We start from the raw sequence: 461,373 nt of genomic DNA, 5'->3' as shown, positions 1-461,373 counted from the left end.
TTCGAGATCCGATGTAAGTTTGTTCATATTTCCGATATGCATATTCTCTTCGTATTCATATTTGACACCGAGCCTGTCGGCTGTATCGAACAATTCCTGCGTATTTCCATAGCGCTGGATTCCGACGACGAAATAGCTGCTCATGTTATCATGCTCCAGGATTTGTTTGAACATCGTCCCGGAAGAAGGTTGTTCGTCGTATGAGCGTAAGTCGAAATGGGCATCTATATTAATAACTCCAAGAGAAGCTTCTTCACCAATCCATTTACGAACACCGAGATAATGGCCGTAAGCGGTTTCATGGCCGCCACCAAGAATAATCGGTGTCATTTTTTTCTCTAATACGTTTGCAATAGTATCTCCTAGTTGCTGTTGGGCTGTTTCTAGCCCTGTACCTACGCATTGTATATTTCCGACATCGACAAGTCGCTCATTTACCGAAAACTTCCACGGCAGTTTGGCAAGTTCACTGCGTAAGGCGTTTGGAGCTTTGGCTGCACCAAGTTGTCCTTTGTTGCGACGAACACCTTCCTCGCTTTCAAAACCAATGATTGCACATGTGCGAGATGATGGAGATAAATCTTCCATCGCGATAACTTCAACTACTTGGTGATATCGGAAACTTGTTCTATTTTCAAGATGATCCGTACGCCCTGACCATATATGATTATCTACTTTGTTAAGCAATTGCTCCACCCTTTCTGAACTTTCAGATACACGTTACTCATCAATTATAAAGTACCGGATTTATAATTTCTAATATATAATTACTATATATTTATAGCTCTAGACTATAAGTGTGGAAGCGAGGGGTAGTATGGAATTAAAACAATTAAATTACTTTGTTTCTGTCGTCAATCATATGAGTTTTTCAAAAGCGGCTGAGAAGTTACATATTTCTCAACCATCATTAAGTAAAGCCATCAAAAATTTGGAACGTGATCTAGGATTTCAAATTATTGAACGTAATACAAGGAATATTAGATTGACAGAAGCGGGAGAGGTTTTATACAGCAGGGCAATTCATTTATTATCAGAAATGACAATCGTGAAGAAGGAAATGGAAGAAGTGAAGCTTGTCGGTAAAGGAGAACTCCAAATTGGCATGATTGAATCGGTAAAGTATTGGTTACCTAAAGTAATCTCCCGATATAATGAAAAGTTCTCTGATATGCACATTCGGTTAACTGAAGTGTTAGGCGGTGACAATGTGAAGACCTCGTTAAGGAAATACGAAACGCATGCCATCATTACGAATCAGCAAATCAAAGAAGTGGATATAGAAACGGTTCCGTTATACAAGGAAAAACTTGTGCTAGTCCTCCATGAAAGCCACTTAATGGCGAAGAAAGAATCAATTACGCTGAAAGAATTAGAGTCGGAGCCGTTCATTATTAGTACTAAAGGGTTCCAGACAAGGGAAGATATATTGCATGCATTCGAATTGGAAGACACTATTCCGACAGTCAAGTATGAAATTGAACGTTTTGAAACGGCTTTAAGTTTAGTCAGCGAAAATTTAGGTATCGCACTTATTCCAGAAAACTATTTGCAAGGACGCCATGATTTTTCAATCGTAAGTAAAACAATCGAGTCACCGGCACTGGAGAGAACTGTGTATTTGGCTTATATGAAAAACAGATATGTGTCTCCTTCAATAGAGGCATTCATTAAGGAAGTGAAGCTGTTTTTCGAATATATTGCCTCAAGGTGATTCGAGGTATTAGGGTCTGTCTGTTAATATAGAGTAAAGAGTTAGGTGTTTTTTCTTAAAAAGGGGTGTGCGAAATGATTGGACGAAACGATCCGTGTTCTTGTGGAAGTGGTAAGAAATATAAGAAGTGCTGTGGATCGGAAGGGACGAACCTCGTTGACATGATTGTCAATGAAGAGCTGGACCGTATTCTCGGTACTTATTTTAATGACTATCCGAAAAACGCCGATCGCCAGGAAATGATGCAAATGATGCGGGAATGGGTAAACCGCCTCACGGGCAGCTGGGAGAAAGAACATATTGAAGAGGCGGCAAGTGAGTTTTATTTATTCATCCATAATAAAAAGATGTGGCATACATACTTAGCAGCACAACTTGAACAAGTGAAGCGTGATTCTGTCGTTTCTATATTGGAAAAGTGGAGCGAGCCGTTCATATTGCTTGCGCAAATTACAGAAGTTGAGCGGGGTAAACTGAAAGCGCGGGAGCTGTTTAGCGGTAAAGAGTACTATGTGACGCGCAACGAAGGAATGCCGGCAGATGTGGGTACATTGTTGTTCGGTGTTGTCCTTCGTGATTCTAGAAAAGGGGACTATACAGTCGCCCCTGTTTCGTCGATGATGTTCCTTGCGAAGTGGAGTAAGCAGACGAAGAAATCACTTGTAGAATTGAGAGAAGAGGTATCCGATAAGTCGACTGAGCAATTTTTGAGTGACCACGCGCTCGACATTTACGAGTTGTTCATCAAACGAAGCATGGCTTCTATGAATGACCTTGTCAAAGAGGTGCTGGCACCGACGCAATTGAGCGCGCTGACAGCCCTTGACGCCGTACTTCGGGAACTAAGTCAACGTGCAGACGGACGTGAAATTATGCACAAACTAGCAGTCGCTTATTTCCTCAACGACAATCAGGATGTGCCGGTGGAAGAGGACTTCCTTGCAGCTGCAGTAAAAACGGGTATTCAGCTTGGAGTGGTACAAGACACAGGACTTACAAATGAGGAAGTGCAACAGAAATTTGGTGCTGCCAATGAAGGCATGCTCGTGTATGAGGCAGAACTTGCAGCTCTTTATGCAGATATGATGGATAACGGTGATGAACCGATGGCGGCACGGGTTTACGATATTGGAACAGATCCCCGACCGACAGAAAAAGCGTTGTGGGAAACATCGATGACAATGGGTGGTGTTGTCCAGCCAGAACGGAAACAGGGCGTTGCGGAAGGACGTGCGCAGCTTCTTGCGTATGAGGCTTATCGGGCAGAAACAGAAGAAGAGCGCCGAAAACTGGCGGAGAGTGCAAAGGAAATTGGACCGGATAATCCGGATGTTCTCATGTTGCAGGCGGAAGTTGAACAGGACTATAAGAAAGCATCCGAGTTGTATGAGAAAGCAATCCAGTATGCGAGCCGAACGTTCGAGCCGGGAGAGAATCCTTGGCAGAATATCCCGAACCGACCCTTCATGCGTGCAGCATTTGCGTATGGTATTCATTTTTTCAGTAACGGAAAATATACTGAGGCGGCGGAAATGTTTACGGATTTGTTGAGAATGAATCGCACGGACAACCAAGGAGCAAGATATGAAGCGGTGGCATCACTCATTCACGCTGAACGGTTCACGGAAGCGGCAGAAATCATGGTGCGCTATGAAAAAGGTTCGGACCATGACGCAGCTTATCACTATCTTGACTGGAAGCTTGAAGACATTGCATCTGAAGGTAAATCACTGGATGTGGAAGAGATGTTAAATGAAGCCTCGAAATTGAATGGCCATGTCAGGCATTTGATGACGTTCAAAGCAAAAACGAGTCCTTATCCGAGACATCAAGCGATTGAGCCGGGAAGCAGTGACGAAGCCAGATATATTTGGTTGTTGTTAAATGGAGTCACATCAGTTTGATGGAGTGAAGCGATTTGGCAGACCTGAAAAGTAGGAGGGATGCAGGCAGTTAAGCCTCTCTTTGCTATAGGTTGAAAAACGTATCCTTTAAAAAAGGGTTGAATCATCAGTCGGAAAACCGACTTTTGAGACAACCCTTTTACTGTACGATGAATTCACCTTAGGCGGTGGAAATCCATAACTGTTATCGCTAACTTTATTTCCCGCCAAGCATATTAAACAAGCCACCTGCAATGCTGCCTTCGTCACGTGATCCGCCGCCAGGTGTTTGTGGTGCAGCTGCAAAGACGCGGCTTGCAAGTCTTGAAAACGGCAGAGATTGAACCCAAACTGTTCCCGGACCACGCAGTGTTGCAAAGAATAATCCTTCACCACCGAATAATGCAGTTTTGACGCCTTTAACCATTTCAATGTTATAACCGACGTCATGTGTCATCGCTACGAGACATCCCGTGTCGACACGCAATACTTCACCAGGTTGGAGCTTTTTCTCGATAATTGTTCCTCCGGCGTGGATGAATGTCATGCCGTCACCTTCGAGCTTTTGCATAATGAACCCTTCACCACCGAAAAAGCCGGTACCGAGTTTTCGCTGGAATTCAATCCCGACAGATACACCTTTTGCGGCGGCCAGAAACGCATCTTTTTGACAGATGATTTTGCCGTTATGTTCACTTAAATCCATCGGAATGATTTTCCCGGGGTAAGGAGAAGCGAAAGAGACGTGCTTTTTGCCTGATCCATTATTCGTGAACGTTGTCATGAAGAGACTCTCTCCAGTCAACATACGTTTACCTGCCCCCATCAGTTTACCCATGATTCCCCCGCTTGAAGAGCCGGATCCATCACCAAAAATCGTTTCCATATCGATTTCATCTTCCATCATCATCAGAGCGCCCGCTTCAGCTACAACCGTTTCTCGCGGATCGAGCTCCACTTCTACAAACTGCATATCATCGCCATGTATTTTGTAATCAATCTCGTGGTTATTCATCTTATCTTGTTCCTCCCTCGGAATAAGTTTACTTCTACTCAATCATACGAAATAGAAAGAAAATAGTTTCAGAAACTAAGGAAGTAGAGTCTGATTATTTTAGTGAATCCGTATAGCTCCAAAATTTGTAAGCGAGCTCATGAGCTTCTGGTTCGTGGGAAAAACCTACGAAAGATTCCCGGAACGAACGGGTGACGGATTCCAGCACGAATACCCGTGGACATTCGGAGCGAAGTTCATCCACTAAAAATTGAACATATTGTTTACCGGCAGGCGGTGCATCATCTCCGAGTAACTCCAGAAAACCAGTAAGCCGTTCAAGTAATTGTTCCTTTGTTTCTATTTGATTTTCTGCAAGACTGTTCAATTTGAGAAATATATCCTCCTTGAAAAACGTATCATTTGTGCTGATCATGCCCAGAATGATGGAATCGATTCTTCGCATTAAGAAATTCACAAGTTTTGACGTATCAATCTCCTCTGTTGAAACGGCTGACCATACATGTAGCATTTGTTGCATCATCCCAAACAGCATAACTGAGCAGTCGGGTGCGTAAGGCGCCGCTTCCTCGCCGTATACATCCACCATTCTTTCAGTTAACCAAGAGAATTCTTTTAAAATTGTAGTCTTGATAAAAGATCTCAGATCACTATCTCCTGAATGGAAGACCGCCTCAAAAATCGGCAGCAAATTCTGTTCGCGATTCACGTGCATGCGAATTAAAATCTGTTCAACCAAAACGCTTTTATCCGATAGGTCCTTACCGATAAGCAGTTCACGCCTTCTTACGGCCGCCTCGTCATGCGCGTGTTCTAGTATCGCCATGAGGCATTCATTCTTCGATGAAAAATAATTGTAGAATGTTCCTTTTGAAATACAGGACTCTTCCAAAATGTCTTGGACAGACGTAGTCGAAAATCCTTTATCTATAAAAAGCCGCTGTGCTGTCAATAAAACCTGACGTTTACGCTCATTCATTTAATCACCTTAATCCTATAGTTGTATTATAGAATCCATCCAATTTGGCTGATGGAAGGAATAATTCATGTCCATCTATCAAGACTTTCATGAAGGGAGTAATCACTTTGTACTGTTGGTACATTTATATATTAGCTTCAAAAGCTTATTATATCAATGAAATAAAGTTTTTTTAAATGAAAGCGTTTTCGAAGGTTGCATGTTTTGGACTATCGGTATAATATGTTTAACAGGATGTACTTAGGGTACAAATTCTATACGTTAAGTATTTAATAGGGGGAAGGAATATGGATATTAAAGAAATGCATCAAAAACCGCCTTATGGCATGATAGCGATTTTGTTTATAGGCGCTTTTGTCGCTCTATTAAATAATACATTGTTGAACGTTGCATTGCCGACAATTATGATCGAATTTGATGTAAAACCGTCTGTGGTCCAATGGCTGACGACGGGATATATGCTTATCAACGGTATCTTAATACCGGCAAGTGCGTTCTTCATTCAGAAATTTACAAATAGAAAGTTATTCCTAACAGCTATGGTGCTGTTCACGCTAGGGACGCTTCTAGCAATGCTTGCACCATCATTTGGCGTACTTGTTGCTGCTCGGATGATTCAAGCATGTGGATCTGCCATGATGATGCCGCTCCTTATGAACGTTATGCTGACAGCATTTCCGATTGAGCGCCGGGGAACGGCGATGGGGATTTTCGGTCTCGTAATGATTACAGCACCAGCGATTGGTCCAACTTTATCTGGTTGGGTAATTGAACATTACACTTGGCGTACACTTTTCGGCATCGTATTGCCGTTCTCAATTCTGACACTTGTTTATGCGTTCTTTAAATTGCGTAACATTACACCGAACCGTGACATGAAATTAGATGTGTTTTCACTTATTTTATCGAGTATCGGTTTTGGTGGGCTTCTTTACGGCTTTAGTTCAGCAGGTGATAAAGGATGGGATTCACCGCTTGTTTATGGAACAATCATTATTGGTGCAATCGCACTTATCGCGTTCATCGTGCGTCAACTGCGTATGGATGACCCGATGTTGGATTTCAAGATCTACAAACATCCGATGTTCGCTTTATCGTCGGCGATCTCGATTGTCCTATCGGTTGCGATGTTCTCCGGTATGATTCTTACACCGCTATATGTCCAGACTATACGGGGCATTTCACCGTTCCACTCAGGATTGCTGATGCTTCCGGGTGCGATTGTAATGGGGCTTATGTCGCCAGTAACTGGACGGTTATTCGATAAGTATGGTCCAAAGGTTTTGGCGATACTGGGTCTCACCATTACAGTTGTTTCAACATACTATTTGAGTAGACTTGGTATGGAATCTGGTTATTATTACATCATGATGATTTATACGATTCGCATGTTAGGGATTTCAATGGTAATGATGCCGGTAATGACGAACGGATTGAATCAATTACCGATGATTTCTAATCCGCACGGAACGGCCATGAATAACACGTTGCAGCAGGTATCCGGCGCAATTGGCTCCGCTATTTTGTTAACAATTATGACGAAGCGGATGGAATCAGCGGGTGCTAAGCTATTTGCAGAAGCCCAAGCTTCCGGTAATGCTCCGACGACTGCCGAGGGACTGGCGAAATTGCAAGAGCAACTTGGAGCGCAAGCGATGCTGGATGGCATCAGCTTTTCGTTTTTCATATCGACAATCGTTGCGATTATTGCTTTGATTTTGGCGCTCTTCATGAAACGTGTAGCACTACCAACTAACGAAAAGTCATTTACTAAGCCTGAGAAAGTTGAACAATAACTAATTGAATAAAATGAGCTCCGCATGGATATATATATACCCACTGCGGAGATTTTTTGTTTCTGTTATTATTAAGTGTAACGTAAATTTAGATAATGTATAATTGTAAGGACGTGGAAAAATGGTTGGACGAAATGACCCGTGCCCATGTGGAAGCGGAAAAAAACATAAAAAGTGTTGTGAAGGGAAAAATGAATTATCCCTTGAGACGCTTATTGATGAGGAACTTGAACGTATTGTCCTTGGTGCTTACGAGCAAAAGACAAGCCCGACAGATATGTCTGAATTTGAAAACTACAGAAGGCATTGGAAAAGTAAACTGGGTAAACTGATGAGCCCTACTGATATCGAAGAAGCTGTTAGTGAGTATTTCTTATTCATCGCCCGGCGTGACTTATGGAAGCGTCATCTCCTCAGAATGATGAACGGCTCGCTGAGAGGTACAGTTCGATCCGTTTTAGAGATATGGAAAGATCCTATTGTCTTGTTCGGCAAGGTGAAAGAGGAGCATGAAGAATATGTTGTTGTCCAAGAAATTCTTGGCGATGGTGCATACAAGTTAGAAAAGAAACAGGAGATGCTTTTAGAAGAGAATTCTTTCATATTCGGTGTCGTTTTACCTGACAATCGATCTCAGGAAAATGATATCTATGTTATTTCGTCATTGATGTTCATTAATGATTGGAATGGTTCTTTCGAAAAGCAGATAGTTGAACTCGCGGAGTCGAGTGGTTTTGCTAAAAGCCTGGACTTTTATAAAGAGCATATGGCGGATATATACGAAATTTTGCTTGCGAGAGATGCCCGCACAGTGGAGGAACTCATAGAGCATGACTTTACACCGGTTCAGCAAGAAGTAATCGCAATTCTTGATAATGTGCTCGAACTTAGAAATACTGTGCAGGAAGCGCATGAACTATTGAGAAATATTGTAGTAACCTATTTTTTGAAAGAGCGTCCTAATTTCCGTAAACCTGGTGTTATTGCTGCCGCAGTATTTTTCGTCGCAGTCGATTTGGGCATTATGGAAGACGAAGAGTTAACGAATGCTGAAATCGCGAAGCTATTCGATGTCTCTTCTAGTTCAATGATGAAACACGCAGATAATATACGTGAATTCGTAATTGAAATGTATGAACAAAGTCGTAAACAAGTAGAGAAATAATCGAACGAAGAGCATTTGTAGTGATTGAAATGAATAAGATAGATAAGGATCAGCCCCAGACGGGTATCTAATCGTCTGGGTTTTTCCTTTTTTAGGAGAATAGATAGAAGTTTTAACGTAAAGGGTTCGCATCTAAGAATGACGGGCGCTTTGCACATCAGTTTTTGAAAAAATTAAAGGGATATGATGGTAAACGTCGAATTAAATAAGGATGTAAGCGTTTTCAAAATAGGTTAGCTGGGAAAGGGGAATGTTGTAATGCAACTGAACAATTATATTGGAGGTTCGTGGCAGGAAGCTGGAGGGGCAGATTACACAGCAGTCTTGAATCCGGCAAATGGCACGGAGCTGGCGCAAGTAAGATTATCGACCAAGGAAGATGTGGGTCTTGCAGTGAAGTCGGCGAAAGGGGCTCAGAAAGAATGGGCACTCGTCCCCGCACCGAAACGTGCAGACTATTTATATGAAATCGGACGGCTCATGAAAGAAAAGAAAGAGCATCTGTCACAAGTGTTAACGAAGGAAATGGGTAAGGTAATCGAAGAGGCACGCGGTGAAGTGCAAGAAGGAATTGATATGGCGTTCTACATGGCTGGAGAGGGACGTCGTATGGTTGGGGAAACGGTGCCTTCAGAGCTTCAAGACAAGTTTGCAATGAGTGTCCGTGCACCCATTGGTGTTGTCGGACTTATCACACCTTGGAATTTCCCGGTGGCGATTGCAACATGGAAATCGTTTCCTGCCATCGTCGCAGGCAATACATTCATTTGGAAACCGGCGACGGAAACACCTATGATGGCGTATGAAATGGGGCAAATATTTGAAGAGGCAGGCCTTCCTGCCGGCGTCGCAAATATCGTTTTCGGGACCGGATCAGAAGTCGGGACAGCAATGATTGAACATCCGGATGTCCGTGTCATTTCATTCACGGGGTCGACGGAAACAGGTCGTCACGTGGCGGAGACGGGCGGACGTCATTTGAAGAAAGTATCGCTTGAAATGGGCGGGAAAAATGCGGTCATCGTTATGGATGATGCGGATATCGAACTGGCAGTGGAAGGGATTCTTTGGAGTGCTTTCGGGACAGCAGGCCAGCGGTGTACGGCATGCAGTCGCGTCATTGTGCATACAGATGTAAAAGAAGAACTTGAGCAAAAACTCGTAGAGGCCATGAAAGTGTTAACGATTGGTGATGGACTGGATGAATCAGTGAAAGTCGGACCGGTCATCAATAAAAAAGCACTTGATAAAATTCATAGTTATGTCGGAATCGGCAAGGATGAAGGGGCGAAACTCCTTACGGGCGGAAATGTATTGTTAGACGGAAAACTTGCAGATGGCCATTATTACGAACCGACCTTATTCACGGATGTGAAATGGGACAGTCGACTTGCGCAAGAAGAAATTTTCGGTCCTGTCGTTTCGCTCATTGAAGTATCGAGTCTAGATGAAGCCATTGAGGTAAATAACAGTGTGGAATTCGGGCTATCAAGCTCAATCTTCTCACGCGATGTCAATAAAGTGTTCCGTGCACAACGTGATCTTGATACAGGTATCGTCTATGTTAATGCAGGGACAACTGGGGCGGAAATCCATCTGCCGTTCGGCGGAACAAAAGGGACGGGCAACGGCCATCGTGATTCTGGCGTTGCGGCACTAGACGTTTTCACCGAATGGAAAAGTATTTATGTGGACTTCAGCGGAAAATTACAACGGGCGCAGATAGACACGGAATAATACTACACGTTAGGGGATGGGGAACATGAAGGTTGTCATACTTGGGGCAGGTTTAATGGGGAAAGAGGCGGCACGTGATCTTGTGAAATGCGATGACGTGGAAAAAGTATATTTGGCAGACTTGAATGTCAGACAGGCTGAAGACTTTGCAGAAGAACTGATGTCTGACAAACTAGATATCCTGTTGCTGGATGCAAAAAATGAGGAACAATTAAGCGATGTGATGGCACTTGGGGATGTTGTTATCAATGCATTGTTCTACACGTTCAATGAAAAAGTAGCACGGATTGCAGTAGATATTGGTGTTCATTCCATCGATCTTGGAGGGCATATTGGCGGGGCAACGGATGCAGTGCTCGGTCTCGCAGACAAAGCGATGGCAAAAGGGGTGACAATTATTCCAGATCTAGGGGTAGCACCTGGAATGATTAATATCCTTACGGGTTACGGGGCGGGCAAACTCGACAAAGTAGCATCAATCAAGTTATTTGTTGGAGGAATCCCGATTAAGCCGGAGCCACCGCTTAATTATAATGTCGTTTTCTCTTTGGAAGGTGTATTTGATCATTACACAGATCCTTCCCATGTCATTCGGAATGGAGAATTGTTGGAAATCCCTTCATTGTCTGAAATCGAAACCATCCATTTTGACAACTACGGTGAGCTTGAAGCCTTCCATACATCAGGCGGTACGTCGACATTGACGAAATCATTCCCGAACGTGGAAACACTTGAATACAAGACAATTCGTTACAAAGGGCATGCGGAGAAGTTCCAGCTGCTTGTAGATCTGGGATTGCTGTCGCGAGACAATGAAGTGACTGTCGAGGGGCATAAAGTGAAAGTCCGCGATGTTATGAGAGAACACTTATCGCCGCAACTTCGACTTGATAAAAAATCGGATGCGGTATTACTCCGCGTTATCGTAAGTGGTGTAAAAAGTGGCATGCCGTTAACATACGAATACGATCTGATTACGGAAAAAGATACGGCAGTGAACGAGACGGCAATGGCACGAGCGACAGCGAATACGATTTCCATCGTTGCACAAATGATCGGCAACGGTACCATAACAAAGCGCGGTGTTCATCCGCCAGAAAATATAGTGCCCGGTGAGTTATATATAGAAGAAATGAAAAAACGCGGTGTCATTATCGAAGAAAGTATCGAGTCAAACGAAGCACATGTCTAACTAGAAAAGCGGAAGGCGCCGCTTAGACGCGATAGGCATAAGACGGACCAACGGCGCGGAGAACTTCCGCATAGTTGGGCTGACTTATGACCCGAGCGACTGGTGCCTAGAGCTAGACACTAAGAAAAGCGGCTGGCGCCGCTTAGACGCGATAGGCATAAGACGGACCAACGGCGCGGAGAACTTCCGTATAGTTGGGCTGACTTATGACCCGAGCGGCTGGCGCTTGGAGCTAGACACTAAGAAAAGCGGAAGGCGCCGCTTAGACGTGACAGGCATAAGACGGACCAACGGCGCGGAGAACTTCCGCATAGTTGGGCTGACTTATGACCCGAGCGACTGGCGCCTAGAGCTAGACACTAAGAAAAGCGGAAGGCGCCGTTAAGACGCGACAGGCATAAGACGGACCAACGGCGCGGAGAACTTCCGCATAGTTGGGCTGACTTATGACCCGAGCGGCTGGCGCCTGGAGCTAGACACTGTTCCGTGTTGAAAACGTATAGTTTCAAATCTGAATAACGAAAGAATAGTCGTAGAAGGGGATGGGGAAGTGGATTTCGGGTTTACGGAAGAACAGAAAATGTTGCGAAAAACTGCTCGGCAATTCGTCGATGCAGAGATCATGCCACATATTCAGAAATGGGATACACAAGGCGGATTTGATCAATCAATTTGGAAGAAGCTTGCGGATATGGGCTTCATGGGCGTTTGCATACCGGAACAATATGGCGGCAGCGGAATGGATTACAATTCGCTTGCGATATTGTGCGAAGAATTGGAGCGCGGAGATACGGCGTTTCGGACGGCAGTATCGGTTCACATTGGTCTGAATTCAATGAGTCTTCTGCAGTGGGGCAATGAAGAACAGAAAAAGAAATACCTTGTTCCCCAAGCGCTAGGTCAGAAAATTGGTGCATTCGGGTTGACAGAGCCGGGTGCAGGATCTGACGTTGCAGCAATGGCGACGACTGCTGTACGCGACGGGGATGACTATATATTGAACGGTCAAAAAACATGGATATCCCTTTGTGATACCGCCGACAATTTCCTAGTATTCGCTTATACGGATAAAACGAAGAAGCATCACGGCATTAGTGCATTCATCGTTGAACGGGCGACACCGGGGTTTTCATCGAAAGCAATCAAAGGGAAATACGGAATTCGGGCAGGTAATACAGGCGAACTGTTTTTCGAAGATATGCGCATCCCTGCTGCGAACTTATTGGGGGAAGAAGGCGATGGATTCAAAATTGCCATGGCATCGCTTGATAATGGCCGATTCACTGTAGCTGCGGGAGCGGTTGGTTTAATTATGGGCTGTCTCGAAGAAAGTGTGAAGTATTGCCATGAACGGGAAACATTCGGCAAGGAAATTGGCAGACACCAACTCGTTCAGCAGATGATAGCTAATATGGAAGCGGGCTATCAGATGAGCCGTCTACTTGTCTACCGTGCCGGTGAAATGAAAAATAAAGGCTGGCGCAATACGCGTGAGACGTCGCTAGCGAAATGGCAGGCGTGTGATTTTGCCAATAAAGCAGCGGATGACGCATTCCAGATTCACGGTGCCTACGGTTATTCGGATGAATACCCCGTCGCCAGATTCCTGCGAAATTCCAAAGCGCCCGTCATCTACGAGGGCACACGCGAGATCCATACGATTATGCAGGCAGAATATGTGCTTGGATATCGGGAAGATAAGAAGTTGAGTAATACGCTGCCGGAATGGCCGTTTGAATGAATATAAAAATCCTGATGAAATCATTCCATCAGGATTTTTTCTTGGTGAAATGAGTATGAAAGTGTTCTAGCCCAAAAGGGAATTTCAGTTAAGGGGACTTCAGAAGACAGCTTATGAATAAAAAATGGACTGAGTTTGCTCGGTCGTGTCTGTTGGATTAGTTGAAACTTCGGCGTCAAGTGATACCCCTACCATCATGAGCATTGTCTCCGATCCGAAATAAGAAAAATAACTTTTAATTGAATCTGTTTATATAGTTGAACGTATATATAGGAGGGCAGATTCCTGAAGGAGGAGATATGAATGGTCAAATATACGATTAGCGAATTCGTAAATCAGACAAAGCAAGCTGAGCAGGAAAGCGAATACTTTGAATTAGAAACGCCTCGGATTCTGGAAGTGAATTTAACAGATCTTGTTTGGGCGAAAATGGGCTCAATGATTTCGTATACGGGTCAGATTAAATTCGAGCGAGAAAAAATACTTGAGCATGGCATGGGCATGATGTTTAAAAAAGCACTCACGGGTGAAGGCACTTCATTAATGAAAGCAACAGGAAATGGGCGGCTTTACTTAGCCGATCAAGGGAAAAAGATCACTATTTTCGACTTGAATGATGAAACGATTACGGTGAATGGCAATGACCTTCTTGCATTTGAACCAAGTATTGAATGGGATATTAAGCTCATGAAAAAAGTGGCTGGCATGATGTCCGGTGGATTGTTCAACGTCACGTTAAAGGGTAAAGGAAAGGTTGCAATTACTACCCATTTTGAGCCGCTAACGTTACTCGTCCGTCCTGGAGAATCCGTCATTACAGATCCAAATGCAACAGTCGCTTGGTCGGGTCATTTAACTCCAGAGTTCCGAACAGACATTAGCATTAGAACTTTTTTTGGTCGCGGGAGTGGAGAGTCTATTCAAATGGAATTCACCGGTAAAGGTTTTGTAATCATACAACCGTTTGAAGAGGTTTATATGACCGGGAATGGTTCTTCATAAATGACGATTTTTAGAATGTTGAACTTTTAAAAAGGTGTATGTCTAATGAAGCAAGGGTTCCCGAGCGGCGTAAAATGCTAGGGAACTTTTTTCAAATGCTAAGAAAGTATAAGTTTTTCAACTAGCAGCAGTTTCTAGACTCCAATGCTTTTCCATCTAGCATACCGTTCGTCAAGGGAGCTCTTCTTAACAGAAGTGTTTTTTAGTATATATGTTGAATTTAAGAATCCTATTGAATCTGCTGTGGCGCTTAATAATGAGAGTTTTAATTCGGGGTGTGGATTATAGAACGCTTGGTGATTTTGGGATGCCTTTGCCGCACCTGCGCTAGGGGTGTTCATTATCGAGAGAAATGTTATTTTGAGATGTATATGGCGAGATTATAATGTGATTACTATTCGATACTATATATTGAAATAAAAAAATCCATTGAAACGCTACGGCTACCCCTGTTAAGACGCCTTCGCTCATTTTATACACCGGATTCAATAATTCAACATATATAATTATAATCGTGAAAGACGCACGCCAGGTTGCAGATCTTATCACAGATAATGAAATACTCTTTCTCAAATAGACCATCCAGCGCAGACGCGACTTCGTGGTAGCCGGAGCGATAAGACTGAAAGTGTTCTCCTTTCGGGCTTATCGCGGGAGGTATCCACAAAGCGTCGAAGCGTAATTAGTAGAAATTCTGATTCATTCCTCATGTCTTGGAACATTCGTTGATCAAGTTCGCTCGATTTATGGCACTCCAAGTTGTAGGTCTCATCCCCGGTAACGAAATGCGCTTTCTCACATAGAAGCCATCTATCATCGAAGTGGTATTAGCGGGAATTAAAATTAACTCCAGGTATTAGTGCTTTTTCAGCGACCTCCCAAAAGCCCTTTTAAAGCGCATATCCCGTAGTCATTTGTGCAAAATATATAGGTACATTTAATTCGGAAAGAATATGAAGCATTATTTATGAAATACTCCACATAGGTATTGCTATAATTTCTTCAGCGCTTGTCAATCGACTTATAAACAAATTGGCAAAGGTATCCATGAAGGAAAAGAACAGTCATTTACGATGCCGCCATTAAAAAAATAAGAACTCAAAAAGATTGTGAGTGAAATGAGAAAAATAAAGGGCTTAGCTTAGTTAATGTTAAGTAAAAGATGGTTCGGAAGTAATTATCAAGTTATAAGTTGCTTTATGAGCACAAATTAATCAAGGAATCTATATACCTTTGTGACCACTGTTCAATGCCTGAAGTTCTTTTTTTTTGAGAACTTGAAAGGCCTTCTCAGAGGTCTTTTTGTCGTGGTAGAAGGAGGAATGGGTCTCATTCACAATCCAAAGTGCTTCATCAATTTCCTTTACCCGGAAGCATTCAATATAAGCCGTTAGATTTAAATACTTCGAGTGACAATACGAAGTTCGTTGATATTGAGTTTACATATGTCTACTAGAATGGATTTAGTGAACAAGGTTAGAGGTTGTTAGGCAAGGAAAGAAGGAGTTTAAACATGGCGAAGGATTGGTTTCATTTCAAAGGATTTTTCGGATATGAAGGAGCCGGAAAAGTTTAAATGTACATGAAAGGTTATAATAATAACATGCAGTAGCGGATGAGAAGTAGCTAAACTTATTGTTTGCGTCAATGATGCAAAATAGATTCAATGGATTGGAGTTACAAATTATGAAAAAGAAAAAAGTCGGCTTAAAGCCGTTTATAGCCCTTATACTATCTACCAAAATACCGAAGCTCGCTCTGATTTTTGGTTTAACGGCAAGCGTTCTTACAACGCTCGCTGGTTTGGTTGTCCCTTTGCTTACGAAAAATCTAGTAGATGGTTTTTCGGTTGCCTCGTTAAGCGTTCCGATAATGATCGCTATCGGAGTAGCATTTATTGTCCAAGCAGTGATTGATGGGGTATCCATTTATTTACTAAGTTATGTTGGACAAAAAGTAGTTGCCAGGTTGCGGGAACAAATGTGGACAAAGCTGATTCGTTTGCCCGTCAGTCATTTTGACAAAGAATCCAGTGGTGAAACGGTGAGCCGGGTCGTGAATGATACGGGAATCGTAAAAGAATTGATTACGCAACATTTCCCACAATTCATAACAGGCATCATTTCGATTATTGGTGCAGTGACGATTCTACTCATTATGGATTGGAAGATGACGCTTATTATGTTAATTTCAGTTCCGATTACCGTGGGGATCATGATTCCACTAGGCACGAAAATGGCTAAAATTTCTCGTGGTTTACAAGATGAAACTGCTGTGTTTACTGGTCATATTCAGCAGACGCTTGGTGAAATCCGCTTGATGAAAGCTTCCAATGCCGAAATGAATGAAGAGGCAAAAGGGAAAGCTGGAATCGGAAAATTACTAGGGTTTGGACTGAAAGAAGCCCGTATTACCGCATTGATTGCTCCTTTTATGTATTTAGTTGTTATGGTCGTCATCGTTATGATTATCGGATATGGCGGTATGCGTGTTGCGAATGGCACAATGTCGACAGGTGCACTCGTTGCATTCCTGCTGTATTTGTTTCAAATTATTTTTCCAATTACGTCATTTGCGATGTTCTTCACGCAATTACAGAAAGCAAAAGGTGCAACAGAGCGTATTATCGACATTTTAGAATTGCCATTGGAAGAAGGGCAGGACGGTTTGGAGATAGATATTGCGAACAAACCGATCCGAGTTGTAGATGTATCATTTGCTTATGAGGAAGGTGAGCCTGTGATTGGGAATGTATCCTTCGAAGCTCAGCCTGGTGAAATGATTGCTTTTGCTGGACCGAGCGGCGGAGGGAAAACGACGATGTTCGGGTTGCTTGAACGTTATTATGAACCTACGGCAGGGGAAATACGAATTGGCGGTACGCCTATAAAAGAGTTGTCGATGGCGTCGTGGCGCAGTCAAATTGGTTATGTATCACAGGAGAGCGCGATGATGGCTGGGACGATTCGTGAAAACCTATGCTATGGCTTGGAGAATAGCGAAAGCATTCCGGATAAACGACTTTGGGAAGTCACTGAAATGGCGTATGCCGATGAGTTTATTAAAAACTTTCCGAAAGGATTGGATACCGAAGTTGGCGAGCGCGGTGTGAAACTTTCGGGAGGGCAAAGACAGCGTATTGCTATCGAACGTGCTTTTTTACGGGATCCCAAAATATTGATGATGGACGAAGCAACAGCAAGCTTAGACAGTCAATCGGAAGGAGTCGTTCAAGATGCGCTTACACGATTAATGGAAGGGCGCACAACATTTGTCATCGCCCACAGATTATCAACTATTGTCGACGCGGATAAAATCATTTTCATTGAAAATGGGCAAGTAACTGGCAGTGGAACTCATAAAGAATTGACGCAATCACACGCGTTGTATCGTGAATTTGCCGAACAGCAACTGACGTAGGGAAGTATCGGTCGGTACGTTAAAAAAGTAATAAACCTTAATAAGAGGCTATTCCATCAAGTCAATTATTCACTGACTTACTGGAGTAGCCTCTTTTTAAAAAGGACAGTTTGATTAACCCTCAAAAAAATGTTAGTTCTATATAGAAATCATTAAAAGACATGCACAGCCCCTACATAGTATATCTTTAATTTCGTTCGTATTAGTTTATATTGTGGTGACATATCATGTAGATTTCTTGTCCTCTTCTCCTTTTCCAACGATACCATAGAAGAAAAGCTTCGTAAGATCTTCAGTCAATGGCAGTATCGTTGGAGCAATGTCTTTTTTCTGCAAGAAATCTTTAAACATCTGCAAATAGAGTAGCATTGCTTCATTGGACATAGTTGGATCAATAAAACCTTGCTCTTTTCCTTCATTAAACAAATGTATAAAGCGTGGGAGTGCTTCATTTGTATACACTTCTTCAACATAGCTTTTCCCGTTTGAATAATCGTTCATAAAGTATTCGAAAAAGTGTTCATTAATTTCAAGTGCATATTCGCTTTTACTAAAAATAACCTGTTTTATTTTATCCTCAAAAGGAAGGTGACTATCTAAAAGTTTTTTTTGTTCATCCCATACTTGGTCTACATAGAACTTAAGCACAAGCTGGCTTAGGTTTTCTTTACTTTCAAAGTAATTATAAATCGTAACTTGAGATACACTTGCTTTTTCTGCGATTTCAGTGATAGATACTTTTTGCACACCGGACTCCATAAATAAAGCCAATGCCGCTGTTAGAATCGCATTTTTCTTTTGTTCTCTCCGTCGTTGAAATCCATCCATATCTTTCACCTCGCCATAAGTTTACTGAAAGATATGTAGTAAAACAATTAAATAAGTTCATGAATTATTGCTTACTGGTCTATTTTCATTTATTATGAACTATAATGAAAGAAATAGTTCATAACTTTTACGTGAATAGTTTTTTAAGAATGGGGGATTCAAAATGAACGTATTAAGGACAACGAACTTAACGAAAGAGTTTGGTGCTTTCACTGCATTGGATGGTGTTAACATTGAATTGAAAAAAGGAGAAATCTTTGGTTTCATTGGTCCAAATGGTGCTGGAAAGTCAACCACTATCCGGGTGTTGCTGGGTATTTTAAAGGCAAGTGGAGGAGAAGTGGAAATTTTCGGTAAGGATGCATGGACAGATGCTGTTGAAATTCATAAGCGCATTGCTTATGTACCGGGAGATGTGAATCTATGGCCCAACTTGACTGGCGGTGAAGTTATAGATTTATTTGTAAAACTTCGTGGTACGAATAATAAAAGCAGACGTGAAGAGCTCATTAAGAAATTTGATCTTGATCCAACTAAAAAATGCCGAACGTATTCAAAAGGAAACAGGCAAAAGGTTGCGTTGATTGCCGCTTTTGCGTCAGATGCAGATCTTTATATATTGGATGAACCAACGTCAGGTCTGGATCCGTTAATGGAACACGTTTTCCAAGAATGTGTGCTGGATGTCAAAAGAGCAGGGAAAACTGTCCTGCTTTCTAGTCATATTTTATCTGAAGTAGAAAAGTTATGTGATAGGGTCGGTATTATTAGGCAAGGGAAGATTATTGAGACGGGTTCTTTACGTGAGTTACGCCATTTAACACGCACAAATCTCCTTGTCGAGACAAAACAACCGATTACGTCCTTGGCGACTATAAAAGGTGTTTATGATTGTAAGGAGCAAAACCAAGCGCTGTCATTACAAGTAGAAACCGAAGCGATGGATGCTGTGATGAAACATATTAGTCAATTTGGAATCGTGAAATTGGAAAGTACACAACCGACATTGGAGGATTTATTCATGCGTCACTACGAGGGGGCCCCGGCAGAAACTGAAGTAGGGGGTGTCTCGTAATGGCGAGGCATTTGTACAAAAATACAGGGCTGTTAGCACGTTTACTTGTAAGAAGGGATCGTATTCGAATACCAGTTTGGTTACTATCGTTAGCCATTCTGACGTTTGCTGTTGCTATATCATTTAAGGGTCTATATGCTACGCAGCAAGACAGGCAGGCAATTGCTGAGACGATGAAGAATCCTGCGATGACTGCGATGGTCGGTAAAGGATATGGCTTGGAAAATTATACGACAGGGGCTATGATGGCTCACCAAATGCTACTTTTCACTGCTGTGGCTTTTGCAATTATGAGTATTTTACTTATTACGCGCCATACAAGAGCAGATGAAGAAGACGGCCGGATCGAAATGATTCGCTCGCTGCCAACTGGACGCTTATCTACTTTACATGCGGCCATTGTCGTTGTATGTGGAATAAATGTGTTACTAGCACTCGTTATCGGTTTAGGACTATCCGTTCTGAATATAGCGGGTATGGATATGGAAGGTTCGCTTTTATATGGAGCTGCTTTAGGAGCGACAGGTATTTTTTTCGTTGCACTTACCGCCGTATTTGCACAGCTGTCAGAAAGTTCCCGGGGCACAATTGGCTTATCTTTTGCAGCGTTGGGTTTGGCTTATCTTATACGTGCAATTGGGGATGTGGGCAATGAAACACTTTCCTGGTTTTCTCCACTTGGCTGGGTATTGAACGCGCAAGTATATGTAAATAATTACTGGTGGCCAATTATACTAACAGTTGGCTCAGCCTTTATCCTAGTTATTCTGGCACTCTACCTGAATGCCATTCGTGATTTAGAATCGGGGTTTTTACCATCCAAGCCAGGGAAACAACATGCATCAGTCTTTTTACAAAGTCCGCTTGGGTTGACGTTGAGACTTCAGCGTACAGCATTAATTGCTTGGGCAATTGGAGTGTACGTGCTAGGTGCCTCTTATGGTTCAGTTTTAGGGGATTTGGAATCCTTTTTTGAAGATATTGACGTGATGGAGGACCTTTTAGCACCCGTTGAAGGATTTTCATTAACAGAACAATCCATCCCCATGCTTATGTCAATTATGGCGATGATCAGCACAATTCCAGTCATGATGGCAATGCTGAGGCTTGTGGGGGAAGAGAGGAACAATCGGACGGAGCATTTACTGAGTCGGGCGGTATCTCGTTCGCGGCTAATGGGTAGCTCATTTATTGTGTCCATTGTTGTCAGTTTTGTGATGCTGTCACTTACCGCAATCGGTCTTTGGTCAGCTGGCATAGTCGTTATCGAAGGAGGGATTTCTTTTGGAATGCTTTACGGGGCAGCAATGGTTTATCTGCCCGCGATGTGGATCATGGTGGGAGTTGCAGTGCTGCTCATCGGGATTGCGCCGAAAGCGACGAGCCTGATTTGGGTATACTTGCTTTATTCATTTGTCGTCGTTTATTTAGGTGGTTTGCTTAGATTCCCGGAATGGATGGGTAATCTATCGCCATATGGTTACGTTCCTCAACTCCCTGTTGAGGATATGGATTTTATGCCGCTCACCATACTGGCAGTCATTGCGGTTGTGTTAGTGGTTGCCGGTTTTATCGGGTATTTAAAACGGGATACCTCTACTTAATGGGATTGGCGCAAGTGCTCAAGTTCTAATAAAACCTTCTCACGCATGCATATTTTACACTTACTAGGTCTGTCATATACTTTAGGTTTTAACTGTAAGGAGAATTGTGTGGGAATTGTATAGGTGACTGTCACCCGATTTTGTGTTAAACTATTCTTACTATTAGTGAACGGAGGTGAGGAATGATGTTAGACACTGTGTATGCACGTGAAAGTCTATTGGAATATTTAGCCACTTCATGTGCGATTACTCATGAAATTACAGTCAACGGGATAAGTCTGTCCTATTTTAGACAATTTCAGTAATCACACAGCTGTTTGGCATGCATTCCTTACGATATTTTTTCATGAGGGAAGGCCGCTTACACGCGGTCTTTTTTTGATACCTAGATTCCAGGCGCCCTGCGCTTTTCGTAAGATGCTTCCAGTTGTGAAAACAGAACGGAAGGAAGCGGAAAATAATGATATGTACAATTCAACAAATAAGCAAAATGCTTGGCGGGAATATGATTTTTGAAAATCTTTCTTTAGACATTAAAACGGGTGATAAATTAGGTGTTGTAGGACGGAATGGCAGCGGGAAAACTACGTTATTTAAGTTGATTTCAGGAGCAGAACAACCGGATAGCGGGGGACTTCATTTTAAAAAAGGAACGACGATCGGTTATTTAGCACAAATCCCTTTATTCGATAAAGAAACGACGGGCTATGATGTGCTCAACAGTGCATTTAAGGAACTAAAGGAAATGCAAGCGAAAATGTCGGAGTTAGAGTCGGAGTTGGCCAATGCCGGAAACGGGGACATGGATAAATTGCTTCGCGTATATGGAGATTTGCAAGAAGAATTCGCACGCCGTGATGGCTACGCCATTGATTCGGAAATCGAGAAGGTTATCAATGGACTGCAATTGAAACCATTCGTTGGACGGTCTTTCGGTCAATTGAGTGGTGGCGAACAGACGAAGATCATGCTTGGGAAGCTATTATTGACGAAACCTGATTTGCTGTTATTGGATGAACCGACGAACCACTTGGACTTATTTGCAGTTGAGTGGTTGGAAGCGTACTTAACAGATTACACGGGAACAGTTGTCATCATTTCGCATGACCGTTATTTTTTGGATTGTGTCGTGACGAAGATTGCAGATCTTGAAGAAGGGGAGCTCCATCTTTATTATGGAAATTATTCCGCCTTTATTCTAGAAAAAGAAGAGCGTCTAATGAGGGAATTCCAGAATTATGAAGAGCAGCAAAAGAAGATTAAAAAAATGAAAGAGGCCATTAAACGGCTTCACCAGTGGGCAAACGAGGCTAATCCTCCGAATGCGGGATTGCACAGGCAAGCACGCAATATGGAACGGGCGCTAGAACGGATGGGAAAAGTAAGAAAACCGCTTATCGATCCGAAGAAAATGACTTTATCATTTGAAGCCGCGGCACGGAGCGGCAAGGAAGTTGTTGTAATGGAAGGTATCATGAAATCATTTGGTCAACAGGAGCTGTTGAAGGGCGCTGACTTCCATATCTATTGGAAGGATCGAACAGCGATTGTCGGCCGTAATGGATGCGGAAAATCAACTGTACTAAAAATTATTTTAGGCGAGCTTACGATTGACGCCGGTTTGAGTAAAGTAGGAAGTAACGTGAAAATTGGGTTCCTATCACAACATTTTGAAATCACGGATCCCAAGGCGCGTCTCATTGATGTCTTTCGGAGCGAAGTACAAATTGCTGAAGGGGAAGCTCGGCATATATTGGCGAAATTCATGTTTTATGGTCCAGATGTATTTATGCGTGTTGGAGATCTAAGCGGTGGAGAACGGATGCGGCTCCGTTTGGCACAACTCATGTACCAGGACGTTAACTTCCTTGTGCTAGACGAGCCGACAAATCATTTGGATATTGAGTCTCGCGTTGTGCTTGAAGAAGCACTTGAAGATTTCACGGGTACAATCGTTGCCGTTTCGCATGACCGTTATTTCTTGAATAAATTATTTCACCGTACGGCATGGTTGGAAGATGGTCTCATTACGACTTTTGAAGGGCCATATAATTGGGCACGAGAGAAGTGGCAGGGACTTCAAAGTCGCGTGGTAGTCGAGACGTCTGAATCTGATATAGGTGAAAAACCAAAGATAGAGAAAGTGAAAGAAGAAGTGACCGTTCACGTGGAAGAGGAAATTGCGAGACTTGAACAAATAATTGATGCCCTGGAAAAGAAAGCGGAAGATGAAAAAGAGTGGATGAAATATGAATCGTTGATGGCGGAAGTTGCTGTGTTGAAATTAGAACTAGAGACTTATTATGAAATGTGGATGAATGAAGTAGAATAAGGATTTGAATATATAGTCTGGGGAGGGAGTAGTCCTTTCCAGACTTTTTAAAAAGATAATGGAAGTATAAGTTTTTCAACCTGGAGCAGTGTCTAGCTACAGGCGCCAGCCGCTCGGGTCATAAGCAATCCAGCTATGTGGCAAAGATCGCCACGTCGCTGGATCGACTTATGCCTGTCGTGTCTAGCGGGCGCCTTCCGCTTTTCTTATCCGAAATAAAACCCTTGCATAATTCTATCAGCCAGAGTAATATAATGACTAGGTGACCGAAATGGTTTTATGGTCAATAATATAATCCATTCAAAGTGAGGTGGAGAAATGGACCGCAGGCAGGAAATTTTGGAGGCAGCTGCAAAGTCATTTTCGCTTTTCGGCTACAAAGCAACGACGATGGACCAGGTTGCAAAAATAGCGAATGTCGGCAAAGGAACAATCTATACGTTTTTCGCCAATAAAGAAGAATTGTTCAATGCCATTGTGGTGAAAATGATTAATGAAATGCGTGCAGAAGCGGACAGCGTAGCTGTTGAAGGTGCGCCTTTTGAACAAAATGCACATGCACGACTGATGCGCATGCTCAAGTTTCGTGAGACACATCTATTATACGCGAAACTGATTGACGAAGAAAAAGAACTTCGGACGCCAGCTGTAAGTGAAGTGTTGCAGTCGATTGAAAAAGAAATCGTTTCATATGTAAAAGAGAAGATAGAAAAAGCGATTGCCAAAGGTGAACTAAAGCAGTGCGATACAGAACTTGTAGCATATTTATTATTTAAAGCGTATCTTGCACTCGTTGCAGACTGGGGAAAAACCCATGCTCATGAAATCACGGAAGAGCGCATTGTAGCATTACTTAGCGGGACCATTTTTAAAAGTCTCTTGTTATGAGACTCCTTTTTTTATTCGAAAGTGACCATTTGAGGAAAGTGGTCAACTAGTACAGGAGGAAGTAGATTTATGAAAAAATCAATGACAGGAGCAGAATGGAAACTGCTCTTACGTTCAAAAAAACTAATCGTTCCCATGATTGCTATTTTGTTCATTCCAGTTCTTTATGCAGGTATGTTTTTATGGGCGTTTTGGGATCCGTATGCCAATATGAACGATTTGCCGGTTGCAATCGTCGATCTTGATAATGGGGCTGAAATGGATGGGGAACAACTGGCACTCGGGAAGGAACTGTCCAATAAATTAATTGACAGTAAGCAGTTTGACTTTATGAAAGTATCGAAAGAAGATGCAGAAAAAGGGCTCGAAAATGAAGACTATTACGTTGTAATTGAAATACCGGAAAATTTCTCGGAACATGCAACTACGCTGTTGGATGCAGAACCGGAGAAATTGACAATTGTCTACAAGCCGAATGAAGGCTTCAACTTCCTTTCCGCTCAAATTGGAGAGACGGCGATGGACCGGATCCGTGCGGAAGTGAATGAACAAGTTGCTTCAACGTATGCGGAAAAGCTATTTGATTCCATTACTGAAATGGGTGATGGGTTCGGTGAAGCAGCTGACGGTGCCGGTGAATTACATGACGGTGCTGCAAAACTATCATCGGGCGCAGATGAATTGAAAGGGTATCTTGAAACGTTGGCAAGTAGCACGGTTACACTTGCAGACGGTTCACAGAAACTAGTGCAAGGAGCAAACGACGCGGCTAAAGGTGCCAATGAATTGAACAAAGGGCTAGGTACTTTATCGCAAGGGTCAAAAGATCTTCTTACAGGAGCACAAAAAGCATCAACAGGCGCTAACGGGCTGAAGGATGCGATTGCTCAATATACGGAAGGGGTCGGCCAACTGGCGGTTAGTTACGGTCAGATTGCTCAAAAAGAAAAAGAATTTGGCGGAGCAGTAAGTTCGTTAAGCGAAAAATCAGGTGAATTAAATACAGCTGCTAGCCAGCTTGTAAAAGGTTCCACAAATTTAGGGGCAGGAATTGATCAACTTTCAGAAAGTCTTGCCCCGGTGCTTGCATCACTTCCGGAAGAGCAACAGGAAGGGTTAAATGCGGCACTAAACCAAGTGAAACAAGGAAGTGCTGAACTATCAGGTGGAATACAACAACTTTCTGAAGGTACAGGTGCATTGTCAGCGGGTTCTGGTGAGCTGAATGGGGCTGCAGGTCAACTTGCGGGCGCGCATAGTCAGGCCTTGGCTGGACTACAGAAGTTGGAAGGCTCGTCCCCGGCTCTTCGTGAAGGAGCGGGTGCTATAGCGTCTGGAACTGGAGAACTTTCATCCGGGATTGCACAGCTTTCTGAAGGCGTAACATCAGCACAGAAAGGATCATCTGATCTGGCAACAGGTCTTAATTCTTTAACAGAAGGAACAGGCACCCTGAAAACAGGAACAGATACACTCGCATCGAAATCACAGGAACTTGCTGAAGGATCAGCGACATTAGCTGACGGTGTTGTAGAACTTGATGAAGGAACATTGACATTGAAAGAAAAACTTGCCGAAGCCAATGAAACCGCAAGTGAAGTGAATCCGACAGACAAAACGTACGGTATGGTCGGAGCACCTGTCGATGTTGAGAAGGAAGGTATTAACCATGTGCCGAACTATGGTACCGGTTTTGCACCATACTTCTTATCACTCGGACTATTTGTCGGTGCACTTCTTCTTTCCATTGTCTTCCCGTTAGTCGAACCGGCTATTAAGCCGACAGGGGCATTCAAATGGTTTGCGAGTAAAGTTTCCGTGCTTGCAATCGTCGGTCTATTGCAGGCGCTTATTGCAGCAGGCATAGTCAAGTTTGCACTTGGAATGGAAACGATTAATACTCCAATGTTCCTTTTGACAGCAATCATCACAAGCTACACATTCATTGCACTTGTACAGATGTGCGTATCCATTCTTTCGGATGCAGGACGTTTTGTAGCAATTCTTGTCCTGATTTTGCAATTGACGACAAGTGCAGGGACGTTCCCGCTTGAATTGATACCGGCACCATTGCAAATCTTCAACACATTATTGCCGATGACGTATTCCGTCCAGGCATTCAAAGGGGCCATCTCAACTGGCAATATGTCATTCCTTTGGACGAACAATGGTATCCTGCTCGGCTTTATGGTTGCATTCCTTGCCATTACATTCGGATACTTTGCACTTCTTTACAAAAAGAAATTCTCGAAAGAAACAGTGGAAGCATAATTAAGAAAAGCCCCGTTACGCGGAAGAAATTCCGTGTAACGGGGCTTTTTACTGTTTTCTTTGAACTAAACAATGCCCCTTCAGAAAAAATTCTCTAAGGGGTATTATCATTAAGATCCGACAAAACCTCCGCCATCAACATGGATGGTCTGGCCAGTCATATAACTGGAGTCACTAGAAGCAAGGAATACATAAGCTGGTGCGTTTTCGGCAGGCTGTCCGCGGCGTTTAACAGGCGTATCTGCTCCGTGCTGCGCAACTTTTTTCGCGTCAAACGTGGCTGGGATAAGCGGTGTCCAAATTGGACCTGGGGCAACAGCGTTGACGCGTATCCCTTTCTCAGCTAAGTTAAGTGCAAGCGAACGTGTAAACGAAGTGATTGCACCTTTCGTCGCGGAGTAATCCAGTAAACCAGGCGAACCATTATAAGCCGTAACAGAGGACGTATTGACGATGGCGTCACCATCCGTCATATGATTCAATGCCGCCTTCGTCATATAGAACAGACCGAAGAAATTCGTGTCGAATGTCTCACGAAGCTGATCGGCTGTAATAGCGGAGATATCATCTTGAGGAAACTGCTTTCCTGCATTATTGACGAGAATATTTAAACCGCCAAACTTATCAACAACTTCATCAATCAATTGCTCGCAATGTTCTTCTTCACTGATGTCGGTTCGAATTTTCAAGGCTTTCCCGCCATAGCCTTCAATGAGTTTTACGGTTTTATCCGCATCTATATCCTCCTGTTCGCCCAAATACGCGATAGCCACGTTCGCGCCTTCCTTTGCAAAAGCGACCGCTACTGCCCGTCCAATACCACTATCGCCGCCAGTGATCAAAGCAGTTTTCCCATTTAATTTACCAGAGCCTTTATAATTCTCATCGTCATAAATCGGTGCCGGACTCATTTCCGCTTCCACACCAGGTTGCTGATCCTGTGTCTGTCCTGGAACGTTTTCATCAACTTTTTCATACTTATCTTTTGTCAAATTAATTCCTCCTATGCTGATAGCCGTATAGAGGGATTATTCCCTGAATCGATTTCTATAAACCCATGGATATCTTATGAAAGAAGTGATATGCTGTTTTTTTGTTCCGGAAAGAGGGAATAGAAGACTTAAGAAAGAAGGTGATTTCAATGGGGAAACGAACAGTTTGGGATAGAACAAAATTGCCGATTGCCTCAATCAGTTGGCTCCTATCAATGCTTGTCATCTTGGTCATTACATATAAAATCGTACCACTCTATACCTACTTAGTATTTGGTTTCCTGGCATTATTGTTTTTTAGTGTGTCCGATAGAGTTGCATTTTTCTTTTATAATACATTAATGCTTGTGACTGTATTCTATTTTCTCTTCTTGGCATTTAAAGAAAGTTGGCAACCGGGCGAACAAGCAATGGCAATCGGACTGCATTTCGTTTTCTTAATTCATCTATTTTCGCTATATAGCTTATCCAAATATGTCTATCAGATTGGTGCGGAGAATCGGTTATTAAAAAGCCGTGTCGCTCAATTGGAGGAATACGTTTTGGAGGAGGGTGTTTTGACAAAGCGTGAATTTGAGAAACAAGCAACACTTATCTTATCCAATATGAGTCGTCGTAAAGAAACAGGCTTCTATCTGAAAGCAGATTTAATTGAGATTAATCGGACGGTCAGAAAAAAACTCATGCTTGCTTTGGCAAGTATGATGTATGTTACATTTCGTAAAAATTATGATATTATCGGTCAATTTGATAACTCAACACTCATAGTACTGGTTCAGAATACTGAAGAAAATGGTCTTAATATCGTAAGAGGTCGACTAGAAAAACTGCTGGCCGAACGTCTGGAAGAAGACGCCATCAAAAAAATTAGATGGACCGTAATGAAAATTGATGGACAAAGGTCCTTGTACGAAGCGGCGGTGGTTGAATGAAAGGTCGTATGGGTGTTCTAATTATAAGTTTCGCTCTATTTCTAGTCCTGCTTGTTCTGGCGGCGATATTCAATGTTAGGTTGTTACTGTTTTTTACGACCGCTTTATTTCTAGTATTGCTTCTTTACTATTCTGTTTTAACAATTGCTGGATTGTACAGCCGGCAGACAAACAAAAAGATTCCGGTATTGGACGATTATCCAAGTGTGGATATCTTAATCCCGGCGCATAATGAAGGGGTTGTTATTAAGGATACAATTGAGGCGATGGTATCTATCGATTATCCCGGTAATCTGCAGATTTATATTTTAAATGACAACTCTTCCGACGATACAGGGGAGATTACGGATGCGTTTGCCAATGCGTATAAAAACGTCCACCATATCAATGTTCCTCCAGGGGAACCGCGCGGGAAATCGAGGGTACTGAATTATGGTCTCAGTATTTCGGATAGTAAATATTATTGTGTGTACGATGCGGACAATCAACCAGAACGACAAGCACTTGTAAAACTTGTTGCCATTGCAGAAACGCAAGAAAAAGCCGCTGGAGCTGTCGGGTACGTGCGGACGATGAACGAATCAGCATCTTGGCTCACAAGAATGATTTCGATTGAGTTTCAAGTATTCCAATTGCTAATGCAATCGGGAAGATGGCAACTGTTCAAAACGGGTTCACTCACCGGCACAAATATGCTTGTGAAACGAGCGGTCATAGAAGAACTTGGCGGATACGACCGATATGCTATTGCGGAAGATGCAGAATTGACATTGAGGATTACACAAAAAGGGTATTATTTGCCGATTGTTCCCCAGTCAATCACTTGGGAACAAGAGCCTGAAACGCTTGGTACCTATTTGAAACAACGGACAAGATGGTTGCAAGGGAACCTATACATTGTAGAAAAAACACTGACAGAACCAGGTTATTTCAAAGGCAAGCTGCTCGTCCATTCCATTCACCAGTTGCTTGTTTACGTTGTTTTCTGGTTCTTCCTTGTATTTTCTTACGTATGGTTTGTGCTTGGAATCCTCGATGTCTTTTTTATCGAGTATACCTATCCGCTCTTGTTCATCTGGTATCTAGCCTATATTGTGTATACAGCACAGTTATTCGCGGCTCAGGCAAGTCAAAGAACCTTTTCGCTGGTTAATGTTTTTGTCAGTGTCATTATGTATTTTACATACGCGCAACTGTTTTCTTATTTGTTCGTACGCAGTCTAATATTTTATATAAAAGCGAAGAAAAATCGCCAAATAATTGGCTGGGACAAGACTGAGCGATTTAAATCGAAATAAAACGAGTTACTTGGACAGTCAATGTCCGAGTAACTCGTTTTTTATTATAGAAGTCCAATCCATTTCCAATACGTGGCACTAAACAGCAATATTAGTAAATAACCGATAACTGTGAGCGCTATACCTGATTTCAGGAAATCCTTTACCGAAAATGCGCCGGTGCCGTAAGCAAGCATGTTTTGTGGTGCACTTACGGGAAGAAGGAATCCGAAACTGATAACGAATTGTTGAATCAAGACAAATCCGACACTGTTCGCATCCAAGGAAATCGTCGTTGTAAGTGCGATGAAAATCGGGATAAGTGCCGATGACAAGCTCGTCGCACTGGCGAAACCTAGGTGAATGAGAATGTTGAATAGTGACAGTAATGCAATCGTTGCAAGAAGTGGCATATTTTCGAGCCCCATTGCACCGAAGACCCTATTGGACAGCCATTGAGCGCCGCCTGTATCTAAGAGAACGGTACCGAGTGCAATCCCTACTGCAAAGACGATAATTGTTCCCCAAGGAATAAGTTTTTCAACTGTTTTCCAATCGAATACGCCAATCTTCGGAGAAAGAAGGATGGCAATGGCGACAAGTGTAACGGTCGTCGTATCAAATGGGTGAAGTACCTGTTCTGTTGACCAGAAGAACAGTAGCGCGAGGGCAACAACAACCAAACGTTTCTCGGAAGATTTCATCGGACCAAGTTCTTTCAGCTGGCCCTGGATCAATTCTTTTCCGCCTTCGACAACTTGCGTTTCTGGCTTAATCAGTTTAATCATGATGAAATAAAGTGCGATTGACATGATGATGGACCATGGCGCTGCATACAGGAACCATGCGCCCCAAGAGATAGATACACCCATTTCTTTTTCAATGAAACCGAGTGCAACCATATTTTGTGCGGCACCAGTCTTAATCCCGATATTCCAGATTGAGACTGACTGGACGGCAGTGATGACGAGAAGTGCGCCGAGACGGCTATTATGGGGCAACCCGAATGCGGCGACCATTCCAAGAAGAATAGGAACGACTGCTCCCGCCCGTGCAGTTGCACTTGGCACAAAGAACGCAAGCACAATCGATACGATAATCGCACCGAACACGATAGCACCCGTTTTAACTCCAACCTTTGACAGGATATAGAGCGCCAGCCGTTTGTGAAGATTTGTCGCCTGCATTGCAGCAGCTAAAAATAAAGCCGCGGCAACAAGAGCAACTGCCGAATTGGAGAATCCGCCAAGGGCCATTTGAAGAGCAGATTTTGTACCTAGCATGACATCGGGATTCGCCATATCCGGCGCAAGACCGAGCGTAACAGCAAGTAGGCCGATGATCATCGCGGAGCTTACCGGATAGGCAACAGCTTCCGTCATCCAAAGGATAACCGCAAACGCTAAAATAGCAAGTGCACGCTGCCCCATTACAGGCAAATCACCTGAATTTGGAAGAAACATGATAATGATCATGACAATGAACGCAAGCGCGATCCAATAGGGTTTTAAATTTCGTTTTGACTTTTTGATTGTTTCAGTAGTTTCCAATGGCTATCCAACCTTTCGATTAAATGAGGATATACTTCAAGGATACCCAACAAGCTTAGGTGGTGAAACGTAAGCTACGTGAATAAGGTGGACCTCGACACGGAAATCATTCTGCCGGAATTAAGCGTGTGTTGGATATGATCGGTTGGCGGGGGTTTATGGTCGGTCAGGGGTTGGTTATGATCGGTTGGCGGAGTTATATGATTGGTCAGGCATTGGATATGATCGGTTGGCGAAGTTTTATGATCGGTCAGGCATTGGATATGATCGGTTGGCGAAGTATTATGATTGGTCAGGCATTGGATATGATCGGTTTGCATAGTTTTATGATCGCTCCGCAAACAACTTTCCCATCCGAATTAAAAAAGGGCTGTTCTATATGTCGATAAAATACCGACGTACGGAACAGCCTTGGTAAGTTCATTTAAAAGAAAAGTAGCTTGTCATTAATAATAGAGTCGCCCATTATAAGAACGAATAACCAATTCAATCGATATGTTCTTAGCGTAATAAACAAGTAATAAAAATTTTCCAATTAGTGAAACCAAATTGCTCTATCACAGTCTAATGGTGTACTAAACGAAAAGGAAAGGGTTGGTCAAATTGAGAAAAAAGGTTAGTTGGCTTTTTATCACGGCGTTTATTACAGTATTCACAATTTCTTTGGTGTTTTTTAATAATAAAGTGTTTGTGACGGCATCTGATAGTGCACTTTCCAATCAAGGATGGCAAGCAAGTTTCTCTGCACCTTTGAAAGAGAGTGCATTGGGATCGGATGATTTATATGTAACCGATCAAAATGGCAAGCGAGTAACCGCAGATGTAACACTTAAAGATAAAGGAGAGACATTACATGTCAATGGGCTTGCACCGGGTTCATATACACTTCATGTCAAAAAAAACGCAATTAATGATAAAGCCTTAAAAAGGCTTCCAAATGATGAAATCAAATTCACTATCCATGAAACAATCGAATCTGTCGCATCGGCAAAAGAGTTGAAAGCCTATTTCGAACGGGTAAGGGCCATGCAACCAAAAAATCGCAGTGAAGCAATAGAACTTGAAAGTGCAGAGGTGTCTAAGGCTGATACTTCTGAATCTGCAAAATCTGACGGTGGAAATCATTCGACAACAAACAATCAAGTCGAAGGCGTAGATGAAGCGGATAGTGTTAAGACAGACGGTAATTATATTTATACTGTGATGGGCAATAACAAAGTCACCATTACCGATATTCGAAATCCAAAGAAAATCCAAAAAGCTTCGGAAATTAAAATGGAAGAAGAATTTTACCCCTCTCAGTTGTTTCTGCATGGCAACACGTTAATCGTGCTCGGTGAGCGATTTGAACCGTATCGCAATGAAAGAAATACCAAAGATAGAATCGGGGTTCCGATGAATGGAATGACGATGATGCGTATGTATAATGTTGCAAATCCGAAAAAACCATCGCTTATCCGAGAAATCGGTGCGGAAGGTTATGTGAATGGTGCACGGAAAACAGGAGATATGTTGTATGTTGTAACGAATGTTCAACCAAATTTCTGGATTATGAATGAAATTGATGGAGAAGTGCTTCGTCCCCGCGTATACGACTCTATAGAAGGAACAGACTCCGAACCGATTGACTATAAAGATATTGCAATTTTGCCGGGTGCTATGGAACCGACGTACTCTGTTATTACAGCTATCGATCTTTCATCACCGACAAAAAGTAAAGTCGTAACAAAAGGATATCTCGGCGGCAGTGAGCAGCTTTACATGACAGAAAATAATTTATATCTCACTGCGACAATCTACGAAACAAAAGCATCTACCGCCAATAAGATGATTTGGAATCCGGGCATTGCAAACAGTGAATTATTCAAGTTCACATTGAACGAGACAAATGTTGCCTTTCATAGTTCTGCTACCCTGAAAGGGCATTTGCTCAACCAGTTTTCAATGGATGAACACGATAACTATTTCCGTGTCGTCACAACAGAAGGGGATATGTGGAATGATAAAGAACCATCTAAAAACCATCTCTTTATTTTGGATGAAAACCTGAATGTCACCGGTTCCGTTGAAGGCCTTGCAAAAGGGGAACGTATTTATTCAGCACGTTTCATGGGAGATAAAGCGTATATGGTAACGTTCCGAGAAACGGATCCGTTATTCGTCATAGACGTGGCCAATCCGGCTGCTCCAAAGGTGCTTGGTGAACTGAAAATACCTGGTTTTAGCAACTACTTACATCCGCTTGATGACAACCATCTCATCGGTTTTGGTTATGAAACAGTTGCTGAAAAAAATCCGCAAGGCGGAGAGCCGCTCATCTTGACAAAGGGTATGAAGGTTTCCTTGTTTGATGTCACTGATTTCAATAACCCGAAAGAGATGGATACCGAAATCATTGGCGGACGGGGAACGTATTCGCAGCTTCAATATGATCACAAGGCATTGTTCCAGCATAAAGAACGAAATTTATATGGTTTTCCAGTAACGATTTACAATGAAAGCGGAAAAGACCGGAACATCGATTTTCAAAGTTCAGGAGCCCTCGTTTACGAAATTACACCGGAACGCGGTATCGTCCTGAAAGGAGATTTACAGAAAGTAAAAAGCAGCGGAGAGCAATACGGGGAGTGGGAGCGCGAAATTCAGCGTATGCTTTATAGCAAAGACGTTTTATATACTGTTTCAATGAAGGAAATCAATAATTACTCGCTTGAAACATTCGTGCCCATCGGCGGTGTGACAATCGATTGAATGTGAAAGGGTTCGGCCAAGTGCCGGACCTTTTCCTGTTCGTAAAGAAGTTATGAACGTGTGGATAACGATTTTAAAGGAATTGTTTTGTGAATGAGTCAAGTTCATAATAGAACAATAAGCCTTAAAAATTGAACGAGGTTGATTTCCTCTTCAGTCGGACGCTTTCCGCGGGCTTGGCTTCAGCCTCCTCGTCGCTACGCTTCTGCGGGGTCTTCAGCTCAAACTATTCCCGCTGGAGTCGCCGCCTTTCGCTACAATCAACGAGATTAGAAATTTATATTTACAAAAAATGGAGCAAATAATCATATAAGATTTTGCATTTTTAATTGGAAAAGGTATTTAAGAAATTGACCTGGATAAATGAAAGCATAAGTTTTAGGTGGTTTTGCTATTGATCTTATCCACATATGTACGCAGTCTTTCTTGTGTATGTGGATGATAACTTGCTGTCTCCGACTTTGTTCATTGTTTTTTGGTCCATCCTCCGATAAGATGATTGAAAAGAGCTTTCCTGGGAGGCGTATGATGTCAGTAGTAGAGAAGGAAATGGCAATCGATTGCTGTTTGCTCGCGGGGCGTCTCATGATGGAGGCTGGAGCAGAGACATACAGGGTAGAAGATACAATGGCGCGAATGGCCGAAACTCAGCAACTCTCAGCTACACATAGTTTCGTCACGCCGACAGGGATTATCTTTTCACCAGGCAGTCCGCATCACACGAAACTGATACGGATAAAAAATCGGACGACAGACCTTGAAAAAGTAGCGCTTGTTAATGACGTTTCACGTAAGCTATCCACAAATGCGTACACACTTGAAGAAGCATACAATAAGCTCCAAGAAATTGAAAAAGCGAATGTCATGTTCCCGCTTTGGCTGCAAATTATTGCAGCAGCTGTGGCTAGTGGCTGCTTTCTGATTTTATATAATGGTCTTTGGATGGATGTTCCTGCTGCAATCTGTGCAGGAGGGGTCGGCTACGTAATTGTGACTAAGATTCATGAGCTGACAAGGGTGAAATTTTTTGCGGAATTCGTTGGATCATTGTTTATAGGGCTTATTGGATATGCCGCAATACAGACGGGCTTAGGTCTTGAGCTCGATAAAATAATTATCGGATCGGTCATGCCGCTTGTTCCAGGTCTTCTCATTACGAATGCTGTGCGCGATTTGATGGCGGGGCATTTCATGTCTGGTTTGTCAAAAGGCGCAGAGGCATTTCTGACTGCATTTGCAATAGGGGCGGGGGTTGCACTCGTATTATCTTTTTGAATGGAAAAGAGGTGGCGTATTGACGTGGATTATACAGGCGGTACTCAGTTTCCTTGCTGCAACAGGATTTGGGATCATTTTTAATGCCCCCCGTAAAATGTTATTCTATTGCGGATTCGTAGGGATGACTGGTTGGCTTATTTATAGCGTGTTTAATGGAATATCGGGTGATCCGGTTCAAGCTTCTTTTCTGGGGGCTTTCATGGTAGCTCTCGTTGCGCATATTTTTGCCAAGCGTTTCCGTACACCGATGATCATATTCAGTGTTGCCGGAATCATACCGCTCGTGCCGGGCGGGATGGCGTATAATGCGATGCGGCATATTGTTGAAAAAGAATATTTACTAGCCATCTCATTTGCATCGGGAGCTTTCATGGTGTCCGGGGCGATTGCTATGGGACTTGTCTTCGCAGAAGTCATCATTCAGCTCATCTTTCGGTCAGGCATTGGGAGGAAACGAGGGAAAATAGCATAAGAAAAGCGGAGTGCTCTGTTGATTAGAGCCACTCCGTTTTTTATTTTATAACTTCAAATTTGATGTCATCCGAAGTAACTGGCATGCCGATATAATAGCCTTGGATAGCATCTACGCCCATCTTTTCAAGAAGATTATACTGCTCTTTCGTTTCAACACCTTCTGCAATTACATATAATCCCATTGATTTGCTGAAGCGTATCATGCCTTCGACAAGTTGCTGCGTCTTTGGCTGTGTCGTTAAAGAGTTGACAAATAGCTTATCGATTTTCACTTTTGTAATCGGTAGATGTTGCATATACCGGAATGACGCATAACCGGTCCCGAAATCATCTAGTGCGAACTGGATTCCGGCGTCTTGAAGTTCTTTCATCTGAAGGATAATTGAACTTTCCTCTTCGGCTTGAAAAGCGAACTTCTCGGTTATTTCCAGTTGTATGCAACTTGCGGGACATTTTGTCTCATTAAGAATGTCTATAACTTTGTCTTTCATCTGTGTATTACTGAATTCGCGAACAGAAGTGTTTACTGAAATGGATGCATGCCGATCTTTTCGATTCCAATGGGCAGCAAGTGTGGCGGCTTCTTCAAGTACAAAGGCTCCAATGTCATGGATTAGACCGTTCTCTTCTGCAATTGGGATAAGCTCATCAGGCATAATCATACCGAGATCATTATCTTCCCAGCGAACGAGCGCCTCGTAAAGCGTTACTTTACCGGATGCAAGATCAAATTGTGGTTGGTAGACGACTTGTAAATTGTTATGATCTAGAGCAGTGAACATTTTTTGGTCAATGATTGCACGCCTGTTTAGCACTTTATGTGATTCGGGTGTGAGTGAAGAAATCTTACCGCCGCCATGTTCGATAACATCTTTTGTAGCGATCAATGCAGCCTTCATTAAATGATTGTATGTTTTCTGGTCTTCAGGATAGCGGACCACGCCTCCGCTGACAGATATGGGAATAGCGATATTATCGATGTAGATTGGTTGCTGCTCCAAGAATAGAAGGAAGCCTTGCACATACCATTCGCCGAATGCGGTTAGAACGATAAATTCATTGACACCAATTCGGGCGATTAGGTTGTCCTGGAAATAACGCTTAAGCCTATTCGAAAATGATTTGATAAGCTCTATCTTCGATTCGGACGATTGAAGATCTTTCAATGTATAATAGTGATCGATGGTTATAAAAACGAATGAGAAATGTTTTCCCTCTTCAATGAAATCATTGACAGTCTTTTCAAGTTTGTAACGGCTCATCAGTCCGGTCTCGTAGTCGATGAATGCAATCTGTTGGAGTTGGTCCCGTAATTGTATGTCTTCGGTAATGTTCAATTCGAGAAAGGTGGCAGAAAACGGTTCTTCTTCGGTCGGCATGATTGGAATAGCAATCATATTTACAAAGTATGGTTCTCCGTCGCGTGTTATTTTTTCAACTGTACCGGACCATGTAGTTCCGGCAATCACGCAGTCCCAAATAACATGAGCCTGCTTTTGGCTGGCGTCCGTTTCAGGAAACATTTGCCAAAGTGTCCTTCCAATCACTCGTTTTGGTGTCCATTTACTTATTTCCAAGAAGTTCTTATTTGTATAAGTGATAGAACCTTCACCATCGGTTCGGGTCACCATATAAAATTGTTCAAGACTTTTCATAATGTCCGGCAGTTCCGGCACGAATTGTCCATAGTCGGGCTTCATAATAAATGCCTCCTTTTGGATGATAGATACTTCTAGTATAGAGAAGTTCTGTTGCCTGTACATCATGAAAGTGACAAATCAATAACAATTATGCGTATTTAAAGATAAATAGTTAGATTAGGGGAGAGATAGATGGAGAGATTGAAAGGAATTGTTCTGATTATCTCGGGCGCCATGCTTTGGGGTGCTACAGGTCCTATGATGGAATGGATTTTGTTGAACAGTGAGATGACGGTTTCCTTCATGCTTACAGTTCGCCTCCTATTGGCGGGTACCTTCCTGCTTATTATGCTGAAGATACAAGGAAAACGCATCATGCTTCCATGGCGGCAAAAAGTGTGGGCCCGCCAACTTCTGCTTTTTGGGATATTCGGTATGCTTGGAGTCCAATACACATTTGCTGCGTCCATCAATACAAGTAATGCCGTCATTGCGACATTGTTCCAGTTCCTGGCGCCCATTTTCATTATCGTATTTGTAACAGCATCGCAAAAAACTTGGCCGCCAGTTGCACAGGTACTCGGAATGATAGTGACACTGGCAGGATTACTTCTTTTGTTGACAAACGGGTCATTCTCCGGCTTTGCGCTTAGTAAAATTGCGGTATTATGGGGAATTGCACTTGGTTTTGCATTCTCCTTTTACACGTTATACCCTGTCCGGCTTATGCAAGAATGGGGGGTTCTGCTAGCGATTGGCTGGGGAATGATTATCGGAGGAGGAACGCTTTTCGTTACAAATCCACTGACAGTCGTTACCCACATGAACTATTTAGCAGATTGGACGATAGCAGGCATGCTCCTATTCGTCACTATTGTTGGAACCGTTGCATTCATTTTGTTCATGAGCAGCATGAAATACATATCCCCGGTGGAAACAAGTATATTATCGAGCTTCGAACCGCTGACAGCGATGGTCATTTCCGTCATCTGGTTTGGTCAAGTGCTTGGCATGTGGCAATTTGCGGGAGCGATAATCATGCTTATCGGAGTAACCTGGCTATCGATTGCGGGTAGCAAAGCGAAGGCGTAGAAAAGCGGAAGGACCGGTTCCCATTGGGTGCCGGTCCTTTTGTTAAAAGAAAGTATAAGTTTTTTGACTTGGAACAGTGTCTAGCTCCAGGCGCCAGCCGCTCGGGTCATAAGCAATCCAGCTATGTGGCAAAGAACGCCACGTCGCTGGATTGACTTATGCCCGTCGCGTCTAGCGGGCGCCTTGCGCTTTTCTTATTCAGTTATATAGTTGATGTGCAGCTGGTCGTCCGCGGCGATGATTAAATCTTTCGGGACGAGTAAATGGATAGTAATTTGACGGTCTAACTTACTATAAGAAAGATTTCTTTGCTCGGATGCATGTGTAAACTGACTCAATAGATAGGCTTCACGATAAAAAGAATATGTTATTTCTGTGAGGGGAGGTTGTAGGAACGTTACCGAATCAGCTGTCCATTCAGGTATTTTGTAGTTAAGTTGATCTGAGAAATCGACACCACCTATTACAAGAAGGGGTTTGATAATTGTTTCATCAATTACTCCATCATTCTCATTTTTTCGTTCTACAATTATTGTTGAATTGATATCGTTGCCTTGTGCAGTCATTCGAAGTGTATCTCTTACCGGATGTGTTCGTTTATCGAGAATTTCGGCGGCGTCGATTGAATCAAGGTCTTCTTTTTGTAAAGGAGCATCGAGAACATAGCTGACCTCATTTGATTCCACTTTCGGATGATCGTTTAAAGCATCAGTATCAATCAGTTCTAAGGAAATTGTTGCAATGATTAAAATGGCTGCATACGTTGCGAGAAATACATATGTCCATTTTTTATTCATCCGACGCGCAGACTTTTTTGCTGAATGCCAGAAGTATCGAATTATTAAACCTATAGAAATGAAAAGTAAGAGACCAAGCATTATTTTCTCACCTCCATTTTATTCGTGACCGTGATGGAAACTGCGAAGAATATGCAGATTGACACAACTACTTTTGCGAGGAAAACCAGTAATGACGTTTCAGTGCCAAAGAAAGCGATAATCCTTGCAATTAGGTCAACGCCGCCGATATTTAAGCCAAGCTGAGGCAAAACGAAGAGTGCGGCAATTAAAAGTGGAATGATAAGCTTGCTGCGTTGGATGAATGAACCCGCCATATAACCTAGAGCCGCAAAAAGGATTGTGTAAAGAACCGACGTTAGGATTCTTACGAAGAAATCAGCTGGAGAGCTGAATAGTCCTGACGATTCAAGAAACAAAGCATTATTTTGAAGTAAAGAGGTAAATTTAATAATGGATCCTGCAAGGGCTGCTAGAACCCCGCCAATAGCAGACGCGAACAGCAAAAAAAGAAAGCTGGATATATTATGGCTGATCCGATTTGACACGAGTGAAAATGCATCATTCCGGTAGGCCGCAGTTGTGATTAGGGCTCCCGTAGACAATGCCCAAAGGAATGTGAAAATAAGGGACGTATCTCCGGTTGAATAACTATAGTCTATAGTCAATGTACCTCCGTTACTGGAGCCACCTCCGCCGGTTGAGAAGCCAAGAAGGATAGCAATTAGTTGCATAACGAGAAGTGAGTTAAAGGCGCCCGAATAGGCACTTAATTTATGGGAAAGTTGCTTTTTAACGACATCAGTCAGCCGGGGTTCCGTTAAATACATGATCGATTCCTCCTTTTTTGCCGATTGTCAGTGCAACATAAGCATCGTTTGCAGAGACAGGGGTTATTTTGATGCCCTCTCCGTTTAGACGTTTTATTTCATCGGGAGTGAAGGTATTTTTAACAAGTATCTCTCTGAAAGAACCATTCATTTGGCTGCCGAAAGTCTCTCTTTCCGCAACCTGAACAAGCATTTTATCGTTTTTACCAATTAAACTGACAAACATTTCCTGTAACTCTGTGATGGAGCCGTGAAAAAGTACATTTTTGTTATGAATTAAAAGAATATCTTCAAGCAAGTCTTCAATTTCCTCAAGATGGTGGCTAGATACTAAAATTGTCCGTGGATGAGCGATGTAATCTTTCAGTAACGCACGATAAAAGTCTTTGCGCACAACGGTATCCATCCCGGTTGTCGGTTCGTCAAAAATCGTTAACGGACAATGAGAAGCAAGACCGATAATGGCATTGAACGTGCTTTTTTTACCTTTAGAAAGGTCGTTATGCCGGGCGTTAGAGTGGAAGCTGAAATAATCGAACAGCCGCTGTGCGAGTGGCGCATCCCAATTCGGATAAAAACGATCCGCTTCTTTTAGAGTATCCTTCAGTGTCAGTTTGTCAGAAAAACTCATTGTATCGTCAACAAGAATAGAATTTGCAGATACTTTTAAACTGTTGAAGGGGTTGTCTGAAAAGACATGGACATCACCGGATGAGGATTGGATATGTCCTGCAACGATTTTCATCAGTGTAGATTTGCCGACACCGTTTCGCCCGATGATTCCCGTAAGAACACCTTGACGGATACTGAAATTCATTTTGTCTAACACCGTACGTTTGCCATATGTCTTCGTCACATCGTTAAATTCAATTACCGTCATGTTTATTCCCCCTTTTTTCGCTTACGCTCCGCTTCTATCATCGATAGCAGATGTGTATCATCGACACCAAGAAGCGTAGCCTCATTGAGCAGTTCTTCAATTAGTCGCCGCAGTGTTTCTTCTTTTCGTTTGGCGAGCAGTTTACTGCGGGCATCAGGAATGACAAACATCCCCAGACCGCGCCGCTTGTAGACAACTTCCGCTTCGAGCAATAACGTAAGCCCTTTGCCGGCTGTGGCGGGATTTATATTGAAGAGTTCTGCAAGTTGGTATTGGGAATAGACTTTTTCATCGGGCGAAAGAGTACCATCGATTATTTCCGTTTCAATCCATTCCGCAATTTGGACGTAAATTGGTTTCGAACCGTCCATGTTAAGCACTCACGTCACCTCCCACTATATAGTACATTACTGTTGTAATGTACTATACGTGAATGGAAAATGAAATACAACTGTTAAAAAGGTTTTTGGTACTTTTTGTGAGCGTATCCCGAAGTAGGACTTCAGGCATCATCAAACGATTTTAAGATATCCTACAATTCAGTCGAATTGGCTATACACAGCTCTACAGCTATGGCATAATAAGTTCTATCGAGAAGTAATTCGTAAAACGAAAGAGTTTTTGGGGGTCAAAAAGATGAAGACAGTTTTTTCTTATGCATTGCCATACAAGTGGCCAATCGTAATCGCTTTGTTTCTTATGTTATTGGAATTATCAGTAGAGCTGATTCAGCCTATGCTCATCGCAAAAATTATCGATGATGGCATTATGGCGGGCAATGAGACAGTAATTTGGACATGGGGAAGCGTCATGATGGCATTGGCGTTTGTTGCTTTCTTTTCGGGGGCCATCAATTCTTTCTTTGCTGCACATGCCGCACAAAGTTTTGGATTTGATTTGCGACAGGCACTTTTTCGCCAAGTACAGGCTTTTTCCATGGCGACGTTCCTTAGGTTCCCAACTGCGGGCCTCATTACACGCTTGACAAGTGATGTCACAATGGCTCAAAACGTCCTGTTTATGGGGCTGCGAATTATGATGCGTGCGCCATTGCTCGTGATCGGAAGTTTAATTATGGCCTTTTTCGTCAATGTAAAACTAGCATTATTCCTCGTAGTAGGAGCACCATTTCTGCTGATTTTCCTCTATTTCATGGCAAAAAAAGGGGTCAATTATTTTTCCGGAGTCCAGAGAAGGCTTGACCGTGTAAACCGGGTCATTCAGGAAAATTTACAGGCTGTACGACTTATAAAAGCATTTTTACGCGGTGCGTATGAAGCCAGTCGCTTTTCAAAAGTATCCGACCTGTTAAGAAAAGATACTGTCAAAGCAATGCGGACGATGGAGCTCATTTTACCAATCCTTCTATTTGTCATGAATGCCAGTCTAATGGCGGTGTTATGGTTCGGAGCGATTGAAGTACGCGATGGAGGCGCACAAGTGGGGGAACTAGTTGCAATCGTCAATTACGCAATGCGCATGACGGGGGCATTCTCTATGTTCTCATTTATCATTGTGGCATTTTCACGTGCAAAAGCATCTTCTGAACGGATGGAAGAAGTGTTACTTGCGAATGAAGACTTGGAAATTCATAGTTCAGAAAGCACAGGACTATTGCACAATGAAGGTGATTTGCGCTTCGAGAACGTATCGTTCATGTATCCGGGTAAGCAAGAACCGATCTTGGATAACGTGTCATTCCATGTTTCACCGGGGGAAAAGCTCGCCATTATGGGGGCAACGGGATCCGGAAAATCTACATTGCTTAATTTAATTCCACGTATCTTTGAAAAAACACAAGGGGGAATCTATGTCAGCGGAACAGAAGTGGAAGATTGGCCGCTGAAAGATTTGAGAGATACAATCGGATTCGTTCCACAGCAATCGATTTTATTCACAGGGTCGATTTTGGACAACTTATCATGGGGTGATACGGAGGCGCATGTCGACGAACTGGAGGAGGCGGCTAAAAAAGCGCAAATCCACGAATCCATTGACTTGTTCCCGCTGAAATATGGTACCCGGGTCGGGCAAAAAGGTGTGAACTTATCTGGCGGACAGAAACAGCGTCTATCCATCGCAAGGGCGCTCGTCCGGAAACCGTCCATTCTTATTCTTGACGACAGTACTAGTGCGTTGGACGTGAAAACAGAAACGGCATTATGGGATGCGCTTGAAGGAGAAGTAGCGACAATGCTTGTTGTCACGCAGAAGATCCGGACCGCACAAGGAGCTGACAAGATCCTTCTTTTGGATGAAGGGCAAGTTGTAGGCTACGGAACGCATGAGGACTTGATGGAGCAGTCCGCATTGTACCGGAAAATCGCGGAATCTCAATCCGATGAGGAGGTGGCAGCCGATGTTACGCGCAATTCGTAAACCGTTCGGCTACGAGCCGATTCTATCCAAAGAGGATATTCAAGGCAAAGGAAAAAAGAAAAAAGAACGCGCGAGTAACTGGAAATCGGTTCTCTTTCGCATCTGGAAACTTGTCGATGAACAACGGGGTCTGCTCATTGCTGTCCTTGCGCTTGTTTTCGTCAGTTCAGTCTTAGCGCTGCTAGGACCGTTGATGATTGGTAAAATTATTGACCATTATATTATTCCAATGGAGTTCGCGGGGGTAGGTGGCAATATCGGGTTACTGATCGCGATTTACATCGGCTTATCACTTGCGATGTATTTCCAGAACTATTGGATGGTCGGCATTGCCCAGCAAACTGTCTTCCGATTACGGACGAGCCTGTTTGCGCATCTTCAAAAGTTACCGGTCACATTTTTCGATAAACGGCAGCACGGAGAACTGATGAGCCGCATCACAAATGATATAGAAAACGTCAGCCAAACACTGAATTCATCTTTCATTCAAGTGTTTTCAAGCATTTTGACGCTGACAGGAACATTTGCGGTCATGCTTTACTTAAGCCCGCTGCTGACATTGCTGACGATGATTATTGTGCCAGTGATGTTCGTCGCGATTCGGTGGATTACACGTCGTACAGGCCTGTTGTTTAAAGAACAACAGCAGGCGGTAGGTGAATTGAACGGAATGATCGAAGAGACGATTTCCGGTCAGCGTATTGTCAAAGCATTTTCTCAGGAAGAACGTGTAATGGAAGAGTTTGCAGAGAAAAGTGGCCGCCTTCGCCGCACCGGTTTCTGGGCATTGACTTATTCAGGTTTTATACCAAAAGTGATGAATATGTTGAACAACGCGAGTTTTGCGGTCGTTGCAGGCGTGGGGGGATTGCTAGCACTAAAAGGAGACGGAATTGTAACGGTCGGAACAATCGTTATTTTTTCGGAGTTCGCACGCCAGTTTACACGTCCGCTTAATGATCTCGCGAACCAATTCAACACGGTCCTATCGGCAATCGCGGGAGCGGAGCGGGTCTTCAAAATCATGGATGAACCGGTTGAGAAGGATGAAGCGACAGAATATGCGGATATGGCCCTACAAGGGGACGTAGAATTCCGCAACGTTTCCTTTGGCTATGCAGTCGAAACAGACGGCTATACCATTAATGATTTATCATTCCATGTAAAGGCAGGGGAAACGGCTGCATTTGTCGGGGCAACAGGCGCAGGGAAAACAACCATTATGCAGTTGCTTGCCAGGTTCTATGAAGTCGATAAAGGAGAAATCTACATCGATGGCATTCCGATTAGCAAATTGCCGCGAAAAACGCTTCGCAGTCAGACTGCATTCGTCTTGCAAGACCCATTTCTTTTTGAAGCGACAGTACTTGAAAATATCCGTTATGGAAAACTTGATGCAACAGATGAAGAGGTCATCAAAGCGGCAAAACAGGCCAATGCGCACAGTTTCATTAGTCGGTTGGAAAATGGCTATGACACTGTATTGACAGCGGATGGCGGTGAGATTTCTCAAGGTCAGAAGCAGTTGTTGTCAATCGCGAGAGCACTCGTTGCAGACCCGGTCCTTTTATTACTCGATGAAGCAACAAGCAGCATTGACACTGTGACAGAACTGGAAATCCAAGAAGCCCTTGATCGCCTTATGGAGGGCAGAACCAGTTTCGTCATTGCACATAGATTGAACACAGTACGGAAAGCAAATACTGTCTATGTCATGGAACAAGGGAAACTGATTGAATCCGGAAACCAAGAAGAATTGATTGAACAGCAAGGCGTATTTTATAACATGCTACTAGAATCGAAAGTATAGAAAAGCGGAAGCGGCCTGCACAGACGCGACAGGCATAAGACGTACCGGCGAAGTGGCGTACTTTGCCCGGGAAGGATGCATTTCAATCCTTCCTAGCCGGAACGACTTATGACCCAAGCGTTTGGCCGCTGTAGCTAGACATAAAGAAAAGTGGAAGGCGCCGTTTAGCCCCCACAGCAAAATGACTTGCGACCCCGAGGGGCTGGCGCCTGTAGCTAGACATAAAGAAAAGCAGAAGCGGTTTGTCTAAACAGAAAGAGGCTACAAGGATACTTGTCCTTGTAGCCTCTTTCTATAGAATAATAAGTTTTTTAAAACTCGATTTTTGTCCTGTTAGCAACATCGAACACTTTTCACTTTCAAGTTTAGAGTTATCCTATTTTATTTTACATTTTCAATATCAAGTGTTGTTCCATCGTCAAATTCGACTTCAAGATCGAATTTTGAGTATGAATCTAAGCCATACCACTGGAGGATTTTATCAATCACTTCTTTTTCAGGCGTGTCTTTCGTAATACGAATGTCTAAAAAGAGCAAATTAAGCTCATCCATCGCTTCATTATCTTTCACTTTTATATTCATTAATTTATTTTCATACTCCGCTTCCGCTTTTTTCTCGACATTATAATCAACGTCAATTGCATCTTTTCCGTCGACGTCGATTTCAAGATCGAATGTATTAAAGCCGAATCCATCACCCGTTTCGATGGAACCGCCTTCCTTCTCACGTTCAAGAGTAACATCTGCCTCTTCTCGATTCGGCTTATCCGCATTTTTCCCGAGGTTTCCACACGCACCTAACAGCAATGCACCCGAAATTAAGGCCACACCTAAAACATTTAAGCTTTTCATAAAAATCACTGCCTTTCCTATTTGTACTCATACTTATTAATTTGCCTAAAAACAAACTTTCTAAACAAAAGTCTCAATTCAATTTAAAAAAACCGGCATTTTAGCCGGTCAGTAAGAAGGAAATATAAAGTGCAAAGGATACTATCGGATTTTACCATTTGGCAATGTGTTCTTCGGAGCACCCGAGCATGTTACGGATTTGTAGCATGGAACCGTCCTGTAAGCGTACGGTCCCCTCAAAATAGCCAACCACTTGATGGACTTCAGTGCGTACGAGCCGGACATTGGTCAAAGAAACTCGTTCAAAAAATGGTGTAAAGGTCATGTCGACGGTATCAGTAAACTTTGTACGGATTTTCCAGGGCGTCATAAAGTTCATTTTGTCATAGGTGAATAGGACATCTTCGTGAACTTTGGTCATTGCTCCATCAACAAACACTGCGTTTTCAGTCATGCCCGTCCCGTCCGTCCATTTACCGCCGAAGTTAAGCCCAATACGGCGACCGCCGAGACGTTGTGAGGCCATTGCCCAGTTCCATTCTGCTTTGCGAGGCCAGACGCCTCTGCCGTAATCGAGAACAGCAAAACTGTATTCTGGGTTAAAATCGTAGCGTTTGTCACCGATTTTAACAAATCCTGATGTCGGCAATGAATGATGCTTTGCGGTGAATTGAAAAATATCCCGACTTTTAGGTATAACGACATTCAACGATTCATCGTCGATAGGATGAGCAATATTGAAATCTGCATGAAGAACTTCATTATCAAAGTCTTGAATTGTTACGGACAGATGTGTTTCACCTTGGATATGTATGATTTGAACGGTCAGATTATCATTCACGAACTTGACGCTATCCAGTACATTCTCAGGCATCTTCACATTTCGTCCGATTGGAATTGTTATTTGTTTTTCATAAAAACGTTGCGTTTCGTAATCCAGAATATAGACAAAGCAGACAGCTGCATAATCGAGATGGCTAATCGTCGCGGAAAACAGTAAATCTTCCCCGTACACACACCAATAATTCCACTTCTTCTTACGCATGAAATGGTTCTTCAAATTACTCTGGATGAAAGGCTGACGTGCGAAACCGATTGCTTCCGGATTTAATAACCCTTTGTCGTTACATAACGCAACGGGTCCGGTAATTTCTCTCTCTGCATGCTGCATATAGACGTTCCTCCTGCCTATTGTCTTTTTCGAAGCTTATTGCTATAATCCTTATTGTACCAAAGATTCGGGGCATTAGCTCAGCTGGGAGAGTGTCACGCTGGCAGTGTGAAGGTCAGGGGTTCGAGCCCCCTATGCTCCATAGTACAAATTCATTGAGTGTCAAACAACGTCAAAACCCTTGTATATCAAGGGTTTTTTCTTTTTACTTAGTTCATCAGACTTCATTGAACCGTATTCAACCGTATTCAAACCCGTAGTCATTTATCTACATTTTAATGTAGTTGGTAAACTTAAGTATTGCTTCTTCTTTCGCTTCCTTCGTAACGTGTGTGTAGATGTTCATTGTCGTTTGTATGTCCGTGTGGCCTAAACGGTCCTGTACTTCTTTAATGCTTGCGCCAGCTTCAAATAACAATGAACAATGCGTGTGACGTAAACCATGAGTTGTGATTGTGCCTAGCTCATATTTATCCTGTACATGTACAATCCACTTGCGTGTCTTTGTAGGCTGCATGTATTCGTTGCGCTCATTACTAAAAATAAGTTGCTTCGGCTGCAACGTATTAAAGCCCGGTATTAAATAATCTTGCTTCTGCTTTTTCTTCCACACCTTCAAGATGGCCACTGTGTTATCATCCATTTTGATTGTACGGGCAACGCCTGTCTTTGTGGATTTCACATAAAGCTTGTTATCCTTACCTCGTGAAAGTGCTTTATTAATGCGTAGATCGTTTGTTGTTAAGTTCAGGTCATTCCACGTAAGGGCCAACGCTTCACCTTTACGCATGCCACTGAACGCTAGTAATCGGAAGAGAGCATACGCTTTGTAGTTACTTTCTTGTTCTAAGCAAGATAGGAACTTGATAAGTTGCTCCCGAGTATAAAAATTCTCTGCTTCATCTTCATTGGTTACAACAACCTTCTTAGAAGCAGCGGCAGGCATATCTACATAGGTAAACGGATTTGTTTCTATATAGCCGCGTTTAATCGCAAAGTCTAGGACCCTCGATGCATACGCTTTTATCGCGCGAAACTTCTTCAACTTCACAGCCCATTCATCCACATGTTTCTGACACACATCTACGTTGATTTTATCTATCTTATATTTGCCCATCACTGGTAAGATGTGATTATCGAAAAGCTCATTTGTTTTAACAAATGTGCTTTGCTCAACAGTCTTTTCATATTGTACAATCCACAAATTATACAAATCTTGATAAGTTTCAACCGATACTTTTCTGAAAGTCCCGTTGTCTATCTCCAGTCGTAAGCGAGATAGAGCCAACTGGGCTTCTTTTTGTGTTTTAAAGCCTCGTCTAGTTGTTCTTTGTTCTTTTCCTGTTAGCGGATTGACACCGATGTATAACTGAAACATGTAACGTTTCTCACCGTTTTTCAGTTCGTAACTTTCAATTATTGATTTCTTTTTCTTAGCCATATGAATTCTCTCCTAGACGCTTGCGGGGGCAAGGTGAGCAGTACATTGAGAGCGGTGTTTGTGGGAGCGTACAGCAAGGTTGTGGAACGCCTTGTAAATAAGAAGGTAAATACTTTGCAGGTGGAGGACAAGGCTTCAAATGTACGTCCTGTGCCTTTCTACAATTGGCTCAATGACCGTGATGATGAGCGTCCGTAATCTATAAGTAGTAAACCGGCTATTGATAATTGGTTATTGTGGTAATTGAGGTATAATGAACTAAAGAGTAATTGACGCTATTCAAGAGCACAAAAGTGAGGAATGATAAATATGAACAACGAACGAAGTGTTGAATATAGCCAAAAAATCGTTATTTTCTTCGATATTCTCGGTTTTAAAGATTTGATTGATAACAATACTCCTGGACTGATAGATGATATTTTAAGAACAGTATACTTATCTTCCGAACAGCCATTTGAGAACTGTTACAGTATTAATTTTTCGGATTCTATTATTCAAATATTCGAGCCCCATCGAGATATGGGGGGGGATGAAAAATCAGACTTCACTGATTATGTTAATAATTTGCTGGATGCTGTTCAACGTGCGCAAAATACCCTTTTACTGAACTATAAAGTTGTAATACGTGGAGCAATGGTTTTGGGAGATATTTATTATAATAAAGAAACTAATACTATTTTTGGCCCAGCACTAAATCTAGCTGCGACTTTAGAAGAAAGAGAAGCTGTCTATCCTCGTGTCATATTAGACGAGTCAATTGTTGAGAAATTGGATGTCAAAGACAATGAGCAATTGGTGTTTTATAACTATGCTATAGATGACGATGGAAGGTACTATGCTGACCTATTTCAATATATAGTTAAAACGAAATATGAGAAAAGCGCAAAACTGCCTGTATTAAAAACAAAAGTTGAAGAAATTATTAATGAGATAAAAGCTCGAGAGATGAATGTGGAAAAAAAAGAGAGAATTATGGATAAATATAATTGGCTAATCAAAAAAATAGAGATAAGAGAAAATGAAGATTTCGATGCCGCTAGAGAACGTTTAAGCAAAAAATAATTTTTCTACTATCAAATTTATGATGGAGGGATGTAGGATGAGTATATTCAAATTAGTGAATTCAGAAGGTCAGTTGAAAAAATATCAAAGCTTTAAGATAAAGCCTCAGGTGAATGATTTAATTAGGATTTTGTACATTCCTACAGATATTAAAACGCTAAGGCCGAATAGAGCAAACACATTCAATAATGTATCGTTGGAAAAGGCCTATACAGTGTACAGAGTAGCGAATGTTAATCAGGTGCTTATTAAAGACGATCAAGGCGAAATAGCTCATCTTACGCAAAGTCAATACCAAGTTGTTGAAGAAATATCGGATAAAGAGATTGAACTTCTTAAGCAAAATAATGATATGTTAGTAGCGATTAACAAAATGATTAAAAGTAAATGATAAGAAAAATTTGTTGCAAAATTCAATATTTTATCGCTCATTAGGTCTCTTTTTTATTTAACAGGGAAATTATGGTTGTGGAAAAGAGGGGGTGACGAGTCCCGTGGTACGTCGAATTTTATTTTTAAAATTCACTTCGGAAATTGTATGAGCTACTTGAACCGATACAAGCGCGTAGATGACAGGGCTTTCCTGTGTAACTACATGATACATGGCGCTTTCCATGTGGCATAGTCCCAGGATGCCGAAACGCTGACAATGTGCCTATTATTGAACTGTACTAAAACATTGGATTGTGACGCGTCAGGGCAAGATTAAGCGAATGCGAAGGGAAGAGGTGGAAAGTTTTGAGTGAATGGTTAGAAGTAATGCAAAAACCTGATGTAATGATACCAGCAATAATATCAGGAGTTTTTACTTTAATAGGAGCATTCCTAGGGGTGTTTCTGAGTAGCAAATCGGCATATAAATTAGCGAAGTATAGTAGACAAGATAGTACCCGAAGAGAGTTACATGACTTTAAAGTATGTGTAGAGAATTTAGAACTTAATTTACAAATTATTCATTCTCCAGAAAAAATTGATACACTTACTAAAGCATCATTAATAACTATGATTGATAAAGTTAGAAATGAAAGGTACATTGAGAAATTAGAAAGTATCAAAAAACCTACAACTATCGGTGCTATAGATATAAATAATTTAAAAAGTTCATTAAATTTTCTGGAGTATTGTCTAATTGAAAAGGAAGACACTGAGCTTACTTTTACTGCCTACCAAAGATACGTAAGTGGGATTAGAGGACTAAAAATTTCTTTAGATGTAGCCTACCTATATTAAGTTTTACCAGCCAACCAGAGGACGTCGATTGATTACAACGTTGCGCTGTATCATTTGTTATCCTTTTCTTATCGATGACTACATAAAAAAACACCTCTATATTAGAGATGTTGAACCTCTCTATTTAATTGACCTTGCCCTATTTTGAGTACAATCATTGAAGCGTATTTATGTCTAATTTTTTGATGAACCGTAGTCAAACCCGTATTCAGCCGATTATAAAAATGCTTGTAAACCCATGAAAAGCCTGCTGTTACTGTACTTTTTGAAATTGATGGTTCGAACCCCCAATGTTCCATATAGTAATAAAATGCTTTGAACCCTTGACGTGTAAGGGTTCTTTTTGTTTTAGCATATAAACATTTGTCCCATAGGAATATTTCTTTTTACTCAACTAAAGTGGAGTTTCTACTATAAGAAGAGGCGCATTTTTACTGACGCCGTTTAGTTGAATAAAGGTATAAAAAGAATGCCGTAGTTTTCATCTTACTTAAAAATTGTAAGCATTAAAAACTAATCATTCCTATTTCTTTAATAATGACATCGATGTAGGCTTTTTTTCATAATATATTTTGGGGTGAAAAAATGCCAAGAGTAAAATACCGAAGTTCAGACGTTGACTTAATGGCAAGGATGATGAGAGCGGAAGCCGAAGGTGAAGGTCAACAAGGAATGTTATATGTTGGAAATGTAATTGTAAATCGTCTTGTGGCGGATTGTCCGGACTTCAGAGATTTAAGGTCTATTGAAGATGTCATTTTTCAAGTACAAGGAGGAAATTATTCTTTTGAAGCTGTTCAGAAAGGTAATTTATTTTATGAAAGAGCGAGACCTGTTGAAAAAAGATTAGCAAAACAGACTTTGGATTACTGGAGAGACCACCCAGGGAAATATGCTCTTTGGTATTTTAATCCGTATGCTCCATGCCCTCCAACATGGTATGGTCAGCCTTTTACTGGTCAGTTTAAAGATCATTGTTTTTATGAACCAGCAGCTGGAACATGTGAAAGTGTTTATATCGGTTAGGTTGTCTAGGAGCTACTATTAATACTAGATTTTTATCGCAATTTTGCCTTATTACTACAAAAGTACAACATTTTTAGTCGAAGGTACTGGTAGCCAACCAGCCATGGTAAATGAAATGTATTTAGAAATGGATTTGTTCTCGTTATAGTTTTCAACTCCCTTAAACGCATTCCGCCAGCTCTGTTTTCATACGATAGCATAGGGAGGCGATTGACAATGTATAACAGGGCAGCGGCTGTCCAGTACGCGGATATGTGGTGGAATAGCCGTAATCCGGCATTTCCATCGTTCGATGTGGATTGTACGAATTATATTTCACAATGTTTGCTGGCTGGCGGGGCTCCGATGCACGGCTATCCAAATCGCGAAGGCGGGTGGTGGATTCGAGGTGGAAACTGGAGCTTCAGTTGGTCGACAGCGCATTCACTTCGTTGGTATTTAGCAGGTTCAAAAAAAGGGTTGACGGCAACGCAAGTTTCTTCAGCTGAGGAACTAGGATTAGGGGATGTTATAGCCTATGACTTCGAAGGCGATGGGAAATTTAATCATACAACAATAGTTACCGCAAAAGACGGCACAGTTCCACTTGTTAATGCCCATACGTTTGACGCGAGACATCGCGATTGGGCATACAAAGACTCGTATATGTTTTCACCAAATGCAAAATATATCTTTTTCAAAATCAACGACCATTTCTCATAAGAAAAGCGTAAGGCGCCGCTCAGTCTCGGCATATTGTGCCTTTAATTTCATTAGTACTAGTCATTACTATGCCGAAATATCTTATTTTCTTATCGATAAAAGCAGTCCGTCAACTTGAGACGGACTGCTTTTCTAAATTCAGTCAAACCATAAAATAGCGAGCGTCCCTTCGCCTGCGTGAACCGCGAGCACGGAACTAATATCCCCGATTTCCACTTCAAGATCAGGTACCTGTTGCTGCAGCAAGTTTTTCAAATGCACCGCTTGCTCCATAACGTTGCCCTGCATCAGATAGACTTTTTTTCTGCCTGTATGGTGACCGGCGGCTACTTTATCGACCAAGTATTGCATTGCTTTTTTCTCGGATCGCACTTTTTCGATGGCTTCTAATTCGCCATCTTTCGAAATGTGGACAACGGGCTTCACTTTCAATAAGCTGCCAAGGAAAAATTGTGCACCGCTCATTCGCCCGCCTTTGTATAATTGCTCAAGTTGTCCTATTAAGATGTAGTTATGCACCGACCCGGCCATCTTATTCAGCGTAGTTTCAATTTCAGAAACAGTGGAACCACCGTCATACATGTCCATGCCCCGTTTAATTAATCCAGTAATTCCATAGGATAAGGACAGTGAATCGATAAACGTAACGGGGAATCCAGCGATTTCAGCACCTGCTGTAGAAGAAGCAAACGTTCCGCTCATTTTACTAGATACATGAATCGCGATAGCTTGTTCATACTGTTCTGCAATGACCTTGAACCGTTCGGCAAATTCACCCGCTGAAGGTTGTGATGTTTTTGGGAATTCGTCAGCACTTTTTATTTTCTCGTAAAGTTGCTGTGGGTTTAAATCGACACCATCGACAAATTGTTTTTCACCGAAATGTATATTTAAAGGTACGGAAAAGAAGTCTGGGTGTTGTCGGAGTTCATCTGGAATATACGCAGTACTATCCACAATCCACGCCAAGGGCTTTTTATTCATGAATAAAATCATCCTTTTTTATAATAGTTTGCATTGTTATTACTATACCATGAAAAGTAATAATCTTGTATTCTGAAAACGTTGAATACATTCAACTTCAAACGGTTTCGCTAATAATGAACAATTAAGGTATAATGGTCGAAGTATGTGTAAAGGGGAAATGAGTAATGAATGAGCAAGCTTTGTCTGTCAGAGACGCGATTATTTCACGTCGTTCAATAAAGAACTTTAACGGCCAGCCGGTTGATCCGGAAAATATTGCCGAAATGCTTGAAGACGCAGCATGGGCACCAAATCATGGCAATCGAAATCCGTGGCGCTTTGTTGTAGCTGCTGATAAGGGATATGTGAAATTCCTCGATATTTTGCGTGAATATGGCGTTCCGAAATGGAAAGAACTCTCGGAAGAAGACCTTGAGAAACAAATGAAGAAATTTACAGGACCCGGTGCAGTTGCATTCGTTATTGTTCCTGAAGACGCACGGCAGAAAGAACGCCTTGAAGATTATGCAGCGGCTAGCATGTTCATTATGAACACGCAACTTCTGGCTTGGGATAAAGGAATCGGCACATGCTGGAAAACACCTGGCTTCCTCGATAATCCGAAATTTAGGGAAGAACTTGGCGTCAAGCAGGGCGAGCGAATTATCAGCATGCTCCAATTCGGTTATTTTGATGAAATACCAAAGGCACGCCCCCGAAAATCACTTGACGAATTCGTCACGTATTACGGACAGGAAAACGAAGAGGAAGCAGAAACAGAAGCCTAAAATAGGAGCGATTTTAGCCCGGTTTGCATTTGTTAATGCGGACTGGGTATTTTTTATGAAGTAATCAAAGTGTTGTTTGGTGTTAATGAAAGGTTGCAAAGTTCCAATGAAACATTGTTTACTTCATCAGCAACATTGTTTATTTCGTTGAAGATCGTGTAAAGCTTTGGAAAAAGCGTTATAAAAGTGAATTAAATCACGAAAAAACTGAATCCTCACAAGGAGGATTCAGTTTACTTATCACTTTTGCAATTCATCTTTCTCGAAACCGGCAATTTCGTAATAATAATCGCCGATGACACGCAATCCTTGATCGAAGTTCTCCAGGTGGAAATGTTCGTTCGGCGCATGGAAGTTTTCCGACGCCAGGCCGAAGCCCATCAAGACGACCGGCAATTCTAAGATTTCATCGAATGCTGCAACGATTGGAATCGATCCGCCGCCGCGAGTATAGGCAGTCGGCACCTTATATACTTTTTCATACGAACGACCTGCTGCCTGGATTGCAGGGTGATCGAATGGCGTGATAAACGGTTTTCCTTTGTCAAATTCGGTTACAGTCACGGTTACGCCTGCTGGTTTATGTTTTTCGATATGGGCTGTTAGCTTAGCAATGATTTCATCCGGGTCTTGGTCAGGAACGAGGCGGCATGTGATTTTAGCGCCTGCTTCTGCCGGCAATACGGTTTTGATGCCTTCGCCTGAAAATCCGCCGAAGACGCCGTTAACTTCAAGTGTCGGACGGGTCCATGTGCGCTCAAGATGTGAATATCCTTTTTCTCCGAAAAGTTCCGTCACGCCGATTTCTTCTTTCAATTCCTCTTCATCGAAGCCGAGTGCTTGGTAAGCTGCACGCTCTTCGTCTAACAGTGGACGGACGTTATCATAAAATCCTTCAATTGCAATAGTCCCTTCCTGGTCACGGAACGATGCCAGTACTTCAGCAAGCGCATGGATCGGGTTTTGGACACCGCCACCGTACAAACCGGAGTGAAGGTCGCTTTTCGCGCCTTGGACGTCAATTTGCACACCGCATAGTCCTCGCAGACCATAACATACTGCAGGTTGACCCGGTCCTTGCATACCAGTATCGGAAATAACGATGACATCAGCCGCAAGTTTGTCCTTGTTGGCCTCAATGTATTTCTCAAGGTTCGGGCTGCCGATTTCTTCTTCACCTTCAATGATGAACTTCACGTTTACTGGCAAACTGCCCGTCAGTTGAATAAGTGCTTCAACCGCCTTGATGTGCATGAATACTTGTCCTTTATCATCACTGGCACCGCGCGCATATAATTTATTATTGCGTATTTCAGGTTCGAATGGGCCTGTTTCCCATAAATTCAATGGATCGACTGGTTGGACATCATAATGCCCGTACATAAGAATTGTCGGTTTACCTTCCGCATGGAGCCAATCTGCGTATACAACCGGATGTCCATCTGTTTCATCGATTGAAAGGTTTTCAAGCCCAGCTGTTTTGAATGAAGCGAGAAGCCACTCGGCCGCTTTTTGCATATCATTTTTATGTTCCGATAACGAGCTGATACTAGGAATACGAAGGAACTCATTTAATTGTTCGAGATGCTCGTCCCGTTTTTCTTTAAAATAACCGTCAAGCGTTTCTAAATGATTCAACACAATCCCTCATTTCATATTATTTCGTGAATAGAAATAGTATATCAGATGGAAAGGATATTGAGGTAGAAAGACAAACGTAAATAAGAATAATATGGTATGCTGTTTGAAAGTTATTAATTGGACGAATATATAAATATGATCTCATTTCCGGGAGGAATCGCTTTTGTTTATCGCACTTGGATTATTTTTATTCCTGTCTTTTTACCTGTCAGGGAGTGAAACGGCACTTACAGCAGTAAACAGGAGAAGGGTCCAGTTTCGGGCAAATCAGGGAGACAAGCAAGCTATTAAGCTGCAGAAACTGATTTCGAAACCGGACCGAATGATTACAGCAATTTTGATCGGAAATAATATCGCGAATATTATGATGCCGACTATCGTTACAATGATTGCAATCGACAAGGGGCTTAACGTCGGTATATGGACAGGGGTCTTGACCGTTATTATCATCGTTTTCGGGGAAGTATTACCGAAAACGATTGCCGCGACATTTGCCGATCGGGTCGCTTATATGGTTGCGCCGTCGATTACACTGCTCGTGAAATTATTAACACCGTTAACGGCGTTACTAGGAACGTTCACAAATGTTTTCATCCGCATCATTTCAAAAGGAGCGGTGACAAAGGCGACGCTCACTAAAGATGATCTGCGATCGATGGTTGACATCGCTTCTATAGAAGGAACATTTCAGCAGGAAGAATCGAATCGATTGAAGGAAGTACTCGATTTTGCCGAAAAAGATGTGTCTGATGTTCTTGAAACACACCGGATGGATATCGTTGGTTTACCGATTGAAGCGACATATGAAGAAGTCCGGGATACGATATTGGAACATTCCTATACCCGTTATCCGGTTTATGAAGAAAGTATGGATACGATTTCGGGTGTATTCTATTCTAAAATGTTCATCGAATGGTCGATGAACCCCGAACAGAAACTAAGTGAGTTAATAGACCGCGATACGTTTTACGTTGTACAGTCGGCAAGTGTTGAAAAAGTGTTTAAGATGATGCTAGCGAAAAAGAAGCATTTGGCAATCGTACTGGATGAGTACGGTGGAACACTTGGCATTGTAACTCACGAAGATATTATCGAAGAAATGATTGGCCAGGACATTGAGGATGAGACAGATGAAGATGAAGAAGTACTTGTCTATGAGAAGACGGATTCTGCTTTAGTCTGTCATGGTAGGCTTGAAATCGTGGATGCGATGGATCTCCTTGGTATAGCATTGCCAATGGACCATGAAACACTCGGTGGTTTTGTTCTGCAAGAGCTCGGTCACGTTCCTGAAGAAGGTGAACGTTTCACATACAACCAGTTGCATTTTGAAATTGAAGAAATGGAACGAAACCGGATTATCCGTATGACGATTACAATTCGTGAAGACTAAAACTAAATAAACATGCATGTCCCTATAACCGGTTATAACGGTTATGGGGACATTTTTATTTGTTGTCGGAGTTTAACGGCGCCTTCCGCTTTTCTATATGTCCAGCTTCAGGCGCCAACTCCTCGGGTCATAAGCCGTTTCGCTACGGAGGCTGAGGTACGCCTCCTAGCAAACCGTCTTATGCCTGTCAGAGTTTAACGGCACCTTCCGCTTTTCTTCCTTACACGTTTGTAAGTGAACTGAAAGCGAATACGATGGTTTGAAAGGTCGTAATTGCCGATAATAAGAACAACAGGAAGAAGACGGAGGCGTTATCTTATGAACATAAATTTAAATGGGCTGCACGACGAATACGGCCGTTACATATATCATCTATGTCTTAAATTGACACGAAATAAAGAAGAAGCAGAAGATCTTATGCAGGACGTTTGGGTGAAAGTTGTCCGTTATAGTAATCGGATGGATAGCGTTGAACATATGAAAGCATGGCTTACAACTATCTGTATGAACACATTTCGCGATCGGTACCGCAAAGATGTCAGGAGAAGTAAACACGTTATGAATCAGCCTGATACATTAGACGTTCCTATTCTTGATTTGGTTCCAAGTGATAGTTTAACGCCAGCGGAATTGCTGGAACAAAACGATATTCAATCAATTGTCCAACAGAAAATCAGCGAACTGGATGTCATTTACAGAAAAACAATTGAGTATTTTTATGTCCATCAGTATTCGTTGATTGAAATTGCAGAAGTGATGAAGGTATCAATTGGTACGGTGAAATCTAGACTATTCAGAGCGAAGAAGTATTTGAAAGAACTGATGATTGCCGATACTGCAGTGCACGAATACGTTACCGCCTAAGAGCGCAGCCGCAGAAGGCTGTGCTTTTTGTTTGCAGGAAAGTGAAAGAGGGAATTTAGTCAAATAGATATATATGTTTGAATGGGGATGGTTGTATGATGAAAAAGAATAAAAAGTTAGGCTGGAGCAAGCGAAAGCGAATTATTGTAATGGTGCTGTCAGTGTATGCTCTTTTTTATATAGGTGTAATTTTATTGAATACATATAAAAAACTCCCCGAAGGCGTTTCATACGAAGGTGATTTGCACTGGACGGACGAAGTTGAGATGTTTACAGACTTGACTTATGCAAAAAATAAAGAAGGGGACAGTACGGTGCATGAGTTGGCAATTTTCGATGAAGTTTACGCAATGATCGACCGTGCTGAACAATTTATCGTCCTTGATTATTTCCTGTTCGATCATTATTATGATGAAGACATTGAGTTTCCTAAAATTGTGCAGACGATGACTAAGAAACTAGTAGAGAAAAAACAGAACCATCCCGATATGCCGATTATTTTTATAACCGATCCGCTAAATACAGGATATGGTTCTTATGAAACAGAATGGTTCACAAAGATGGAAGATGCGGGAATTGAAGTCATCTATACGGACTTGGAACCGCTCCGTGATTCAATCCCGATTTATTCTGGATTATACAGGTCTATTTTCCACTGGATGGATTTTGAGAAGACAGGCTGGATTGCAAACGCAATGTCAAGCAAGGCTCCCAAGATGACGCTGGCTTCTTATATTACGTTACTAAATGTCAAAGCGAACCATCGCAAGACCGTCGTAACGGATAAAGAAGCTCTGGTATCTTCAGGGAATCCGCATAATGCAAGCGGTTTTCACGGCAATGTGGCATTGAAGGTGAAAGGCGATGTGCTGAACGATATATTAGAAGCGGAAGAAGCAGTCGTCAATTTTACAAATGGCGGCACATTGCCTCGTGTTGAAGTGGAGGAACAGGACGGAGGGAACTATGCCGTCCAATATTTAACGGAGAAGAAAATCTTGGATGGACTTCTTGGCGATATCGCGAAAGCGCAAGAAGGGGATACCATTCGAGTTGGGATGTTCTTCATTGCAAAACGTGATCTTGTTAATGCACTTATCGATGCGGCAAACCGAGGCGTCGATGTGAAAATGATTTTGGATCCGAATGAAAACTCTTTCGGCAATGAAAAGTCGGGATTGCCGAACAGACCGGTTGTACAAGAGATGCTGGAAGAAACGGATGGGAAAATTGGTGTCCGCTGGTACAATACGGTTATTGGTCAATACCATACAAAACTCGTGGTTGTTCAGACAGCTGAGGAAACATACATTGCGAACGGCTCTGCCAATTTGACTGAACGCACGCTTGATAATTATAATCTGGAAGCAAATCTGCGGGTCATTGCTCCGAATGACAGTGAGTTAACTCAAGAGATAGAGACTTACTTTAATAGACTATGGAACAATGAAGATGCGCTGTACACACTTGACGTAGAAGAATTTCAAGATGGTTTCACTTTCTTTCAACGAGGTATTTATGGTTTGCAGAAACTACTGAAATTGACGACTTATTGATATGGAGAATATTTTTAGGGGCGGTTTGTGTTGGCGTATGATCGGTTGTGGAATGTTTGTGATCGGTCGGCGCGGTATAATGATCGGTTGCTGAACGTATATGAGCGGTACCGGAGCATATATGGTCGAATGAAAAATGCATATAAAAAAAGGCTATCCTTTGTCCGGGATAGCCTTTTTGCTCAAAGATAAGAATGTATAAGTTTTTCAACTTGGAGCAGTGTCTAGCTCCAGCGCGTTTCTTTATTCAAATTCAGCAAGTTGCCTGTTCAGTTCCGCCAAATTTGCTTCCATTGTTGCAAGGCGCAGTTCAGCTTTCTTGACATAACTATTATTGCCTGTCGATTCGAGTTTCTCTATATCACCTTGCAGATTGATATAATCCATTTTGAGTTCAGCAATTGCTGTTTCCACTTGACGTTTGTTCATATGAATAGCACCTCAGCTTTTTCTTCAGTGTAGCATATCGGAGGTTTCTTTTCCTGCTCCGCCGCTAGTATTGCGCTTCGGATACTCAAGATAATAGCGTATCGCTTCACAGACGGCATCTTTTCCATCACCGAGCCCTAGTGCGGTTTGTCGGGCAATTGCCTTTTTACGTAAAGATTCGTGGAGAAGCGGTTCCATGATTGCGTTGAGCAAGCTCGACTGCTTCACTTTTCGACCAAGTCCGAGATGAATAAAGCCATGCTGTTCTTTTGGAAAGGCCAGTCCCAGCTCAAAATCGTTCTGTGCGAGTACGACACAAGGGATACCCATTACAGCGACTTCGTAAGGCATATAGCCGGATGCACATAGAACGATATCTGCTGACGCATAGATTTCGGCGAAGTTGTACGGCGGCACCAATACGGTTGTGTTTCGTCTTTCGAGTGCCATCATGCGAATTGTGCTCGTATCATGGGCATACTGTTCACCGACGAGAACAGTCACTTTGAGTGGAATCTGGAGTTGCATGATATGCCGTAACGCCCGATACGTCAAGTTACCTTCATCTTCTTCGCCGAAAGTAATTACTAAGTGGGGAAGTGGACCTACTTGAGCTTTGCGAAGTCCGATATGTTTCACTGGTGCCATCTTTTCGTCCGCAATGAAACTCTCTCGTCCAAGTACATAATGGTCCGGAGCACTATCACTTGATTCGACATACAATGTCTGAAACACGAGATCAGCACATTTACCGCCGTCCCCGAAATCATCGAAATGGATGATGGAGGGAACGAGTTCGGTTATCTTCTCAATCTCCTCTTGAATAGTAGAGCCGCTATCGCGGAGAAGAAGATCGGGTTTGAGTGTCGTAAGCGCCTGTAAAAATAGCGCATTGGTTGGAGTAGGCATTGTTTTAAATCCCTCAGGCGCTGGAGGAGAATCCGCTCCGCACAAGTATACGATATCGATTTCGTCAGCCAAGGCATTTGCAATCATGGCTGCTCTGCGTGCGGGGTATGTCCCTTTTCCGTCCGACCTGGAAATATGGATAGCGACTTTTTTCTTTTGTTGTCCGTCTATTGGAATCACCCTTTCAAACTAGATTGAATAATCCATCCCTATCACCTTATGTAAAGAACTATTAAGATATGTCTATTTTTAGTGGACTGTAACTGGCGTTATGGTAAACTAGCATTATTTCTAATTGGAAACGGAGTGATTCCATTGTTTGATTCATTATTATTCGATTTGATGCTCGTCGTCTTAATCGGGATTTTATCGCAATGGGCGGCCTGGAAATTCCGGATGCCGGCGATTGTCGTCATGTCCGTTGCTGGGCTCCTGGTAGGTCCAATTTTTGGTTTCATTAACCCGAAAGAGAGTATGGGAGAACTCTTCAGTCCAATTATTACGTTTGCCGTAGCAATTATTTTGTTTGAGGGCAGTTTGAATCTTGATTTTAAAGAAATTAAAGGCTTTAGTAAGCCAATAGCTCGGATTGTGACCATAGGTGCATTCATTGCATGGATTGCCGGAGCACTTGCCGCACACTATTTAGCGGGACTTTCCTGGGCAGTTGCCTTTGTAATCGGAGGTTTGTTCATTGTTACAGGGCCCACTGTGATCTTGCCGTTATTGAGGCAGGCGAAACTGAAACCGCGTCCTGCAGCAATTTTGAAATGGGAATCGATTGTAGTGGATCCATTTGGTGCGTTGCTTGCAGTGTTCGCTTTTGAGTTCATCAAATTTTTGAATAGCCAAGTGACATTGAGTGCGTTGCTTTTGTTCTTTGCGGCATCTATCTTTGCCGTACTTCTTGGATGGGGTGCTGCCCGGGCGATTGGAAGTGCGTTTGAGCGCGGCAGTATTCCGGAATTTCTAAAAGCACCGGTACTTTTTGCAGTCGTCCTTTTCACATTCGTTTTTGCGGATGAAATCATGCATGAAACCGGACTGCTTGCGGTAACGGCAATGGGGATGACAATGGCAAATATGCGCTTGACATCAATGCATGACATTCGCCAATTCAAGGAGAATATTTCTGTACTGCTTATTTCGGGCATATTCGTCATGTTGACGGCATCACTTAATCCGCGCATCCTCATTGAAATTTTTAATCCGAATATCATCATTTATGTATTGGCAATGCTGTTTATCGTCAGGCCGCTATCGATTTGGCTTTCGACAATCAATACGGAGTTAAATATCCGTGAAAAAATTCTTATCGGATGGATTGCACCAAGGGGGATTGTGGCTCTTACTGTATCAGGTTATTTTGCAACAATTTTACTCGACAATGGCTACAAAGATGCAGAACTATTGACTGCGCTGACGTTCGCACTTGTCTTCTCCACAGTGGTCCTGCACGGATTTTCAATCAGCTTCATAGCTAAGAAATTAAATCTCACTACAACTGACGAATCAGGAGTGCTGCTTGTGGGAAGCTCAAGATTTGCCGCAGTGCTTGCCCAATCAGTAAAAGAAACCGGGAACGACGTACTGCTTATCGATCAGTCATGGGCAGGACTCTCACATGCTCGAAAGCTCGGGCTTAACAATTATGTTGGGGATATTCTTTCGGAGCAGATCGACTATCATCTTGACTTGACGCCATACCGGTATATTCTTGCAATGACGAAGACCGATACGTACAATGCGCATATTTGTTCAGACTTCGCACCGGATCTAGGAAGCGATAATTTGTATCAGACGGTATTCCATGTCGGTAAAGAAGTAGATGGGTTTACGTTAACAGGCGGCCAGTCTCTGTTCTCACCCGCAATTTCAATCTATGACTTGGAAGAGCGGATGAACGCGGGGCACGTTATCCGTAAGACATTAATTACAAAACAATATAGCTATACACAGTATTTACGTGAGCGGGATGACAAATCAATCCTGCTTTACATTCTACGAACGGACGGTAAGATAGAGTTCTTTACGCCGGAAATTGAACCACAGGCTTCTGCAGGCGATGCAATTATTGCGCTCGCATCCCCTGTGAAAACAATCGAACGGGTCAAAGAGCGTCTAAATGGAGAGAACGGTCAAACGACTATTCCTTATGAACAAGTGGAAGATTTATTCATAAGGGATGAAAAAACAGAGAAGCCGATCATCCCAGGGGATGCGCCGCTTTCCGCGAAATGAATGTAGCATGAAGTGGCTGGCCGAGCCCGGTAACGGGTAGGCCGTCACTTTTTTTGGTACGATGAATTATGATTATAAGTTGTTAGGAGGATTTCATTGAAAGTTTTGTTTGTGGACGGGACCATTATCGGCAGCAAAACAGGCGCTGTTCTTGAAACCGTAAAGGATTATATAGAAGAAACCGGTTGTGGATATGAGCTGGAAATGTTGAGCTTGGCGGATTATACCCATCAATTTGTTGATGGACGGCCGCTGGGTGAATACAACGACGACATGCAAAAACTCGTGGCGAAATTTAAGGAAGCGGACGGCTATATAGTGGCAACCCCTATCTTCCAAGGATCCATTCCGGGCGTGCTGAAAAACGCATTTGACATGCTCCATCCGCACACGATGCGCTACAAACCGGTGTCAATCGTCGCAAACGGCGGTACATACCAGCATCATCTTGTCATCGAGAACCAGCTGAAACCAATCTTGGACTACTTCCGTTGCCTCGTGACACCGAATTATGTCTATACACATATGAGCCATTTTGACCAAGACAACACCATCACTGACGATGATGTACACAATCGATTGCGTGAGCTTGCAAGGGTTTTCGTGAAGTATGCGGAAATGAGTAAGGATCTATCAAAGAAAGCATTGGACGAGGAATAAAAGCTGCGGATAAAAATCGCCTTTACACCAATTTTAAATAGGTGTAAAGGCGATTTTACGATTCTACATGGTTTGAATTCGAAGAAGGGCAATCAGTTTCTCCGCTTTATTGAGGAAAGTTTTCCAATCATTACTGATTGTCATTTCCATACCGAAACCAAGGTTTTGCAGTTTCACTTGTAAATCCTCGAAACTTTCTTTATCCGCCTGCGTCAATTCGCTGAACGTGTAGATTTCATCATGGGGATAGCGATTTAAAGCAGCGTATAGACTTTCCATCGTCATTCTCTCATTGGACGATATCCAACCCGAATATTCACCACTGCTTTTTGCAACAAAAATACCATTTAAAATAGCACTCATTTGAGTAGTAACCAAATTGGGTTCAGACCAATTAGTTTCTTTTTGATGTTCAATTAACCCATCAAGCTCAACAAGTTTCCATTGCACTTCCGAATAAAATAGTTGCTCGTGTACTAGATTCATCTTCAGGTATCCAACAATCACTATAATAATTAGAATTAAGTTCACTAGAATGGAACCACCAAATAGCATTTTTTGCTTTTTACTCAATCTTATCACCCGCTCTCTCACTTGTTTTCCATTGTTTTATAAGTTGTAGTATTGAAAATTGTATATAAACCAAGCGAAGGCGCCTTAAGAGGGGCAGCCGGAGCCATAAGACTGATAGCGAAGCGGATTAGAAGGAAATACATATCATTTTTCAAAGTGTTCTAACGTCGTATATGTATACATTATATAACAAATTTTTACCAATAACAGCCGTCTCATAGAATGTTAAGACAGTACGGGCTTAATATGATATATCTCCGTTCATTCGCCCGACATGCATCCAATCGGGTTCTCCCGTATAATCGAAACATGAAGAAAGGGGATTTACTTATGTCCAAATCACTTGTATTAGCTGAAAAACCATCCGTAGCACGCGATATTGCGCGGGTGCTCGGCTGTAATAAAAAAGGGAACGGATTCCTTGAAGGAACAAATTATATCGTCACATGGGCGCTTGGCCATCTCGTGACACATGCGGATCCAGAAGGCTATGGTTCGGAATTCAAGGAGTGGAAGCTCGAGCCTCTGCCAATCATTCCGGCACCTTTCAAACTGGTACCCATCCGCCAGACGATGAAACAATTCAATGCCGTTAAAGCGCAACTTCTACGCAATGATGTGAAAGACGTCATTATCGCGACAGATGCGGGGCGTGAAGGGGAACTTGTGGCCCGCTGGATTTTGGAAAAGGCGAAAGTTCGTAAACCTGTTAAACGGCTGTGGATTTCATCGGTCACCGACAAAGCGATTAAAGACGGTTTCAATAATTTGAAAGACGGCCGTGCATATGAAAACTTATACCAAGCGGCAGTAGCCCGGGCGGAAGCGGACTGGGTTGTCGGTATTAATGCGACGCGTGCACTGACGGTAAAGTATAACGCCCAACTTTCAACGGGTCGTGTTCAAACACCGACACTTGCAATGATTGCAGAGCGTGAGAATCAGATCCGTAATTTTAAGCCAAAATCATTCTACGGTATGCAAGCGTTGACGGAAACTGCGAAGTTCACTTGGCATGATAAAGCCGGGCAAACACAGTCATTCGATAAAGAAACAATCGAGAAGTTGATTGGGAAAATTGACGGGGTTCATGCCGGAAAAGTGACTGACGTGAAAACGACGCCAAAGTCACAGCCGGCACCGCATTTATTCGATTTGACGGAGCTCCAAAAAGAAGCGCACCGCCGCTGGTCTTGGTCAGCGAAGGAGACGCTGTCGACGCTGCAAAATTTATATGAGCGCCATAAAGCAGTGACGTATCCGCGTACCGATTCAAAGCATTTAACATCGGATATGGAAAGTACGCTGAAAGAGCGCATTAAAGCCGTGGATATCGGTCCATACCGCAAGGCAACAAGTACACTTCTGCGTGCTGGAACCATAAAGCCGCAAAAAGGTGTCGTTGACGATAAGCGTGTATCAGATCACCATGCCATTATCCCTACTGAAGAAACACCGATTCTTCAAAACTTATCTGATAAAGAGCAGCGTCTATATGATTTAATCGTCAAGCGTTTTCTGGCTGTCTTCTTCGGCCCGTTTCGTTATGACCAAGTGACTGCCGAGCTCGCTGTTGGCGGGGAAACATTCAAAGCAAAAGGCCGTACTGTTACGGATGAAGGCTGGAAGAAAGTTTATTCAACCGAGGAAGAAGAGACAGATACGGATACTCTGCCTTCATTTTCTAAGGGAGAAGAAGTGAAAATCCAGGCAATCGTCATGACGAATGGTCAAACGAAACCGCCTGCCCGTTTCAATGAAGGGACATTGCTCGCTGCGATGGAAAATCCTTCACAGTTCATGCAAGGGGAATCCAAAGATCTTATCAAAACAATTGGTGAAACCGGAGGACTTGGAACAGTTGCAACACGTGCCGATGTCATCGAGCGGCTCTTCAACTCATTTGTTATGGAGAAAAAAGGAAATGATATTTATACGACGTCTAAAGGGCGCCAACTACTTGAACTCGTGCCGGAAGACTTGAAGTCACCCGCACTGACCGCAGAATGGGAACAAGGGCTGACAAAAATTGCGAATGGACAGATGAAAAAAGAGCAATTCATGAAAGAGATGATTGGCTTTTCCAAGCAGACCGTTACTGAAATTAAAACAGATGATAAAAAATATAAACATGATAATGTCACAGGAAAAGCATGTCCAGACTGCGGTAAGCTTTTATTGGAAGTCAATGGTAAGCGCGGCAAGATGCTTGTCTGTCAGGACCGAGAGTGCGGCCACCGAAAAAATGTCTCGATGCTAACAAATGCAAGATGTCCAGTTTGTAAAAAGAAATTGGAGATGCGTGGAGAAGGCGACGGACGGATTTTCGTTTGTAAATGCGGCCACCGTGAGAAGTTATCGGCATTTGAGAAACGCAGAGAGAACTCGGGCGGAAAAAAAGCAGACAAACGCGATGTTCAAAAATACATGAAAAAACAGGGTAAACCGGAAGAGCTGGAGAATACGGCGATGGCAGATGCGCTAAAGAAACTATTCGATAAGTAATTAGATTTTAGCGCTTTAGTAGGGTTTATTCTTCAAAATGGAATGGGTATACTGGAATTACTAGATTTATGCAAATACTATTGTGGGGAGGTGAAGTCCTATGAATGCCGTTATGACTCAAGTTGCAGCTAGTGATCATATCCAGCGCTATGATGCAATTCGGCGCCGGAATGCTGAAAGTGCCTACAATCGCAATGTGCAATACAATGGACAGAACCAGAAAACGGTTGAAGATCTGGAGTCTCTCTTAAGAGGGAAGAAAGAGCCTGAAAACGTGCAACCAGAGAGACAGGAATTCCAACAGCTTGGCGCCGGACAAGTGAAACAGATTGCTTTGCCGGTCGGTAAGACGCTTGAAGAGACCATTGACCTTTGGAGAGACGTCCGGACTGAAGCGGTTTCAGAACAGCAACCGACGACTGCAGATTATCAGCTTGCCGCTACAGCATCAGCAAAAATTAGACAAACTGAAACACAAATTGCGTTAGAAAAACTGGCGCAGTCGAATATTGAGATGGCATCTGTACAAGAACAGGTCAATACCGCAAAAGCGAAAGCGGTATCCATGGAACTTCCCTCAGGCCCTGAACGTGAATTACTCATCCTTCAAAAACGGTACGAACAGGCGATTTCATCTTACTCATTCCAAGTCCACATGAAACAAAAAGGGTTTGAAATCGATCGGCCGAGCTTTTATAAAATAGCATGAGTAGAACGAAAAGGCCGCCTGCTAAATGGTGGTCTTTTCGTTTTAAGAGATAAAAAAGTATAGATTTCAACCATGAATATTGCCTAGACTCCGGGCGCTACCCTCTCAAGTCATAAGCCTTTTGGCTGTGGTGGCTGAAGTACGCCTCCTCGCAAATTATCTTTTGCATGGCGGGGTTGGACGGGGCCTTATGCTTTTCTTAGAAGGGAGAAAATACTTAAATGAAAAAGCAAGGTAAGCAGATAAAAACGAATGCAGTGCGGATTTTAGATGGGGAAAATATAGCTTATGATCTGATGGAATATGATGTAAACGACGGAATGGTGGACGGCATTTCCGTCGCAGAAAAAACGGGGCAGGCAGTGGAGACGGTTTATAAGACCCTCGCGACGATTGCCGGTCCGCGAGAAATTATTGTGTTTTTAGTGCCGGTGGCTGGAGAACTTGACTTGAAAAAGGCGGCAAAAGTTGCCGAGGTGAAAAAGCTTGAAATGCTTCCATTAAAGGATTTGACGAAGGAGACAGGCTATGTCCGCGGAGGCTGTTCAGCTGTCGGGATGAAGAAGAAATACCCGACATTCATTGACAAGTCAGCAGAAAGTCTAGACAAAATGATCGTCAGCGCAGGGAAGCCTGGCTTGCAGATGAGACTTGTACCAAGCGAACTAGCGAAAGTGACAGACGCATCTTTTTATGACATTGTGAAAAGTTGGTAGTCTTTATCAAGGACCGAAAACATGCTACAATGAATAGATTGCAAGTAAGACATTCATGCGTGCTGCGTGAGTGTCTTTTATTATTGTTCGCATCTAAGAGTAACTTATATTTTCACTAGGAAGAAGGACTTATATGAGAAAGATATTAGTATGGAGATGGGCATTTTTTTTGATAGGAATGATGATCCTCTCCCTTGGCATTTCAATGACGATTAAAGGTCAGAAGCTTGGCATCGGCCCGTGGGATGTACTACATGTCGGGTTATACAAAAACTTCGGCTTGACGATTGGCACATGGGGAATTATTACGGGATTCATTATTATCATTTCAACTGCCGCTGTCTTGAAAGAATGGCCGCAGATTGGAACGTGGCTAAATATGATTTTGATTGGACTTTTTATCGATTTGTTCAATTGGTTGCTTCCGGATATCACGTCTATGGGTGCTCAATTACTTATTTTTTCAGCGGGTGTAATTGTGATGGGATACGGTGTCGGGATTTATATTTCGCCGAATATCGGTGCAGGTCCGCGGGATAGTCTTATGCTTGTCCTTGTTAAAAAAACGGGAGCGAGCGTGAAAAAAATTCGGACGACTCTTGAAGTCGTTGTTGCAATTGTAGGGTGGATTTTCGGCGGACCGATTGGGATTGGGACAGTCCTAATCGCATTATTTTTAGGACAGATCGTCCATTATACATTGCCGCAATGCCAGAAGTTTTTGTTGAAATTGATTGGCGCGGAGAATGAATCGACATTATATTAATATGAATTTAGTTATTTATTCAAAGCATGTGCCTTAAAGCCGTGCTTTTTTTTGTTGTCCGGGCATACGTTAATCGTATGTACAGAAAGGATGATCGGAATGTATGGAACGATAACCCAATATATGGGGACAGCCTATACAGGTGCTGGAATCTCCCATAAATACGACAAACTAATTGCATCGGCTTCTCAAACGCTTTTTCTGAAATGCCCTCCGACAAATGCTATCTCAAATGTCTTGAGTGAAACTGCCTCGCACTATCTGAAACGAGGATATGACGTTGATCGGTTCATGGATCCCGTACAGTCCGACAAAACGGACGCAATCTTCGTTAAAGGCCCAAATCTGCTCATACTTCAAGCTTCTCATCCGGTTGCCTTAGAACCAGCGGATATAGGCGGAAAACATAAGGTCATCAGTTTTTACGATGTCTATGATGAAGCGAAATTGCGCGAACAGAATGGGATAATTGTAGAAAAGTTAGAGGAATCACGTGTAGCACTTGGGAAAGCATTGAAATCGCTTGCGGAAGCAAAGAATATTCATGATGATTGGGAAAAAGTGAATATCAAGCGGATGGTTTGGGAGCTCCATGAAAACAAAATAGCATCATTGAAAGAGGAATTGTTTGGAACAATCAAGCTGAATAAGGACGCAGCTGTTTCGCACAGACTCATTGGTTCATTAACATCTGGAGGGGCGCATGATTTCATCCCTTCCATTACTAAGCATTTAGACCGTCGAATCCTTATTAAAGGTCTTCCCGGGACGGGTAAATCGACGCTCATGAAAGCGCTCGGAGCCGAAGCTGAACAGCGCGGATTTGACGTTCTGTACGGCTGGTGCGGTCTGGATCCTGCGGGAGTCGATCTTGTACTCTTTCCTGAGCTGTCGGTATGCGTTCTTGACTCGACAAACCCGCATGCCTACGATGTGGAACACCCGGGAGATGAATTGCTCGACCTTGTGCATATGTGTGAGGAAGACGCAGGGGCAGAAGCGGAAATCGGTCCAATCCGGGAAGCCTATGCGGAAAAAATGCTCGACGCGACAGGTTATATGCAGGCCTATGCACAGGCCGAAAACAGCATGAAAATCACGATGGATTCCGCCATTATTCACCCTGTTTTTGATAGTAAATCGAAAGTGCTTTTTGAACTCATTTAACAGTAGTCTTCCACTCCTAAAAATACCTATATTGATCAAGGATGCGCTTCATTCTGCGGCAGGGCCGGTCGTGTGGTAAAATGGGGGTATCATTTGTTTGAAAGGAAGATTATTTTGTCAAAAGTACTTAATGCATTTTTGCAGGAAAACTTAAATGAACTTCGCGATCAAGGACTTTACAACGAAATTGACCCTATTGAAGGTCCAAACGGCCCGATCATTAAAATTAAAGGCAAAGACCTTATCAACTTGTCTTCAAATAACTATCTGGGCCTTGCGACAGATGAAGATTTGAAAAAGCTGGCAATTGCCGCAACTGAAAAATATGGCGTCGGAGCAGGCGCAGTTCGTACGATTAACGGAACGCTAGATATCCACGTTAAGTTAGAAAAAAAACTTGCCGAATTCAAAGGAACAGAAGCGGCGATTTCTTACCAATCGGGCTTCAACTGTAATATGGCAGCAATATCTGCAGTCATGACTAAAAAAGATGCAATTCTATCAGATGAATTAAATCATGCTTCTATCATCGACGGCTGCCGCCTTTCGGGTGCGAAAGTTATTCGTGTCAAACACCAAGACATGGATGACCTTCGTGCAAAAGCGAAAGAAGCGACGGAATCCGGCCTTTACGAAAAAGTGATGTATATTACGGACGGCGTCTTCTCGATGGACGGCAATATCGCCAACCTCCCCGGAGCCGTGAAAATCGCGAAGGAATTCGATTTGATCACGTATGTTGATGATGCGCACGGTTCAGGTGTCACCGGCAAAGGTAAAGGGACCGTCAAGCATTTCGGTCTTGAAAAAGAAATCGACCTTCAAATGGGGACACTGTCGAAAGCAATCGGCGTCGTCGGCGGCTACGTTGCAGGCACACAGGAATTAATCGACTGGCTAAAAGTCCGTTCACGTCCATTCCTATTCTCCACAGCTCTTCCTGCAGGAGACGTCGCCGCAATTATGGGTGCACTGGACAAGATATCCGAATCCACAGAACTGCACGATCAACTCTGGGAAAACGGCAATTACTTGAAGGCCGGACTTAAGGAATTAGGCTTCAATATCGGCGCTTCTGAAACGCCAATCACGCCTTGCATCATCGGCGAAGAGAAGTTGACACAGCAATTTTCTAAACGTCTTGCGGAAGAAGGCGTCTACGCCAAGTCAATCGTCTTCCCGACAGTCGCCAAAGGAAAAGGTCGTGTCCGCAACATGCCAACCGCAGCCCATACAAAAGAAATGCTCGACGAAGCCCTGAAAATCTACGAAAAAGTCGGCAAAGAACTAAATGTAATTTCATAATAAATTGGGAACTCCCGGACAGCTAATATGCTGTCCGGGATTTTTGTGTTGGAATGGATGATTGGTGGCGAGTTAGTGGGGGATGGCTTTGAATTCATGGGTCCAGCGGGCGAATTCATGTCAATCGTCGAGATAGTCATGGCTCGGCCGTGAGTTAATGGGTCTGGTGGGCGAATTCATGTCAATCGTCGATATAGTCATGGCTCGGCCGTGAGTTAATGGGTCTAGCGGGTGAATTCATGTCAATCGCCGAGATAGTCATGGCTCGGCCGTGAGTTAATGGGTCCGGCGGGCGAATTCATGTCAATCGCCGAGATAGTCATGGCTTGGTCGTGAGTTAATGGGTCCGGCGGTTGAATTCATGTCAATCGTCGAGATAGTCATGGCTCGGCCGTGAGTTAATGGGTCCGGCGGCTGAATTCATGGCAATCGCCAAGATAGTCATGGCTCGTTCGTGAATTCATGGCACTTGCCGAGATATTCATGGCAACAATTCGTTATATTCATTAATATCAATCTACCCGAACATCGTGGTGAAGCGGAGAAAAAGCTCTGCTCTTAATGAAAATGGAGTAACATCAACGAACAAAGCACATACTTATAAAAAGGAAAAAGCCCTAAACTAAAGGCTTTTTTATACACTAAATATTAAAGTCTCCATTTTCAAAACGATTCATCGTGTGATGCATAACAAATCGTTGCATGCCGATTGCGCTTTTAATGGATTGATCTGCTTCTTGGCGAAACGTTACCGGATTCCCGCGTTTATGGGCAGCGTAGGCTTTTAATGAATGAATCATCCAAGGCGTGTGCAACTTAGCTAAATGCTCGTGGGCTCTTTCAAAATTACCATTCATCACATAAGTATGACCTAGATAATAATCTTTATATTCCTGACCGTTGATTTTTTCCGCATGCTCTAAAAGGTGCTTTGGATTGTTTTGGAATAAGGCGAGATTTGCACCATAGATATCAGCCATATCTTGTTGTTGATAGGTATTCATAATCCGTTTCAATGCATTTTCTACATCCCGCTTGTCCCCATGTGCCAAAGCATATGAATAACCAAAAATCGGTTTTTTATAATTACTGGCAATGTAGCGGTCGATTGCACGGAGCGATGTAGACTTGTAAATGATATACATCGGCCAAAGAATCGACACTGAAAAATACAGGGCAAGGACAATAAGGAATACAATCCACTTTGGCACCCCATTTGAAATGAGTACAAATGTAAGAAGAATTCCTACCGCAATCAGCAGGACAAATTTAAAGACTTTTGAAAAGATAGAAGGCTTATTTTTCAGCATCATACACCTCAAGTTTTTCTTTAATTATACCAGAAAAGTCTGACGGGTATTCATCGAGATGTGAAATGACGTTGTCTTTTCTAGGAGAACGTTTTATAATGAATTAAAGCAATGGAATCAATGAAATGATAAAACTCTAATAGGTGTGTACTCTCCATAAATACAAATGTTTGAAAGCGGGGAATTTTTAATAATGAAGAAAATCATGGTAACTGGAGCTTTAGGTCAAATCGGTTCAGAATTAATTACAAAGCTTCGCTCAGAATATGGTACGGAAAATGTATTGGCAACGGATATACGGCGCATGGATTCAGCAACAGAAGGGCCATTTGAGGTCCTTGATGTGACGAATGCAACTGACATGCATACGCTTGCGAAGGATTTTGGTGCGGATACAATGATGCACATGGCGGCATTGTTATCTGCAAAGGCAGAAGATGAACCGCTGTTTGCGTGGAATCTTAATATGGGCGGGCTTATGAACGCACTTGAGGTGTCGCGTGAACTGGATATGCAGTTTTTCACGCCGAGTTCAATCGGGGCATTTGGACCGTCAACACCGAAAAAAGATACACCGCAAGATACTTTGCAACGACCGACAACCATGTATGGCGTCAATAAAGTCGCGGGTGAATTACTCTGCGATTACTATTTTCACAAATTTGGACTCGATACACGTGGTGTCCGGTTCCCAGGACTGATTTCATATGTGGCACAACCGGGCGGCGGAACGACAGACTATGCGGTCGACATTTATTACAAAGCGCTTGAAGAAGGCAAGTACACTTCCTATATTGCAGAAGGAACACGCATGGATATGATGTATATGCCCGATGCGTTACAAGCGATTGTTGATTTAATGGAAGCAGATTCTACAAAACTGATTCACCGTAATGCATTTAATGTAACAGCGATGAGTTTTGAACCGTCTCAAATTGCAGCATCCATTAAAAAACAGATCCCTACATTTGAGATTGCTTATGACGTAGATCCAGTACGCCAAGCGATTGCCGATAGCTGGCCAGATTCCATAGATCCGACAGCCGCTATAAACGAATGGGGATTCAAAGCGAACTACGATTTGGATAAAATGACAGTGGACATGCTGTCAAAACTGAAAATAAAATTGAATGCCTAATTAGAAAGCCGCAGTTTTTAACCTGCGGCTTTTATCTTGTAATGAAATAAGGAATTTATTATTGCGGTAACCATATCCCGGGCGAGACCGCTCATATCTCCCCAAGACCGATCGTATCCCGCGGAAGACCGCTCATATCTCCCCCAAGACCGATCGTATCCCACACGAGACCGTTCATATCTCTCCCAAGACCGATCGTATCCCACACGAGACCGCTCATATTTCCCGCAAGACCGATCGTATCCCACACGAGACCGCTCATATCTCCCCAAGACCGATCGTATCCCGCGGAAGACCACTCATATCCCCCCCAAGACCGATCGTATCCCACACGAGACCGCTCATATCTCTCCCAAGACCGATCGTATCCCAAGCAAGACCGCTCATATCCCCCGCAAAACCCGACCATAACCCCATTTATCTCCACAAAAAAGACCCCGCAACAATCTGCAGGGCCTCGCCATACTTCATTAAAATAACAAATGTGCTACCCCCGCGATAATCGGCAATGAAATCACCGTACGCAAGAGGAAAATAACAACAAGTTCAAAAAAGTTTACCGGAATCTTTGAGCCTAGCAGAAGTCCCCCAACTTCTGCCATGAAAATGAGTTGTGTTACTGAAACAGTGGCAACAACGAACAAGGTCAACTCAGATGTAATTAGACCATTTGCAAGGATTACTGGAAGGAACATGTCCGTGAATCCAACAACCATAAGTTGTGCTGCCTCTGCCGCCTCAGGTATACCGAGGATAGACAGAATCGGTACAAACGGTTTCCCTAAAATCGTGAAGACACTTGTATACTCTGCCAGAATCAGTGCAATCGTCCCGAAGGCCATAACAACCGGGATAACACCAACCCACATATCAAGGACATTTTTCAGACCTTCTGAAAATGTTTTAACCATTGAACGGTTTTTATTTGCAGTTATTAATGCATTTTCAAGACCGTGTGTGAAGGAGTTGTATCCTTCTGGTAATTTCTCCTCATCACCTGTAAATGGCCTGCCATCTATGTATTCTTCCTTCTTTTTTGAAAGAGGATAAATCCGCGGCATAATGAATGCAAGGACAAGTCCCGTTAAAACGACTGTGCCGTAAAATGGCAGGAAATAAGAGCCGAGTCCCACTTCTTCAATAATGATAATCGAAAAGGTGATCGACACAACAGAGAAAGTTGTCCCGATAATCGCTGCTTCTTTTTTCGTATAAAAACCCTCTTCATACTGTTTACTTGTCAGCAAGACACCAATTGTTCCATCTCCAATCCAGGATGTCAGTGCATCGATTGAAGAACGGCCTGGTATTTTGAATACGGGGCGCATGATCTTCACCATCATCGTCCCGAAAAATTCGAGTAATCCGAAATTCAGAAGAAGCGGCAAAAGGATTCCTGCGAATAAAAAGATTGTAAACAGGAATGTAACAAGTCCGGTTTCACTTAATAGAAGTCCACCTGTATTTTCACTCCAAACTGCTTTCGGACCCACTTGAAGAACCGTAAGTAAAGCTAAAATAGCTCCGATAATCCGAACGATTGTCCAGAAGAGTGACACTTTAAATAAGTTTGTTATAAAAGACGGTTTTACCCGGTCCTTTGAAATGCCCAGAAATACAATCGAACCGAGTGCCGCGATAATTAGCGTAACCGTAGCAACCCAAGGCATGACCGGAGCAATAGAAGTTGATAGTAAATCTGCAAATATGGCAATTGGTATTTTCCAGTCTCCGGCATACTTCATCGGCACCATGAACAACAGAATACCGAGAATCGACGGAACTAAAAAATAGAACCATGTGGATAACGCGAACTTTTTCATTTTATCTTCCCCTTTTTATAACAGTATAACATGTATACAGTGAATAATTATACATATTATATTGTTTTATCCCTTTATAAATAAAGTATATACTATTATAAATTTTCAGTCCATTGTTTTTTGAATACCTTATAGCTATCAGTGCTAACGGATTTAAATCAGGGGAAGTTATAATTAGTTCAGTAAATAAACGCTCTAAAAAGGGACTAAAATCAATACGATTTGTAGTCCCTTTTTATAAATGATTTATTGAGTTGTGCCATTTAGACAGCAAATTTATAATGCAGTCTTTTTACTCAAAATCCCGATCCCACTTATACGTATAAAAACGCTCGTAATTTAGCCATTTAAGCGCTTCAGGATCTTTCGCTGCCCACTTTACTTCCATCTCTTTCATCATCCAAACGGTCTGAGACGCGTGAGCATTCAGCGTTGCGATTTTTTTATCGGCGTTAGCTGTAACATCGTGAATGACATCGGGCTCACCCAGGACTTCAGCTGTATTATTCGCGAAGGCGAGTGTGTAAAGCGCCGGGCGTTCTGTTTCCGGCATTCTTCGGATTGCACGCACAACTGCGCGTGCAGTTGCATCGTGGTCAGGGTGGACAGCAAGACCTGGATAGAATGAGATGACAAGTGAAGGATTCGTTTCTTCGATTAAATCTGAAACGAGTTTCACCATTTTTTCATCATCTTCGAATTCGACTGTTTTATCCCTGAATCCCATCATGCGCAGATCATCGATCCCCATTGCAGCACATGCTTTTTGAAGTTCTTCTTTTCGTATTTGAGGCAATGTCTCGCGGTTCGCGAAAGGCGGATTGCCTAAGTTTCGTCCCATTTCACCCAATGTTAAACAGGCGTATGTGACCGGTACGCCCATATCCCGGTAAGAAGAAATAGTGCCCGAGACGCCGAATGCTTCATCATCAGGGTGGGGGAATATGACAAGTACGTGACGTTCTTTCTTAATCATAAAAAAATAGCCTCCTTAATTAATATGTGAACGGTGTCTCGCTGATTTCAAGTGCGACTGCAAGTTTACCTTCCGCATCGAGTCCTGCCATAAGCAGACGCCCGTGTTCATCGAGTTTATAATGTGTGATACCCTGCGCGTAAATCCAACCGGATGGAAGTTTCAGACCGATACGGTGAGGCGAGTCGCCGGCTACTTTTCCAAGTTCGAATTTGATGACGATATTGCGGATGAATGCACCCGCGTTAAATACATTTTCATTGAAATGAGCGGCATAGGAACCGTTCGTCGTTTCGAGATGGATGTACACGTCTTTGTTCGCGAAAGAAGTTATGAGTTCTTGTAAATGATCTGGTTTTACTAATTCCATGAATAGCCCTCCTTAAAACTGTAACAATGCTTCTCTTCAGTATATAGAAAAGGACTGTTGAATGCGATTTGTCTGTTTCAATAAGAAATGCGCAAGCGCCTTGGTAGACCCGAGGGGCTAGGCGCTGGAGCTAGACACTAAGAAATGCGCAAGCGCCTTGGTAGAGGCGACAGGCATATGGCAGACCGGCGAAGCGGCGTCCTTTGCCGAGTAGCTGGGCTGACTTATGACCCGAGCCTCTAGGCGCCGGAGCTAGACAATAAGAAAAGCGCAAGCGCCTTGGTAGAGGCGACAGGCATATGGCAGACCGGCGAAGCGGCGTCCTTTGCCGAGTAGCTGGGCTGACTTATGACCCGAGCCTCTAGGCGCCGGAGCTAGACAGTAGGAAATACGCAGGCGCCTGAAGTCTGTGCAATGTAAAAACGGCCTGGAAATGATCTTCCGGCCGTTGCATGTATTGATTAAATTTCAGTTGTTGTAATTTCAGGTGCACCGAAACGACTTTTAGCTCCATGCATAACAGGTCCAACATATTCGTTCAGTTTCCAGCCGTTTGCAATTGCAGCTGAAACGAACTTTTTAGCTTCCAAAACGGATTCTTTCACGTCTAGGCCATTTGCGAGGTTCGCTGTAATTGCTGCAGCAAACGTACAGCCTGCACCGTGATTGTAAGTTGTATCTGTTTTCTCCGTTTTAAGAAGGGTGAACGTAGTACCATCATAGAACAAATCCACTGCTTTATCGTGTTCAAGCTGTTTGCCGCCTTTGATGACAACATTGCGAGCGCCAAGAGAATGGATTTTTTCTGCGGCCGCTTTCATATCATCAATGGTTTTCGGTGTTTTCATACCGGCAAGCTGCCCGGCTTCAAACAAGTTCGGTGTGACGATTTCCGCTTTTGGAAGAAGAAATTCAATCATGGCGTCGACTGTGCCGGGGTTCAACACTTCATCTTCACCTTTACAAACCATAACAGGGTCAATGACTACGTGACTTAGCCCTGATTCTGAAATCGCGTTGCCAGCGATTTTGATAATTTCTTCTGTGCTGAGCATGCCCGTCTTAATCGCATCGATTCCTGTTGAAAGTGCAGTTTTGATTTGTGCTTTTAAGACATCGACCGGCAAGGAGTAAACGCCGTGTGACCAATTATTATCCGGATCCATCGTCACGATGACTGTAATTGCCGTCATGCCGTATGTGCCGTGCTCTTGGAATGTTTTTAAGTCCGCCGCAATACCAGCGCCGCCTGATGTATCGGATCCTGCGATAGTTAAAGTCTTTTTAAGCGTCATAATGGGTAGCTCTCCTTTTTTTGAATAAATTCTAACCTAATCTTATCAAAAAAATCGGAAATTACAATTGTCCGATGTTATCGGCTTTCATTATTTTATAAATGGAGTATATGAGTAGGGCCACAATACCAAAAATCACAGTAGCACCTATAAAATACTTATTTAGGATAAGTCCTATGGCAAGTGCGAACATGATGATAATTCCGCACCCGCTGAGGATTAGGAAAACGATGAGTCCTGCATTTTTAGAGCGTTCTGGCATAAGGTTACCATGTTTTGCGGCTTCAGAAACTTTTTTCATCTTCTCCCGTAATTGCATATCAGCCATGTCGCATTCCCCCTCAGACAATCCTACCATGTCTTTCTAGTTGTTTGAACCGCCAATTTCCTATAATGTAAACGTATAAGAGTATGTCGGATAAAGAGGAAAAGAGGGATGAAATGGCGGAGGAAAAGAAAATAGATGAAATCGAACGGTTGCTGAAAGAATTGAAAGCTTCTGAAGAGGAAACTGCGGTGACTATGGAAGAAGTAGAAGACCGTCCATCCGGATTTTGGCGTGTCGGGAAAGCCTTTTTTTCAGTCTGGAAAAAGCCTTTCATTGCAATTGCACTTCTTATCTTGCTGCTGATAGTTGCCTTGCCTTTTTTGACGTTCTTCATATTGAAACAAGGGAGCACGTTTACAGAACAGAAAGGCGCATTCCTTGAACAAATTCAAGATTTGAACGAACTTGCAACAGCCGAAGCATATACGAAAGTTATTATTGAACGACAAGATAATACATTGTTTGGACAAAGCATAGGACTCAATTTGCCGGGAACGAAACGACAGTTATTAGTCGTCATTCCTGGATCAGTGAAAGCAGGCGTCGACATGTCAGGCCTGACAGAAAGTGATGTTTCCGTCGATGAAGTGAAGAAAACGGCAAAACTTACCTTGCCGCCAGCTACTTTTTTAGGTGGAGCAGAAATCTTTTTCGATAAAGTGGAAGTGTATTCGTACGAAGGTGTATTCCGAGAAAAGGCGAATATAGAAGAGGCCTATGAACTTGCTGCAGAAGCAAAAGAGCTTATATTGGAAGAAACTGCTGGACAAGGTGTCTTGAAAATGGCGCAACAAAATGCAGAGAAGACGCTGCGTGAAATGTTTTCATTCGCGGGCTATGATGTGACAATTGAATTCAAGGAGTGAGGAATTGTGCATAACAAGCTTTTTAAAAATGATTGGGATGACGTCCTGAATGATGAATTTGAGAAACCCTATTATAGTAAGCTACGTGAATTCCTGAAAATAGAATATGCAGAGGAAACGATTTATCCGCAGATGGAAGATTTATGGACTGCGTTCAAATTGACACCTTTCAATGATGTGAAGGTCGTCATTTTAGGACAGGACCCTTATCACGGACCGGGACAGGCACATGGATTAAGTTTTTCAGTGAAGCCCGGTGTCAAGATACCGCCGAGTCTGCGCAACATGTTTAAGGAGCTTTCTTCTGATGTCGGCTGTCCACTTCCTGAAAACGGAACACTGACGGGATGGGCAGAGCAGGGTGTCCTGATGCTGAATACGGTGCTTACCGTAAGGCAAGGGCGGGCTCATTCACACCGCAAGCAAGGTTGGGAGACATTCACGGACGAAGTGATCCGGCAATTGTCGGATAGAGAGAAACCGATTGTCTTCGTCTTATGGGGACGTCCGGCTCAGGAAAAAAAGAAACTGATCAATACATCACTTCATGCAATTATCGAATCGGTTCATCCAAGCCCGCTGAGTGCAAGTCGCGGTTTTATCGGCAGCCGTCCGTATACGAAGACGAATCAGCTACTCAAGTCGTGGGATGAACCACCGATTGACTGGTGTCGAACAGGCGGGGTACTTTAACTAGCGCGGCCGCCGTGCTAAAGTTGGATGAAAAGAGGTTGATCGCAAGTGGCAGTAAATTGTTTTCAATGCCAATATTTCTTCATAACGTGGGAGCAGCGGAATCCGCGTGGATGTAAAGCATATGGATTTAAGACGCGGGAGATGCCTTCGGTCGTTGTCAAAAGATCGTCCGGCATGGACTGTTTGCAATTTGAACAGAAGAAAGGGGATACTAAACAGTGATTCCATACGACCGGCTTATCTCAGAAATGGAGCGGCAATTGAGTGTTGCAAGACGCACGAATGACGAGTATGCAATGCGTGAAGCGTTATCCGCTGTCAGATCGCTTTGTGAAGTAGCACTTGGCGGTGAGGGTAAGCGTGAAGAGAAGCTTGTTCCTAAAATGCTTTCAACCCCAAGCGCTGTTCAATCAATTACCTCGTTAGAAGGCAAACCGCTTGTAGAAGAGGATGCAAACGGCGGCTCTATATTTGACTTTTGAAATAAGGGTGCCAAGTATTCACGCAATTTATCTACCTCTAATTTCGTGAATGTGTTGGCATCCGTAAAGGAAGCAGGAAACAATATGCCATTTTTCATTATCGCAGGGGCTGTCAACGCTGCAATCGCTGTTGCGTTCGGTGCTTTTGGAGCACACGCCTTAAAAGAGAAATTGTCCGAACACTATTTAGCAATCTGGGAAACTGCTGTACAGTATCAAATGTTCCACGCACTTGCATTGATTGTAGTCGGCATTCTGATGAGTCCATCACTCTTCGGATCGGTCACACAGTTGAGCTGGGCGGGGTACTTGATTCTAGTCGGTATTATTTTCTTCTCGGGTAGCTTATATGTACTGAGCTTGTCGGGAATCGGTATACTTGGCGCTATTACGCCAATCGGCGGTGTTGCATTCATCGCAGGGTGGATCATGCTTATTGTCGCGGCAGTTAAATTTTCAAACTGAAACAGGAGTCCGTTCTCCTGTTTTTTTGTTGTAAAAAATGTCGGAAAATTGTCAATCGAATCAGATAATTGAGCGAGATTGCAATGCTATAATGAAAAGAAAAAGAGGTGCTTTTATGATTTTTACTAAGCAGAATTCAAAATCACCATTACTGATGATGGTCCTCGTACTTGTTTTTACGTCAAATCTTGCTCTCTATCGTTTGCCGATCCCGATTTTGCCGGCACCTGCAGATGCGACGTGGGTTATTGTTGGGTCACTTATAGACTTTTCGATAGTCGCTCCATTTCTCATTCTTGCAATGACGCGCAAAAAAGGATTCACCGTGAAAAGGTTTGTAACATTCATGATGCTCGGCATAATTGTAGCAAGAATTATTATTCCAACAGCTTACTTTGAACCATTCAAATTCATCCCTTACATCGCAATCGCAATTGAAGGTATTATACTTCTCGCGGAAATAAGCCTCCTCTTTATTCTTTTAAAACATACCCCCCGAATCATTCGGGATATAAAAGTCAGTGGAGAAGGTCCATTATTCACATTTACAACGTTAGTTGAGAAGCAAATTGGTAAGCATCCACTCATCAAAATAATTAGCGCTGAAACACTTATGTTTTATTACGCATTCGGTACATGGAAGAAACGTCCGATTACGGCGGAGAACCATTTTTCGATTCATAAGAAAACAAGTTTTATTGCCTTCTATGTCATGATGATTCATGCGATTGTCATTGAAACTATAGGTATCCACTGGTGGCTCCACGACAAGTCGATGATACTTTCAATCGTTCTTCTCATTTTGAATATCTATTCAGTCGTTTTCTTTATTGGGGATATTCAAGCAGTTCGACTCAATTCACTTGTTGTCGATGAAAAACAAATCCGTGTCGCCCTCGGATTAGGAAAACGGATGGTCATTCCATTTGCTGAAATTGAGCATGTGGCATGGGGAAATGACGCCGCCAATGAAAATCTGAAGGCAAAAGATACAATTGATTTTATAGCACGGGATTTTGAAGAAGTGCTGCCGCAATGTGTCATTACATTTAAGCGGCCACTAAGCGCCACACTCTTTTTGGGATTCGAAAAAGAATTTTCGAAAGCAGCGATACGGGTGGATGATCCAATTCAGTTCCGGAGTTATATTGATGCCCGTTTAAATTAATTTAACAAAAAATCTTCCGCAAAGCCCCGAATAAGGCAGACGGAAGATTTTTTTTGGCTTAGAAAATGATGAAATCCCATACTGTGAATCAGTTAGGACAGATAGATTTCATGTCTAACCTCTAATGACCTTGTTCATTTCAAGGTTGCTGCGGGAAATACTTCACTTCATTATCAAATTCGGCATAATCGAAATAAATCATCGGGAATAGAAAACGATGTCCTGTAGACGAATCGCTTAAAATGACATGGTCACGGCCGGCAGCCTCTACAGTACCACGCACGCTTTTCGTATTTTTTCCGTTATCCAGTGCATGCTCGAATGAAAAATGGAAGGTTCCGGGTTCACCTCTGTTCAATCGTAAAATGTTTTCGATGTATGACTCCTCGCGACGAGGCGGTCCGGGTTGCCTTCCTCCAGCTGGAAGCGTTACTTGCGGCGGTGTGACATGCTGATTTTGATAGGGCTGATTCCAATAGTATTGGACCATTTCTTCATCCTTTCTTCTTTTGAGTTACACGTTCGGGCAGTCTTGAACCGTTGGGGAATAGAAACAGTGTGACTTGAATCTGCCGGTGTTCCATTGGTTATACCACTGGGCTGGGCAATCCCCGGCCGGCATGAAAAACCATAAGGAGCGTTCACCCGGAGTGAAACGTTCGCCATTTACAACACGCCTCGCCAATTTACGGTCCAGCTCTCGGGCACGTTGATAAAAATAACCTTTTGTTGTCGCTTCGAAGCCTCCCGGGCTCTGGAAAACCATATCCTGCAAAGTTCGTATATCATTAAAATCCAGACAACCCGAACGTACGCGGTTCACTCCGACATTGCCGACGAGAAGCATACCTAACTCGCCATCACCTTCCGCTTCGGCACGCATCAACCGTGCGAGCAGATCAAGTTCTGCATCAGTGTATTTTATCACCGCCACGGCACAACCCCCTTGGGGAATCATATGAATTGACTGTAGTAAACATGACTGGAAAAGAAAAGTCGTTTAGGTAAACTAAGAAAAAGGGAGGGACTCACTTGCGTATTAAAACGATCATTCCAGACTTTTTGGCGTTGTATGACTCAAAGACGAAATTTGAGTTACACGATTTAGAAACATATATCAATAGGCATCCAGAGGTGTTTGACCAGTACTTTCCGAACCACTGTCCGAAAACGGAAGAACGACTTCAGACAGCGACTGATACATACCCTGGGAAACTCAACGACATACGTACCATGTCAGAGAAGTTGCCGAGGATTATTGAGGAAATTGACGGAGTTTATACGGAAGTATTCAATAATGATCTTGCTATTAATTATACAATCCTCGTTGGCACATTTGGTTCGAATGCATTTGTCACACGGGAAATTAAGGGGGATATTTACTTTGCGACAGAGAAATTATCTCCTGTAACGGAACATTTAAAAGTGATTGTTGCACATGAAATTGGTCATGTCACTCATTTTTCATTGGCCGATAGGCAGGGGATGGACTGGAAGACAGTCGATTGGATACACGGACTGACAACACTTTATACGGAGGGCGTTGCCACGTATTTATCGAGAAAAATTGTCCCTGTGCTAAATCAGTCGGTGTATTTCACGTATGATGATGACGGGGATTCATGGGTAAACTGTTTTGAGGGGAATAAACGCGAAGTAAAGCAACGTTTTCTGCAAGATGTGTTATCTGGATGGGACACGGTGAAAGAAAAGGAATGGTTCCGCTTATCCGGCGGCAGCTACTTCGGTTATAACCGGTTAGGCTATTTACTGGGGACAAAGTATGTTGAGCATCTTGTTGAAAGAGTAGGAGAGGAAGAAGCGTTTACGTTCTGGAATGGCAATGATATGAAGGCGGATATCGTGGCATGGTTAAAAAAATAAAAAATGCCTTCCTCCTGTTCGGGAATATATATGTAAAATAATGAAACAATGGAGTGCAACACACGTATCATTAATAGACACTCAATATTTCTGGGACAGCTACTTTCATAGAGGGGGCATGCGATTGGTTTATCAGGCAAAAACAAAACGGATAGGATTAGTTTTTTTACTGGTAATACCAGTGGTAACGAGTAGATATGAATTTTTAAATCATTCAAATGGCTGGTTTTTTTATATTTTAATTTTAATTGGCGTATGCTTGATTTTAGCAATTTTCATAACGTATCAATTTACAATTAAAGATGGGCATTTGATATACGAAGTTTTTCTCTTGACTGTACCGATTTATAGAAAAAAGATTCAGGCTGGACAAATAAAGGTCATAAAATTCAAACGGATTGGTTGGCGTGAAAAGGGAGCGATTATAAAGGCAGACAAGGGAGTCAATATACGTATTGTTTCTTTCTCTCCCGATAAAGTCATTGAAGATCTTATTCACTTTGCGCATGAAAATGACATAGCAATCGCTGAAACGAAAAGGTTTCAGGCGTTGAAGTAAATTGAATTCATCTATATAAAAGGGACTAAAACCGCTATGGTTATAGTCCCTTCTCTGTGGTGTCAATTCAATTATACATTGAAAAATGCAGCTTTTTTGTCGCCTTCTAAAATCGTACCCACAAAGAATGAGCCGAACTCAGCGTAGCGTGCGCTTACTTCGTCAAAACGCATTTCGTAAATCAGTTTTTTGAATTGGAGAACGTCGTCTGCGAACAATGTAACGCCCCATTCGTAATCGTCAAAACCGACGGAGCCTGAAATGATTTGTTTCACTTTTCCAGCGTAGCTGCGGCCGATCAAACCGTGCGCACGCATCAATTCTTTTCGTTTGTCCATATCGAGCATGTACCAGTTCACATCGCCGTCGCGCTTCTTGTCCATCGGATAGAAGCAGATATATTGGCTGCGTTGCAGTTCAGGGTACAGACGTCCGCGTACATATGGGTTCTGGTAAGGATCATCAGTGGACTCGCCTGCAAGGTAGTTCGAGAGTTCAACGACTGACAGGTACGAATACGCTGGAATCGTGAAATCTGCAATTGCGAGCTTATTGAATTCCGTTTCCAAGTCTTGCAGTTCGTCCATCGTCGGACGTAAAGTCATGAGCATGAAATCGGCTTTTTGGCCAATTACTGTATAGAAAGCGTGTGCGCCCGTTTTAGCATCGTCCGCTTTTTGGAGTTTTTCAAGGTAGACAAGAAATTCATCTACTGCTGCTTGACGTTCTTCTTTTGAAACTAATTTCCATGATGCCCAGTCCATCGAGCGTAAATCGTGTAAAACATACCAGCCATCGAGTGTTTGTGCTGCTTCGATCATATGAAATCAGACTCCTTCATTATGAATTAACTTCTTAGATTAGTGTAGCATAGAAGGTCATTAGACGTCCTTTGCGAGCGCTGTTGTCACGAATTTGACATGAAGTGAATCGCTTTTACAGCCTGACTTGTTGGTGTATGCTTAGTGTATAAGAACGTGCGAAAGGTGATAAATACTGATGGATTTATTTGCTGAAATTAAAAAAAGTCTAAGCGGCAGACGCAAGACAATCATTCTTCCGGAAGGAACGGACAAACGCGTATTGGAAGCAGCGTCACGGCTACAAGAAGAAGGGCTTGTAAAGCCAGTCCTTCTTGGCGATGAAACCGAGGTATCAGAGGCAGCAACTGAAGCGGGAATTGCTATTTCGGAAATCGAAGTCATCAACCCTGCGAGCGCTCTTTATTTTGAGGAACTTGCTGAAAAATTCGTCGAGCGCCGCAACGGCAAAGCATCTTTGGAACAAGCGCATGAGCAGTTAAAAGACGTCAATTATTTTGGAACGATGCTCGTCTATACTGGGCGGGCTGACGGATTAGTAAGTGGGGCTGCGCATTCGACGGCAGATACAGTACGACCGGCACTCCAAATCATTAAGACAAAACCTGGTATTTCAAGGACAAGCGGCGCATTCATCATGATGAAAGGCAAAGAACGGCTCGTCTTCGCCGATTGTGCCATTACCGTAGCACCGACAGCACAGGAACTGGCGGAGATTGCGGTCGAAAGTGCAAAAACAGCGAGAGCATTCGGCGTAGATCCGCATGTTGCAATGTTGAGCTTTTCCACAAAAGGGTCGGCTGTAACGGAAGAAACGGAAAAAATTGCGGAAGCGGTGAGAATTGCTCAATTGCTCGCACCTAATCTACCGCTTGACGGTGAATTCCAGTTCGATGCAGCCTATGTGCCGGAAATTGCTGCGAAAAAAGCACCCGGCTCTGTCATTCAAGGCAATGCGAATATCTACGTATTTCCGTCGCTTGAAGCAGGCAATATCGGGTATAAAATAGCGGAGCGTCTAGGCGGCTACGAGGCAATTGGTCCGATCCTCCAAGGATTGAACGCACCCGTGAATGATTTATCACGCGGCTGTTCCGCTGACGATGTCTACAAGCTTGCTCTGTTAACAGCGGCGCAAAGTCTATGAGCAGGAGATATTGAAATGACATATGAATCTTTTTTATATATTCCCGAATGGCGTTTCGTAGATGAATCCATGACGACCCGCAATCGTTCCGCGCTAGAATCGTTTGCAGCAGATGATACACTTTGTCATCTTGTCGGCCAGCAGATGAGCGCCCCGACCGTCCGAACATGGGTGCATGACAAAACAGTCGTGCTCGGCATCCAAGATCACCGGCTGCCGTATGTGGCAGAAGGTATTTCAATGCTTGAAACTGCCGGATACAATGCAATCGTCCGCAATTCGGGCGGTCTGGCTGTCGTGCTCGACGAGGGTGTATTAAATATATCGATAGTGCTGTCGGAACGCGATTCGGCAATCGATATTCCGGCGGGTTACGAAGTAATGCTCGCATTTGTCCGTATGCTTTTCCCGGAAGCGGGCAAACGCATTGAAGCCTATGAAATTGTTGGATCATACTGTCCAGGTTCGTATGATCTAAGTATCGACGGTCGCAAATTCGCGGGTATTTCACAGCGCAGGCTGAGGCAAGGCATTGCGGTTCAAGTCTATTTATGTGTCGAGGGAAGCGGATCGGATCGTGCAGAACTGATCCGCAACTTTTACGAGACTGGCTTGCGTGGAGAAGAAATGAAGTTTACCTATCCAACCATTCAACCAGAAGTGATGGCATCCCTGTCAGAATTGATGGAACTGCCGCTAACCGTAAGCGATGTCGTCATCCGTACACAGCTGTTGTTGCGCGAACTAGCAGACAACGTTGATATGGGCGGCTTGAAACCCGATGAAATGGACTTATATACATTTTATTTAAACCGTGTTTTCGAACGGAATCAAAAAATGCTAGCACGTGGATGAAAAACGCTAAACAGGTGTCCTACAAAAAGGGGGGACACCTGTTTTGTTATGTAGTAGACAACGTTTTCGCTGAACTAAACATCCACTTCAAATAAAGCAACACTCTACCAAACAATCTCGCACCAAGGTAAAACCGCCAATCAATGATTGATTGGCGGTTCTTTTGAAACTAGGTTTCCGTTTTGTTCCATTTGAAAGACGGGTGCAGTACGATCCGCGTCATCATCTAGCGTAACAAGACGGCGTGCGCGGTTCATGATTTGAACGAATTGCTCATAATCGGCGCGCAGTGTTTTATTCTCCTGCTGAAGTTTTTCAACTTCTCTTTGAAGTTTCTCTGACTTTTCATTCGCAATTTTAGCGGTTTGTCTCCAGCGAAGAGACTCGTTATCTCCCGCACCTGTGTGATGCATACGTACAAGATAAGCGATTACCGTATCGAGAGAGAGTGCAGATAACGGAACAGAAACCTTTTGTTCTTCCTCTTGTCCTTGCGAAGGCGTGTACAATTGTTGGCCACGTCGTTTAAAGTCTTTTCCGAGAACACGTATTGCTTGCTTGCGTTCTTTCTTTGCGTCTGCAAGCTCTTTTTCATAGTCCCGTCTTACAACTGCGTTCCATCTGAACCCGCAAGCCGCTGCGGTCCTGTTCAGCGCGTCCCCAACTTCTTCGAAAGCGCTAAGTTGTGTACTACCTTCGCGGACATGTCGTAGTACTGTGTCGGCTAATAAAGTATCGTTTTCTTCAATCCAAGCATCCTGTCTAACTTTCACCATTTCCGTGCCTCCAGTCATATGTTCATAGTCTCTTTCTACGGTCAGTGTGGACAGGATTTCGTTACTTTATTCATAATGAAAAAAGCATTCTATCTTTTTTTCACTCAAATGAACCTTTTTCCATCTTCCTGCGAGACGATTTTAAGATTATACTAAAGGGAATGAGTTGACGGAGGTGCACGATGGAATACAAAGATGAAAAACTGGTTGAAGAAAAAGTTTTCAAAGATCCTGTGCATCGCTATATTCACGTGCGTGACAGAGTAATCTGGGATGTAATTGGCACAAGCGAATTTCAGCGCCTTCGCCGGATCAAGCAACTAGGCACGACATACCTCGTATTTCACGGGGCAGAGCATAGCCGGTTCCACCATTCGCTGGGTGTCTATGAAATTGTCAGGCGCATCATTGACGACGGTTTCAGCGGCAGGCCTGAATGGGATAACGAGGAACGCCTTGTGACGATGTGTGCGGCATTGCTGCATGACCTCGGGCACGGTCCCTTTTCGCATGCATTTGAAAAAGTGTTCGATCTCGATCATGAACAATTCACACAGTCAATTTTGCTGGGGGACACAGAAGTGAATGCGGTCCTTCGCCGCGTGGCACCCGATTTCCCGCAAAAAGTTGCTGATGTAATTGGGAAAACATATCCCGATAAGCTTGTTGTCAGTTTGATTTCAAGCCAAATCGACGCAGACCGCATGGATTACTTACAGCGTGATGCCTACTTCACGGGGGTCTCGTACGGTCATTTCGATATGGAACGGATTTTGCGTGTCATGCGGCCAACGGAAGAGCAAGCCGTCATCAAGTATAGCGGCATGCATGCGGTGGAAGATTATATAATGAGCCGTTACCAGATGTACTGGCAAGTCTATTTCCACCCGGTATCTCGCAGTGCTGAAGTCATATTGACGAAAATATTGCATCGCGCGAAACATTTGCATGAAAGTGGGTATATCTTTAAACAAGAGCCTGTCCATTTCCATTCGTTTTTTGACAAGACGATTGTGCTTGAGGATTATATTGCCCTCGATGAAAATATATTAATGACTTATTTCCAGGTTTGGATGAAGGAAGACGATGCAATCTTGTCTGACCTTTGCTATCGTTTTATCAACCGCAGATTATTTCAGTATGCCGAATTTGATCCGGCCACGGAATATCGGAAAATTGGTGAACTCGAACAATTATTCAAGGAAGCAGGAATCGACCCTGCCTATTACCTTGTTACGGATTCGTCGTCGGACTTACCCTATGACTTTTATGGCCCGGGTGAAGAAAACGAGCGCTTGCCAATTTATTTACAAATGCAAAATGGCGACCTGAGTGAGTTGTCACGTTCATCAGATGTGGTGGACGCAATCTCAGGAAAAAGACGGACGGATCATAAAATTTATTTCCCGGAAGACGTTTTAGAAGCAGAAAAAGATACGAATCCGCTATACGAACGGATATTACACATGCTGAAAGGTTAGGAGTGGGTAAGTTGTTGCAAGAACATGCTAAAATTGTGCAATTCATTTCAATTGCGAATGAAGTAACCGGCAGAAAAAAGTTGCAGAAAATGATTTATATCGCAAAAAAAATGAATTTCTCTTTTGCCGAAAAATATGAGCTACATATGTACGGCCCCTATTCTGAGGAATTGACGCTACGCGTTGAAGAATTATGTGAAATGGGATTTCTGGCAGAACAATGTACGGACAAAGGATCCTATGTCCAATATAGCTACCAAGTGACAGGCGAAGGCACGGGCTTTCTAGAAATGGCAGAGGAAGCCCCCGAAATGCTGGGTACTTGCATCGATAGCATGAACGTGAAGAGTTCCCGTTTCTTGGAGCTCGTTTCGACATTGCTATACTTCGATCATCTCGAAAAGGACGAGCAAATTGCCAAAGTCCATATTGTGAAAAATAAATTAAACTTCTCCGAAGAAGAGATGACGGCTGCGTTTGATTTCATCAGCGAGATGCAAACGTACGCAATTCAATAAAGAAGAGCGGAAAGCGTTGTTAAGCTCCGAAAAGCGCTGGAAGGCCTAATGATAAAGACGCTTTTTTGTCTTTATCATTAGGACAGAAGCGACTCGAGGGGCTGACGCTTGAAGTCTGGACAATAAAGAAGAGCGGAAAGCGTTGTTAAGCTCCGAAAAGCGCTGGAAGGCCTAATGATAAAGACGCTTTTTTGTCTTTATCATTAGGACAGAAGCGACTCGAGGGGCTGACGCTTGAAGTCTGGACAATAAAGAAGAGCGGAAAGCGTCGCCAATAATAAAAGGCTGTCCCATTTGAGCGGAAAGATTCCGTTAGGGGACAGCCTTTTGAGTGTGTTGAAGATCATTGATCGCTTAGACGTTTTCCAGCGACAGCATAATGATTCTTTGGCATTTCTTCAATGAAGACGACAACATTACCAGCAGGAGCACCTGTTGTTTCTGCGACTGCTTCTGTCACTTTTTCACAAAGTGCCCGTTTCTGTTCTTCTGTCCGGCCTTCAAGCATTTTTACAGTTACGTATGGCATTTCATTTCCCCCTTCCCGTAATTATTGGGTATAGTGTATATAGTATCAGATTTGGAGGGGACGAAGAAATGCCAAATGAAAATAAACCGAAGCAGAAATTGGGTTTCACAATTATAAAGGATGATCCGACTGACGGCCACAAAGGGTTCGGGATTGGATCATTGTCACTTGAAAACGTGTCTCCTGTTATTATCGACGTTAACGAAGGGGTTGCACGCATTGAAATCGGCGCGATGCATGCCAGAAGTGACACGGAGCGCGGGGTCAAATTTACGCTGAATCGTGAAGATTCGGAAGGCGGAAAACCATACTGGCTTGTCTGGGTAACAATTGATTTCCGCGAAGAAGGACCTTATTATGCAGGTGTCACGGCGTGTGAAATGGTCGTCAATCGTGAAAAACGCCGAGGATATAAAGTGCTGGCAGATCATGTAAACCGGATGGATAAATCGATGAAACGAAATATTATCGTGGATCATATGGATGATAAATCAAAGCATATCCTAGCTGATTTCCTTATGACTCATAATAAGGAAATGTGGGATAGAAGCGAACCGAAATTGCATATTGATTTGAGCGTCGATTCTCCGGAGTTGTGAACAAAAAGTGACAAATTCCGCATACTTCTTCATCCGAGGTTGAATGTCGGCTTGAAAGGAAGTACACTGAAATTACAGCTTGCAATTGTAAGCTAGGACAACCGGAATCGTGCATTCCTTACTGAATAGTCTATCAAACAAACCCAAGCGCGATACACCATTCGACAGGACGCCTTGAACGGTAAAAAAGCTTTCCAACCCAGAAGTAATTCGGGGGAGGAAAGCTTTTTTGAATTTAATGAATGAGGGGCAGCCGATCATATCAGGCTGTAGACCGCTCGTATCCTCCCGTCGAGCGCTCATAACAGGTTGAAGACCGCACATATCCACCCGCCGAGCGCTCATAACAGTTGAAGACCGCTCATATCCACCTGCCGAGCGCTCATAACAGGTTGAAGACCGCACATATCTTCCCGTCGAGCGCTCATAACAGTTGAAGACCGCTCGTATCTTCCTGCCGAGCGCTCATAAGTGGTTGAAGACCGCTCGTATCCTCCCGTCGAGCGCTCATAAGTGGTTGAAGACCGCTCGTATCCACCCGCCGAGCGCTCATAACAGGCAGAGACCGCTCATATCCTCCCGTCGAGCGCTCATAAGTGGTTGAAGACCGCTCGTATCTTCCCGCCGAGCGCTCATAAAAGGCAGAAGACCGCCCGTATCCACCTGCCGAGCGCTCATAACAGGTTGAAGACCGCACATATCTTCCTGCCGAGCGCTCATAACAGGTTGAAGACCGCTCATATCCACCCGCCAAGCGCTCATATCAGGCTGAAGACCGCTCGTATCCACCCGCCGAGCGCTCATAACAGGCCGAAGACCGCTCGTATCCACCCGCCAAGCGCTCAAAAGTGATTGAAGACCGCTCGTATCTTCCTGCCGAGCGCTCAAAAGTGATTGAAGACCGCTCGTATCTTCCTGCCGAGCGCTCATAACAGTTGAAGACCGCTCATATCCTCCCGTCGAGCGCTCATAAGTGGTTGAAGACCGCTCGTATCCACCTGTCCAGCGCTCATAACTGGCCGTCCACCGCACATATCCACCCGTCAACCAAAATCCAACTCACTCAAAAAACGAAAATGGAAACAGCTCGAACTTCTTCCCATCGCCTTCACCAGAAGAGCGTTGTTCACGCAGCGTTTTATCCGTACATAATTTTTGAGGCATATCCTTCTCTTTTACATAAACGAGCCGCTGTTTGTCGCATCCATTCACAGCGATGCCACCAGTGTCGACGTCAATGATAACCCCGTTAACTCCGGTTGGTGGGATGAATGGTTCGGCTGGTTTGCCGCGATGGACCGTCTCCATGAAGTCGATCCATATTTTTTTCGATGCCGCTTTATCTGTCGTTTCAGTCAGTTGCTCTCCGACATCAAATCCAGTCCAGATGCCGGCAGTCAACGATGGAGTGTAACCAATTAAGTATTGATCTGAAATGGTTGTACCTGACTTGGCGGCATACGGTCGTGTCTGTTTTTGCCTCATCGAAAGCCCTGTGGCAGAAGAATAATCATTGAACACGGGATCGAACATGCCTGTCATCAGGTGGGTTAGAACAAATGCGTCTTGTTCACTCATTACACGTTTTTTACTCATTTTCGGATGTTCGTAGATTGTTTTCCCTTCCGCATCTGTTATGGATAGAATTGTCGTTGGAACTGTTTCGATTCCGCCTGAAGCAATCCGATTATAGGCATTCGTCATATCGGACAGCGTAACAAGCGAAGTACCAAGTGCGGTTGCAGGTGATTCCGGGAACTTACCATCGACTCCAAGACGTTCAGCCATTTTACTGAATTTTTTATAGCCGATATCTTCAAGTGTTTTCACTGCATAGATATTGTCAGAAATAGCAAGTGCTTGTGCGAGAGAAATAGGGTGTCCGGCAAATTTACCGTTCACGTTGTTCGGTTCATACGTCGAGCGCCCATCATCATATGTGAAAATGGTCTTTTCAGTCGATAAAAATGTAAGCGGGCTAAATCCATCTTCCAAAGCAGCGGCGTATAAGATAGGTTTCATGGCGGAGCCGGGTTGTCGTTTTGCTTGTGTCGCCCGGTTGAATGGGCTGTCGGTATAATTCACCCCGCCTACGAGCGATGTGATTGCACCTGTGCCAGCCTCAATTGACATGAATCCAACTTGCAATCCACTATCTGGCATCCATTTGTCAATCATTTCTTCCGCAGTTTGCTGATGGAGTGGGTCGAGCGTTGTTCGGATTGTCCAACCGCCTTCTGCAGGATATCGTCCTTTTGCTGTGAGCACTTTTTCCGCTTCGCGCCATACTTCATCAAGGAAATAAGGAGCTACGCGCTTTGTATCAGCCCATTCACGGTTTTTAAGCGTGATCTGCTCGTTTGTCGCCCGTTCTTCTTGCCGCGCAGTAATGTATCCTTGAGCCTCCATAAGCGAAAGTACTAACAATGACCGTTCGCGTGATTTCTCAGGATTTTCAATAGGCGAATAAATCGAAGGGCCTTTCGCGATGGCAGTAATAACGGCGGATTCTTCCAAGGTTAAATCTTTTGCCGACTTACCGAAATAAAACTTGCTTGCCGCCTCGACACCATACATGCCATGACCGAAGTAAACCGTGTTCATATAGCCTTCTAAAATGACATCTTTCTCATAAAACACTTCCATTCGATAGGCGTAAAGTGCTTCATTAATTTTCCGCGTCCACGTTTTTTCGAACGTCAAATACAAGTTTTTCGCATATTGCTGGGTGATTGTGCTGGCACCTTCCACTTTACGTCCAGATTTCACGTCCTTTAATAGAGCGCCAGCAATCCGTCTATAGTCAAAGCCGTTATGATTATAAAAATTCTTGTCTTCCGTCGCAACGACCGCGTCGATTAGAAACGGGGACATTTCATCAAGGCTGACCCAGTACCGCCTTTCCACAGAAAAACGGTCGCCAATTTGCTTGCCGTTTTTATCGAGAAAGACGGAAGCTTTGGGCACACTTAAAGAAGGTGCACCTGTAATTTGTGCATAGAGCCTAAGTGATAGGAAGACGGTCAGCGCCGCCATCATCATGGTGACTATTAATAGCAGCAAACGCCGTAACGTCGTGCGTCTTTTTTTCTTTTTCACATACACTGTCCGTCGCATACGATCCCGTCCCGTCCGTGTCATTGCATCTAGTATGCGACGCTTGGAATCAGATTAAACGGAACCGACGTAAAAACATGCATTGCTCGGATAGATTGAAATGTATACCGTAAAAAGGATATAATAAGAAGATGTTTTCATGAAAAGGACAGTGAGTGTATGGAATCGCGGGAAAAAGAGCGATATGTAAAGATTAAGCTTCATTCGTCAATCCGTCATCCCGGTCTAGACGAGGAGAAGCATGAAGTGAATGCAAAAGGTTTGCTGATTGAAAAAGCCGGCAAATCTTATTTGAAATATGAAGAACAACAAAGTGGGAATTCAGTCCAAACAATCGTGAAATTGGATTCTGCAAATGCACTGATTATGCGCCGTGGTGCTGTTACGATGCGGTTGCCGTTTGTTAAAGCCGGTGAAAGACCAGGAACATATGGCAGTGGACCAGCGACGTTTGACTTAGTTGTCAAAACGGAAAAACTCGATTTTACAGAGAATGAGGATCGTTCAGGCGGCCGATTCAATGTGATTTATGATTTGCATACAGAAGAATCACTTCTAGGAACATACAACCTGACTATTACATACACGGAGGGAACGATATGAACGCGGTAGAACAAATTCAACATGAAGTGAAATTAGCACTCCGTCAAGCGGTACTTGATGCGGGGTTGGCAGATGAGACGGTTATCCCGGACATTATGCTTGAAACGCCTAATAACAAAGACAATGGCGATTATGCAACGAATATCGCTATGCAATTAACAAAGGCAGCGAAAAAGCCGCCACGCGCAATTGCGGAAGCGATTCTTGAAAAGTTAAATACGGATGGCACTTCGATTGACTCAATTGAGATCGCAGGCCCTGGTTTTATCAATATCAAATTAAAAACCGATTATTTAGGTGACATCGTCAAGACAGTACTTGAGCAAGGTGAGAACTACGGCCGTTCAAATTCCGGCAATAACCAAAAAATCCAAGTTGAATTCGTTTCTGCCAATCCGACAGGCGATCTTCATCTTGGACATGCACGCGGGGCTTCCCTAGGCGACTCTTTAAGCAACGTCCTCGATTTTGCAGGCTATGACGTCGCGCGTGAATATTATATTAACGATGCGGGCAACCAGGTGCATAACCTTGCACAATCCGTTGAAGCACGCTATTTCCAGGCACTTGGTTTGGATAAAGAAATGCCTGAAGACGGTTACCAAGGGCAGGATATCATTACGCTAGGGAAGATACTTGCGGATGAATTCGGCGATAAATACGTCAATGTGCCCGATGAAGAGCGTTATACGTTCTTCCGTCAATACGGACTTGATTATGAATTAGAGAAGTTGAAGACTGACCTCGCCAATTTCCGAGTGTCGTTTGACGTCTGGTTCTCGGAAACCTCATTATATAAAAACGGTAAGATCGATGTCGCTCTTGATAAATTACGTGCGAACGGCCATGTATTTGAAGAAGACGGCGCTACATGGTTCCGTTCAACAACATTCGGCGATGACAAAGATCGTGTGCTCATTAAAAATGACGGTACCTACACTTATTTGACACCGGATATCGCATACCATGAAGACAAATTGTTCCGTGGGTTCGATAAACTTATTAACATCTGGGGTGCGGATCACCACGGTTATATTCCGCGGATGAAAGCGGCAATTGAAGCACTTGGCTACGGCAACGACACACTCGAAGTCAGCGTCGCACAAATGGTTCAGTTGTATAAAGATGGAGAAAAATTCAAGATGAGTAAGCGTACAGGGAAAGCTGTAACTTTGCGCGAACTCGTTGAAGAAGTCGGTTTGGATGCAGTTCGCTACTTCTTCGCAATGCGTTCAGGCGATTCACAAATGGACTTCGACCTAGACCTGGCGATTTCACAGTCGAATGAAAACCCTGTGTACTACGCGCAATATGCGCATGCACGGATTTCATCGATCTTGCGCCAAGCTAAAGAGAACGGAATGTCAGCATCTGTGGACAATGTTTCTTTATTACAAGCTGAAAAAGAATTGGAATTAATGAAGAAAATCGGGGACTTCCCACAAATAATCAGTGACGCAGCGAGACTCCGTTCTCCACACCGCGTTGCAACCTATATCCAAGAACTTGCTGCAACCTTCCACAGCTTCTATAACGCAGAAAAAGTATTGGATCCAGAGAACCGCGAATTGTCCGAAGCACGTCTAGCATTAATTACAATCACACGCACAACAATCGCAAATGCGCTGAAACTTATTGGTGTTTCTGCACCAGAAAAGATGTAATAAAATTGAACGCCCTACTTGAGAGATTGTTATCTCGCAAGTAGGGCGTTTTTCACATGCAGATATTCACTCTATATATGTTGAACAAATGAATACGACGTATGCTCTTTACAAGGGCTTTTGGAAGGCCGCTGAATAAGTCCAAATACCTGGAGTGAATTAGAAATCCTGCTAATACCGCTTCGACGCTTTGTGGATGCCTCCCGCGATAAGCCAGAAAGAAGACCACTTTCAGTCTTATCGCTCCGGCTACCACGAAGGCGCGCCTGCGCTGGATGGTCCATGTGAGAAAGAGCATTTCGTTAGCTGCGATGAAATCTGCAATCGGGAGTGCGTCTTTCTTTAATATAATTAGTATCAACTAGTAATCACCTTATAGTCTTGGCATATACAACTCAAAATCACTTTTCTCCTGATAATCAACGCCCTAGCGCAGGCGCGGCAAAGGGGTCGCCGAAGCCGTAAGACTGGATGCGAAGCGCTAATCCAGGCTTATGGCGGGAGGCATCCCCAAAGCGCCAAGCGATCTACAATCCACATCCCCTAATTACAACTCTTTCATTATTAAGCACCACAACAGATTCAACGGGATTCTTTAATTCAACATATCTAAATCTACAAATCTCCCTCGCTATCGACACATTGAAAATTTATAGTATACTGAATGTTGGACGAAAATACATACCAAACATAAAGGTGCCTCGTATTAAAGACGGGGTTAAAAGGGAAGCCGATTCAATGTCGGCGCGGTCCCGCCACTGTAAGTGTGAGCTAGTCGCAATTTGTCACTGGAAAAGTTCCGGGAAGACGCGATCAGCAATGAACACAAGCCAGGAGACCTGCCTTTATGGATCACACGTACCCTACGAGGATAGGATTGGTGAAAATCGGCGTCATTATACGTCTAGATTTTTACTCAGCTTATTCCTCCGTAGCAATTACGGGGGATTTTTATTTGGATTAAACAGGAGGAAAACAACATGAAGAAAATCTGGCAATTAGGGTTGACGGCTATCCTAGCAGTATTCCTACTCGCAGCATGTGGAACTGCAACACAAGACAAGCCGAAAGTGGAAGGAACACCGAAAAGTGAAGTGGTCACAGCCGAGTTCCCGTTGACACTCACGGACGCAGTCGGCAAAGAAATCACATTAGAAACGGCACCGGCAACAATCGTTTCGATGATACCGAGTAACACGGAAATTTTATTTGAACTAGGTCTTGCTGATGAAGTTGTCGGCGTAAACGATTATGATGATTATCCCGCGGAAGTAGCGGAAAAAGAGAAAATCGGCGGCCAGGAATTTAACGTCGAAAAAATCGTATCGATGAATCCTGAAATCGTTTTTGCGCATGAATCGGGACTTGGAAAGGGTGAAGCGGGACTGCAACAAATCCGTGACGCAGGAATTCCTGTCTTTGTTGTAAAAAATGCAGCAAACTTCGAAGAGACGTATACAACGATTGAAACAATCGGTCAAGCGACTGGCAAAACAGTAGAGGCAGAGAAAATCATTACGGACATGAAAGCAAAAGTAGAAGAAGTATTGGCGAAAACAGCAACAGTCGAAAACAAAAAGACAGTTTTTGTTGAAACATCACCAGCACCAGATATTTACACACCAGGTAAAAATACATTCATGGATCAGATGCTTGAAATGATTGGTGCTGAAAATATTGCTGCTGATAAGGAAAACTGGTTTATGATAGCTCCGGAAGAAATCGTTAACCGTAATCCCGATGTAATTATCGTGTTGTATGACTATATCGAAACGGCAGTTGCAGACGTTTATGCACGCCCAGGTTTCGATACGATTACGGCGATCAAAGAAAAAGCAGTTGTTCAAGTTCAAGAAAATATCACAAGTCGTACAGGTCCACGCCTAGCTGAAGGGCTTGAAGAAATAGCGAAAGCCATTTATCCTGAGGCTTTCGGTGAGTAAATCTAGCGTTGCCTACATCGTTTCCGCCGCTGCACTGATTGTGGCGGTATGGCTCGGTGTGTCGATTGGTTCTGTGAAAATACCGATCAGTACGTTATGGAATGCGGGAGCAGATGCAACAGCAACCAACATATTGTGGAAGATTCGTATGCCGCGTGTTGTGCTGGCCGGCCTAGTCGGTGCATCGCTCGCAATTTCCGGTGCGGCTTTTCAAGGGTTATTGAAAAATCCGCTTGCTGATCCCTACACCCTCGGAGTGTCATCCGGCGCCTCGGTCGGTGCTGTTATGACGCTCTTTTTTGGTATTTCCATTCCATTTCTAGGCACTTATACGCTTCCTATATTCAGCATGGTCGGCGCCGCATTAACAATGTTCTTGGTTCTTGGATTCGCACGCCTCGTTGACCGCGCGATGAGAATGGAAACAATTATTTTGACTGGAATCATTTTCGGTTCATTCCTCGGCTCTGTCTTGTCACTTATGATAGCGCTCACAGGGGAAGAGTTGCGCCAAATTATTGGTTGGCTACTCGGCAGCGTATCGATGCGGGGGTGGAATTATATTACGATGATTTTGCCATTCGTTATCGTAGGTTCATTCATGCTATGGCTAAATCGCCGTGAATTAAATGCGATGCTGTTTGGAGAAGAACGGGCACATCATCTAGGTGTCAATGTGAAGCGTCGTAAATTCAGCATCTTGATTGGCGGATCCATCCTTACAGGTTCTGCCGTCGCAGTATCCGGTACGATCGGTTTTGTCGGTCTAGTCGTTCCGCATATGACGCGGCTCCTATGGGGATCAGATCATCGTCATCTCCTTACACTATCGTTTATGAACGGTGCGACATTGCTCATCATTTGTGACTTGATTGCACGGACAATCATATCGCCAACTGAACTCCCAGTAGGCGTCATCACGGCATTTATCGGTGCGCCGGTCTTCGCTTTCATCTTCTACAAACAACGAAGGAAAGGGGGAATGTGATATGTTACAAGTCGAAAATATTTCTGGCGGTTATGGAAAAGAACCCATCGTGAAGGCAGTGACATTCAATGTCAATAAAGGCGAAGTGCTCGGCATACTTGGTCCAAATGGCAGTGGTAAATCCACGCTATTGAAAATTATTTCAGGCATCCTCCCGAAGGATACAGGCACAGTTACAATTGATGGGCAAGACGCGTCCAGCTATTCACAAAAAGAATTCGCTAAAAAGGTAGCCGTCTTGCCGCAACTCCATGCACATGCATTTTCCCACTCTGTTCGTGAAACGGTAGAACTCGGGCGATATCCGCACCAATCAGGACTATTTTCATCTTGGTCAGCTGAAGACGAGCGTGCCGTCACTGATGCGATAAACAGTATGTCAATCACGCGCTATGCTGAAAACCAGATAGAACTACTATCAGGTGGCGAACAGCAGCGCGTATTCGTTGCACAGGCCCTTGCTCAGGAAGCTCCGATTTTATTGCTCGATGAACCGACAAATCACTTGGATATCGCTCACCAGCAACAATTGCTCGATACGATTCGTCAACAGGCAATTGACAAAGGACTCACAGTTATTTCGGTGTTTCACGATATCAATTTGGCTTCTTTATACTGCGACCGACTTCTCTTGATGGATAAAGGGCGAATTGCGAAAATAGGTGTACCGCAAGATGTTGTGAGGGAAGAGGCAATCCAATCTGTTTACGGTGCGTGTGTCAAATCACAGTCGCATCCTGAATTGCCAAAGCCTCAGATTACGCTACTGCCGGACACGAAAGAGGAAAAGAAGGCGTTCACAGTTAAAAAAGAGGATTTTTCCGTGTCATCAGACTATGTTGCACTGACAACACACTATCCACTGAAAACGTTATCTTCTGCAGTTCATAACGCAGGAACTGGTTGGTATCGGTCGTTTGTCAATCGGCATGTTGATGCTGATTACAATTGCGACGATGTTAAAGCAGAAATGGCTTCCTATCTAGAGCAACAAGGATTTCATTTGACAGACACGGTCGGTATGATGACCGCCGTCACAACAGAACACGCGGAAGTTGAAGAATATACAGGCGACTTCGGGACCGTATTGATTGCGGTAACGGCGGGGGTCGGCAATGCAGTCGATGTGTCGCAAGTACTCACGCGTGACCAAAAACCTCGTGTCGGTACGATCAATACATGGGTTATCGTCAACGGTCAATTGCCTGATGAAGCATTTATTCAAGCAATGATAACGGCAACAGAAGCGAAAACGAAAGCGCTGCAAACGGAATCAATACTAGATCCACTAACCGGTACCATTGCGACGGGCACGTCGACGGACAGCCTGCTTGTCGCGGCGACACAGCAGGGGGAAATACTTCCTTATGCTGGACCTATTACTCCGCTCGGCAAATTGATTGGCCACGGGGTTTATGACTGTACGGTGCGGGCAATCCGTGTATACAAGAAAGCGAAGGGGTGGACAACTTGATTCCTGCACATTTTATCGCCATCGCATTTGGTTTTCTGATTGATAGGATTATTGGCGATCCACCGAACTGGCCTCATCCAGTCCGCTGGATCGGAACGTTCATCTCAAAATTGACCGCGGTTTTGAATAAAGGAAGGTTCCGAACGTTGAAAGGGGCGTTTATCCTCTTCACCACAGTCGGAATTGTGTTGATCATTGTATTTTCTTTAGTCGGTCTGGCTTATCAATACAGTATCTATGCTGGGATTCTTGTGGAAGGAATTCTCATCGCCATCGGGCTTGCCCAAAAAAGTTTACGCGATGCCGCGCTTGACGTCTATCGACCGCTCGCTGCAAAAGATTTACCTGCTGCGCGAACGAAACTGTCATGGATTGTTGGCCGTGATACCGAAAAATTGAAAGAAAGCGGCATTGTACGCGGGACAGTTGAAACAGTGTCGGAAAATATTTCAGATGGCATCACATCGCCACTATTTTGGGCTTTTCTGCTAGGAGCGCCCGGTCTTTGGATGTACAAAGCAGTGAATACACTTGATTCGATGGTTGGTTACAAAGACGAACGTTACGACAAGTTCGGTAAGTTTTCTGCACGTGCGGATGATATCCTGAATTTCATACCAGCACGCATAACAGGTTTTCTTATTATTTTATATGCGCCAAATAAAGGCGGAATTTCCTTATGGAAACGGTTCACTGGTTGGAGCAAAGACGCAAGAAATCATCCAAGTCCGAACAGTGGCTTTTTGGAAGCAGCGACGGCTTGGCAACTTGGCGTTACGCTGGGCGGAACAAGTACATACCGTGGAATCGTATCGAAACGTCCTGAGCTTGGTCCAGGTAACACCCCGCTAACCGCCATACATATTAAACAAACCATTACACAGATGCATAGCATCGCGTTTATTTTCTGGCTTGTACTAACAGTGATTGGAGTGGCTTTTTATGAAGTTGCCTGAACATGGCGCAAACCCAAACGATGTTTATTCCAAACTGGGGATAGCACAGCCAACACAATTGCTGGATTTTAGTGAAAATGTTAATCCAGCAGGACCTCCTGATGCGATTACTCAGATGTGGCCAAGTTTGCTGTCAAAGCTCAGAACTTATCCAAATCCGGAAGGGGAGCCGTTTTTGTCCGCGGTGGCCGATTACCATAGTATTTCACCAGCTAGTTTATTCGCGGGGAACGGGGCGGCAGAACTGCTGGCACTTTTGGCAGAGCGCTACCGCGGAAAGTGTGCGATTGTCGTGCACCCAACGTTTTCAGAATACGAAGCGACGCTCTTGGCGAAGGATGTGGAAATTGTTCGCGTTTTTGCGTCGGAAAAAGATGGTTTTAAATTGCCGCTGGAAGAGTTGCTCGATGCAATGAACTCGGCAGCAGTCCTTTATCTTTGTACACCAAATAACCCGACTGGAATAATGCCTGCACGAGCGGACTTGAATGTTATTATCCAACACGGTGCTGAAGTCGGTTGCGAGATTGTTTTAGATGAGGCCTTTATCGATTTTGTTGATGAATCACTGTCCTTCATTGCAGATATAACGAATAATCCGCACGTCATCATCATTCGTTCCATGACAAAAATGTACGCCATTCCGGGAATACGCCTCGGGTATATCGCAGCACATCCATCGATCATTGAGGGGATAAAAGCACTCGCACCGCATTGGAACGTTAACGGTTTAGCGGCACACATTGGCGTAGCGTGCTTACAGGAAGAGCGATATCGAGAACAGGCAATTCAGCACAGTAACGGTGAACGCAAAAAGATGACACGGTTCTTAACGGACCATGGCTGCATTGTTACGGATTCTGTTACGAATTTCATCTCATTCACACTGGGCGCCGGCCGTGACGCCAACAAACTGTACAGTGATATGCTCGCGCGTGGCATCGTCCTCCGCCATTCACAAAACTTCCGAGGCATGGATGGCAGATGGCTCCGGATTGGCATGAAAAACACTGCAGACATGGCAGTGCTTCGAAACGAACTGGAAAAGTGGTTCGGGCAGTACTCGGGTCAGCGGTTGGGTTGGTTGGGTGACAGTCACCAAGTCAAATTAGACACTATTCAGACAACTCCATCGGAGAAATTGACGTTCATCAGTGGTGGGGTTCGGAGTGGAAAAAGTTCGTATGCGGAGAAACTGCTTGTTGATGAAGTGCGTGAAAATGGAGGGCGGCTTGTTTACATTGCCTCCGGCGTCGCGACGGATTCTGAAATGCAGGTACGTATTGAACGTCACAAATCTGATCGTTCCACCGATAGTTGGACGACCCTTGAACAACCCGTCAAGTTAGAAGAGGCATTGTCCTTCATTCAACAAGGGGACTATATCTTGTGGGATTGCCTAACGACATGGCTGGCAAATGAGTTATACATGGGTTGGGAGTCAGGAAAACCCTGTATCGAACAACCGGGGTGTATGGAACTGAAAGAAACACAGTTGTACACAACGATTGACGCGCTAGTATCGTTAGCTGCCCATCTTGTTATTGTTTCGAATGAAGTCCTTGACGAACTGCCATCTGAATATGCTGAAACGGAAATCTACAGTAAATGGATTGGCCGTATTCACCAAGTACTTGTCAAAAAAGCTAGCACAGCAATTGAAATGGATTACGGAATCCCAATCGTATGGAAAAATGAACGGCAGGAGGTAACGCAATGAATGGACTGATTGTGTTAGGAACGGCATCGGATTCTGGGAAAACACTGATTTGTACAGCGTTGTGCCGTATTTTATCCGACGAAGGCGTACGCGTAACCCCCTTCAAATCGCAAAACATGTCTGGTTTTTCAGCGACAACGGAAAATGGTGAAGAAATGAGTCGAGCGCAATTCATTCAAGCACAGGCCGCTAGAACGAAACCATCGATTTATATGAATCCTATTTTGCTGAAACCAGTTGCAAACATGAAATCGGAAGTGCTTTTTTTCGGTGAGAGGTTTGGTCCAATAGCAGGAATGGCGTACCGTGAACAGTTTTTCACGCGCGGAATTGAGGCGATTAAAACATCTCTTGTCAAACTGGCAGAAACGTACGAAACGGTTATTATCGAAGGTGCAGGAAGTCCAGCGGAAGTGAATCTTAACGACAGAGAAATTGTTAATATGCGAGTGGCAGAAATCGCGGATGTGTCAGCAGTTTTAGTAGCGGATATTGATCGCGGCGGCGCTATTGCTTCGATTGTTGGCACGTTGCAACTTTTACCACCCGAGCATCGAAAACGTGTCAAAGCCATTATTATCAATAAATTCCATGGTGACGTTTCTTTATTTCAAGAAGGTATTGAATTTATCGAATCGTACACTGGCATTCCAGTTGCAGGCGTTATCCCTTATAAAGTTGATCACGGCATTGAAGAGGAAGATATGGACCGACCGGTTACGGAAGCGCCAGCAGGAGTTGACGTCTACGATGTGTGGGCAAAACATGTCAAAGCGAATCTCAACTGGCTGCTTATAAAAGAAATTTTGGCGTCTCCCGGAGAGATGAAATGAATGGATTGTTGCTGGCTATGCAATTTTTCACCGCAATTCCTATTCGAAAGGAATTGCCTCTTGGCCGAAGAGAAGTGACGGCAATGTATGTGGCGCTTCCTTTCGTTGGAGCGGCGATAGGGCTTGCGATGTACGGTGTGTCTGAACTCTTGTTGAACGTGGTGAACTTCGGAACGCTTCTCACCGCAGTGTTCATTGTTTTGACTGGTATCTTTCTGACTGGTGGTTTGCACCTGGATGGCTGGGCAGATACGGGCGATGCGTTCTTTTCATACAAAGACCGCAAAAGGCGACTCGAAATTCTAGAGGATCCACGGCTTGGTGCATTCGGAACGATGGCGCTTGTTCTACTCATCATCGTAAAAATTGCTTTGTTCAATGAAATTCTGATGCGCGGTACTGGAAATAGTGCGTTATACATCGCAATCCCTTTCCTGGCAAGAGCTACTATGAACCTGTATTTCTCAAAGGTACGTCTTGCAAAGGACAAAGGAATCGCCCACTTTTTCAAAGAAAAAATTTCAGCAAATGTAGTCGTGGGTTGGACATTAATTAGCAGTGCGGCGATTTTATTTGCGATAGGATTTTTATTGAAAAGTGTACTCATTCCTGTGGTGCTAACGGTTCTGCTCGCAGTTGCACTAGTGACGTTCCGTAACTGGACGTTGAAACATTTCGGAGGTGTCACAGGTGATTTATGCGGTGCATTCATTGAAGGCTTGGAGGCGTTGTTATGGCTAACAGTTTTGTGCTTTATCTAATCCGACATCTTCCCACCGCGGGGAATAAAGAACGGAAATACATTGGTTGGACGGATGAACCAATTTTGGAACCAGTAGAAGTGTTGGAATTGTTCGAGTGCCTGTCACCCATACAATTCGTTTACGGAAGCGATCTACTCCGTTCAAGACAAAGTGCTGCACGCTATTTTCCACACGCTACATTTCAAGCAGATGCCAGTTGGCGTGAATGTAATTTTGGCGATTTTGAAGGGAAAACATATGCGGAGCTTGAACAGAATAAAGACTATAGAAAATGGCTTGATAATCCATATATATTTGCACCAACTGGTGGTGAAAACTTGAAAGACTTGGAAGCGCGCGTACTAACCGCGCTCAACCAACTTCCAAACAAGGCGGTTGTCGTGACACATGGAGGACCCATCCGCGTAGTCCTGACAAAGTTTTCACCAGTAGAAAAGGATTTCTGGTCCTGGGTTACACCCCACGGAAGTGGCTACAGGCTTGAATGGGAAAGTGATCTAGCATTCAAGGAGGGAAAAGTGTGCACATCTATATCGGCGGTGCCCATAACGGCAAACGAGAATTCGTAAAAAAACAGCTGACGAAACAAGGAAAACACAACGTACAATGGATAGAAGGAAATTTATTGTTGAATTGTAAGGGTGACAGTCACCCATACAATTCCGGAACTATTCAGACAATTGTGGTTGCTGGGATTGAAGAGTGGCTTAGTGAGACAAATTTGCCGGAGGAAGCGGCGATTGCTTATGTGATGGAGGGAATTGCTGGTCGAAATGTCATTTTTATTTTGACGGATATCGGACGTGGGATTGTTCCGGTAGATGCGGAACAACGAAAGTTGCGCGATACTTGCGGGCGGCTCTATCAGTGTCTGATGGCGGAAGCGGATGAAGTGACCAGGATTTGGTATGGCCTTGCAAAAACAGTGAAGAAAAGGGGAGAACAATAATGAAAATTTACACACGTACAGGGGATAAAGGGAAAACAAGTTTAATAGGAGGGCGTGTCGACAAAGACAGCCTTCGTGTTGAAGCATATGGAACGATGGATGAATTGAATTCATTCGTCGGTAAAGCAATGACAGAACTGGATCCTGCAATTTTTGCAGATATACTGGCAGATTTGGAAGCCATTCAAAACGAATTGTTCGATGGCGGTGGCGACCTTGCAAACGTTATGAAAGAACGTCATTATAAATTGTCTGAAGAACCGGTTGAAGTGCTTGAACAACGAATTGATGTGCTAATGGAAGAAGCACCGCCATTAGAGAAATTCATCTTACCAGGTGGATCACCTGCTGCCGCAACACTTCACATTGCACGGACTGTCGCTAGACGCGCGGAACGCCAGACGGTAACGCTTTTAAAAGCGGAAGAAGATGTGCCGTCAGTAGTTCAACGTTATTTGAACCGGCTTTCCGATTATCTTTTTGTTGCAGCACGTATTGCGAATTCTCGGGTTAACGTACCGGATAACGAATACGTAAGAAGTGCGAAAGTGTTCAAAACGGATAAGAAAAAGGAGGACTAATCGATGCAATTGAAACGGCTCACATTGACGGCTTTTTTTGCAGCCCTCTGTGTTATCGGCGGATTAATAAAAATCCCGTCCAACATCGGTTCCTTGGCACTTGATACGGTACCGGCACTTATTTCAGCGGCCTTTCTTCCGCCCGTATTTTCAGGAATTGCCGCGATGCTCGGACACACCGCCTCTGCAATGTATGCTGGATTTCCTTTTGGTCCATTACATGTGCTCATTGCACTTGAAATGTTCGTAATCGTTATCATCTTTGCACGTCTGCACAAAGCGGGACGCAATCTAACGAAGTGGGCTTTTTTCATAGTGGCAAACGGTTTAATAGCACCGTTACCATTTTACTTCCTGATTTCACCAGCGTTTTTCCTGTCGGCAATTCCATTCCTTTTACTCGCAACAATTGTTAACGCAGTTGTTGCGGCAGTTGTCATGCCAGCACTTCAGCATGTCGTTGCCGGGCGTATGGGAGAACTTCGATGAGGAATGCCATTGATATCGGCAACGGTTTTATCGTAACTACGGATAATTCAGGCGGCATCGGCGAAAAAACGCAGGATATTGTTAATGTGCCAGACCGAGTCACTGCCCATTTTGCCGCACGCGTCACCCTGTTTGAGCAATGGGCATCTCATGCGGCACCTGTTTCAATCCTCATCCACAATTTTAGTGGCAGCGAGAGTTGGGGAAATTACGTGGCAGGGGTGACGGATTTATTCCACGAGGCGGGGCTTGAAGTTCCGCCTATTAGCGGCAGTTCAGAAACGAATATGGAACTTGTCCAGTCGGCAATGGCAGTCACGATGATCGGCAAAAAAAAGAAAGTGCCTACTTCGGAAAATAATGAATGGTTTACTTACGGCTCACCGCTCGTTGGAGATGAAGTACGAAATCGTGTGAATGAAATTGCATCCGTTGCGCTAATTCACAAAGCGATGAAAGATGGAATCGTCCATCAGATCTGGCCAGTTGGCTCAAGCGGAATTTTACAAGAGGTCCGTTTGTTGACTGGAAGTAAAGAAGTACGGATCGAAACCATTCTGGATCCAATGAAATCAGCGGGGCCGTCCACAGTTGTTCTCCTAGCCATTCCGGAGACAAAAATTAAAAAAGCTGAAGCACTTTTCGGCGTTCATTTGAATAAACTAACGATTAGTACTTGAAACCTGCATTGTTCTTGCAGGTTTTTTCTATATCTAAAGTGTGATTCCGACCATAACTACCGCAGAACCGATCATATAACCAATGCAACCGATCATAACCGCCGCAGAACCAATCATATAACCACTACAACCACTCGTATCCACCGCTCGACCAATCATATAATCACCAAACCGCCCGTATCCAGCGCAGAACCGATCATATCCACAACCCAACCGATCATCCCCCCCACCACCCTCTAAATTTCACCGATATCTCAAAACTATCAAAACTTTTAGTTGACTGAACGCTCATTCATAATTAAACTAGAAAATAGACATCGACACGATACCTATTTTCGACTACACTATCTGTACTATTCAAACAATAGGGGAAGGGGAGAGAATAAATGCATCCATTGCTCATTGCCAACTGGATTCTGTTTCTCGCAGTTGTGGCCTACGCGCTTGCGCTGTTCACATATCTAATCAAAACACGGATTCAATTTATCAAACTGGGGAGAAAAGAAGAGTTTGATAACAATGTTTCAGAACGTCTCCGCAAAATATGGGTATACGTTTTTGGACAAAAGAAATTATTGAAAGATAAAAAGAGTGGAGCAATCCACGTTATGTTTTTCTACGGGTTTTTACTCGTACAATTTGGAGCTATCGATCTTGTCTGGAAAGGATTAAAACCAGGCTCACACTTACCATTCGGTTCAGTGTATCCTGCCTTTACGTTCTTCCAAGAAATCGTTGCAGTTACAATTCTCGTCGCGGTCGTGTGGGCATTCCACCGCCGGTATGTTGAGAAACTAGTCCGTTTGAAACGCGGATGGAAATCCGGGCTTGTCCTTATTTTCATCGGTGGACTTATGCTTTCAACACTACTTGCGAACGGTATGAACATGATTTGGCAAGGACATGAAACGTCATGGACGGAACCAATCGCATCGACGATTGCTACAGTTTTCAGTTTCATGCCAGAAACGGGAGCAGCGGTTATTTTCTTCGTTGCTTGGTGGATCCATCTGCTAATCTTACTGACATTCCTTGTCTATGTGCCGCAATCTAAACATGCGCATTTGATTGCAGGACCTGCTAACGTTTATTTCCACCGTCTGGATCATGCGGGCCGCTTAAAACCAATCGACTTCGAAGCGTTGGAAGATGTGGAAGAAGGAGAAGAAATGCCGCCGCTTGGGGTTGGTAAAATTACTGACTTCACGGAGATGCAAATGATCGACTTTTACGCATGTGTCGAATGTGGACGCTGTACGAATATGTGTCCAGCAACAGGCACTGGTAAAATGCTGTCTCCGATGGACTTGATTACTAAACTGCGTGATAACCTGACAAATACAGGTGCACTGATGACGAAGCAGAAACCGTGGGTACCAACGCTCGCGTTCAATAAAACAAAAGGCAATCAGATTGCATTTGCAGCTGGACTTGAAGGCGCTACAATGGACGACATTTACAACCCGTCCCTCATCGGCGACATCATCACGGAAGAGGAAATCTGGGCTTGTACAACATGCCGTAATTGTGAAGATCAATGTCCGGTTATGAACGAACACGTTGACAAAATCATTGACCTTCGTCGTTACCTTGTGATGACAGAAGGGAAAATGGATCCTGATGCACAGCGCGCGATGACAAACATCGAACGTCAAGGGAATCCATGGGGTCTTAACCGCAAAGAAAAAGAAAACTGGAGAGATGCACGTCCAGATCTTCATATTCCAACGGTCAAAGAATTGAAAAAAGCTGGCGAAGAATTTGACTACCTATTCTGGGTCGGTTCAATGGGATCATTCGATAACCGTTCCCAAAAAATCGCTTTATCATTTGTCCACCTTATGAATGAAGCGGGCATCAAGTTCGCCATTCTTGGCAATAAAGAGAAGAACTCCGGAGATACGCCGCGTCGCCTAGGGAATGAGTTTTTATTCCAAGAGCTGGCTACGGCCAATATCGACGAATTTGAAAAAGCGGGTGTCACAAAACTTGTTACGATTGACCCGCATGCATACAATATTTTCAAAAATGAATACCCTGATTTCGGATTTAAAGCAGAAGTAGTTCATCATACGGAAATGCTTTACGAACTCGTTATGCAAGGGAAATTAAAACCCGAGCATGCTATCAATGAAACAATTACGTTCCATGATTCCTGTTACCTTGGCCGTTACAACGACGTCTATGATCCACCGCGTGAAATCCTTAAAGCAATTCCGGGTGTAAATCTCGTTGAAATGAAACGTAACCGCGAAGACGGCATGTGCTGTGGAGCGGGCGGAGGACTTATGTGGATGGAAGAAGATACAGGCCAACGCATCAACGTCGCGCGCACAGAACAGGCGCTTGAAGTAAGCCCGGGAATCATTTCGTCCGGATGTCCATACTGCTTGACGATGCTATCAGATGGTACGAAAGCAAAAGAAGTGGAAGAGTCTGTAGGCACATATGACATTGCCGAATTACTGGAACGTTCGATTTTCGGTGAAGGCTGGCATCCTGCGGAGACAGAGGAAGTAGAATCGATTGTGCAATAAACCATTGCGGAACAATCAGTATTGTCGTATAATTACTAGAATTAGCACTACGGGTTAACAAGCTTAAAAAGGAGTGGAAACACTCCTTTTTTCTTGACTGTTAACCGAGCGAGCGTTCAGTCAACGATATCCGTTACAACCATAATTCAGGACAGTCAAATTGTGATCGCAGCGGGCACTATATATCTAAAAATGAAAGCGTTATCAATAGTTAACAAAGGGGCGATGGAAATGGGAAGAACGGTCATAGTAAATGGGGCACGCACACCTTTCGCAAAATTAGGTGGCGCGTTAAAAACACTGACAGCAAGCGATCTTGGCGGAATTGTCATCAATGATGCATTAAATCGTGCAGGCGTGAAAGCAGACGAAGTCGATGAAGTCATCATCGGAACAGTATTACAGGCGGGCCAAGGACAAATACCTTCCAGACAAGCAGCGATAAAAGGGGGACTTCCGTGGTCCGTGAAAACCGAAACTGTCAACAAAGTATGTGCATCGGGAATGCGCAGCGTCACACTTGGCGATCAGTTAATCCGTCTTGGAGATGAAGAAGTCATCGTTGCGGGCGGTATGGAATCCATGTCCAATGCGCCTTACTATTTACCAAAAGGCAGATTCGGATTAAAAATGGGCGACACAGAACTAGTAGACGGGATGATTTACGATGGACTGTCCTGTTCATTCTCACCCGACCGCGTTCATATGGGGACATATGGAAATTCGACGGCAGAAGAATTTTCACTGACGCGCGCTGCGCAGGACGAATGGTCGCTTCGTAGCCACGAACGTGCGCTCAAAGCAATTGACTCGGGATTGTTCGCAGATGAAATCGTCCCGGTCGAAATTCCGCAGCGTAAAGGGGATCCAGTATTAGTCGATACGGATGAAGCACCGCGCCGCGACACATCGCTCGAATCACTGGCGAAATTGCGACCGGCATTCGGCAAAGACGGCACAATAACGGCAGGAAACGCACCAGGCGTAAATGACGGAGCATGTGCACTTGTGTTGATGAATGAAGAGCGTGCGCTAAAAGAAGGAAAAACACCATTAGCAGTCATTATTGGTCACGCAGAAGTGGCTATTGAACCTGAAAATTTCCCGCAAACACCTGGGCTTGTCATTAACGCGCTGCTTAAAAAGACTGGTAGAAATCTAGAAGATATAAAACTGTTTGAAATTAATGAAGCATTTGCAGCAGTCGCTCTCGCTAGTTCACAAATTGCGGGATTGGATTCTGAAAAAGTGAATGTCAATGGCGGTGCAGTAGCACTTGGTCACCCGATCGGTGCCAGCGGAGCACGGATTATCCTAACATTGGCGCATGAACTGAAACGCCAAGGCGGTGGTATTGGCATCGCAGCAATCTGTTCGGGTGGAGGCCAAGGCGACGCAATTATGATAGAAGTAGCAAAATCGGAATGATCTGGAGGCGTTAAACAATGGAAATTAGAAAAATAATGGTCATCGGGGCGGGACAGATGGGCGGAGGCATTGCTCAAGTCTGTGCACAAGCCGGTTTTGACGTGAAACTGAATGATATAAAAGAAGAATCATATACTAGAGGGCTTGCGGTTATCACGAAGAACCTGTCCCGTAATGTCGAAAAAGGGCGCATGACGGAAGAGGAAAAATCCGCCACTCTCGGCCGCATAACGAAGTCACTCGATCTGCAAGATGCATCGGACGCTGATATTGTCATCGAAGCAGCTGTCGAAAATATGGACGTCAAAAAATCCATTTTTGCGAAGCTAGATGAAATTGCACCACAGCACGCAATTCTTGCATCCAATACATCTTCACTTCCTATTACGGAAATCGCAGCAGCGACAAAACGTCCTGAAAAAGTGATTGGCATGCACTTCATGAACCCGGTTCCGGTTATGAAACTTGTTGAAATCATTCGAGGACTTGCAACGGCTGACGAAGTATACAAAGCAGTCGAAGAGATGACGGTGAAGTTGTCTAAAACACCTGTTGAAGTGAATGACTTTCCAGGCTTTGTCGCAAACCGTATCCTGATGCCGATGATTAACGAAGCGATCTACACGCTTTATGAAGGTGTCGCAACAGAACATGCGATTGACGAAGTCATGAAACTCGGCATGAATCACCCAATGGGGCCGCTTCAACTCGCAGATTTCATTGGACTCGATACATGTCTATATATTATGGAAACGCTACACGAAGGATTTGGCGATTCGAAATACCGTCCATGTCCACTGCTTAGGAAATATGTAAAAGCAGGCTGGTTAGGGAAGAAGTCAGGCCGAGGATTCTACGTTTACGAATAACTAACGCTTACATTTAAAGGGGAAATCATAATGGATTTAACATTCACCGAAGAACAGCAGATGATGCGCGACATGGTACAGAATTTTGCGAAGACTGAAATCGAACCGTTCATTCCACGTATGGAAGCTGGGGAATTCCCACGTGAAATTTTAAAGAAAATGGGCGGGCTCGGTTTGATGGGCATTACTGTCCCAGAAGAATATGGTGGGGCGGGCATGGATTTCATCTCATATATTAGCGCCATCCATGAGCTGTCGAAAGTAAGCGCCGTTGTTGGTGTCATTCTTTCCGTTCATACATCAGTCGGTACAAACCCAATTATGTATTTCGGTAACGAGAGCCAAAAAAATCGTTACCTCCCGAAATTGGCAAGCGGCGAATACCTCGGTGCTTTCTGCCTGACAGAAGCATCATCTGGTTCTGACGCAGGCTCACTTAAAACACGTGCAGTCAAAAAAGATGATCATTATGTGCTTAACGGCTCTAAAATGTTTATTACCAACGGTGGCGAAGCGGATGTCTACATTGTATTCGCATCCACAGAACCCTCTAAAGGGACATACGGAATTTCGGCGTTCATCGTTGATAAAGACACACCTGGACTTGTAATCGGGAAAGATGAACGGAAAATGGGACTTCACGGCTCAAGAACAGTAGAGCTGTCGTTCGATCAAATGAAAGTACCGGCAGAAAATTTACTCGGTGAAGAAAACGGTGGATTCAAAATCGCAATGGCGAACCTTGACGTCGGTCGCATAGGCATCGCTGCTCAAGCACTCGGTATTGCAGAAGCTTCACTTGAAGCAGCAACAGGTTATGCAAAAGACCGTGTCCAGTTCGGCAAACCAATTGCTGCTCAGCAAGGCGTAGGATTTAAACTTGCGGATATGGCAACCGCGGTCGAAGGAGCAAAACTGCTCGTCTACCGCGCTGCACAACTCCGCGCAGAAGGTCTTCCTTGTGGAAAAGAAGCATCGATGGCCAAGCTGTTTGCTTCCAAAGCGGCAGTCGATGGGTCGATTGAAGCAGTCCAAGTATTCGGCGGCTACGGCTACACAGAAGATTACCCGGTCGAACGTTATTTCCGTGACGCAAAAGTAACGGAAATTTACGAAGGAACAAGCGAAATTCAGCGCATTGTGATTAGCAAACACCTCATGAAGTGATGTACATATTTCGCTAGAAGATGGTAGGGTGCCCGTCGAAGTTGTAGGGGTGACAGTCACCCCTACAACTTCGACACAAACACGAAAGTTCAAACAAACATGTTTGTTTGAATAAACACGAAAGTACGGGTGACTGTCACCCAAACAATATACGTAAGGTGGGAAACCAAATGAACTTTAAACTATCCGAAGAACACGAAATGATCCGTAAAATGGTACGCGACTTTGCAGAAAATGAAGTCGCACCAACAGCAGCGGAACGCGATGAAGAAGAACGCTTCGACATGGAAATCTTCAAGAAAATGGCGGAACTTGGCCTGACGGGTATTCCTTGGCCGGAAGAGTACGGCGGCATCGGCAGTGACTTCCTCGCTTACTGTATCGCTGTAGAAGAACTGTCACGCGTCTGCGCGTCGACAGGTGTCACGCTTTCTGCGCACACCTCTTTAGCGGGCTGGCCGGTATTCAACTATGGAACGGAAGAGCAGAAACAGCAATACCTTCGTCCAATGGCGGAGGGAACGAAAATGGGTGCGTATGGTCTAACGGAGCCAAGTTCTGGCTCTGATGCAGGCGGCATGCGCACAACAGCAAAACTGGACGGGGACGACTACGTCTTGAACGGTTCCAAGATTTTCATTACAAACGGCGGCATTGCTGATATTTACATCGTCTTCGCGGTCACTGATCCAGAGTCAAAACATAAAGGAACAAGTGCATTCATCGTAGAAAAAGACTTCCTAGGTTTCTCAGTCGGGAAAAAAGAGCGCAAACTAGGCATTCGTTCGTCGCCTACAACTGAAATCATGTTCGACAACTGCCGTGTACCAAAAGAAAATCTACTTGGCGAAGAAGGGCAAGGATTCATCATCGCAATGAAAACACTCGATGGAGGCCGTAATGGAATTGCTGCACAAGCGGTCGGGATTGCGCAAGGAGCACTTGACGCATCCGTCGACTATGCGAAAGAGCGCGTTCAGTTCGGTAAACCGATCGCTGCAAATCAAGGAATCGGCTTCAAACTGGCAGATATGGCGACAGCTACAGAGGCTTCAAGATTGTTGACGTATCAGGCGGCTTGGCTTGAGTCGAACAACTTGCCGTATGGTAAAGCGTCTGCAATGGCTAAGTTAATGGCTGGAGATACAGCAATGAGAGTAACGACAGATGCAGTCCAAGTATTCGGCGGCTACGGATATACAAAAGACTATCCGGTTGAGCGCTTTATGCGTGATGCAAAAATTACGCAGATATACGAAGGGACACAAGAAATTCAACGTCTCGTCATCTCCCGAATGCTGACGAAATAAGCGGGGGTGGATGATAGTGACGAAACGAGAAGTGAAATCGTCTGTCAAAGATGAAAACCTGATTGAAAAACGGCGTGAACAGATGATCCGGGGCGCGGTGAACCTTTTTAAAGAGAAAGGGTTCCACCGGGCAACCACCCGTGAAATTGCGAAAGCAGCGGGCTTCAGCATCGGAACGCTTTATGAATATATTCGTACAAAGGAAGATGTGCTTTATCTCGTCTGTGACAGTATTTATAACGAAGTGCATGACCGTCTTTCCGCCCTGCCTATCCAAGAAGGGACAGTGGATGGACTGCGAGTGGCCATTAATCAGTATTATCATTTGATTGACGATATGTCGGACGAATTTCTGGTCATGTACCAAGAATCAAAATCGCTACCAAAAGATGCATTGCAATACGTGTTGAAAAAAGAAATGGAAATGGTCGCTTTGTTTGAAAATCTTTTAGAAATGTGTGCAAAGTCGGGGGAACTGCGCATTTCAGAAGATGAAGTCGGCATCGCAGCACATCATATCGTCGTTCAAGGGCAGATGTGGGCATTTCGCAGATGGGCATTGCATAGAAGTTATACGATAGAAACCTATATACGTGTTCAAACAGACCAACTTTTTAAAGGGGTAATTGGGTAAAACGTTCATTAATGCAAAAAGGGGTGTTCCACATATGGCAACAGTTGAGATTTATAAACCGAAACACCATATTCGGTTCGTTACAGCGTCGAGTCTTTTTGATGGTCATGACGCTTCCATCAATATTATGCGCCGTATTATGCAAGCGAGCGGCGCAGAAGTAATTCACTTGGGGCATAACCGTTCTGTCGAAGAAGTCGTCAACGCGGCAATTCAGGAGGACGTCCAAGCAATTGCCATGTCTTCCTACCAAGGCGGGCATGTTGAGTACTTTAAATATATGTATGACCTTCTTCAGGAAAAAGGGGCACCGCATATCCGCATATACGCAGGCGGCGGCGGAGTCATCATCCCGAAAGAAATAAAAGAGTTGCATGACTACGGAATTACATGGATTTTCTCACCGGAGGATGGGCGTAAAATGGGCCTTCAAGGGATGATTAACCGGATGATGGAACAATGCGATTACCTCACAGCAACTGACAATGAAATGGAAACACTTGAAAAAGTGACGGCTGATCAGCCGGAAGTACTTGCGAATGTCATTACGTACGTGGAAGAAATGTATGGTAAGGACGATGCGCAAGCAACTGCAGTCGTTGAAAAAGCACGTACACTTTCTAAAAACACACCCGTTCTCGGAATTACAGGAACAGGCGGAGCGGGGAAAAGTTCGCTTACTGACGAATTAATTCGCAGATTCCTTCATGAGCTCCCTGAAAAAAGAGTGGCAATCCTATCAATTGACCCAACGAAACAAAAAACGGGCGGGGCATTACTGGGCGACCGTATCCGTATGAATGCCATCTTCAACAAACGTGTATTCATGCGAAGTCTGGCAACGCGGGGTTCTCGATCAGAACTTTCCGGAGCCATTAGAGACGTGATTGATATCGTGAAAACAGCCGGTTTCGACCTCATCGTTGTTGAAACAAGTGGAATTGGGCAAGGGGATGCAGAAATTACGGAAGTATCTGATGCTTCAATGTATGTCATGACAAGCGAATTCGGAGCGCCGACCCAACTTGAGAAGATTGACATGATTGATTTCGCAGACCTGATTGTTATCAATAAATTCGAACGTAAAGGTTCCGAAGATGCATTGCGCCAAGTGCAAAAACAGTATCAGCGCAGCCATCTCCTATGGGATAAAGAACTTGGTGAGATGCCGGTATATGGAACAATCGCAAGCCAGTTCAACGACAAAGGAACGAATTCGCTCTTTGCAGCACTCGTTTCCGTATTGAACGAGAAATGCGGCCTCGACTGGGAAACGTCTTACGGACAGTTCGTCAAAACACAAAAACAAAACGTCATCATCCCGAACGACCGTCAGCAATACTTGCGTGAAATCTCAGACACGGTCCGTGGCTACCATAAAAAATCCATTGTCCAGGAAGCCCTTGCGCGCAAATTATTCCAGCTTGAAGGGGCCATTCAGACGGTCAACGAACAAGCACCGGACGATGCACTTATCACTTCACTGCAATCTCTTGCGGATGGCATTAAAGAAGAATTGACACCAGAATCAAAACGTATTCTTGCAAACTGGGAGAAGTTGAAAGAAGCTTATGCGGGTGATGAATTCATCACAAAAGTTCGCGATAAAGAACTGCGCACCGCTTTGACCACTACTAGTCTTTCAGGATTGAAAATCCCGAAAGTCGCGTTGCCGAAATTCAAAGATTACGGAGAAATTCTTCGCTGGGTTTATAAAGAAAACGTCCCGGGATCCTATCCATATACAGCTGGCGTATTCCCATTCAAACGCGAAGGCGAAGATCCAAAACGACAATTTGCCGGAGAAGGAACGCCGGAACGAACAAATCGCCGATTCCATTATCTATCGAAAGATGACGATGCGAAACGCCTATCAACAGCATTTGACTCAGTAACATTATATGGAGAAGATCCAGATGAACGCCCAGATATTTACGGAAAAGTCGGGGAATCCGGCGTCAGCATCTGTACACTGGAAGACATGAAAAAGCTTTATGAAGGTTTCGACCTGTGTGCACCGGCAACGTCTGTTTCCATGACGATTAACGGTCCGGCTCCGATTATACTTGCGATGTTCATGAATACCGCGATCGATCAGCAAGTACGCATCAATGAGGAAAAACTTGGTCGCGCTTTGACGGTTGAAGAATTCATCGAAGTTAAAGAAGGAACGCTTCAATCAGTCCGCGGCACAGTGCAAGCAGATATCCTTAAAGAAGACCAAGGACAGAATACATGCATCTTCTCGACGGAATTCGCACTGCGTATGATGGGGGATATCCAGCAATACTTCATCGACCAAAAAGTACGTAATTATTACTCTGTGTCGATTTCGGGTTATCATATCGCGGAAGCAGGCGCAAACCCGATTTCACAACTGGCATTCACTCTGTCAAACGGTTTCACATATGTAGAATATTACTTGAGCCGTGGGATGAATATCGATGATTTCGCTCCGAACTTATCATTCTTCTTCTCGAACGGGCTTGATCCGGAATATACGGTTATCGGCCGGGTGGCGCGCCGCATTTGGGCAGTCACAATGCGTGAGAAATACGGCGCCAACGATCGTAGCCAAAAGCTGAAGTACCATGTCCAAACATCAGGACGCAGCTTGCACGCACAAGAAATTGATTTCAACGATATCCGCACAACGTTGCAGGCGCTTATGGCATTGCAAGATAACTGTAACTCGCTTCATACGAATGCCTACGACGAAGCAATTACAACACCGACGGAAGAATCAGTCCGCCGCGCGATGGCCATCCAAATGATTATTACGAAAGAACATGGCTTGTCAAAAAATGAAAATCCACTTCAAGGAGCATTCATTGTCGACGAATTAACGGACCTCGTCGAAGAAATGGTCTTGCGAGAGTTCGAAAGCCTAAACGACCGCGGCGGCGTACTCGGCTCAATGGAAACACAGTACCAACGCGGTAAAATCCAAGAAGAATCGATGCACTATGAAATGAAAAAACATTCAGGCGAGTTGCCGATCATTGGCGTGAACACGTACCTGAATCCAAATCCGCCATCTTCAGAAGACGTCGATAACATGGAAATCGCGCGTGCAACAAAAGAAGAGAAAGAAACACAAATTCTCAACCTGCGTGCATTCAAAAGTCAACATGCCAATCAAACCGAAGAAGCTCTAAAGAAACTAAAAGAAACAGCAGTATCAGGCGGCAACATTTTCGCTGAACTAATGGAAACTGTAAGAGTAGCAAGCCTCGGACAAATCACCAACGCCTTGTATGAAGTAGGCGGACAATACCGCAGGAATATGTAATAAGAAATGCGGAAGCGGCCGTTAAGATGCGACAAGCATAAGACGGACAGGCGAAGCGGCGCCCTTTGCCCGGGAAGGATGCAGCTCATTTCTTCTTAGGTGGGCTGGCTTATGACCTGAGCATCTGGCCTCATGCGACAATAAGTTGGGATGCAGTTCATTCCAACCCTGCTGCATGAACTACCTACCATAGACTTAAAATCCGTGCGAACTTCGGTTTAGCACGGATTTTCATGTCTTTTACGTATAAAAACATGTAAGTAGTAACAAAACTTTTCTTTTTAATGGATATTGGTTGTTATAACCACGTATAATAATTATAGAAGGAATGACTGGGATGAGGTGTCGGTGTGAAATTGTATCTGCATATTTTGATCCTTGCCATCCTTGCCACACTTACTTTTCTACTATATGATAAAGGTTTAGGTGCAATCCCTTTTTTACTTACTGGAGCTTATTTGATTTTTATTTGTGTGAAAGAACTTCGGCATTTCAAAAAGAGTAAAAGATTGTAGCATATTCCCGACTGCATTGTTTATAATGATAAGTATGCTTGTTTTTATAGAAAGGACGTGCGTTTATTGAATATCCGTGAAATGACAAAAGAGCAACTGATAGAAGAATCAATGATCGACATCGCTTATGCGGTTTTAGCTGAAAGAAAAGAGCCGTTAACATTGCTCCAGCTGATGGATGCAATCCGTAAACTGAATGGTATGACTGAACGAGTTATGAGAGCCAAACTGCAACAGTTCTACACGGACATGAACATCGATGGAAGATTCCTTGCCATCAATGACAACCGCTGGGGACTTCGCGAATGGTATCCGGTCGATCAAATCGAAGTGGAAACAGCTCCTGTCGTAAAAGTACGCAAGAAAAAGAAAAAGAAAAAAGTGGTACTTGATGATGAAGATATCATTGAAGACGATGAGGACGACGAGGATGAGTTGTTCGACGAAGAATTCGATGAATTAATCGATGAAGACGACGACGATGATGACGAGGACGACGACGATGAGGATGAAGAAGAGGAAGTTGTTGAGATTGAAGTAGATCTTCTTGAACCTGACGATGACCTTGAAATCATTCCGGATGATGCGGATCTTGAACTTGATGACGAAGAGGACGAAGAAGATGAGTTAGAAGAGGACGAAATCGAGGAATAATTACTTGACTTCACGCGTCCGGCACTATAAGATTTTACTGGGCTCCTTAAAAGGACAAGAACCAGTGTATATGCGCTCCTCCTGTAGAAAAACACTACAGACGGGGCGCTTTTTTCGTTGTTTATTAGAATAAAAAAGATGAATGGAGGAGTTTAACATGACAAAATATATTTTTGTAACCGGTGGTGTTGTCTCATCACTTGGTAAAGGAATCAACGCGGCATCACTTGGAAGACTTTTGAAAAGCCGGGGACTTCAAGTGACAAACCAAAAGTTCGATCCATACATTAACGTTGACCCACGAATGATGAGCCCTCTGCAGCATGGTGAAGTATTCGTTACAGAAGATGGAGCAGAAACGGATCTAGACCTCGGTCATTATGAACGCTTTATCGATATTAAATTGAACAAGTTTTCGAACGTTACGATGGGTAAAGTGTATTCATCTGTACTGAAAAAAGAACGTCGCGGTGAATATAATGGGGCGACTGTCCAAGTCATTCCCCACATTACAAATGAAATCAAAAACCTTATCAAACGCGCTGGAAAAGAAACGAACGCGGACGTAGTTATTACAGAAATTGGTGGCAGTGTCGGCGACATCGAATCCCTACCATACCTAGAAGCACTTCGTCAGATGAAAACAGATCTTGGCAAAAATGATGTCATGTACATCCATAACACACTAATTCCCTACCTTTCAGCGGCCGGTGAACTAAAAACGAAACCAACACAGCATAGCGTCAAAGAATTACGGGGTCTTGGAATCCAGCCGAATTTAATCGTTGTCCGTAGTGAACATCCAGTTCCACAGGATATGAAGGATAAAATAGCATTATTTAGTAGCATCAAACCTGAAGAGGTGATTGAGGCGCTTGATGCTGAATCGCTTTATGAAGTTCCACTAAGATTACATGAACAGAATATGGATAAAATCGTCGTTGATTTCCTAGGTCTTGAAACGATTGAACCTGATATGACGGAAATAGAAGCACTTGTAAATAAAGTGAAAAACCTTTCGAAAACAGTTCGTATTGGACTTGTCGGGAAGTATGTTGAGATGCAAGATGCTTACATTTCCGCAGTGGAAGCACTCCGTCACGCAGGTTACAGCTTCGATACAGACATCGAAATGAAGTGGATTAATTCAGAAGAAGTGACCGCACAAAATGCAGCTGAGTTTTTATCGGATGTCGACGGAATCCTCGTTCCTGCTGGGTTTGGAGAACGCGGTATTGATGGTAAAATTGAAGCGATCACATATGCACGTACAAGCGGCGTTCCATTTTTCGGAATCAGCCTAGGCATGCAATTGGCAGCAGTGGAATACGCACGCAATGTTATGGGGATTAAAAACGCCCATTCAGTTGAATTCGATAAAGACACGGAAAATCAAATCATCGAGAGTCCGCCTGAAAGCAATGGCAACCCTGAAGACTATTTCCGACTTGGCGCCTATCCATGTAAATTAAAAGAAGGAACAAAAGCGCGCGAATCTTATGGCGAAGAACTAATTTACGAACGTCACCGTAACCGCTATGAATTTAACAATGAATACCGCGAGCAATTCGAGGCGGCAGGCATGACTCTTTCAGGCATAAGCCCGAATGATCAGCTTGTTGAAATCATCGAGTTGGAAGATCACCCATTTTTCATCGGTGTTTCATTCCATCCGGAATTCGCATCACGCCCAACTCGCCCGCAACCGCTATTCCGTGAGTTCATCAAAGCGGTAATTGCAGGAAAAGAATAAAATACCCTAGCTGTAAACAGTTGGACCGATCGTACCTGCGGCTAAACCGATCATATCAAGCAGCAAACCGATCAATACAGCTGCCAGACCGATCATATCCAACTAATAAAAGCTGCAGATGCATGGGAAATCCCGCTCATCTGCAGCTTTTTTCAATCCTCTTCCGAGATCATTTCATCATAAGCGAGCTTTACAGCTTCATAAACAAACAACGCGGCAAGCGCGTGCGGTTGAACAATTCGTTCGCCATCGTCGCCAGGCAACAAACCGCGTGTAAGACCAGTTGATATATACGTATAAGCTAAATCTGCGAGTTCATTATCAACAACGGGCTTTTCAGCAGCAAGTGCAGCAAATGGGATAAAGCGTCCAGCGAGCTGCCGTGCAAGTTCGAGCGCGGGCTCATCCGCCGCAGACCTCGTTAACAGCCAAATTCGGTCGGCTGTTGTAAACTCCATATCAAACTCATAACGAACAGCGCCGCTAAGCAACTCGGCACCGTGTAATGCGGTAAAAGTAACCGCCTCCATTTCGCCGAAGCCAGCAATAATGACACGCCCTTCACCGATTACCGCTTGGGCGAGAAGCCGGGCTGTCTCTTCAATCGACTCTTCACCGTTTCCTGAGATGCGCTGAAGAAGTCCGCCGATTTGCGTTGTTAACATTTTCACAATTACCACCTCCACCTCATTATAAGAAGAGGGAGCATGGAAAGCAAAAGACAAAATCTTATTAAAAAAGAAGGGTATCCATGTTATTTGTCTAATAAGTAGTTATACAACATGGGTTTTGCGGGAAGAGGGATGGGGATTGAAAAGTCTTTTAATCGTAGATGACCAAAAAGGAATTCGGCTATTGCTGGATGAAGTGTTTCGCCGGGAAGGATTCAAAATAACCCTCGCGGCAAATGGAATGGAAGCACTTAAGGCAGTAGAGCAGGAAACTCCTGGCTGCGTCTTGCTCGATATGAAAATGCCGGGCATCGATGGTCTGGAAGTTCTAAAAAGATTAAAAATCGGTTGGCCAGAAGTCCCGGTCATCATGATGACAGCGTATGGAGAAATCGAATTGACCGAAGATGCGCTGAAAACCGGAGCCGTAAAATACTTCACGAAGCCATTCGATATTTATGAGGTCCGTGATGCAGTGATTGCGATGTTTGAAAATTGACAAAGCAGGCAGTGGTAAACACTGTCTGTTTTTGTTATGATAATAGAGGTATATAAGAGGTATTAACATTCATACTATTGATTTCAATATCCTGAGGAGGAATTCGCATGACGCTCGTTTCCATGAAAGAAATGATGATTAAAGGGAAAAAAGAAGGGTACGCAATCGGTCAGTTCAACTTGAACAACCTTGAATACACGCAGGCAATTTTGCAGGCTGCACAGGAAGAACAATCACCTGTCATTCTTGGTGTGTCTGAAGGCGCAGCACGTTATATGGGTGGTTTCACGACAGTTGTCAACATCGTGAAAGGTCTTTTACATGACTATCAGATCACCGTTCCTGTCGCAATTCATTTGGATCATGGTTCAAGCTTCGAAAAATGCAAAGAAGCGATTGACGCAGGTTTCACTTCCGTCATGATTGATGCTTCATCGAAACCGCTTGCGGAAAATATTGAAATTACGAAAAGTGTTGTTGATTACGCGCATGAACGCGGCGTTTCAGTAGAAGCGGAGTTGGGTGTCGTCGGCGGCCAGGAAGACGATATCATTGCTGACGGGGTTATCTATGCAGACCCGGCAGAATGTAAAGAACTTGTTGATAAATCAGGAATTGACTGCCTTGCACCTGCACTTGGATCGGTCCACGGCCCGTATAAAGGGGAACCGAACCTAGGATTCAAGGAGATGGAAGAAATTTCAAGCCAATCCGACTTGCCACTCGTTTTGCACGGCGGAACAGGCATCCCGACAAAAGACATTCAACGAGCTATTTCACTTGGAACTTCGAAAATTAACGTCAATACAGAAAACCAAATTCAAGGAACCAAAGCTGTCCGCGATACACTTGCGGCAGACTCTGAAGTTTACGATCCCCGTAAATTCTTGACGCCAATGCGCGATGCCATCAAAAAAACGGTTATCGGCAAAATGCGTGAATTCGGCAGTTCACAAAAAGCTTAATTATAAGACATTAAAAAAGAGGAGAAGCATCAGCACTGATGTATTCTCCTTCTTTTGAAGCTTTCGTATATGCACATTTGCTTTGCGAGCATGCAGCGATATGAATCGAGCTTTCCATATAACTATTCACAAAGCGTCCATTTACCTAAGGAGGAATTCATTCATGAAATTTTTTATCGATACAGCGAATTTTGAAGAAATCAAAGAAGCGCATAGTTGGGGCATACTATCAGGAGTAACAACAAATCCATCACTTGTTGCAAAAGAAGATGTTCCGTTCCATGATAGATTGAGAGAAATTGCAGCGCTTGTCCCTGGTTCTGTCAGTGCTGAAGTCATCGCACTTGATGCAGAAGGCATGATTGCAGAAGGACGCGAACTGGCAAAAATCGCACCAAATATTACAGTGAAATTGCCAATGACACCTGAAGGATTAAAAGCTTGTTCGGTCTTCTCACAAGAGGGCATTAAAACAAACATTACACTTATCTTCAGCGCAAATCAGGCCCTTCTTGCAGCGCGTGCAGGAGCAACATATGTTTCTCCATTCCTCGGAAGACTCGATGACATTGGACAAGATGGCATGGCTTTGGTCTCTACGATTGCTGACATCTTCTCAATCCACAATATCAAAACAGAAATCATTGTTGCATCCATTCGCAGCCCGCAACATATCACAGACGCTGCACTTAGCGGAGCGGATATTGCAACGACACCTTTCAATGTGTTGACACAACTATTCAAGCATCCACTTACAGATAAAGGAATCGAAGCGTTTCTTGCAGACTGGGAAACAAGAAAGAACAAGTAAGGCATCGAAGGAGAGTAATATGGACGTTTATAAAATAACAGGCGGCAAACCATTACAAGGGTCAATTAAGGTAAGTGGTGCTAAAAACAGTGCAGTTGCACTTATTCCTGCTTCTATTCTGGCTGATTCTCCCGTCACGATCGAAGGACTTCCGGAAATTTCTGATGTATCTACCCTTCAGGCACTGCTTGAAGATATAGGTGGGAAAGTTGAGTTTAATAAAGGAACGATGACGATTGATCCAACAGAAATGATTTCGATGCCGCTTCCAAACGGCAATGTAAAAAAACTTCGTGCATCTTATTATATGATGGGCGCAATGCTGGGCAGATTTAAAAATGCGGTTATCGGTCTGCCAGGCGGTTGTCATCTAGGGCCGAGGCCGATTGATCAGCATATTAAAGGTTTCGAAGCGCTTGGTGCAAAAGTGACCAACGAACATGGCGCCATCTATTTGCGTGCCGATGAATTACGCGGCGCAAAAATTTATTTGGACGTTATTAGTGTTGGCGCGACTATTAATATTATGCTTGCTGCAGTTCTCGCAACAGGTCGTACGACAATCGAGAATGCGGCAAAAGAACCTGAAATCATTGACGTCGCTACACTGCTGTCCAATATGGGTGCGAAAATTAAGGGCGCAGGAACGAATGTCATTCGAATAGATGGCGTGGAAAAACTCCACGGTACAAAACATACGATTATTCCCGATCGAATTGAAGCTGGCACTTTCATGATTATGGCTGCAGCAGCGGGCGATGGCATTACAATCGACAATGTCATCCCGTTCCATGTTGAGGCACTTACAGCAAAACTTCGTGAAATGGGCGTTGATATTGTTGAAGGTGAAGAACAAATTTTCATTCCGAAATCGAGAAATCTGCAGGCTGTCGATGTAAAAACGCTTGTTTATCCAGGTTTTCCGACGGATCTTCAACAACCATTTTCCGTATTGCTGACACAAGCAGCTGGACCTTCCGTCATTACGGATACGGTTTATTCGGCCAGATTTAAACAAATCGATGAACTTACAAGAATGAATGCCGATGCGCGTGTCGAAGGACGGTCAGCGATTTTGGCTGGGCCAACGCCGCTTCAAGCAGCAACGGTACGAGCATCCGACCTTCGCGCCGGGGCAGCGCTTGTTCTAGCGGGACTCATTGCAGACGGAGTGACGGAAGTACAAGAAATTCAACATATCGAGCGCGGATATGGTTCCCTCATCGAAAAACTTCAAGGAATTGGGGCGGATATCCGGAAAGTGTCGGTTTCGAAAGAAGCAATCGTGGGCGAATGAACAGCAAAGCGCAAGAAATGATTATGTTATAATTAATCAGAGTGGCAAAACTTATGGGGTTACCCATACATCAGGAGGAACACAAATGGAACGCAGTTTATCGATGGAATTAGTTCGTGTCACAGAAGCGGCGGCAGTATCAGCTTCACGCTGGATGGGTCGCGGTTTGAAAAATGAGGCGGATGACGCCGCAACAACAGCAATGCGTACGGTATTTGACACAATCCCGATGCAAGGGGTTGTTGTAATAGGTGAAGGGGAAATGGATGAAGCACCAATGCTTTATATTGGTGAAGAGCTAGGAACCGGATCAGGTCCTGAAGTGGATGTCGCTGTTGACCCGCTTGAAGGAACAAATATTGTTGCAGCAGGTGGCTGGAACGCACTCGCAGTCATTGCGATTGCGGATAAAGGGAATTTGCTACATGCACCGGATATGTATATGAACAAAATCGCTGTCGGTCCTGAAGCGGTTGGTAAAGTCGATATCGATGCATCCGTGACGGAAAACCTAATGGCTGTTGCCAAGGCTAAAAACAAAGATATCGGAGACATAGTTGCAACTGTCCTTAACAGGGAGCGTCACACAGCTATTATCGAAGAAATCCGGGCTGCAGGCGCACGTATCAAGCTTATCAATGACGGAGACGTTGCGGCAGCAATTAATACTGCCTTCGATGAAACCGGAGTGGACATTCTATTCGGACTCGGCGGAGCACCAGAAGGCGTTATCGCTGCAGTTGGACTGAAATGCCTTGGCGGTGAAATTCAAGGTCGTCTCGTACCTTCGAATGATGCAGAACGTGAGCGTTGCATCAAAATGGGCATCGATGTCGATAAAGTGCTTTACATGGACGACCTCGTTAAAGGCGACGACGCGATATTCGCTGCAACTGGTGTAACAGACGGAGAACTTCTTCGCGGCGTCCAGTTTAAAGGCGGTTATAGCGAAACACACTCATTAGTCATGCGTTCAAAGTCAGGCACAATTCGTTTTGTTGAAGGCCGACACAGCATGGAGAAAAAACCTCTGCTCGTCATGCAAGACTGATAGAGCTCATCGCCCGGTGCAAATCGGGCATCTTCGCTCGTACAGGAAGACCTATATGTATCCGGAAGCCTGCGCAAAGTGGGCTTCCGGATACATCATTATGAACTACCTTCCTAGATTAACCTCAAAAATTTAACCCATTAAACCTAAAGAGTGGTGCGAAAGATGACAGTGCTAACAATATCGGCGTTGGAGAATATGATCTTAAAAGAGTTATATGCCCTTGCCAAAGAATACAAAATTGCCTATTACAGCAAACTTACAAAAAAGGAACTCATTTTTTCCATATTGAAATCAAGGGCTGAACAGGAAGGCTACTTTTTCATGGAAGGTGTCCTTGAAATTATCCAATCTGAGGGTTATGGCTTCCTTCGTCCAATCAACTATTCACCGAGTTCGGAAGATATCTATATATCCGCTTCACAAATCCGCCGATTCGATTTGCGGAATGGTGATAAAGTGAGTGGAAAAGTCCGTCCTCCAAAGGAATCTGAACGTTATTACGGTCTATTGCAAGTTGAAGCAGTAAATGGCGAAGATCCCGAAGTAGCCCGTGAACGCGTGCATTTCCCGGCGCTTACACCGCTCTATCCAGACCGCCATATCAAACTGGAAGTGGATCCGTTTAAATTGTCGACACGTATTATGGACCTGATTTCGCCGGTCGGATTCGGTCAGCGTGGGCTCATTGCTGCTCCGCCAAAAGCGGGGAAAACATTGTTGTTGAAGGAAATCGCAAATTCCATTACACGGAACCATCCTGAAGCGGAACTAATCGTTCTGCTGATCGATGAAAGACCAGAAGAAGTGACTGACATCGAAAGGTCTGTCAAGGCCGACGTCGTCAGTTCAACATTCGATGAACTGCCGGAAAACCATGTAAAAGTGGCGGAACTCGTCTTGGAACGGGCGATGCGACTGGTAGAACATAAACGCGATGTTATCATTCTTATGGATTCCATCACGCGACTTGCGCGTGCTTATAACCTTGTCATTCCATCAAGCGGACGCACGCTGTCCGGTGGTATCGACCCGGCTGCATTCCACCGTCCGAAACGATTCTTCGGAGCAGCACGTAATCTTGAAGAAGGCGGAAGCTTGACCATTCTTGCGACGGCTTTGATCGACACAGGCTCACGCATGGATGAGGTCATCTACGAAGAATTCAAAGGAACGGGCAATATGGAATTGCATCTTGACCGCAACCTTGCAGAACGACGGATCTTCCCGGCGCTCGACATACGCCGCTCAGGTACACGGAAAGAAGAGTTACTCATTCCCGCTGACCAGCTTGAAAAGTTATGGGCCATCCGCAAAACATTTTCCGACTCGCATGACTTTGCAGAACGCTTCCTGAAAAAGTTGCGTCTGACAAAAACAAACGAAGAGTTCTTCGACAAACTAAATGAAGAGATGAAAGCCCATCGTAACGGTAAAGGGCTTCTGTAAGAGAGTCTAGCTTATAGAAAAAGCCACTGAAAAATTTCTTTTTTATAGTAAGAACTAGTTAATTGTAGTGGAGAGCGGCGACTCCAGCGGGAACAGCACGAGCTGAAGACCCCACAGGAACGCGTCCGCTCGGAACGGAAATCAACGGGATTGAAGGAAATCGTACTTTTTCAGTACCCTCGCTTAGGGGGGGAGGCATCCCCAAGCGCCGTAGCGAATTCAATGTGATTTAATAACTCACTGTATACAGTATCTAATTAAAATAGTTGCATATGACACTAAAACTTGATATAATATTTGAAGTAACTTGAGTACTATCTGCGTGCATATGCGGTTGACGAACACGGACCGTGTAAGGCATCAGTCTTATAATATAACTCTGTACCAGATGGTTCAGGGCGAAGGGAGAGAGATTGATGAAAGCAGCAATTCATCCAGCTTATAAAGTAGCAACTGTTACTTGTTCATGTGGTAACACATTTGAAACAGGTTCTGTAAGAGAAGACATCCGAATTGAAGTTTGTTCGGAATGCCACCCATTCTACACTGGACGCCAGAAATTTGCTCAAGCGGACGGACGTGTCGACCGCTTCAACAAAAAATATGGTCTCAAAGAAGAAGGCCGCGAAGAAGAAGGCCAAGAGTAAGGTCTTCAGGATACCCGTCAGGTGCACATGCGCCGGGCGGGTATTTCTTTTTGAACAGGAAATTATAAAATTCTTGCCCTGTGGATAACGTGCGGATGTTAAAATCTCATGTCCAGACTCCGAGCCTCAGAACAGGCACTTATACTTTCATTCTTGTGGGAAACTCTACATAACATATTCAGGCCCGAAATAAAAGACGTTAAATTCGTCATCTTTTCGGGTATGATAGATAGTCCACTGACAATAAAGAAATTACTCTATATATGCAATTGGAAGGAGATACAACATGTACGCAGCTATGCAAGGCGGTTGGATAGAAGTCATTTGCGGCAGTATGTTTTCGGGGAAGTCTGAGGAATTAATCAGGCGGATTAGACGATCGCAGTTTGCCAAACAGAAAATCGTGGTATTTAAACCGGAAATCGATGATCGTTTCAGCGAAGAAGCCGTCGTCAGCCATAATGGGACAACTGTTATCGCAAATCCTATCGCCAACTCAAATCATATTGAGCAGTTTGTTACCGATGATTATGACGTCATCGCTATCGACGAAGCTCAATTTTTTGACGAAGGTATCGTCGACGTGGTGATGGAATTGGCAAATCGCGGATTCCGTGTTATCGTCGCAGGACTTGATCAGGATTTCCGCGGCGAACCATTCGGACCGATGCCTCGTCTTATGGCAGTTGCCGAACACGTAACGAAACTGCAAGCTGTCTGCACGGTATGCGGCTCGCCTTCGAGCAGAACACAACGGCTCATTAACGGCATACCTGCCGGCTATGATGATCCTATCATCCTGGTAGGTGCCTCAGAAGCCTACGAACCACGATGCCGCAAGCATCATGAAGTGCCAAAAGGTGTAACGGCGGCTGCAGCAATTGCAAAAGGATAATCACAATTATGGCCCGTCCGGCAGAGAACCGGGCGGGCTTTTTAGTTGACTAGCGGGTGGTGATAGGTTTCTTGGAGGCGCTGTCTACTTTTACTGAAACGTTGTCACCTTCTGCAAAGACGTTGACAAGTTAATCACATTTCCACTGAACTTCATCCAACTGCCCAAGAACGTCAGCAGCAGTGAAATAACTGTATTTACCAAGCAAATTCACGTACAATAAACGTACAAAACAGTCCTGAAAATGAGGTGTCCACAATGTTTGAAAGGTTACAAGCAGTAGAAGACCGATATGATCATCTGAATGAAATGCTCAGTGATCCAGCGGTAGTAAGTGATATGACAAAGCTTCGCGAGTATTCAATAGAACAATCCGGTTTGCAGGAAAAAGTCGAAACGTATCGTGGCTATAAAAGTGCAAAAACGGAACTTAAAAACGCTAAAGAAATGCTGAACGAACATCTTGACGATGACATGAAAGAACTCGTCAAAATGGAAGTATCCGAGCTTGAAGATAGTATTGAGTCATTTGAGGAAAAACTGAAAATATTGCTTGTGCCGAAAGATCCGAACGATAATAAAAACGTCATCATGGAAATTCGGGGGGCAGCAGGCGGTGATGAGGCGGCGCTATTCGCCGGTAGCTTATTCCGCATGTACAGCCGCTATGCGGAAATGAATCATTGGAAAGTTGAAGTGTTGGATTCATCCCCGACAGAACTCGGCGGCTTTAAAGAAATTATTTTCCTGATAAATGGAACAGGCGCCTACTCGAAATTGAAATATGAAAACGGGGCACACCGCGTGCAACGGGTACCGGAAACTGAATCCGGCGGGCGTACGCATACGTCGACAGCGACCGTCGCATGCCTTCCTGAAGCGGAAGAAGTTGAAATTGTCATCCATGAAAAAGATATACGAACAGATACCTATGCATCATCAGGTCCTGGAGGCCAATCGGTCAACACAACGATGTCCGCTGTCCGATTGACACATCTTCCAACTGGTATCACCGTCTCGATTCAAGATGAAAAATCGCAAATCAAAAATAAAGAAAAAGCAATGAAAGTATTACGGGCGCGTGTTTCCGATAAATTCACACGTGAAATACAAGACGAGTACGATGAAAAAAGAAAATCAGCAGTCGGTACAGGTGACCGTTCAGAGCGGATACGCACATACAACTTCCCACAAAACAGGGTGACCGATCACCGTATAGGCTTGACCATTCAGAAACTCGATCAAATTATCGAAGGAAAACTCGATGATGTCATCGATGCACTTATTCTAGAAGAACAGGCATATCGCCTGGAAAGCTTGGATCGCAATGACTGAAAAAATTTATGAAGCTCTCCAGCGGGCTTCTTCTTTATTAGAAAAAAAAGGGCATGAACCGAATGCGGCGCAACTTCTCATGGAATTCATCACAAACAAGTCCAGGGCTTCTTTACTTGCTGATTTGCGCGAACCGCTTACGGCTGCCCAGCACAAAAGCTTTTGGGATAAAACCACTGAACTGCTCGAAGGGAAACCTGTTCAATATGTCATCGGTGAAGAAAGTTTTTACGGCTACATCTTCAAAGTTGATGAAAATGTTCTTATTCCGCGCCCAGAAACGGAAGAACTCGTTTACGGTGCACTTGAACGAAGTGAAAAACTCTTCGCCACTAAAAAGATTAGCATCGCCGATATCGGAACGGGTAGCGGCGCAATCGCGATTTCAATCAAAAAAGAATGGCCCGAAGCTAGCGTTACTGCAACGGATATCAGTGAAGGGGCGCTTGCAATCGCGAAGGGCAATGCAAAAGCGAACGGCGCGAATGTCAATTTTCTTCAAGGTGACCTCACTGCACCCATTGCACAGGAAAAATGGGACGTTGTGTTATCAAATCCGCCCTATATCGCGCATGAAGAAGCGACTCTGATGTCAGGCATCGTTCTCGATCACGAACCGCACAACGCTCTATTCGCGGATGAAGACGGACTATACTTTTATCGGAAACTTGCCGAAAACTTGCCGCCTCTTATGAACAAGCCTTCCCTCATCGCAGTTGAAATCGGCTATATGCAAGGACCGGCTGTGCATAAGTTGTTCAAAGACTCATTCCCGGAAGCTATAGTTGAAACGGTAAAAGATATTAATGGAAAAGATCGAATGATATTTTGCGAGACTCGTGAATAAATCCCTCCTACTCTGGCAACAATGCAGAGTAGGAGGGGATAGACATGTTACAAGACTATGAGATTAATAGAACGAAAACTATAATTCAAAAATTGGTGCCTTATATTGAATTCATCATCATACTTATCATGATTCAGGCTCTTGTCTCGCTATTTACAACGGCGGCAGAGGAAGATGATACGATTCGTTTCAGGCTGCTTGCTCATTCCGATACGCCTGCTGATCAAAGGGTGAAAATAGCTATTCAACATGAAATCCAACCGCTCATCGAAAATGCGGTCAATAGTTCAAAGACGAAAAAGGAACTTGGGGATAACTTGGCAGCGCTCGAAAGTACAATCATCGAAATAGCCAAGTCGAAGTCAAACGGAACCGCCATATCGCTTGAGCGGAAGGCGGCATTGTTTCCGCCCAAGCGTTCGGGACTCTTCGTTCACCCGCAAGCAACATATGACGCCTACATTTTGACAATTGGCAGCGGACGCGGAGATAACTGGTGGTGTGCACTATTCCCGAAAATCTGTTTTCCGGATGAGAAAGAAGAAGAAGAGGAAAAAGTCACTTTTTTCGTCTGGGAGTGGATAAAAGGGCTATTTGCATAAAGTTATCAACTACATCTGTGGATAAATAATAGAAAATGTGTATAAGTGGGGGATTAACTCATGGAAACAAAATTGGTTTCAGTGGATAACTTTCTGGATAACGAAAAAAAATATAAACAGGCTGTGGATATATTGAAAAACGGCGGCGTCGTCGCTTTTCCTACGGAGACGGTGTACGGTTTGGGTGCTCTTGCAACTGACCAGCACGCCGTACAGCAAATCTTCGAAGCGAAAGGGAGACCTTCCGACAATCCACTTATCGTACATATTGGCAATAAAGAAGAAGTGTATAACTATGTAACAGGTGTTAACGCAGACGCGGAAAAACTGATGGATACGTTTTGGCCTGGCCCGCTTACGTTAGTTTTCCACAAATTACCTGGTATCATTGCACAAAATGTAACACCTGGCGTTGAAACAGTCGGTGTCCGAATGCCCGATCACCCGGTTGCATTAGGGCTTCTGCGGGCACTTGGCAAACCACTTGCTGCACCCAGCGCCAATCGGAGCGGGAAACCGAGTCCGACAGAAGCAGCTCACGTTTTTAAAGATCTTGAAGGACTTATTCCACTCATTCTGGACGGTGGACAGACTGGTGTTGGTGTTGAATCGACCGTTCTGGATATGACTTCAGTCCCACCGACTATTTTGCGTCCGGGCGGTACGACGCAAGAAATGATTGAAAGCGTCATTGGCAACGTCATAGCAGACAGCAAATCACCTGGTGAACAAGCGCCTCGTTCTCCGGGCATGAAGTATTTGCATTATGCACCCGAAGCTCCTGTTTACATCATTGATGACGACGCACAAAAAATTCGCAGTGCGATTGATGCGCTTCATGCGGAAGGAAAGAAAGTGGCTCTTATCGGTCCGGATGAACTGGACGTTCCAGCAGTGGATTGGTATTTTGCAATAGGCCCGGCTGGCAACAGTGAAGCAATGGCAACAAATTTATACGGTGCGCTTCGAGAATGTGATTTGACGGTTGCAGACATCATTCTCGCCGTCAAAACGAACTTAGCTGGAGTAGGTGCCGCCGTCATGAACAGATTAATGAAAGCTGCCGAAGGAAAACACTATAAAGACTGATCCTAATACGAATGACCTCCCTAAATACCGCATAGGATGGACTGATACGGTATTGGGGAGGTTTTATTTTGGCAGAATTGTTCGCAGCTGGTGTTACAACTTTAGATGTTTTAGTCATCTATTCTTTTCTGCAAGTTAAAAAAGGGAAGTTTATATTGGCACTTTGGACGTCTTTTCTTAATATGGCATTCCCGTTTCTTGGCTTTATAACAGGAGAGTTGTCTGCGCATATATTCACAGTCTGGAGCAGTATATTATCAGGCGTAATGCTTAGTTTAATCGGTATACATATGCTGTTACAAGATAATACATCGGGCTCTCCGTCAAGACTGGCCTCTCCTTTTATCATTGCATTCGCTGTAAGTGTCGACGCCTTTTCGGTGAGTGTTTCATTTGGTATGCTTCAGATGGATAAAATGCTGTTCATCGCAGCATCGGGATTATTTACCTTCATCTTTTCTTACGCAGCGCTTCGGATAAAAGGGCATTTTGGTCTTAAAAATGGAAGAGTACTGAGGACAATTGCAGGTTTGGCTTTATTAACATTAGGAATATTGTCATGTTTTAGTTGAAATTGACTGTTCCTTTACTCACAAAAATCAGTTATCCTTAAAGGAGCAGATGATTGTAATGAATATTTATTTAATTTGCACAGGAAACACATGTAGAAGCCCGATGGCGGAGGCAATTCTCCGTTCAAAAGGGATTGCGAATGTGGCAGTTCGTTCGGCGGGAATTCACGCACAGAACGGCTGGCCGATTTCTTCGAATGCAAAAATGCTGATAGAAGAATTGGACATGCCTTACACCGCTGTTTCAAGAGCTGTTTCGAGTGAAGATTTGAAGTGGGCAGATATCGTATTGACAATGACTGAAGGCCATAAAGCCGCACTCATACATGCCCACCCAGAAGCGGATTATAAGACATTCACATTAAAAGGATTTGTGACGCCGGAAATTGCTGGTGATGTGCACGACCCGTACGGCGGCGATATCGAAACCTACCGGCAGTCATTCGATGAGTTGTCGGAGATCATTGATGTGCTTGAACAGAAACTGATGGAGGAATAATGATGAGAGAAAAAAGGGGAAAAAAGTTTGGCTTAAAGAGAAAGCTAATTCTATTTATAACGATACTTGCGATTGTCACCTACACAACAAGTGCCTTATTCATTAACATCGTACAACCACAATTTTTCCCGAATTTCGAACCGTTCTGGTTTGCAGTGATGACGTATGCAATGGGGATATTCTGGTCGGGCGTGTTAGCGGCACTCTTCAGTACCGTTTTGACTAAACCATTGCAAAACTTGGAAGAAGCAGCGAACAAAGTCGCAGATGGGGAAATAGGTATGGATATCGAGCTGCCGAACTCGTCTGATGAAATTCGCTCAGTCGCAGAAGCATTTCAGCATATGGTCATTAATTTACGTACAATAGTTGGGCAAATTGAAACGAATTATGACAAAACAGCCAGTACAGTAGATAATTTATCTGCTGAAACCGGAGCAGCTGCGAGACAAGCGGATGCAGTAGCATCTACGATCAAGGAAATTGCCTCCGGCGCAGAGGAATCGGCAATCGCCATCCAAGAAACAGCAGAAGCCATTGAAGATGTCCGGCTGTTAGCTGTTGAAGTGAGCAACAGAGCGGAAGATTCCTCTGAACGTTCAACAGAGATGCTTGAGGAACTGGGACGGACGACAGAAGTATTCCGGATACTTGTCGACGGTATCCGAAATATGTCTTCGCAAAGTGAGTTATCACTTGGCACAATTAGGCAGTTGGATCACAATGCACAGAAAATCGGAGAAATTGTCCAGCTTGTTGGCAACATTGCTGCACAGACAAATTTACTGGCATTGAATGCGTCAATCGAGGCTGCACGTGCTGGCGAACATGGTAAAGGCTTTGCAGTAGTTGCAGAAGAAGTACGCGTGCTGGCTGATGAAAGTGCCAAAGCCGTAAATGGCATCTCAGATCTTGTGGCGACAATCCAGACAGATGTCACGAAAGTCGTCAAGGAAATGGAACAGCAAGTGAAGACGGCCGCAACTGAAGCAGACCGTGCAAATGAAACAAGCGAAAATGTCGAAGCGATGGCGTCTAAAGTGAATGGCATGGCCGATTCTGTCGTTGAAATCACAAAATTTGTCGAACTGCAGTTAACCAATATCGAAACAACCGCGCGTCAATCGCAAGAAGTCGCAGCAATCGCCGAAGAAACTTCAGCTGGAGCACTCGAAGTCGGAGCTGCCACAGAAGAACAAGTGCACTCAATCGAGCAGGCAGACGCAATGGCAAGCGAACTAAAGACCCAATCCGAAGAACTTTATAACGTCATTAGCCAATTTGACAGGACTACAAGAAAAGCGTAGGCGGCCCGTTTAGACGCGACCGGCATAAGGCGGGCCTGCGAAGCGACATACTTTGTCGCACAGCTGGACTGCCTTATGACCCGAGCGTCTGGGCTGCTGAAGCTGGCCACAAGAAAAGCGTAAGCGCCTGTTTAGCTCTGACAAGCGCTGGAAGGCTTGAAGATAAAGGCGTTTTTGGCCTTTATCAGCAAGACTGAAGCGACTCGAGGAGCTAGGCGCTGAAGCTGGCCACAAGAAAAGCGTAAGCGCCTGTTTAGCTCTGACAAGCGCTGGAAGGCTTGAAGATAAAGGCGTTTTTGGCCTTTATCAGCAAGACTGAAGCGACTCGAGGAGCTAGGCGCTGAAGCTAGCCACTAAGAAAAGCGTAAGCGCCTGTTTAGCTTTGAGAAGCGCGTTGGACTGATGCGTAGCATTCCTCGATTTAAAAGGCTTTCCTATCAACATTTAATTGTTGGTTTTAACTTACAAAGTTTTCAAGTTTTACAACGCGAATGAGGGTCTAAAGGTAAAAATACAAAACACAACTCTAATTTCACTTGAGTTGTGTTTTTTTTGTTGAAAAATGATAGAATAAGTTGTGAGTATATTATGAAAAGAGGCTTGTCATGAAAATCGCGATTTCTTCAGATCACGGCGGAAACAATCTTCGTCATGAAATTATCAAATTATTGGCAGAACTAGGATTGGAATTCGTGGACTTTGGTCCAGATTCAAATGAGTCCGTTGACTATCCGGACTTTGCGGCACCTGTCGCCAATGGAATAGCATCAGGAGAATTTGATCGGGGCATTCTTATTTGTGGAACAGGGATTGGCATGTCTATTGCGGCGAATAAAGTAAAAGGCATCCGTTGTGCCCTTGTTCATGACGTCTTTAGTGCGAAAGCAACAAGACAGCATAACGATTCAAACGTTCTGGCGATGGGCGAACGCGTCATCGGGCCTGGCCATGCAAGAGAAGTCGCAACGGCTTGGCTGAAAACAGAATTCGAAGGCGGACGCCACGAGCGCCGCATAGGCAAACTAATGGAACTAGAGGACTAAAGAAAAGCGGAGGCGCCTGTTCAGCCCCGACAAGCGCTGGAAGGCTTGAAGATAAAGGCGTTTTTACCTTTATCAGCAAGACTGAAGCGACTCGAGGGGCTAGGCGCCAGAGCTAGACACTAAAGAAAAGCGAAGGCGGCCCGTTTAGATGCGACAGGCATAAGACGGATCGACGAAGCGGCGTCCTTTGCCGCACAGTCGGGCTGGCTTATGACCCGAGCATCTGGGTTGCCGTAGCTAGACACTAAAGAAAAGCGAAGGCGGCCCGTTTAGATGCGACAGGCATAAGACAAACAGACGAAGCGGCGTCCTTTGCCGCACAGTCGGGCTGACTTATGACCCGAGCATCTGGGTTGCTGTAGCTAGACACTAAAGAAAAGCGGAGGCGCCAGAGCTAGACACTAAAGAAAAGCGGAGGCGGCCCGTTTAGATGCGACAGGCATAAGACGGATCGACGAAGCGGCGCCCTTTGCCGCACAGTCGGGCTGACTTATGACCCGAGCATCTGGGTTGCCGTAGCTAGACACTAAAGAAAAGCGGAGGCGGCCCGTCAAAAAGGAATGCAGCTACATGACCTACATCCTGTAGGCCTCCGCAAGAAAGCAGGTGTGAATAAAGTGGATGCTTTGAATTTATGGAAGCTTCAACTCGAACAGCTGTTAACAGAAATGGCTGAACAGACAGACCTTATTCCAGGAACGCTATTCGTCGTTGGCTGTTCGACTTCTGAAATTGCCGGCAAACGAATCGGAACGGGAGGGGCGCTTGAAATTGGAGAAGCGTTATATGAACCTCTAAAAGATTTTTCCGAAAAACATAATTTATTTCTTGCATTTCAAGGATGCGAACATATTAATAGAGCGTTAACAATTGAACGGCATGCAGCCGAAAAATACATGCTTGAGCCAGTGTCAATCATACCAGTGACACATGCAGGCGGTTCAATGTCCGCCTATGCCTACCAGCATATGAACGATCCTGTAGTTGTAGAGGAGATTCGCGCAAGCGCCGGCATTGATATTGGACAGACCTTAATCGGTATGCATTTAAAGCGGGTTGCTGTCCCTCTGCGCACCTCAATTGGAAAAATCGGCAACGCGGTTGTCACGGTTGCAACAACAAGACCGAAGTTAATTGGTGGAGAACGTGCAAAATATAAAATAGATAATGATAGCGAAGGGGAATGAGAAAATGGAATTGAACAATGTGAAACGTGAAGATGAAGCTGTATATGAAGCAATTATGGCGGAGAAAAAGCGTCAACAGTCAAATATTGAATTGATTGCTTCTGAAAACTTCGTAACAGAAGCGGTTATGGAAGCACAAGGTTCTTATTTAACGAACAAATATGCAGAAGGCTATCCAGGCAAACGTTATTACGGTGGCTGTGAGCATGTCGACGTTGTTGAAAACATCGCACGTGACCGAGTTAAGGAAATTTTCGGTGCTGAATATGCAAACGTTCAACCGCACTCTGGTGCACAAGCGAACATGGCTGTTTACTTTGCAGTACTTGAGCCCGGAGATACGGTTCTTGGTATGAATCTATCGCACGGCGGTCACTTGACGCATGGTAGTCCAGTTAACTTCTCTGGCGAGTTGTACAACTTTGTAGATTATGGAGTAAGCAAGGAAGATGAGCGGATTGACTACGAGGATGTTCGTCAAAAAGCACTTGAGCATAAACCGAAAATGATCGTAGCAGGGGCAAGCGCATATCCGCGTGAAATTGATTTTGCGAAATTCCGTGAAATCGCGGATGAAGTGGGCGCATATCTATTTGTAGACATGGCGCATATTGCGGGGCTTGTAGCAGTAGGTGAGCATCAGAACCCAGTACCTCACGCACACTTCGTCACATCGACAACACATAAAACATTACGCGGACCGCGTGGCGGACTTATCCTTTCTACACAGGAATTCGAACGTAAGCTGAATAAATCAATCTTCCCGGGTGTCCAAGGCGGACCATTGATGCACGTCATTGCCGCAAAAGCGGTTGCATTCGGCGAAGCACAGAAACCGGAGTTCAAAACATATATTCAACAAGTGAAGAGCAATGCTAAAGTATTGGCTGAAGCGCTAATTGCGGAAGGTGTAGACGTCGTATCCGGCGGAACAGACAACCATCTGGTTTTATTAAACTTGCGATCACTTGAAATCACTGGGAAAATTGCAGAGCATGTATTGGATGAAGTCGGCATCACTGTGAATAAAAATACGATTCCATTTGACACGGAAAGCCCATTTGTTACATCGGGAGTCCGAATCGGAACGCCAGCAGTTACAACACGCGGCTTTAAAGAAGAAGAAATGAAAGAAATTGCATCGATCATGGCGAAACTTCTGAAAAACCATGAAGACGAAGCGGTGAAAAAAGAAGCGCAACAACGTGTTACTGCATTAACGGACAAATATCCGTTATATGCATAATAGCTAAAGAAATAAGCCGCTATCAAAATGGATGGCGGCTTGTTTTTTCTTTCACTTGAAGGAGGGATTGAATGATGGATAATCCTAGAAAAACGCAGACCGACAAAGCTGAAAAAGCAATATTATTTAATTGGCTTCAACGTTTTGGAAGCCGTTTTCGGACAGGTTTCATTTTGACGGATCCATCTGTTTCAGACGATCCAGTTGTTTTTATCAATGAAGCATTTACTGACATTACGGGTTACCCATCCGAAGAAGTGATTGGGCAAAACTTGCGATTCATGCAAGGCGAAGAAACCGATATGGAGCTTATTGAGGAAATCAATAAGAAACTTCGCAAGGGAATGCCTGCGAATGCCGAAATCCTTCATTATAAAAAAGACGGTACTCCGTTTTGGAATGAGCTCGTTATCCAGCCGCTCGTCGACGAAAGAGGGAAAGTTTTATTTACCGCATCTTTCATTTTGGATGTGACCGAACGGAAAAAGGACGAATCCTTGCTAAGGTTGCAAGAGGCTATTTTTTCAGGCATAAATGCGGGGGAAGAGCTCACTGATTTATTGCAAAAGATAGGGAATGTCGTTGAGTCTTTCTTTCCGGAAGGTTCTGTATGCTCGATTCTTTTCAAAGAGCAGGATGACGGTTGGTACATTGGAGCTGCAGACTCCGTACCTGACCAATTGATTGGAGAAATGTTGAACAACAAGGCGCTGGGGAACAAATATGTACCAGAAGATGTAATTGTCATGGAAAGTAGTGAACTGACTGTCCGACAGGTAGAGAAATCGGCATCAGATTTTTATTCGAATTGGTCGGTCCCTACAGTTGACGACGAAGGTGAAATGAATGGGCTACTAACGGTATTCATGAAGAAAAATGGAAATCCGACGGAAATGCAAATTCAGTTCCTCAAAAAGATGGTTCCTATTGTACAAATGACGAGAAAGCATTATACACAGCAAACAGAGTATCGCAGGCTTGCTTTCACTGATCCGCAAACGGGGCTTCCGAACCGACATGCGTTTTTGAATAAACTTAAACAAAACATCTTAGACGGACAAGAACATTTTGTTGCAATTATAGAACCAGGTGAATATGCAAAAATTGTAGACCTGTATGGAAGAGATGCAGCTGATGAATTGTTCGTTCAGCTTGGCAAACGAATTGAAAAAGTAGGTGAAACAAAACCAAACTTTATCGGTCGTTTTTCAAGTGCATCGCTTGTCATGACGAGTGAAAGCGAAGAAGGCAGTGGGGAACACTATCTTCTTGAATTGGGCGCGATTGTTGGGGAGCCATTCATTGTTGCTGGCCAAGAAATGTTCATCACGCTGAAAATTGGGATTTCATTTACTGAAGGCGACAAAAAAAGTGAAGAGGAACTTTTACGCAGAGCGGATATAGCGATGTCGGATGCGAAAAAGAAGCCTGGCAATGCGATGTCATTTTACAGGAATCTGCAAAACGAAGAAATGATAAGAGAAATGAAGATATTTAATGAATTGTCTAAGGCTCTGATTGCACAGGAAATCGATGTCTATCTTCAACCGAAAGTCGATTTAAAAGATGGTGAAATCATAGGCTTCGAAGCGCTTGCCCGCTGGTTCTCGCCGGTCCTCGGTCCAGTGCCGCCCAACCTATTCATCCCGGCTGCAGAAAATATGGGTAAGATCATTGATCTGGAAATCGTTATTTTATCGAAAGTGATGGAATGGCAGCAGAAACGCGAGCAATCAGGCAAAAAAATGTATCAGGTGGCCGTCAATATTTCTGTCCATCATTTCTTTGACCACGCTTTCGTCGATGAACTAAAAAAACTCGCAAATAACTATGACCTTTCGCCACGGCATATTATGCTGGAAATGACGGAAAGTATCGGACTCGTTGATTTGCAAAAGGCGAAATTAATTTTTAAAGAACTAAATAAGGCAGGGTTCGAAATATCAGTAGACGATTTTGGTGTCGGATTTTCATCGCTCAGCTATTTGCCGCAATTGCCTCTTTGCGAGTTGAAGATTGATCGCAGTTTCATCAGCGCGCTTGATGAACCGGATACACTTGCTGTCGTCAGAACAATCATCCAACTTGCTGAGAATCTCAATTTAACAACAGTTGCGGAGGGAATTGAAGAAGAACGGCACATTGAAGTTCTGCGCAGTCTAGGCTGCAAAGTGGGGCAAGGGTTCTACTATTATAAGCCGATGCCTTTAGAAGAAATCGATCAATTACTTGCCGAATAGTAAGACATTAAAGAGTAGGAAGTCTAGTGTGCCCGAATTGGAATATATCTGTTATAATGAACAGGACATTCTGAAAAGGGGCGAAAAAACAATGCCGAAAATACACGTTTTTGATCATCCGCTTATCCAACATAAACTGACGTACATACGTGACATCAACACAGGAACGAAAGAATTCCGTGAACTTGTCGATGAAGTAGCGACACTGATGGCTTACGAAATAACACGCGAACTTCCGCTTCACGAAGTGGAAATCCAAACGCCTGTCTGTAAAGCCAATTCAAACGTACTTGCGGGCAAAAAACTTGGCATTGTACCGATCCTGCGTGCAGGTATCGGAATGGTTGATGGTATTTTGAAACTTATTCCAGCAGCAAAAGTGGGACATGTTGGACTTTACCGTGATCCAGAAACGCTTCAGCCAATCGAGTATTATGTGAAACTTCCTTCCGACGTATCGGTACGCGACTTCATTCTTGTCGATCCAATGCTGGCGACGGGCGGATCTGCAATTGCGGCAGTCGAATCATTGAAGAGCCGCGGTGCGACAAGCATTAAGTTCATGTGTCTAATTGCTGCTCCAGAAGGTGTGAAAGCATTGACAGAAGCACATCCCGACGTTGATATTTATATCGCTGCAATGGATGAAAAACTTGATGAAAAAGGCTACATCATACCAGGACTTGGTGATGCAGGCGACCGTCTATTCGGAACAAAATGATTTGGAAGGCGTGAAGATTTTGACAAAGAAATGGAAAGTGATGACGATTTTCGGCACGAGGCCGGAAGCTATTAAAATGGCTCCGCTCGTATTGGAACTGCAAAAGCATTCGGACGACATTGAATCGATTGTGACGGTTACAGCGCAACATCGCGAAATGCTGGACCAAGTGCTTCACACATTCGGTATCACACCAGATTTTGATCTTAATATCATGAAAAACCGGCAAACACTCGTTGACGTTGCGACACGCGGACTAGAGGGGCTTGATCGGATCATGAAAGAAGCACAGCCTGATATCGTACTTGTGCATGGAGATACATCGACGACTTTTGTCGGCAGCCTGGCAGCTTTCTATAACCGAATTTCGGTCGGACATGTTGAAGCGGGACTGCGCACGTGGGATAAATATTCGCCCTACCCAGAAGAAATGAATCGGCAGCTGACAGGTGTCATTGCTGATCTTCATTTTTCACCGACAGAACAATCGGCCCGCAATCTAATTGCTGAAGGGAAGTCGGAAGAACGTATTTATATAACAGGTAATACTGCAATTGATGCGCTTCAAACGACAGTGCGCGAAGAATATGCTCATCCGGTTCTCGATAAAATCGGGACGGACAGACTAGTATTGCTAACCGCCCATCGCCGTGAAAACTTGGGTGAACCAATGCGCAACATGTTCCGTGCCATTAACCGGCTACTTGCAAAACATGACGATATCCAAGTCGTCTATCCTGTCCATATGAACCCGGCAGTCCGTGAAATAGCAGACGAACTTCTCGGCGGAAACGACCGTATTCATTTGATCGAACCGCTTGAAGTTATCGATTTCCATAACTTTGCCGCACGTTCACATATCATCTTAACCGATTCAGGCGGTGTTCAAGAAGAAGCGCCGTCACTGGGTAAACCGGTAATTGTATTGCGTGACACGACTGAACGTCCTGAAGGTATCGAAGCCGGCACATTAAAATTGGCTGGTACGGATGAAGAAACAATCTTCACGTTGACAGATACACTTTTGACAGATGAAATGGAATACAACAAGATGGCAAAAGCGTCCAATCCATATGGTGACGGCCACGCTTCTGAACGGATTGTTGAAGCGTTAAAAAAATACTTATCTTCTATTGAATAACAACCAGCACGACGACCGGATCTAACCGGTCGTATTTTTTTGGCGTTGGAAGTCATGGCGAAACGAGAGTTAGTCATGGCACTTCTCCAATTAGTCATGGCTCTCGCGTGAATTCATGGCAAACCGCGAGTTATTCATGGCAAACCGCGAGTTATTCATGGCGTTTCGTCGGTTAGTCATGGCTCGCACGTGAATTCATGGCAAAACGAGAGTTATTCATGGTATTTTGTCGGTTAGTCATGGCTCGCACGTGAATTCATGGCAAACCGCGAGTTATTCATGGCGTTTCGTCGGTTAGTCATGGCTCGCACGTGAATTCATGGCAAAACGAGAGTTATTCATGGCATTTTGTCGGTTAGTCATGGCTCGCACGTGAATTCATGGCAAACCGCGAGTTATTCATGGCGTTTCGTCGGTTAGTCATGGCTCTCACATGAATTCATGACAAAGCGAGAGTTAATCATGACATTTCTCCGGTTAGTCATGGCTCCCGTGTGAAGTCATGGTAAAACGAGAGTTATTCATGGCATTTCGTCGGTTATTCATGGCTCTCACGTGAATTCATGGCAATCCACCAGTTATTCATGGCACTACTCCAGTTAGTCATGTCAAAGCACTAACCTAACTGTCATGAAAATTCGTCAAACTGTCACAACATCATTACCTTGAAAACTAAGGGGAATCCCTAATAGAACTTTAACGTATCTAACCATCTGGTGTTTAAACACCCAAATTTGTCGAATATTTGACAAAGTGAAGACTTTGTGAAGAATTTCACGGGAATCAATTGACATCAAAATATGCCTATTGTATGCTTACAAAGGGTAAGAATGATAGGGTTTTCATAATGAAACGGCAACATAATGTGAATGTTAAGGCTGTGTTGATGTCCTATCGCTTTTCGACGGATGTGCAAAGCTTAAATGGCATCTTGCATTTGAGTAAACGTTCCATCTGCCGAAACGCCTTCCATTCGACAATACTCGCACAACTTACAGGTTCCATCCTTTTCAGAGTCTTGCCAAGAATAGTGTAAGCGGCCTGCTTAGACTGGACAAATAACTGGCTGGACGGCGAAATGGAACCACCCGTTTTTCCTTGTGATCTGCTTGCTTCTAAGCCTAATCTCAGATGAAGTTGCAAGGCTTCTACAATCTAGAAATACGAATCAGGAGAATAATCTACCATGGAGACTTTGCAGGGAATATATAAAAGGCAAAAGAGAGTTCTCTTTTTTTTGCTCGCATTGTTTGTCCTCGGTTGGGCATTAACTGATTTTAAACCTGTTTTTGCAGGTTTAATTGTCGGATCTCTGTTTGGATTGTATAATTTCTGGATTCTTGTCCGTAGAATGGAAAGATTTGATAAGATTTTTACGGAAGGAAAGAAAAAAGCTTCACTTGGAACGATGATGCGCTTTGCATCCGGTGTGGCTGCGGCAGCAGTCGCCATTTCGCTGCCGGAACATTTTAACCTGGTTAGTTCGGTTATCGGGCTTATGATTCCTTACATCCTATTAGTGGCTGGTGGAATTATATTCCGTACAAAAAACCATTAAAGCTTTTTCGAAGAAAAGAGCTGACGACGCACTTAGCTTTTTCGCAGGAAATGCTTAATTCGATTTTGAAAGGGAGGTGAACGAAACGTGAACCATGAAAATCCGACGGTAGTATGGCTCGGATTGACATTTAACTTGTCAAACGTCCTTATGCTTTTCATTACGTGCCTGATTGTATTCCTTATCGCATTCATTTCAACGCGAAGAATGCAACTGAAACCTACGGGTATGCAGAACTTTATGGAATGGATCATGGATTTCGTAAAAGGTATTATCAAGAACAACATGGACTGGAAAACAGGCGGGCGCTTTCATGTACTTGGAATAACGCTATTAATGTTTGTTTTCGTAGCCAACGTGCTCGGACTTCCATTCTCAATTACTTGGGATCATGAGCTTTGGTGGAAATCACCAACAGCAGATCCGACAGTTACATTGACTCTTGCTGCAATGGTCGTTGTTTTAACGCATTACTACGGTATTAAATTACTCGGTCTCAAAGAATACGGAAATGGTTATCTAAAACCGATGCCGTTTTTATTCCCCTTGAAGATCATTGAGGAATTTGCAAACACGCTGACACTCGGTCTGCGTCTTTACGGAAACATCTATGCTGGTGAGGTCTTAATCGGTCTTATCGCCACGCTCGGAGCAGGAAGCGTATACGGCTTTGTCGGCGCTCTAGTTCCAGCACTCGCTTGGCAAGGGTTCTCGCTCTTTATCGGAGCAATCCAAGCATTCATCTTTGTTATGTTATCGATGGTCTATATGGCGCACAAAGTCAACACAGACCATTAAACATATACTGCCCGTTTAACGGGTGAACAAACAAAAAAACTCGAAAATCTTAGGAGGAAATTATACTATGGGTCTATTAGCAGCGGCAATCGCAATCGGTCTTGGTGCACTTGGTGCAGGTATCGGTAACGGTTTAATCGTATCTAAAACAGTTGAAGGGATCGCTCGTCAACCAGAATCACGCGGCGTTCTTCAAACAACAATGTTCATCGGGGTTGCACTAGTTGAGGCGGTTCCTATCATTGCGGTAGTAGTTGCATTCATCGTAATGAACAAATAAGTAGTACAAACATCTACAAAATGGCGAAGTGCGCACTTTAACGTCCTTCGCCATTCCTTTATGGATAAAAACGCTAGAAGTGATTTAAACTATATAAAGAACGATTTTCATATTTGATGAATTATAAGCTCTTGAAGGGAGTGAAACAATCGTGTTTTTGGATACCTTCGTCCTATTGGCAGCAGATGCAGCCGATCCAGGATTTTTAGAAAAATTGAACAACAGACTTAACCTAGGCGATATTATCGTCACACTTTCATTTTTCACGATTCTTATGCTTCTTCTGAAGAAATTTGCTTGGGGCCCGCTTATGGGAATCATGGATCAACGTGCTGAGTTGATCGCAAATGAAATCGAAGCAGCTGAAAAAAGCCGTACGGAATCACAACAAATTCTTGAAGAACAGCGTAACCTGTTGAATGAAGCGCGCAACAACGCGCAGGCGATTGTTGAAAATGCCCGTAAGCAAGGCGAAACACAGCGTGCCGAAATTCTTACAGCAGCTCGTTCAGAAGTGGGTCGTATGAAAGAAGAAGCGACTCTTGAAATTGCATCAGAAAAAGACAAAGCCGTCGCGGCAGTTCGCGGAGAATTCGTATCTCTTTCTATCCTTGCAGCATCTAAAGTACTCGGTAAAGAAATTTCCGAGGAAGATAATCGCGCATTGATTGAAGAGACGATTGAGAAGGCAGGCGAAGGCCGATGAGCCAATCGGTTGCAGCAAAGCGCTATGCACAGGCATTGTTTGAACTAGCACAAAAAAACGGACAAACTGGCCCGATTCAAGAAGATCTAATTGAATTGAAAAAAGTTTTCCAAACAAACAAAGAGCTCGGTCAATTACTTGATTCACCGAGATTGAAAACAGCTAAAAAGAAAGAACTTCTTGCAGATTTATTCAAAGGCGCGAATCAGCTCATTTTGAATACACTGTTCGTAATGATCGACAAGAAACGCATAGACGAGGTTGTAAACCTAGTTGACGAATTTACCGCATTTTCGAATGATGCGGCAGGCATCGCTGAAGCAAAAGTGTATTCTACACGTTTGCTGACGGCTGATGAAAGCCAAGCCATCTCTACTGCGTTCGCGCAAAAAATCGGTAAACAAGCATTGCGTATTGAAAATATCATTGATCCAAGCCTAATCGGAGGTATTCGTCTCCAAATTGGTAACAATATCTACGACAGCAGCGTGAGCGCGAAGCTCGAGCGACTGAAACGGGATCTCATTGGGTCATAAATCTGAAACTTGAGGGGTGACATGCATGAGCATCAAAGCTGAGGAAATCAGTGTTCTCATAAAACAGCAGATTGAAAATTATCAATCTGAGATGAAAGTGAGCGAAGTCGGTACAGTTATCACAATTGGTGATGGTATCGCACGTGCTCATGGCCTCGACAACGTCATGGCCGGAGAACTTTTAGAGTTCTCAACTGGCGTCATGGGTCTGGCTCAAAACTTGGAAGCGAACAACGTTGGTATCGTTATCCTAGGGCCTTACACAGACATCAAAGAAGGCGATGAAGTACGTCGAACAGGCCGTATTATGGAAGTTCCTGTCGGAGAAGAATTAATCGGACGTGTAGTGAATCCACTTGGGCAACCAGTTGATGGATTAGGTCCGATTGCAACGACAAAAACTCGTCCAATTGAAAGCCCGGCACAAGGGGTTATGGCGCGTAAATCCGTTCATGAACCACTACAAACCGGCATTAAAGCGATTGACGCACTTGTACCAATCGGTCGCGGACAGCGTGAATTGATCATCGGTGACCGTCAAACAGGTAAAACGACAGTTGCAATTGATACAATTCTGAACCAAGCTGACCAAGATATGATTTGTATTTATGTAGCAATCGGACAAAAAGAATCAACAGTTCGTGGTGTTGTTGAAACACTCCGTAAAAACGGCGCACTTGATTACACAATCGTTGTTACGGCTTCTGCTTCACAACCATCTCCACTACTATACCTTGCACCATACACAGGAATAACAATGGCTGAAGAATTCATGTTCCAAGGTAAGCACGTTCTAATTGTTTATGATGACCTATCTAAACAAGCGGCGGCATACCGTGAACTTTCTTTGCTACTTCGTCGTCCTCCGGGCCGTGAAGCTTATCCTGGTGACGTTTTCTATCTTCACTCCCGTTTACTTGAACGTGCAGCGAAGTTGAATGACACGCTTGGTGCTGGTTCTATCACGGCATTACCATTTGTTGAAACACAAGCTGGAGATATCTCTGCTTATATTCCAACGAACGTAATCTCCATCACAGATGGACAAATTTTCCTTCAATCTGACCTATTCTTCTCGGGTGTACGTCCAGCGATCAACGCCGGTCTTTCCGTTTCCCGTGTTGGTGGATCAGCGCAAATTAAAGCAATGAAAAAAGTTGCGGGTACACTACGTCTAGATCTTGCGGCATACCGTGAGCTTGAAGCGTTCTCACAATTCGGATCAAACCTTGACTCTGCAACTCAAGCGAAACTGGACCGCGGAGCGCGTACAGTTGAAATCTTGAAGCAGGACTTGAATAAACCGTTTAAAGTTGAACAGCAAGTAATGGTTCTTTACGCATTGACGCGTGGATTCCTTGACGATATTGCAGTCAAAGATATTCTTCGTTTTGAAAGCGAACTTTTAAGCTGGCTCGAATCTAACCACACTGACGTTTTAGACCATATTCGCACGACGAAAGACCTTCCGGCTGATGATTTGATGGCAGAAGCACTCAACGCATTCAAGAAGATTTTCGCACGTTCTGAATAATTCTAGTTGGAATCAAATTTGACGTTCACCGTTAAATTGACCAAAAAAACAATAAGGTGGTGAGAATTGCCAATGGCATCTTTACGCGACATAGAAAACCGTATTAAATCGACGAAAAAGACAAGTCAGATTACGAAAGCCATGCAAATGGTCTCTGCTTCTAAATTGAGCCGTGCCGAGCTGAATGCGAAAGCGTTCATCCCGTACATGGAGAAAATTCAAGAAGTTGTAGGTTCAATCGCTGCTGGAACAAGTGACTTAAGTCATCCGATGATGATAAGTAGGCCCGTCAAAAAGACAGGTTATATCGTTATTACATCAGACCGTGGACTTGTAGGTGGTTACAACGCTAACATCCTGCGTATCGCAAAACGTGCGATTGAAACGCGCCACTCTTCTAAAGAAGAAGTGAGCATCATTTCAATCGGACAAAAAGGACACGACTTTTTCGAACGACTTGGTTTCAATATTGTTGAAAGTAAGATTGGTCTAACCGATCATCCTTCTTTCGATGAAGTAAAAGATATCGCGAAGCGTGCTGTTGGCATGTTCACAGAAGGCGAGTATGATGAAGTGTACTTGTATTACAACCACTTCGTCTCCGCCATCGCAAGTGAAGTGACGGAAAAGAAATTGCTTCCGCTCACTGACATCACATCGACTTCCGCTACAACTTCTTATGAGTTTGAGCCTTCAGGCGAAGCAATACTTGAAGTGCTTCTTCCGCAATACGCGGAAAGTCTTATTTACGGAGCTGTAATCGACGGAAAAGCGAGTGAACATGCTTCCAGTATGACAGCGATGAAAACTGCTACTGATAATGCAGCTGATTTAATAGATTCTTTAACACTTTCATTCAACCGTGCACGACAAGCTGCGATTACTCAAGAAATTACAGAGATCGTCGGCGGCGTCGCAGCTCTTGAATAAGATTAACTTGATTCAAGTTAAGCCTCCGGCGGATGTCAGGGATTTTGAAAGGAGTTAAGAGGAAGGCAGTCTAAGTTCGCGACGTCCTGTCGCAACGACTGCATGACCTACATCCTGTAGGCCTCAAGCACAATTCAAAATCCCGACGCAATTACGCCGAGGCGTAATTGATTATTACTGTACGGCAAAGAGTAAGACAGGAGGGAAAAAGTATGAATAAAGGACATGTTCTTCAGGTTATGGGCCCGGTTGTTGACGTTAAGTTTGCAGAAGGTCAGCTTCCAGCAATCTATAACGCATTGAAGGTTCAGATTGAACGTCCAAACGCTGAGCCTGAAACGTTGACACTTGAAGTCGCGCTTCACCTCGGGGATGATTCTGTACGTACAATCGCAATGTCATCAACAGATGGTCTGCAACGCGGAGCTATAGTTGACGATATGGGTTCTGCGATTACTGTCCCAGTTGGTGACATTACACTAGGACGCGTATTTAACGTACTTGGAGAAATAATCGACCTTGGTGAGGAAGTTCCTTCAACAGAACGTCGCGACCCAATTCACCGTTTAGCTCCAGTATTTGAAAACCTTTCAACTGAAGTTGAAATTCTTGAAACAGGTATTAAAGTCGTTGACTTACTTGCACCTTACATTAAAGGTGGTAAAATCGGCCTCTTCGGTGGTGCGGGTGTAGGGAAAACAGTTCTTATTCAAGAATTGATCAATAACATCGCTCAAGAACACGGTGGTATTTCCGTATTCGCAGGCGTTGGAGAACGTACACGTGAAGGTAATGACTTGTTCTACGAAATGACAGATTCCGGCGTTATCACGAAAACGGCAATGGTCTTCGGTCAAATGAACGAGCCACCTGGTGCGCGTATGCGTGTTGCACTAACTGGTCTTACAATGGCAGAATACTTCCGTGACGAACAAGGCGCGGACGTTCTTCTATTCATCGATAATATCTTCCGCTTTACACAAGCGGGTTCTGAAGTATCAGCACTACTTGGCCGTATGCCATCAGCAGTTGGTTACCAACCGACACTGGCAACGGAAATGGGTATGCTTCAGGAACGTATCACATCTACAAACCTTGGTTCAGTTACGTCTATCCAAGCAATCTATGTACCAGCGGATGACTACACTGACCCGGCTCCAGCAACGACGTTTGCTCACCTTGACGCAACGACGAACCTTGAGCGTAAACTTTCTGAAATGGGTATCTACCCAGCTGTGGATCCACTTGCATCGACTTCCCGCGCACTAAGCCCGGAAATCGTTGGTGAAGAGCATTACGCAGTTGCACGTCAAGTGCAGCAGACACTTCAGCGTTACCGTGAGCTCCAAGATATCATCGCTATCCTAGGTATGGATGAGCTTGGCGAAGAAGATAAGCAGTTGGTTGGACGCGCACGTCGTATCCAGAACTTCCTATCACAAAACTTCCACGTTGCTGAACAGTTTACAGGACAAAAAGGATCTTACGTACAAGTGGCTGAAACAATTAAGGGCTTCAGCGACATCCTTAAAGGTACGTACGACCATCTTCCAGAGGATGCATTCCGACTTGTCGGTCGCATCGAGGAAGTTATTGCAAAAGCGAAAAGTATGGGTGTAGAAGTTTAATTTAATTCAGCAGGATTCAAACCCCTTCTGAAATGAAATAAGGCCTCGGGTGGGTGTCACAGATTTTTAGAGGGATTTAAATAACAAGACCGATGAAAATTTGTACGCAATGTTCTACACGTCGAGGCGTATTTAATTAGAGGGGACCAGGAGGGAAAAAAATGAAGACAATTAAAGTCAATATCGTCACTCCCGACGGCCCTGTTGTTGAAACTGAAGCGAACATGATCATCGCAGTTACTGAAACAGGTGAAATTGGGATCCTTCCCGGCCATATCGCGATGGTTGCTCCGCTTAAAATCGGTGGGCTTCGCCTGCAGAAGGATGATTCGACTGAACATATTGCCGTTCATGGCGGTTTTATCGAAGTCCGTCCGGATGTTGTCACGGTTTTAGCACAAAGTGCAGAACTTGCTTCTTCTATCGATATCGCTCGTGCAAAAAAAGCGGCGGAACGCGCAGAAGAGACACTACGGGCAAAACAAGAAGGCCTAGATTACGAATTGGCGGACCTGGATTTAAAACGTGCCATCAACCGTATCGACGTCTACGAAACAAGATCAAAATGAGTTGTTGATCATGGCGGACAGGGGAAAAATTCTTCTGTCCGCCTTTTCAATACAGCCAAGATAGCTCTGTTTTACGATATTATTGAACAAAGGAGGTCTTCGTGTGGGTGACATAATCGCATTTCAACCACTGCTGGCCATCGTTTCACATACTGTTTTCATCGCTGTTTCATTTTTTGCGCTGCAGGTAATCATGCCGGAAAAAATTATTAAAAAAAACCGTGTCTTCCAAGCACAGTTATTGTTCATTTTACTCAGCATTGCAATCGGTTCGTCCGTATCAAATTTCTTTTTAGAGTTATCCTATTGGTCAGGAAAGCTCCCATTCATGTTCGGCTAACTACTTTTGATTAAACATACGTATAGTTTGTACTATGTTTTGGTGAGACGCATGTGGTCGCCGCGCATACGAAAAAAACTCAGCAGTTATCCAAAAGGGAAACCGCTGAAGCATGAAAAAACATCGTATTCGGGGCGATGACATGAAATTCATCATTTTGTGTTAATGTAAGGTTTGCTGTGACTAAATAAGGGGAACTTAAGTGACAGGTGGAAAGACTTTTTGACACAAAACGCCATAAGTGCACATATTATAAACTACGTGGCACTTAGTCAGAAAAATAGCCCGGACGCTACTTGTTTAATAAGCAGGGGCATTGTAGAATAGTATATGTTTTGAAGATGAATGTAAGGCGAAAAATATTATATATAACCATATTATGTTTGGCTACAACTTAGGAGTCGGAGGGACTTATTTTGGATAAAATTATTATCAACGGTGGACGTATGCTTAAAGGGAACGTCCGGGTAGAAGGCGCTAAAAATGCAGTTTTGCCAATACTTGCAGCTGCACTGCTCGCGTCAGACGGGATAAACGTAATCCGTGATGTACCAAATCTTTCGGACGTTGGAACAATAAACGAAGTGCTAAAAAGTTTGAATGCAAAAGTGGACTACATCCCTAAATTGGATGAAGTCATCATCGATTCTTCGGATACACTGTCAAGTGAAGCTCAGTTTGAATATGTACGGAAAATGCGTGCCTCAATTCTTGTTATGGGACCGCTTCTTGCACGTAATGGATTTGCACGTGTCGCTCTTCCGGGTGGCTGTGCAATCGGATCACGTCCAATTGACCAACATTTAAAAGGTTTTGAAGCAATGGGAGCAGAAATCACATTTGGCCACGGTCACGTTGAAGCGAAAGCGGAAAACGGTTTGAAAGGTGCCAAGATTTACCTTGACTTCCCAAGTGTCGGTGCAACTGAAAATATCATGACTGCAGCCGCATTAGCTACCGGAACAACAATTATAGAGAACTCGGCAAAGGAACCTGAAATTGTGGACCTTGCCAACTTTATCAATGAAATGGGCGGTAAAGTTGTTGGAGCCGGTACAGACACAATCCGAATTGAAGGTGTCAATAAACTATATGGTACGATACATCATATTATACCGGATCGTATCGAAACAGGTACTTTCATGGTAGCAGCTGCAATTACAGGCGGCGATGTTATCATTGAAAACGCTGTACCTGAACATAATGCTGCACTTATTTCGAAATTGGGTGAAATGGGCGTCGTCATTACGGAATTAGATGAAGGAGTCCGTGTCACTGCAAATCATCCGTTAAAATCAGTGGACTTGAAAACAATGCCGCATCCAGGTTTCCCGACAGATATGCAATCCCAAATGATGGCGCTTATGCTGACATCGACAGGTACTGGCATTCTGACTGAAACTGTGTTTGAAAATCGTTTCATGCACGTTGAAGAATTCCGCCGGATGAATGCTTCCGTCAAAATTGAAGGCAGATCAGTTATTATTACTGGACCGTCTGAACTTCAAGGCGCTGAAGTGGCAGCAACGGATCTTCGTGCAGCTGCAGCCCTCATTCTTGCAGGACTTGTAGCCGAAGGCGTGACTCGTGTTACCGAATTGTCGCATCTTGACCGCGGATATGTGAATTTCCATGGAAAACTTGCAGCACTTGGAGCGGATATCGTCCGCGTTTCACCGGAAACACAAACTGAAAAAACAACACAACTCGTTTAACCAAACTCCATAAATACTTGAAAAGGGCTGTAGGACTCATACTACGGCCTTTTTGGTGTTTAATTTTCCGCATCCAAAATACTGACAGTACTTGCTTTTGCTAGTGTACCCAAAAAAGCAGGAATAAAACCAAATTAGGTTCATATAATTAATCATGGACAAACTACTAACAGCATTATTCATCATACTCTTGTTTTTCATCCCTTTATTACTGAAGCAAACGCCGGAAGAAGTCAAGGAGGCCGAAGTGAAGGAAGTGGAGCTTTGCCCCGTAAACATCAGTGTTGCCGGTATGGACAAGCCAATTTCGCTTGAAGAGTATGTAGTAGGTGTCGTCGCGGCTGAAATGCCTGCTACGTTCCAAGAAGAGGCCTTGAAGGCACAAGCGATCGCAGCTCGTACATACGCGCTTCAGACAACGGCTAACGGCACAAAAACCATTGCAGCTGATGTTTCCGCACAAGTCTATTCAGCTGAAGCGAAACGAAAAGAAAGATGGGGGAAAGAATTCAAACGCAACGAAAGGAAAGTACGTGACGCAGTAAAAGCGACTGCGGGAGATATAATTGTTTATAATGATGAAATGATATCGGCCATGTTTTTTTCCACATCTAATGGTAAAACTGAAACAGCCCAAAATTTTAGCGGCAATGACATACCCTATTTACAAAGCGTGGAAAGTCCCGGGGAGGGGGACGTTGCGGCGGAAGTAAAACGAACAGCAAAACTGACGCTTACCGAATGGAATAAAGTGATGGGCGGTAAATGGGATGCTGACCGCTTCAGATCCCTTCAACTCATTCGGAATCCAACGGGACGTGTGCAGAAAGCAGTAACTTCAGGATTCGAGGCGACTGGCAGAGAAATGCGAGATTTGCTGGGACTAGCTTCAACGGATTTTGATATTGCATTTGACATGAACAATAAAATTGTCCATGTAACAACAACCGGATATGGCCATGGCGTTGGCATGAGCCAATATGGAGCGGAAGCATATGCGCAGAAAGGATGGACAGCTGAAAGTATTCTTTTACACTATTACACAGGCACTCAAATAAAAAAGTTCACATTACTTGATTCCAAATGTTTAAAAACTCCTTCACTTGCAAACAATAGCGAGTGAGGTGATGACAATGCGAGAAGAAAAACCGAAAGCCCCTTCTCAGAAGAACACAAGTGCAAAGACAAAAAGCTGGTTTTGGCCTGTAGTCTATTCGGGTATCGCAATCGTCTTCGTCGGCATGATCTGGGGTTATAATGCATTCATGAAAGATGATGCTCCAGGCATGGCAGACGTTGCGGGGAAGGACCCGAAAGACGGACTAGTAGTTGAAACCAACGCATCAAAGGAGCTGCTCAAATATCCATTTACTGAAGCACTTCTGGATGACGTAGCCATTCTGCAAGATTATTACGACGTAGATGCAGATGAAGCTATGCGTGAAAGCGCTATGCTCGTATTCGATCAGACATACGTGATGAATACAGGTGTAACGATTTCTGTACAAGGCAAGGAGTTCGAAGTTGTAGCTGCATTGAGCGGAAAGGTAGAAGATGTCGTGCTAGACCCATTTAAAGGTGATGAAATCATACTCTCTCATGCAGATGGGTTAAAAACAGTCTATCGATCTGTCTCAGGAATTCTCGTTAAAAAAGGTGATGAGGTAGAACAGGGTCAAGTGCTCGGTGCCGCAACAGAAAATGAATGGAACCATACAGCTGGTATCCACCTTCATTTCGAAGTACAACAGGACGGTGTAGCTGTCAACCCGCGCTCATATCTTGCATTTTAAAACAGCACCTTCCCAGCCATTTCCGAATCAATCCGGAGTGGCTTTTTCTTTTGATAAAAACAGATGTACCGTGTGCGAATTGATACTATCTCGAGTAGACTGACCGTAACTCCGCGTCAAGCGCTCGTATCACCATGCCACCGCTCGTATTCGTGAGCCAACCGCTCATAACACCACATGCCACCGCTCGTATTCGTGAGCCAACCGCTCATATCACCATGCCACCGCTCGTATCCATGAGTCAACCGCTCATATCACCATGCCACCGCTCGTATCCGCGAGCCAACCGCTCATATCACCATGCCATCGCTCGTATCCGCGAGCGAACCGCTCATAACTCCAGGCAATCGCTCATATCCTCACGCCACCGCTCGTATCTGCAAGCCAACTGCTGCATATCCCCGCGCCACCGCTCGTATCCGTGAGCCAACCGCTCATATCCGCAAGCCAACCGCTCATAACACCCCGCTACCGCCCATATCCGCGAGCGAACCGCTCATAACACCCCGCCACCGCCCGTATCCGCAAGCGAACCGCTCATAATTCCCCGCCAACGCTCATACCCTCAAATCAACCACCCATATCCAATCAATTCACCCTCTCAACCATTGCCCGCATATCGCGCCCATTAATCGCATAAGATAAAGGAAGATTCGGACCTGACACGAAAGGAAGAGGGCGTGCACGAGCAAATACGGAGGCGATGCGTGCGCCTCGGAAAAATGTTGCTGGAAACTGGACTTACAGTACGGGCGTTAGCAAAAGCGACAGGCTACTCAAAAAGCACAGTCCACAAAGACTTGACGGAACGCTTGCCCAACGTCGATGTGGCACTATCTGAAGAAGTCGCAAAAATACTTGCCTATCATAAGTCTGTCAGACATTTACGGGGCGGCGAGGCGACCAGAATTAAATGGATGAATGAGACGAAAAAAGTTGGAACCAGTTAGAAATAAAGGGCGGTTCGCAGACTCATTGCGATCCGTCTTTTATTGTTGACTAGACTCTTGAATACATAAGCAACTAGTAATATTCATGCATTGCGTCTAACTCAACATTGCTGTCGATTCATGTTAGAATATAAAGAGTTCTTTCAAAAAATGGTTCTAAAGTATATTCATTGGCGGCAAACTATGGTAAAATGGTTTGTTAGAAGCGTATACATACACGGGAATATCCGATGATGCAGGTGGAAGGGGAAACAGAAACAATGTTTGCAAAAGATATTGGGATTGACCTCGGTACGGCCAACGTCTTAATACACGTTAAAGGTAAAGGGATTGTTCTAAACGAGCCCTCAGTTGTAGCCATTGATAAACATACGAATAAAGTGCTTGCAGTCGGAGAAGAAGCAAGACAAATGGTTGGCAGGACGCCCGCTAATATCATTGCGATCAGACCTATGAAAGACGGGGTTATCGCTGACTTTGATGTAACGGAAGCGATGCTGACCCACTTCATCAATAAATTGGACGTTAAAGGTTTTTTATCAAAACCGAGAATTCTCATCTGCTGCCCGACAAATATAACGAGTGTAGAACAAAAAGCCATTCGACAAGCTGCTGAAAAATCAGGCGGCAAAAAAATCTATCTTGAAGAGGAACCGAAAGTTGCAGCAATCGGAGCTGGAATGGATATTTTCCAACCGAGCGGCAACATGGTTATCGATATCGGCGGAGGCACGACAGACGTCGCTGTCCTATCAATGGGAGATATCGTCACATCGCGCTCTATCACTGTAGCCGGGGATACTTTTGACAATGACATCACACAATATATTAAACATCATTATAAATTACTTATCGGAGAACGGACTGCGGAAAATATTAAATTCAATGTTGGTACGGTCTTCCCAGGCAGTCGTAAAGAACAAATAGATATAAGAGGTCGTGACATGGTTTCAGGACTTCCTCGTACAGTCACAATCCATTCGGATGAAATCGCTGTAGCACTGAAAGAATCAATCTATATGATTGTTCATGCAGCGAAAAATGTCTTGGAAAAAACGCCGCCTGAATTGTCGGCTGACATTATAGATCGCGGCGTATTTCTTACTGGCGGCGGTGCATTATTGCACGGCATCGACCAATTACTCGCCGATGAGTTGAAAGTTCCAGTGTTCATTTCAGATAATCCACTTGACTGCGTTGCAATCGGGACAGGCATCTTAATGGAAAATATCGACAAAATATCTAATCGCTAATAATCGCGACCAATATAATTTTTTAAGTAGCAGAAGGAGGCAGGCACATGTTCCGTGGATTTTACACAGTCGGATCAGGGATGATCGCGCAGCAACGCAAAACGGAAATGCTGGCGAACAATATGGCGAATGCCAATACGCCGGGCTTTAAGGCAGAGCAATCGGTAATTCGGTCATTTCCCGAAATGTATATGTCGAGCATTAATACAGCAAAAATTCCAACAGAAAACGGTTTCCAGATGAAGGGATTATCCCCAGTCGGTTCAGTTTCGACGGGTGTCTACATGCAGGAGACATTACCGTTATTTTCGCAAGGACAATTGCTGGAAACCGAGCTGACGACCGACGTGGCGCTGATTGACGGGCGTTTGCCGATTGATGCAGAAACAGGTATACAGGGTGCTGTCTTCTTCAGACTTGAAAATGAAGGCGGACGCGAACAATATACTAAAAACGGTAACTTCACACTTGATCCCAACGGATTTTTGACAAGTGCGGGCGGTGCATATGTGCTTGATAGCAATGGCCAGCGGATTGCCCTGCAAAACGATGATTTCCATATAACAGATGGCGGCGTAATCATGGAAGGGAATACGGCTGTTGCAACACTCGGTATTTCATTCGCACAGCGCCCTGACATGCTCCTAAAACAAGAAGACGGCATGTTCGTGACAGAAGGCGGAGAAAATCTTGCCGCGGCAAACGGCATGGCAGGCGTCTCTTACTCGATGCAACAAGGTTACCTTGAAGGCTCGAACGTCGATGGCGCACGTACGATGACGGATATGCTAACGGCATACCGTGCATTCGAGGCCAATCAAAAAATTCTCCAAGCATATGACCGCAGCATGGAGAAAGCAGTCACGGAAGTCGGACGTGTCAACTGATGACACGCCATTCGGAAGGAGTCGGGATGCATCATGATACGCACAATGACGACAGCAACAAATACACTTAACCAATTACAAGGAAAACTTGATATAATCGGGAATAACCTTGCGAACACTTCAACTCATGGCTATAAAGCGAGCGACGCCAAATTCTCGGAAATGTTATTCCAACAATTCAATAATGACAAAGCAGACACTGCACCGCGCCAATCACCATTAGGCATCCGCTATGGATCAGGAGCTATGCTTGGTCAAGCACAGATGAACTGGAAAGCCGGTTCGTTGCAAACGACAGGTCGGGAACTTGATTTTGCATTGACGACACCAAAACAGTATTTCAACGTCCTTATGCCAGATGGAGGCGGAGAGCAAACGGTTTATACACGTCAGGGGAATTTCTACGTTTCCCCAGTTGCTAACGGACAAGTGATGTTGGTGAACGGTGAGGGCTACCCAGTCGCAAACAGTGCAGGATTGCCAATCACGTTTTCCGATAATATCACAAATTATACGGTTAAACCGGGCGGGAATCTGCAACTGACAAATGCGGATGGGACGACACAGACAATCGAACTTGCCGTGACAGTGATGGAACGGCCAAATCTAATGCAGCGTCTTTCTTCAACGAACTTTGCTCTGCCTGCCAATTTAGCGGATCTTGGCGTCACACAACAACAGGTCTTAACGGAACTGCAAGGTGCTGCGCGTAGCGAAATTGGCTTAGAGGGTCAGGCGCTTGAAGGATCTAACGTCAACTCACAGAAAGAAATGACGGATCTCATTAATGTTCAACGTAATTACCAATTCAATGCGCGGACAGTGACACTTGCGGATCAGATGCTAGGCCTGATCAACGGCATTCGATAAAATTTTAGTAGTAAAATGTTTGCGCAGGCGCCTGAAGACTGGACAATTAGGGAGTACTGAAAATGACAGATGAAAAACGAAACGGCTTGAAACAGGATGAGCCTAAGAAAAGGGATAGCGCACCGCCTTTAATTCGATCTACTCGAAAAGAACGCGGGCGGCAAAATGGACCGGTAGAGGAAACTCCACCAAAGAAGCAATTTTGGGTCCAAATTCGCCTCCTTCCAATTTGGCTTCGTGTGATACTTGTCCTCTTGATTCTAGCCGGTGCAGCTTACCTCGGAGCGGTGATAGGCTACAGCAATATCGGAGATGGAGAACCGGGCGAAGTCTTCAAAAAAGAGACTTGGACACATATTATGGATATTATTAATGGAAAAGAGTCATAAAAAGGCTCTTTTGTTTTGTAATTTTAAAAATACATATTAAAATGACAGGAGGATGGCTATGCTAACAGCAGTACAGATACAGGCAATTTTGCCACACCGTTACCCGTTTCTTATGGTAGACCGGATTCTTGAGGTCGAAGAGGGAAAACGGGCAGTTGGCATAAAAAACGTGACAATTAACGAAGATTTCTTTAATGGACATTTCCCGGGATATCCGGTTATGCCAGGTGTTCTTATTGTGGAAGCGCTCGCACAAGTCGGCGCTGTCGCTTTGTTGCAAAAAGAAGAAAATAAAGGGCGACTAGGTTTTTTTGCGGGTATTGATAATTGCCGCTTTAAGCGACAAGTGACACCGGGTGATACGTTACGCCTTGAAGTGGAAATTATAAGATCTCGAGGAACGATAGTGAAGGCAAAGGCAGTTGCAACAGTTGACGGGGAAATCGCTTGCGAAACGGAAATTACATTAGCTCTTGGGCCTATTGTTTCAGAAAATGGAAACTAAATTTGCGAATGCCCTGAAATTTGGTTACAATGGTCATTACGGGTGCCATCAAAACGCACTTCTAAAGTGGGAGGTTACAAATCAGTATGTTTAAAGATCTTTCTCCAAATTTAAAAAGTAGTATTACGAGGTCGATTACACAAACCTTCGAACAATACATGAGCGATATTGAGTGGTCGGGCGAAAAATTCAGTATCGATGATTATATCGCCACATGGCGTGAATATATTACAGTTAAAGCGCTCTGGTATTCGAAAATTCCGGAAGACATGAAAACAAATCCGGAATTCCATGAAGACCTTGCACAGCGTATCAATGAAATCATCGCCCGCATCCTTAGCGAGCCGCCATCTGAAGAACAGATAGTGGAAATCCAGAGCATGCAGGAAAAGCTTGATACTCATTATGAATATCACTGTAAAGCCGAAGCGGTTTACGTCGAGACATTGCTTAAAAAGTATTTTGAATCGTAAAAAGTAAAATGGATAGTTCCCTCATTTCTGGCAAAGCTACGTAGTATCATACAACTTTGTGTGATAGACGGCTTGTGGAGAGGAGGGAATCTTTTCATGTTCAAAAAAGCGATGCCACTTGTTCTTATGTCGGGACTTGTCCTTACAGCTTGTGCAAACAACGATGCAGTACCAAAGAACAACGAAACTCCAATGGAAAAAGTGGAGGACGGAGCAAGAGACATAACGCCTGATGTGAACAATGGGCAAACAGGACCGAATATGGATGGTCTTGAGAACGACCGGGATATGAATGGCACCGGTGTCGATAACGGAGTCATTAATAACAACAACGGAGTACAAAACGATGTCATCGAAGACGATAACAACGCAATTCCGAACGAAGGCGTTATTAATGATGGAGACACGAACACGAATACACCAACTGGTACAACAAGAGACGAAAATCTTGACCAGAACAAAAAGAATGGAAACAACCGCTAACCGCAAGCCGTGCGGGAACCGCCTCGTAGTATTTGAGGCGGTTTTTTTATGATAAGAAATCTATAAGCTTTTTCTACTGGAGTTGGTATCTAGCCGCTCGGGTCCTGTCGCAACAAGGAGCAACCAAACTACAACCCTTCTTTTTGCGACAGGACGACACGGTCTTAGACAATCGTCAGTTATCCTTACCTGTCGTGTCTAGCGGGCGCCTTGCACTTTTCTAATTAAAAAACTGCCCGAGCTACAGGCAGTATGACGTCATTCTTCTATTTTTTCCTGATCTTTCTTCAAACGCGGACGTGAACGCATATCAGATTCGAACCGTTGTAACAGTTCATCCCCTTCAAATCCTTCGCCAATCAATTCTTGGAGTAACTGTTCGGCATACTGCGCACGTGCCCGTTTCAGTCGACCTTTTAATAAAACAGAGACATTTTCGCCAATCAGCTTGACCCCTTTGACAGCAACACGGAAAGCAGCCGGTTCATTCTCGGGATATGAAATAACGGCTTTCACTTCAAGTAACTCCTCATCCGCCATCCACTTCTCAAAGATAGCTTGATTTTTCTTATCGATGAACATCTCCAATATCCACATTCGATGGCTGTTCTCTTGGTTGATAATAATCCCGTCGATAAGCGGGAAATCCTGCACACGATTTTCAATCAATATTCCGAGAGACAACATTTTGAATGTTTTCATTGTCGTCCACTCCAATCTTTTTCTTTTTAGTATAACATAAGCATAAATTTCTAAAAGTTAATTAAAACATAGCAAAAATGAATTGTCAGCAAATCAGATTAATTCAGCTACGCCTCGAGGTTGCAAGGTTTTGGAAGAATAAACCCAATTATTGATCGTTTATATAGAGAATTTATAGCGAAATAATGACTGAAAATTGGAATATTCGTTGTTGCACGAATTAAAGCGAACCAAGTATGATGAAATCAATAAATGGGAGAGGAGGAAATCGATTGAACCAAGTTGCACTTGTGGGTCGTATCACGAAAGATCCGATTCTCAGGAAAATATCAGAAGGAAGGGTACAGACAAGTTTTGTTCTCGCTGTAAACCGTAACTTCAAAAATCAGAAAGGAGAAATGGAGACAGACTTTGTACTTTGTACAATGTGGGGGAAAGTAGCGGAGAATACTGCGAAACATTGCGGTAAAGGATCCCTCATCGGCGTGGGCGGTCGAATACAGTCTAGATCTTATGAACGACATGATAAGAGCCGTGTCTACGTCACCGAAGTGATAGGCGAAGACGTTCGCTTCATATTGACGAAAAGGCGAGCTGATGACAACTTATACAGTGAGCATGTTGTGAGTACGACACCGCCGGCAGCTGGAAATAGTGATGAAGAGCATTTCAATTTGCCTAACCGTGAAACGGAAGGTTTGCCGATATTTTGACCAGGCGCTGTGATACATAGCAAGCTGGGAAATAATCGGAATAAGGAGGAGTTATGCCGGGCAACAAACCGGAGCCGCAATGACAACTGAAAATGGATAGGTGATAAACAGAGTGCCATTAGGCGAACGCTGCCTAAGAGCCCTGCATGAGGAAAAGAAATGTCCGAATATATCAACAGATGGGGTTCTGCCTATATTCGTAAGAGTGAGAAGAAAACGCCACAACTACATGCTCAGGGACAATTGTGCGATGTGGCACATAAGGGAATGTAACATCGATATCCGATGGGGGTCGGATATTATATGCCTAAAAGAAAAAACGTTAATGGGGATTCCGGTTGTGCAAATTTTTTTGCCTACGGAATCCGCATAAACGGAATCTGGATTGAAAGGAGCGTGGAAAATGACTGCACATGATAAGGATGTGAAACGAATGGAATTGCAGATTGGACAACTAATCAGTATTGTTGCTAATCAGAACAAGCGTCTTAATCGGATTGAAGATATAGAAAGGAAGAGAAACTTCGGGAATGTGCATATCCTCCCATTTGCTGAACGAGGTTGAAAGGATTTCGATGATGGTAAGTGAAAAGACCCCAGTGCCACTGGCGGCTCTGGGGTCTTCCTTACATAGCTATCTATACAGTTAGGTATCGAATGATAATAAATCGTCTAGTTCCGTATCGGACAAGTCGGACAGCCACTGACTTGATTGGATAAGGTCTGCGGACAATGCTGCTTTCTCAACAAGCATCTTATCAATTTTTTCTTCTATCGTTCCAATCGTCACGAATTTATGGACATGAACGAATTTTGTTTGGCCAATACGGTACGCGCGGTCGGTCGCCTGATTTTCAACAGCAGGATTCCACCATCTATCCGCATGTAATACATGATTTGCACCCGTCAAGTTCAACCCGGTTCCCCCAGCTTTCAACGATAAGATGAAAATCGGGAATTCGCCTTCTTGGAAAGCCTCGACAAGCCGGTCACGCTGTCCTTTCGGCATACTGCCAGTCAAGAATGGAACATCGATTCCATGCAGCTCTGACAAGCACTGGCGAATGAGTTGCCCCATGCCAATGTATTGCGTGAAGATCAGGCATTGTTCTTTGTTCGAAGCGATTTCAGCTGCCATTGAAACAATCAAGTCCAATTTATTGGACCTGGACATCATCTGTTCGGCAGGAGCATTCGGCTCCTTCAGGAATAAGGATGGATGGTTACAAAGCTGTTTCAATCGACTAAGCATTTTTAGAATAAGCCCTTTCTTTTCAAAACCGGTGAGTGTCTGCAACTTGAATTTCGTTTCTTCAAGGAAACTTTCATACAAGGCGGCCTGTTCTGTCGTCAAAGGACAATATTCATTTTGCTCAAGTTTTTTAGGCAGATTGAGCTGTAAATCAGGATCACTTTTTGTTCTGCGCAAAAGGAAAGGACGAATTTTTGCCCGCAGTTTCCGTTTATCCGCTTCAGAATCATCCCGCTCAATTGGAATGATGTAGTTATCAGTGAACTTACGGAAACTGCCGAAATAACCTTTATGGATAAAGTCGAAAATTGCCCACAGTTCTGATAAACGGTTTTCAATAGGTGTACCAGTCAATGCAATATGATGCTTACCGCGAAGTTTCCGAATAACGCGAGACTGCTTTGTTTGCATGTTTTTGATGTTTTGAGCTTCATCAAGTGTAATGCTGGCAAACTCTGTTTCTGCCAACATTTCGCCATCTTGTGAAGCCGTGCCGTAAGTTGTAAGAACGACATCTGGTTTCAATTGAGCAATAAGTGTCTTAAAGTTTTCGTCTTTAGCTCGCTGCGGCCCGTAATGAGTATGAACTGAAAGAGTCGGAGCAAACCGTTCGATTTCTTTTTGCCAGTTGCCGAGTACACTTGTTGGGCAGACGATAAGTGATGGGGAATCTGTATCATGTCTCGCATGGATATTCAGTAAATAAGTGATGAGCTGAATTGTTTTCCCGAGTCCCATGTCATCCGCCAGGCACGCGCCAAAACTGTTATCACGCATGAAGGTAAGCCAGTTATAGCCGTCTTCCTGATATGGCCGAAGTTCTGCAAGTAAATCTTTTGAGATTCCCGCTGGAGGAAGTCCTTTTTTATCGGATAGCATTTCCATATAACCGCGTAGTGACTGCTGCATGGTGAAAGCAAATAGTGGGTCATCATTATCTTCGTCTTCTTCAAGAGGGACAATCTCTTCCGGCACATCTTGGAAGAGCAAATCTTTAACAGTCCACTCTCCGGCATCGGCACGATCCATCAAATCACGGATTTTTCGAAGCCACAGAGGATCGATATGAAACCATTCATCGCCGGATCGGATGTATTCACGGTTTTCATCAACAAGTTTACGGAACGTGTCGCGGTCAATCTCATTACCGGCAAGTGAGAAATTCCAATCGAAGGACAGTACTTCGTCTAAACCGGTAGCCGATTTATAGGATTGTATGCCTGCGTTTGTTCGAATTCGCATTTTCGATTCCGTCACCGATTTCAGCCATGCAGGCAGGATGACTGGGTAACCAAATGATTGCAACAGTGGAAGATCATCTTTGATGAATGTCCGAACTTCAGAATCTGACATTGGCGTGGACAAAAAGCTTTCGCTTGAAGCTAAATCTACAGAGCCAAGGAATGAAGTCATTTCGGATTGCTTTTTCATAATGTCATCTGCATAAGGCTTCCATTTGGCAGGAAGAGCATCTGCGGCTGGAGCATTCACTTTCCGGGCAGCCGGCGTCCAGTGTGCACCTCGTTCACTAATAATAACTGTTTCGAGAAGCCATTCCGTATCGGTTTCGACTTCTGGTTCAGTCAGACGGAAAGCGACATTGATTGGTATGGTAGAAACGGATTCGCCCGGCCAGCCATATGTCCGTAAATGAGGCAACAGTGAAGGAAGCAACTCAGGGTTGATCGCAGACGCGGCAAGTTTACTGCTGACCGCTTGACTGATAACAGTTGCGGCACCTTCTGAAATGCCTGCTTTACCGTCGTCAAAACGGATAGTAGTACCGTCGACTTCTGCATAATTCCATAAATTTGGGTCGGTCCAAGCAATAGTTGCTTCACGGATAGAAGCAAGCTGAATAGCGTCTTCCTCGGTTAGCCCTTCGAATGTAACGTAGGGATGTAAAACAGAAAAAACTTGTAGCAACTGGTCAGCCTGTAAGTAAGCCATTTCCTCATCGGTAGTGGCAAGAAGCCCGTACAGTGCCCGCTCATTGTTGAAAAACAGGAAGGAGACAAGTTCATCCGGAGCAACTTGGAGGCCCGATCCGTCTACTGCAACTATTGAAAATAAGCCTTCCTCCGTTAGGCGGATGCTCATCCGAAATAGGCGGTTCAATGTAAATGTTCCCGTCATAAGTTCAAATTCCCTTTCTCCATTTCTTCCATCAATGCGCGTAGTCTGCGGTTTTTTTCACGCACTGTATCAATATACTGATTCCAAAAGTCGACTTTGCCACTTTTCTTCGAACCAGTTTTCATTTGTTTAAATAGTTTTACCGCACGGCGGTAGCTATGTCGGTTCTTTTCTTTAATGAAACCCATCGCGAATGTATGGAGGAGAGGCAAAACGGCTGATGGGTCGGAAGTTAGTGCCACTCTTAAACCGCCTGCTTCAGCACCATCATAAGAAACACCATATCGATGCATCAGAGCCGCCCATTCATGGAAACGTTCCCGCTCAACAAGAAAGTCAGCGTAAACATCAACACCCGGCTCACCATATTGTACAAACATACTCTCGCGCAATTCTTCCGAGAAATCGGCGGCTTCGAATAAACCATCGATATTCCGCACGAACGCTGGACGAGATGAAAGTGAAACAGATTCATTTACGTATTCGCCAATGAACGGCAGCAAGGCATGCATAATAATCGCCAGTGCATCCGTCTCTTCATTGCTTTCCGCAAGCTGAGCCAGCGGTAACCATGTAGCAACAGTATCAGCTGAAACATGTTTAACGAGCTCCGTCAATTCATCATGTTCACTTTGAATTAAGTGGAAAAATGCAATGAAAACCCGTGCTTCCTCCGTGTCCTCATTGGCAAGAATTAATAGTTCAGCACCCCTGGCAGTTTTCGATGGAAATAAATGCTGCCAAAAGAGTCGGTAGACATGAAATCTTTCTTGGAAAAGACCTGAATTACCAAGCGCGAACGTCCGAACGAGATCTTTCACTCGCTCATGGAAAGCATCTGCTTCAAACAATTTCGGTTTTGCTCCGATTGCAGTGACATTGTCATTCAGTTTTCCAAGCTGTTCCGTCAGCCAGTTTTGCACATACCATTTTCCATAGAAAAAAGAAGTTGGTTCGCCGCCAAGATGGCCTTTTACATATGCCCATCCAGCATCCAGTACGTGTAAACGATAATAAAGTTCAAAAAGGGGTTTCCATTCATATTCAAAAGGAATAAGCGGAGTTGCTTTTTGATCGATTATAGAAGATTCATGGATGAATACGCCAGGGTTTTCTGCCATTCCAATGGTGCGAAGGGGCTTAGTTAAACGCATCAGGACATCAATCCATGCATCTGGAGTACGTTCGGAAATGGACAGCGCCATCTGCTGCGATTCAGTTTTGCGCCATTCATGGAGCCACTCGGTCAGAGAATGGTGCTGTGAGTAAAGGTGAAAAACAACTGCAATCCGGTGCGAGCACCAGCCAGCGTACCCGCATGTGCAAGTGGTATCCATTTTATTGAATGAAAGGCGTACATTTTCAGACTCTACGCCAAGGAGATTCGCTATCACGGCACTTTCAGATGGGTCATACCTGTAGGAATTGGTTGCCCCATTTCTGACAAGAGCCACAGCGCGTCTAACCTCCAGCGCATTGGCCTCTATCTCCGGCCGGAGGGCATGTTTGATGCCATTCATAAATTCATCTATTTCAGTTTCGTGCAAGTAGGATACACGTTCGACAGTCATGTTCATCGGACCACTCCCTAAGAAAAGCATTCCTTCTATTATACCGCTTTTCTCCAGTGAGCGGAAATGAAGTTATTCCATATCGTATTCTTTTGTGTGTTTATGTATCAAAGTTAAGAGCATATTCGTTAAAAAGATAAAAAAGGAGTGATGAATTGGAGAAATTAGTTCTATTCATACCTGATTTGGAGTCTCAGTTTTATAAAAAGAAAGAATTTCTGGAAAGCATAACACCATCATTATGCACGATTTCGACCCCCGCTAGACATATTAACTACGAATCTGTAGAACGTAAATTATATCTACGTTCAGTTACACTTAAAATGATGGAATTCCAGCTTGTGCTGCTCGACTTTAAGCGAAGTAAAATTACTTTTATACGAAAGAAAGATTCTCCCGGAGACTTAAATCGTACTATATCTGACTGGTTATCTTCACTGCAATTCAATTTTGAACCGAAAAAAATGTGGTTTGTACTTGAAAGACCCGAAAACAAATACACCTAGTAGCAACATACATAGATGACTCGCATACTATAATAATAATTTGATAAGAATGTTCACAGAACAGCCATAGTTGTGATAAACTATAATTAATCGGAATATTCTATATAGGAGGGGAGAAAGATGCTATCAGTTCAACGGATGACACCATTTTTCACGACTCAAGAGGATTTTCAACTCCGTTTGGTGTTTGCTTATCAGTATTTCTCCATCATTAAAGGCGGGGATGTTTTTCAATTCATCCCATCAGAAGGAAAAGAAATTGTCATTAATACAAAGAGTTTACAAGTTGAAAATCTCGGAGAAGTATTTGTCTTCCAGCGGGGGAGCCGATTTATTCGATTACCACTATACCAATTGCTTCTAATCTCGGATCTCCACATCCATTTAACCACTATTCTCGAAGGAACAATGGGGCTGGAAACAAAAGTAGAGACTTCGGAAATTGTAACGCTGGAAGCGATTAGCATTATTGAACAACTGGAGGCCGAAAACAAATTACGCATGATTGATTATGCACTCGAGACAGATAACATACACATGTTCAACGAACTGACGGAAGGACTGCAGGAAAATTGAATAGAGAAACTTGAAAAACACCTGTCGTTAGCAGTTAACGGTAGGTGTATTTTTATTGCAGTTTTTTGCCCAGATCAGCCTGTGATAAAGTAGAGCGCCACAACAAAAAAAGTGGAACCTGTCAAACCAAATAGAAAGTCTTGCCACGTTAACACAGATTTTTCTTCTTTATTCATAGTAATCTGCCCCTTTGTCGATTTCCCGGGAAATAAGCGGGAATTTATTTCCCTTATGAATCGGTCATTTTTAATAAGGATGGACAATAAGACCGCTTTTTAAACCCGTATTATACGTTTCTATTGTTTCTTATTAGGAAATTCGGAAAATAGTTCGTTGCTTCCTGCCCCTCAAACATTGCAAATCTCTCAGTTTTTGCTAAAGTAATGATAGAGGTTAAGATGACTTTATCAAATTCAGCAATAGTTAGCAGAAAGGGATTACCGTTATGTTTTTTGACTTTAAATTTTGGCGCTTCTTGACGAATCCGCATCAGTTGGCGGACCAACTTGAAAATTCTTCGATGCGCGGCTTCAAAAAGCGTATCTTATTCGTATCTCTTTTAGGTGTTCTCCTATTCGCCATTCGCGATATATGGGGAATGAATACAGAGTCAATCACGGCCCTGCTTTCGACGATGACAACAACGGATTATACAATTGCCCGCTATGTATCATTGGTCAGTTCGCTCTTATGGTCACTTATTTATATGGCATTTCATTTCTTTGGTTTTGCATATATACTAAGCCTTTTGACAGCAATCCCTTTTAAAAAGTTGCTGCCATTGCAACTACTTGTGACAGGTATTCTATTGCTTGAAAAAACAGTTGTCCTTCTCGTCTTTATGATGAAAGGTGCAACAACAAGTGTGTCATTCCTATCATTTGGCCCGCTTGCAATGACATTTCTTGATTCCTGGTACATAATCTTGTTCCTCAATCAATTGACAGTGACAACTGTACTTATCATTGCACTTCAATCGCGGTTTATCAGAACATTTACTGGCAATACCGAACGAAAAGGACTTATCTGGATACTTATAGGAATCCACGTAGCAATGGCGCTCATTGTAGCCGCTGTCGGATTCATTCCACTGGAAAGCTTGTTCCATTCCTTTGTAGAAGGGGGTACCGGCAATGAATAAAGTGATGAACATTGCTGTCGCCATCGCAATCAGCACATTCCTTGCAGTAAATTTCTATCTGCTTTTCTCCGATAAAAGTGTCATTACAAAATCAGTATATGTTGAACGCTACGAGCGTATGACAAGCAGTGATCAACAGCAAGAACTTGCAAAAGAAGGTTTAATAGCACCAGAAGAAACCTATACCATTTATGTAGGAAATGACGATACGGTAGATTCATGGCTAGTTAAAGAAGGCGACCTTGTTACTGTCGGGGACGAAATCGCCATTTTACAAACGGAACGTGCAGATGGACAGCGCGCGGTATGGGAAGCTGAACTTGACGCACTTCACCAACAGACATCTGCCGTTCAAAGCATGATAGCAGGTCTCGAATCCGAACGCGAAAAAGCAAAGTCGGATAGTTCTTCAAATGTAAATCGTAAAGATGGAGTATCGAAAAATGAAGACTCAGATGTAGAAGTGGGGCTGAATGTCGATGTCCAGGTAGATGTGAAGCAGGATGGATCATTTGCCCAGGCCATCGCCGCAGCTGAACAGGATCTTGCAGAAGTCGAACGTCAACTAACAGTTGTGGAAGCACAATTGGCGCAAGACCCGGGAAGACCCGCCCTTGTCAGTCCGGTCGATGGTGTGGTTTCGAAAGTAACTCGGACCGGCTCACAATTGTCGGTAGATATTTTTAGTTCTCAGAAGGTAATTGTCACTTATGCGAAAAATGATGAATGGCAACAAATTGAAAGTGGCGATGTTGTCTTAATCCAAGGGGATGGCATTGAAAATGCAGTGGAAGGAACTGTCCTTTCAGTTTCCCAAGCACCTGCTTCAAATGGTAATAGTTGGCTGAATGCATATAAAGCACTCGACGACGATACCGTAAAGAATCCACTTTCCTATTATGAAGTCCGGATTTTGACAGATACAGCCGTACAATCGGTACCATACGGAACGAATGTCAATGCAGTCGTGATTGTCAATGAAGCACAGGATGCCATTTCAGTAAAAGAAAAGTGGCTCCATGATTTATACAAAGAAAATGCATATGTGTGGAAGATTGATGATACAGGACGTGCAACGAAAGTGGATGTCGCAACACCATTCACTTGGAAAAAACGGGCAGTCGTGACACAAGGTCTCCAGCTCGGTGATGTAGTTGTCTATGAACCTGCACTTCAGACATATGCATATGCCCCAAGAGTTTTAATGTCTATACCCACAGAATTTCCTTCAAAGGCACAATGGAGAGCCTTTGGCTGGAGAAATTACGTGAAATATATATTTATAAGGTAACGGAAGAACCCCGCATTTGCGGGGTTTTTGACGTTTTAGCAATCAATCATTACCAAACTGTAATAGAAAAAAAGCAATTGAAAGGTTTCAGGAAAAATAGAAAGGGTATTTTCTATACTAGCTAGCCAAACAGCTTATTGAAAAATACTAGGAGGCGATATGAAATGGTGACTAGACATGTAGTTGGCTATTATGATACCGAAACTGAAGCAATCGCGGCAATTGAAGATTTAAAAAGACAAGGATATGTGTCAGACGACATATCAGTCATGAGTAAACATACAGAAAATGTGGATGCTATCGCAGATGAAACTGGAACGCACGCAGCAGATGGTGCTGCAACCGGAGCAGCAACTGGCGGAATCCTCGGCGGACTCGGCGGCGTGCTCGCTGGAATCGGTGCACTCGCAATTCCAGGAATTGGACCTATCATCGCAGCCGGCCCAATCGTAGCAGGTATTACTGGCGCAGCAGCCGGAGCGGGAGTCGGCGGCCTTGCCGGAGCACTGATCGGCATGGGCATCCCCGAAGAAGAAGCGAATCGCTACAACGATTATTTCAACGAAGGAAAAATCCTTGTCCTCGTTGACGGCGACTATAAACGTCCCGCTGATCAATTTCCTCCAATCATCTAAAACTTTATAACAGTCAAAAGCCACCCGAATTCAATCGGGTGGCTTTTGTTTGTTGTTTGGAGGTTTATGAGAGTAGGAAGGGCGATTTTATGATCGGTCGCGCGGGGGATATGATCGGTTGTCCTGCGGATATGCTCGGTCGCGTGGAAGATAGGGGCGGTCTAGCAATGGATACGCTCGGTTAACCCAGTTATATAGTCGGTCAATCATGATATATGAGCGGTCCCCCGCTTGAAAGCACACCCGCATATCAACTCTACTCAATTGGCTTCAATCCGCTTTTGGCTGGCCAAAAGCTACCTTCTAATTAAATTTACGATCGGTCGCACGGGAGATATGATCGGTTGTCCCGCGGATATGGTCGGTCGCGTGGAAGATAGGAGCGGTCTAGCAATGGATACGCTCGGTTAATCCAGTTATATAGTCGGTCAATCAGGATATATGAGCGGTCCTCCGGTTAAAAGTGCATTTGCATATCAACTCTACTCAATTGGCTTCAATCCGCTTTTGGCTGGCCAAAAGCTACCTTCTAATTAATTTTATGATCGGTCGCGCGGGAGATATGATCGGTTGTCCCGCGGATATGGTCGGTTGCGTGGAAGATAGGAGCGGTCTAGCAATGGATATGCTCGGTTAACCCAGTTATATAGTCGATCAATCATGATATATGAGCGGTCCTCCGGTTAAAAGTGCATTTGCATATCAACTCTATTCAATTGGCTTCAATCCGCTTTTGGCTGGCCAAAAGCATCCTTCTAATTAAATTTATGATCGGTCGCGCGGGGGATATGATCGGTTGTCCCGCGGATATGGTCGGTCGCGTGGAAGATAGGGGCGGTCTAGCAATGGATACGCTCGGTTAATCCAGTTATATGGTCGGTCAATCATGATATATGAGCGGTCCCCCGCTTTAAAATACACCTACATATCAATCTGCTTTTGGCTGGCCAAAAGCATCCCTCCACCCTGGGACGAATTATGTCCCCTTCTAGGGAAAACATTCGAACCACGGAAAATTGTGCACTAGGGCCATTGAACCATTTCCATCATTATCCACAAACCATCTGGACTACTATTCTACAATTCTCGCGGAGTCCCTTAGAACGATTTTGTAAATATTGCAAGATTTATACTAAAATGCGCGTTTTGTATCATTTAAAGTCCATAATTCCTGTGGTAACTTGCTAGTATCGCACTATTTTAAAGAGTGTGAAAAAAGGGGTAAAGGGGAAATGGGATTTGAAGCGCAATAATTTCACTAAATTTTTTAGCGCATTTTTAGCTTTCGCGATGGTTCTCTCGCTGCTGGCGCCGTTCTCGGTATCTGCAAATACTGAAATGGCGAAACCGTTCAAGCCGAATAACCAAAACGAAAGTATCATGCAACAGAAAGCGGCTATCGCTGAACAATTAGACCTGTTAGAAGGAGGTCCTGAGTTACATCAAGATCTACAAGGGGCCGCTGGGAACGACCAAGTAGCCGTAATTGTTCATTTATCCGAAAAACCAGTTGCACTTGAACAGGGGATTAAAGAGCTAGCTGGGGGAACATTTACTGCGGCTGAAGCAACTGCTGTGAAAAAGAAAGTTAAAACACAGCAGACCGCTATGAAAAAAGAGATGCAAGTTAAAAATATTAAATTCAACGAGAAATTCGCATATGATACTGTACTGAATGGTTTTTCAGCGACTGTCAATGCTGAAGATCTTGAAGAATTACTCACTATTAAAGGGGTTACATTAATCGAACCGGACACTGAAGTGCATGCTTACGAAGCACCAGTTTCATCTGGAACGGTGGAAGCGGCTATGGACACAAGCATTTCATTCCTCGGAATCGAAAAGCTTTGGGCTGAAGGGATACAAGGACAAGGGATCAAAGTCGCTGTACTGGATACAGGTATCGACAAGGATCACCCTGATTTTGCCGGTATTTATAAAGGCGGGAAAAACTTCATTCCAAACTCTTCGACTTATACAAGAACCCGTGCAGACAATGATGCATCGGAAACGTCACCTGTGGAACGACCTGCGGGAACGCCTGAATTTAATGCAAATGGAAGCGCATTCTACACATCACATGGTACGCACGTAGCGGGTACAATTGCTGCAATCGGCGCAAATCCATACGGTGTTAAAGGGATTGCGCCAAAAGTAGATCTTTACGCTTACCGGGTGCTTGGCGCTTATGGAAGCGGATCTACGTCAGGTATCATTGCTGCAATTGAAGAATCTGTTAAACAAAAGATGGATGTCATCAACCTATCACTCGGTGGGGGAGCAAACTCTGAAACAGACGGAGGATCATTTGCTATTAATAATGCGATGATGGCCGGAACGATTTCGGTTATCGCGACAGGAAACTCTGGTCCGAATCGTGGAACGATGGGTACACCATCGACGGCTCGTCTTGGAATCGCAGTTGGGAACACAACGAATCCTGAATCACATTTTAGTAGCGATGTAAATGTAACAGTCGGAAACTACCAATTATCAAAAACGCTCAACTTGATGGGGACGACTTTTGGAACAGACTTAACGACGCAACTGTCAGGAGACTATCAAGTAGTGGCGGTACCTGGAATGGGTACAAAAACTGACTATGCAGGACTCGACGTGAAAGGGAAAGTAGCACTAGTTTCACGCGGAGACATTGCATTCGTCGACAAAATTGACTTCGCAAGGGAAGCAGGCGCAATTGCAATTCTTATCCACAACTTTGCAGGCGGCTCAAATGCACCAAATGCGTCAGGAACATTCCTTGGCGATGCATTTGAATTTATCCCGGCATACGATTTGTCACAAACGGACGGAGATGCAATGCGTGCAGCTCTTAAAGATGGACAAGGGACCGTAACATTCGGCAATTTCAATAAAACAACAACAATTGGAGACGATGTCAACGATTCAAGTTCTCGTGGACCGTCAACGCCAAACTTTGACATCAAACCGGACGTTAGTGCACCCGGAACAAATATCATGTCAACAATCCCGATGTACAAAGCAGATGTTCCAGATGCAAATTATGACCAAGCTTTCTCACGTAAAACAGGTACATCCATGGCAACACCGCATATTGCGGGGATTGCAGCACTAGTTAAACAAGCCAATCCAAGTTGGAATGCTTTTGACGTGAAAGTCGCACTTTCCAACAGTGCAAAAATTCTAGATACGACTAAATACGATGTCATGTCTCAAGGTGCTGGACGTGTGCAACCTTATGCAGCGGCACATCCGACAATCCTTGCATATGCAATGGACGAGGCAATACTGGATACAAGCGGTAAAGTGGTCGAAAACATTAAAGGAACCGTAACATTCGGTCCTCAATCAATCAAAGAAGGCAATATTTCCGTTACCAAAGACATCCTTGTAAAAGATATGAAAGGTAACGGCGGAAATTATAATGTAACAGTGGATGTTACAAAATCATTCGAAGATGCAAAAGTAACAGTCGACAAATCATCATTCACATTGAATGGCGAACAATTGCTGACAGTTACATTAACGGCTTCGAAAAAAGCGAATGCGGGACCAGGTTCTGAACTTCTAGGCTATATCCATATTAACGGCGAAGGCACTGAAGTTTCATTGCCATTTGCAGCGGATTTTGGCGGTGCACCGGCTACTGCTTTTGAAGATTTCGCAATCACTGAAACAGATCTTTCATTCAATAACGATGGGATAAAAGACTCGGCTGTTTTGTCATTTAAACTAACAGGCGACGTTACAACAAACTACATCGAACTATGGGATATCATGGATCCTGAAAACGGGGAGTATGGTGACGGCTATATCGGCTACTTACATGCAGGCACTTCTCTTGCGGCCGGTTCATACACACTCAACGTTACAGGGAATTACAAACCTTGGACTTCAGGTGCAGCACAAACAACAATTCCTGATGGACTTTACACAATTGACTTCACTGGACAAACAGTTTCAGGCGAACCGGCAATTCTCAGCGACTATGTTGGTCCAATCGTCGTGAAATCTAAAGCGGGGACAATCGAAGGGGAAATTCAAGGCACAACGGCAACAGGTAAAATCATCGACAAATATATTGACTACCAAGCGGAACTTGTAAACTATGATTTAGGATTCGACGTAAACACGAAACTCAAAGCAACTTACGAAGTAATGGAAAACGACACAGTGAAATCATCAGGCCCTATTAAACTAGAGCAAGACGGATCATTCACATTCGATGTCGGCACATTGACGAAAGAAAACAGCGTCAAAGTAAAATACGTCGACGCAGCTGGCAATGCAGCGGAACACGTATTATTCGGTGACGGCGCTGGTGAAACACCAATCGACGTAAAACCGCTAGATCCGGTTCCAAGTGAGCCAGTTGCAGCCAACCATCCGTATGTAAAAACATTTGGACTAGATAACGTAGCAATCTCATCGAAATCTAAAGCCAATTTCGCATACGAGTTCAAAGAAGCACCAAATTCATCCGTTTCCATCATCGTTCTTGATCCAGCGCATTTTACGGACGAGCCGAACGAATGGAATGAAATCGGAGATATTTTCTGGGATTCCAGTAAACCACAAGCGAAAACAGGCGTCTTCGACGGCACCTACACAAATAAGAAAACGAACAAAAAAGACAAGCTGAAAGATGGCGTCTACGGTATAGAACTGTTCTCCATGAACAATGCGTACAAAACAATGTCCGCAATCATCAAACCTGTCTTCGTCAAATCGACAGCACCAGAAATAACAATTACTGCTGAAGAAAACACGATTACAGGAACGATTCAGGATAAATTCATCGATTACAAATCAACAGTCAAACAACATTTCAACAAAGAATACGACATCAACACATATCTTGGGCTCACAGCAATCGTGGTCAATGAAGACGGCGAAAAAACGGAGAATAATATTAAACTGGAGCAAGACGGCACATTCTCGGCTACACTAAAAGGGCTTGCTGGAGAAAGTACTGTCACAATCGTTGCACAAGATATCGCACGAAATGTTGCACAGAAAACAGTTGAAATGACCGGCGAAGAAGCTGGTGTAGTCGAAATTTCTGTCGATAAAGAAAACCTGGCAATACAAACAGGCGATAAAGAAAACCTAACCGTAACTGAAACAACAACAAAAGCGGACGGTACAAAAGAAGACAAAGACGTAACAGCAGAAGCGACATTCACATCCGCGGATGAAAAAATTGCAACCGTCAAAAATGGCGAAGTAACAGCAGTCGCTGCAGGTAAAACAGAAATCACAGTAAGCTACAAAGAGTTCACGACAACAGTTGCTGTCGAAGTAGCGGCAACATCAGGTCAAGACCAAGTCACATATTCTGTAAGTAAAACAAATCTATCAATTGGTGTCGGTCAGCAAGAACAACTTTTCGTTACACAAAAAACAACAAAAGCGGATGGTTCAGTTGTTGAAAAAGACGTAACTGGAACAGCGGACTATGATGTTGTCAACAGCAATATTGCAACATTCCAAAAAGGCCTCATCACAGCACTTGCAACAGGCAAAACGCAAGCGCGCGTCATGATTCCAGGTCAAGAGGATATCTACATTTACCTTGAAGTGACAGCAGCACCGCAAGATCAGGTTACTTATTCAGTAAGCAAAAAGAACCTGACACTCGGCGTTGGCCAATCAGAACAGTTTTACGTCACGCAAACGACGACAAAACCGGATGGCACAGTCACTGAAAAAGACGTTACAGGAAATGGCAGCTACAATGCAGTCAACAACAAAGTTGCTACAGTTAAAAAAGGTCTCGTAACAGCACGCGCAGAAGGTCAAACACAAGTACGTGTCATGATTCCAAACGAGGAAACCATCTTCGTTTACATCGAAGTAGTCAAACTTCCACAGGATATCATTACGTACAAAGTGAATAAAACATCTATGAAAATGAATGTCGGTGACCAAGTACAGTTGAAAGTGACAGAAACAACGCTGACGCCACAAGGCAAATCCAGCAATAAAGACGTCACGGCAAAAACTTCATTCAAAGTTGTCGACAACAAAATTGCAAAAGTTCAAAAAGGTCTCGTCACAGCGATTGCAGGAGGTAAAACACAAGTACTTGTCTCGATCCCAGAGCAGGACCCAATCCTTGTCTACCTCAATGTAAAAGGTGACGTAATTACCTATTCAGCCGATAAAAACAGCGTCACACTCAAAAAAGGCGAAACTGAACAAGTAACGATTATAGAAAAAACAACAAAAGCAGACGGTACGGTTACAGAGAAAAACGTAACAGCTAACACTACTTTTAAATCCTCGAATCCTAAAGTCGTTACATTAAGCAAAGGATTAGTGACAGCAGTAAGTCCTGGTAAAGCAGACATCACAGTAACACACCCGAACTATACAACGACTGTCACAGCGATTGTTGTGGAAGACATCATCACCTATTCGGTCGATAAAAACAGCATCACACTTAAAGAAGGAACAGCCGAACAATTAACGGTAACTGAAACAACAACAACGGCAGATGGCACTGTTACAGAGAAAAACGTAACAGCAAACACTACTTTTAAATCATCGAACCCAAAAGTCGTTACCTTAAGTAAAGGATTAGTGACAGCGGTCAGCCCAGGAGAAGCAGTCATCACAGTAACGCATCCGAACTATACAACGACTGTCACAGCGATTGTCGAACCGGAGGCTGTCATTACAACAGAATTGATCGCAAACCCCGGAACACTTGAATTGACAGTAGGGGAAAATTCTCGCATTTCAGTTCAATCGATTGAAACAAAAAATGGTGAAGTGACACCTACAGACGTAACAGAAATCGCAACATATAGCGGTTTTGATCCAGCAGTCATCGATGTCCAACAAGGCCAAATCATTGCTGTCGGAGCTGGCGAAACAGCAATCACTGTTTCTCACGGCGTCAACACGGCAATAATAGTGGTTATGGTCGAAGTAGCGGTAACACCGGAAGTACCAGTGTCACCGGGAACAGCGAAGTATTTTGTTTCCGAATCTGAAATTGAAGCATATGCAAACGATAAGAAAGCAAAAGAAATCGTAATCGCAGTCCCTGCAAATGAAGAAGAAATCGCAATCGAATTCAATTCAACAAACCTCAATACAATGATTAAGTCTAAAAAAGATTTACTCATCAACAGAGGTGCAACATCATTCTTATTCTCGAAGAAGTCAGTGGAGAAATTGATGCAAGAAGCTGGCGGCAACGTTACAATTACATTAGGCAATGCAGACGCATCTTCAGTAGCCGATGCAGTATCAGAAAACTTCACATTAAAACTTGAAGGCGGGACAGATGATAATCGATTCGTGTTAAATCAGTTCAACGAAAAAATCGAAATCGTTCTTCCAATCGACGAGTCCAAAGTGATCAAGAATAACAAAGTAGCGGTACTTGATTTGAATTCAAATAGTGTGCTGAAAGCAAAATATAAAAATGGCACACTTGAATTCACAGCGCATGGCGAAGGTAGCTTTGTCGTTATCAATAATTCCACAGCGAATAATGCAAATGGCTTTGTCGCTGTAAGTAGTTAACTTAAAAAGGAGCTAACTGGTAAATTTATACCGGTAGCTCCTTTTTTTCTGTTAAAGGGAAGAGTATTCATTGAAAAAAAGGGTATTAAGTAGTATAAGTAGAAGAATACTCTTAGAAAAGGAATTACCTAAAAAAGGAAGTGCACCTATGACGAACTGGAATACAGAAGCGTTTGAATTGCTCGACAAGAAACCTAAGCAACAAAATTGGGGCGCAAGAAGAGCTTCAAAAGATAAAAAATATATCACCTCATCCGAATCTGTCGAAGATTATATTGTACTCGATTTCGAAACGACAGGTCTCCGTGCCGGCGCGGATAAAATCATTCAAATAGGCGCCATTAAATATGTAAATCATGAGGTGAAGGATATGTTTAATACCTTCATCAACCCATCCCGTCACATTCCTATAACTGTCACTAGCCTCACTGGCATCTCAAACGAAATGGTGGAGTGGGCGCCAAGTATAGAAGAAAAAATTGAAGAACTCCTGGGATTCATTGGAGATTTACCGATTATCGCTCATAATGCTTCGTTTGATATGGGCTTCTTGTATGCGCTCGATGCTATCGAAGGCGTTGAAATTCCCACATATACTGTCATTGATACAGTGAAACTTGCCCGAAAAAAAATCACACAAACACCGAACCACAAGCTGACGACATTAACCGATTTTTTGCAGCTTGAACACGATGCACACGATGCAATTGGCGACTGCCTTGCAACCGCAGCAATTTATCAATATTGTACCCAAATGCATGTTTAAATTTTGGCCGCATAATCTGCTAAGTCAGCTATGACCAGCTGCAGATTTTTGCTATTATTAAAAAAGGAGAAGATGAGTGAATGGAAATGGGGCGATCGGGATGAAAAAAAGTGTTTTGGCAATCTGTACGGCGTTGGTTATTAGTTTAGTTTTCAGCACAATGGCAATTGAAGCAAATGCAACAAAAGCAACAAAAGCAACAAAAGCAACAAAAGCAACCCATTATATAGGACTCCACGACCGGTTACTGGACTTTAAAGACGTCCGGGTAATAGACAACGACACGAAAGTTCCCCTAAGCGATATCGCAAAAGTACTTTACATCCCGGTTGAAAAAGAAAAAGGCGTCACATATATTCGGAAGCGTGGCATTGAAATCAGCTATGACGAATCTGCAAAACAAACTTCAAAAGACGGTGTGAAACTTGATTGGTCCCCAATCATCGATGTAAACGGCACGCTCTTTATCAGCGTCAAATACATCGCCCGGCAAATCGGATTCAAAATAGATTACATCCAAAAAATCCAAACCCTGCGCATTTACCGCGACGACTATGAACATATGAGCCGCGCAGATTTCGAAACACATGTGAAAAAATTACTGAATAAAAAGGAAACGATCAAGTCGCCAGTTAAACCGCCTGTAACAACCAGCGGAAAATCGAAAACAAACGTCTACTTGACCTTTGACGACGGGCCAAATAAATTCACAGCCATCAACAACGCAACCCTAAAAAAATACAACGTCCAAGGCTCATTTTTCTTCCTGGGTAAACATATGAAAGACAACGAGAAAATCGTCAAAACAGTTGCTGGCGACGGCCACTACATCGGCACGCACAGTATGACGCACGACAAAGACAAAGTATACAAATCCACAAAATCATTTATCGACGAGATGAACGAAGGAACCGAACTCATCACTAAAATGACCGGCAATGATGCTAAACTGCTCCGTGTCCCATACGGTAGCAAACCGCACGTCACACCGGCCATGCAAAAACAACTCAACAAAAACGACTACAAAATATGGGACTGGGATGTCGACTCAAACGACTGGAAATACACCGACAAAGAAACAGATAAAATCGTCAATAATGTGCGTACCGGCGTTGAAAAAGCCGACAAATCCGGCGACCGTGACATCATCATCCTACTCCACGACCGCAATCAAACAACAAAAGCACTCCCAGAAATCATAGAATGGCTACAAAAAGAAGGCTACACCATCAAAACATACGAACCCAAGCACCACATCATCCAAAATTTTCTCCACGACACAACATTATAACCCCAAAAACCGCCTTCCATAGGCGGTTTTTATGTGGAGAGAGTGGCTACTTCGGGCATACATTTCTACAAAGTAAGAGACCGATCATATCTCCCACCCAACCGCCCATATAACTCGTCGAACCGCTCATAACCCGTGCCCAACCGCCCATATAACTCGTCGAACCGCTCATAACCCGTGCCCAACCGCCCATATAACTTGTCGAACCGATCATATTCCGTGCCCAACCGATCATAACCGCCATCCAACCGCTCATATCCCGCGCTCAACCGATCATAAAACCAGCCACCAGTCCTCCACCAATAAAGCAAGAACCACCAACAAGTCAAAAACTCAAATTTAAAGCGGAAATACCCCTCAAATATCAAGTATGACTCCGTTTTACAAATGTACAATTCGGCTTTGCCACTAACCGTATGAATCTACTAAACCATCTGATATGCTTTCATAGAGGTGGTGTAAAATTGATATATAAGCAAAGATCAATACCCAAAAAACTAATTGGATTAAATGCACTAATTCCCCGATTGCATCCGTCACATACCGATATGTATCGAATCGAGGAAGATTTGCGTATTCGAAAAGCAGGATACGGTGGAGAGCAACATCTTGATAAACATATGCTAGAATTCAAACCCCCATATCCACACGCCATCCTGCACGATGTTTGTTTGAAACAGAACGGTGTTTATTTTCAAATGGATTCCATTCTTATCACGCCGGCGTTCCTCCTCATTATCGAAGTGAAAAACTTCGCCGGAAAAATTATTGTAAAATCAAACCCCACACAGTTCATCCAAGTATCCCCGACTGGTGAACGAAAAGTGTTGAAAAACCCCATTGCCGAACTCGATCGCAAACAAATCTTTCTTACTCAGTGGTTACTGCAAAGAAAAATAGAACTCCCAATCAGTGGAATCGTTGCATTCGCCTATACCAACGAATTAGTCTTCGAAAACGTTCCCGAAACCAAACTCACATTTACCAATGAACTCCCATCATACTTATATTCCTTGCCAATCCAGAAAGAGGTCATAAGCAAAGCTGCCATACGGAAACTTGCAACTGAAATAAGAAATAATCATCAAGAATACAATCCGTTCCCACTCACGAAACTTATGAATATCCCATCAACCGACATTTTACCAGGTGTCATCTGTCCCGCATGCAACGCAAGGGGAATGCAATGGAAACAGAGGAAATGGTCGTGCCAGAAGTGCAAACACACTGGATCTAATTACCACGTTACCGCACTTACAGATTGGATTTACCTGATTGACAATCGAATAACGAACAAAGAGTTTAGAAACTTCACGTTACTAAACGACCGTCACGTTACAAAAAGATTCCTAGCCGGCTCCGGATTAAAACATGTAGGGAAGGGCAAAGGAAGTTTCTACATCACGAATGAAAAGACAAATAAACACGACTCAGCGCTTCATGAACAATGAAGCGTTTTTTCAATGAATCATTCCACTCCATACCAATCATAACCCCATCAGAAGGAAGCTTTTGGCCGCAGCCAAAAGCTGATTCAAAAGAATCCACCCCGAGTGAGTTCGCCGAAAAAGCAGGGGACTGACCATATATCATATACAACCACTCATATATGCTCCTCGACCGATCATATCCTTAGCCCGACCGCTCCTATCTCCCAAATGACCGCCCGTATCCGCCACCCAACCGCTCATATCATAAACATAGTATCCTAAACTAGAGTACTCTAAGTACTTAAAGTTTAGGATTTTTTTAATTCAATACTTTAACTAATGAATAAATATAGGTATTATTTATAGGAGTTAAGGTATTTAAAGGTGGTGGAGAAATGAAAGTTCAAAAAGTAGTTGTTGAGGAAAAATCATATCCATTATACATACTATTAGACAAAAATTTTGAAGTGGTAGAACCGGTTAAGAGATATATAAAGTACTTGGATAATACGGGGAAAGCGCCAAATACGATTAAAACATATTGTTATCATCTCAAGCTGTTTTATGAATTTATGAGCCAAAGAGGAATTAGATTAGAAGATTTGAAATTCGAGGAAATGTCAAACTTTGTGGGATGGTTAAGAAATCCAACGGGGGAGGTAAAGGTAATAGATTTACAACCAAAGAAGGCTAAAAGAGAAGAAACATCTGTTAATGCCATACTTAATGCTGTAACTAGTTTCTTAGAGTATTTAAATCGTACAGGAGATTTTAAAGCTATAGATATGACTAAAGAAGCGAGGGGAAGAAATTTCAAGGGGTTTCTTCACCATATTTCTAAAGGTAAATCTTATCAAAAAAATATTTTAAAGCTTAGGGTCAAAAAGAAACTTGTACAAGTATTAGAACACGAACAAGTTAAAGCAATAATCGATGCGTGTCATACAAAAAGGGATAAGTTACTTATTATGCTTATGTATGAAGGAGGACTTCGGGTAGGAGAGGTATTATCCCTTCGTATCGAAGATATTTCTACTTGGGATAATCAGATTAATATCATGCCAAGAGATCACAACGAAAATGGGGCTTATATTAAGCTTAGAAAAGAACGAACAATCGATGTTAGCAAGGAATTAATGGCTTTATACACCGATTATTTAGTTCATGAATATGGGGAAGATTTGGAGCATGATTATATATTTATAAATCTCAAAGAATCTTATTTTGGGAAACCTCTAAAATATCAAAGTGTATTAGATCTTATAAGGCGATTGGTGAAACGGACAGGGATTACCTTCACTGCCCATATGTTGCGTCATACGCATGCCACAGAACTCATTAGAAGTGGATGGGATGCTGCTTACGTACAAAAAAGGTTAGGTCATGCACATGTACAAACAACACTTGATACATACGTTCATCTTTCTGATCAAGATATGAAAAATGAATATAAAGCGTATCTCCAAGGGAGAGAAACATAAAAAATGAAATTTCCAAGCGTTGCAACAAATCGAAAGCTCGTCACTAACACAGAGATTAATAAAAAAATAGCGGATATGACTAGTGTCTTACAAGGGTTTTGGGCAGCAGATAGATGGGATATAAGAATTTGCCCACATCCTAGTGCGATAGAGTTAAGTAAGAATCCTTCGTTAAGAAATCGTTGGGTAAATTTTGATAAAGTAGAAAACATCTGGTTAAAAACAGAATTAAAATACTTTTATTATGTTCTCTTAAATAATGGAACTTGGAGTGCAAAAACTGTTTGGATTAGAAAAGGAACAGTGATAAGTCGAATGTTGGGGTTTTTAAATTTAAAATATCCCGATATTACCTCTATAACTGAAGTACCTATAGTAAAAGCTTTGACGGAATACCGAACTTACTTAGTAGAACAAGGAATAAAATCTACGACTAAAAATTACAAGCTTGATATAAATCAAAATAAAATTTCTGTGCAAGCGAACTCCTACTACGTTACTAATTTAAAACAGTTTATGGAGTTCTATGAGGATTTCTATTTTGATGGTGAAGAATGGGATAAAGATGTTTGGGATCTAAGAAAACTTTCATTGCCGGAAGATAAGATAAATCCAACGTCCTACGAATATACAATCAATTTCAAGGGTTTTGAAAATGATTATTTTAAAGAAATCGTCAAGCGATATTGTAAGTTAATGTTAAATACACGTAGCTTTTCCCATGTAGTTGATATGGCGTCAAAATTAAGAGAGTTTTTTAATTTTATAAATACAAATTGTGAAGGCATACGAAGGATTCATCAATTAACTAGGAATGAAGTTGAGCAATATTTAAATGAAATTAATTTAAAAGGTTTAAAACCTAGTACTGCGACTGGACGAATATCTACTTTAGAAGTTTTTTTCTCTACACTTCAAAGGTTTGATTGGAAGGATTCGCCTTCCCAAATCCTTATCTTTCGAGAAGATTATCCTAAAGTGCCGAAGGCACAACCACGTTATATAGATGAACATGTCCTTGAACAATTAAATGTTAAATTGGATAAATTGGAACCTTATATGGCTGCAATGGTTATGGTACTTCAAGAATGCGGAATGCGTATCGGTGAACTTTGTACATTGAAAAAAGGGAGTGTCATAACAGATAAAGAAGGGGATTGCTTTTTAAAGTATTATCAGTGGAAAATGAAGAAAGAACATACCATTCCTATTTCTAAAGAAATTGCTGCATTGATATTGGTTCAAGAGCAAAGAGTGGCTTATGAACTTGACGATGGATGTGTATATGTATTTCCACGGAAAGATGGTTCTCCATTGAAGCAAGATACCTTTAGAGTTAAATTAAATAAATTAGCTTATGAAGAAAAGATAACGGATAATAAAGGAGAGATTTTCCGATTTCATGCTCATGCCTTTCGGCATACAGTTGGCACTAGAATGATAAACAACGGAGTGCCACAGCATATTGTTCAAAAATTCTTAGGGCATGAATCACCAGAAATGACTGCAAGATATGCCCATATTTTTGATGAAACTCTAAAGAAAGAGTTCATAAAGTTTAAGGAAACTTTGGTGACGAATAGCGGTAGCATTCTGGATTTAACCGAAGAAAATACTGAAGCTGACAATACAGATCTTCAATGGTTTAAAAAAAATATCAATGCACAAGCACTTCCTAATGGCTATTGTCGTTTACCAGTAATTGCGGGACCGTGTCCTCACGCAAATGCTTGTTTAGATTGTACGAACTTCTGTACAAGTAAACAATTTCTAAATGAACATGAAGAGCACTTAGACCGAACTAAAGAAATATTAAATAGGGCTAAACAGAACCAATGGCAGCGTCAGGTTGAAACTAACGAACGTGTTAAAAATAGATTAGAGCAAATTATTCATTCGTTAAAGGAGACGAATTAAGATGACTAGAAAGAGTAACACAACTGCCATAATTCAACTATCCAAAGAAAAGTCGGAGAAGACAAGAATTAGGGTTGAAAAGACAATTTCAGAGATGGCACTGAAAAAAGAGAAGATTAATTTTAATTCCGTTGCACAAAAAGCAAGTGTTTCAAAGTCATGGCTGTACAAACAAAAAGACATTAGAACTAGAATAGAGACATTAAGAGGGATGCAAATAAGTGAATTAGTTCCCCGTAAACAGAGTAAAAACCTTCGTTCAGAAGATAGTTTAATTAAGACATTAAAAATCCGAATAAAGGCACTAGAAGAAGAAAACAAACAATTAAGGGATCAAGTTCAAAAATTACATGGCAAGTTGTTTTAGAGGTCTTGTTGAATAAGATAAAATAGTACATTGCAAATTAAAACAAGAAAAGCACTCTGTTAAATATGGAGCAAGGCATTCCCGAAGATCTTCTATGGTTAGACTACAGCTAATGTTACTGGATAGATAACATTCCCTTGGGGAAAAATCAAAATATACAAAAGTAAGTGGAGAAAAACGACTCGTTTTTCTCCACTTACCCTTTATTTTATGATTTTTATAAAAACTTCTCGAAATTTTCCCGAAATAGATTTGTTAATTTTGTTGCTTGGATATCATAAGCCTCTTTATCTTTCCATGTATTGCGGGGGTTAAGAATTTCAGATGGTACATTAGGACAACTTTTAGGTATGTTAAGACCAAAACTCCGTTCCATTTCAAATTCTGTATGTGCTAATTGACCTTCAATAGCTGCTGTAACCATCGCTCGAGTATGGGAAAGGGAAATACGTTCGCCTATTCCATAAGGGCCTCCTGACCAACCTGTATTAATTAAATAAACATCCACGTCATGTTTCCGAATTTTCTCTCGAAGCATTTCAGCATAAACTCTAGGTGATAATGGCAAGAATGGTGCACCAAAACAGGTTGAAAATGTTGCTTCTGGTTCTGTTATGCCCCTTTCAGTTCCAGCTAATTTACTGGTATAACCTGAAAGAAAATAATACATGGCATGTTCTTTTGATAATTTAGAAATGGGTGGTAAAACACCGAACGCATCTGCTGTTAAAAAGAAAATAACATTTGGATGTCCTGCCGTACTCGGATTAAGAGCATGCGGAATGTTATGGATCGGATAAGCTGCTCGTGTGTTTTCTGTTAAACTACAATCATTATAATCTGCCAAATGTGTATGAGGATCGATTATGACATTTTCTAAAACAGATCCATAAGTAATCGCGCGAAATATTTCTGGTTCTTTTTCCTCTGATAAGTTGATGCATTTTGCGTAACAACCACCTTCAATATTAAATACACCTTTGTCTGACCAACCATGTTCATCATCACCAATTAACATACGATTAGCATCTGCTGAGAGAGTGGTCTTTCCCGTACCTGATAAACCAAAAAATAAAGCAACATCTTCATTTAATCCTTTATTTGCAGAACAATGCATAGAAAGAACATCATTAATTGGTAAAAGATAATTCATTATAGTAAAAATCGATTTTTTAATCTCTCCTGCGTACTGTGTTCCTCCAATCAATACGATTTTTTTATCGAAATTAATCACAATAAAAGTTTCGGAATTTGTTCCATGAATGGAAGGTGTAGCTTCAAAATTAGGAACGCAGATTACAGTGAAATCTTCTTTGTGTACAGCTAACTCTTCTTTTGTTGGACGAATAAATAATTGATGAGCAAATAAATTATGCCAAGCATACTCGTTAATGATTCGAATAGGTAGACGATATGCTTGATCGGCTCCAGCGAACCCATCAAATACAAATAGTTCTTTTTCTTCTAGATAATTAGAAACATCCTTTAAAAGAAGATCAAAATTTGCTGACGTCATTTGTTGATTTGTTTTCCAATCAATTGCAAGTTCAGAGGCAAGTTCTTTAACAATAAATTTATCTTTAGGTGAACGGCCTGTATATTTACCTGTTTTCGCTACTATCGCGCCACCAGAAGAAAGTTGAACCTCTTTACGCTTGATAGCGATTTTTATTAGTTGACTAGGTGTTATATTAAAATGTAATTTGAGTGCGTTGTTTAGTCCCATTTTATATCCATCCTTTTTAGTTATCTTTTATTTTTTATATTTCTAGTAATTTAGACTCCTTTTTATCGAGATTTCCTGTATGTGAAAGTTGATTGCATTCATGAAAAGCGAAATGCTTACATCCTAAACATTTATTATGGTTAATTTCTGAGATGGAATAGTCAATGGCTTCGCCTGTACGACTAAATATATACTTTTCACCAATTTCATCATAAAGACCAGACTTTTTCAATGACTTTTTCAAATCATCAACTATACCTGAAAGCACAAGAATTCCACCTTGTTTTTTATAATAATTGACAATATTCTTCAAATTCGCTTCACCTGTCGAATCGATGAACGGTACTTTCCCCATACGTAAAATCAAGACAGTAGGTTCATAATGAATTGTATCCATTATGCGTTGTTCAAACACTTGTGCAGCACCAAAAAAAAGTGGCCCTTCAATTGTATAAATGCTAATTTGTGGGCAGTTATGAGCTTCGTTAACTACATGGGATTGAACAATTTCATTCTTATGAGTGTGGTCTGGTAACACTTTGGAAACAACCAACATATTACTCATGCGTTTTGCGAATAAAACGACAGCTAAGATGAGACCAACCATAACTGCTATCGTAATACTGGTGAAGACAGTTAAAAGAAATGTAACCAATAAAATAAGAGAATCGCCACTTTTCATTTTCAACACATGAAGAAACTGTTTTCTTTCACTCATATTCCAAGCCACTATCATTAAAACAGGCGCCATACTAGCTAACGGAATAAGTGAAGCATAGGGTGCTAATATTAAGAGGGTTAATAAAACAAAAATCCCATGAATAATCCCTGACATAGGAGAAGTAGCACCAGATTTAATATTTGTCGCTGTTCGTGCAATTGCACCTGTAGCTGGAATTCCTCCAAATAAAGGAGTAATGATATTTGCAATTCCTTGGCCCATTAATTCACGATTACTATTGTGTTTACTATTCGTCATCCCATCTGCTACTACAGCGGATAAGAGAGATTCAATTCCTCCCAATATAGCAATTACAAATGCAGGTACTATTAAACGCTGTATTCTTTCCCATGTTATATCGGGAAAGCGAAAATGAGGGAGTTGGCTTGGAATTTCTCCAAAGGTGGAGCCTATAGTTGAAATATTGCCTGAAAAGAATACTGTTGCTATTATTGTTGTTACGATTAAACCAATTAGTGATCCAGGAACTTTCGGCAATAATTTCGGTGTGAGTAAAATGACGAAAAGACACAATATGGCAATTCCTATACTATAAAAATTCATTGTATCAATATGAAAGATAATTTCCTTCATGTTGTCAATGAACTTCTCATGTTTTTCAAGCCCTGTCAGTCCAAAGAAATTTTCAATTTGCCCTGTGAAAATAATAATGGCAATCCCTGAAGTAAAACCAATTGTGACAGGACGAGGGATGAATTTAATCAAAGAACCTATTTTAAAAATCGCCATTAAACACAAGATAATACCGGCTAAAAAACCAGCAAGTAATAAATCTGTATATCCATAAGCTATGACAATCCCAAAAAGAATAGGTACGAAAGCACCAGTAGGTCCTCCAATTTGATATTTCGATCCACCAAATAAAGAAATTAAGATACCAGCAATACATGCTGTGTAAATCCCGTATTCTGGTTTCACACCTGATGCAATAGCAAATGCCATAGCTAATGGTATAGCAATTACCCCTACAATAACGCCTGAAAGAAGATCTTTTTGGAAATGCCGTATTGAATAGTCATCAAATCTTCCTGTAAAAAAGCTTTTCATTATACCCCTTCTTTTTCTATGAATGATTAAAATAGTAAATTGATTGTATATTATTGATTGTTTAGGGAGTTATATCTATTTAAATTTCCATTGATTACTCCGATTCTATGATTTAGAAAGTGTATCTTCTTCATCTAATTCTTCTAACATAGAAAGGGTATCAATTAAATGATTATTGAAGATTTCTCGTGTAACTATTAAAAGTTTTATAATGGATGGGTCGCGAAGTGAATAAACAACTCGTTTACCATTTTTGATACCAACTACAATATTTTTAGAGCGTAATACACTTAGTTGTTGGGAAACTGCGGAACCTTCACTATTAAGAGTGCTTTGAATTTCTGTAACGCTCTTTTCTCCTTCTGACAGTAATTCAAGAATCCGTATTCTTAGTGGATGTGCCAAGGCTTTAAAAAAATCAGCTTTAAATTGTTGTATATCTGTCCACAATCAATTTTCCTCCTTTGACAAATTCGATTATACATATTCAAATGTTTGAATATGTATAATCGAATTATACCTCCAGTTCTTTTGATTTACAAATCATTTTAAGTTAAAAATACAGAAATGTAGTTTTCTATCGTTAATACCTAAATTAATTAGTTAATCAACAATTCCTAGTGCGAAGTATCTTTACAGCGAACGACCAGACTTCGTTTATCCATCCAGTTGGTACAAGTTCCTGTTCTAATAAAGGCAAAACGACATGATCCCCACCGAAAACTAAATTTACAGGGGTAAACGAAATAAAAAGGCGACCACTCATTTGAAGTGCCCCCATAAAGTTAAACAGTTTTTCTTATCTTTTTTGACTAATTCTTTCATAAAAAAGGTAATTTTATAATTTAGTTATGCTAACTCTGAAGACATGTAGTCAAAGCCAAGAGATTGCTTTCATAATATTTCTCCCACTTTACTATTGATATCAGCCCTCCCCAACAACCGCCCATATCCCACCCCATACCGCTCACAACCACTAGATTGAATTGTATAGGTGACTGTCACCCACCAAAAAAGTGTATACTTAAGCATTATCAAACCAAAACCGTATAACACCGTATGCCTATTCTCTGACATACGGTGTTTACTTAAAAAAATCCACCCAACCAAAGGAGGGGCCAATCCCATGTGGAAAATTTACGCACTACTCACCACCGCAATGCTCATTTGGGGATTTAACCTGCCACTCCTCAAATACCTGCTCACATACGTCGGACCAGTCACCATGACAACATTCCGGATTATGCTCGCAGGCGTGTCAGTATTCATTATCCTAGGCGCATTCAAAATGCTCCGCTTGCCGACAAAAAACGAATGGAAATACATAGTCGGAGGAGCAATGCTCAACGTCGTCCTCCATCATTACTTCCTAAACATGGGCCTTTTCCGCACCACCGGCACAAACGCCGGACTTATCCTCGGCTTAGGTCCCGTTCTAACAGCGATTTCTGTTTCACTAATCATGCGTATCTATCCATCAAAAGTGCAGTGGATTGGTTTCGTAGTCGGTTTGGGCGGCGTCAGCTCAGTCGTACTAGCAGGTGGGGGAATTGGTGGTCTCGCACTCGGCGACAGTTTCGTCTTCATCTCGATTGCTGCACAAGTACTCTCATTCCTAGTCATCTCAAAAGCGGCCAAAACACTGGACCCGCGTATCATGACCGCCTATATGATGGTCGTCGGCAGCGCTGTTTTATTCATCATCAGCCTGATTCAAGAACCTGGCGAAATCAAAGCATTCGCCACCGTACCACCCACATTCTGGCTCGGTTTCGCAGCAAGCGCCATTGTCGGTACTGCCGTCGGACACATGCTTTACAACTATGCAGTCGGAAAAGTAGGCCCGTCCAAAGCCGCCATCTTCATTAACTTCAACACCATGTTCTCCCTAATTGGCTCAGCCCTTTTCCTTGGAGAAATCATCACCGTCCGCCATCTCATCGGCCTCGCCCTAATCATCGCCGGTGTCATATTAGGATCCGGAGCCGCAGAGGACCTATGGAAAAAGCGGCAAGCTCGAAATAAAGAAGTCGTCTAGCTCATTAACTACATGGTAAACTCCCGCAAAAACTTTGCTTTCTATCCAATAAACAATCAATTTCCAATCCGCCATCCGAACCACCGGATGGCTTTCTTTTTGCCATTCAACTCCGCCAGCTGCGACTTAACCGAAAAGGCACCATCTATACTTGGGACTACAAACTACCATTGCATAAATAACAAAAGCAAAAGCCGTCCAACCCTCTGGACGGCTACCTTTATATACGAATAAAATCCCAAAATACACAACATTTCCAAAAAAGTAAACAACGTAACATAAAAACTAAGAAACATTCCTCAAGCATTGCAGCAAGAGTTCAAAAAAAAGAGAAAACAGAACATATGTGTGGTATAATAAGAAAACAATAGAATAGGTAACTCAAGGGCGGTCGGCTCACTCCCATTAGGAAAGGGGGTGGTGCCGGTGTCAGTATTCGAAGCATTGATGTTCGCAGTAACATTCACATCATTAATTGTGCTAATGCTAACATCTAACCATAAAAAATAACCCATCCTTGAGTTGAGGCTCAGATGGGTTACGACGTCAGATGGGCTGATCCCCTTGCAGGGAACCTAGCTATTGCAGACCGTTTTGACGCTCGACACGTCAAGCGGTCCTTTTTATAATTCACTATACCTACTCTCAATATACAGTATGCCACAGAAGACTTCAAGAACCAGACACAAGAAAAGACATGGTGGGAGAGAGGAAAAGGACTTTCAACAAGCCAAAATTTAGCAGAAAAGGACTTATCAAATCAAACCACAGAAAACACAACATATCCAAAAAAGTGAACATTGTTTAATCGCAACTAAGCGACGTATCAGGAAAACTAAACAACGTTAAAGAAAAACTAAGAAACTTCCGTCAACATAGAAACGGTGATTCGACAATAGTTAGATACTGCAATGATGCAAGAACATACGTATGGTGTAATAAGAGAACAATAGAATAGGTAACTCAAGGGTGGTCGGCTCACTCCCGTGCGAAAGGGGGTGGTGCCAGTGGCAGTATTCGAAGCATTGATGTTCGCAGTAACTTTTGCAACATTAATTGTGTTAATACTAACATTTAACCATAAAAAATAACCCATCCTTGAGTTAGGCCTCAGATGGGTTATCCCGTTTGTCCGCCGATCCCCTTGCAGGGAACCTAGCTATTGCAGACCGTTCGACGCATCACACGTCAAGCGGTCCTTTTTATAAATCACTATTTCCACTCTCAATATACAGTATGCCACAGAAGACTTCAATAACCAGAACCGGAAAATAACACGATCAGTAAGGAGGGAGGAATACTTCCGGGTCGCCAATAAATCATAAAAAGCGTTGTCGAATCAAACCTCAAAGTTCACAACGAAACAACGCCGACACCCACACCCAAAAATCTTTCCCCAACAACCCGCATATACTACTATCCACCAACCAAAAAAGTAAGTAAACTAAAACAAACAGGCGGCAACCAACACGACCATTCACCCCGTTCCGAGCCGCCACCAAAAAGGGGGAATCACAATGGCGCTTACCGTCAATCCGCGCGTCCAACAAATCGAACCATCCGGCATCCGCAAAATCTCAAATCAGCTTACAAACTACCCCGATGCCATCAACCTAACCATCGGGCAACCCGACTTCCCAACACCAGAACGCATCAAAGAGGCCGCCGTAAAAGCCATCAGCAACAACAAAACTGCCTACTCACACAACGCCGGCCTACTCGAACTCCGTCAAGCAGCATCCAATTTCTTTACCGATAAATACGGATTCACCTACAACCCACAATCTGAAATCATCATCACAACCGGCGCAAGCCAAGCAATGGACACCGTATTCCGCACGATTCTCGAACAAGGGAACGAAGTCATCGTTCCCGCACCCATCTACACCGGCTACGAACCGCTCATCACACTCGCCGGCGCCATACCCATCTATCTCGATACAACAAAAACGGGCTTCATTCCGGATCCAACTCAAATCGCCAAACTAATCACACCCAAAACAAAAGCAATCGTCTTCAATTATCCATCCAACCCAACCGGCGTCACCATCCCGCGCGCAACAATGGACGAACTCGCTGCAACACTCACCAAACACGACATCTTCATCATCTCAGACGAAATCTACAGCGAAAACATTTTCGAAGGGGAACACCGCTCATTCGCCCAGTACCCTGAACTTAAAGACAAACTATTCCTCATCCACGGCCTGTCCAAATCCCATTCCATGACCGGCTGGCGCATCGGCTTCCTGCTCGCAGCCGAAAAGTGGATGCAACAAGCCGTCAAAATACACGCCTACAACGCCATTTGCGCAAGCGTCCCGTCCCAACACGCCGCCATCTGCGCACTAACCGAATGCCAACACACGCCTGCGGCAATGAACCCTGACTATATCCTGCGCCGTGACTACATCTACACAAGGCTCACCAACATGGGACTCCCAACAGTCAAACCAAATGGCGCATTTTACATCTTTCCTTCTATTAAAGAGTTCAACCAAACAGCCGAACAATTCGCCCACACCCTGCTCGACGAAGCCCGAATCGCCGTCGTACCAGGCACCGCTTTCACAGCATATGGCGAAGGTCACGTCCGAATTTCCTACGCCTACGCATTCGACCAACTCGAAATCGCCATGAACCGTCTCGAAAACTGGATAACCAACTGGCGCAACAACGAGCGCCACATCGTCCCAGACCCACCATTATTGTAATCAAGAAATGAATAACAGCACAAAAATTAGACAGAAATAACCGTCGCACCTTATCAAGAGGGGGACGGTTATTTTTTTAGCGAAGTAAAAGCTATAGACTTCAGCAACAACAAGAACCCATAAACCGCCGATTGCCACAACACCAATTTCATCGAACTAAACAAACTATCCCGAAACCCTCCAACTAAATCCCCACATCCACCTACCCAACACACTCCCTATAACCTTCAACCCGCTAAAGTAGTATAATCATAGGAAAGGAGGAATCCCTACTATGAAAAAATGGGTCCCAACCGCAATTCTCTCAGCAACACTACTACTTACAGCAACCCCAGCCGCACAAGCCGCGTCCTTCACCGACGTCCCGCCCGCGCACTGGGCTAACAAAGCCATCGACAACATCTCAAAAAGAGGCCTGATCAATGGCTACCCGGACGGAACCTACCGCCTGAATGAACCGGTCACTCGCGCGCAAGCCGCAAAAGTCGTCGCGCTAGCCATCAACGCAAAACCAACCGCAACATTCAAACCAAGTTTCCAAGACGTCAGCCCGGCCCATGGCTCATACGATTATATCCGTGCCCTCACGGAACGCGGTATCTTCTCCGACGGGGACAAATTCCACCCGAATGAGTCGCTCACACGTGCGCAAATGGCCAAAATCCTAACACTTGGGTACAAAATTATCGTAGACGACAATGACCTTATAAAATTTCAAGACGTCATAAAGCTGAACCAGAACTACGGCTACATCACGACACTCGCCGAACTAGGCATTACAACAACAGAGCCAGGCGGCATGTACAAACCAAACGACAATGTATCCCGTGCACATATGGCAGCGTTCATCGATCGTACAACGACATTCGACCTTGAGCGCGAAAAAGGCGTCATCTACTATGACAAAGCCCGCCAAATGTATATGGACAAGAAAAAGCCTGATCCAATGCCGCCAGTTATTGACAGCCAAGACAACGCTCTTAAAACCATCGACTTGGTCAATAAACAGCGGAAACAGCTCGACGCAAAAGAACTTATTCATGACGCTGATCTCTCCGCAGTCGCCAAAGCAAAAGCCGAAGACATGGCAAAAAACAATTACTTTGACCACAAGTCACCAACTTATGGCACTGTCGATCAAATGCTAAACACATTCAAATACAAATGGACCGCCTTCGGAGAAAATATTGCTAGAGGCTATATCGCACCTGAATCCGTCGTCAAGGAGTGGATGATCACACCAACCCACCGTGCCAATATCGAAAACAAGAAATTCACACACACCGGCTCCGGTTACGCCACCGATGCAAAAGGATACACGTACTGGGTCAACCTGTTTGTGCAAAAATAAACAAGACAATGCTTCAGCAAAAGAAAGCAAATTTTAAGCGTGACTTCTCAACACTCAAGCATAACTAAACAACAACTCTATTAAACTAAACAACATCTCTACCAAACTAACCAACACCAGCAAAGAATCACCGTAACCTTTTTTTCTACAAAACGTCTTTACAACTATAAATCTGGGTATAGTTTAGAATACCAACAGATAGCTATACCCGCGAAAGGGGACGCACCTACATTGAAAAAACTACAAACAGCACTCATCGCCATCCTAACCCTGTTCTTATTCACACCACTCGCTCAGGCGGGGACCATCGACGACGTCAAATTCTTCGTCGATACCTACTACTACGGCGACATTCCAAAAAATCTTTATTCGATGAAAACCGTGGATGAAGTCGTCAGTTCGCTAGACGAGTACTCGCGTTTCATGTCCGCGGAAGAATACCGTACATACCTCGGAGCGGTAGCATATGATACGCAACAACCGACGCCCAACGTCGCAGCAACACGAACAAAAACAGCACCACTGCATCCAATCACCTCATCGATGCTATACGGCAATATCGGTTACATAAAAATCAACACCTTCTCCGCCGATTTAGGGAAACAAATTGAATCACACTGGCCGAAACTGAAAAAGGCGGGAGCAACCGGACTTATCGTCGACCTTCGCTATAACGGCGGCGGGTATGTCGATAGTGCCGAACAGCTCCTCGGTTTTTACGAGGGCGTGACAGACGCATACTATCTCAAAACCCGAGAAGGCAATAAAATGATTAAACCAATCCGGACAAAAACGAAATTCCCAAAACAATCATACGTACTCGTCAATCGTTACTCTGCGTCCGCATCTGAAATCGTCGCAGCATCCCTCATCGATCAGCAAGCCGCTTCAATAGTAGGCGAGACGACTAAAGGGAAGGGGAGCGTCCAGTCATTCTTCGAATTCGATGACGGCAGCGCACTCAAACTGACAATCGGGCAATTCACAGGCCCCAAAGGAACGCTTGTCCATAAAAAAGGCATCCAACCGGCTATCAAAACGGAACCGAACAAAGAACTGACCGATATCCATCAGAGAATCCTAAACGACGCATTCAGCAAGAAGAAATACAAAAGAGTAGAAGCACTACAAAACGTCCCCGTAAACAAAACATTTAACGTTCAATTTACACAACCAATGAACTTTAAAGAGGCACAGGCGTCCAATACAATAGAGCTCGTTAAAATCGGCGGCGTAGCCGTCCCGGTCACATACAAACAAAAGGGCAATAATACACTTGAAATCATCCCGAATAAAAACTTGCAGCCCGGCGGAACCTACGAACTTGTCATCCATCCAGGATTACAAAATACAAAAGGCCGCACAGTCAAACAAGGTTCCTATGTTCCAGTCACCGTTCAAGGCGCTAAATGAGACACTTTAACCCTTTAATCTGATGAAACTCTTCTATTAAATAGGACCACCTGATGACCTGAACAGACTCGCTTGCTTGGTAAGTGGAAGACACATGCTCAATTGTGCTATAATCAACGAATGTTTACACAGCACAAGCAACAGCCAGAGGAGAGGAAAGTAACGATGAGTAGAACTATAAATGAAAACATAAATAAAAACATATGCGTCGTCGGACTCGGTTACATCGGTCTGCCAACAGCAGTCATGTTCGCCAACAGTGGCGTCCGCGTACACGGCGTCGATGTAAATGAAAAAGCAGTTAACATGATAGCCAACAAACAACTTCACATAGAAGAGAACGGACTTCAAGAGCGTCTCGAACAAGCAATCGACCAAGAACTATTCACCGTCTCAACAAAGCCGGTTGAAGCGGACGTCTACATCGTTGCAGTTCCGTCACCAATTAACCCGGACAACACAGCAAACTTGGAATACATCCGAAAAGCGACTGCGTCAATTGTGCCTTACTTGAAAAAAGGTGCACTCGTCATTCTCGAATCGACAGTCCCACCGAAAACAGTAGAAAACGTTATGCTGCCGGAACTTCGTAAATCAAATCTGACACTGGGCGAAGACCTATTCGTCTCACACTCGCCTGAACGTGTCATTCCAGGCAAAATCTTTGAAGAACTCATTAACAACGATCGCATCGTAGGCGGTATCACACCCGAATCTGCTGAAATGACAAAAGAGCTATACCAAACATTCGTCCAAGGGGAAATCCACCTCACTGACGCAACAACAGCGGAACTCGTCAAAGTAATGGAGAACACCTACCGCGACGTTAACATCGCATTTGCGAATGAACTCGCAAAAATCGCCGAAACAATCGACGTCGATGTATGGGAAGCCATCCGCTTTGCCAACTTCCATCCGCGTGTTAACATCCATACGCCCGGACCTGGCGTTGGCGGACATTGTATCGCAGTCGATCCATGGTTCCTTGTTGAACTAAGCCCGGAAAACTCGGATATTATCAAGAAGTCGCGCCTGACGAACAACGGCATGCCGAAATTCACAGCGCAAAAAGCAAAAACACTGCTCGAAGAAAACGGCATCCAAAACGGCAATGTCGCGGTCCTAGGTCTGGCATTCAAAGCAGACGTCGACGATCTAAGGGAAAGCCCTTCGACGGAAGTTATTAAAGAACTGCAAAACTTAAATATTACGGTTACATCATTCGATCCACATATAAAAGAACTGCAACACGCAACACAAAAAGCATCACTCGGGGAAACCGTCCAAGACGCTGACCTAATCATCCTAACGACGGATCACACGGAGTTCAAAAACCTTAACCCGGAGACACTGAACACGGGCGACACAAAGCCGCTTGTCCTTGATACGAAAAATGCACTCAATCGTGACAAGTGGGAACAAGCCGGATTCCGTTTCTTCAAACTCGGTGACGGCAAGAACAAAGGACTTTCTTCTATATGAAGGAAGAGATCCTAGGCGTCCAAGTCAATACCGAAAACTATGACCAATTAATTCCAATTGTTTTCCGCAACATCGAAGACAAGAAAAAATCACTCGTCGTCGCCATCAACCCGGAAAAGCTCATGAAAGCGAAAGAGGACCCGGAACTCAAAGCGCTCCTTAATAGAGCGGAATTCCAAATCCCCGATGGCATCGGTGTCATCATCGCGTCCAAACTGATAAAAGGCAACATTACATCACGGGTTACAGGTGTCGACATGATGGATCGCGTCGTCAGGGAAGCGGCACGAACACAGAAGTCTATCTTTCTATATGGTGCGAAACCGGGAGTCGCCGATAAGGCGGCTCAACAACTGGTCGCAACATACCCGAATCTAATCGTAGCCGGCACACAAGATGGTTACGAACAAGACACAAGTAAAGTTCTCGATACGATTAATAAAGCGCAGCCCGAGATTCTATTCGTAGCAATGGGTTCACCAAAACAAGAACAATGGATTGAACAGCATCGGGACAACCTATACCCAACACTTTACCAAGGCGTCGGCGGTTCCTTTGATGTCTTAGCGGGTAATGTCAAACGTGCTCCAGCCGCATTTCAACGAATGGGTGCAGAGTGGCTATACCGTCTATTAAAAGAACCAAGCCGCCTAAAAAGACAAATGAATCTACCAAAATTTCTTTTTGAAGTATTTAAACAAAAGTAAGTTTTAGAGACTTGTATTCTAGTAAATAGGATGCTAGAATACATAAGTGTAAGGATAATTTCCTCTATAACATATATAACAAACGCCACGCAGATCAAAATCGGTTGGTTGACCACAAAAAAAGACTTAAACAGTTCCCATCTGTTCAAGTCTTTTTTTGTGCCCAGAAAAGCGAAGGGCGCCGTCTAGATGCGCCGGGCATAAGACGACTTGGCGAAGAGGCGCCCTTTGCCTCACAGCCAAGACGACTTACGACCCGAGCATCTGGCGCCTGTAGCTAGCCACCTCCAAAAGCGGAAGACCCCTAATCTACAACCTGAATTCCTCGAATAAATTGAAAACACATTCATCCGTCACACCCCTATACAACTGAAACCTTTTTGACACTTTAAACTAATATTAGTAAATTACTTGATATATATCAGATATGAGGTAGAATGATAGAAGTGGCTCAGGAGTCTAGTATCTTTAATATCAGGTTTTAGAATATTACTATTTTGTAATTGACATCCTTGTCGCAACTATCTATACTTTAGTGTGTAATGACTTCTACCTTTCATTTTGCCGTGGAAGTAGTTGACAAATTTATTTTCTATCTAAGAGGAGGAAATTATTCAATGGCTAACCAACCATCTAAGTACAGCAAGTTTCTAGTAGGAGCTGCATCAGCTGCTCTAGTAGCATCCGCAGTAGCACCAATCGCAAGCGCGGCAGATTTCAAAGACACGAAAGGTAACACGCACGAAGAGGCAATCAATGCTCTATCTGATGCAGGCGTTATCAAAGGATACTCAGACGGTACATTCCTACCGAACAAAACGTTGACTCGTTCTGACGTTGTTAAAATGATGGGTAAATGGCTTGTAACTGAAGGACATTCAATCCCTTCAGATGCACGAACTAACCCACGCTTCACTGACTTGACAACAAAGTCTAACGGAGAACTTCTTGACTATGCAGCAGTAGTTAAAGACGCAGAAGTATTTATCGGAAGTAACGGTAAACTACTAGCAGTTGACAACATCACTCGTGAAAACATGGCAATGGTCCTTGTTCGCGCATTCGACACTGTTGAAGATATCGACTTGGCTACATATGTAGCTGGACAAGACTTCAAACGTGATGTAAAAGATCTTACAGCTGCAAAATCTGAAGCACGCGCTGCAATCGACGTTCTTGATTTCTTCGATATCACGAACCCAGCAGTAGCGACTTTTAATCCAAAAGGTTCTACTACTCGCGGACATTTTGCTACATTCCTACACAAAACAATTAACGCAGACTTCTCTAAAGTAGCAGGCAATGCAGCAGAAGGCGTTGTATCAATTAAAGCTGTTAACGCTACTACTGTTGAAGTAGCATTTAAAGATGCTGTTTCTGACGTTAACGCTCTTAAATACACAATCGAAGGTCTAACAGTTTCTAACGCAGCTGTTAAACAAACAGACAACAAAACTGTTGTTCTTACAACTTCTGCTCAAGAAGGCGGAAAAGAGTACACAGTTAAAGCTGGCGAATCTACGCTAGGTAAATTCACTGGTCTTTCTGAAGTAATTCCAACTAAAATTACAACTGATACTACTTCACTTCAAGGTGTTGTTGGTAAAGAAGTAACATTGAAAGCTGACATCAACGTGAAACAAGCAGGCGTACCTGTAACTTTCAACGTTAAAGCTGACGATAAATTGAACAAAGACCAAGTAGTAGAAGCAGTTACTAACGCTGAAGGTATTGCTACTTACTCTTATACTCAATATGCTGCAGGTAACGACGATGTTGCTGTTTACCCAACAGGAGCACCATCTGTACGTAGCCTTGCAAAAGTATACTGGGGTGTTGACTCAATCCTAACAATCGTTGCTGACGATAAAAAAGGTGAAGAAATCAACAACGGAGAAAACAAAGTTTACAAAGTAACTTACAAAGATGCAAAAACTGGTAAAGCAGTTGCAAACCAAAAATTGCATGTAACATTCGCTGAAAACGTTGATACAACGATTGACAAAATTTCACATGCTACTGCTAATGGGAAAAACCCATATCAGTTGACAAATGGTAAAACAGAAGCTGTAACTGTAACAACAAACAGCAATGGTGAAGCTACTGTAACAGTTTCAGGATTGAATACAAAAGCAACTCCGATTGTATTCCTAGACGATTCAGTAAACAACAGAGTTTCTGGTAACGAACGTCTAGAAAACACTGAACTTCAAGCTAAAGCTGCACAATTGGTAATCGGTGCTGTTCAATCTTCATACGCAATCGAAGTAACTCGTGATGGCGGAGAAGAAGCGGCAACTGGTCTAGATAACGGCCGTAAGTACAAAGTTGTAGTTAAGACAAAAGACGGTAAAGTAGCAGCTAACGAAACTGTTAACGTATCGTTCAATGAAGTTCTTGATAGAAACATGAATACAAATACTTCTGCAGTCTTTACTAAAGATGATGTTCAACATAAAGATGCTACAAATAATGGACAACAGCTTTCTATTAAGCTAAATGCAAAAGGTGAAGGATCATTTACAATCGCTACAGGAAAAAATAACGTAAAAGAGTATGCTACTCCAGTTGTTTGGATTGACATCAATTCTAGCAATGCTAAAACGGGAACACTTGACGAAGGTGAACCTTCTAAAGTTGCAGACATCACATACTTTGCTGAAGCGAAGCTTACTGATGGTAACCTAAAAGCATATGACTCTGCTACTTCTAATGCTAACGAAATTGATGAAGAAGATAAATTTGAAGGTACTAAAACTGCATTCTTCAAATTTACTGCAGCTAACCAAAGTGGAAATGAAATGCCACTTCCAACTGGTTATGATCGCATTGAAGCATCATTCACAGTGTTCAACACAGGTAGCAACGATGTAACAGTATATAATTCAAAAGGACAAAAAGTTGATGTTGTTTCTCCGAACCGTAGCCTTACAGTTACAGTTAACGAAGAAAAAAATGTTGTTCCAATGATTAGCGTTGAATCTGCTAATAAAACGACTGATGTACGTGTAGAAGCAAGAGGAACAGCGATTCCTGAAAACTACCGTAACAACAACTGGAACAACAACAACAATAGACTACAAACAATTGATCTAAGAAGCCATACAGCTAAAGTTTCATTTGTATCTACTAAAGATGTAGGTTTGACTCACACAGGTCTAATAACAGATATCGACACTAAAGATAAAGAAATTCAGTTTGTTGGAAAAGAATACACAAGCTATAAAGGTGCTTCTTTCAAAAACCAACTTGGAAATTCTATTGACCAAGATACGTTTGAAAAACAAATTAATCGTGCATTGGATAATGGAGAAGTTTACGAAGCAACTCGCAGCAAAGATGGAGACAAAATTACTGTTTCAATCATTGGCGGGCCTTACACAGCACCAGTGAGCCTTCTAAATCAGCAAGCTGTAACTGCTGCAGCTAAAGAAATCACAGAAAAAGCTGAAGTAGTATTCCCTAAAACTGGTTTAGTTTCAGAAGCTTCGGTAACATTGCCAACATCTACTAAGGCTGATGTTGCATGGACTTCATCAAACAGTGATCTTCTCTCAATTACGGCTGGAGTTGCAAAAGTAGCTAAAGTTACAGAAGACAAAACGGTAACATTAACTGCTACTGTTACTAAAGGTGAAGCTAAAAAGACTGAAACCTTCACAGTGAAATTAACACCTGTTAAAGAAGTTCCAGTTACAAAAGGCGCTCTATTAGTTAAAGTAGAAGAAGCACAAAAAGAAGTAGCTAAGACTGATAAGTATACTGCTGAATCTATCGCTACTCTACAATCTGCTATCAATGAAGCGCGTGCTGTACTTGCAAGTTCTGCACCGTCACAAGCAGATCTTAACAGTACTGGAAAAGCATTGGACGTAGCTACTGCTGGTCTTGTATTAAAAGATGCTACTCCAACTGGAGAAATTGAAATTACTTCTGCAACAGCAGCAGGAACTACACTTTCTGGACTACTAGGTGACTACACTTACACAGTAGCAGGAACAGTAGCAGATGCAACTGTAACTGAAGTTACATTAACGTTCACAGGTGAAGATGCAGCTAAAACTAAAACAGTTCCTGTAATAGATAAAGCATTCACAACAACGATTTCTGGTGATGATATGTTTGGTGTATTCAGTAACGTAGAAGTTTCGTACGGTACGGTAAAAGCCAATAAAGAAATCACTAAAATCGTACGATAATTAAAAGACTCAATATAAACGACTATGAGTCTAATAGGAGACTATTAGACTCATAGTTCTACTTACAAATAATTATTTACGGAGGAATACAAACTTATGAAAAAGACATTCAAAGTGTCTGCAGCAACTGCATTAGCAATTACTGCACTCACACCTGTCGCAGCATTCGCCGCGCCAACAGATAATGCTGCACAAGGTTTTTATACAGCAGACAAGTACCTTACTGGTGTTGAGTTCAGAGCTCTTCCAGCTACTGAAAAAGCTGCCCTTTTAGTAAACCCTGAAACTGTAATGGTCATTGGTGGTAAAGTATACTTCTCTAAAGCTGCTATCGGTAAAACTCAGGTTCAAATAGATGCGTTGGCAATGACTGAAGCTGAATTTGAAGCTGCTAATGGTGAATTGACTTCGGGTGGATATGGTGATGTAGTAACTGGCGAACTTAAAGTTGAATCGGTAAGTGCGATTAACGCTTCTGAGTTACAAGTAAAATTTAACACTGCAGTTGATGCAAAAACTGCATTAGATGCTTCAAACTATGAAATTAAAATCAACAACGTATTAGGAACTATTGATACAAATGCTGGTAAACCAGCAATCACTTTATCTGCAGATGCAAAAACTGCAACTATTCGTTTAATTGCTGCAGATGCTTTCCAATCTGGTGATAAATATGTTGTCCAAACTAATGATGCAATTAAATCTGCTGATGGAAAAGAAGCAGCTAAATATGTTTCTGCAGAAAAGAACTTTACTGAATCAGCTGCACCAAAATTACTTTCTGTAACACCAAATGTTGCAGGTAACAAATTAACTTTGGAATTTGATCGTCCAGTAGTGGGTTCAACTCCACTTGTTAAAGTTGATGGTTATGATATTGACGGCACTTCAACATCTCCAACTCCATTAACTGCTACTTCAAATGCAGCTGGTAACTATAAATATACTGTTAGCGTAACAGATGCAGTTTCACAAAAAACTATTTTTGATAAAGGTATACATGAAGTAATCGTTTATGATGTAAAAGATACTGCTGATGCATATGAAGCAAACGCAAGTGTATTAAACGGTTCTTATACAATTACTGATGAAGTAACTGTACCAGTGGTAGAAGATATAATTGGAGTTAATGCTAATCGCTTCTTCTTACAAACAAACGTACCAGTAGATCTTACAACTGCGAAGTTAAAAGTAGAAAAAGGTAACCACGAATTTTTATTGAACGGTGGATCTTCAGCTGAATTCTTAACTGATGCAGTTTCTGGTACTGAAACAATTGCAGATGCATATGCAGGTACTTACAAAAATAAACCCGGTGTTTGGGTTGTTGTAACTGATGATGTAAATGCTGATGATGAGAACCCATTGTACAAAGGTACTGAAACTACAGCTTCATTAAAAGTAACTCTTGAAAACTTCAAAGATGCTGTTACTAATAGCTTAATTGGTGAAAAAGCGGTTAAAAACGTTACTTTAAACAAAAACAACTCTAAACCAGTAGTTGAATCAAGTAAAGTAAATGGTAATAATTTAGAAGTAGAATTTACAGGAGAATTAGTTGTTGCTAATGGCACATTTGATGAAACTGACGTAGTTGTACGTAATAAAGATGGCGTAATTATTTCTTCAGTTTCTTCAGCTAATATTATTGCTGATGGCGATGGACTAGACAAAATAGTTGAAATTCAATTAGGTACAGCATACAAACAAGCTGACGAGCCATATTCAGTTGAATTTAAAGCTGGCGAATTAAAATATAAAGAAAATAATTCGGCAATTTCAGGCTATCTAGTAAATACTGTTAAAAACGATAAAATCAATACAGTAGTAAAATCTACAAGCACTAACTTCTTATATACTGAGTTACCACTAACAGTAGCTACTATCCCAGTTTCACCAACTGCTGCGGATGCTGGTAAAGTTGAAGTGAAAACTGGTGTAAACGGTAAAGATACTATTGAAATTTACTATGGTCGTGAAATGTCTAATTCAGCACGTACACTTGCTAACTACACATTAGATGGTAAAGCATTACCAACTGGTGCGACAGTTGACTTTGTAGATGGTAAAGATAAAGTACGTATTGTACTTCCAGAAGGTTCTTTAAAATCTTCTACTTCTTATAAATTAGCAGTTTCTACAAATGTGAAAACTACTGAAAATTCTGCAATCGTAGGAAGCTTACAAACAAAAGCACAAACTGAAGTAGTTATCTCATTAGATGATAACATCGCTCCAGAGCTTAAATCTGCAACTTATTTACGTGCAGATGAAGAAGTTAAGACAACTACAAGTACAACTTATGTTGAATTAACATTCTCAGAAGTGGTAACAGCATCTAACGTTGCTAACGCATATGATGACTTAAAAGTTGTTGTAGCTGGTTCAACAATCGACGTTGTGGGAATCATTGAAAACAATGACGCTTCAGGGAACCCAGTAACAGATAACAAGTTAATTATTGAACTTGATACAGCAGTAAACGTAACTCAAGCATCTACAATCACTGTTGTAGATGAAGATTCTCAAAAAGGTGACAAGACTACTTACATCTTAGATGCCGCTTCAAACAAAGCTAAAGCGGGTTCAACTGCTACATCTTCTACATCAAAATATAGCACTCAATATGCTGGAGTATTAGCATTGGCTCAAGCATCAATTGATTTAGCAACTGCTCAAGGTTATGCTGACTTAGCAACTGCAACTTTATTAGGTTCAACAGTAACATTATCATCTGCTAACGGTGTTACTTGTACTAAAGGGGGAGTAACTATTGCTGGCGGAACTGATACAGTAGTTCGCCCTGGCTACGGTTCACCTGATACATCTGTTAATTATGTAGCTTCTGCAACGGTAAATGGTCAAACAGCAACAGATACAAAAAATGTAGCTGTTAATGCTTTATCTGTTTCTAGCATTGCATTAGCTAATACTATATCAACAGTGAGTGCAGCAGATAGTAAAACACTTACTGATATCGTATCTGAAATTGGTATAGTAACTGCTACATTTGATGATTTAACTACAGGTCCGGTTTCAATTACAGCTGCAGATTTAACTATCGTAAGTGGATCATTAACTATTGCTGGAACTCCAGTCGTTATTACTGTTACTAAAGATGGTAAAACTACTACACACACTGTAACTGTAACTGCTTAATAAAATTAAACGAAACGTTACTATATAAGCTAGTTTACTAGTGAAAGTAGTGGAAACTGACCTCATGGACTATACTTTAATTAGTAATGGTTCCATGGGGTCTTTTTCTAACTATCGTGCTGTATTCGTCAGGGAAGTTTTGACGCGTGTTGAACAGTTTCTTATTGCTCACGAGCCTAATCCTCCTGCATCCAGTGAGAGCCTATCTGCTCAAAGGGATGAAGTCAGGTGAAGTCGTACCCGGTGGTCCCGGGGCGGGGTTCTTTAAAAGATGACTATGGCTAGGACGACGAATCCATGTAGGCAGGGTGATGCGGTCAGGTGTGCGAAATTGCTAGGAGTTCATACCTGATTCTCTGTTTCGAAATAAACAGTTGATGATTCGACTAATTTGAACTGTTAAACGAATCATGCCCACTCCTGGATAGTGGAAGCCTACGGTCATCAAAACAAGGGAGCAGCACGATGGAACGTTTGAAATCTTACTAGAAGAGGTGAGTTAGCACCAGTGATGCTAGTAAGATGGCAGCGGGTTCATAGTAGTGTCGATCGCTAGCCGTTTGGACTTGTATGGTAACATACGAGAAGGATAAAACTAGCAGAAGCGAAGGAACCCAGTCTGTGGTAGTCTATAAACTTATTTCCCTAAAATAAGTGTAATAGTCATAGCCAGTCCAGATTATGTCTGTGACTGGCTTTTCTTATCGATTACTAACTTTCTACTCATACAATGTGTGATTTGCTAGGGAAATAAATAAACTACCGCTGATGGCACGCCGTATGCGATGAAAGTCGCCTGTACGGTGTAGGCCCGAAACGAAAGCCACTTCCGTGGTATAAGACGGGAATAGCATACAAAATATAGTATTCGCTGGTCCAGGAATGACTGTAAAAGCTGGAGCCTCTATTACTATCGTTTCCTCTGGTGATCCAACAAACAATGTTTGGATTGCACCAGCGGGTCAAATGACAGTACCGGCAGCTAATGGAACAACTATAACAACTGCAAATGGTACAGCAACGAGTATTACTACACCAAGCGTTAGTGGTACTTATCATGTTTATGTATCTGATGATGCAGGTAATATCTCTGCTGCTTCAACAGAATCAATTTCTGTTGATGATGCGGCTCCTACAGTAAACATAATAAGTGCATTGAGTGCAACAGGTGTCATTAGTGGTACATCTGATGACAATGTTGTAACAGTTAAAGTATTTACGGATTCAGCTCATATAGATGAAATACTAGGTTCAGGTTCAGTAGTTTCAAATGCATTGACTTGGACTGCAACCTCTAACGCATTGGATGCAGGAATTTATTATGTTGTAGTAACTGATGCAGTAGGAAATGAAAGTGAAATACAAATAATGGCTTCTTAATATCCGGTGCCAGTCACTCACACAACTCGGAAACTATTCCGATAATGATGATTGATACTAAAGAATATAGTCCTTTGATCCTTTATGGGTCAAAGGGGCTTTTCTTTTGCCTTCCATTCTCTACTTCTACTATTGCCTATTTAAAACCGACTAAACGGGAATCATGAAACTGTGAAGAATGTAATGGTGTTGCATTCTAATGATCTGATTCGTAATGAAATAGTTAATTTAGTGTCAAGGCTACTTCCATTCCGTTTCTACTTCACTTTCATTCATATATTATATTCCTGAATACAAAAAGAAATGCCTTACTTCCATCGGCTTTTTCTTTAGTTTTCCATTCTCTACTTCTACTATTGCCTATTTAAAACCGACTAAACGGAATTCATGAAACTGTGAAGAATGTAATGGTTTTGCATTCCAGGGATCGGATTCGTAATGAAATAGTTAATTTAGTGTCAAGGCTACTTCCATTCCGTTTCTACTTCACTTTCATTCATATATTATATTCTTGAATACAAATAGAAATGCCTTACTTCCATCAACGGAGGTAGGGCTTATTTTAATTTTAGGAGGAGATCATTATGATCATGTACAAATAACAAGCACAACAATTGGAACTACTTACGGTGAAGGAAGGTACTCGATAGGAAAGACCTGCGAAGCGTGCGAACATCGTGTCGTTGAAGATGGTGAAGGAGTCGAGTATTTTGTACAAGAATCGCCATGTCCGTTCCCCCGCAAGATTCCTACAACATCATTCGCACGTTCCTAGAAGACGCCGACAGAGAAGATGGTTGTGGTGATGGCGTTGGACGTGAAGAACCAACCCACGAACATCCAGATTGCATACATTGGCAGTTATGAGTAATGCTGCATCGATTTGTCTTGCACAACCATCCATCTGGGCATTGTCTAAACAAAGTTTTAGGTTCCTGCGCACAACCCTAGTCTGACGATTCAAGTTACTCAAGTTTGGTGCCAGCGTCATTAACACAACCTAGACACTATTCGAACAACAATCCACTAAGCCTAAATTCACTTTGTGGAAATGGGGCTTATTATAATTGAAGAAGGAAGATTATATGAGAAAAGTGGATTGAATATTGAACAGCCTAAAATTAGAAATCATCAATATACCAAAGTGTTATCAAACAAAAATAAAGAAAAGATGTTTTAAAGTGTGAAATATTGGTTAACAATAGTTTCAATATCTAGTTTTATAAAAACAGTAGTGGAGAGGAGGTTATGGGGTGAATTCATCTGAAAAGTATTGGATATGTAAAAATGAAAAGGTTCCAAAAAAATCTAGGGATATATTAAATGAATATCTCCTCAGCCTGAAAACAGAGAATAAAACAGAAGCAACAGTGGACAAATATCGGAGGGTATTAGAAAGTTTTTTACAAGTAATCACAATATCATTGAATGAACTAACTCCCGAAAGTGTTAGGACTTGGTTGGATGAATTTTCAATAGGGAAAAAACCAACAACAGTAGATCTAATACTTTCAGTTCTATCTTCTTTTTTTCAATTTTGTCTCGATGAAGAATATATAGAAATAGTAGTGATGAAAAAAAGATGGAGACCCAAAATACCAAAAGCGTTACCAAAGTTTCTAGATGCATTTGAATATGCCCGTGTGAAACAATTCACAGAACAATTACCAATTCGAGACCGTGCACTAATATTGCTTTTATTCTCAACAGGTTGCCGTGTGACAGAAGTATCAAATTTAAATATTGAGGATATTGACTTAACAAAACGTACAGCAAATGTATTAGGAAAAGGGAAAAAGTTTAGAAGTACATTCTTTTCGGAAGAATGTTCGCTTGCTTTAAGGGAACATTTAGAAACACGTTCATTGAATTCAACAGAACCATTGTTTGAAAATAAGTTTGGTAATCGACTTCAAGATGGCGGTATTCGAAAAGTATTGCAAAAAGTTGGATGGAAGTCTGGGTTAAAACAATCGTTTCATCCACATTGTTGTCGACATACCTTTGCGACTAATATGTTAGCTAGAGGTGCTGAACTTGAATTGATTGCTGATATACTTGGACACGTGAATCTAAATACAACTCGCATATATGCTCAAATTCCAACCGAAGATATGATGTTAAAATACCAAAATATAATGGGGTGAGAGACAGTGGTAGATCAAAATGCAATACAAAAATTCTTTAATGACAACTTTAATCAATTTAGTTCAGAAACGGTACGGGCTTATAATTTAGCACTCTCGCAATTTTTTTCGAACTGCCAGAAGAATATAGATGAAGTAAAAGCAAGAGATATCCGGATATGGATGGCAAGTATGACAGAAAGAGGTTTAAAAACTCGAAGTGTTCAACTTAAATTGGCTGCATTAAAATCTTTCTATAACTATTGTGTGGAAGAAAATATCATCAATCAAAACCCGACAATAAAAGTAAAATCACCACAAAAAGAAGATTCGCTTCCCTATTATTTAACCAAACGACAGTTGGCATTGCTGCAGGAATTTACGATAAATAATTTTAGGGAACGTGCAATCGTTGAAACATTATTTGCAACTGGTGTAAGAATTGAAGAACTTCTCAATATTCGTGTAGAAAATATTAAATGGGAAACGAAACAGATTTGGATTCGTAAAGCAAAAAACAACCAAGAACGTTTTGTACTATTTACGAATGACTGTGCAGAACGGTTAAAAACCCATTTGAAAACTCGAAAGGTTGATAGTGATTATTTGTTTTCGAATTCAAAAGGTCGACCACTCAGTCAGTGCTTAATCCAACAACGATTTCGGGAATATTCAGAAGCTCTTGGATTTAAAGTTACACCCCATACCTTACGACATACTTTCGCGACGAGATTATTGGAAAAAGGCTTAGAATATGAATATATCCAGGAATTGCTCGGCCATAGCAATATCAATAGCACAAGAATCTATACACGACTCATGACTTCGGATCGAAAAAAGCAGTATGATCAATACCAACAGTAGATGGGAGAAAGACGATGACAAGCTACTGGGAAGTTCAGTGTGAATTGGCGTACCCTGAAAATACGATTCTGGTGAATGCTTTTTTACTAAGTGAAAAAGCTACTCGAAGTAAACGAGTTCTCGCAAACACACGTAGTGTATTGCAGAGGTTTTTTTTAACCCAGACAAAACACTTCGCCGACATTACAGAAAAAGAAATTAGGCAATGGCTTAGGGAACAAGAAAAGACCCTAACAGAAAAAACAAGGGGTCAATACTTGAGTTATATACGACAGTTGTATAACTATGCAGTGCTTGAAAAACACATGGAAGAATCGCCACTGTATCCTAAAAAAAATGGTCTAAAAGCGTATTGGTTACTAGATATGGAATGGGTGGTTCCTGAAAATGCAGAAAGAGTTGCTGGGTTTTTACTGCATCAAAAGGGGAGAAATATTTGTAAATCAACGATTTTACGCCAGCGAAGTATCCTACAACGTTTTTTTGTCCATCAAACGAAAGACTTAATAGATATTATGAAAGAGGACATTGAACAGTGGATTACCGAACAAAAAATACACCATAACATAGTGGCTGTAGATTTTTTTAAGATTTTAAACATCTTTTTGAATTATGCGGTGTTGGAACAGTACATTGAGATATCCCCCCTGCACGCTAAAGATAAACCAGTGACAAGTCATGAAAGATATTATGAGTTAAAGTTATTGCTTCCCAATCCTGAAAATCAAAGTACTATCAATCAGTTTTTATACAGCTTAAAAGAGACAGAAAGAAAAAAAAGTACTATTGTCAGTATCCGAGTCTGTTTGCAACATTTTTTTAAGGACATTGAAAAACCTTTTCATTCAATTACTCTGGATGAAATTGAACAAAGGTTAAGGGAAAGCCCGGACAAGCAGAAGGAACAGAAACGAAGTGCATTACGGTCTTTTTATGAATATTGTATGGAGAAAGGCATAACGAATGATCCCCCCTTGAGACGTAAAGTGATCTATAACTATTCTTCAGAAAGATATTGGGAAGTTCTACTTCGATTACCGAATGAAGAGAATAAAGCAATAATCAATGATTTCTTATTAAATCTGCATCATAAAAAAAGAGGCAGGCGTACAATTACTGGCTACAAAGCCGTTTTGCAACTCTTTTTTTTCAAGACGGATGTTCATTTTTCTCAATTAACACCGGAAGATATTGAAAGTTGGTTCAACGAAACGCAGGGGAATGTGACAACGAAAACAATTCAAAATTACATGTGTGTGCTTCGATGTTTTTATAACTATTGCTACATAAAGGATTACATGAACGAACCATTACTAAAAACCAAATGGGAGATCGAGCGGGATAAAGAGAAGTATTGGGAAGCAAGGAAACCAATAAAGAGTCCAGAAAATCTAGAGATGATGAATGAATACCTATTAAACATGAAAATCGCAAACATGAGCCGTGGGACCATTATTCTACATAAGAATATCCTACGCATGTTTTTCAGGGATCGAGAGGAGACATTTTCACTCCTTGCCTCAGCGGACATCTTAGGATGGGTAGTTCATCTTCAGATGAAGTTAAAATCGACCACTGTTAAAAACTGCTTATCCACACTATCCTCTTTCTTTACATTTTGTGTAGAGGAAGGCTATTTGGAAAAGAGCCCGATCAAATCGCGATGGTTTCCAAGACTCCCTAAACCATTACCAAAGTATCTGGAAAAAGTCGAAGTGGCAAAAATTCGGCAAGTGAGTGAAAAGGAGAGTCTTAGAGACCGAGGGCTTGTCGAGTTTTTTCTCAGTTCAGGCTGTCGTATTGGTGAGATTCATCTGCTGGATAAAAGCGATATCGACCTGGAAAACAGATCGGCAATTGTGACTGGAAAAGGAAAGAAAATCCGTCGTATTCATTTCTCAGAAACATGTGCCATTTTAGTGGAACGCTATTTCGAAACCTGTCAGTATGAGGAACACCCCGCAGCCTTTCTGACAAAAGCGGGATCCCGACTTAGTAAGAGTCAAATATATGCCATTGTAAGACGGATGGGAGAGGAAGCAGGCATTGTTGGGACGCTTCATCCACATCGTTTCCGGCATACGTTTGCGACAGATTTAATAACGAAAGGAGCTAGTCTATCATTTATTGCCGATGAATTAGGGCATAGTAGTCTCGAAACGACACAACTTTATGCACGACTACCCAAATGGAAACTAATTAAATTATACAGGATGTATATGGGATAGGAGGAAGCAGAAACTGTGATGCACCATTATATTGAACAGTTCGGGAAGGATCACTGTTTGTGTTATAAAGCAGTCACCATCAGAGACTACCTACGAATCAATCGGCGGTTTAATCAGCATATCCAAAAACCGCTGGACAAGATTGATAGAAAGGATGTTCGAAGTTTTTTAATTATGTTGAGTGAAAGTGGACTAAAGCCAGGTACAGTAGCGACGAATCTGACGGCCATCTATGCCTTTTTTAACTATTGTCTCGAAGAAGGATGGATCACAAATAATCCAGTCGTTGGTATCCCATTCCCAAAAGTAGACGAGAAATTACCACGTTATTTAACGTATCCAGAACTTGCAAGTCTTAGAGCCTGTGTAGAGGGTAACTTATTTGAACAGGCAATGGTTGAAGTTTTCTATACCACTGGCGTACGAATTAGTGAGCTGGTTAGATTGAGGACAGAAGATCTAAATTGGTCGGAGCGAAGCATACTCATACAAGACGGAAAAGGAGGAGTCGATCGCATTGTCCTCTTCAGTGCGACCTGTGGACAGTATTTGGAAACCTATGTATCGAGTCGGGCGGATTCTTCACCACACGTGTTCATCAACCCAAACACGAAGAGGAGCTTTGGGATTTCCACGATAAACGCCAGATTTCAATCCTATTCGGATTCCATAGGGTTTCGGGTGACTCCTCATATGTTGCGATATACATTTGCAGCACACCTTGCTCAAAAAGAAATGTCCTTGGATCATATCCGACAACTCTTGGGGCATGTGAATCCTCGTACCACTCGACACTATGCAACCTTATATGACCACGCACAAAAAAAGATGTATGACAAATGGATGTAGCAATCCCTTAGATGGATGGCTGCATTCGTTTTTTTGTTTTTTTCAGAGGTCAGGCATCGTGAACGTTTGGGGTTTGGTGTGTAGAAAGGTATAGGACGGTTTGAATAGGGGGAGGAATAAAAGAACTAGCTCATTAGAAAACAGCAATTCGTGTCTGGACTGGCTTACTTCCGATCAAGGCACAGGCTGAGATTATACCCAATCCCGTTTCGTAAAAGGCACGTGTAGGACACTTTTCATTCGGACTAGGTCAGAAATACTCCCCTCTCTGCAACAACGTGTAGGGGGTCCCTAAGCACAAGCTTCCTAAAAATCATAAAAAGCAATAACCCCAGTGGATTGTTGCTTGTGCAATCATCCTTCTACCACCGTGCATTTTTCGTTCCTGTTTCACAGAGGGTATGGACGGAGTGCTTTCTTGACCTGCCTTGCAACCGCTTTCGCTAAACGAGCCGGTACACTGTTATCATTTTGTTCTTGCATCGAAGAAAGACTTCCTTTAAACACGACTGTATCAGGCAGTCCGAATAGCCTTGCATTAACCTGAATTTCACATATTCCTAAAAACGCCTAAACCCTTGGTACTAATGGTTTTAGGGGTTATTTGTGAAAGCTCGTTTGGATTGAAAAGTGCGATTAACAAAACAACTGTTGAAGTAACATTCAACAAAGCATTTGATCAAGCCTCTTCAAGTAACTTCACGATTGCTGGTGGAAAAGTAAACTCCGCTACTCTATCTGAAAATAAAAAATCTGTTACTTTAGATGTTTCAGGTTTAAATTATAATACTTCTTATAATCTAGTAACAGTAGACGTTGTTGCAGATGGTCAAACACTTCCATCCGTAACAACTGCGTTTAAGACACCAACAATTCAATCTTTATGGGATCTCCAAGTAGTTCCTGCTAAAGGTGGAATTGAAGCTGATGGTAAAGACAATACAACAGTTACATTCCAATTAGTAAACAAAGTAACTGGACAAGTTGACACGAAAGCAAATGATATCGTTCTTGACTTAAACACTACTTACGGTTCATTGGCTCAAAAGCGTGCGACTATCCAAAACGGTAAAGCGACAGTTGTTTTACGTTCTGAATTTAATGCAAAAGGTGTAACAGCGAAAGTTGACGCACAAATTATAGAAGCTTCTGGTGACTATGCAGACTTAATCGGTGAAATTGCTGGTTCAGCAAATGTTCAATTTTTACCATCTGGTTCTGAAAACGTAGATGCAACTTACTTGACTGCTGCTAATACAAACGAAGCAGATCGTGTAACATTGACATTTGATAAAAAAGTAACAGTAGCTGATTTTATTGAAACAAATGAAAATGGTCAATTGACTGGCGTATTGCGTGAAGACAATACAGTAGCAATTTCACAAAATGGTACGCCACGTGCAGTAAAAGGATTCGTATCAGGTCCTACTGAAAAGACGTTAATCGCTGTACTTGATTCACGTGATGATGCTAACGCTATTAAAACTGCTAACGTTCTTACAGACAACTCAGATGTAAATGTTGCGGTTACAATGGTTAACTCTTCTAACCAACCTACAGAATCAAATACAAGCTTCAAATTTACTGACGCTCGTGTACCACAAGTAACTTCAGTAAATGTAGAAGGAATGAATAAACTTATCGTTAAGTTCTCAGAGCCAATTGCGTCTGCTGATTTCTTGATTGATGGTACATTCAAATCTTCTGGTAATTACGAAGTAACTTATGGTTCGTTCAAATTCGATGAAATTAAGAAAGAATTTGTAGATAATCGTGATATCGTTACAATTGAACTAGATGATACATTTGAAGAAAATGAAGATGCTACACCTGGATTCTTTACAGCGGGTAAACATGCACTTCAGGTTTCTACAATCAAAGATTTCGCAGCTCTATCAGATAATAACAACATTGGTTCAACTCAAAATCTAGGCTTTACAGTAAATGAGAACAAAGATATTGCTCAAACAACTGTAAAAGTAGATTCTCCGAATCAATATCGTCTGACATTTGATAAAGATGCAACTATCGCTACTCCAGAATCAAATATTGAATTACAGGTATATGATACTGAAACAAAAGAATGGGTAAAAGCGGAAAATGGTAAAGCTGGCCTAATAGCTACCCCAGCATATACTGTAACAAAAATTCCTGGTGATGGAGCTGTTAGTCAGTATAGAGTTGATGTAACTTCTGTATGGACTACTGTATACAATACTGCTGCAACAAAAGATAACTACTATAATGATCAATTCCGTCTAGTAGTTAAAGAAGGTTCACTGAAAACTGCAGTTAACGGAAAAACTAACACTACTGCTATTTCATTAGACCTTAACTTCGCTGGATCGCCAATGAACTCAGCAGACGTTCAAAGCCCGGTTATCTCAAAAGTTGAAACAACGCTTACACCTGGCACATATAAAGTGACAATGAGCGAACCAGTAACAGCAGCTCTTGTTGAAGAAGTTGAATTCCTAGGTAAAGATAAAGATGGTAAAACTCGTACTTTCGCAGGTACTGAGGGAAGCTATACAGTTGATGGTATTCAAAAATCATTCACTGTTACAGCAACTGACTTTGAAGGAATGAAGGAAATTGTTCAAAAAGGCGGTAGCGAAAACTGGACATTAGTTCTTAAAGACGTAACTGATGACATTGGCAACAAAGCAGCTACGGTAACAAAAGACTTCCTCATCAAGAAAGATGAAGCTAATGTTACTCCTTTCCAAGTAGTTAAAAATGTAGATAACACATATAAAGTAACAGGAAATGCAAGCGATGCAGCTGATACGATTACAATCACATTTACTGATTCTGTTGCTTTAACAGGAACAGAAGCATCTATTGATACGGCTAACTTCACATTAAATGGTGATAAGCTTCCAGTTGGATCTAGTATTGCACTTGCTACTGATGATGATACAATTGAGAAAAATACAATTAAAATCTCAGTAAAACCTGGTACACTACTAAGTTCTAACGTCATCACACTAGGAAGAAATCTTCAATCAGCAGATGGTAAAATACTGACTGGTGAATACAGCTTCACTTTCAAGGCAGTTACGTTGACTGAGCAAGCAGCAGCAGACCAAGGAGCAGCAACTCCTGTAACTCAAGCAATCACAGCTCTTCCTGCAGCAGGAGACGTAACAGTGGATGATACTGATGCAATTGAAGCAGCTCGTATAGCATACGATGGATTGACACCTGCTCAGAAAGCATTAGTAACAAACGTTGGTACATTGACAGCGGCAGAAGAAGCACTTGAAGTAGCTCAACAATCAGCAACAGACCAAGGAGCAGCAACTCCTGTAACTCAAGCAATCACAGCTCTTCCTGCAGCAGGAGACGTAACAGTGGATGATACTGATGCAATTGAAGCAGCTCGTATAGCATACGATGGATTGACACCTGCTCAGAAAGCATTGGTAACAAACGTTGGTACATTGACAGCGGCAGAAGAAGCACTTGGAAATCTATAAATAAACCAAGTTAATTTCGGGTGCCAGGTTATAACGCAATTCAGACAATCTATTCCGTCAATGCGGAATAGATTGTTGAATGAGAATCAGTCTTTTGATCCCTTATGGATCAAGGGGCTTTTTCTTTTTCCTTCCATTCTATACTTCAACTATTGCCTATTGAAAGCCGACTAAACCGGAATCATTAAACTGTGAAGAATGTAATGGTTTTGCATTCAATTGAAATGCCTTACTTCCATCGCGGAGATAGGGCTTATTTTAATTTCAGAAGAAGATTTAGTATGATCATGTACAAACCACAAGTATAACACTTGGAATTGTTGATGGTGAAGGAAGAGGAGAAGTGAGTGCCAGCTGAACGGATGGACAAATTGTGGTGGCGAGCAATCGGAAAAAGAGCTTTTTGCACTCTATGTTTATCTGTTATTATTTAGTTTGTTATGTACAATTCCTCTTGCTATCTCTTGAATTTTATTATACAGGTTTATTTCAGCTTTGTAACTGGAAAAATATCGGGTTTGTGAGTATAAAATACCATAATTAAATCGTTTATAAACTATTATTCAATTATATTAATCATATAGACTTACTATGTTGAACTTTATAATATTTAATCGGGACTATTGTTAATAAGCTGTTCATTCAGTATGACTATTTGGATGGTGCTCAAGTACTTATTCTAGACATAACTTAGACACATTTAATATTTTATTTTAGTGATGTTGAATAAATCACTTTAAAAATGAAGTAATTTGTCGATATATGTTTCTAGATTTAACAATAAAAATTTCGCTTTATTTGTAATTATGGACAGGTGGATGTTAATTAACTCAACTATATAGTTTTTGGTACAGAATAATATAGATATACAATCAATTAAAGCCCGTTGATGCGGAAGATGTTGTTGATTAGTATCAGCCCTTTGATCCTTTATGGGTCAAGGGGCTTTTTCTTTTGCCTTTCATTATATTCTTCTACTATTGCCTGTTGAAAGCCGACTAAACTGGAATCGTGAAACTGTGAAGAATGTAATGGTTTTGCATTCAATTGAATAATTCGTAATGAAATAGTTGATTTAGTGTCAAGGTAACATCTATTCCGTATCTACTTTACTTTCATTCATATATTATATTCCTGAATACAAATAGAAATGCCTTACTTCCATCAACGGAGGTAGGGCTTATTTTAATTTCAGGAGGAGATTGGTATAAACATGTACAAACCACAAGCACAACAATTGGAATTGTTGATGGTGAAGGAAGAGGAGAAACGATTGCCTGCTAAACGGGTGGATATTGTGTCGTTGCGATTAGTGAAGGAAACGAGTCTGTTGTACAAGGATCGTGCCATTCGTAGCCCGGAAGATGGTTACAACCTGTTCAAGCAGTATCTCGGGGAGTTGGATCGGGAGTATCTTGTCGTGATGTGCTTGGACGTGAAGAATCAGCCGACAGCGATCAATGTTTGTCACATTGGTAGTTTGAATGCCAGCATAGTTTATGGGGCTCTGCCTCACTATCTTGTGTTTTTATTCAATTGTATGAATTGCATGTCTTTGTTTGATAAGCGGGTATCAAATTTGGAAGCAGGAATTTCTATTACAGGATAAACTAACCAAAACAGTTATTGATTAAATCCCGTATATAGTCTAATGTTAATGGTACAAAGTATCTATAACGGGAGGTAACAACAGATGAAAAGAATCATAGCATCAAGTTTTTTTGCCCCTCTCCTCGAAGTGACTGTTCACCCCATTGGTGCTTTGGATTTACAGGTGTAGATGCTTCAGAGAGAGTGAAGTCTGTAGGCGGCACAGGGGACATGACAAAATACGTAGGTGAAGTAATATAAGTTTTGGGTACCAGGTTCTAACACAATTCAGACAACTTATTCCCGTTATTGCGGGAATAAGTTGTCTGAATGGGAAGCAGTCCTTTAATCCTTAAATGGGTCAATAGGCTTTTTACTACTCCGTTATTTTACCAATGTTAATTTAATAATCTTCACTCGTGCAGGTACTACAATGTGTATAGCTGAAGAGGCACTGATTTTGAGCTGGCTATTGCAAAGTACATAGTATACTATGTACGCACGCTTTGTTACTGTTATACTATGGACTGCAAAATTATTACTCGTGGTATAGCTGTAGAAGTGTTGGTAGTTGGAAAATTCGAAATTGAAATGGCATATATCTAAAATCATAATTCGGAAGGATTTGGGTGACTAGATGTGTTAAATAAAGTCAGAGAAATTGAAGTACAGAAAAATAATATAGGATTACTGAAAATAAGTATGAATACAAAAGGTAATATTCAATTAGAGAATAGACCGAGTAAACGTAGCAGTGGTCTATATTGGCTCTATACATCCTACAGCATCGATGAACTTTGTAAGTCCATAAAATCAACGCAGGAAGGTGCAGTCAAAGTCGCTCAGCTTGCAAACAATAGAAAGTCTCTTCGCAATGTGATAAAAAAAGAATCCGGTGAAGAGTTTTGGGTAGTCTACAATGGAATTGGTGGGTGTAAGGAAACTAGCAAACACTCATATGATTTAGGAAGTAGAATTGTCCAGGAGTTTTCAAATCATAAAAAAACAGGCTCTCTAAAAGTAATGGGTACAAACCTAAATGATCTCACTAAGTGGAGATATTCATATGTAGAACTTGATGGGGACGATTATCAAATTAATAGTAAATCTTATGAAACATGCTGGAGATTAGAATTTGGTTGGCCAATTTTGTCCAATAAGTAATTTTTACTATAATGCTAAAGCAATTCAGACAATTGATTTCCAGTGATGCTGGATAGCTTGTTGGATAGGAATAAGTCCTTTGATTCTGTATGGGACCAGGGGCTTTTTCTTTTAACTTTCATGTTATTTACTCGCCTCATTACTCTGACCGAGTTCTTGTATACTATTGTCTAGCTTCAAAATTAATGCCTTTTTTCACGGGATGCCAGGTGCTGCCTCAATTTGAATTGTACAAATAGCGTCGGTACACTGGCACCCTAATTGTGAGCAGTGTCAATTCCTATACTCTAAACAATACTTCGCATATTCTGCTGCTGTCTTTTCTCTTCCCTCGGGCAGAAGTGAAGGAAGTAATGCTAATTGAAGGAATTTATAGGGGTTCTGTTTATGTTGGAAATAGTATGGATACGATGAATAAGGGTAGTGTTCCAACGCTGTTACCATTGGTTTCGTCGTTTCAATCGGGTTTCGATGAATGTAGGCACCCACGTTCAACAACCCCATTCTATCTGAGACTTCCTTTGAATAAAACCGATTTTGATAGATTTGACCGAAGTAATTATGTTTTTTTCGATAGTAATCGCTATAGCGTCTATTAAGTGGAGCCATGAGTTTTCCAAGTGGCACGATGCGCGAACGGATCAAAAAGTGGACGTGATTCGTCATAATACAATAAGCGTATATTTCAAATGGATATTTATCGTTAACGAAATTTAAAATCCTGAAATACTCATCGATGTCCTGTTGACTGTTGAAAATATTTTGCCTATTGTTTCCACGTATGATGACATGAAAATAGCCTTTAGGATGCCAGCCTCTATCTCTTCTACTCATCTATTGTCACCGCACTTTTCCTATCCTGGAAACTGGAAGCTAATTGTTTCCAATCGATTGCTTCCTGAATTGCACGTTTAGTAATCGTTATTTCTTCAGCAAGATCGGCAATCGTTCTAGCAACGCGAATTAACTTTGCCTGTGTACGGTTACTCCACTTCCTTTCAAAACAGATTACTTGAATTTCCTTCACTTGTTCTTCTGTTAAAAAAGAGTTCGTCATTAACATCGATATTGGCACATTACCATTCAATTTATTGGACATATAGCGTTCTTTCTGCATGGTTTTGGCCGCGGCTATACGTTTTCGAATTACGGCTGAAGTCTCAGAAACTTGGCTACCCATAATCCCGACACTCTTCAATGTAAGGATGAAGTCAAGTCGATCAAGTAGGGGACCAGAAGCTTTCAATTGATAGGATCTGACCTGAAGTGGTGTACAGGTGCAGTAACGTTCATTCGATCCAAAATAACCGCAAGGACAAGGATTTGTTGCCGCAATTAGGATAAACGATGATGGGTATGTTACAGACTGGCGCACACGATTGATTGTCACTTCTCCCATTTCCATCGGTTGTCGTAACATATCAAGCGATTTTCTGGAAAACTCACCGAGTTCATCTAGAAATAATACACCATTATGTGCCAGTGAAATTTCCCCGGGTCTAGGGTATGTTCCACCGCCAATTAACGACACAGCAGACGCAGAGTGATGCGGATGTCTGTACGGTGGTCTTGTTGAAAACCCTCGATTTTCCTTTGCAAGATGATAGATGCCGAATGTCTCGAGCATATCGTCATTTGATAAATCCGGTAGAATTGTATGAAAAGCATCGGCAAGCATTGTTTTTCCACAACCAGGCGGCCCGTTCAGCATAACGTGGTGTCCACCCGCTGCAGCGATTTCAAGGACACGCTTCGCTTCGTCATGTCCACGTACAGCCGAGAAATCGGGCACGGCCAATGAATTCTCCATGGAATCCAATTCATGCAGTGAAATCAAGCCTTCTTGCGGCAATTCAAGCGTTTGCTGCCCACGCAAGTAAGAAATTAGCATGCTAACTGAATGAATTGGCACAAACTCAACAGATTCAATTTTCCCAAGAAATCCAACATTGATAGGTGGAAGAATAATCTTTTTGAATCCCAGTAAAACTGCCTGCTGAATTGCAGGAATGAGCCCGTGAAATGGTGTTAGATTTCCCGTCAAGGACAATGCAGCAAGAAAACAAGTCTTCGAATTGACTGGAATTGGTTCTATCATGACTTTTTGCAAAACAGCAATAAGCATAGCACAATCATGCCCTGTACCTGTCTTTCGCTTGTCTGCTGGTGATAGATGGATTGTAACCTTTTTCATCGACATATCCAATTCAAGCGTGTGCAAACAGCTCAATATTCGTTCTTTCGATTCTTTCATTGGTGCATCCGGTAGCCCGATAATTATGCAAGACTCCTTCTCATCCCGCACATTTGCTTCCACGATCACTTTATGGCCTCGCATCCCTTCCAATCCAACACTCATCACTTGACCCATGATCCCACTCACTTCTTTCATTTTCACTAACCATATAATAAAAGGAGTGTTAAGTAAATTCACTCAAAAACCGAATAACGGCATTTTGAAAGACTAAAGTAGTTCAAAGGATTCAATAAAAACCACTAAAATTGAAATTCGACGCGAAATTGAATGCCAAAATAAAATTTCACTATTTCTATGCCTTAAAACGTGATGCTAGGTACTGCCGCAATTTGAGGTGCGCAAATAGCTTCGGTATTCTGGCGCCCGAAATTAAAGTAAGGCACTCAAACTTGAAAAGAAACACACCACAGAGATTTTTCTCCACAGTGCCTACCTTCAGATTTGGTACCATTACTTTTTAACCTTTTCACAGCTTAGCACTCAAAATTAATTCAGTGAAAAAATATACATATTTTGATTAGCCCCCAAAAAGGTCGAAACGTCATTTCTAATACCATTTACAGTAGGTCCCTATTAAAAACAGCCACTGTATATTTTGTTTTCGAGCCGTTTTTTTCAGCGAATTACCTTTTTGGGTTTTAATCATATTTTAATATAGGAATGAAATTGAATTAGAAACGGAATGGAAGGCAAAAGAAAAAGCCCCTGTACCCATTACTCGATCAAAGGACGATTTCCATTCAACAACCTATCTCGAATTAGCGAGAATTAGTTATCTGAATTGTGTTAAAACCTGGTACCCGAAACTAATTCCCGCATTAACGGGAATAAGTTGTCTGAATTGTGTTTGAACCTGGCACCCGAAATCAAATAGGTAAAGATAAAGAATTTACAATTTAAATGAAACCGTTTACCTTTCATTTCGTATAGTTATTAAACTATACCTACTTATTTGATACTTTATGTTGTATAAGTGGGTATAGACAATACTATAAAAGGGGGATTTTACCTGTGAAAAAACAAGCGTTACTAGCAGTAATGACTTCAGCGCTCCTCATGTCCTATCCATTAGGTGCTCAAGCTAATGATTCAGTCCGGACTATTGAGCGGGAAACTGTTCGTGTTGCCGAAAATGTAAAAGCGGAGGCACCCGTATCCGCAGATGATTTCATCCAATCTGCTTTGGATGTATTGACGTATCAACATGGATCGAAGGAAATGAGAGAGGAAATTGCCAAGCGTTGGACTGGAGATACTGAAGTAAGCTCTCAAAAGGAAATTACAAAAGGTGATATTTCCAAGTTATTAGTGCGGGCTCTTGGTATTGGGGAAAAGGAAAAGACGACTTCCGACTACTTGCAATCTGCAAAGATCCATGGACTTTTAAAAATCTATAGTCAAGCAGATGAAACCGTTACAGCAGAAGAGATGACGAGCATCCTTGAGAACGCTAAGCAATACATGTTAAAAGGGACCGATCGTAAAGGCGTAGATGAAATTTCAGTAGAAGATTTCATGAAAAACCCTGGGGATTTCGGTTTTGAGATGTCGCCTGATGGAGAGTATATTTCATACAGCTCCGAGTGGGAAAATCGGATGAATGTCTTTATCAAAAAGATGGATGGTGAGGAAGAGCCTGTTCGTGTGACAAGCTCGAAAGATCGGGATGTGGCAGCGTCGTTTTGGAAAGGCGATAACATTCTGTATGTAAAAGATAACGGCGGCGATGAAAATTACCATCTTTATTCGTCTAACTTCAACGGACAGGAAGAACGTGACTTAACGCCATATGACGGTGTTCGTGTACAATTGATCAGCAATTTGACGGGCGTCGAAGATGAAATTCTGATCGGGATGAATAAAGAAGATCCGACTGTTTTTGATGTGTATCGACTCAATATTAAAACCGGCGAACTGGATCATGTAGCGAAAAACCCAGGAAACATTGCCGGATGGCTTGCAGACCATGATGGCAAGATTCGAATCGCGATTGAATCGGATGGGGTTGATAGTACAATCCTCTATCGCGAAACGGAGGAGGATGAATTTAAACCATTTATCCAAACGGAAGCAGGAGATACAGTATCACCAATTGCTTTCTCGAAAGATAACCAATCCATTTATGCAGTGTCGAATAAAAATCGCGATAAAATTGAGTTAGTCGTATTCGACATGAAGGCGAATGAGAAAGTACTTTATTCCAACCCACAAGTCGATGTCATGGGCGGTTTATATGACTCCACAAAGGATGCCATTTTAGCCAGCGTGTATATGACAGATAAGCTTCACTATGTGTTCTTCGATGAAGCATTGGAAACCATCTTCAATGATTTGAAGGAAGAACTGAACGTAAGTGAAAGCGAATTGTCGATTAACGATTACAATAAGGATATGACTAAATTTATTGTATCCGTGTCGAGCGACAGGGAATATGGCACGTATTATTATTACAATGCGGAAACGGAAGAACTGACGAAATTGACAGAGTTGGCTTCATGGATCGATCGGGAAATGCTTGCGGATATGCATCCGATTTCATACACAAGCCGAGACGGACTCACGATTCATGGCTATTTAACATTGCCGAAGAATAAAAAACCTGAACAATTGCCGTTAATCGTCAACCCGCATGGCGGCCCTTGGGCACGTGATATGTGGGGGTATAATCCGGAAGTACAATTGCTTGCCAATCGTGGATATGCAGTTCTCCAAGTAAACTTCCGCTCCTCGACTGGATACGGAAAGGAATTTACGGATGCGGGCAATAAACAATGGGGATTGAAAATCCAAGATGACATTACAGATGGCGTCCAATGGGCGATTGATCAAGGCATTGCAGATCCAGACCGGATTGGTATCTACGGTGCTTCCTTTGGAGGCTATGCGACATTAGCGGGCATTACGTTCACCCCTGATTTATATGCAGCAGCTGTTGACTATGTTGGAGTTTCGAATATATTCACATTACTCGATACGATCCCGCCATATTGGGAAACGATGCGAAATGATCTATACAAACGAGTCGGCCACCCAGAAGAGGATAAGGAATTGTTAGAAGCAGTTTCTCCTGTCTTCCACGCCGACAAAATCAAAACGCCTCTATTTGTCGCACAAGGTGCAAACGACCCTCGTGTTAACAAGGCAGAATCCGATCAAATCGTAGAAGCCTTGCAGAAGAGAGGCATCGATGTCGAATACATGTTGAAAGAAAACGAAGGACATGGATTCCAGAATGAAGAAAATCGCATTGAATTTTATCATGCGATGATCGAGTTTTTTGATAAGCATTTGAAATAACAGAAGGTCCCCTCGTTTTGTATGTTAACGAGGGGACTTCTTTTTACTTACTTTGCATTTTCATCGGGCTGATGAATCCCGAAAATATTGCCTTCCGTGCACGATAATACCCTTGCCACGCCATACCAGAGGGAGCGCGTGTTTAGGCTTGGCTACTATTCCGCCATTTGCCAAAAGCTTCTCTTACGTTTATATCATAATTTTCTACATCCATTGTACAAGCAAAACCATTTAAAGTCTGGCATGCTTCTGGCAGTGCGCTTTGTCGCTGCATTAATAATAAAAGGCCTATAGATTTGTGCTAATCAGTCGATATATACAGTAGCACTAGCACAATATTAAATTATCATGAATCTTTTTACTCATTTTACCGTCTATAAATACTTTTTTAAGGAACAGGCAAAAGCGTAGGCGGGTAGTTGCATATGGTTTGTTTATTAATTACACAACATGTACACCTTGGGTAACAGATAATTTAAGAGATACTAGTGAAATTGGGAGGATTTAGGGAGGGTGTGCTATGAAAAAACGGTGGAATAGTATTTCTGTTAAAATGTTAGTTTTACTGACTGTTATTATTGTGTTTTCCGTTTCTGTTATTGGGGCAACTAGCTATTATGTAGCTAAAAATCAATTAATTAATGCTGGAAAACAAGAATTATATCATATCGTGAATAGCTCTTTTGCAACATTGGAAGCCGTCAATAAACAGGTCGAGGATGGTACGCTTAGTTTAGAGGAAGGTAAAGAAGAAGCGAGAATCCTATTGAGTGGACCGAAGCTTGAAAATGGAGAGCATGATTATAAAAAATCGCACTTTCTGTATAAAGGAGAAGGCTATGTCTTAGGGTATGATAGCAAGTTTTCTTCTCAAGTCCATCCAAGTAATCCCGTCGGAGATATTCCGGAAAATACATCGAACAGGGAAAGGATGGTAAAGGGTGCGCTTGCAAAGAATATAGAGGATCGTTATGTATATTTTGACGACTTTAATAATGGCAATGGAGAGACAAGAAGAAAAATTACATACATGGACCAATTCGAACCATGGGATTGGTACATAGGAATAACGGTATTTGAAGATGAGTTTTATGAGGGATTGGCAGTTGTTAAGACGATTATTTTAGTCGGTACACTTATTATTATTTTAATAAGCATTACAGTATTTTATTTGGCGATAAGAAAGAAAGTAATATTATTAAAACAAGTTACTGCATCATCCATACAGATCGCAAATGGGAACATTCAAGTGACTAATTTGCCTGAATCAGAGGATGAAATTGGCCAATTAGCAAAGGCATATAATATAATGTCGGCTAAATTACGCCAATTATTGCAGGATGTAGGGGAAAGGGCAGAATTATTGGCATCCTCTTCAGAGGAATTGAATGCAAGTTCAGAACAAAATAGTCAAGCAACAGAGCAAGTTGCAAATGCGATTCAAGAGGTTGCAATTGGCACTGAGCTGCAAACTGAAATGGTAAAACACTCAAATGAAGTTGTGAAAAAAATGTCTTTAGGCATTCATCAAATTGAAGTGAACTCCCAAAACGTTTCTCACACGTCCCATGAAGCATTAGACATTGTAAAAAGTGGTGAACAAGCCATTCAATTATCAATTGAACAAATGCGATATATTAATGAATCTGTTAGAGATTTAGGTGAGATTATTTATTCATTAGGAGAACGTTCGGAAGAAATTAATCAAATTGTGAATGTTATATCTGATATTGCGGACCAGACCAATCTCTTAGCATTGAATGCGGCCATTGAAGCGGCAAGAGCCGGGGAAAATGGGAAAGGATTTGCAGTTGTAGCGGATGAAGTAAGAAAGTTAGCGGAGCAGTCAGCGAAATCAACTGAGACAATCCGTCATCTCATTTCTTCCATTCAAGGCGATACAAAACTAGCAGTAGCATCCATGAACAAAGGAGCAGAAGAGGCTGAAAAGGGAATTAATGTTGTAAACAATGCAGGGGATTCCTTTAAACAAATACAGCAATTTGTCTATAACGTATCTCATCAAATACAAGAGGTATCTGAATCAATTGAGCAAATGACAAAAGGAACACAACAAGTAGTTGAAGCTGTTAGGGAAATTGATGAAATAGCTAACAAGACCACTCTTCAGAGCCAAGATGTCTCTGCAGCGACAGAGGAACAATTAGCGTCTATGGAAGAGATAGCATCTTCCGCATCTTCGTTATCATATATGGCAGAAGAATTACAAGAAGCGGTTAGAAAGTTCAAATTGTCATAACCCGGTGCCAGTCACTCACGCAATTCGGATACTCTTCTGGCAATTGAGTGCTAGACCAAAGAGAACAAGCCCTTCAATCGACTAAAGGATCAAAGGACTGTTTCCCATCCAACAACTTATTCCCGAATTAACGGGAATGAGTTGTCTGAGTTGTGTTTGAACCTGGCACCCGAAATCCCGCATCAAAGAAATGAATTGTTTGAATTGCGTTACGTTAATACCCGAAACTTTAGATTTGAATATCCAACAAAAAAGAATATCTCCTCAAGTCTCAAAGAACTCAAGAGGATTTTCTCCAATTTCATAAACTTACTTATGTACAGTCTTCACAAACCGAGTAGCAGTGAGTCTTCTGAATTGTATTAGAACCTGGTACCCGAAATCTATAGAAAAATCCCGCTCCAAACCATTGGTACCAAAGGGCTGCCCATCGTACCCGTTGTTTTTTGGGAGAGGGTGTCTAGCGGTGAGAAAGTCGTAAAGTACATCTGAATTGTGTTATAATTTAACTAACATAGATGAGGTGAGATCTCATGAGTGAACGAGCATTGAGAAGAATACCATTAGATAAGTATGTTGATTTGAAGGTGGATTATGCCTTCAAACAATTATTTGGCAGTGAGCAAAATAAAGGGATTACGGTCGTCTTTTTGAATGCTATTCTGAAACGTACAGGTCTTAACGCCATTAAAGAAATTGCATTTGTAAGCCAAGAAGTTGGTGGGGAATATCAAGAAGATAAGCAATCGCGATTAGATATTTTAGTCAAAACACAAGAAGATGAACTGATCAATGTGGAAATTCAATTGACCAATCAATATGATATGGTTAAACGAACATTGTTTTATTGGTCACGTATTTATAATTCGCAGTTACAAAAGGGCATGGGCTACAATAAGTTATTACCAACAATAACCATTAATATTTGTAGCTTTGATTTGTTTGATCAAACAGATGCTTTTCATAACATTTTCCATCTGTATGAAAAGGAAGAAAAGTTTAGAATGGATGATGTGCTTGAAATCCACTTCATTGAAATGAATAAGTTCATTAAACAGTGGCATGAAAAGACGTTAGATCCATGGAATAACATTCTTGCCAGATGGTTATTATTGCTGGGCATGGTTGATGCAAGAAAAAAGAAGATATACGCTGAAATCTATCAGGAATTGGAGGCGCTTGCGATGAGAGATGAACAGTTACAGGATGCATTCACAGTCTGGCAAGAACTAAGTCAATCCCCGGATGAATTTTTAGCCTATCAATCACGATTGAAGTATATCCTAGATGAAGAAGCAAAATTAGACGATGTGAAGCATATGGCTGAAAAAGAAGGTCTTGAAAAAGGTAAACTTTTAGAAAAAGAAGAAACTGTAAAGCGGCTATTCAAACTATCCTTGACAATGGATCAAATTGTAGAAGCTACATCTTTAGATCCAGTAGTAGTGGAACGTATCATCAGAGAATTGAGTAGCAACTAATCATTGAACGTGCACCTTTTAGCAATGGGAGGTGTACGTCTTTTTTTGTAATTACATCGATTTCGGGGCCTAGCATCTAATACTGTTCAGGAAATTCATTTCCGTTGTTGCGGAATGGGTTGTTTAATCGAAGACAGTCCTTTGCTTCAGAATCAAAGAACCGTCTCCGATTAAACAACCTGCTGTACCGTAATAACGGAAAGAATTGTCTATGTTGTGTTAGATCTTGGCACCCTAAACTAACCTTATCCATACCCGGGAATCAACGCCATTGTAAAAGTCATATGCATTGTGGGTGTTTTTAGATACGACAAAGTTCTTGGCTGCGGACATTGTCTGAATTGTATTAGAACCTGGCATCCAAAATTAGTTAGAGATGAGATAATTATGGAGGTATTTAATCTTGATTGATAGTTATATAATTGCATGATTTTTTGATTACTTTTTGTTGTAACGGAACGCATACAATTAAAGCGAATGGGGATTAGTGGAGGATTCGCTGTTGCCTGTAACCGCAGCCCAATTGATACTGACAACGAATCCCAAACTAACGTTAGGTATTAAATAATCCCCTGTATCCGTAAAACAATATGCGCAATAACGGCGGAACCTAAATAGGTACCGAGTAAAACGGCCATTCCCACGATAATGGTTTTCCAACCCAATTTAACAAAGTCGAACCAGGAGCGACCAATTGAAATGCCGGCATAGGCTAAGATGGGTGTTGCAATGGCTAGTAAATTTACTTCACTTGTCCAAGCTACGATTTTCTCCGCGCCTGGCATACCGGGGATAGTAATAATCAGTCCTATAATCCCGATGTAAGCAATACTAGGCAGTTTAAATGGCAAAAGTCGATGTATAATTAAACCCGCCAAGCTAATAAGAATTAAAGTAACTATACCTGGAAGGGCAGCCAGTGGCAAAACATCGTACCCAATCCAGTTCCCGATTAACATAACAAATCCGACTATCATAAAAACAATTACCCATTCTTTAATACTTTTCAACATGGATTTACGCTCCTTTCGCTCGTTCTCTTTTCTCTTTTCTTCTATTTATCACCTCATAAAGCTTGATAGTCAATGGTAAACCGATAAAAATACTCATGTATAAGCCTGTAACAGATGAGATGAGATTACTTACACCGGAAAAGGCGGTAAGCGTTTCACTCATTTCCGGGAATGTTGCAATAAGTGGTCCTAGTGATGCTGCTGCCATACTACCGCTTCCTACACCACTTGCCATTGCAAAAGCAATTGGATGAATTGGAGTTACGGTTGCTAGGAAACCAGAGATTAATCCGATAAAAACAGATCCAAAAACAGTACCAAATATATACATAGCCATAACTCCGCGGCCTTCAGGTGAAGACAAGCCATACTTATCGGTTATTAACGCCAAGTTTGCTTCGCGACCAATCGAGTGGGTCATACCGATACTTTCGCGCTTGATCCCCAAAAATATCGCTATAGGCAGAGCTAGAAATATTGTGCCTAGATTCCCAAATTCCTGGAGTAACAATGCTGGTCCGGCTTCAACGATTTGAGGCAAAGCAGGCCCAGCCTGCACACCGAACTTTGCAATCAGTAACGCTACTGATAAGAATACAAGCGGCTCAGCATTTATAGATTGCTTCTCCTTTACAAGGGGTGTGAAATATAACGCAAGTCCAATGATAACTGCGTAAAGCATTGGTAATAATAAAATTACACCGGGTCCTAGTGGAATCTTATAAGTCCCAATTGATTCAGTAACGATTACAATAGCAAACACAATTACATGCAAACGCCAATCTTTCCATAAGCTAAGAGCTTGCTGGGTCATTTTTTATCCACATCCCTTATTGGATTGATTAAAGCTGGAATCGATGATAAGGCTACCAGAATCTAAAAGGTCTAGATACTATTTACTCAACTTTATAGTTCAATGCAGCCGCACCGAGCACTTTAGCAGCAATTAGGAGTGCACGTTCATCGATATCAAATTTCGGATGATGGTGAGCATACGCTTGATCCCACTCTGGATTTTGGGCTCCTGTGAAGAAAAATGTTCCTTTAATATTTTGCAAGTAATAGGAAAAGTCTTCGCCACCCATAATTGGTTCTGTCTCTTTGACTGTCACGACTCCGGGTATGCTTGGGGCTAACGCCGCGATAAATTCTGTCTCTTCTTTGTGATTCACGGTTGTTGGGTATCCTCTTGTATAGGTGTATTCATAGCTTGCGTTGGAGACAAGACAGGTACCTTTAATAACCCGATCTATTTCTTTTTCTATGAAGTTACGAATATCTTCTTTAAAAGTGCGTACAGTTCCTGTTAATTCAGCTGTATCGGCAATTACATTGTAAGGATTTTTGGCTTCGAAGTTACAAACTGAAACAACAGCGGATTCAAGAGGATCTACCCGTCGGCTAACAATTTGTTGTAAGTTATTTATCAGCTGAGCGCCAATTACGATGCTGTCTTTTGTATCGTGAGGGCTCGCCGCATGGCCACCCTTTCCAAAAATCTTAATATCAAATCGGTCGGGAGCCGCTTGAAGTGGGCCTGTCCGGTATCCAATTTCACCAAGGGGTGTTTGGGCTTGCAAATGGGTGCCAAAAATAACGTCCACGCCTTCTAAACAACCGTTCCCAATCATTGCATTCGCTCCACCGGGAGGTAATTCTTCCGCATGTTGATGTAAAAATACAATTGTTCCTTCTATTTCGGATTTCATGCTATTCAATACTTTAGCAAGGCCTAATAAAGTTGCAGTATGACCGTCGTGGCCACAGGCATGCATAACGCCATCATTTAGCGATTTGAAAGGTACATCCGTTTGTTCCGTTATGGGAAGTGCATCAAAATCGGCACGTAAAGCGATGGTGGGACCAGGTTTGTCACCCTTTAAGTAGGCCAGAACACCATTCCCGCCTACATTTTTACGAATTTCATGGCCTAATTTTTCGTGATATTCAGCGATATACTTTGCGGTATTTTCTTCTTCAAAGGACAGCTCAGGATGCTGATGAAGATAACGCCGTATTTCCACGATTTCTTCATAAATATTATCTAATTCAGTAAATAATTGTTTCATAATTGAACACTCCTTTTTATTTGAATTGAATATATAAACATGATTTAGATACCTGGGAAAGACGAAGCTCTAGAGAGATAAGACTATCCTTCCTGTTGATATGAAAATAGTAGTTTATCCATGGAGGGAAGTGCTTAAAATATGTGTTACATCCAGCCAATGTTGAAAATTCCTATAGCTTGTCCGATAAGTTCACTCCACTTATTCATAGTTCTAAATTGTATTCTTAGTAATACTTACTTAGAACACTTTTGCCAGCCTGAATTTAATTCGGAGAATTTATTTCACCTGAAGGAATATCTAGCGAATAGCGGGAAATCAGGAACGGTAAAGTTGTTTGGCTATCCAAGTGCAGAAAAAGATAATGGTAAAACGTTGAGGGCAAGGGCTGGAGTTTTTGATGATCACGATGCTGCTTTTACATGACATCCGGTTCAAGGTAGTGCTGCAAGTGTTCATTAGTATATCCATGCACCAAAAGTAGAGGAAGTGTTGGATATTTTTAAGCGATTTCATTTCGAACCATGTGTTAGCTGGCGTGCTACACGATGCAATGATTGAATTCAGCCACCTGTATTTGATGAAAATGCTTTCAAATTAGCCCGTCAGTTTATTGAAAGTTTATCTTAGGGAGAACAAGAAGTTGTTGATAATAGTGTCAGGTGCCAGCGTCTAACACAACTCAGACAACTCATATCGGGTACTGGGTTCTTGCACTACTCAGGTTGGTACTAGAGAATAATGATTTATGAAGTTACAATCGTATTACTTGGATTAAATTGTAAGTTGGTATTTAAGGAGTGTGTTAGACGACCATTTTTGTAGATGTGATAGAATTAAGATATTAATAAATGTTTAGAAATAAGTAAGAACTGTTAATCTTGCTAAAATATGTTTTAGTACAGACTTCATTTGTGTTATAGCAATTCATAAGTATGGGAGGATATTAATTTGAGGGAACCAATTGCATTGGACAGTCTTTTTAAAGAAAAAGTATTTCGTATTCCTGATTATCAAAGAGGTTATGCGTGGGGAAAAGATCAGCTAAAAGATTTCTGGGAGGATCTGATTAATCTTTCAGATGATCGATCACACTACACGGGATTATTAACTATGCGGGAAATGAAAGTAAATGAAATTGCTGAGGAAGATAATGAGTATTGGCTGATAGAGGATCATTCTTATAAAATATATGAAGTTGTAGATGGACAGCAGAGATTAACAACAGTTGTCATTTTTTTGCAAGCATTTATCGACGTTGTTATGAAATTGAATCCTGAAAAAGACCCTAAAGACATCTACATAACGAGTAGCCTTAGTCTTGCAGCAATTATAAATCGCTACCTCTACAAGCTGAAGCCTACTCAAACGCAATACAGAACTTACAAGTTCGGGTATGCCAAGGATAACCCTAGCGATGAATTTATGCGTCATAGAATATTAAACGAACCCAACGGTGGAACAATAAAAGAAACATTTTACACGTTGAATTTAAAAAATTCAAAGAGTTATTTTATTCAGCAATTAGAAGAATTATATGAGGAAGAAAAAATGGAAGGTCTTAAGAAAATATATCGTAAATTAACCAAGAACTTTCTGTTCAATGAATTTATCATCAAAGATGAATTTGATGTCTTTGTCGCATTTGAAACAATGAATAACCGGGGTAAAAAACTCTCGGATCTGGAACTTCTCAAAAATCGTTTAATCTACCTTACAACATTATATGTAATTCAGGATCTCGACACAGCGGACCGAAATAATATTCGAAATGACATTAATGATGCATGGAAAGAGACCTACCATCAGTTAGGAAGAAATGATAAGCATCCTTTGAATGATGATGACTTTCTGAAAGCACATTGGATAATGTATTTTAAATATTCAAGAAAGCAAGGAAATGATTATATAAAGTATCTACTTGATGAGCAATTTTCACCGCAAAAAATTTATAAAAATATCGAAAAGGGAGTGAAATTAGAAGCTCCTGAAGAGCATAGAACTGATTTTGAAATCATTGAAAATGATGATGAAACTAGTGAGATACAACAAGAACCACTAATTGAACCAAGAGCCCAGCTTCAACCCTTAGAAATAAAAAATTATGTACATAGCTTGAAAGAGTCTGCTGTACATTGGTTCAATTCACACTATCCTGAACTTGCACCAGAACTTAGCATAGAAGAAAAGAACGCGCTTGATAGATTGAACCGAATTGGAATGGGGTATTTTAGACCGCTTATCATGGCAATCATGAAAAAAGAGCCAGATGTTGATGAACGAGTGAAAGTTTTCAATAGTATAGAGCGTTTTATCTTTCTAGTATTCCGATTAGGGCAAGCTCGTAGAAATTATAAAGACAGTGAGTTTTATAACGCTGCACGTGAGTTTGATAAAGGAGAAATAGACCTTAAAAGCATTGAAGATAAATTGGTTAACGCTTCTACTTATTTGTTTAATGAAAGTGGAAAATTCAATGAAAAAGTGTTTTTTGAGTTCATTGAAAAGAAATTTAATAAAACGGATGGACGTGGATATTACGGGTGGCATGGTCTTCGCTATTTTCTTTATGAATATGAGTTATCATTGCTAGCTGGGAGCCGTCAGCAAAAAGTTCAATGGGATGATTTATTGAAATCACCAAAAGATCGAATTTCAATTGAGCATATCTATCCACAGACCCCAAAACATGATGAATGGCTCGAAAATTTCAAAATGATTCCTAGTGGAGATCAGGTTTATTATCAAGGATCATTAGGAAATCTATTGTTGCTTTCAACATCAATTAATAGTTCGCTGCAAAACGACTGTTTTGAACAGAAAAAGATTCCGCAATTAAATATAAATGGAGAGAAAATTAGAAATGGATACTCAGATGGATCACATTCGGAAATAGAGGTATCTACTTATTTGGAATGGACACCAATAAGTATAAAAGAACGTGGAATGAAATTATTAACGTTCCTAGAAAAACGTTGGAATATTGAATTTGAGAACGATATATCAAAAGAAAAACTACTCTTTATCACATAATAACATTACCAGGAATTGCATCTTACTGCCACAATTATAAAACTAAGAAGCCCTGATTAAGATTAATCAGGGCTTTTTTTTTCAGGAGAATAATTCTGTTGGATATCCATACTTTCGCACAACTAAAACGAAATCCATATGTTCCTAATATATCTTTGACGCCATTTTAGGAATAGTACGGCCACTACTTATTAAACAGTAAGCCCGAACTATTATTTTATGGAAATCAATTCTGTTACAATTTTACCGTCTGGATCTACAGCTTTTATGACACCATAGCCAGGGGCGAAGTAATACTTACTACCACTTGGGTATTGGATAATTACGACGTTTTTAAACGTTCCAGCTTTTACAGTGACAGTGCTCGTTGTACTTTTGACATCTACATATTGAAATTTACTCTCCCAGTTTTCATCGAGGTAAAATGATTTCGTTTGTTTCCCTTCAATCATTGGGTATGCTAAATCAAATAACACCCAGTCTGTTTCATTGACCCCCATCATAATACCTTCGCTACGTTCTATATAGGCGTATCCTTGCGTGTTAGGATCTTTATGGTTTAAGAAAACAGAGTACTCACCTCCATAAGATTCTTTGGAAACGCTAAACTTTCTTTTTGCTTCGTCAATGAAATCCGGGTAATATGTAAGATTTAATCCAGCTTTCGGAGAAAGCCCACCTGATACTCTATTAATCGAAACAAGTTGATTTTTTGAAGGTGTTTCATACTTCACTTTAGAATTTTTATGTATAAAATTTCCTCCACCTATACCATATAACCCCCCATTCTGTTTTTTATATTGATACACTCTGTATCCTTCGCCTTTCTTCAAAGTTCGTACAGTAGTTAATTTACCGTTACTCCCAAACTTTACTAAAGGCGTATTAGCTAATATTGTAACTTTCCCTATTTGACCAGCTTTAAATTCAGTCTTACCCCACATAACTATTGTTTCTGCATTTGCCGTAGTAACGTTGTATGAACTGATTCCAAACAGCAAAACAACTAGTAAACTAACTTTAATAAGTTTAGTTAACATTCTCTATTCCTCCACCTTTCAATTTACTATAATACTACATTTTGGAAATAGAAAAGTCTATAGTCGTATTTAAGAAATCTTTACTACCTATCCCTATGCACGACCAATAATCATTACTACTTTATTTGCATCAAGTACATTATATGAACTTTTCAACCTTCCCATATACGTAATGCAGAATTGAACAAATTCATTTACCCATTCCTATAACTCTTGATTATCGAATTTATTGGCATTATGTTCTGAACGGTATAGCTTCGATGCTACACTCTCAAAAATATTAACGACAGTTCCAACTCCTTCAATTAATTGAATAGCATTAACATTGAATGATTTGGTAAATTGCGTCAGACAGCTAGACATGCCTCATACGTTACGTCATTGTACGGCAACGCATTTGACCAAACGTAATGTGGCTCAACATACTATCGCCAGCATATTAGGACATGCAGATCTCAGTTGAACGATGAGGTACCAGCATCTGTCCGTGGATCATTTCAGGAGTTCGCTGAATTTGCATTGAGGAGTGGGTGAGGGAGTAGTTCGTGAAATTATATAACAGAAGAAAGCCCTTGTAGAGAGTGGGCTTTCTTCTATTTTTTGAAAAAGGTAAATACCTTAAGAGAGATAGCGCTACCCGTTTAGTAACTTTATACAGAATCTCCACTGGTAGGTAAAAAGATTATTCCTTACAGGACGTTGGGTTTCTCGAAACACCGTATCCAATGCCATGCTTCTTTCCAAGGTGTTACTTTCAGTCATCGTGTAATCTGAAGAAACGCCATTGTACTATTTGTTTCGTTTCGAACTAAAATTGTCAGGCGGTATGTAATCATATGAATAAAACGTTAAAGAACCTTAGATTATATTTAATAGGATGTATCGAGTGGAATGGAAGGCAAGTCCTTTTATGATACAGAAGAACACCGTTATATGGTTCTGTCATTATTGAGTTTCAAAAATACGATTATAAGATTTTCTTTTATGAGGCAAAAATCTTCTTTCTTAGAGCTTGACTTATTTTATATAAAAAGCTATGCATGACAATAATCTGAAATTACATTATAGTTGAATTATAATAACAGAGTAATAAGAAAGATAACTGAATATCTTTTTTCTTGTTAAACTATCTAGGTGTGTAAATTGATTGTCTTTGTGTAACTCACAGGTAGGTGTAAGCTATTTCCTAAAGGAAGTGCATGGGAGTTATAAAACTAATGGAACTTTTTTATCGATCTTAGTTTTGTCTGATATCCCGCACAGGTTTTGTTTTGCTTTGAGAACCGATATTCAAATGCAAATGTTGGGTAGGAGTAAGCTATAATAATATTGTTATATACACTGCGTATTGAGAAAAAATGGAGGGTATTTATGAATGTAAATAACATGATAAATGATATGTTTCCTGACTTCTCCGTCATCGCAGGGAAGAGCGGCTTAAATCGACAAGTTAAAACAGTAAATGTTATAGATGCACCGGGTATTCAAGATTGGTTGACAGGCGGAGAATTTCTAATTACAACAGGTTATTTATTAAAAGAAGACCCTTATCAAATGAAAGATTTGATAGAGAAAATAAATAACAATGGAGCAGCTGCATTAGGGATAAAGCTAAAACGATTTATTGATAAACTTCCTGATGAAGTATTAGACATTGCAAATGAGTTGAACTTCCCTATTATTTCCATTCCGCATAAGTATTCTTTTTCAGATATTATTAATCCACTTTTATCGGAATTAGTTAATAAACAAACCAAAAGCCTTCTATACTCTCAAAATATACACAAATCATTTACGGAACTATCAATTAAAGGGGAAGGCATTGAGGAGATTATTAGTACTCTTGCGGAAATAATTAATACTGACATAATTTACTTTGACACTTATTTTGAAAAAGTTCATAAGAGCAAGAATTCAGATAGGCTTTATGAAAAAGTAATAAGAAGCGAACTTGATGAATTATTATACTATTTTGATCATTACCCTATTAAAATAGATTCAAAAGTTTATGGTTATGTTATTTTGAACTCTAAAAAAGACAATAAGGACTTAGATGAGTACGTCCAAATTGCTCTTGAACATTCAGGTACAGTACTAAAGTTAGATATTCAAAAGAGAATTTCAAATCAGCAAATCGAAAAACGGCACAGAGACGAATTTATACAGGATTTAATTTTAAATAATATTCATTCGGTTGATGAAATGAAAAATAGAGCAAAATTATATAAATGGAATATAGAAAAAGGGACTACGGTTATGGTCGTAGACATTGATAGTCATTTAGTAAAGTACAAACAATTAATCCATGGTAACAACCAAAAAAAAATAGAGGAAATAAAAAATAACGTTTTCTCAACATCGAAAATTTTGGTGAAACGGCATTTCAGAAATGTCTTTTATACGAATTTCAGTGACAGTATTATTTTTCTAGTTCAAGAAAGTTCAGAGGAGGGCAATGTAAAAGAGGAAATTATTAAGATAAGTAAAAAAAATAAGGGAACAAGTTGCTGCTGAAGTGAACTTTACTGTGATGATTGGAGTGGGCACATATCAAGAGGACCCACAGAAGATCCATATAAGTTTTGAAGAGGCAAAACGAGCTGTTCATTTAGGACGAACTATTTATAAAGAAGATGAAACTGTATTTTATGAACAACTCAGGATATTTAAACTCTTAGAAACGGTAAATAAAAATGAAGCAGAGTATTTTTTGGATATGTACTTAGGAAAAATAATGGAATATGACGACAGAAATAATTCTAATTTGTGGGGGTCGTTAGTTAGCATAGTGGAAAATGATTGGAACCTTAAATTAGCTTCCGCGCAACTGTATATTCACTATAATACAATGAAATATAGATTTCAAAAAATAAGCGAGGTGCTTCAGCTCGATTTTAAGAAGTCGGAAAACAAACTGAGTGTCATGATAGCCCTGCATATTCAAAAGTTATTAGAATAGAAAATCCAAAGCATTCTTACTAAGGATGTTTTTTTTGTTCCCGAAGTACAAGTAAATATCATTTTTTTGTTCCAAAGGTATAGAGACTAGTAATCTTTAATCCTATAACATAGAACTTGAAGTTATAATATTAAGAATATTAGAGGGGTGGTAAAGATTATGTATAAACCGATCCAGGAAGTTTTACCAGATGCTTTATCCACGGTCAAAGACAATAAGTTACAAGATCCGATCGGAGATTTAAACCTTACTGGACGAACTATATTAAAAGGAGGTACAGTAGTCGATCCGAAAAACAAAATGAATGAAATTAAAGATGTTTCTATTTTGAATGGACGTATTTTTGAAGTGGATGATGATATTATCCCTGAAACCGGTGACAAAGTAATCCAATGCGAAGGATTATTGGTTGTTCCTGGCTTAATCGATATGCACCTACATCTGGGAGATTTGTTTGATGTATCATCTGCGCCTATTTTTGAAGCTGTTCAAGATGGGGTAACAATGGGATTGTCACCAGGAGCGGGCAACTCATTTATGACTCCTGCATTGGTAGGCGCCGAAATGGATCGGGGACTCCCTTTAAATATCGGAGTATTTTTAGGCGCGCCGAATGTATTGGGAACCATGTTGAATTTAGAGGAATTGATCTTATTGTTTAAAGGTCAGTTAGACCGAGAAATTGCAGAGCGTAAAATGACAAGAAACTTATTAACGTATATGACTGCACCTTTAATTGTTGGTTTAAAAGATCATATGGGGCATTATCTGATGCCAGATGAAAATTTCGATAAAATTTTTGAAATCACCTCTAAAGCAAAATTGATTTTCATGACGCATACACAATGCCCGAGTCATGCTAATCGTGTTTTGGAATTATCGAAAGGAAGACCTATACATTTGGCACATGCCACTGCTGCAGGTTGTGGAAGCCATGCGGATCCGGTAGAGGGTATGTTAGAAATAATAGAATTGTGCAAAAGAGAAAATGTGTCTGCAGAATTCGTTACGACTATGTTGAGAGATGGTTTAGGTAATAGAGAAGGATTAATGATGACAAAAAAGTCCCAGCAAATTGCTTTTGATGCCTTAGCAGATGGAATAGTGGAAGTCCTTATTTCGGATGGGCAAAATGCTGCCACGATGAAAGGATTTGGAGATACACGCGATAATATTCCTGCCTTGATTGAGTTAGCGGAAAAAGGAGTATTATCACTTTCAGATTCCATTGCAACCATGACGAGTAATGTGGCCCGCCTGATTGCTGAAAAGACAGGGAATTCATGGTGGGTAAATGAAGTCGGCCATTTAGGTGTGGGAGCGTTAGCGAATGTAACAATAATCGACCAGCAAGACAAATTAGCAACTTATACCATTGTAAATGGTGAAATGGTGTCTTTTGAGAATAGAACTATAAGAAGAGGAAATGGTGCTGGTGGCTGGGTAAGCAAGTTTGGTATGGTTAAAAAAATGGGGGTCGGTGATTTAACTACTCATTCATATGCGAAAAACATGATTCTTTCGTAAAAGCACGACATGTTTTCTAACTATTATTTGAAGGAGTAAGAAATGACTATAAATATTAAACAAGTTGAGATGGAACAGCGTTGCGAAAAAATCCTATCAACATTAGTGAAGATTAATTCCACTCATCCGAAAGGAAATGAGATGGACATGATAAAAGCCATCTTGTCTTTTTTTGAAAATGATTCGATATTATACAAAGTCATTGATCATGGGGTTAATAGAGCTTCTTTAGTTATTACCATCCCCGGGGAAAATTCATCAACTTCCGTTGCATTTATCGGTCATGTTGATACAGTTCCTGTTGGCCATATAGATGAATGGACGCATCCACCCTTTGAAGCTTTTAGAAATGGAGACTTTATGTTTGGCAGAGGAACTGCAGATATGAAGGGTGGGATAACGGCGATGATATTAACGATTCTTTATCTGTTGGAACATGAAGTGACGCCGAGACAGGACTTACATTTCTGTTTTACTGCTGATGAAGAATCGGATGGAATGGGGATATTGAGCTTAAAAGAAGCTGGATATTTCACAAATACAAGAGAAATCATTATTCCCGAGCCTACTAATGAAAAAGTTGGCATAGCAGAAAAAGGGGCTCTCTGGTTAGAAGTTTCAGCAAAAGGAATACCAGCGCATGGCTCGAGACCAGAACTAGGAGTCAATGCAATTGAGAAATTAATGGAATTTATAAATCTTTTAAGAATCGAAATAGACACTGCATATGACCATCCTTTGTTAGGAAAAGCAACAATCTCTGTCAATGAATTTGAAGGTGGTGTTAAAACAAATATCATTCCGGCTCATGCTAAAATGTCTTTAGATATTCGGACTTTGCCGACAGAAAAAAATGAAGAGATTATTTCAAAGTCAAAAAAAATAGCGCAATACTTGATGACTGAGTATGAAAAACTGCATATTGATATTGAGATTAAAAATAATCGACCTGCTATTCAAACCGAACATACAAATGAATTTGTGATGAAAGTAAAACGTATATGTGATGAAGTGTCTGGAGAGTTAGACTTTAAAGGGCTGTACTTCTATACTGACGCGTCTCAAGTTGTACCTGATCTAAACGTTCCATTTGTCATTTTAGGGCCAGGGGACGATGAGATGGCTCATCAATTGAATGAAAAGATAGCGCTTTCATCAATAAGAAGAATTACGGAAATTTATATACGTTATATATTAGAAGTTGCTTAAAAAAGGAGGGGGTTATTATGGAGAAGTCTTCAACGATAGGGAAAGTTAGTCAATTAAAACCCGGTGTTTCTGTTAAATTGTCTGGTCCCTTTCTTGGATTTATCTACACCTTAATACTTGGATTTGGTTTGTATTATTTCCTTACGCAGTTCCAGATGGATAGTTCATGGCTACTTTATGAGCGGGTAGCAGAAGAGGCCGGAAGCAATTTCTTTTATAAATGCATTTGGTTGCTGATGAACTTTACCGATGCACAGTTTTACACCGGTGTCTTAGCATCCGTGTTTATGATTATCGGTGGATTTATTGCTTGGAGATTAGATGTTAAAAAGTCGCCTTTAGCAGGTATCCGTATTTGTTATGGAAGCAACCTGTGGCCATGGGTATTTGCTTCACAAGTGATATCTTTAGTGATTACTATCTTCGTCTTGAATTTTACAAATGAATTTAATTCTGGGAATTATACTTGGCTACCAACATTTATAACTGTAGTTGGTGTTCCGCCAGCTGTCATTCTTTTATATGGCCCTAGTTATAGAGCATTATTTACTGGTTCTATTTTGGGCGGGTTGTTGAGTTTTCCAATTGCTTTTTGGCTAATGAACACATTAACACCATTATTGGGGGTTCCCGGAGTAGTTAGTAATGTATTGACTATGGCTATTACTGGAATTGTTATTTACCATATATGCCATGTACTTCCTTGGATGAAAAAAGTTCCTGCAAAGATTATTGACGATAATCCCCCGTCTTTATCAAAAGAAGAACTGACGAAACAAATGTCTAGCCCATCCTGGTTTGTAAGAAGAGTGCTAGCGGATTTCACAGAGGCTCCTTTCTATGGAAATGAAGTGGCAAGTATTTTCTTATTATTAGGTGTAAGCATCGAAATGATATTCAATAGTGGATACACTTCGGCTACTATACCAGCAATCATATTGTCGCAATTTATAAGTGCAGCAGTGGGAGTTTTCGTTTTTCATAAAAAATACATTGAATTGGGTTGGTACGCTACTTATGTGCCAGTAGTGAGTGTAGGGCCGGCCTGTGTTTTAATGTTCGGAGCAAGTATGCCGGTTATCGTAATTGCAGGAGTGCTCGGAGGCATTTTGGGAGCTCCTGTTGCTGAATTCTTTTCGAAGAAGTTACCGGAGCATATTCATCCAACTGTAGCAAACGTAACTTCAATGGCTCTTTGTACAATTATTGTAGCTGTTGTCATCGAGTCGTTGCCGTGGTTTTAATTTTTATCAGGATAACTAACTAATAAAATGAGAAGGTTGTGAAGGAATTGTCAAGCCCAGTTAACGTTGCCGTCGTGCAAATGGATCCACAAGTTGGATTACAAAATAAAGAAAAAAATATAAACAAGACCCTTGAATTAATCGATCAAGCCTCAGGTGATGGAGCTAATTTAATTGTACTACCGGAATTATGCAATACGGGTTATAGCTTTGAGAATAGAGTTGATGCATTTGCTCATGCCGAGCTCGTGCCAAACGGCACGACGATGGATAAGTGGATAGCAAAGGCGCAAGAAAAAAATGTATATATTGTTGCGGGAATAACGGAAGTTGATGGAGAGCAATTATTTAACACTGCGGTATTAATTGGTCCCAAAGGCTTCGTTGGGAAATACCGTAAAACTCATTTATGGAATACTGAGAAGTTGTTTTTTTCTCCTGGCGATACTGGTTATCCTGTTTTTGAAACAGAAATCGGAAGAATTGGAATGTTAATTTGCTGGGATATTTGGTTCCCTGAAGTTGCAAGAATTCTCAGCATGCAAGGTGCAGATATTATTTGTTCATGCAATAACTGGGTTTTCACGCCGCCGCCACTTTTTGATGAAAGCGGAAAATGCATGGCTACTTATTTAACAATGGTAGCTGCCCACACTAATAATGTTTTCATAGCAGCAGCTGACCGCGTTGGTGTAGAAAAAGAAGCTAAATTCCTTGGATGTAGTTTAATCTCTGGAATAAATGGATGGCCAATTACGGGACCTGCAGCTCCAGAAGGCGAGGTCATTTTGCATGCTGAAATCGACTTGTCAGATGCTCGAAGTGCCCCAATTTGGAATGATTTGAATGACTTAGTGAGAGATAGAAGAACGGATCTTTATGATGAGATGCTAGGATACACACGTGGAAATAAATTTCCACGCTAAGATATTTCGTAGCTGAACTGAAATTGCTCGCATTAGCGATTGAGGTGTACTTAAATCCGTTATATTGCGGTTTTTAAGGCCACCTCTTCTTTTTCTCCCTTTAACTATTTAAGAGAAAAATGGAGACCACAGAATTAGAGGTGTAAAGATGATAGACAAATTAAAAGTTACATTAGTCCAATTTGAGCCTGTACCAAAAAATAATAAAAAAAAGAATTTAGAGTTTCATTTGAATAAAATCGATGAATTAGCATCTACAGGTATTCAACTTATCGTATTTCCTGAAATGAGTTTGACTGGTTTTTTTGTGCATCAACAAAATGAACGTAAACGGCATTGGGAGGAAGATGCGGAAACAATCAAGGGTGAAATGATCCAAGCCATTGTCAATAAATCAAAAATAAATAACTGTTATGTGGTTTGTGGAATGGCAGAACGGGATGAGAGAGAGTTTGATATTTATAATAGCACAATCTTAATTGGCCCAGAAGGAGTAATAGGAGTTACACGTAAACTTCATCTACCATCTGCTGAAAAACTTTATTACAAAAAAGGGGACGTTGGAGAAGTATATTCAACTCCAATCGGGAAAATCGGAATGTTGATTTGTTACGAAGCTTTTTTTCCTGAAGTGTCACGTATTTTAGCGAAACGAGGCGCGGAAATTCTCATAGCCCCGAGTTCAATTTGGAAGGGTGGACAGAGCGGGGGGATTGGAGCCGGGGAAAGTAAGCAAAGGCTATTTTCGAATACCCCATTAATAAGAGCGATTGAAAACCAAGCTCATTTTCTTATGTGCAATGCGGCAGGGGGGCAATTTTTGGGTGAAGCATTTGGACGTTGGGAAAGATTTGGAGAAAGCAAGATTGTTAATGCTCAAGGCGAAGTATTAGCAGAATCTTTATCCAATGATACAGAGGATATTACAGCGATATTAACGAAAACGTCTTTACTCAAAAGCAGAAGTGATTACATGTTCTTTAATGATAGAGAACCAATGAAATATGGGGATCTTGTTAAATAAATGGAACCTTTAGAAATTAATATAGAGTGAACTAAGTTTTTTGATTTTTACTTTTGCATCCTTTCAATAGATGAAAGCGTATGGCGGCTAGCCGCTTCGAACGGCTAAATTGGGGTACCAGGCTCTAACGCAACTCAGATAATTAATTTCCGTTAATGCGGGAAAGGTTGTTGAATGGAAGACAGTCCTTTGACCTATTAATGGGTCAAAGGGCTTTTTCTTTTGCCTATCTAACTGTAAAAAAAGCGACGCGAGTTTTCCATTTACTATAATTCATATCAAACAGACTTGTTTGTTTGGCAATAGACATAAGGCATTCTCCATTGGGTTTTGGTAGTTTAGTCGCTACCGTTACACGGAGTCTAGGGAGGTGCCTTTTTCTTTGTTTAAAGCCCTTGAACCTCCTGAACTCTGAATTAGGAAATCAACGGTTTCTGTTTTCATAGAAAACGTTGAAATGTAACAACTTAACCTATTATTACCAACGCGGATGTTGGTTAAAATAATTTATACGCTACGTCTATATGTTAAAATAATAAGTCCGCTAAATTCGATGCGGGGCTTGGAAATGCCACCCATGGAAAGTCGGCTAGAAAAAAGCAATCTGTCATATCGCAGCATTTACCGCCTTAAGTCAGGGTTTAGTTGGAGATAGTAGTGTCTACAGGAGGAACAAAAATTGTTAGGTAAAATAGATAGGATGATTGTATGACGGACTTAAGAAAGCCTGAGAAGAGGTATCGTCCGGAAATTGAAGGAATCAGAACGATCGCAACTTTACTCATCGCGGTCTATCATATTTGGTTGGGTAGAGTGTCTGGAGGCGTAGATGTATTTTTTATTCTTTCAGGATTTTTAATTACGACGTCTCTTCTATCCCGAATGGAGAGAATGGGCACGATTAAACTGGGAGAGCATTTTTTAGGATTATCTAAAAGATTATTTTCGCAAGCTTTGTTAGTTATTGTTGTAGTCGGAGGCTTTTCTTTATTGTTTTTACCTCAAATCCAGTGGGGCGAAATCATTCACCATATGACAGCGTCTATATTTTATTATGAAAACTGGCGCTTGGCGTTTGATGCGGTTGATTATTTAGCACAAGATAATTCTGCTAGTCCGTTTCAGCATTATTGGTCACTTGGCGTGCAAGGGCAGTTTTATATTATTTGGCCAATTTTAATCATAACGGTCTATTTTCTTGCACAAAAGGTTTTCAAAACGCCTGTGCGTAAAACATTTTTAGTCGCATTGCTCATTATTTGTACGAGTTCGTTAAGTTATTCGATTTACCAAACAAATCAAAATCAACCATGGGCCTATTTTGATACATTTGCACGGGTGTGGGAATTTGGTGTTGGTGGATTGTTAGCATTGCTGTTACCTTATTTAGTTTTGAATAAATGGGTAAATACGTTGCTTGGCTGGCTTGGTTTATCCATTGTTTGTTTAACGGGGGTTTTATTACCCGTGTCAACGGTATTCCCAGGCTATTTAGCGCTAGTTCCTATTAGTGGTGTCGTATTGCTAATCATCGCATCTGAAAATAGTACAAGGTTCGGGGTCGAACGTATTTTAAGTGTACAGCCACTGCTGTTTTTAGGTGGACTTACATACGGCATTTATTTATGGCATTGGCCGCTTTTACTATTTTATCAATCTTTTATGAACACGGAGACAGTTCCACTTATTGACGGTGTCTTGCTTTTAGTTGTGACAGTAGTGTTATCCTTTATTTCCACAAGATTAATTGAAGCACCCGTTTTGAAGATGGATAGTAGGAAAATGAAGGGAAAGGTTATTGCTTTATTGACGATGATGGTATGTATTGCAGGCAGCTCAATGATCCTGATTTCATCGTATATTGATGACGTGAAGGCAGAAATGCTTGTTACTGCTCACGATGAAAAGGATTATCCTGGTGCGAGGGCTATCTACGAAAAGACTGAGCCACCTAAAGGGCTTGAACCCATTCCATCTCTGTTAGATATTAAGCAAGATTTACCAGCATTTTATGGCCAAATGGAGTGCCTAGGGAAAGGTCAAATTAAAGTAAAGAAATGTTCTTTTAATGAATCGAACAATCCAGACTATACCATTGCATTAGTTGGTGGCTCGCATTCAGGGCATTGGTTTCCAGCACTGGAGATTTTGGCTGAGGAGATGAATTTTCAACTTGATTTGTACAATCATGATGGGTGCCGCTTCACAAATGAAGACCCGGAAAATCAATTAACCGAAACGTGTTTAGAGTGGAATGCGAACTTACTTAAACACTTACAAGATGATCCGCCTGACTTAGTATTTACGACTTCTACATTAAATAAGCACGATACAGTTCCAGTGGGATATATCGGTCAGTGGAAGCAACTTGAAGGCATCACGACGGTTTTCGCGGTGCGAGATAATCCACGGATGAAAAAGCATATTCCCACTTGTTTAGAACGTGCAGACAACCCATTAGATTGTGCAATTACACGAGATCAAGGGGTATCGAAAGTAGTGCCATGGGAAAATACAGAGGGGATTCCATCGAACGTCATTTTTGCAGATCTGACTGATTACTTCTGTGATGGTACAACTTGCCATCCTGTCATCGGGAATGTAATTGTTTATCGTGACAATAACCATCTTACTGCACAGTACGCAAAAACATTAGCACCAGCTTTGAAGAAGCCGTTACAGGAAGCTTTAGAAAGTTTGGATGAAGGGGACGAATTGTTGGATTAAGTACGTAATAGCACCATGAATGCTAATTTAATTTTAGTTACCTGGTGCATGAAACTACTTGTACAATACACTACAACTGCATAAAGTGAATGAGAAAGGCAACCGAAATGATATTCGGTTGCCTTTCTTTCGGGCCTTTACTTATAATGTTGAACTAACATAATTCAACCACACACAGGCACCATTCAAGTAAATAATAGAGTGGAAATCAATTCGCTCAATTGCTGTTTTCTGTTTATCCGCTGGCGAAAGCTGAATCGTAATTTTTTCATAGATACATCAATCTCAAGATTATGTTAAACAATTCAAATTTCAATTGGGTGAGGGTATTAATTAATTTATTTTTTGAGGTACTTGGTATTATTGAAAACAGAAAAATCCCTTTACGCTACGAAAGACATCAAAAAGTTTTGACTTATTTCACAAATGAGGATTCTCAAAGAGAGTCATCTGAATTGTGTTAGAACCTGGTACCCGAAACTTAAGCCTCCAACCAATCCATACCAAAACGCCAAAGAGAAATAATCTCCTTGGCGTTCCACCAAACTTAGTTATTCACTCCATGACTAATTAAATTAGTCAATATTCGATACCCTCCAGGGACCTGACTTTGCGTTTGGCGGTAAAAGACGAGGTTCGTGTACAGGTACGTACCTTTACCGTGTTTGGCCATCAGGATGCCACCTTCGAAAGGAGCTTCGTCGGGATCGGCCATGCTGACGAATGTTTCAAAATTGGACGCCCATTCCATTGGGTAATAGAGGCCTCGTTCTTGGACCCAGTTCGCCCAATCGGAATCGCCAATTTTGTTCGGGAAAGAAAAGAGTGTGGAGTCCGGTTGTGTGACGGTTACTTTTGCATTTTCGTCCGTTACGCGCCACTTAATGGATGGATTTCCGATGACCAGCTTGAATGGAGCGGATGAATCGGAATTCCATTTGTCATCTGGTTTGTGATATTGCATAACGATGTGTCCACCGTCTTCGACATATTTCAATAAGCGGTCATTATTTTTGAGGAGATCTTCTCGTGACAGATAAGCTCGAATGCCGACGACGATCGTATCGAATTGAGAGAGGTCTCCGCTTTCAACGTCTGCGGGGGATAGCTTTGTGATGTTCATTCCGGCGTTTTTCAGTTCATCTGCAACGGTATCAAAACCGCTTTCGATGTAGCCGACGTTAAGATTTTCTGGAATTTTTAATTCAAAAGCGACTGCATTGAGCTTGGCCGGAGATTCCAAATAGTACTTTCCGATATGGTCGTATTCGATTTCTTGGATGGCGGATGTGAATTTTTTGCGGTTCCACTCGGCTGAGATAGCGATTTCGAGCGAGCCTTCCTCAATGTTGGTGGCGGGAGTCAAGTTGAATACGACTTCCTGTGTTTCATATTTTTTTGTGAATGTAATTATTTTTTCATTAAATGGAGCTGACCATCCTTCTGGAACATCAATCTTAATTGTTGGTTCTGCAGCGCCGTTATGGTAGTTTTTCACTTGCACTTTTACGGGGATTTCTTGTTGGGGATGAAGTGTATTCACCACAACACTGGTCGGATCTGTTGTCACGCTGAATTCAGGCAGAACCGCAACGGTTCCTTCGAAGTTCTGAATATGACGAACTTCTTCGCCAAGCTCTTTAAATGTAAGCTCAGCTTCTAGGGCAGGTTTTTTGTACGCGTGGTAATAAGTTGCATCTTTCGGAACACTCACTTTGAAATCAATTGTTGCGGATTCGCCAGGTTTCAAAGTCGACACGTTAGACGTTTGGACAATCTCCCAGCCCTCAATGGATGTAATGGAAGGCGAAAGATTTTTTAAATTAGCTGTGCCATTGTTCGTAATCGTGACTGTTGCAGTCGTTTCTTCACCAGTCGTCAGAACGTTGTCGGGTAATGTTGCAACAATCTCTACACCAGAGGCGATATAGGATGTTTCTTGCAATTGCTCGTTTTTCGTTTTAAGTTTGCTGAGCAATTTGGTTTTTGTGGCTTTAGGAAGCTTGGATTTATTCAAATCAAGAATTAAATGGCGAACGTCTTTCAAGCTTTTTTGAGAAAGTTTAAGAACTGCTGAACGATCTGGGTAGGCAAGTTGCGTCTTTTCCAATTCGTTTTGCAGGGAAATGAATTTTTTTGCTAAGCTTTTATCCGTGTTTTCAATTTGCTTTGCCAAGTCCGAGAAGTCGTAAGGGACTCCGGCAAATAAAGAAGCGTCCTCTGTTTGATCAAAAGCAGTATCAACTAATTCCAAATTAACGGTCCGTGGCTCGACTTGAATCGTAGATCCCATACCTTGGCTCTTATGCATAAAGCGGGAAGCTTCGCCCAGTTGCGGATAGCTCATTGCGTAAATCTCATCATACATGCCGATTTCAATACCGAGAGTGGCAGTTTCCGCTGATGCAGCCGGCAAGTAAAGTTTCTCGATTTGCCACGGCGCTATGCCTGCCCTAAGATGTTCCGGGAAAATCGTTGGATCGGCAGCGTCATTAAATGCCTTTTCCGTCAAAATGGAAATCGTCCTGTGATGTCCGTGCTGGGAGTCGACATTTCTGAATGAAGGCATGACAATATCAGGCTGATAACTGCGAATAAAGCGGATCAACCTTTCATATGTGACCTCTTCACCCCATTTTTTCAGCGTTTCTTCAGGTGTCTTTTCAAACCCGAAATCATAGATGGAATCGGAAGTCGTTTCACTTAAATGATATGCTTTCACATTGGTGATTTTCGCAGCTTCTTTCATTTCCTGGGAGCGAATGATTCCCAATGCATTCCCGAGCTCAGTTCCAATTTCATTTTGCCCGCCTTCCCCGCGATTCGCGATTAAGCTGGACGTTTTCACGCCTAGCCCTCGGGACAGGTAGGCTAATAAATCGCTTCGTTCGTCGTCGGGATGCGCGCCGGTGTTAAGAAAAGAGATAGTCGTATCGAGAGGTTTCAGTACATTCCACAATTCCGTGTCATGCAGTTCTTCTGCCGACGTGGATCTCGGAAATCCACTGATGGTGGAAAGGGCCAAGAGTAAAGAAAAGAAAAGTATCGCGGTTTTCTTCATTGCAATTTCCCTCCTTATTTTTGGAGGTTATTTGCTGAACAAGGGAGGAGTATCTAAGGTGATTTGACAAATAACCTTGCATTTAATGCTATAGGTAACGTGCTTATAAGTAAAGTGAGTGTTTAGTTTACTTGCTGAAATGGTAGCATGTTCCCTTTAAAACGGATGAATCGGTGACTTTATACTTACTGGAATTTAGGCAATTAAATGGAGGTTCGTTTTTCATGAGTAAATTGTGTCAGAATTGACTGGGTGACAGGTACATTCTGAAGAACAACATACCGCGAAAAGTAAATAACGTTAATTGCCTGAATAGTGTCAGAGTTGACTTGGTGACTGTCACCCCGCGTTATTCTACGCCAACATCGTTCCTAACACACTTCTTTCAATCTGCTCCTGACACGCTATCCGTTACGCCTCCCCTTTGCTAAAGTCTAATTCAAGTGGCTTTGGCGGACTGCTTTCCGGCAAGTCACTGACCCTCGATTCTTCCAAATAGTTTTCAAAATTCGTCGCATTGAATAATGTGGAAGGACGTAAATACTTCTGCCAATGTGGATCATCCAGCCAGTTCTTCGCTTTCGTGTCAATGACCTTTTTGCAATCCGCCACTGTGTACCCTTCAGAGAAGCGTCCCTTCACCAATCGTGCTGTCGCCTCCGAGGATGCTTTGAATTGCTTGTTTGCTTTATCATTTAAGTACTCAATGACAGATACAACGTCGAGATCGTTCTCGACAAGGTTTTTTTTAATACTCTTAACCTCTTTGGTTATTGCTAGGGGCATTTTGCCCTCAGTAGAGGGGGCAATCTGCACTTCCTCTTGGGGTGATTCTGCCGTCATCGAAGGCGCAAGTTGCACCGACTGCCCTTGCAGCATTGTATAATTGATGCGGTACCATTTTGTCTTGTCCATTTTCATCCGATTATACTGAGAGGTTGAAATGATATAGCCGCTCTCTTCCAGTTTACGAATCGCTCTTTTAATCGTATCGACAGACCAAAATGGGAACTCTTCGTTTCTCCACTCTTCATATGTTCTGTAAACCCACTTATGCCCATCCCGCACATTCGGCGAGATGAGCGATCTAAAATGCAGTTGCTGAAGTAAAACAGCCGCGTTTAACCCTACTTGCATAGCAAGCGAGGGAAGCACTTGAAGCGGCGACTCTTTAATTAATAAAATCATCACGAAACCTCCTCTGGTCGAATGAAGTACATACACATTTCTGCCTACTACATATGTTGAAAGAATCCTCTCAACAACGCTCGGTGCTTGGGGATGCCTCCTGCAATAAGCCAGTGAGGCGCCTTCGCTGAAGATTATATAGAATCATTAGTTCAACATATATAGCGAGTGTTTTTGGACGATAGCACGACATCTTTTGCCTAGACGAAAGATGCTTTCACTCTCTATATAGACAATCCATTCGAAAGGGGATACAACTTGATGAAATTTATTTTTTCTTCATGATGGTAATGATTGCGTCCGTAAGAATTAATTTTAGATACAATACTATTGAATTATTCAGATATCATGGTACTATTTACATGTAGTGTGAATTCTATTTTTAGATGTATATAGTAAATACTGCAAATAAGAAAAGAGGCCATAATACTATGAAAGCTTATATCATTTTAGAAAACAACAAAGATACACAAGGGCTGATCAATCATCTTAGCGAGAAAGACAATGGGACGATTACCGTCGTTGACGAATGTCTTGAAAATGTGTTATCTAAAAGAGGTGAAGCAACCTATGTAAATGGGACTTATGTAGATAGCGTCAAGGACATGGATCTCCCATTTGTGTATTACCACTATATCGAACCAATTCATCGAAGGGACGCGCGGAAATGGAGACGGAGTTTAAGTAGTGAACGGTAAATCCGAGACATTTTAAATCGGGTTGTCCCATAAGTCGGGGGATTACCGACCTGTGGGACAACTCTTTTTATAAAATGGTAGGTACCTTTCACTTCATTTTTAAGGTAACTAAAACATCATGGATCGCGACGAGTTTTGTTTCGAGCCGGTGCAAAAGATAGAATGATACAAATATCGGAAATCCGAGTTCCTGTATAAGACTCATCCATTGTTCCATGCCCTTGCCTCCTCTCCCTATACACAAAAACCGGTCCCCAGTCCGAAAACTGGTGAACCGGTCATTGCATCCTGTTAGCCATTTACAAGTTCAGTTACATTTCGTTCTACAATTCGTGCTCCCGCTGCCGATGCGAGTGGAGCACCGTTCAATTCGAATACATCTGAAGCGATGATTTCCTGCATTGCCGCCTCTACGTTTTGCTCGGTCAAATCCGCACGGGGTTCATCCACCGTCATTGTTACCTTTTTACCGGATGCTGTGTTGAAGTTTAATTGTAATGTTTTGGCCATCTTTTATCCCTCCTTTTTTGTTGTCTAGCTTCAGCGCCTCTACCCAGGCGTTTCCGCATTTCCTAATTAGTCAATTACGCTTGATGTCTCGATGATTTCCGCTCCGATGAAAGGGAAATCCGATAGCTGGGCAAGTTGCTCCAGCGCTTTGTACAAGTTTTCGGCTTGTACATTTTCCTTGATATTGCGGTACGTTTTCGATTTACGGATGAGCTTGCCGTCCTCCGTCAAACCTCCGTCGAAGTAAACCTTGCCGGCCGCCTGTTGAAATTCGATTGTTGCTGCCATGTGATCACCTCCTCTCACCCTTTATATAGAGTAAAAGGGAGGGAAAGGAGACATGGATTGTAAAAATTATTATGATATTGGTTTAGAGCAATGGATTTCAGGTATCTATGTATCGAGATTCCAACGAAACTTTGGACGTGTCCAACAAACTATGAAATCTCTCCAACTAAATCTCCAGAGTGTCCAACGAAAAGTCGGAGATGTCCAACAAACCGGGGAGTGTCCAACAAACCCCCAGAAGTGCCCAACGAAAAGTCAGAGATGTCCAACAAACGAGGAAGTTTCCAACCAAATTCCTGAAGTGTCCAACCAACTAGGAAAACTGAATGTAGTATAGAAAGTGGACACAATCCAATGAGCGTGTTTGGATGGAGAGAACAAACTAACTGAATGGAGCGTGTCCATTATGAAGAAACGAATAGATAATCAGCTGAAAGAGCATTTGGTCAAGCTGGTGGTGGAAGACGGAAGAAAACAGATTGAAATTTCACGGGAGATGGATGTGCCTGTCAGTACCTTGCGAAAGTGGGTAAGTCACCATCGAAAAGAACTGGAAGGAAAACGTAATGGGGAAGAACTTGTAACCCCTACCGAGCGGATAAGGCAGCAACGAGCGCTTGAAAAAGAAATCCAGGAACTGAAGGAAGAGAATGAAATCTTAAAAAAAGCCATGCACATCTTTTCAAAAAACCCGCAGTGATCTATTCATTTATTGAAAAGCATCGGGAAGAATACCGCGTGAATAGGATGTGCGAAGTTCTAAAGGTTTCAAAGAGCGGCTACTATAAATGGCGTGAAAAAGTACAAAGTGCCTCGCAGAAGAAAAAAGAAGGGGCATTAAAGTTAATCAAACAAATTTTTCACGAGAATCGGGAGGTCTATGGAAGCCCCCGAATCCAACGGATTATGAAGAAACAAGGGGTACCACTTTCAGAGAAGACTGTCTCAAACTATATGAGAGAGCTGAGTTTATGCGCTACAGTGCCTTTTCACTATACGGTGACAACTCAATCTAATCATGAACATCCGATTTATCCTAATTTGTTAAAACGAAACTTCCATGCGGATCATCCCAATCAAGTGTGGGTCGTGGATATCACCTATATCTGGACAAGTCAGGGGTGGCTATATCTGGCTACGGTGATGGATTTATTCTCTCGTAAGATCATTGGTTTTAACTTAGCGAACACCCTATCCACGAAGCTGCCTCAACTGGCGCTGGAGCGTGCTTTTCATTTCCGTTCCCCAGAAGAAGGGTTGATTCACCATTCAGATCAGGGCTCCCAGTATGCGTCTGTTGCTTATACTGGACTGCTTAAAGAGAAGCAGTGCCAAATCAGCATGAGTCGTAGAGGTGACTGTTACGACAATGCGTGTATTGAATCCTTCCATGCGACAATCAAGAAGGAACTGATTTACCGAATGAAGTTCAAGACACGAAAGGAAGCAGAGACGGCAGTGTTGGATTACATCATCTCGTTTTATAACGAGAAACGCATCCATTCCACGTTAGACTATGTCTCCCCTAATTTTTTCGAGTCACAGTATCAAGAATTGAAAGAGAAAAATGCCCAGAAACCACTCACAACTTTCGTGGAAGAGCAGTTGGCTTTTTAACTGCTCTTCCATGAAAGTACAGCAAGCGCAGCGCGGTAGGCTTTTTAAAATAACCGCTCATTAATTCATGTCCACTTTCTTGACAGAATACCAAAACCTTCCAACGAAACCTCCAGAGTGTCCAACGAAAAGTCAGAGATGTCCAACAAACAGGAAAGTGTCCAACGAACCCCCGGAAGTGTCCAACAAACTATGAAATCCCTCCAACGAAACCTTCAGAGTTTCCAACGAAAAGTCGGAGATGTCCAACAAACGGGGGAGTCTCTAATGAAACCTCAGAAGTGTTCACCCCCCAGTTCACAAACCTAATAAGACTAGTTAGAGCTGTCGATCAGTCTGTTGGATATACTTCTTTTCGTCGATAGAAAAACTCCTCAACTGCTACGTCATAATCCATAAATGCCTCGTCGAATAACGCCTTGTAAATGAGTTCTCGCAAGACACCTGAATAATAGCCGGGAAGATTCTAGATCATTTTCAGTCTGGTTGCCTGTACAGAAATACGCAGTGCTTGGAGTGCTAGTACTTCAAAGAGCTCACCTTTATTTGCATGAATGCTGAATTTTAACGGGAGTAGAGCACGAAATTGTAGCTTCGAGTGCTAGGAATGAATCTACTCTTTCATATTAAAAAGCAAGCACTCTTCTTCTATGACCATCATAGGGAAGCGACGCACAAATATCGGTAAGACGATTACTAAGCGATGAGATAAGTGACTTTGTCACTTATCTCATCGCTTGATTTCTAGGTAATTATGTAGTGTTCACTACGCCCAAAGCGAACCAGTAATGGCCAGTAGCAGCAGGCAACTCTTTGTGTTTTTCCTGTGTTTTCATTCAAACTAACATTAATTAGTTAATAATCCTCCAGAAATTCTGGGTTTTGTCAGGTTTAGTTCAACTTCAGATAAAATTCTGTATTTTTTACAAAATTCACGAACCGACTTATTATCTATAATCGCTTCACGTGCTATTTTCAGCCAGATATACATGAGACAACCTTAGCCCAAAATCACTGTTTCACTAATGATAGTAAAACTTCATAATTCAGTCCGAATTTTACTTATACGTTTGGTATAACAATTTGAATGTGGAGATATTATTTAAGCGTATTTTTAAAAGAGTTGACAGATAATTATTATTGTCTTACAATAAGACATATAGAATAAATACAATTTTGAGGGGTGGAATTAACATGAGTACATTTAGTAGGAGAGCACCAAAAGGAATTTTAGGGTTCCCAGTTGCTCCAATGGATGCAGAAGGTAAATTGGATTTACATGCTTTAGGTGAAAACATTGAGTTTTTAATTGATAATGGGTTGAAATCAGTTTTTGTCGCGTGTGGTGCAGGGGAATTACATGCAATAAGCAATGAAGAATATAGAGCAATGGTTGAAGTTGCAGCAGAAAAGACTAAGGGGAAAGTACCACTTTATACGGGTGTTGGTGGGAACATTACTTATGCTCTTGAACAAGCTCAAATATCTAAAGAACTTGGGGCTGAAGGTTACCTGATCTTACCCCCATATTTGATAGATCCTTCTCAAGATGGAATCTATAATTATTTGAGCAAAATCATAGAAAGTACAAATTTGAATGCAATTGTTTATCAACGTGATAACTGTGTTTTAGAACCTAAAACCTTGCAAAAACTATGTGAAATACCACAGCTCGTAGGCTATAAAGATGGAGTAGGTGATATGGAGCTAAATGTTGAGCTCACTCATTTGATTGGTGACCGCCTGGAGTGGATCAATGGAATGCCGTTAGCAGAAGTGACGATGGCGTCGTATGTAAACCTTGGATTCACTTCTTATTCATCGGCTATTTCCAACTATATCCCTCACATTTCCGCGAAGTATTATGATGCACTACTAAAAGGAAATGACGAAGTAATTCATGAATTGTATGAAGAAGTAATCTTTCCAATTCATCGTATTCGGAAACAGAAAAAAGGGTATGCTGTTTCACTTATTAAAGCGGGGATGCAAATCGTAGGCCTTCCTGTCACTACAAATGTCCGAGCACCTATCGCCCCTGTAGAAGAGGGGCATTATGAGGAGTTAAAATCGATTATTAATAATGCATTGGCGAAATACCCTACTCATGCCAAGGCTATAAACTAGGAGGTAATTATGAATACAACAACTGAATCTAAAACAACGACAATCTTAAATTATATTAACGGCGAATGGGTAGCTTCCGATACAGGCCAGACGGAGGTCAGTAAAAATCCTGCGATAAAAGGTGAAGTGGTCGGTTCGTATCAATTATCCTCAAGCAATGATTTTAATAATGCGGCAACCTCTGCTCGAATAGCGCAAAAAGCTTGGCGTAAACTAGCAGGAAGTGTTCGCGGAGAATATCTATTAAAAGCTGCTTCGATATTAGAGGAGCGTATTGATGACATTGCGACTACAATGACCCGAGAAATGGGAAAGACATTTACTGAGGCGAAAGGAGAAACTGCACGTGGTGTAGCTATCTTACGTTATTATGCTGGCGAGGGGATGCGGTCGATTGGAGACGTAATCCCTTCAACAGATAGCGAAGCACTTTTGTTTACAACACGCGTTCCGGTCGGAGTTGTTGGAGTAATTACACCGTGGAATTTCCCGGTCGCGATACCACTCTGGAAAATGGCCCCAGCACTTATTTATGGCAATGCCGTTGTTGTTAAACCTGCAAGTGAAACGGCCATTACATGTGCTAAAGTGATTAACTGCCTGCACGATGCAGGTTTTCCAGCGGGTGTTATCAACATGGTGACAGGCTCGGGTTCTAAAATTGGTACAGAGATGGTAAATCATCGTGAAATCGATGCGATTACGTTTACTGGGTCGAACACAGTCGGTAAACAACTGGCTCATAGCGCTGTTACAAGGGGAATTAAATATCAACTTGAAATGGGTGGGAAAAACCCAGTTATCGTTGCAAATGATGCGGATCTGGATTTGGCAGTGGAGGCTACAATCAGTGGTGGATTAAAATCTACTGGCCAAAAATGTACAGCAACAAGCCGTGTAATCGTTCAAAAAGAGGTATACGATAGATTTAAAGAAAAGTTGCTTGAAAAAGTGGCGGAAATTACTGTCGGAGACGGTCTTGAATCAGGTACATGGATGGGACCTTGTGCCAGCGAAGGCCAGTTGAATACCGTTCTTTCCTATATTGAAAAAGGAAAAGAAGAAGGGGCAACATTGTTATTCGGTGGAAATCGAGTACTTGAAAACAAAGGATATTATGTGGAACCAACCGTTTTTGAAAGTACTTCGCCAGATTTGACGATTGTCAGAGAAGAAATTTTCGGTCCGGTCCTCGCACTCTTGAAAGTGGATACACTGGAGGAAGCACTGGAACTGGCAAATGACTCGGAATATGGACTAAGTGCCTCTATTTTTACAACAAACATTGGGAATATGCTGTCGTTCATTAACGAAATGGATGCTGGATTAATACGAATCAATGCAGAAAGTGCAGGAGTTGAATTACAAGCTCCGTTCGGTGGTATGAAGCAATCCAGTTCTCATTCCAGGGAACAAGGTAGAGCTGCAATTGAATTTTTCACTTCTATTAAAACTGTATTTATTAAATAAAATCTAAGCAGAGGAGTTATGCGATGAAAAGCTAACTCCTCATTTTTACATGCCTTTTTTTAGTCGTTTATATCTATGCTGAAGTAGATGTATGTTAGCGAGGAATGATGAGAAGGGGGATAATATGGATTACATTAATGATCAAGAAATTAGGAGACTCATTTCGATGAGCGACATTATTGAAACGGTCGAAGCATATTATTTACAGGACGGGGAGGACCGTTCATTGCTCCCAGAAAGATTATTTATCAATGACGGTGAAAATTCGGCTTTGTTAATGCCTTCATTTTATGAGAATTATTATGGGGCGAAACTAATAGGGATTGCCCCTGATAATGTTGTAATCGGGGAAGCTACACTACGGGGGATTTTTCTATTAAGTGACAGAGAAACGATGAAGCCACTTGTTCTTATGGATGCCAGAACGATTACGGCAATGCGAACCGGCGCTGTAAGTGGTTTAGGTATGAAATACTTGGCCTCCAATAAAACAGATACAATTGGCATCATTGGCACAGGAGATCAGGGGTTTAGCCATTTGCAGGCAGCATGTGTAGTTCGGCCGATACAGCGCGCTTTAGTGTATAATCGTAGTAAGGGAAGACTAGATTCTTTTTTAGAGAAAGCCAAGGGTGAATTCCCATCCATCCAGTTTGAAGTTGCTGAACCTGAAACGATTTTGAAAGAGGCTCAATTGATTATTACAACAACGACTTCCGTTGAGCCAGTAATCCCCTACAACGGACAGATTGATATAACTGGAAAGCATTTCGCGGCTTCAGGTTCCTTTAAGTCATTTATGCAGGAAATTCCTGATACAATTATTAATGATGCTGATTATTTATTTGTTGACTCGCATGCCGCATTTACTGAATGTGGTGAAATGATTCAAGCAAAAAAGTTTGGCTATAATGAGGACATGGTTCCCGAACTGAAAAGTCTAGTCCAATGTGGTGTTAATGAAAACGTGAAGGACAGGACAACCATTTTTAAATCGGTAGGAGTCTCCATTTTCGATATCCTTACAGCGAAACTTATTTATGAAAGATACGATAAGAAAAACAAGAAGAAAGAATTAGGATAGTTTTGGGAGGAGGGGTGGTATGCAGGAATATAAAATGGATACTATCCGTAGAAGTACATTGTCACAACAGGTGCTAGAACAAATTGTACACCTGTTGATGAGTGGACAATTGAAACCGGGGGATAAGTTGCCGGCAGAAATGTCATTAATGAAGCAGTTTGATGTAAGCCGACCTGTATTACGCGAAGCACTGAGTTCATTGGAGACATTGGAGATCATTACGAGGAGACCACGTGGAGGTACATTTATAAATAACAAGGTCGGCAGTAATCCATTCAATGTTATGCTTGCATTATCTATTAATAATGTACCTGCCATCATCGAAGCGCGCATGGCCTTGGAATTGGGTTTGGTCACGATTGCAGCTGAAAAAATAACGGATGACCAACTTGAAAGGTTAAGGGAGACCATTGATTCCATACAAGAGAATGCGGACGGTGATTATGGTCGTTTAGATAAAGAGTTCCACAGGATTATTGCACAAAGTGCAGATAATCCTGTGGTTGAGGGAATGATTGATTCCCTGCTTGTAACACATGAAAAAACGGATAGCTTAATTAGCTATCGGGAACCGGAAATTACAATTGAGCATCATATCGCAATCTATGAAGCATTAAAAAGAAGAGATCCTTTTGAATCCTTTACACAAATGTATAAGCATCTTAGCTATGTGAGAAGTAAAATTTTGAAGGATTACGAAAAGAAGTAATTATACTAATAGTAAACGTCAACTAATGCCTGCAAGTTTAGATGGGCATTAGTTGACGTTTATTTATGTTCATACCAAATTCAAATGAATGGGTTTACCGTTACCCATTAAATTTCCTTCAGAGTGAAAGATCTTCATGTTTTTCATTTAAGAAATTTGCGTACTGGAGAATGAAATTGAAAAAAACCTCTATGCATGGTAATGTGGGGTGAATTTTTGAAGTAGCGAGATAAATATTTCTAAATGCATTAGGGTGATCAATAGGAATCTTTTTAATGGAGAAACTATCAAGAACATCCAGATCGGGTACGATTGCAATACAATTATTATGATTAGTAGAAACTAATCCAGCCATAGTGATTTCTTCCGCCATAGTACAAAAATGATTAGGTTTTTTAGAACAACTGGAAAAAAGTCGATTGATGAAACTTTGAATTTCTCCCGCTGACTCAGTATAACTGATAATTGGGTAAGGCAATAATTCTTCCATAGATAATGAAGTTTGATTTGCCAATGGATGATTTAAAGATGTGATACAAACCAAATTTTGCTTGAGAACGGGTGTGAAATTTATATCGGGTTCATTAGGCATATAGGTGCAAAATCCAAGATCCACGGAACCGTCTTTTATCTTTTTTATACTGGTCGCGGTATCGCATTGGTGGAAATTTATTGTAATATTTTTATGATTTTTATCGGCAAGAAAGTTTTTAATTAGTATAGGTACAAAATGATATCCCAGTACAAATAAGAAACTAAAATCGATGATCCCAGAATCCTTTTTCTTAAATTGATGTAGCAAATCATAACCGAGTTCAATTTCATGAAATCCCTTTGAAACATAAGAGCTTAACAATCTACCATACTTTGTCAGACGAACATTGCGGCCCTCTTTTTCAAACAGCGCAACCCCTAAATCTTCTTCCAGTATTGACATGGCACGACTTAAACTAGGCTGCGTAATGCAAAGGAATTTGGCCGCTTGTGTATAATGCTGGAATTCTGCCATTATCTTAAAATAGTAAAGATTATTAAAGTTCATGTCTATCTGTCCTCCTTATGTTTTTAAGCCTAAAATGTTTTATTCCTCGCTAGGTAGCAATCAACTGTTTATTGTGGTTTTTCCGTCTTCTAAAATTGATGAAAAAATGAATTGTCATTTACGAAAGAAAAAGTCAGTTTTATTGTCTTTACTTTCGAATGATTTCTAAAACTATACCAACAACCATAGATAAAAGCTATGTATTCAGGTAGAAATAAGTATTGGTAGTTATGTGATAATTCGTAGTATTATAAATGAAGAAGGGAAGATACGATAATGTTGAAACCCGCGGATGAATTAATAAAAGAATATCTTAGTATAATACGAGGCTTACGATGCTGTACAGCGCTCGAAATAATGCAATATCACAGCAGAAAGCAGATTGGTTCAAAAGAAAATTACTCGGAGTATTCTTATTGTTATTGGGTGGAAGGGAGAAATAATTATGGGTTATGAAGAAAGATTAGAGAACGAAGGATATAAACTTCCTGAACAAGTCAAACAAAGTAAGCGATTATTTGAGGGCGGAGTTAGAACCGGTAATTTGATTTTTGTATCAGGAAATGCTGCGAAGGTGGATGGCATTTTGAAGTATCAAGGAATTGTTGGTGACACAATTGCTATTGAAGAGGCCCAAGACGCAGCTAAGATTGCCTTCGTAAACTGTTTAGCAACAGTAAGGAATATGATGGGAAGCCTTGATGGTATTAAGAAAATTGTCAATATAAAAGGTTATGTGGCAAGTACAGCAGATTTCATTGAGCAGCCGGAAGTTATGGATGCAGTGTCTGCTTTGGTGAATGAAGTATTTGGTGAAGCGGGGAAACACAGTAGGGTTTCTATGGGAACAGCTTCACTTCCAGGAGGAACACCTGTAGAAGTTGAAATTGTTGTTGAAGTAAAATGATGAAGTCGTAAATTAAAAATTGACACAAAAAGGAGAAAAGAGCTATGAAAGAAATGCTAAAAGAAGTGCCATTGGGTATCAGACAATTGTTTACTAGTATTACACATTTAAAAGAAGGAGAAAAGGTACTTGTCATCACTGATGATAATAAAAAAGAAATCGGTGAGTTCGTATATAAATATGCTAAAATGTTTTTTGAAACAACTATGATTGTAATGACTCCAAGGGAAGGGCACGGTGCTGAACCTACGGAAGCTGTCACAGCAGCATTAAATAATTGTGATGTTGCGTTTGGTGCAACCACGATGTCTCTATATCATTCAAAAGCCCGTTTAGATGCAAGTAAAAATGGACGATTACGCTGGATTGGACTTCAGGATTATGCCCTTCATATGTTTGAGTCAGGAGGATTAACGGCGGATTTTGACGAGGTTACAAGGGTAGTTAATCGTGTGGCTCCTTTTTATAAAGGGAAAACGTTTACACTTACTGCACCTGGTGGAACCAATATGGTTTGTAGTATAGAAGGACGTGAGCCTGTTTTGGATCATGGAACGGCAATTGTGCCTGGAGCCGCTTCATTTCCTCCGAATGCAGAAGTTGCGTTGGGACCGGTTGAAGGGACGGCTAATGGCGTATTAGTATTTGACGGAAGTATTCCACATCCTTTATTAAACTTAATTGATGAGCCGGTCAAATGTATAGTGAAGGACGGGTTTATTACAGAAATATTGGGTGGGCGTGAAGCAGATATATTACGTAAACTCTTAGCTGATTTCAATGATCCGACAGTTTATAATATTGCAGAACTAGGTCTTGGATTAAATAAAGAGAATTTCCTCTGTGGGCATATGGCGCCGGATGAAGGTTCTTTTGGAAATATCCATATTGGTATTGGAAAGAATTTGAACTTTGGTGGTCATGTAAACTCCCCATTGCATTTGGATTTGGTAATTAAGACCGTGACCTGCGAGATTGATGATCGCTTCATTATGAAAGATGGCGAATTGCTAGTATAACTAGGTAAATCATTCACAAAGAAATATTAATAAAAAACCTCTTGATACCATAAGTTGTGCCCGTTTGATGGCGAAAAGAACAACTCTATGTACCAAGAGGTTTCTATATGGTTTGTAACTTATAAAAGCACTTAAATTACAAAAATGTCTACGCAGCATAATAAATCTACATACAAAGTAAGCGCTTACAAGATGTAGGCAAGGTGAAACATTTAGCAACTACTTCTTATTTAATCTATTAAGCTCTCTTGTTGCAAAGGAAGAATAGTGAGAGGTAACGAAATATTGTAAGGGGGATGATTGTATGAAAATGATAAAAAAATTTATAGCTGTCGTTCTATGCTTGTTTTTGATGCTAGTAGTGGCTGGATGTTCTTCTTCGGTTAGTGGTGAAGAAATAGGCAGAAAACGAATTATCAGCATAGCTACAGTTCAGCCGGAAAACCATTCCATCGTTCTAGGTTTGAATGCATTTAAAGAGTATGTAGAGGAAAAACTGGGCGACAGAATTGAAATAAAAATCTTTACCAATGGTGTAATTGGTGGAAATTCAGAGGCGCTTGAATTACTACAGATGGGATCCTTGGACATGGTTGTTACAAGTGGAAGCAATTTAGAAGCATTTGCTGATGAATATAAGATTTTCAGTTTACCTTATTTATTTAAAGATGAAGCAAGTTTTCGCAAAGTTATGGACGAAGAAGAATTTATAGACAAGATTTACGAGTCTACAACTGATAAGGGAATTCAGGGAGTTACTTGGTTTGCTAATGGTGTTAATAATTTCTATTCATCGAAAAAAATTGAAACACCGAAAGACCTGAAAGGCTTGAAAGTTCGTGTGCAGTCAAGTGAGGCCAACGTAAAGATGGTACAAGGCTTTGATGCAGCGGCAGTTGTTTTGGCATACGGTGAAGTCTATACTGCATTACAAAATAAGGTGATTGATGCTGGAACCAATCCTGAGATGGCACTTGTTAATATGAAGCATGGAGAGGTCGCAAAATACTATTCTCGGACAGAACATCAGATTTTTACAGATATGTTTGTGGCAAGTACAATATTTATGGATTCATTGACGGATGAAGAAGAAGAAGTTTTTCAAAATGCTTTCAAATTGAGTACCGAGGTTGCAAATGGAGAATGGGACAATCTTATTTCAGAAGCGATCGAGGAGGCAACACAGATGGGAGTAGAGTTTATTACAGTGGATAAAGAACCATTTGAAGAACTACAAAAGCCGGTAAAAGAAGAATTATTGAATGGAAACTCGGAATTGCAAAACCTGTATGACATAGTCCAAAAAATCCAGAACTAAATGAAAGGAGTGGATGATAATGGAGAAAATAAGAAGTGTTATGGATAAAGTTCTAGCAGCGATATGTGCACTATTATTAGCTTTTATGACTGTACTTGCGACGTACCAGGTAATTACGCGATACGTCTTCAAAGCTCCGAGTACAATGTCAGAAGATATGCTGAGTTATTCATTTGTTTGGGTATCCTTGCTAGGCGCTGCACTCGTCTTTGGACAAAAAGATCATATGAGACTATCCCTACTTTCAGATAAGTTTAAAGGAGCAAGCGGGCTTGTCTTATCAATTTTTACTGAATTGCTGATTATAGCGATTGCAGTAATTGTCTTTTTAGTCGGAGGAAAAGATTTTGTCGGAGTAGGTTCACTACAGACTTCACCTACCTTAAATATTACTATGGACTTTGTTTATGCAATTCTTCCACTCAGTGGTATTTTGATTATAATCTACAATTTATTAAATATTATTCAAGCTATCCAGAAATTTAACGATAGTGAAAAGGAGGAATTACAATGAGTGTAGCGGTATCAGCAGCTTTATTGATCCTTGTGACGATTGTTGTTCTACTACTATTGGGTATTCCAATTGGTATTACATTGATTGTTGCATCAATATTAGCTATTACGCAATCGTTGGGTTTTTCGGCAGCGGTTCCCTCCTCTGCATTAAAAATGTTTCAGGGGATTAATATCTTTACACTATTAGCAATACCTTTCTTTATTCTGGCGGGAAATATAATGAATAAGGGAGGCATTGCCCTTCGTTTAATCAATCTAGCAACTGCAATGACAGGGAGAATTCCGGGCTCATTAGCTCATACCAATGTAGTAGCCAATATGCTATTTGGATCAGTATCTGGCTCGGGAACAGCGGCTGTATCTGCAATGGGAACAATTATGAGTCCCATTCAAAAAGAGAAGGGCTATGATGAGGACTTTACAGCGGCAATTAACATCGCAACCGCACCTACTGGACTGTTAATTCCACCCAGTACTGCTTTAATAACCTACGCGTTGGTGAGTGGTGGAACTTCAGTTGCAGCTCTTTTTCTTGGAGGCATACTTCCAGGTATATTATGGGGTTTAAGTTGTATGGTTGTGGCTTATTTTTATACAAAGAAGAAAGGATATATCGATACAAAACCAATATCATTTAAGGAATTTATTAGAGTTACACTAGATGCAATACCAAGCCTGTTTTTGATTATTATTGTTATTGGTGGGATTGTTGGTGGTATATTCACTGCTACAGAAAGTGCCGCATTCGCAGTTGTCTACACCTTGCTTTTATCCACTATTTTTTATAAAACGTTAAAAATTAAAGAATTATATACAATTCTAGTTGATAGCGCGAAGTTGTCAGCGATTATTATGTTCTTAATCGGCGCTTCTAATATTATGGGCTGGGTCATGTCATTTACTGGAATCCCTAACATGATGGCTGATGTCATATTAGGGATTTCTGATAATCCTATCATTATCTTGTTGGCCATAAATCTTTTATTACTATTTGTAGGTACATTTTTGGATCTTACGCCTGCGATTTTAATTTTCACACCTATTTTACTTCCTGTTTGTTTAGCATTAGGTATGACACCTTTACATTTTGGAATTATGCTTACGTTTAATCTATGTATTGGAACGATTACCCCACCAGTAGGGAATATTCTTTTTGCCGGTATTAAAGTGGCCGATAGGAAATTGGAAAAAGTTATGCCACATCTTTTAAAGTTTTATGGAGCTATTTTTGTTGTTCTTATGCTGGTAACCTATTTCCCATGGTTTTCATCATTCTTACCATCATTAGCTGGATATCGTTAATATAACATTTGAAATGATAAACAAGGGGCTGTGTGACAAACAGCTCCTTATTTGTATACCAAGTATTGGCGCATTCTAATGGGGGTTAATGTTATATCCTCAGATCAGGCGATTAGACATCATTAGAAAAATGGCGGAAACTAATTTCATGCACAGTCACCGGCGTTTGTTATTGAAAATCACTGCATCCTCAATGTAAGCAATACATAATAGACTGCGACGAGTGACGGTCCACAATATTCGGTCCGATATATAGGACACCCGATAGTCGGGCAAGTTGCTTCGATATGTCTTCAGTTAAATTGTAATGGACAAACCATAGAAAAAGGGGGGGCGCCCGAAATATTATCTTCGGGCGCTTTGAAAATGAATAGAGAAGAATCTATTCATTCATATTGAAAGCAAGAGCTCTTCTTCTATGTTCATTATAGGGGAGCGAAGGTAAACTAATGGTAACACGATTACCGAAAAGAGCGCTAAAATAAGTGACGAAGTCACTTATTTTAGCGCTTGATTTCTCAGTAATCGTGTAGCGGGCACTTTGTCCAAAGCGAACCAATAATGGCTTGTAGAAAAAGGCAACTCACTGTATTTGTCTTGTTTTTTTATTCAAAGTATCTTTATTTAATCACCAGTCCTCCAGAAATTCCAGGGTTGGTCATTTCATAAGGATCTAAAATGAGGTTTAGTTCGTCTTCAGATTAAACCTCGTATTGTTTACAAAGTTGAGAACCGACTTATTATCTATAATCGCTTCACGTATTATTTTTGTAGCCGTTTCATATCCCATATGTGGATTAATGGCTGTAATAACGCCCACACTTTTTTCATCATAGTCTTTCATTTGTGTTTCGTTTGCCTCGATTCCTGAAACACAATAATTGGTAAATACCTGAAATCCATTTTTTATGATGTTAATGGAATGCAGTAAGTTGAAAATGAGTACGGGTTCCATGACATTCAGTTCCAGTTGACCAGCTTAGGATGCAAGACATATGGTGTTATCATTTCCGATTGTCTGAAAGGCATTTTGGTTAATGACTTCAGCCATTAATGGGTTTACTTTCCCTGGCATCATTGAAGATCCGGGTTGTCGGGATGGTTTGAGGCTATTGAGTATGTGGTTAGCAAGATCCGTGAAAAGGGTGCAATTCCAGCAATCATGGGTGGAGATCACTCAATTTCAATTCCAATTGCAAGGGGATAAAAAAACGAAGGAAAAGTAACGGTCATCCAATGTCTGTTTCTATTCAGAAAGCAAACGGTAATTGTATCGGTATATGGAAAAGGATTAGACATGAAATTGAATGTCTAATCCTTTTTTGTATTTAATTGTTCGTCATTAACTGCACTTTTATTGAAAGTCATTTGTGTTTGTGAAGTGTGCGTATTCTGTTAGGTAAGTTTTCATTGGAAGTAACCCCTTTATTCTTTATATAGAAGAAAATTGGAGGTTAGGATACGTCGGCGCGAAAAAGTTTTTTGCGTGCGGTGTTATTTGGGCAACTGTAATTGCATTAAAAAGAAGGCAACTGGATTAAACAGTTGCCATCCTTTTTCTTACACGAATTCACGTCTCAACTTCGCCAGTATCCGCTGCCTCCTCTTCTTTATTCCCGCAACGGTAATGCCAATTCTTTCAGCACATTCGCTAAGCGTGAACCCTTCGATGAATAACCAGTGAATAAGTTCTCGCTCAGTCGGATGCAATATGTCCAGCGCTTCTGCGAGCCCATTCGTTGCTCCATAATGGACATCGAATTCGGTCTCGATTATATACACCAAGGCCTCGTCCTCGATTTGCATTACATACTCCTCAAATTTGTTTTCCTTTTTTATTTCATCTAACATGGCGCCCCGAATGCTTCGATAGGCAAACGGCGTGAAATTCCCTTTCGTTTCGTCAAAGCGGTTCCATGCATGCCATAAAGCGACCCTGGCTGCTTGCCTGAAACTGTCATGATCACGGTAAATATTCAGTTTGCGGAGAGATGCGGATATCATTGGTTCGTACTTATTCAAAACGTCTTCAAAGTTCAACATTTGAGCGGCCTTTCAGACCGTGCACGATGCTTTGTATTCCCGGGTGACTACATCGTAGTTCATTCGAAATAGGGAATCCAATGCGCATACGTGATGTTTGGCATGCCGTATGTGATGAACGAGAGAGTCGTAAATGACATATGAACTACTAAAATTGTATTATTCACCATTTTTAATTAATTTTGACTATGAATTGGTATAGGGAAATGGTAATGTATATATAACAGAGAAAAAGGGGGATTTTAACTTGCTAAACTGTGATTCTTATTTAATTGATGGACGAGTATTGGCGCTTAAATCAGTTTTCACTGGGGACTATCAATCCAAAATCATAACAACGCATGGCACATATTTTTCTAAATTGACACCAACAAAACTACTGGATCAGGCGTGCCTTCATAATTTATCAACGAGAGAGGGGCGTATAAACGCTGTATCGACTGTGATGAAATATTCTAAGAAAACGCCGTTTATTATAGCACCAAACGAAATCGGGGTTTTCCCGACGGAATCGCCAAAAAATCCGGATTGTGTCTGGATTTTTAATCATCGGCTCAACGTCGAGGAAGTTGCAAAGGGGAAATCAGTTGTAACGTTCATGGACGGGACATCTATTCAAGTAAAAGTCTCGAAAAACGTCATCTTAAAGCAAAAGCAACGCCTGCACACGCTGATGAGCATAAGTTACTTGATGCAACAGGAAAAGGAATTATATGGGGCGAAAGTGAAACGATTACAATAAGGGCGAGCAGATGGTAACTATTCTGAAAGTACCCTAAAATGTATGGAGAAATGTATGGTTTTACTCACATTTGTTGATTAGTTCACTATTCCCAATTAAAGTGGGGGAGTAAGGTAGTTTTCGTTGGATTCTGGATCAATTTCAGAGACGCTTTGCGCAACACGATTCTGAAAGTAAACTAAAACTACATAATAATAGAATGAAGACCAGACAAGCTGTTGGATGTCTGGTTTTTGTGTATGTATAAATTGCTTGTCTTTTTGTCAAGCGCAGCTGCCTTTCATTTAGTGTATCCACTTAAAGTTGTTGACTATATAGCTGACTTTTTGAATTTCATTTATTTAGAGTGAAGAGAAAGGAAAGGATACATGGATTGTAAAATTTATCATGAAGTCGTTTACAGAACTAAATTTAAGGTAACTATGCATGACAGTATTTAGAAAGCAAACCCCAATTGTATACTAATAGCATAACGGTCAGATATACAGGCGAATACCTGGTTTCTGTGTATATTTATTCGAATGTGTTGGTTGTCATTACGTTCACCGCAGGTAGCTTCCACCAATAAAATAAACGTTAAAGCATATGTATACCTGTCACCGTTTCCACTAAATCTTGCTGCAAGGCTAATAAGACTATTTAGAGCTGTTGCTTAGTATACTTAGCCAACTAGTTGAATTGCTTGCGCTTGCGCCTAACACGAATACAATGTGTCTTGTATTCCGATAAAAAAACGCCAGTGCAAGAGACATATTTCGTCCCGTGCATAGGCGTTGCGAATAACTATCCCTTATAAAATATACATACCAATCACACCGCATAGTATTCCTAGCAATACCACGGATCCTGCTACAAAAAACAAGACTCTTTTAGGGAAGGACTTTGCAACTAACAACAGGGATGGCAGACTGATAGAGGGTAATGTGATTAAGAGTGCTGCAGCCGGACCACCGCCGAGCCCAAAGGACATGAACGTTTGGATAATAGGAATTTCCGCAGCTGTCGGAATCACAAACAACATACCTGCAATTGCAAAAATGATAATTGTAAAAATGGTATTGGCAGAGGCTTCGCTCACATGCGGGAATAACCATACACGAACTGCCCCCATCAATAGAACGGATAGGATATAGGCCGGAAGAATATACAAAGTCATTTTTCCTAAGCTTTTCATCCATCTCGAAATGAAGGAGCCTGTCTCCTCTACATCCGCTTCTTTCATGATTTTATCGATATCCACCTGTTTTACAGCAGGCACAAAACGATTGGCCAGATAGCTGACACCAAAAGTCAAAATTACACCGAACACCAGGCGGAGTAAAGTGAATTTCCAAGATAAAACAAATGTCATGAAAATCAGCGTGGCGGGGTTCAAGGTCGGGTTGCCGAGCCAAAAAGCAAGGCTAGCCCCGACAGAGACATTTTTCTTGCGTAATCCAACAGCAACCGGTGCAGCACAACAGGTACACATCATGCCTGGAAGTGAAGAAAGGCCTCCAATTGCCGTGCTGCCAAATGAAGTTTTTCCAAGTACTCTGAGCAACCAGTTTGCCGGCAACAATACCTGCACCAAAGATCCCAATAGAATACCTAAAACAGCTGCTTTCCAAACGGAATTGAAATAGACCAAGGCATAAGACCAAGCGCCTTCCCAAGAGAAAGTTCCTGACGCAGACGGATCGCCCAAAATGGAATCCCCGATTGAATGAGAATTAATGGCCAAAATGCTTTTGCTATAATACGGAATCCATTTCAAATAGGCCAATCCCGCAATGGCAATCAACAAAAATATCAAAATGTAAACAATCGTCTTTTTGGAACGGGGCGATTGAGAAGGTAATGAATGATTCATCTGTACATCTCCCATGAAAATAAAATAACTTGCTAATTATAGCACTATATTAAACAAACGGGGGAGTCTCCAACGAAAAAATAGAGGTGTCCAACAAAACCGGGAAGCGTCCAACCAATCTCATTACAATAGAAAAACCAGAAAAATTGAAAAAAGTGTCTGGTTTTTTGTCTGTTTTTTTAGAATGTGTAAATTATTAATCTTTGTACCAAGCCCAGCTAGCCTTCTGACACCGACAAAATCTATTCATTCTTATCAAAAATCTCCCCAGCGATTCCCATTGCCTGGACGGCTTTTGGGAAGCCGACATAGCCGGCACAATGGATAATGACTTCGATAATTTCTTCTTTTGAGAGGCCGACGTTCAGGGCTGCCTGCAAGTGAACTTTAAGCTGATCAAAAGCGCCCTGTGTGATTAGTGTAGTGAGTGTTATGATTTCCCGTTGTGAGAGGGAAAGACTTTTTCTAGCGTACAGATCGCCAAAGCCGAAGGATACAATCATCTCCCAAAAGTCAGGTGAAATCTTTTTCATTCCTTCCATGCCCGTACGTACATCTTGGGAGAATAATTCCTCCATTGCCTTTAAACCGGACTCGTATCGTTTGTTATTTTCCATATTACTGCCTCCCCATAGTTGGTGGAATTTCATTTTCAAGAACTAATGCTTCAATTACGATCGGTTTGTTGGTTTCTTTGATCATATGTAACGCTTCTTTTATAGCATCAGTTAAATCATAAGGATTATGGCATGTAGTTGCTTGTAATCCCATTGATTCTGCAAATTTGGCTACGTCGAGTGGGGTTTCATAAACACCGCCGATGGACGAGCCAATCATTTTATGCATTCCTTTTTCCACCATGTCCAATCGTCCATTATTCAAAACGATGAACAGGACAGGGGAGCTATAATTGTATGCTGTCGAAAGTTCCGTACCGTGCATGAACATACATCCATCACCGACTAAGCAGACAATTGTTTTCTCGGGAGCTGCCAGTTTTGCTCCTATGGAATAGCCGATACCGTTGCCCATCGCACCGAATATATCATCAAAGAAGAAAGTCCCTGGTTTGTAAATATCAAAGTATTTGATGCCGTAGAAAGAGTGGCTTCCATCATCTCCAAAAATAATCGCGTCATCTGGGAGTGTGTTACGCATCGCCCGTAATACTTGTACTGCAGACATTCTCTCTCCTGGAGAATTAGCCTGAATTGGGATCAACTCGATTGGTGATAAAAAGGCTTCGCTGTTTGTATCCGGTATATCCTTTAAAATCGCTGTAAGATTAGATTTTATATCGCCAAGCACAGGAGTAGTTGGTACTGGGATTGATTTCCCGATAAAGGTTGGGTCGTAGTCGAAGTGAATGATATGCTCTGGATACATTGCTTCGGATAAGCCGGCGATCGACATGTCACTTAGTCTTGATCCGATGATAATGAGTAAGTCTACTCGCTCATTAAAGTATGCTGTTGCTTCCACGGTACCACCCAATCCGAATGCCCCTAAAGAGAGCTTATGATTGGATGGGAATGACCCTTTTCCACCTGGTGTGGTGATGACTGGGATGTTCCAATGCTCAGCAAGATGCTGCACTTCTTTGTAAGCCTTGCTGGAATGAACGCCTTTTCCCAGGAATAGAAGGGGGCGCTTGGCTGCATTCAGTTTTCCGATTACATCACTAGTTTTGGGTGAAATCATCTCATGTGAGACTGGAAAATCCAGTCGGAATGGTTCAATCTCTTCTAGTAAAATATCAAATGGGATGGACAGATGAACAGGTCCTTTCACACCCGATACCGCTTTTTCAAGGGCATGCTGTAGGAAGGGCTGTAGCATATCACCTCGTTCTATCCGTGCACTGAACTTGGTGACAGAATTGAACATACCCACAAGATCGGTACCGAAAAGGCTGGAGTCCTGTCCCATTGCTTTTCCAGTATCTTTCATCGAAGGGTGTCCTGTGATAATTAGCAAAGGGAGATTAGAGGCTTTCGCCTGACCGGCAGCTGTCAGCAGGTTGGTCCCACCAGGCCCAGACGTACCAACTGCAACCCCGATTTTCTGGTTCATTAAGGCGTAGCCAGAAGCTTCAAACCCTGCAGCTGCTTCGTGTTTACTTAATACAAATTCCAGGTCATGTGTTAATATCTCAAATAATATGGGGGATATTGCTTTTCCCGGAATGCCGAAAATATGATTAATACCCCAATGCTTAAAATTCGCTACTAATATGGATGCAATCGTTTTCATGTTGTATGTGCCCCCTATTATCCTTGTCGTCCTAAATAAATCATCTCGATTTCCTCAGCTGGAAGTGGCTTGCTGAAGAAATAGCCTTGTGTTATATCACACTGGTGATTTGTCAGGAAGTCGAGCTGTTCCTTTGTTTCAACTCCTTCTGCAATCACTTCCTTATGAAGGTTGTGGGCTAACATGATAATTGCGTTTACAATAATGGCATCATTCGAATCGTTCATTAATTCACTAATGAAGGATTTGTCAATCTTAATATAATCAATCGGGAAGTTTTTAAGATAATTCAGCGAGCTATAGCCAGTCCCAAAATCATCAATACTAATGCCGATGCCGAGAGATTTCAGCTTTTTTAGTACGAGAATAGAGTATTCATATTCCATCGCCATATATTCGGTGATCTCGACTACGAAATATTGCGGGTCGAGTGCTGTTCGTTCCAGAACCTCTTCCACGAATGTAATGAGATGTCTAGTAAGAAATTGCTGTGTGGAGAGATTAACAGAAACTTTTATCGGTACCATTCCGGCATCCTGCCATTTTTTGTTTTGGAAACATGCTTCATTGATGACCCATTCTCCAATTTGGGTGATCAATCCGTTTTCTTCAGCCAGTTTGATAAATTTCGCAGGAAAAAGCAGACCTAACCTAGGATGTTGCCAGCGGATTAACGCTTCAAATCCAACTAATTTACCGGTCTGGTTATGAATTTGCGGCTGATAATGAAGAACGAACTCATTATTTTCAAGTGCTCTCCTTAAATCGATTTCGAGACTGTATTCATCCATCATGTCTTCTAATAATTCGGAGGTATGAACGACATAGCGATTTTTACCTTGTAGTTTTGCTTGGTACATTGCATTATCTGCGTAAATCATGAGTTTCTCCATAGAAATGGGGTAGTCAGGATAAATCGCAACCCCGACGCTTGCTGTCGTATATAATTCTTTCTTGCCGACTTGAAAAGGGACGTGAAAGAGATTGAGTATCTCTTCGGCCTTTTTAGTGGCATAATCAGGGCTAATAAAATCTGTAAGCAGGAAAACAAACTCATCACCACCCATACGGGCAAGTGTATCCTTTTCCCCGAGGCAACTGCATAAACGCTTACTTACATGAATAAGGAGCTCATCCCCATATGAATGACCAAAGTTATCGTTAACGATTTTAAAACGATCCAAATCTACATATAAAAGAGCCATAGTTCGCTGCTGACCTGCATTTAGCTCGTCAATAATGGATCCTATCTCCCTGGTAATATATCGTCTGTTTGGCAGTTTTGTTAATTCGTCATGGTAGGCTAAGTAATTATATTTCTCCTGCAGTAAATAACGGTCTGAAATGTCCCTGAACTGACCGAAGGCGCCAATCATTTTATCTTCTTTATAAATTGGTTGGGCATCGAACAGGCAGACGACTAGGTTACCCGCGTCATCTTTAAATTTGATTTCTTCATTTTCGAATATTTTTCCCTGTTCTAGTACTTCTTTAAAATAGTCTCCCGTTAAATGTGATTCGCAAATGTTTCTTCCCACAACCGATTCTCTGCTGTTATTTGAGATTTTTTGGGCGAAATCATTAAACTCGGTAGTGATTCCGTTCTCATCTGTAATTACTATTCCATTTCTTGTTCTGCTTAACATAATCTGATTCATAATATTAAGCTTCTTATTTTGTTTCCTTAATAATAGTTCTCTTTCAATCGAATCAATCGCTTGGGTTAACATCGATAGAAAAAGTGGATTCTGAAACGGAATAGGCATCATGATGGATACACTACCAAGCAGGTTATCTTCATCTGTATAGTGAAATGCAGACCCGTAACACGCAATGTTATGAAGAAACGAATGGTAATGTTGTTCGCCAACTAAACTGATCGGGTGCTTTTGTTGCAATGAAAGACTAATGACATTCGTGCCTGTATCTTCCTGAGTGAACTGGCCACCTAGTCTGATCCCGAATTGTTCAATGATAGATTTTATGGTTTCATCTCCATCAATATCAAGAAGAAAACCGTTTGCATCCGAAACAACAACGAGTATCGGAGTGCCTTTTAAGGAGTTTAGCAGCTTATTTGAGAAAAAACGCACAACGGACAGAATTTCACTATATGATTTTCTTTTCACTTCAAACTCTGCTTCGTTTAAAAACTTCTTTGGTTTCGATACCTCTTCCGGATCCATCCCGGACTCTTGGCACATTCTTTTAGACGTTGTTATGTAGTATGGTTCTGTCATATTTATGTTCCCCTCCTAAAGCACTTGTCGTATTATATATACCCAAGCTTGAATTATTAACCCGGCCTTTAATGGAAAAAGTGAAAAAATTCGTTCCTGCCAATTTTATTTCAGTGCAAATCAAGCTTCTTTTTAATCGAAGTATTTGTGTATCGGTTCAATGTACGACACTAAACAGACAATCCGAATTGGCGGATGTCTGTTTTTCGATAGCATGAACTGCCCCGTAAAAGATAGATACCAACTAACGTTTACGGGGCGTTTTTATAACAAAATATATAGTAGCAATTAAATTACAAGCGGTGGAACGCTATTTAACTGGAAATGATAGCTATTAAACCATTGCAGAAAGCATTGGTGCAGCGTATGTCTCTGTAAGTAATTCCTTAATCCGGTTATGTTCCGATAGCGCTTTCTCTTAGGCTAATCCATCTTTGTTTATACTTTTGTTGATAGTGGCAGGGAATATATTTTAGCTAGTTGAATCAATTTCATAATTGCTTATTCGTTCATATGGATGAATTCCGTTGATTGTAACGGAAAGCGTTCGCCTGGAGTAGAAATCAGCCTTGTTCGGGTTTTAATTCAAAATCCCCTATTTTGAAATTGACTCAATTGAAATTAGTAATTAAGACTTTGTCAATTAATGTGACACTTAGGAATTCTTATTGACCACATTTGGTTAAGGTGCTATACTAATTTTTAAATCCACACTTTACTAAGTATTCAGTCAAAGGGGGTCGAGAGATAGTGAAACGTTAACTTCAGATAGCTAAAGTAGTCCCTTAAGTTATGCAAGCCCTTTCAATTTAAGTGTTAACTAGACATGAGTTAGTTTGTAACATATCAAAAGTTATTTGTAAAAGTAATACTATTGAAAAGGAGGAAGTGTTATGAAGACATCGAGCTTGGTTGACCAATTGAAATTAAAAATGGGGGATATGGACACCTTCTCACTTGCTAAGAAAGTAGACCAGTATGTAATTGATATTAGAAGGGATCTCCATATGTATCCAGAGGTTAGTTTACAAGAAGTACGCACAATAAAAGTTGTCACAGAAGAGTTAGAAAGATTGGGCATTGAGTTCGAAATCGTTTCGAACGGTGGAATTATTGGAATTATAGAAGGGGCAACTTCCGGGAAATCTATTATTTTGAGAGCTGATTTGGATGCTTTACCAATGAATGAAGAAGAAACAAATTTAAATCAAAAAAAGATAGTTGTTTCACAAATTGAAAATGCAGCTCATACATGTGGACATGATGGCCATACAGCTATGCTACTTGGCGCAGCAAAGATATTAGTTCAAAATAAAGAAAAGTTGAAAGGGAAAGTGATTTTAGCTTTCGAACAAGGTGAGGAAAATGGAGCTGGTATACAAGCTATATTAACGAGATTAGTTGAAATAGGGGCAGACGGGGTATGGGGTATTCATCTTAAATCTGATTTACCCTCAGGAAAAATCTCAGTTGATTCGGGTCCTCGGATGGCAGCAGCTTTCCTATTCGATGTAGTGATTAAAGGAAAAAGCGGTCATGGCTCGAGACCGGATTTAGCAATATCGCCTTTGGATTGTTTTGCAGACTTTTATAACAATTTACGGATAATGCGTTTAACTTCATTAGATCCTTTTCAAACCATCACTTATTCTATTGGAAGTATTTCAGCGGGAACAGCAGCAAACGTAATTCCGGATGATTTGCGTTTTAGTGGAACGGCAAGGTACTTACAATATAACCAAGGCGTTAGAGCTGCAACAGAGTTTAATCGTCTATTGGAAAAGATATGTGACCTGCATAATTGTACGTTTGAATATATTACGAAGCCAATAGCAAAGGATTTACTCGTTAATAACGATGAAACTTGTGCCGCAATTGCTGACAATGCTATTAAATCTACTCTTGGCGAAGAAGCACTTATTCATTATCCCGCTTGGATGGCCTCAGAGCCATTTGCTTATTATCAAAAATACTTTCCTGGTGTTTTCGCATTTGTAGGAATCGAAAACGTTAAGAAAGGAGTCGGTGCAGAACATCATAACGCTCATTTTGATATTGATGAAGACGTTTTAAAATTGGGAGTTACTGCAACAGTTCAATATACGTTAGACTTTTTGAACAGTGATAAAAAAATTGATTTTAACGCTGAAGAAAGAGTAGTGAAAGACTTATTCCACTAGATTAAACATAACCGACTTGATATTCATCTATAAGTTTTTTACCCTGCCTCCAATTAATGAAGTATTTCTATGACTGCTCATGTAAAAAAGTGAATGTATAGACCACATTGATAAATTAAGTAGTTTGTACATTATTAAAATAATGGGGTGAGAAAATGAATGTGTCAGAAACGGATAAAGCCACAACAGGAGTTATAAAAGTTGTGAAAGCTAAAAAGAAATTACAACTACCACATGTGACGGTTATGATGTTAGGAATGATGTTGTTTGCATGCTTATTAACCTATATTGTACCGGCAGGAAGTTTTGAACATACAGATAGTGGGAAAATTATTGCGGGCACATACCATTTAAGTGAACAGACGCCCGTGAATCCATTATATGCTTTGACATTAATACTTGATGGTGGTGTAAAAGCAAGTTCGATAATTGTGTTATTGCTCTTTATGGGTGGTTTTTTCGGAGCGATTTTCCAACTCGACTCTATTAATAATATACTGAACTATTTGATTCGAAGATTTGAAAAAGCGGGTCCAACTATGCTTGTTCTTGGGTTATTTTCGTTAATGGGATTGATTGGTTTCTTTATCGGTGGAGATATGATGATTGTTTTTGTATCCTTAGGCGTTTTGTTGACGAGGAAATTGAGATTGGATCCCATAACTGCATTAGGAGTCACTTTTCTTCCATTATTTTTGGCATTCTCTGTATCCCCGGCAGGCATGGCTATGCTCGGTCAAATGTTTTCTGATGGTGTTCCTATGTATTCAGGTTACGGTACTAGAACAATTATGTTTTTTATTTTTATGATCATTACTGCAATATATGTAATGTTATACGCTAAAAGGGTTCTAAAGAATCCGTTGAAAAGTGTAATGAGTAATGATAAATGGTTAACCGATTTGAATGAATCGAAAAAAGAAGATATTGCTAATAATAAGGTTCAAAAAGTTGTTTGGCAAGATGTTGCGGTCCTTTCAATTGTCATCGTTGCTCCGATTGTCCTCGCTGTCGGAAACACTGTGTTTGGCTGGGCTAAGACTTATGGGAACAATACATTTATCACTACTTTTTTCATTGCCTTTGTCCTCTGTTTCATATTGAAGAGAAAAACTGTAGATGAAATGATTAACTCTTTTACAAAAGGTGTTCAAGATATGGTCATTGTAGCAGTCGTAATTGTGTTAGCAACAACAATCAGCGTAATCTTACAAGAAGGTAATATTCTGAATACAGTTGTAAATGTAATGACAAATTTAATGGCTGAGACTTCTCTAGGGTTTGCAGCGGTGTTCATTTTCTTTGTATCATCTATATTTAATTTCTTAGTTCCATCAGGTTCGGGTTTAATGGGTGTCATGCTCCCAATAATGCAACCAGTAGGGGATGTACTTGGTATGACTCCACAAGTTCTTATCACAGCACTTTCGTTTGGCGGAGGTTTAGGGAACTTGATTGTTCCGACCTTAGGTGCGACTGTTGGAGCAATCGCTTTAGCTAGGGCAAACTTTGGTTCATGGATGAAATTCATGTTTCCATTATTCTTAATTTGGTTTGTTGTCGGTTCCGCCATTCTTTATGTTGTTTCGTCAATCGGATGGGTAGGTTATTAAATGAACTTTACAAATGGACTTGCAATGTTGAAAAAACAAATGGAATAGAGGTAGTTATTGATGAAATACAAATTTGACAAAGTAATTGATCGTTCTAATACTTCATGTGCGAAGTGGGATGCAACTGAGGAATTATTCGGTGAAAAAGATTTACTTCCACTTTGGGTTGCGGATATGGATTTTAAAGTTCCGGATGAAGTGGTCAAAGTGATCCAGTCTCAGGCGGAACATGGTATTTTCGGCTATACGTCGAAGAAGGAGGGCTATTATAAAGCCGTAATTGACTGGATGAAAAATCGCCATAATTGGTCAGTTGAAAAAGAGTGGATTTGTCATAGTCCCGGTGTCGTTACCGCCTTAAGTTTAATCGTCCAAGCTTACAGTGAACCAGGTGACAAGATTATAGTGCAACCGCCTGTATACTACCCTTTCATGAAAGTGATTCAAAATCATAACCGGCAGGTCGTATACAATTCTCTTCTTCTTACAGAAGATAGATATGAGATGGATTTTGAAGATTTGATTTCAAAAATAGATTCTTCGGTTAAAATGATTCTACTTTGTAATCCGCATAATCCTGGTGGTCGTGTTTGGACCAAATTGGAACTTGAACGTCTCGGTAACATCTGTATGGAACATGGAATCTTGGTTGTGTCGGATGAAATTCATGCTGATCTCATATTCAAGCCTGGTGAACATACGCCATTTGCGGCTATTTCAGAAGAGTTTGCGGAGAATAGCATTATTTGTACGGCACCAAGTAAGACATTCAATCTTGCAGGTCTACAAACTTCGAATATAATTATTTCCAGCGAGACGTTGAGAGGGAAATTCATAGCTGAAACAGAGAAGTATGCGATTGGTATGTCGAACTCATTTGGGGCGCTTGCCACAGAGGCAGCTTATAAGTACGGTGGACAATGGCTGGATGAAGTTCTGGACTATATTGAAGGAAACTTGCAATTCATTACCAAGTATTTCGAAACCAACTTACCGGTCTTGAAAGTTCTGCCATTAGAAGCGACTTATCTAGCTTGGATTGACTGCAGGGAATTGGGACTGACTCCCGAAGAGCTGGAAAAGCTGTTCCTTTCGAAAGCAAAGGTTGCATTGAATCAAGGCTATGTCTTTGGGCCGGGAGGTGAAGGATTTGTTCGGATGAACCTCGCTTGCTCCCGATCAATAGTTGAAAGAGCAGGTAAGCAAATGATAGAAGCAGTCAATTCAATTGTGGAAATAAGTCCCGTATTGGAAACGAAAAATATCTGAAATATAAACTGGGGGGAATGAAAAATGACAGCACAAGAGACATTATATGAAAAATCAAATAAAAACCGACTTAGTGAGATGGGTGAATTGGCACCGGAGGCATTTAATGCATTTGTCAATTTTAATAACAATGCATTAAGAGAAGGGGTCTTATCTGCTAAGTTGAAGGAACTTATCGCTGTAGCTGTGGCGCATGTAACCGGCTGTGCTTATTGTATTGATTCGCATGTCAAGCAAGCAAAGAAACTCGATATGACAAAAGAAGAAATGGCCGAAGTTATCATGATTGCTACTGCCTTAAAAGCGGGTGCCGCTCTTGCTCATGGAGTGAATGCTTTGAATGCGTATGACCAAATTGAAGAGGAAGAGTTATACAAGTTATCTTATATCAGTAGGATGTCAGAGTTTATTGAACTAAATCCGGAAACGACTACAGCTTTCTTTTCTTTCGATAAGTTGGCAATGAAACGCGGATTGCTTAGTGTGAAGGAGAAAGAGTTGATTGCTGTTGCTATTGCTCATACGACAGGTTGCCCTTATTGTATTGATGGGCACGTAAAAGGGGCTAAAAGGGCTAAAGCAACTAAAGAAGAAATTGCAGAATCAATTTTGGTGGCAACAGCTTTAAAAGCGGGATCAGCGCTAGCACATAGTGTAAATGCCTTGAATGCTTTCGAGTCGTAAAATACTGGCATAGCCCATTGAATTGATAGTAAGTTAGAAATGGTGGGGGAAAATCATCGGATTGAATGCTAAATTAAGAAACAGCCATTATAGTGGCTGTTTTTTAATTTAGCATCTTTCACAACGAATGCATGATATGTTAATTATATCAGAATAATATGTGTTTTTAGTAGACAGAATTACCTGAGAACTTGGGGTTCAAAGTGGATAGATCTATTCTACTCTAACTAGATTTAGAAGTATGGTTGAAATCTTTGTATACTTTAAAAAGTCTTCCTCTGAAAATTGATCCAGTTCAATTAAAAGCTTTTTGTACTCTGACTTATCCAATTCTTTATGATAATCATAGACGATTTTTCCTTTGTTGGTCAATTGGATAATCACTTCTCGGTTATCAAGGGGATTTTTCGATTTGGTAACCATTCCTTTTTTTATTAGGCGTTCTACCATTTGGGACAGTGCGCCTTTCGTTTTATTCGTCAGTTCAGCAAGCTCTGATATGTTTGTTTGGATTTTATTTCCGATTAGATTGATCGTATGTGCTTCAACCATATAGATCTCATCTTCGGTCCCATATTGCCGGGGTATACTTTCATATGAATTTATTATTCTTGAGTATTTATAGATCGTCTCCATCATCTCGTTAAAGATTTCTTCTTTATTCATTTTCATTCCTCCATAAAAAAACTTCATTTATAAAGTTAAAAACGGATATGTATTACTACCAATAGTATAACATGCTAATAATTTATGTCTAAATGAAGGTCTATTTATACGGCTATGAGTGATTGGTCGATTCGGACCTTCCATTCGAAAATGTCATCATTTTTCCCCCTTGAGGAGGAACTCTGCAATATATGGCGGGCACTTTTTAAGTTAGTTCTATTCTAAATGGTCTCTTAGCTTATCGTACTCGATCAAAGGAATCGGACTACTAATGGGGAAGTAGCATGTAATCTAGTGAAAATGAAGATGGGTATACAGGCTATGCTAAAGTAACGGAATTATCTTTGGAGCATGTGGAAGTATTAAAAGAGACTTTCAATTATATCCAATAGCCCCAAATACAATTTTTAGGACCTGTTTCCAATTGTGGAGATAAGACTATTTTAATGGAGATAAAAAAGGAACTTCCAGTTACAATTGCCGTACAAGATTAATATACACGATCTTTCCTTTTACCATTAAAGGTAGAATTGAAGTAAGTAATATGAGTGTCATAGTTACTGATAATATATTTTTTAAAAGATATTATTTCATTAAATATAACTTCCTTCCATTATAATTTACTCAAGTCATAACTATCGGGTCAAAAAGAACATTTTAGCAATTGCATTCCTGAAACATACTCATGTATCGCCGAGGTTAAGCTGCACCTCAAAGATTTCCTTACCTAAAATTGCAGTGATTGGAAAACAAATTGTAACGCAGATACAAAACGTATAGAAGATCATTTTTGGAAACTGGTTAAGTCAGTAAGGTTTATAGATTAAAGCAAATCATGATTAAACTACCCTAGTCTTGCTAGGGAGAGGGACAATATGAATAAATCAATAGAAGGTATGATGAACGATGGACTGACTGATATAGATTTTAAAGCCGTTAATTGGGCGGAGTACTCAGAAAATCACTCGCTCACAACGGAGCTCGGACAACGGGTTAATGCTATGAATGGTGTTGCCGATGATGGCAGAGAGGAAAAGACTGGGGATGTTTCTTCCGCCAATAGAGCACGTATTGAATTTGAGAACAGCTGTAGGATGGGCTGTTAAAGCAAATACAGGTATATCTGGCTTCTATTCAAGTTTTGAATTGTACCATGCGGGGAAAAGGTGGCGGTTTAAGTACTGAGGTGGCTGAAACTAAAGCAACGATCAACACTGCAATCGGTGTCGTGATGGGATTAGCCATCAATAGGTACTTAGGTAAGCGAACAAAAGACGAGGATGGAAATGAATGGAGAGAACCCTAATTTGTTGAAGAATTTAACAATCGAAGATGTAGCCGTACTACGTGAACCCTTGGTATCGGGCAGACAAAGTCCCAACGCACTTGCTGGTGCCCTTGTTTTGGGGGCCTTCATGCAAAGCCTGATTTACTATCTGGAATATACAGTACTGGGAAGTGTGACGAACTTCCCATATAAAGATCAGATACTTGCAGTTCATTTTTGGATTACAACAGTTTTAGTTATCCTATCCGTGATCTATGCGATTCCACTTATTTATAGAAAAAGTCAAAAAACACAATATCTACTAACCATTCTAGTCTCGCAAAACTTTTTCGCAGTATCCAGTTATATCATCGGGTTATTTTTACTAGGAGAGAACCAGGAAGTTTCAGAAAGTTCATTGCTGACATTTACAATGGTAACCTTGTGTTTAGGTGCCTTGCTTTTTATAGTTACAGTTATCCGCTTTTCTATTTTATTGAGGAAAGGGATGTATCGCAAGGGTTCTAAACGAGATGAACTCCGAGCAAAATTTGAAAAAAAGACATATATTCCAGCTGTTATTATTGGAAGTACTGCTCTTTTATTCATCATTCAATTTGCCGTTAGAACATACAATTTGGCCGATTTAGAGGATGCTATGATTGCAATCCTTAGCTTCGCAGTATTCTATACGATGATTTTTGTATTGCCGGAGCAACTCGTTATCTTGTATTGCAAGTTCCGCTTCAAAAGCTTTAATTTCGATAAAAGAGGTTATTTGGATTCTGAAGACTCAGCTAAAGGAAGGAAGTTGTGAAATGGAAATTGACAATTCTTTACGCTATGAAACTAGACAAAAGAAGGAAGAGTGGATTAAGAAGTTGGGGAATAGACACTTTCATTGCAATTATTGAAAGCGTCCGAAGAAGCCGGTATAACGATCGGCGATAGCGAAGTCTATAAAGAGTTAAATCGAATGATTACGGAAAGTGCAGATATGGGACTCTCCAATGATTTCAGTATTAATACTATTCAACCGAACCATGCAGTTCCATTCTCTTTGAACATAACGCCTGAACAAGAAGTACTTATCGACACACTCGAACAAGATAACCAAGTCGTGAAAATGGAAAACTTCAAATTTGAATCAGTAAAATAAAAAACTTTGCAATGCTACCCATGATTGCACCATTTTTAGCTGTTTTTAGGAATATAATTGGCTACTAGGTTATCTATTGAGTGCGACCGCCCGAAGCTCGCCGTGGACCGCTCATATATCGGATGAGACCGCTCAAAGCCCGCTGCGGACCGCCCATATATCGGATGAGACCGCTCAAAACTCGCCGTGAACCGCCCATATATCGGATGAGACCGCTCAAAACTCGCTGTGTACCGCTCATATATCGGATGAGATCGCTCAAAACTCGCTGTGTACCGCCCATATATCGGAAGAGACAAGAGACCGCTCAAAGCTCGCCGTGAACCGCCCAACGCCCGCTTTCGACCGATCATATATACTGTAGGCATCGATTATAAATCCCAAAGTTTACCGCTTGTAAATTGTTTATGATCTAATCAAATGGAAATGAATGGAGGACACCCTGTTTTGTTAAAAAATTTAACAATCGAAGATGTAGCCGTACTACGTGAACCACTGGTATCTGGCAGACAAAGCCCCAATGCACTCGGCGGAGCACTCGTTTTGGGGGTCTTCATGCAAATCCTGATTTACTACCTGGAATATACAGTACTGGGAAGAATGACGAACTTTCCATTTAAAGATCAGATACTTACAGTTCATTTCTGGATTACAGGAGTTATAGTTATCCTGTCCGCGATCTATGCGATTCCGTTTATTTATAAAAGAAGTCAAAAAACACAATATCTCGTATCTATTTTAGTTTCACAAAATGCTATAACATTATCCTTTTATATCTGCGGGTTATTTTTACTAGGAGAGAACCCGGAGATTCCAGAAAGTTCACTCCTGACATTTACAATGGTAACCTTGCTTTTTGGTGCCTTGTTTTTGGTAGCTATAGTCATCCGTTTTTCTATTTTATTGAGAAAAGGGAAGTATCGAAAAGGATCGAAACGAGATGAACTCCGAGCGAAATTCGAAACGAAAACGTATATTCCAGCAGTTATTATTGGAAGTACTGGACTTGTGTTTATCATTCAATTTACCGTTAGAACATTCAATTTGGCCGATATCGAAGGGGCCGTCATAACAGTTATATGCTTTGTTTTATTCTATACGATGATTTTTGTATTGCCGGAGCAGCTCGTCATCTTGTATTGCAAGTTCCGCTTCAAAAGCTTTAATTTCGATAAAAGAGGTTATTTGGATTCTGAAGACTCAGCTTAATGAAGGAAGTTGTGAAATGGAAATTGACATTCTTTCACTGCAATTTGCCAATTGTTTGCGCTATGAAACTATTCCTAGAAAGACTCGAATAAACGGAGGGAGTCCAACAAAACTATCGAAATGTCCAAAAACTTTAGAGCAAGTGGAACTACTTAAAAAGAATTTCAACCATATCACCTAGTCCCAAATACAATTACCGAGTCCTGTTTCCCATTGTGGAGGCAGGACGATTTTATTGAAGATAGATGATTGGCAAATGAAAAAATATTAATTTCAAGGATCGAATAAGTACCAAAACATGGTATGATTGGCATGGAAGCACGAGTATGTTTCTGGAAAGCAATTGCTAAAACGTCCTTTATGACCCGATAGTTATGACTTGAGTAGATTATAATGGAAGGAAGTTATCTCAAATGAAAAAATCTCTTTTTAAAGCTATATTATCAGTCGCTACGACACTCGTATTACTTATTTCAATCCTACCTTTACAGGTAAAAGGAGCAAGCGTGACTCCGCCTAAGAATGAAATGCGCGCGGCTTGGATTGCAACCGTACAAAACGTGGATATGAAACCTGGAATGAATGCAGCTCAATATACGGCTTGGGTACGGAAAACATTGGATCAGTTAAAAGCCAATAATTTCAATGCAGTCATTTATCAAGTAAAACCTACAAATGATGCTTTATATCCTTCAAAGTTGGCGCCTTGGTCATCGTATATAACAGGGGGAAAACAAGGGAAAAATCCTGGCTATGATCCTTTATTAATTATGATTAATGAAGCGCATAGCCGCGGTATGGAGCTGCATGCATGGGTCAACCCTTACCGAGTTACAATGCCGGGACAAACATTAGCAAGTCTTGCTCCTAGTAATGTAGCGCGCACAAATCCTGGCTGGGTAGTTAAATATGGGAAGCAATATTATTTGAATCCGGGTCTTCCTGAAGTGCAAAATTATTTAATCGCTACAGTCAAAGAATTAGTAGCTAACTATGATATTGACGCCGTACATATGGATGATTATTTTTATCCTTATAAAATTAAAAATGAAACTTTTCCCGATCAAGCTGCATTTAAGAAATATGGATCTTCTTTCAAAAAAATAGCCGATTGGCGTCGAGATAATGTAAACCAACTTGTCAAAAAAGTCTATTCAACGATTAAAACGACTAAACCGCATGTGCAATTTGGGATTTCACCATTTGGGGTGTGGCGCAATCAATCAATGGACCGTACTGGAAGTAACACACGCGCTGGTGTAACTAATTATGATGACTTATATGCAGACACCAGGCAATGGATTAAAGATGGCAGCATTGATTATATTACGCCACAAATCTACTGGTCTAAAACATTTTCAGCAGCTAAGTATTCGACTCTCTTAGACTGGTGGAGCAAAGAAGTAGAAACGTATGCCTACGTGCATCCCGTTAATTTATATATTGGCGTAGCTGATTATAAAGTCGGCGTGGACGCCGATAAAGCATGGAAAAACAAAATGGAGTTACCAAACCAAGTAATTGCCAACAGAGCAAACCGACTAGCAGCGGGTCAAATGCATTTTTCCTTAAAAAGCATACAAAAAAATATGCTCGGCTATGCAACAATCCTAAAGCAACAACTTTATAATTATACTGCTTTAACGCCAGCAACTTCATGGAGCGACGCAGCTCTTCCAGAAGGGCCAACATGGGTACAAGCCAACAAGAAAGAAGCTGGAGTGAAGCTAATCATCCAAGACCAAACTAGCAAACAACCAAGAAAATATGTGATTTATCGGTTTGAAGGAAACGAAGTGGGATCCTATGAAAATCCACGCAACATAGTAGACGTTGTCTATAATACAAAAGGAAATACGATGTTTTTAGACAAGACCGCAAACCGAAACAAACAATATACGTATGGAATTACTTCTGTGTCAGCAACTGGCGTTGAGAGTGAGGAAGCGTTTATTGTGAAGTCTGATGGGGTTTGGCTAGGGAAATAAAGCTAATTTGGGCAACTATAATACGTTGAACATAAAAATACCTGCATAAACTAAGCGAAGGTGCCTTACAAGGGGTAGCCGAAGCCATAAGACTGGCAGCGCAACTGCTCGGCTTATGGCGGGAGGCATCCCCGAGCGCCGAAGCGAATTTGAAAGATTCTCTTTATCACCATCTTACTGCAAAGGATGGCAGGTATGATAGATTTGCATGACCGTCACGTAGTCTAGATTCCTTCTCCATAGCTATTCAAATAACTAGTAAAACAGCCCTTCGATCGAGCAATCGGTGAAAGGGCTTTTTTGTATTATTTTCTACTTAATTGAGTAACAAGTCCCTGACACCAAGTTGCACAAAATTACCAATTAAATTATACTATTAGTAGGAATAGTTAGTACCTTTATCAATCCTGTAATTATTGAAATCTAAAAAGCACTGCTATAAGAATAGACAAGATTGCAAGATATACAGACAGTACCACTACGCTAAATGGGGGTTTAAAGATGAAAAAATCAAGCTATCAAAAACTATTTAAAGCGACGTTGGCAACAACAGTTGCAGCAGGAGCTTTTGTTGCAGTTGCACCCGTAGATACACAGGCGGCGAATCCAACTTTTTCTGATGTTAAGGATATCCCAAGTCACCACTTTTATGAAGCGGTTATGGACTTTACTGCAAGAGGCATGATTAGTGGGTATCCAGACGGTACGTTCAAACCAGGCCAAAGCATTACACGCCAGGATGCTGCAAAACTATTGGCTCTTGCGTTAGGTTTGGACACGAAAAATGTTCAGAATCCAGGATTTAAAGACGTTAGCAAAACGAGCCCCCACTACGGGCATATTGCAGCACTTGTTGAAGCGGGCATCATTTCGGGGTATGAAGATAACACATTCAAACCTGGAGCTAGCTTATCAAGGGCACAAATGGCCAAAATGATTGTGCTTGGTTTTGAATTCGAGGAAACGAAATCTGTAAAACTTCCATTTAGTGATATCAATGATAAACAATGGCATGTTGAATTTGTCCGTGCACTTTATGCTAATGAAATTACAACGGGTACAACCCCTACAAAGTTCTCGCCGAACGCACTTGTGACGCGCGGGCAAATGGCTTCATTCGTCTTTAGAAGTGAAGCAATTGCAACGCCTAAACCTGAACCAGTGGATGTGGACAAGGTAGCAGTTGAGGCAGCAGTGGGTCAATTAAAACCGGGTGCAGTCACTGTGTCACGTGGCAATGATGCAACTGATGCCAACAAACTTGCGGCGGTTCAAACCTATGTTACTTCACTTATTACTGAAAAAGGCGTGGAAGCAAAAGTGGCAGCTAGCACAACTGCTGGAAATTATGTAGTAACGCTTACAAAAGGCGAAGCAAAAGCAGATAAAACGATTGCGATGACATTTGATTATGCAGCGGACGATCGTTTTGTAACTGAAGTAAAGTCAATTAACGCGAAACAAGTGGAAGTTAAATTTGCTACACCTGTAACGAAAACAAGTGTATTAGACGCATCGAATGAAATTCGTAACATGACCTTTACAATGGTTACGGGCGCCACTGTCAACCCTGGCCAACTGAAAGGCTCATTATCCGAAGACGGTAAAACGTTAACGATTACAGCAAATTGGATTTTTGATGGGGAGTATGCGTTCAAGTCAACGGATGCTATTCAAACAGTAGCAGGTGGGAAAGTTGAAGAGCATACAGCAATTGTCAAAGCGAACGATAAAGTAGCACCGAAAATTGTGTCAGGATCAGCTGCCGCAAAAACATCGACGAATTCGTTTTCCATTCTATTTGATGAGCCTGTGAATGCTGCTGGTGTAATTGCTTATGTCAATAATGGTGCAGCAACGGTTACGAGCAATCCTTCGAATCCAAACCGTTTAGAGGTTACTTCTAGCAAGCAAGTGACAGCAGGCACGACAGCAACCGTTAAATTGCAAAATGTAAAAGATTATAACGGCAATTTAACAGCACCAAATCCAGTAGAAACAGCAGTTACAATTTCGACTGACGTAGTTGCACCTACTGCGACTCATGTAAATGTGATTGGAGAAAATAGAGTAGAAGTCACATATGATAAAAATATGAATCTTTCTTCATTCGTAGGGAAAGCACGTCTCGTTTACTCAAATGGTACAGTGACGAATTTAACAGCTTCAGCAGGGGCGAATGAAAAAACAATCGTCTTAACAGGTACAGGCGTATCTTTCAGAGATAATTACAATGCCATTCTATTTATCGATGCAGATGTGAAAGATGCAGTGGGTAACAGTACGGTACTTTATTCGACAAGTGTCACGTTTAGCAAGGACGATATTGCACCCGCATTGACCGCGGTTGAATATAAAGACGGCAAAATTATCGCCAATTTTACGGAGGATATTGCGGCAGGCAGATATACTGACGTCAAAGTTATTGATCAACGAACAGGTACGGAATCTTCAATTTACCTGAATTATTATAACGCGCAGAACGCAGTAATTATGAATAATACATTAAGCATTATACATTCTTTGCCGAATGGGACCTATACTTTACGCTTGCCAGCCAACACGGTTGTCGATAAAGCAGGAGTGCCGAATCCAAATGCTAATACAACAAAAGAATTCACCGTTCAAAATTCAATCACATCAGATCAAACACGCCCGATCGTGGGTGGGGTTACGAATACGCCGCTGCCAAACGGACAAGTTCCCGGCGATTACCAAACGGCAACATATACAGCAATTGACACCGACAGTGGGGTAAGCATAGCTAGCCTGTTAGACATCAATAACTATACGTGGGATGGCAGATCATTACCGAGCAATTCTTATGTGACAACTGCTATCACTGGAGCGGCAGATAAAGCGACATCTGTTGCAGTAACAGTCCATGTACCAACAACTGCAATTACAACGACTCAAACTGCTGCATTCACTGTCAATAATATTCGTGATAACGCGGGCAATACACTTGGGTCTGCAGAAGCGGGTCAAGTGACATTTGTCAGTGGTAACCAATACCAAAATGGACCAGAATTAAGATACGGTGACATTACTAATAACGGCACTTCAGTTAGACTTAGTTTTAGTGAGGCAATTCGATCTTTAGAGGCAGAAGATCTTGAAATTAGGCTCAATGGAGACCTTCTAAAAACAAGCTCAATTGGTTCGATCTATAGCACCAATTCAAATATGGATACGTTTGATGTGAAGATTAAAGCCTCTGTTGCGAATGATACTTATTATAATAATACCTATGGTGACATAATTTACGTGGATACTAATAGTAATGGGAAATATGATGCGGGGCTAGATACAGTCGTCGAAGTCGTAGATTATAGAGAATATCGATACAATGAAACCAACACTGTTACAGTCAATTTGGATTCTAAGTATATTACGAGTTTAAAAGTGAAACTTGTACGTGACAATCGTTCACCTGTCCAAAACAACCAAGGAACCGAAGCTGTATTTAATAAAGAAATCTATGTAAATTAATGACCTTGCAAAATAAATAGCTCTTTGATCGAGTAATCGATCAAGGGGCTATTTTTTTGGTGTAGTGAAGGTAAATGGTAAAAGAATTTTCCTCTCGTCTAGTTATTTTCGATAAGTAAATGTTATACTAATTAAGATTTTTCTAAAGAGTTGAAAGATAAGGGGAGTATTCATGAAAACATTCAAGTTGAAAAAATGGTTACCAACTTTTTTAGCAGTGGTGCTGATTCTAGGTACTGGAGCATTTTCCATGCGGACTACTGTAAATGCGGAAGAAAAGGAGATTAATATTACGCTCCTAGCAACATCGGATATACATGGTCGTTTCATGCCTTGGGATTATGCAGTGGACGGATCAAACCTAAGCGGAAGCTTAACGCAGTTGTTTACAATTATTAAAGATGTTCGCGATCAGAATCCAAATACAATCCTTTTGGATAATGGTGATATGATTCAGGATAATTCCGCGGAACTGTTCAATGATCAGCCTGAATCACCCTTAATGAAAGCTTTAAATGAAATGGATTATGATGCATGGTCTTATGGTAATCATGAGTTCAATTTTGGATTGGATACATTAGATAAGGTATCCAGTCAGTACAAAGGTACGAAATTGGCGGGGAATGTATACAAAGAGAATGGCGAACGGTTTTTGCCGGCTTATACGATTATTGAAAAAGAAGGCGTTAAAATTGCGATTATCGGTATGGTCACTCCATTAATCGTTGAGTTTGAAAAAGGTACTGATCACTTAGAAGGATTGGTTGTTAAAAATCCAGTTGAAGAGACGAAAAAGGTAGTTAAAGAGTTAGAAGGAAAAGTAGATGTCATGATTGGTATCATGCATATGGGTCTAGAAAATGAAAATGGGATTCCTGGAACAGGCGTACGTGATGTTGCAAACGCGGTACCTGAGCTAGCTGCCATTTTTGGAGGCCATAATCATATACTGATTGAAAAAGAAGTCGTAAATGGGGTTTTGATTACAGAACCTAATAAATACGGTACACATATCTCTCAAATAGATTTGACATTCAATCGTGAGGGCGAAAAGTTTGTACTGAAAGATAAAGATGCAAAAGCAATTCCAGTTAAATCAGCTGATGGAACGATTGTTGAATCGGACAGTGAGCTGGAAAGCCAATTGGAGTCGTTTCATGAGTTTGCTCGTGCGGATGCGAATATTGTTGTTGGACAATTAAAAGGTACAAACCTTGTACCGAAAGATGAAATCAAAGGAATTCCTGCGGTTCAAATTCAGGAGACGCCGTTGTCAGACTTTTTCCATGAAGTGATGCTTCACTACAGTAAAGCTGACGTTGTGGCGCATCAAATAGATAATGATAAAGCTTTCCTAGATATTGGACCTATCAAGAAAAAAGACATTGCCTATAATTATCAGTTTGCAGGCGGAGAAGTATCTGTGTATGAAGTGACAGGTAAAGATCTGAAGGATTACATGGAATGGGCAGTCGGTTACTTCAATAGCACACGCCCAGGAGATGTAACAATTAGTTTTGATGAAACACGTCGTTCATCAAAATACAGTACAAATGACTTTTTTGGTAACATCAAGTATGATATCGATTTGTCTAAGAAACCTGGAGACCGAATTAAAAATCTACGTAGATTGGATGAAACTCCAATTACAATGGAGGATGAACTTAAAATAGGCATGAACGCCTACAGAATGGACTTCCTTCTCTCAAAAGGGCAGGCACTGGAAGGACGTAAATTTAATATGCTTTGGTCCTCTAAAGATGAAAGTGCTTATGGAGAAACTGGCGGTACCATCCGGAATCTAGCAATTAGATATTTAAAAGAAGAGATGAATGGCGAATACACACCTGTTCATCAAAGTAATTGGAAGATTATTAATGCAGATACAAAATCACCAGACTATAAAGCAGTTGCCGATCTTGTCAATAAAGGAATTTTAGAAGTACCGACAACGAAAGATGGAAAATACACCAATGTTGCATCTATCAATGTAAATGATGTCGTAACTAGTGAAGAGATAAAAGCTTTAGCCATGAAAGCTAAGGTGAGCGATAGTCAGTTCTCCAAAGTGAAAACAACGGGCGAACTTTATCAACAATTAGCACAGGCATTGAAAAGTCCTGCATCTGATGGAAATGACGGAAAAGAAAAACCCGTTACTCCAAGTAAACCGACACCGGATAAAACTAAACCTGAAGTCACAAAACCAATAATAACAAAACCCGTAGTCAGTAAAGGAAACGTTACTGCATATAGCTTATATGTACGCACTCACCCAGCAAACAACGGGAAAGTAGTTGGAGCTGTATCAAAGAATAGCGAGCTGACGATTTTAGGGAAAGAAAAAGGGTGGTATAAAGTTACTTACAAAGGCAAAACTGCATATGTCTCTAGTAAGTATGTGAAGTTGCAAAAGTAATTTTTAAAAGTTATTAAAGTTGACTGGGTGACAGTCACCCAGTCAATTTGGAAACTAATCTGATAATTAGTAAGTACACACTAAGACCAGTCATTCATACGGATGACTGGTTTTGCATTTCACACTAATTCAAGTCTCAATTTCACAAGCATAAATCCTTCGAAGAACAACCATTGAACGAGCTCTTGTTCTGCTAGTGATAATATGTCCTATGCTTCGGCGAGTCCATTCGGCACTTCACCAGAAGTATCTATGAATCTCTGGTCTTTATTTGTTTTTTATTCTTGAACGCTTACTGAAGAACGTGGGAATCCCTGCTTAACAGGTCATAGCTATATCAATACTTCCAGTAAAAGTAGCGTAGAAAAAGCTTGGAAATCGTATTAGTCTGTTTCATATATAGTAGAGAGGTATGGATTGGTAACTGATACGTTAACATATTCATTCGAAGATATAAATTGATTGTTACTTTTCGTTAGATAGGCACACGAACAATATATTGAACATATTAACTAGTGAATCGGTGGAACTAAGTAGATGTGATTTAATAAAGATGATATGTCTATAGCAATAAACAATGGGTACCTATGTGTTATTGCTTACAGAATAGAAGACGTTTGCAATGGATAGGAAATTAGACTTAATTCTAACTGAGTTGCAAAATCTGAACAAACGAGGAGAAAACTATCGATGTGTTTGATGTACGAAATGTTTTTGGGCACCCCGACTGAAATCGACGAAAAGGGTTCTATTCTATTTCGTATACTGGCCGGTACTGTAACATGAATAATGATAATATGGATTTTGTAATAATTTGATATATCGGACTATTTAATGTACACTATATTTGCTATGTGAAAATTTGATTATATGTTGGTGGTGATAGTTTTCTAGTTGACGATCTTTTTGTTCGTTGTTGAGCTGTAGGTATTCGTTCTAATTTTTGCGTTTAATTTTGTACCGATTGTAATAGCTTTAATAAAATACTAATTGGAGTGATTTATTAATGACAGTGTCAATTCGGGAACTATTTGCTGCAAAAGGGTTGGAAATACCAGAAGGTGACTACAAAGTGGTGGAGTCACGGTGGAAAGCGATTGAAAAACTGAAAGAACAACTAACAGATCTGCCGCTAGAAAGCTATGACATTTCATTACGCAATATTGCGGGAGGTGACCAAGTTGAGTAAAGATCTCATCTCTCTTTCAATAGAAGAATTGGCACCACTTATTGAGAAAAAAGAAGTTTCTCCGGTCGAACTGACAGACGCAGTATTGAATCAGGCCGATGCGCTAAATGACAAGAACAATGCATATATCACCATTACACACGAAAGTGCGAAAGAGTCTGCTAAAAAAGCAGAGAGCGAGATTGCTAACGGAAATTACCGCGGCAAGCTTCACGGGATTCCGATGGGGATTAAAGATAATATTTACTTCAAAGATGAAGTGACGACGATGGCATCGAAAATCCACAGTGATTTCGTTTCGGATTACGATGCGACTGTCATCGAAAACCTTAGAGAGTCCGGTGTCATTTTTACCGGTAAGCTTAATATGCACGAATATGCTTGGGGCATCACCAATAATAATCCCCACTTCGGTCCGGCGCGTAATCCATGGGATTTGGATAAGATTCCAGGGGGATCGAGCGGAGGCTCGGGAGTGGCAATCGCTTCCAATATGAGTATTGGGACGTTAGGGACAGATACTGCCGGTTCAATTCGAATTCCATCATCGGCTTGTGGTATTGTCGGACTGAAGCCGACTCATGGATTGGTGAGTAAATATGGATGTTGGCCGCTTGCCTGGTCTTTGGATCATATTGGTCCGATGACGAAGACTGTGACAGATGCGGCGGCAATGCTCGAAGTGCTCGCGGGGTATGATAGCAAAGATCCGACTTCCGTAAATGTCCCGACAATGAAATACACAGAAAAGTTAACGGGGGATGTCAAGGATTTGGTTATCGGTGTCAATGAGGATTATTTCTTCAAGGATGTCGATTCGAATGTGGAGAAATTGGTGCGTGAAGGCATCCAGGCATTGGTCGACCAAGGGGCCAAAGTGGAGGTCGTATCCATTCCTTCATTGAAATATGCTGAGTATGCGGAATTGATCACTTCGTTATCTGAAGCAAGTACGATCCATCATAAGAACTTGCAAAAACGCCCGAATGACTTTGGAGAGGATATCAGGTATCTATTTGAACTTGGTGAAATCCCTTCGGCAGTTGACTATTTACAAGCCCAACAAATCAGAAGGATGATTAAACTCGACTTCCAAAAAGCGTTTGAAAAAGTGGATGTGCTTATCTCACCGACATTGCCATTGATCGTACCGAATATTGGCGATGACACAGTTGCGATTAACGGTAATCATGTTGATCTGATTGAAAATATTATTAGATTCACAGGTCCCGGCAACTTGACGGGCCTTCCAGCACTAACAATTCCTTGTGGATTGGTTGGAGGAATGCCAGCTGGGATGCAAATTATGGGACCAGCATTCAGGGAGGATCTCGTCTTGAATGTCGCCTATGCATTTGAGAAGACGAATCCATTAAAAGGTGCCCGTCCTCAATCGCTGGTAGCGGCAACTAGTAAGTAATTTATGAAGATAAGACATGTGCGCATGTCTTATCTTTTTTTGTGTGCATATCCCTGTGAATGGTCACATGCCCAATTAGCCAAGGGGAAGGTAGGCCTTTTTCTGGGAAATTTGCTAAATCTAACCATGCGGATGGCGGATTGGAGAAGAATCAAGATGAAATTTGAAATATAGGGGGTACAACTATTCTACTTGCCATTTATGAAGCAAGCCGAGAATATTGAAAGTTATCAAATGGGGAAGTAGCGTGGCTGTTTATGAAGTTTGCATTGTAGTGAATGTGGAGACAAGATAGTCGATGATTGTCATCGTAGCGCAACTTAGTAGGTGCTGAGATGAAAAATTTAACTATCATACCTGATTTTGAAACTCACTTCATTTTCAATGTAAGTAAAACATCATATATCGCAATGACTTTTTTTAGAGCCGGTGCAAAAGATAGAACGATACAAATATTAGGAAGCCGATTTCCTGTATGAGACCAATACATTTTTCCATCCCGTTTCCTCCTCACCTTACACAAAAAAGGTCCTCAGTCCGAACACTGGTGAACCGATCATTGTAGCTTGTTATCCGTTTACAAGTACAGTTACATTTCGCTCTACAATTAATTTAAAAACTGCACACCTTTGGCATATGGAATGGTGTGAATCGGCGAACATCCTCCTCCCTATTTTATGAAAGAGGTTATTTTAGTGAGATTAATTATAAAAAAACAGGAATTCAATAATTTGTTGTAAACAAAACATAAAAATAGCGTTAAATTATAAAACAATAACTGAACCTTCCGTATATAATGAAATTACAAACAAATGGGAGGTATTACTTATGAAAGCGATTGCAGAAGAAAAAGTAGTTCGTTATAGAGGGACAGAATTGAATACAAAGGGGTGGGCACAAGAAGCGGCACTTCGTATGTTAATGAATAACTTGGATCCAGAAGTGGCTGAGCACCCTGATAAACTAGTGGTCTATGGGGGTATCGGGAAAGCCGCTCGGAACTGGGAGAGCTTTGATGCGATTGTTAAATCACTTAAAGAATTGGAAAATGATGAAACGCTACTTGTTCAATCGGGTAAACCGGTTGCGGTTTTTAAATCGCATTCAGATGCACCGCGTGTTCTTATAGCAAACTCAAATATTGTTCCGGCGTATGCAAATTGGGAGACATTCCATGAACTCGATAAAAAAGGGTTAATGATGTATGGACAAATGACAGCGGGAAGTTGGATTTATATTGGATCACAAGGGATTGTACAAGGTACATATGAAACATTTGTAGAACTTGCCAAGAAGCATTTCAATGGTAGTTTACAAGGTACGATTACTGTAACCGCGGGGCTTGGCGGCATGGGGGGCGCACAACCGCTTGCAGTGACGATGGCGGGTGGTGTTTGTATCGGCATTGAAATGGATGAGACGCGCATTGATCGTCGGATTGAAACACGCTATACAGATGTGAAAACGGATTCATTGGATGAAGCTATCCGTCTGGCCGAAGAAGCTAAAAAAGAAGGAAAAGCATTATCAATCGGCTTACTTGGCAACGCTTCTGAAATTTTACCTGAAATGATTGCGCGCAATTTCACGCCCGATGTGCTAACAGATCAAACGTCCGCACATGATCCATTGAACGGTTACATACCTACAAACATGTCGTTAGAAGAGGCTGAGGTCCTTCGTACGAATGATCCGGAAGCATATGTGAAACTGTCAAAAACGTCAATGGCTGTACATGTTCAGGCGATGCTTGACTTGATGGACAAAGGTGCAATCACATTTGACTATGGCAATAACATCCGACAAGTCGCGAAAGATGAAGGCGTGGAAAATGCATTCGACTTCCCAGGTTTTGTGCCTGCTTATATCCGTCCGCAATTTTGCGAAGGGAAAGGTCCCTTCCGCTGGGTTGCATTATCAGGTGATCCGGAAGATATTTATAAATTAGATGAAGCGATTTTACGTGAGTTCAGCTATAACGAACACCTTTGCAATTGGATTCGTATGGCACAGGACAAAATCGAATTCCAGGGGCTACCAGCTCGCATTTGCTGGTTCGGTTACGGGGAGCGCGCGCGCTTTGGGAAAATCATTAATGATATGGTGGCAAGCGGTGAATTAAGTGCACCGATCGTTATCGGTCGTGACCATTTGGATTCAGGATCTGTTGCATCTCCGAACCGTGAAACAGAAGCGATGAAAGACGGATCAGATGTTGTGGCGGATTGGCCGATTTTAAATGCCATGATCAATGCAGTTGGTGGAGCAACATGGGTTTCATTACACCACGGTGGTGGTGTCGGCATGGGCTATTCAATTCACTCCGGAATGGTCATTGTGGCAGATGGAACGAAAGAAGCGGAAATTCGACTTGAGCGTGTGTTGACGACAGATCCAGGTATGGGCATTGCACGCCATGCGGATGCGGGCTATGAAATTGCTGAACGAACGGCTCGTGAAAAAGGAGTTAACATTCCAATGCTTGCTAAAGGAAATGATCAACAATGACAAAACCTCTCTGGATTAAACATGCAGCTCAGCTGGCGACGCTCCTTTCCGCCAAGAAAGGACCTCGCTCCAAAGAAGCGATGTCCGATCTCGGCATACTGGAAGACGGCAGTTTATGGATAGAAGATGGCATTATTCAAGCAGTTGGAACAACAACAGATCTGGAAAAACGTTATGCAGACCGTTTACATGAGGCGGAAATTGCAGATGCTACGGGCCATCTAGTTACCCCTGGGTTAGTCGATCCCCATACGCATGTTGCTTACGGAGGCAGTCGTGAACGTGAATTTGAAATGCGTTTAGAAGGTTCGACATACATGGATATTATGAATGCGGGCGGCGGCATTCATGCGACAACGAGGATGACACGTGGGGCATCGGAAGAGCAATTGATCGAACAAACGACACGACGACTCGATTTATTCCTTGAACACGGTGTTACGACAGTCGAAGGGAAAAGCGGTTATGGAATGGATTTGGACACGGAGTTAAAGCAACTCCGTGTGATGAAGACATTGCAGGAAACACATGCAATCGATATCGTGCCGACCTTTATGGGGGCGCATGCTGTTCCGGTTGAATACAAAGGGCGGGAAGACGAATTTGTCGATTTAATAATTAATGAAATGTTGCCTGTGATTGCCAAAGAAAAGCTTGCGGTATTTAACGATGTGTTCTGTGAAAAAGGCGTTTATACACCTGCACAATCAGAACGCGTATTGGAAGCAGGTAAACGATTGGGGCTTATTCCGAAAATCCATGCCGATGAAATTGAATCATACGGCGGGGCAGAGCTTGCAGCAAAGGTCGGTGCTATTTCGGCGGAACATTTACTGAAAGCTTCCGATGAAGGAATCCGGGCAATGGCGGAAGCAGGTACGATTGCTTGCCTGCTACCTGCAACCGCGCTGTATTTGCGTGAACAAGCAGCAGATGGACGTAAAATGATTGATGAAGGCGTTGCTGTCGCCATTTCTACGGACTGCAATCCCGGTTCATCACCAACAACGTCCATGCCACTTGTCATGAACTTAGCTTGTATTTCTATGCGACTGACGCCTGCTGAGGCATTGACAGCCGCTACGTATAACGCAGCCTGTGCCATTAAGTGTGAAGACAAAGTGGGTTCGCTTGAAGTGGGGAAACAGGCGGATATCGTCTTATGGGATGCGAAAAACTATCAAGAAATCCAGTACTTCTTTGGTGTTAATCATGTAAAGTCCGTGTGGAAAAAAGGCGTGCAGGTGGTAGGGGTTTCCAGTCAAGATAAACCGGACTGTTGAAGAATAAGGGGAAGAGGGAAGGGGTTTAAGTATGACAACAAATCAAGAGGTGAAAAGACAAATAGAAGGTACTATGCAAAGAGCCCCTCAAATGTGGAAGTTCTTTGTATATAGTATTATTGGCGCCTTCATGTTTTTTATTCCTGTTACTATGGCAGGGAAAAACTCCATTATGCTAGATCATATCGTCACGTTTATTCAAACATATGCTACACCGGCTTTACCATATTATGCACTGCTCGTAATTGCAGCGGGTGCTGTCTACCCATTTATATCGGGGAAATGGAAGAAATCAAATGTTGATACCATTTTTTCGCTGTTCAATATTATGGGGCTAATCGTCGGGATAATGCTTGTTTTTCAGTTTGGTCCGGCATGGTTATTTGATCCGAATATGGGCCCTTTTCTATTCAATAAACTTGTCATTCCCGTTGGTCTACTTGTACCCATTGGTGCAGGTTTCCTCGCCCTTTTAGTTGGATACGGACTCCTTGAATTTGTCGGTGTATTGGCAAAACCGATTATGCGTCCCATCTGGAAGTCACCGGGTCGTTCTTCAATTGATGCCGTAGCGTCCTTTGTCGGCAGTTATTCGTTAGGACTGTTAATCACAAACCGAATTTATAAAGAAGGGAAATATTCGGCGAGGGAAGCGGCAATCATAGCGACTGGTTTCTCAACCGTTTCGGCGACATTCATGGTCATTGTTGCTAAAACATTAGGATTGATGGAAATGTGGAACACTTATTTTTGGGTGACGCTCGTTGTAACGTTTGCAGTAACAGCGATCACCGTGAGAATTTGGCCATTATCCAAAATCAAAGATGAATATTATGAGGGGACAACTCCGCAACCGGAAGCTGAAATTACAGGAAGTCGTTTGAAGGCAGCGTGGAGTGAAGCGAGGGCGACAGTAGCTGATTCGCCAGGTTTACTCGAGAATATCCGAGTGAATGTAAAAGACGGCCTGATCATGGCGATGGCTATTCTTCCGTCCATTTTATCGATTGGCTTACTGGGATTAGTATTGGCCGAATTTACACCTATATTTGATTGGATTGGATATATCTTTTATCCATTCACATTAGCCTTACAGCTACCGGAACCGATGCTCATTGCAAAGGCAAGTGCACTTGGCATTGCGGAAATGTTCTTGCCGGCATTATTAGTGACGGAATCTGTACTCATTGTGAAGTTTGTTGTCGCGGTTGTCTCTGTCTCGGGCATAATCTTTTTCTCGGCATTTATCCCTTGTGTTGTATCGACGGAAATTCCGATTTCAATTCCTCAGCTCGTCACACTTTGGGTTATACGAGTGATTTTAACACTTATTATTGTAACTCCAATTGCTTATTTACTACTTTAGAAGAGTTGAAATAGAGAGTAGGCTGTATGGGAAAGTCGTAGGCATTCAGACTTTTCCGTGCGGCCAATTTTTTGTTAGGTAAATTTTTTTCTTATTATAAAGTTTGTCGATATGTCATTAGTAAATCTTACACACCAATTACTATGCCTGAAAAATGATCTCAATCATTCTCTTTCGCATAAAATGGCGAGAAAATGAATTATGAAAGAGGTGCCTGATTGAGAGGAGAAACGGATTCAGAATTGTCGTCTAAAGACGGTTCCAATTGTTTTAAACTGTTCATAAATTCTAATCCAATCACTACTTTTAATTCCGTTCGTCGTTATCCGATTATTGATGCATGGCACTTATTAGTCCACTCCTCATGTCATCGGTGATGTTTTCATTCAAGATAATGTATACATTGCTTCCGATGTAAGCGTTCGTGCAGATGAAGTAACACTTTTTTATATTGACTCCAATGTTAGTCTTCAATACGGAGTAATTTCACATGGGACATTAAATAGATATATTTCTTTTGGGAGTAGTAGCTATTCAATCTTTTGTATTGGATACATGAATTTTTGTAAATCCAACTTTTGTTCTTTCACTACAAAGAGGTATAGTTCCCGAAATGGCGAAATAAGTTTAAATGTATCTTATCAATGGAGGTTTTAAAATGTTCGCACAAGTTAATGGAATTAAGCTGTTTTTTGATGTAGAAGGAGCTGGGTTTGTACCTGAAGGGCCAATAATGAGGGAAAAACCGGTTTGTTTAGTATTGCATGGAGGTCCGGGGGGAGATCATACAGTCTTTAAACCAGCATTGAGTCCTCTGACGGAAGTAATGCAACTCATTTATATCGATAATCGGGGAAGCGGTAGATCTGAAAGGGGCTCACAATCTACATATACATTGAAAAATAATGTCGAAGATATAGAGGAACTAAGAAAATACTTAGGGTTAGATGAAATTGTTCTATTGGGCCAATCCTATGGGGGAATGGTTGCTTTGGAATACGCTAAAAAATATCAAGAAAACGTAAAGTCATTATTGCTTGTTGTAACGGCACCGAGTAGTACCTTTACTGACAAGGCAAAAGAAATTGTGAATCAAAAAGGGACGCCTAAACAAAAAGAAATGGCACAAGTACTATGGGATGGTGCATTTACATCTAGCGAGCAACAAGAACAGTATTATGAAATTATGGCTCCCTTATATTCATATAGCCATAAAGAGTCGGTCGAGGAAAACTTATCAAGAGAAAATGCAAGTAAGAGATCTAATCGCTCATATGAAGCATTAAATGAAGGATTTGGTGGTTTTTTAAGAGACTATAATGTAGTCGACTTTTTACCATCTATAAACGTACCCACATTAATTATTGCCGGAAGACATGATTGGATTACACCAGTTGAGGGTTCTATCTTTATGAATGAACAGATACCAAACAGTCAATTGGTTATTTTTGAGGAAAGCAGTCATGGAGTAATGAAAGATGAGCATGAGAAATTTATAGAAACGGTTAAAGATTATGTGAAGAACCATATTAATTAAGCAAAAGATGGAGAAATCATTGAAAAGTCGACCAGTGTAGAGGGATCTAAACTCTGGTCGACTTTTATAGTTAGGAGGAAAATACGCATTTACCATTTATAAATGTTGAGTGGACACTTGTTCTCAAGTCAAAGGGATCTCCGTTCCAAATAACGAAGTCTGCATCTTTACCTTCTTCGATTGAACCTACACGATCACCAACTCCAATGTGTTTAGCAGAGTTCAACGTAATCGCTTCGAGTGCTATCTGTTCTGAAAGTCCGTTCTTTACAGCTAGAATTGCGCTCGTTCTTAAATGTTCAATACTAACTACTGGATGGTCTGTAGTTATTGAAATTTGGACACCTTCGTTAACAAGTTCTACTAAAGTATTCCAACCTTTATCTTTAAGTTCTTGTTTTGACCTTGTAGACATTGTTGGACCTACGGAAACCATTACATCGTGTTCCGCGATGAAACTTGAAATTTTATGTCCTTCTGTACAATGTTCTATTGTCATGTCGATGTTAAATTCTCTTTTAATTCGTAGGGCTGTTGCAATATCGTCGGCACGATGGGCATGGACTCTTAAAGGTATTTCTTTCCTCAAAACTTTTGCTATATTTTCTAATCCAAGATTTCTTTCAAAAGTATCACTTTCAGATTTATTTATATAGTTGAGGCCTTCAATTAGTTTTTCTCTTAGGCGACCCGCAACTCCCATTCTGGTGGAACCGGCTCTCCCTTTTTCACCATGGAATTTTTTCGGATTTTCACCCGTCGCTGCTTTTAAACCGGATGGATTTCTAATAACCATTTGATCGACCACATTGCCTATGGTTTTTAATACCACCATTTCTCCGCCAATAATATTGGCGCTTCCTGGCATAATTTGTACGGTAGTGACACCCGAATTCCTTGCATCTTCAAATCCTTTATCACTTGGAAGTATTCCATCCAAAGCCCTCACTTCTGGCGTAACTTCTGAACTTAACTCATTAAAATCGTGTCCATCGCGACCTCCACCTTCTTCATTTACGCCTAAATGAGTATGTACATCGATTAAACCGGGGGTCACTATATTTCCTCGTGCATCAATGACTTCCGCTCCTAAAGGAATCTCCAAAACTTTTCCAATGGATATAAATTTTCCGTTTTTTATCAACATCATGCCCTCTTCAATCGTTTTAGATGAAACAGTGACTATTTTAGCATTTTTTATAATTAACATCTAATATCCTCCTTTAATAATTTGAAAATTGATTGATTTCTGAAAGGTTTGTATATATACTAACCTATAACATATCTTTTTACGATACAAAACTTAGAATTTTGTATTGTTTTGAGTCTTTATTTGCATAATAGTCCTTTTTATAGGTATTAAATTTGAAAATTTATACAGAAAGTTGGTGGATAGTGAAAAGTAGTATAGATGATTTAGATAAAAATATCATTAAGTTATTGTCAAAAGATGGACGCATGTCATTTAGAGATTTGTCGAAACTCCTTGAGGTAACAGAAAAAACAATCAGAATGAGATATATGAATTTAATTGATAGCGGTATATTGGAAATTGTAGGTAAAATAAACCCCATCACAATTGGGTTAAAGGAAGGGGCTATTATTCAACTTAAAATTAAAGCAAACGGCTTATATAAAGTAATTGCAGACTTAAAAGAGATCCAGCATATCAGATATATCACAGTTACTACGGGAGATTATCCTCTTCTAATTCAAGTTGCAGCGGCAAATCAGGAGCAGATAACGGAGTTGATTCTTTCGTTATATGAACATAGTGAAGTTACTGAACTTAACACTATGATTCAATTAGAAGTATCAAAAAGTTCATATCAAGTAAACTGAATAATTGATGTATTAGTGAACGGAGGCGGAAATTCGAATGTATATATTGAAGCGGTTTTTCACAATGATTTTAACGATATGGGTTATTGCAACTTTAACATTCGTGATGATGAAGTTTATTCCGGGTGATCCATTTGCTTCTGATGCTGACGTATTGCCAGAGGAAGTTTTAAATAACATGAGGGCAAAATATAATCTGGATAAACCAATCCCGGTACAGTATGTGCTATACCTAAAGGATTTAGTTACGCTGGATTTAGGCCCATCTATACAATCCCGAACAAGATCGGTAAATGACATCATTTTATCTGGGTTTCCCCCTTCAGCATTACTAGGAGCTCAGGCACTCGTCATCGCACTTGTTTTTGGGCTATTCCTCGGAATAATTGCAGCACTCTATCATAATCGGTTCATCGATTATTTTGCGATGATCGTAGCAATTATTGGAATATCAATCCCAAGTTTTATTTTAGCTCCGTTGTTGATAAAGTTCTTTGCTGTAGAGTGGGAGCTATTTCCAGTTGCGACTTGGGGAACTTGGAAACATACAGTGCTACCATCAATCGCATTAGCTTCCATGCCCCTTGCGGTCGTTGCCCGATTTATGAGGTCGAGTATGATTGAAGTTATGAATGCGAATTATATTAAAACTGCAGATGCAAAAGGGTTAAGTACAGCCGGAATCGTTATCAAACACGGCATTCGTAATGCAATTCTGCCAGTTGTATCTTTTATAGGTCCCTTATTCGCATCGCTGATTACTGGAACGTTTGTAATTGAAAAGATTTTTGCTATCCCTGGCATTGGCCGCTATTTCGTAGATAGTATATTTAATCGGGATTATCCGGTCATCATGGGAACAACGATTTTCTTCAGTGTTATTTTGGTAGTTACACTTTTCCTGATAGATATCTCATACAGACTTATTGACCCTAGAATTAGTCTTACAAGTAAGGAGGGATAACGTGGTAATTAAACAAGCTGAAAATGCCTTATTTACTCCTGTAGATCCTAGTAAAAAGGTAATTGATGATATTCAACGTCCTAGTTTAAGTATATGGAAGGATACATTTCTAAGTATCGTGAAAAACAAGTTAGCATTATTAGGATTCTTTTTATTGGCAATTATTGTATTCCTAGCTTTATTTGGACCGTCAATGGTGCCGTATTCTCCTTCTGAGCAAAGTCTTACAAAAACGAACATGCCTCCTTCAGCGGATCATTGGTTCGGAACGGATAATTTAGGCAGGGATATGTGGGCAAGGTCTTGGTATGGAGCTAGGGTTTCCCTAATAATCGGTATTGTAGCAGCCCTTATCGATCTGATATTAGGAGTAATTGTCGGTGGCGTTTCCGGGTATATGGCTGGTCGCGGAAAGAAAGGCGATCGCATTGACGGTATATTGATGAGAATTGTTGAAGTGCTTTACGGAATTCCATATTTATTAATCGTTATTTTATTAATGGTTATCATGGAGCCAGGAATAACAGCTATTATTATTGCCCTGTCCGTTACGGGATGGGTCGGTATGGCCCGAATAATTAGGGGACAAATCCTCCAATTGAAATCGCAGGAATATGTCCAAGCTGCGGAAAAATTGGGTACATCTCACACGAAAATTATTTCGAGACATCTATTGCCAAATACGATGGGGATTATTATTGTCAATTTAACATTTACTATTCCGACAGCAATTTTTGCAGAATCATTTTTAAGCTTCTTAGGATTAGGAGTTCAAGCGCCGTTTGCGAGTTGGGGGACGATGGCGAATGACGCGCTAGGTGTTATTTTAAGTGGTCATTGGTGGAGACTCTTCTTCCCAGGTTTCCTAATTTCACTTACTATGTTTGCATTTAACGTTTTTGGAGATGGTATTCAAGATGCATTAGACCCAAGAGATAGAAAGTAGGGAGGTGTACGAATGGAACAATTATTGGAAGTGAAAAATTTGAAAGTGAATTTTAGAACATACGGTGGTGAAGTTAAGGCTGTTCGTGATGTTTCATTTCACATTAACAAAAGTGAAATCCTTGCTATTGTAGGTGAAAGCGGGAGCGGAAAAAGTGTCACCGTACAAACAATAATGGGCTTATTGCCGACAAGCGTTGCCGATATAAAAAGCGGTTCTATTCATTATAAAGGGCAGAACCTATTGAAATTAAGGAAAAGTGAATTGCGGAAATTAAAAGGTTCCAAAATCAGTATGATCTTTCAAGATCCAATGACCTCTCTTAATCCGACGATGAAGATAGGATCCCAAATAGCAGAAGGCTTGATCATTCATCAAAAAATAAGTAAACAGGATGCGAAAGCACAAGCTATAAATATGATTAAACTAGTAGGAATACCTAATCCAGGGCAGCGTTATGACCAATATCCTCATGAGTTTAGTGGTGGAATGCGTCAGCGGGTGATGATTGCAATTGCATTAGCATGTAAACCTGAATTGCTAATCGCGGATGAACCAACAACGGCACTGGATGTAACGATTCAAGCACAAGTGCTGAAATTAATGATTGAGTTGAAAGAAAAAACAGATACGGCCATTATTTTAATCACACATGATTTAGGCGTAGTTGCTGAAACTGCTGAAAGAGTAGCGGTCATGTATGCAGGGGTAATTGTGGAAACAGGGACAGTTCATGAGATTTTTGAAAAACCAAAGCACCCCTATACTTGGGGATTAATGGAGTCTATTCCGGATTTCAATAGCACAACGAAGGAAAGATTAATTCCAATTGAAGGTTCACCCCCTGACTTATTTGCCCCACCAAAGGGATGTCCATTTGCACCAAGATGTAAATATGCAATGGATATTTGCATTGACCAAATGCCCGTAGATTATGAAATTAGTTCAAGTCATTCCGCGAAATGTTGGCTAAATGATGAGCAATCACCAAATGCTGAAGAAGTTCTTGCGTTAGGGAGGTATTTATATGGGTGAAGCGTTAGTAGAAATCGGGAATTTAAAAAGATATTTTCCCGTTGCAGATAAAAAAACGGTCAAAGCTGTTGATGATATTTCAATAAGTATTTATAAAGGTGAAACGCTTGGGTTAGTTGGAGAGAGTGGAAGCGGGAAATCTAGTCTCGGGAAATTAGTCGTCGGATTGGACTCGCCTACTTCCGGATCAATCTTATTCGAAGGAAAAGAGTTTACTGGATTAAACAAGAAAGAACAACGTGAAATGAACCGTGAAATGCAAATAATATTTCAAGACCCGCATGCGTCATTGAATCCGAGAATGAGAATCGGTGAAATTATTGCTGAAGGCATTGATGGTTACAAATTGGCCAAAGGAAAGAAAAGACTTGAAATCGTTTATAGTTTGCTAGAAAAAGTTGGGCTCCGACCCGAGCATGCTCACCGGTACCCTCATGAATTTAGTGGGGGACAAAGACAGCGTATCGGGATTGCAAGAGCGCTAGCCGTTCAACCCAAGTTTATTGTGGCGGATGAACCAATTTCAGCTTTAGATGTTTCTATACAAGCGCAAGTAATCAACCTATTAGAGGACTTAAAAGAAAAAGAGCAACTGACTTATTTATTCATTGCACATGATTTAGGAATGGTCAAACACATTAGTGACCGCATTGGAGTAATGTATTTGGGGAAGATGATGGAGTTGGCTAGCAGTGATGATTTGTTTAAAAAGCCTTTGCATCCTTACACACAAGCGTTAATGTCGGCGATTCCCATTGCTGATCCTAGTTCGATTAAGCGAGACCGTATTGTCCTTAAAGGAGATCCTCCGAGTCCAGTCAACCCGCCTAGTGGGTGTCGATTTAGAACACGTTGTGCGCATGCAATGGATATATGTGCAAAAATCGAACCTCAATGGAAGGAGGTGGAAGATAAACACTGGACAGCATGTCATTTATATTCTTAATTGTGACATTTTAGAAAAAAAGGTTACAACATTACGTATTTTTACAAACATAAGGGAGGGTTATTAAATTGAAGAAAATTTTATTATTAATGATTACTATCCTAGCACTTTCAGCTGTTCTTGCTGCATGTAGTGATAAAGATAGTAGTGACACTAGTGATTCATCATCCAAAAAAGCAGAAAAACAAGAAATTGTAGTAAACGCGGGAAGTGAGCCTCCAGCAATTGACCCGGCATTAGCAACAGATACAACATCAGGTTGGGTTTTAGACCATATATTTGAAGGGCTCTACACACGTGATAAAGATGGAAAAACAGTTCCAGGATTAGCAGAGAAAACAGATGTTTCAGAGGATGGGAAGACGTACACATTCACAATTCGTGATGGTGCAAAATGGTCTGACGGAAGTCCATTGACAGCTAATGATTTTGAATTTGCTTGGAAACACGTTCTTAATCCCGACACGGGAAGTTCTTTTGCATTCTATTTGTATTACTTAGTAAACGCGGAAGAGTATAACAAAGGAAACGTTAAAGCAGAAGACGTTGGCGTAAAAGCATTAGATGAAAAAACATTAGAAGTAACTTTAAACGAGCCACTTGGTTATTTTGAAACATTGTTAACAATGTGGACATTTTATCCAATAAAAGAAGAACTAGTTGCTAGCAATGAAAGTTGGTCTGCTGAAGCTAAAACATATGTAAGTAATGGGCCATTCAAAATGACAGCTTGGGAACATGACAGTGAGGTTGTTATTGAGAAAAACGATGAATACTATGATAAAGATAGTGTGAATTTGGACAAAATAACATTCAAAATGGTTAGTGAAGCAACAACATACTATCAAATGTACAAAACTGGGGAACTTGATTTCATTAAGAGTTTACCGACGGATGTAATTGAATCTGAAAAAGGTAATGAAGACTTTGAAATTGCCCCTTATTATGGAACATATATGTACATGTTTAACGTGGAGAAAGAACCATTTACAAATGAAAAGGTACGTAAAGCATTTGGTATGGCAATTGATCGTAAAGTTTTAACAGAAAATGTTACCTTAGCCGGAGAAATTCCTGCGTACGGAATGGTTCCAATTGGAGCTGATACGCCGGAAGGAGATTTCCGTGAAGTTGGCGGAGATTATTTTGAAGAGGATTTCGATAAGGCAAAAAAATTAATAGAAGAAGGTATGGCTGAAGAAGGTTGGACTACTCTTCCGGAAGTTACACTGTTATACAATACAGATGAAAACCATAAGAAAACCGCAGAAGCAGTTCAAGAAATGTTAAAGCAAAATATTGGTGTGGACATCAAGCTTGCGAATCAGGAATGGAAAACATATCTAGAAACAACGAAAACACATAATTTCCAAATGGCGCGTATGGGATGGGTTGGAGTGTTTGTAGATCCTGTAGTGAACTTAGATTACTATTTAGGGGATAGCCCGAATAACCGTACAGGTTGGGTCAATGATGACTTTGATCGTCTAATGGCAGAGTCTAAAGTAGAACAAGATACAGCAAAACGCTATGAGTTACTTCATCAGGCTGAAGAAATTTTAATGGCTGACTTCCCAATGATGCCAGTTTACTTCTATACAAACACGTATTTAACGAACGAAAATATTAAAGGCGCGGCTAATTATGTTAACCGTTTTCCATTCATGAAGTGGGCAGAAGTAACAGGAAAATAATAATTGAACAACCCTCTGTCTTTTTTGGTTGATAGAGGGTTGTTTTAAGTTAAATGAATTGCAGAGGAGAAAATTATGAAGGTAAATGTTTTTATTGCTAGCTTTAGTTTTATCGTATGGCTGTTGATCAGTAAATTAGGAAACCTGTCATTACTTGAGATTACTAATTTAACATTTATTGTAGGTCTTATAGCGTTACTTATTTATTCAGTTATTTATATAATTCAGTCTAAATTTCTGAATTTATTTACCAATGGATTTAAAAAAATAAACTATTTAATATTTCCGCAATCCAGGTCTTCGAAAAGAGCGGAAGAACTTGCGGAGAGCGATTATAAACTGAACGAATGGAAACTATCTGTTAAAGAAGTGATGAAAAGATTGGCTGCTGTTGTTTCAATTACCACTTTAGGTATTTCGTTAGTCTGTTTAGCGTTGGATTATTGGATTATATAAAAATGAAGAGGTGTAAAAATGGAAGAGAAACTCTCGCTTTATTTGAATATAGTTAACGGTTATGGCCCGGCTGTAATATCAGGAAAAAACAAATTCACTTTTCTAAGTAAAAAAACTGGAATGCCTCAAGCATATATTTGGAATGGCAATGACGGCACTGTACAAGTATTCGGTGATTTTGAAGATCGAATCATGTCTGTATTCCATTCACCATCTGAAAGTCGAACAATAATGGGAATGGACTTTAAAGGGAATGAAAAACAACAATTCTATTTGATGGATGAAGAAGGGAACTACGAAGAACTTGTTTTATCGCCAAATCATTTTCATAACTTTGGTGGCTGGTCCTCTGATGAAAGTAAAATTATGTATTCAAGCAATCGACGAAATAGTGGTTGCTTTGATATTTTCGCCCTTGACCTTGTCACAAGGAAAGAAGAAATGATATTTGAATACGATGGAAATTGTATGCCAATTTGTTGGGTGAATGAAAGCCATAAGGATATTGTAATTAGTATTCAAGAAACAAATATTGATAGCTCATTTTATATTTTAAATATTGATACAAAAGAATTGACGAAAATAGGACCTGATAGTGGCTTTGCAAGATATCAATCCTTAGTGTTATCGAAGGATGGAAAAACTGGATATATTTTATCAGACTTTGAAATGGACCATTTAGCCGTTTACCGATTTTTTATCGATCAACCTGGAAAGTTGGAAAAGTTATTACATGAACCTCTATGGGATATAGAAGAAATATCCTTGTCGTCTAACATGGAAACGCTTCTCGTGAATGTAAATGCAGGTGGAACTTCGATTATTAAAAATTATAACCTTCTAACAAATGATGTTAACCAGGTAGAAGGCGTCCCGCGCGGGGTAATTGATTCGGTTAGTTGGATGGATGATAATCGTTTTATATTCGCGCTAAAAAGTGCTACTATGCCCGGTGATATTTGGGCATACGATGTACAAGAGAAGAAAGCCGAACGACTAACGTATTTTGGGGTTGCAGAAGAAATAGAGCATCTTTGGATACAGCCGGAAGTATGTAAGTTCAAGTCCTTTGACGGATTAGAAGTCCCTTATTTTTATTATTCGAAGGAACAAAACCCGAAAGCTACTGTTATTTATGTACATGGAGGACCCGAAAGCCAAATTAGGGCTGATTTTAATCCTGTTATTCAGTATTTAATCTCTAAAGGCTTTGCGGTAGTAGCTCCCAACGTAAGGGGGAGCATGGGGTATGGTCGAAAATATGTTCAGTTAGATGACGGAAGAAAAAGAATGGATGCTGTAGCGGATCTTGCGAGTTTAGTGGAAGATCTTGTTCATTCTAAATCGATAGACCGCCATAAAATTGGAATAATGGGCAGAAGTTATGGGGGATTCATGGTGCTAGCCGCCTTAACTCACTATCCGAAATTGTGGGCAGCAGGTGTTGATATTGTTGGAATTTCTCACTTTAAAACCTTTTTGGAGAATACAGGCCCTTGGCGTAGAAAGTTAAGAGAATGTGAATATGGAACACTCGGAGTGGATGATGAATTTTTCGAAGAAATTGCACCTTTAAATCATCTGGCTCAAATTCAAGCACCTTTGTTAGTCTTTCATGGTCAAAATGATACGAGAGTTCCAGTTAGTGAAGCGGAGCAACTAACAAAAGAAATGCGTGAAATGGAAAAAGACGTTGAATTAATCATATTTGAAGATGAAGGTCACCAAACGGAGAAATTAGCCAATCATATTACAATGAATACAAAAATTGTGGAGTTCTTTAATCATAACTTCGAGAATTTGGAGGGGTTCATTCATGAGGGAAAAGCAAGTAATGGAAATGTCAAAACAAGAATATAATTTATCCTCTGAGGTGCAAGAAGTTTACAAATTACTCCGTACAAATTCCCAAGTCGAAAAAGGACTTTCTTTTTTAGAGAAAGATAACGATTTTACAACAAATGAACAGATTGAACTTACAGCCATACAAGCACCTACATTTCAGGAAGAAAATCGTGGTATATACTACCAAAATAAATTAAGAAACTTAGGAATTGAGAATGTCGAAATAGACGAGGTTGGTAATGTATTTGGAATCCGTAGGGGAACAGGTAAGGGCCCAACTTTAGTTTTGTGTGCCCATCTGGATACAGTATTTCCGGAAGGGACGGATACTGTCGCAAAAAAAAAAGACGGGAAAGTATTTGCTCCTGGAATTGCTGATGACGGCAGAGGGTTAGCTTCTGTACTTACAATAATAAGGGCTTTGAACGATGCCAATATTCAAACAGAAGGAGACTTGCTTGTAGGTGCTACAGTGGGTGAAGAGGGACTAGGAGATTTGCTAGGTGTAAAAACCTTTTTTGAAAATCGGAATGATATTGATGGGTTTATCTCTATCGAACCAGGTGAACCCGATCGAGTAATCTATTTAGGAACAGGTAGTAAAAGATATAAAGTTTCATATCGAGGACCGGGGGGACATAGTTTTGGAAACTTTGGAACGCCAAGTCCCATTCATGCACTTGGAAGAGCAATTGCGAAAATAGCTTCTTTAGAAGTACCCGTTAACCCCAAAACAACGTATAATGTGGGCTTAATTAACGGAGGTACTTCTGTCAATACAATAGCTGAAGTGGGTGAAATGGTTATTGATTTGCGTTCTAACTCTCAAGACGAATTAGTGGCTTTAGAAGAAAAAGTAATAAATATCATCAAAGAAGCCGCGCAAGAAGAAAATCTTCGCTGGGAAAAAGAAAACGACATAACTGTAGATATAGAACTAGTAGGTAATAGACCAGCAGGTACTCAAAAACCAGATTCTATCATAGTACAAGCTTCAGTCGCTGCTACATCTGTCATTGGCTTTGAACAAATCTTAAGTGAAGCAGGTAGTACCGACTCTAACATTCCAATCAATCTTGGAATACCCGCCATTACTCTTGGCGGTGGTGGTGATTCGGGGGGGCATCACACACTGAAAGAATATTACGATCCAACAGATGCTTTCTATGGTGTACAACAAATATTTTTAACTATTTTAGGACTTGTGGGACTGAAGGAGGTCACTCTACCTCTACTCTCAAAAGTGGAAGGTAGAGACTAATCAACTTTAGGCAAACAGTTTGTGGTTAAAATAAAATGTAAAATAGTTACGTTGGATTCTTATTTGTAGGAATGTCCAGATTGTTAAAATAAGCGAAACAAAAATGAAAACCAAACAATTTTATGAATGGTTGGTTTCTAACATTCCTACTTATAATTTATAATATATTTCTTTCTTGCACCAGAGACCCGTTCTCGTCTTCTGAAAAAAGAACAATTGATGAACGCCGTTTTTCTGAAAACACTAGAATCCAGTGAAACAGTGGGCTTTTTCTATAGCTACATCATGGTTTTATTATTATATGGGATGCTTTAATAATGGATTAGTTCAGAATGAAGCTAGAAACGGAGCCTCTAATTATAATCGGGAACTGGCTCGCAGCAAAAGCCAGACGGGAAAGTTAGGGAATTACTTGGTAACCGTACTATAACCGCATATAGAAATAGAGGAAGTCAACCATATCAATATGTTGGTTGCCTTCCTCTTTTTGATTATTAACAAAATTGAAATAGTATATATCTATTTAAACTACCTTCATTGGGATACCCTTCCTGAAAAATGGATCCTTCATAATCTGATTATCAGTTGTCGGAATAGTGTCTAAATTGACTGGGTGACTGTCACCCAGTCAATTCATAAAAATTCCGATTGTATTAAAATGCAATATAATCTATAATTATAACAAAGACATTGAGATTATAGGAGAGATTGCTATGAACAGAAAAAATATGATTATCATAGGTGCTGCAGGTAGAGATTTCCACAATTTTAATACAGTTTATCGTCATAATGAGGCGTATAATGTTGTTGCTTTTACGGCGACTCAAATTCCTGATATAGATGGACGTAAATATCCAAGTGAATTAGCGGGCGAACTCTATCCGGAAGGGATTCCGATTTATTCACAGGATCAATTGCCGGAGCTGATTGAAGAGTTGCAGGTTGATGAATGTGTGTTTGCCTATAGTGATAGCAGTTATGAAGATGTAATGGGCGTGGGTGCGATTGTGAATGCGGCGGGTGCTGACTTCACGTTGCTAGGACCTAAAAAAACACAGTTAAAAAGCAATAAACCCGTCATTTCCGTTTGCGCTGTTCGAACTGGAACGGGAAAGAGTCAAACGTCACGCAAAATTATCGAAACGTTACTGGAGCATGATTTAAAAGTCATTGCGGTCAGACATCCTATGCCTTACGGCGATTTAAACGCACAGCGTGTACAGCGCTTTGCAACAGTAGAAGATTTAAAGAAACATAATTGTACGATTGAAGAGATGGAAGAGTATGAACCACATGTGGCGCGCGGTAATATTGTGTATGCGGGCGTTGATTATGCGGATATTTTAGCGGCCGCTGAAAACGACCCGGATGGTTGTGACGTGATTTTATGGGACGGAGGAAATAATGATTTCTCTTTCTTCGAGCCTGATTTAGCCGTTACTGTCCTTGACCCGCATCGTCCTGGTCATGAGTTGAAATACTATCCTGGCGAAGTAAGTTTACGAACAGCCGATGTGGCGATCATTAACAAAATCGATAGTGCGACAAAAGAAGCCATTCAAATTGTAGAAAATAATATTAAATTCGCAAGTCCGAACAGTAGTATCATTAAAGCCGAATCCAAGATCACGGTCGATCACCCGGAGAGTATTACCGGAAAACGTGTATTAGTCGTTGAAGATGGTCCGACGTTGACGCACGGAGAGATGAAAATTGGTGCGGGTTCAGTTGCGGCTGAACGTTTAGGGGCGAAAGAAATTATTGACGCACGCCCATTTGCAGTGGGTACATTAATTGAAACGTTCAACAAGTACCAACATATTGGAAACGTCCTACCGGCGATGGGATACGGTGAACAGCAATTGAAAGATCTTGAAGAAACCATCAATAAGGCTGACTGTGATGCAGTGATCATTGGAACACCGATGGATTTGACTCGCATCATTTCGATTAACAAACCTTGTACACGTGTGCACTATGATTTAGACGAAGTGGGCAGCCCGAACTTAAGCGAGATTCTAAAAGGGTTTGTCCAAGAACATAATCTTGAGCGGTAACTATCCGTTAACAAAAAGTACTGTCACAATTCGAACGACTCGAATTTGGGACAGTACTTTTTTACGTTTTCAACATAAAAAAGCAATTGAAACACCATTCATACCACTGAATAATTATAAGGTTAACGGCACACATCAAAAAAAGAAAGCCTTGGAGATTTTTCTCTACAAGGCTTTTCATCATTCTTCAACTATCATTTCTTCTGAAATGGGGTGTATGGATTTATTTTGAACATAATTGTTTTAGAGTTTGTTACCTTGCTTTCTCTTTTCCACTTTCAATAACGAATAGGCAGTTGTCCAAGCTGTAATTGGAATTATTATGGCAACCCCTATACCAGCACAAAATATTGTAATTAATTCCGCACTAAAGACTTTAGAATTTACAATTTCTCCGAGAGAATAAGCTAAATCCTTAAACCATATTAGTAATCCCAGATAACTTCCAAAGAAGGCGAAAAATAATGTATTCGTATCTGTACCCAGGACATCTCTCCCGATGCTTAATCCGAATGTGAATAACTCTTTCCTTTTGATAGATGGTTCATGATGAAATAATTCGCGCATAGGGGAAGCAATCGAAATGGCGATATCTGTAATCGAACCGATCGCACTCATAATAATCACCGCAGCTCCCACTTTAACAAAATCCACGCTGATATAAAGAGAAAAAATACTGATTTCCTCAACTTCTTCTTCACCAAACCCTTGAATCATCGCCATTTTTGTTACGATTACTATAAAAATGAGCAAAATGACAATCGTGATCATGGAAGAAATAAATGCTGTTTTTGTTGTACTGTTTATGCCATTAATATAAAACAAATTAACACAACTAATGGCTATGCACGCAATTACAGTTAATATAATTGGGTTCACGCTTGGTATCGACATCATAATAACCGTAATAAGAAATATAAAAAAGTTTAGGAACAAGGTGAAAAAAGATCGTGCCCCTTTTTTACCGCCAATAAGTACCATTAATAAGAGTAAAATAGCTCCCAGCAATACTTGTACACTCATGATCGTGCCCTCTTTCGATTAACGAAAAAAATGGAAGCATACAGGCTGATCGGAATGGCTAACACGATTCCAATACCGCCAGCTAAGGCCCGGGCTACTTCCAGTGATAGGTTCATGGAAAGCGCATATGACAGTGGCACGCCATTGTTCATATACAAAATAAGCATAGGAATTGAGCCGCTTATATAGACAAAAAACAAAATATTTGTCATCGTTCCCATGATATCTTTTCCAATTTCCAACCCGGACGTTTTCAGTGCTTTTATGGAGATGCTGTTATTCTTTTCATACAGGCCGAAGATAGAAGAAGACATCGTTATAGCGACATCCATGACACCACCTAAGGACCCAAGGAATAATCCTGCCATAAATACAGCTTGATAGGGGCGGGTAAGAAACTGCATTTCCTCATACCGCAGTCCATTTTCGGAAGTAGCCCATAACGCAACATATGCAATAAAGAGCGAAATAAAAGTTCCTAGCAGAGTCGCTACAATACCCGCGTACGTTTTTTCATTAAAACCGTTAATGAGCAGTAAAGAGACGACTGTAAATAAAATTGCGCTTATACTGCAGATGAATAACAAACTTACACCGTAGTTGTTGACATATAAATCCAACGCGAAAGATAACAAAGCAGCATTCAATGCTAAACTAATGACAGAGAACAATCCTTGCTTTTTACCGACAATCAGTAACGTGAAAACAAAAAACCATGCGACAATCGCAACGTATTTGTCACGCTTTACATCTTTGATTGTTCCGGTTAATGCCGCACCTTTTTCCTTGTTCTTATCGATGGAAACGAATAGTTCATTTCCGGGTCGATATGCTTGGTCATAAGCACCTGATGACGAATACTCATTCTGTATATGAATCTGCTGTCCCTTTTCTGTCCCGTTCATTACTTTAGCTATAATATGTTGAGTAAAAAGCGTATCTTTATTATTATTTTGATCAGTGACTTGAGTGGTATCTTCGAGAGTGGTTTGAACGACTTTGGCTATTGGGTGCTGATAAAAAGAATGATTGTGATTCACAAAGACAACTGAGATAACAAAACAAAGGGCCAGTATGGTGAAAAACCAGGCTTGTTTGTGCGTTATTTTCTTTAACTTCATAACAATACCGTTCAACCAAAACCCTCCAATCATAATCATTCTCTTCTATTGAGCAAGGCTTTAGAATAACAAGTATATTTTCATCGGTCAAGCAATCCCGGCCGCTGCATTCAGTGGGACACGATCGTTCAAAAATGCTTTACTTCGCCTGTCATATAAAGGTTGTAGTATTGAATATAGCATATGAATTGTAGTGGTGACAGTCACCAAGTCAAACAGTCACCAAGTCAATTTGAAAAATGGAGGGACTTGTACCAGTGAGATTTAATTTGATATATCTCTTCAACTAGAGGCTTGATGAAAGGGGAAATTCTACGAGGGTGAAGTTCTGAGTGGCGTATAAAGGATTATTTGAAAGAGGATTTCCTATTTCGCAGATATTGCATCTGAATTAGCAGTAAATCGACTCAAACAACGACAAAACTTCGTAGCTTAACAGCGTTGTTACTACGTTATAAAGTTCTTAAGAAGGGGGTTGGCTTTTAAATAAAGGGATATTCCTCTCCTCTAGTTTTAATGAGAAAGGGAACTCCCTCAAATGGATAGTGAACAATCCATTCTTTATTTCTTCAAGTACTTTTCCTCAATGATTGAGGCGACCGCATTTAATACGGGGTTAAGTTCTTTATAGTACCCTTCCCGTCATAGCCCAAATTGAAATAGCTGTTTCTTTCGAGTGATTGAAAAATCGATGGGGAGTTGAGCTATTGAAACGAATGCTGTCGCCTTCATGCAAAATGATCTCTTGATTTCCTAGGACAATTGTCATTTCTCCTTGTGTGATAAGGCCACACTCCTCACCGGAATGTTCGACTAGCTGCTGATCTTCCTGTCCGGCTTCCAAGTGAATCATAATCATTTCTATCGTTCCTTCATTAATAGGGGTTAACATTTGATAACTTGAGTGAGATTGAGGGAAAGTAACAATTTTACGTTCATTTTTCCGAACAATTTGCGTCGTCTCTTCATCTGTTCCTAATAAGGTGGAAATTGAGATATTTAACCCATTGCATAGTTTATAGACAGTTGTCAGCGTCGGGTCCGTGTTTCGGCGCTCGATTTGACTAATCATACTCAAACTAACGCCTGATCTATCGGATAGCTCTTTTAAAGAAAGATTTTGTTCACCCCGTAATTGACGAATCTTACGTCCATCAAACATAACATCCACCTCTTCCAGTTTATCAATATCATTAGCATATCATAGATGAACCCCGGCGCAGTTCATCGCCGGGATTCATCATTATTAAATCATCGTGGCAAACCACATACCTAAAGTAGTGCCGATGTAGTTTCCGATAATATAACCAATTGTCCCGACAACTAATATGGGACCAATCAAGTTTTTCCAACCCTTTGCAATCGCCATTGCCGCTGCAGTTGTTGGACCACCAATATTCGCATTACTGACAAGTAGGATTTCTTCCAAATCGTACTTGAACAGTTTCCCTGCCGTTAATGAAATTAGTAAATTGACGACTACGATAATCGCAACGAATACTAATAGTAGTGGTGCATTTTGCACGATAAGTGGAATAGATGCTGGTATGCCGATGACGACAAAGAATAAATAAATGAGAAAAGTCCCCATTTCTTGGCTACCATTAATGCTTGCAAAATATTTAGGGAACAATGCAAGTGCCAAGAACGTAATCGTCGTTAATACTAAATACTTATCGCCAATTAGCCCATGCAATAAATTCAAACCAAATGAAACGTCTTCACCCGTTGGAACGAAACTGCCGAAAAGTGCCGCCAGTTTAAAGGAAACAACGACTAGGAAAAACGCAGTTCCTAATGATAATGCAATATCCTTCAAGGAAATTTCATTACGCTTCCAAAAAGCTTCTGCCAATGTTTTGCCGTCCTCAACGTCCTTATTACTCTCAACTTCCAGAACATGCGGGTGCGAAAAACGTTTTCTGAAAAAAGATAGGGATGGAATGAACATTAATGCGACGATGTAAAGTGCCATCATTAAGTTATCCGCAACGATTGTCGCAGAAACCATTTCTCCAGGCGCCTCGAATTTCCCTGCCATCGCTGCAAAGTTTACGCCGCCTCCAACGTACGAAGCACTCATCATCGCCCCAATTTTATCGAGATAGGGAATATGATCTTTTAGTAAGAAGAAACTTATAATTGTACCTGCTATTGTACCGATGGAGCTGAGCAAAAAGAGGATGAGAAGTCTGCCACTCTCTTGCCAGATTTTCTTAAAGTTAACGTGAAATAACAGCAACGGAATGGCGAGTGGAATAATGAACGTCCAAACTGCATCGTAGACTGGAGATTCAGTCGGAATTACACCTGTATTCGACAAAATGATGGCCCCAATGAGCGCAATGATAGCACCTGAAATTCGCCCGGCCCACTTGTACTTCTGTTCTAGGTAAATACTTACTGCAGCCCACACCACGATAATACCCCAAAGTGTAATCATATCATCGGGCTGGATAAGTGATTTTGACATTTTTATTCCCCCAGTAGTTTACTATTTCAACATCTTTTTCATGTAGTCAAAAGCATTGTTAAAGCTGATTCCCTCCAGCTCGTTTGATGAAAAACCTCTAACTGTCATGCGCTCTAATAAGTCCGGCACCTTGGTGACGTTTTCAAGACATTTTGTGCTGCTTGAAAATGGTTCCCCCAAATCATGAGGAGATAAATAATCGAGGAAGTCGAAACCGAACGCAAGGTGTTGGGGTCCGACAAGGTCTGCTATGTACACTGCATGATCGATGAACCGGTCTAACGTCGGATTCGCTTTGTCCACAAACCCGCTAAAGGCATTCAATCCGATGAGTCCTCCTCGTGCGGCAATCGCTTTCAGTTGATCATCCGTCAAATTCCGTTCCTGCGAGCATAATGCAAAGGCATTACTATGCGAAGCAATCATCGGTTGTGTAGAGGCATTATGCATACTCCAAAAAGAGGATTCATCAAAATGGGAGGCATCCAGAACCCAATTCAAATCGTTCGCTTTTTTGACAGCCAGCTCGCCAACATTCGTTAGCCCTCTTTTTTCTGGCTCATCGGGTGAACCTGTTCCACTTGCCAAGGCATTCCACTCATTCCATACGAAGATGGTATGTCGGATTTTATCGGCATGGAGCTTGTCGAAAGCGTTTTCAATATTGTCTTCAATTGATTGCTGCCCCCATTGTTCAAGAAAGCTCATCCCTTCAACCCCTAAAAAGAGATTAATCTTCCCGGAACCCACTGCATCAGTCATATCATCGACAGTTACACAAACGTTGGCATGTTTAGAAGTTCGCAAATCATCCATCACAAGTTTGAATATCAATCGGAAACGGGTGATAGGGTCCTGGAGGAAAGCAGGTTCCACCCAAAAGACGCAAATCATCGAATCCACGCCACCTTTTTTCAGTTGAGGATAATGGATTCGATCGAATACGTTCGTTTCTCCCTGACTCCTTCGCCATGCAATGTCCGTAAATAGATCTGAATGGATATCAAATACTTTCAACTGCACCTCTCCTTTCCCACTAGATTCGCATTTTCATATAGTATAATTTATTCTCTATATTAAAACAAGTTAGAAAACAAAAAAGTATAAGTTCTTTTGTAGTGGTGAGAGTTGTAGTGGTGACAGTCACCACTACAACTCTCGAACAAACAAAACAATCGCGAATGATTTGACAATTCATACAACTATGAAAATCTTATTTTAAGTCCTTCATACTAATTTTCGAGTATGGAAAAAACGTTTTAAAAGATAAATCAGAAAGTTGTTGCTTGTTCGAAAGCGTCGTTGTATTATTAACCTAATACTTATTAGGTGGGGATACTCAATGAGAGAAAAATTATTAAAAGCGGCCATTTACCATTATTCACGTTACGGTTATCAAGGTGCAACGATGCAAAAAATTGCTACAGAAGTTGGCATTAAGCCTGCTTCCATCTACTTTTTTTACCAAAACAAAGAAGCTCTATTTATTGCAGCATTCCAGAAGTTATTAGAAGAACACTTTAGTCAGATGAGAAAAATTATGGATGAAGTAGAAAACTCCCCAATAGAAGAGATTTTCTGTAGTTTGCTGCACGGTACTGTCTCTTACCATAAAGAGAAAGAAGAAGAAACGGCGGCCTATATTTCATTGATCACTTCTCCTCCGCCAGAGATTAAGCAGTTTCTAAAAGATCATATGGAGCAATTTGATAACTGGCTCATACAATCGCTAAACACTTCTTTAAAGTACTACTACCCATCCATTTCTGATCAACAAAGTGTCAATGTAACAAAACAATTTCTTTTACTAATGGACGGCATCTTTTGGGAAATGACTATGTACGATGAAAATGCTTTGTCTGAGCAACTCCAACATGCTTTCCATCTAACAACTCTAATTTTGAGGGGGATTGAAGATGCAAAATGATTATGCTCGGGAAGTCGTACCGATGCAGGAACGTAAGAAATGGTTATCCATTAGTCTGATCTGGATTGCTGTTGGAATTGATTTATCTGCTATGCTATTCGGCGCACAACTCGGAGCAGGAATGGCCTTTAATGATGCCTTGCTGTCTGTGGTAATTGGGTCTCTGATATTGGGTGTTCTAGCGGCATTTTGTGCATACGTCGGAGCGGCTACGGGATTATCAACGTCTATGATTTCTCGTTCCGCCTTCGGAAGCTCAGGCGCGAAAATTGTTTCGGCTTTTCTTGCGATCTCGTTAATGGGGTGGTTTGGTGTACAAGCTGGTTTTTTTGCCGAAAACGCAACTGTTGCTATCTCCGAGGCAATCGGAATTCAATTACCCATTCCGCTTCTTGCTGGAATAGGTGGATTGCTGATGATGTTGACGGCAATGTTCGGATACCGTGCAATAGAGAAGCTCAGTTCTTGGTCTGTACCACTATTAATCATATTAGTGATTCTCGCGGTTGGAATGGCGATCACTAAATTTGGCACTGCTAGTATCGGGGCCCCTGTAGAAAATACATTCTCGATAGGAATGGCCATTTCACTGGTGATTAGCATCTTTGTTGTAGGTGCGGTAATTTCACCGGACATTTCACGCTGGGCTCGTACAAAAAAAGATGCAGTTTTAGCATCTTTCTTTGGTTTCTTTATAGGCAATAGTTTTATGTTGGTCATTGCGATGATTCTATCCCGTGTCATGAATGAAGATAACTTGACGACGATTATGCTGACTGTCGGTCTTGGGATTCCGGGTATTCTCGTTTTGATTTTGGCACAGTGGACAACTAATACGAGTAATGCTTACTCTTCTGGACTTGGTTTAGCTGTTATTTTTACGAAGACTAGTAAAGCGAAATTAACATTTGCAGCAGGTACAATTGGGACGCTTATGGCCGTTTTCGGGATTTATGGAAACTTCATTAACTTCCTGAGTATTATCACAATGTTTATCGCACCAATTGGCGGTGTGTATACAGCTATTTACTATATAGGCGGGGCAAAAATGCTGTCATTTGAATCCCCTGCAAAGTACAAAGCATATCCGTTGATCGCTTGGGGGACGGGAACTTTAGTGAGCTGGATGACATTGGAGAATCCAATTGGACTGGAACTTTTTAAACTGACAACAATCCCGTCTTTAGATAGTTTCATCATCGCTTTTATTGCACAGGGAATTTTCTGTTTTGTCATTAAACGTCAATTTACGAAGGAGAATCAGTATGAAGTGGTTAAATGAAGAAGATATCGACCACATTGCAATCGGAGCATCCGTACTTGGAACAGGTGGGGGCGGGGATCCCTATATAGGAAAATTAATGGCTCTTCATGCAATTCGTAAATATGGGCCGGTTCAAGTAATTACGATGGATGAGCTGAAAGAAGATCATTGGATTGTCCCTATTAGCGGGATGGGGTCGCCCAGTGTACTCGTCGAAAAAATTCCTTCATTCGAGATGTTAATGGCACCTTTGATTGCGTATGAAAAAGCAAGCGGAAAAAAAATTGATATCGTCATGCCAATCGAAATTGGTGGGGTTAACTCGTTGATTCCCGTGGCTGTAGCAGCAATGAAAGGCATCCCGATTTTAGACGGCGATGCAATGGGACGTGCCTTTCCAGAAGCTCAAATGGTTACTTTTCATCTAGACGGGCTAAAACCTGAATTGGTCACGATTGCAGATGAAAAAGGAAATACGGTCACGATTGAACCGGCAGATGGCCACTGGAGTGAAAAAATTGCTCGTACTATTACGATCTCGATGGGAGGATCGTCAATTGTAGCTGATTATGGAGTGACGGGTATACAAGCGAAAAAAAGCGTCATTCCTGGTACATTGACACTTGCTCAAAAAATAGGCGAGATACTGAAACAGCCACGAAATGGAGCAGTGCATCCGATCGAACTATTGCTTACATTATTAGATGGACATCAATTATTTAGAGGAAAAGCAGTTGAAATTAAGAGGGGAATCGAGGGTGGATTTACGAGAGGGAAAGCTGTTTTTGAAGGTAGCGAAGAAAATGACCTTGATTCTTGCGTGCTTTCCTTCCAAAATGAACATCTTCTTGCTGAAATAAATAACAAACCGATTGCTATGACACCAGATTTAATTGCTGTTTTAGATGAAGAGACGGGCATGCCCATTACAACAGAAGGTTTGAGATATGGAGCTCGCGTCATCATTGTAGCTTTCCCGGCGAACGAGAGATGGCGGACGCCAATTGGTATTGAGACGGCAGGCCCGCGTTATTTCAAGTATCCATATGACTATACACCATTAGAAATACTGATAAAGGAGTTTGTGCCTTCATGATACGGTTAGGAATTGACGTTGGCGGTACCAACACAGATGGCGTTCTGTTGAATGCAAAAAATGAAGTGATTTGCAGTACAAAAACGCCTACCACAAAGAATGTTTTTTCAGGGATTCAAACGACAATTGAAGAGCTACTAGCTAGTTCATCCGTCAATGTGGACGATATTAAAATAGCAACCCTTGGTACAACACATTGCACAAATGCGATTGTAGAGCGAAAATCGTTAAATAGAATTGGCATCATTCGCATTTGTCTTCCTTCGGGAACAACAGTGCCTCCACTTGTCGACTGGCCAGAAGATTTAGTCGATAAATTACAAGCTAAAACTGCTTTGATTCATGGAGGTTATGAATTTAACGGTTCTCCGATTACAGGGATTAGAATTGATGAATTAATGGAAACTGTCGAGTCGTTTAGAGGTTCAGTGGATTCGATAGCGATTACGGGTGTCTTTTCTCCAGTTCTTGCAGATCAGGAAAAAGAAGTGGCGGCTTTTTTACAACAGCATTTACCGCTTATCCCGATTTCACTTTCGAGCGAAATTGGGACGATTGGTTTAATTGAAAGAGAAAATGCGACCATTTTGAATGCTGCACTTAAAAATGTCATCAAGCATGTGGCAGAAGGCTTTAAGCAGGCTTTGGTTAATAAAGGAATTCATGCGAAAATTTACTTTGGTCAAAATGACGGGACATTGATGACCGATGTATTTGCTCAAAAATATCCGATTTTCACTATCGCATGCGGTCCGACCAATTCAATCCGAGGAGCTTCATTTTTATCGAAAGAGCACAATGCGATTGTCGTGGATATTGGCGGTACGACGACCGATATCGGCGTATTAGCAAATGGGTTCCCTAGGCAAACTTCTCTTGCCGTTGAGGTCGGAGGCGTCCGTACCAATTATCGCATGCCCGATATTTATTCGCTTGGTTTAGGAGGCGGTACTCAAGTAACGTTAAAAGATGGGGCGTGGAAAATCGGACCTGAAAGTGTGGGCTATCAATTGCCCGAGAAAGCACTCATCTTCGGGGGTGAAACGCTAACTGTGACGGATGTCGCGGTAGGGGTAGGTGTGTTGGGAATGGAGAATACGCAAGATGAAAAACTTGTTTCGATTCCTACACAAGACATTTACCCACAAATTGTTGAAATGGTAGAAAGAGCAATTGATCGTATGAAAACGAGCAAAGAGGACGTGCCAGTCGTGTTGGTGGGCGGTGGTGCAACCTTGATGCCTGAAACCTTAAAAGGAGCCAACCGAATTATCCGACCCGAACACGCGGGAGTGGCAAATGCAATTGGTGCAGCACTCGGAGACATCAGCGGCACATGCGAAAAAATTTACTTGCTTACAGACCGCGAGCATCATGAAGTGATTGAAGAAGCAAAACAAGAAGCAATCCAAGCGGCTATCGAAGCTGGCGCAGATCCTCATCGAATCGACATTATCCAGTTGGAAGACTTTCCATTGGCTTATATACCAGGAGAAGCAATTTTGGTTCGAGTAAAAGTTGCTGGACCACTTTTGTTGGAAAGTGAGAAGTGATTTAACTTTCTCTGATTGGTGAAGAAAGCGGAGTTTTAATTTGAACGAAAAGCCTGGCGGACAAGACTGCCGTAGGAGACAACTCTTATGAATAGTAGATAGAATAGCTCCGTTCATTGAATTAGCGGCAACAATAAAAAACAACAACAACTCCTGTCCGAGTTGTTGTTTTTTATTAGTTATGGTGTATTTGTAAATCTTTATTTTTTCAAAAGTAATAAACGTAGGATATAATGAAAACTAGGAATAGGTGGAAAATGAATTAGAAAAAGGAGTTTTTTAAATGACACTTAAACAACAGCTTAAGGATTCGATGAAAGAAGCAATGAAAGCGAAAAATAAAGAAGAGTTAACAAGCATTCGTTTGGTGTTAAGTACGATTCAAAAAAAAGAAATCGATAAGAATGATGGCACAGAACTTACTGACGAGGAAGTTATGCAAGTCATACAAACGGAAATTAAGCAAACTCATGAGTCTCTGCAATACGCGAAACAATCGAATAAGGTTGAAATGATAACTGATCTTGAAAACCGCATCCAGTTGCTAACAGTATATCTACCTAAACAACTTGACGAAGATGAAGTCAAAACAATTATAAAAAGTATTATTGAATCGAATGGTTTTGCCGGTAAACAAGATATGGGCAAGGTGATGGGTCTTGCAATGGCTGAACTAAAAGGCAAAGCTGAAGGCAGTTTGATCAGTAAAGTTGTAAAAGAGTTATTGTAATAAAATAAATGCAGGATCTACTATGCCTGAAGCAATTTGGAAAAGTAACAAAGTTTTTTGAACAACTGCAGGCTATTAATCCCACTGACAACAATGCACCGTGGAATAGGATTGTACAATACAGATAACCTGCTAAAGCAGAAATACGGAAGTGGGATTAACATTACAAGTTCTACAGATGTGGGAACAAACGTTAATTTTAGTAAGACTAAAGAAGAATCGTACTCAGAAAACGTCACTGTCTCTTCAGATAGTTGGCGTTTTCTGTTTTACTAAATTGTATGCAAAATTAATACGTATTAACCGCGGCCTATTGGTATTGGAATGTTTATGAATGATAGGATTTACTATTAGGTGAAGTACTATCTAGAAAGTATATAATAACGAATTTAACTCTTATAATTATTGCCGCTTACTGTTTTTATCGCTGTTTTTGAGACGATGATCGGCTTGCCTCAGAAGTCTGATTGGATTTGCATTAATTGTTTATTTTTTTGATGCCCCACCATCACTTCTTAGTTCATGTAGTTGGATATCTGTGGTGAGAATGTCCTCGTTTGGAACTATGAATAATTCAAGTTCAAGAATTTTTCTGAAACACCAGATAATCTAAGGCGCATAAATTATCTGAAATAACCAATCTATTTAATTGAGAACTTTTATCAATTAGTATATAGTATATAGTAACGATAAATATAATTGAGTGAGGAGAATATATAATGCAAATATACTGGACTAAAATTAATAAGATTATTGAGGAAACGCCTGAGGTTAAAACGTACCTGCTCGATCGTCCGAAAGACTTTACATGGGAAGAAGGTTCCCACACCCACTTCGCACTGGAAGGTTTTAATGCCGGAGATAAACCAAACCGTGGCCTGATTCGTCACATGTCAATTTCCACTTTACCGCATGAAAATTCAATCGGTATCACCACACGCATCAGAGAGCAGTGCTCTGAGTTTAAAACGGTTTTAAGAAATCTTGAGGTCGGTAATGAAGTTGCAATATTTAAAACCCATTCAAATGTACCGCTTAAAAGAGAAGACAAAAGTGTTTACCTGCTGTCATCAGGTGTCGGCCTGGCAACTTTCAGACCGCTTGTACTTGATTATTTTGAACGTGCTGACAATGTCAATCAAATTCATTCCCTAAACATCGATTCATCAAAAGACTTCTTATTCACTAATGTCTTTGAATCCGCACCTGACAAGAAGTTCACATCACAGTTCGTTGATAACCGTAAAGACTACTATGAAGAAGTGAAAAATCTTGCTGCAGACAAGGATGGACTCTTCTATGTTGTCGGTAGCGACGAATTCCTCGTGCAAAACATTGAAGTACTGCGTGAACAGGGCATCACGCCAGAACAGATTATGCTCGACAAGCGTGAACAACAACTGCCTGAGTTTTTATCAGTTGAGTTGTCAATTTAAGCGAGACAAACTATTTTCTTGGTAAATGCTAAATAGATGGTCCATACTATGTATTCTTTTGCACATAAAGGTACCAAAAAAATGTGAATGACTTCAGCAACTGAAGGACTTAAGTTGTTGGAGTTATTTGTAATGGTTAATACTATTCAACTATCTACGATGTGTCAAAAAATATAATTTAATGTATTTATTCGACTTAAGACCTGTTAAGATAATCATATAGTTAATGGGAAAGTCCTTTGACTGGTCATTATGATAGACCAAGCAAGGGAAGACGCCTTTTTTTTGCAGTGTATCATCTAGAAAAGGAGGCCGTTCGTATGAAAAAGGTATTTACTGTATTACTATCAATTGCAATTGCCATCACCTTCTCATTCAGCGCTGTGCAAGTCGAAGCAGCAAGCCCAAAAGTTGTAACATATAAAAATTGCACTGAGCTGAACAAAGTATACAAAGGCGGCGTAGCAAGATCCGCCTCCGTCAAAAACGTAGGCGGTAAAACAAAGTACAAACCGTTTGTATCCCAAGCACTTTATAACGCAAACAAAAAAAGTGACCGTGATAAAGATTTGATCGCATGTGAGCGGTAAAAATAAGAACGATAAAACGGCTTCCTTCAGATTTAGTATCTGAAAGAAGCTGTTTTTTCGTTTATTATTTCGCGTAAGTTATCAGAGTAGTGTCGTAGTTGTAGTGGTGACTGTCACCACTACAACTATGCGGTTTGGAATTTTCAGTATAGATCAGTTAGTCTGTGGTATTATAATAGGAATATAGTTCCTACTTTTCTATGATCGTTCAACTCGATTTTGAACAATGCAGTCCTTAGGGGGAGTATACATGAGTCGCAAGGATGATATTTTTCGTTATATCAAGAAGGTGAATGAAGAGGTTTCTGCGAATGAGGTCGCGGAACAGCTGCAACTGGACCGTTCGAATGTGAGCCGGTATTTGAATGAGCTACATAGAGACGGCTTGGTAGAGAAAACAGGTGGCAAGCCGACGTTGTACTTTTATAAAGAAGTAACTCCAAGTATCAAACCTAGAGAACCTATGGATGAAGCGTTTTTTAACTTGATTGGCACGGAAGGAAGTTTGAAGATTGCGGTTCAGCAGGCGAAAGCTGCCATCCATTATCCACCTAGGGGACTGCATACATTGATTCTGGGGAAAACGGGTACGGGAAAGTCTTTTTTTGCCGAGTGTATGTATCAATATGCCCTTGAATCGAAAAGGATTGATAAGGATGCAGCCTTTATTCAATTCAATTGTGCAGATTACGCTCAAAATCCTCAACTTTTGTTTGGTCATATTTTTGGTGTGAAAAAAGGGGCGTTTACAGGGGCAACGGAAGATCGTACCGGGTTAATCGAAAAAGCGGACAAGGGAATCTTGTTTTTAGATGAAATTCATAGGCTGCCTCCGGAAGGACAGGAAATGCTATTTACATTCATTGATAAAGGTGAATTTCGAAGTCTGGGAGATAGCGAAGAAACGAAAACGGCTTCAGTTCAAATAATTGGAGCGACAACAGAATCCCCTGAATCTTTTTTACTGGAAACCTTCACTAGAAGAATTCCGATGACAATTACGCTCCCTTCCTTGGATGAGCGTCAATTTGAGGAGCGGTACCAGCTTATTGAACACTTTCTTATTCAGGAATCGGGTCGTTTAAATGAAACAATTTATGTTGAAAGACGCGTTTTGACCGCATTTTTACTATACCGAACGTCTGCAAATATTGGACAATTGCAACGTGATTTAAAACTTGCTTGTGCAAAATCGTTTTTGCACTATATTTCAAATCAGACAGCGACACTTTTAATTCAGCAGAATGACTTGCCCATCCATGTTCAAAAAGGGTTATTGGATGTTAAACAATCTCGCGATAAGATGGACAGACTAATAGAAGCAGAACAGAAAATTTTTACGTTTTCCTATAAGGATGAAAATAATGATCAGATTCACTTGGAAGATGGGGAAGACCTTTATCAAAATATAGAAAACAAGTTACGTAAGCTTCACCAAGAAGGGAAGAATGAAAAAGATATTCAAAAAGAACTTCTTGTTGACTTCAATCAATACTTTAATGAGTATATTGATCATTTGCCGCAAATTGACGTAGAAGAGATGGTCAATGAACAAATCTGGTTGATTACAGATAAAATTTATCATTATGTAGAACCAGAATTAAAGCGTACCTATGAGAAGAAAATCAAATTTGCATTTGCCCTTCATTTACAGGGGACGATTGAGCGGATTAACCAAAACACTATTATTACGCATCCTAACTTAAATGAGATTCATAAGGAATATCCAAAAGAATTTAAAGTTTCAATAGAAGTCGCCCAACTTATTCAAAATGAATTAGGCATTGAGATTCCGCTTGATGAAATTGGGTTTATCGCCATGTTTTTAGTTTCTGATGTTGAGGAAAGCATGTACGATCAAGAACATAAAGTAGGAATCATTGTCATGATGCATGGAAACACGACTGCAAGCAGTATGTTACTTACCGTTCAAGATTTGTTGGGCGTCCGGCTTGGAAAGGCTTTCGATATGCCGCTTTCAATGGAGGTAAGGGATATGTACAGCCTCGTCAAAAATGCGATTCATGACATGAAACCGACGAAAGGAATTTTATTTCTCGTAGATATGGGATCGGTTTCTACCTTCGGGCAAATGATATTTGAAGAGACAGGCATTAAAACGAAAACAATTTCAATGGCGAGCACGCCTATTGTAATGGAAGCGGTTCGCAAGGCTTCGCTTGGCAGAAGTTTGGATGATATTTTTCAGAGTTGCAAGCAATTGCTTGAGAGTCAGTTTAGTTCGACCCCTATTCGTCCGAAACCTTCCAAAAGAGCAATTATCACCGCTTGCTTTACGGGGGAAGGGGTAGCGAAAAAAATTAAACAACAGTTAGAAAAGATTGTGGAAGGAAAAAATATCGAACTGATCTCTTTGCAATTTCTTCATAGACAATCTTTTAGAGAAAAAATCGATCAATTGTTAGAAGAATACAATATACTAGCCATTGCCGGAACTGTTCGTGTTGATTACCACAATATCCCTTACTTTTCGCCAACAGAAGTCTTCCAAGAACATCATTTGAAACGATTGGAAAATATGATTGGCAATCATGAGCCTTACAGTGAGATGGTTAAAGCGCTTGAAAGTCATTTTAAAATGATCCCTTCTGTCGACCGTTTGATACAACTTTTGCAAAAAGCCGTAATTAATCTTGAATTAAAATTAGAAATCACACTAGATGATGGTGTCGATACAGGAATTATTCTTCATTTAGCTTTTTTGATTGAAAGTATGCGATTAAATCAACCGAGCCGGCCATTCCCCAATATGGACCAATTCCGTCAAGAAAATATGGAAGAGCTGGTGATTGTGAAAAATACACTGAAAGACTTGGCAGTTGAATATGATATCGCTTTTGCGGAAAGTGAATTAATGCATATTTATCAGATGTTCAGGGAGAATCATTGAAGATCTACTTTGGAATCACCGAGGCGCCTTGCGCATTTCTTATTGTCTAGCTCCAGGCGCTAGCCCCTCGAGTCGCTTCGGTCCATGGGTTAAAGGCAAAGAACGCTTTTATCTTATGGCCCTCCAGCGCTTTTCGGGTCTATCAAGGCGCCTGCGCATTTCGTATTGTCCAGCTCCAGGCGCTAGCCGCTCGGGTCATAAGCAATCCAACTAGGAAGGATTGAACTTCATCCTTCCCGGGCAAAGAACGCCACGTCGTTGGATTGACTTATGCCTGTCGCGTCTAACAGCGCCTTGCGCATTTCGATGTTTTCAAAAGAACACAAGCGTGTAATGATTTACACGCTTGTGTTCTTTTGTGTAAATTAGTAAAGCTCAAATGACAGCGTTTACACGTGGGAAACTTGGCACGCTTCTTGCATTATTAATAGCGTATAGGAAATTGTGGCTCTATGTAAGTTTGCCCTATGAGTTGAAGTCTTGAATCCTGTGTTTAAACTGAGCGAAGGCACCCCCTAGCGCTACAGCGGTTCATTGGAATTCTTTATTTCAACTTATATAGAGTCACAAAACATAGAAAGGGGAGGGAAATGTAATGAAGACCATTATGTTAGTTTGTTCAGCAGGAATGTCGACTAGTTTACTAGTGACGAAAATGGAAGCGGCGGCAAAGGCCAAAGGGGAGGACGTTAAGATTTTTGCCGTATCGGAAGCGGAAGCTAACAGGTATTTCGATACCATTGATGTTCTGCTATTGGGGCCGCAAGTACGATACCTGAAAAAGAAAATTGAAAAAGCAGTTGAAGGGAAAAACATCCCTGTCGAAGTAATCGAAAGTATTGACTATGGAACAATGAATGGCGAATCGGTTCTGATAAAGGCTCTCGCAATGTTGTGAATACAGGCTACAAGTTTACTAGGGGATCGTATGGGAAGAAGTTCGGCAGATCGGCCGGATTTCTGATTCTGGAATTAATTAATGGAATATTTAATTAAATAGTACTTTCATATTTATCTAAGAAAGAATAAAAGGGGAGAAAAAGATGAGTGGGAAAATGGATAAGTTTATGGAGATTGGCGGTCGTATTGGGGCTCAACGTCACCTAGCTGCCATTCGTGATGGCTTTGTTATTATTATGCCATTAATGATTTTAGGTTCAATGGTTACGCTTATCAATAACTTGCCGATTGAGGCATATCAGAATTTTATGGAGATGATTTTTGGCGGTGATACTTGGAAGCAATTTGGTGGAGCCGTTTGGACGGGGACATTCGCAATAGTTTCGTTACTTATCGCTTTCACAATTGCCTATCAACTTGCCCGTTCATACGATAAGGACGGTCTGTCAGCCGGGGTTGTCGCTTTTGCTTCTTTATTAACAATTACGACACCCATTGCGGAGGGCTCAGGATTGCCATTAATTTGGGCCGGTTCACAGGGCTTATTTATCGCTATTATTGTAGCGCTTGTTTCAACTGAAATTTTCACGAGATTACTTGGCAGTAAGAGACTCGTAATGAAGATGCCTCCGAGCGTTCCGCCGGCCGTTTCAAAATCATTTGCAGCTTTATTTCCAGCAATGATTGCAATCAGTGTATTTGGTCTCGTTAAGGTATTCACTATAGTAGCGGGTATGCCCGATATCCATCAAGCTTTCTTCGATGCATTACAGGAACCGGTCTCAAAATTGGCTAACACACCAGCTTCGGCCATTGTTATTGCATTAATTGTCCACGTCCTTTGGTTTTTTGGACTTCACGGCGCAAATGTTATGGAGCCGGTTATGCAGGCAGTTTATTTACCTGCCATTGAAGCAAATATAAAAGCGTTTGAAGCGGGAATAGAAATTCCTTATATCGTGACAAAACCATTTTTTGATGCCTTTATGTATTTAGGGGGTACAGGTGCAACACTTGGTTTGATTATTGCAGTATTCATCGCAGGCCGTCGCCATAAACACTATCGCAACGTCTCGGGATTAAGTGCGGGGCCAGGTATATTTAATATTAATGAACCAATTTTATTTGGTTTTCCAATTGTGTTAAACCCTTTGTTAATCATTCCATTCATTTTAACGCCAGTTGTTCTGGTAATCTTTAGTTATATTATGATTGCGACTGGAATTGTTCCTAAAACGGTTAACCTGATTCCGTGGACCACACCTCCAATCATTGGCGGGTTTTTAGCAACAGGGTCTATGAAAGGGGCTTTACTAGCCGCCGTTAACTTAGTCATTTCAATAGTGATTTATCTGCCATTTGTTAAAATAGCAGAAAGAATTGAAGTGAAAAAACTGCAAGAAGAATTGGTGTTGCAACAAGAAATGGTATCATCTCATCAGGAAGATGTAATAGCTGAACAAGAAGTACCAACATCACAACCAGAAGAAAAACCATTAATCTCTAGTAGGAAGTAGTGAGCAATTATGAATATAGAAGAGCAAATCATGCAGATTATTCTATTTAGCGGGAATGCGAAAAGTACAGCTTTTGAGGCGATCCAAGCCGCCAAAGAGCAAGATCATGAACGTGCGAAAGAATGTATTGAAAAAGCGAATCAAGAATTGATCAGCGCCCATCATGTCCAAACAACTTTAATACAATCGGAAATACGTGGTGAGGGAGTGGTGGTCTCTTTACTACTTGTTCATGCACAAGATCATCTTATGAACGCGATTACGTTCAAAGATTTAGCCATCGAGTTTGTTGACTTATATGAAGTGATGAATAAACGCTCGGTTCTTTAATCTAAACACTATGAGGCAATCTTTTATCGAATAAAAGATGAGCATTGTTGCATATCGAATAAGCATTTCTACAATTAGCGAAATGGACGAAATGTGAAGGAGGGAAACGACATGCCCGTTTGCGCAGGGCGTAAACAACCCATTTTGCTGGGCGCAGAGGCTGGAGCGAAACTCTTCAGACGCTCAGTAACAATGGAAAGCCGTGCCTTATTTGAAGATGAAGTGAAACTATGTACGGACATCCGTGAGTTGTTCGCCACTCGCCCGTCCTGGCGTAGTGCAAAGAGAAGTCAAAAAGTACGCTACCGCAATCCAAGACCTCTAACTATTAAGGATAAGTAAGAATAGCCCGGTGTCATCTGTATTTGTTCAAACAATACGAGTGGTGCATAAAGTCAATGCATGACTCGTTCAAATCCACTAACGAAAGGATGTGTAGGGTGATGGAACTCATGACGAAAGACACGAGTTCCATCAGCCCGAATTGTTATGAAAATTGCTGTAATTGGTGGCGGAAGCAGCTATACACCTGAACTCATCGAAGGGATTATTCTTCGAGCAGATCAAGTGAAAGTAGATGAAATCGTTCTCGTTGACATTGAATCTGGAAAAGAAAAACTGGAAATTGTCGGTGCGCTTGCAAAAAGAATGATACAAAAAAGTGGACTGCCCATAAAAATTGAACTAACTTTCGATCGCATTAAAGCGATTACAAATGCAGATTTTGTGTTAACGCAGTTTCGGGTAGGCGGTCTGAAGGCAAGAGCAAATGATGAGCGAATTCCCCTTAAATACGATGTAATTGGTCAAGAGACTGTAGGGCCTGGTGGATTTGCAAAAGCCCTTCGAACGATTCCAGTCATTCTCGACATTTGTAAGGAAATTGAGGAGTATTCAAATGATGCCTGGTTGATTAACTTTACAAATCCAGCAGGAATGGTGACTGAAGCAATTCACAAATACACCTCTGTTAAGGCAATCGGTCTATGTAATGTACCCATCAATATGCAACAAATGAGTGCAACTATTTTAGAGGTAGACCGAAAAGACGTGAATATATCGTTTGCTGGATTAAACCACCTTGTCTATGCAACAAAAGTAGTGGTAAACGGACAAGACAAAATGGCTACACTAATCGATCGAATTATTGAAGGACGCAATATGAATATGAAAAACATTCATGACGCCCCTTGGGAAGAGGATTTTATAAAAGCACTGCAAGTTCTTCCTTGTCCCTATCATCGTTATTATTACATGATGGATGAAATGCTCATTGAAGAAAAAGAAGCGGCTGAGCTAAGAGGAACCCGTGCCGAACAAGTGCAAGCAATTGAAAGAGAGTTATTTGAAATCTATAAAAATCCGACATTAGATGTAAAACCAAAAGAATTGGAGGAACGCGGAGGGGCCTTATATTCGGAGGCAGCTATCTCCCTAATCACCTCCATCGTCACGAATGATCATGCGATTCATACAGTAAATGTGCTCAATAACGGGGCTATTTCACAACTTCCTGATGATGTCGTGGTTGAAGTATCATGTGTTGTAAACAGTGAAGGCGCCAAGCCGATCCAAGTTGGGAAATTGCCTCCTGAGTTGAATGGTTTAATCCAACAAATAAAAGCTTTTGAACAATTAACAATTGAAGCGGCTGTTACGGGAAATAAACAAAAAGCATTGCTTGCCCTGGTGACGAATCCTTTTGTCCCTTCAAGTAAGGTAGCCAAACAACTGCTAAATGATTTACTTGAAGCAAATAAAGACTATTTGTCGAAGTTTTCGATGGAGGTGTGAGTAAACATGAGAAAGCTCGGGATTTCAATCTATCCCCAATATGGAACAGAGAAGGAACTAGTCGATTATATTGAAAAAGCAAGTGCTTACGGTTTTTCTAGAATTTTTACTTGTTTAATGTCAGCAGGTGGAGATCAGGATGTTCGACTACTGAAAACCGTCTTAAAAAGAGCAAATGGACGTGGTTTTGAAGTGATTGCAGATGTCAGCCCAAGTGTTTTTGAAGAACAAAAGCTGACCTATAAAGACTTATCCTATTTTAAAGAACTCGGTTTTTCGGGACTTCGGCTAGACTTAGGCTTCTCAGGCTTCGAAGAAAGTATCATGTCTTTTAACGAGCATGGATTATCCATTGAGTTAAATATGAGCCAAGGGACGAAATATCTCGAACAAATACTATCTTATCAACCGAACAAGCAGCAACTCATCGGCTGTCATAACTTTTATCCACGCCGTTATACGGGCCTCTCGCGGGAACATTTCATCAAATGCTCTACGCAGTATAAAGAAAACGGTATTCGTACAGCAGCCATGATTTCATCAAAGGACGCTAGATTTGGTCCATGGCCTGTTCAAGAAGGCCTTCCAACCCTTGAAGAACATCGGGATATGGCGATTGAAATTCAAGCAAAGGACCTTTTCCAAACAAATTTAATCGACGATGTAATTATCGGCAATGCCTTTGCTTCCGAAGAAGAATTAAACCGGCTTTCATTGCTCAACCGTTATTTGCTGGAGCTGAACGTAGAATTCAATGAAAAAGCAACAAAGACAGAGAAAGAGATTGCGCTAGGCGCCAATCATTTCAATCGGGGAGATGTATCTGCTTACGTAATTCGTTCAACACAGAGCCGAGTTGCCTATCAGCAGAAAGATTTTCCTCCTCATGACACGGATTTGATTCCTAGAGGAAGTGTCACGATCGATAACGACGGCTATGAGCGCTATAAAGGTGAACTACATATTGCACTCAAGGATATGGAGAACAGCGGAAATACAAATATTGTCGCGACAGTTGATAAAAATGAACAATTTTTACTGGATCAAATTCAACCGTGGCAAAAGTTTAAATTGATTGAAAAATAAGAGCGGTGGCTAATACCGCTTTTTATTTTGCTGAGAATTAGGAGTATCCCTCTACGTGTTTATGGGCGTAGGGGGATATTTTTTGGTTCCAACAATTTTATAGCGTGTGGGACCGCCCGTATTTCTGGGTTGGCTGATCGTATAGCGTGGCAGACCGCTCATATATCTGGGTTAACCGCTCATATATCTGGGGTGACTGATCATATCGGGTTTGACCGCTCATATAGCGTGCCGGAGCGCTCATATATCTGGGTTGACTGATCATATAGCATGTCAGACCGAGCATATATCTGGGTTGACCGATCAAATAGCGTGTGGGACCGACCATATAGCGTGTCAGACCGCTCATATAGCATGCCGGATCGCCCGTATATCCAGTTTGACTGATCATATAGCGTGTCAGACCGATCATATATCCAGGTTGACCGCTCATATAGCATGACGGATCGCTCATATATCCAGATTAACCGCTCATATAGCATGGAAGACCAATCCTATCCGGTTTGACCGCTCATATGTCTGGGTTAACCGATCATATAGCGTGCCAGACCGCTCATATAGCACGCCGGACCGCTCATATTCCACAGCAGACCGCCCCTATCCCCCGCAAACCAATCAAATCCCACCCACCAATCAATCTAAAAATATCCCCAAATAACCCCCCAACAAAAAAAGCCCACACAAGTGGGCTTTTCTCATTTGATAGTCAATTTCTGCACTTTTTTGGTCTTTGAATCAGTATAGTGCAGCTGTTTGCCCACTACTGCAAGACTAACTGATGAAGTGGAGTTCAATTGTTTTAAATTGGATCCATCTGTTTTCATTTTGTACAAAAAACCGCCATTCGAGTAATTGCTGAAGTAAATCCATTCACCAGCAATAACGAAATAGGGGGCTCTTACATTATTCACTTTTAGCTTTGATTTTCCATCCTTATTTATCCGATATAACTTTTCGTTGTCTGAAAAGCTACTGTAGAAATAGTGGTTTTTTGATTCGATCATCGAGCTGAAGTCGTTAAAGAAGCTATACTCTTTCCCTTTCGCAATTGGTCGGAAGAAATAAGGAAATATTTATAACCAACGGTACCTTTTACGTCTGAAATGGGGTCATCCCATGTGCTATCCATGAAATAATACTGGTTCTTTAGCTTAATAAGGTTCCATGCATGCGGGCCACCGTTTCCGTATCCGTCAACGTAGAAATTTTCTATGCCGAGGCGATTTAACAGAAGTTGAGTGGCCTTCGTATACCCATCACAAATGGCAACTTTTTTTATAAGGGCTCCGTATGCAGTATAGGAATCGGCAGGAATCGTATTTTTTTGATAGTTCTTCTGATCATAAGCAACAGTTGTAACTAAATAATCGTGAATGGCTTTGACTTTATCGAAATCTGTAAAGCCGGGCTTAATAATTTTTGCTAACAGCTTGTCCACTTCTTTTGTAAGCACGGCTTTGTTTTTATTGATTGTACTAATAGGAGCCGTGTATGAAAAATCGATTTTGCCGTTAGACCATGTCATCGCGGAATCGAAATAAAGAATTTCAGGATTTTCACGCACTACCTTTTGAATAAGTGAACCGACTTGTTTGTACGAAACTTCTGAAGTATCGAATGTACCAGTAGGTTCATTTTTCAAAAGAGCGGAACGGATGAGGTTGTATGACTTTATTGAATCCTTCATTTTAGCTTCTGGATTTCCACTGATAGCAGCTATGGTTTGGAGAGGATAACTAGTAAATAGGGGTGTGATGAACAAGAACATACAAATAAATAAAATTATTTTTTTCATTGAAATCCCTCCAAATTGTAGTGAGCCCTTATAACCAATTTATTCATCTTTAAATCCCTAAAATGAATTGACCAATTCAGGTCTTTAGTCTTTCTATTTGAATTAGTTTGATTCTACCAAAATTCCCAAAATGGAGATGGGGTAAGATATTCCTGTACTTCAAAAATTAACCTTATTGATGCCGAGCATTATAGGATAAAGCCCAAATAGATTTCTTAACAGTACTAGCATCTTCATCACTATAAGGTGCCGTACTCTAACGATTTAAGAAAAGTATAAGAGGTTATAAAGCAATCTATAAGAAGTGATTCCTATGATAGTTGAAGAAACGCATGCCAAGAGTTTCAGCATGAATCTTGGCATACGGTCACTGATTTTGTAGAGAATAATTCAAATGTCAAAGGTGGTTCGGGTGTTTAGGTCTAGTTAGACTAAGAAATTATCGTTATTGAAGAAGGGGCGATAATCATCATATCTATAGATGGAGGGGATTCAGTAACCGTTCTACTTACCCATGAATTGGGGAAACTAGCTGTTAAGAATATTGAAGAATAATTTCTCGAGAAAATGAATATACTACTATAGCTATGCGCTCCTATGGGGCTTTGAACGAATAACAAGAGATTGTTCTTTTGAGAGGGAGGAAAAATGAAGTATCGCCTAATAGTAATCATCCTTTTATTAGTTGGATGCAGTGATCCTAGCACTAAGCCCCAAATTCCGGACCCCGAAGATAACCTAATAATAGAGCTACCTCAAGAAAAAGAAATTAGGAAAGATACTGAATATGTAGATGAGTATACACAATCTGGGTGGACAATCACTTTCCGGGATGAGTTTGATCAATCGGAGCTTTCAACTATTCGGTGGAACAAAGTTAACGATGGATACAAAGATTACGGAAGGCTTCATTATTATTTACCCGAACAAGTTTCGATTGCATCGGAAAATTTGATTCTGAACGTTGATAATAGTGCGTATGGAGATTTTCCATATCGGTCGGGTGCTGTGACGACAAAAGGTAAACATGAACAGTTGTATGGGAAATTTGAGATACGAGCCAAACTTCCGAGTGGACAAGGCTTATTCCCCGCTATTTGGTTACTGCCATCAGATGGTAAAGCCTACCCTGAAATCGACATAGTCGAAATGTTAGGACAGCTAACAAATGAAATTTGGCATGTCGCTCATAAAGAAGCTGGAAATCGGGAGTTCAAGCTAACGGAAGGTATCGATGGCAGTGAGTGGCATGTATATACACTTGATTGGTTAGAAGACGAATTGACTTTTTATATAGATGGCAAAGAACAATTTAGAACGCCAAACATTTCAAATACAAGTATGTATTTATGGATGAACGTAGCAGTAGGAGGAGTGTGGGTGGGAGATCCTGATGAGCAAACTATATTTCCCGCTTCAATGGAAGTAGATTATGTAAGAATTTACTCTGAAAATAAAAGTTAGGGAGAAGGACTACTTTGAATATATGGACTATCGTTTTAGTTACTGTTTTTGTATTTTATTTAATGCTACAAGTTGGTTATATAGTCACTTCGTTGGTATCGAAAAAAGCTACAAATCTATCGGCAAACGAACAGAAGATTAGTGTATTGATTCCCGCTTATAATGAAGAACTTGTCTTACTGCAATGCCTTGAAAGTTTGAAGATGGTTAGTTATAAAAATAAAGAAATCATATTTATTAATGACGGCTCTACAGATAATACAATGACGGTTTTACAAAACTTGCTTGATTTAACGGAAGTTGATAAAGCACTAAGCGACATTATTTCTCCCTCCTCTATTAAAAGATTCTTTAAGAGTGATAAGTACCCTAATATTTACGTGATTGATCAGTTAAATGGAGGCAAGTCGAACGCTCTTAACACGGGAATTTCGTTTGCCACGGGCGAAATTATTGTAACGCTAGATGCAGATTCAATTTTAGAAAATGATAGTCTATCTTGGATAAATCAATCATTTTCCGATAAAAAAGTTGTGGCTGCAGGGGGAATGGTTCATGTAGGCCAACTAATCAATAAGCGAGGACCGATCATATATAAAAGAAAAATGCTATTAAGGTATCAATTGTCAGGTTATTTGTCCTCATTTTATGTTCGAAAAGTTACACAGTCAAAGTTTAATGTATTGGGAGTCGTTTCTGGCGCTTTTGGGGCATTTAGGCGTACTGTTTTATTGGAAATTGGCGGGTATAAAAATACACTAGGCGAGGACATGGAAATTACATTCCGTTTACAAAAATATATAAATGAAAGAAAATTGGAAGAAAAAATGATTTTTATTCCTGAAGCTGTTTGTTATACAGAGGTCCCCGAAAGTTTTAATTCACTATTACATCAGCGTATTCGTTGGCAAAAAGGTTTTATCGATTGTATCAATATACACAAAGGAAATTTCTTTACTGTCTTCAGTAAAAAGTTTTCATTTTTTCTTTTGTTCGAATCCATCCTACTAAGTGTTGTTGGAACCTCGGCAATACTGATGTTGCCAATTGTTCTGGTAATGGGGCATATTACGCCTTTAATGATTTTATTAATCGCAAGTGCCTGGTCAAGTGAATTTATTTTGAGATTGGTTGCGGTACAAAAAGCAGGATATTATGGATATGCGTTTACCATGAAGTGTTGGTTTAAAATTGTGCTTTTTACCGTATGGGAGTCTTTAACGTTTCGGCTTCTAGATACATTTTTCTTTGTATACGGAACAATTCTTTACTTTGTTGGAAGTCGGGATAACTGGGAGAAACTAAAAAGAAGTGGTTCTGTCATTTACCAGGATCTAGATGCTGGTAAAAAAGCTTTGGCATAATTGCAATTTACGTAATACTAATCGTAATCATATCCCTGAATTATTACTAGAACGTTCGTGATAGGCTAGAAACACCCATCTTATTGGTTTTTTTACTGTATATACAAGAAATAAGAACCCATTACTGTAAAGGTTAAACTACGATAAAATACCCGGTAAAAGGATTCATATAATAGCTACTTTACCGCTATTCACATACCTTCTTGGAACCGCTATACTCGCTTCTCAACCGATTTGGACAATCAAGGATCATTATAAGATTGCGAAGAACCTTTTTCTACTTTAAGCGAATTGTAAGAGAGTATAAAGAGTTCTATAAGAAGCTTTACGTATGATAAAGGGGAATATCGATTTTTGCACTAATGACCTATCTGATTGGGAGGATTTACATGGTTATTTATTATTCAGATGGAGCGGTAGAAGACGTAGATACGAATGCACAACCAGATGAATTTGAAATCCTTAAAAATGCAATGACACATACATTCATTATCACGGTTTTAAATTATGAAGGAAAAGTAATTGACGTCAATGAGAATTTCATAGCGACATTCAATTATTCGTTGCCTGAACTGAATTTGAAGGAGTATGGTTTTTTAATTTCGAGGTATCATTCTGAAGAATTTATGAACGGGGTGTGGAGTAGTATTCGGAATGGGAATCAATGGTCTGGCGAACTCTGTCATAGGGATAAAAAAGGCGAGATAATCTGGCTCAAGTCGACGATTGTTTCTATAGAAGATAATGAAGATTCCAAAGTGCGATATATGATGATTTCCACAAATATTACGGAACAAAAAGCGATGGAAAAGTGGCGGCATCTAGCTTGTCATCATGAGTTGACCAATTTGCCAAACCGAAGAATGTTAGAGCCTTCTATGCAGTCATACATAGCGAGTGCAGAACAGAAGGATATGCAACTAGCTATTCTATATATGGATATTGATCGTTTTAAAGTGATTAATGACACGTACGGCCATTTAACAGGAGATTTGTTATTAAGAGAAGTTGGCAATCGGCTAGCGGGTGTTACTATTCTTAATAACTGTATATTCCACGTGAGTGGAGACGAATTCATCTTGATTATCAAAGAGATAGAGAACTTGGGAGCACACATTCAATTAATCATGAATTTATTCAATAAGCCATTCATAATTGAAAAGCACCAAATCAATGCAAGTATAAGCATTGGGGCAAGCATATATCCTGATCATGGGACGGATCCAAAGCGGTTAATCGAGTATGCGGATATAGCAATGTTCGATGCTAAGGGGACTACTGGAAATACGTACTGCAAATATAAGCCAACCATGAATGGACATTTGTGAGACATGGTTCCCTCTAGAGTCCTGGTGATTATATTAGTCAAAACGAAAGAAAGCTAAAATGTTAGGAGAAATAGAGATGAATGAAAGAAGGGATTTCTCCGTCAAACATCGAATTCAATCATCATGAAAAAGAAAAAAATGATTATTACCGTTAGTGTATTTGTTCTTATACTTATCAGTTTAAGGTTTCTATGGATCCATTACTATTTTGCGTTAGATTATTCAAAAGCAAAAGGTGGGATTCTTGATTTGAGGGGTGTGGAATTACAAGATGAGAAAACAATCTTATTAAACGGTGAATGGACCTTTTTTCCAAATCAATTGATTGATCCAGAGAAATTGAAAGAGCAAGTGTCGGCAGAGAAGCAAATAGGGATAATAGTTCCTGGAAATTGGAGAAAAACAATATCTAATAATGAACAATCATCGTATGAATATGGGACCTATCGTCTGCGTATTCTGCTGGATGAACAAAAACAGTTGCTCAGTCTGTATATAAAAGAAATAAGGTCGAATGCTACTGTATTTATAAATGGACAAAAAGTAATGGAATTGGGACGTGTAGGTGAAGATTCCGAATCAGCAAAATCTGATTTTCGACCAGTTGAAGTGAGTCTAGAAAACCATGAAACAGAGATCGATTTACTAATACATGTTTCAAACTATAATCTCATCTATCCAGCAGGCATCACCAAAGCGATTAAATTTGGAACATCATCTGCTATTAAAAAAAGTCAAATAGTTTCTTATTTAATGCAATTTACATCAGTAGTCATTCTGCTGATGCACAGCATTTATACACTGGTCATCTTTCTTTTATTTGGAAGAAAGAAGGAATTAGTTTTCCTTTCGCTTACGTTCCTTTGTGCTGCAATTTCAGTTCTCATAGATGATGATAAACTATTGCTTTATTTGTTTCCGACAATTAGTTGGTTGTGGTGGGTGAAGCTGCTTTATCTTTCATATGCAAGCAGTGTTTTTTTTATGTTGCAATTTTTCAAACAAATACTGATGGAAAATTCAATTCATAAAACAAGGATATCTATTCCGTTCAAGGCGCTTACAGTTTTGTATCTGTTATTTGTCATATGTGTGTTACTAGATTATAAGATGATGATCGCTCCATTGTTTAGGGTTATTATGTTCTTTATACCGGCGATTATTCCTTTCACTTTGAGTAAAGTAGTAGCGCAAGGCAAAGCTTACGCCATCTACTTTCTACTTGCGACAATTAGCATTGCCTCCAGTATTTTATGGGGATGGATTAAAAACCATGCTTTTTCGACATTACCCTACTACCCATTTGAAATCATCATTGGTGTTATTCTTTTTGCAATCTATTGGTTCAAACGTTTTTTTCAAGCGACAGATGAAAGTAAGGAACTGACTGTGAAATTGCAAAAAGAAGTCAAAAGAAAAGATGACTTTCTAGCCAATACATCTCATGAATTAAGAAACCCTCTACACGGAATCATGAATATTACCCAAACGATTTATGACAGCGAAAAGGATAACTTGACTGAAGAAAACAAGAAAAATTTACAAATTCTGATGTCAGTAGGCCGCCGTATGTCAATGATTCTGAATGATCTTCTTGATATTACTAAACTGAAGGAAAATGGTATTAGGTTACAAGTTAAAGAAGTGGACCTCTCATCAGTTGTATCGGGTGTATTTGATATGCTCCAGTTTTTGAAGGAAGGGAAAAGCATTACGTTTAGACAAACGGGACTTGAGACATTTCCAAAGGTAGAAGCAGATGAAAATCGTCTTTTTCAAATACTATTTAATTTAGTTCATAATGCAGTGAAGTTTACAAATGAGGGAGAAATCATCGTTTCTGCAGAAACTCGGAATGATATGGCTGTTATTCATGTGCGTGATACTGGAATTGGTATAGATGAAGAAACAATGAAATCTGTTTTTCAGCCATACGAGCAAGCAGACCCTAAGATAACAGCATTTGCAGGTGGAATTGGACTTGGGCTGAGTATTTGCGATCAGTTAGTCAAATTGCATGGAGGATCGATTAATGTCAAATCGACTGTGGGAAAAGGGTCTACGTTCACGTTCACATTGCCGATCGCCTCGCAACAAAAGAGTATAGCTACTGATCAGTCTATACGACAGGCTATACCGGAGCTAGCTAGAGGGAATCAGAAGACAACGGACCAGATTTTGAATGAAGAATTGCCATGCATATTAGTGGTAGATGATGATCCGCTTAACTTAGCGATTGTTGGGCGAATGTTGGTAGCTGAACAATTCGATGTCGTTACATGTACGAGTGGAAAAGAAGCATTGGCTTTATTGGATAAAGGAAAGTGGGATCTCGTTATATCGGATGTAATGATGCCGAATATGTCTGGTTACGCGTTGACACAGAAAATACGGGAACGCTTTCCGATTTCGGAACTTCCGATTTTGCTGTTGACAGCCCGTAGTCAATTAGAGGATATCCAAACCGGTTTTCATTGCGGGGCCAGTGATTATGTTACTAAACCCGTAGAAAAACTTGAATTGGTGACACGCGTAAAGGCCTTAACCGATTTGAAAACGTCGATTGGCGAACGAGTACGAATGGAAGCAGCGTGGCTACAGGCACAAATTCAGCCACATTTCTTATTCAATACATTAAATACGATAGCGGCACTCAGTGAGATTGATCCACCCAAAATGGTGGAGTTGCTAGATAAGTTCGGGAGTTATTTGCGTGCTAGTTTCGCAAGCCATAATTTAAATCAAGTGATCCAATTAGAGGCCGAATTAGAGCTCGTTCGTTCCTATCTATTCATTGAACAAGAACGTTTTGGAAATCGTTTGAATGTAGAATGGAAGATGCATGAGATACCGGCTATTCAAATTCCACCGCTATCGATCCAAACAATCGTAGAAAATGCCATTCAACATGGCGTCTTAAAACGGCCAGAAGGTGGGACCGTCCAAATAAGAGTGGTAGAACAGAAGGACTTTGTAGAAATTACAATTGAGGACGATGGAGTGGGAATACCAGAAGAGAAACTGAAGAGTCTGCTAACCTACCAGACAGAAGAACGACGAGGAATAGGCTTGCTTAATACAGACAAACGGCTTAAACAGCAATTCGGAAGTGGAATTGACATAACAAGTGTACCAAATAGGGGAACCACCGTTACATTTATCGTTCCGAAAAAAGAATAACACACGAAAAACGCCGCTGCCAATTCAGGCAGTTGGCGTTTTCTGTTTGATTACGTTGTAACGAGGATCGATTCATAAAGTTCATTTGTTGCACGTCCTGGTAAAATGTCGAGATCCTCCAATAATTGTTTCTTGAAGTCATGGTACACCTTAATGGCATCCCCACGGTTCCCAACGTCAAGGTGGTAGTGTATAAGTTGCTGTAAAACATGTTCGGAATATGGATTATAGGTGAGCAGAATCTGTAAATAATGCTGTTTTTTATGTAACTCGTCATTCTTAGAGTAATAATCAATCATCTTTTGGAGAAGCTGCAACAATTTTTGACGAAGACTTTGTGTTTTGGCTGCTGCCCATTCATAGCCGTTCTTATCCATATAGTCGCCACTATATTGCTGAACTGCGTGTTCGAATACCCGAATAGTATCATGATCCACATTAGTATAATCAGCTAGTACCCGCTCCAGTTCAAGAGCATCGCATTGGAATCCATGTAGCTCCAGTGCATAGCTTTGATCTGAAAAAGTTAACGAGCCAGGGTAGCCCACGGAATCCAACATTTTACGCAAATGCGAGATTGACGTATGGAGTTGAATCTTAGCCTTTTGGTATTCGCTCTCCGGCCATAGCAAATCGATAAGAGAGTCTCTGTTCATAGACATATTTAGATATGTAATGAAAACAGCAAATAGTTCTTTTACTTTTGCAGTTTTCCATTTGACAGGTTCCTCTTGGCTGAAGACAGCAAACTCATCAAAACAGATAATTTTCAGGGAAGGAGAGGCATCCCGTTCATTTACTGAAGATTTATCACTCAAAAGCAGCTGTTCTTGAAGTCGCATCACTGTTTTTTCGAGGCGCTCTTTCATAATAGGTTTCATTAAATAATCAATCGACTGCAATTCAAAAGCTTGAATCGCATAATCCCGATAGGCAGTCACAAAGACAATATATACATCTTTTTTTCCTTCTTGAATGAGTTCAGCTAAATCCAATCCGCTAAAGCCCGGCATTTCAATATCCAAAAAGGCTACTTGAAAATCAAGATGCTTCATTTCCTTTAAAAAAGTGGGTGCATTTGAAAAAGTTTTAACGACTTTAACAGTACCCAATTCATTTAACTTATTCTCCAAATGTTTCAAAGCCAACTGCTCATCATCCACTACTATTGCGCGTATGATGGGAATCACCTTCTTTCATGAAAGGAAATACTTTCCTTCTATTATCTCAAGAGTGGCACAGACTTGCAATATTTAACAAATGATTGTTTGACAGAGAGTGTAAGGAAACATGTCGGAAGTTTTCATCTGGGTAAATTCAAATTATTGAGTCCTATTTGGAAAGGAGAAAAGAGAGAATTTAAAAGTGAAACAGCTCCGATTCAGAGTAACTATCTGAATCAGAGCTGTTTTGATAAAAGGCTGTGAAACAAATAAGTTGTCAGAATAGTTTCGGATTTGACTGGGTGACTGTCACCCACAGCACACACCCAGACACCCAAAATGATACTTTTAGTTCTTTAATCCGCAAGTCCTGAATAGGATGTTTAATGATTGAGATAAAAGTTCTCGTCGCAGATGAAGAATGAATTTACTAATTTATTAGGGGGGAAATGATGAGGAGTAAATTTAGACAAGCTCTTGTACTTTCGTTTAGTCTGTTGCTTTTAGTTGGTACGTTGCCTAGTAGTGTTTTGGCAAAAGAACTGGACATGGATTACAAGAATTCCAAGCAAGTTGCGACTGGGTTAGACGGTATGGTTGCAACCGCGCATCCATTGGCGAGTCAAATTGGGGCGGATGTTTTGCGTAACGGTGGTAATGCCATTGATGCGGCAGTCGCAATACAGTTTGCGTTGAATGTCACTGAACCGATGATGTCCGGAATCGGAGGCGGCGGTTTCTTGATGTATTATGATGCGGATAAGGAAGAGACAAGCATTATTAACAGCCGCGAACGTGCACCAGCAGGGGCTACGCCGGATATGTTTTTAGATGAAAAAGGGGAGCCGATTCCGTTTGGTGAACGGGCCACTGGCGGTAAGGCAGTAGGTGTTCCAGGAACGTTGAAGGGATTGGAAGAGGCTCTTGAAAGATGGGGTACACGTTCAATGGATGAATTGATCGACCCTGCTATTCAATTGGCGTCGGAAGGTTTCCCAATTGACATCGTATTAGCTGATGCGATTGCAGATAATAAGGAAGTACTCAATAAAACTGCAGCTGGAATTGTCTTTGCTCCAAATGGTAAGCCCTTGAAAGAGGGGGATAAGCTTGTACAAAAGGATTTGGCGAAAACATTTAAGTTAATAAAGTCTGGTGGAACGGATGCTTTCTACAAAGGAGAAATTGCAAAAGCAGTCGCGGGTGTCGTACAAAAGTATGAAGGTTCGATGACGGCGGATGACATCGCTGCTTATGATGTGAGGATAGACAAGCCCATTTGGGGAGATTATAAAGGTTACCAGATTGCCAGTATGCCACCTCCAAGTTCTGGTGGAGTATTTTTGTTGCAAATGCTCAGTATTCTTGATGGGTTCGATCTTTCCCAATATGACGTAAAATCATGGGAAAAGTACCATTTGCTTGCCGAAGCGATGCATTTAGCCTATGCCGATCGAGCAGCTTATGCCGGAGATCCGGAGTTCGTTGAAGTTCCTTTGAAGGGACTTTTACATCCGGATTATATTAAACAAAGACAAGATTTAATCAAGTTAACTTCGGTTATTGAAAAGCCTATAGCGGGAGATCCATGGCGATATGAAGGTAAAAAGACAGCGGGTATATCGGTTCAACAGCCGGATGACAAAAAACAAGGTGAAACAACTCACTTTACGGTAGCGGATCAGTGGGGGAATGTCGTTTCTTATACGACGACAATTGAACAACTATTCGGTACGGGGATTATGGTGCCGGGTTACGGATTTATGCTGAATAACGAATTGACCGATTTTGATGCAATACCAGGCGGAGCCAATCAGGTTGAACCAAATAAAAGGCCATTGAGTAGTATGACACCGACAATTGTATTCAAGGATGACAAGCCGGTTTTAACAGTGGGATCCCCCGGCGGCTCAACAATTATCACGTCAGTCCTTCAGACGATTATCCATTCGATTGAATATGACATGGAATTAAAAGCTGCGATAGAAGAGCCTAGAATTTTCACGAACAATACGACTTCTTATCGTTATGAAAAAGGTATTCCGAATAAGGTACTGGATTATCTGAATAAGATGGGCCATAATTTCGGTGAAAGTCCAGTGACGATCGGCAATGTTCAGAGCATTTTAATCGATCACAAAGAAGGGACTTTTAAAGGAGTTGCAGATTCAAGCAGGAGCGGGGCGGCAATCGGAATCGATTTTTAGTGTCGGATATCTGAGGGTGAAACTATTTAGAAATTACACTTAAATAATATGAAAAGAGGATCAGACATGTATGTTTATGTCTGATCTCTTTTCAATTCATAATCATAAACCTTTTAGACACAGCATAATCACTCAATATTAAGGAGGGCGATGATACCAAATGCAACGTATGGAATGGGGCGTTACTGTAATTGTAAATGGTAACATTTCATCTGGATAATGTATCTTCAACGCTCCTAGTTTTAGCAGTGGAAAAGAAACGGGCTCCAAAGATATATTCTTGTTATCTTACATAGAAAGGGTGAATTTCTTTTTTCTTCTGTACCTTTCCGTCGGGAGATTTTACATTTTCGATTGTTAGCACATAGTTTGTATTCTTTTCATAGCCGCCCTTTGGTGGATACACTAATAACTTTGTTCCGGTTGGATCTATCTCATATGTAACTTGAATAGAAATTCCATTATCGGTTTTTACAGCAACCGTATCCTCTTTAATGGAAGAGAATTCGAATTTTTGATTGAATGTCACAGTCCACATTTTATTCGAGGGAACAATATCTCCAATCGGTGTCACAATATTCGGTGCGTGAATATCCACAATTAGCGACTCTCGTTTGTTCGTTATTGTATTTAAATACGTTAGAGTATTTCCCTTAACCGTAATGTCAGTGGAGTGGACAGAATTTAATTGTTCGAGTTCAGTTCCATTTTTGTTCATCTTGGATAAGTAACCACTGTTGTTATAATTACTGAAATAAATCCAGTCACCTGCAATAGCGAAGTAAGGTGCACGGACATCGTTAATTTTTTGTTTGTTAGTTCCCTCTTTGGTAATTTTATATAGCTTGTTATGATCGCCATTATTGCTGAAATAATAGATGCCATCAACTTCAATTGTTTTATCGAATTCATTAAAGTAGCTGTATTTTACACTTGTTGCAACCGGCCAATTCGTCTCATTCCATACATGGTCTTTTCTTAATTGGTCTGAAGTAATGAGGAAGTAAGCATATCTTACATAGCCCAATTTGTCGGGCGTCGGATCATCCCATGTGATGTCCATGAAATAAACCTTCCCGTCCAATTTAACAAGATTCCACGAATGCAACTCACCGTTAGCTGTCCCGTCGACATACTGGTTCTCGATGCCAAGCCGGTTCATAAGAAGTTGTGCTGCTTTCGTATAACCGTCACAAACCGCGATATCTTTAACGAGGGAACCATACGCGGCGTACGAGTCTGCTGGGACTGTATTATTATCGTAATTATATTCGTCATATGCCGTAGTCAAAACAAGATAATCATGGATGGCCTTTACCTTATCAAAATCAGTGAATTCAGGCTTGATAATGCTCGCAAGAACTTCGTCAACTTTTTTCACAAGTGCATTTTTATTGTTTTGGATTGTGATCGTAGATTGAGAATATGTAAACTCGATTTTTCCGTTTGACCAGTATTTGTAAGCAGTTAAATACATAATTTCAGGATTTTCAGATGTAATTTTATTAATTAATCCGGGTACATCCGTGTAAGCCATTTCGGATGTCTCAAAATATCCAGTTGTTTGACCAGCCAAAAGAGCAGAACGGACCATTTCGTAGGAATTAGGCTTGGAAGTAGCTCGAATAGAAGCTGCTTGAATCCTTTCAACCAATTCATTGTCTACAATTGTCAGCGTATCCGCTTGGACAGGCGCTGACAGGCCGGAAAATAGTAATAGTGTAACTAAAAATGTACTGATAATAGCGAGTGTCTTTTTCATAAGTTATCATCCTTCCTCTTTTACTATCGGCATTTAATAGTAGACTGTGAATGTCTGAAACGTAATTAAAATGGAGGGGGGATAATTAATAGAAGAATGAGATTTGCATAGCGGACAGTACGGAGCGTTGGAAGAGCCAGGCATTAATTCCGATGCATTAATCAAAAATTGGCCGGGAGACATAACGCCTGTCACCTTTACCATCCATGCAGATCCCTAAATAACCTTGAGTGGCAACTGTTACATCCAATGACGGAAAAGCGTTAAAAACGCCTGTCGAAGTTCCGTTTCAGGTGGTCAATCTGACTGATGACATTCAATTGGTTTACAGTCTATCAAGCGGTATCTTTACCAACATTACCGTCACAACAAGCCCGGATGTACATAGGGTAACCGTTGGTGGTGAGGATATGGACTATAAAGGAAATAATAGGTTCAAGGCTTCGCTTATCGATGCTAAACCAGGTTCAACGGTTAGTATCGTCAGTTACGATGGAGATAATAAAAGGCTTGAAACAAAAAAATATAAGCTTGGAGTGCCCAGTTTTTAACGTTTAACTTGCCAGACTTTACCCTAATTCGAATAAACCAAAAATCCTCTCACGCCTTTTTAGGTCCTGAGAGGATTTTCTTATGATAGGGTTTTATTTATGGTAGATTCTAAAATATAACTTATGAGCAATTAACACTAAAACGGCAAAATCCCCCGCAACGTTCTTCTTTTCCTCCTTAACACTTTAATCGTTCTTCTTCTCATTTTTCTGTCAAAAAGAGGATAAATCATTAACGGCAATCCTGGTACTAAAGAGACGACTGCAAGCGCCAACCAATAACTTTTCTGTGCTAGAAAGTAAATAAATGAAGGGGGTAGAAATGGATAAAATAATCCGATTTGAATAGATGACTCATACTTGCCAGGCCTTTCGGCATTTACAGTAAAGGTTATATCGGTTTCCTGACCCGGTGAAAGGGATAACTTTGTATGACTCAATTTAATTTGCTTATCATCAGAAGTAACGGCACCAATTAATTTAAAGAAACCTCCATTACTTAGCTCTGATAATGGCCGGGTTACTTCATCTCCAACCTTTAAAATACCAACAGCACTGCCCATTAATACACCTTGACCTTGAGAAGAGACTTCATAAAAAAGGTTTGCTCGTTGTCCGGAAGCAAGCATTGTCGCTCCCATAATAACGGAAATCGTTAATCCACCTACTATATAAATGAGTTGTAACTCCATTCCTTTATTTGTCTTCTTTCGTTTTCGTCCAGATTTTAATTCGCCAATTGCAATAATAATCGCAAGAACTATGGCGATAACTGGCAATGTATAAGGATTGCTTTGATATTTTTCCGCCCATAATGATAAGTAACCTATTTTAGGGATAACGATTGGTGTTTCTCCTATAGTTAATGCTCTTCCAGCAATCCAATCTCGCTCAATCAGTCCACTACCATCCCGCTGATCCGTATATTCATTAGCGTCCCCTTTGGTAATAAAACCTTTATCGACGTTTCTATCGACTACTCGGTGGGCAATCCAACCTTTGTCAGCAAGACTTCCTTCTTCTGTTTTGAAAAAGACGATATCTCCATTTTGTACTGCTTCTTTTTCCTTTAGGTTCTCTATGATCACCATATCGCCCCGCTCCCAAACAGGGGACATACTGTTTGAACGAATGACGGTAAGCAAAACGGGTTCTTTAGTAATAGCTGACCCAATTGCAGCAATTAACGTACATAAGATGCCAATTGCTAATAAAGTGTTCAGTATCCTTGAAAATAGCTTCATGGAATTCCTCCTTTCATTCATATTATTGTAATTCTACGAAACAAAAAGCCCTCTAAAGTAGAATTGATTTGGTACAAAAGTATACCTACCACCAACAAAAGTAGTAGTTTAGGGGATACAAAGTAGATAATAGTAGTAGACAAACGATATCTGAAGACTACCCTACAGAGTGAGGATAACCAATACCAATCCTCCTATACTAAAAGTAGTTACAAAAACGGTTAAGAGCCGAAAAAAATATTGGAGGAGATTTAAGAATGAAGATGAAAAAAGGTATATTTTCGGTAGTGTTTCTACTAGCAATTTCAAGTGTGATGGCGGCAATGTCTTTCTCAAGTGCAGCGGTCAAGAGTGATATGGACGTTACGGTCAAGAATTCTAACGAATCACTATTGGCACTAGTAGCAAGTGCGGAGCATAATGCAGCTGATTATAAAGCGAATGGTGAATTATTGATTAACCTGAATAAGGGTAATGGAGCAGATTACGGAGTTCAAAACAATAGTAAATATAATTGGGATAAATTATTTGCAGTTAAAAATAACTCAGATAAAGATATTAATGTTACTGTTAATGTCGCTAAGAGATCCGGTAAAGGAACTTTTGAAGCTAGCGAGGTTACCGAATTAGATACGTTTGGAAAACCAGGTGGTGGACATGGCGGTGGTGGTATAATTACTCCTACTAAACAACTGTTGAAATTAACAAATGGCGGTGGTAGTAATACACTTTCATTTACGCTAAAACCAGGTAAGGATCAGGAAATTGACCTGGAATTATTGACTAATAACATTGGTAAAGGATCAAATAATTACACACTAACTGTTGACGCAGTTAGAACAGATGGTAAGTAAGTTAAACTCAAAATAAAGCAAAACAGCTCTATGAAATATATAGGGCTGTTTTTCTTTACATGTTAGTTACGACAAATACAAAGAAGGACATTACTACCTATTATCAGACAAAAATAGTACCTACATAACCGCAAGAAGTACCGTAATATTTGTTGGGGTTTGGTTATACTGAACTATATAAAAGAATATTGATTACGGAAACTGTGAAGTACGACCCGTATATGGGCACCTGGGGCGTATGGAGTTATTGGTGCAACCGGCCTAATTAAATTTGGACAACTTGTCCAATTTAGTTAGGCTTTTATTATGAAATTGGGAGGGCGCGTATTGAAAAAGTTTTTTTCTTTAGCAGCACTTTTAGTATCCATGTCATTTTTGCTTCTCCGTAGCACGAGTTTTACAACTGCTGAAATAGGAAGTGATGCAACATTATCTATAGTCCCAGAGGATAGTGCCCTTATCGCAATTACCAATTGGGAAGGGAGAAAATTTGCAATTACAAATAACACTGAAGAAACAATAGAAATTCAAGGAATTGACATACTTAGTGGATTCTCTGAAGAGGCAATGAATGTAGTAGAAAATAATTCTTCTACTCTAATTTCAGGAGGAAGCAAATATTTCACCCTTATTGGCGACGCACAAGAGTTATCCGGAGGTGAAATTCAAATAATAGCTCATTGGAACGGTGGCAGTGCGGAAATAAATTCAACGATTCCAGAATTTGAAGATGAACAAATACTTGTTGAATTGGAAGAAGAAACGAAATCAGAATTAATCGAAGCGGAAGAAAAAGAAAAAGAAAAAGAAAAAGAAAAAGAAGAAATCGAAGTAGAAGAAAAGGCGAATGAGGAAGTCGAAGTCGAAGCAAAAGAGGAAGCTGGAGCAGAAGAAAATATAAAAGAAATCGAAAAAGAAACAGCAAACATAATAGAATCTGAACCAAATGAAGACCAAACGAATACGGACCAAGACAAAGACTAACATTAACAAAGGGAGAGATGGAAATGGGATCAATCTTAGTTCATCTATATAAGGGGAAACACAGGAAAATATTCCTCCCCCTTCTACTAGTACTAATTATTTCAGTTGCAGTATCAGTTTATTCTTTGTCAGGACCAGCAATAACTATTACTCAAATCAATGATGACATTCCTCGAATAGAAACAAACTATGATTACAAGGCGACACTTATGCCAAATGTCCTTTATCCGAACGGAGGGACGGTAGAAGCAGGAGATACAATGTTCCGGAAAATAACAACTGCAATTCCTATTAATTTAAAATCTACAATAGACTACGAGAATGAAATACTGGCAAAAGGTACACATGAAGCAAAATTAGTAATAAAAGCAGGGGATATGTGGGAAAGAATGTTTCCACTAGAAAAAAAACAAGCCTTTGAAGAAAAGGGGAAAGCAATTGCAATTTTAGAAAAAGCATATAAAATTGACCTTGAAAAAGTGAATGCATTCATATTACAAGTGGAAGAAGAAACAGGCATTAAATTACCTCAGTATGCAATCGAAGTAGTTCCAAATATCCAAGGAACAATTAACTATGATGGTAAGGAAATGAATATTCAGGAACAGGGTAAGCTTACTTTTCAATATTCATATGAAGAAATTGCGTTAGCAAGTGAAAAAGTATTCACGTCCATGTCCCCATTGGCAACGACCGAAATGATTCCGAATACTTTTAACTTATTTGGGTTCTCCCTTCCATTAAGCCGAGTTCGAATAATAAGCTCCCTATTTTCTTTGTCCTTACTACTAACTATTATTTATGTCTATAAAAGGTTAGTTACTAATCATGCAAAACCTATTACCTCGCGTGTAGAAAAAATAAATAAAAAATATAGCAGCAGAATTATTCCAGTTTCAGAGAAATTGAATATTGACCAGAAGTCCATTCTAACTCTTGATTCGTTTAAATCAGTGTTGAAAATTGCTGATGATAAAGAACTCCCTATTTTCTTTCATAATGATCACCAAGATGGAAGCGCAATATACTTTATAGTCGACGGCGATTATTTATATAGTTATGTAACGAGCATAACAGATTTAATTCCGAGAACGTCCAAAAGAATAAGAAAAGCAAAAACGTATGCAATCGGTTAATCGTATTTATCAATTCATAAGAAAAAGTCCTTCCAGTAAAGTGAATTTATTGTTTTTATATCGATATAGTTCACTTGTATTAACCTCTATCTTTTTTTTACTAGGTCCGCAATCTCCCTTGCTTTTTAAAGCCGGAGTAATCATCTCACTCGGTATTGCAGCCTGGGTTACGACTAACTTACAAAAAAAATATTTAAGAAATAACGCAATTCTAAAGTCAATCGTGTTGGCTGAAACCATCGGATTGACTCTGTTGTTAATGCCCACTGGTGGTATTTCAAGTCCGTTTATATGGTATGCACTTAATCCGGTTCTTATGGCAGCGAGTTTTCTAACGCCTTTATTTTGTTGGGCAGCCCTGTCCTTCTATCTTGGAAGTGCCACAATAATTGCTTATACTCTATTTCATGGTGCTGATATGATAGTAATTTTGGAGGAGAAGTCATACTTTTATCTTGTTTGTTTACTAACAACATTGCTTGTCAGGTTATTCACAGGATTAACATCAGAGTTGGATATAAAAGCTGCTGTATTGAAAGCCAAGCAAGAAGAACTTTTATATGTAAATAAAAAACTAATCGAAACGAATGATAAATACCAAGATACACTGGAGCATATCATGTCCCTTTACCACTTGATGGATAACTTTTCTTCTGAAAAGAGCCCTCAGATGCTAATTAAAGAAATAACTACATCTATAATCAAGTGTTCGCAAAGTGATGAAGCTTTCTTTTGGTTAACAGATTTAAACCAACAAAATAGTCTTATTGCCACTATACCAAATAACAGAGGCATAGAAACCGGACTTAAAAAGGAATGGAACGCTATACGAGGTAAGAGAGAACCATTCATCGGTAAAGTTAATAATGAATTATACGGGATGAAAGTAATTAGAACTTCCAATAACGTTGGTGTTTTAGGCATTAAGATTTCCAGTTCCAATGAAGCAGAAGAGGCATTTCACCTAAACCGTACTTTTGAGTTTTTAGGTGAGCTAAGTGAAATGATGTTAGAGAGAATATATATGGATTTAATGAAGGATCAAATGATCGTTATAGAAGAACAGAATCGTATCGCCAATGAAATCCATGACAGTGTTTCCCAAAGATTGTTCGGTATTGTTTATTCCCTTCATAGTTTACAAGTAAAAAGTCGAGCTATGACAAGTGAAGAATTGAATGAAGAGTATCAATTTCTTTCACAATCTGCAAATACTACAATTAAGGAACTTCGGTCTACCATCTATCGACTGAGCTCCATGAAGAAAGGCCAGAAACCTTATCTTGTCCGTTTGAAAAAGTATTTGGAAGAATACTCGCGACTAAATGATGTACAAGTTGACTGCCAAATAATTGGTGATGAAACGTTGATTTCAGATGAATTAAAGGAAGCCCTTTATAGAATTGTTTGTGAAACTTGCGGAAATGCGGTACGTCATGGGAGATGTACTGCTATTGAATTAAGGTTATCTTTAGTAGATGAGAAAACAGTATTAATCATTCGAGATGACGGGATTGGATTCAATTTGGATGATTACACGAACAAGAAGGAAAAAGGAATCGGGTTCATTAATATAAAAAACATTGTAAGTTCTTTCGTAGGAACATTTTCAATAGCCGGATTAAACGGTTTAGGGACAGAAATACAAATCGAAATTCCAAACATAAAAATGCTCAAGAAGGAAGAGGTCATTGGATAATGCGAATTGTTCTTGTTGACGATCATCCATTAGTTAGAAAAGGACTAGCATCAATACTTTCTTTAGACGGGACAATGGAGGTTCTTGGAGAAGCGGCAAATAGTAGGGAGGCGTTGACTCTATTTCGCACGGCTAAACCTGATTTAGCCATTGTTGATCTTCGATTAGCGAACGAGTCCGGTTTGGAATTGATTACAGAAGCGAAACAACATGGAGTAAATTGCAAATTCGTTGTGCTCACTTCATCGACAGAAGAGCTTGACTTCAAGCGGGCAAAAGAAATAGGAGTGGATGGCTATGTTTTAAAAGAAGCATTGCCTGAGGAACTGATACATGCCTTGCAAATTATAAATAAAGGCAGAAAGTATTATGATCCCGGTGTATTTGATCTAATGATGAAACCTGGATTGCCGCCTAAAGATGATGGGCATATCGAACAGCTAACTCCAAAAGAAAAGGAAGTATTACTTGAACTTGGCATGGGACATTCCAATAAACAAATATCACAGACCTTGTATATAACGGAATATACCGTAAAAAAGCATGTGAGCCAGATATTGGCAAAACTAGAATTAAACGATAGAACGCATGCCGCACTATATGCTAATGTAAAAGGTTTAGTAACATATGTCGTTAGTTAAAATTGTTCCCACAAGGTTTTCAACCGTGTGGGAACCTTTTTTTTCGATGGGAAGTGTCAAACAATTGGTGGATTAGTATCTAATATATTTTTTTGTCCGCACTAGTCTTTTAATACTTACAAAAATGGGGGTTTTTCGAATCGTTTGATGTGGCAATAATGTTACTATCATTCATTTTTCTGACCTATGCCGTTCATTCATGATTTACAAGAAAGGAGTAAAAGAGGATAATAAGTACTACATAATTTGATGATAAAGGACTGTACTTTATTTATGAAAAAACAGCATAAAAAGGAAACACCTATGCATTTTGTTTTTCGCTACCTGTTCATTATGGTAGGGGCGACGATGGCGGCCGCCGCTATTGAACTATTTCTTGTGCCAAATGCCATTATTGATGGCGGCATCATCGGGATTTCGCTGATTTTAACTTTTTTAACGGGCATCCCATTCGGTTTACTCATCTTGCTGATCAACTTGCCGTTCCTTTTCTTCGGCTATAAGTACATTGGAAAAACCTTCTTCATATCTTCCTCTTTTGCGATTGTTGTGCTTGCACTTGTGGAAATTCCGCTTAAATCAGTTGACCCATTTGTAACGGATCCACTTCTCGCGACTGTCTTTGGGGGACTGTTGTTAGGGGCAGGCGTCGGACTAGTCATTCGAAATGGCGGGGCGCTCGATGGGTCGGAGATACTTGGTATTTTATTGACGAAAAGAATTCCATTCTCTGTTGGCGAGTTTGTAATGTTTTTCAATATCTTCATCTTTGGTTGGGCAGGGTTTGTACTAGGCTGGTCTCAGGCAATGTACTCAATTCTGACCTACTATATCGCATCCAAAGCAATCGATGCCGTCATTCAAGGACTGGATGATACAAAAGCGGTAATTATTGTTTCGGATGAATACGAGGAACTCGGCAATGCCATCAACGAACGCCTTGGCAGAAGCATTACGAACCTTAAAGGAAGCGGCGGCTATAATAGTAGCGAAAAAGATGTTATTTACGTCGTTATCACGCGATTAGAAATAAGTAAACTGAAACAAATTGTCCATGAAGTTGATGCGCAAGCATTTTTAACCATCATGAATACCCAAGAAGCACATGGTGGGCAGTTTAAATCAGCGATTCACTAAAGCTTTATTGATATGTATTGGAGAATTGTGTCTGAATTGACTGGGTGACTGTCACCAAGTCAATTAATATAGGTAATTTTATGACCTTATAGAATAGAAAGGACCCAGCGATTTTGATGATCGCTGGGTTTTTCGTTTATTTGAGTGAATGTCTGATACACATTTTATGGCATCTTACATAATTCATGAATGTCAAACAGGCTTTGTTGTTGTACAATGGACATGGGCATCTCTCCAGTCTGTTATGTATGTGTCGTAACTTACATTATACAGAATTTGGGGAGGTGCTCTATTTTTATGTCTTGAAAGTCCTGGTGCGTAAGGGTTCGTGATTATGAAATTAGCTCAACTAATGAATTATAACACTTTCGTCAACAAATAATTTAATTTGAAATTACCTGCTTGACGTATTATTAAGGCAATAAACAATAATTACTTGTTAATAAAAGTGAAATAGAAAGAACTAATTTCATGACCTGACAGGTAAGCATCAATTTTATACAGTTTAGCTGATTTTTGATATAGTTAGACGAAAAGGACGTGCTTTTAATGATTGGACGGAATGATCCCTGCTTATGCGGAAGCGGGAAGAAATATAAAAAATGTTGTGCGTTGAAAAATGAACTATCTAGTGAGGCGCTTATTGAAGAAGAGCTTGAGCGGATTATATCAAGCTTTTATAGAAATGCATTGGACAGCCCCGCGGATACTGCGGAGTTGGAACGTTATGAGAGAGCATGGAATAGAAAACTCGGTGGAAGTTTGGATTCCGGCACAATTGAGCAAGTGGTTGCTGAATATTTTCTGTTCGTCGCGCGACGTGATTTGTGGAGAAGGCATTTAGTGAAAGTGCTTAACGGTTCTATTCGTTCTGCAACGCATGCGGTATTGGAGACGTGGAAAAATCCGATTGTGCTATTCGGAAAAGTGAAGGATATTAAAGAAAATCATTTCCTTGTAGATGAAGTACTTGGACATCTGACTTATCGTGTAAATCTCGCCGAAGGAATGAAAGTAGAAGAAAATCTACTTGTCTTTGGAGTCGTGCTGCCTGATAGCAGAAACCATGAAACTGGCGTCCGTATCCTTGATGGGTTGACGTTTATTTATGACACGAACGGAGAGTTTGCGCAGAGTATAGCGTCGATGGCAGAAACGAGTGGCGCAGATAATAGTTACGATTTTTTTAAAACACATATGCTAGATATTCATAAAGCAATTATAGATCGGGAAATGAATAGCATGAATGATTTAGTGGATAATGAACTTTCTCCGGAGCAGCAAGAAGTAATGGTCATTCTTGAAAATGAATTGAACCGTCTCAATCTGCCAGGCAAACTTCTTGAATTCACCAAGATGATTGCCATTCGTTATTTATTAAATGAACAAGTGGTTTTTCGGAAGCCTGAAATTGTTGCTGCTGCTGTTTTTAAGGTTGCCTATGATTATGAGTTGTTCGGCGACCAATGGTATTCGCAAACGGATATTGCAAAAATGTTCGGTGTTTCTGTCGGTTCAATGATGAAGCATGCAGACGTACTTTACGATGTCATTGCTGAGCTGGCCGAAAGTCTAGAGAACCATGCAAATTCTGACTCTGACTTTACTGCTGCCTACTGGATTGGAACTGATCCGTGGATGACAGAACGTGTGAATTGGGAAACGTACTGCAAAATGTCAACCATGGATTTTGATACGTTTGAAGCAACACAAAACTATTTGAATGCAACAATGAATGAACCATTTAAACCAAGTGGTCAGAAGCAGCAAGCGCAAGCGTTTGCTTATAATGCATACGAAGCTGAAAGTAATGGGGAACGTTATCGCCTTGCAAAAAAAGCCTATGCGCACGACGTTGAAAATGTGGATGCGGTATTGCTGCAAGCTGAAATGGCGACTGCGGATGATGATGCAGAACGACTTTATCAAAAAGCGATTAAACTTGGGGAAGCCCAGTTTGACCCAGAACCTGAGATTACGTGGGGGCTCGTGACAAATCGGCCTTATATGCGCGCCATTTTTGCGTTTGGCATTTGGTTTTATGAACATGAACAATTTGGAAAAGCAGCAGAATTGTTTAAAAGATTATTGACGATAAACCCCACTGACAACCAAGGTGCACGTTATGTAGCCATTTCGGCTTTCGTTTATGACGGAAATTATTCGAAAGCAAAGAGGGTTTTGGAGGAGTATGAAGAAGGAACAGACTATGATGCACCTTACTTGTTTTTGAAATGGTTGGTTGAATCAGAACGCGCTGAAGAAGAGGTGGATTTGGAATTCCTGCATGTAGCAGTACAAGCGAATCCATTGGTCGCGCATTTAATTGAAGACGACGCACCGAGATTACCGTACCCGGTACAAGCTTCCATTACGCCAGGATCGATGGAGGAAGCGCAGTATATATGGTGGTTATTATGAAAAAGTATCCTTTCCTCAATGATGTGGGGGAAGGATACTTTTAAATTTGCATTAATTATTTTGGACCCAAATTGCAATATTAACTTAGCCACTTAGATAAAATCCCGTGTATTTAGTAAAATGCATATTTAACATCCACCCTAGAAAGCGGATTTTGACCTTGGCTTTGATTTTATGACGTTAGACTAGTTTGGCTAATTCTTGTTCAAAAACAACTGCCGGCTGTTGATAGTTTAGGATCTTTCTTGGTAGGTTGTTGAGCGTCTGATAAATACGTTTTATTGTTTCCCTAGAGTAATCTGAAATCGCTTTCCCTTTAGGGATGTAGCGTCTAAGAAGTCCATTATGTCGCTCGTTGGAACCTCTTTCATAGGAAGCGTAAGGTCTAGCGAAATAGACATCCGTGATGCCCTCTAAACTCGCTGTTAAATTGGAAAACTCACTTCCATTATCAGAAGTAATTGTCTTGAATACTTTGGGGAAGAGTTCCCCGTAAAAGTTCTGTAATTGTTTTATACCGTGGTCAACCGAATCGCTGTCTTGATCGTCAATTTTGATTGCGTAATAGAATCTACTTTTACGTTCAATGATGGTCAGTAGTGCATTGTCATCTGACTTCTTACCTTCTACGGTATCAATTTCCCAGTGACCGAATTCCTCTCTATCTTCAATATCAAGTGGACGTTCCGCAATACTTGTGCCCAAAATCCTACGATGTTTTCGGACGCGTTTCGTCTTCGTGTTTAGCTTTGTTTTCATAGGTAGATCAATGTTTCGAACGCTCAATAAACACTGATCAATGTAGTTATAAAGGGTTTTGGTGGACACCATAGGCTTGTCTATCCAATCGTTTTGGTGTTTTGAAAATCCGACCACCACGTCAGGAGACCAATCCTGATTCATGATTTTTTCACAAGCAAAATCAACAAATTCGATGGCTTTCAGCAGTTTACTTTTCGCACCACAATTCATTCTATTTCGTTCATACACAGCCTGCCCTGTTTCGGGGAAGTAGGCCGTATAGGGCTTTCTTCCAGTCTTAAGTTGCGTCGTTGTTCCACGCTTAAGTTCATTTGCAATCGTTTGGTGGGCGCGTCCCAAGCGTCTGGCGATTTCTCGGTTAGAACGTCCTTCTTTATGTAACGCGGAAATCTTTCCACGCTCAAAAGAAGTAAGGTGTTTAAACTTACGTTTTTGTATGGTATTCTGTGGGTGTGCCATTATAAAACTTCCTCTCATTGTTAGTCTGCTAACTTCAATGATACACGAAATTTTATAATGGCATTTTTTTGTCTGAATTTAGGTGGCTAAGTTGATTGTACAACTAGCCTAATTATTTTGGATTCTCGTTTTCGTGATGGGGGTGTAAGTGCATCCACGAAATTGTTTGCCGCTAATCTGCAAAGGGAAGTTATAATGCAGGAGGGATTCACATGGTAGCAATTACACATATTGGTTTAGTTGTACCTGACTTGGAGTCTGCTATTAACTGGTACGGAAAAGTATTGGGATTTAAATTAATAGCAGGACCCTATTCATTTCAAGCAAAAGATGAGAAGAAACATAATATGACAAATGACTTACTAGGCGAACAGATCAAGAAAATGCGGAATGCTCATATGACATCAGATAACCAAGTAGGAATAGAACTTTTTGAATTTCAGGAACCGAAAATGAGAAATAACAAACCGAATGATTATGGAGGCTATTTTCATATTTGCTTAATAGCGGATGATATCGAAAAACTAGCTGAAGAAATTGCGGCTACAGGCGGAAAAAGACGAAGTGAAATATGGAATACATGGAAAGGGAAGCCCTATTATTTAGTCTATTGCGAAGATCCCTATGGGAATATTATAGAACTTTATAGCCACAGTACAGAAAATATGTATGCTAATAAAGAAAAGTAAGGGGAGCTATCATTTGCTCAATAACAGGAGATTTCAAATTGTGTCAGAATTGTCTAGGTGACTGTCACCCTCGTCCTACGCCCGTCCTTCCGCCAAAAAGCAAGAATCCGCTGTGCACATCTTAGCGTTTTCTTGCTTTTTTGGGACGTTTCGTCAATAAAAACAGCCTTAAGAGGAGGAGGAATGTAATAGCTCCTGTCATATCGAGCAGAACGTCTTGAAGAGTGGGTGTTCTTCCGCTTGTCAACGACTGATGATATTCATCCCCGATGGCCAGTAAAAGCGTAATCCAGGTGGCGTTCAGTAGACGAAACGTATGTGTAGGCAACATCAAGTAGATGACGGATGCGATAAAACCAAACGTAAAGAAATGAGCGCCTTTTCTGAGAAGGAATTCAACAAAGGGATAATAACCCCGCTCCTCAATTGAAATCATTTTGCCCCAATAAGGCACGTGCAAATTAGACAGGGATGATTTAAGCGGCTCCCCGGGCAGCCACTTTTCCAGTGTCGGAATGAGCGATTGCTGCTCAGGCGTTTGCCCGGAAGAAAAGAATAAAATACCTAGTAGAATGGTCAAAATAAGGAGTTTTTTCATATACAGATTGTACCATATGGGATGATGGAATACTCGGGGCAGAAGCTTTAAAGTGAAAGCAAACGTATTGAACTACGGGTTTGAAGTTAACTAAACAATAAAATCCTGATGCCTACTATTGCATGTCGGTAGATTCCTACACTATGTGTACCAAGCTAGGTACACATAGTCCAGTGTTCATTTATAACGGCAATGGCATCCAGTGAACTAGCAGACTACTTCTGATTCCAGTGCTAGTTCTACTGTGGAAAGTTGCAGGTTTGAAAAGTAAAGATCATAGTCAGGCTCATACCGTAAAGGGATTTTTTCCCCATTATCGTCTATAAACATCATTTTCTCATAATGGATATGGCCTATATTGATTGAAAATGTATGGCAGTCATTTTGGACATGTACATGGGAGAAGTGAAGAATGTCATAAATAATAGATGATAACTCTTTATAATCTAAAAAAATATGGTGTTTATTCAACATATACGCTTTAATTTCTGTCACCCCGTTTAATATTTTTGTGAGCCAATTAGTACAATTACAGGAAATTGATTGTAAAAATAGAAAGGGAATTCCACTTGTCTCCTTTAAAATAATAAAACCGCATCTGCCTATATCATATAGGAATGCGGTTAGCCTGACTATTGAGGAATGTTAGTATTCAGATAAATGATTGCGACTCTTTACGGACTAAAATAGAAAGTAGCTAAATTAGTTGAGAAGTTGAAAGGGAAATCTTAGCTTCGTTCTTTTAAGCCTAATATTGTTTTTAGGAAAGCAGTGAGCGCGACTTTATCAGACTCGTGAAGTTTATTACCTTGAAAGGTAACGTGCATTTTTAAGATAGTTTCCAACTCAAATGGTTCCTCACTCTTATTAGCGCTTGTTGAATAATGTTTTTTTATGGCTTCAGTTTGTTCTGGAAGAAATCCAGCAAGTATTAAAAGTTCATTTACATCCGCCTCCAAAGGGGTTGCGAGGGAATAGACGGACTCTCTTGATGGGTTGTACCTGCCCTTTTCCAGCGATGCGATAAAAGAATAACTTAAGTTTGAGCGTTCAGCTAAATAGCGTAATGTCATTTTTTTTTGTTCACGTAATTTGCGAATCTGGATTCCAAAGGCATTCATTTATTTTCACATCCCAGTCTATGAACTTTGTGCTTTTTGTTTAGTTTAAGCAAAATATAAAATCTCTTATTGTAAAAACCTGTGAAAGGGGATAGTTCTTAACTAGACTCCAGCGCTTACTTATAGGAAGTGGGCCACATAGCGAGAAGGGTTTAAACTACATCCCTCTTTATTGCCGTAAATTGCAGCGAGCTTAGACTTACTTTCATTATACTAGACGATTGCGCAATTGCTCTTATGAGTTATATGAAAAACCTCTTAAAACATAGTAGGACTGAAGTAATGTCCGCGCTGCCGAAAAAAGGGTGTCTCTTCTTTCCTAGTAAATCACTTGTCTTTATAATAGCCCATAAATGTAACAAATAATAGAGAATCGCTGAAAGAATGAAGAAATCTTGGCGAATAGAGAAGCTTTGTGCACTATTCTGACTTACAAAAGAACCTGATATACGTCCCATAAAACAATCGGAATCAGATAAGAGAAATAATTGTGTTGACAGAAAGAACAAGGGGGGCTAATATGTGTTGTGTAGCGAAACAAAAATATTGGAAAGGAAATGTATGCTGTAGTATTTGTGGGAGCCAAAATAAAAAATCCCTTTAATTCAGCCATAATGCGCCATTTTTTTAATTAAAATGTTTTGTTAAACAACACAAGTAATTAGGTTTAAAAGGATAGAAAGTATAAAATTCCGATATGAAACTGTGCCTAGGCTACGTTCATTTGTATGAGAGTCTCACGCTTTTCATACTCCGGAAAAGGAAAGTGCAGGTGAGGGGAATGGGCATTACAAGAGGGAAGCTTTACAAATGCCTGATTTTGATTATTGGGCTTGCCACAATTTCAGGGTGTGGGAGATTTGCGAGTCAAAAGGAATATGGCGAAGGTAAGTATGAATCAGTTCAATCTTTTGAGGATGTTGCTCGGTACACAGGTAAGATGCGCGATGTATTTTCATACGTTTACACAACAAGAAAGGAGTTGGCTCTGACCTTCAATGGCATGGGGGATATGGAAACAATCAGCGAATTATTGGACGCACTTGATAGGCACCATGAAATAAAGGCAACCTTTTTCCTCCCGGGAATACGCGTGGCGGAAGAACCAAAGATTGCAAAAATGATTTTAGCGAGAGGTCATGAAATTGAAAGTAATACGTTGAATCAACTGGACTTAAGTGATATGAGTTACGAACAGGTTTACAAAGAAATCCAGTTAAGCAACGAAGTGATAGAAAGAGAGACAGGTGTGTCGCCTCGTTATTTGCGAACGAAATCAGGTGACTATACAAACGATATCCGTTTAATTGCTGCACAACTAGGTATGGATGCGGTCATTCATTACAGCATCAATCCTAAAGATCGAGATATGAAGGATGCGAAAAGTATTGGGGACTATGTAAAAAGATATATCACACGGGGGGCGATCATTTCATTAAATACAGATATTAATCCTGAAGTGGTTGCATCTATTGAATACATTTCAAAGGCTGCAGAGGAAATTAACTACACATTTGTACCTCTTCATGAATTGATAGCAAATGGCAGTGAAAGAAAGCCGTTAAATGAAATAGCTGGGTTTGACGCTATTAAGATCGACATGAATTATCATCAAAAAGTGCCAAATCTTTTCCACAAAGCAACCACAGATGAAAAAGTGATTGCATTAACATTTGACGACTGGGCCAGTGATAAAACCGTTACAGAAATTTTGGCTATTTTGGCGGAATATGAGGTGAAGTCGACGTTCTTTTTAATTGGGAAAGGCGTGGAAAAAAATCCGAACCTAGCGCGGGCTATTTTTGAGGAAGGTCATGAAGTTGCGAGTCATTCCTATAGCCATCAAGTCGTCATGACGATGACACCGCAAGAAATGCAGGAAGATTTAGTGAAAAGCCACGAGGTTTTGACGGAAGCGATACAGCAGCAACCCACGCTGTTATTTAGACCGGCAACGGGTGCAATTGATGAGGAAACCGCAAAAATTGTTGCGGCTGTCGGTTATCCAGCGGTTGGACTGTACGATCTTACTTCTTTCGATTGGAATGTCAGCAATCAGGCAGAAGATATTGTACAGAGGGTTATGAGCCGAAAGAAACCTGGAAGTGTTATTGTCCTTCATATCCTTGATGAAACACATACGATTGAGGCTTTGCCGCTATTGATTGAAGGGTTAAAAAGAGAAGGCTATTCATTTTTGAAGATGTCTGAATTGATGGAGTTAGAGACCAACTAGATAGTGGGGATGGGTAGAATGATAGACAAATTATATGAAGACATCGTTGAGCATCAACAAAAAATTGCTGTTATTGGACTTGGATATGTAGGATTACCCGTGGCTATTGCTTTTGCAAAGAAAGTGAAAGTTGTCGGATTTGATGTTGACCAGAACAAAATCGACCGGTATCAAGAAGGTGTGGATATGACCGGGGATATCGGGGATGCCATCATTCGGGATTGCACAATAGAATTCACGGCAAATGAACAACAGTTGACAGATATCAAGTTTTTTATCATTGCAGTACCGACGCCGATTCAATGTGGAAATGTACCAGACTTAAAATTTGTTCAACATGCTAGTCGCATTGTGGGCAGAAAATTGACACCGGGAGCAGTCATTGTCTATGAGTCGACGGTCTATCCAGGTGTCACTGAAGACATTTGTATTCCAGTATTGGAAGAGGAGTCAGGCTTAACATACGGTGTCGATTTTAAAGTTGGCTATTCACCTGAACGTATTAATCCGGGAGACAAGGTTCATCGACTCGAGAATATTGTGAAAGTCGTATCAGGTAATGACGAGGAGACATTGCAATTTGTTGCGCAAATATACGAACTGATTATTGAAGCTGGGGTATATAGGGCTGAATGTATTAAAGTGGCAGAGGCTGCAAAAGTAATTGAGAATGCACAGCGGGATATTAATATCGCATTTATGAACGAACTCTCCATGCTTTTTAATCATATGAAAATTGATACGAAAGCTGTTCTTAAAGCGGCAGGAACAAAGTGGAACTTTCTAAATTTCACGCCGGGGCTTGTAGGTGGGCATTGTATTGGTATCGACCCATATTATTTAACATTTAAAGCAGAGGACTGTGGATATCGTTCGAAAATTATGTTAGCCGGACGACATATTAATGATGGCATGGGAAAATACGTTGCGCAGCATATTATCAAATCACTTGTCCAGCAAAGTCATGAACTGAAGAATGCGAGGATTGGAATTTTGGGTCTGGCATTTAAAGAAGATTGTCCGGACTTCCGTAATACAAAAGTGATCGATATTATTCAAGAACTAAAGGAATACGGTATAACCCTGATAATTGTAGATCCGCTTGTAGACGTAGCTCAGGTATATAAGGAGCATGGGATTGAGTTATCGCCCTTATCTGCTTTAAATAATATGAATGCCATTGCAGTAGCGGTTCCTCATAAGCAGTTTGTTGAGATGGATGTGACCGATTTTGCAAACATGTACTGTTCAAATGAAAAGAAAGTATTGTTTGATATTAAGGGCATATACGAAAGACGAGAATTTGAAGAAAGAGATTTTTATTACTGGAGTTTGTAAGTGAAGGGGGGAGAAAAAGTGTTGTTGGAAAAGGAGATAAAAGAAGTAGTAACTGTTCCCCTAGATGACGGACGACTTTTATCTAATATGCCAAATCTAAAAAAACATGGTCTGCTAGATGAATCAAGAGGAGGAGAAAGACGAACGGATTCGAATGATCAAAGAGACTCAAATGAGGTCAATCAATTAAGAAAGCTTGGTTTACGGTATGCGTGCGATTTTGACGTGTTAGTAATAGCGAAAGGGTTAAAAAAACGACAGGGCACGAAAGTGAAGTCGATTGATATTTCATCAACGGGCTTATTGGTTGAATTCAATCCTACCGCGAATCTTTTCAATGTAGGCGATACGGTTGAACTGCGGTTTGAAATACCTCCCGGCACGATGCCAGAAGGAATGGAATCCTCGGTGAAGATAGAAGCGATTGTCGATAGAGAATGTCAACACCAACACGATGGGCAAGAGATGTGGGTGGTTGCTTTTACATTCGTAAAGCCCTTAACTGATTACTTACAAAAAAAAAGATGGGGCTACACGACTCTGATTGCCAGTACATTATTGTTAATGGCCATACTATTCATCATTCTAATGCGTGTCGAAAGTGTTATCTATTTTAAATACAATAAGGTCCTCTATCTGTACAGTCTTTTGGCAGCTTCCTTCCTATTGACAAGGTATCTATTTGGGGCATTTTATCGAAACGTTAAGATAAACCCAGATTATACGCCAGGTGTTTCAATCATTATTCCTTGTTTTAATGAAGAAGAATGGATTCAAAGGACAATCATTAGCTGCATGAATCAAGATTATCCAATTGATAAGCTGGAGGTCATTGTGGTGGATGATCAATCAACAGATCGAACAGTTGAACAAATTTATAAAGCAGTTGAAGGGCTGAATAAAGAAGCGGAACATTATCTGACTAAAGACCGCTTACATGTACACGTTTTGAAAGAGAATGGCGGCAAGCGAGTTGCTTTAGTACAAGGGGTCGAAATGGCACAACATGATCTTGTTGTATTTGTAGATTCGGATAGTTTTTTAGAACCGAATGCAATAATAAACCTGGTTCAACCATTTCAAGATCCAAAAATGGGTGGAGTTGCAGGACGTACTGACGTTGAGAACAAATACACAAACTTCATAACAAAGTTACAGACCGTACGCTACTATATCGCTTTTCGAGTGATGAAAGCGGCTGAATCCTACTTTGACTGTGTGACTTGTTTGTCAGGCCCATTATCCTGCTATCGAAAAGAGTTGATTGTTAAACATACAGATGCGTGGCTGAATCAGAAATTTTTGGGACAGCCTGCAACCTTTGGAGATGATCGAAGTATGACAAACTATATCTTGAAAACACATCGAACAGGTTATCAGGATAAAGCTGTTTGTTCCACAATTGTCCCCTCACGTATTGGTGTATTTTTGAAACAACAAATGCGTTGGAAACGATCTTGGTTAAGGGAGTCACTTCGAGCAGGGACTTTCATATGGAGAAAGGAACTATTCATGGCATTCTTCTTCTACATTGGTCTCATCGTTCCAATCGCAGCTCCTATCATCGTACTTTACAACATGCTATACGTTCCGATTGTTTATGGAGTAATTCCTACAACGTTCATGATGGGGTTATTACTAATGGCGTTGCTCATGAGTTTGTCTTATCTATTCTTTAGAAAAAGTAAACTGTGGGTGTTCGGTTTTGTGTTCTGTGCGTTTTATGAACTCGTCCTGCTGTGGCAGATGCCTATCGCATGGGTGACTTTTTGGAAATCGACATGGGGGACGAGAGATACACCCCAAGACGTCGAAGCGAGGAATAAGAAGTTGGTGAAAAAACAAAAAAAGAACTCAATTGCTTTAAATTCCAGACAATGAGAGATTCTTGAATTGGAGGTGATATAGATGTTCAGGAAAAAAGATAATCTAGTCCTTAATCATAAGAAGAAGGATCGTTGGAAAATAGGGAAAGTATGTATTCAATTTTCGATTATTCTCATTGTCGGTGTATTGGTTATGGGCAATTTTGTGGACATAAAAAAATACGATGAGCCGGATAGGGCACATTGGAACAATACGAATGGTTTTATTGCATTGTCATATTTTGGTGTTGATCGTCAAGGTACTTCCAAACTGATTGCTAAAAAGGAATTGGATAAGCAGCTGAAAGCATTAGTTGACCAAGGGTATGAAACCATTTCACAACAAGATATTCTTAATTTTTATGAACGTGGGAAGCCTTTACCGAAAAAAGCCCTATTCCTATCCTTTGAAGATGGACGTAATGATTCCAGCATATTTACACATCCGCTTCTTAAAAAATATAATTACAAAGCAACTTTCCTATCCTATGCCAATAAGATGGGCATCAGTGATCATAAGTTTCTGCAGCCTAAAGATTTGTTACAGATGAAAAAAGGCGGTTACTGGGAAATGGGCAGCAATGGAAATCGCCTCACTTATATTAATATTTTTGATAGAGATGGAAATTACATTGGCGTAAGGGATGAAAATGAATTGTCGAGTAAAGAAGAAATTGAATTTTATAATCATTATTCGATGGACTTCATAAGGGATCATAATATGATTCCGCTGGAAAATAAAGAAGAAATGGAAACGCGTATAAAAGAAGATTATCAATTAATGAAAGATATTTATGAGGAACAACTTGGATTTGTCCCAGATGTGTATATGATCATGCATGCGAATGCTCTCTACGGGGCGGCAAATGAGTTGGTTTCAGACGTCAACGATCAGGAAATCCAGCAAACATTTGCGATGCATTTTAATTTAGAGGGAAATGCTTATAACGAGCAAGGCGCTGGCTTGTATAACTTGACGAGAATTCAGCCGGCCACCTATTGGTCCACCAACCATTTATTGATGAAAATACAAAAAGATACGAAAGAAAAGATGGAATTTATAATTGGTGATGAAAATCGTGCGTCTCATTGGCAGCAACTGAGCGGAGCATCGGAGTTTAATGACAATCGAATCGTCCTGACTTCCGAACCTGCAAAAGAAGGGAAGTTGTATTTATCAAATAGCGAGCATTATCAAGATGTAAAAATAGTATCCTCGCTATCCGGAAATGTGGTGGGGAAGCAAGCTATCTATCTCCGATATGACCAAGTGCGGAACTCTTATTTGCGCATTGCACTTGAGAACAATAAGATTCTTGTTGAAGAAAAGCGACCTGGACAGGCGAATCATTTACTTGGCACATACAAATTAGATGCAATTGTAAGGAGAACGGAAGATTTGGCGTTTGACCAAGCGACAGTCTATACAAAAGCGCAAATAACAGCAGTAGATCGCCCCTCTAAAGACAACTATCCAATTGCCAGTAAAGCAACGAGGCAGGTCGAAATCTCTGTTCAAGACGATAAACTTAATGTCTGGCTTGATAACGAATTATTGGTTGCAGATCAGAATGTCAGTGATGAGATAGCAATGGGCGGTATAGCACTTGAGTCGGCTTACCATCAACAAAATATGAAAGATGACATCTACGATGGGGTATTCGATAACGTAATTGTCACATCCGTTGAGAATCAACGCAATGAAGAAGTGGTCTTGTTTAGCAACTCAGCGGATGGTTTTCAAAAGGTATTTGGCATGATAAAAGCCTCTATCAATTTAACTGGAAATTGGGTGATTGATAAGTTTTGAAAATGGGCTGAAAGGAGGGTGTTTCAGAGTGGCGAAGAAAAAAGTGCTAACTTATCGCAGTTTACTCGTTATAGGTATCGCTGTTTCACTCGCTGGTATCTGGGGTTGTGTGAACAAGGAAAAGGAATATAATGGAAATGAATTGGAATTGTCAACGTGGATTACGGATTGGCAGTGGGGGTCTGGTCTTGATGACTTTAAGCAGCTGACGCAAGGACTAACTAGTATACAAGTTTTTGCAACTTACTTTTCTAGTACGGATCAACTGTTTTACAGTACTGACAACTTGGAAGCAATTCCAGAGATTATGGAAGTCTCTGCGGAAAATAGCGTTATGAATGTCGATTTGACAATTGTAAACGACCGATTTGAAGAGAATGGGACAGTGACTCAAAAAGATGCCCTACTACTCACGAGATTGATGGCAACGCCCGAAAGTCGTCTTGCACATATCGCTGATATTATCGAGACGGTTTCCAAGTTCGATTTCCAGGGTGTAGAAATTGACTACGAGAATATCAATTCTGAAGACTGGGAATCTGTCTGTGCTTTTTATGAGGAGCTATATCTGTCGCTAGAAAAGATGGGGAAAACACTTCGAATCATCTTAGAACCTAGAACGCCAATTGAACAATTGCGTTTACCTGAAGGGCCTACTTATGTAATGATGGCCTATAATATTTACGGGATGCATTCAGGACCCGGTCCAAAAGCAAATGCTACATTTATTAAAGAGGTTACACAGAAAATGGATAATTTGCCTGGTGAATCAATCATTGCCTTCGCAACGGGAGGGTTTGATTGGGCTGACACGGGTGAAGTTGGTGCTGTAACGGAGAAAGAAGCAGTAACGCGTTCTAAGAAGAGTTCGAATTCACCAATCCGTGATGAGGCAAGCGGCAGTGTCTATTTCGAGTACTTAGATGAAAATAATCAAAGGCATATCGTTTGGTATGCAGATGACATTACGTTAGCTAAGTGGATTGAAATTGCGAATCAGTCTGGTTATTTTAAAATCGCACTATGGAGGATGGGCGGATTTGAGAAAGAAACAATAGAGTATATAAATCAATTGAAAAGAAATTAATGAACTTATGGGAAGGAGAGAGAGTATCATTGCTAGCAAATAATATTAAAAAACTTCGTAAAATCAAGCGTATTAAGCAAACGGATATGGCTAAACAGATTGGAATTGGACGCACGGCTTTATCGAAAATCGAAAATGGTGCTTACTTCCCGAGTGCCAACACAATGAAGAAAATATCGGACTTTTTAAATGAACCATTAGGGGATATTTTTTTTAATACGAATGTGTTGGAAAACAACACAGAAGATGACTGAAATTGTCTATTTTTAAAGTGGAAATTATAGGAGAGGAGTGGATGATGCATTGATGAAAACATGGGAAATGAACAAAACTTTATTTAGATTACTGGTGTTCATCACTTTCTGCACGTTAATTTCGTTTTCAGCAGCAATACTAGCTGCCACGCAGGAGCCTAAAGTATTGGTGATTTACACATCAGAAGGTGATGAAATCAATGAATACACCCGGAATTTAGATATGTTAATCGGTCACTTTACGACAGACATCACTGTCAAAAGAAGTGATGCAATAAAGAAAAAAGATCTTCAAGGAGTCACCCATTTAATTTACTATGGGCATGTTGCCGAGAAGCTCCCGGCTTCCTATCATGAATTATTTGATGACTTTACCGGATACTTTGTCGCCTTTGGTTATAATTCCGAACATCTAGGTGATGCGTTTTCATTTATCAACCCATTGCATGAAGTGAAGATTGATCAATTGTTTCAAGTGAATAATACAGCCAAGAAACAGTCGATAACTGCAGAGTATGCAATTGACATTGAGGTAGCTAAAGGAAGCGAAGTTTTAATGCAAGGCAAGATGACCAATGAAGCGAAATCCTATCCGATTGCGGTGAAAAATAACAATAAATATTATTTTGCTTTGGATGATTTATCATCTCCGAAGTTAGTGATAATCGGGGAACTATTTCATGAAGTTTTTCAATCAGATCACGAAGCCACACATCCCGCGTACATCCGACTTGAAGATATTCATCCATTAGTCGATCCTCAAAATATGAAGGAAATCACGGACATTCTGAAGGAGAAAAACATTCCTTTTATGATGGCTATCATTCCTATGTATACAAATCCTGAAACGGGAAAAAAGTATAACTTTTCAGATTCACCGAAATTATTGAAGGTGTTGAAAGAGGCACAGAAAAATGGAGGAAGTATTGTTCTGCATGGCTATACGCATCAATATCGAGAGAGTGAAACGGGGGAAGGCTTTGAATTTTGGGATGTGAAAAGCAATACACCCATCTACGCAGATGTAGGAGAAAAATTCGTTTTAAAAACAGAGAGTGAATTTGCGACGCTAGCTCAGTATGAGCAGTATATGAAAAAATTGGTTGCTTTTGAAAGCGATTATATCCGATTAAAAGTAACGAAAGGCATTCAAGAATTAACGAACTTTGGCTTGTATCCTTTAGCTTTCGAAGCTCCGCATTATACCATGTCGCAAAATGGATACAAGATTTTATCAGAACACTTTTCCACTTACGTTGGTCAGGTCCAGTTAAGTGATAAGGATTGGGAAATCATGGGCTCGACTCCATATATGACGCATCCCTCTTTTCTAAATGGCATGCAGTTACTACCGGAAACGATGGGCTACATACAACCTGAATATACCAAAGCGTTACAAAAAATGATGGATCAAGCTGCAAATTATCAACTCACAAAAGACGGAATGCTAAGTGCTTTTTATCATCCTTATTTAGGTGTAGAACGATTTAAAGAATTAATCGCAGAAATGGAGAAATTGCCGGGAATTTCATGGATTGATTTAAAGCAAATGGATGTGTGGGTAAAGGCAGAGAATGTAGATATTCACACAGCTGATGGAGTGACCATTACGAATGTCAGCCGCAGTGGATTGTTGTTATCATCTATTGATTTTTCCGCGTATCATTTTCAACGTTTTATTGAAGTCATCGTTTGGATAATAGCTGTTGTCGGCGGTATGGCCGTCATAATGTTTATTGGATTTACCGTGTTTATGTCAACTAGAAAAGTAAAAGTGGAGGGATAATCTAATTGATAAATCTACTGTTATATCTGTCACTATTTTTAATCTGGACAATGTTGTTCTACCATGCCTTTCTTATGGTAGGAGGGTATTTTCATTCATTAAAGTATAAGCAGTTTGAAAAAGGATTGTTGAAAGAGGTAGAGGATTTACCGACAGTCAGTATTCTGATTCCGGCACATAATGAAGAAGTTGTAATTGAGAATACCCTAAAATCAATGATCCGGCTTAATTATCCGAAAGATAAATTGGAAGTCATCGTCATTAATGATAACTCGAGCGATCGCACAGGGGTCATTGTTGAGGAGTATGCAAGACAATTTTCTTTTATCCAAGTAGTGAATACCAAGCCGCCGAATGCAGGTAAAGGGAAATCGGGAGCACTCAATCAAGGGTTAAAACGGTCGACAGGTGAAATAATTGCCGTATACGATGCGGACAACATGCCTGAACCTGATGCGATTTACTATCTCGCGCTGGGCTTACAAAAAGATGAAAAGGCAGGAGCGATTGTCGGTAAATTCCGAGTGGTCAATGCGAATAAGAATGTACTAACAAGGTTAATCAATATCGAAACATTAACTTTTCAGTGGTTGGCACAAGCTGGACGTTGGTTCTGGTTTAAGATGACTACAATTCCTGGAACGAATTTCGCAATAAGAAGATCGATTCTTGAGAAATTAAATGGCTGGGATGAAAAGGCACTATCTGAGGATACGGAGTTAAGCATGAGAGTTTACGATTTGGGATATTACATCCGTTTTTTTCCTTCAGCGATTACGTGGGAACAGGAACCGGAAAATTTGCGCGTATGGTGGAGGCAAAGAACAAGGTGGGCAAGAGGTAATCTATATGTTATTTTCAAATACTTGTTTAAGCTGCACAAATTAAAAAATAAAAAAGTATTTATTGACCTATTTTATTTCTTGTTTACGTACTTATTATTTTTTGGAGGGGTTTTGCTTTCACATGCTATCTTTGTTGTAAACCTATTTTATGATTTGGAACTGAAAATAGGAGTTGTATCGTATGTGCTGTTAATTGTTGGCTTTCTCCTTTTTGTGACAGAGGTCTGCTTGGCATTGAGTCTGGAAAAAAAGCAGTTGACAATGAAAAACTTTTTGACGGTGTTATTCATGTACTTCACGTATTCCCAATTGTGGATTTTCCTCGTTGTGTATTCATCAATTTTGGAAATTAAGCGTTTAGTGTTTAAACAAGAAGTGAAATGGTATAAAACAAAGCGATTTCAGCAAGCATCTTAGTACGGAATCCACGTGGAGTCTTTCGCTAGTTAACGTTTCATTTTGATGAGATAAGTCATTGATAAGAAGAAAAGGAGTCAGTAAAATGTTGAAAATTATGCAGATCTTTGGGATGAAACCAGAAGAAATAAATGTATCAACCATTTTGGGAACTAGGGACGTCGACTGGGAGGGTGCTGATTCGGCACAAGAAGTTATCGAATTAATCAATCCTGACGGACTACTCCAAAAAGCTTCTGAAAGATGTGGTCGAATAAATTTAGATATAGGTCTTTCAAAATGAGATACAGGTATTTCCTTATTGCAGGCCTCATTTTGTGTAGTGGGTTTTTCTCTATACTTTATGAGAAAAAAGTGAAAAAGTCGGATGCATTCACCACGGAAGCATTTATTGAAAAATGGTTAACAAATGATAACGGAACGCTCGCAACATATATGAAGGCGGGGGACGAGGAGGATAGTGATCTCGTAAAAGGAAGAGAAGCATTATCTGAGTCATTAGGAATATGGATGCACTATGCCCTCTTAAAGGAAGATGAAGTACAATTTGAACATGCTTATCAGCAACTTACTAATTACTTTCTCGAAAACGATGGCTTTGTCCGTTGGAAATTGACTGAGGCGGGTGAGAATAAGGTTTTTGCAAATGCCCTTGTTGATGATTTGCGAATATGCGGTGCTTTGTTCGACGCGAGTGAAAAGTGGAATGAACCACGCTATGAAAAAGCCGCCGTCCGAATTAGTAGCTACTTGACTGCATTCAATCAAAGTGAAAGTAGCTTAACCGATTATTATGTCAAGGATGAAGGGACCAGCCAATATATCACATTATCCTATATCGAACCGGATTCGTTGGCAAAGCTTAATCAAAGAGGATTGATCGATAAAGCCATCTATGAGAAAATGCTTGCCATACTGAAAAATGCCCCACTAGATGGTTTCTATTATCCGAAAGCATATGATGTAGAGAAAGACGTGTATCTTTTCGATTCAGAAATTAACATGGTGGACCAATCACTGGTGGCATTATATCGTGGAAAGAAAAGGTATTCAACGACAGCATTTTTGGATTTTATCAAGGAAGAAATAGAACTGCATGGAGCTATCTATGGACGATATGATCGGTTTTCTGGGGGAAAGCTGGTAGATTATGAATCACCTGCAGTCTATGGCTGGTTGATCTTATACAGCTTAGAACTACATGAGTTGGAATTGGCCCAAAAGTTATATAGTAGGATGAGTCAATTCAAATTACGGGGCTCAAAATATACGGGGGGGTATGCAGTTTATAATGATGATACGCATATTTTTGACAATTTAGTTCCTCTATTAGCAGAACGAGAATTGGATAATCTAAATCTATTGAGATAAAGAACATACTAGTGGGTAATTATCTAACTTGACTAAACACCAAATCCTCTTGAGTTTTTTAAAAACTTTAGGGGGTTTTTATAGTTGACGTAATTCAATGTATGGAAAGATAATGGCATACCATTTTCACTACTAAAAATGAAAAAACTGTAAAATTAACCTGAAATTAAAGGAGAATGCAAATAGAATGTAGAAGTATTGATGCATATAGAAAAGGCGAAAAGGGGCTATGACTGTGCAAATGACGAGTTTGAATTCTAAAACAGCAATTCCACGTGTTGCTGCAGAAGCTGTGGAGCGTGAGCGATTGGCCGATTTACTTCGATATGCCGGTTCCAATAGATTAACGATTGTACGTGCGCCGGCAGGTTATGGTAAGACAACCATACTTAGTCAATGGTTTGGTCAATCCTATGAGCCAGTTGCTTGGCTATCCGTCGATGCCATTGATAATGATCCCATACGCTTTTGGAAATACGTCATCTATACCGTTTCTGAAACATTTATGAGTGAAACGGATACAACACAATTTCCCTTATCTAATAGTCACTCCCCAATCGAATTATTGATAGACTCATTTTTGAATGAAATTGGCTCCATTCCAGGAATACTGCGTATTGTTATTGAGGATTATCATTTAATTGACAACCAATCGATTCATGATATGCTGGACCGGTTTATCACCTATTTACCAAGCAATGTACGGGTGTATATGACTAGCCGAACCAAATTGCCGCTCCCAATTGCCAAGTGGCGTGTTAAAGGTTGGATTACAGAAATTGGCATGGAGCAGCTACGCTTCACTTATGAGGAAGTGGAACGTTTCTATACTAAACGAGGGCTTATGCTCAGGGATGTTGCAACGGTTCAACAAGTATTGGATACGACAGAGGGATGGGCGGCTGGCATTCAATTGACGAGCCTTTCGGGGAGCATGACTGTAGCGGATGGATGGAATAGTGACCTGGTTTCCAGTGCACATCCGTTTTTAATTGAGTTTCTCGCTCAGGAAATCCTCGCATCGCTTCCCCTATCTACACAAGACTTTCTTATCCGCACTTCGCTAGTGAATCAACTTGAACCAGGAATTTGTAATACTCTCACAAATCGAACGGATAGTGAAAATGTCTTGCTTGAGCTTGAGAGAAGTGGTCTATTCATCACGCGTCTTCATGCGAGTGAGCCCATTTTTCGTTACCATCATTTATTTGCGGATGCTTTGCAAATAGAAATGAAAAACCACTATTCAGATCAAGAAATTTCGTTGAATTATAAGAAAACAGCCATTCTTTTGCGGGAGCAAGGCGATTTTATTTCCGCGATTGAACTTGCTCTAACGGGGAAATTGTATGAAGTTGCAGATAGATGGATTACAGCTCATATTCTCGAAGTCTTTTTATCAGGCCAAACAACGACATTCATGCGGTGGGTGCAACAATTGCGAGATGCGGATTATCCGGTGAATGTAGAGACGCTAATCATGAACGTCATTACATTTACAAACATATATGCAATAGAAGAAGCCAAACAACTCATAGAGGAGTTGGAGTGCAGACAAGTGCATGAACAATGGAAACAAAAAGATGACTATCAAGGCATGGCCTATATTTTAGAGACAGTAAAAGCATTTGTTTTGATTGCAAATTGTGAGGATATTGAACGTGCAATAGGTATTATCCTAAGTCAAATGAAAATCGGCCGGGTAATTTCTAGGTGGGACGATATTCCGATGCAATATAATCAGTTCGAACCACAAACGCTTCGGACGAGCCTCGGTTCGAAGGGTAAACTATGGGCTGTGAAAGAAGTCCTGCCTTTTCTTGACCTATTTCGGGAAAGCGAATTCAATGAGCAAAATATGACGGGTTTTAGCTATGCGGTTCAGGCAGAGGCTTTATACGAAAAAGATTGTGTATATGAAGCATCGATTGTATTGGAAGAGGCCTTACGATACGGTCATCGCTTTAAAGATCCTAGTCTAATCGTCCCGATGTACTTGCTGAAGGGAAGAATTTACGCTACAAAAGGACAATTTATTGAGGCGCATGCCTTATTGGATTATGCAATAGATACTGTAAAGGAAAGCTATTGGATTAGTACATTACGCACGATGAAAGCGTACTGCTATTTACTCGAAGGGGATTCATTGCGAGCAGAACTGGAACTCTATCAATCAACTGCAATACATAATCAAAGAGTTGAATCAGGTCAAGAGTTTTGGTTGTTAATACAGACACGTATTTTATTGGCTAAAGCGCAGTCAAAAGAAGCACTGGAAGTTGTTGGACGAGTGAAAGAAAAAGCATTGCTAGAACGGCAAATATCTACAATCGTAGAGGCTGGGGTACTTGAGGCAATGTGCCAACTGGATTTATCCGACAAAGAAGCAGCATTGACAGCGTTGCATGAAGCTTTAAAAGAAGGAGCGCCATACGGGTATGTAAGGACATTCCTTAATGAAATACGCGTTTTACCTTTACTGAAAGAGTATGTAAAGCTACGGCAACAGGGGATTCATGCGGAGTGGGATTCCGTTCCGATCAATTATGTGGAACGATTGACGGCGGAGGAAGTGGGTGATAGCGTCCAGAACCCCTTGCTAGAGATGCTTACACCGCGAGAGCGGGATGTATTGCAATTATTGGTAAGAGGAGCTTCAAATAGTGAGATTGCCAGTCAATTGTTTTTATCAGAAGGAACTGTGCGTGTCTATTTATCGAAAGTATATAGTAAACTAGGCGTCGATTCACGAACAAAAGCGGTTTTGCTGGCGAATAAATGGGAATGGCCGGATCGTTCAAAAGTCATCAAATGATAGGATACTAAAAAGCGCTTGCCAGAGATGATATTGAGAAGGAGGTGAAAATCTTGCAAGGGGTTTTGCTTACGTCAAAAATAACGTTACCCATGAATACGGGGAAGATAGTGGAAAGAGAGCGGTTAACACAACTTTTGCAACGGGGAAGTCGGTCGAAACTTCTGTTTGTTCGCGCTCCGGCGGGTTATGGAAAGACGACTATGCTCAGTCAATGGGCAATACAACATGAGGGACCCATTGCATGGTTCACCGTTGATGTGACAGATAATGACCCCCTTCGTTTTTGGGAGTACGTAGCGTATACAGTGTTTGCTAGTTTTCGGTGTTCAACAGCCTCGAGCATACTGTCTAGGTTCCATACTCAGTCTTCTTTTTCCTCCGAGAAGTTAATAGACTCCTTATTGAATGAAATCAGTTTGTTGCCAGGAAACATCCAGATTATCATTGATGACTATCATTTAATTGAGAATGCGAATATACATGCGATGATGGAGCAGTTTATGAATTATTTACCGAGCAATACGAAAGTATGTCTATCAAGTCGGATGGATTTGCCATTGCCCTTTGCAAAATGGCGTGAGAAATCTTGGCTCTCGGAAATCGGAATTGAGCAGCTTCGCCTCACTTATGAAGAAGGAAAGGAATTCTACGAACAGCAGAATATAGTTTTTGATCATGCACATCATTTGCAAACTGTAGTAGATGTGACAGAAGGGTGGGCGGCAGGCCTGCAATTGGCGGGTCTCTCGTTGGCAAGCGATTCTGAAAGGGATGGGGACTTTTCGCAATTTGACGGCCGTCATCCTTTTGTGGCGGAGTTTCTGATGAAGGAAGTATTTGAAACTCTTTCTCCATCCAGCCATTTTTTCCTCCTCTGTACGTCAATACTGGATCAATTAACGCCTGAAATCTGTGATAAACTTACACGTCGTTCGGATAGTCATGAAAGATTACATGAGCTAGAAAAAAAGGGTTTATTCATCATCCGCTTGCACGAAAAAGAACCCATATTCCGCTACCATAATTTATTGACCAAAACATTGCGAAGTGAGCTGAAAAATCGGTATGCGGATGATTTTATTGTATTGATGAACGAAAAGGCAGCTCTAATTCTTTACGAAAAAGGCGATTTCATTTGCGCAATCGAACATGCTTTTAACGGTCACATGTACGGACGTGCGGAAGAATGGATTATGGCCAATATCATCGACGTTCTAACTGCTGAACGTTTCACAGTGTTTGTTCGTTGGATCAGAACGTTGCTGGATAATTATTATGATGTGAATCCGCAAATGAAGGTGATGTATGCATTTGCATTGGCAGCTTTACACAACTTGGAAGGAGCGGATCGAATCCTTATTGACTTGGAGTCCCAAGACAAAATGGATCAATGGATGGGGAAAGCAGAGTATTCAGGAGCTGTTTACGATTTTCTTGGCGTCAAAGCTTATCTCATTATTTTGAGAACAGGAGATATGGGACAAGCTTTGAAGTTAATTAAACAAAGGCTGGATTCGATTAAACCCGAAGATTCAGTATGGGATGCAATCGCAACCCAGTATAACCAGACGGAGTCGTCGCTTTTCCGTACAACTATTTGTTCCAAAGGGAAGCTACTTCCGGATGAAAATGAAATGTTTTACTTTAATGGATTTCGTACGGACGCGTTTGAAAATTTCAATATGGCAGGATACAGTTGTGGAATTCGCGCTGAAAAACTATATGAATGGAATCGTTTGGAGGAAGCATCTGAGGAACAAAAGAAGGCGATGTCCTTTAGGAATCGGTTTCAAGATCCCGGTCTTTTTATTCCGATGGCCTTTTTAGAAAGCCGAATTCATGCCTTGAAAAAGAATTTTCTGGAAGCCCATACTGCGTTGGATAATGAACTGGAGAAAGTGAATGCACAACATTGGAAAGATGCATTGTATATTATGAAGGCATTGTTTTTCTTGCGGGAGAATAAAGTGGTTCAAGCAGAAAATGAACTTGCCAAAACTAGGATGAAAAACAACAGAGGCTTGGCGCTGGAGAACCCGTTTCGTTCTCTAGTGGACGCTCGCATTTTATTGGAAAAGGGGCAGCCGGAAGACGCATTGCAGTTGATCATCCGTGTGAAAATGCAAGCGTTGGAGGAAGAGCAGGTTACAACTATCATTGAATCAGCGGTGCTCGAAGCGCTTTGTTATTCAATGTTATCGAATGAAGCCGAAGCATTGTATGCCTTGCATGAAGCGATCGTACGAGGAGAACCATATGGCTATTTGCGGACGTTTATCGATGAACCGACAATTATCCCTTTATTGAAGCGATATTTGAAATCACATCGACAAGGTTTACTTGGACAACGGGATACCGTTTCTCTTTCTTATGTCGAACACTTGCTAAGTGAAAGCAGAGGAAAGAATAATGTTCTTGATTTACTCACGCCACGCGAGCAAGAGGTGATTCAATTGCTGGCAAGCGGTGCTTCTAACCGTGACATTGCGAAACAACTTTTTTTAAAAGAAGGAACGGTGCGTGTCTATTTAACTTCCATCTATGAAAAACTTAATGTGAATTCCAGGACACAAGCAATTTTGCTGCTAAGTGAATAACCGCGGGCTTTTCCGTTTATAAACCATTGCCGTTCCAGCATCGTTCAATCAACCGCAAGCCTTTTATGATAAGAAGGTAAGCGGTTTTTGTGTTGAAAAAATGTGACAAAGTCAAATGGGGTGACAGTCACCACTACAATTCAAAAAAACTTAGAAGAAGAGCCTGTCTTCGGAGGAAATTGAACTCGGAATGTTAGATGGAAAAAACATGACTTGTTGAAAATGTGGGTATAGATATATTGTAATACGTTCGATCTATAAGAAAATCAGTTGAAGAATAGGAAGTGCAAGGTTTGAAAAAGGTTAAGTCATTGTTATTTATATCTTTATTTTTAAATCTCCTGTTGATTGGAGGGGGAAGTATTGTGGTGCATAAAATAGGCGGCATTGATTTTATTAAAAAACAAATGCAACCGACACCTTCTGGAAAAGGAACTTCGGATTATTATTATACGAAAAAAAGTATCTTCGAAAAATCTGACGTGAAAGATGTACATAAAATATTCATTGGAGACAGTATTACAGATTACGGAGAGTTTCAGGAATACTTCCCTGACGAGGTTGTATTAAATAGAGGAATCAGAAACGACGTTTCAAAAGGAGTAGTGAATCGAATCAAGGAAGTGGTTGGACGGAATTCAAAAGAGGCATACCTCATGATTGGCGTAAACGATATTCGCTACTCTACCGATAGGAAGAACTTGGAAAAACACATTACTGCGATTGTGAAATCTTTTGAAGGTGAAAACAGTAAACTCTTTATACAATCCATCCTTCCAGTAAACAACAAGTTATTTGGTAATGAGGTATCGAATGAAAAAGTAAATCAATTTAACGAAGTGTTGCAACGGATCGCTGAAGAAAACGGAATTGAATACATTGATTTGCATTCCAGTTTTGTGAATAAAAATGGACAGTTGGATGAGACATTCACAATTGACGGTCTTCACTTAAATGGGGAAGGGTACAAGGTTTGGATGGACGTTCTTAGACGGAAATGATTGTGGGGTGACAGTCACCACTACAATTCGGAAACAATTCTGAAAGTTAGTTGTGACTGGCTCCATTTTTCGGAAAACCTATAAAAAAGCTGAACTCCCTGTCACGGAGTTCAGCTTTTTCTAATTTATTGCTGGAGTAGTAGTGGTTTTTTTCGGTGAGAATCCACCAAGAAAAAGTTTCCCGTTTGGTACCATTTTTTGAATGATAATAGAAACAATGATGGGAATGACTAATCCGAATGCTGTGAATCCAATAATGCCATATGTGAAATAATCATTTAACAAAATATCCGTGAAAATATGCAAGTACATAATGGAGAGTGAGTGTTTCTCTACATTTTGTAGCCAGTTAAGCGACATTCGGGAAGTGATGAATTGAAATCCGCCTACCAATACGAGTGTGAATGACAGTGGGATGACCAAATCTAGAATGAAATGATCGTAACGTAAAAATTTCATGCTTAATCGATAGTCAATTACATTCCAGCTATCAAGAAAGACCATTGTTACACTGACAACCATTCCTGTAATCATCCAGCGTTTCGTGACATTCTGCCAAATATCCTTCATGTAATAACCGAGCGCAAAATAGACGACTGCCATGAGTGCAACATCGATGTTCCAAACCATCGGGATCGCTTGCGAAGCTTCAGAAGGCTTTCCGCCAATTACATGCATTGCAATGATGCTTTCAAAGTGGGCGATTATATAAAAAATCGCCAGAATCACGAACTGTTTCGTACGGCTGAAGTACTTTGTTAGCCATAAGAAGAACAAATATGTAAAGAATAATGTTGTCACAAACCAGAAGACGCCATAAGCACCACGTACAAAACGACCGCCCACGGCAAGTGTCCACAAATCATTTAGATACCACGATAAATCTATATTGCCTGAACCGATTTCTATGCCATAGCGGATCAGCGTAATACTTACCAAGAAAAATAGATAGGGAACAATCAGTTGCATAAAACGTTTGTGAATCGAAATTTTTAGTAAGCCTTTTTCTACTACGGGCTTAAAAAACAAACCACTCAAAATAAAAAATGCCGGCATATGAAACCAATAGATATACTTCGAAAGAGGAAAATCCAGTTGTTCCGGATAATGTCCAATGACTACAAGAATCATTAAAAATCCTTTCGTGACATCCACCCAGGATAAACGTTTCTTATTCATAAACTACTCCTCCAGAAAAATGACCTTTTTCCAGTGTATACCCCTATCTTCGGTTTTTATAGCAATGTAACAGTATTGACTCGAGAATGAAAGAAAGCTGGAAGTATTTGTAGTGGTGCCTGTCACCACTACAACTTGGACACAATTCGGAATGTTTATTAGTCACAAAGAAAATCAGCCATGTAGGAGAATGGCTGATTTTTTCATTTTTATTCTGGGGTGGGAATTATCATTAGTATATCTTTCTAATGCCTAATAACATTAACCTTTATAGCTTCGCGTGTTCAGGATTAGCAACCCTTACAAGTTGTTTACCAAGGTTCGTTCCTTTAAATAAACCAATAAATGCTTCGGGGATATTTTCAAAACCTTCCACAATTGTTTCTTCGTATTTCAATTTGCCTTGTTGTAGCCATTTACCTAAGTCCACAGCTCCGACACTAAAGTTAGCAGCATAATCGCCAAGTGTGAAGCCTTTCATCATGGCGCTTGTCTTGATCATGGCTGATTGGATACGGGGGCCTGAATCTTTTCCTTCGGCATTGTAGGATGAAATTGCTCCGCATAATGGAATTCGGGCATTTCTGTTTAACAGTGTGAAAACGGCATCTGAAACGTCGCCGCCGACATTATCAAAATACACATCTACTCCGTTAGGCACAGCATTTTTAAGGTCTTCCCTGAAACTTTCTTTTTTATAGTTAACAGCTGCGTCAAAGCCAAGCTCGTTTAGTAAGTAGTCGATTTTTTCATCTGAGCCAGCAATGCCTACTACTTTGGCACCTTTGATTTTTGCGATTTGTCCAACTGCAGAACCAACAGCCCCGGCAGCCCCGGAAACGACGACCGTTTCACCAGCTTGCGGTTTTCCGATGTCCAGCAGTCCAAAATAGGCTGTTAAGCCAGGCATACCGAGAATTCCTAAATGAGTGGAAATAGGCGCTAATTTGGGATCGATTTTCCGGATTTCTTGCTCACTGGCTATAGTATATTCAGCCCAGTTGAGATTCCCAACGACCACATCACCTTGTTTGAAGGCGTCTGATTGAGATTCAACGACTTCGGCGACGACACCCCCAACAATGACCTTATTTAATTCAAATGGAGCAATATATGATTTTGTGTCCTGCATTCTTCCGCGCATGTATGGATCAACGGATAAATACAGTGTCCGTACTAAAACTTCGTTCTTTTTTGGTGTGGGAACTAGACTCTCTACAAAGTTGAAATCTTCTTTTGAAGGCATTCCTTTTGGCCGGTTAGCCAGGTGAATTTCCTGTTGTTTTACTTGTGTCATAATGGCCCTCCTCTTTGTTTGCCGAATTAGGCGGCATGACATAAGCGTAACACTCATGATGTATAGGGAGCAAAGAATCCAGACTAAAGAGGTTGCCTGCAAATTCAGCTTTGGGGCAACCTCTTTTGTTATTTTTGGTACTAAACTATGAAGTGAAAATCAATAATGGACGTAATTTATTTGCGCTTAAGCGCGGAACGGGTCATCACTTAATCCTGCTTCAAGAACCAACTTTGCATATTCCTGTGCAGCAAATAGTGAATGATCTCTATAGTTTCCACATTCAAGTGCAGACACAGCGGGAACGTGTTCAGTAGTTACTACTTTCTCAAGCACTGTCGTTAAAGCAGCGGCAACTTCTTTGGGTTCATGTTCATCCCAGATGATCATGTAAAATCCTGTTCTGCATCCCATTGGTGAGATATCGACAATTCCCGTCAGCTCGTCTCGCAAATACGTCGCAAGTAAATGCTCTAGTGTATGAACGGCTGAAGTAGGCAGTGCATCTTCGTTCGGTTGCAAAAACCGTAAGTCATATTTTTGTACAGTGCTTCCTTTCTCGTGTTGTTCCGTACCAGCTAAGCGTACATAAGGAGCTTTTACTTTTGTATGATCCAATAAAAAACTTTCAACCACTGCCATTTCAATCATCCTCTCAGGTTTGTCATCTAACCTATCACATTTCAACTAGTAATGTAAACCAATTTATAAGTAAATTCTGAAAACTGTTAATAACCTCGTTAACACTGATAAGAAAGCAGGATACGATAGTGTTTGGTAATTCATATAGAAATACTATGTTTTCAGTAAGTTCTGGGATTTTGTCAGACTACTAGGAGGAATATTTATGCCGAATCTTAAAGTGAAAAAGGGGAACCCCTTTGCGCTTTTTCCATTACTTGTTTTTGTGTTGCTATTTATCGGCACAGGAATTATTACAAAAGACTTTTCAAATATGCCATTGAATGTAGCGATACTAATTGCTGCCGCTATTGCTTTGATGATGAATAGAAAAGAAAAGTTGTCCAGTAAAGTGGAGACTTTTACGAAAGGCGCAGGCCATCCGAATATTATTTTAATGGCTGTCATTTTTATTTTAGCTGGCGCATTTTCTGCAGTTGCTAGAGGAATGGGGGCCGTTGAATCCACAGTTAACCTTGGCTTATCTCTATTACCTACGAATTTATTGATGGTTGGATTATTCGTTATCGGTTGTTTTATTTCGATTTCAATGGGGACGTCAATGGGGACCGTTGTTGCCTTGGCGCCAATCGGAATAGGGATTGCGAGTCAAACAGGTATCCCGCTGGCATTGGCAATGGCGACAGTAATCGGCGGTGCAATGTTTGGTGATAACTTGTCGATGATCTCGGATACGACGATTGCGGCGGTTAGGACACAAAATATAAAAATGAAAGACAAGTTTAAAGTGAACTTTTTGATCGTATTACCCGGAGCAATTGTCACAGCGATTGTTTTAGGCATAATCACACGAGGTAATGTAGCTAGTTTGGGTGGGGACTATCCGTATGAGTTGTTTAAAATACTCCCTTATATCGCAGTATTTGTAGCGGCGTTATTAGGTGCACATGTGCTGGTCGTTTTGCTTGGTGGAACGCTGTTTGCCGGAATTATCGGTATGATTGACGGGTCTTATAGTTTCGGCGGTTTTTTGCAACTAGTTGCTGAAGGAATCATTAGTATGGAGGATTTGGCGATCATTGCTATCTTAATCGGTGGCGTCGTTGAAATCATCAAATATAATGGGGGTATTGATTATCTTTTATATGTCATTACAAGCAAAATTAAATCGAAAAAAGGGGCTGATTTTGGGATTGCCGGTTTAGTTAGTATGGCTAATATCGCTACCGCGAATAATACGATATCGATTATCATTACAGGGCCTTTAGCAAAAAGTATCGCTGATGAATATGAGATTGACCCAAGGAAGTCGGCTAGTTTACTTGATATGTTCGCAAGTAGCTGGCAGGGGATTTTGCCGTATGGAGGGCAAATGCTTGCAGCCGCTGGATTAGCAGCAATATCACCGGTTAGTATTATTCCTTATTCATTTTATCCCGTATTAATCGGAATTTGCGGAGTTGTTGCCATTTTGATCGGCTATCCGAAATTTCGTCAGACAGACAAGTCGGTGGAGAAAATTGTGGTATCACCTATAGAAGATAAATAATTTAAGTACTTATTGGGAAATAAAATTACAAATGCATGAAGAAAACAAGGTTTAATGGTTGTCTGAATAGTGTCTGAATTGACTGGGTGACTGTCACCCAGTCAATTCAGGCACTTTTACTATGTAGTATGCTGTCATGAGCTGCAATAAATAGAGGACAGTTATTAGTTAATAGACTATTTGAAAAATACGTTGACACTCAGAACAATAGACTATATATTATTTGTAGTAACAAATTTCCAACTATATTGAAGTATCTCACTTATTTTTTATTTATAGTTGTACCTACAACCCGTTGACGTCTGGCGTAATTTACTATTGTACTAAACTGCATGGAAGTTTGTAGTACAATAATGTAAAAGAAAACGGTTGCAGAAGAAAGAGGTACATAAAATGGTGAGATTAAAAGATATTGCAATGCATGTTGGTGTATCAGTTACGACAGTTTCCCGTGTTATTAAAAATGACTCTACTCGAAATGTGAATCCCGAAACAAAGAAAAAAGTTTGGCAGGCAGTAAAAGACTTAGGGTATACACCGAATGAGTATGCACGGCATCTTGTCGCTTCTTCAAGGCAACAAAAGAAGCGCACAAAGAAAATCGCATGGCTTGCAAGTCCACGTCTTGCAGAAGATAACCCGTACTTTTCCAAAATCTATTCGGGGATTAGTGAAACGTTGAATAGTGCAGGTTATACGCTGCTACTATTAACGAGCGAGGATTTGGAAGATGAGGCACTTTTCCATCAGATGATTCGGGAAAAGGAAGTTGAGGGGATATTGCTAATTGATAAAGTCGATGAACAAGTTCTTCTTGAGATTAAGGAGTTAATTCCTGTTGTGGGCGTTGATTTTAATTACAGTGATCATGCGATATCTACAGTGGATTATGACCGGGAAGATGCAGCGTATAAAGCTGTAGAACATCTTGTGTCAAAAGGACATCATCGTATCGGGTTCATGGGCGGTGAGATAGGCGCTACAATGGCAAGTGAAAAACGTTTTAAAGGGTTTAAAAAGGCAATGAACGAATTCGGGTTACCTATTGAAGAGGGTTGGATTATTAATACAGGTTGGTGTTTGGAACAAAGTTATAAGTCGGCAATGGATTTATTGAGTCAGCCACTTAATAAGCGTCCAACTGCTCTTCTATGCGCAGGAGATTTATTAGCGATAGCGGCGATGCGAGCTGCACACGAACTCGGGCTTTCTATACCTAATGATATCGGATTCATCGGGATTGATAATAACGAAATGGCTCAATATGTTCATCCTTCGTTGTCGACAATATCCATACCGCAATATGAGATGGGTGTAATTGCAGCGAAAACGCTAATGAACCAAATTGAAGATAATCCAAATATTGACTTAAAAACATTATTGCCATTTAAATTAGTCGTTCGTCAATCAACCTAAAAATAGGTAGTAATCTTTAGTATGGCTTTAAGGAAAACGTTTTCCCGGAATTGGGGAATAAATACCCAAGGTGAAAGAAAACTTCAAAATAGATGGGGTGAAGAGATGAAGAAAGTAAGAATGGGAATTATCGGAGCGGGTTTACGAGGTGGACTTGCACACTATTGGCATAAGCCAGAAGGGGAATCTGAGGTTGTTGCAATTGCCGATATTTCTAATGAACGCATTGCCAAGTTCCAAGAGAAATACGACACACCATTATTTCAAACAAATGACTACAAAGAACTGTTGAAGCGTGTTGATATCGATGCGGTTGCAGTATTGTCACCGGATTATCTACATGAGGAACATGTTATCGCTGCTCTTGAGGCAGGTAAACATGTCTATTCTGAAAAACCACTCGCCATTACGGTTGAAGGGTGCGACCGGATTATTGAAACGTGGCAAAAATCAGGCAAGCATCTGATGGTTGGTTTCAATATGCGCTATATGAGCATGTACCAAACGATGAAAGAACTCATTGACTCCGGTGCTATTGGTGAATTGAAAACGATTTGGGTTCGTCACTTCGTCGGCTTTGGGGGCTATTTCTACTACCACGATTGGCACGGGAAATCAGAAAATACAACCTCTCTTCTTTTACAGAAAGGTTCACATGACCTTGATGTGATCCACTGGATTTCAGGCAAGTATGCGACAAAAGTATCTGCATTCGGAAGCCTTGATTACTATGGTGGGGATAAGCCAAACGACTTAACATGTCCTGAGTGTGAGCTAAAGAATACGTGTCCTGAGTATGTCGCTCATACATTCACGCAATGTGCATTCCGAGAAGAAATCGATGTGGAAGACAATAACATGCTTATTATGGAGCTAGAGGGCGGGATTAAGGCATCTTATCTTCAATGTCATTTCACGCCAGACTATAACCGTAACTATACATTCATTGGAACAGAAGGTCGTATAGAGAACGATGATGTCAACGGGAAAATATACTTGAAAACGCGTAAAACGAACACGTGGAAAGAGCTAAGTGACGTTACATACGAAATGAAACCCGAAGATGGTAGTCATGGTGGGGCAGATCCGAAAATCACGCAAGATTTTATTGACTTGATCCTTCATGATAAACAACCCCTTACTACGCCTTTCGCAGGAAGAATGAGTGTAGCAGTTGGGTGTGCAGCAACAGAGTCAATACGCGCAGGCGGTAAAGTCGTCAGGGTTTCACAAGAATCTAGCATCGTACACAGCTGAGTGTGTTTGGAGGAAAAGGGGTCTGATCATGACGAATATTAGTGAGAGGGTAGGAACTGCAGAAGAGACTGGGGTAAATGAGAAAAAGAAGATGTTTAAAGGTCCTCAAGGTAGTCAGGGGCAGCAAAGCGCGGGGAAAAGAAAGAAGGGGATTGGGTGGAAAAAAGAGTTTCGGAAAAACTGGGAACTCTATGCATTACTAACACCCGTCATTCTATACTTTCTTGTGTTTCATTACTTTCCGCTCTACGGTTTGCAAATTGCGTTTAAAGATTTCATCGCGACAAAAGGGATTTTGGGGAGCCCTTGGGTAGGATTTAAGCACTTTGAGCGATTCTTTGATAGTTACTATTTTTGGAGACTCATCAAAAACACAGTCGGGATTGGTATTTTCACTTTAGTAGTTTCATTCCCAGTTCCGATTATATTGGCGCTTTTATTAAATGAAGTAAAAGGTTTGCGTTATAAAAAATTCGTACAGACCGTTATCTACGCGCCGCATTTCCTTTCAACAGTTGTTGTTGTGGGAATGATGCTCTTATTCTTGAAAACAGATGGATTAGTCAATCAGGTAGTTCGCCTTTTTGGTGGGACACCAATTGACTTTATAACAGAGCCAGCTTGGTTTAAAAGTTTGTATGTGCTATCAGACGTCTGGCAAACGATGGGGTGGAGTTCAATTATTTACATTGCTGCATTAGCGGCAGTGGATCCTTCTCAACACGAAGCGGCCATGATTGATGGGGCATCGCGGTTCCAACGGATTATTCATATTAATATCCCGGCGATCATGCCAACAATCGTCATTCTTTTCATTTTGAATGCAGGGTCTGTAATGGCTGTTGGGTTTGAAAAAGTCTACTTAATGCAGAATACGTTGAATATGGTGTCATCCGATGTCATCTCGACATTTGTGTATCGAAGCGGAATCTTGGAAGCGCAATATAGCTTTTCCGCGGCTGTAGGGCTGTTCAACTCGCTCATTAATTTCTTCATGCTTATAATGGTCAATCAAATTGCGAAAAAAGTGAATGAGACAAGTCTATGGTAGGGGGTGGGGGCAGTGAGAGAAACCAAAGCAGATCGTACGTTTACAATATTTAACTATGTGTTCCTTACCATTGTTGCCTTACTCGTCATCTATCCATTGGTTTTTGTAGTCAGTGCATCTCTGAGTAACCCGCAATATGTGGTGTCAGGTGAGATGTGGTTATGGCCGAAAGAATTTACGCTTGAGGCCTATGAAAAGGTCTTCAAAAACAAGGATATTATAAATGGGTTTGTCAACACGTTGAAGTATACAGTATTTGGAACGATTTTGAATGTTATCATGACGATTCTAGCAGCGTACCCATTGTCACGCAGAGATTTAAAGGGGCGCGGCGTTATTATGGCCTTCATCATCTTTACAATATTTTTCAGTGGGGGCCTTGTTCCGACCTATCTACTGATTCGTGATCTTGGGATGCTAGATACGTTTTGGGTCATGATTATTCCAAATGCCGTTGCGGTTTGGAATATCATCATTATGAGGACATTCTTCCAAGCCATTCCTCATGAGTTAGAGGAGTCAGCCAAGATGGATGGCAGCGGGAATTTTAGAATTCTATGGAGTATTGTTTTACCACTATCATTTCCGGTTATTGCCGTCATGGTACTGTTCTATTCAGTTGGTCATTGGAATTCATACTTCCAGGCCTTGATTTATTTACAGGATCAAGATAAGTTTCCACTTCAATTGATTCTCAGACAAATTCTGATTCAAGGTCAGACCGACGATATGATTCAAGCAACGTCGGAAAGTTTTTTAGCGCAACAGCTCAGTGTTGAGGGATTGAAATATGCAGTATTGATTGTTGCCAATTTACCAATGCTCATGCTCTATCCATTTTTACAAAGGTACTTCGTGAAAGGCGTTATGATAGGTTCACTAAAAGGCTGATAAGGGGGAGAATGGTTTGAAGAGAAGAGTTTTTTCTAGTGTAGCAGTAACTTTATTGTTAACAGCAGGGATTTTGGGGGCTTGTTCTAAAGAGGATGGACCTGTTGAAAAAGGTGCGAATGTTGGCAATGTGAACGCGACAGGTATGCCAATTGTTGAAGAGAAGATTCAAGTCGATGGATTTGCAGCAAAGTTCTTTGCTTCACAAAATTGGGATAGTCTTATGCTTTGGGATGAGTATGAGAAAATGTCGAATATCGAAGTGAATTGGAATACCGTACAAATTGAGGGGTTAGCAGAGAAACGAAACTTAGCGCTTGCGGCGGGGGATTATCCTGAGTTTTACTTTGCTTCGGCTCTTTCTAAAACAGATTTGATCAAATACGGAGAACAAGGTGTATTTTTATCATTAAATGACTATATCGATGAATATGCTCCGAATTTCAAAAAGTTGTTAGATGAGTACCCAGCGGTGAAGCAAGGTGTTACGATGGCGGATGGAAATATTTATGGTTTTCCTGCTATTTATGATCCGGAATTCGAAGCCCTACGTGCAGGTACACCGTGGATAAATCAGGATTGGCTCGAAAAATTGGGACTACAAGCGCCTGAAACGACGGATGAATTGTATGCAGTACTGAAAGCGTTCAAAGAACAAGATCCGAATGGCAATGGCAAAGCGGATGAGCTTGGATGGGGCAGTGGCTATGGCGTTGCTGAATTTACTAGCTATTTACGCGGAACCTTTGGATTGAACAAGCAAGGGTCTATGAACATCAATCTCGACTTTAAAGAAGGTACGGAGGAATTCCGTTTTGTTCCGGCTACAGATGAATACAAGGAAATGCTGGTATTTTTGAACAAGCTATATAAGGAAGGGTTAGTAAACCAAGACGTATTCACTACTGAACCACAGACGTTTTCAGCTGAGGCATCTAAAGGGAATTACGGTATGTTAAGTGAGGTTGACCCGGCAGAACTACTCAAACTCGACGGTTACGTTGGTGTACCAGTTCTTGAAGGGCCTACGGGGGAACGTGCTTATAACACAGTTTCGACTGGACTCGGAAATCTTGGCATGTTCGTATTGACGGATAAAGCAAAAAATCCAGAAGCGATGGTTCGCTGGATGGATCACTTCTATGGAGAAGAAGGCAATAAGATGTTCTTCATGGGCTTCGAAGGTGTGACGTATGAGGAAGATGCAGAAGGAAACTTCAAGTATCTACCTGAAATCACGGACAATCCGAATGGCCTAAATATGGACCAAGCGATTAGTGAATACTTGACATGGCCAGGGGGCTATTATCCAGGAATCGTTAGACAGCAATATTTCCAAGGGGCAGAAGGTAAAGAAGCTTCCGCTGAAAATGCTGCGCAAACGAAGCCTTACCGTATAAAAGACGAAGACATCATTCCTGGCCTTAACTATACACTGGAAGAAAACGACAAGGTCAGTGCAGTGATGACAGATGTCCAAACATATGTTGATGAAATGACTGCTGGTTTCATTACTGGAAAACAAGATTTTAGCAAGTGGGATGAGTACAAGAAATCGCTTGATAAGATGGGCTTGCAATCGTATCTTGAAGTGGCTCAAGGTGCATACGAGCGCATGCAAAAAGATAAATAAGATGAAATAAAAGCTCATATGAAGGGTTTCCTTCATATGAGTTTTATCTTTTAAAGGAGGTTAGTCGCTTGGGATCAAACGGTTGGAAAGGGAAACTTTATTGGTTCGTTGAATTTGTGACGATGCTTGCGGTGCTACAACTCATGTGGATTGGGCTTACATTACTAGGCTTAGTTATTTTAGGCATATCACCGGCAACTGTAGGGTTATTTGTTGTCATGCGAAAGAGATTACAAGGTCAAGACAGTTTGCGGTCACTCACAAACAGTTATTGGGCGACGTATAAAGCCGAGTTCCTTAATTCGAATAAGATTGGCGTGATTTTGATTGCTATCGGTTATTTTCTTATACTTAACTTGCGTATCGTGCTGACGATGAGCGGGACTTCAGGGATTTTCATGTTAACGTTGATGGTGATGATTTCAATACTCTATGCTGTGATGGTGATGAATATTTTTCAAGTGTTTGCTTACTATCATCTGCCGTTTTCACGTTATTTTTCGGCATCGCTGTTACTAAGTATTTCGTTCCCGGTACAAGTGATTGGATCGGTTATGGGGCTTTATGTGTTTTACCGCATATTCCTAATTATTCCCGGATTGCTTCCTTTTTTCGGTGTAAGTGTATCTATTTTATTTCTAACTTGGATGTCTTCACAGATTTTCCGCTTGAAAGGTGAATCAGATGGTTCATTTGACGTGGGAGAAGTTAAATAGGTAACTTAATCTATGGGAGAAGAAAGTATGGCGTAAAGGTACCGGCGAAAGTAAATAGACGGATCGATTGCGATTTGTAAGTAATCTATTGTTTATCAATACGATGGCGTGTTCAATTGTTGTGAGTTTTGTTGAAATGATGATAGATTGAAGAGTAAGAACTATGAAAAAGGATGAAAAGTGATGAAACCATTAGATCAAGGAAGTGTTATTCCGTTATATCATCAATTAAAACAAAGATTGGATGCGCGTATCCGGGCAGGGGAATGGAGACCTGGGGATAAAATCGATTCAGAAAATAGCTTGATGGACATATTTCATGTTAGTAGAAATACAGCGAAGAAAGCAATTGAAGAATTGGTCCAGGAAGGCATACTTCATCGGATACAAGGGAAAGGTACTTTCGTTTCCAGACCTAAATTTGAACAATCCTTAACTGGATTTTACAGCTTTAGCCGTGTTTTACGAGAGAAAGGACTTCATCCCACTGACCGTGTGCTTGAAGTAAAAGAAGTAGAACCTTCTGCAACAGTGAGAGGGGGATTACAGCTTCCGTTGGGGGAAAACGTAATTGAAATGAAAAGGTTACGTTGTGCGGACGGTGAACCGATTATTCTTGAATCTTCATTTATGCCAAAATCAGTTATTCAGGATATGTCAGTTTTGTATGAAGTAGGAACCTCATCGCTGTATGATTTATTAGATGAACGCTATGATGTGACAGTTGTCCGTGCGAAAGAAGCTTTTGAACCGGTTTTAATAAGAGAAGGGGAAAGCATCCTTCTTGAGACGGAAGTAGGAAAACCCGCTTTGCTTTTGGAGCGAACGGCATATGATACGAATGATCAACCAGTGGAGTTTTGTATTTCAATCGTACGGGGAGATCGTTGCAGATTTTATACGGAACTCGTGTAAATTAACAGATTTTTCTGTAGTGCGTATATGCAGAGTGATGATTTAAATGAGATACGGGGTTGAACGCCGCAAGTTCTAGAATAATAGACTACATAAAAATGAGCTAGCACTCCAAATTATTGGGCGTGGGCTCATTTTTTTCGGCTAGACTTCAGTTTCCTTATCTAGGGAATAAGATTATGCTGGGTCACATGTAAGTTAACCTTTTTAAATGATCGGTTGTCTGAATAGTGTCTGAATTGACTGGGTGACTGTCACCCAGTCAATTCTAAAAGAGGAGACAGTAAGTGACGGAGTGGCCAACCTGCATAATGTGTACACAGGGTCTCTATTATAAACGTGCTTGCATGGTAGAAAGTATGTTCCTGCACGTGGTAAGATTGGGGGAAGGGAAATCTCCCAACTGTGTACAAACATTAAGAAAAGGGTGAAAGAATCATGGATAAAAAGGAACAACAGTTATTTGCATACTACTATCAGAAATTTTCCGAAAGAGATTTTGATGAAAAAGATCTTTACAGTTTCTTAATGTTAGTTAGAGAAGATGCTGAGGGCATTGAAAGTATTAAAGAACTAGGTAATTTTATAGCGAATAGGGAAAAGAGTAAAGGGTATGTCAGTGACTACCTCGAAGACTGCAAGCAAGTGATTAATAATCTGGGCACAGTTTCAAAAGGCAAGAAGATTGAGGATATATTCTCTTTCAAAGAAATTAGAAACGGCTTCAATGCGCTATTTCTAAAAAACGGCTTTGAAAAATTGTCTTCCGATATTATAAACGATTTCATTTTGTGCATTATTTCATTGTTGCAGGGCGTTAAATTAGTATCAGGCAATTTAAATAAAGAAGTTGGCTACTTAAGTTTTGCAGTTTCCAGCAAAGAGGTATTTTTGATGGGGAACATGAAAGCTTTGAATAAAGGCCGCTATATTCCTGTCACTTTTCAAGTCTTGTCAGCAAAGAACAGTTATGAAGCAGTAACACCCCAGGACAAAAATGATACACCCTATCTTTTCAATGATGAATTAATAGAAGTGGTAAATATAAATGGGGAAATCGTTATAACATTTCCAGGATAACATTTGTGTGCAATTACACAGAGTAAAAATCAATAAGCAGCCAAGTTCGTGAATAGCTGTCGAAAAGCATCTCCAAATCCAAAAGGCATACTACCTCGTTCAAAAAAAGAGGTAGTATGCCTTTTTTGTTTGTCTGCAGAGTGTGAGTAATTATCTGAATAATGTCTGAATTATAGGGGTGACAGTCACCCCTATAACCGTAGTTTCAAGTAGACAGCGCCTCTACAAATGTTGTATTATGAAACGAATAAAACTAGAATGGTATCCGTAGTTTTTTAGGGGGTTTTGAATTGAAGACGAGAATTATACATGCATTCATTGAAGAAACACGAAACAATGGGATTAAGTTCACGATGGATGACTTGTCAAAGCGGCTAGGGATTAGTAAGCGGACGTTATATGAGCACTTTTCATCCAAAGTGGATATCCTGGATTCGATTCTTGACTTGACGCTTCACGAGTTCGATGAACAGACGCGCATGATCATTGATAATCCTGACTTGACATTGCCGGAAAAAATTCGGAAGGCGATTGTTGTCATACCGAAATACAATGAATTTTATGATCTACGGATTATAGAACAATTGAAACGCTCTTATCCTGCACAATGGGAACGGGTGAATCGTGAGTTGAATCAATGGGATGATCTAAAAGGGCTTCTTGAAGAAGGAATCCGTACGGGTATCATTAAGGATTGGAATATCGATTTGCTGATGAAATTGATTATCGGGGCATCGAATACAACTCTCGATCGACAGTTTTTTTTAGAGCATAGTATTTCTCTAACAGAAGCGCATGAGTCGATTGTGGATGTATTATTGACAGGGATTATGAACGAGAAATAAGAAAAAAATGTGCTGGCCATTCAAAGGCCGGTCATTTTTCAGGCTTTATGAAACTAAAAAAACTAAAATCGTTTTCACGTTCTCGGGAATGATAAAAGATAAGGATTTGAACTAGTTATGAAAAATGAACACGTAGTAAACCGTCTGGATACGGAATCGGTCGGGAAATCTTTTGTGAGGTATTTGATTCCGTCGACGGTTGGAATGCTGCTGATGGCTGTCAATATTGTGATAGACGGGATTATGGTCGGCAATCGGCTGGGACCGGTCGCCCTTGCTGGAGTTGGTATCGCTGCACCTGTCTATACAATTTTTGTGGCGATGTCATTGTGGATTGGAATAGGTGCAGCGACCCGTTATTCGGCAATGATGGGGGCTAAACGGCCAGGTGAGGCGCGTATTATCTTTTCACATGCAATTGTTTCTATATTTACTTTGACGATAATTATCGGATTTATCGCTTTTACATTCAGGACAGAGCTTGCTTATTTGTTAGGGGCGAATGCTGATACGTTCCAGTATGTCGCGGGGTATATGAACGTCATGTTGCTGTTTGGATTCGTCTTCACGGTTGAAAATGCATTTAGTATTTTAGTGAGAAATGACGGCGGTCCAAATTTATCAATGATTGCACTTGTTGCTACATCCCTTGTTAATATCGGTTTAAATTATGTATTTTTATTTGTTCTTGACTATGGCGTAGCGGGTGCGGCGGCAGCGACAGTCATTGGTGCATTTGTCGGGCTTCTTATTTTAAGTACACATTTTTTCAGGAAGAAAAGCAACTTGCGTTTCGTTCGCTTCAAGTTCGATCGGAAGTTATTACTTCTTATATTAGTAATTGGTTTTCCAAGTTTTCTTTCGGAAGTTGGATTTTCTGTTTTTACAATCTCGCATAATCTGACGTTTGAACGTCTCGCTGGAACTGTAGGCGTGTCTGCATTTACGATTTTGAATTATGTTCACAGTGTTATGCTACTGTTATTTTTAGGGATGGGCGCGGCAATCCAGCCATTGATTAGTTATTATCGTGGGGCTGGAAGTGAAGAGAAGATGAAGAAAACGGTACGGATGGCAATTGGCACAACTTTCGGGGCCGGTCTCTTCTTTTTATTAATTGGTCAATTCGCTGCTGCACCGATTGCGAGTTTGTTCGGTGATTTCCCGGAAGAAGTAATGGCGCTTGCGATACCAGGCATCAAACTATTCTTTATCGCGTATCTTTTCATGGGCACGAACTTTGTCATGATGACGTACTATCAATCCATCGGGCAAATTCGGATGGCAACGTGGATAACAGCAGCAAGGGAAATTATTATTTTGCTTATTCTTCTGCTGATCATGCCGCGACTATTCGGATTAACAGGCGTCTGGCTTGCTATACCGACATCTGAATTCATTGTCCTGATGACGATTTTTTATTACCACAGAAAATGGAACAGTTGAGATAGAAAATCACTTATGTGACTAGTTAAAGAAATCAAGTAAGTAGTATAATGGGGGAATAGATGTATAGAAGAGAGGGTGTCCAACACGTTGAAAAGAACTATTAAATCGCTCGTGCTACTATTCTCCATTGTAGTTGTCTTGTTTCCATTTGCCCTGTCCGCGTCAGCAGAACCGCTCGATGAAGTAAGACAATTGGTACGAGACTATTATGTTGACGATGTGCCGGAAACGATACTATCCAAGGGTTCGATTAAGGATATTACAAAGAATCTGGATCCCCATTCCGTCTATATGACAGCGAGGGAATACCAAGGTTTTATGAATGGGATTGAGCAAAAAATTGTTGGAATTGGCGTTGTGCTTGAAGAGGACTTGAAAGGTATCAAAGTCATTTCAGTTATCCCAAATGGACCTGCGGCTCGCGGCGATGTACAAACGGGTGATGTGATTACACATGTAAATGGGAAAAGTATTGTCGGCAAGTCGATTCAGTTCGCGATATCGTTAATTAGCGGGGACGAAAAAACGGAGGTTACATTGACAATCAATCGAGTGGGTCAATTCGCCCCTATCGAGAAAAAACTGCCGCGGGAAGAGATTATGCTTCCGAATATTGAAGCTGAAATGCTTGGTGGCAACATTGCCTACATTCGTCTGAACAGCTTTGCGACGGAATCCTCGAAAGAGATGAATAAAGCAATTCAATCTTTAAGTGGGGCTGACGGATGGATTGTTGATCTGCGCAATAATGGCGGTGGTTTTATTACAGCTGCACAGGACATTGCAGGATTTTTCCCCAATACACCCAATGCGTTTCAATTGAGGGAAAAGAACAGTAAGCCGATGACTTATCCGTCAACCATTCAACCTAGAAAGTTTAACGGACCGACACATGTTTTGATTAATGAATACAGTGCAAGTGCTTCAGAGATGGTTTCTGCGACAGTGAAGGAGCAAAAAGCGGCTACGTTATACGGTCAAACTAGCTACGGTAAAGGCACGATGCAAGCGATGTATGGATTCGATGACGGCAGTGTGTTGAAGATGACAACTGCAAGATTTTATTCGCCGGGCGGTCAACCTGTGGACGAAGTTGGCGTTAAGCCAGATGTACTAACGAAAAAAGAGGCCGAGCTCGAAGTATCCCATCATGATCAGCTGCTCATCAAATTGAAGGGGTATAAACAGCTTCCTCAACTTGTAAATGTTCCGGTCAACAAAAAGTTTACGGTAGAAATGAACACAAAAATGAATTGGAAGAATATCGATAAAGCAGCAATTCAGCTTATCGAATTGGGTGGAAGAGAAGTCAAAGTAGGAGTCGAGGTGGCTAACGACAAAACAATAACGGTCGTTCCTAATAATACTTTACAGACAGGAAAGAAATATGTACTTGTAATTCATCCGCTTTATAAAAATGTGCAAAATAAGCCGATGAAACAAGGCGTGTATCTAGAGGTTTCAGTAAAATAAGTAAGCACCGGGTTTTCATCAGCCTACGAGCATGTTGAGTCGGATGGAACCTGGTGCTTTTTGTGTGCAAAAAAAAGCCCCTAAAAGGGCGTCTGCAGGATCATGAAGAAAGTTGTACTTCAACCTGTAAAGATCGACGGCGGATTTCTGCTTCTAGCAACTGAATGAAGTGAGGGCATAGTTTGATGTCTTTTGCTTTGAAATAGGATTCAATCAATAAGTCATCAGGGAGTTTGCTCATTTTGAATTTCACCTCCTATATTATAGATATGTGTACTAAATTGAAATGTGTTTGCATAGAATGGTACGAGTCAAGGGTATATTACTAATCTACCAAAGTTTAGGATTAAGAACAACCGTTCCGTTATCCACAGATAAAGGTGGATAAGCTGTGGTTAACATGTTCCCAAAGGGTGGGAATGTATAGAGAGTGGTAGGTATAACGTTAGTAACCTTATCCACAGGTATTGAAAAGGCGAATTTTGTCGAAACATTCTTTTTGTTTTTTATGTGGATGCGATGAGGGATGCAACGTTCAGCATTTGATGGGTGTTCGTTGGGTGACTGTCACCAAGTAAATTCTAAAACAAACAGAACAAACATGAATTTTTGCGCAATATGTACAATATGTTGATTATCAATATAAGTCTTTCCGATAAATGGAATCCCACGGTCATTTTATGTGACGCAGGGGATTTTTTTCGTTTCTTGCTGGAAATGTGATGCTTTAAGAATATAAGGGGAGTGTTGAAGAATAGATTGGAGTAATTATGATGTTTTGTACAGGAAAAATATTTTACAAAGGGGGAAGTGGAGTGCAACAAGTGGGGGAAAAGGAGAAACCACGCTCAAACTTAGGCATGTGGAAGTTTTTTGTCTTTAGTTTTATCGGAGCTTTTATGTTTTTCGTTCCTGTCACGATAGGCGATAAAAGCTCAATTATGTTGGATCATATCGTGTCATGGATTCAAACAAATGTGAGTGGAGTATTGCCGTATTATGCGTTAATTGTTATTTTGGCAGGGGCTTTGTATCCGTTTATTTCCGGAACGTGGAAAAAGTCGAAGGTGAATCTTGTTTTTTCAATCTTCAAAGTGATTGGACTTGTGGTCGGCGTTTTGCTTATCTTCAATATTGGACCTGCTTGGCTATTTGATGCGGATATGGGTCCGTTTTTATTAAACAAATTAGTCATCCCAGTGGGCTTGCTCGTGCCAATTGGAGCTGTATTTCTCGCGTTGCTTGTAGGCTATGGCTTGCTTGAATTTGTCGGTGTGTTGTTACAACCTGTTATGCGCCCCATTTGGAAGACTCCCGGTCGTTCTGCAATTGATGCTGTAGCGTCATTTGTAGGTTCCTATTCGTTGGGCCTGTTGATAACAAATCGTGTATATAAAGAAGGGAAGTATACAGCACGCGAGGCGGCAATTATTGCGACTGGGTTTTCAACAGTATCTGCAACATTTATGGTCGTCGTGGCAAAAACGTTGGATTTAATGTCAATTTGGAATCTTTACTTTTGGACTACATTAGTTGTGACATTCTTAGTGACAGCGATTACGGTTCACCTGTGGCCCTTACGTTCAATAAAAAATAATTATTATGAAGGCGCGACACCACAGCCTGAGGTGAAACCGGTAGGAAATCGTTTTGCAGTTGCTTGGAAAGAGGCTTCGGCAACGGTAGCGAATGTCCCTTCATTTACACAGAATATATGGACTAACTTTCGGGATGGATGTCTGATGGTTATGGCTATTTTACCTTCCATTCTTTCCATCGGGCTGTTAGGCCTTGTTTTGGCCGAATTTACACCCATATTCGATTGGATAGGCTACATATTCTATCCTTTCACGGCGGCCCTTCAATTACCAGAACCGATGCTTGTCGCGAAAGCAGGTGCACTTGGCATCGCAGAAATGTTTTTACCGGCATTACTCGTTGTACAGTCAACGCTCATAGTAAAATTCGTAATTGCTGTCGTTTCTGTATCGTCTATCATCTTCTTTTCGGCAGTTGTTCCTTGTATCGTCTCTACTGAAATTCCGATCACAATACCACAACTCCTTGTCATTTGGGTTCAACGCGTCATCCTGACATTGTTGATTGTAACGCCGATTGCTTATTTGCTTTTGTAATGGTGAAAAAAGATTGATGAATGATAAAAATGGAGGAGAAATGGATTGCATTGCATAAATTGTGGACATAAGCAAAATGAAGGTAGGTTTTGTGCAGTATGCGGAACGGCGATGGGTGATCAGCAAATCGAGATGGAGCAAACACGGAGTAGGGCGATTGCAAAATCTGAGGCATCGCCGAATGAATTTATAGAAAAGGTGAAAGGGACATCTAAAATGTATGGGAGCTACTTCCTGAACTATTTGAGGCGTCCTTCTGAAGCATTAAAGCATGGTGAAAAAGAATTTGTGAATGGTCTTGTTACTATTGTAATCCTAGGATTACTCGTAGGTCTTGCATTCTTTTCGGTCATGACATCAATCGGTTCCTCGTATGGGTTATCCTTTTTTTCAACGATGAGTAACTCACTATTACTTATTCTGTTCATCACTGCGTTAGTCATAGGATCATTACTCCTTACGACCAAATTCCTTGGACCCGACCAAACATTTAAAAATATCGTCGGTATTTATAGCACACACCTTATTCCTTCTACATTCCTCGTAGTGATTGCTTTAGTATTAATCCTATTAAAAGCTTACGTTTTCGGAAATTTATTGCTGTCATTCGCACTTATAATTGCATTTTTCATTGTACCGCTATACATACTAATAAAACTGTTGCCGCAAGAGGAATCGGCACTTGATCCGTTATACTGTGTCATCGTCTATATTGTGATTTTTGGAATTGCTTTTTCCATCTTTCTTAGTGTAGTAGGGGATACCATAATGGGTGATGTGATGAGCCGATCGAACTTCTTTTTGTAAATGTAGAAATGACGAAGGGAGCACCTCGGCTGAGAAGTGCTCCCTTTGTGTTGCTTATTTTAGGTGGTCGACTGTGATGCTTGATGTTTTTGTTAATTTAGGAAACAGGTCTTTAGAAGCGTGGGCCTCATTCCCTACAGCTCCACCTAGAATTATTACAAGTAAAAGAACAGATAAAATTTTCTTCATTATAGATCCTCCCATCTTTTAATTTTTCTATAAATATAACCATATCTATTTGCTTCTTGGTAATAAATAGATGATAGTTTATATTTCCTATTTTTGAAGTGCCATTCAGCTAAAAGAATAGAATATTTATGGACATATTGATAGTCCTGTATTGTTTTAAAGTAATCAATCGCTTGTTTGGTAATAGTTTCAGATAGACCTGGTTCACTATGAAGTGATTTAAAGATACTAAAATGATGATAATAGGACGTGAAGTTCTTATCATTTAATTGTAAAAATAATGAGATTCCCTCATCACACCAGTGATTAGCGAGTTCCTTGTTATTCATTTTTGTATACTCGATTACTAAACAATGTATTGATATAAGGGGGCCGTCCTCATTAGTAATATACTGGATACTTAGTTTGTAATAACGGATAGCTTCTTCGTTATTACCCATTATACTGGAGAGTGATCCCAAGTTGTGGTAAACAATTCTTTTTTCATGGTCTAAGTTAAACTCATCACAGATTTGCATTGCTTTTAAATAGGATTCATAGGCTTCTGGAAACTGTTCGCTTTTCTTATGCGTAATTCCAATTAAAATGTAACAATCTAATACTCGCTTCATTAGAAAGTTTTCTCTGAAATAGCCAAGGGCCTTTCTGATATATTCAATGGAAGTTAAAATACGGCTATCAACAGTGTAAACTAATCCTATCATATAATTCAGTTCTGCTTTTTCCCAACTCTCTAATAAAACCTCATCGACTAATAATAACACATCTTCGAAATATTCGATCGATTTACTTCGGTTTTCTGTCGAATAGTAATAGATTGCCTGGTTTATTTTATATAAATACATTTGACGAGGGTCAAAGTCTTCACTTAATACCTGTAAGTCTTCAATTTCTTTTTTTCGTTCATCTAAATTTAGCCTTAAAATAATTCGAAACCTTAATACGATTAAGAGGTACGTGTAATAGAGCGATTGATTTTCAAATAAGGGACTATGCTGCTCCAGGTGATTAAGTTTTTGTTTCGTGAAATTTTCATCACGATTTGTAATTACTTCTTTATAAGCATCTTTTAGCATTTTCTCGAAATCAATTTCCGATTGCTGATCACTTTTTTGTAACTTCGTTGGATCAATACCTAAACGGTTAAATAATAAGCTGACGATGTCTTCACTTGGTAAAATTAAGTTCCGTTCAATTTTGGATAGGTAAGAAGGCGTGCAAATTCCTTTCGCCAATACCAATTGTTTCATTTCTTGTCTAATTCGTTCTGCCTTAATTAAATGACCAACTTTCATTAGCGAATTCCTCTCTTTTATAGTATAGTACATACAGTACATTTATCATACCATTTAAATGTGAGAAATTAATTCTTGAAATGGCTAAATAATGAATAGTTTAGAAAAAAATGTCCCAACCTAATTGGATATTCCTCTAGCCTTATGAGTGGTATGTTTAGTGTAGCAAGAATAGAGGAGTAGAACGTATGCGAATTGAAGACGTTTATTTTAAGGAACTTAGTAAGGAAACTAAAGGTAGAAAAAAGAAAGAAGACACTTTTGGCTTCAGATGTAAAAAAGTTCTGAGTCGTGGTTTTGAACTGATTTCCAGTATTTTAAATCGAATGCGTACTTAACCATTCTTTTGAAGGGGGTGAGATCGTGTCCATGGAAATGACAAACGACCAATTTGCTATTGAACCTAAAGACATAGAAATATATAAAATGAAGATTGAACTAATTGAATTTGTTAATAAGATGAAATCTGAAGGCTTGTTGGAATCAGTAGAATTCCAAGATATACCGTCAGAGCTTGAAGGGTGACAGTCACCCAGTGAATTCTAAAACAAACACAACAAACTTGAATGTTTGATTAGTTTGCATTATAAAAATTTGCTTATAAGAATAGTCTACACAAAAGCAGCATCCGGAACCAGTTAATGATTCAGGGATGTTGCTTTTATATATTTTTTTATCTTTTCGTTGTGTTGAAAGTCCTCACAGAATTTTGTGTAGCCATTACGCGTTGTGTCATAAGGTTCTGGGAGGAGAGAGGGCAAAACAGTGAGATCAAGAAATGGGTAGGGTGATTCAATGTTTCTATGATATAAGCGGAATGAGCTGTATGGATAGTTTTCCATTCGCTTAACCATGGGTTTCTTGGTCGCAACTGGATTCTGGTGTATGTATGCACTTACGGAGAGCAGGGCGATAGGATCAGGCACCATACGAGCAAAATAACGGCTTTCATATAGATATCCGGTGTAGTTGTATTTTTTTCTGTAATAATTGCTGTACTGTTTATTAATAAGCCCCATCACCTTGCCTAGCGGAACTTCGGGCGAACGAATTAGTAAGTGGAAATGGTTATTCATGATGCAATAAGCAATAACCGTAAAAGGATGTTTGGTATTCGCATAGTTGAGGGTGTGGAAAAGTACCGCTATGTCCATTCTGTTGGAAAAGATATGCTGCCGGTTATTACCGCGCATTACAACATGATCAAAGTAATTCGGATCCCACTTGCGATTTATTCTTGCCATTTTGTTTATCCCCCTTATTCTGTCTGATTGAAGTAAATAATCCTCCAGTAATTCACTTCTGCTATTCTCCATCATCTCGTTTCGATCACCATATCCTATCAGCTTTTGAAAGACAATTGTCACAAATAACACGCATGACCTGAAACTTAGTTTTCAAGCAGGATAAGGGGTTAAATTTGAAATATGACCCTAAAAAGACGGTTAAATTAAATTTATTGAAAACGCAAGATTACAGTTGAAATTCGAAAATAGTATTCTGAATAGTTTCGAAGTTGTATGGGTGACTGTCACCCGAAGGAGAAACATATAATCTAGTAAAAATGAAAATGAAGGAGGGTAGTTTCATCGAGTTAAAAAAGATCTGGCTAGTTGTATTGTCGTTATTATTAGTGTTGTGTACGGCGTGCCAGAAATCAGATAGTGTCGTTACGAAAAAAAATGAAGTTTCTTCGGAAAAAGCAGTGGAGCTTGCAGCGAATTGGGCAACAACAGTAAGCCTCGTACAAGCAGGAGGGGTTTATAGTGAAGGTGAATATGAAAGGTTCAATTATAAAGGCGAGACATATCGATATATGGCCAGTTACTTGGACACGAAGAAGGAGCTGAGGGCTGAACTTGAAAAGTCGGTGACAAAAAAGGTCGCCAGAAAGTTCATGAAAGAGCACAGGTTCATTAAACACAAAAGGAGATTAGCACAGTTAGAAGCTGACGAGGGTTCACTTCTTCAGTGGGGAGTTGCGACAGCTAAGGAAGTGAAATCGAAAAAGAATAAAAGTGTGTTTGAACTAAGTGTACCTGTCGGCTATACGGGCACGTTTGATAAATTCGAAGTCACATACGAATACGTAAAAAAATCGGGTTGGCGTATAAGCAAGTTACCGGAGTATAAGAAATAAAACAAGAAGACCTCTTCGCGAATTGGAAGAGGTCTTCTCAGATTGTTAGTTGTCGGAATAGTTTCCGAATTGACTTGGTGACTGTCACCAAGTCAATTCTCATCTTCCCTGCAATTTATCGGCGAAGTCTTTGATGTTCATATTAGAGTGGACGCGCTGGCGTTTTAGTTCGTAAAGGGAATCACCTTGGAAGACATTGCCTTCATCAATTGTGTAAGCACTTGTTATACCGCTAGTCTTCAAAGCGTGAATTGCGGCCAGACTGCGTTTTCCGTAAGGATATGCATGGGCCATTACTCGATAGTCTTCACCAAGAATCTGTTCGATGGAATTATTCGCTTGTTGAATATCCTCATAGATTGCCAGTTCTGATTCATATTGGAAAAGGCTTAGGTTCGTAAATGAATTGAACATATGAAATAGGTGCGTGTGATTTTGATAGGAATAGACATCCTGTGTTTGAATTATGTCCATTTCTGAAACCACGTTCGGCCGATCGATACGGCTGGTGATTAAGAATGAAGTTGCCTTGAATCCGTGGTTTTTCAAAATAGGATATGCCAAGTCGATTGTCGACTTGTAACCATCATCGAATGTAATTAGGACTGATTTCTTTGGCAGGGCATTCTTTTTTGTAACCCATAATTCTAGTTGTTGAGGAGTAATGGTCGTCCAACCATTCTTCTTCAAATAATCCATCTGTTCTTTGAACTTTTGAACTTCTAATATTGAAGCATTTTGATCAATCTTGCTGCGTACAAGATCGTGATACATCAGAACAGGGATGCCAGATTCGATTACTAGCTGGTTCTTATGTATATAACCCGTTTTACCGCCTATTAAGATTGGGTAGTAATTCCCCTTTAATCTTTGTACGTTGATTGTCATGTTCGGTTGGATTTGGCCCAGGCTGTTTGCTTTGACTGTTGGACGATCCAAAATCTGTACGGGTTTTGAAGTCGTTGCACGGACTGGATGAGCACCCATCCAGTTATTTGGTATGCCTTTTACGATTACTGCCTTCTTTTTCGAAAACTTAACTTTATCATTTCCGATGACAGTGTAATAAAAGCGGTCCGATTCATTTATTACCGTGTGTGAGGTACCCTTCAGGAATACAGCGACTTTCTTGTATTCATCGAAAACAGGTGTCGTTTCGGTGATTTTTATTGATTTTACATTTGATACTTCGGTTGCTTCAGTGAAGGATGGAAATATTGCTATAAATAATAGTAAAAACAATGTGAATTTCTTCAATCGTACGTATGCCCCTTTAGTCTAGTTTCTCTCTATACATGATAGATAGAAAGTATGGAAGTAGCAAGGTCTTTTTACGGTTAATTGAAAAGGATAAATGGGTGTAAGTTATCCACTGAATATAGTTAGAATTGTGTGAATAACTTGTTAATAGTGTTGATGAATTCAGAAAAAACGGTGTGGAAAATGTGTATAACTTTATTCACTATGTATTAAAATGTGGAATTTGTCCAAAAAATTTTGGTTTAGTTAGATGGATGAAACTGGGGGTGAAATGAAAGTAAACGATTTTACAGCAATTTTTTACAAAAGTACTAAAAAAGAATGGTCTGACAAGATTTGAATCAAGTAGTCAGTAATTTCATTATCCTCCTTAAAGTTTAAATATCCATATCTTCATTATTCTTGGAATTCCTACAGAGGGAGAAGATCATCTATTGATTATAGGGTTTATTTTTTCCTGGGATGAACTTCATGCGGAGCTGGGACAAATTATGAGTGGGGAAAGGGCTAGAAGAGGAAAGTAGGAATTAACCATGGGGTATTTTATGACTGATAGTGAAATGTGCCCTCAATCCAGTTAGTGTTGACTGTATTGAATAGAATTTAATTTAATAAATCTAGAAATAGATACCCAGCATTCTTTTTTCTGAGTGAAGAGAATTTATTTATCTTTGATTTGTTGAAAGAGTTGAGCCGGGGAATTCTTTAAAAGAATAGTATCTGGAACTAATAGAATGGGGATTCACATAATGTTCTATTTCAATACGTCAGAGCAAGAGATCGTTGAGGAGCTCTCCCGTCTAATACGAGAGCAAGTGATATTGACAGATCGAAGGGCGTTTATCCAAGCGAGTACAGATTCGTATCATTACAGGAAAATTTGTAGGTATTACCAATGATCTTCCTAGCGGTATTCTTTCAAGTTTCCATACCGATATTTGTAGATTATTTTATTTCCAAATCATTGAAAGTCCCGGAAGAAAATGCCCGAGCCATATTATTTCACACCAGAATTTGCAATACTGCGTTCGCTGCGACGCTTGAGTTGGAACATGTCAGTTCACTTGCAGCTGTTCCAGCTGTGGCTAACATGGTTGTCAATTTAACGTTAGGAGCGGTTATGGCCAATATATTTGCTCGCAAATATAGAATTACTTAGTATAGACCTTTTTGAGTCATCCGTGGCTTGAAGAGGTTTTTGTGTACACTGAGCAAGTGTTTAGGGGATTACCGGAATTGGCCATTGTCATCACTATAAATCATCACAAGTCACCCAAGCACCTTCACACATATCAACGCATTATCTCATAATATATTTTCGAATACATAATATATTCAGAATTAGTGGTTGTAATGTGTTGTTATATGAGATAATATAATTAGAAAATATAGATAACTAGAGGTGTAACTTATGGATGCTGAACATTTAGTAGATGTAATTAGAGGAGATAATGTTGAAAGTGAGCATTGGGGACATATTGCAGTAGTGAATAGTGAAGGTAAACTTCTCTATTCCAAAGGAAATCCTAATAGGGTAACGTTTGCTCGCTCGTCAATGAAACCTTTACAAGCAATTCCGATTGTTGAAACAGGAGCAGCTGACCATTATCAATTCAATCAAGCCGATCTGTCATTAGCTTGTGCATCACATAATGGAGAAAGTCAGCATACAGATCGGGTAAAAACAATTTTATCTAGACTAGGGCTTGGAACGGACGATTTGAAATGTGGCACGCATCCTCCACGCTGGACAGAAGCGTATGAAGCATTAATTAAAGCGGGTAAGGAAGTCACGCCCGAATATAACAACTGTTCGGGGAAACATAGCGGCATGTTAACTACAGCCATACATATGGGTGAGAGCTTGGAAGATTACTATAAAACGGATCATCCAGTTCAGAAAAGAATTATGGAAGTGATAAGTGATATCTCTGAAACACCCTTAAATGAGATAGAAATTGGTATTGACGGTTGCGGAGTTCCTGTCCATGGCATTCCATTAAAAAACCTCGCATTAAGTTTTGCGAAGATGGCAAAACCAACATCTTTTCCTGAAAAAAGAAAAAATGCAATTGAGCAAGTGACTGCAGCTATGATGGCGGCACCAGAAATGGTCGGAGGCACTGATCGCTTTTGTTCAGATTTCATGAGAATTGAAGATGGTAGAATGTTTGGGAAAGCCGGGGCTGAAGGGGTTTACTGTATTGGTGATCTCGAAACAGGTCTTGGAATTGCCATTAAAATTGAGGATGGTAATGGTCGAGCAACTTCGCCTGTTGCGGTGGAAGTGTTAAAACAGCTCGATTTACTCACTGAAAAACAATGTGAACGTTTACATGACTATCACTACCCAAAGTTGAAGAATGCGAGACAGGAAGTCATCGGACAATTAAGTCCAATCTTTTCATTGAAAAATGCATAATGCATTTTATCATAAAAAATGTAAGTAAAGGGGAGAAGAAGATGAAAAAAGCGTATGGTTTAATTTCTTTACTTGCCTTAATGATGCTGCTTGTTTTAGCCGGCTGTAGCAGTGATTCAAAAGAGGGTAGTAAAGATGCTAGTAAAGAGGATGGAAAGCCAGCTGAAAAAGAAGGCAAGGATATCGTCATTGCTGTAGCGGATAACTTTACAGGCATGGATCCACATGACACAAATGACACGCTATCTGGCTCAGCTCAAAAAGCAATGCTTGAAGGACTTGTAGGATTTGATAAAGATATGAATGTGATTCCACTTTTGGCTGAAGAGTATTCGGCAAATGCTGAGGCAACTGAATTCACATTCAAATTACGTGAAAATGTGAAATTCCATGATGGAACGCCTTTTAATGCGGAAGCGGTAAAAGTGAACTTTGATCGACTATCAGATCCAAACAGCGGATTGAAGAGACATAGTCTTTACGCTTTAATTGAAACAACAGAGGTTGTTAATGAATATGAAGTGAAATTTACATTATCAGAACCATTTGGCGCGATGATCAACACATTCGCTCACCCAGCTGGGTTGATGCACAGCCCGAAAGCGTTAGAAGAGTTTGGGAAAGAAGTTGCAAGAAATCCTGTTGGAACTGGAGCATTTAAATTTGTTGAATGGAAACCGAGTGAAGGCCTGAAAATTGAAAAGAACGAAGAATATTGGAATGCAGGATTCCCGAAAGTAGATTCCATTACATTTAAACCGGTATCTGAAAATGGATCAAGAATTGCAATGTTGCAAACAGGTGAAGCGGACTTCATCTATCCGGTTCCTACTGAACAAGTGGAGGGAATTAACGGGAAGAACGGCATTGAAGTAGAAAGTAAGCCTTCTATTGTTGTCCGTTATATGTCTATGAATACATTAAAAGAACCATATGATGATATTAAAGTTAGACAAGCACTTAACTATGCAATCAATAAAGAAGCTTTTGTTAAAGTTGTAATGAACGATCAAGGAACTGTATTGGATTCTATTATTGCACCTGATGTTCAGTTCTACTCAAAACAAGAGCCTTATGCATTCGATCTAGAAAAGGCACAAGGCCTACTAAAAGAAGCTGGCGTTGAAAAGGGCTTTAAAGCGAAACTTTGGGGCGGCAACAGTTCCGGTGCGATTAAGGCAATGGAATTCTTACAACAGCAGTTGGCACAAGTCGGTATAGAAGTTGAAGTTGTACCAATGGAATCAGGCACGATTTCAGACAAAATTTGGTCTGTTCAAAATCCTGATGATGCTGAGCTTGAATTATATTATGGTGGATGGTCACCATCTACTGGAGATGCAGACTGGGGAATCCGTCCACTTGTCGGAGGCAAAGATGCCTTCCCGCCTAAGTCTTATAACGTTTCTTATTATGACAATTCTGAAGTGGATCAGCTAATTCTAGACGGTCTGCAAACAGCAGATTTGGATAAACGTGCAAAAGCTTATGAAGATGCACAAAAAACAATTTGGAATGACGCGCCTTGGGTCTTCTTATCTGCCGACAATACATTGGCTGGTAAGAAAAATTATCTAAAAGGAATCTATCTGTTACCGGATGGTTCATTGAGCGTATCAGATATCGAAATCGAGGAATGAATTGATAAAAGAGCGCTATATATAATTAATATATAGCGCTCTATCTTTATACCAAAGGAGTGGTTAAAATGTTTCGATTCATCGTTAAAAGACTACTCGAAATTGTCCCGATCCTGTTGATTGTGTCCATTCTGATTTTTCTATTCGTACATATGATTCCTGGGGATCCAGCCCGTCTAGTTGCCGGCGAAGATGCAACACTAGCAGATGTGGAGATGGTTAGAAAGGAATTAGGCTTGGATAAGCCGATTGTAGAACAGTATGGCACTTATATGAAGAATCTTTTTAAAGGGGATATGGGGAATTCACTAAAAACAAATCGGCCGGTGAGCGAAGAGATAGGCGAACGATTCATGCCAACGTTTTGGTTAACCGTTTGGAGTATGTTATGGGCGGTCGTTGTCGGTTTATTGATTGGTGTAATTTCGGCAACAAAAAGAAATAAATGGCAGGATTATTTGGGCATGTTCGGAGCTGTTTCGGGGTTATCGTTGCCATCATTCTGGTTAGGACTCATGCTCATCCAACTTTTCGCAGTAACACTAGGCTGGCTACCTACTGGGGGAATGGAGTCATGGAAGAGTTATATACTTCCTGCATTCACTCTCGGAACTGGTGTAGCTGCTGTAGTCGCACGTTTTACACGGTCATCCTTGATGGATGTGCTGAAAGAAGATTATATCCGTACAGGCAGGTCAAAGGGATTAAGTGAACGTAATGTTACATGGGGACATGGCTTAAGAAACGCAATGATTCCTGTTGTTACAATGACAGGCTTGCAGTTTGGATTCTTGCTTGGAGGATCAGTTGTCATTGAAACTGTATTCAGCTGGCCGGGATTAGGAAAACTACTAATCGACTCAGTTGCTTATCGTGACTACCCGGTTATTCAAGCAGAAATGATGATCTTTGCTTTAGAATTCATCGTAATTAATCTAATTGTTGATCTGTTGTATGGCATCTTGAATCCACAGATCCGGTATGAGTAAGGAGGGGACCAAAGTGGTCGAAGTAAAACTGTCTAAAAAAGAAGAATATATGCAAAGAACCTTGGAAAACATTACATCGAATACACCATTCTCTGAGTTTTGGAGGAAGTTTAAAAAACAAAAACTTGCGTTTGTATCATTCTTTTTTGTACTATTCCTAATTGCACTTGCGCTTGTCGGACCATACTTTGTGCCTTACGATATAGCTGAACCAGATTATGACAATGTACTTTCGGGTCCTACAGCTCAACACTGGGCAGGAACAGATGCTTATGGCAGGGACATTTTTAGCAGAATAATCGCTGGTACACAAATTTCTTTATACGTCGGATTAACTTCCGTTTTTTTAGGAGCAATTGGAGGAACATTTTTAGGGCTTATTGCTGGCTATTACGGTAGAAAAATCGACATGATTATCATGCGCATGTGTGATGTATTACTCGCATTCCCTGGAATCTTGTTAGCTATCGGTATTATTGCAATTTTGGGACCTGGGCTTAGCAATGTCGTCATAGCGGTCGCGATTTTCAGTGTTCCGGTGTTTGCTCGAATTGTACGCAGTTCGACGCTAGCAGTTAAATCAACCCTTTATGTTGAGGCTACCAAATCAATTGGCGCAAGACCACGTCGAATTATTTGGAAGCATGTCTTTCCAGGAACATTATCTAGTATTATTGTCTATTTCACGATGCGAATCGGTTCGGCAATCTTAACAGCAGCTAGCTTAAGTTTCCTTGGGTTAGGCGCACAGCCGCCTTCACCTGAGTGGGGTGCCATGTTAAGCGGTGGCCGGGATTATTTAAATATTGCACCACATGTGACAGTCTTTCCGGGACTCGCAATCTTCATCACTGTACTTGCATTTAACCTTCTAGGCGATGGCTTACGCGATGCGCTTGATCCGAAAATTAAGGATTGATACTTGGTAGAAAGGAGGCATTCTAGTGAACCAAACTGTACTGAAAGTAACTAACCTTCAAACACATTTCACAAGTGATTCCGGTGTTGTAAAAGCAGTGGATGGAGTCTCTTTTGAAGTTTCGAAAGGTGAAACGCTTGGAATCGTTGGAGAATCGGGAAGCGGGAAGAGTGTTACCTCTCTCTCAATTATGAGGTTGTTGAAAGACACTCCCGGACATATTGCAGGTGGAGAAATTCTTTATGAAGGCAGAGATCTTGTCAAAATCAGCGAGAATGAAATCCGGAAAATTCGAGGGAATGACATTGCGATGATATTTCAGGAACCAATGACTTCATTGAATCCTGTATTTAAGATCGGTCGACAATTGGAAGAAGCTATTATCCTTCATCTAAAGATGTCGAAAAAGCAGGCTAGAGTTAGGTCAATTGAAATGCTAACAGCAGTTGGAATTTCACGCCCGGACAAAATTGTCCATGAGTTTCCGCATCAGCTGTCAGGTGGCATGCGTCAACGTGTCATGATTGCGATGGCCATGGCTTGTAACCCGAAAGTCTTGATAGCTGATGAACCGACAACTGCACTGGATGTAACAATACAAGCGCAGATATTGGATTTAATGCGTAACTTGACGAAAACAACAGATACAGCCATTTTACTTATTACGCATGATTTAGGTGTAGTTGCAGAAATGTGTGATCGTGTTGTGGTCATGTACGGGGGGCGTGCTGTAGAAGAAAGCGATGTCCTATCAATCTTTGCTAATCCGAAACATCCTTATACGCAGGGATTACTGGCTTCTATTCCTAAGATAGGGGAAAGAGTAGAACGATTGCAATCCATTCCTGGTAATGTTCCGATACCATCGAGGATGCCGGAAGGTTGTAAATTTGCTCCGAGATGTCCACATGCAATGGATATATGCTGGGAAAAAGAACCTGAATTTAAAGAAGTATTAATGAAGCATTCTGTCAGGTGCTGGTTACATGAGGAGGTGCATCAAGATGAGTCAGAACTTACTGGAAGTACACAACATAAAAAAATATTTTCCGATAAAGAAAAAGCTGTTCAGTAAAAAGAAAGAATTTGTAAAGGCAGTGGATGGTGTTTCTTTTACAGTGAAAAAGGGAGAGACATTAAGTATCGTTGGAGAAAGTGGCTGTGGCAAGTCCACTACCGGCAGAGTATTGATGAAGTTATTGGATGCGACGGAAGGACGAATTGTTTTCGAGGGGCAAGACATCACTGATTTAACGGATGATGAAATTCGCCCGCTACGAAAAGAATTCCAAATGGTTTTCCAAGATCCCTATGCGTCACTCAATCCGCGGCTTACAGTAAAGGAAATCATCGAAGAACCACTGATCGTTCATAATATCGAAAAATCACAAAGGGCGGACCGTGTTATTGAATTATTGGAAGTTGTCGGGTTGAATAGATACCATGCGAATCGCTACCCCCATGAGTTTAGTGGTGGGCAGCGCCAACGTATTGGTATTGCACGAGCACTGGCAGTGAATCCAAAGCTCATCATTGCAGATGAACCGGTTTCGGCACTTGACGTTTCTATTCAATCACAAATACTTAACTTATTAAAAGATTTACAGGAACAATATAATTTGACATACGTATTTATCGCACATGATTTAAGTGTAGTAGAACATATTTCGGACCGGGTTGGGGTTATGTATTTAGGGAGGCTTGTCGAATTGGCTGATCGGGATGGATTGTTCGGAGGTCCACTTCATCCTTACACGAAAGCTTTACTAAGTGCAGTTCCAATACCGGATCCTACTTTAAGAAGAGATCGAATTATATTAAAAGGGGATATACCGAGTCCGGCCGATCCGCCTTCTGGATGCACATTCCACACTCGTTGTCCTTTTGCCCAACAATTATGCAAAGATCAAGTACCCGAGTTCCGGGAATTAGGCAAAGGTCATTTTGTAGCTTGTCATTTTGCAGAAGAATTACGGGGTTAATTAGATGCGAAAACTTCATGTTATTTCAATTCAAAAAGCTTATTTAGACATCGTGGTCAATCAATTAGTGGAGATATTCGGAGATGAATTTGAATTATCTGCAATCACGCTGCAAGAGCTTACAATGGATGTCATTGCGGAACAGGATATTGTTATCCTGTCTAAAGAGATATTAAAGGGAATCACTCGTCCGTTCATACCGGAATCATGTCCAATTATTATTGCAAAGCGCGAAGTAAATATAGCAGCAACGAAAGACCTGTACAAACTGCTAAATGGACAACAGATTCTAGTTATTAACGATACTATTGAACATGCTGTAGAAACAGCAATATCCCTTAAAAGTATCTATTTTGAGCACGACTATATTGCTTATGACCCTATGAATTTAATGCCTTCTAATATCAATTGGATTGTTACACCTGGGGAGATGGAACTTGTTCCGAGAGAATTTGAAAATGTGATTGATATTGCCCCAAGGACACTGGATTTCAAAACTGTGCTGGAGACAGCTAAATTCATGAAATTTGAAATGGAACAGGTTTTATTAATGAATAGATTTCATAAATCGCAATTGGCATTGGCGGAAAAGTGGAATGATGAAAATGAACTTCAGTATAGGAAAGTGTTGGTTCAACAGACTGATAAGCGTTTAAAAGTCGAGGATAGGCAGGAAAAGTATAACTCCTTATCTGTAGAAACAATGAGTTCGATTATCGGTAAAATCGAAGAACATGGCTTTTTAGAAGAGAGTTTAGCAATCTTAGCTGTCTATAAAGAAGCCAAGGGGAATTTCGAATCCTTTGGTCGTGCAAAAGTGAAACTGAAATTACACGATGCTGGTATTAAGTTTTCCGATCAACAACTTCGACTTCGATTAGAAAAAATGCAGGAGATAGGTTTGGTCAATGCGCGTCAAGGTAGGGGTGGGACGAAGCTGTCGGATAAAGGCGAAGCGTTTTTGAAACAGCACAATGAGGTAGCAAGTAACGAATTTTAGAGGCGGGTTCAGATTTAGATAAACAAATTCTTTGGTATCTACTGGTTTACCGGATTAATAGCGATGCCCTATCTTGAGGAGGAGTATTAAATGACTATTGGTTATTTTAATGGTGAATTTATTCCAGTTGAGCAGCTTGTTATCCCTATCGACGAACGAGGTCATCAATTTGGCGATGGTGTCTATGAGGTAATTCGCGTTTACGATGGTAAATTATTTATGTTGGAAGAACATATTGAACGGCTATTTAAAAGCGCACAAGCGATTAGGCTGCAAGGTGATCATTCTATAGAAGAGATTCAACAGCTTGTCCAAGAAGCAGTTGGAAAATCAGGATTGGCAGATTGTGATGTCTATATTCAAATTACAAGAGGGATAGCAACGCGAAAACATTTATTTCCAGACATACCTGTCTCTGTTTCGATGACAATTAGGCCTATGAAACCGATAAGTGATGCGGTTAGAGAAAAAGGAATGAATGCGATATTCCATGAAGATGAACGATGGGCAAACTGTTATATTAAGTCATTAAATCTTCTGCCGAATATACTGGCTAAACAAACCGCCCAAGATGCTGGTTGTTATGAAGCAATTCTTGTGAGTGATGGTTTCGTGACAGAAGGAACGAGTTCTAATGTGTATATAGTAAGCAACAAGACAATCTATACAACACCGCTTTCAAAACATATTTTAGCTGGAATTACACGGATGGCGGTAAAAGAACTTGCAAATGGTCTTGGTTTTCCATTTGTTGAAAAACAATTTACGACTGAAGAATTATTGCAGGCAGATGAGGTTTTCATTACAAGTACAACTAATGAAGTCATGCCGATTGTTAATATAGACGGAAAAAATATTAAGGACGGGTCTGCTGGGGAAATGACTTTGAAGTTGAATGAAAAGCTTATGGAACTGGTTAAGTCTGTCCAACATACTTAAGTAGTATTGATTGTGAGTGTCTCCTTTTAAGATGGGGAGTTAGGAGAGCTTTAATCCTACAAACCGAATTACGAGGACTTTTTTTAGATAGTACATTGTGCCAGTCGCTGCCTCAAATCGTATGGTGTCAGTAACTAGGACTATGTGTTTTAACAGAGCAAAGGCGCCTAACAAGGGGTAGCCGAAGCCTTAAGACTGGCGGCGAAGCTGCTTGGCTTAGGGCGGGAGGCATCCCCTAGCGCCGTAGCGGATTCGATGGAGTTCTTTAATTCAATATATATAGAATGAAAAATCACTTTGTGAAAGGGAGAAAATATGCGCGTTTATATTTCAGCTGATATAGAAGGTGTCTCAGGGGTCGTTCATGGCGAACATACAGCCCGGGATGGTAGAGAGCATAACTATGCACGGATGTTGATGACTGAAGAGGTCAATGCTTGCATACTTGGCGCGTTGGAGGCGGGAGCAGAAAAAGTTGTTGTCAATGACTCCCACGGAACAATGCGTAATATCTATCATGATAAATTACATACGAAAGCAGAACTTATTCTAGGGGGACCGAAAAAACTGGCGATGATGGAAGGGATTAGTGCGGATTTCGACGCGGTTCTTTTTGTTGGGTATCACACTCGAATGGGTACAGATGGTATATTAAATCATACATTTAATGGTCGGGTAGTCAGGACTATTGAAGTAAATGGAGTAGAGCTTGGGGAATTTGGTCTAAATGCCCTGGTCGCTGGTCATTTTGATGTGCCAGTTGTGTTTGTATCAGGTTGTAATTTAGTAGCAATCGAAGCCGAGGAGTGCATTCCAGATGTTCATCAGGCAATCGTAAAACAAACGATTAATCGAACTACGGCTCTGAACGTCCATCCGGTTAGGGCAAGGGAACTCATAAAAGAAGGTACGAAAAAAGCGTTGCTGCACCGCGACGAGATTAAACCATTTACTATGGAAGCACCTTATACAGTGGAAATGGAGTTTTTGCATACCGGTCTGGCTGATGCAGTTGAGATAGTACCCTTCGTGAAAAGGACAGGACCCCTTACGATTTCATTTGTCACTGATGATGTGTTGGAGTGTTATCAATTGATTAGAAGTTTAATCATGATTGCGAGTTCAGTATCTTGAACTAGTCATTCATCTAAAAACCATTATTACCTGGAGTGATTAAAATTGAAACTACAAGAGCCAAAAAAAATTAGAGATAGAGGTATTACGATTGGTCGTCTTCCAGTCGGGATAAAGAATTGTATTACGGATGTAGAGGGTGTGAAGGTTGGGCATGTCACACTGGATAATCCATTGCAGGGGGCTGAATACGCCGCTACTGGCGTGACAGCTATATTACCGCATGGGGACAATTTGTTCATGAATAAAGTTGTGGGCGCGAGTTACGTATTGAATGGTTTCGGAAAGACAACAGGACTCGTCCAAGTGGATGAATTAGGGCTGATTGAGTCTCCGATTATGCTAACCAATACGTTTGGTGTTCCCGCGGTTGCGCAAGGGACGCTACAATATATGTTAGAAGAAAATCCCGAGATTGGAGATGCAACCGGGACAATTAATCTAGTTGTCGGGGAATGCAATGACAGTAGGTTGAACTCAATCCGGGAGCTACCGGTTCAACCAAATCACGCTGTTGCTTCTATTAAAGGAGCTTCCACTGATGCTTCCCTGGAAGGGGCGGTTGGTGCTGGAAAAGGCATGATTTGTTTTGGCTATAAAGGCGGAATCGGTTCTTCATCACGAATCGTCGAAGACTGTGATAGTGGAGAGACCTATACAATTGGTTGTCTAGTCCTTAGTAACTTTGGAAGGAAAGAAGACTTTCAAATTGACAGATATAAACTGGATGACAATCAGAACGTGCCTACATATCCCAAACCGGCCGACGGATCCATCATGATTGTTTTGGCTACAGATGCACCACTGGGTAGCAGGCAACTAAGACGGGTTGCGAAAAGGTGTGGTATCGGACTGGGGAGAACTGGAAGTCATTTTAGTAATGGCAGTGGTGACATTGTCATCGCTTTTTCGACGGCACAAAAAGTTCCACATTTCACCGCGAATACTGTCGAAACAAGACAGCAGATGAGGGAGGATCACCCAATTATGAATGATCTTTTCCTTGGTGCAGCTGAGGTTACAGAGGAAGCGATACTGAATTCCCTATCACAGGCAGTAAATACTACAGGTAGGATGGGGAATACCGTTTATGCATATCTGTTTGAGTGAAAAATTATAGTTTGACGGTAATGCACATAGTAAAAAGGATTATTTGGTCCCTGCCTCACTATCGAGCAGACAAATTCAATGGCCGAATAAAGGAGGCTTGTCCACTGTCAACCACACTATTCAAACGCTGTATTCTAAATTAACTAATAAATTTGACTAGAATGATTATCCAATTTACACTAAATAAAAGCGTTTCTATTTGGGTAATCATATAGTAGTAGGGTAGTGATTTTATTCTAGGTAACATGCAATCGTTCATATAATCAAAAGGGGGTTTTTTGATTGAAGAAAAAAGGGATTTTTAGTATGATGCTCATCCTGCTTCTCCTTGTTGCGGCTGCATGCGGTAATGATAAAGGGGAAGGCGATACTAGTAATGACGATGGTGTAGCGAAAGACGAAGGCGGATCAGGTAAACTTGTTATTTACACGGGACGTGATGAAAGTGTTGTTGAAAAGGTCGTGGGGATGTTCAATGAAAAATATCCCGATATACAAGTAGATAATTTGACGATGGGGGCACAGCAAATCCTTGAACGTGTCCGTGGTGAAAAAGCGAACCCGCAAGCGGATTTCTGGTGGGGTGGTACACAATCGGCAATGATGGTGGCGGCGGATGAAGATTTACTTATGCCATTCAAGCCGTCATTTGACGATGCGATTGCAGCGGATTACAAAGATCCAGAAGGCAGATGGTATGGAGAGATGCTGTTGCCAGAAGTGATAATGATCAACAGTGACGTGTTGACGAAGGAGACGGGTCCGCAAGATTGGGATGACTTACTGAAGCCAGAATGGAAAGATAAAATCGTCATTCGCGGAGTTCTAGCTTCCGGAACGATGCGTACAATTTATTCATCGATGATTTATCGCCAAGGTGCGGATGATCCTGAAAAAGGCTATGAATGGCTTAGTGGGCTGGATGCAAACACGAAAGATTATGCACAAGATCCGACGAATCTCTATTTAAAGCTGGCGAGACAAGAAAGTACGGTTTCGTTGTGGAATTTACAAGATATCCTTCTTCAGAGTAAGTTGAACAACCAGCCGTTTGACTATATTTATCCGAAAAGCGGTGCACCGATTCTTGTAGATGCGGTCGGCATTGTCAACGATGCGAAGAATGAAGCGAATGCAAAACTGTTCTACGAGTTCCTGTTCGACCCGGAAGTGCGTGCAGAACTTGCAGAAGAATTGTATCAGATTCCGACGCGTTCGGATATTGCTAAAGAAGATATGCCAGATTGGTATCAAGATCTTGACTTGAAGGCACTGGATATCGATTGGGCAGTGATGGCTGAAAAAGAAGCGGAATGGATGGAACATTGGGATTCGAATATCAAAGGCAAAGGTAAATAACTGTAGTTGAACAATTCAGTAAGTATATATTATTCATCATAGAAAAGTGTCTAGCTCTAGGCGCCAGATGCTCGGGTCATAAGTCGAAGCTGCTCTGCGGCATAGACACGCCGCTCCGCATCTTTGCCTTATTCCTGTCGCATCTAGTCAGGCGCCTTGCGCTTTTCATCAAGACCTCGGGTAATCAATTCCGGGGTCTTTCCCTTACATAGAGACTAGATTTGATTGAAAGAGGTGGCGGGATGAAAGGTGTTCGATTAACAGATATTACGAAGACGTTTGGTAAAGTCCACGGCGTGAAAAATTTGAATATCGACATACAGCCGGGCGAGTTTTTTACGTTTCTTGGTCCGAGCGGTTGTGGGAAGACGACGACCTTGCGTATGATTGCGGGGTTTTATTACCCCACGGAAGGGAAAATTTTCTTCGATGATCGAGACGTAACGAGATTGCAGCCAAATAAGCGGGACATCGGTATGGTGTTCCAAAACTATGCACTTTTTCCGCATATGACGGTAAATGAAAATATTGCATTTGGTCTGGAAGTAAGGAAGTTTTCGAAAGAGGAAATAAAGGGGAAAGTGGATGAAGTAAGAGGACTTGTTCGCCTCGGACAGTACGGGGAGCGAAAAATTAACGAGCTTTCCGGTGGTCAGCAGCAACGGGTAGCGTTGGCACGTGCGCTTGTCATTAAACCGGATATTTTACTGTTGGATGAACCGCTATCGAACTTGGATGCGAAGCTGCGTGAGGAGACAAGGATTGAAATTAAACGTCTGCAAGCTGAACTTGGCGTGACGACGGTTTATGTAACACATGATCAGACAGAAGCGATGGCGATGTCAGACCGCATCATGGTAATGGAAGACGGCTATGTACAGCAAATTGGTACGCCACAGGAGATTTACAATCGCCCTGTTAATAGATTCGTATCATCATTCATCGGCGAATCGAATACGATGGAAATGACGATCATATCAGTCGACCGTGAAAAAGTCAGTGTGAAAAACGAACATGGCGTATTGCTGACGGGGCTTGTTGAAAACAGTTCTCCGCTTGCCATGATGAATAAAGGGGAAGTTGTCCATGTGTCGATCCGTCCTGAATCGATTGGTCAAGGCGAAGGAGAAAATACGTTGACCGGAGAAATTACATTTGTTGAATTTACCGGGTTAAGTGTCAACTACATGGTGGACATTCCGGGGATTACGCTCAAAGTGATGATCATCAATACAGGCGGAAAACTGTTGGAAATCGGGGATTCGATTCAATTGAACATTCCGACCCGAAGCCTTTACTTTCTTGGGGAGTAGGGGGATAACTAATGAAGAAACAGACAATTCACTCGACGCAAGATAGTTTATGGGCCCGTATTACCCGGTCTCCTTCATTCATTTATGTCCTTATTTCACCATTGTTTCTCATTTTGTTCGGCTATGTCATTTTCCCTTTTTACCAGACATTCATCCAAAGTTTTGGCAGTGAGACAGGGCTGAATAATTATAAGAAATTTTTCAGTTTGGAGAGCACGGCCAATTTGGAAGCGCTCTGGACGAGTGTGTACATTTCAGTAATCAGTGTCATTACGTGTGCAATTGTCGGCGTATTGATGGCGTTTTTACTTGAGCGATATGATTTTCCTGGTCGTCGTGTGCTGTCTGTCCTTGTCTTAGTTCCGATGGCATTGCCACCGCTTGTCGGTGTACTGTCGTTCACATTTCTATATGGAGAAAGCGGAATTATCCCGCGGAGTATCCAGCATTTATTCAACTTGGAGCAAGTTCCATTTGCCCTGAAAGGGGTATGGGGCGTTATCGTCGTCCATACGTTTACAATGTATACGTATTTCTATTTGACCGCTTCGGCAGCGATTAAAGGGCTTGATCCGTCACTTGAAGAGGCGGCGACGAACCTTGGCGCAAGTAGACTTCGCATCTGGCGAAAAGTTATTTTGCCAATGCTGACACCGTCGATTGTTGCTGCAGCACTTCTCGTGTTCATGATTTCAATGGCGTCGTACACAGCACCGCTCATTTTTGGTGTAGAACGCACGATGACGATGCAAATTTACTTATCGCGGACGAACGGTAATTTGGATATGGCGGCAACGCAATCAACAATCTTATCATTCGTATCCATTTCATTTTTAATCATCATGAGGTGGTACCAAAATAAGCGGAATTACCAAAACATGAGTAAAGGAATCAGTGTCCATCGTTCAGAAGTGAAGTCGACGGCGATGAAAGTAATTTCCATCATCCTATCTTTCGTCGGTGTCATTATCTTATTACTGCCGATATTGACGCTCATTCTTATCTCGTTTTCCGTGGATGGCACGTGGACGATTCAAGTTTTACCGCCCCAATATACATTTGATCATTATAAAGCATTATTTACAGACGAACGGACGTGGCGACCAATTTGGAACTCGCTGCAAATGGGCTTCGTTGCGACTGTCGGAAATATTATCTTCGGTGTTGCTGCGGCATATGCGATGGTACGGCTTAACTTCAAAGGGAAGACATTGCTTGATATTTTAATAATGGTTCCATGGGCACTTCCCGGGACGGTCGTCGCGGTGAACTTGATTGCGGCTTTCAGTGAGGAAAATGTTTTCGCCTTCAATCAGGTCCTGATTGGGACGTTCTGGATATTGCCGCTGGCGTACTTCATCCGCCACTTGCCGCTCGTTTTCCGTTCGACGTCTGCATCGTTAATGCAGATGGACCAATCAATAGAGGAGGCTTCAAGGAGCCTTGGCGCGGGTTGGTGGAGGACGTTCCGCAAAATCGTCCTGCCGTTGACATTGACGGGTATTTTAGCGGGAACACTTCTTGCGTTCGTTCAAAGTATTGGAGAGTTTGTTGCTTCAATTCTTATCTATAGCACATCAACGATGCCTCTTTCGGTAGCGATTTTCCAGAAGATGTACGCCTTCAAATTTGGTACAGCATGTGCGTACGGTGTACTGCAAGTCATATTAATCCTTATTGTGTTGACGATATCTGAAAAGTTGTCGAAAGGCACTGCAGGGTCAGCGATTTAATTAAATTGTGCGGGAATTGTAGGGGTGACTGTCACCCTAGAAAGGATGGATTGCATCATGATCAGGAATTTCAAAGATCGCATCAATGAGGCTGAGGGGGAAGAGTTTCCTTCGAAAACATATCGGAAAATGGTTCTGCAACCCGCTTACGATGAAGCAAAAAAGTACTTTTTGCATTCAATGATCCAGATTCATGCTGCACATTTGAAGATGTTGGAGGAACAAGGTATTGTCAGTCCTGAAGATGCAGTGACAATCGGGAAAGCGGTACACGCGCTTGATGTGGATTATTACAGCACAGACCATTATAATCCTCTGTTCGAAGATCTGTTTTTTCGGATCGAACATGATTTGATAGAGGACGCGGGAGATATTGCGGGAAATCTGCATATCGCTCGAAGCCGGAATGATATGGGGATCGCCATCTACAGAATGACGCTGCGCAAAAAACTGCTGGAACTGATGAGTGAGATGCTGGCGTTAAAAGATGCGTTAATCGCATTTTGTGAAGAACATGTCGATACGGTGATGATCGGCTATACGCATACACAACAAGCACAACCCACGACGCTCGCACATTATTTGAAGGCGGTTATTGATCAGTTAAGCAGGGATTTCAAACGTGTCCAATCGGCGTTTGGAACGGTGAACCGAAGCAGTATGGGCGCAGCGGCGCTAACGACGACGGGGTTTGCAATCAGTCGGGAGCGAATGTGCGACCTGCTTGCGTTTGATGCTATCATCGAAAACTCGTGGGATGCTGTTGCGGGAGCAGATTATATAACTGAGTCCGCGAGTGCAATCCAGCTTTCTGCGCTAAATCTGGGGCGTACTGTTCAAGATTTTCTAACGTGGGCGACGCAAGAGTTCAACGTGTTCACTTTAGCGAATCCATACGTTCAGATCAGTTCAATCATGCCACAAAAACGCAACCCGGTTTCGATTGAACATATGCGTTCTTTACTGTCAGCGGTCGTCGGCGACACGAATACGGTGTTGACGATGGTGCATAACACCCCGTTCGGAGATATTGTTGATACGGAAGACGATATGCAACCGTTTCTATGGAAAGCGATTGACCGCCTTATTGGTATTTATCAATTGTTCGGTAGCGTTGTATTGACGATGAAAGTAAATAAGAATAAATTGCTGAAACGGGCGGAAAGCAGTTTTGCGAACGTGACGGAACTGGCCGATACGCTTGTTCGGTCAGAAAAGATTTCATTCAGACAATCTCATCTAATTGTGAGTAATTGCGTGAAGGCATTAATAGAGGCAGGCGAAGAGTCCTTAATGAAATTGACATGGCAGTTGGCGAGTGATCAGGCGCAACTCATTTTGAATAAAGGACTATTAATTTCTGAAGAGGATTTCTATAATGCGTTACGCCCCCAACATTTCGTTAACATACGGACAATCTACGGGGGGCCGGCTGCTGAAACAATGAAAGACTCGCTTGAGCGATCAAAAGAGGTCGCTAAAGAAGCGATGCAATGGCTTACTGAAAAAGAGCATGCGATTTTAGATGCGGAAATTCAGTTAGAAACGTTTAAAACGGACTGGAGTGAGGCCTGATGGATAAAGTAATCCTTGCAGTCGACGGCGGTGCAACAAAAACGGCAGTGACAGTAAGGAAGCATGATGGGACTATACTTTTTGAGGGAGAAGGGGAAGGTTCCAATTACCAGACGGTAGGCGAGGGGAAAGTGCGAGAAGTCCTCACCGGTTTATTGTCAGATGCACAGGACATCCTTTCTGATAGACAGGTAGCTATTGCAGTTTTTGCACTCGCAGGAATTGATTCGAAACACGATGAGTTGGTTGTAAGGAATCTTGTAGAAGAAGTGTGTCGTTTACGTCGGTTACAAATTGGAAAACTCATCATCGAAAATGACGCGGAAGCAACGATGCTTGGGGCAACAGGGGGTAAACCTGGTGCCTTGCTCATTTCAGGGACAGGCTCAATCGCGTATGCACATGATGGCAAAGGGGACATTTTCCGATCAGGTGGTTGGGGACACCGAGCGGGAGATGAAGGAAGCGGATACTGGATGGGGCTTGAAGTAGTGCGGGCGATATTCAAAATGGAGGACGGAAGAGGTTCTGTTACTTCATTAAAAGAGGAAGCATTGAGAGAATTGGAACTGGATTCTGTTCAAGACTTGGCAGGATGGCTTTTTGGCCCGGACTATGCCGTTGATTCGATTGCAAAATTAGCTTTTATTCTTAACCTTTGCGTTAAAAAGGGAGATGTCATAGCGACAAACATCATTGAAGAAGCGGCTGACGAACTTGCGCTATTGGTTAGCTCTGTGTTGCGGAAGTGCGGGCTGCAAAACAGTGTCTGTGATGTGTATTTGAATGGCGGGGCTCTCATTCATTTGGAAATGCTAATCACTGAACTCGAAGAACGGGTGAAAGCGGAATTTCCGCTCTGTAAGCTTATTACTTCAACGAAAGCTCCAATTGAGTTTATCGTTGAGCGCGGATGGTTGGAATTGACTGGGTGACAGTCACCCAGTCAATTCCAACACAAACACAACAAACGTGAATGTTTGATTGATACGCACAATTAAGTTCGGAAAGCTAGTGTCAAAGGCATTGGAGTTCAAATTGTAATCCAAATAATAGCGATATAGGAAAGACACCATTTTGCTAGTTGAAATGGTGTCTTTTTGCAGATATAAACTCGTCTACCCAATTACCTTCTATATATAGTTCTTTTTACAAAACTAATTCCCTCGATAAAATATGAAAATCTGTTTAAAGAAACTCCTGGTCGGGTATAAAATAATATAGGTGAATGAAACGCTCCTCGTCCCTAGTGATGTCGGTTGCAGTTAAATTCATCTTATTTATGTTTATAATGCTGCTTATTTTACTTTCGCCTATTACTCTAGTAAACAGTAATATCCAAAAATTGGACTCTGATAGAGAATATCCAACATGCTACGATAGAGGTGCAACAAAAAGGTACATAAGCAGTACCACTAAGAATTAGTATTTTTATAATACTATTCTATAGTATTTAAGAGGAGGAAATTATTTTATGTCTAGTAATCAATCAGCGAAGTATAAGAAGTTTATAGTAGGGGCTGCATCAGCTGCTCTAGTAGCATCCGCAGTAGCACCGGTAGCAAGTGCGAAAGATTTCAAGGATACGAAAGGTAACACACACGAAACAGCAATCGACGCACTATCTGATGCAGGTGTTATCACAGGCTATCCAAACGGAACATTCTTGCCAAACAAAACTTTGACTCGTTCTGACGTTGTGAAATTGATGGGTAAATGGCTTGTATCTGAAGGCTATAAAGTACCGACAGACTATAAAACTAAAATGCGTTTCTCAGATTTGACATCAAAATCAAATGATGAACTCTTGCAATATGCTGCAGTCGTTAAAGACAATGGCGTATTCAACGGAAGTAACGGTAATCTATTAGCAGGCGACAACATCACTCGTGAAAACATGGCTGTTGTTATCGTTCGCGCATTTGATACAGTTAAAGACATAGAACTCGTAAAATATGTTAAAGAACAAGACTTCAAAAAAGACGTTACAGATCTAACGAAAGCGAAAGCTGAAGCTCGTACAGCAATCGACGTTCTAGATTACTTCGATATCACGAACCCAGCTGCACCAGCTTTCAACCCTAAAAACACAACAACTCGTGGACATTTCGCTACATTCCTTCACAAATCAATCAACACAGACTTCTCTGAAGTCAAAGCTCCAGTAGTAGATGTTGATAAAGTTGCAGTAGATGCAGCAGCTGAACAAGTGAAAGCTGGAGCAGTCACTGTTGCTCGCGGAAACTATGCAACTGACGCTAACAAACTAGCAGCAGTTGAAGCATATGTTACTTCACTTGTAACTGAAAAAGACGTAGTAGCAAAAGTAGCTGCAGGTAAAACTGCTGGTGAATATGTTGTAACACTTACTAAAGGTGAAGCGAAAGTTGATAAAACGATTGCTATGACATTTGAATTTGCAGCAGACGATCGCTTTGTTACTGAAGTGAATGCGTTGAATGCTACACAAGTTGAAGTTAAGTTCTCTACGGCTGTAGATGCTAAATCAGTATTAGATGCTGATAACGCACTTAAAGCTAATACGATTTCTTTAACTTCATTAGATGGATTAAATGCTGGATCACTTAAAGGTGAACTTAGCAAGGATGGAAAAACATTAATAATTACAGCTAAAAATGTTCTTTCAAAACGCTATGATGTTGTAGTTGATGGATTGAAATCAGTAACTGGTGCTAATATTGATAAATACGAAGCAACGATTACAATTGCTGCAGACAAAACTGCCCCTACAATTCTAGGAACAGAAAGAGTTTCAGCTACTCAAGTAAAAGTTAAATTTTCTGAGCCAATGAAAGCCTTCAATAACGTAACATTTAAATACGCTGATGGTTCAGCAGTTACTGGCATTTCAGGCAAAATTGCCGTTGGTGCAGAAGAAGTCGTATTTACAATGACAAATGCTGTAACTGCAAATAAAGAAATTATCGCTACATTCATAGGTGCACAGGACCAAGCGGGTAACTTAATTACTCCAAACCCAGCAACTGTTACGTTTACGAAGGGTGTAGCTGATGGTGTTGCTCCAACAGTAGCGGCTATTGCCCAAACAGGTGCTAAGACGTTTGCAGTCAAGTTTTCCGAAGCCCTTAATGGAAAACCGACAATCGCTATTGACGGTACACCAGTAGCTACTGAAAATGTAGTACAAGACACGAATGACGCTGCGAATTACATCGTTACGGTATCCGAAGTATTGGCAGGGGCTAAAACTATAAAAGTTTCTGCGTTTACAGACTTAAGTGGGGAAGCGGGAACAGACATCAGTAAAGTCGTAGCATTTGTTAAAGATGCAGACGCTCCTAAAGTAGTGTCAAGGGCTGTTGTAACGGACTCTTCAAATCTAAACGAGTATTTGGAAATTACATTTGATAAGGATGTAAAACTAGATAACGCGACAATTGACGCAACTGGCGGATCTTACGTAAAAGATTATGTAACAACTAATTTGGCGAATAGAGATATTACTCCTAAAGCGATTGACTATAAGGATACATCGAATAAGAGAGTGATCCGTGTACCACTTGCTGTATTCCTAGGTACTAAAGATTTCAAAGGGGCAACTTACACATTAGATCTTAAACTTACCAATGTTACGAGTGTGTCTTCGGTACCAGTCGATGTTGTAAATGCAACATTCACTCGTGGACAAGACGGCACTCCGGCTAATACAAAGGTAGTAGGAGTCTCACAAGTTCAACAAGGGTCTGATAACCACAAAGTTGAAGTTACCTTCGATCAAGCGATTGATGGCGCCTCCGCTATAGATCCAGCGAACTACCAAATTTCGAGCGCTATTGTCGAGTCAGTCAAATTAAATCCTGTTGCGGCAGATGGCAAGCAAGTAGCTGTATTGAATTTGAAAGCTGGTTCCAATAACTTCACAGGTGTTCGTAACATCACAATTGAAAATGTGAAAGCACTTGGTTCAACCAAAACTATGGAGACATTCCAGGTATCCGATGTATCATTAAATGAAAACATTGCGCCGACAGTTACATCTGCAAGATTGACGAAAACTAATGAAGTTACTCTTACTTTCTCAGAAGCTGTCAATGCTTCAAATGTGTCAACTGATTTTGGACTTCTAATCGGTGGTGCAACTGTAGCTACAAATGATAAAGTCACTACTTCTGCGGGAGCTGCGGTTACATCAGTTGTATTAACATTAGAAGCTAATGTTACGAATGAAAACATCGCTAGCGGTTTGTCGCTAGAAGCCTTGAAGTCACTTGATATAGTAGATGCTGCTGGAAATAAACTTTTAGTACCAACAAATATTTCAGTAACACAATAAGCTACCATAATTTTGTGGGGGCCAAGCACTCACAAATTTGAGTTAATAAAAAAGCGGAACGAGCTCACACAAGAGCTCGTTCCGCTTTTCCTATCTAATTACTTCTCTAAAGCCTCTAATTTTTCCATCTCTAGCTCTAACATTTTGATATACTCATCCATGCTGATTGCTTTACTAATAACGTCAGCAGGAACTTTGATTTCTTTTACTGTGTTAAAGTCACTGAATGTTCCAGAAAGATTTAATTTAATAGAAATTGTATCTTCATCCATCGCCATTGTAATATGTGCAATTGCAGATGTATCAAGTGGGAACAATGTCTTTTTATCCATTGTAGTTACAACATAGAATTCCTCGATGTTGAAATCTAGACCCTCAAGACCAATTACTTCTTCAGTAATTTCTCCCTCAGTAGCCTCTTCTTCAACGACAACTTCTTCATCAGTAACAGTTTTTTCTTCAACGACCGCTTTTTCTTCAGTCGCTTCTACAACTACTTCTTCGATAGCTTTCGTTTCAGTAGCTGTAGCTTCTTCAGCTTTAGCCTCTTCTTCAGTTACAGGAGTAGCTTCTGTATCTTCCACTACTACTGTTTCCGTTAAGCCTGATCCTAGAAGTAAAGATGTTACTTCTTCCATCATAGCACCGAATTCTTCGTTAGAAATTGTTTGTGTCATTACATATACATCATCGTATTCAAAGATGTTAACGCCTTTAGTAAATTTCGTTTGTAGCTCTTCTAATTGTGCAAGTAGATCTGTTTGTGTTGAAAGATCGAATAAACCTTCTGTTAGTTCATCATCATGCTTGACCCATACATCACCGATTTGTTGGAAGTAACCGTCTTTTGAAAGGTACATAGAAGAAACATCTTCAATTACTTCTCCAGCAAGATCTGCTGATGTTTTAGTAGTTGTATAGAATGATAGTGGCTCATTGATTTGGTTCATCTTGATATCCATAAGCATGTTGATTGCTTCTTCTTCAAGTGATGACTCCATTTTCAAGTCCATTGTTAGTGCTGTAGAAACACTTTTCAAGTCTGCAGCAGAAGCTTTTGCTAAGAATGCAGCGACATCTTCTACACGGTTTGTTGTTACGTTAACCGTTTTTTGATCTTCGGAAACTTCAACATCAAAACCTTCTAATGTTGCTAAAAATTCGCCAGAAACATAGTTTCCTGCATTTTGCAGTGTAAGCGGGAATTCAGTGTCCGCTTTCTTGCCGTTCACTTCAATCGAACTTGCAGCTGCATTGAAATCAACTGTCAAATGCGTGTTTGTTACGTTGATTTTACCTGATTTATCTTTGGAAACTTTATAGCCAGCTTCCTTAAACAAATCTTCCACCGGAATTAAAACTTGATCGTGTGACATGAATGGCTGTTCGTAGCTTGTGACTTCGACGCCATCCACTACAAACTTCATTGCTGAAGATGGTGCGGCTGCTGATGCTTGTGGTAGTGCGAACGAAAGTACAAATACGAACGCCAATGCCCATGTAGCAATTTTCTTCATAAAACAAAAACCCCCATTAACATATTGGTAAAACTTACTTACTAATTTGTAAGTATACTACAAATACGAATGTATTCAAGAAAGGTTTCATTTATTACGAAATTAATCTGAATTAATTACAAATAATGATTAATTATTTCTGTTTAAATAGTTTGATAGCTTTAATGAGGGGTACCTGTATATAAAGGAATAATATAAAAAATTCCAAGTCATTTCTGGGAGGGTGGTGAATTGAGTGAAGAGAATATTTATAGTTTGTGTGACTTGTTTCTCATTCCTTCTCGCATCCTCGACTTTTGTTCATGGTGAAGAATTGCCAAAAGAAAAGTCTGAAGGCTTGTTGGTTGGTACCTTGAAGAATGTTGGCACAGAGTTAAAAAGCACAACAAATTCTATTGAAATGGTAGTAGAAGAATCGGTGCATAGCGTTAAAGAAACGGTTAAGGACACAGTAGTTTTTACAGAACAGACAGTGAAGAGTTTACCTAGATCAGCGGAAAACGACACTGAATCTTCACTACTTAATAATACAAGAAGTTTACTGGAGAATACGGTTGATAACACCTTACCTGTAGTGGAAAAAACGACTGATGCAGTGACCGAAACTATTAGAAATACGACAACTGAAGTAACGAATACGGCAGATACAATCGTAAATGAATTGCCGGAAATTCCTGTTGTTTCTCCGGTTGTTGAAGGAGTAAAAGAAGTAGGTAAGCAGACAACGACTGAACCCTTGAGGACGGTCAATAAAACAGTGGATTCTGTTATAGCTGAGTTGCCGACTGTTCCTGTTGTTACACCGGTTGTTGAGGAAGTTGGAAATACGGTTACGGAGACGGTTTCTGCGATTCAACCAAATCAGGTAAAACCAGTTGCGGATGAAACAGAAAAAAGTCCGGCTAGTATTCCAAAAGATGCAGTTACAGATACTGTAGAGACGGTAAGTAAAGGACTGCGAAATGATAGCAGGACAATGAATGTGGAGAGTGACAAATCCTTCCGCGGACAAAAAAACGCTCTACAAGTAATCCCGGAGGTAGAAGCAGCTGATTTGATTAAACGGGAGGAACCTGTAGTGGATGAACAGACAAGCCTTGATGATAGACCGAGTACACTTCCTGATGAAGTAGAAACTTTCAGGGCTCTACCTATTTCAAAAGATACTTCAAAATCCTTTTCTATGAAAATAGTAGCGCCTGAACTAACAAATTATACGGTTGGTGACTCTGTTAACATCCAAAAAGAAAAGAATCAAAAGCCTTCTCTACCAACCGAACCTCAACAAAAATGGAAAGATCTTTCGGTAGCTACCATAACCTCATCCATGTCCTCAATAGCATCTTCACCATTACAAATAAGTGGACACAATGATTTGAGTTTTGGGGTAGTAGTTGATGTATTTTCATTACTTATTTCAAATGGTGGGCAATGGATGCCGTCAGATGAACATGCGATGATTCAATGGACACATGCTCCTCCGGGGCAACCGCCGCAACAAACTCCTTTTTTAAATGCGAAGCAAACATTATAAAAAAGGAGAGGAATAATAATGAAAAACAAATGGATGAAGTATGCTGGGATCACTTTAGGGGTGTGCTTAACACTGAGCTTCTCCCCTTCGTTTGCGAATGCCGATGAAACTGGAGAAAATAACTTGTTTAATTTGGATATTAACCTACTGAATGAAAAGGAAGATAAAGCAACAATTGTGGATATTCAAGCAGATAATGTTCCGATTTTAGGAGACCTGAAAGCACAGATTCCAGCAAAAAGTCCGATCTCTGCAAATACTAGCGAAGAAGGAGAGGGTAATCAACAAAATTCAGCCCTTGCGACAGTCGAATTGACCAATCCAGATGGGTTAATCGACGACTTGGATATCTCCGTTTTGGAGCAAAGTAGTATGCAAGATGAGAACTCTGCGGAAAGCAAAAGTTCACTCGCATCAGTCAACTTAACGACACCGGTCACGAACGAAGTAGAGGTGGATGTTCTTCTATCAGACGAACAATCTAGTGAAGAAACCTCATCGTATGATGGTGGATTAGTAGAGTTGAATGCAGAAGATTTGCCTTTACTCAGAGAAGTACATGCAGGCGTTTTGGATGGTCACTATAAAAACGATGAAGCAAGTACATCCTTTTCTTCTGGTTTGATCCAAGCCGACTTGGATGATGGCTTATTGGATGAAACTTCTGTTGATGTCCTTGTTGTGGATAAATCTATTAATGAAGAAAGTAGTCACCAATCAACTGCTTTAGCATCAGTCCAAGCCAATGACGATTCACTTGGCGGTCTAATCGACGACCTGGATATCTCCGTTTTGGAACAAAGCGGCATGCGAGATGAGAACTCTGCGGAAGACAAAAGTTCACTCGCATCAGTCAACCTATCGACACAGGTCACAAACGAAGTAGAGTTGGATGTTCTTCTATCAGACGAACAATCTGGTGAAGAAACCTCATCGTATGATGGTGGATTAGTAGAGTTGAAAGCAGAAGATTTGCCAGTACTCGGAGAAGTACATGCAGGGGTATTGGATGGTCACTATAAAAACGCTGAGGAAAGTACATCAGTGTCATCCGGTTTGATCCAAGCCGACTTGGAAGAGGGGTTATTGGATGAAACTTCAGTTGATGTCCTTGCTGTGGATAAATCTATTAATGAAGAAAGTAGTCAACAATCAACCGCTTTAGCATCAGTCAAAGTAGATGACGATTCACTTGGTGGTCTAATCGACGACTTGGATATCTCCGTTTTGGAGCAAAGTAGTATGCAAGATGAGAACTCTGCGGAAGACAAAAGTTCACTCGCATCAGTCAACTTAACAACACCGATCACAAACGAAATGGAGGTGGATATTCTTCTATCAGACGAACAATCTAGTGAAGAAACCTCATCGTATGATGGTGGATTAGTCGAGTTGAATGCAGAAGATTTGCCAGTGCTCGGAGAAGTACATGCAGGTGTTTTGGATGGTCACTATAAAAACGATGAGGAAAATACATCCTTGTCATCCGGTTTGATCCAAGCCGACTTGGATGATGGGTTATTGGATGAAACTTCAGTTGATGTCCTTGCGCTAGACGTGAACACCGATGGAAAAGTAACATCTACTAAACATAGCGGTGTTTCATTAGTCGTTGGGAACGATGAAATTGGAAACCTCAATGTCGGTATCCTGACAAATGAAACAATTCAGCCCGTTGCTGCTGTGGAGCAGCCTGGTTCATCCGAAGAAGATACTGAACTCTCTCCTCCTATGGATGATGCAACTGACTTGACGCCAAATGAAGACGGAGACGTCGCAGCTCCAAATGAAGAGACAGTCGCACCACCTATGACTGAAAGTGGAACTGGCTTAACACCAAGCACGGATAGAACTGGTGTGTCCCCCAATGTAAATATAGAGGTGCAAACGCCCGGCAATGTGACTGAAGGAATTACACCGAATGAAAATGCAAGTGATTCAATGCAGGGTGGCAATGCAGAAGGCGTAAGCGATGACATCATCGGAGTAACACGCAGTGAAAACAGTGCCAGTTCAGCATTAGAGGAGGAAATTGATGGGGTAGGGTGGGCCACAACTGGTTCATATGCAATGTCAGAAGATGTTGCACTGGAAACAAGTAGCATGAATCAAAATCCTCAATCGGGTAATGGAATGGGAAAAGTATTGCCGAAAACAGGAGGATTTTTCGATAGTATAATCCTATCTTTACTAGCCTTGCTTCTTCTTGTAACTGGTCTTGGTACCCGTCGAATTGCTCATTAATCCAAGTGATTTCAAGAGCAAAGGAGCGGATGCGTAGATGAAAAAAACAATAAAATGGCTAGGGAATTTCATGATTATGACGAGCATTTTTTTGCTGGTGTGGTTGATTGCGGGAAATATGAATAGCAAACAGCAGCAAAACCATCTTTTAGATGCTTTCGATTCGGTCAAGGCGGAAGCCGATTTTGATAGGACTATAACAACTGATGAACAGGGGCATTCCATTGGGGCAAAACAAGAATCCCAGGGAATTGAAGGGATATTGTCCATTCCTGTCATCGATTTAGAATCTCCAGTATTGTATGGAGCCGATCCTGTTAGCCTGAGTAAAGCGTTGGGCGCCGTAGCGGATATGGATGAGCCAGGTGAGTTAGATGGCAGTTATGCGATCGCGGGTCACCAAGCCCATGTGTTTGGAGCGTTCTTTAATCGTCTTCATGAAGTTGAAGTTGGTACTCGCTTCATTTATGAAACAGTAGAAGAATCCATGGAATTCGAAGTTTTTGATGTGAAAGTGGTCAAGCCGAACGAAGTGGATGTCCTTGACCGAAAAAAAGGTGTCGCGTTACTTTCGCTAATCACGTGTTATCCTGCGAACTCTAACAAATATAGACTTGTAGTCCAAGCGAAGAGAGTGGAGGCAGCAACGCCTTAACAAACTTTAGAAACCAGCACCCCCCTTAATGTCGATTTTTGGCACTAAGGGGGTTTTCTTTGAATTGTGTCAGAATTGAAGTGGTGACTGTCACCCACATGTGAACAGTTTGTGAAAGCCTTTGCAAGTCGTTTGACAACGCTAATCTATAAGCTATTATAGGAAGAGTAATAGATGATAATTGTTCTCACTCTGGATTCTTCCCATGTGGAGGGAGGAGGTATTGTGTTTTGAAACATCGATTAGTCATACCATTTTCATTCCTCATTATTTTCAGTGTTATTTTTGGTTCTCATACACCTGAAGCGCACGCAGCCGAACTCTCGGATGGTACATATGTCGTCGATTACGAAATGTTGCAAGCAGAGAATGATTCTGTATCGATTGCAAATGATTATTTCGAAAAGCCAGCAAAACTGACGATTGATAAGGATGGGCAGTATTTACAATTCACGGTGAACCATGCTAAGTGGGTCAAGTTTATAAAGTCGGCAGATGGAGAATTATTTGCTGACGTGCAAACGGTCAGTGAAGATCTTGAAAATGATAAGCGTGTCATTGCATTTAAAGTGAATGAAGCTATTACAGAACCGTTGCTTATGCAAATACATGTTGTCATTGAAGAGATGGAGCCGGCGTATGACCACAAGTACGCGGTCCGTTTGAATCTTGATGTAGAAACGATGGAATTGACAGACGCTCCGGCGGTTGTTGTTAATACACCTGATGCCGAATCAAAATCTGCCGACACGAATGAAAAGACAGATGAGCCAACAAGTAACACTGCACTTATTTATGTATTGCTCGCACTGGTAGCTGTCATTGCGATTATTTTTGTGCGCAAGTTCAGCTCCGCGAAGAAAGTAAAAAAATAAACCATTAAAAGGGGATTAACGAATGAAGAAGCAAATGATGATGTTATTTTCAGCACTGCTCGTTTTATTTACAGTGTTACCTGCACTTCCAACAGAAGCAGCTGAGGTAACTACACCGGCGAAACAGGAATTTGAATTGCCGCTAGATATATTACAAGTTGAAAATGATGATAAATCAGCAACTGCACAATATGTGAAAAGTCCTGCGAAAATTGTTGTTGAAGACGGTAAAACTTTCGCATACGTAACACTATTAAGCAGTAAATGGTGGCAGTCACTAAAAGTCCAAACAAAACAACCAGGTACATTTAAAGAAACAAACTTCGCAGATGCGGAAGTAATCAGTGAAGACAAAGCAGCGGATACTAGACTTGTTAAATTCGAAGTTCAAGATCTTAGTAAAGAATTGAATGCTAAAATCCATATTATCGTAACGGGTGTACCAGGCCTAGGCGAGTATGACCACAGCTATGATATCCGTTTGAAATTTGATACTAGCAAAATCCCTACAACTCCAGAAGTACCGGAAGTAACTCCTGAAAAACCGGAAACTCCCGAAGTACCCGTAACACCAGCACCAGAAGTAATTAAAGACGGTGCATATACAATCGATTACAAAGCATTGCATGAAGAAGAAGATAAAGATTCATCAATGACTAGATACCTTGAAACACCAGCAGCACTTTCTGTGAAAGACGGTAAAAACCTTGTTACAATGACACTTACGAACAATGAACAAATTACAGCTTTCCAAGTAGAACAAGCTGGTAAATTCGTAGATACAACTGTTGTAAAAACAGATGTAGAAGCAAACACAAGAGTGGTTGAATTTGAAGTAGCTGATTTATCAACAATTATCAATGCTAAATTCACAGTATTTGTAGCAGCAGCGAACCACACAGGGAACTATACTGTACGTCTTGCTTTTGACAAAGCAACTATTAAACCAGTTGTAACAGAAGAAGTACCTGGTGAAGTTGAAGAAGAAACGCCTGTTGAAGTAGTACCCGTAACATTTAAAGATATCGACAAAACATGGGCAAAACCTTACATCGAGTCACTTGCATCAAAACAAATCGTTAAAGGCAAAACGGCAACAACGTTTGCTCCAAATGATCAAATTACAAGAGCACAATTTGCAATCCTATTGTCACGTGCACTTGAACTTCCGAAACAAGGTTATAAAGGAACATTCTCTGACGTAACAAAAAACATGGACTGGATCGTTTACGAAGCTGAAGCGGCAAGCCGTGCAGGTATTATCAGTGTCACTGATGGTAAATTCCGTCCGAATGAAGCAATCACACGTCAACAAATGGCTACAATGATTATCCGTGCAATTGAATACAAAGATGCAAGCGTATTAGAAGGCGTAAAAAATGATGTTGCTTTCACAGATGCGAAAGAAATCACTGCATACGCAAAAAAATCTGTCGACTTAGCAGCGGGTCTTGGTATCATTGGCGGTAAAGAAGTAAAAGGAAAACAAGTATTCGAACCGAAAGCGAATGCAACACGCGCACACGCTTCTAAAATGGTTTATTACTTACTCGAAACACTTCAAAAATAATTTTATATGATCAATCAATGCCGGCGTCACTGCACCAATTGTGACAGCCGGCGTTGTACTGATTAAAATGTTTTTGGTAAAGGAGATCATGATTTGAGAAAAAAATCCGTTTTTATGATGACAGTATTATTCGCTATATTTACTATACTTCCCACACTTGCACCTGAAAAAGCTGCTGCGGCTTCCAACTATGCCGATGGCGAGTATACGGTTCCGTTTACAGTGTTGAAAGATACGGGCAATGAGCAATCAACGACAGCTGAATATATGGTTAGCCCAGCAAAAGTAATTGTTCAAAATGGCAAAACATATGCCGTTGTTACATTGAAAAACAGTTCTTGGTGGCAATACTTTAAAGTATCAGCAGGCGGCGGATTTGCCGATGTACAAGTAGTTAGTAATGATACGGCAAATGACAAACGCGTTGTGAAATTTGAAGTGAAAGACATTGAGCAATTGGTAAATGCCAAAATTCATGTCATTGTAACGGGTATTCCCGGTTTTACATATGACAACAAATACGATATCCGCTTCAAATTTAACAGTTCCAGCATCCCTTTGGCACCTGTCGCACAAAAGCCCGCAACACCTCCAGCACCTAAACCAACACCAAAGCCAGCACAACCAACACCTAAACCAGCACCCAAGCCCGCAGTAACAACGGAAAAGGCGAGTGCAACATCTAAACCAGCAGAAAAACAAGAAGCTGTTGCGAAAGTAGAAACAAAAACCGACGAGAAAAAACTAGATACCAAAGAAGCGGCGGAAGAAAAGACAGATACTGTGACAGAAGAAAAAGCTTCTGAATCGACTAAACCAACCGAGCAAACGAAAGAAGAAAAAGAGTCTGTGACGAAAGAGGAAGAAATTGCTGCTGAAGAACAAGCAGCAGAAGAGTCATCCGAAGAAACGAAAGAAGCAATTGAAGAAGAGGTCGAAGCAGATTCGACAACTAAATCGAATTCTACATTGTTTATCGTCATTTTCTCAGTACTTATTCTTGGTGGAGTTATAATCTTCGCTATGAGACAACGTTCACGGACTGAAAAATAAGAGGTATAGAGTAGTAGGGGCTTGAGAACGAATAGCGAGACCCCTTTTTTAAAAGATAAGAAAGTATAAGTTCTTCAACCTGGAACAGTATCTAGCTACAGGCGCCCAGCCGCTCGGGTCATAAGCAATCCAAGAGCGCCACGTCGCTGGATTGACTTATGCCCGTCGCGTCTCGCGGGCGCATTGTGCTTTTCTTACATAAGCGGCAAGGAGTTGTGAATGAAAATGCGAACAGTAAGGAACCTTCTTTATACGCTTTTAGCTATTGTTATGTTGGCCGGTTGTTCATCGCAAGAGGGAACTTCATCCAATGAAAAAAAAATTGATCCAGCGGGCGATCGAATTGTTGCAACAACGGTCGCATTGACGGAAATAATGGATGCACTTGAAATTGATTTAGTCGGGGTACCGTCCAGTTACAAAGAGTTGCCTAAACGCTATAAGGACGCGGAAAAAGTGGGAAACCCAATGAGCCCTGACATGGAAATGCTACTGTCACTGAAACCGACAGAAATACTGTCCGTGACAACGTTAAAATATGACTTGCAAGAAATGTTTGACGAACGGGACATTGATATGACCTATGTCAATTTGGAGAGCATCGATGCGATGCATAGCGAAATCTTGAAATTAGGCGAGAAGTACGACCGTCAAGAACAGGCAGAAGCCATTATCAATGAATTCGAAGAAAAAGTCGCCGAAATTGATAAGTTGACGGAAGGACAAGAACAGCCATCCGTTCTTATATTACTTGGTATTCCAGGGAGTTATCTAGTTGCAACAGAAAACTCGTATATCGGAGACCTTGTAAAACGGAGTGGCGGAAAAAATGTCATTACCGGAGAAAAAGTAGAGTTTTTGTCTTCCAATACGGAATATCTACAGCAAGCAAAACCGGATATTATTTTAAGAGCGTCACACGGGATGCCTGAGGAAGTGGTCAAAATGTTTGATGACGAATTTAAATCCAATGATATTTGGAAACATTTCGAGGCTGTTAAAAACGACCGTGTGTATGATTTAGACGAACTTCTATTTGGAACAACAGGTAGTCTGGCTGCAGTCGAAGCGCTAGGTGAACTGCAAAAAATGTTGTATCCAAACTAAAGGCAGGGAAAATAATGTTGCGGAAAAATAAAAAGACGCTCAGTTTTGTCAGCGTCATACTATTACTCATAGTTGTCAGCATTCAATCCGCTCTCATGGGGAGCATTAAAGTCACGCCATTTGAACTGATTCAAGGACTCTTAACGGGGACAAATGAGCAAGTTGCTATCATTAAAGACTTGCGCCTACCGCGGATTCTAATCGCCATGTTTGCAGGAGCAGCTTTGTCAGTGGCGGGAGTACTGCTGCAAGCAGTAATGCGAAATCCATTAGCAGACCCTGGAATTATTGGTGTTTCCGCGGGTGCAGGGTTTATGTCCATACTTGTTGTAGCGTTGTTTCCGACGCTGTACTTTTTTGTACCTCTTTTTGCATTTTTGGGAGGGGCTTTTGCATTTTTCCTTGTGTACACACTATCGTGGAGATCCGGACTCGATCCGCTTCGTATGATTTTAATCGGGATAGCAGTGAATGCTTTATTTACAGGGCTGAGTCAAGGGCTTGGATTTAGCGGAAGTGCGATTACACAATCAATGAGTCAAGTGATGACTTCGACGCTCACGATGAAAAAGTGGAGTGATGTCGATGTGATCGTCTTATATGGAACGATTGGTCTAGTATTAGCGTTTATCGTTTATTCATGGTGCAATTACTTAGCACTGGATGATAAAACGGCAAAAAATCTTGGGGTTAATGTAAATCTAGCACGGTTGGTGATTTCTTTGGTGGCCGTCTTGCTTGCTTCAGTTGCAACGGCAGTCGCGGGCTTATTTGCTTTTGTGGGCTTGCTTATCCCTCATATTGGGCGATCATTGGTTGGAACGGACCACAAAGTCCTCATCCCGTTTTCAGCATTGGCAGGAGCCTTACTGATTTTAACAGCAGATACAGTTGGGCGAACGATTATCGCGCCAAATGAAATCCCTGCTTCTATCATCATGGCAGTCATCGGGGGGCCTTTCCTCATATTCTTGTTGAGAAAGAGTGATCGTATTTATGGACATTAAGGATATTGTTTTCTCCTACGACAAAAAAGTAAATACGTTACATGGCGTCAACAGTACAATTGAGAGTGGAAAAGTGACAACAATTATCGGACCGAATGGTTGCGGAAAATCGACACTTCTTGGCGTAATGGCCAATAATAATCTTCCGCAAAGTGGACAAGTTCAATTAGAAGGAAAAGCACTCGCTGATTTCAAGCCGAAAGAACTAGCGAAGAAGTTAGCCGTTGTCCACCAGCAAAATAACGCCCCGTCGGATATGACTGTCGAAAAACTAACAAGTTACGGACGGATTCCATATAAGAGTCTTTTTACCTCAGCAACAGATGAAGACCAACAGGCCATTGACTGGGCGCTTGCATGCACCAATTTGACGGATAAGCGATCGGTGCCGATTGACGAATTATCTGGAGGTCAAATGCAGCGTGTCTGGATTGCAATGGCATTAGCTCAAAAAACACCCTTTCTTCTACTGGATGAGCCGACGACCTATCTTGATATATATTACCAATACGAATTATTGGAACTGATCAAAGGCTTAAATCGCACGCATGGAATGTCGATTGTCATGGTTTTACACGACATTAATCAGGCGATCCGTTACAGCGATACAATTATTGCGATGAAAGCAGGTAAAATCGTCGCTACAGGCGCGCCAAGCGAAGTCATTACCGTTCAAACCGTAAAAGAGATTTATGGAGTTGACGTAGTCGTAAAAAACGATAAAGCAACTGGTATGTACATCATTCCAGTAGGAATTTAAATTGTGTGAGAATTGACTGGGTGACTGTCACCCACAAAGCAGCCACTCCAGTAAACACTTCTGGAGTGGTTTTTTTCTGTGATTGGAAGACTCCCAAACTCGAATGAAACTACCGGAAATTGAATTCATAAAAAATAATTAAAAAGTGAACAAATTATGTTATATGCGATATATCGCGTTGTGAAAGGCTTGTAAGCGGATACATTAAAATGCACTATTCATAATTGGCTAATAATTTTAAAAACACTGTTGACTCGGGAGGATATCCAAGATATGATGACATCAATCCAATTCAGTTCGTGATTCATTTCACAAACTACATAACCTAACCAACAAGAAAAACAGATGAACAACATGTAAGTGATTTGATGAGGAGAGATTGCAATGAGAAGTGACATGATCAAAAAAGGGGTAGACCGTGCACCCCATAGAAGTTTACTGTACGCAACTGGCGTCAGGATGAAAGATATGCACAAACCTTTCATTGGAGTCTGTAACTCATATATTGATATTATTCCAGGTCATATGCATTTAAACAAATTCGCAGAGGTTGTTAAAGAAGCGATTCGTGAAGCCGGCGGTATTCCGTTTGAGTTCAACACAATTGGCGTTGACGATGGGATTGCGATGGGACATATCGGTATGCGGTATTCACTGCCAAGCCGTGAACTCATCGCAGACTCGGCAGAAACGGTTATCAATGCTCACTGGTTCGACGGCGTGTTCTACATTCCGAACTGTGACAAAATTACGCCAGGTATGTTAATGGCGGCAGTTCGAACGAACGTCCCATCAGTTTTCGTTTCGGGCGGTCCGATGGAAGGCGGTACGTCATCCGATGGCAAGCCCCTATCGCTCGTCTCTGTGTTCGAAGGTGTCGGGGCCTATAAACAGGGTACGATGACAGCTGAAGAGTTGCTCGACATTGAACAGAGTGCATGTCCGACATGCGGATCCTGTTCAGGAATGTTCACAGCGAATTCCATGAACTCGTTAATGGAAATGCTGGGAGTGACAGTTCCAGGTAACGGAACAATCGTTGCTACTTCGGATGAACGTCATCGACTCATTAAAGAAGCCGCGGAACATCTCGTTCGCATGGTGAAAGAAGATGTGAAGCCGCGTGACATCATAACGAAAGAAACAATCGATGATGCATTTGCACTTGATATGGCAATGGGCGGTTCGACAAACACAGTCCTTCATACACTTGCTATTGCACATGAAGCAGAAATCGAATACGATGTCCGGGATATTAACGAAGTCGCCAAACGAATTCCCTATTTATCAAAAATTAGTCCATCATCTGACTACACGATGCACGATGTTCATATGGCAGGCGGTGTCAGTGCAATAATTAAAGAGCTTTGTGAAATTGAAGGAGCGGTGCATCCGGACCGAATGACGATTACCGGAAAATCACTCTATGAAAATGTGAAAGACTCACATATTCTCAACGATGAAGTTATTCGTCGTCATGATAATGCATACAGTCCTGTAGGCGGCTTGTCCGTACTATTCGGCAATATTGCACCGGACGGAGGCGTGATCAAAGTAGGCGCCGTCGATCCTTCAATCAAAGAGTTCAGAGGAAAAGCCATTGTGTTTGAATCTCAGGAAGACACGCAAGAAGGCATTGACAACGGAACCGTAAAAGAAGGCGATGTTGTTGTTATCCGCTATGAAGGTCCAAAAGGCGGACCTGGAATGCCGGAAATGCTCGCACCGACTGCGGCAATTGCAGGACGCGGGCTGGCAACGAAAGTCGCACTCATTACAGACGGACGATTTTCGGGTGCATCCCGTGGCATCTCGATTGGCCATATTTCACCGGAAGCCGCTGAAGGCGGGCCAATTGCGTTAGTCGAAAACGGGGATATCATTGCAATCGACTTAACAAACAGGACGATTGAACTTGAAGTCTTCGAGGAAGAACTCGACAAACGAAGAGCTCACTTAAAACCATTTGAACCTAAAATTAAAAAAGGCTATCTGGCCAGATATTCAGCGCTTGTCACATCTGCAAGTACAGGCGGCGTCATGAAAATCTAATAGCTTCAAATCAATGATGGGGCAAAAGTAATTAGAAACTGTATTCACAGAGAGCTGGTATAGCTGAAAGCCGGCAATACAACTAATTGCGACATCACCCCGGAGTGGATTGCTGAAAAGTTTCCTTAGTAGGCAGTCCCGGGCGCGGAACATCTGCGCTCGTTATAAAAAGAATAGACCTAGTCTATTCATGAGGCAGCAAGATTGCTGCGAACAAGGGTGGTACCATGAAAAACTTTTTCATCCCTATGTAAAGAAGAGTTTCTTTGCGTGGGATGAAAAGGTTTTTTTTATTGAAAAGTTTTATTCACAAAATAAAAGTAAGGAGGAGTTTATAGATGAATGCTGAAGTTCAAACGAAGCAAGCAGTGAAAGAATTGGCGCAAGAAACTGTCTTTGAACCACGACAGACAGAACAGCCGAAAGATGGGTCAGCCGTACTTATTCAAGCTTTAAAGAACCAGGGTGTCGATGTTATTTTCGGCTACCCCGGAGGAGCTGTTTTACCGATCTATGACGCATTGTATCAAAACCCCATTTCCCATGTGCTTGCACGTCACGAACAAGGCGCGATTCATGCGGCTGAAGGGTATGCACGCGTTTCAGGAAAGCCGGGTGTCGTCATTGCAACATCAGGACCAGGAGCGACGAACTTAGTAACGGGAATTACCGATGCAATGATGGATTCACTGCCCCTTGTCATCTTTACCGGCCAAGTAGCAAATACAGTCATTGGTACCGACGCCTTTCAAGAAGCGGATATTATCGGAATCACACAGCCGATCACAAAGCACAACTATCAAGTGAACGATGTAAGTGACTTTCCGAGAATTATTAAAGAAGCGTTTCATATCGCTTCAACAGGGCGTCCGGGACCGGTACTCGTGGATATTCCCAAGAATATTGCAACTGGGCTCTTCATTCCGACAAGTGACATGGATGCTGAAGTAGATCTGCCAGGTTATCAGCCGACAACGACTCCGAACTTTTTGCAAATACAAAAAGCGGCAGAAGCCATTGCCCAAGCAAAAAAACCGCTTATCCTAGCGGGCGCAGGTATCCTTCATGCCCAGGCGATGGATGAATTAAAGGAACTCGTGGAAATACATCGGATTCCTGTAACGAATACACTTCTTGGTCTGGGCAGTATCCAAGGAAATCACGAGTTATTTCTCGGAATGGCCGGTATGCATGGAACGGTTACATCCAACATGGCGATTAGCCAATGTGATGTACTTGTCAATATCGGGGCGCGTTTCGATGATCGACTGACAGGCAATCTAGCAACGTTCGCTCCAAATGCGAAAGTCATCCATATCGATATCGATCCTGCCGAAATCGGGAAAAATGTTCCAACAGAAATACCAATTGTAGCAGATGCTAAAGAAGCATTGCAGGCTTTGCTGAATCAACAATTTAAGTCGCCAGAAACAGAAGTTTGGCTGACATACTTGAAAGAGTCGGCTAAGAAGTTTCCATTGTGGTACGACAATGATGAGGAAGGAACAATTCTTCCCCAGCAAGCACTTGAAATTATCCACCGCATAACAAAAGGTGATGCAATCGTTACGACAGACGTAGGGCAGCATCAGATGTGGACGGCTCAATACTATTCACTGAATAATCCGGATCATTGGGTGACGTCAGGGGGGCTAGGCACGATGGGCTTTGGATTTCCGGCAGCAATCGGTGCGCAAATTGCTAAACCCGAAGCGCGTGTTATCGCAATTGTCGGAGACGCTGGATTCCAAATGACGGCTCAGGAGTTGTCGCTATTACAAGAAATGCGCCTCCCAGTCAAAATCATTATTCTCAACAATGGCTGTCTCGGAATGGTGCGCCAGTGGCAAGAAACGTTTTACGAAAAACGCTACTCACAATCATTAATCCCTGTTCAGCCGAACTTTGTGAAATTAGCAGAGGCATATGACATTAAAGGCTATCGTATCGATACGCTGGATGAAGCGGAGGCAGTGTTCGAAGAGGCCCTATTGTCTGATGAACCCGTCCTCATCGACTGCCGCGTAAAGCAGTTGGAAAACGTCTATCCGATGGTTGCACCAGGTAAAGGATTACATGAAATGATTGGGGTGAGTAAACGATGAAGCGAGTCATTACTGTAACTGTTATCAACCAAAGCGGCGTGCTTAACCGGGTGACCGGTCTGCTGATGAAAAGGCAGTTCAATATTGAAAGCATTACAGTCGGTCACTCCGAAATACCAGGCAGGTCGAAAATGACGTTCATTGTCAATGTGGAAGATGAACAGAAAATTGAACAGCTGGTTAAACAGCTGCAAAAACAAATCGACGTCCTAAAAGTCAATGACATTACGGATAAGGCGATTGTCATGCGCGAACTTGCGCTAGTGAAAGTCATTTCACCTCCCCATGTCAGAAGTGAAATGAACAGCATCATCGAACCATTCCGGGCGACAGTCATTGACACAGGGAAAAATGTCGTCACGTATCAAGTGACTGGAAATCCAGAAAAGATTGAAGCATTCATCGACTTGCTTAAGCCTTATGGTATCAAGGAATTGACCAGAACGGGTGCTACGGCATTTGTTCGTGAAACACAGAAAATCCAATCACCACAGCTATCTATTTTAAAGTAAGAATAGCGCAAGCGCCTGTACAGAAGCGACCGAGTCTAGACATCTTTATCAAAAAAACCACTACTAGGAGGAAAACAATTATGGCTAAAATGTATTATAACCAGGATATCAACGAAGGACTTCTACAAAATAAGAAAGTTGCAATCATCGGATACGGATCACAAGGTCATGCACATGCACAAAACTTAAATGATTCTGGATTCGATGTAGTAGTTGGTGTACGTGAAGGTAAGTCATTTGACCAGGCAAAACAAGACGGACTAGAGGTAACTACTGTTCGCCAAGCAGCTGAACAAGCGGATGTCATCATGATCCTGTTGCCGGATGAAAGACAGAAACAAGTGTATGACGAAGACATCGAACCAGCGCTAAAAGCAGGTAAATCACTTGTTTTCGCACACGGATTCAATGTTCACTTTGGTCAAATTGTTCCGCCTGCGGATGTCGACGTATTCCTCGTTGCTCCTAAAGGACCCGGCCATCTTGTTCGCAGAACATTCGAAGCAGGCGCTGGAGTGCCAGCATTGTTCGCAGTTTACCAAGATGTTTCCGGTCAAACGAAAGACGTTGCACTTGCTTATGCGAAAGCAATCGGATCTGCACGAGGCGGCGTACTTGAAACGACGTTCAAAGAAGAAACTGAAACAGATCTATTCGGCGAACAAGCGGTACTCTGTGGCGGATTGACTTCACTTGTCAAAGCCGGCTTTGAAACACTAGTAGAAGCAGGATACCAGCCGGAACTCGCTTATTTCGAAACATTGCACGAAACAAAACTCATCGTCGATTTGATGTATGAAGGTGGTATGGCAGGCATGCGCTACTCAATCTCGGATACAGCTGAGTGGGGTGACTTCGTTTCAGGCCCGCGTATTGTTGATGCAGATACAAAAGCACGCATGAAAGATGTCTTGACTGATATCCAATCCGGTAAATTTGCTAGAGAATGGATTGCGGAAAACGAAAACGGTCGTCCGAACTTTAATGCATACGAAAAATCGGAAGCTGAGCATGAACTTGAAGTAGTCGGTAAAAAACTTCGTGCAATGATGCCGTTCGTAAATGAAGGTGCAAAATCCAAAGAGGAAGAAGTGGTGGGTAGTGCGACAAATTGACATATTCGACACGACTCTTAGGGACGGTGAACAGTCTGCCGGCATTAATTTAAACACAGCAGAGAAGTTAGAGATTGCACGGCAGCTTGAAAAATTCGGGGCAACAATCATCGAAGCAGGATTTCCTGCTTCATCCCCGGGTGATTTTGAAGCTGTGCAACGGATCGCAAACATAGTGAAAAACTCAACGGTGACTGGTCTCGCCCGCGCAATGAAAAGCGATATCGAAACATCTTGGGAAGCACTTCGCGGTGCTGAACAACCCCATCTCCATGTATTTTTGGCAACTTCACCTATCCATATGGAATATAAACTTCAGAAAACACCGGACCAGGTCGTCGATATTGCAGTAGAAGCAGTGAAATATGCACGGAAATTCTTCCCGCTTGTTCAATGGTCTGCGGAAGACGCATTCCGCTCTGATAGAGAATTTCTAGTCCGTATCATCAATCAAGTGATTGCTGCAGGCGCAACTGTCATCAATATTCCGGACACGGTCGGTTATGCAACGCCTCAAGAATACGGTGCATTGTTTAAGTTCTTGAAAGAGAATGTAACAGGTATCGATAAAGTAAAGCTTTCTGCACATTGTCATGATGACTTAGGATTTGCCGTTGCCAATTCAATCGCAGCGATTGAAAATGGTGCAGACCAAGTTGAAGGTACAATCAATGGGATCGGAGAGCGGGCAGGAAATGCAGCGCTTGAAGAAATTGCAGTTGCATTACATATCCGGAAAGACTTTTACGGTTTTGAAACGGGCATTAATTTGAAAGAAATAAAACGCACGAGCCAGCTTGTCAGCCAATTAACAGGCGTAGTCATCCAGCCCAATAAAGCGATTGTCGGTAAAAATGCATTTGCCCATGAGTCCGGTATACACCAGGACGGTTACCTTAAAAATCGCGGAACATATGAAATCATAACTCCAGAATTAATTGGAGATAAAACAGAACCGCTTGCGCTTGGTAAACACTCAGGCAGGCATGCATTCAAAGACCGTGCCATTACAATGGGCTTTGACCTCAGTGACGATAAATTGAATGAAGCTTTTGCAGAATTTAAGAAGCTTGCGGATCGTAAAAAGGAAATTACAGAAGATGATCTCTTTGTCTTATTCACTGATCAGCAAATTCAATATAAAGACGTACCTGTTTATGAATTAACGAATGTTCAAGTTCAATATGGGACGACGAATACTCCAACTGCAACAGTTACAGCTGTTGAACCGAATGGTGAAACGACGACTGTAGCAGCAACAGGTTCAGGCTCGGTGGAAGCGATTTTCAATACGCTGGAACTGCTCGTTAAAGGGGAAGTCCATATCCTCGATTACCGCGTGACATCGATTGGCAAAGGACGCGATGCCCTCGGTGAAGCTGTTGTCAATTTAAGTATCAATGGTCAAGTATCTATTGGGCGAGATGTAGCTCAAGATGTTTTAGAAGCATCTGCAAAAGCCTATCTAAATGCGATTAACAGACAGTTGATTAAAGAGCAATCAAAATCTAAAGTGGTTGTCGGATGAATTTACAGAATAGACAGTTTCAATAATGATAAGGAGGAGAAGTTCTATGGAAAAGAGAGTAGCAGTATTACCAGGTGATGGAATCGGTCCAGAAGTAACGGAGGCAGCCGTAAAGGTACTTGAAGTGATTGCAAGACGGTTTAATCATACGTTCCACGTAGAATATGGAGTTATCGGCGGCGAAGCGATCGACAAGCAACAAAATCCGCTTCCCCATGAAACAATAGCACTTTGTGAAGCAAGTGATGCAGTACTTCTCGGAGCAGTCGGCGGACCGAAATGGGATCAGAATCCTTCAGCAATGCGACCGGAAAAAGGTCTGCTTGCGATTCGGAAACATTTTGATCTGTTTGCCAATCTTCGGCCTGTGAAAGCTGTGCCATCCTTACTCCATGCATCTCCTCTAAAAGAAGAAGTGGCGAAAGATGTAGATATGATGATTGTGCGGGAACTGACAGGCGGTTTGTACTTCGGAGAACCGAGTCGGCGTACGGCAGATGCTGCAGTGGATACACTGGTTTACACAAGAGAAGAGATTGGCCGTATCGTAGAAAAAGCTTTTGAAATTGCGCGGTTGCGCAGAGGCAAAGTGGCTTCTGTTGATAAAGCAAATGTACTTGAATCGAGTAAATTATGGCGTGAAGTCGTTGAAGAGAAAAAGAAAGCATATCCCGATGTTGAAGTGGAGCATATGTTAGTCGATTCTACTGCTATGAAACTGATTACGAACCCGGCAGCTTTTGATGTTGTTGTAACGGAAAATATGTTTGGCGACATTCTTAGTGATGAAGCATCGGTCATTACAGGATCACTAGGCGTACTTCCCTCAGCAAGTATCCGCTCGGACGGTTTTGGCCTTTATGAGCCCGTCCACGGTTCCGCACCCGAAATTGCAGGACTCGGGTTGGCGAATCCTGCGGCGGCAATTCTTTCGGCAGCGATGATGTTGAGGTATTCATTCAAAATGGAAACGGAAGCATCCGCAATCGAAGAAGCTGTCAATACGGTATTCGAAGACGGTTTCTTCACTGCTGATCTTGTAGAGTCAGGTCAACGGGTTTTATCAACAAAAGAATGGACAGATAAAGTGATTGACGAACTTGATACACAATTCGTCTCGAATAGCATTATGTTTTCATACGTTTAACTTGTTTCAGCAGGAGTCTCGCACTTCTATTTTGTAAGGAAGCGACGTTCTTAGACTAACTTCCTTACTTAAACTGGATGCAATTGAAAAGAGAGAGGAAGGGCTGGCATATGGCAAAGAATATCATTGAAAAAATATGGAATCAGCATATCGTCTACGAAGAACAAGGGAAGCCTGATTTACTCTATATTGATCTTCATTTATTGCATGAAGTCACTTCTCCACAGGCATTTGAAGGGCTACGACTTGCGAACCGCACTGTGCGCAGACCCGACCTCTGCTTTGCGACGATGGATCATAATGTCCCGACACGGAACCGAGATGCGATTAAAGATCCGATTGCACGGAAACAAATCAACACATTGCAAACGAATTGCGATGAATTCGGTATCCCGCTTGCAAATATGGATCATCCCGATCAAGGGATTGTTCATATTATCGGTCCGGAACTTGGACTGACGCAACCTGGCAAGACAATCGTTTGTGGTGACAGCCATACATCCACGCATGGTGCGTTCGGTGCGATTGCGTTCGGTATTGGTACGAGTGAAGTGGAGCATGTTCTTTCGACACAAACGTTGTGGCAATCCAAGCCGAAAACGATGGAAATCCGTATTAATGGGAGCCTAGGATTTGGTGTAACTGCGAAAGACGTCATTTTAGCCATCATTGCTAAGTTCGGCATTGATATGGGCACCGGTCATATTGTTGAATTTACCGGTGAAGCAATCCGCAATTTAACGATGGAAGAACGGATGACTGTTTGCAATATGTCCATCGAAGCAGGCGCAAAAGCCGGTTTAATCAGCCCGGATGAAACGACTGTTGCTTACTTGAAAGGTCGCAAATACGTTCCAGAAGGGGAAGCATTCGAAGAAGCGGCGGCACATTGGCTGTCCCTTGCAACAGACGAAGGTGCAGTCTATGATACGGTTCTTGAAATGAATGCAGAGGAAATCGAACCATTTGTAACTTGGGGAACTAACCCTTCAATGGGTTCGGGTATTTCTGGGAACGTCCCCTATGCAAAAGAGTTTGAAATGGAGTCGGACAAAGACGCTTTGAAACAGGCGCTGTCTTATATGGGGCTTGAAGAAGGGGTACCGCTGACGTCTATTGATATCCAGCATGTCTTCATCGGTTCATGTACGAACGCAAGAATGAGTGATTTACGTTCAGCAGCAAAAGTAATTGCGGGGAAAAAAGTCCATCCTTCTGTTACGGCAATTGTTGTCCCTGGTTCACGAACTGTTAAAAAACAGGCGGAGGATGAAGGGCTAGATTCAATATTTCTTGAAGCCGGATTCGAGTGGCGGGAATCAGGCTGTAGTATGTGTCTCGCGATGAATGATGATGTTGTGCCGGCCGGAGAACGCTGCGCGTCTACATCGAACCGGAATTTCGAAGGACGTCAAGGAGCAGGGGCGCGTACACATCTTGTAAGTCCCGCCATGGCGGCAGCTTCTGCAATTGCCGGTCATTTCGTAGACGTACGTGAGTTACAAGCGGTGCATGTATAACGAAGGAGAGGGTGATTAAATGGAACCAATTAATGAAGTAGTCAGCGTTATAACGCCGCTTGATCGTAAAAATATTGATACTGACCAAATTATATCCAAAGAATTCTTGAAACGAATTGAGCGTACAGGATTCGGGAAATATTTGTTTTATCATTGGCGACACCATGCAGACGGAACAGAAGTTGAAGATTTTGTCTTAAATGATGAACAATACAAAGGGTCTAAAATCCTCGTCGCTCAAGAAAACTTCGGTTGCGGCTCCTCGCGTGAACATGCGCCATGGTCGATTTTGGACTATGGATTCAACGTCGTCATTGCGCCAAGCTTTGCGGATATCTTCTATAATAACTGTATGAAAAACGGCTTGCTTCCTATTAAGTTGAAAATGGATGAAGTAGAAGAGCTATTGGCGAATGGGCAGCAACGCCAATACGCAGTGAAAGTAAACTTGGTCGAACAGACGGTAACGGGGCAAGACAGTAAAACCTATTCCTTTGACATCGACCCGTACTATAAAGAAATGTTGTTGAATGGTTGGGATGAAATATCCTTAACTTTTCAATATGAATCACAGATCACCAACTATGAAAAGCAACATCAGCTAGTGTAAACGTTGACTAAAAGAGGAGATGGTGTAATTGGGAATTTGTATGAAACTGCGCGCTTATTCGAAGCATTTGAACGCTTAACCGAAATCGTTCATAGAACGCCTTGCAAACAATCGGAGACGCTGAATGAATGGACACAATCTGAAGTGTATCTGAAACTCGAAAACTTGCAGAAAACGGGCTCTTTTAAAGTTCGGGGAGCTTTTAATAAAATCTCCCAATTGACTACAGCAGAATGTGCAAAAGGGTTGCTAGCGGCCTCAGCAGGAAATCATGCACAAGGTGTTGCGTTAGCTGGACGAAAAGCGGGTGCTCGGGTCACGATATTCATGCCCGAAACGACTCCGGCTGCAAAAGTGGATGCAACCCGGAAATACGGAGCGACTGTCAAACTTGTTGGCAAGAGTTTTGATGAAGCTTATAAAGCTGCTCGAACTGAGCAACTAGCAACAGGTGCAACATTTATCCACCCATTCGACGATATAACAATTATCGAAGGCCAAGCAACTGTTGCGATGGAAATGTTGCAACAGCAACCAGACTTAGACACAATTATCGTGCCAGCAGGCGGAGGTGGTCTCCTTGCTGGGACTGCATTAGCTGTGAAGACCATTCGTCCCACTGTCAAAGTCATCGGTGTCCAAGCTGCAAATGCGCCGGCCATCGTTTCAGCTTATCATGGCAGGAAAAATAATCCGACCCACTTTTTACCGACGATTGCAGAAGGGATTTGCGTCAGAGAACCGGGAAAAGTAACCATGGATATCATTCATAATTATGTAGATGATATGATTACAGTGTCAGAACAGGAAATTTCATCGGCTATTTTATTCATGCTAGAACGAGAGAAGATGCTGGTTGAAGGAGCAGCGGGTGCAGCGATTGCTGCTGTTCTGAATAAGAAACTGCCGACTTCATCTACGCGAGTCGGTGTAATCGTCTCAGGCGGAAATTTCGACGTGGGGAAGTTGGGGAAGTGTATTGAGAAATGTAATGACTCGGTGCTGAATTTCTAATATGGATGTTGCACAAATTAAACAACATGACTCATGGTTAGGATCTCTATTGCTGAATATTCGAATTGAAAAGCCCCTTTCATTTGTTAATAAATGAAAGGGGTGACTTTTGCCTTTTGGCAGTTTTTGAGATCTCTTTTGAACTGCACTTTTTTGTATCTGATCTTATAAACTGATTGTTAGTCCAGCACTTGCTCCACCTGTTACGGTGTTTATAAGTGAAAGACCTCCAGCAGTTGCAGAGAACACCATTAATAAGCGGTCACCTTGTGCTACAGGAACTGAGATTGTGCTAGATGAAGCAAAACTTAGGCTACCAATAGCGATTACACCCGATAATGGTGGAGCTAGATTTAAAACAGCAGTTGTTGGGCTAAAGGTATTACTGCCTGCTGGTGCGCGAAATACTTGTGCGGTAATTGTTATAGTTGAACCAATAAGTGTCAATGCCACAGTGTTCTTGAATGTGGCTGACATTGCTGTAATCGTACCAGCTTGAGGTACAGTAAAAGAGTATTCAAGTGGGAGAAGCGCAGTACTGATATCATTACCCACTAGAGAGACACCTGGTTCTGACCCACCAAATCCTATAAGACTTGTAGTACCAACTAATCCACCTAGGACAGTAGTCAAGACTGCTGGAGTACCCGATGCAAAAGGGATAAAGGCACCAGCACCTGTAGCGCCTGTCGGTCCAATAAGTCCCGTAGCGCCCGTAGGCCCAGTAGCTCCAGTTGGTCCAATAAGTCCATCAGCTCCGGTAGGTCCCGTAGCGCCAGTAGCACCCGTCGGTCCGGTTGGTCCAATAAGTCCGTCAGCTCCAGTTGCTCCAGTTGCGCCGGTAGCA

General features: G+C 41.3%; 387 protein-coding genes, 1 tRNA gene, 3 pseudogenes, 2 riboswitches and 1 other annotated feature (1 of these 394 only partly in view). Of the genes and pseudogenes, 300 read left to right on the top strand and 91 right to left on the bottom strand.

The genetic code is table 11. The features are described 5' to 3' along the window. On the bottom strand, window positions 1–696 hold the 5' portion of the coding sequence (gene hutG, locus MKZ11_RS01950; RefSeq protein WP_445326968.1) for a formimidoylglutamase. It extends 288 nt beyond the left edge of the window; the window shows 696 of its 984 coding nt (coding positions 1–696); it begins with the start codon at window positions 694–696; its stop codon lies off the left edge, out of view. 121 nt (window positions 697–817) lie between these two features. Here hutG and MKZ11_RS01945 point away from each other — a divergent pair, with 121 nt between their 5' ends. Both MKZ11_RS01945 and MKZ11_RS01940 read left to right on the top strand, forming a co-directional pair. Continuing rightward, window positions 818–1,714, top strand: coding sequence for a LysR family transcriptional regulator (locus MKZ11_RS01945; RefSeq protein WP_340792382.1), 897 nt, complete (start codon window positions 818–820; stop codon window positions 1,712–1,714). Between the two features lie 74 nt (window positions 1,715–1,788). Next, window positions 1,789–3,618 carry an SEC-C metal-binding domain-containing protein gene (locus MKZ11_RS01940; protein ID WP_340792381.1) on the top strand — a complete coding sequence of 610 codons (1,830 nt, stop codon included), beginning with the start codon at window positions 1,789–1,791 and terminating at the stop codon, window positions 3,616–3,618. A 196-nt stretch (window positions 3,619–3,814) separates the two neighbouring features. Here MKZ11_RS01940 and MKZ11_RS01935 read toward each other — a convergent pair whose 3' ends face one another. Together MKZ11_RS01935 and MKZ11_RS01930 are read right to left on the bottom strand one after the other, a co-directional pair. Then, a complete protein-coding gene (locus MKZ11_RS01935; protein WP_340792380.1) occupies window positions 3,815–4,612 on the bottom strand; it encodes a TIGR00266 family protein in 798 nt (265 codons plus the stop codon). Between the two features lie 94 nt (window positions 4,613–4,706). After that, on the bottom strand, window positions 4,707–5,591 hold the full coding sequence (locus MKZ11_RS01930; protein WP_340792379.1) for a TetR/AcrR family transcriptional regulator: 885 nt from the start codon (window positions 5,589–5,591) through the stop codon (window positions 4,707–4,709). A 287-nt stretch (window positions 5,592–5,878) separates the two neighbouring features. Here MKZ11_RS01930 and MKZ11_RS01925 point away from each other — a divergent pair, with 287 nt between their 5' ends. From MKZ11_RS01925 to MKZ11_RS01895, 7 genes are all read left to right on the top strand, one after another. Further along, entirely contained in the window at window positions 5,879–7,387 is a 1,509-nt protein-coding gene (locus MKZ11_RS01925) for a DHA2 family efflux MFS transporter permease subunit (RefSeq protein ID WP_340792378.1), read from the top strand. A 121-nt stretch (window positions 7,388–7,508) separates the two neighbouring features. Then, window positions 7,509–8,552, top strand: coding sequence for a YecA family protein (locus MKZ11_RS01920; protein ID WP_340792377.1), 1,044 nt, complete (start codon window positions 7,509–7,511; stop codon window positions 8,550–8,552). 258 nt (window positions 8,553–8,810) lie between these two features. Further along, window positions 8,811–10,289 (top strand): aldehyde dehydrogenase family protein, encoded by a 1,479-nt coding sequence (locus MKZ11_RS01915; protein WP_340792376.1) that lies wholly within the window; start codon window positions 8,811–8,813, stop codon window positions 10,287–10,289. Between the two features lie 25 nt (window positions 10,290–10,314). Further along, on the top strand, window positions 10,315–11,481 hold the full coding sequence (locus MKZ11_RS01910) for a saccharopine dehydrogenase family protein (protein WP_340792375.1): 1,167 nt from the start codon (window positions 10,315–10,317) through the stop codon (window positions 11,479–11,481). A gap of 550 nt (window positions 11,482–12,031) precedes the next feature. Continuing rightward, window positions 12,032–13,222 (top strand): acyl-CoA dehydrogenase family protein, encoded by a 1,191-nt coding sequence (locus MKZ11_RS01905; protein WP_340792374.1) that lies wholly within the window; start codon window positions 12,032–12,034, stop codon window positions 13,220–13,222. A gap of 303 nt (window positions 13,223–13,525) precedes the next feature. Beyond that, the gene (locus MKZ11_RS01900) at window positions 13,526–14,224 is read left to right on the top strand and encodes an AIM24 family protein (RefSeq protein WP_340792373.1); all 699 of its coding nucleotides are present in this window, start codon (window positions 13,526–13,528) and stop codon (window positions 14,222–14,224) included. Window positions 14,225–15,910: 1,686 nt separating this feature from the next. Next, the gene (locus tag MKZ11_RS01895) at window positions 15,911–17,644 is read left to right on the top strand and encodes an ABC transporter ATP-binding protein (protein WP_340792372.1); all 1,734 of its coding nucleotides are present in this window, start codon (window positions 15,911–15,913) and stop codon (window positions 17,642–17,644) included. A 225-nt stretch (window positions 17,645–17,869) separates the two neighbouring features. Here the strand turns inward: MKZ11_RS01895 and MKZ11_RS01890 are convergent, their stop codons facing one another. After that, entirely contained in the window at window positions 17,870–18,472 is a 603-nt protein-coding gene (locus tag MKZ11_RS01890) for a TetR/AcrR family transcriptional regulator (RefSeq protein WP_340792371.1), read from the bottom strand. Between the two features lie 163 nt (window positions 18,473–18,635). Between MKZ11_RS01890 and MKZ11_RS01885 the strand changes: the two genes are divergently transcribed. The 6 genes from MKZ11_RS01885 to MKZ11_RS01865 all read left to right on the top strand — a co-directional run bounded on the left by MKZ11_RS01885 (window position 18,636) and on the right by MKZ11_RS01865 (window position 26,642). Then, complete coding sequence (locus tag MKZ11_RS01885) at window positions 18,636–19,547, top strand: ABC transporter ATP-binding protein (RefSeq protein WP_340792370.1); 912 nt, start codon at window positions 18,636–18,638, stop codon at window positions 19,545–19,547. Then, complete coding sequence (locus tag MKZ11_RS01880) at window positions 19,547–21,151, top strand: ABC transporter permease (protein ID WP_340792369.1); 1,605 nt, start codon at window positions 19,547–19,549, stop codon at window positions 21,149–21,151. The genes MKZ11_RS01885 and MKZ11_RS01880 overlap by 1 nt, the downstream gene beginning before the upstream one ends. 182 nt (window positions 21,152–21,333) lie before the next feature. Beyond that, a complete protein-coding gene (locus MKZ11_RS25020; RefSeq protein WP_445326967.1) occupies window positions 21,334–21,456 on the top strand; it encodes an RAxF-45 family protein in 123 nt (40 codons plus the stop codon). 155 nt (window positions 21,457–21,611) lie between these two features. Then, window positions 21,612–23,483 carry a ribosomal protection-like ABC-F family protein gene (gene abc-f / locus MKZ11_RS01875; RefSeq protein ID WP_340792368.1) on the top strand — a complete coding sequence of 624 codons (1,872 nt, stop codon included), beginning with the start codon at window positions 21,612–21,614 and terminating at the stop codon, window positions 23,481–23,483. A gap of 318 nt (window positions 23,484–23,801) precedes the next feature. Further along, the gene (locus MKZ11_RS01870) at window positions 23,802–24,371 is read left to right on the top strand and encodes a TetR/AcrR family transcriptional regulator (protein WP_340792367.1); all 570 of its coding nucleotides are present in this window, start codon (window positions 23,802–23,804) and stop codon (window positions 24,369–24,371) included. Window positions 24,372–24,440: 69 nt separating this feature from the next. After that, on the top strand, window positions 24,441–26,642 hold the full coding sequence (locus tag MKZ11_RS01865; protein ID WP_340792366.1) for a YhgE/Pip domain-containing protein: 2,202 nt from the start codon (window positions 24,441–24,443) through the stop codon (window positions 26,640–26,642). A gap of 110 nt (window positions 26,643–26,752) precedes the next feature. Here MKZ11_RS01865 and MKZ11_RS01860 read toward each other — a convergent pair whose 3' ends face one another. Then, window positions 26,753–27,634, bottom strand: a complete 882-nt coding sequence (locus MKZ11_RS01860) for an SDR family oxidoreductase (protein WP_340792365.1) — start codon at window positions 27,632–27,634, stop codon at window positions 26,753–26,755. Between the two features lie 149 nt (window positions 27,635–27,783). Here MKZ11_RS01860 and MKZ11_RS01855 point away from each other — a divergent pair, with 149 nt between their 5' ends. Together MKZ11_RS01855 and MKZ11_RS01850 are read left to right on the top strand one after the other, a co-directional pair. Continuing rightward, window positions 27,784–28,566: a hypothetical protein gene (locus MKZ11_RS01855; protein WP_340792364.1), complete on the top strand. Its 783-nt coding sequence runs from the start codon at window positions 27,784–27,786 to the stop codon at window positions 28,564–28,566. Window positions 28,567–28,574: 8 nt separating this feature from the next. Beyond that, entirely contained in the window at window positions 28,575–29,864 is a 1,290-nt protein-coding gene (locus MKZ11_RS01850) for a glycosyltransferase family 2 protein (RefSeq protein ID WP_445327022.1), read from the top strand. Window positions 29,865–29,908: 44 nt separating this feature from the next. Here the strand turns inward: MKZ11_RS01850 and MKZ11_RS01845 are convergent, their stop codons facing one another. Continuing rightward, the gene (locus MKZ11_RS01845) at window positions 29,909–31,318 is read right to left on the bottom strand and encodes a DASS family sodium-coupled anion symporter (protein WP_445327021.1); all 1,410 of its coding nucleotides are present in this window, start codon (window positions 31,316–31,318) and stop codon (window positions 29,909–29,911) included. A 212-nt stretch (window positions 31,319–31,530) separates the two neighbouring features. Between MKZ11_RS01845 and MKZ11_RS01840 the strand changes: the two genes are divergently transcribed. From MKZ11_RS01840 to MKZ11_RS01825, 4 genes are all read left to right on the top strand, one after another. Further along, the gene (locus MKZ11_RS01840) at window positions 31,531–31,782 is read left to right on the top strand and encodes a hypothetical protein (protein ID WP_340792362.1); all 252 of its coding nucleotides are present in this window, start codon (window positions 31,531–31,533) and stop codon (window positions 31,780–31,782) included. A 214-nt stretch (window positions 31,783–31,996) separates the two neighbouring features. Continuing rightward, a complete protein-coding gene (locus MKZ11_RS01835) occupies window positions 31,997–34,144 on the top strand; it encodes a beta-propeller domain-containing protein (protein ID WP_340792361.1) in 2,148 nt (715 codons plus the stop codon). 528 nt (window positions 34,145–34,672) lie between these two features. Continuing rightward, entirely contained in the window at window positions 34,673–35,419 is a 747-nt protein-coding gene (locus tag MKZ11_RS01830) for a threonine/serine exporter family protein (protein WP_340792360.1), read from the top strand. 19 nt (window positions 35,420–35,438) lie between these two features. Next, complete coding sequence (locus tag MKZ11_RS01825; RefSeq protein WP_340792359.1) at window positions 35,439–35,894, top strand: threonine/serine exporter family protein; 456 nt, start codon at window positions 35,439–35,441, stop codon at window positions 35,892–35,894. A gap of 40 nt (window positions 35,895–35,934) precedes the next feature. On the opposite strand, the gene MKZ11_RS01820 is transcribed toward MKZ11_RS01825, so the two are convergent. Further along, window positions 35,935–37,596, bottom strand: a complete 1,662-nt coding sequence (locus MKZ11_RS01820) for a sensor domain-containing protein (protein WP_340792358.1) — start codon at window positions 37,594–37,596, stop codon at window positions 35,935–35,937. Window positions 37,597–37,728: 132 nt separating this feature from the next. On the opposite strand from MKZ11_RS01820, the gene MKZ11_RS01815 reads away from it, so the two are divergent. Continuing rightward, window positions 37,729–38,628: a DMT family transporter gene (locus MKZ11_RS01815; RefSeq protein ID WP_340792357.1), complete on the top strand. Its 900-nt coding sequence runs from the start codon at window positions 37,729–37,731 to the stop codon at window positions 38,626–38,628. Window positions 38,629–38,822: 194 nt separating this feature from the next. On the opposite strand, the gene MKZ11_RS01810 is transcribed toward MKZ11_RS01815, so the two are convergent. The 4 genes from MKZ11_RS01810 to MKZ11_RS01795 are packed head-to-tail and all read right to left on the bottom strand — an operon-like array spanning window position 38,823 to window position 41,506. Next, on the bottom strand, window positions 38,823–39,506 hold the full coding sequence (locus MKZ11_RS01810; protein WP_340792356.1) for a hypothetical protein: 684 nt from the start codon (window positions 39,504–39,506) through the stop codon (window positions 38,823–38,825). Continuing rightward, the gene (locus MKZ11_RS01805; RefSeq protein WP_340792355.1) at window positions 39,506–40,255 is read right to left on the bottom strand and encodes a hypothetical protein; all 750 of its coding nucleotides are present in this window, start codon (window positions 40,253–40,255) and stop codon (window positions 39,506–39,508) included. Before MKZ11_RS01805 ends, MKZ11_RS01810 begins: the two co-directional genes overlap by 1 nt. Beyond that, complete coding sequence (locus MKZ11_RS01800) at window positions 40,227–41,135, bottom strand: ABC transporter ATP-binding protein (RefSeq protein WP_340792354.1); 909 nt, start codon at window positions 41,133–41,135, stop codon at window positions 40,227–40,229. The genes MKZ11_RS01805 and MKZ11_RS01800 overlap by 29 nt, the downstream gene beginning before the upstream one ends. A gap of 2 nt (window positions 41,136–41,137) precedes the next feature. Next, on the bottom strand, window positions 41,138–41,506 hold the full coding sequence (locus MKZ11_RS01795; protein WP_340796887.1) for a GntR family transcriptional regulator: 369 nt from the start codon (window positions 41,504–41,506) through the stop codon (window positions 41,138–41,140). Between the two features lie 265 nt (window positions 41,507–41,771). On the opposite strand from MKZ11_RS01795, the gene MKZ11_RS01790 reads away from it, so the two are divergent. Further along, window positions 41,772–43,514: an ABC transporter ATP-binding protein gene (locus MKZ11_RS01790; RefSeq protein WP_340792353.1), complete on the top strand. Its 1,743-nt coding sequence runs from the start codon at window positions 41,772–41,774 to the stop codon at window positions 43,512–43,514. Further along, window positions 43,495–45,324 carry an ABC transporter ATP-binding protein gene (locus MKZ11_RS01785; RefSeq protein WP_340792352.1) on the top strand — a complete coding sequence of 610 codons (1,830 nt, stop codon included), beginning with the start codon at window positions 43,495–43,497 and terminating at the stop codon, window positions 45,322–45,324. The genes MKZ11_RS01790 and MKZ11_RS01785 overlap by 20 nt, the downstream gene beginning before the upstream one ends. Window positions 45,325–45,705: 381 nt before the next feature. Here MKZ11_RS01785 and MKZ11_RS01780 read toward each other — a convergent pair whose 3' ends face one another. Next, the gene (locus MKZ11_RS01780) at window positions 45,706–46,176 is read right to left on the bottom strand and encodes a YusW family protein (protein WP_340792351.1); all 471 of its coding nucleotides are present in this window, start codon (window positions 46,174–46,176) and stop codon (window positions 45,706–45,708) included. Between the two features lie 151 nt (window positions 46,177–46,327). Continuing rightward, window positions 46,328–47,347, bottom strand: a complete 1,020-nt coding sequence (locus MKZ11_RS01775) for a DUF2804 domain-containing protein (RefSeq protein ID WP_340792350.1) — start codon at window positions 47,345–47,347, stop codon at window positions 46,328–46,330. Window positions 47,348–47,416: 69 nt separating this feature from the next. On the opposite strand from MKZ11_RS01775, the gene MKZ11_RS01770 reads away from it, so the two are divergent. Beyond that, window positions 47,417–47,489 (top strand) — tRNA-Ala (locus tag MKZ11_RS01770). A 126-nt stretch (window positions 47,490–47,615) separates the two neighbouring features. On the opposite strand, the gene MKZ11_RS01765 is transcribed toward MKZ11_RS01770, so the two are convergent. Further along, window positions 47,616–48,788: a site-specific integrase gene (locus tag MKZ11_RS01765; RefSeq protein ID WP_340792349.1), complete on the bottom strand. Its 1,173-nt coding sequence runs from the start codon at window positions 48,786–48,788 to the stop codon at window positions 47,616–47,618. Window positions 48,789–49,097: 309 nt separating this feature from the next. Here MKZ11_RS01765 and MKZ11_RS01760 point away from each other — a divergent pair, with 309 nt between their 5' ends. From MKZ11_RS01760 to MKZ11_RS01740, 5 genes are all read left to right on the top strand, one after another. Then, entirely contained in the window at window positions 49,098–49,850 is a 753-nt protein-coding gene (locus tag MKZ11_RS01760) for a hypothetical protein (RefSeq protein ID WP_340792348.1), read from the top strand. Between the two features lie 37 nt (window positions 49,851–49,887). Next, a complete protein-coding gene (locus MKZ11_RS01755) occupies window positions 49,888–50,241 on the top strand; it encodes a hypothetical protein (RefSeq protein WP_340792347.1) in 354 nt (117 codons plus the stop codon). Window positions 50,242–50,588: 347 nt separating this feature from the next. Continuing rightward, a complete protein-coding gene (locus MKZ11_RS01750) occupies window positions 50,589–51,080 on the top strand; it encodes a hypothetical protein (protein ID WP_340792346.1) in 492 nt (163 codons plus the stop codon). 585 nt (window positions 51,081–51,665) lie between these two features. Next, a complete protein-coding gene (locus MKZ11_RS01745) occupies window positions 51,666–52,106 on the top strand; it encodes a cell wall hydrolase (RefSeq protein ID WP_340792345.1) in 441 nt (146 codons plus the stop codon). A 216-nt stretch (window positions 52,107–52,322) separates the two neighbouring features. Then, window positions 52,323–52,808 (top strand): amidase domain-containing protein, encoded by a 486-nt coding sequence (locus MKZ11_RS01740; RefSeq protein WP_340792344.1) that lies wholly within the window; start codon window positions 52,323–52,325, stop codon window positions 52,806–52,808. Between the two features lie 138 nt (window positions 52,809–52,946). Here the strand turns inward: MKZ11_RS01740 and MKZ11_RS01735 are convergent, their stop codons facing one another. Further along, a complete protein-coding gene (locus tag MKZ11_RS01735; protein WP_340792343.1) occupies window positions 52,947–53,792 on the bottom strand; it encodes a DegV family protein in 846 nt (281 codons plus the stop codon). Window positions 53,793–53,959: 167 nt separating this feature from the next. On the opposite strand from MKZ11_RS01735, the gene MKZ11_RS01730 reads away from it, so the two are divergent. Next, the gene (locus MKZ11_RS01730) at window positions 53,960–54,562 is read left to right on the top strand and encodes a nitroreductase family protein (protein ID WP_340792342.1); all 603 of its coding nucleotides are present in this window, start codon (window positions 53,960–53,962) and stop codon (window positions 54,560–54,562) included. A gap of 240 nt (window positions 54,563–54,802) precedes the next feature. Here the strand turns inward: MKZ11_RS01730 and MKZ11_RS01725 are convergent, their stop codons facing one another. Next, window positions 54,803–56,200: a dipeptidase gene (locus MKZ11_RS01725; RefSeq protein WP_340792341.1), complete on the bottom strand. Its 1,398-nt coding sequence runs from the start codon at window positions 56,198–56,200 to the stop codon at window positions 54,803–54,805. 166 nt (window positions 56,201–56,366) lie between these two features. On the opposite strand from MKZ11_RS01725, the gene MKZ11_RS01720 reads away from it, so the two are divergent. From MKZ11_RS01720 to MKZ11_RS01710, 3 genes are all read left to right on the top strand, one after another. After that, a complete protein-coding gene (locus MKZ11_RS01720; protein ID WP_340792340.1) occupies window positions 56,367–57,596 on the top strand; it encodes a CNNM domain-containing protein in 1,230 nt (409 codons plus the stop codon). Between the two features lie 318 nt (window positions 57,597–57,914). Continuing rightward, the gene (locus tag MKZ11_RS01715; protein ID WP_340792339.1) at window positions 57,915–58,460 is read left to right on the top strand and encodes an RNA polymerase sigma factor; all 546 of its coding nucleotides are present in this window, start codon (window positions 57,915–57,917) and stop codon (window positions 58,458–58,460) included. Window positions 58,461–58,558: 98 nt separating this feature from the next. Beyond that, on the top strand, window positions 58,559–60,016 hold the full coding sequence (locus MKZ11_RS01710) for a phospholipase D family protein (RefSeq protein WP_445326966.1): 1,458 nt from the start codon (window positions 58,559–58,561) through the stop codon (window positions 60,014–60,016). 243 nt (window positions 60,017–60,259) lie between these two features. Here MKZ11_RS01710 and MKZ11_RS01705 read toward each other — a convergent pair whose 3' ends face one another. Both MKZ11_RS01705 and MKZ11_RS01700 read right to left on the bottom strand, forming a co-directional pair. Next, window positions 60,260–60,445: an SE1832 family protein gene (locus tag MKZ11_RS01705; RefSeq protein ID WP_340792337.1), complete on the bottom strand. Its 186-nt coding sequence runs from the start codon at window positions 60,443–60,445 to the stop codon at window positions 60,260–60,262. A 24-nt stretch (window positions 60,446–60,469) separates the two neighbouring features. Then, window positions 60,470–61,534, bottom strand: a complete 1,065-nt coding sequence (locus MKZ11_RS01700; protein ID WP_340792336.1) for a PseG/SpsG family protein — start codon at window positions 61,532–61,534, stop codon at window positions 60,470–60,472. Between the two features lie 135 nt (window positions 61,535–61,669). On the opposite strand from MKZ11_RS01700, the gene MKZ11_RS01695 reads away from it, so the two are divergent. Both MKZ11_RS01695 and MKZ11_RS01690 read left to right on the top strand, forming a co-directional pair. Next, on the top strand, window positions 61,670–63,595 hold the full coding sequence (locus tag MKZ11_RS01695; protein WP_340792335.1) for a cation:proton antiporter: 1,926 nt from the start codon (window positions 61,670–61,672) through the stop codon (window positions 63,593–63,595). Window positions 63,596–63,691: 96 nt separating this feature from the next. Then, window positions 63,692–64,255, top strand: a complete 564-nt coding sequence (locus MKZ11_RS01690; RefSeq protein ID WP_340792334.1) for an NADPH-dependent FMN reductase — start codon at window positions 63,692–63,694, stop codon at window positions 64,253–64,255. Between the two features lie 63 nt (window positions 64,256–64,318). On the opposite strand, the gene MKZ11_RS01685 is transcribed toward MKZ11_RS01690, so the two are convergent. Beyond that, window positions 64,319–64,828 carry a hypothetical protein gene (locus MKZ11_RS01685; RefSeq protein WP_340792333.1) on the bottom strand — a complete coding sequence of 170 codons (510 nt, stop codon included), beginning with the start codon at window positions 64,826–64,828 and terminating at the stop codon, window positions 64,319–64,321. 330 nt (window positions 64,829–65,158) lie between these two features. Between MKZ11_RS01685 and MKZ11_RS01680 the strand changes: the two genes are divergently transcribed. From MKZ11_RS01680 to MKZ11_RS01655, 6 genes are all read left to right on the top strand, one after another. Then, a complete protein-coding gene (locus MKZ11_RS01680; RefSeq protein WP_340792332.1) occupies window positions 65,159–67,333 on the top strand; it encodes a DNA topoisomerase III in 2,175 nt (724 codons plus the stop codon). Window positions 67,334–67,433: 100 nt separating this feature from the next. After that, window positions 67,434–68,042 (top strand): hypothetical protein, encoded by a 609-nt coding sequence (locus MKZ11_RS01675; RefSeq protein WP_340792331.1) that lies wholly within the window; start codon window positions 67,434–67,436, stop codon window positions 68,040–68,042. Window positions 68,043–68,263: 221 nt separating this feature from the next. Then, window positions 68,264–68,758 (top strand): Cys-tRNA(Pro) deacylase, encoded by a 495-nt coding sequence (gene ybaK, locus MKZ11_RS01670; RefSeq protein WP_340792330.1) that lies wholly within the window; start codon window positions 68,264–68,266, stop codon window positions 68,756–68,758. A 133-nt stretch (window positions 68,759–68,891) separates the two neighbouring features. Continuing rightward, entirely contained in the window at window positions 68,892–69,524 is a 633-nt protein-coding gene (locus MKZ11_RS01665) for a YczE/YyaS/YitT family protein (RefSeq protein ID WP_340792329.1), read from the top strand. A 99-nt stretch (window positions 69,525–69,623) separates the two neighbouring features. After that, window positions 69,624–70,691, top strand: coding sequence for a hypothetical protein (locus MKZ11_RS01660; protein ID WP_340792328.1), 1,068 nt, complete (start codon window positions 69,624–69,626; stop codon window positions 70,689–70,691). A gap of 114 nt (window positions 70,692–70,805) precedes the next feature. Further along, entirely contained in the window at window positions 70,806–71,996 is a 1,191-nt protein-coding gene (locus MKZ11_RS01655; RefSeq protein WP_340792327.1) for a glycine C-acetyltransferase, read from the top strand. Window positions 71,997–72,637: 641 nt separating this feature from the next. On the opposite strand, the gene MKZ11_RS01650 is transcribed toward MKZ11_RS01655, so the two are convergent. Further along, a complete protein-coding gene (locus tag MKZ11_RS01650; RefSeq protein ID WP_340792326.1) occupies window positions 72,638–73,306 on the bottom strand; it encodes a hypothetical protein in 669 nt (222 codons plus the stop codon). A 193-nt stretch (window positions 73,307–73,499) separates the two neighbouring features. On the opposite strand from MKZ11_RS01650, the gene MKZ11_RS01645 reads away from it, so the two are divergent. Then, window positions 73,500–74,444 (top strand): L-threonine 3-dehydrogenase, encoded by a 945-nt coding sequence (locus MKZ11_RS01645; protein WP_340792325.1) that lies wholly within the window; start codon window positions 73,500–73,502, stop codon window positions 74,442–74,444. Window positions 74,445–74,535: 91 nt separating this feature from the next. Here the strand turns inward: MKZ11_RS01645 and MKZ11_RS01640 are convergent, their stop codons facing one another. The 7 genes from MKZ11_RS01640 to MKZ11_RS01610 all read right to left on the bottom strand — a co-directional run bounded on the left by MKZ11_RS01640 (window position 74,536) and on the right by MKZ11_RS01610 (window position 79,236). Continuing rightward, window positions 74,536–74,706 carry a hypothetical protein gene (locus MKZ11_RS01640; RefSeq protein WP_340792324.1) on the bottom strand — a complete coding sequence of 57 codons (171 nt, stop codon included), beginning with the start codon at window positions 74,704–74,706 and terminating at the stop codon, window positions 74,536–74,538. Further along, window positions 74,703–74,861, bottom strand: a complete 159-nt coding sequence (locus MKZ11_RS01635; protein WP_340792323.1) for a hypothetical protein — start codon at window positions 74,859–74,861, stop codon at window positions 74,703–74,705. Before MKZ11_RS01635 ends, MKZ11_RS01640 begins: the two co-directional genes overlap by 4 nt. 53 nt (window positions 74,862–74,914) lie before the next feature. Then, window positions 74,915–76,267: a YjiH family protein gene (locus MKZ11_RS01630; RefSeq protein ID WP_340792322.1), complete on the bottom strand. Its 1,353-nt coding sequence runs from the start codon at window positions 76,265–76,267 to the stop codon at window positions 74,915–74,917. Between the two features lie 292 nt (window positions 76,268–76,559). Then, the gene (bshB2, locus tag MKZ11_RS01625; RefSeq protein WP_340796886.1) at window positions 76,560–77,240 is read right to left on the bottom strand and encodes a bacillithiol biosynthesis deacetylase BshB2; all 681 of its coding nucleotides are present in this window, start codon (window positions 77,238–77,240) and stop codon (window positions 76,560–76,562) included. Between the two features lie 22 nt (window positions 77,241–77,262). Then, window positions 77,263–77,613: a YojF family protein gene (locus MKZ11_RS01620; protein ID WP_340792321.1), complete on the bottom strand. Its 351-nt coding sequence runs from the start codon at window positions 77,611–77,613 to the stop codon at window positions 77,263–77,265. A gap of 461 nt (window positions 77,614–78,074) precedes the next feature. Further along, on the bottom strand, window positions 78,075–78,908 hold the full coding sequence (gene thiD / locus MKZ11_RS01615) for a bifunctional hydroxymethylpyrimidine kinase/phosphomethylpyrimidine kinase (RefSeq protein ID WP_340792320.1): 834 nt from the start codon (window positions 78,906–78,908) through the stop codon (window positions 78,075–78,077). A 61-nt stretch (window positions 78,909–78,969) separates the two neighbouring features. Continuing rightward, on the bottom strand, window positions 78,970–79,236 hold the full coding sequence (locus MKZ11_RS01610; protein WP_340792319.1) for a hypothetical protein: 267 nt from the start codon (window positions 79,234–79,236) through the stop codon (window positions 78,970–78,972). A gap of 113 nt (window positions 79,237–79,349) precedes the next feature. Here MKZ11_RS01610 and MKZ11_RS01605 point away from each other — a divergent pair, with 113 nt between their 5' ends. The 6 genes from MKZ11_RS01605 (at window position 79,350) to MKZ11_RS01580 (ending at window position 82,913) form a co-directional block, all read left to right on the top strand. Beyond that, window positions 79,350–80,102 (top strand): DUF4230 domain-containing protein, encoded by a 753-nt coding sequence (locus MKZ11_RS01605; protein WP_445327020.1) that lies wholly within the window; start codon window positions 79,350–79,352, stop codon window positions 80,100–80,102. Window positions 80,103–80,108: 6 nt separating this feature from the next. Continuing rightward, complete coding sequence (locus tag MKZ11_RS01600) at window positions 80,109–80,795, top strand: uracil-DNA glycosylase (protein WP_340792317.1); 687 nt, start codon at window positions 80,109–80,111, stop codon at window positions 80,793–80,795. Window positions 80,796–80,843: 48 nt separating this feature from the next. Beyond that, complete coding sequence (locus MKZ11_RS01595) at window positions 80,844–81,020, top strand: uracil-DNA glycosylase (RefSeq protein ID WP_340792316.1); 177 nt, start codon at window positions 80,844–80,846, stop codon at window positions 81,018–81,020. Further along, window positions 81,017–81,280, top strand: a complete 264-nt coding sequence (locus MKZ11_RS01590; protein ID WP_340792315.1) for a YwdI family protein — start codon at window positions 81,017–81,019, stop codon at window positions 81,278–81,280. The genes MKZ11_RS01595 and MKZ11_RS01590 overlap by 4 nt, the downstream gene beginning before the upstream one ends. An 84-nt stretch (window positions 81,281–81,364) precedes the next feature. Continuing rightward, on the top strand, window positions 81,365–81,745 hold the full coding sequence (locus MKZ11_RS01585) for a DUF423 domain-containing protein (protein ID WP_340792314.1): 381 nt from the start codon (window positions 81,365–81,367) through the stop codon (window positions 81,743–81,745). Between the two features lie 115 nt (window positions 81,746–81,860). Then, window positions 81,861–82,913 carry a beta-carotene 15,15'-monooxygenase gene (locus tag MKZ11_RS01580; protein ID WP_340792313.1) on the top strand — a complete coding sequence of 351 codons (1,053 nt, stop codon included), beginning with the start codon at window positions 81,861–81,863 and terminating at the stop codon, window positions 82,911–82,913. Window positions 82,914–83,052: 139 nt separating this feature from the next. Here the strand turns inward: MKZ11_RS01580 and gerQ are convergent, their stop codons facing one another. After that, window positions 83,053–83,403 carry a spore coat protein GerQ gene (gerQ, locus tag MKZ11_RS01575; RefSeq protein ID WP_340792312.1) on the bottom strand — a complete coding sequence of 117 codons (351 nt, stop codon included), beginning with the start codon at window positions 83,401–83,403 and terminating at the stop codon, window positions 83,053–83,055. Window positions 83,404–83,427: 24 nt separating this feature from the next. Then, window positions 83,428–83,871 carry a cell wall hydrolase gene (locus MKZ11_RS01570; RefSeq protein WP_445326965.1) on the bottom strand — a complete coding sequence of 148 codons (444 nt, stop codon included), beginning with the start codon at window positions 83,869–83,871 and terminating at the stop codon, window positions 83,428–83,430. Between the two features lie 74 nt (window positions 83,872–83,945). Here MKZ11_RS01570 and MKZ11_RS01565 point away from each other — a divergent pair, with 74 nt between their 5' ends. Then, window positions 83,946–84,797 carry an aminopeptidase gene (locus MKZ11_RS01565; RefSeq protein ID WP_445326964.1) on the top strand — a complete coding sequence of 284 codons (852 nt, stop codon included), beginning with the start codon at window positions 83,946–83,948 and terminating at the stop codon, window positions 84,795–84,797. Window positions 84,798–84,921: 124 nt separating this feature from the next. Continuing rightward, entirely contained in the window at window positions 84,922–85,356 is a 435-nt protein-coding gene (locus MKZ11_RS01560) for a hypothetical protein (protein WP_340792310.1), read from the top strand. Window positions 85,357–85,427: 71 nt separating this feature from the next. Here MKZ11_RS01560 and hemQ read toward each other — a convergent pair whose 3' ends face one another. Then, window positions 85,428–86,177: a hydrogen peroxide-dependent heme synthase gene (gene hemQ, locus MKZ11_RS01555; RefSeq protein WP_340792309.1), complete on the bottom strand. Its 750-nt coding sequence runs from the start codon at window positions 86,175–86,177 to the stop codon at window positions 85,428–85,430. A gap of 172 nt (window positions 86,178–86,349) precedes the next feature. Here hemQ and pta point away from each other — a divergent pair, with 172 nt between their 5' ends. Together pta and MKZ11_RS01545 are read left to right on the top strand one after the other, a co-directional pair. Next, entirely contained in the window at window positions 86,350–87,324 is a 975-nt protein-coding gene (pta, locus tag MKZ11_RS01550) for a phosphate acetyltransferase (protein ID WP_340796884.1), read from the top strand. Window positions 87,325–87,339: 15 nt separating this feature from the next. Then, entirely contained in the window at window positions 87,340–88,179 is an 840-nt protein-coding gene (locus MKZ11_RS01545; protein ID WP_340792308.1) for a lipoate--protein ligase family protein, read from the top strand. A 140-nt stretch (window positions 88,180–88,319) separates the two neighbouring features. Here MKZ11_RS01545 and MKZ11_RS01540 read toward each other — a convergent pair whose 3' ends face one another. After that, on the bottom strand, window positions 88,320–88,955 hold the full coding sequence (locus MKZ11_RS01540; protein WP_340792307.1) for an RsfA family transcriptional regulator: 636 nt from the start codon (window positions 88,953–88,955) through the stop codon (window positions 88,320–88,322). A 182-nt stretch (window positions 88,956–89,137) separates the two neighbouring features. Between MKZ11_RS01540 and MKZ11_RS01535 the strand changes: the two genes are divergently transcribed. After that, window positions 89,138–90,436, top strand: coding sequence for an HD domain-containing protein (locus tag MKZ11_RS01535; RefSeq protein WP_340792306.1), 1,299 nt, complete (start codon window positions 89,138–89,140; stop codon window positions 90,434–90,436). Window positions 90,437–90,447: 11 nt separating this feature from the next. Continuing rightward, on the top strand, window positions 90,448–90,954 hold the full coding sequence (locus MKZ11_RS01530; protein WP_340792305.1) for a YwgA family protein: 507 nt from the start codon (window positions 90,448–90,450) through the stop codon (window positions 90,952–90,954). Between the two features lie 343 nt (window positions 90,955–91,297). Here MKZ11_RS01530 and MKZ11_RS01525 read toward each other — a convergent pair whose 3' ends face one another. Beyond that, entirely contained in the window at window positions 91,298–91,483 is a 186-nt protein-coding gene (locus tag MKZ11_RS01525) for a 2-hydroxymuconate tautomerase (RefSeq protein WP_340792304.1), read from the bottom strand. Window positions 91,484–91,551: 68 nt separating this feature from the next. Between MKZ11_RS01525 and MKZ11_RS01520 the strand changes: the two genes are divergently transcribed. Further along, window positions 91,552–92,082: a YwhD family protein gene (locus MKZ11_RS01520; RefSeq protein WP_340792303.1), complete on the top strand. Its 531-nt coding sequence runs from the start codon at window positions 91,552–91,554 to the stop codon at window positions 92,080–92,082. A 424-nt stretch (window positions 92,083–92,506) separates the two neighbouring features. Here MKZ11_RS01520 and MKZ11_RS01515 read toward each other — a convergent pair whose 3' ends face one another. From MKZ11_RS01515 to MKZ11_RS01505, 3 genes are read right to left on the bottom strand one after another with little or no spacing between them, the layout of a single operon-like run. Then, on the bottom strand, window positions 92,507–92,635 hold the full coding sequence (locus MKZ11_RS01515; RefSeq protein WP_340792302.1) for a hypothetical protein: 129 nt from the start codon (window positions 92,633–92,635) through the stop codon (window positions 92,507–92,509). Next, window positions 92,632–93,129 (bottom strand): hypothetical protein, encoded by a 498-nt coding sequence (locus MKZ11_RS01510; RefSeq protein ID WP_340792301.1) that lies wholly within the window; start codon window positions 93,127–93,129, stop codon window positions 92,632–92,634. Before MKZ11_RS01510 ends, MKZ11_RS01515 begins: the two co-directional genes overlap by 4 nt. A 12-nt stretch (window positions 93,130–93,141) precedes the next feature. Continuing rightward, complete coding sequence (locus MKZ11_RS01505) at window positions 93,142–95,199, bottom strand: transglycosylase domain-containing protein (RefSeq protein WP_340792300.1); 2,058 nt, start codon at window positions 95,197–95,199, stop codon at window positions 93,142–93,144. Window positions 95,200–95,358: 159 nt separating this feature from the next. Between MKZ11_RS01505 and MKZ11_RS01500 the strand changes: the two genes are divergently transcribed. The 14 genes from MKZ11_RS01500 (at window position 95,359) to MKZ11_RS01435 (ending at window position 108,843) form a co-directional block, all read left to right on the top strand. Further along, window positions 95,359–95,802 (top strand): DUF1934 domain-containing protein, encoded by a 444-nt coding sequence (locus MKZ11_RS01500; RefSeq protein ID WP_340792299.1) that lies wholly within the window; start codon window positions 95,359–95,361, stop codon window positions 95,800–95,802. Further along, window positions 95,799–97,466 (top strand): arginine--tRNA ligase, encoded by a 1,668-nt coding sequence (argS, locus tag MKZ11_RS01495; protein ID WP_340792298.1) that lies wholly within the window; start codon window positions 95,799–95,801, stop codon window positions 97,464–97,466. Before MKZ11_RS01500 ends, argS begins: the two co-directional genes overlap by 4 nt. A 677-nt stretch (window positions 97,467–98,143) precedes the next feature. Beyond that, window positions 98,144–98,327, top strand: a riboswitch (cobalamin riboswitch). Between the two features lie 119 nt (window positions 98,328–98,446). Further along, window positions 98,447–99,409, top strand: a complete 963-nt coding sequence (locus MKZ11_RS01490) for an ABC transporter substrate-binding protein (protein ID WP_340792297.1) — start codon at window positions 98,447–98,449, stop codon at window positions 99,407–99,409. Continuing rightward, the gene (locus tag MKZ11_RS01485) at window positions 99,402–100,397 is read left to right on the top strand and encodes a FecCD family ABC transporter permease (RefSeq protein ID WP_340792296.1); all 996 of its coding nucleotides are present in this window, start codon (window positions 99,402–99,404) and stop codon (window positions 100,395–100,397) included. Before MKZ11_RS01490 ends, MKZ11_RS01485 begins: the two co-directional genes overlap by 8 nt. A gap of 1 nt (window position 100,398) precedes the next feature. Beyond that, window positions 100,399–101,871: an adenosylcobinamide amidohydrolase gene (locus tag MKZ11_RS01480; RefSeq protein ID WP_340792295.1), complete on the top strand. Its 1,473-nt coding sequence runs from the start codon at window positions 100,399–100,401 to the stop codon at window positions 101,869–101,871. Beyond that, window positions 101,871–102,827 (top strand): adenosylcobinamide-phosphate synthase CbiB, encoded by a 957-nt coding sequence (cbiB, locus tag MKZ11_RS01475; RefSeq protein WP_340796883.1) that lies wholly within the window; start codon window positions 101,871–101,873, stop codon window positions 102,825–102,827. Before MKZ11_RS01480 ends, cbiB begins: the two co-directional genes overlap by 1 nt. Further along, window positions 102,814–104,547, top strand: a complete 1,734-nt coding sequence (locus MKZ11_RS01470) for a bifunctional adenosylcobinamide kinase/adenosylcobinamide-phosphate guanylyltransferase (RefSeq protein WP_340792294.1) — start codon at window positions 102,814–102,816, stop codon at window positions 104,545–104,547. Before cbiB ends, MKZ11_RS01470 begins: the two co-directional genes overlap by 14 nt. After that, window positions 104,544–105,380 (top strand): cobyric acid synthase, encoded by an 837-nt coding sequence (locus tag MKZ11_RS01465; RefSeq protein ID WP_340792293.1) that lies wholly within the window; start codon window positions 104,544–104,546, stop codon window positions 105,378–105,380. Before MKZ11_RS01470 ends, MKZ11_RS01465 begins: the two co-directional genes overlap by 4 nt. Then, window positions 105,377–106,141, top strand: a complete 765-nt coding sequence (cobS, locus tag MKZ11_RS01460; RefSeq protein WP_340792292.1) for an adenosylcobinamide-GDP ribazoletransferase — start codon at window positions 105,377–105,379, stop codon at window positions 106,139–106,141. The genes MKZ11_RS01465 and cobS overlap by 4 nt, the downstream gene beginning before the upstream one ends. Beyond that, window positions 106,114–106,713 (top strand): histidine phosphatase family protein, encoded by a 600-nt coding sequence (locus tag MKZ11_RS01455; RefSeq protein WP_340792291.1) that lies wholly within the window; start codon window positions 106,114–106,116, stop codon window positions 106,711–106,713. The genes cobS and MKZ11_RS01455 overlap by 28 nt, the downstream gene beginning before the upstream one ends. After that, window positions 106,665–107,093: a bifunctional adenosylcobinamide kinase/adenosylcobinamide-phosphate guanylyltransferase gene (locus tag MKZ11_RS01450; protein ID WP_340792290.1), complete on the top strand. Its 429-nt coding sequence runs from the start codon at window positions 106,665–106,667 to the stop codon at window positions 107,091–107,093. The genes MKZ11_RS01455 and MKZ11_RS01450 overlap by 49 nt, the downstream gene beginning before the upstream one ends. Beyond that, window positions 107,093–107,674 carry a cob(I)yrinic acid a,c-diamide adenosyltransferase gene (locus MKZ11_RS01445; RefSeq protein WP_340792289.1) on the top strand — a complete coding sequence of 194 codons (582 nt, stop codon included), beginning with the start codon at window positions 107,093–107,095 and terminating at the stop codon, window positions 107,672–107,674. Before MKZ11_RS01450 ends, MKZ11_RS01445 begins: the two co-directional genes overlap by 1 nt. A gap of 3 nt (window positions 107,675–107,677) precedes the next feature. Next, window positions 107,678–108,163 carry an ECF transporter S component gene (locus MKZ11_RS01440; protein ID WP_340792288.1) on the top strand — a complete coding sequence of 162 codons (486 nt, stop codon included), beginning with the start codon at window positions 107,678–107,680 and terminating at the stop codon, window positions 108,161–108,163. Further along, a complete protein-coding gene (locus MKZ11_RS01435; RefSeq protein ID WP_340792287.1) occupies window positions 108,160–108,843 on the top strand; it encodes a hypothetical protein in 684 nt (227 codons plus the stop codon). The genes MKZ11_RS01440 and MKZ11_RS01435 overlap by 4 nt, the downstream gene beginning before the upstream one ends. A gap of 33 nt (window positions 108,844–108,876) precedes the next feature. Here the strand turns inward: MKZ11_RS01435 and MKZ11_RS01430 are convergent, their stop codons facing one another. Further along, window positions 108,877–109,056, bottom strand: a complete 180-nt coding sequence (locus MKZ11_RS01430; RefSeq protein ID WP_340792286.1) for a hypothetical protein — start codon at window positions 109,054–109,056, stop codon at window positions 108,877–108,879. Window positions 109,057–109,229: 173 nt separating this feature from the next. Between MKZ11_RS01430 and MKZ11_RS01425 the strand changes: the two genes are divergently transcribed. The 9 genes from MKZ11_RS01425 to MKZ11_RS01385 all read left to right on the top strand — a co-directional run bounded on the left by MKZ11_RS01425 (window position 109,230) and on the right by MKZ11_RS01385 (window position 123,002). Next, window positions 109,230–111,380, top strand: coding sequence for a (Fe-S)-binding protein (locus MKZ11_RS01425; protein ID WP_340792285.1), 2,151 nt, complete (start codon window positions 109,230–109,232; stop codon window positions 111,378–111,380). 231 nt (window positions 111,381–111,611) lie between these two features. Beyond that, a complete protein-coding gene (locus tag MKZ11_RS01420) occupies window positions 111,612–112,808 on the top strand; it encodes an acetyl-CoA C-acetyltransferase (RefSeq protein WP_340796882.1) in 1,197 nt (398 codons plus the stop codon). A gap of 17 nt (window positions 112,809–112,825) precedes the next feature. Beyond that, a complete protein-coding gene (locus MKZ11_RS01415; protein ID WP_340792284.1) occupies window positions 112,826–113,677 on the top strand; it encodes a 3-hydroxybutyryl-CoA dehydrogenase in 852 nt (283 codons plus the stop codon). 30 nt (window positions 113,678–113,707) lie between these two features. After that, window positions 113,708–114,844 carry an acyl-CoA dehydrogenase gene (locus MKZ11_RS01410; RefSeq protein ID WP_340792283.1) on the top strand — a complete coding sequence of 379 codons (1,137 nt, stop codon included), beginning with the start codon at window positions 113,708–113,710 and terminating at the stop codon, window positions 114,842–114,844. 170 nt (window positions 114,845–115,014) lie between these two features. After that, on the top strand, window positions 115,015–116,154 hold the full coding sequence (locus MKZ11_RS01405) for an acyl-CoA dehydrogenase (RefSeq protein WP_340792282.1): 1,140 nt from the start codon (window positions 115,015–115,017) through the stop codon (window positions 116,152–116,154). 13 nt (window positions 116,155–116,167) lie between these two features. Next, window positions 116,168–116,788, top strand: coding sequence for a TetR/AcrR family transcriptional regulator (locus tag MKZ11_RS01400; RefSeq protein WP_340796881.1), 621 nt, complete (start codon window positions 116,168–116,170; stop codon window positions 116,786–116,788). 34 nt (window positions 116,789–116,822) lie between these two features. After that, the gene (gene icmF / locus MKZ11_RS01395) at window positions 116,823–120,080 is read left to right on the top strand and encodes a fused isobutyryl-CoA mutase/GTPase IcmF (protein ID WP_340792281.1); all 3,258 of its coding nucleotides are present in this window, start codon (window positions 116,823–116,825) and stop codon (window positions 120,078–120,080) included. A 572-nt stretch (window positions 120,081–120,652) separates the two neighbouring features. Beyond that, window positions 120,653–121,249, top strand: a complete 597-nt coding sequence (gene rpoE, locus MKZ11_RS01390; RefSeq protein ID WP_340792280.1) for a DNA-directed RNA polymerase subunit delta — start codon at window positions 120,653–120,655, stop codon at window positions 121,247–121,249. Between the two features lie 157 nt (window positions 121,250–121,406). After that, window positions 121,407–123,002: a CTP synthase gene (locus MKZ11_RS01385; RefSeq protein WP_340792279.1), complete on the top strand. Its 1,596-nt coding sequence runs from the start codon at window positions 121,407–121,409 to the stop codon at window positions 123,000–123,002. A 152-nt stretch (window positions 123,003–123,154) separates the two neighbouring features. Here MKZ11_RS01385 and MKZ11_RS01380 read toward each other — a convergent pair whose 3' ends face one another. Further along, entirely contained in the window at window positions 123,155–123,667 is a 513-nt protein-coding gene (locus MKZ11_RS01380) for a DUF2529 family protein (protein ID WP_340796880.1), read from the bottom strand. Window positions 123,668–123,812: 145 nt separating this feature from the next. Between MKZ11_RS01380 and MKZ11_RS01375 the strand changes: the two genes are divergently transcribed. The 42 genes from MKZ11_RS01375 (at window position 123,813) to MKZ11_RS01170 (ending at window position 163,313) form a co-directional block, all read left to right on the top strand. Then, window positions 123,813–124,172: a response regulator gene (locus tag MKZ11_RS01375; RefSeq protein ID WP_340792278.1), complete on the top strand. Its 360-nt coding sequence runs from the start codon at window positions 123,813–123,815 to the stop codon at window positions 124,170–124,172. Between the two features lie 107 nt (window positions 124,173–124,279). Next, entirely contained in the window at window positions 124,280–125,137 is an 858-nt protein-coding gene (locus MKZ11_RS01370; RefSeq protein ID WP_340792277.1) for a class II fructose-bisphosphate aldolase, read from the top strand. A gap of 163 nt (window positions 125,138–125,300) precedes the next feature. Beyond that, window positions 125,301–125,948, top strand: coding sequence for a fructose-6-phosphate aldolase (gene fsa, locus MKZ11_RS01365; protein ID WP_340792276.1), 648 nt, complete (start codon window positions 125,301–125,303; stop codon window positions 125,946–125,948). 19 nt (window positions 125,949–125,967) lie between these two features. After that, the gene (locus MKZ11_RS01360) at window positions 125,968–127,245 is read left to right on the top strand and encodes a UDP-N-acetylglucosamine 1-carboxyvinyltransferase (protein ID WP_340792275.1); all 1,278 of its coding nucleotides are present in this window, start codon (window positions 125,968–125,970) and stop codon (window positions 127,243–127,245) included. Between the two features lie 85 nt (window positions 127,246–127,330). Beyond that, window positions 127,331–128,296, top strand: a complete 966-nt coding sequence (glpX, locus tag MKZ11_RS01355) for a class II fructose-bisphosphatase (protein ID WP_340792274.1) — start codon at window positions 127,331–127,333, stop codon at window positions 128,294–128,296. 165 nt (window positions 128,297–128,461) lie between these two features. Next, window positions 128,462–129,745 (top strand): transcription termination factor Rho, encoded by a 1,284-nt coding sequence (gene rho, locus MKZ11_RS01350; protein ID WP_340792273.1) that lies wholly within the window; start codon window positions 128,462–128,464, stop codon window positions 129,743–129,745. 416 nt (window positions 129,746–130,161) lie between these two features. Further along, window positions 130,162–130,392, top strand: coding sequence for a 50S ribosomal protein L31 (rpmE, locus tag MKZ11_RS01345; RefSeq protein ID WP_187045926.1), 231 nt, complete (start codon window positions 130,162–130,164; stop codon window positions 130,390–130,392). Window positions 130,393–130,678: 286 nt separating this feature from the next. Beyond that, window positions 130,679–131,287 (top strand): thymidine kinase, encoded by a 609-nt coding sequence (locus MKZ11_RS01340; RefSeq protein ID WP_340792272.1) that lies wholly within the window; start codon window positions 130,679–130,681, stop codon window positions 131,285–131,287. Between the two features lie 258 nt (window positions 131,288–131,545). After that, window positions 131,546–132,622, top strand: a complete 1,077-nt coding sequence (gene prfA, locus MKZ11_RS01335) for a peptide chain release factor 1 (protein WP_340792271.1) — start codon at window positions 131,546–131,548, stop codon at window positions 132,620–132,622. Then, window positions 132,615–133,469 (top strand): peptide chain release factor N(5)-glutamine methyltransferase, encoded by an 855-nt coding sequence (prmC, locus tag MKZ11_RS01330; RefSeq protein ID WP_340792270.1) that lies wholly within the window; start codon window positions 132,615–132,617, stop codon window positions 133,467–133,469. The genes prfA and prmC overlap by 8 nt, the downstream gene beginning before the upstream one ends. Window positions 133,470–133,513: 44 nt before the next feature. Further along, window positions 133,514–134,071, top strand: coding sequence for a stage II sporulation protein R (locus MKZ11_RS01325; protein WP_340792269.1), 558 nt, complete (start codon window positions 133,514–133,516; stop codon window positions 134,069–134,071). 60 nt (window positions 134,072–134,131) lie between these two features. Next, window positions 134,132–135,160, top strand: a complete 1,029-nt coding sequence (locus MKZ11_RS01320; protein ID WP_340792268.1) for an L-threonylcarbamoyladenylate synthase — start codon at window positions 134,132–134,134, stop codon at window positions 135,158–135,160. A 68-nt stretch (window positions 135,161–135,228) separates the two neighbouring features. Next, the gene (locus MKZ11_RS01315) at window positions 135,229–135,732 is read left to right on the top strand and encodes a manganese efflux pump MntP (RefSeq protein WP_340792267.1); all 504 of its coding nucleotides are present in this window, start codon (window positions 135,229–135,231) and stop codon (window positions 135,730–135,732) included. Window positions 135,733–135,790: 58 nt separating this feature from the next. Continuing rightward, window positions 135,791–136,231 (top strand): low molecular weight protein arginine phosphatase, encoded by a 441-nt coding sequence (locus MKZ11_RS01310; RefSeq protein WP_340792266.1) that lies wholly within the window; start codon window positions 135,791–135,793, stop codon window positions 136,229–136,231. 2 nt (window positions 136,232–136,233) lie between these two features. Beyond that, a complete protein-coding gene (locus MKZ11_RS01305) occupies window positions 136,234–137,538 on the top strand; it encodes a methyl-accepting chemotaxis protein (protein WP_340792265.1) in 1,305 nt (434 codons plus the stop codon). A 605-nt stretch (window positions 137,539–138,143) separates the two neighbouring features. Continuing rightward, complete coding sequence (gene rpiB / locus MKZ11_RS01300; RefSeq protein WP_340792264.1) at window positions 138,144–138,581, top strand: ribose 5-phosphate isomerase B; 438 nt, start codon at window positions 138,144–138,146, stop codon at window positions 138,579–138,581. A 560-nt stretch (window positions 138,582–139,141) separates the two neighbouring features. After that, window positions 139,142–139,768: a TIGR01440 family protein gene (locus MKZ11_RS01295; protein WP_340792263.1), complete on the top strand. Its 627-nt coding sequence runs from the start codon at window positions 139,142–139,144 to the stop codon at window positions 139,766–139,768. A gap of 4 nt (window positions 139,769–139,772) precedes the next feature. Then, window positions 139,773–141,014 (top strand): serine hydroxymethyltransferase, encoded by a 1,242-nt coding sequence (gene glyA / locus MKZ11_RS01290; RefSeq protein ID WP_340792262.1) that lies wholly within the window; start codon window positions 139,773–139,775, stop codon window positions 141,012–141,014. Window positions 141,015–141,088: 74 nt separating this feature from the next. Further along, on the top strand, window positions 141,089–143,254 hold the full coding sequence (locus MKZ11_RS01285; RefSeq protein ID WP_340792261.1) for a putative bifunctional diguanylate cyclase/phosphodiesterase: 2,166 nt from the start codon (window positions 141,089–141,091) through the stop codon (window positions 143,252–143,254). 91 nt (window positions 143,255–143,345) lie between these two features. After that, window positions 143,346–143,975 (top strand): uracil phosphoribosyltransferase, encoded by a 630-nt coding sequence (upp, locus tag MKZ11_RS01280; protein WP_340792260.1) that lies wholly within the window; start codon window positions 143,346–143,348, stop codon window positions 143,973–143,975. A 19-nt stretch (window positions 143,976–143,994) separates the two neighbouring features. Next, window positions 143,995–145,116: a non-hydrolyzing UDP-N-acetylglucosamine 2-epimerase gene (gene wecB / locus MKZ11_RS01275; RefSeq protein WP_340796879.1), complete on the top strand. Its 1,122-nt coding sequence runs from the start codon at window positions 143,995–143,997 to the stop codon at window positions 145,114–145,116. 1,186 nt (window positions 145,117–146,302) lie between these two features. Beyond that, the gene (locus tag MKZ11_RS01270) at window positions 146,303–146,674 is read left to right on the top strand and encodes an ATP synthase subunit I (protein WP_340792259.1); all 372 of its coding nucleotides are present in this window, start codon (window positions 146,303–146,305) and stop codon (window positions 146,672–146,674) included. An 87-nt stretch (window positions 146,675–146,761) separates the two neighbouring features. Continuing rightward, window positions 146,762–147,472 carry a F0F1 ATP synthase subunit A gene (gene atpB, locus MKZ11_RS01265; RefSeq protein WP_340792258.1) on the top strand — a complete coding sequence of 237 codons (711 nt, stop codon included), beginning with the start codon at window positions 146,762–146,764 and terminating at the stop codon, window positions 147,470–147,472. A gap of 67 nt (window positions 147,473–147,539) precedes the next feature. Next, window positions 147,540–147,752, top strand: a complete 213-nt coding sequence (gene atpE / locus MKZ11_RS01260) for a F0F1 ATP synthase subunit C (protein ID WP_340792257.1) — start codon at window positions 147,540–147,542, stop codon at window positions 147,750–147,752. Between the two features lie 151 nt (window positions 147,753–147,903). Beyond that, complete coding sequence (gene atpF / locus MKZ11_RS01255) at window positions 147,904–148,458, top strand: F0F1 ATP synthase subunit B (protein ID WP_340792256.1); 555 nt, start codon at window positions 147,904–147,906, stop codon at window positions 148,456–148,458. Further along, window positions 148,455–148,994 carry a F0F1 ATP synthase subunit delta gene (locus MKZ11_RS01250; RefSeq protein WP_340792255.1) on the top strand — a complete coding sequence of 180 codons (540 nt, stop codon included), beginning with the start codon at window positions 148,455–148,457 and terminating at the stop codon, window positions 148,992–148,994. Before atpF ends, MKZ11_RS01250 begins: the two co-directional genes overlap by 4 nt. A 25-nt stretch (window positions 148,995–149,019) precedes the next feature. Continuing rightward, complete coding sequence (gene atpA, locus MKZ11_RS01245; protein ID WP_340792254.1) at window positions 149,020–150,528, top strand: F0F1 ATP synthase subunit alpha; 1,509 nt, start codon at window positions 149,020–149,022, stop codon at window positions 150,526–150,528. Window positions 150,529–150,600: 72 nt separating this feature from the next. Further along, a complete protein-coding gene (atpG, locus tag MKZ11_RS01240; protein WP_340792253.1) occupies window positions 150,601–151,458 on the top strand; it encodes an ATP synthase F1 subunit gamma in 858 nt (285 codons plus the stop codon). Between the two features lie 212 nt (window positions 151,459–151,670). Beyond that, a complete protein-coding gene (atpD, locus tag MKZ11_RS01235; RefSeq protein WP_340792252.1) occupies window positions 151,671–153,086 on the top strand; it encodes a F0F1 ATP synthase subunit beta in 1,416 nt (471 codons plus the stop codon). A gap of 161 nt (window positions 153,087–153,247) precedes the next feature. Beyond that, entirely contained in the window at window positions 153,248–153,655 is a 408-nt protein-coding gene (locus tag MKZ11_RS01230; RefSeq protein ID WP_340792251.1) for a F0F1 ATP synthase subunit epsilon, read from the top strand. Window positions 153,656–153,758: 103 nt separating this feature from the next. After that, entirely contained in the window at window positions 153,759–153,995 is a 237-nt protein-coding gene (locus MKZ11_RS01225) for a DUF1146 family protein (protein ID WP_340792250.1), read from the top strand. Window positions 153,996–154,411: 416 nt separating this feature from the next. After that, a complete protein-coding gene (gene murA / locus MKZ11_RS01220) occupies window positions 154,412–155,710 on the top strand; it encodes a UDP-N-acetylglucosamine 1-carboxyvinyltransferase (RefSeq protein WP_340792249.1) in 1,299 nt (432 codons plus the stop codon). Between the two features lie 154 nt (window positions 155,711–155,864). Next, a complete protein-coding gene (gene spoIID / locus MKZ11_RS01215; protein ID WP_340792248.1) occupies window positions 155,865–156,833 on the top strand; it encodes a stage II sporulation protein D in 969 nt (322 codons plus the stop codon). A 10-nt stretch (window positions 156,834–156,843) separates the two neighbouring features. Beyond that, on the top strand, window positions 156,844–157,503 hold the full coding sequence (locus MKZ11_RS01210; RefSeq protein ID WP_340792247.1) for a M23 family metallopeptidase: 660 nt from the start codon (window positions 156,844–156,846) through the stop codon (window positions 157,501–157,503). Window positions 157,504–158,183: 680 nt separating this feature from the next. Continuing rightward, window positions 158,184–158,453, top strand: a complete 270-nt coding sequence (locus tag MKZ11_RS01205; RefSeq protein WP_340792246.1) for a sporulation transcriptional regulator SpoIIID — start codon at window positions 158,184–158,186, stop codon at window positions 158,451–158,453. A gap of 260 nt (window positions 158,454–158,713) precedes the next feature. After that, window positions 158,714–159,706, top strand: a complete 993-nt coding sequence (locus MKZ11_RS01200; RefSeq protein WP_340796878.1) for a rod shape-determining protein — start codon at window positions 158,714–158,716, stop codon at window positions 159,704–159,706. Between the two features lie 47 nt (window positions 159,707–159,753). Then, a complete protein-coding gene (locus MKZ11_RS01195; RefSeq protein ID WP_340792245.1) occupies window positions 159,754–160,593 on the top strand; it encodes a flagellar hook-basal body protein in 840 nt (279 codons plus the stop codon). Between the two features lie 33 nt (window positions 160,594–160,626). Further along, window positions 160,627–161,463, top strand: a complete 837-nt coding sequence (locus MKZ11_RS01190) for a flagellar hook-basal body protein (RefSeq protein ID WP_340792244.1) — start codon at window positions 160,627–160,629, stop codon at window positions 161,461–161,463. A gap of 62 nt (window positions 161,464–161,525) precedes the next feature. After that, on the top strand, window positions 161,526–161,852 hold the full coding sequence (locus MKZ11_RS01185) for a DNA-directed RNA polymerase subunit beta (RefSeq protein WP_340792243.1): 327 nt from the start codon (window positions 161,526–161,528) through the stop codon (window positions 161,850–161,852). A 58-nt stretch (window positions 161,853–161,910) separates the two neighbouring features. Then, window positions 161,911–162,357 (top strand): 3-hydroxyacyl-ACP dehydratase FabZ, encoded by a 447-nt coding sequence (fabZ, locus tag MKZ11_RS01180; protein WP_340792242.1) that lies wholly within the window; start codon window positions 161,911–161,913, stop codon window positions 162,355–162,357. A gap of 86 nt (window positions 162,358–162,443) precedes the next feature. Then, the gene (locus tag MKZ11_RS01175; protein ID WP_340792241.1) at window positions 162,444–162,830 is read left to right on the top strand and encodes a hypothetical protein; all 387 of its coding nucleotides are present in this window, start codon (window positions 162,444–162,446) and stop codon (window positions 162,828–162,830) included. A gap of 96 nt (window positions 162,831–162,926) precedes the next feature. After that, window positions 162,927–163,313: a hypothetical protein gene (locus tag MKZ11_RS01170; protein ID WP_340792240.1), complete on the top strand. Its 387-nt coding sequence runs from the start codon at window positions 162,927–162,929 to the stop codon at window positions 163,311–163,313. A gap of 258 nt (window positions 163,314–163,571) precedes the next feature. Here the strand turns inward: MKZ11_RS01170 and MKZ11_RS01165 are convergent, their stop codons facing one another. Further along, entirely contained in the window at window positions 163,572–164,015 is a 444-nt protein-coding gene (locus tag MKZ11_RS01165; RefSeq protein ID WP_340792239.1) for a YwpF family protein, read from the bottom strand. 272 nt (window positions 164,016–164,287) lie between these two features. Between MKZ11_RS01165 and MKZ11_RS01160 the strand changes: the two genes are divergently transcribed. Beyond that, the gene (locus MKZ11_RS01160; protein WP_340792238.1) at window positions 164,288–164,728 is read left to right on the top strand and encodes a single-stranded DNA-binding protein; all 441 of its coding nucleotides are present in this window, start codon (window positions 164,288–164,290) and stop codon (window positions 164,726–164,728) included. Between the two features lie 403 nt (window positions 164,729–165,131). Beyond that, window positions 165,132–165,293: a hypothetical protein gene (locus MKZ11_RS01155; RefSeq protein ID WP_340792237.1), complete on the top strand. Its 162-nt coding sequence runs from the start codon at window positions 165,132–165,134 to the stop codon at window positions 165,291–165,293. A gap of 81 nt (window positions 165,294–165,374) precedes the next feature. Here MKZ11_RS01155 and MKZ11_RS01150 read toward each other — a convergent pair whose 3' ends face one another. Next, window positions 165,375–168,116: a DEAD/DEAH box helicase gene (locus MKZ11_RS01150; protein ID WP_340792236.1), complete on the bottom strand. Its 2,742-nt coding sequence runs from the start codon at window positions 168,114–168,116 to the stop codon at window positions 165,375–165,377. Further along, window positions 168,113–169,693, bottom strand: a complete 1,581-nt coding sequence (locus tag MKZ11_RS01145) for an SWIM zinc finger family protein (RefSeq protein WP_340792235.1) — start codon at window positions 169,691–169,693, stop codon at window positions 168,113–168,115. Before MKZ11_RS01145 ends, MKZ11_RS01150 begins: the two co-directional genes overlap by 4 nt. Before the next feature lie 149 nt (window positions 169,694–169,842). Between MKZ11_RS01145 and MKZ11_RS01140 the strand changes: the two genes are divergently transcribed. The 11 genes from MKZ11_RS01140 to MKZ11_RS01090 all read left to right on the top strand — a co-directional run bounded on the left by MKZ11_RS01140 (window position 169,843) and on the right by MKZ11_RS01090 (window position 183,414). After that, window positions 169,843–170,193 carry a hypothetical protein gene (locus MKZ11_RS01140; RefSeq protein ID WP_340792234.1) on the top strand — a complete coding sequence of 117 codons (351 nt, stop codon included), beginning with the start codon at window positions 169,843–169,845 and terminating at the stop codon, window positions 170,191–170,193. A 120-nt stretch (window positions 170,194–170,313) separates the two neighbouring features. Continuing rightward, a complete protein-coding gene (locus MKZ11_RS01135) occupies window positions 170,314–170,769 on the top strand; it encodes a transcriptional regulator (protein ID WP_340792233.1) in 456 nt (151 codons plus the stop codon). 445 nt (window positions 170,770–171,214) lie between these two features. Then, on the top strand, window positions 171,215–171,910 hold the full coding sequence (locus tag MKZ11_RS01130) for a hypothetical protein (RefSeq protein ID WP_340792232.1): 696 nt from the start codon (window positions 171,215–171,217) through the stop codon (window positions 171,908–171,910). Then, window positions 171,903–173,201 (top strand): efflux RND transporter periplasmic adaptor subunit, encoded by a 1,299-nt coding sequence (locus tag MKZ11_RS01125; RefSeq protein ID WP_340792231.1) that lies wholly within the window; start codon window positions 171,903–171,905, stop codon window positions 173,199–173,201. The genes MKZ11_RS01130 and MKZ11_RS01125 overlap by 8 nt, the downstream gene beginning before the upstream one ends. A 164-nt stretch (window positions 173,202–173,365) precedes the next feature. Further along, window positions 173,366–173,836: a general stress protein gene (locus MKZ11_RS01120; protein WP_340792230.1), complete on the top strand. Its 471-nt coding sequence runs from the start codon at window positions 173,366–173,368 to the stop codon at window positions 173,834–173,836. A gap of 231 nt (window positions 173,837–174,067) precedes the next feature. Beyond that, complete coding sequence (locus MKZ11_RS01115) at window positions 174,068–174,247, top strand: hypothetical protein (protein ID WP_340792229.1); 180 nt, start codon at window positions 174,068–174,070, stop codon at window positions 174,245–174,247. 52 nt (window positions 174,248–174,299) lie between these two features. Next, on the top strand, window positions 174,300–174,473 hold the full coding sequence (locus tag MKZ11_RS01110) for a hypothetical protein (protein WP_340792228.1): 174 nt from the start codon (window positions 174,300–174,302) through the stop codon (window positions 174,471–174,473). Between the two features lie 52 nt (window positions 174,474–174,525). After that, window positions 174,526–174,699, top strand: a complete 174-nt coding sequence (locus MKZ11_RS01105; protein ID WP_340792227.1) for a hypothetical protein — start codon at window positions 174,526–174,528, stop codon at window positions 174,697–174,699. A 376-nt stretch (window positions 174,700–175,075) separates the two neighbouring features. Continuing rightward, entirely contained in the window at window positions 175,076–181,357 is a 6,282-nt protein-coding gene (locus MKZ11_RS01100; RefSeq protein WP_340792226.1) for a S8 family serine peptidase, read from the top strand. A gap of 148 nt (window positions 181,358–181,505) precedes the next feature. Further along, on the top strand, window positions 181,506–182,123 hold the full coding sequence (locus MKZ11_RS01095) for a 3'-5' exonuclease (protein WP_340792225.1): 618 nt from the start codon (window positions 181,506–181,508) through the stop codon (window positions 182,121–182,123). A gap of 100 nt (window positions 182,124–182,223) precedes the next feature. Then, entirely contained in the window at window positions 182,224–183,414 is a 1,191-nt protein-coding gene (locus MKZ11_RS01090; RefSeq protein WP_340792224.1) for a polysaccharide deacetylase family protein, read from the top strand. Between the two features lie 46 nt (window positions 183,415–183,460). Here MKZ11_RS01090 and MKZ11_RS01085 read toward each other — a convergent pair whose 3' ends face one another. Beyond that, a complete protein-coding gene (locus MKZ11_RS01085) occupies window positions 183,461–183,670 on the bottom strand; it encodes a hypothetical protein (protein WP_340792223.1) in 210 nt (69 codons plus the stop codon). Window positions 183,671–183,878: 208 nt separating this feature from the next. Here MKZ11_RS01085 and MKZ11_RS01080 point away from each other — a divergent pair, with 208 nt between their 5' ends. The 4 genes from MKZ11_RS01080 (at window position 183,879) to MKZ11_RS01065 (ending at window position 188,609) form a co-directional block, all read left to right on the top strand. After that, on the top strand, window positions 183,879–184,865 hold the full coding sequence (locus tag MKZ11_RS01080) for a nuclease-related domain-containing protein (protein ID WP_340792222.1): 987 nt from the start codon (window positions 183,879–183,881) through the stop codon (window positions 184,863–184,865). 374 nt (window positions 184,866–185,239) lie between these two features. Further along, a complete protein-coding gene (locus tag MKZ11_RS01075) occupies window positions 185,240–186,325 on the top strand; it encodes a tyrosine-type recombinase/integrase (RefSeq protein ID WP_340758916.1) in 1,086 nt (361 codons plus the stop codon). A gap of 3 nt (window positions 186,326–186,328) precedes the next feature. Then, window positions 186,329–188,242, top strand: coding sequence for a tyrosine-type recombinase/integrase (locus MKZ11_RS01070; RefSeq protein ID WP_340758915.1), 1,914 nt, complete (start codon window positions 186,329–186,331; stop codon window positions 188,240–188,242). 1 nt (window position 188,243) lies between these two features. Beyond that, entirely contained in the window at window positions 188,244–188,609 is a 366-nt protein-coding gene (locus tag MKZ11_RS01065; RefSeq protein WP_340758914.1) for a DUF6262 family protein, read from the top strand. Window positions 188,610–188,826: 217 nt separating this feature from the next. Here the strand turns inward: MKZ11_RS01065 and pckA are convergent, their stop codons facing one another. The 4 genes from pckA to MKZ11_RS01045 form a co-directional block, all read right to left on the bottom strand. Next, window positions 188,827–190,335, bottom strand: a complete 1,509-nt coding sequence (gene pckA, locus MKZ11_RS01060) for a phosphoenolpyruvate carboxykinase (ATP) (protein ID WP_340758913.1) — start codon at window positions 190,333–190,335, stop codon at window positions 188,827–188,829. 34 nt (window positions 190,336–190,369) lie between these two features. Beyond that, the gene (locus MKZ11_RS01055) at window positions 190,370–192,124 is read right to left on the bottom strand and encodes a SulP family inorganic anion transporter (protein WP_340758912.1); all 1,755 of its coding nucleotides are present in this window, start codon (window positions 192,122–192,124) and stop codon (window positions 190,370–190,372) included. A gap of 105 nt (window positions 192,125–192,229) precedes the next feature. After that, window positions 192,230–192,574: an ArsR/SmtB family transcription factor gene (locus MKZ11_RS01050; RefSeq protein WP_340758911.1), complete on the bottom strand. Its 345-nt coding sequence runs from the start codon at window positions 192,572–192,574 to the stop codon at window positions 192,230–192,232. A 157-nt stretch (window positions 192,575–192,731) separates the two neighbouring features. Beyond that, entirely contained in the window at window positions 192,732–192,890 is a 159-nt protein-coding gene (locus MKZ11_RS01045) for a hypothetical protein (protein WP_340764609.1), read from the bottom strand. Between the two features lie 360 nt (window positions 192,891–193,250). Here MKZ11_RS01045 and MKZ11_RS01040 point away from each other — a divergent pair, with 360 nt between their 5' ends. The 16 genes from MKZ11_RS01040 to MKZ11_RS00965 all read left to right on the top strand — a co-directional run bounded on the left by MKZ11_RS01040 (window position 193,251) and on the right by MKZ11_RS00965 (window position 222,870). Then, window positions 193,251–194,162: a DMT family transporter gene (locus MKZ11_RS01040; RefSeq protein WP_340792221.1), complete on the top strand. Its 912-nt coding sequence runs from the start codon at window positions 193,251–193,253 to the stop codon at window positions 194,160–194,162. Window positions 194,163–195,679: 1,517 nt separating this feature from the next. Next, entirely contained in the window at window positions 195,680–196,876 is a 1,197-nt protein-coding gene (locus MKZ11_RS01035) for an aminotransferase class I/II-fold pyridoxal phosphate-dependent enzyme (RefSeq protein WP_340792220.1), read from the top strand. 274 nt (window positions 196,877–197,150) lie between these two features. After that, complete coding sequence (locus MKZ11_RS01030; RefSeq protein ID WP_340792219.1) at window positions 197,151–198,227, top strand: CAP and S-layer homology domain-containing protein; 1,077 nt, start codon at window positions 197,151–197,153, stop codon at window positions 198,225–198,227. A 231-nt stretch (window positions 198,228–198,458) separates the two neighbouring features. Beyond that, the gene (locus MKZ11_RS01025) at window positions 198,459–199,640 is read left to right on the top strand and encodes a S41 family peptidase (RefSeq protein WP_340792218.1); all 1,182 of its coding nucleotides are present in this window, start codon (window positions 198,459–198,461) and stop codon (window positions 199,638–199,640) included. Between the two features lie 189 nt (window positions 199,641–199,829). Next, window positions 199,830–201,122, top strand: a complete 1,293-nt coding sequence (locus MKZ11_RS01020) for a nucleotide sugar dehydrogenase (protein WP_340796877.1) — start codon at window positions 199,830–199,832, stop codon at window positions 201,120–201,122. Beyond that, the gene (locus MKZ11_RS01015; RefSeq protein WP_340792217.1) at window positions 201,119–201,829 is read left to right on the top strand and encodes a WecB/TagA/CpsF family glycosyltransferase; all 711 of its coding nucleotides are present in this window, start codon (window positions 201,119–201,121) and stop codon (window positions 201,827–201,829) included. The genes MKZ11_RS01020 and MKZ11_RS01015 overlap by 4 nt, the downstream gene beginning before the upstream one ends. Window positions 201,830–202,446: 617 nt before the next feature. After that, on the top strand, window positions 202,447–206,028 hold the full coding sequence (locus tag MKZ11_RS01010) for an S-layer homology domain-containing protein (RefSeq protein ID WP_340792216.1): 3,582 nt from the start codon (window positions 202,447–202,449) through the stop codon (window positions 206,026–206,028). 96 nt (window positions 206,029–206,124) lie between these two features. Further along, the gene (locus tag MKZ11_RS01005; protein WP_340792215.1) at window positions 206,125–209,187 is read left to right on the top strand and encodes a hypothetical protein; all 3,063 of its coding nucleotides are present in this window, start codon (window positions 206,125–206,127) and stop codon (window positions 209,185–209,187) included. An 882-nt stretch (window positions 209,188–210,069) separates the two neighbouring features. After that, the gene (locus tag MKZ11_RS01000) at window positions 210,070–210,567 is read left to right on the top strand and encodes a hypothetical protein (RefSeq protein ID WP_340792214.1); all 498 of its coding nucleotides are present in this window, start codon (window positions 210,070–210,072) and stop codon (window positions 210,565–210,567) included. Window positions 210,568–211,820: 1,253 nt separating this feature from the next. Then, window positions 211,821–212,714, top strand: coding sequence for a tyrosine-type recombinase/integrase (locus tag MKZ11_RS00995; protein ID WP_340792213.1), 894 nt, complete (start codon window positions 211,821–211,823; stop codon window positions 212,712–212,714). 6 nt (window positions 212,715–212,720) lie between these two features. Then, window positions 212,721–213,557 (top strand): site-specific tyrosine recombinase/integron integrase, encoded by an 837-nt coding sequence (xerA, locus tag MKZ11_RS00990; RefSeq protein ID WP_340792212.1) that lies wholly within the window; start codon window positions 212,721–212,723, stop codon window positions 213,555–213,557. Between the two features lie 14 nt (window positions 213,558–213,571). Then, window positions 213,572–215,785: a tyrosine-type recombinase/integrase gene (locus tag MKZ11_RS00985; RefSeq protein ID WP_340792211.1), complete on the top strand. Its 2,214-nt coding sequence runs from the start codon at window positions 213,572–213,574 to the stop codon at window positions 215,783–215,785. A gap of 18 nt (window positions 215,786–215,803) precedes the next feature. Then, window positions 215,804–216,634 (top strand): tyrosine-type recombinase/integrase, encoded by an 831-nt coding sequence (locus MKZ11_RS00980; protein ID WP_340796876.1) that lies wholly within the window; start codon window positions 215,804–215,806, stop codon window positions 216,632–216,634. A 587-nt stretch (window positions 216,635–217,221) separates the two neighbouring features. Beyond that, window positions 217,222–220,116 (top strand): hypothetical protein, encoded by a 2,895-nt coding sequence (locus MKZ11_RS00975; RefSeq protein WP_340792210.1) that lies wholly within the window; start codon window positions 217,222–217,224, stop codon window positions 220,114–220,116. Between the two features lie 1,213 nt (window positions 220,117–221,329). Next, entirely contained in the window at window positions 221,330–221,725 is a 396-nt protein-coding gene (locus tag MKZ11_RS00970) for a JAB domain-containing protein (RefSeq protein WP_340792209.1), read from the top strand. Window positions 221,726–222,345: 620 nt separating this feature from the next. Continuing rightward, a complete protein-coding gene (locus MKZ11_RS00965) occupies window positions 222,346–222,870 on the top strand; it encodes a hypothetical protein (protein WP_340792208.1) in 525 nt (174 codons plus the stop codon). 273 nt (window positions 222,871–223,143) lie between these two features. Here the strand turns inward: MKZ11_RS00965 and MKZ11_RS00960 are convergent, their stop codons facing one another. Continuing rightward, on the bottom strand, window positions 223,144–223,704 hold the full coding sequence (locus MKZ11_RS00960) for a transposase (protein ID WP_340792207.1): 561 nt from the start codon (window positions 223,702–223,704) through the stop codon (window positions 223,144–223,146). Continuing rightward, a complete protein-coding gene (locus MKZ11_RS00955) occupies window positions 223,697–225,262 on the bottom strand; it encodes a YifB family Mg chelatase-like AAA ATPase (protein WP_340796875.1) in 1,566 nt (521 codons plus the stop codon). Before MKZ11_RS00955 ends, MKZ11_RS00960 begins: the two co-directional genes overlap by 8 nt. Window positions 225,263–226,138: 876 nt before the next feature. Here MKZ11_RS00955 and MKZ11_RS00950 point away from each other — a divergent pair. Then, window positions 226,139–228,424 (top strand): S9 family peptidase, encoded by a 2,286-nt coding sequence (locus tag MKZ11_RS00950; protein ID WP_340792206.1) that lies wholly within the window; start codon window positions 226,139–226,141, stop codon window positions 228,422–228,424. Window positions 228,425–228,471: 47 nt separating this feature from the next. Here the strand turns inward: MKZ11_RS00950 and MKZ11_RS00945 are convergent. Beyond that, window positions 228,472–228,701 (bottom strand): annotated as a pseudogene (locus MKZ11_RS00945) (VOC family protein); the annotation flags it as partial. Window positions 228,702–228,944: 243 nt separating this feature from the next. On the opposite strand from MKZ11_RS00945, the gene MKZ11_RS00940 reads away from it, so the two are divergent. Continuing rightward, window positions 228,945–230,684 carry a methyl-accepting chemotaxis protein gene (locus MKZ11_RS00940; protein ID WP_340792205.1) on the top strand — a complete coding sequence of 580 codons (1,740 nt, stop codon included), beginning with the start codon at window positions 228,945–228,947 and terminating at the stop codon, window positions 230,682–230,684. Window positions 230,685–231,217: 533 nt separating this feature from the next. After that, window positions 231,218–232,165: an Rpn family recombination-promoting nuclease/putative transposase gene (locus MKZ11_RS00935; RefSeq protein ID WP_340792204.1), complete on the top strand. Its 948-nt coding sequence runs from the start codon at window positions 231,218–231,220 to the stop codon at window positions 232,163–232,165. A gap of 560 nt (window positions 232,166–232,725) precedes the next feature. On the opposite strand, the gene MKZ11_RS00930 is transcribed toward MKZ11_RS00935, so the two are convergent. The 3 genes from MKZ11_RS00930 to MKZ11_RS00920 form a co-directional block, all read right to left on the bottom strand. Beyond that, entirely contained in the window at window positions 232,726–233,178 is a 453-nt protein-coding gene (locus tag MKZ11_RS00930; protein ID WP_340792203.1) for a hypothetical protein, read from the bottom strand. A gap of 4 nt (window positions 233,179–233,182) precedes the next feature. Beyond that, window positions 233,183–233,992, bottom strand: a complete 810-nt coding sequence (locus MKZ11_RS00925) for a DUF3100 domain-containing protein (protein ID WP_340792202.1) — start codon at window positions 233,990–233,992, stop codon at window positions 233,183–233,185. 82 nt (window positions 233,993–234,074) lie between these two features. Next, complete coding sequence (locus MKZ11_RS00920; protein ID WP_340792201.1) at window positions 234,075–235,247, bottom strand: M20 family metallopeptidase; 1,173 nt, start codon at window positions 235,245–235,247, stop codon at window positions 234,075–234,077. 951 nt (window positions 235,248–236,198) lie between these two features. Between MKZ11_RS00920 and MKZ11_RS00915 the strand changes: the two genes are divergently transcribed. Further along, window positions 236,199–238,280 carry a DUF262 domain-containing protein gene (locus MKZ11_RS00915; RefSeq protein ID WP_340792200.1) on the top strand — a complete coding sequence of 694 codons (2,082 nt, stop codon included), beginning with the start codon at window positions 236,199–236,201 and terminating at the stop codon, window positions 238,278–238,280. Window positions 238,281–238,492: 212 nt separating this feature from the next. On the opposite strand, the gene MKZ11_RS00910 is transcribed toward MKZ11_RS00915, so the two are convergent. Then, window positions 238,493–239,320: a hypothetical protein gene (locus tag MKZ11_RS00910; protein ID WP_340792199.1), complete on the bottom strand. Its 828-nt coding sequence runs from the start codon at window positions 239,318–239,320 to the stop codon at window positions 238,493–238,495. A gap of 361 nt (window positions 239,321–239,681) precedes the next feature. Here MKZ11_RS00910 and MKZ11_RS25015 point away from each other — a divergent pair, with 361 nt between their 5' ends. The 9 genes from MKZ11_RS25015 (at window position 239,682) to MKZ11_RS00870 (ending at window position 250,936) form a co-directional block, all read left to right on the top strand. Further along, the gene (locus MKZ11_RS25015; RefSeq protein ID WP_445327019.1) at window positions 239,682–239,783 is read left to right on the top strand and encodes a tyrosine-type recombinase/integrase; all 102 of its coding nucleotides are present in this window, start codon (window positions 239,682–239,684) and stop codon (window positions 239,781–239,783) included. 908 nt (window positions 239,784–240,691) lie between these two features. After that, complete coding sequence (locus MKZ11_RS00905; RefSeq protein WP_340792198.1) at window positions 240,692–241,834, top strand: PucR family transcriptional regulator; 1,143 nt, start codon at window positions 240,692–240,694, stop codon at window positions 241,832–241,834. A gap of 16 nt (window positions 241,835–241,850) precedes the next feature. Continuing rightward, window positions 241,851–242,279: a PucR family transcriptional regulator gene (locus tag MKZ11_RS00900; protein WP_340796874.1), complete on the top strand. Its 429-nt coding sequence runs from the start codon at window positions 241,851–241,853 to the stop codon at window positions 242,277–242,279. Window positions 242,280–242,438: 159 nt separating this feature from the next. Then, window positions 242,439–243,806: an amidohydrolase family protein gene (locus MKZ11_RS00895; protein ID WP_340792197.1), complete on the top strand. Its 1,368-nt coding sequence runs from the start codon at window positions 242,439–242,441 to the stop codon at window positions 243,804–243,806. A gap of 42 nt (window positions 243,807–243,848) precedes the next feature. After that, the gene (locus tag MKZ11_RS00890; RefSeq protein WP_340792196.1) at window positions 243,849–245,015 is read left to right on the top strand and encodes a M20 family metallopeptidase; all 1,167 of its coding nucleotides are present in this window, start codon (window positions 243,849–243,851) and stop codon (window positions 245,013–245,015) included. Window positions 245,016–245,032: 17 nt separating this feature from the next. Continuing rightward, on the top strand, window positions 245,033–246,259 hold the full coding sequence (locus MKZ11_RS00885; RefSeq protein WP_340792195.1) for a hypothetical protein: 1,227 nt from the start codon (window positions 245,033–245,035) through the stop codon (window positions 246,257–246,259). Window positions 246,260–246,297: 38 nt separating this feature from the next. Next, entirely contained in the window at window positions 246,298–247,185 is an 888-nt protein-coding gene (locus MKZ11_RS00880) for a nitrilase family protein (RefSeq protein ID WP_340792194.1), read from the top strand. Window positions 247,186–247,333: 148 nt separating this feature from the next. Then, on the top strand, window positions 247,334–248,209 hold the full coding sequence (locus MKZ11_RS00875; protein WP_340792193.1) for a carbon-nitrogen hydrolase family protein: 876 nt from the start codon (window positions 247,334–247,336) through the stop codon (window positions 248,207–248,209). Window positions 248,210–248,917: 708 nt separating this feature from the next. Further along, window positions 248,918–250,936 carry an acyltransferase family protein gene (locus MKZ11_RS00870; RefSeq protein ID WP_340792192.1) on the top strand — a complete coding sequence of 673 codons (2,019 nt, stop codon included), beginning with the start codon at window positions 248,918–248,920 and terminating at the stop codon, window positions 250,934–250,936. Window positions 250,937–251,483: 547 nt separating this feature from the next. On the opposite strand, the gene MKZ11_RS00865 is transcribed toward MKZ11_RS00870, so the two are convergent. Together MKZ11_RS00865 and MKZ11_RS00860 are read right to left on the bottom strand one after the other, a co-directional pair. After that, window positions 251,484–253,997: an NEW3 domain-containing protein gene (locus MKZ11_RS00865; RefSeq protein WP_340792191.1), complete on the bottom strand. Its 2,514-nt coding sequence runs from the start codon at window positions 253,995–253,997 to the stop codon at window positions 251,484–251,486. A gap of 411 nt (window positions 253,998–254,408) precedes the next feature. After that, window positions 254,409–255,185: a conserved phage C-terminal domain-containing protein gene (locus tag MKZ11_RS00860; protein ID WP_340792190.1), complete on the bottom strand. Its 777-nt coding sequence runs from the start codon at window positions 255,183–255,185 to the stop codon at window positions 254,409–254,411. Between the two features lie 431 nt (window positions 255,186–255,616). Here MKZ11_RS00860 and MKZ11_RS00855 point away from each other — a divergent pair, with 431 nt between their 5' ends. After that, a complete protein-coding gene (locus MKZ11_RS00855; RefSeq protein ID WP_340792189.1) occupies window positions 255,617–255,883 on the top strand; it encodes a hypothetical protein in 267 nt (88 codons plus the stop codon). Window positions 255,884–255,971: 88 nt separating this feature from the next. Here MKZ11_RS00855 and MKZ11_RS00850 read toward each other — a convergent pair whose 3' ends face one another. From MKZ11_RS00850 to MKZ11_RS00840, 3 genes are all read right to left on the bottom strand, one after another. Beyond that, entirely contained in the window at window positions 255,972–256,100 is a 129-nt protein-coding gene (locus tag MKZ11_RS00850; RefSeq protein ID WP_340792188.1) for a YvrJ family protein, read from the bottom strand. A 74-nt stretch (window positions 256,101–256,174) separates the two neighbouring features. Beyond that, window positions 256,175–256,393 (bottom strand): DUF2922 domain-containing protein, encoded by a 219-nt coding sequence (locus MKZ11_RS00845; RefSeq protein ID WP_340792187.1) that lies wholly within the window; start codon window positions 256,391–256,393, stop codon window positions 256,175–256,177. 66 nt (window positions 256,394–256,459) lie between these two features. Then, on the bottom strand, window positions 256,460–256,681 hold the full coding sequence (locus MKZ11_RS00840) for a DUF1659 domain-containing protein (RefSeq protein WP_340792186.1): 222 nt from the start codon (window positions 256,679–256,681) through the stop codon (window positions 256,460–256,462). Between the two features lie 52 nt (window positions 256,682–256,733). Between MKZ11_RS00840 and MKZ11_RS00835 the strand changes: the two genes are divergently transcribed. From MKZ11_RS00835 to MKZ11_RS00805, 6 genes and pseudogenes are all read left to right on the top strand, one after another. Then, window positions 256,734–257,018, top strand: a complete 285-nt coding sequence (locus MKZ11_RS00835) for a hypothetical protein (RefSeq protein WP_340792185.1) — start codon at window positions 256,734–256,736, stop codon at window positions 257,016–257,018. Window positions 257,019–257,087: 69 nt separating this feature from the next. Beyond that, window positions 257,088–258,298: pseudogene (locus MKZ11_RS00825) on the top strand (IS3 family transposase). 1,194 nt (window positions 258,299–259,492) lie between these two features. Beyond that, window positions 259,493–260,425 carry a 5-dehydro-4-deoxyglucarate dehydratase gene (kdgD, locus tag MKZ11_RS00820; protein WP_340792182.1) on the top strand — a complete coding sequence of 311 codons (933 nt, stop codon included), beginning with the start codon at window positions 259,493–259,495 and terminating at the stop codon, window positions 260,423–260,425. Window positions 260,426–260,434: 9 nt separating this feature from the next. Then, on the top strand, window positions 260,435–261,895 hold the full coding sequence (gucD, locus tag MKZ11_RS00815) for an alpha-ketoglutaric semialdehyde dehydrogenase GucD (RefSeq protein WP_340792181.1): 1,461 nt from the start codon (window positions 260,435–260,437) through the stop codon (window positions 261,893–261,895). Between the two features lie 124 nt (window positions 261,896–262,019). Next, window positions 262,020–262,979 carry an ornithine cyclodeaminase family protein gene (locus tag MKZ11_RS00810; protein WP_340792180.1) on the top strand — a complete coding sequence of 320 codons (960 nt, stop codon included), beginning with the start codon at window positions 262,020–262,022 and terminating at the stop codon, window positions 262,977–262,979. Between the two features lie 19 nt (window positions 262,980–262,998). Then, complete coding sequence (locus MKZ11_RS00805) at window positions 262,999–263,688, top strand: FadR/GntR family transcriptional regulator (protein WP_340792179.1); 690 nt, start codon at window positions 262,999–263,001, stop codon at window positions 263,686–263,688. A gap of 118 nt (window positions 263,689–263,806) precedes the next feature. On the opposite strand, the gene MKZ11_RS00800 is transcribed toward MKZ11_RS00805, so the two are convergent. Further along, on the bottom strand, window positions 263,807–264,730 hold the full coding sequence (locus MKZ11_RS00800; protein ID WP_340792178.1) for a LysR family transcriptional regulator: 924 nt from the start codon (window positions 264,728–264,730) through the stop codon (window positions 263,807–263,809). 445 nt (window positions 264,731–265,175) lie between these two features. On the opposite strand from MKZ11_RS00800, the gene MKZ11_RS00795 reads away from it, so the two are divergent. The 5 genes from MKZ11_RS00795 (at window position 265,176) to MKZ11_RS00775 (ending at window position 269,792) form a co-directional block, all read left to right on the top strand. Further along, complete coding sequence (locus tag MKZ11_RS00795) at window positions 265,176–265,637, top strand: RidA family protein (protein WP_338655320.1); 462 nt, start codon at window positions 265,176–265,178, stop codon at window positions 265,635–265,637. 44 nt (window positions 265,638–265,681) lie between these two features. Beyond that, on the top strand, window positions 265,682–266,656 hold the full coding sequence (locus MKZ11_RS00790; protein WP_187045733.1) for an aminopeptidase: 975 nt from the start codon (window positions 265,682–265,684) through the stop codon (window positions 266,654–266,656). 304 nt (window positions 266,657–266,960) lie between these two features. Continuing rightward, window positions 266,961–267,974 (top strand): TRAP transporter substrate-binding protein, encoded by a 1,014-nt coding sequence (locus MKZ11_RS00785; protein WP_340792177.1) that lies wholly within the window; start codon window positions 266,961–266,963, stop codon window positions 267,972–267,974. A gap of 19 nt (window positions 267,975–267,993) precedes the next feature. Next, window positions 267,994–268,488 carry a TRAP transporter small permease gene (locus MKZ11_RS00780; protein WP_340792176.1) on the top strand — a complete coding sequence of 165 codons (495 nt, stop codon included), beginning with the start codon at window positions 267,994–267,996 and terminating at the stop codon, window positions 268,486–268,488. After that, window positions 268,485–269,792 (top strand): TRAP transporter large permease, encoded by a 1,308-nt coding sequence (locus tag MKZ11_RS00775; RefSeq protein WP_340792175.1) that lies wholly within the window; start codon window positions 268,485–268,487, stop codon window positions 269,790–269,792. The genes MKZ11_RS00780 and MKZ11_RS00775 overlap by 4 nt, the downstream gene beginning before the upstream one ends. A 620-nt stretch (window positions 269,793–270,412) precedes the next feature. On the opposite strand, the pseudogene MKZ11_RS00770 reads toward MKZ11_RS00775, so the two are convergent. Beyond that, window positions 270,413–270,894, bottom strand: a pseudogene (locus tag MKZ11_RS00770) (lyase family protein); the annotation flags it as partial. Between the two features lie 18 nt (window positions 270,895–270,912). Between MKZ11_RS00770 and MKZ11_RS00765 the strand changes: the two are divergent. After that, complete coding sequence (locus MKZ11_RS00765) at window positions 270,913–270,999, top strand: arginase family protein (protein WP_340796873.1); 87 nt, start codon at window positions 270,913–270,915, stop codon at window positions 270,997–270,999. Between the two features lie 353 nt (window positions 271,000–271,352). Here MKZ11_RS00765 and MKZ11_RS00760 read toward each other — a convergent pair whose 3' ends face one another. Continuing rightward, window positions 271,353–271,835, bottom strand: coding sequence for a sigma-70 family RNA polymerase sigma factor (locus MKZ11_RS00760; RefSeq protein WP_340792174.1), 483 nt, complete (start codon window positions 271,833–271,835; stop codon window positions 271,353–271,355). 247 nt (window positions 271,836–272,082) lie between these two features. On the opposite strand from MKZ11_RS00760, the gene MKZ11_RS00755 reads away from it, so the two are divergent. After that, a complete protein-coding gene (locus MKZ11_RS00755; RefSeq protein WP_340792173.1) occupies window positions 272,083–272,577 on the top strand; it encodes a competence protein ComK in 495 nt (164 codons plus the stop codon). 790 nt (window positions 272,578–273,367) lie between these two features. Here MKZ11_RS00755 and MKZ11_RS00750 read toward each other — a convergent pair. The 4 genes from MKZ11_RS00750 to MKZ11_RS00735 form a co-directional block, all read right to left on the bottom strand. After that, on the bottom strand, window positions 273,368–274,429 hold the full coding sequence (locus MKZ11_RS00750; RefSeq protein ID WP_445327018.1) for a permease: 1,062 nt from the start codon (window positions 274,427–274,429) through the stop codon (window positions 273,368–273,370). Between the two features lie 242 nt (window positions 274,430–274,671). Continuing rightward, window positions 274,672–275,046: a carboxymuconolactone decarboxylase family protein gene (locus MKZ11_RS00745; protein WP_340792171.1), complete on the bottom strand. Its 375-nt coding sequence runs from the start codon at window positions 275,044–275,046 to the stop codon at window positions 274,672–274,674. A gap of 1 nt (window position 275,047) precedes the next feature. Further along, entirely contained in the window at window positions 275,048–276,682 is a 1,635-nt protein-coding gene (locus MKZ11_RS00740; protein WP_340792170.1) for a thiamine pyrophosphate-binding protein, read from the bottom strand. Window positions 276,683–276,699: 17 nt separating this feature from the next. After that, window positions 276,700–278,922: an EAL domain-containing protein gene (locus tag MKZ11_RS00735; protein ID WP_340792169.1), complete on the bottom strand. Its 2,223-nt coding sequence runs from the start codon at window positions 278,920–278,922 to the stop codon at window positions 276,700–276,702. A gap of 893 nt (window positions 278,923–279,815) precedes the next feature. Between MKZ11_RS00735 and MKZ11_RS00730 the strand changes: the two genes are divergently transcribed. From MKZ11_RS00730 to MKZ11_RS00715, 4 genes are all read left to right on the top strand, one after another. Continuing rightward, window positions 279,816–281,102, top strand: coding sequence for an amidohydrolase (locus tag MKZ11_RS00730; protein ID WP_340792168.1), 1,287 nt, complete (start codon window positions 279,816–279,818; stop codon window positions 281,100–281,102). Window positions 281,103–281,257: 155 nt separating this feature from the next. Beyond that, window positions 281,258–282,715, top strand: coding sequence for a Na+/H+ antiporter NhaC family protein (locus MKZ11_RS00725; protein ID WP_340792167.1), 1,458 nt, complete (start codon window positions 281,258–281,260; stop codon window positions 282,713–282,715). A 60-nt stretch (window positions 282,716–282,775) separates the two neighbouring features. Then, complete coding sequence (locus MKZ11_RS00720) at window positions 282,776–283,984, top strand: MalY/PatB family protein (protein WP_340792166.1); 1,209 nt, start codon at window positions 282,776–282,778, stop codon at window positions 283,982–283,984. A gap of 24 nt (window positions 283,985–284,008) precedes the next feature. Continuing rightward, the gene (locus tag MKZ11_RS00715) at window positions 284,009–284,668 is read left to right on the top strand and encodes a carboxymuconolactone decarboxylase family protein (protein ID WP_340792165.1); all 660 of its coding nucleotides are present in this window, start codon (window positions 284,009–284,011) and stop codon (window positions 284,666–284,668) included. A 213-nt stretch (window positions 284,669–284,881) separates the two neighbouring features. Here the strand turns inward: MKZ11_RS00715 and MKZ11_RS00710 are convergent, their stop codons facing one another. After that, window positions 284,882–285,334 (bottom strand): MarR family winged helix-turn-helix transcriptional regulator, encoded by a 453-nt coding sequence (locus MKZ11_RS00710; protein ID WP_340792164.1) that lies wholly within the window; start codon window positions 285,332–285,334, stop codon window positions 284,882–284,884. A gap of 875 nt (window positions 285,335–286,209) precedes the next feature. Between MKZ11_RS00710 and MKZ11_RS00705 the strand changes: the two genes are divergently transcribed. The 13 genes from MKZ11_RS00705 (at window position 286,210) to MKZ11_RS00645 (ending at window position 306,171) form a co-directional block, all read left to right on the top strand. Beyond that, window positions 286,210–286,440, top strand: a complete 231-nt coding sequence (locus tag MKZ11_RS00705; protein WP_340792163.1) for a hypothetical protein — start codon at window positions 286,210–286,212, stop codon at window positions 286,438–286,440. A 201-nt stretch (window positions 286,441–286,641) separates the two neighbouring features. After that, complete coding sequence (locus tag MKZ11_RS00700) at window positions 286,642–287,418, top strand: ABC transporter ATPase (RefSeq protein ID WP_340792162.1); 777 nt, start codon at window positions 286,642–286,644, stop codon at window positions 287,416–287,418. Window positions 287,419–287,502: 84 nt separating this feature from the next. Then, the gene (locus MKZ11_RS00695) at window positions 287,503–287,760 is read left to right on the top strand and encodes a hypothetical protein (RefSeq protein ID WP_340792161.1); all 258 of its coding nucleotides are present in this window, start codon (window positions 287,503–287,505) and stop codon (window positions 287,758–287,760) included. 447 nt (window positions 287,761–288,207) lie between these two features. Then, window positions 288,208–288,969, top strand: coding sequence for an ABC transporter ATPase (locus MKZ11_RS00690; protein WP_340792160.1), 762 nt, complete (start codon window positions 288,208–288,210; stop codon window positions 288,967–288,969). Window positions 288,970–289,382: 413 nt separating this feature from the next. Then, complete coding sequence (locus MKZ11_RS00685) at window positions 289,383–290,957, top strand: glycoside hydrolase family 10 protein (protein ID WP_340792159.1); 1,575 nt, start codon at window positions 289,383–289,385, stop codon at window positions 290,955–290,957. A gap of 501 nt (window positions 290,958–291,458) precedes the next feature. Then, on the top strand, window positions 291,459–294,449 hold the full coding sequence (locus tag MKZ11_RS00680; protein ID WP_340792158.1) for an S-layer homology domain-containing protein: 2,991 nt from the start codon (window positions 291,459–291,461) through the stop codon (window positions 294,447–294,449). A gap of 172 nt (window positions 294,450–294,621) precedes the next feature. After that, window positions 294,622–296,868 carry a 5'-nucleotidase C-terminal domain-containing protein gene (locus MKZ11_RS00675; protein WP_340792157.1) on the top strand — a complete coding sequence of 749 codons (2,247 nt, stop codon included), beginning with the start codon at window positions 294,622–294,624 and terminating at the stop codon, window positions 296,866–296,868. Window positions 296,869–297,874: 1,006 nt separating this feature from the next. Next, on the top strand, window positions 297,875–298,057 hold the full coding sequence (locus MKZ11_RS00670) for a hypothetical protein (protein ID WP_340792156.1): 183 nt from the start codon (window positions 297,875–297,877) through the stop codon (window positions 298,055–298,057). Further along, window positions 298,050–299,477 (top strand): amidase, encoded by a 1,428-nt coding sequence (locus tag MKZ11_RS00665; RefSeq protein ID WP_340792155.1) that lies wholly within the window; start codon window positions 298,050–298,052, stop codon window positions 299,475–299,477. The genes MKZ11_RS00670 and MKZ11_RS00665 overlap by 8 nt, the downstream gene beginning before the upstream one ends. 828 nt (window positions 299,478–300,305) lie before the next feature. Then, entirely contained in the window at window positions 300,306–301,985 is a 1,680-nt protein-coding gene (gene hutU / locus MKZ11_RS00660) for a urocanate hydratase (protein WP_340792154.1), read from the top strand. Beyond that, window positions 301,982–303,268 carry an imidazolonepropionase gene (hutI, locus tag MKZ11_RS00655; RefSeq protein ID WP_340792153.1) on the top strand — a complete coding sequence of 429 codons (1,287 nt, stop codon included), beginning with the start codon at window positions 301,982–301,984 and terminating at the stop codon, window positions 303,266–303,268. The genes hutU and hutI overlap by 4 nt, the downstream gene beginning before the upstream one ends. A gap of 73 nt (window positions 303,269–303,341) precedes the next feature. Next, complete coding sequence (locus tag MKZ11_RS00650) at window positions 303,342–304,634, top strand: YjiH family protein (protein ID WP_340796872.1); 1,293 nt, start codon at window positions 303,342–303,344, stop codon at window positions 304,632–304,634. Between the two features lie 658 nt (window positions 304,635–305,292). Then, complete coding sequence (locus MKZ11_RS00645; RefSeq protein ID WP_340792152.1) at window positions 305,293–306,171, top strand: alpha/beta fold hydrolase; 879 nt, start codon at window positions 305,293–305,295, stop codon at window positions 306,169–306,171. A gap of 70 nt (window positions 306,172–306,241) precedes the next feature. Here the strand turns inward: MKZ11_RS00645 and MKZ11_RS00640 are convergent, their stop codons facing one another. Then, complete coding sequence (locus tag MKZ11_RS00640) at window positions 306,242–307,381, bottom strand: amidohydrolase (RefSeq protein WP_340792151.1); 1,140 nt, start codon at window positions 307,379–307,381, stop codon at window positions 306,242–306,244. 155 nt (window positions 307,382–307,536) lie between these two features. On the opposite strand from MKZ11_RS00640, the gene MKZ11_RS00635 reads away from it, so the two are divergent. The 10 genes from MKZ11_RS00635 to MKZ11_RS00590 all read left to right on the top strand — a co-directional run bounded on the left by MKZ11_RS00635 (window position 307,537) and on the right by MKZ11_RS00590 (window position 319,217). Beyond that, window positions 307,537–308,013 carry an Lrp/AsnC family transcriptional regulator gene (locus MKZ11_RS00635; protein ID WP_340792150.1) on the top strand — a complete coding sequence of 159 codons (477 nt, stop codon included), beginning with the start codon at window positions 307,537–307,539 and terminating at the stop codon, window positions 308,011–308,013. A 37-nt stretch (window positions 308,014–308,050) separates the two neighbouring features. Further along, a complete protein-coding gene (locus tag MKZ11_RS00630) occupies window positions 308,051–308,977 on the top strand; it encodes an ABC transporter permease (protein WP_340792149.1) in 927 nt (308 codons plus the stop codon). A gap of 1 nt (window position 308,978) precedes the next feature. Beyond that, complete coding sequence (locus tag MKZ11_RS00625; RefSeq protein ID WP_340792148.1) at window positions 308,979–309,923, top strand: ABC transporter permease; 945 nt, start codon at window positions 308,979–308,981, stop codon at window positions 309,921–309,923. A 12-nt stretch (window positions 309,924–309,935) separates the two neighbouring features. Next, a complete protein-coding gene (locus tag MKZ11_RS00620) occupies window positions 309,936–310,958 on the top strand; it encodes an ABC transporter ATP-binding protein (RefSeq protein ID WP_340792147.1) in 1,023 nt (340 codons plus the stop codon). Next, on the top strand, window positions 310,951–311,904 hold the full coding sequence (locus MKZ11_RS00615; protein WP_340792146.1) for an ABC transporter ATP-binding protein: 954 nt from the start codon (window positions 310,951–310,953) through the stop codon (window positions 311,902–311,904). The genes MKZ11_RS00620 and MKZ11_RS00615 overlap by 8 nt, the downstream gene beginning before the upstream one ends. A 68-nt stretch (window positions 311,905–311,972) precedes the next feature. Then, window positions 311,973–313,598: a peptide ABC transporter substrate-binding protein gene (locus MKZ11_RS00610; RefSeq protein ID WP_340792145.1), complete on the top strand. Its 1,626-nt coding sequence runs from the start codon at window positions 311,973–311,975 to the stop codon at window positions 313,596–313,598. Between the two features lie 75 nt (window positions 313,599–313,673). Beyond that, window positions 313,674–314,054 carry a DUF3899 domain-containing protein gene (locus tag MKZ11_RS00605; RefSeq protein ID WP_340792144.1) on the top strand — a complete coding sequence of 127 codons (381 nt, stop codon included), beginning with the start codon at window positions 313,674–313,676 and terminating at the stop codon, window positions 314,052–314,054. 18 nt (window positions 314,055–314,072) lie between these two features. Further along, window positions 314,073–315,914, top strand: a complete 1,842-nt coding sequence (locus MKZ11_RS00600; protein WP_340792143.1) for a S9 family peptidase — start codon at window positions 314,073–314,075, stop codon at window positions 315,912–315,914. After that, on the top strand, window positions 315,871–317,160 hold the full coding sequence (locus MKZ11_RS00595; RefSeq protein WP_340792142.1) for a M20/M25/M40 family metallo-hydrolase: 1,290 nt from the start codon (window positions 315,871–315,873) through the stop codon (window positions 317,158–317,160). Before MKZ11_RS00600 ends, MKZ11_RS00595 begins: the two co-directional genes overlap by 44 nt. 713 nt (window positions 317,161–317,873) lie before the next feature. Beyond that, entirely contained in the window at window positions 317,874–319,217 is a 1,344-nt protein-coding gene (locus MKZ11_RS00590) for a cyclic 2,3-diphosphoglycerate synthase (RefSeq protein ID WP_340792141.1), read from the top strand. A 243-nt stretch (window positions 319,218–319,460) separates the two neighbouring features. Here the strand turns inward: MKZ11_RS00590 and MKZ11_RS00585 are convergent, their stop codons facing one another. The 5 genes from MKZ11_RS00585 to MKZ11_RS00565 form a co-directional block, all read right to left on the bottom strand. Further along, window positions 319,461–320,240 carry a YibE/F family protein gene (locus MKZ11_RS00585; protein WP_340792140.1) on the bottom strand — a complete coding sequence of 260 codons (780 nt, stop codon included), beginning with the start codon at window positions 320,238–320,240 and terminating at the stop codon, window positions 319,461–319,463. Then, entirely contained in the window at window positions 320,237–321,361 is a 1,125-nt protein-coding gene (locus MKZ11_RS00580; RefSeq protein WP_340796871.1) for a YibE/F family protein, read from the bottom strand. Before MKZ11_RS00580 ends, MKZ11_RS00585 begins: the two co-directional genes overlap by 4 nt. A gap of 625 nt (window positions 321,362–321,986) precedes the next feature. Next, window positions 321,987–322,523, bottom strand: coding sequence for a helix-turn-helix domain-containing protein (locus MKZ11_RS00575; RefSeq protein ID WP_340792139.1), 537 nt, complete (start codon window positions 322,521–322,523; stop codon window positions 321,987–321,989). Between the two features lie 84 nt (window positions 322,524–322,607). Next, the gene (locus MKZ11_RS00570; protein WP_340792138.1) at window positions 322,608–323,834 is read right to left on the bottom strand and encodes a DUF819 family protein; all 1,227 of its coding nucleotides are present in this window, start codon (window positions 323,832–323,834) and stop codon (window positions 322,608–322,610) included. A 21-nt stretch (window positions 323,835–323,855) separates the two neighbouring features. Continuing rightward, window positions 323,856–324,851, bottom strand: coding sequence for a dipeptidase (locus MKZ11_RS00565; protein WP_340792137.1), 996 nt, complete (start codon window positions 324,849–324,851; stop codon window positions 323,856–323,858). A gap of 325 nt (window positions 324,852–325,176) precedes the next feature. Between MKZ11_RS00565 and MKZ11_RS00560 the strand changes: the two genes are divergently transcribed. The 14 genes from MKZ11_RS00560 to MKZ11_RS00495 all read left to right on the top strand — a co-directional run bounded on the left by MKZ11_RS00560 (window position 325,177) and on the right by MKZ11_RS00495 (window position 340,968). Beyond that, window positions 325,177–325,761, top strand: coding sequence for a TetR/AcrR family transcriptional regulator (locus MKZ11_RS00560; RefSeq protein ID WP_340792136.1), 585 nt, complete (start codon window positions 325,177–325,179; stop codon window positions 325,759–325,761). Further along, window positions 325,751–327,043 (top strand): cytosine permease, encoded by a 1,293-nt coding sequence (locus MKZ11_RS00555; RefSeq protein WP_340792135.1) that lies wholly within the window; start codon window positions 325,751–325,753, stop codon window positions 327,041–327,043. The genes MKZ11_RS00560 and MKZ11_RS00555 overlap by 11 nt, the downstream gene beginning before the upstream one ends. Next, on the top strand, window positions 327,027–328,121 hold the full coding sequence (locus MKZ11_RS00550; RefSeq protein ID WP_340792134.1) for a DUF917 domain-containing protein: 1,095 nt from the start codon (window positions 327,027–327,029) through the stop codon (window positions 328,119–328,121). Before MKZ11_RS00555 ends, MKZ11_RS00550 begins: the two co-directional genes overlap by 17 nt. Continuing rightward, window positions 328,118–329,674 (top strand): hydantoinase/oxoprolinase family protein, encoded by a 1,557-nt coding sequence (locus MKZ11_RS00545; RefSeq protein WP_340792133.1) that lies wholly within the window; start codon window positions 328,118–328,120, stop codon window positions 329,672–329,674. Before MKZ11_RS00550 ends, MKZ11_RS00545 begins: the two co-directional genes overlap by 4 nt. 283 nt (window positions 329,675–329,957) lie before the next feature. Continuing rightward, on the top strand, window positions 329,958–330,404 hold the full coding sequence (locus MKZ11_RS00540) for a GatB/YqeY domain-containing protein (RefSeq protein WP_340792132.1): 447 nt from the start codon (window positions 329,958–329,960) through the stop codon (window positions 330,402–330,404). A gap of 719 nt (window positions 330,405–331,123) precedes the next feature. Beyond that, the gene (locus tag MKZ11_RS00535) at window positions 331,124–331,840 is read left to right on the top strand and encodes a dihydropteridine reductase (protein ID WP_340792131.1); all 717 of its coding nucleotides are present in this window, start codon (window positions 331,124–331,126) and stop codon (window positions 331,838–331,840) included. Window positions 331,841–332,160: 320 nt separating this feature from the next. After that, window positions 332,161–332,430: an excalibur calcium-binding domain-containing protein gene (locus MKZ11_RS00530; RefSeq protein WP_340792130.1), complete on the top strand. Its 270-nt coding sequence runs from the start codon at window positions 332,161–332,163 to the stop codon at window positions 332,428–332,430. Window positions 332,431–332,680: 250 nt separating this feature from the next. Beyond that, entirely contained in the window at window positions 332,681–335,341 is a 2,661-nt protein-coding gene (locus MKZ11_RS00525) for a sigma 54-interacting transcriptional regulator (protein WP_340792129.1), read from the top strand. 595 nt (window positions 335,342–335,936) lie between these two features. Continuing rightward, window positions 335,937–336,239: a PTS sugar transporter subunit IIB gene (locus MKZ11_RS00520; protein WP_340792128.1), complete on the top strand. Its 303-nt coding sequence runs from the start codon at window positions 335,937–335,939 to the stop codon at window positions 336,237–336,239. Window positions 336,240–336,384: 145 nt separating this feature from the next. Next, window positions 336,385–337,758, top strand: a complete 1,374-nt coding sequence (gene celB / locus MKZ11_RS00515) for a PTS cellobiose transporter subunit IIC (RefSeq protein WP_340792127.1) — start codon at window positions 336,385–336,387, stop codon at window positions 337,756–337,758. 9 nt (window positions 337,759–337,767) lie between these two features. Then, window positions 337,768–338,088: a PTS lactose/cellobiose transporter subunit IIA gene (locus MKZ11_RS00510; protein WP_340792126.1), complete on the top strand. Its 321-nt coding sequence runs from the start codon at window positions 337,768–337,770 to the stop codon at window positions 338,086–338,088. A gap of 111 nt (window positions 338,089–338,199) precedes the next feature. Further along, window positions 338,200–338,430, top strand: a complete 231-nt coding sequence (locus MKZ11_RS00505) for an RRXRR domain-containing protein (protein WP_340792125.1) — start codon at window positions 338,200–338,202, stop codon at window positions 338,428–338,430. A 147-nt stretch (window positions 338,431–338,577) separates the two neighbouring features. Continuing rightward, the gene (locus tag MKZ11_RS00500) at window positions 338,578–339,882 is read left to right on the top strand and encodes a 6-phospho-beta-glucosidase (protein WP_340792124.1); all 1,305 of its coding nucleotides are present in this window, start codon (window positions 338,578–338,580) and stop codon (window positions 339,880–339,882) included. Window positions 339,883–339,888: 6 nt separating this feature from the next. Beyond that, complete coding sequence (locus MKZ11_RS00495; protein ID WP_340792123.1) at window positions 339,889–340,968, top strand: DUF871 domain-containing protein; 1,080 nt, start codon at window positions 339,889–339,891, stop codon at window positions 340,966–340,968. A 97-nt stretch (window positions 340,969–341,065) separates the two neighbouring features. Here the strand turns inward: MKZ11_RS00495 and MKZ11_RS00490 are convergent, their stop codons facing one another. The 3 genes from MKZ11_RS00490 to MKZ11_RS00480 all read right to left on the bottom strand — a co-directional run bounded on the left by MKZ11_RS00490 (window position 341,066) and on the right by MKZ11_RS00480 (window position 342,763). Further along, window positions 341,066–341,401 carry a hypothetical protein gene (locus MKZ11_RS00490; protein ID WP_340792122.1) on the bottom strand — a complete coding sequence of 112 codons (336 nt, stop codon included), beginning with the start codon at window positions 341,399–341,401 and terminating at the stop codon, window positions 341,066–341,068. A gap of 262 nt (window positions 341,402–341,663) precedes the next feature. After that, the gene (locus tag MKZ11_RS00485; RefSeq protein WP_340792121.1) at window positions 341,664–341,972 is read right to left on the bottom strand and encodes a DUF5050 domain-containing protein; all 309 of its coding nucleotides are present in this window, start codon (window positions 341,970–341,972) and stop codon (window positions 341,664–341,666) included. Then, a complete protein-coding gene (locus tag MKZ11_RS00480) occupies window positions 341,969–342,763 on the bottom strand; it encodes a transglutaminase domain-containing protein (RefSeq protein ID WP_340792120.1) in 795 nt (264 codons plus the stop codon). The genes MKZ11_RS00485 and MKZ11_RS00480 overlap by 4 nt, the downstream gene beginning before the upstream one ends. 648 nt (window positions 342,764–343,411) lie before the next feature. On the opposite strand from MKZ11_RS00480, the gene MKZ11_RS00475 reads away from it, so the two are divergent. The 4 genes from MKZ11_RS00475 to MKZ11_RS00460 all read left to right on the top strand — a co-directional run bounded on the left by MKZ11_RS00475 (window position 343,412) and on the right by MKZ11_RS00460 (window position 350,099). After that, a complete protein-coding gene (locus MKZ11_RS00475; RefSeq protein ID WP_340792119.1) occupies window positions 343,412–344,227 on the top strand; it encodes a glycoside hydrolase family 16 protein in 816 nt (271 codons plus the stop codon). 14 nt (window positions 344,228–344,241) lie between these two features. Further along, window positions 344,242–345,591: a glycosyltransferase family 2 protein gene (locus MKZ11_RS00470; RefSeq protein WP_340792118.1), complete on the top strand. Its 1,350-nt coding sequence runs from the start codon at window positions 344,242–344,244 to the stop codon at window positions 345,589–345,591. 389 nt (window positions 345,592–345,980) lie between these two features. Further along, the gene (locus MKZ11_RS00465) at window positions 345,981–346,919 is read left to right on the top strand and encodes a GGDEF domain-containing protein (protein WP_340792117.1); all 939 of its coding nucleotides are present in this window, start codon (window positions 345,981–345,983) and stop codon (window positions 346,917–346,919) included. A gap of 123 nt (window positions 346,920–347,042) precedes the next feature. Then, window positions 347,043–350,099, top strand: coding sequence for a hybrid sensor histidine kinase/response regulator (locus MKZ11_RS00460; RefSeq protein WP_340792116.1), 3,057 nt, complete (start codon window positions 347,043–347,045; stop codon window positions 350,097–350,099). Between the two features lie 50 nt (window positions 350,100–350,149). Here MKZ11_RS00460 and MKZ11_RS00455 read toward each other — a convergent pair whose 3' ends face one another. Then, the gene (locus MKZ11_RS00455; protein WP_340792115.1) at window positions 350,150–351,262 is read right to left on the bottom strand and encodes a response regulator; all 1,113 of its coding nucleotides are present in this window, start codon (window positions 351,260–351,262) and stop codon (window positions 350,150–350,152) included. Window positions 351,263–351,711: 449 nt separating this feature from the next. Between MKZ11_RS00455 and ggt the strand changes: the two genes are divergently transcribed. Next, window positions 351,712–353,469, top strand: coding sequence for a gamma-glutamyltransferase (ggt, locus tag MKZ11_RS00450; RefSeq protein WP_445326963.1), 1,758 nt, complete (start codon window positions 351,712–351,714; stop codon window positions 353,467–353,469). A 283-nt stretch (window positions 353,470–353,752) separates the two neighbouring features. Here the strand turns inward: ggt and MKZ11_RS00445 are convergent, their stop codons facing one another. Continuing rightward, on the bottom strand, window positions 353,753–355,231 hold the full coding sequence (locus tag MKZ11_RS00445; protein ID WP_340792113.1) for a DUF5050 domain-containing protein: 1,479 nt from the start codon (window positions 355,229–355,231) through the stop codon (window positions 353,753–353,755). 230 nt (window positions 355,232–355,461) lie between these two features. Here MKZ11_RS00445 and MKZ11_RS00440 point away from each other — a divergent pair, with 230 nt between their 5' ends. Further along, on the top strand, window positions 355,462–355,782 hold the full coding sequence (locus MKZ11_RS00440) for a hypothetical protein (protein ID WP_340792112.1): 321 nt from the start codon (window positions 355,462–355,464) through the stop codon (window positions 355,780–355,782). A gap of 137 nt (window positions 355,783–355,919) precedes the next feature. On the opposite strand, the gene MKZ11_RS00435 is transcribed toward MKZ11_RS00440, so the two are convergent. Then, the gene (locus MKZ11_RS00435; protein WP_340792111.1) at window positions 355,920–357,026 is read right to left on the bottom strand and encodes a signal peptidase I; all 1,107 of its coding nucleotides are present in this window, start codon (window positions 357,024–357,026) and stop codon (window positions 355,920–355,922) included. A gap of 257 nt (window positions 357,027–357,283) precedes the next feature. Here MKZ11_RS00435 and MKZ11_RS00430 point away from each other — a divergent pair, with 257 nt between their 5' ends. The 7 genes from MKZ11_RS00430 to MKZ11_RS00400 all read left to right on the top strand — a co-directional run bounded on the left by MKZ11_RS00430 (window position 357,284) and on the right by MKZ11_RS00400 (window position 365,898). After that, window positions 357,284–357,880, top strand: a complete 597-nt coding sequence (locus MKZ11_RS00430; protein ID WP_340792110.1) for a DUF1102 domain-containing protein — start codon at window positions 357,284–357,286, stop codon at window positions 357,878–357,880. A gap of 187 nt (window positions 357,881–358,067) precedes the next feature. Then, window positions 358,068–358,150, top strand: a riboswitch (cyclic di-GMP riboswitch). A gap of 57 nt (window positions 358,151–358,207) precedes the next feature. Further along, window positions 358,208–358,864, top strand: a complete 657-nt coding sequence (locus MKZ11_RS00425; RefSeq protein ID WP_340792109.1) for a hypothetical protein — start codon at window positions 358,208–358,210, stop codon at window positions 358,862–358,864. Window positions 358,865–358,887: 23 nt separating this feature from the next. Further along, the gene (locus MKZ11_RS00420) at window positions 358,888–360,000 is read left to right on the top strand and encodes a DUF5305 family protein (protein WP_340792108.1); all 1,113 of its coding nucleotides are present in this window, start codon (window positions 358,888–358,890) and stop codon (window positions 359,998–360,000) included. Window positions 360,001–360,040: 40 nt separating this feature from the next. Beyond that, window positions 360,041–361,699: a sensor histidine kinase gene (locus tag MKZ11_RS00415; protein ID WP_340792107.1), complete on the top strand. Its 1,659-nt coding sequence runs from the start codon at window positions 360,041–360,043 to the stop codon at window positions 361,697–361,699. Next, complete coding sequence (locus MKZ11_RS00410; protein ID WP_340792106.1) at window positions 361,699–362,340, top strand: response regulator transcription factor; 642 nt, start codon at window positions 361,699–361,701, stop codon at window positions 362,338–362,340. Before MKZ11_RS00415 ends, MKZ11_RS00410 begins: the two co-directional genes overlap by 1 nt. Before the next feature lie 273 nt (window positions 362,341–362,613). Next, window positions 362,614–363,477, top strand: a complete 864-nt coding sequence (locus MKZ11_RS00405; protein WP_340792105.1) for a YitT family protein — start codon at window positions 362,614–362,616, stop codon at window positions 363,475–363,477. A gap of 549 nt (window positions 363,478–364,026) precedes the next feature. After that, on the top strand, window positions 364,027–365,898 hold the full coding sequence (locus tag MKZ11_RS00400) for an SEC-C metal-binding domain-containing protein (RefSeq protein ID WP_340792104.1): 1,872 nt from the start codon (window positions 364,027–364,029) through the stop codon (window positions 365,896–365,898). 180 nt (window positions 365,899–366,078) lie between these two features. Here MKZ11_RS00400 and MKZ11_RS00395 read toward each other — a convergent pair whose 3' ends face one another. After that, window positions 366,079–367,122 (bottom strand): IS30 family transposase, encoded by a 1,044-nt coding sequence (locus MKZ11_RS00395; RefSeq protein WP_445327017.1) that lies wholly within the window; start codon window positions 367,120–367,122, stop codon window positions 366,079–366,081. Window positions 367,123–367,331: 209 nt separating this feature from the next. Between MKZ11_RS00395 and MKZ11_RS00390 the strand changes: the two genes are divergently transcribed. Then, a complete protein-coding gene (locus MKZ11_RS00390; protein WP_340792102.1) occupies window positions 367,332–367,808 on the top strand; it encodes a VOC family protein in 477 nt (158 codons plus the stop codon). Between the two features lie 121 nt (window positions 367,809–367,929). On the opposite strand, the gene MKZ11_RS00385 is transcribed toward MKZ11_RS00390, so the two are convergent. The 3 genes from MKZ11_RS00385 to MKZ11_RS00375 form a co-directional block, all read right to left on the bottom strand. Beyond that, window positions 367,930–368,406 (bottom strand): VanZ family protein, encoded by a 477-nt coding sequence (locus MKZ11_RS00385; protein WP_340792101.1) that lies wholly within the window; start codon window positions 368,404–368,406, stop codon window positions 367,930–367,932. A 207-nt stretch (window positions 368,407–368,613) separates the two neighbouring features. Beyond that, window positions 368,614–368,901, bottom strand: a complete 288-nt coding sequence (locus tag MKZ11_RS00380; protein ID WP_340792100.1) for a hypothetical protein — start codon at window positions 368,899–368,901, stop codon at window positions 368,614–368,616. Between the two features lie 233 nt (window positions 368,902–369,134). Beyond that, the gene (locus tag MKZ11_RS00375) at window positions 369,135–369,527 is read right to left on the bottom strand and encodes a helix-turn-helix domain-containing protein (RefSeq protein WP_340792099.1); all 393 of its coding nucleotides are present in this window, start codon (window positions 369,525–369,527) and stop codon (window positions 369,135–369,137) included. A gap of 781 nt (window positions 369,528–370,308) precedes the next feature. Between MKZ11_RS00375 and MKZ11_RS00370 the strand changes: the two genes are divergently transcribed. The 13 genes from MKZ11_RS00370 (at window position 370,309) to MKZ11_RS00310 (ending at window position 388,952) form a co-directional block, all read left to right on the top strand. Further along, the gene (locus tag MKZ11_RS00370) at window positions 370,309–371,763 is read left to right on the top strand and encodes a polysaccharide deacetylase family protein (protein WP_340792098.1); all 1,455 of its coding nucleotides are present in this window, start codon (window positions 370,309–370,311) and stop codon (window positions 371,761–371,763) included. An 18-nt stretch (window positions 371,764–371,781) separates the two neighbouring features. Further along, complete coding sequence (locus MKZ11_RS00365; protein WP_340792097.1) at window positions 371,782–373,101, top strand: nucleotide sugar dehydrogenase; 1,320 nt, start codon at window positions 371,782–371,784, stop codon at window positions 373,099–373,101. 87 nt (window positions 373,102–373,188) lie between these two features. After that, window positions 373,189–374,982 carry a glycosyltransferase family 2 protein gene (locus MKZ11_RS00360; protein ID WP_340796870.1) on the top strand — a complete coding sequence of 598 codons (1,794 nt, stop codon included), beginning with the start codon at window positions 373,189–373,191 and terminating at the stop codon, window positions 374,980–374,982. A 27-nt stretch (window positions 374,983–375,009) separates the two neighbouring features. After that, the gene (locus MKZ11_RS00355; RefSeq protein ID WP_340792096.1) at window positions 375,010–376,776 is read left to right on the top strand and encodes a polysaccharide deacetylase family protein; all 1,767 of its coding nucleotides are present in this window, start codon (window positions 375,010–375,012) and stop codon (window positions 376,774–376,776) included. A 28-nt stretch (window positions 376,777–376,804) separates the two neighbouring features. After that, window positions 376,805–377,863, top strand: coding sequence for a glycosyl hydrolase family 18 protein (locus MKZ11_RS00350; protein ID WP_340792095.1), 1,059 nt, complete (start codon window positions 376,805–376,807; stop codon window positions 377,861–377,863). 29 nt (window positions 377,864–377,892) lie between these two features. Next, window positions 377,893–378,117: a helix-turn-helix transcriptional regulator gene (locus MKZ11_RS00345; protein WP_340792094.1), complete on the top strand. Its 225-nt coding sequence runs from the start codon at window positions 377,893–377,895 to the stop codon at window positions 378,115–378,117. 52 nt (window positions 378,118–378,169) lie between these two features. Then, window positions 378,170–379,903, top strand: coding sequence for a polysaccharide deacetylase family protein (locus tag MKZ11_RS00340; protein WP_340796869.1), 1,734 nt, complete (start codon window positions 378,170–378,172; stop codon window positions 379,901–379,903). Window positions 379,904–379,908: 5 nt separating this feature from the next. Next, window positions 379,909–381,165 carry a glycosyltransferase family 2 protein gene (locus MKZ11_RS00335; protein WP_340792093.1) on the top strand — a complete coding sequence of 419 codons (1,257 nt, stop codon included), beginning with the start codon at window positions 379,909–379,911 and terminating at the stop codon, window positions 381,163–381,165. 85 nt (window positions 381,166–381,250) lie between these two features. Then, entirely contained in the window at window positions 381,251–381,448 is a 198-nt protein-coding gene (locus tag MKZ11_RS00330; protein WP_340792092.1) for a hypothetical protein, read from the top strand. Beyond that, window positions 381,445–382,536, top strand: a complete 1,092-nt coding sequence (locus MKZ11_RS00325) for a glycosyl hydrolase (protein WP_340792091.1) — start codon at window positions 381,445–381,447, stop codon at window positions 382,534–382,536. The genes MKZ11_RS00330 and MKZ11_RS00325 overlap by 4 nt, the downstream gene beginning before the upstream one ends. A gap of 229 nt (window positions 382,537–382,765) precedes the next feature. After that, window positions 382,766–385,351 carry a LuxR C-terminal-related transcriptional regulator gene (locus MKZ11_RS00320; RefSeq protein WP_340792090.1) on the top strand — a complete coding sequence of 862 codons (2,586 nt, stop codon included), beginning with the start codon at window positions 382,766–382,768 and terminating at the stop codon, window positions 385,349–385,351. Window positions 385,352–385,404: 53 nt separating this feature from the next. After that, window positions 385,405–387,951 carry a LuxR C-terminal-related transcriptional regulator gene (locus MKZ11_RS00315; RefSeq protein WP_340792089.1) on the top strand — a complete coding sequence of 849 codons (2,547 nt, stop codon included), beginning with the start codon at window positions 385,405–385,407 and terminating at the stop codon, window positions 387,949–387,951. Window positions 387,952–388,316: 365 nt separating this feature from the next. Next, a complete protein-coding gene (locus tag MKZ11_RS00310; RefSeq protein WP_340792088.1) occupies window positions 388,317–388,952 on the top strand; it encodes a GDSL-type esterase/lipase family protein in 636 nt (211 codons plus the stop codon). Window positions 388,953–389,072: 120 nt separating this feature from the next. Here MKZ11_RS00310 and MKZ11_RS00305 read toward each other — a convergent pair whose 3' ends face one another. From MKZ11_RS00305 to MKZ11_RS00295, 3 genes are all read right to left on the bottom strand, one after another. Continuing rightward, on the bottom strand, window positions 389,073–390,131 hold the full coding sequence (locus MKZ11_RS00305; protein WP_340792087.1) for an acyltransferase family protein: 1,059 nt from the start codon (window positions 390,129–390,131) through the stop codon (window positions 389,073–389,075). Window positions 390,132–390,399: 268 nt separating this feature from the next. Then, window positions 390,400–391,428: an NADP-dependent oxidoreductase gene (locus tag MKZ11_RS00300; protein ID WP_340792086.1), complete on the bottom strand. Its 1,029-nt coding sequence runs from the start codon at window positions 391,426–391,428 to the stop codon at window positions 390,400–390,402. A 186-nt stretch (window positions 391,429–391,614) separates the two neighbouring features. Beyond that, entirely contained in the window at window positions 391,615–392,070 is a 456-nt protein-coding gene (locus MKZ11_RS00295; RefSeq protein WP_340796868.1) for an S-ribosylhomocysteine lyase, read from the bottom strand. Window positions 392,071–392,275: 205 nt separating this feature from the next. Here MKZ11_RS00295 and MKZ11_RS00290 point away from each other — a divergent pair, with 205 nt between their 5' ends. The 12 genes from MKZ11_RS00290 (at window position 392,276) to MKZ11_RS00235 (ending at window position 406,345) form a co-directional block, all read left to right on the top strand. Next, window positions 392,276–393,619, top strand: a complete 1,344-nt coding sequence (locus MKZ11_RS00290; RefSeq protein ID WP_340792085.1) for a Na+/H+ antiporter NhaC family protein — start codon at window positions 392,276–392,278, stop codon at window positions 393,617–393,619. A 393-nt stretch (window positions 393,620–394,012) separates the two neighbouring features. After that, entirely contained in the window at window positions 394,013–395,035 is a 1,023-nt protein-coding gene (locus MKZ11_RS00285) for a LacI family DNA-binding transcriptional regulator (RefSeq protein ID WP_340792084.1), read from the top strand. A gap of 105 nt (window positions 395,036–395,140) precedes the next feature. Continuing rightward, window positions 395,141–396,292 (top strand): Gfo/Idh/MocA family protein, encoded by a 1,152-nt coding sequence (locus tag MKZ11_RS00280; RefSeq protein ID WP_340792083.1) that lies wholly within the window; start codon window positions 395,141–395,143, stop codon window positions 396,290–396,292. 28 nt (window positions 396,293–396,320) lie between these two features. Then, entirely contained in the window at window positions 396,321–397,343 is a 1,023-nt protein-coding gene (locus tag MKZ11_RS00275; RefSeq protein ID WP_445326962.1) for an ABC transporter permease, read from the top strand. A 12-nt stretch (window positions 397,344–397,355) separates the two neighbouring features. Continuing rightward, window positions 397,356–398,234, top strand: a complete 879-nt coding sequence (locus tag MKZ11_RS00270; protein WP_340792082.1) for a carbohydrate ABC transporter permease — start codon at window positions 397,356–397,358, stop codon at window positions 398,232–398,234. A 16-nt stretch (window positions 398,235–398,250) separates the two neighbouring features. Further along, a complete protein-coding gene (locus tag MKZ11_RS00265; RefSeq protein WP_340792081.1) occupies window positions 398,251–399,867 on the top strand; it encodes an extracellular solute-binding protein in 1,617 nt (538 codons plus the stop codon). Window positions 399,868–399,935: 68 nt separating this feature from the next. Continuing rightward, window positions 399,936–400,583: a YesL family protein gene (locus MKZ11_RS00260; protein WP_340792080.1), complete on the top strand. Its 648-nt coding sequence runs from the start codon at window positions 399,936–399,938 to the stop codon at window positions 400,581–400,583. Between the two features lie 183 nt (window positions 400,584–400,766). Beyond that, window positions 400,767–401,498 carry a GntR family transcriptional regulator gene (locus MKZ11_RS00255; protein ID WP_340792079.1) on the top strand — a complete coding sequence of 244 codons (732 nt, stop codon included), beginning with the start codon at window positions 400,767–400,769 and terminating at the stop codon, window positions 401,496–401,498. Window positions 401,499–401,936: 438 nt separating this feature from the next. Next, complete coding sequence (locus tag MKZ11_RS00250; RefSeq protein ID WP_340792078.1) at window positions 401,937–402,578, top strand: hypothetical protein; 642 nt, start codon at window positions 401,937–401,939, stop codon at window positions 402,576–402,578. 290 nt (window positions 402,579–402,868) lie between these two features. Continuing rightward, complete coding sequence (locus MKZ11_RS00245) at window positions 402,869–403,423, top strand: TetR/AcrR family transcriptional regulator (RefSeq protein ID WP_340792077.1); 555 nt, start codon at window positions 402,869–402,871, stop codon at window positions 403,421–403,423. A 117-nt stretch (window positions 403,424–403,540) separates the two neighbouring features. Further along, window positions 403,541–404,869 carry an MATE family efflux transporter gene (locus tag MKZ11_RS00240; protein ID WP_340792076.1) on the top strand — a complete coding sequence of 443 codons (1,329 nt, stop codon included), beginning with the start codon at window positions 403,541–403,543 and terminating at the stop codon, window positions 404,867–404,869. A gap of 90 nt (window positions 404,870–404,959) precedes the next feature. After that, entirely contained in the window at window positions 404,960–406,345 is a 1,386-nt protein-coding gene (locus MKZ11_RS00235) for a S41 family peptidase (RefSeq protein ID WP_340792075.1), read from the top strand. A gap of 100 nt (window positions 406,346–406,445) precedes the next feature. On the opposite strand, the gene MKZ11_RS00230 is transcribed toward MKZ11_RS00235, so the two are convergent. Next, complete coding sequence (locus MKZ11_RS00230) at window positions 406,446–406,586, bottom strand: sporulation histidine kinase inhibitor Sda (protein WP_340792074.1); 141 nt, start codon at window positions 406,584–406,586, stop codon at window positions 406,446–406,448. A gap of 619 nt (window positions 406,587–407,205) precedes the next feature. Here MKZ11_RS00230 and MKZ11_RS00225 point away from each other — a divergent pair. After that, the gene (locus tag MKZ11_RS00225; RefSeq protein ID WP_340796866.1) at window positions 407,206–408,480 is read left to right on the top strand and encodes a YjiH family protein; all 1,275 of its coding nucleotides are present in this window, start codon (window positions 407,206–407,208) and stop codon (window positions 408,478–408,480) included. A gap of 45 nt (window positions 408,481–408,525) precedes the next feature. Next, window positions 408,526–409,287, top strand: a complete 762-nt coding sequence (locus MKZ11_RS00220; protein ID WP_340792073.1) for a hypothetical protein — start codon at window positions 408,526–408,528, stop codon at window positions 409,285–409,287. 54 nt (window positions 409,288–409,341) lie between these two features. Here the strand turns inward: MKZ11_RS00220 and MKZ11_RS00215 are convergent, their stop codons facing one another. Next, entirely contained in the window at window positions 409,342–409,476 is a 135-nt protein-coding gene (locus MKZ11_RS00215; RefSeq protein WP_340792072.1) for a hypothetical protein, read from the bottom strand. Continuing rightward, window positions 409,476–410,771 carry a tetratricopeptide repeat protein gene (locus tag MKZ11_RS00210; protein ID WP_340792071.1) on the bottom strand — a complete coding sequence of 432 codons (1,296 nt, stop codon included), beginning with the start codon at window positions 410,769–410,771 and terminating at the stop codon, window positions 409,476–409,478. The genes MKZ11_RS00215 and MKZ11_RS00210 overlap by 1 nt, the downstream gene beginning before the upstream one ends. 188 nt (window positions 410,772–410,959) lie before the next feature. On the opposite strand from MKZ11_RS00210, the gene MKZ11_RS00205 reads away from it, so the two are divergent. After that, window positions 410,960–411,109 carry a hypothetical protein gene (locus MKZ11_RS00205; RefSeq protein ID WP_340792070.1) on the top strand — a complete coding sequence of 50 codons (150 nt, stop codon included), beginning with the start codon at window positions 410,960–410,962 and terminating at the stop codon, window positions 411,107–411,109. A 25-nt stretch (window positions 411,110–411,134) separates the two neighbouring features. Beyond that, on the top strand, window positions 411,135–411,296 hold the full coding sequence (locus MKZ11_RS00200; RefSeq protein WP_340792069.1) for a hypothetical protein: 162 nt from the start codon (window positions 411,135–411,137) through the stop codon (window positions 411,294–411,296). Between the two features lie 113 nt (window positions 411,297–411,409). Here MKZ11_RS00200 and MKZ11_RS00195 read toward each other — a convergent pair whose 3' ends face one another. Next, window positions 411,410–412,015, bottom strand: a complete 606-nt coding sequence (locus MKZ11_RS00195; protein WP_340792068.1) for a transposase — start codon at window positions 412,013–412,015, stop codon at window positions 411,410–411,412. A gap of 320 nt (window positions 412,016–412,335) precedes the next feature. On the opposite strand from MKZ11_RS00195, the gene MKZ11_RS00190 reads away from it, so the two are divergent. Further along, entirely contained in the window at window positions 412,336–412,911 is a 576-nt protein-coding gene (locus tag MKZ11_RS00190) for a DL-endopeptidase inhibitor IseA family protein (protein ID WP_340792067.1), read from the top strand. A 99-nt stretch (window positions 412,912–413,010) separates the two neighbouring features. Here MKZ11_RS00190 and MKZ11_RS00185 read toward each other — a convergent pair whose 3' ends face one another. Beyond that, window positions 413,011–414,168 (bottom strand): polysaccharide deacetylase family protein, encoded by a 1,158-nt coding sequence (locus MKZ11_RS00185; RefSeq protein ID WP_340792066.1) that lies wholly within the window; start codon window positions 414,166–414,168, stop codon window positions 413,011–413,013. A gap of 1,414 nt (window positions 414,169–415,582) precedes the next feature. Between MKZ11_RS00185 and MKZ11_RS00180 the strand changes: the two genes are divergently transcribed. The 16 genes from MKZ11_RS00180 (at window position 415,583) to MKZ11_RS00105 (ending at window position 436,601) form a co-directional block, all read left to right on the top strand. Continuing rightward, on the top strand, window positions 415,583–416,593 hold the full coding sequence (locus MKZ11_RS00180) for an asparaginase (RefSeq protein ID WP_340792065.1): 1,011 nt from the start codon (window positions 415,583–415,585) through the stop codon (window positions 416,591–416,593). Window positions 416,594–416,634: 41 nt separating this feature from the next. Next, the gene (locus MKZ11_RS00175; protein WP_340792064.1) at window positions 416,635–418,233 is read left to right on the top strand and encodes a glutathione ABC transporter substrate-binding protein; all 1,599 of its coding nucleotides are present in this window, start codon (window positions 416,635–416,637) and stop codon (window positions 418,231–418,233) included. 68 nt (window positions 418,234–418,301) lie between these two features. Next, on the top strand, window positions 418,302–419,222 hold the full coding sequence (gsiC, locus tag MKZ11_RS00170) for a glutathione ABC transporter permease GsiC (protein WP_340792063.1): 921 nt from the start codon (window positions 418,302–418,304) through the stop codon (window positions 419,220–419,222). A gap of 49 nt (window positions 419,223–419,271) precedes the next feature. Next, complete coding sequence (locus MKZ11_RS00165) at window positions 419,272–420,141, top strand: ABC transporter permease subunit (RefSeq protein ID WP_340796865.1); 870 nt, start codon at window positions 419,272–419,274, stop codon at window positions 420,139–420,141. Window positions 420,142–420,166: 25 nt separating this feature from the next. Beyond that, window positions 420,167–421,216 (top strand): ABC transporter ATP-binding protein, encoded by a 1,050-nt coding sequence (locus MKZ11_RS00160; protein ID WP_340792062.1) that lies wholly within the window; start codon window positions 420,167–420,169, stop codon window positions 421,214–421,216. Continuing rightward, window positions 421,146–422,123: an ABC transporter ATP-binding protein gene (locus MKZ11_RS00155; protein WP_340792061.1), complete on the top strand. Its 978-nt coding sequence runs from the start codon at window positions 421,146–421,148 to the stop codon at window positions 422,121–422,123. Before MKZ11_RS00160 ends, MKZ11_RS00155 begins: the two co-directional genes overlap by 71 nt. 4 nt (window positions 422,124–422,127) lie before the next feature. Further along, window positions 422,128–423,123 (top strand): winged-helix domain-containing protein, encoded by a 996-nt coding sequence (locus tag MKZ11_RS00150; protein ID WP_340792060.1) that lies wholly within the window; start codon window positions 422,128–422,130, stop codon window positions 423,121–423,123. Window positions 423,124–423,213: 90 nt separating this feature from the next. Further along, the gene (dat, locus tag MKZ11_RS00145) at window positions 423,214–424,062 is read left to right on the top strand and encodes a D-amino-acid transaminase (protein ID WP_340792059.1); all 849 of its coding nucleotides are present in this window, start codon (window positions 423,214–423,216) and stop codon (window positions 424,060–424,062) included. Window positions 424,063–424,377: 315 nt separating this feature from the next. Continuing rightward, window positions 424,378–425,196 carry a M55 family metallopeptidase gene (locus MKZ11_RS00140; protein ID WP_340792058.1) on the top strand — a complete coding sequence of 273 codons (819 nt, stop codon included), beginning with the start codon at window positions 424,378–424,380 and terminating at the stop codon, window positions 425,194–425,196. Between the two features lie 45 nt (window positions 425,197–425,241). Next, entirely contained in the window at window positions 425,242–426,306 is a 1,065-nt protein-coding gene (locus MKZ11_RS00135; RefSeq protein WP_340792057.1) for a DmpA family aminopeptidase, read from the top strand. Window positions 426,307–426,612: 306 nt separating this feature from the next. Beyond that, the gene (locus MKZ11_RS00130) at window positions 426,613–427,665 is read left to right on the top strand and encodes an extracellular solute-binding protein (RefSeq protein WP_445327016.1); all 1,053 of its coding nucleotides are present in this window, start codon (window positions 426,613–426,615) and stop codon (window positions 427,663–427,665) included. Window positions 427,666–427,907: 242 nt separating this feature from the next. Beyond that, on the top strand, window positions 427,908–428,978 hold the full coding sequence (locus tag MKZ11_RS00125) for an ABC transporter ATP-binding protein (protein WP_340792056.1): 1,071 nt from the start codon (window positions 427,908–427,910) through the stop codon (window positions 428,976–428,978). 11 nt (window positions 428,979–428,989) lie between these two features. Beyond that, a complete protein-coding gene (locus tag MKZ11_RS00120) occupies window positions 428,990–430,711 on the top strand; it encodes an ABC transporter permease (protein ID WP_340792055.1) in 1,722 nt (573 codons plus the stop codon). Between the two features lie 57 nt (window positions 430,712–430,768). Continuing rightward, complete coding sequence (gene argH / locus MKZ11_RS00115) at window positions 430,769–432,286, top strand: argininosuccinate lyase (protein WP_340792054.1); 1,518 nt, start codon at window positions 430,769–430,771, stop codon at window positions 432,284–432,286. Continuing rightward, the gene (locus MKZ11_RS00110; protein ID WP_340792053.1) at window positions 432,286–433,221 is read left to right on the top strand and encodes a BadF/BadG/BcrA/BcrD ATPase family protein; all 936 of its coding nucleotides are present in this window, start codon (window positions 432,286–432,288) and stop codon (window positions 433,219–433,221) included. Before argH ends, MKZ11_RS00110 begins: the two co-directional genes overlap by 1 nt. Window positions 433,222–433,760: 539 nt before the next feature. Further along, the gene (locus MKZ11_RS00105; RefSeq protein ID WP_340792052.1) at window positions 433,761–436,601 is read left to right on the top strand and encodes an S-layer homology domain-containing protein; all 2,841 of its coding nucleotides are present in this window, start codon (window positions 433,761–433,763) and stop codon (window positions 436,599–436,601) included. Between the two features lie 98 nt (window positions 436,602–436,699). Here MKZ11_RS00105 and MKZ11_RS00100 read toward each other — a convergent pair whose 3' ends face one another. Next, window positions 436,700–438,118: a DUF6612 family protein gene (locus tag MKZ11_RS00100; RefSeq protein WP_340792051.1), complete on the bottom strand. Its 1,419-nt coding sequence runs from the start codon at window positions 438,116–438,118 to the stop codon at window positions 436,700–436,702. A gap of 235 nt (window positions 438,119–438,353) precedes the next feature. Here MKZ11_RS00100 and MKZ11_RS00095 point away from each other — a divergent pair, with 235 nt between their 5' ends. The 18 genes from MKZ11_RS00095 (at window position 438,354) to ilvA (ending at window position 460,526) form a co-directional block, all read left to right on the top strand. Next, window positions 438,354–439,652: a hypothetical protein gene (locus tag MKZ11_RS00095; RefSeq protein WP_340792050.1), complete on the top strand. Its 1,299-nt coding sequence runs from the start codon at window positions 438,354–438,356 to the stop codon at window positions 439,650–439,652. An 18-nt stretch (window positions 439,653–439,670) separates the two neighbouring features. Beyond that, window positions 439,671–441,896, top strand: coding sequence for a hypothetical protein (locus tag MKZ11_RS00090; RefSeq protein ID WP_340792049.1), 2,226 nt, complete (start codon window positions 439,671–439,673; stop codon window positions 441,894–441,896). 37 nt (window positions 441,897–441,933) lie between these two features. Beyond that, on the top strand, window positions 441,934–442,551 hold the full coding sequence (locus MKZ11_RS00085; protein ID WP_340792048.1) for a class D sortase: 618 nt from the start codon (window positions 441,934–441,936) through the stop codon (window positions 442,549–442,551). A 230-nt stretch (window positions 442,552–442,781) separates the two neighbouring features. Next, a complete protein-coding gene (locus MKZ11_RS00080; protein ID WP_340792047.1) occupies window positions 442,782–443,426 on the top strand; it encodes an NEAT domain-containing protein in 645 nt (214 codons plus the stop codon). Window positions 443,427–443,448: 22 nt separating this feature from the next. Beyond that, entirely contained in the window at window positions 443,449–444,996 is a 1,548-nt protein-coding gene (locus MKZ11_RS00075) for an NEAT domain-containing protein (protein ID WP_340792046.1), read from the top strand. Window positions 444,997–445,089: 93 nt separating this feature from the next. Then, a complete protein-coding gene (locus tag MKZ11_RS00070; RefSeq protein ID WP_340792045.1) occupies window positions 445,090–446,049 on the top strand; it encodes an NEAT domain-containing protein in 960 nt (319 codons plus the stop codon). Window positions 446,050–446,268: 219 nt separating this feature from the next. Beyond that, complete coding sequence (gene isdE, locus MKZ11_RS00065; RefSeq protein ID WP_340792044.1) at window positions 446,269–447,156, top strand: heme ABC transporter substrate-binding protein IsdE; 888 nt, start codon at window positions 446,269–446,271, stop codon at window positions 447,154–447,156. Between the two features lie 14 nt (window positions 447,157–447,170). After that, window positions 447,171–448,163 carry a FecCD family ABC transporter permease gene (locus MKZ11_RS00060; RefSeq protein ID WP_340792043.1) on the top strand — a complete coding sequence of 331 codons (993 nt, stop codon included), beginning with the start codon at window positions 447,171–447,173 and terminating at the stop codon, window positions 448,161–448,163. Then, complete coding sequence (locus MKZ11_RS00055) at window positions 448,153–448,923, top strand: ABC transporter ATP-binding protein (protein WP_340792042.1); 771 nt, start codon at window positions 448,153–448,155, stop codon at window positions 448,921–448,923. The genes MKZ11_RS00060 and MKZ11_RS00055 overlap by 11 nt, the downstream gene beginning before the upstream one ends. A gap of 384 nt (window positions 448,924–449,307) precedes the next feature. Continuing rightward, entirely contained in the window at window positions 449,308–450,975 is a 1,668-nt protein-coding gene (ilvD, locus tag MKZ11_RS00050) for a dihydroxy-acid dehydratase (RefSeq protein ID WP_340792041.1), read from the top strand. Window positions 450,976–450,979: 4 nt separating this feature from the next. Further along, window positions 450,980–451,226 (top strand) — a binding site (T-box leader). 87 nt (window positions 451,227–451,313) lie between these two features. After that, a complete protein-coding gene (gene ilvB / locus MKZ11_RS00045) occupies window positions 451,314–453,080 on the top strand; it encodes an acetolactate synthase large subunit (RefSeq protein WP_340792040.1) in 1,767 nt (588 codons plus the stop codon). Further along, window positions 453,077–453,592 (top strand): acetolactate synthase small subunit, encoded by a 516-nt coding sequence (gene ilvN, locus MKZ11_RS00040; protein ID WP_340792039.1) that lies wholly within the window; start codon window positions 453,077–453,079, stop codon window positions 453,590–453,592. Before ilvB ends, ilvN begins: the two co-directional genes overlap by 4 nt. An 80-nt stretch (window positions 453,593–453,672) precedes the next feature. Then, window positions 453,673–454,707, top strand: coding sequence for a ketol-acid reductoisomerase (ilvC, locus tag MKZ11_RS00035; RefSeq protein WP_340792038.1), 1,035 nt, complete (start codon window positions 453,673–453,675; stop codon window positions 454,705–454,707). Further along, on the top strand, window positions 454,694–456,235 hold the full coding sequence (locus MKZ11_RS00030; RefSeq protein WP_340796863.1) for a 2-isopropylmalate synthase: 1,542 nt from the start codon (window positions 454,694–454,696) through the stop codon (window positions 456,233–456,235). Before ilvC ends, MKZ11_RS00030 begins: the two co-directional genes overlap by 14 nt. A 46-nt stretch (window positions 456,236–456,281) precedes the next feature. Further along, on the top strand, window positions 456,282–457,382 hold the full coding sequence (leuB, locus tag MKZ11_RS00025) for a 3-isopropylmalate dehydrogenase (protein ID WP_340792037.1): 1,101 nt from the start codon (window positions 456,282–456,284) through the stop codon (window positions 457,380–457,382). 110 nt (window positions 457,383–457,492) lie between these two features. Beyond that, entirely contained in the window at window positions 457,493–458,902 is a 1,410-nt protein-coding gene (gene leuC / locus MKZ11_RS00020) for a 3-isopropylmalate dehydratase large subunit (RefSeq protein ID WP_340792036.1), read from the top strand. A 19-nt stretch (window positions 458,903–458,921) separates the two neighbouring features. Beyond that, the gene (gene leuD / locus MKZ11_RS00015; protein ID WP_340792035.1) at window positions 458,922–459,512 is read left to right on the top strand and encodes a 3-isopropylmalate dehydratase small subunit; all 591 of its coding nucleotides are present in this window, start codon (window positions 458,922–458,924) and stop codon (window positions 459,510–459,512) included. A 3-nt stretch (window positions 459,513–459,515) separates the two neighbouring features. After that, entirely contained in the window at window positions 459,516–460,526 is a 1,011-nt protein-coding gene (gene ilvA / locus MKZ11_RS00010; protein WP_340792034.1) for a threonine ammonia-lyase, read from the top strand. Between the two features lie 165 nt (window positions 460,527–460,691). Here the strand turns inward: ilvA and MKZ11_RS00005 are convergent. Continuing rightward, on the bottom strand, window positions 460,692–461,373 hold a 682-nt coding region (locus MKZ11_RS00005; RefSeq protein WP_340792033.1), incomplete at its 5' end, for an exosporium glycoprotein BclB-related protein.

The organism is Sporosarcina sp. FSL K6-1508, from assembly GCF_038007465.1.
Lineage (GTDB): Bacteria > Bacillota > Bacilli > Bacillales_A > Planococcaceae > Sporosarcina > Sporosarcina psychrophila_B.
Note: the sequence above shows the minus strand (reverse complement) of the source record. Positions and strands in the feature narration are given on the sequence as shown.

Excerpts from the sequence above, each read along its gene's own strand:
- abc-f (WP_340792368.1), top strand. The coding sequence starts at position 21,612 with ATGATATGTACAATTCAACAAATAAGCAAAATGCTTGGCGGGAATATG.
- MKZ11_RS01935 (WP_340792380.1), bottom strand. The coding sequence starts at position 4,612 with ATGAATAACCACGAGATTGATTACAAAATACATGGCGATGATATGCAG.
- MKZ11_RS01760 (WP_340792348.1), top strand. The coding sequence starts at position 49,098 with ATGAACAACGAACGAAGTGTTGAATATAGCCAAAAAATCGTTATTTTC.
- MKZ11_RS01870 (WP_340792367.1), top strand. The coding sequence starts at position 23,802 with ATGGACCGCAGGCAGGAAATTTTGGAGGCAGCTGCAAAGTCATTTTCG.
- MKZ11_RS01505 (WP_340792300.1), bottom strand. The coding sequence starts at position 95,199 with ATGCGACGGACAGTGTATGTGAAAAAGAAAAAAAGACGCACGACGTTA.
- MKZ11_RS00250 (WP_340792078.1), top strand. The coding sequence starts at position 401,937 with ATGGATAAAAAGGAACAACAGTTATTTGCATACTACTATCAGAAATTT.
- MKZ11_RS00685 (WP_340792159.1), top strand. The coding sequence starts at position 289,383 with ATGAAAAAATCTCTTTTTAAAGCTATATTATCAGTCGCTACGACACTC.
- MKZ11_RS01890 (WP_340792371.1), bottom strand. The coding sequence starts at position 18,472 with ATGGATGGATTTCAACGACGGAGAGAACAAAAGAAAAATGCGATTCTA.
- rho (WP_340792273.1), top strand. The coding sequence starts at position 128,462 with ATGACAGTGCTAACAATATCGGCGTTGGAGAATATGATCTTAAAAGAG.
- MKZ11_RS01855 (WP_340792364.1), top strand. The coding sequence starts at position 27,784 with ATGGGGAAACGAACAGTTTGGGATAGAACAAAATTGCCGATTGCCTCA.
- MKZ11_RS00790 (WP_187045733.1), top strand. The coding sequence starts at position 265,682 with ATGAAAGAAATGCTAAAAGAAGTGCCATTGGGTATCAGACAATTGTTT.
- MKZ11_RS00280 (WP_340792083.1), top strand. The coding sequence starts at position 395,141 with ATGAAGAAAGTAAGAATGGGAATTATCGGAGCGGGTTTACGAGGTGGA.
- MKZ11_RS00055 (WP_340792042.1), top strand. The coding sequence starts at position 448,153 with ATGGACATTAAGGATATTGTTTTCTCCTACGACAAAAAAGTAAATACG.
- MKZ11_RS01175 (WP_340792241.1), top strand. The coding sequence starts at position 162,444 with ATGTTTAAAGATCTTTCTCCAAATTTAAAAAGTAGTATTACGAGGTCG.
- celB (WP_340792127.1), top strand. The coding sequence starts at position 336,385 with ATGAGTGGGAAAATGGATAAGTTTATGGAGATTGGCGGTCGTATTGGG.
- MKZ11_RS01740 (WP_340792344.1), top strand. The coding sequence starts at position 52,323 with ATGTATAACAGGGCAGCGGCTGTCCAGTACGCGGATATGTGGTGGAAT.
- gerQ (WP_340792312.1), bottom strand. The coding sequence starts at position 83,403 with ATGGTCCAATACTATTGGAATCAGCCCTATCAAAATCAGCATGTCACA.
- MKZ11_RS00520 (WP_340792128.1), top strand. The coding sequence starts at position 335,937 with ATGAAGACCATTATGTTAGTTTGTTCAGCAGGAATGTCGACTAGTTTA.
- MKZ11_RS01440 (WP_340792288.1), top strand. The coding sequence starts at position 107,678 with ATGCAATTGAAACGGCTCACATTGACGGCTTTTTTTGCAGCCCTCTGT.
- MKZ11_RS01065 (WP_340758914.1), top strand. The coding sequence starts at position 188,244 with ATGACTAGAAAGAGTAACACAACTGCCATAATTCAACTATCCAAAGAA.
- MKZ11_RS00865 (WP_340792191.1), bottom strand. The coding sequence starts at position 253,997 with ATGAAGAAAACCGCGATACTTTTCTTTTCTTTACTCTTGGCCCTTTCC.
- MKZ11_RS00860 (WP_340792190.1), bottom strand. The coding sequence starts at position 255,185 with ATGATTTTATTAATTAAAGAGTCGCCGCTTCAAGTGCTTCCCTCGCTT.
- argH (WP_340792054.1), top strand. The coding sequence starts at position 430,769 with ATGATCAGGAATTTCAAAGATCGCATCAATGAGGCTGAGGGGGAAGAG.
- MKZ11_RS00600 (WP_340792143.1), top strand. The coding sequence starts at position 314,073 with ATGGAAGAGAAACTCTCGCTTTATTTGAATATAGTTAACGGTTATGGC.
- MKZ11_RS00975 (WP_340792210.1), top strand. The coding sequence starts at position 217,222 with ATGGTTTTAGGGGTTATTTGTGAAAGCTCGTTTGGATTGAAAAGTGCG.
- MKZ11_RS01185 (WP_340792243.1), top strand. The coding sequence starts at position 161,526 with ATGACAGATGAAAAACGAAACGGCTTGAAACAGGATGAGCCTAAGAAA.
- hemQ (WP_340792309.1), bottom strand. The coding sequence starts at position 86,177 with ATGATCGAAGCAGCACAAACACTCGATGGCTGGTATGTTTTACACGAT.
- MKZ11_RS00720 (WP_340792166.1), top strand. The coding sequence starts at position 282,776 with ATGAAATACAAATTTGACAAAGTAATTGATCGTTCTAATACTTCATGT.
- MKZ11_RS01480 (WP_340792295.1), top strand. The coding sequence starts at position 100,399 with ATGTTACAAGTCGAAAATATTTCTGGCGGTTATGGAAAAGAACCCATC.
- fsa (WP_340792276.1), top strand. The coding sequence starts at position 125,301 with ATGAAATTTTTTATCGATACAGCGAATTTTGAAGAAATCAAAGAAGCG.
- MKZ11_RS00805 (WP_340792179.1), top strand. The coding sequence starts at position 262,999 with ATGCAGGAATATAAAATGGATACTATCCGTAGAAGTACATTGTCACAA.
- MKZ11_RS01200 (WP_340796878.1), top strand. The coding sequence starts at position 158,714 with ATGTTTGCAAAAGATATTGGGATTGACCTCGGTACGGCCAACGTCTTA.
- MKZ11_RS00710 (WP_340792164.1), bottom strand. The coding sequence starts at position 285,334 with ATGAATAAAGAAGAAATCTTTAACGAGATGATGGAGACGATCTATAAA.
- MKZ11_RS01930 (WP_340792379.1), bottom strand. The coding sequence starts at position 5,591 with ATGAATGAGCGTAAACGTCAGGTTTTATTGACAGCACAGCGGCTTTTT.
- MKZ11_RS01570 (WP_445326965.1), bottom strand. The coding sequence starts at position 83,871 with ATGATTCCCCAAGGGGGTTGTGCCGTGGCGGTGATAAAATACACTGAT.
- MKZ11_RS01910 (WP_340792375.1), top strand. The coding sequence starts at position 10,315 with ATGAAGGTTGTCATACTTGGGGCAGGTTTAATGGGGAAAGAGGCGGCA.
- ggt (WP_445326963.1), top strand. The coding sequence starts at position 351,712 with ATGATGAGGAGTAAATTTAGACAAGCTCTTGTACTTTCGTTTAGTCTG.
- MKZ11_RS01425 (WP_340792285.1), top strand. The coding sequence starts at position 109,230 with ATGCATCCATTGCTCATTGCCAACTGGATTCTGTTTCTCGCAGTTGTG.
- MKZ11_RS00085 (WP_340792048.1), top strand. The coding sequence starts at position 441,934 with ATGAAAAAAACAATAAAATGGCTAGGGAATTTCATGATTATGACGAGC.
- MKZ11_RS01470 (WP_340792294.1), top strand. The coding sequence starts at position 102,814 with ATGAAGTTGCCTGAACATGGCGCAAACCCAAACGATGTTTATTCCAAA.
- MKZ11_RS00730 (WP_340792168.1), top strand. The coding sequence starts at position 279,816 with ATGAAGACATCGAGCTTGGTTGACCAATTGAAATTAAAAATGGGGGAT.
- MKZ11_RS00505 (WP_340792125.1), top strand. The coding sequence starts at position 338,200 with ATGCCCGTTTGCGCAGGGCGTAAACAACCCATTTTGCTGGGCGCAGAG.
- MKZ11_RS00575 (WP_340792139.1), bottom strand. The coding sequence starts at position 322,523 with ATGTTTGATGGACGTAAGATTCGTCAATTACGGGGTGAACAAAATCTT.
- MKZ11_RS01585 (WP_340792314.1), top strand. The coding sequence starts at position 81,365 with ATGCCATTTTTCATTATCGCAGGGGCTGTCAACGCTGCAATCGCTGTT.
- MKZ11_RS01010 (WP_340792216.1), top strand. The coding sequence starts at position 202,447 with ATGGCTAACCAACCATCTAAGTACAGCAAGTTTCTAGTAGGAGCTGCA.
- MKZ11_RS00775 (WP_340792175.1), top strand. The coding sequence starts at position 268,485 with ATGAGTGTAGCGGTATCAGCAGCTTTATTGATCCTTGTGACGATTGTT.
- MKZ11_RS00535 (WP_340792131.1), top strand. The coding sequence starts at position 331,124 with ATGCAAATATACTGGACTAAAATTAATAAGATTATTGAGGAAACGCCT.
- ilvD (WP_340792041.1), top strand. The coding sequence starts at position 449,308 with ATGAGAAGTGACATGATCAAAAAAGGGGTAGACCGTGCACCCCATAGA.
- MKZ11_RS01805 (WP_340792355.1), bottom strand. The coding sequence starts at position 40,255 with ATGTATTTAACGGAACCCCGGCTGACTGATGTCGTTAAAAAGCAACTT.
- MKZ11_RS01775 (WP_340792350.1), bottom strand. The coding sequence starts at position 47,347 with ATGCAGCATGCAGAGAGAGAAATTACCGGACCCGTTGCGTTATGTAAC.
- ilvB (WP_340792040.1), top strand. The coding sequence starts at position 451,314 with ATGAATGCTGAAGTTCAAACGAAGCAAGCAGTGAAAGAATTGGCGCAA.
- MKZ11_RS01945 (WP_340792382.1), top strand. The coding sequence starts at position 818 with ATGGAATTAAAACAATTAAATTACTTTGTTTCTGTCGTCAATCATATG.
- MKZ11_RS00545 (WP_340792133.1), top strand. The coding sequence starts at position 328,118 with ATGATACGGTTAGGAATTGACGTTGGCGGTACCAACACAGATGGCGTT.
- MKZ11_RS01270 (WP_340792259.1), top strand. The coding sequence starts at position 146,303 with ATGGAGACTTTGCAGGGAATATATAAAAGGCAAAAGAGAGTTCTCTTT.
- MKZ11_RS00480 (WP_340792120.1), bottom strand. The coding sequence starts at position 342,763 with ATGAAAAAAATAATTTTATTTATTTGTATGTTCTTGTTCATCACACCC.
- MKZ11_RS00555 (WP_340792135.1), top strand. The coding sequence starts at position 325,751 with ATGCAAAATGATTATGCTCGGGAAGTCGTACCGATGCAGGAACGTAAG.
- MKZ11_RS00215 (WP_340792072.1), bottom strand. The coding sequence starts at position 409,476 with ATGAAGAAAATTTTATCTGTTCTTTTACTTGTAATAATTCTAGGTGGA.
- MKZ11_RS00290 (WP_340792085.1), top strand. The coding sequence starts at position 392,276 with ATGCCGAATCTTAAAGTGAAAAAGGGGAACCCCTTTGCGCTTTTTCCA.
- MKZ11_RS01340 (WP_340792272.1), top strand. The coding sequence starts at position 130,679 with ATGTACGCAGCTATGCAAGGCGGTTGGATAGAAGTCATTTGCGGCAGT.
- MKZ11_RS00735 (WP_340792169.1), bottom strand. The coding sequence starts at position 278,922 with ATGACAGAACCATACTACATAACAACGTCTAAAAGAATGTGCCAAGAG.
- MKZ11_RS00180 (WP_340792065.1), top strand. The coding sequence starts at position 415,583 with ATGGATGCTGAACATTTAGTAGATGTAATTAGAGGAGATAATGTTGAA.
- MKZ11_RS00430 (WP_340792110.1), top strand. The coding sequence starts at position 357,284 with ATGAAGATGAAAAAAGGTATATTTTCGGTAGTGTTTCTACTAGCAATT.
- MKZ11_RS01755 (WP_340792347.1), top strand. The coding sequence starts at position 49,888 with ATGAGTATATTCAAATTAGTGAATTCAGAAGGTCAGTTGAAAAAATAT.
- MKZ11_RS01925 (WP_340792378.1), top strand. The coding sequence starts at position 5,879 with ATGGATATTAAAGAAATGCATCAAAAACCGCCTTATGGCATGATAGCG.
- MKZ11_RS00895 (WP_340792197.1), top strand. The coding sequence starts at position 242,439 with ATGTATAAACCGATCCAGGAAGTTTTACCAGATGCTTTATCCACGGTC.
- MKZ11_RS00500 (WP_340792124.1), top strand. The coding sequence starts at position 338,578 with ATGAAAATTGCTGTAATTGGTGGCGGAAGCAGCTATACACCTGAACTC.
- MKZ11_RS01850 (WP_445327022.1), top strand. The coding sequence starts at position 28,575 with ATGGGTGTTCTAATTATAAGTTTCGCTCTATTTCTAGTCCTGCTTGTT.
- MKZ11_RS00725 (WP_340792167.1), top strand. The coding sequence starts at position 281,258 with ATGAATGTGTCAGAAACGGATAAAGCCACAACAGGAGTTATAAAAGTT.
- MKZ11_RS01435 (WP_340792287.1), top strand. The coding sequence starts at position 108,160 with ATGAGGAATGCCATTGATATCGGCAACGGTTTTATCGTAACTACGGAT.
- MKZ11_RS00955 (WP_340796875.1), bottom strand. The coding sequence starts at position 225,262 with ATGAAAGAAGTGAGTGGGATCATGGGTCAAGTGATGAGTGTTGGATTG.
- MKZ11_RS00810 (WP_340792180.1), top strand. The coding sequence starts at position 262,020 with ATGGATTACATTAATGATCAAGAAATTAGGAGACTCATTTCGATGAGC.
- MKZ11_RS00420 (WP_340792108.1), top strand. The coding sequence starts at position 358,888 with ATGGGATCAATCTTAGTTCATCTATATAAGGGGAAACACAGGAAAATA.
- MKZ11_RS01075 (WP_340758916.1), top strand. The coding sequence starts at position 185,240 with ATGAAAGTTCAAAAAGTAGTTGTTGAGGAAAAATCATATCCATTATAC.
- MKZ11_RS00930 (WP_340792203.1), bottom strand. The coding sequence starts at position 233,178 with ATGTTGAAAAGTATTAAAGAATGGGTAATTGTTTTTATGATAGTCGGA.
- MKZ11_RS01095 (WP_340792225.1), top strand. The coding sequence starts at position 181,506 with ATGACGAACTGGAATACAGAAGCGTTTGAATTGCTCGACAAGAAACCT.
- MKZ11_RS01800 (WP_340792354.1), bottom strand. The coding sequence starts at position 41,135 with ATGACGGTAATTGAATTTAACGATGTGACGAAGACATATGGCAAACGT.
- MKZ11_RS01885 (WP_340792370.1), top strand. The coding sequence starts at position 18,636 with ATGAACGTATTAAGGACAACGAACTTAACGAAAGAGTTTGGTGCTTTC.
- gucD (WP_340792181.1), top strand. The coding sequence starts at position 260,435 with ATGAATACAACAACTGAATCTAAAACAACGACAATCTTAAATTATATT.
- MKZ11_RS00465 (WP_340792117.1), top strand. The coding sequence starts at position 345,981 with ATGGTTATTTATTATTCAGATGGAGCGGTAGAAGACGTAGATACGAAT.
- spoIID (WP_340792248.1), top strand. The coding sequence starts at position 155,865 with ATGGACAAACTACTAACAGCATTATTCATCATACTCTTGTTTTTCATC.
- MKZ11_RS01120 (WP_340792230.1), top strand. The coding sequence starts at position 173,366 with ATGGTGACTAGACATGTAGTTGGCTATTATGATACCGAAACTGAAGCA.
- MKZ11_RS01785 (WP_340792352.1), top strand. The coding sequence starts at position 43,495 with ATGTTACGCGCAATTCGTAAACCGTTCGGCTACGAGCCGATTCTATCC.
- MKZ11_RS00870 (WP_340792192.1), top strand. The coding sequence starts at position 248,918 with ATGACGGACTTAAGAAAGCCTGAGAAGAGGTATCGTCCGGAAATTGAA.
- MKZ11_RS00140 (WP_340792058.1), top strand. The coding sequence starts at position 424,378 with ATGCGCGTTTATATTTCAGCTGATATAGAAGGTGTCTCAGGGGTCGTT.
- MKZ11_RS00795 (WP_338655320.1), top strand. The coding sequence starts at position 265,176 with ATGGGTTATGAAGAAAGATTAGAGAACGAAGGATATAAACTTCCTGAA.
- MKZ11_RS00150 (WP_340792060.1), top strand. The coding sequence starts at position 422,128 with ATGCGAAAACTTCATGTTATTTCAATTCAAAAAGCTTATTTAGACATC.
- argS (WP_340792298.1), top strand. The coding sequence starts at position 95,799 with ATGAACGCGGTAGAACAAATTCAACATGAAGTGAAATTAGCACTCCGT.
- MKZ11_RS00165 (WP_340796865.1), top strand. The coding sequence starts at position 419,272 with ATGCAAAGAACCTTGGAAAACATTACATCGAATACACCATTCTCTGAG.
- MKZ11_RS01710 (WP_445326966.1), top strand. The coding sequence starts at position 58,559 with ATGAAAAAGAATAAAAAGTTAGGCTGGAGCAAGCGAAAGCGAATTATT.
- icmF (WP_340792281.1), top strand. The coding sequence starts at position 116,823 with ATGGCAACAGTTGAGATTTATAAACCGAAACACCATATTCGGTTCGTT.
- MKZ11_RS00475 (WP_340792119.1), top strand. The coding sequence starts at position 343,412 with ATGAAGTATCGCCTAATAGTAATCATCCTTTTATTAGTTGGATGCAGT.
- MKZ11_RS00935 (WP_340792204.1), top strand. The coding sequence starts at position 231,218 with ATGAGTGAACGAGCATTGAGAAGAATACCATTAGATAAGTATGTTGAT.
- pckA (WP_340758913.1), bottom strand. The coding sequence starts at position 190,335 with ATGGGACTAAACAACGCACTCAAATTACATTTTAATATAACACCTAGT.
- MKZ11_RS01830 (WP_340792360.1), top strand. The coding sequence starts at position 34,673 with ATGTCAGTAGTAGAGAAGGAAATGGCAATCGATTGCTGTTTGCTCGCG.
- MKZ11_RS00225 (WP_340796866.1), top strand. The coding sequence starts at position 407,206 with ATGTGGAAGTTTTTTGTCTTTAGTTTTATCGGAGCTTTTATGTTTTTC.
- MKZ11_RS00325 (WP_340792091.1), top strand. The coding sequence starts at position 381,445 with ATGAGATACAGGTATTTCCTTATTGCAGGCCTCATTTTGTGTAGTGGG.
- ilvC (WP_340792038.1), top strand. The coding sequence starts at position 453,673 with ATGGCTAAAATGTATTATAACCAGGATATCAACGAAGGACTTCTACAA.
- MKZ11_RS01055 (WP_340758912.1), bottom strand. The coding sequence starts at position 192,124 with ATGAAAAGCTTTTTTACAGGAAGATTTGATGACTATTCAATACGGCAT.
- hutU (WP_340792154.1), top strand. The coding sequence starts at position 300,306 with ATGAAAGCGATTGCAGAAGAAAAAGTAGTTCGTTATAGAGGGACAGAA.
- MKZ11_RS01765 (WP_340792349.1), bottom strand. The coding sequence starts at position 48,788 with ATGGCTAAGAAAAAGAAATCAATAATTGAAAGTTACGAACTGAAAAAC.
- MKZ11_RS00570 (WP_340792138.1), bottom strand. The coding sequence starts at position 323,834 with ATGTCAAAATCACTTATCCAGCCCGATGATATGATTACACTTTGGGGT.
- MKZ11_RS00355 (WP_340792096.1), top strand. The coding sequence starts at position 375,010 with ATGTTCAGGAAAAAAGATAATCTAGTCCTTAATCATAAGAAGAAGGAT.
- MKZ11_RS00155 (WP_340792061.1), top strand. The coding sequence starts at position 421,146 with ATGAGTCAGAACTTACTGGAAGTACACAACATAAAAAAATATTTTCCG.
- MKZ11_RS00400 (WP_340792104.1), top strand. The coding sequence starts at position 364,027 with ATGATTGGACGGAATGATCCCTGCTTATGCGGAAGCGGGAAGAAATAT.
- MKZ11_RS01325 (WP_340792269.1), top strand. The coding sequence starts at position 133,514 with ATGTTACAAGACTATGAGATTAATAGAACGAAAACTATAATTCAAAAA.
- MKZ11_RS01465 (WP_340792293.1), top strand. The coding sequence starts at position 104,544 with ATGAATGGACTGATTGTGTTAGGAACGGCATCGGATTCTGGGAAAACA.
- MKZ11_RS00195 (WP_340792068.1), bottom strand. The coding sequence starts at position 412,015 with ATGGCAAGAATAAATCGCAAGTGGGATCCGAATTACTTTGATCATGTT.
- MKZ11_RS00850 (WP_340792188.1), bottom strand. The coding sequence starts at position 256,100 with ATGGAACAATGGATGAGTCTTATACAGGAACTCGGATTTCCGATATTT.
- MKZ11_RS00125 (WP_340792056.1), top strand. The coding sequence starts at position 427,908 with ATGAAAGGTGTTCGATTAACAGATATTACGAAGACGTTTGGTAAAGTC.
- MKZ11_RS01285 (WP_340792261.1), top strand. The coding sequence starts at position 141,089 with ATGGATAATCCTAGAAAAACGCAGACCGACAAAGCTGAAAAAGCAATA.
- MKZ11_RS01230 (WP_340792251.1), top strand. The coding sequence starts at position 153,248 with ATGAAGACAATTAAAGTCAATATCGTCACTCCCGACGGCCCTGTTGTT.
- MKZ11_RS00890 (WP_340792196.1), top strand. The coding sequence starts at position 243,849 with ATGACTATAAATATTAAACAAGTTGAGATGGAACAGCGTTGCGAAAAA.
- MKZ11_RS00175 (WP_340792064.1), top strand. The coding sequence starts at position 416,635 with ATGAAAAAAGCGTATGGTTTAATTTCTTTACTTGCCTTAATGATGCTG.
- MKZ11_RS00905 (WP_340792198.1), top strand. The coding sequence starts at position 240,692 with ATGAATGTAAATAACATGATAAATGATATGTTTCCTGACTTCTCCGTC.
- MKZ11_RS00585 (WP_340792140.1), bottom strand. The coding sequence starts at position 320,240 with ATGAGTGTACAAGTATTGCTGGGAGCTATTTTACTCTTATTAATGGTA.
- MKZ11_RS01605 (WP_445327020.1), top strand. The coding sequence starts at position 79,350 with ATGGCGGAGGAAAAGAAAATAGATGAAATCGAACGGTTGCTGAAAGAA.
- cobS (WP_340792292.1), top strand. The coding sequence starts at position 105,377 with ATGAATGGATTGTTGCTGGCTATGCAATTTTTCACCGCAATTCCTATT.
- MKZ11_RS00590 (WP_340792141.1), top strand. The coding sequence starts at position 317,874 with ATGAACAGAAAAAATATGATTATCATAGGTGCTGCAGGTAGAGATTTC.
- MKZ11_RS01815 (WP_340792357.1), top strand. The coding sequence starts at position 37,729 with ATGGAGAGATTGAAAGGAATTGTTCTGATTATCTCGGGCGCCATGCTT.
- MKZ11_RS01895 (WP_340792372.1), top strand. The coding sequence starts at position 15,911 with ATGAAAAAGAAAAAAGTCGGCTTAAAGCCGTTTATAGCCCTTATACTA.
- MKZ11_RS01420 (WP_340796882.1), top strand. The coding sequence starts at position 111,612 with ATGGGAAGAACGGTCATAGTAAATGGGGCACGCACACCTTTCGCAAAA.
- MKZ11_RS01445 (WP_340792289.1), top strand. The coding sequence starts at position 107,093 with ATGAAAATTTACACACGTACAGGGGATAAAGGGAAAACAAGTTTAATA.
- isdE (WP_340792044.1), top strand. The coding sequence starts at position 446,269 with ATGAAAATGCGAACAGTAAGGAACCTTCTTTATACGCTTTTAGCTATT.
- MKZ11_RS01405 (WP_340792282.1), top strand. The coding sequence starts at position 115,015 with ATGAACTTTAAACTATCCGAAGAACACGAAATGATCCGTAAAATGGTA.
- MKZ11_RS00740 (WP_340792170.1), bottom strand. The coding sequence starts at position 276,682 with ATGAAAACGATTGCATCCATATTAGTAGCGAATTTTAAGCATTGGGGT.
- MKZ11_RS01525 (WP_340792304.1), bottom strand. The coding sequence starts at position 91,483 with ATGCCATACGTAACTGTAAAAATGCTTGAAGGCCGGACAGAAGAACAG.
- MKZ11_RS00405 (WP_340792105.1), top strand. The coding sequence starts at position 362,614 with ATGAAAAAACAGCATAAAAAGGAAACACCTATGCATTTTGTTTTTCGC.
- MKZ11_RS01145 (WP_340792235.1), bottom strand. The coding sequence starts at position 169,693 with ATGAACATGACTGTCGAACGTGTATCCTACTTGCACGAAACTGAAATA.
- MKZ11_RS01030 (WP_340792219.1), top strand. The coding sequence starts at position 197,151 with ATGAAAAAATGGGTCCCAACCGCAATTCTCTCAGCAACACTACTACTT.
- MKZ11_RS01210 (WP_340792247.1), top strand. The coding sequence starts at position 156,844 with ATGCGAGAAGAAAAACCGAAAGCCCCTTCTCAGAAGAACACAAGTGCA.
- MKZ11_RS00370 (WP_340792098.1), top strand. The coding sequence starts at position 370,309 with ATGGGCATTACAAGAGGGAAGCTTTACAAATGCCTGATTTTGATTATT.
- MKZ11_RS00785 (WP_340792177.1), top strand. The coding sequence starts at position 266,961 with ATGAAAATGATAAAAAAATTTATAGCTGTCGTTCTATGCTTGTTTTTG.
- MKZ11_RS01665 (WP_340792329.1), top strand. The coding sequence starts at position 68,892 with ATGAGAAAGATATTAGTATGGAGATGGGCATTTTTTTTGATAGGAATG.
- MKZ11_RS00305 (WP_340792087.1), bottom strand. The coding sequence starts at position 390,131 with ATGAATAAGAAACGTTTATCCTGGGTGGATGTCACGAAAGGATTTTTA.
- MKZ11_RS00875 (WP_340792193.1), top strand. The coding sequence starts at position 247,334 with ATGATAGACAAATTAAAAGTTACATTAGTCCAATTTGAGCCTGTACCA.
- hutI (WP_340792153.1), top strand. The coding sequence starts at position 301,982 with ATGACAAAACCTCTCTGGATTAAACATGCAGCTCAGCTGGCGACGCTC.
- MKZ11_RS00835 (WP_340792185.1), top strand. The coding sequence starts at position 256,734 with ATGGATTGTAAAAATTATTATGATATTGGTTTAGAGCAATGGATTTCA.
- MKZ11_RS01490 (WP_340792297.1), top strand. The coding sequence starts at position 98,447 with ATGAAGAAAATCTGGCAATTAGGGTTGACGGCTATCCTAGCAGTATTC.
- MKZ11_RS00705 (WP_340792163.1), top strand. The coding sequence starts at position 286,210 with ATGAATAAATCAATAGAAGGTATGATGAACGATGGACTGACTGATATA.
- MKZ11_RS00490 (WP_340792122.1), bottom strand. The coding sequence starts at position 341,401 with ATGAGCGGTCAACCTGGATATATGATCGGTCTGACACGCTATATGATC.
- MKZ11_RS00120 (WP_340792055.1), top strand. The coding sequence starts at position 428,990 with ATGAAGAAACAGACAATTCACTCGACGCAAGATAGTTTATGGGCCCGT.
- atpA (WP_340792254.1), top strand. The coding sequence starts at position 149,020 with ATGAGCATCAAAGCTGAGGAAATCAGTGTTCTCATAAAACAGCAGATT.
- MKZ11_RS01535 (WP_340792306.1), top strand. The coding sequence starts at position 89,138 with ATGGAATACAAAGATGAAAAACTGGTTGAAGAAAAAGTTTTCAAAGAT.
- MKZ11_RS00640 (WP_340792151.1), bottom strand. The coding sequence starts at position 307,381 with ATGTTAATTATAAAAAATGCTAAAATAGTCACTGTTTCATCTAAAACG.
- MKZ11_RS00295 (WP_340796868.1), bottom strand. The coding sequence starts at position 392,070 with ATGGCAGTGGTTGAAAGTTTTTTATTGGATCATACAAAAGTAAAAGCT.
- MKZ11_RS01070 (WP_340758915.1), top strand. The coding sequence starts at position 186,329 with ATGAAATTTCCAAGCGTTGCAACAAATCGAAAGCTCGTCACTAACACA.
- MKZ11_RS01520 (WP_340792303.1), top strand. The coding sequence starts at position 91,552 with ATGCCAAATGAAAATAAACCGAAGCAGAAATTGGGTTTCACAATTATA.
- MKZ11_RS00645 (WP_340792152.1), top strand. The coding sequence starts at position 305,293 with ATGTTCGCACAAGTTAATGGAATTAAGCTGTTTTTTGATGTAGAAGGA.
- MKZ11_RS00130 (WP_445327016.1), top strand. The coding sequence starts at position 426,613 with ATGATGCTCATCCTGCTTCTCCTTGTTGCGGCTGCATGCGGTAATGAT.
- MKZ11_RS00925 (WP_340792202.1), bottom strand. The coding sequence starts at position 233,992 with ATGACCCAGCAAGCTCTTAGCTTATGGAAAGATTGGCGTTTGCATGTA.
- MKZ11_RS00510 (WP_340792126.1), top strand. The coding sequence starts at position 337,768 with ATGAATATAGAAGAGCAAATCATGCAGATTATTCTATTTAGCGGGAAT.
- MKZ11_RS00560 (WP_340792136.1), top strand. The coding sequence starts at position 325,177 with ATGAGAGAAAAATTATTAAAAGCGGCCATTTACCATTATTCACGTTAC.
- MKZ11_RS01415 (WP_340792284.1), top strand. The coding sequence starts at position 112,826 with ATGGAAATTAGAAAAATAATGGTCATCGGGGCGGGACAGATGGGCGGA.
- dat (WP_340792059.1), top strand. The coding sequence starts at position 423,214 with ATGACTATTGGTTATTTTAATGGTGAATTTATTCCAGTTGAGCAGCTT.
- prfA (WP_340792271.1), top strand. The coding sequence starts at position 131,546 with ATGTTTGAAAGGTTACAAGCAGTAGAAGACCGATATGATCATCTGAAT.
- MKZ11_RS00715 (WP_340792165.1), top strand. The coding sequence starts at position 284,009 with ATGACAGCACAAGAGACATTATATGAAAAATCAAATAAAAACCGACTT.
- MKZ11_RS01515 (WP_340792302.1), bottom strand. The coding sequence starts at position 92,635 with ATGAGCGCTCGGCGGGTGGATACGAGCGGTCTTCAACCACTTATGAGC.
- MKZ11_RS01640 (WP_340792324.1), bottom strand. The coding sequence starts at position 74,706 with ATGAGCGGTCTCGTGTGGGATACGATCGGTCTTGCGGGAAATATGAGC.
- MKZ11_RS00105 (WP_340792052.1), top strand. The coding sequence starts at position 433,761 with ATGTCTAGTAATCAATCAGCGAAGTATAAGAAGTTTATAGTAGGGGCT.
- MKZ11_RS01295 (WP_340792263.1), top strand. The coding sequence starts at position 139,142 with ATGCAGCTACATGACCTACATCCTGTAGGCCTCCGCAAGAAAGCAGGT.
- ybaK (WP_340792330.1), top strand. The coding sequence starts at position 68,264 with ATGAAAAAGCAAGGTAAGCAGATAAAAACGAATGCAGTGCGGATTTTA.
- MKZ11_RS01195 (WP_340792245.1), top strand. The coding sequence starts at position 159,754 with ATGTTCCGTGGATTTTACACAGTCGGATCAGGGATGATCGCGCAGCAA.
- MKZ11_RS00985 (WP_340792211.1), top strand. The coding sequence starts at position 213,572 with ATGACAAGCTACTGGGAAGTTCAGTGTGAATTGGCGTACCCTGAAAAT.
- MKZ11_RS01305 (WP_340792265.1), top strand. The coding sequence starts at position 136,234 with ATGAGAGAAAAAAGGGGAAAAAAGTTTGGCTTAAAGAGAAAGCTAATT.
- MKZ11_RS01780 (WP_340792351.1), bottom strand. The coding sequence starts at position 46,176 with ATGAAAAGCTTAAATGTTTTAGGTGTGGCCTTAATTTCGGGTGCATTG.
- MKZ11_RS00340 (WP_340796869.1), top strand. The coding sequence starts at position 378,170 with ATGAAAACATGGGAAATGAACAAAACTTTATTTAGATTACTGGTGTTC.
- MKZ11_RS01940 (WP_340792381.1), top strand. The coding sequence starts at position 1,789 with ATGATTGGACGAAACGATCCGTGTTCTTGTGGAAGTGGTAAGAAATAT.
- MKZ11_RS00745 (WP_340792171.1), bottom strand. The coding sequence starts at position 275,046 with ATGGAAAATAACAAACGATACGAGTCCGGTTTAAAGGCAATGGAGGAA.
- MKZ11_RS01125 (WP_340792231.1), top strand. The coding sequence starts at position 171,903 with ATGAATAAAGTGATGAACATTGCTGTCGCCATCGCAATCAGCACATTC.
- MKZ11_RS01705 (WP_340792337.1), bottom strand. The coding sequence starts at position 60,445 with ATGAACAAACGTCAAGTGGAAACAGCAATTGCTGAACTCAAAATGGAT.
- MKZ11_RS00495 (WP_340792123.1), top strand. The coding sequence starts at position 339,889 with ATGAGAAAGCTCGGGATTTCAATCTATCCCCAATATGGAACAGAGAAG.
- MKZ11_RS00485 (WP_340792121.1), bottom strand. The coding sequence starts at position 341,972 with ATGATCGAATCAAAAAACCACTATTTCTACAGTAGCTTTTCAGACAAC.
- MKZ11_RS00230 (WP_340792074.1), bottom strand. The coding sequence starts at position 406,586 with ATGAGCAAACTCCCTGATGACTTATTGATTGAATCCTATTTCAAAGCA.
- MKZ11_RS00525 (WP_340792129.1), top strand. The coding sequence starts at position 332,681 with ATGAGTCGCAAGGATGATATTTTTCGTTATATCAAGAAGGTGAATGAA.
- MKZ11_RS01810 (WP_340792356.1), bottom strand. The coding sequence starts at position 39,506 with ATGCTTGGTCTCTTACTTTTCATTTCTATAGGTTTAATAATTCGATAC.
- MKZ11_RS00255 (WP_340792079.1), top strand. The coding sequence starts at position 400,767 with ATGAAACCATTAGATCAAGGAAGTGTTATTCCGTTATATCATCAATTA.
- MKZ11_RS01735 (WP_340792343.1), bottom strand. The coding sequence starts at position 53,792 with ATGAATAAAAAGCCCTTGGCGTGGATTGTGGATAGTACTGCGTATATT.
- MKZ11_RS00190 (WP_340792067.1), top strand. The coding sequence starts at position 412,336 with ATGAAAATGAAGGAGGGTAGTTTCATCGAGTTAAAAAAGATCTGGCTA.
- MKZ11_RS00360 (WP_340796870.1), top strand. The coding sequence starts at position 373,189 with ATGCCAAATCTAAAAAAACATGGTCTGCTAGATGAATCAAGAGGAGGA.
- MKZ11_RS01015 (WP_340792217.1), top strand. The coding sequence starts at position 201,119 with ATGAAGGAAGAGATCCTAGGCGTCCAAGTCAATACCGAAAACTATGAC.
- MKZ11_RS00540 (WP_340792132.1), top strand. The coding sequence starts at position 329,958 with ATGACACTTAAACAACAGCTTAAGGATTCGATGAAAGAAGCAATGAAA.
- MKZ11_RS01620 (WP_340792321.1), bottom strand. The coding sequence starts at position 77,613 with ATGGAATTAGTAAAACCAGATCATTTACAAGAACTCATAACTTCTTTC.
- atpD (WP_340792252.1), top strand. The coding sequence starts at position 151,671 with ATGAATAAAGGACATGTTCTTCAGGTTATGGGCCCGGTTGTTGACGTT.
- MKZ11_RS01915 (WP_340792376.1), top strand. The coding sequence starts at position 8,811 with ATGCAACTGAACAATTATATTGGAGGTTCGTGGCAGGAAGCTGGAGGG.
- MKZ11_RS01165 (WP_340792239.1), bottom strand. The coding sequence starts at position 164,015 with ATGAAAACATTCAAAATGTTGTCTCTCGGAATATTGATTGAAAATCGT.
- atpG (WP_340792253.1), top strand. The coding sequence starts at position 150,601 with ATGGCATCTTTACGCGACATAGAAAACCGTATTAAATCGACGAAAAAG.
- MKZ11_RS01130 (WP_340792232.1), top strand. The coding sequence starts at position 171,215 with ATGTTTTTTGACTTTAAATTTTGGCGCTTCTTGACGAATCCGCATCAG.
- MKZ11_RS00840 (WP_340792186.1), bottom strand. The coding sequence starts at position 256,681 with ATGGCAGCAACAATCGAATTTCAACAGGCGGCCGGCAAGGTTTACTTC.
- MKZ11_RS00970 (WP_340792209.1), top strand. The coding sequence starts at position 221,330 with ATGTACAAACCACAAGCACAACAATTGGAATTGTTGATGGTGAAGGAA.
- MKZ11_RS00210 (WP_340792071.1), bottom strand. The coding sequence starts at position 410,771 with ATGAAAGTTGGTCATTTAATTAAGGCAGAACGAATTAGACAAGAAATG.
- MKZ11_RS01730 (WP_340792342.1), top strand. The coding sequence starts at position 53,960 with ATGAATGAGCAAGCTTTGTCTGTCAGAGACGCGATTATTTCACGTCGT.
- glpX (WP_340792274.1), top strand. The coding sequence starts at position 127,331 with ATGGAACGCAGTTTATCGATGGAATTAGTTCGTGTCACAGAAGCGGCG.
- MKZ11_RS01610 (WP_340792319.1), bottom strand. The coding sequence starts at position 79,236 with ATGGCTGATATGCAATTACGGGAGAAGATGAAAAAAGTTTCTGAAGCC.
- MKZ11_RS00855 (WP_340792189.1), top strand. The coding sequence starts at position 255,617 with ATGAAAGCTTATATCATTTTAGAAAACAACAAAGATACACAAGGGCTG.
- MKZ11_RS01880 (WP_340792369.1), top strand. The coding sequence starts at position 19,547 with ATGGCGAGGCATTTGTACAAAAATACAGGGCTGTTAGCACGTTTACTT.
- MKZ11_RS01660 (WP_340792328.1), top strand. The coding sequence starts at position 69,624 with ATGTATGGAACGATAACCCAATATATGGGGACAGCCTATACAGGTGCT.
- MKZ11_RS00885 (WP_340792195.1), top strand. The coding sequence starts at position 245,033 with ATGGAGAAGTCTTCAACGATAGGGAAAGTTAGTCAATTAAAACCCGGT.
- MKZ11_RS01455 (WP_340792291.1), top strand. The coding sequence starts at position 106,114 with ATGGCTAACAGTTTTGTGCTTTATCTAATCCGACATCTTCCCACCGCG.
- MKZ11_RS00780 (WP_340792176.1), top strand. The coding sequence starts at position 267,994 with ATGGAGAAAATAAGAAGTGTTATGGATAAAGTTCTAGCAGCGATATGT.
- MKZ11_RS00110 (WP_340792053.1), top strand. The coding sequence starts at position 432,286 with ATGGATAAAGTAATCCTTGCAGTCGACGGCGGTGCAACAAAAACGGCA.
- MKZ11_RS00940 (WP_340792205.1), top strand. The coding sequence starts at position 228,945 with ATGAAAAAACGGTGGAATAGTATTTCTGTTAAAATGTTAGTTTTACTG.
- MKZ11_RS01635 (WP_340792323.1), bottom strand. The coding sequence starts at position 74,861 with ATGGGGTTATGGTCGGGTTTTGCGGGGGATATGAGCGGTCTTGCTTGG.
- leuB (WP_340792037.1), top strand. The coding sequence starts at position 456,282 with ATGGAAAAGAGAGTAGCAGTATTACCAGGTGATGGAATCGGTCCAGAA.
- MKZ11_RS00910 (WP_340792199.1), bottom strand. The coding sequence starts at position 239,320 with ATGTTAACTAAACTTATTAAAGTTAGTTTACTAGTTGTTTTGCTGTTT.
- prmC (WP_340792270.1), top strand. The coding sequence starts at position 132,615 with ATGACTGAAAAAATTTATGAAGCTCTCCAGCGGGCTTCTTCTTTATTA.
- MKZ11_RS01040 (WP_340792221.1), top strand. The coding sequence starts at position 193,251 with ATGTGGAAAATTTACGCACTACTCACCACCGCAATGCTCATTTGGGGA.
- MKZ11_RS00595 (WP_340792142.1), top strand. The coding sequence starts at position 315,871 with ATGAGGGAAAAGCAAGTAATGGAAATGTCAAAACAAGAATATAATTTA.
- MKZ11_RS01090 (WP_340792224.1), top strand. The coding sequence starts at position 182,224 with ATGAAAAAAAGTGTTTTGGCAATCTGTACGGCGTTGGTTATTAGTTTA.
- MKZ11_RS00800 (WP_340792178.1), bottom strand. The coding sequence starts at position 264,730 with ATGAACTTTAATAATCTTTACTATTTTAAGATAATGGCAGAATTCCAG.
- MKZ11_RS00620 (WP_340792147.1), top strand. The coding sequence starts at position 309,936 with ATGGAACAATTATTGGAAGTGAAAAATTTGAAAGTGAATTTTAGAACA.
- MKZ11_RS00275 (WP_445326962.1), top strand. The coding sequence starts at position 396,321 with ATGACGAATATTAGTGAGAGGGTAGGAACTGCAGAAGAGACTGGGGTA.
- MKZ11_RS00205 (WP_340792070.1), top strand. The coding sequence starts at position 410,960 with ATGCGAATTGAAGACGTTTATTTTAAGGAACTTAGTAAGGAAACTAAA.
- atpE (WP_340792257.1), top strand. The coding sequence starts at position 147,540 with ATGGGTCTATTAGCAGCGGCAATCGCAATCGGTCTTGGTGCACTTGGT.
- MKZ11_RS00075 (WP_340792046.1), top strand. The coding sequence starts at position 443,449 with ATGAAGAAGCAAATGATGATGTTATTTTCAGCACTGCTCGTTTTATTT.
- MKZ11_RS01500 (WP_340792299.1), top strand. The coding sequence starts at position 95,359 with ATGGAATCGCGGGAAAAAGAGCGATATGTAAAGATTAAGCTTCATTCG.
- MKZ11_RS01035 (WP_340792220.1), top strand. The coding sequence starts at position 195,680 with ATGGCGCTTACCGTCAATCCGCGCGTCCAACAAATCGAACCATCCGGC.
- MKZ11_RS01845 (WP_445327021.1), bottom strand. The coding sequence starts at position 31,318 with ATGATCATTATCATGTTTCTTCCAAATTCAGGTGATTTGCCTGTAATG.
- upp (WP_340792260.1), top strand. The coding sequence starts at position 143,346 with ATGCCGAAAATACACGTTTTTGATCATCCGCTTATCCAACATAAACTG.
- MKZ11_RS00920 (WP_340792201.1), bottom strand. The coding sequence starts at position 235,247 with ATGAAACAATTATTTACTGAATTAGATAATATTTATGAAGAAATCGTG.
- MKZ11_RS00285 (WP_340792084.1), top strand. The coding sequence starts at position 394,013 with ATGGTGAGATTAAAAGATATTGCAATGCATGTTGGTGTATCAGTTACG.
- MKZ11_RS00650 (WP_340796872.1), top strand. The coding sequence starts at position 303,342 with ATGCAAAGAGCCCCTCAAATGTGGAAGTTCTTTGTATATAGTATTATT.
- MKZ11_RS00460 (WP_340792116.1), top strand. The coding sequence starts at position 347,043 with ATGAAAAAGAAAAAAATGATTATTACCGTTAGTGTATTTGTTCTTATA.
- MKZ11_RS00530 (WP_340792130.1), top strand. The coding sequence starts at position 332,161 with ATGAAAAAGGTATTTACTGTATTACTATCAATTGCAATTGCCATCACC.
- MKZ11_RS01190 (WP_340792244.1), top strand. The coding sequence starts at position 160,627 with ATGATACGCACAATGACGACAGCAACAAATACACTTAACCAATTACAA.
- MKZ11_RS00680 (WP_340792158.1), top strand. The coding sequence starts at position 291,459 with ATGAAAAAATCAAGCTATCAAAAACTATTTAAAGCGACGTTGGCAACA.
- MKZ11_RS01380 (WP_340796880.1), bottom strand. The coding sequence starts at position 123,667 with ATGTTAACAACGCAAATCGGCGGACTTCTTCAGCGCATCTCAGGAAAC.
- MKZ11_RS01645 (WP_340792325.1), top strand. The coding sequence starts at position 73,500 with ATGAAGAAAATCATGGTAACTGGAGCTTTAGGTCAAATCGGTTCAGAA.
- rpiB (WP_340792264.1), top strand. The coding sequence starts at position 138,144 with ATGAAAATCGCGATTTCTTCAGATCACGGCGGAAACAATCTTCGTCAT.
- MKZ11_RS01250 (WP_340792255.1), top strand. The coding sequence starts at position 148,455 with ATGAGCCAATCGGTTGCAGCAAAGCGCTATGCACAGGCATTGTTTGAA.
- MKZ11_RS01900 (WP_340792373.1), top strand. The coding sequence starts at position 13,526 with ATGGTCAAATATACGATTAGCGAATTCGTAAATCAGACAAAGCAAGCT.
- leuD (WP_340792035.1), top strand. The coding sequence starts at position 458,922 with ATGGAACCAATTAATGAAGTAGTCAGCGTTATAACGCCGCTTGATCGT.
- MKZ11_RS00375 (WP_340792099.1), bottom strand. The coding sequence starts at position 369,527 with ATGAATGCCTTTGGAATCCAGATTCGCAAATTACGTGAACAAAAAAAA.
- MKZ11_RS00385 (WP_340792101.1), bottom strand. The coding sequence starts at position 368,406 with ATGAAAAAACTCCTTATTTTGACCATTCTACTAGGTATTTTATTCTTT.
- MKZ11_RS01150 (WP_340792236.1), bottom strand. The coding sequence starts at position 168,116 with ATGACGGGAACATTTACATTGAACCGCCTATTTCGGATGAGCATCCGC.
- MKZ11_RS01680 (WP_340792332.1), top strand. The coding sequence starts at position 65,159 with ATGTCCAAATCACTTGTATTAGCTGAAAAACCATCCGTAGCACGCGAT.
- MKZ11_RS00630 (WP_340792149.1), top strand. The coding sequence starts at position 308,051 with ATGTATATATTGAAGCGGTTTTTCACAATGATTTTAACGATATGGGTT.
- MKZ11_RS01745 (WP_340792345.1), top strand. The coding sequence starts at position 51,666 with ATGCCAAGAGTAAAATACCGAAGTTCAGACGTTGACTTAATGGCAAGG.
- MKZ11_RS01310 (WP_340792266.1), top strand. The coding sequence starts at position 135,791 with ATGAATATTTATTTAATTTGCACAGGAAACACATGTAGAAGCCCGATG.
- MKZ11_RS00845 (WP_340792187.1), bottom strand. The coding sequence starts at position 256,393 with ATGGCCAAAACATTACAATTAAACTTCAACACAGCATCCGGTAAAAAG.
- MKZ11_RS01580 (WP_340792313.1), top strand. The coding sequence starts at position 81,861 with ATGATTTTTACTAAGCAGAATTCAAAATCACCATTACTGATGATGGTC.
- MKZ11_RS25020 (WP_445326967.1), top strand. The coding sequence starts at position 21,334 with ATGATGTTAGACACTGTGTATGCACGTGAAAGTCTATTGGAATATTTA.
- MKZ11_RS01790 (WP_340792353.1), top strand. The coding sequence starts at position 41,772 with ATGAAGACAGTTTTTTCTTATGCATTGCCATACAAGTGGCCAATCGTA.
- MKZ11_RS01385 (WP_340792279.1), top strand. The coding sequence starts at position 121,407 with ATGACAAAATATATTTTTGTAACCGGTGGTGTTGTCTCATCACTTGGT.
- MKZ11_RS00750 (WP_445327018.1), bottom strand. The coding sequence starts at position 274,429 with ATGAATCATTCATTACCTTCTCAATCGCCCCGTTCCAAAAAGACGATT.
- leuC (WP_340792036.1), top strand. The coding sequence starts at position 457,493 with ATGGCAAAGAATATCATTGAAAAAATATGGAATCAGCATATCGTCTAC.
- MKZ11_RS00320 (WP_340792090.1), top strand. The coding sequence starts at position 382,766 with ATGACTGTGCAAATGACGAGTTTGAATTCTAAAACAGCAATTCCACGT.
- MKZ11_RS00675 (WP_340792157.1), top strand. The coding sequence starts at position 294,622 with ATGAAAACATTCAAGTTGAAAAAATGGTTACCAACTTTTTTAGCAGTG.
- MKZ11_RS00605 (WP_340792144.1), top strand. The coding sequence starts at position 313,674 with ATGAAGGTAAATGTTTTTATTGCTAGCTTTAGTTTTATCGTATGGCTG.
- MKZ11_RS00445 (WP_340792113.1), bottom strand. The coding sequence starts at position 355,231 with ATGAAAAAGACACTCGCTATTATCAGTACATTTTTAGTTACACTATTA.
- MKZ11_RS25015 (WP_445327019.1), top strand. The coding sequence starts at position 239,682 with ATGCCTCATACGTTACGTCATTGTACGGCAACGCATTTGACCAAACGT.
- MKZ11_RS01000 (WP_340792214.1), top strand. The coding sequence starts at position 210,070 with ATGACTGTAAAAGCTGGAGCCTCTATTACTATCGTTTCCTCTGGTGAT.
- MKZ11_RS00410 (WP_340792106.1), top strand. The coding sequence starts at position 361,699 with ATGCGAATTGTTCTTGTTGACGATCATCCATTAGTTAGAAAAGGACTA.
- MKZ11_RS00960 (WP_340792207.1), bottom strand. The coding sequence starts at position 223,704 with ATGAGTAGAAGAGATAGAGGCTGGCATCCTAAAGGCTATTTTCATGTC.
- MKZ11_RS00980 (WP_340796876.1), top strand. The coding sequence starts at position 215,804 with ATGCACCATTATATTGAACAGTTCGGGAAGGATCACTGTTTGTGTTAT.
- ilvN (WP_340792039.1), top strand. The coding sequence starts at position 453,077 with ATGAAGCGAGTCATTACTGTAACTGTTATCAACCAAAGCGGCGTGCTT.
- rpmE (WP_187045926.1), top strand. The coding sequence starts at position 130,162 with ATGAAAGCAGCAATTCATCCAGCTTATAAAGTAGCAACTGTTACTTGT.
- MKZ11_RS00330 (WP_340792092.1), top strand. The coding sequence starts at position 381,251 with ATGTTGAAAATTATGCAGATCTTTGGGATGAAACCAGAAGAAATAAAT.
- fabZ (WP_340792242.1), top strand. The coding sequence starts at position 161,911 with ATGCTAACAGCAGTACAGATACAGGCAATTTTGCCACACCGTTACCCG.
- MKZ11_RS01155 (WP_340792237.1), top strand. The coding sequence starts at position 165,132 with ATGACTGCACATGATAAGGATGTGAAACGAATGGAATTGCAGATTGGA.
- MKZ11_RS01170 (WP_340792240.1), top strand. The coding sequence starts at position 162,927 with ATGTTCAAAAAAGCGATGCCACTTGTTCTTATGTCGGGACTTGTCCTT.
- gsiC (WP_340792063.1), top strand. The coding sequence starts at position 418,302 with ATGTTTCGATTCATCGTTAAAAGACTACTCGAAATTGTCCCGATCCTG.
- MKZ11_RS01540 (WP_340792307.1), bottom strand. The coding sequence starts at position 88,955 with ATGGTGAAAGTTAGACAGGATGCTTGGATTGAAGAAAACGATACTTTA.
- MKZ11_RS00900 (WP_340796874.1), top strand. The coding sequence starts at position 241,851 with ATGATTGGAGTGGGCACATATCAAGAGGACCCACAGAAGATCCATATA.
- MKZ11_RS00060 (WP_340792043.1), top strand. The coding sequence starts at position 447,171 with ATGTTGCGGAAAAATAAAAAGACGCTCAGTTTTGTCAGCGTCATACTA.
- MKZ11_RS01545 (WP_340792308.1), top strand. The coding sequence starts at position 87,340 with ATGACATATGAATCTTTTTTATATATTCCCGAATGGCGTTTCGTAGAT.
- MKZ11_RS01085 (WP_340792223.1), bottom strand. The coding sequence starts at position 183,670 with ATGAGCGGTTGGATGGCGGTTATGATCGGTTGGGCACGGAATATGATC.
- MKZ11_RS01320 (WP_340792268.1), top strand. The coding sequence starts at position 134,132 with ATGGAAACAAAATTGGTTTCAGTGGATAACTTTCTGGATAACGAAAAA.
- MKZ11_RS01630 (WP_340792322.1), bottom strand. The coding sequence starts at position 76,267 with ATGAAAAAGTTCGCGTTATCCACATGGTTCTATTTTTTAGTTCCGTCG.
- MKZ11_RS01045 (WP_340764609.1), bottom strand. The coding sequence starts at position 192,890 with ATGAGTGGTCGCCTTTTTATTTCGTTTACCCCTGTAAATTTAGTTTTC.
- MKZ11_RS01795 (WP_340796887.1), bottom strand. The coding sequence starts at position 41,506 with ATGGACGGTTCGAAACCAATTTACGTCCAAATTGCGGAATGGATTGAA.
- MKZ11_RS01715 (WP_340792339.1), top strand. The coding sequence starts at position 57,915 with ATGAACATAAATTTAAATGGGCTGCACGACGAATACGGCCGTTACATA.
- glyA (WP_340792262.1), top strand. The coding sequence starts at position 139,773 with ATGGAATTGAACAATGTGAAACGTGAAGATGAAGCTGTATATGAAGCA.
- MKZ11_RS00580 (WP_340796871.1), bottom strand. The coding sequence starts at position 321,361 with ATGAAGTTAAAGAAAATAACGCACAAACAAGCCTGGTTTTTCACCATA.
- MKZ11_RS01820 (WP_340792358.1), bottom strand. The coding sequence starts at position 37,596 with ATGAAGCCCGACTATGGACAATTCGTGCCGGAACTGCCGGACATTATG.
- MKZ11_RS01840 (WP_340792362.1), top strand. The coding sequence starts at position 31,531 with ATGATCGGTTGGCGGGGGTTTATGGTCGGTCAGGGGTTGGTTATGATC.
- kdgD (WP_340792182.1), top strand. The coding sequence starts at position 259,493 with ATGAGTACATTTAGTAGGAGAGCACCAAAAGGAATTTTAGGGTTCCCA.
- MKZ11_RS01005 (WP_340792215.1), top strand. The coding sequence starts at position 206,125 with ATGAAAAAGACATTCAAAGTGTCTGCAGCAACTGCATTAGCAATTACT.
- MKZ11_RS00760 (WP_340792174.1), bottom strand. The coding sequence starts at position 271,835 with ATGTTGAACTTTGAAGACGTTTTGAATAAGTACGAACCAATGATATCC.
- MKZ11_RS00435 (WP_340792111.1), bottom strand. The coding sequence starts at position 357,026 with ATGAAGCTATTTTCAAGGATACTGAACACTTTATTAGCAATTGGCATC.
- MKZ11_RS00240 (WP_340792076.1), top strand. The coding sequence starts at position 403,541 with ATGAAAAATGAACACGTAGTAAACCGTCTGGATACGGAATCGGTCGGG.
- MKZ11_RS00550 (WP_340792134.1), top strand. The coding sequence starts at position 327,027 with ATGAAGTGGTTAAATGAAGAAGATATCGACCACATTGCAATCGGAGCA.
- MKZ11_RS00300 (WP_340792086.1), bottom strand. The coding sequence starts at position 391,428 with ATGACACAAGTAAAACAACAGGAAATTCACCTGGCTAACCGGCCAAAA.
- MKZ11_RS01135 (WP_340792233.1), top strand. The coding sequence starts at position 170,314 with ATGCTATCAGTTCAACGGATGACACCATTTTTCACGACTCAAGAGGAT.
- MKZ11_RS01370 (WP_340792277.1), top strand. The coding sequence starts at position 124,280 with ATGACGCTCGTTTCCATGAAAGAAATGATGATTAAAGGGAAAAAAGAA.
- MKZ11_RS00100 (WP_340792051.1), bottom strand. The coding sequence starts at position 438,118 with ATGAAGAAAATTGCTACATGGGCATTGGCGTTCGTATTTGTACTTTCG.
- MKZ11_RS00670 (WP_340792156.1), top strand. The coding sequence starts at position 297,875 with ATGACAGTGTCAATTCGGGAACTATTTGCTGCAAAAGGGTTGGAAATA.
- MKZ11_RS00365 (WP_340792097.1), top strand. The coding sequence starts at position 371,782 with ATGATAGACAAATTATATGAAGACATCGTTGAGCATCAACAAAAAATT.
- MKZ11_RS00090 (WP_340792049.1), top strand. The coding sequence starts at position 439,671 with ATGAAAAACAAATGGATGAAGTATGCTGGGATCACTTTAGGGGTGTGC.
- thiD (WP_340792320.1), bottom strand. The coding sequence starts at position 78,908 with ATGACGCTTAAAAAGACTTTAACTATCGCAGGATCCGATACATCAGGC.
- MKZ11_RS01410 (WP_340792283.1), top strand. The coding sequence starts at position 113,708 with ATGGATTTAACATTCACCGAAGAACAGCAGATGATGCGCGACATGGTA.
- MKZ11_RS01360 (WP_340792275.1), top strand. The coding sequence starts at position 125,968 with ATGGACGTTTATAAAATAACAGGCGGCAAACCATTACAAGGGTCAATT.
- MKZ11_RS01650 (WP_340792326.1), bottom strand. The coding sequence starts at position 73,306 with ATGCTGAAAAATAAGCCTTCTATCTTTTCAAAAGTCTTTAAATTTGTC.
- MKZ11_RS01865 (WP_340792366.1), top strand. The coding sequence starts at position 24,441 with ATGAAAAAATCAATGACAGGAGCAGAATGGAAACTGCTCTTACGTTCA.
- MKZ11_RS00390 (WP_340792102.1), top strand. The coding sequence starts at position 367,332 with ATGGTAGCAATTACACATATTGGTTTAGTTGTACCTGACTTGGAGTCT.
- MKZ11_RS00615 (WP_340792146.1), top strand. The coding sequence starts at position 310,951 with ATGGGTGAAGCGTTAGTAGAAATCGGGAATTTAAAAAGATATTTTCCC.
- MKZ11_RS01675 (WP_340792331.1), top strand. The coding sequence starts at position 67,434 with ATGAATGCCGTTATGACTCAAGTTGCAGCTAGTGATCATATCCAGCGC.
- MKZ11_RS01920 (WP_340792377.1), top strand. The coding sequence starts at position 7,509 with ATGGTTGGACGAAATGACCCGTGCCCATGTGGAAGCGGAAAAAAACAT.